General features: G+C 44.2%; 410 protein-coding genes, 1 tRNA gene, 3 riboswitches and 2 other annotated features (2 of these 416 cut by a window edge). Of the genes, 339 read left to right on the top strand and 72 right to left on the bottom strand.

Annotation, left to right across the window (positions count from 1 at the left end; translation table 11 throughout):
• The 19 genes from NST58_RS23260 to NST58_RS23170 all read left to right on the top strand — a co-directional run.
• A protein-coding gene (locus tag NST58_RS23260; protein WP_339244323.1) for a glycosyl hydrolase family 65 protein crosses the window boundary here: on the top strand, positions 1–362 show its 3' end. 1,921 nt of this gene lie to the left of the window's left edge; the window shows 362 of its 2,283 coding nt (coding positions 1,922–2,283); the start codon falls outside the window, past its left edge; the stop codon is at positions 360–362.
• A 32-nt stretch (positions 363–394) separates the two neighbouring features.
• Entirely contained in the window at positions 395–1,033 is a 639-nt protein-coding gene (pgmB, locus tag NST58_RS23255; protein ID WP_076130680.1) for a beta-phosphoglucomutase, read from the top strand.
• Positions 1,034–3,378: 2,345 nt separating this feature from the next.
• Positions 3,379–5,172 (top strand): histidine kinase, encoded by a 1,794-nt coding sequence (locus NST58_RS23250; RefSeq protein WP_076193077.1) that lies wholly within the window; start codon positions 3,379–3,381, stop codon positions 5,170–5,172.
• 19 nt (positions 5,173–5,191) lie between these two features.
• Complete coding sequence (locus NST58_RS23245; RefSeq protein ID WP_076278412.1) at positions 5,192–6,520, top strand: response regulator; 1,329 nt, start codon at positions 5,192–5,194, stop codon at positions 6,518–6,520.
• Positions 6,521–6,637: 117 nt separating this feature from the next.
• Entirely contained in the window at positions 6,638–7,558 is a 921-nt protein-coding gene (locus tag NST58_RS23240) for a sugar ABC transporter permease (protein WP_076129625.1), read from the top strand.
• Position 7,559: 1 nt separating this feature from the next.
• Positions 7,560–8,432 carry a carbohydrate ABC transporter permease gene (locus NST58_RS23235; protein WP_036682930.1) on the top strand — a complete coding sequence of 291 codons (873 nt, stop codon included), beginning with the start codon at positions 7,560–7,562 and terminating at the stop codon, positions 8,430–8,432.
• Between the two features lie 132 nt (positions 8,433–8,564).
• A complete protein-coding gene (locus tag NST58_RS23230) occupies positions 8,565–10,031 on the top strand; it encodes an extracellular solute-binding protein (protein WP_076129626.1) in 1,467 nt (488 codons plus the stop codon).
• Between the two features lie 408 nt (positions 10,032–10,439).
• Positions 10,440–13,061, top strand: coding sequence for a bifunctional acetaldehyde-CoA/alcohol dehydrogenase (gene adhE / locus NST58_RS23225; protein WP_036682925.1), 2,622 nt, complete (start codon positions 10,440–10,442; stop codon positions 13,059–13,061).
• Positions 13,062–13,315: 254 nt separating this feature from the next.
• Complete coding sequence (pflB, locus tag NST58_RS23220; protein WP_076218917.1) at positions 13,316–15,577, top strand: formate C-acetyltransferase; 2,262 nt, start codon at positions 13,316–13,318, stop codon at positions 15,575–15,577.
• A 217-nt stretch (positions 15,578–15,794) separates the two neighbouring features.
• Positions 15,795–16,532, top strand: a complete 738-nt coding sequence (gene pflA, locus NST58_RS23215; protein ID WP_036682920.1) for a pyruvate formate-lyase-activating protein — start codon at positions 15,795–15,797, stop codon at positions 16,530–16,532.
• A 439-nt stretch (positions 16,533–16,971) separates the two neighbouring features.
• Entirely contained in the window at positions 16,972–18,378 is a 1,407-nt protein-coding gene (locus tag NST58_RS23210; protein ID WP_076129628.1) for an extracellular solute-binding protein, read from the top strand.
• Between the two features lie 128 nt (positions 18,379–18,506).
• The gene (locus NST58_RS23205) at positions 18,507–19,391 is read left to right on the top strand and encodes a sugar ABC transporter permease (RefSeq protein WP_036682917.1); all 885 of its coding nucleotides are present in this window, start codon (positions 18,507–18,509) and stop codon (positions 19,389–19,391) included.
• Positions 19,391–20,221 carry a carbohydrate ABC transporter permease gene (locus NST58_RS23200; RefSeq protein WP_036682912.1) on the top strand — a complete coding sequence of 277 codons (831 nt, stop codon included), beginning with the start codon at positions 19,391–19,393 and terminating at the stop codon, positions 20,219–20,221. Before NST58_RS23205 ends, NST58_RS23200 begins: the two co-directional genes overlap by 1 nt.
• 28 nt (positions 20,222–20,249) lie before the next feature.
• On the top strand, positions 20,250–22,103 hold the full coding sequence (locus NST58_RS23195) for a sensor histidine kinase (protein ID WP_339244319.1): 1,854 nt from the start codon (positions 20,250–20,252) through the stop codon (positions 22,101–22,103).
• The gene (locus NST58_RS23190; protein WP_076278167.1) at positions 22,081–22,872 is read left to right on the top strand and encodes a response regulator; all 792 of its coding nucleotides are present in this window, start codon (positions 22,081–22,083) and stop codon (positions 22,870–22,872) included. The genes NST58_RS23195 and NST58_RS23190 overlap by 23 nt, the downstream gene beginning before the upstream one ends.
• Before the next feature lie 402 nt (positions 22,873–23,274).
• On the top strand, positions 23,275–23,427 hold the full coding sequence (locus NST58_RS23185) for a hypothetical protein (protein ID WP_339244317.1): 153 nt from the start codon (positions 23,275–23,277) through the stop codon (positions 23,425–23,427).
• Positions 23,428–23,711: 284 nt separating this feature from the next.
• On the top strand, positions 23,712–24,689 hold the full coding sequence (locus NST58_RS23180) for an ABC transporter permease subunit (protein ID WP_235219484.1): 978 nt from the start codon (positions 23,712–23,714) through the stop codon (positions 24,687–24,689).
• A gap of 15 nt (positions 24,690–24,704) precedes the next feature.
• Entirely contained in the window at positions 24,705–25,667 is a 963-nt protein-coding gene (locus NST58_RS23175) for a carbohydrate ABC transporter permease (protein WP_235219483.1), read from the top strand.
• A gap of 94 nt (positions 25,668–25,761) precedes the next feature.
• The gene (locus NST58_RS23170) at positions 25,762–27,360 is read left to right on the top strand and encodes an ABC transporter substrate-binding protein (protein WP_076193080.1); all 1,599 of its coding nucleotides are present in this window, start codon (positions 25,762–25,764) and stop codon (positions 27,358–27,360) included.
• Between the two features lie 74 nt (positions 27,361–27,434).
• On the opposite strand, the gene NST58_RS23165 is transcribed toward NST58_RS23170, so the two are convergent.
• The 3 genes from NST58_RS23165 to NST58_RS23155 are packed head-to-tail and all read right to left on the bottom strand — an operon-like array spanning position 27,435 to position 31,763.
• A complete protein-coding gene (locus NST58_RS23165; protein WP_339244314.1) occupies positions 27,435–28,718 on the bottom strand; it encodes an extracellular solute-binding protein in 1,284 nt (427 codons plus the stop codon).
• Positions 28,719–28,736: 18 nt separating this feature from the next.
• Positions 28,737–29,981 (bottom strand): response regulator, encoded by a 1,245-nt coding sequence (locus NST58_RS23160; protein ID WP_248548413.1) that lies wholly within the window; start codon positions 29,979–29,981, stop codon positions 28,737–28,739.
• 12 nt (positions 29,982–29,993) lie between these two features.
• On the bottom strand, positions 29,994–31,763 hold the full coding sequence (locus NST58_RS23155) for a sensor histidine kinase (RefSeq protein WP_076134511.1): 1,770 nt from the start codon (positions 31,761–31,763) through the stop codon (positions 29,994–29,996).
• 346 nt (positions 31,764–32,109) lie between these two features.
• Here NST58_RS23155 and NST58_RS23150 point away from each other — a divergent pair, with 346 nt between their 5' ends.
• The 8 genes from NST58_RS23150 (at position 32,110) to NST58_RS23115 (ending at position 41,652) form a co-directional block, all read left to right on the top strand.
• Positions 32,110–34,344 carry a copper amine oxidase N-terminal domain-containing protein gene (locus NST58_RS23150; protein WP_248548414.1) on the top strand — a complete coding sequence of 745 codons (2,235 nt, stop codon included), beginning with the start codon at positions 32,110–32,112 and terminating at the stop codon, positions 34,342–34,344.
• A 219-nt stretch (positions 34,345–34,563) separates the two neighbouring features.
• Positions 34,564–35,025: a transcriptional repressor gene (locus NST58_RS23145; protein WP_036682896.1), complete on the top strand. Its 462-nt coding sequence runs from the start codon at positions 34,564–34,566 to the stop codon at positions 35,023–35,025.
• 2 nt (positions 35,026–35,027) lie between these two features.
• Positions 35,028–35,291 (top strand): membrane protein insertion efficiency factor YidD, encoded by a 264-nt coding sequence (yidD, locus tag NST58_RS23140; RefSeq protein WP_036682893.1) that lies wholly within the window; start codon positions 35,028–35,030, stop codon positions 35,289–35,291.
• Positions 35,292–35,331: 40 nt separating this feature from the next.
• Positions 35,332–35,592 (top strand) — a binding site (T-box leader).
• A gap of 47 nt (positions 35,593–35,639) precedes the next feature.
• The gene (gene metG, locus NST58_RS23135) at positions 35,640–37,652 is read left to right on the top strand and encodes a methionine--tRNA ligase (RefSeq protein WP_339244311.1); all 2,013 of its coding nucleotides are present in this window, start codon (positions 35,640–35,642) and stop codon (positions 37,650–37,652) included.
• 203 nt (positions 37,653–37,855) lie between these two features.
• Positions 37,856–38,854, top strand: a complete 999-nt coding sequence (locus tag NST58_RS23130) for a zinc ABC transporter substrate-binding protein (RefSeq protein ID WP_076277679.1) — start codon at positions 37,856–37,858, stop codon at positions 38,852–38,854.
• Between the two features lie 34 nt (positions 38,855–38,888).
• The gene (locus NST58_RS23125; RefSeq protein ID WP_076281385.1) at positions 38,889–39,638 is read left to right on the top strand and encodes a metal ABC transporter ATP-binding protein; all 750 of its coding nucleotides are present in this window, start codon (positions 38,889–38,891) and stop codon (positions 39,636–39,638) included.
• A 360-nt stretch (positions 39,639–39,998) separates the two neighbouring features.
• Positions 39,999–40,802 carry a metal ABC transporter permease gene (locus tag NST58_RS23120; RefSeq protein ID WP_036682884.1) on the top strand — a complete coding sequence of 268 codons (804 nt, stop codon included), beginning with the start codon at positions 39,999–40,001 and terminating at the stop codon, positions 40,800–40,802.
• A gap of 136 nt (positions 40,803–40,938) precedes the next feature.
• Entirely contained in the window at positions 40,939–41,652 is a 714-nt protein-coding gene (locus tag NST58_RS23115) for a cytochrome c biogenesis protein CcdA (protein ID WP_339244308.1), read from the top strand.
• On the opposite strand, the gene splB is transcribed toward NST58_RS23115, so the two are convergent.
• Positions 41,649–42,725 carry a spore photoproduct lyase gene (gene splB, locus NST58_RS23110; RefSeq protein ID WP_339244306.1) on the bottom strand — a complete coding sequence of 359 codons (1,077 nt, stop codon included), beginning with the start codon at positions 42,723–42,725 and terminating at the stop codon, positions 41,649–41,651. The genes NST58_RS23115 and splB overlap by 4 nt on opposite strands.
• A 193-nt stretch (positions 42,726–42,918) precedes the next feature.
• Between splB and mntR the strand changes: the two genes are divergently transcribed.
• From mntR to NST58_RS23095, 3 genes are all read left to right on the top strand, one after another.
• Positions 42,919–43,344, top strand: a complete 426-nt coding sequence (gene mntR, locus NST58_RS23105; protein WP_036682880.1) for a transcriptional regulator MntR — start codon at positions 42,919–42,921, stop codon at positions 43,342–43,344.
• 262 nt (positions 43,345–43,606) lie between these two features.
• Entirely contained in the window at positions 43,607–45,295 is a 1,689-nt protein-coding gene (locus NST58_RS23100) for a family 10 glycosylhydrolase (RefSeq protein ID WP_339244303.1), read from the top strand.
• Positions 45,296–45,383: 88 nt separating this feature from the next.
• A complete protein-coding gene (locus NST58_RS23095; RefSeq protein WP_076193098.1) occupies positions 45,384–46,313 on the top strand; it encodes a patatin-like phospholipase family protein in 930 nt (309 codons plus the stop codon).
• Between the two features lie 87 nt (positions 46,314–46,400).
• Here NST58_RS23095 and NST58_RS23090 read toward each other — a convergent pair whose 3' ends face one another.
• Together NST58_RS23090 and NST58_RS23085 are read right to left on the bottom strand one after the other, a co-directional pair.
• Positions 46,401–46,739 carry a hypothetical protein gene (locus NST58_RS23090; RefSeq protein WP_076193100.1) on the bottom strand — a complete coding sequence of 113 codons (339 nt, stop codon included), beginning with the start codon at positions 46,737–46,739 and terminating at the stop codon, positions 46,401–46,403.
• A 7-nt stretch (positions 46,740–46,746) separates the two neighbouring features.
• Positions 46,747–47,745 carry a DUF1385 domain-containing protein gene (locus tag NST58_RS23085; protein ID WP_036682868.1) on the bottom strand — a complete coding sequence of 333 codons (999 nt, stop codon included), beginning with the start codon at positions 47,743–47,745 and terminating at the stop codon, positions 46,747–46,749.
• A gap of 156 nt (positions 47,746–47,901) precedes the next feature.
• On the opposite strand from NST58_RS23085, the gene NST58_RS23080 reads away from it, so the two are divergent.
• The 5 genes from NST58_RS23080 (at position 47,902) to NST58_RS23060 (ending at position 52,284) form a co-directional block, all read left to right on the top strand.
• The gene (locus NST58_RS23080) at positions 47,902–48,393 is read left to right on the top strand and encodes a YqhR family membrane protein (RefSeq protein ID WP_036682865.1); all 492 of its coding nucleotides are present in this window, start codon (positions 47,902–47,904) and stop codon (positions 48,391–48,393) included.
• Positions 48,394–48,467: 74 nt separating this feature from the next.
• Positions 48,468–49,538: a Xaa-Pro peptidase family protein gene (locus tag NST58_RS23075; RefSeq protein ID WP_036682862.1), complete on the top strand. Its 1,071-nt coding sequence runs from the start codon at positions 48,468–48,470 to the stop codon at positions 49,536–49,538.
• A 46-nt stretch (positions 49,539–49,584) separates the two neighbouring features.
• Positions 49,585–50,142 carry an elongation factor P gene (gene efp / locus NST58_RS23070; protein ID WP_038572538.1) on the top strand — a complete coding sequence of 186 codons (558 nt, stop codon included), beginning with the start codon at positions 49,585–49,587 and terminating at the stop codon, positions 50,140–50,142.
• A 146-nt stretch (positions 50,143–50,288) separates the two neighbouring features.
• A complete protein-coding gene (locus NST58_RS23065) occupies positions 50,289–50,837 on the top strand; it encodes a dihydrofolate reductase family protein (RefSeq protein WP_248548417.1) in 549 nt (182 codons plus the stop codon).
• Between the two features lie 193 nt (positions 50,838–51,030).
• Positions 51,031–52,284: an aspartate kinase gene (locus NST58_RS23060; protein ID WP_036682855.1), complete on the top strand. Its 1,254-nt coding sequence runs from the start codon at positions 51,031–51,033 to the stop codon at positions 52,282–52,284.
• A 135-nt stretch (positions 52,285–52,419) separates the two neighbouring features.
• Here NST58_RS23060 and NST58_RS23055 read toward each other — a convergent pair whose 3' ends face one another.
• A complete protein-coding gene (locus tag NST58_RS23055) occupies positions 52,420–53,286 on the bottom strand; it encodes a YitT family protein (RefSeq protein ID WP_081387084.1) in 867 nt (288 codons plus the stop codon).
• Positions 53,287–53,609: 323 nt separating this feature from the next.
• Here NST58_RS23055 and NST58_RS23050 point away from each other — a divergent pair, with 323 nt between their 5' ends.
• The 27 genes from NST58_RS23050 to NST58_RS22920 all read left to right on the top strand — a co-directional run bounded on the left by NST58_RS23050 (position 53,610) and on the right by NST58_RS22920 (position 76,714).
• Positions 53,610–53,852, top strand: a complete 243-nt coding sequence (locus NST58_RS23050) for a YqhV family protein (RefSeq protein ID WP_036683194.1) — start codon at positions 53,610–53,612, stop codon at positions 53,850–53,852.
• A gap of 82 nt (positions 53,853–53,934) precedes the next feature.
• Entirely contained in the window at positions 53,935–54,936 is a 1,002-nt protein-coding gene (spoIIIAA, locus tag NST58_RS23045) for a stage III sporulation protein AA (RefSeq protein ID WP_076129644.1), read from the top strand.
• Positions 54,929–55,447: a stage III sporulation protein SpoIIIAB gene (gene spoIIIAB / locus NST58_RS23040; RefSeq protein WP_076104383.1), complete on the top strand. Its 519-nt coding sequence runs from the start codon at positions 54,929–54,931 to the stop codon at positions 55,445–55,447. The genes spoIIIAA and spoIIIAB overlap by 8 nt, the downstream gene beginning before the upstream one ends.
• A 13-nt stretch (positions 55,448–55,460) precedes the next feature.
• Positions 55,461–55,664, top strand: a complete 204-nt coding sequence (gene spoIIIAC / locus NST58_RS23035; protein ID WP_036682849.1) for a stage III sporulation protein AC — start codon at positions 55,461–55,463, stop codon at positions 55,662–55,664.
• Between the two features lie 7 nt (positions 55,665–55,671).
• The gene (spoIIIAD, locus tag NST58_RS23030; RefSeq protein WP_036682847.1) at positions 55,672–56,061 is read left to right on the top strand and encodes a stage III sporulation protein AD; all 390 of its coding nucleotides are present in this window, start codon (positions 55,672–55,674) and stop codon (positions 56,059–56,061) included.
• 44 nt (positions 56,062–56,105) lie between these two features.
• Complete coding sequence (gene spoIIIAE, locus NST58_RS23025; RefSeq protein ID WP_076218779.1) at positions 56,106–57,338, top strand: stage III sporulation protein AE; 1,233 nt, start codon at positions 56,106–56,108, stop codon at positions 57,336–57,338.
• Positions 57,339–57,365: 27 nt separating this feature from the next.
• A complete protein-coding gene (spoIIIAF, locus tag NST58_RS23020; protein ID WP_248548418.1) occupies positions 57,366–58,142 on the top strand; it encodes a stage III sporulation protein AF in 777 nt (258 codons plus the stop codon).
• Positions 58,143–58,185: 43 nt separating this feature from the next.
• A complete protein-coding gene (gene spoIIIAG, locus NST58_RS23015; protein WP_076134498.1) occupies positions 58,186–58,830 on the top strand; it encodes a stage III sporulation protein AG in 645 nt (214 codons plus the stop codon).
• 67 nt (positions 58,831–58,897) lie between these two features.
• A complete protein-coding gene (locus NST58_RS23010) occupies positions 58,898–59,815 on the top strand; it encodes a SpoIIIAH-like family protein (protein WP_339244300.1) in 918 nt (305 codons plus the stop codon).
• Between the two features lie 147 nt (positions 59,816–59,962).
• Positions 59,963–60,472 (top strand): acetyl-CoA carboxylase biotin carboxyl carrier protein, encoded by a 510-nt coding sequence (gene accB, locus NST58_RS23005; RefSeq protein WP_076098642.1) that lies wholly within the window; start codon positions 59,963–59,965, stop codon positions 60,470–60,472.
• 54 nt (positions 60,473–60,526) lie between these two features.
• Positions 60,527–61,870 carry an acetyl-CoA carboxylase biotin carboxylase subunit gene (accC, locus tag NST58_RS23000; RefSeq protein WP_076129648.1) on the top strand — a complete coding sequence of 448 codons (1,344 nt, stop codon included), beginning with the start codon at positions 60,527–60,529 and terminating at the stop codon, positions 61,868–61,870.
• Positions 61,871–61,985: 115 nt separating this feature from the next.
• Positions 61,986–62,402, top strand: a complete 417-nt coding sequence (locus NST58_RS22995) for an Asp23/Gls24 family envelope stress response protein (RefSeq protein WP_076129649.1) — start codon at positions 61,986–61,988, stop codon at positions 62,400–62,402.
• A gap of 74 nt (positions 62,403–62,476) precedes the next feature.
• Entirely contained in the window at positions 62,477–63,016 is a 540-nt protein-coding gene (gene amaP / locus NST58_RS22990) for an alkaline shock response membrane anchor protein AmaP (RefSeq protein ID WP_036682827.1), read from the top strand.
• Positions 63,017–63,031: 15 nt separating this feature from the next.
• Positions 63,032–63,265 (top strand): DUF2273 domain-containing protein, encoded by a 234-nt coding sequence (locus NST58_RS22985; protein ID WP_036682825.1) that lies wholly within the window; start codon positions 63,032–63,034, stop codon positions 63,263–63,265.
• Between the two features lie 257 nt (positions 63,266–63,522).
• Positions 63,523–63,975 (top strand): transcription antitermination factor NusB, encoded by a 453-nt coding sequence (gene nusB / locus NST58_RS22980; protein ID WP_036682824.1) that lies wholly within the window; start codon positions 63,523–63,525, stop codon positions 63,973–63,975.
• Between the two features lie 42 nt (positions 63,976–64,017).
• Positions 64,018–64,875, top strand: a complete 858-nt coding sequence (gene folD, locus NST58_RS22975; RefSeq protein ID WP_036682821.1) for a bifunctional methylenetetrahydrofolate dehydrogenase/methenyltetrahydrofolate cyclohydrolase FolD — start codon at positions 64,018–64,020, stop codon at positions 64,873–64,875.
• An 11-nt stretch (positions 64,876–64,886) separates the two neighbouring features.
• The gene (gene xseA, locus NST58_RS22970) at positions 64,887–66,266 is read left to right on the top strand and encodes an exodeoxyribonuclease VII large subunit (protein WP_038572529.1); all 1,380 of its coding nucleotides are present in this window, start codon (positions 64,887–64,889) and stop codon (positions 66,264–66,266) included.
• Positions 66,244–66,501 carry an exodeoxyribonuclease VII small subunit gene (gene xseB / locus NST58_RS22965; RefSeq protein WP_036682818.1) on the top strand — a complete coding sequence of 86 codons (258 nt, stop codon included), beginning with the start codon at positions 66,244–66,246 and terminating at the stop codon, positions 66,499–66,501. Before xseA ends, xseB begins: the two co-directional genes overlap by 23 nt.
• Entirely contained in the window at positions 66,488–67,435 is a 948-nt protein-coding gene (locus tag NST58_RS22960; RefSeq protein WP_076129651.1) for a polyprenyl synthetase family protein, read from the top strand. The genes xseB and NST58_RS22960 overlap by 14 nt, the downstream gene beginning before the upstream one ends.
• A gap of 99 nt (positions 67,436–67,534) precedes the next feature.
• Complete coding sequence (gene dxs, locus NST58_RS22955) at positions 67,535–69,439, top strand: 1-deoxy-D-xylulose-5-phosphate synthase (protein WP_036682816.1); 1,905 nt, start codon at positions 67,535–67,537, stop codon at positions 69,437–69,439.
• A gap of 45 nt (positions 69,440–69,484) precedes the next feature.
• Positions 69,485–70,387, top strand: a complete 903-nt coding sequence (locus NST58_RS22950; RefSeq protein WP_339244297.1) for a TlyA family RNA methyltransferase — start codon at positions 69,485–69,487, stop codon at positions 70,385–70,387.
• Positions 70,388–70,718: 331 nt separating this feature from the next.
• The gene (locus NST58_RS22945; protein WP_254857028.1) at positions 70,719–71,192 is read left to right on the top strand and encodes a hypothetical protein; all 474 of its coding nucleotides are present in this window, start codon (positions 70,719–70,721) and stop codon (positions 71,190–71,192) included.
• A 31-nt stretch (positions 71,193–71,223) separates the two neighbouring features.
• Positions 71,224–71,673 carry a transcriptional regulator ArgR gene (gene argR, locus NST58_RS22940; RefSeq protein ID WP_036682813.1) on the top strand — a complete coding sequence of 150 codons (450 nt, stop codon included), beginning with the start codon at positions 71,224–71,226 and terminating at the stop codon, positions 71,671–71,673.
• Positions 71,674–71,719: 46 nt separating this feature from the next.
• Entirely contained in the window at positions 71,720–73,447 is a 1,728-nt protein-coding gene (gene recN / locus NST58_RS22935) for a DNA repair protein RecN (RefSeq protein ID WP_076129654.1), read from the top strand.
• A 114-nt stretch (positions 73,448–73,561) separates the two neighbouring features.
• Positions 73,562–74,698 (top strand): SpoIVB peptidase, encoded by a 1,137-nt coding sequence (gene spoIVB, locus NST58_RS22930; protein WP_076129655.1) that lies wholly within the window; start codon positions 73,562–73,564, stop codon positions 74,696–74,698.
• A gap of 198 nt (positions 74,699–74,896) precedes the next feature.
• Positions 74,897–75,712 carry a sporulation transcription factor Spo0A gene (gene spo0A, locus NST58_RS22925; RefSeq protein WP_036682806.1) on the top strand — a complete coding sequence of 272 codons (816 nt, stop codon included), beginning with the start codon at positions 74,897–74,899 and terminating at the stop codon, positions 75,710–75,712.
• A gap of 282 nt (positions 75,713–75,994) precedes the next feature.
• Positions 75,995–76,714, top strand: coding sequence for a hypothetical protein (locus NST58_RS22920; RefSeq protein ID WP_076281391.1), 720 nt, complete (start codon positions 75,995–75,997; stop codon positions 76,712–76,714).
• A 230-nt stretch (positions 76,715–76,944) separates the two neighbouring features.
• Here the strand turns inward: NST58_RS22920 and NST58_RS22915 are convergent, their stop codons facing one another.
• The gene (locus NST58_RS22915) at positions 76,945–78,687 is read right to left on the bottom strand and encodes an ATP-binding cassette domain-containing protein (protein ID WP_339244294.1); all 1,743 of its coding nucleotides are present in this window, start codon (positions 78,685–78,687) and stop codon (positions 76,945–76,947) included.
• Positions 78,688–79,061: 374 nt separating this feature from the next.
• Here NST58_RS22915 and NST58_RS22910 point away from each other — a divergent pair, with 374 nt between their 5' ends.
• From NST58_RS22910 to NST58_RS22875, 8 genes are all read left to right on the top strand, one after another.
• Positions 79,062–79,358, top strand: coding sequence for a hypothetical protein (locus NST58_RS22910; protein ID WP_339244292.1), 297 nt, complete (start codon positions 79,062–79,064; stop codon positions 79,356–79,358).
• A 499-nt stretch (positions 79,359–79,857) separates the two neighbouring features.
• On the top strand, positions 79,858–80,634 hold the full coding sequence (locus tag NST58_RS22905) for an RNA ligase family protein (protein WP_339168978.1): 777 nt from the start codon (positions 79,858–79,860) through the stop codon (positions 80,632–80,634).
• 407 nt (positions 80,635–81,041) lie between these two features.
• Complete coding sequence (locus NST58_RS22900) at positions 81,042–81,818, top strand: ABC transporter ATP-binding protein (protein WP_248548446.1); 777 nt, start codon at positions 81,042–81,044, stop codon at positions 81,816–81,818.
• Between the two features lie 43 nt (positions 81,819–81,861).
• Positions 81,862–82,872 (top strand): aliphatic sulfonate ABC transporter substrate-binding protein, encoded by a 1,011-nt coding sequence (locus NST58_RS22895; RefSeq protein WP_076129472.1) that lies wholly within the window; start codon positions 81,862–81,864, stop codon positions 82,870–82,872.
• A gap of 37 nt (positions 82,873–82,909) precedes the next feature.
• A complete protein-coding gene (locus NST58_RS22890) occupies positions 82,910–83,761 on the top strand; it encodes an ABC transporter permease (protein ID WP_076129473.1) in 852 nt (283 codons plus the stop codon).
• The gene (locus tag NST58_RS22885; RefSeq protein ID WP_076129474.1) at positions 83,758–84,570 is read left to right on the top strand and encodes an ABC transporter permease; all 813 of its coding nucleotides are present in this window, start codon (positions 83,758–83,760) and stop codon (positions 84,568–84,570) included. Before NST58_RS22890 ends, NST58_RS22885 begins: the two co-directional genes overlap by 4 nt.
• Positions 84,571–84,601: 31 nt before the next feature.
• Positions 84,602–85,960 (top strand): LLM class flavin-dependent oxidoreductase, encoded by a 1,359-nt coding sequence (locus NST58_RS22880; protein ID WP_076277666.1) that lies wholly within the window; start codon positions 84,602–84,604, stop codon positions 85,958–85,960.
• Positions 85,961–86,218: 258 nt separating this feature from the next.
• Complete coding sequence (locus tag NST58_RS22875; RefSeq protein ID WP_036676004.1) at positions 86,219–86,509, top strand: MazG nucleotide pyrophosphohydrolase domain-containing protein; 291 nt, start codon at positions 86,219–86,221, stop codon at positions 86,507–86,509.
• Positions 86,510–86,587: 78 nt separating this feature from the next.
• On the opposite strand, the gene NST58_RS22870 is transcribed toward NST58_RS22875, so the two are convergent.
• Complete coding sequence (locus tag NST58_RS22870) at positions 86,588–87,337, bottom strand: SDR family oxidoreductase (protein ID WP_076129478.1); 750 nt, start codon at positions 87,335–87,337, stop codon at positions 86,588–86,590.
• A 164-nt stretch (positions 87,338–87,501) separates the two neighbouring features.
• Here NST58_RS22870 and NST58_RS22865 point away from each other — a divergent pair, with 164 nt between their 5' ends.
• The 4 genes from NST58_RS22865 (at position 87,502) to NST58_RS22850 (ending at position 97,085) form a co-directional block, all read left to right on the top strand.
• Positions 87,502–88,419, top strand: a complete 918-nt coding sequence (locus NST58_RS22865; protein ID WP_076193174.1) for a LysR family transcriptional regulator — start codon at positions 87,502–87,504, stop codon at positions 88,417–88,419.
• A gap of 117 nt (positions 88,420–88,536) precedes the next feature.
• Entirely contained in the window at positions 88,537–94,998 is a 6,462-nt protein-coding gene (locus tag NST58_RS22860) for a phosphodiester glycosidase family protein (protein ID WP_339244290.1), read from the top strand.
• A 996-nt stretch (positions 94,999–95,994) separates the two neighbouring features.
• On the top strand, positions 95,995–96,654 hold the full coding sequence (locus tag NST58_RS22855; protein WP_036676012.1) for a helix-turn-helix transcriptional regulator: 660 nt from the start codon (positions 95,995–95,997) through the stop codon (positions 96,652–96,654).
• Positions 96,655–96,776: 122 nt separating this feature from the next.
• Positions 96,777–97,085 carry a hypothetical protein gene (locus tag NST58_RS22850; protein WP_036676014.1) on the top strand — a complete coding sequence of 103 codons (309 nt, stop codon included), beginning with the start codon at positions 96,777–96,779 and terminating at the stop codon, positions 97,083–97,085.
• A gap of 181 nt (positions 97,086–97,266) precedes the next feature.
• Here NST58_RS22850 and sda read toward each other — a convergent pair whose 3' ends face one another.
• The 4 genes from sda to NST58_RS22830 form a co-directional block, all read right to left on the bottom strand.
• Positions 97,267–97,440, bottom strand: coding sequence for a sporulation histidine kinase inhibitor Sda (gene sda / locus NST58_RS22845; protein ID WP_081393959.1), 174 nt, complete (start codon positions 97,438–97,440; stop codon positions 97,267–97,269).
• 220 nt (positions 97,441–97,660) lie between these two features.
• A complete protein-coding gene (locus tag NST58_RS22840; protein ID WP_036676016.1) occupies positions 97,661–97,996 on the bottom strand; it encodes a LytTR family DNA-binding domain-containing protein in 336 nt (111 codons plus the stop codon).
• Between the two features lie 21 nt (positions 97,997–98,017).
• The gene (locus NST58_RS22835) at positions 98,018–98,137 is read right to left on the bottom strand and encodes a cyclic lactone autoinducer peptide (RefSeq protein WP_139330034.1); all 120 of its coding nucleotides are present in this window, start codon (positions 98,135–98,137) and stop codon (positions 98,018–98,020) included.
• Positions 98,138–98,641: 504 nt separating this feature from the next.
• A complete protein-coding gene (locus NST58_RS22830; RefSeq protein ID WP_248548450.1) occupies positions 98,642–99,307 on the bottom strand; it encodes a hypothetical protein in 666 nt (221 codons plus the stop codon).
• Positions 99,308–99,444: 137 nt separating this feature from the next.
• Here NST58_RS22830 and NST58_RS22825 point away from each other — a divergent pair, with 137 nt between their 5' ends.
• Complete coding sequence (locus NST58_RS22825) at positions 99,445–99,963, top strand: DinB family protein (RefSeq protein ID WP_076184145.1); 519 nt, start codon at positions 99,445–99,447, stop codon at positions 99,961–99,963.
• Positions 99,964–100,027: 64 nt separating this feature from the next.
• On the opposite strand, the gene NST58_RS22820 is transcribed toward NST58_RS22825, so the two are convergent.
• Positions 100,028–100,597, bottom strand: coding sequence for a thymidine kinase (locus tag NST58_RS22820; RefSeq protein ID WP_036676019.1), 570 nt, complete (start codon positions 100,595–100,597; stop codon positions 100,028–100,030).
• 136 nt (positions 100,598–100,733) lie between these two features.
• Between NST58_RS22820 and NST58_RS22815 the strand changes: the two genes are divergently transcribed.
• From NST58_RS22815 to NST58_RS22805, 3 genes are read left to right on the top strand one after another with little or no spacing between them, the layout of a single operon-like run.
• The gene (locus tag NST58_RS22815) at positions 100,734–100,964 is read left to right on the top strand and encodes a hypothetical protein (protein WP_036676022.1); all 231 of its coding nucleotides are present in this window, start codon (positions 100,734–100,736) and stop codon (positions 100,962–100,964) included.
• Positions 100,965–100,981: 17 nt separating this feature from the next.
• A complete protein-coding gene (locus tag NST58_RS22810; protein WP_339244286.1) occupies positions 100,982–102,715 on the top strand; it encodes an ABC transporter ATP-binding protein in 1,734 nt (577 codons plus the stop codon).
• On the top strand, positions 102,696–104,555 hold the full coding sequence (locus NST58_RS22805; RefSeq protein WP_076129485.1) for an ABC transporter ATP-binding protein: 1,860 nt from the start codon (positions 102,696–102,698) through the stop codon (positions 104,553–104,555). The genes NST58_RS22810 and NST58_RS22805 overlap by 20 nt, the downstream gene beginning before the upstream one ends.
• A gap of 242 nt (positions 104,556–104,797) precedes the next feature.
• On the opposite strand, the gene NST58_RS22800 is transcribed toward NST58_RS22805, so the two are convergent.
• Positions 104,798–105,103 carry a DUF2627 domain-containing protein gene (locus tag NST58_RS22800; RefSeq protein WP_076184138.1) on the bottom strand — a complete coding sequence of 102 codons (306 nt, stop codon included), beginning with the start codon at positions 105,101–105,103 and terminating at the stop codon, positions 104,798–104,800.
• Positions 105,104–105,270: 167 nt separating this feature from the next.
• Between NST58_RS22800 and lpdA the strand changes: the two genes are divergently transcribed.
• The 5 genes from lpdA (at position 105,271) to lipB (ending at position 111,146) form a co-directional block, all read left to right on the top strand.
• The gene (gene lpdA, locus NST58_RS22795) at positions 105,271–106,692 is read left to right on the top strand and encodes a dihydrolipoyl dehydrogenase (RefSeq protein WP_076184136.1); all 1,422 of its coding nucleotides are present in this window, start codon (positions 105,271–105,273) and stop codon (positions 106,690–106,692) included.
• 141 nt (positions 106,693–106,833) lie between these two features.
• Positions 106,834–107,865, top strand: coding sequence for a thiamine pyrophosphate-dependent dehydrogenase E1 component subunit alpha (locus NST58_RS22790; protein WP_076184133.1), 1,032 nt, complete (start codon positions 106,834–106,836; stop codon positions 107,863–107,865).
• Positions 107,866–107,868: 3 nt separating this feature from the next.
• Complete coding sequence (locus NST58_RS22785) at positions 107,869–108,855, top strand: alpha-ketoacid dehydrogenase subunit beta (protein ID WP_036676034.1); 987 nt, start codon at positions 107,869–107,871, stop codon at positions 108,853–108,855.
• 145 nt (positions 108,856–109,000) lie between these two features.
• Positions 109,001–110,371 carry a dihydrolipoamide acetyltransferase family protein gene (locus tag NST58_RS22780; protein WP_076184130.1) on the top strand — a complete coding sequence of 457 codons (1,371 nt, stop codon included), beginning with the start codon at positions 109,001–109,003 and terminating at the stop codon, positions 110,369–110,371.
• Positions 110,372–110,426: 55 nt separating this feature from the next.
• Positions 110,427–111,146, top strand: a complete 720-nt coding sequence (lipB, locus tag NST58_RS22775; protein ID WP_339244282.1) for a lipoyl(octanoyl) transferase LipB — start codon at positions 110,427–110,429, stop codon at positions 111,144–111,146.
• A 70-nt stretch (positions 111,147–111,216) separates the two neighbouring features.
• On the opposite strand, the gene prli42 is transcribed toward lipB, so the two are convergent.
• Entirely contained in the window at positions 111,217–111,318 is a 102-nt protein-coding gene (gene prli42 / locus NST58_RS22770) for a stressosome-associated protein Prli42 (RefSeq protein WP_094872112.1), read from the bottom strand.
• A 94-nt stretch (positions 111,319–111,412) separates the two neighbouring features.
• Here prli42 and NST58_RS22765 point away from each other — a divergent pair, with 94 nt between their 5' ends.
• Positions 111,413–112,540, top strand: coding sequence for a tripeptidase T (locus tag NST58_RS22765; RefSeq protein WP_076129490.1), 1,128 nt, complete (start codon positions 111,413–111,415; stop codon positions 112,538–112,540).
• 932 nt (positions 112,541–113,472) lie between these two features.
• Here NST58_RS22765 and NST58_RS22760 read toward each other — a convergent pair.
• Positions 113,473–113,646, bottom strand: a complete 174-nt coding sequence (locus NST58_RS22760; protein WP_162636775.1) for a hypothetical protein — start codon at positions 113,644–113,646, stop codon at positions 113,473–113,475.
• Between the two features lie 77 nt (positions 113,647–113,723).
• On the opposite strand from NST58_RS22760, the gene NST58_RS22755 reads away from it, so the two are divergent.
• The 9 genes from NST58_RS22755 to NST58_RS22715 all read left to right on the top strand — a co-directional run bounded on the left by NST58_RS22755 (position 113,724) and on the right by NST58_RS22715 (position 122,006).
• A complete protein-coding gene (locus NST58_RS22755; RefSeq protein ID WP_076276680.1) occupies positions 113,724–114,296 on the top strand; it encodes an NUDIX hydrolase in 573 nt (190 codons plus the stop codon).
• Positions 114,287–115,486 carry an endonuclease Q family protein gene (locus NST58_RS22750; protein WP_339244279.1) on the top strand — a complete coding sequence of 400 codons (1,200 nt, stop codon included), beginning with the start codon at positions 114,287–114,289 and terminating at the stop codon, positions 115,484–115,486. Before NST58_RS22755 ends, NST58_RS22750 begins: the two co-directional genes overlap by 10 nt.
• An 82-nt stretch (positions 115,487–115,568) precedes the next feature.
• Complete coding sequence (spoIIM, locus tag NST58_RS22745; protein ID WP_036676050.1) at positions 115,569–116,219, top strand: stage II sporulation protein M; 651 nt, start codon at positions 115,569–115,571, stop codon at positions 116,217–116,219.
• Positions 116,220–116,309: 90 nt separating this feature from the next.
• The gene (locus tag NST58_RS22740; RefSeq protein WP_036676051.1) at positions 116,310–116,774 is read left to right on the top strand and encodes a Fur family transcriptional regulator; all 465 of its coding nucleotides are present in this window, start codon (positions 116,310–116,312) and stop codon (positions 116,772–116,774) included.
• A 163-nt stretch (positions 116,775–116,937) separates the two neighbouring features.
• Complete coding sequence (locus NST58_RS22735; protein ID WP_036676052.1) at positions 116,938–117,171, top strand: DUF4227 family protein; 234 nt, start codon at positions 116,938–116,940, stop codon at positions 117,169–117,171.
• Positions 117,172–117,330: 159 nt separating this feature from the next.
• Positions 117,331–118,224, top strand: coding sequence for a site-specific tyrosine recombinase XerD (gene xerD / locus NST58_RS22730; RefSeq protein ID WP_076192308.1), 894 nt, complete (start codon positions 117,331–117,333; stop codon positions 118,222–118,224).
• Positions 118,225–118,466: 242 nt separating this feature from the next.
• A complete protein-coding gene (gene deoB, locus NST58_RS22725) occupies positions 118,467–119,645 on the top strand; it encodes a phosphopentomutase (RefSeq protein WP_076129494.1) in 1,179 nt (392 codons plus the stop codon).
• A gap of 49 nt (positions 119,646–119,694) precedes the next feature.
• Positions 119,695–120,513, top strand: a complete 819-nt coding sequence (locus NST58_RS22720) for a purine-nucleoside phosphorylase (RefSeq protein WP_036676055.1) — start codon at positions 119,695–119,697, stop codon at positions 120,511–120,513.
• A gap of 161 nt (positions 120,514–120,674) precedes the next feature.
• A complete protein-coding gene (locus NST58_RS22715; protein ID WP_036676056.1) occupies positions 120,675–122,006 on the top strand; it encodes a pyrimidine-nucleoside phosphorylase in 1,332 nt (443 codons plus the stop codon).
• 110 nt (positions 122,007–122,116) lie between these two features.
• Here the strand turns inward: NST58_RS22715 and NST58_RS22710 are convergent, their stop codons facing one another.
• Positions 122,117–123,130 (bottom strand): serine hydrolase, encoded by a 1,014-nt coding sequence (locus NST58_RS22710; RefSeq protein ID WP_339244276.1) that lies wholly within the window; start codon positions 123,128–123,130, stop codon positions 122,117–122,119.
• 373 nt (positions 123,131–123,503) lie between these two features.
• On the opposite strand from NST58_RS22710, the gene NST58_RS22705 reads away from it, so the two are divergent.
• From NST58_RS22705 to NST58_RS22645, 13 genes are all read left to right on the top strand, one after another.
• Positions 123,504–124,640 (top strand): D-alanyl-D-alanine carboxypeptidase family protein, encoded by a 1,137-nt coding sequence (locus tag NST58_RS22705; protein ID WP_235219379.1) that lies wholly within the window; start codon positions 123,504–123,506, stop codon positions 124,638–124,640.
• Positions 124,641–124,815: 175 nt separating this feature from the next.
• A complete protein-coding gene (spoIIAA, locus tag NST58_RS22700) occupies positions 124,816–125,169 on the top strand; it encodes an anti-sigma F factor antagonist (protein ID WP_036676057.1) in 354 nt (117 codons plus the stop codon).
• Positions 125,166–125,621, top strand: a complete 456-nt coding sequence (spoIIAB, locus tag NST58_RS22695; protein ID WP_339244274.1) for an anti-sigma F factor — start codon at positions 125,166–125,168, stop codon at positions 125,619–125,621. The genes spoIIAA and spoIIAB overlap by 4 nt, the downstream gene beginning before the upstream one ends.
• 11 nt (positions 125,622–125,632) lie before the next feature.
• Positions 125,633–126,388, top strand: a complete 756-nt coding sequence (gene sigF, locus NST58_RS22690) for an RNA polymerase sporulation sigma factor SigF (RefSeq protein ID WP_036676059.1) — start codon at positions 125,633–125,635, stop codon at positions 126,386–126,388.
• Positions 126,389–126,484: 96 nt separating this feature from the next.
• Entirely contained in the window at positions 126,485–129,415 is a 2,931-nt protein-coding gene (locus tag NST58_RS22685; protein WP_280753009.1) for a PAS domain S-box protein, read from the top strand.
• 37 nt (positions 129,416–129,452) lie between these two features.
• Positions 129,453–130,115 carry a response regulator transcription factor gene (locus tag NST58_RS22680; RefSeq protein WP_076219667.1) on the top strand — a complete coding sequence of 221 codons (663 nt, stop codon included), beginning with the start codon at positions 129,453–129,455 and terminating at the stop codon, positions 130,113–130,115.
• Between the two features lie 208 nt (positions 130,116–130,323).
• On the top strand, positions 130,324–131,922 hold the full coding sequence (locus tag NST58_RS22675; RefSeq protein ID WP_280753010.1) for a methyl-accepting chemotaxis protein: 1,599 nt from the start codon (positions 130,324–130,326) through the stop codon (positions 131,920–131,922).
• A 41-nt stretch (positions 131,923–131,963) separates the two neighbouring features.
• The gene (gene cheB, locus NST58_RS22670; protein WP_339244271.1) at positions 131,964–133,067 is read left to right on the top strand and encodes a chemotaxis-specific protein-glutamate methyltransferase CheB; all 1,104 of its coding nucleotides are present in this window, start codon (positions 131,964–131,966) and stop codon (positions 133,065–133,067) included.
• A 166-nt stretch (positions 133,068–133,233) separates the two neighbouring features.
• Positions 133,234–134,238 carry an AraC family transcriptional regulator gene (locus NST58_RS22665; protein WP_339244269.1) on the top strand — a complete coding sequence of 335 codons (1,005 nt, stop codon included), beginning with the start codon at positions 133,234–133,236 and terminating at the stop codon, positions 134,236–134,238.
• Between the two features lie 199 nt (positions 134,239–134,437).
• Positions 134,438–135,853 carry an MFS transporter gene (locus NST58_RS22660; RefSeq protein ID WP_339244267.1) on the top strand — a complete coding sequence of 472 codons (1,416 nt, stop codon included), beginning with the start codon at positions 134,438–134,440 and terminating at the stop codon, positions 135,851–135,853.
• A gap of 134 nt (positions 135,854–135,987) precedes the next feature.
• A complete protein-coding gene (locus NST58_RS22655; RefSeq protein WP_339244265.1) occupies positions 135,988–136,755 on the top strand; it encodes an ABC transporter ATP-binding protein in 768 nt (255 codons plus the stop codon).
• Positions 136,745–138,721 carry an ABC transporter permease gene (locus NST58_RS22650; RefSeq protein ID WP_076276690.1) on the top strand — a complete coding sequence of 659 codons (1,977 nt, stop codon included), beginning with the start codon at positions 136,745–136,747 and terminating at the stop codon, positions 138,719–138,721. Before NST58_RS22655 ends, NST58_RS22650 begins: the two co-directional genes overlap by 11 nt.
• A gap of 46 nt (positions 138,722–138,767) precedes the next feature.
• On the top strand, positions 138,768–138,989 hold the full coding sequence (locus tag NST58_RS22645) for a hypothetical protein (RefSeq protein ID WP_076276691.1): 222 nt from the start codon (positions 138,768–138,770) through the stop codon (positions 138,987–138,989).
• A gap of 88 nt (positions 138,990–139,077) precedes the next feature.
• On the opposite strand, the gene NST58_RS22640 is transcribed toward NST58_RS22645, so the two are convergent.
• Positions 139,078–140,085, bottom strand: a complete 1,008-nt coding sequence (locus NST58_RS22640) for an ABC transporter substrate-binding protein (RefSeq protein WP_076129505.1) — start codon at positions 140,083–140,085, stop codon at positions 139,078–139,080.
• Positions 140,086–140,298: 213 nt separating this feature from the next.
• Here NST58_RS22640 and NST58_RS22635 point away from each other — a divergent pair, with 213 nt between their 5' ends.
• The 9 genes from NST58_RS22635 (at position 140,299) to NST58_RS22595 (ending at position 152,173) form a co-directional block, all read left to right on the top strand.
• Complete coding sequence (locus NST58_RS22635) at positions 140,299–141,357, top strand: iron ABC transporter permease (protein WP_076129506.1); 1,059 nt, start codon at positions 140,299–140,301, stop codon at positions 141,355–141,357.
• Complete coding sequence (locus NST58_RS22630) at positions 141,357–142,394, top strand: iron ABC transporter permease (protein ID WP_076129507.1); 1,038 nt, start codon at positions 141,357–141,359, stop codon at positions 142,392–142,394. Before NST58_RS22635 ends, NST58_RS22630 begins: the two co-directional genes overlap by 1 nt.
• Before the next feature lie 42 nt (positions 142,395–142,436).
• Positions 142,437–144,152 carry an ABC transporter ATP-binding protein gene (locus NST58_RS22625; RefSeq protein WP_076104415.1) on the top strand — a complete coding sequence of 572 codons (1,716 nt, stop codon included), beginning with the start codon at positions 142,437–142,439 and terminating at the stop codon, positions 144,150–144,152.
• A gap of 42 nt (positions 144,153–144,194) precedes the next feature.
• On the top strand, positions 144,195–145,235 hold the full coding sequence (locus NST58_RS22620; protein WP_076129508.1) for an NAD(P)/FAD-dependent oxidoreductase: 1,041 nt from the start codon (positions 144,195–144,197) through the stop codon (positions 145,233–145,235).
• 144 nt (positions 145,236–145,379) lie between these two features.
• On the top strand, positions 145,380–147,005 hold the full coding sequence (locus tag NST58_RS22615; protein ID WP_339244262.1) for a helix-turn-helix domain-containing protein: 1,626 nt from the start codon (positions 145,380–145,382) through the stop codon (positions 147,003–147,005).
• 132 nt (positions 147,006–147,137) lie between these two features.
• Positions 147,138–148,166, top strand: coding sequence for an iron-hydroxamate ABC transporter substrate-binding protein (locus NST58_RS22610; protein WP_339244260.1), 1,029 nt, complete (start codon positions 147,138–147,140; stop codon positions 148,164–148,166).
• A gap of 156 nt (positions 148,167–148,322) precedes the next feature.
• A complete protein-coding gene (locus NST58_RS22605; protein WP_339244259.1) occupies positions 148,323–149,837 on the top strand; it encodes a spore germination protein in 1,515 nt (504 codons plus the stop codon).
• Positions 149,834–151,039, top strand: coding sequence for a Ger(x)C family spore germination protein (locus NST58_RS22600; RefSeq protein ID WP_076127402.1), 1,206 nt, complete (start codon positions 149,834–149,836; stop codon positions 151,037–151,039). The genes NST58_RS22605 and NST58_RS22600 overlap by 4 nt, the downstream gene beginning before the upstream one ends.
• Before the next feature lie 36 nt (positions 151,040–151,075).
• Positions 151,076–152,173 (top strand): GerAB/ArcD/ProY family transporter, encoded by a 1,098-nt coding sequence (locus NST58_RS22595; RefSeq protein WP_339244258.1) that lies wholly within the window; start codon positions 151,076–151,078, stop codon positions 152,171–152,173.
• Positions 152,174–152,179: 6 nt separating this feature from the next.
• On the opposite strand, the gene NST58_RS22590 is transcribed toward NST58_RS22595, so the two are convergent.
• The 3 genes from NST58_RS22590 to NST58_RS22580 form a co-directional block, all read right to left on the bottom strand.
• The gene (locus NST58_RS22590) at positions 152,180–152,410 is read right to left on the bottom strand and encodes a hypothetical protein (RefSeq protein ID WP_076127617.1); all 231 of its coding nucleotides are present in this window, start codon (positions 152,408–152,410) and stop codon (positions 152,180–152,182) included.
• Between the two features lie 142 nt (positions 152,411–152,552).
• A complete protein-coding gene (locus NST58_RS22585) occupies positions 152,553–153,569 on the bottom strand; it encodes an ABC transporter substrate-binding protein (protein WP_339244257.1) in 1,017 nt (338 codons plus the stop codon).
• Between the two features lie 103 nt (positions 153,570–153,672).
• Entirely contained in the window at positions 153,673–155,259 is a 1,587-nt protein-coding gene (locus tag NST58_RS22580) for an AraC family transcriptional regulator (RefSeq protein WP_339244256.1), read from the bottom strand.
• 149 nt (positions 155,260–155,408) lie between these two features.
• Between NST58_RS22580 and NST58_RS22575 the strand changes: the two genes are divergently transcribed.
• From NST58_RS22575 to NST58_RS22560, 4 genes are all read left to right on the top strand, one after another.
• On the top strand, positions 155,409–155,768 hold the full coding sequence (locus tag NST58_RS22575; protein WP_339244255.1) for a (2Fe-2S) ferredoxin domain-containing protein: 360 nt from the start codon (positions 155,409–155,411) through the stop codon (positions 155,766–155,768).
• A 243-nt stretch (positions 155,769–156,011) separates the two neighbouring features.
• Positions 156,012–157,166, top strand: a complete 1,155-nt coding sequence (locus tag NST58_RS22570) for an AI-2E family transporter (RefSeq protein ID WP_076127413.1) — start codon at positions 156,012–156,014, stop codon at positions 157,164–157,166.
• 19 nt (positions 157,167–157,185) lie between these two features.
• Positions 157,186–158,658: a carboxylesterase/lipase family protein gene (locus NST58_RS22565; protein WP_339244253.1), complete on the top strand. Its 1,473-nt coding sequence runs from the start codon at positions 157,186–157,188 to the stop codon at positions 158,656–158,658.
• A gap of 23 nt (positions 158,659–158,681) precedes the next feature.
• Positions 158,682–159,086 carry a VOC family protein gene (locus NST58_RS22560; protein ID WP_076306175.1) on the top strand — a complete coding sequence of 135 codons (405 nt, stop codon included), beginning with the start codon at positions 158,682–158,684 and terminating at the stop codon, positions 159,084–159,086.
• 47 nt (positions 159,087–159,133) lie between these two features.
• Here the strand turns inward: NST58_RS22560 and NST58_RS22555 are convergent, their stop codons facing one another.
• Together NST58_RS22555 and NST58_RS22550 are read right to left on the bottom strand one after the other, a co-directional pair.
• On the bottom strand, positions 159,134–160,636 hold the full coding sequence (locus NST58_RS22555) for an N-acetylmuramoyl-L-alanine amidase family protein (RefSeq protein ID WP_339248793.1): 1,503 nt from the start codon (positions 160,634–160,636) through the stop codon (positions 159,134–159,136).
• A gap of 207 nt (positions 160,637–160,843) precedes the next feature.
• Complete coding sequence (locus NST58_RS22550; RefSeq protein ID WP_339244252.1) at positions 160,844–162,016, bottom strand: substrate-binding domain-containing protein; 1,173 nt, start codon at positions 162,014–162,016, stop codon at positions 160,844–160,846.
• Positions 162,017–162,225: 209 nt separating this feature from the next.
• A riboswitch (FMN riboswitch) is annotated at positions 162,226–162,374 on the top strand.
• A 126-nt stretch (positions 162,375–162,500) separates the two neighbouring features.
• Here NST58_RS22550 and NST58_RS22545 point away from each other — a divergent pair.
• The 13 genes from NST58_RS22545 to NST58_RS22485 all read left to right on the top strand — a co-directional run bounded on the left by NST58_RS22545 (position 162,501) and on the right by NST58_RS22485 (position 181,170).
• Positions 162,501–163,457 carry a DMT family transporter gene (locus tag NST58_RS22545; protein WP_076219781.1) on the top strand — a complete coding sequence of 319 codons (957 nt, stop codon included), beginning with the start codon at positions 162,501–162,503 and terminating at the stop codon, positions 163,455–163,457.
• Between the two features lie 244 nt (positions 163,458–163,701).
• On the top strand, positions 163,702–167,223 hold the full coding sequence (locus tag NST58_RS22540) for a glycosyl hydrolase 53 family protein (protein ID WP_339244250.1): 3,522 nt from the start codon (positions 163,702–163,704) through the stop codon (positions 167,221–167,223).
• 139 nt (positions 167,224–167,362) lie between these two features.
• Complete coding sequence (locus NST58_RS22535; RefSeq protein ID WP_339244248.1) at positions 167,363–169,096, top strand: histidine kinase; 1,734 nt, start codon at positions 167,363–167,365, stop codon at positions 169,094–169,096.
• Between the two features lie 28 nt (positions 169,097–169,124).
• Positions 169,125–170,765, top strand: coding sequence for a response regulator (locus NST58_RS22530; RefSeq protein ID WP_076127424.1), 1,641 nt, complete (start codon positions 169,125–169,127; stop codon positions 170,763–170,765).
• Between the two features lie 107 nt (positions 170,766–170,872).
• Entirely contained in the window at positions 170,873–172,591 is a 1,719-nt protein-coding gene (locus NST58_RS22525) for an extracellular solute-binding protein (RefSeq protein ID WP_076127426.1), read from the top strand.
• A gap of 234 nt (positions 172,592–172,825) precedes the next feature.
• Complete coding sequence (locus NST58_RS22520; protein WP_036676126.1) at positions 172,826–173,716, top strand: ABC transporter permease subunit; 891 nt, start codon at positions 172,826–172,828, stop codon at positions 173,714–173,716.
• Between the two features lie 27 nt (positions 173,717–173,743).
• Positions 173,744–174,622 (top strand): carbohydrate ABC transporter permease, encoded by an 879-nt coding sequence (locus NST58_RS22515; protein ID WP_036676128.1) that lies wholly within the window; start codon positions 173,744–173,746, stop codon positions 174,620–174,622.
• 2 nt (positions 174,623–174,624) lie between these two features.
• Positions 174,625–175,671: an arabinogalactan endo-1,4-beta-galactosidase gene (locus tag NST58_RS22510; protein ID WP_339244245.1), complete on the top strand. Its 1,047-nt coding sequence runs from the start codon at positions 174,625–174,627 to the stop codon at positions 175,669–175,671.
• A gap of 225 nt (positions 175,672–175,896) precedes the next feature.
• The gene (locus NST58_RS22505; RefSeq protein ID WP_076127430.1) at positions 175,897–176,553 is read left to right on the top strand and encodes a stage V sporulation protein AA; all 657 of its coding nucleotides are present in this window, start codon (positions 175,897–175,899) and stop codon (positions 176,551–176,553) included.
• A 2-nt stretch (positions 176,554–176,555) separates the two neighbouring features.
• Positions 176,556–176,981 carry a stage V sporulation protein AB gene (locus NST58_RS22500; protein ID WP_036676132.1) on the top strand — a complete coding sequence of 142 codons (426 nt, stop codon included), beginning with the start codon at positions 176,556–176,558 and terminating at the stop codon, positions 176,979–176,981.
• A gap of 450 nt (positions 176,982–177,431) precedes the next feature.
• Positions 177,432–179,132 (top strand): spore germination protein, encoded by a 1,701-nt coding sequence (locus NST58_RS22495; RefSeq protein ID WP_076192325.1) that lies wholly within the window; start codon positions 177,432–177,434, stop codon positions 179,130–179,132.
• Positions 179,133–179,258: 126 nt separating this feature from the next.
• Positions 179,259–180,593 (top strand): diaminopimelate decarboxylase, encoded by a 1,335-nt coding sequence (gene lysA / locus NST58_RS22490; protein WP_036676133.1) that lies wholly within the window; start codon positions 179,259–179,261, stop codon positions 180,591–180,593.
• A 145-nt stretch (positions 180,594–180,738) separates the two neighbouring features.
• Positions 180,739–181,170: a peptidylprolyl isomerase gene (locus NST58_RS22485; protein WP_036676135.1), complete on the top strand. Its 432-nt coding sequence runs from the start codon at positions 180,739–180,741 to the stop codon at positions 181,168–181,170.
• Between the two features lie 54 nt (positions 181,171–181,224).
• On the opposite strand, the gene NST58_RS22480 is transcribed toward NST58_RS22485, so the two are convergent.
• Positions 181,225–181,980 carry a TIGR02206 family membrane protein gene (locus NST58_RS22480; protein ID WP_076127434.1) on the bottom strand — a complete coding sequence of 252 codons (756 nt, stop codon included), beginning with the start codon at positions 181,978–181,980 and terminating at the stop codon, positions 181,225–181,227.
• Positions 181,981–182,223: 243 nt separating this feature from the next.
• Between NST58_RS22480 and NST58_RS22475 the strand changes: the two genes are divergently transcribed.
• Positions 182,224–185,655, top strand: coding sequence for a collagen binding domain-containing protein (locus tag NST58_RS22475; RefSeq protein WP_339244244.1), 3,432 nt, complete (start codon positions 182,224–182,226; stop codon positions 185,653–185,655).
• Between the two features lie 86 nt (positions 185,656–185,741).
• On the opposite strand, the gene NST58_RS22470 is transcribed toward NST58_RS22475, so the two are convergent.
• From NST58_RS22470 to NST58_RS22455, 4 genes are all read right to left on the bottom strand, one after another.
• Positions 185,742–187,250 carry a stalk domain-containing protein gene (locus tag NST58_RS22470; protein WP_339244242.1) on the bottom strand — a complete coding sequence of 503 codons (1,509 nt, stop codon included), beginning with the start codon at positions 187,248–187,250 and terminating at the stop codon, positions 185,742–185,744.
• Between the two features lie 14 nt (positions 187,251–187,264).
• A complete protein-coding gene (locus NST58_RS22465; protein WP_339244240.1) occupies positions 187,265–188,644 on the bottom strand; it encodes an MBOAT family O-acyltransferase in 1,380 nt (459 codons plus the stop codon).
• A gap of 127 nt (positions 188,645–188,771) precedes the next feature.
• On the bottom strand, positions 188,772–189,875 hold the full coding sequence (locus NST58_RS22460; protein ID WP_076219854.1) for a HAMP domain-containing sensor histidine kinase: 1,104 nt from the start codon (positions 189,873–189,875) through the stop codon (positions 188,772–188,774).
• A complete protein-coding gene (locus NST58_RS22455) occupies positions 189,872–190,582 on the bottom strand; it encodes a response regulator transcription factor (protein ID WP_076127445.1) in 711 nt (236 codons plus the stop codon). The genes NST58_RS22460 and NST58_RS22455 overlap by 4 nt, the downstream gene beginning before the upstream one ends.
• A gap of 405 nt (positions 190,583–190,987) precedes the next feature.
• Here NST58_RS22455 and mscL point away from each other — a divergent pair, with 405 nt between their 5' ends.
• The 21 genes from mscL to NST58_RS22350 all read left to right on the top strand — a co-directional run bounded on the left by mscL (position 190,988) and on the right by NST58_RS22350 (position 210,116).
• Entirely contained in the window at positions 190,988–191,392 is a 405-nt protein-coding gene (gene mscL / locus NST58_RS22450; RefSeq protein ID WP_076219852.1) for a large-conductance mechanosensitive channel protein MscL, read from the top strand.
• 188 nt (positions 191,393–191,580) lie between these two features.
• Positions 191,581–191,754: riboswitch (FMN riboswitch) on the top strand.
• 218 nt (positions 191,755–191,972) lie between these two features.
• Positions 191,973–193,073, top strand: coding sequence for a bifunctional diaminohydroxyphosphoribosylaminopyrimidine deaminase/5-amino-6-(5-phosphoribosylamino)uracil reductase RibD (gene ribD, locus NST58_RS22445; RefSeq protein WP_339244236.1), 1,101 nt, complete (start codon positions 191,973–191,975; stop codon positions 193,071–193,073).
• A 55-nt stretch (positions 193,074–193,128) separates the two neighbouring features.
• Entirely contained in the window at positions 193,129–193,797 is a 669-nt protein-coding gene (gene ribE / locus NST58_RS22440) for a riboflavin synthase (RefSeq protein ID WP_339244234.1), read from the top strand.
• Positions 193,798–193,859: 62 nt separating this feature from the next.
• Positions 193,860–195,113, top strand: coding sequence for a bifunctional 3,4-dihydroxy-2-butanone-4-phosphate synthase/GTP cyclohydrolase II (locus NST58_RS22435; protein ID WP_076127453.1), 1,254 nt, complete (start codon positions 193,860–193,862; stop codon positions 195,111–195,113).
• A gap of 36 nt (positions 195,114–195,149) precedes the next feature.
• Positions 195,150–195,617, top strand: coding sequence for a 6,7-dimethyl-8-ribityllumazine synthase (gene ribE / locus NST58_RS22430; protein WP_036676377.1), 468 nt, complete (start codon positions 195,150–195,152; stop codon positions 195,615–195,617).
• Positions 195,618–195,753: 136 nt separating this feature from the next.
• Positions 195,754–196,545: a segregation/condensation protein A gene (locus NST58_RS22425; protein ID WP_036676147.1), complete on the top strand. Its 792-nt coding sequence runs from the start codon at positions 195,754–195,756 to the stop codon at positions 196,543–196,545.
• Entirely contained in the window at positions 196,514–197,116 is a 603-nt protein-coding gene (gene scpB / locus NST58_RS22420) for an SMC-Scp complex subunit ScpB (protein ID WP_036676149.1), read from the top strand. The genes NST58_RS22425 and scpB overlap by 32 nt, the downstream gene beginning before the upstream one ends.
• Positions 197,117–197,297: 181 nt before the next feature.
• Positions 197,298–198,005, top strand: a complete 708-nt coding sequence (locus NST58_RS22415) for a DUF2953 domain-containing protein (protein WP_076127459.1) — start codon at positions 197,298–197,300, stop codon at positions 198,003–198,005.
• An 89-nt stretch (positions 198,006–198,094) separates the two neighbouring features.
• Positions 198,095–198,583, top strand: a complete 489-nt coding sequence (ytfJ, locus tag NST58_RS22410; protein ID WP_076127461.1) for a GerW family sporulation protein — start codon at positions 198,095–198,097, stop codon at positions 198,581–198,583.
• 248 nt (positions 198,584–198,831) lie between these two features.
• Positions 198,832–200,031: a D-alanyl-D-alanine carboxypeptidase family protein gene (locus NST58_RS22405; RefSeq protein WP_175618935.1), complete on the top strand. Its 1,200-nt coding sequence runs from the start codon at positions 198,832–198,834 to the stop codon at positions 200,029–200,031.
• Positions 200,032–200,067: 36 nt separating this feature from the next.
• Positions 200,068–200,733: a nucleoside recognition domain-containing protein gene (locus tag NST58_RS22400; protein WP_076127464.1), complete on the top strand. Its 666-nt coding sequence runs from the start codon at positions 200,068–200,070 to the stop codon at positions 200,731–200,733.
• A gap of 7 nt (positions 200,734–200,740) precedes the next feature.
• The gene (locus NST58_RS22395) at positions 200,741–201,274 is read left to right on the top strand and encodes a spore maturation protein (protein ID WP_036676158.1); all 534 of its coding nucleotides are present in this window, start codon (positions 200,741–200,743) and stop codon (positions 201,272–201,274) included.
• Positions 201,275–201,334: 60 nt separating this feature from the next.
• A complete protein-coding gene (locus NST58_RS22390; RefSeq protein WP_339244231.1) occupies positions 201,335–201,679 on the top strand; it encodes an N-acetylmuramoyl-L-alanine amidase in 345 nt (114 codons plus the stop codon).
• A gap of 20 nt (positions 201,680–201,699) precedes the next feature.
• On the top strand, positions 201,700–202,458 hold the full coding sequence (locus NST58_RS22385) for a pseudouridine synthase (RefSeq protein WP_036676166.1): 759 nt from the start codon (positions 201,700–201,702) through the stop codon (positions 202,456–202,458).
• A 120-nt stretch (positions 202,459–202,578) separates the two neighbouring features.
• Entirely contained in the window at positions 202,579–203,100 is a 522-nt protein-coding gene (locus tag NST58_RS22380) for a redoxin domain-containing protein (protein ID WP_038572444.1), read from the top strand.
• Entirely contained in the window at positions 203,100–204,785 is a 1,686-nt protein-coding gene (locus tag NST58_RS22375) for a cytochrome c biogenesis protein ResB (protein ID WP_076218817.1), read from the top strand. The genes NST58_RS22380 and NST58_RS22375 overlap by 1 nt, the downstream gene beginning before the upstream one ends.
• Entirely contained in the window at positions 204,782–206,044 is a 1,263-nt protein-coding gene (ccsA, locus tag NST58_RS22370; RefSeq protein WP_036676173.1) for a cytochrome c biogenesis protein CcsA, read from the top strand. The genes NST58_RS22375 and ccsA overlap by 4 nt, the downstream gene beginning before the upstream one ends.
• Positions 206,045–206,120: 76 nt before the next feature.
• The gene (locus NST58_RS22365) at positions 206,121–206,837 is read left to right on the top strand and encodes a response regulator transcription factor (RefSeq protein WP_036676174.1); all 717 of its coding nucleotides are present in this window, start codon (positions 206,121–206,123) and stop codon (positions 206,835–206,837) included.
• Positions 206,838–208,274, top strand: coding sequence for an ATP-binding protein (locus NST58_RS22360; protein WP_076127471.1), 1,437 nt, complete (start codon positions 206,838–206,840; stop codon positions 208,272–208,274). It begins immediately after the preceding gene.
• Between the two features lie 118 nt (positions 208,275–208,392).
• Complete coding sequence (glpK, locus tag NST58_RS22355; protein ID WP_339244230.1) at positions 208,393–209,886, top strand: glycerol kinase GlpK; 1,494 nt, start codon at positions 208,393–208,395, stop codon at positions 209,884–209,886.
• A gap of 14 nt (positions 209,887–209,900) precedes the next feature.
• Positions 209,901–210,116 (top strand): DNA-binding protein, encoded by a 216-nt coding sequence (locus NST58_RS22350; protein WP_076184031.1) that lies wholly within the window; start codon positions 209,901–209,903, stop codon positions 210,114–210,116.
• Positions 210,117–210,192: 76 nt separating this feature from the next.
• Here the strand turns inward: NST58_RS22350 and NST58_RS22345 are convergent, their stop codons facing one another.
• The 6 genes from NST58_RS22345 to NST58_RS22320 form a co-directional block, all read right to left on the bottom strand.
• Positions 210,193–211,185: a ketoacyl-ACP synthase III gene (locus NST58_RS22345; protein WP_076184028.1), complete on the bottom strand. Its 993-nt coding sequence runs from the start codon at positions 211,183–211,185 to the stop codon at positions 210,193–210,195.
• Between the two features lie 54 nt (positions 211,186–211,239).
• Complete coding sequence (locus tag NST58_RS22340) at positions 211,240–211,590, bottom strand: hypothetical protein (RefSeq protein ID WP_076127478.1); 351 nt, start codon at positions 211,588–211,590, stop codon at positions 211,240–211,242.
• Positions 211,591–211,795: 205 nt separating this feature from the next.
• On the bottom strand, positions 211,796–212,164 hold the full coding sequence (locus NST58_RS22335; RefSeq protein WP_036676184.1) for a carboxymuconolactone decarboxylase family protein: 369 nt from the start codon (positions 212,162–212,164) through the stop codon (positions 211,796–211,798).
• 10 nt (positions 212,165–212,174) lie between these two features.
• Entirely contained in the window at positions 212,175–213,815 is a 1,641-nt protein-coding gene (locus tag NST58_RS22330) for a thiamine pyrophosphate-binding protein (RefSeq protein ID WP_139329858.1), read from the bottom strand.
• Positions 213,816–213,970: 155 nt separating this feature from the next.
• Positions 213,971–214,067, bottom strand: a riboswitch (cyclic di-GMP riboswitch).
• A gap of 174 nt (positions 214,068–214,241) precedes the next feature.
• Positions 214,242–215,492: a HAMP domain-containing methyl-accepting chemotaxis protein gene (locus tag NST58_RS22325; RefSeq protein WP_036676188.1), complete on the bottom strand. Its 1,251-nt coding sequence runs from the start codon at positions 215,490–215,492 to the stop codon at positions 214,242–214,244.
• A 121-nt stretch (positions 215,493–215,613) separates the two neighbouring features.
• Complete coding sequence (locus tag NST58_RS22320) at positions 215,614–216,570, bottom strand: YafY family protein (protein ID WP_339244229.1); 957 nt, start codon at positions 216,568–216,570, stop codon at positions 215,614–215,616.
• Between the two features lie 157 nt (positions 216,571–216,727).
• Between NST58_RS22320 and NST58_RS22315 the strand changes: the two genes are divergently transcribed.
• Positions 216,728–217,561: an SDR family NAD(P)-dependent oxidoreductase gene (locus NST58_RS22315; protein ID WP_339244227.1), complete on the top strand. Its 834-nt coding sequence runs from the start codon at positions 216,728–216,730 to the stop codon at positions 217,559–217,561.
• A gap of 373 nt (positions 217,562–217,934) precedes the next feature.
• Here the strand turns inward: NST58_RS22315 and serA are convergent, their stop codons facing one another.
• Together serA and NST58_RS22305 are read right to left on the bottom strand one after the other, a co-directional pair.
• Positions 217,935–219,527 (bottom strand): phosphoglycerate dehydrogenase, encoded by a 1,593-nt coding sequence (gene serA / locus NST58_RS22310; RefSeq protein ID WP_036676193.1) that lies wholly within the window; start codon positions 219,525–219,527, stop codon positions 217,935–217,937.
• A gap of 243 nt (positions 219,528–219,770) precedes the next feature.
• Positions 219,771–220,001 (bottom strand) — a binding site (T-box leader).
• A 110-nt stretch (positions 220,002–220,111) separates the two neighbouring features.
• A complete protein-coding gene (locus NST58_RS22305; protein ID WP_339244226.1) occupies positions 220,112–221,017 on the bottom strand; it encodes a hypothetical protein in 906 nt (301 codons plus the stop codon).
• A 115-nt stretch (positions 221,018–221,132) separates the two neighbouring features.
• On the opposite strand from NST58_RS22305, the gene NST58_RS22300 reads away from it, so the two are divergent.
• The 3 genes from NST58_RS22300 to NST58_RS22290 are packed head-to-tail and all read left to right on the top strand — an operon-like array spanning position 221,133 to position 222,963.
• Positions 221,133–221,726, top strand: coding sequence for a CPBP family intramembrane glutamic endopeptidase (locus NST58_RS22300; protein ID WP_036676197.1), 594 nt, complete (start codon positions 221,133–221,135; stop codon positions 221,724–221,726).
• Positions 221,723–222,127, top strand: coding sequence for a hypothetical protein (locus NST58_RS22295; protein WP_076184021.1), 405 nt, complete (start codon positions 221,723–221,725; stop codon positions 222,125–222,127). The genes NST58_RS22300 and NST58_RS22295 overlap by 4 nt, the downstream gene beginning before the upstream one ends.
• 17 nt (positions 222,128–222,144) lie before the next feature.
• Complete coding sequence (locus tag NST58_RS22290) at positions 222,145–222,963, top strand: metallophosphoesterase (protein WP_076276732.1); 819 nt, start codon at positions 222,145–222,147, stop codon at positions 222,961–222,963.
• Positions 222,964–223,113: 150 nt separating this feature from the next.
• Here NST58_RS22290 and NST58_RS22285 read toward each other — a convergent pair whose 3' ends face one another.
• The gene (locus NST58_RS22285; RefSeq protein ID WP_339244225.1) at positions 223,114–224,010 is read right to left on the bottom strand and encodes a polysaccharide deacetylase family protein; all 897 of its coding nucleotides are present in this window, start codon (positions 224,008–224,010) and stop codon (positions 223,114–223,116) included.
• Between the two features lie 94 nt (positions 224,011–224,104).
• Between NST58_RS22285 and NST58_RS22280 the strand changes: the two genes are divergently transcribed.
• From NST58_RS22280 to NST58_RS22090, 39 genes are all read left to right on the top strand, one after another.
• Positions 224,105–224,476: a hypothetical protein gene (locus NST58_RS22280; RefSeq protein ID WP_076127486.1), complete on the top strand. Its 372-nt coding sequence runs from the start codon at positions 224,105–224,107 to the stop codon at positions 224,474–224,476.
• A 234-nt stretch (positions 224,477–224,710) separates the two neighbouring features.
• Positions 224,711–225,325 (top strand): genetic competence negative regulator, encoded by a 615-nt coding sequence (locus tag NST58_RS22275; RefSeq protein ID WP_339244223.1) that lies wholly within the window; start codon positions 224,711–224,713, stop codon positions 225,323–225,325.
• A gap of 152 nt (positions 225,326–225,477) precedes the next feature.
• Entirely contained in the window at positions 225,478–226,173 is a 696-nt protein-coding gene (prsW, locus tag NST58_RS22270; RefSeq protein WP_076134692.1) for a glutamic-type intramembrane protease PrsW, read from the top strand.
• A 322-nt stretch (positions 226,174–226,495) separates the two neighbouring features.
• Complete coding sequence (gene ypeB, locus NST58_RS22265) at positions 226,496–227,854, top strand: germination protein YpeB (RefSeq protein WP_339244221.1); 1,359 nt, start codon at positions 226,496–226,498, stop codon at positions 227,852–227,854.
• 133 nt (positions 227,855–227,987) lie between these two features.
• Positions 227,988–228,641, top strand: a complete 654-nt coding sequence (locus NST58_RS22260; protein ID WP_036676209.1) for a flagellar brake domain-containing protein — start codon at positions 227,988–227,990, stop codon at positions 228,639–228,641.
• 207 nt (positions 228,642–228,848) lie between these two features.
• Complete coding sequence (cmk, locus tag NST58_RS22255) at positions 228,849–229,559, top strand: (d)CMP kinase (protein ID WP_254848699.1); 711 nt, start codon at positions 228,849–228,851, stop codon at positions 229,557–229,559.
• Positions 229,556–230,143 (top strand): lysophospholipid acyltransferase family protein, encoded by a 588-nt coding sequence (locus NST58_RS22250; protein ID WP_036676211.1) that lies wholly within the window; start codon positions 229,556–229,558, stop codon positions 230,141–230,143. Before cmk ends, NST58_RS22250 begins: the two co-directional genes overlap by 4 nt.
• 174 nt (positions 230,144–230,317) lie before the next feature.
• Positions 230,318–231,640 carry a 30S ribosomal protein S1 gene (gene rpsA / locus NST58_RS22245; RefSeq protein ID WP_170914203.1) on the top strand — a complete coding sequence of 441 codons (1,323 nt, stop codon included), beginning with the start codon at positions 230,318–230,320 and terminating at the stop codon, positions 231,638–231,640.
• A 176-nt stretch (positions 231,641–231,816) separates the two neighbouring features.
• Entirely contained in the window at positions 231,817–233,142 is a 1,326-nt protein-coding gene (gene der / locus NST58_RS22240; protein ID WP_036676212.1) for a ribosome biogenesis GTPase Der, read from the top strand.
• 12 nt (positions 233,143–233,154) lie between these two features.
• Positions 233,155–233,772, top strand: a complete 618-nt coding sequence (gene plsY, locus NST58_RS22235; protein ID WP_036676213.1) for a glycerol-3-phosphate 1-O-acyltransferase PlsY — start codon at positions 233,155–233,157, stop codon at positions 233,770–233,772.
• Complete coding sequence (locus NST58_RS22230; RefSeq protein ID WP_076218702.1) at positions 233,765–234,805, top strand: NAD(P)H-dependent glycerol-3-phosphate dehydrogenase; 1,041 nt, start codon at positions 233,765–233,767, stop codon at positions 234,803–234,805. Before plsY ends, NST58_RS22230 begins: the two co-directional genes overlap by 8 nt.
• A gap of 66 nt (positions 234,806–234,871) precedes the next feature.
• Positions 234,872–235,147, top strand: coding sequence for a stage VI sporulation protein F (locus NST58_RS22225; RefSeq protein ID WP_038572437.1), 276 nt, complete (start codon positions 234,872–234,874; stop codon positions 235,145–235,147).
• A 197-nt stretch (positions 235,148–235,344) separates the two neighbouring features.
• Positions 235,345–235,524: a DUF2768 family protein gene (locus NST58_RS22220; RefSeq protein WP_036676218.1), complete on the top strand. Its 180-nt coding sequence runs from the start codon at positions 235,345–235,347 to the stop codon at positions 235,522–235,524.
• A 34-nt stretch (positions 235,525–235,558) separates the two neighbouring features.
• The gene (locus NST58_RS22215) at positions 235,559–235,927 is read left to right on the top strand and encodes a 2Fe-2S iron-sulfur cluster-binding protein (RefSeq protein ID WP_076218703.1); all 369 of its coding nucleotides are present in this window, start codon (positions 235,559–235,561) and stop codon (positions 235,925–235,927) included.
• A 30-nt stretch (positions 235,928–235,957) separates the two neighbouring features.
• Positions 235,958–236,704 carry a DUF3939 domain-containing protein gene (locus NST58_RS22210; protein WP_254847661.1) on the top strand — a complete coding sequence of 249 codons (747 nt, stop codon included), beginning with the start codon at positions 235,958–235,960 and terminating at the stop codon, positions 236,702–236,704.
• A 437-nt stretch (positions 236,705–237,141) separates the two neighbouring features.
• On the top strand, positions 237,142–238,620 hold the full coding sequence (gene spoIVA / locus NST58_RS22205; RefSeq protein WP_036676222.1) for a stage IV sporulation protein A: 1,479 nt from the start codon (positions 237,142–237,144) through the stop codon (positions 238,618–238,620).
• A gap of 377 nt (positions 238,621–238,997) precedes the next feature.
• Positions 238,998–239,270 carry an HU family DNA-binding protein gene (locus tag NST58_RS22200; RefSeq protein ID WP_036676223.1) on the top strand — a complete coding sequence of 91 codons (273 nt, stop codon included), beginning with the start codon at positions 238,998–239,000 and terminating at the stop codon, positions 239,268–239,270.
• A 116-nt stretch (positions 239,271–239,386) separates the two neighbouring features.
• Positions 239,387–239,635, top strand: a complete 249-nt coding sequence (mtrB, locus tag NST58_RS22195; protein WP_051490908.1) for a trp RNA-binding attenuation protein MtrB — start codon at positions 239,387–239,389, stop codon at positions 239,633–239,635.
• Positions 239,636–239,729: 94 nt separating this feature from the next.
• The gene (locus NST58_RS22190) at positions 239,730–240,272 is read left to right on the top strand and encodes a hypothetical protein (RefSeq protein ID WP_076276708.1); all 543 of its coding nucleotides are present in this window, start codon (positions 239,730–239,732) and stop codon (positions 240,270–240,272) included.
• Positions 240,273–240,363: 91 nt separating this feature from the next.
• Positions 240,364–241,257, top strand: a complete 894-nt coding sequence (locus NST58_RS22185; RefSeq protein WP_254857027.1) for a heptaprenyl diphosphate synthase component 1 — start codon at positions 240,364–240,366, stop codon at positions 241,255–241,257.
• Between the two features lie 3 nt (positions 241,258–241,260).
• Positions 241,261–242,013: a demethylmenaquinone methyltransferase gene (locus tag NST58_RS22180; RefSeq protein ID WP_143761902.1), complete on the top strand. Its 753-nt coding sequence runs from the start codon at positions 241,261–241,263 to the stop codon at positions 242,011–242,013.
• Positions 242,006–242,878 carry a UbiA-like polyprenyltransferase gene (locus NST58_RS22175; protein ID WP_076127498.1) on the top strand — a complete coding sequence of 291 codons (873 nt, stop codon included), beginning with the start codon at positions 242,006–242,008 and terminating at the stop codon, positions 242,876–242,878. The genes NST58_RS22180 and NST58_RS22175 overlap by 8 nt, the downstream gene beginning before the upstream one ends.
• Positions 242,878–243,480 carry a flavin prenyltransferase UbiX gene (locus NST58_RS22170; RefSeq protein WP_036676229.1) on the top strand — a complete coding sequence of 201 codons (603 nt, stop codon included), beginning with the start codon at positions 242,878–242,880 and terminating at the stop codon, positions 243,478–243,480. Before NST58_RS22175 ends, NST58_RS22170 begins: the two co-directional genes overlap by 1 nt.
• A gap of 4 nt (positions 243,481–243,484) precedes the next feature.
• Positions 243,485–244,345 carry a menaquinone biosynthesis protein gene (locus NST58_RS22165; RefSeq protein WP_076218704.1) on the top strand — a complete coding sequence of 287 codons (861 nt, stop codon included), beginning with the start codon at positions 243,485–243,487 and terminating at the stop codon, positions 244,343–244,345.
• On the top strand, positions 244,342–245,310 hold the full coding sequence (locus NST58_RS22160) for a polyprenyl synthetase family protein (protein ID WP_076127501.1): 969 nt from the start codon (positions 244,342–244,344) through the stop codon (positions 245,308–245,310). The genes NST58_RS22165 and NST58_RS22160 overlap by 4 nt, the downstream gene beginning before the upstream one ends.
• A 99-nt stretch (positions 245,311–245,409) precedes the next feature.
• Entirely contained in the window at positions 245,410–245,853 is a 444-nt protein-coding gene (ndk, locus tag NST58_RS22155; protein WP_076127503.1) for a nucleoside-diphosphate kinase, read from the top strand.
• A 27-nt stretch (positions 245,854–245,880) separates the two neighbouring features.
• Positions 245,881–246,684, top strand: coding sequence for a protein-glutamate O-methyltransferase CheR (locus tag NST58_RS22150; protein WP_036676236.1), 804 nt, complete (start codon positions 245,881–245,883; stop codon positions 246,682–246,684).
• 105 nt (positions 246,685–246,789) lie between these two features.
• Positions 246,790–246,951 carry a hypothetical protein gene (locus NST58_RS22145; RefSeq protein ID WP_169744788.1) on the top strand — a complete coding sequence of 54 codons (162 nt, stop codon included), beginning with the start codon at positions 246,790–246,792 and terminating at the stop codon, positions 246,949–246,951.
• A gap of 192 nt (positions 246,952–247,143) precedes the next feature.
• Positions 247,144–248,313, top strand: a complete 1,170-nt coding sequence (gene aroC, locus NST58_RS22140) for a chorismate synthase (RefSeq protein WP_076134686.1) — start codon at positions 247,144–247,146, stop codon at positions 248,311–248,313.
• Positions 248,314–248,315: 2 nt separating this feature from the next.
• A complete protein-coding gene (aroB, locus tag NST58_RS22135) occupies positions 248,316–249,419 on the top strand; it encodes a 3-dehydroquinate synthase (RefSeq protein ID WP_076218705.1) in 1,104 nt (367 codons plus the stop codon).
• On the top strand, positions 249,413–249,787 hold the full coding sequence (gene aroH / locus NST58_RS22130) for a chorismate mutase (RefSeq protein ID WP_076127508.1): 375 nt from the start codon (positions 249,413–249,415) through the stop codon (positions 249,785–249,787). The genes aroB and aroH overlap by 7 nt, the downstream gene beginning before the upstream one ends.
• A gap of 432 nt (positions 249,788–250,219) precedes the next feature.
• Entirely contained in the window at positions 250,220–251,785 is a 1,566-nt protein-coding gene (gene trpE / locus NST58_RS22125) for an anthranilate synthase component I (RefSeq protein ID WP_076127509.1), read from the top strand.
• Between the two features lie 41 nt (positions 251,786–251,826).
• The gene (gene trpD, locus NST58_RS22120) at positions 251,827–252,867 is read left to right on the top strand and encodes an anthranilate phosphoribosyltransferase (RefSeq protein WP_175618936.1); all 1,041 of its coding nucleotides are present in this window, start codon (positions 251,827–251,829) and stop codon (positions 252,865–252,867) included.
• Positions 252,857–253,687: an indole-3-glycerol phosphate synthase TrpC gene (trpC, locus tag NST58_RS22115; RefSeq protein ID WP_076276711.1), complete on the top strand. Its 831-nt coding sequence runs from the start codon at positions 252,857–252,859 to the stop codon at positions 253,685–253,687. The genes trpD and trpC overlap by 11 nt, the downstream gene beginning before the upstream one ends.
• Positions 253,680–254,357, top strand: a complete 678-nt coding sequence (locus NST58_RS22110) for a phosphoribosylanthranilate isomerase (RefSeq protein WP_076276712.1) — start codon at positions 253,680–253,682, stop codon at positions 254,355–254,357. The genes trpC and NST58_RS22110 overlap by 8 nt, the downstream gene beginning before the upstream one ends.
• The gene (gene trpB, locus NST58_RS22105) at positions 254,354–255,553 is read left to right on the top strand and encodes a tryptophan synthase subunit beta (protein WP_076127515.1); all 1,200 of its coding nucleotides are present in this window, start codon (positions 254,354–254,356) and stop codon (positions 255,551–255,553) included. Before NST58_RS22110 ends, trpB begins: the two co-directional genes overlap by 4 nt.
• On the top strand, positions 255,550–256,374 hold the full coding sequence (trpA, locus tag NST58_RS22100) for a tryptophan synthase subunit alpha (protein WP_076127517.1): 825 nt from the start codon (positions 255,550–255,552) through the stop codon (positions 256,372–256,374). The genes trpB and trpA overlap by 4 nt, the downstream gene beginning before the upstream one ends.
• A 60-nt stretch (positions 256,375–256,434) precedes the next feature.
• Entirely contained in the window at positions 256,435–257,532 is a 1,098-nt protein-coding gene (gene hisC, locus NST58_RS22095) for a histidinol-phosphate transaminase (protein WP_076276734.1), read from the top strand.
• Between the two features lie 46 nt (positions 257,533–257,578).
• Complete coding sequence (locus tag NST58_RS22090) at positions 257,579–258,673, top strand: prephenate dehydrogenase (RefSeq protein WP_339244215.1); 1,095 nt, start codon at positions 257,579–257,581, stop codon at positions 258,671–258,673.
• 465 nt (positions 258,674–259,138) lie between these two features.
• Here NST58_RS22090 and NST58_RS22085 read toward each other — a convergent pair whose 3' ends face one another.
• Positions 259,139–260,443, bottom strand: a complete 1,305-nt coding sequence (locus NST58_RS22085) for an MFS transporter (protein ID WP_081398171.1) — start codon at positions 260,441–260,443, stop codon at positions 259,139–259,141.
• A 217-nt stretch (positions 260,444–260,660) separates the two neighbouring features.
• Complete coding sequence (locus NST58_RS22080) at positions 260,661–261,227, bottom strand: XRE family transcriptional regulator (RefSeq protein WP_038572428.1); 567 nt, start codon at positions 261,225–261,227, stop codon at positions 260,661–260,663.
• Positions 261,228–261,420: 193 nt separating this feature from the next.
• Here NST58_RS22080 and NST58_RS22075 point away from each other — a divergent pair, with 193 nt between their 5' ends.
• The 12 genes from NST58_RS22075 to NST58_RS22020 all read left to right on the top strand — a co-directional run bounded on the left by NST58_RS22075 (position 261,421) and on the right by NST58_RS22020 (position 270,464).
• A complete protein-coding gene (locus NST58_RS22075; RefSeq protein ID WP_179087006.1) occupies positions 261,421–261,597 on the top strand; it encodes a hypothetical protein in 177 nt (58 codons plus the stop codon).
• 553 nt (positions 261,598–262,150) lie between these two features.
• Complete coding sequence (locus tag NST58_RS22070) at positions 262,151–262,738, top strand: sigma-70 family RNA polymerase sigma factor (protein ID WP_036676255.1); 588 nt, start codon at positions 262,151–262,153, stop codon at positions 262,736–262,738.
• 152 nt (positions 262,739–262,890) lie between these two features.
• Positions 262,891–263,337, top strand: a complete 447-nt coding sequence (locus tag NST58_RS22065; RefSeq protein WP_051490909.1) for a hypothetical protein — start codon at positions 262,891–262,893, stop codon at positions 263,335–263,337.
• A gap of 178 nt (positions 263,338–263,515) precedes the next feature.
• On the top strand, positions 263,516–264,103 hold the full coding sequence (locus NST58_RS22060) for a histidine phosphatase family protein (RefSeq protein ID WP_036676257.1): 588 nt from the start codon (positions 263,516–263,518) through the stop codon (positions 264,101–264,103).
• An 89-nt stretch (positions 264,104–264,192) separates the two neighbouring features.
• A complete protein-coding gene (locus tag NST58_RS22055; RefSeq protein ID WP_076101463.1) occupies positions 264,193–265,278 on the top strand; it encodes a hypothetical protein in 1,086 nt (361 codons plus the stop codon).
• A gap of 235 nt (positions 265,279–265,513) precedes the next feature.
• Complete coding sequence (locus NST58_RS22050) at positions 265,514–265,693, top strand: IDEAL domain-containing protein (RefSeq protein ID WP_036676261.1); 180 nt, start codon at positions 265,514–265,516, stop codon at positions 265,691–265,693.
• A 184-nt stretch (positions 265,694–265,877) separates the two neighbouring features.
• Positions 265,878–266,297, top strand: a complete 420-nt coding sequence (locus NST58_RS22045; protein ID WP_076218400.1) for a DUF2487 family protein — start codon at positions 265,878–265,880, stop codon at positions 266,295–266,297.
• A gap of 239 nt (positions 266,298–266,536) precedes the next feature.
• Entirely contained in the window at positions 266,537–267,091 is a 555-nt protein-coding gene (locus NST58_RS22040) for a ubiquinol-cytochrome c reductase iron-sulfur subunit (protein WP_076127525.1), read from the top strand.
• A 5-nt stretch (positions 267,092–267,096) separates the two neighbouring features.
• Positions 267,097–267,768, top strand: coding sequence for a cytochrome b6 (locus tag NST58_RS22035; RefSeq protein ID WP_036676266.1), 672 nt, complete (start codon positions 267,097–267,099; stop codon positions 267,766–267,768).
• A 26-nt stretch (positions 267,769–267,794) separates the two neighbouring features.
• Positions 267,795–268,667, top strand: a complete 873-nt coding sequence (locus NST58_RS22030; RefSeq protein ID WP_076134674.1) for a menaquinol-cytochrome c reductase cytochrome b/c subunit — start codon at positions 267,795–267,797, stop codon at positions 268,665–268,667.
• Positions 268,668–268,758: 91 nt separating this feature from the next.
• Positions 268,759–269,406 (top strand): DUF1405 domain-containing protein, encoded by a 648-nt coding sequence (locus NST58_RS22025; protein WP_051490910.1) that lies wholly within the window; start codon positions 268,759–268,761, stop codon positions 269,404–269,406.
• Between the two features lie 155 nt (positions 269,407–269,561).
• The gene (locus NST58_RS22020) at positions 269,562–270,464 is read left to right on the top strand and encodes a sporulation protein YpjB (RefSeq protein ID WP_076141307.1); all 903 of its coding nucleotides are present in this window, start codon (positions 269,562–269,564) and stop codon (positions 270,462–270,464) included.
• Positions 270,465–270,524: 60 nt separating this feature from the next.
• Here the strand turns inward: NST58_RS22020 and NST58_RS22015 are convergent, their stop codons facing one another.
• Positions 270,525–271,394 (bottom strand): YitT family protein, encoded by an 870-nt coding sequence (locus NST58_RS22015; protein ID WP_076127532.1) that lies wholly within the window; start codon positions 271,392–271,394, stop codon positions 270,525–270,527.
• Positions 271,395–271,561: 167 nt separating this feature from the next.
• Between NST58_RS22015 and NST58_RS22010 the strand changes: the two genes are divergently transcribed.
• The 26 genes from NST58_RS22010 to NST58_RS21885 all read left to right on the top strand — a co-directional run bounded on the left by NST58_RS22010 (position 271,562) and on the right by NST58_RS21885 (position 296,728).
• On the top strand, positions 271,562–271,891 hold the full coding sequence (locus NST58_RS22010) for a nucleotide pyrophosphohydrolase (protein ID WP_036676271.1): 330 nt from the start codon (positions 271,562–271,564) through the stop codon (positions 271,889–271,891).
• 59 nt (positions 271,892–271,950) lie between these two features.
• Positions 271,951–272,472, top strand: coding sequence for a tetratricopeptide repeat protein (locus NST58_RS22005; protein WP_036676272.1), 522 nt, complete (start codon positions 271,951–271,953; stop codon positions 272,470–272,472).
• A 34-nt stretch (positions 272,473–272,506) separates the two neighbouring features.
• Positions 272,507–273,310, top strand: a complete 804-nt coding sequence (gene dapB, locus NST58_RS22000) for a 4-hydroxy-tetrahydrodipicolinate reductase (RefSeq protein ID WP_036676273.1) — start codon at positions 272,507–272,509, stop codon at positions 273,308–273,310.
• A 15-nt stretch (positions 273,311–273,325) separates the two neighbouring features.
• Positions 273,326–273,748 (top strand): methylglyoxal synthase, encoded by a 423-nt coding sequence (gene mgsA, locus NST58_RS21995; protein WP_036676275.1) that lies wholly within the window; start codon positions 273,326–273,328, stop codon positions 273,746–273,748.
• Positions 273,745–274,437 carry a bacillithiol biosynthesis deacetylase BshB1 gene (gene bshB1 / locus NST58_RS21990; protein ID WP_076127533.1) on the top strand — a complete coding sequence of 231 codons (693 nt, stop codon included), beginning with the start codon at positions 273,745–273,747 and terminating at the stop codon, positions 274,435–274,437. The genes mgsA and bshB1 overlap by 4 nt, the downstream gene beginning before the upstream one ends.
• A 231-nt stretch (positions 274,438–274,668) precedes the next feature.
• Positions 274,669–275,829, top strand: a complete 1,161-nt coding sequence (bshA, locus tag NST58_RS21985; protein ID WP_339244213.1) for an N-acetyl-alpha-D-glucosaminyl L-malate synthase BshA — start codon at positions 274,669–274,671, stop codon at positions 275,827–275,829.
• A 10-nt stretch (positions 275,830–275,839) separates the two neighbouring features.
• Positions 275,840–277,189: a CCA tRNA nucleotidyltransferase gene (locus NST58_RS21980; protein ID WP_339244210.1), complete on the top strand. Its 1,350-nt coding sequence runs from the start codon at positions 275,840–275,842 to the stop codon at positions 277,187–277,189.
• Complete coding sequence (locus tag NST58_RS21975; protein ID WP_076127538.1) at positions 277,179–277,979, top strand: biotin--[acetyl-CoA-carboxylase] ligase; 801 nt, start codon at positions 277,179–277,181, stop codon at positions 277,977–277,979. The genes NST58_RS21980 and NST58_RS21975 overlap by 11 nt, the downstream gene beginning before the upstream one ends.
• A 336-nt stretch (positions 277,980–278,315) precedes the next feature.
• The gene (gene panB / locus NST58_RS21970; RefSeq protein ID WP_076127540.1) at positions 278,316–279,182 is read left to right on the top strand and encodes a 3-methyl-2-oxobutanoate hydroxymethyltransferase; all 867 of its coding nucleotides are present in this window, start codon (positions 278,316–278,318) and stop codon (positions 279,180–279,182) included.
• Entirely contained in the window at positions 279,183–280,073 is an 891-nt protein-coding gene (gene panC, locus NST58_RS21965) for a pantoate--beta-alanine ligase (RefSeq protein ID WP_076218403.1), read from the top strand.
• A complete protein-coding gene (gene panD, locus NST58_RS21960) occupies positions 280,066–280,449 on the top strand; it encodes an aspartate 1-decarboxylase (protein ID WP_036676288.1) in 384 nt (127 codons plus the stop codon). The genes panC and panD overlap by 8 nt, the downstream gene beginning before the upstream one ends.
• Positions 280,450–280,560: 111 nt before the next feature.
• Positions 280,561–281,202 (top strand): hypothetical protein, encoded by a 642-nt coding sequence (locus NST58_RS21955; RefSeq protein WP_076127543.1) that lies wholly within the window; start codon positions 280,561–280,563, stop codon positions 281,200–281,202.
• A gap of 126 nt (positions 281,203–281,328) precedes the next feature.
• A complete protein-coding gene (gene dinG / locus NST58_RS21950; RefSeq protein ID WP_339244208.1) occupies positions 281,329–284,190 on the top strand; it encodes an ATP-dependent DNA helicase DinG in 2,862 nt (953 codons plus the stop codon).
• A gap of 130 nt (positions 284,191–284,320) precedes the next feature.
• Complete coding sequence (locus NST58_RS21945) at positions 284,321–284,974, top strand: redox-sensing transcriptional repressor Rex (protein WP_036676294.1); 654 nt, start codon at positions 284,321–284,323, stop codon at positions 284,972–284,974.
• Positions 284,961–286,262: an amidohydrolase gene (locus tag NST58_RS21940; protein ID WP_076183988.1), complete on the top strand. Its 1,302-nt coding sequence runs from the start codon at positions 284,961–284,963 to the stop codon at positions 286,260–286,262. The genes NST58_RS21945 and NST58_RS21940 overlap by 14 nt, the downstream gene beginning before the upstream one ends.
• Before the next feature lie 172 nt (positions 286,263–286,434).
• Complete coding sequence (locus NST58_RS21935; protein WP_036676299.1) at positions 286,435–286,953, top strand: DUF5590 domain-containing protein; 519 nt, start codon at positions 286,435–286,437, stop codon at positions 286,951–286,953.
• A 410-nt stretch (positions 286,954–287,363) separates the two neighbouring features.
• Positions 287,364–287,906 carry a hypothetical protein gene (locus tag NST58_RS21930; RefSeq protein ID WP_076127549.1) on the top strand — a complete coding sequence of 181 codons (543 nt, stop codon included), beginning with the start codon at positions 287,364–287,366 and terminating at the stop codon, positions 287,904–287,906.
• Positions 287,899–289,401: an AAA family ATPase gene (locus tag NST58_RS21925; RefSeq protein ID WP_076276715.1), complete on the top strand. Its 1,503-nt coding sequence runs from the start codon at positions 287,899–287,901 to the stop codon at positions 289,399–289,401. Before NST58_RS21930 ends, NST58_RS21925 begins: the two co-directional genes overlap by 8 nt.
• Before the next feature lie 133 nt (positions 289,402–289,534).
• Positions 289,535–290,407, top strand: coding sequence for a 3-hydroxyacyl-CoA dehydrogenase NAD-binding domain-containing protein (locus tag NST58_RS21920; RefSeq protein ID WP_036676304.1), 873 nt, complete (start codon positions 289,535–289,537; stop codon positions 290,405–290,407).
• On the top strand, positions 290,404–291,612 hold the full coding sequence (locus tag NST58_RS21915) for an acetate kinase (RefSeq protein ID WP_036676305.1): 1,209 nt from the start codon (positions 290,404–290,406) through the stop codon (positions 291,610–291,612). Before NST58_RS21920 ends, NST58_RS21915 begins: the two co-directional genes overlap by 4 nt.
• Before the next feature lie 21 nt (positions 291,613–291,633).
• Positions 291,634–292,932 (top strand): asparagine--tRNA ligase, encoded by a 1,299-nt coding sequence (asnS, locus tag NST58_RS21910; protein WP_036676308.1) that lies wholly within the window; start codon positions 291,634–291,636, stop codon positions 292,930–292,932.
• A 31-nt stretch (positions 292,933–292,963) separates the two neighbouring features.
• Positions 292,964–293,716 carry a DnaD domain-containing protein gene (locus NST58_RS21905; RefSeq protein WP_076192183.1) on the top strand — a complete coding sequence of 251 codons (753 nt, stop codon included), beginning with the start codon at positions 292,964–292,966 and terminating at the stop codon, positions 293,714–293,716.
• A 71-nt stretch (positions 293,717–293,787) separates the two neighbouring features.
• Positions 293,788–294,396 carry a sigma-70 family RNA polymerase sigma factor gene (locus NST58_RS21900; RefSeq protein WP_176462568.1) on the top strand — a complete coding sequence of 203 codons (609 nt, stop codon included), beginning with the start codon at positions 293,788–293,790 and terminating at the stop codon, positions 294,394–294,396.
• Positions 294,387–294,884, top strand: coding sequence for a hypothetical protein (locus NST58_RS21895; protein WP_143761903.1), 498 nt, complete (start codon positions 294,387–294,389; stop codon positions 294,882–294,884). Before NST58_RS21900 ends, NST58_RS21895 begins: the two co-directional genes overlap by 10 nt.
• 15 nt (positions 294,885–294,899) lie before the next feature.
• A complete protein-coding gene (locus NST58_RS21890; protein ID WP_076127557.1) occupies positions 294,900–296,006 on the top strand; it encodes a hypothetical protein in 1,107 nt (368 codons plus the stop codon).
• Positions 296,003–296,728 carry a hypothetical protein gene (locus NST58_RS21885; RefSeq protein ID WP_339244206.1) on the top strand — a complete coding sequence of 242 codons (726 nt, stop codon included), beginning with the start codon at positions 296,003–296,005 and terminating at the stop codon, positions 296,726–296,728. The genes NST58_RS21890 and NST58_RS21885 overlap by 4 nt, the downstream gene beginning before the upstream one ends.
• A 51-nt stretch (positions 296,729–296,779) precedes the next feature.
• On the opposite strand, the gene proC is transcribed toward NST58_RS21885, so the two are convergent.
• From proC to proB, 3 genes are read right to left on the bottom strand one after another with little or no spacing between them, the layout of a single operon-like run.
• Positions 296,780–297,649 (bottom strand): pyrroline-5-carboxylate reductase, encoded by an 870-nt coding sequence (proC, locus tag NST58_RS21880; RefSeq protein ID WP_076134661.1) that lies wholly within the window; start codon positions 297,647–297,649, stop codon positions 296,780–296,782.
• Between the two features lie 49 nt (positions 297,650–297,698).
• The gene (locus tag NST58_RS21875) at positions 297,699–298,946 is read right to left on the bottom strand and encodes a glutamate-5-semialdehyde dehydrogenase (RefSeq protein WP_076276716.1); all 1,248 of its coding nucleotides are present in this window, start codon (positions 298,944–298,946) and stop codon (positions 297,699–297,701) included.
• Positions 298,947–298,982: 36 nt separating this feature from the next.
• Positions 298,983–300,086 (bottom strand): glutamate 5-kinase, encoded by a 1,104-nt coding sequence (gene proB, locus NST58_RS21870; protein WP_076101454.1) that lies wholly within the window; start codon positions 300,084–300,086, stop codon positions 298,983–298,985.
• A gap of 432 nt (positions 300,087–300,518) precedes the next feature.
• On the opposite strand from proB, the gene NST58_RS21865 reads away from it, so the two are divergent.
• The gene (locus tag NST58_RS21865) at positions 300,519–300,716 is read left to right on the top strand and encodes a hypothetical protein (protein WP_076101453.1); all 198 of its coding nucleotides are present in this window, start codon (positions 300,519–300,521) and stop codon (positions 300,714–300,716) included.
• A gap of 85 nt (positions 300,717–300,801) precedes the next feature.
• On the opposite strand, the gene NST58_RS21860 is transcribed toward NST58_RS21865, so the two are convergent.
• Complete coding sequence (locus NST58_RS21860; protein ID WP_076101451.1) at positions 300,802–301,713, bottom strand: LysR family transcriptional regulator; 912 nt, start codon at positions 301,711–301,713, stop codon at positions 300,802–300,804.
• Positions 301,714–302,368: 655 nt separating this feature from the next.
• Here NST58_RS21860 and leuC point away from each other — a divergent pair.
• From leuC to mglC, 17 genes are all read left to right on the top strand, one after another.
• Positions 302,369–303,793 (top strand): 3-isopropylmalate dehydratase large subunit, encoded by a 1,425-nt coding sequence (leuC, locus tag NST58_RS21855; RefSeq protein ID WP_339244204.1) that lies wholly within the window; start codon positions 302,369–302,371, stop codon positions 303,791–303,793.
• A 29-nt stretch (positions 303,794–303,822) separates the two neighbouring features.
• Positions 303,823–304,425, top strand: a complete 603-nt coding sequence (leuD, locus tag NST58_RS21850) for a 3-isopropylmalate dehydratase small subunit (RefSeq protein WP_076127570.1) — start codon at positions 303,823–303,825, stop codon at positions 304,423–304,425.
• Between the two features lie 186 nt (positions 304,426–304,611).
• Positions 304,612–306,204 carry an N-acetylmuramoyl-L-alanine amidase family protein gene (locus tag NST58_RS21845; protein ID WP_339244201.1) on the top strand — a complete coding sequence of 531 codons (1,593 nt, stop codon included), beginning with the start codon at positions 304,612–304,614 and terminating at the stop codon, positions 306,202–306,204.
• Positions 306,205–306,354: 150 nt separating this feature from the next.
• Positions 306,355–307,797 (top strand): N-acetylmuramoyl-L-alanine amidase family protein, encoded by a 1,443-nt coding sequence (locus NST58_RS21840; protein ID WP_076276719.1) that lies wholly within the window; start codon positions 306,355–306,357, stop codon positions 307,795–307,797.
• 116 nt (positions 307,798–307,913) lie between these two features.
• Positions 307,914–308,573: a GerMN domain-containing protein gene (locus NST58_RS21835; RefSeq protein WP_076276720.1), complete on the top strand. Its 660-nt coding sequence runs from the start codon at positions 307,914–307,916 to the stop codon at positions 308,571–308,573.
• 86 nt (positions 308,574–308,659) lie between these two features.
• Entirely contained in the window at positions 308,660–311,392 is a 2,733-nt protein-coding gene (locus NST58_RS21830; RefSeq protein ID WP_339244199.1) for an S-layer homology domain-containing protein, read from the top strand.
• A gap of 313 nt (positions 311,393–311,705) precedes the next feature.
• Positions 311,706–312,386, top strand: a complete 681-nt coding sequence (gene nth / locus NST58_RS21825; RefSeq protein WP_036676333.1) for an endonuclease III — start codon at positions 311,706–311,708, stop codon at positions 312,384–312,386.
• Positions 312,387–312,418: 32 nt separating this feature from the next.
• Positions 312,419–312,685: a hypothetical protein gene (locus tag NST58_RS21820; RefSeq protein ID WP_036676334.1), complete on the top strand. Its 267-nt coding sequence runs from the start codon at positions 312,419–312,421 to the stop codon at positions 312,683–312,685.
• A 344-nt stretch (positions 312,686–313,029) separates the two neighbouring features.
• Positions 313,030–316,716 carry a dynamin family protein gene (locus NST58_RS21815; protein WP_256721854.1) on the top strand — a complete coding sequence of 1,229 codons (3,687 nt, stop codon included), beginning with the start codon at positions 313,030–313,032 and terminating at the stop codon, positions 316,714–316,716.
• A 149-nt stretch (positions 316,717–316,865) separates the two neighbouring features.
• Positions 316,866–318,056: a formate-dependent phosphoribosylglycinamide formyltransferase gene (purT, locus tag NST58_RS21810; RefSeq protein ID WP_076218863.1), complete on the top strand. Its 1,191-nt coding sequence runs from the start codon at positions 316,866–316,868 to the stop codon at positions 318,054–318,056.
• A complete protein-coding gene (locus NST58_RS21805) occupies positions 318,046–318,510 on the top strand; it encodes a GNAT family N-acetyltransferase (protein ID WP_232061416.1) in 465 nt (154 codons plus the stop codon). The genes purT and NST58_RS21805 overlap by 11 nt, the downstream gene beginning before the upstream one ends.
• Positions 318,511–318,705: 195 nt before the next feature.
• Positions 318,706–320,358 (top strand): response regulator, encoded by a 1,653-nt coding sequence (locus NST58_RS21800; protein ID WP_076218862.1) that lies wholly within the window; start codon positions 318,706–318,708, stop codon positions 320,356–320,358.
• Between the two features lie 2 nt (positions 320,359–320,360).
• Complete coding sequence (locus NST58_RS21795) at positions 320,361–322,190, top strand: sensor histidine kinase (RefSeq protein WP_081387484.1); 1,830 nt, start codon at positions 320,361–320,363, stop codon at positions 322,188–322,190.
• Positions 322,187–323,209 (top strand): substrate-binding domain-containing protein, encoded by a 1,023-nt coding sequence (locus tag NST58_RS21790; protein WP_036685687.1) that lies wholly within the window; start codon positions 322,187–322,189, stop codon positions 323,207–323,209. The genes NST58_RS21795 and NST58_RS21790 overlap by 4 nt, the downstream gene beginning before the upstream one ends.
• 198 nt (positions 323,210–323,407) lie before the next feature.
• Positions 323,408–324,478 carry a galactose ABC transporter substrate-binding protein gene (locus NST58_RS21785; protein WP_143761904.1) on the top strand — a complete coding sequence of 357 codons (1,071 nt, stop codon included), beginning with the start codon at positions 323,408–323,410 and terminating at the stop codon, positions 324,476–324,478.
• A 146-nt stretch (positions 324,479–324,624) separates the two neighbouring features.
• Complete coding sequence (locus NST58_RS21780) at positions 324,625–326,136, top strand: sugar ABC transporter ATP-binding protein (RefSeq protein ID WP_339244195.1); 1,512 nt, start codon at positions 324,625–324,627, stop codon at positions 326,134–326,136.
• Positions 326,137–326,229: 93 nt separating this feature from the next.
• Positions 326,230–327,237 (top strand): galactose/methyl galactoside ABC transporter permease MglC, encoded by a 1,008-nt coding sequence (mglC, locus tag NST58_RS21775; protein ID WP_076127586.1) that lies wholly within the window; start codon positions 326,230–326,232, stop codon positions 327,235–327,237.
• Positions 327,238–327,572: 335 nt separating this feature from the next.
• On the opposite strand, the gene NST58_RS21770 is transcribed toward mglC, so the two are convergent.
• Together NST58_RS21770 and NST58_RS21765 are read right to left on the bottom strand one after the other, a co-directional pair.
• On the bottom strand, positions 327,573–327,818 hold the full coding sequence (locus tag NST58_RS21770) for a hypothetical protein (RefSeq protein WP_339244194.1): 246 nt from the start codon (positions 327,816–327,818) through the stop codon (positions 327,573–327,575).
• A gap of 232 nt (positions 327,819–328,050) precedes the next feature.
• Positions 328,051–328,227 (bottom strand): hypothetical protein, encoded by a 177-nt coding sequence (locus tag NST58_RS21765; protein ID WP_339244192.1) that lies wholly within the window; start codon positions 328,225–328,227, stop codon positions 328,051–328,053.
• Positions 328,228–328,354: 127 nt separating this feature from the next.
• Here NST58_RS21765 and NST58_RS21760 point away from each other — a divergent pair, with 127 nt between their 5' ends.
• The 3 genes from NST58_RS21760 (at position 328,355) to NST58_RS21750 (ending at position 331,996) form a co-directional block, all read left to right on the top strand.
• Entirely contained in the window at positions 328,355–328,618 is a 264-nt protein-coding gene (locus NST58_RS21760; RefSeq protein WP_339244190.1) for a hypothetical protein, read from the top strand.
• 383 nt (positions 328,619–329,001) lie between these two features.
• Positions 329,002–330,966 carry a WG repeat-containing protein gene (locus tag NST58_RS21755; RefSeq protein WP_339244189.1) on the top strand — a complete coding sequence of 655 codons (1,965 nt, stop codon included), beginning with the start codon at positions 329,002–329,004 and terminating at the stop codon, positions 330,964–330,966.
• Positions 330,967–331,279: 313 nt separating this feature from the next.
• Positions 331,280–331,996 (top strand): CAP domain-containing protein, encoded by a 717-nt coding sequence (locus tag NST58_RS21750; protein WP_036685704.1) that lies wholly within the window; start codon positions 331,280–331,282, stop codon positions 331,994–331,996.
• A 133-nt stretch (positions 331,997–332,129) separates the two neighbouring features.
• Here NST58_RS21750 and NST58_RS21745 read toward each other — a convergent pair.
• A tRNA-Lys gene (locus NST58_RS21745) sits at positions 332,130–332,202 on the bottom strand.
• A 239-nt stretch (positions 332,203–332,441) separates the two neighbouring features.
• Here NST58_RS21745 and NST58_RS21740 point away from each other — a divergent pair.
• From NST58_RS21740 to NST58_RS21715, 6 genes are all read left to right on the top strand, one after another.
• Positions 332,442–333,281 carry a GDSL-type esterase/lipase family protein gene (locus NST58_RS21740; RefSeq protein ID WP_076127595.1) on the top strand — a complete coding sequence of 280 codons (840 nt, stop codon included), beginning with the start codon at positions 332,442–332,444 and terminating at the stop codon, positions 333,279–333,281.
• 102 nt (positions 333,282–333,383) lie between these two features.
• Positions 333,384–334,364, top strand: a complete 981-nt coding sequence (locus NST58_RS21735; protein ID WP_076183951.1) for an ABC transporter ATP-binding protein — start codon at positions 333,384–333,386, stop codon at positions 334,362–334,364.
• Positions 334,357–335,346, top strand: coding sequence for an ABC transporter permease (locus tag NST58_RS21730; protein ID WP_036685819.1), 990 nt, complete (start codon positions 334,357–334,359; stop codon positions 335,344–335,346). The genes NST58_RS21735 and NST58_RS21730 overlap by 8 nt, the downstream gene beginning before the upstream one ends.
• Before the next feature lie 169 nt (positions 335,347–335,515).
• Complete coding sequence (parE, locus tag NST58_RS21725) at positions 335,516–337,498, top strand: DNA topoisomerase IV subunit B (protein WP_076127597.1); 1,983 nt, start codon at positions 335,516–335,518, stop codon at positions 337,496–337,498.
• Positions 337,499–337,676: 178 nt separating this feature from the next.
• Positions 337,677–340,118 (top strand): DNA gyrase subunit A, encoded by a 2,442-nt coding sequence (gene gyrA, locus NST58_RS21720; RefSeq protein WP_339244187.1) that lies wholly within the window; start codon positions 337,677–337,679, stop codon positions 340,116–340,118.
• 192 nt (positions 340,119–340,310) lie between these two features.
• Positions 340,311–340,742, top strand: coding sequence for a MarR family transcriptional regulator (locus NST58_RS21715; RefSeq protein WP_076127601.1), 432 nt, complete (start codon positions 340,311–340,313; stop codon positions 340,740–340,742).
• 669 nt (positions 340,743–341,411) lie between these two features.
• Here NST58_RS21715 and NST58_RS21710 read toward each other — a convergent pair.
• Together NST58_RS21710 and NST58_RS21705 are read right to left on the bottom strand one after the other, a co-directional pair.
• Positions 341,412–342,158 carry an RluA family pseudouridine synthase gene (locus tag NST58_RS21710; protein ID WP_339244186.1) on the bottom strand — a complete coding sequence of 249 codons (747 nt, stop codon included), beginning with the start codon at positions 342,156–342,158 and terminating at the stop codon, positions 341,412–341,414.
• A gap of 3 nt (positions 342,159–342,161) precedes the next feature.
• Positions 342,162–343,025 carry a class I SAM-dependent methyltransferase gene (locus NST58_RS21705; RefSeq protein WP_036685718.1) on the bottom strand — a complete coding sequence of 288 codons (864 nt, stop codon included), beginning with the start codon at positions 343,023–343,025 and terminating at the stop codon, positions 342,162–342,164.
• A gap of 231 nt (positions 343,026–343,256) precedes the next feature.
• On the opposite strand from NST58_RS21705, the gene NST58_RS21700 reads away from it, so the two are divergent.
• From NST58_RS21700 to NST58_RS21685, 4 genes are all read left to right on the top strand, one after another.
• Entirely contained in the window at positions 343,257–344,087 is an 831-nt protein-coding gene (locus tag NST58_RS21700; protein WP_339244185.1) for a helix-turn-helix domain-containing protein, read from the top strand.
• An 85-nt stretch (positions 344,088–344,172) separates the two neighbouring features.
• A complete protein-coding gene (locus NST58_RS21695) occupies positions 344,173–344,538 on the top strand; it encodes a VOC family protein (RefSeq protein ID WP_036685723.1) in 366 nt (121 codons plus the stop codon).
• A 171-nt stretch (positions 344,539–344,709) separates the two neighbouring features.
• Positions 344,710–345,162 carry a flavodoxin gene (locus NST58_RS21690; RefSeq protein ID WP_076127609.1) on the top strand — a complete coding sequence of 151 codons (453 nt, stop codon included), beginning with the start codon at positions 344,710–344,712 and terminating at the stop codon, positions 345,160–345,162.
• A gap of 1 nt (position 345,163) precedes the next feature.
• A complete protein-coding gene (locus tag NST58_RS21685) occupies positions 345,164–345,931 on the top strand; it encodes a hypothetical protein (RefSeq protein ID WP_076304050.1) in 768 nt (255 codons plus the stop codon).
• A 94-nt stretch (positions 345,932–346,025) separates the two neighbouring features.
• Here the strand turns inward: NST58_RS21685 and NST58_RS21680 are convergent, their stop codons facing one another.
• Entirely contained in the window at positions 346,026–346,871 is an 846-nt protein-coding gene (locus tag NST58_RS21680) for a GNAT family N-acetyltransferase (RefSeq protein ID WP_339244183.1), read from the bottom strand.
• 81 nt (positions 346,872–346,952) lie between these two features.
• Positions 346,953–347,246: a GNAT family N-acetyltransferase gene (locus NST58_RS21675; protein WP_076134638.1), complete on the bottom strand. Its 294-nt coding sequence runs from the start codon at positions 347,244–347,246 to the stop codon at positions 346,953–346,955.
• A gap of 2,213 nt (positions 347,247–349,459) precedes the next feature.
• Between NST58_RS21675 and NST58_RS21670 the strand changes: the two genes are divergently transcribed.
• From NST58_RS21670 to NST58_RS21585, 18 genes are all read left to right on the top strand, one after another.
• Positions 349,460–350,362: a winged helix-turn-helix domain-containing protein gene (locus NST58_RS21670; RefSeq protein WP_076278176.1), complete on the top strand. Its 903-nt coding sequence runs from the start codon at positions 349,460–349,462 to the stop codon at positions 350,360–350,362.
• A 234-nt stretch (positions 350,363–350,596) separates the two neighbouring features.
• The gene (locus NST58_RS21665; RefSeq protein ID WP_339168761.1) at positions 350,597–352,345 is read left to right on the top strand and encodes an ABC transporter substrate-binding protein; all 1,749 of its coding nucleotides are present in this window, start codon (positions 350,597–350,599) and stop codon (positions 352,343–352,345) included.
• Between the two features lie 64 nt (positions 352,346–352,409).
• Positions 352,410–353,363, top strand: a complete 954-nt coding sequence (locus tag NST58_RS21660; protein ID WP_076130810.1) for an ABC transporter permease — start codon at positions 352,410–352,412, stop codon at positions 353,361–353,363.
• 16 nt (positions 353,364–353,379) lie between these two features.
• Positions 353,380–354,303 (top strand): oligopeptide ABC transporter permease, encoded by a 924-nt coding sequence (gene opp4C / locus NST58_RS21655; protein ID WP_339168756.1) that lies wholly within the window; start codon positions 353,380–353,382, stop codon positions 354,301–354,303.
• 11 nt (positions 354,304–354,314) lie between these two features.
• A complete protein-coding gene (locus tag NST58_RS21650; protein ID WP_076130798.1) occupies positions 354,315–355,298 on the top strand; it encodes an ABC transporter ATP-binding protein in 984 nt (327 codons plus the stop codon).
• The gene (locus tag NST58_RS21645; RefSeq protein ID WP_036685744.1) at positions 355,291–356,256 is read left to right on the top strand and encodes an oligopeptide/dipeptide ABC transporter ATP-binding protein; all 966 of its coding nucleotides are present in this window, start codon (positions 355,291–355,293) and stop codon (positions 356,254–356,256) included. Before NST58_RS21650 ends, NST58_RS21645 begins: the two co-directional genes overlap by 8 nt.
• A gap of 209 nt (positions 356,257–356,465) precedes the next feature.
• Positions 356,466–357,074: a 50S ribosomal protein L25 gene (locus NST58_RS21640; RefSeq protein ID WP_076130800.1), complete on the top strand. Its 609-nt coding sequence runs from the start codon at positions 356,466–356,468 to the stop codon at positions 357,072–357,074.
• A gap of 324 nt (positions 357,075–357,398) precedes the next feature.
• On the top strand, positions 357,399–359,246 hold the full coding sequence (locus NST58_RS21635; RefSeq protein WP_339244179.1) for a fibronectin type III domain-containing protein: 1,848 nt from the start codon (positions 357,399–357,401) through the stop codon (positions 359,244–359,246).
• Positions 359,247–359,516: 270 nt separating this feature from the next.
• Entirely contained in the window at positions 359,517–360,161 is a 645-nt protein-coding gene (locus tag NST58_RS21630) for a YhbD family protein (RefSeq protein WP_076130802.1), read from the top strand.
• A 12-nt stretch (positions 360,162–360,173) separates the two neighbouring features.
• Positions 360,174–360,860, top strand: coding sequence for a hypothetical protein (locus NST58_RS21625; RefSeq protein WP_076130804.1), 687 nt, complete (start codon positions 360,174–360,176; stop codon positions 360,858–360,860).
• A complete protein-coding gene (locus NST58_RS21620; RefSeq protein WP_076187581.1) occupies positions 360,853–361,524 on the top strand; it encodes a hypothetical protein in 672 nt (223 codons plus the stop codon). The genes NST58_RS21625 and NST58_RS21620 overlap by 8 nt, the downstream gene beginning before the upstream one ends.
• A 40-nt stretch (positions 361,525–361,564) precedes the next feature.
• A complete protein-coding gene (locus NST58_RS21615) occupies positions 361,565–363,112 on the top strand; it encodes an MDR family MFS transporter (protein WP_339168738.1) in 1,548 nt (515 codons plus the stop codon).
• A 1,977-nt stretch (positions 363,113–365,089) separates the two neighbouring features.
• Entirely contained in the window at positions 365,090–366,049 is a 960-nt protein-coding gene (locus tag NST58_RS21610) for an ABC transporter permease subunit (protein WP_076130774.1), read from the top strand.
• Between the two features lie 17 nt (positions 366,050–366,066).
• Entirely contained in the window at positions 366,067–366,963 is an 897-nt protein-coding gene (locus tag NST58_RS21605) for a carbohydrate ABC transporter permease (RefSeq protein WP_036685756.1), read from the top strand.
• A 91-nt stretch (positions 366,964–367,054) separates the two neighbouring features.
• Positions 367,055–368,890 (top strand): ABC transporter substrate-binding protein, encoded by a 1,836-nt coding sequence (locus NST58_RS21600; protein WP_076190503.1) that lies wholly within the window; start codon positions 367,055–367,057, stop codon positions 368,888–368,890.
• A gap of 134 nt (positions 368,891–369,024) precedes the next feature.
• Entirely contained in the window at positions 369,025–370,770 is a 1,746-nt protein-coding gene (locus tag NST58_RS21595; protein WP_076215698.1) for a histidine kinase, read from the top strand.
• Complete coding sequence (locus NST58_RS21590) at positions 370,763–372,169, top strand: response regulator (RefSeq protein WP_076215694.1); 1,407 nt, start codon at positions 370,763–370,765, stop codon at positions 372,167–372,169. The genes NST58_RS21595 and NST58_RS21590 overlap by 8 nt, the downstream gene beginning before the upstream one ends.
• Positions 372,166–373,833 (top strand): extracellular solute-binding protein, encoded by a 1,668-nt coding sequence (locus NST58_RS21585; protein ID WP_339244175.1) that lies wholly within the window; start codon positions 372,166–372,168, stop codon positions 373,831–373,833. Before NST58_RS21590 ends, NST58_RS21585 begins: the two co-directional genes overlap by 4 nt.
• A 53-nt stretch (positions 373,834–373,886) precedes the next feature.
• Here NST58_RS21585 and NST58_RS21580 read toward each other — a convergent pair whose 3' ends face one another.
• Positions 373,887–374,306 (bottom strand): MarR family winged helix-turn-helix transcriptional regulator, encoded by a 420-nt coding sequence (locus NST58_RS21580; protein ID WP_076130769.1) that lies wholly within the window; start codon positions 374,304–374,306, stop codon positions 373,887–373,889.
• 164 nt (positions 374,307–374,470) lie between these two features.
• On the opposite strand from NST58_RS21580, the gene NST58_RS21575 reads away from it, so the two are divergent.
• Positions 374,471–375,931 carry an MFS transporter gene (locus NST58_RS21575; RefSeq protein ID WP_076190510.1) on the top strand — a complete coding sequence of 487 codons (1,461 nt, stop codon included), beginning with the start codon at positions 374,471–374,473 and terminating at the stop codon, positions 375,929–375,931.
• A 33-nt stretch (positions 375,932–375,964) separates the two neighbouring features.
• Here NST58_RS21575 and NST58_RS21570 read toward each other — a convergent pair whose 3' ends face one another.
• Positions 375,965–377,032: a glycoside hydrolase family 99-like domain-containing protein gene (locus NST58_RS21570; protein WP_076301772.1), complete on the bottom strand. Its 1,068-nt coding sequence runs from the start codon at positions 377,030–377,032 to the stop codon at positions 375,965–375,967.
• A gap of 13 nt (positions 377,033–377,045) precedes the next feature.
• Complete coding sequence (locus NST58_RS21565; RefSeq protein WP_339244174.1) at positions 377,046–378,083, bottom strand: glycosyltransferase; 1,038 nt, start codon at positions 378,081–378,083, stop codon at positions 377,046–377,048.
• A gap of 207 nt (positions 378,084–378,290) precedes the next feature.
• Between NST58_RS21565 and NST58_RS21560 the strand changes: the two genes are divergently transcribed.
• Complete coding sequence (locus tag NST58_RS21560; protein WP_248548519.1) at positions 378,291–378,701, top strand: hypothetical protein; 411 nt, start codon at positions 378,291–378,293, stop codon at positions 378,699–378,701.
• Positions 378,702–378,790: 89 nt separating this feature from the next.
• On the opposite strand, the gene NST58_RS21555 is transcribed toward NST58_RS21560, so the two are convergent.
• Both NST58_RS21555 and NST58_RS21550 read right to left on the bottom strand, forming a co-directional pair.
• Entirely contained in the window at positions 378,791–380,146 is a 1,356-nt protein-coding gene (locus tag NST58_RS21555) for a PFL family protein (protein ID WP_248548616.1), read from the bottom strand.
• A gap of 17 nt (positions 380,147–380,163) precedes the next feature.
• Positions 380,164–380,433, bottom strand: coding sequence for an ACT domain-containing protein (locus NST58_RS21550; protein ID WP_036685776.1), 270 nt, complete (start codon positions 380,431–380,433; stop codon positions 380,164–380,166).
• 217 nt (positions 380,434–380,650) lie between these two features.
• Between NST58_RS21550 and NST58_RS21545 the strand changes: the two genes are divergently transcribed.
• The 5 genes from NST58_RS21545 to cysI all read left to right on the top strand — a co-directional run bounded on the left by NST58_RS21545 (position 380,651) and on the right by cysI (position 389,824).
• Positions 380,651–382,282 carry a diguanylate cyclase gene (locus tag NST58_RS21545; RefSeq protein ID WP_076130764.1) on the top strand — a complete coding sequence of 544 codons (1,632 nt, stop codon included), beginning with the start codon at positions 380,651–380,653 and terminating at the stop codon, positions 382,280–382,282.
• 61 nt (positions 382,283–382,343) lie between these two features.
• On the top strand, positions 382,344–382,715 hold the full coding sequence (locus NST58_RS21540) for a response regulator (RefSeq protein WP_076130763.1): 372 nt from the start codon (positions 382,344–382,346) through the stop codon (positions 382,713–382,715).
• Positions 382,702–385,962 carry an ATP-binding protein gene (locus tag NST58_RS21535; RefSeq protein ID WP_339244173.1) on the top strand — a complete coding sequence of 1,087 codons (3,261 nt, stop codon included), beginning with the start codon at positions 382,702–382,704 and terminating at the stop codon, positions 385,960–385,962. The genes NST58_RS21540 and NST58_RS21535 overlap by 14 nt, the downstream gene beginning before the upstream one ends.
• A 234-nt stretch (positions 385,963–386,196) precedes the next feature.
• Positions 386,197–388,053, top strand: a complete 1,857-nt coding sequence (locus tag NST58_RS21530) for an assimilatory sulfite reductase (NADPH) flavoprotein subunit (RefSeq protein WP_339248792.1) — start codon at positions 386,197–386,199, stop codon at positions 388,051–388,053.
• A 46-nt stretch (positions 388,054–388,099) separates the two neighbouring features.
• The gene (gene cysI / locus NST58_RS21525) at positions 388,100–389,824 is read left to right on the top strand and encodes an assimilatory sulfite reductase (NADPH) hemoprotein subunit (RefSeq protein WP_076281461.1); all 1,725 of its coding nucleotides are present in this window, start codon (positions 388,100–388,102) and stop codon (positions 389,822–389,824) included.
• A 1,409-nt stretch (positions 389,825–391,233) separates the two neighbouring features.
• Here the strand turns inward: cysI and NST58_RS21520 are convergent.
• The gene (locus NST58_RS21520) at positions 391,234–392,847 is read right to left on the bottom strand and encodes a cellulase family glycosylhydrolase (RefSeq protein ID WP_339244170.1); all 1,614 of its coding nucleotides are present in this window, start codon (positions 392,845–392,847) and stop codon (positions 391,234–391,236) included.
• 397 nt (positions 392,848–393,244) lie between these two features.
• On the opposite strand from NST58_RS21520, the gene map reads away from it, so the two are divergent.
• Positions 393,245–393,991: a type I methionyl aminopeptidase gene (map, locus tag NST58_RS21515; protein WP_036685786.1), complete on the top strand. Its 747-nt coding sequence runs from the start codon at positions 393,245–393,247 to the stop codon at positions 393,989–393,991.
• A gap of 54 nt (positions 393,992–394,045) precedes the next feature.
• Here map and NST58_RS21510 read toward each other — a convergent pair whose 3' ends face one another.
• A complete protein-coding gene (locus tag NST58_RS21510) occupies positions 394,046–394,450 on the bottom strand; it encodes a CBS domain-containing protein (RefSeq protein WP_076281463.1) in 405 nt (134 codons plus the stop codon).
• 178 nt (positions 394,451–394,628) lie between these two features.
• Between NST58_RS21510 and NST58_RS21505 the strand changes: the two genes are divergently transcribed.
• The 6 genes from NST58_RS21505 to NST58_RS21480 all read left to right on the top strand — a co-directional run bounded on the left by NST58_RS21505 (position 394,629) and on the right by NST58_RS21480 (position 400,562).
• The gene (locus tag NST58_RS21505) at positions 394,629–396,737 is read left to right on the top strand and encodes a methyl-accepting chemotaxis protein (protein WP_339244168.1); all 2,109 of its coding nucleotides are present in this window, start codon (positions 394,629–394,631) and stop codon (positions 396,735–396,737) included.
• Positions 396,738–397,419: 682 nt separating this feature from the next.
• The gene (locus NST58_RS21500) at positions 397,420–397,620 is read left to right on the top strand and encodes a cold-shock protein (protein WP_036685790.1); all 201 of its coding nucleotides are present in this window, start codon (positions 397,420–397,422) and stop codon (positions 397,618–397,620) included.
• Positions 397,621–397,684: 64 nt separating this feature from the next.
• Positions 397,685–397,912, top strand: coding sequence for a hypothetical protein (locus tag NST58_RS21495; RefSeq protein WP_038572358.1), 228 nt, complete (start codon positions 397,685–397,687; stop codon positions 397,910–397,912).
• A 208-nt stretch (positions 397,913–398,120) separates the two neighbouring features.
• Positions 398,121–398,930 (top strand): GNAT family N-acetyltransferase, encoded by an 810-nt coding sequence (locus NST58_RS21490; protein ID WP_339244166.1) that lies wholly within the window; start codon positions 398,121–398,123, stop codon positions 398,928–398,930.
• 8 nt (positions 398,931–398,938) lie between these two features.
• Positions 398,939–400,042, top strand: coding sequence for an LCP family protein (locus NST58_RS21485; RefSeq protein ID WP_081387120.1), 1,104 nt, complete (start codon positions 398,939–398,941; stop codon positions 400,040–400,042).
• Between the two features lie 37 nt (positions 400,043–400,079).
• Positions 400,080–400,562 carry a DinB family protein gene (locus tag NST58_RS21480; protein WP_339168699.1) on the top strand — a complete coding sequence of 161 codons (483 nt, stop codon included), beginning with the start codon at positions 400,080–400,082 and terminating at the stop codon, positions 400,560–400,562.
• On the opposite strand, the gene NST58_RS21475 is transcribed toward NST58_RS21480, so the two are convergent.
• Complete coding sequence (locus NST58_RS21475) at positions 400,559–400,768, bottom strand: hypothetical protein (protein ID WP_076100132.1); 210 nt, start codon at positions 400,766–400,768, stop codon at positions 400,559–400,561. The genes NST58_RS21480 and NST58_RS21475 overlap by 4 nt on opposite strands.
• 279 nt (positions 400,769–401,047) lie before the next feature.
• Here NST58_RS21475 and NST58_RS21470 point away from each other — a divergent pair, with 279 nt between their 5' ends.
• Entirely contained in the window at positions 401,048–401,407 is a 360-nt protein-coding gene (locus tag NST58_RS21470) for a hypothetical protein (protein ID WP_036685802.1), read from the top strand.
• Here the strand turns inward: NST58_RS21470 and NST58_RS21465 are convergent.
• Positions 401,404–402,714, bottom strand: coding sequence for a serine hydrolase domain-containing protein (locus NST58_RS21465; RefSeq protein WP_339244165.1), 1,311 nt, complete (start codon positions 402,712–402,714; stop codon positions 401,404–401,406). The two genes, NST58_RS21470 and NST58_RS21465, sit on opposite strands and share 4 nt — an antisense overlap.
• Positions 402,715–402,780: 66 nt before the next feature.
• On the opposite strand from NST58_RS21465, the gene NST58_RS21460 reads away from it, so the two are divergent.
• From NST58_RS21460 to NST58_RS21445, 4 genes are all read left to right on the top strand, one after another.
• Positions 402,781–403,464 (top strand): response regulator transcription factor, encoded by a 684-nt coding sequence (locus NST58_RS21460; protein ID WP_076129903.1) that lies wholly within the window; start codon positions 402,781–402,783, stop codon positions 403,462–403,464.
• Between the two features lie 2 nt (positions 403,465–403,466).
• Complete coding sequence (locus NST58_RS21455) at positions 403,467–404,741, top strand: HAMP domain-containing sensor histidine kinase (protein WP_076190536.1); 1,275 nt, start codon at positions 403,467–403,469, stop codon at positions 404,739–404,741.
• Between the two features lie 159 nt (positions 404,742–404,900).
• Entirely contained in the window at positions 404,901–405,674 is a 774-nt protein-coding gene (locus NST58_RS21450) for an ABC transporter ATP-binding protein (RefSeq protein ID WP_076129901.1), read from the top strand.
• 2 nt (positions 405,675–405,676) lie between these two features.
• Positions 405,677–408,019: an ABC transporter permease gene (locus NST58_RS21445; RefSeq protein WP_339244163.1), complete on the top strand. Its 2,343-nt coding sequence runs from the start codon at positions 405,677–405,679 to the stop codon at positions 408,017–408,019.
• Between the two features lie 64 nt (positions 408,020–408,083).
• On the opposite strand, the gene NST58_RS21440 is transcribed toward NST58_RS21445, so the two are convergent.
• Entirely contained in the window at positions 408,084–408,512 is a 429-nt protein-coding gene (locus tag NST58_RS21440; RefSeq protein ID WP_076183122.1) for a VOC family protein, read from the bottom strand.
• Between the two features lie 453 nt (positions 408,513–408,965).
• Here NST58_RS21440 and NST58_RS21435 point away from each other — a divergent pair, with 453 nt between their 5' ends.
• Positions 408,966–411,614 (top strand): glycoside hydrolase family 6 protein, encoded by a 2,649-nt coding sequence (locus tag NST58_RS21435; protein WP_339248791.1) that lies wholly within the window; start codon positions 408,966–408,968, stop codon positions 411,612–411,614.
• A 58-nt stretch (positions 411,615–411,672) separates the two neighbouring features.
• Here NST58_RS21435 and NST58_RS21430 read toward each other — a convergent pair whose 3' ends face one another.
• The gene (locus NST58_RS21430; protein WP_076129897.1) at positions 411,673–412,068 is read right to left on the bottom strand and encodes a DUF2871 domain-containing protein; all 396 of its coding nucleotides are present in this window, start codon (positions 412,066–412,068) and stop codon (positions 411,673–411,675) included.
• A gap of 186 nt (positions 412,069–412,254) precedes the next feature.
• Between NST58_RS21430 and NST58_RS21425 the strand changes: the two genes are divergently transcribed.
• The 13 genes from NST58_RS21425 (at position 412,255) to NST58_RS21365 (ending at position 426,494) form a co-directional block, all read left to right on the top strand.
• The gene (locus NST58_RS21425; protein WP_339244162.1) at positions 412,255–412,809 is read left to right on the top strand and encodes a GNAT family protein; all 555 of its coding nucleotides are present in this window, start codon (positions 412,255–412,257) and stop codon (positions 412,807–412,809) included.
• 147 nt (positions 412,810–412,956) lie between these two features.
• Positions 412,957–413,619 carry an MgtC/SapB family protein gene (locus tag NST58_RS21420; RefSeq protein WP_094903188.1) on the top strand — a complete coding sequence of 221 codons (663 nt, stop codon included), beginning with the start codon at positions 412,957–412,959 and terminating at the stop codon, positions 413,617–413,619.
• A gap of 467 nt (positions 413,620–414,086) precedes the next feature.
• The gene (locus NST58_RS21415) at positions 414,087–415,244 is read left to right on the top strand and encodes an ROK family transcriptional regulator (RefSeq protein ID WP_076218480.1); all 1,158 of its coding nucleotides are present in this window, start codon (positions 414,087–414,089) and stop codon (positions 415,242–415,244) included.
• Between the two features lie 28 nt (positions 415,245–415,272).
• A complete protein-coding gene (locus NST58_RS21410; RefSeq protein WP_076190548.1) occupies positions 415,273–416,277 on the top strand; it encodes an asparaginase in 1,005 nt (334 codons plus the stop codon).
• Positions 416,278–416,366: 89 nt separating this feature from the next.
• Positions 416,367–417,971: a glutathione ABC transporter substrate-binding protein gene (locus NST58_RS21405; RefSeq protein ID WP_076129894.1), complete on the top strand. Its 1,605-nt coding sequence runs from the start codon at positions 416,367–416,369 to the stop codon at positions 417,969–417,971.
• Positions 417,972–418,083: 112 nt separating this feature from the next.
• On the top strand, positions 418,084–419,007 hold the full coding sequence (locus NST58_RS21400; protein WP_339244161.1) for an ABC transporter permease subunit: 924 nt from the start codon (positions 418,084–418,086) through the stop codon (positions 419,005–419,007).
• 66 nt (positions 419,008–419,073) lie between these two features.
• The gene (locus NST58_RS21395; protein WP_038572342.1) at positions 419,074–419,985 is read left to right on the top strand and encodes an ABC transporter permease subunit; all 912 of its coding nucleotides are present in this window, start codon (positions 419,074–419,076) and stop codon (positions 419,983–419,985) included.
• Positions 419,986–419,998: 13 nt separating this feature from the next.
• Positions 419,999–421,000 (top strand): ABC transporter ATP-binding protein, encoded by a 1,002-nt coding sequence (locus NST58_RS21390; RefSeq protein WP_076183115.1) that lies wholly within the window; start codon positions 419,999–420,001, stop codon positions 420,998–421,000.
• Positions 420,997–421,989: a dipeptide ABC transporter ATP-binding protein gene (locus NST58_RS21385; protein ID WP_339244159.1), complete on the top strand. Its 993-nt coding sequence runs from the start codon at positions 420,997–420,999 to the stop codon at positions 421,987–421,989. The genes NST58_RS21390 and NST58_RS21385 overlap by 4 nt, the downstream gene beginning before the upstream one ends.
• 41 nt (positions 421,990–422,030) lie before the next feature.
• Complete coding sequence (locus NST58_RS21380) at positions 422,031–423,470, top strand: leucyl aminopeptidase family protein (protein WP_339244158.1); 1,440 nt, start codon at positions 422,031–422,033, stop codon at positions 423,468–423,470.
• 24 nt (positions 423,471–423,494) lie between these two features.
• Positions 423,495–424,187: a copper homeostasis protein CutC gene (locus tag NST58_RS21375; RefSeq protein WP_076219992.1), complete on the top strand. Its 693-nt coding sequence runs from the start codon at positions 423,495–423,497 to the stop codon at positions 424,185–424,187.
• Positions 424,188–424,215: 28 nt separating this feature from the next.
• Entirely contained in the window at positions 424,216–425,166 is a 951-nt protein-coding gene (locus NST58_RS21370; protein ID WP_076129889.1) for an ROK family protein, read from the top strand.
• Positions 425,167–425,216: 50 nt separating this feature from the next.
• Positions 425,217–426,494, top strand: a complete 1,278-nt coding sequence (locus NST58_RS21365) for an alpha-L-fucosidase (RefSeq protein ID WP_339244157.1) — start codon at positions 425,217–425,219, stop codon at positions 426,492–426,494.
• A 394-nt stretch (positions 426,495–426,888) separates the two neighbouring features.
• On the opposite strand, the gene NST58_RS21360 is transcribed toward NST58_RS21365, so the two are convergent.
• Complete coding sequence (locus NST58_RS21360; RefSeq protein ID WP_339244155.1) at positions 426,889–427,884, bottom strand: hypothetical protein; 996 nt, start codon at positions 427,882–427,884, stop codon at positions 426,889–426,891.
• On the bottom strand, positions 427,871–428,218 hold the full coding sequence (locus NST58_RS21355) for a PadR family transcriptional regulator (RefSeq protein ID WP_076129886.1): 348 nt from the start codon (positions 428,216–428,218) through the stop codon (positions 427,871–427,873). The genes NST58_RS21360 and NST58_RS21355 overlap by 14 nt, the downstream gene beginning before the upstream one ends.
• A gap of 481 nt (positions 428,219–428,699) precedes the next feature.
• On the opposite strand from NST58_RS21355, the gene NST58_RS21350 reads away from it, so the two are divergent.
• From NST58_RS21350 to NST58_RS21320, 7 genes are all read left to right on the top strand, one after another.
• Positions 428,700–429,395 (top strand): response regulator transcription factor, encoded by a 696-nt coding sequence (locus NST58_RS21350; protein WP_076190560.1) that lies wholly within the window; start codon positions 428,700–428,702, stop codon positions 429,393–429,395.
• Between the two features lies 1 nt (position 429,396).
• Entirely contained in the window at positions 429,397–430,737 is a 1,341-nt protein-coding gene (locus NST58_RS21345; RefSeq protein WP_076190563.1) for a HAMP domain-containing sensor histidine kinase, read from the top strand.
• Positions 430,738–430,835: 98 nt separating this feature from the next.
• Positions 430,836–431,549, top strand: coding sequence for a type II CAAX endopeptidase family protein (locus tag NST58_RS21340; RefSeq protein ID WP_076190565.1), 714 nt, complete (start codon positions 430,836–430,838; stop codon positions 431,547–431,549).
• Between the two features lie 80 nt (positions 431,550–431,629).
• The gene (locus NST58_RS21335) at positions 431,630–432,097 is read left to right on the top strand and encodes a MarR family transcriptional regulator (RefSeq protein ID WP_076190567.1); all 468 of its coding nucleotides are present in this window, start codon (positions 431,630–431,632) and stop codon (positions 432,095–432,097) included.
• 87 nt (positions 432,098–432,184) lie between these two features.
• Positions 432,185–433,156: a ring-cleaving dioxygenase gene (locus NST58_RS21330; RefSeq protein WP_076190569.1), complete on the top strand. Its 972-nt coding sequence runs from the start codon at positions 432,185–432,187 to the stop codon at positions 433,154–433,156.
• A 26-nt stretch (positions 433,157–433,182) separates the two neighbouring features.
• Complete coding sequence (locus NST58_RS21325) at positions 433,183–434,244, top strand: LLM class flavin-dependent oxidoreductase (protein ID WP_339244152.1); 1,062 nt, start codon at positions 433,183–433,185, stop codon at positions 434,242–434,244.
• Between the two features lie 90 nt (positions 434,245–434,334).
• On the top strand, positions 434,335–435,429 hold the full coding sequence (locus NST58_RS21320) for a winged helix DNA-binding domain-containing protein (protein WP_339244151.1): 1,095 nt from the start codon (positions 434,335–434,337) through the stop codon (positions 435,427–435,429).
• A gap of 450 nt (positions 435,430–435,879) precedes the next feature.
• Here the strand turns inward: NST58_RS21320 and NST58_RS21315 are convergent, their stop codons facing one another.
• Complete coding sequence (locus tag NST58_RS21315) at positions 435,880–437,805, bottom strand: FAD-dependent oxidoreductase (RefSeq protein WP_339244149.1); 1,926 nt, start codon at positions 437,803–437,805, stop codon at positions 435,880–435,882.
• Positions 437,806–437,986: 181 nt separating this feature from the next.
• Between NST58_RS21315 and NST58_RS21310 the strand changes: the two genes are divergently transcribed.
• Positions 437,987–438,508: a PadR family transcriptional regulator gene (locus tag NST58_RS21310; protein WP_036688994.1), complete on the top strand. Its 522-nt coding sequence runs from the start codon at positions 437,987–437,989 to the stop codon at positions 438,506–438,508.
• A gap of 542 nt (positions 438,509–439,050) precedes the next feature.
• On the opposite strand, the gene NST58_RS21305 is transcribed toward NST58_RS21310, so the two are convergent.
• Together NST58_RS21305 and NST58_RS21300 are read right to left on the bottom strand one after the other, a co-directional pair.
• Complete coding sequence (locus NST58_RS21305; protein ID WP_076129878.1) at positions 439,051–440,319, bottom strand: alkaline phosphatase; 1,269 nt, start codon at positions 440,317–440,319, stop codon at positions 439,051–439,053.
• Positions 440,320–440,445: 126 nt separating this feature from the next.
• Complete coding sequence (locus NST58_RS21300) at positions 440,446–441,054, bottom strand: isoprenylcysteine carboxylmethyltransferase family protein (RefSeq protein ID WP_076304859.1); 609 nt, start codon at positions 441,052–441,054, stop codon at positions 440,446–440,448.
• A 107-nt stretch (positions 441,055–441,161) separates the two neighbouring features.
• Between NST58_RS21300 and NST58_RS21295 the strand changes: the two genes are divergently transcribed.
• A complete protein-coding gene (locus NST58_RS21295) occupies positions 441,162–441,692 on the top strand; it encodes a hypothetical protein (RefSeq protein WP_076129876.1) in 531 nt (176 codons plus the stop codon).
• On the opposite strand, the gene NST58_RS21290 is transcribed toward NST58_RS21295, so the two are convergent.
• Positions 441,662–442,210, bottom strand: coding sequence for a MepB family protein (locus NST58_RS21290; protein ID WP_076304860.1), 549 nt, complete (start codon positions 442,208–442,210; stop codon positions 441,662–441,664). The two genes, NST58_RS21295 and NST58_RS21290, sit on opposite strands and share 31 nt — an antisense overlap.
• A 164-nt stretch (positions 442,211–442,374) precedes the next feature.
• Here NST58_RS21290 and NST58_RS21285 point away from each other — a divergent pair, with 164 nt between their 5' ends.
• From NST58_RS21285 to NST58_RS21245, 9 genes are all read left to right on the top strand, one after another.
• Positions 442,375–442,566 (top strand): cysteine-rich CWC family protein, encoded by a 192-nt coding sequence (locus NST58_RS21285; RefSeq protein ID WP_076141099.1) that lies wholly within the window; start codon positions 442,375–442,377, stop codon positions 442,564–442,566.
• Positions 442,567–442,651: 85 nt separating this feature from the next.
• Positions 442,652–443,221, top strand: coding sequence for a hypothetical protein (locus tag NST58_RS21280; RefSeq protein WP_076129874.1), 570 nt, complete (start codon positions 442,652–442,654; stop codon positions 443,219–443,221).
• A gap of 219 nt (positions 443,222–443,440) precedes the next feature.
• Positions 443,441–445,141 carry a molecular chaperone HscC gene (locus NST58_RS21275; protein ID WP_339244146.1) on the top strand — a complete coding sequence of 567 codons (1,701 nt, stop codon included), beginning with the start codon at positions 443,441–443,443 and terminating at the stop codon, positions 445,139–445,141.
• Positions 445,138–446,622, top strand: a complete 1,485-nt coding sequence (locus NST58_RS21270; protein ID WP_339244145.1) for a J domain-containing protein — start codon at positions 445,138–445,140, stop codon at positions 446,620–446,622. The genes NST58_RS21275 and NST58_RS21270 overlap by 4 nt, the downstream gene beginning before the upstream one ends.
• A 16-nt stretch (positions 446,623–446,638) precedes the next feature.
• A complete protein-coding gene (locus tag NST58_RS21265) occupies positions 446,639–447,316 on the top strand; it encodes a DUF1266 domain-containing protein (RefSeq protein ID WP_339244142.1) in 678 nt (225 codons plus the stop codon).
• 687 nt (positions 447,317–448,003) lie between these two features.
• The gene (locus tag NST58_RS21260) at positions 448,004–448,627 is read left to right on the top strand and encodes a TetR/AcrR family transcriptional regulator (RefSeq protein WP_339168661.1); all 624 of its coding nucleotides are present in this window, start codon (positions 448,004–448,006) and stop codon (positions 448,625–448,627) included.
• A gap of 42 nt (positions 448,628–448,669) precedes the next feature.
• Positions 448,670–449,917, top strand: a complete 1,248-nt coding sequence (locus tag NST58_RS21255) for an MFS transporter (RefSeq protein ID WP_179086768.1) — start codon at positions 448,670–448,672, stop codon at positions 449,915–449,917.
• Between the two features lie 34 nt (positions 449,918–449,951).
• Positions 449,952–452,282: an ABC transporter permease gene (locus tag NST58_RS21250; RefSeq protein WP_339244139.1), complete on the top strand. Its 2,331-nt coding sequence runs from the start codon at positions 449,952–449,954 to the stop codon at positions 452,280–452,282.
• Between the two features lie 14 nt (positions 452,283–452,296).
• On the top strand, positions 452,297–453,061 hold the full coding sequence (locus tag NST58_RS21245) for an ABC transporter ATP-binding protein (protein ID WP_076129868.1): 765 nt from the start codon (positions 452,297–452,299) through the stop codon (positions 453,059–453,061).
• 243 nt (positions 453,062–453,304) lie between these two features.
• Here the strand turns inward: NST58_RS21245 and NST58_RS21240 are convergent, their stop codons facing one another.
• On the bottom strand, positions 453,305–455,167 hold the full coding sequence (locus tag NST58_RS21240; RefSeq protein ID WP_339187718.1) for a rhamnogalacturonan lyase: 1,863 nt from the start codon (positions 455,165–455,167) through the stop codon (positions 453,305–453,307).
• 156 nt (positions 455,168–455,323) lie between these two features.
• Here NST58_RS21240 and NST58_RS21235 point away from each other — a divergent pair, with 156 nt between their 5' ends.
• Together NST58_RS21235 and NST58_RS21230 are read left to right on the top strand one after the other, a co-directional pair.
• Positions 455,324–456,367 (top strand): phosphotransferase, encoded by a 1,044-nt coding sequence (locus NST58_RS21235; protein WP_339168650.1) that lies wholly within the window; start codon positions 455,324–455,326, stop codon positions 456,365–456,367.
• Between the two features lie 136 nt (positions 456,368–456,503).
• A complete protein-coding gene (locus NST58_RS21230) occupies positions 456,504–457,256 on the top strand; it encodes a hypothetical protein (protein WP_339168648.1) in 753 nt (250 codons plus the stop codon).
• A gap of 23 nt (positions 457,257–457,279) precedes the next feature.
• Here the strand turns inward: NST58_RS21230 and NST58_RS21225 are convergent, their stop codons facing one another.
• Together NST58_RS21225 and NST58_RS21220 are read right to left on the bottom strand one after the other, a co-directional pair.
• Complete coding sequence (locus tag NST58_RS21225; protein ID WP_339187716.1) at positions 457,280–458,545, bottom strand: MFS transporter; 1,266 nt, start codon at positions 458,543–458,545, stop codon at positions 457,280–457,282.
• 48 nt (positions 458,546–458,593) lie between these two features.
• Positions 458,594–459,505, bottom strand: a complete 912-nt coding sequence (locus NST58_RS21220) for a LacI family DNA-binding transcriptional regulator (RefSeq protein WP_339168645.1) — start codon at positions 459,503–459,505, stop codon at positions 458,594–458,596.
• 640 nt (positions 459,506–460,145) lie between these two features.
• Between NST58_RS21220 and NST58_RS21215 the strand changes: the two genes are divergently transcribed.
• The gene (locus NST58_RS21215) at positions 460,146–460,697 is read left to right on the top strand and encodes a polymer-forming cytoskeletal protein (RefSeq protein ID WP_076183054.1); all 552 of its coding nucleotides are present in this window, start codon (positions 460,146–460,148) and stop codon (positions 460,695–460,697) included.
• A 621-nt stretch (positions 460,698–461,318) separates the two neighbouring features.
• On the top strand, positions 461,319–461,373 hold the 5' portion of the coding sequence (locus NST58_RS21210; RefSeq protein WP_036688955.1) for a hypothetical protein. It continues 191 nt past the right edge of the window; the window shows 55 of its 246 coding nt (coding positions 1–55); it begins with the start codon at positions 461,319–461,321; the stop codon falls past the right edge of the window.

Genomic DNA, 461,373 nt, shown 5'->3' with positions numbered 1-461,373 from the left:
CGGCTACCGTCGATCTCACCGGCGAATCTAAGCAATATGTAGGGGATCTCTACATCGGAGGGACTCATCCGGCTGCGAATGGTGGTGCTTGGATGGCGGCGGTTCTTGGCTTCGCTGGGTTGGACTACGATGGAGGGGTTGTGCACATCAATCCATCTCTGCCGCAACATTGGCAGTCCGTTCAGCTTCCGGTTACCCTGCGCGGCGATACCATCCAACTGCGGATCAGAAAGGATGAAGTCACTGTGATCACAGCTGCTGATTACAGTGGAGACTTAGTATTCTCGGTGCGAGGCGGAGAAGGCAAGTCTTGCTCCGCAGGTGAGACCCTTCGACTGGCCTTTGACGAAACGGGATTATAAATATTAATACACAACGGAGAGGAAGCAAATCAATGTTGGAAAATATGAAAGGCGCCATCTTTGATCTGGATGGCGTGATCGTAGATACAGCCAAATATCATTATTTGGCGTGGGCGAGTCTTGCAGATGAGCTTGGCTTTAAATTCACGGAGGAGGATAACGAACGGCTTAAAGGTGTGAGCCGGATGAGATCGCTTGATATCCTGCTGGAAGTGGGTGGCCTGGAATTTAAGGAAGCAGAGAAGCTGGCAATGGCGGAGAAGAAAAACCGCCTGTACGTAGAATACATTTCTCGGCTCGAGGAATCGGAGCTGCTGCCTGGAGTGAAAGAATACCTGACAGGAATGAGATCACGTGGGATTGGGATTGCGTTAGGTTCAGCCAGTAAGAACGCTGAGTTTATTTTGAATAAGCTGAACATTACAGACTTATTTGATGCAGTTGTTGACGGCAACAAAGTGTCACTAGCCAAACCGGACCCAGAGGTGTTCCTGATCGCGGCTCAGGAGATAGGCTTGCAGCCGGATGAATGTGTTGTGTTTGAAGATGCTGAGGCAGGCGTTCAAGCAGGTAAAGCTGCTGGGATGAAGGTTGTAGGTATCGGCAAACCTGAGGTGCTGAAGGAAGCAGATCTGGTCGTTAAAGGATTGTATGAGCTGCTGACAGACTAAAGCTCTAAATGAACATGGGACCGACTCCAAAGTAGCGGATGACTTTGGGGGCGGTCTTTTTTTGTGCAAAGTCTCTGTATTTAGCTAGCTCAGACTGTCTATCGGACCTCATAGTCGCTATTAGCTGCAAATTAAGTAATTCAGAACGTTAGTCTTAAGCTCAGACGGTGATCGGACCCCATAGTCGCTATTAGCCAAAATTCGGCTCATTTGTGATCCTATCGGACTCCATAGTCGCTATTGGCTCGAAAAGTCCTCGTATCGCGCATGTTTGGAACGAATAACGCCTCTGGAGTCCGAACCTCCCTGTAAAAGCCAAAAATCATCCCAATAGCTGTATCTGAGTCCGATCGCTCATCGTGAAGAGTGTGTGTGGGAATGCAAAACGCCGAATAAGTAGCTGAGCTGCACATTAAGTAATTCAGATAGTTAGTCTTAAGCTCAGACGGTGATCGGACCCCATAGTCGCTATTAGCCGTATATTAAGTCATTCAGAACGTTAGTCAAAAGCTCGGACAGTGTATCGGACCCCATAGTCGCTATTAGCCAAAATTCGGCTCATTTGTGATCCTATCGGACTCCATAGTCGCTATTGGCTCGAAAAGTCCTCGTATCGCGCATGTTTGGAACGAATAACGCCTCTGGAGTCCGAACCTCCCTGTAAAAGCCAAAAATCATCCCAATAGCTGTATCTGAGTCCGATCGCTCATCGTGAAGAGTGTGTGTGGGAATGCAAAACGCCGAATAAGTAGCTGAGCTGCACATTAAGTAATTCAGATAGTTAGTCTTAAGCTCAGACGGTGATCGGACCCCATAGTCGCTATTAGCCGTATATTAAGTCATTCAGAACGTTAGTCAAAAGCTCGGACAGTGTATCGGACCCCATAGTCGCTATTAGCCAAAATTCGGCTCATTTGTGATCCTATCGGACTCCATAGTCGCTATTGGCTCGAAAAGTCCTCGTATCGCGCATGTTTGGAACGAATAACGCCTCTGGAGTCCGAACCTCCCTGTAAAAGCCAAAAATCATCCCAATAGCTGTATCTGAGTCCGATCGCTCATCGTGAAGAGTGTGTGTGGGAATGCAAAACGCCGAATAAGTAGCTGAGCTGCACATTAAGTAATTCAGATAGTTAGTCTTAAGCTCAGACGGTGATCGGACCCCATAGTCGCTATTAGCCGTATATTAAGTCATTCAGAACGTTAGTCAAAAGCTCGGACAGTGTATCGGACCCCATAGTCGCTATTAGCCAAAATTCGGCTCATTTGTGATCCTATCGGACTCCATAGTCGCTATTGGCTCGAAAAGTCCTCGTATCGCGCATGTTTGGAACGAATAACGCCTCTGGAGTCCGAACCTCCCTGTAAAAGCCAAAAATCATCCCAATAGCTGTATCTGAGTCCGATCGCTCATCGAGAAAAGAGTGTGTGTGGGAATGCAAAACGCCGAATAAGTAATAAACCGCACATTAAGTAATCCAAACGCACAACAAGCAGCAAGTCGCACAGTAAATAATTCAGAAGGTTAGTCTCAAGCTCAGACGGTGATCGGACCCCATAGTCGCTATTAGCCGTATATTAAGTCATTCAGAACGTTAGTCAAAAGCTCGGACAGTGTATCGGACCTCATAGTCGCTATTAGCCAAAATTACGCTCATTTGAGAAGATATCGGACTCCATAGTCGCTAATGGCTCGAAAAGCCCTCGTATCGCGCATGTTTGGAACGAATAACGCCTCTGGAGTCCGAACCTCCCTGTAAAAGCCAAAAATCATCCCAATAGATGTATCTGAGTCCGATCGCTCATCGTGAAGAGTGTGTGTGGGAATGCAAAACGCCGAATAAGTAGTAAGTCGCACATCAAGCAATCCAACGCACAATAAGCACCACCATCGCACATCAAGTAATCCAGACGCCCAACAACAAAGCACATTCAAGTATTGAAGTACTTGAGTATTCAAGTGTTCAAGAACATACATCGCACTTCTTCCATATAGAGATCATTCCTCCTAGCCCCACGCAGTGATCTTTACGCCGCCCTCCCTTTTTCTGTTTGCGGTTTTTAGAAAGGGAGGAAGATCATGGAGAGGAAATTTGGAACTGGAGGAGCGGAAGCGTCCGCCTTTGTCTCCGGATTTTATCCGCCAGTAGCGGTATAAATCAAAAAATCTGGAGACAACAGCGGCCGGAAGTCCAAAGTTTCCTCGTAATGACCCCATGACTCACTCTCTCACAAATTCGCCCAACAGAAAAAACTACATACAAATGAACATAAAAAACTTTAAAATAAACATATGTAAGCGTTTATCACTTTGATATAGTTATTGAACCCGGAGGTGTATCTCGATGTTGTCTAGGCTGATTAGGCCGATTTTGAAGCTAAACGTCAAACAACAGCTTATCCTGCTGTTTCTGATTATGATCTCGCCGATTCTGTTTTTGAACATTTACGGGAATATGAAGGCTGAGCAAATTCTGAAGCGCCATGTGACGAATGCTTATGTAGAGCTGAACAAGCAAAACTTCACCATCATTAACCGAGATATCGATACCGTAAATAAAATTACTACCACTGTAATTCAAAATCCTCTGATTCAACAGATTAATATGACGGGTTCGGATACCATTCTGGAGCGGGTTAAACGTTATGAGACGATAGAGAAGCTGTTGGTCAGTTACTCGCAGGGAGCGGAGCGTGGGGACGGCATCTATTATTCCCTTTATATATACGATCCCGAGGATTATTATTTTTTTGCACCCAATTTCCCACAGGTTAAGAAGGCGGGGGTATATTTCTTTTCCAAAGCGGAAGAGCCCTATTGGTTCGAGGAGGTTGTCCAGAAAAAGGGTCGCGGATCTCTAAAATTTACAGGGAAGCTAAGTGCACAAGCGGAAAACTTGAAGACTCTTACCTATATGAGAGCTGTCAATAACATCTCCAGAAAAGCTGAGACCATTGGGGTTTTAGTCATTACCAAAATGGACGCAAAAATCGGAGAATCCCTTAAATCCATATCGTTGCCTGATGGTGATATTTACTTAACAGATCTGGATAATCGTGTACTCGCTTCTACTACGAATAATACTGGTGAGATCATTACGCTGCCGGAGACGGTCGTTGCTGAGGATTTGGAGGGAACCGTGGATGTTATTACCTCGGATTTTATTTATGTGGTCAATAATAACCATGCCTTAGGACAGAAGCTAGTCTACAAAATCGCCGTAAAAGCGCTGCTGCAGCAACAAAACGAAATGAAAAGTGTGATTCAATACATAACTGTGGCCTATGCTGTTTTTGGATTAATCATGATTACTTATTTCTGGCGTTCATTAATGACGCCTTTGCAAAAGTTAGCTTTTTTCGTCCGGAAGTTTGAGCCAGGCAATCGTGTCCCTGAGACGCCAAAAAGAGGGAGTAACGATGAGGTCAGTGTGCTGATTGGCTCTACCTATGACATGGCCCGCAGGCTAAATGGACTAATTACTTATAAATACCAGATGGAGCTAAAACAGAAGGAATCACAGCTTCAACTGCTCTATCAGCAGATCAATCCGCATTTGCTCTACAACACTTTGGAGAGTATTTACTGGAAAAGCTCGCTGGAAGGTAACGTTGAATCCGCCGAGATGATCAAGGAATTATCCAAGCTTATGAAGATTAGCCTCAGTCGGGGAAGGGAGCTGATTAGCCTTGAAGAAGAGCTGGAGCATGCAACGGCCTACATCAAGCTGCAGCAGCACCGGTATGATTATATATTTCGTGTAGTAATGGAGATTCATCCAGATACGAAAAGAAATCTAATTCCTAAAATTACCCTGCAGCCGTTAATTGAGAATGCTATTATTCATGGTGTCAAAAATATGGGCGAGGATGGGGAAATCATCATTAGCGCAGTTTGTGTGGACGATACCGTCGAGATCACTATTGAAGATAATGGCTATAAGACTGTTGATTATCAGGCCATCGAAGCTGTGCTGAATGACGACAGTCCAAATCCGGCCAGCGGTTACGGGATTCGCAACATTAACCAGCGTATTCATTTACACTTCGGCTCTGATTATGGCATCAGCTATACCCCTCGTAAAGAGGGCGGTACATTGGTGACGGTTAAGCTTCCGAAATCAGAGAATCAGGACTAAGGAAGGGGAGCATACAGATATGTTCAATATATTAGTTGTGGATGACGAACCCTTGATTTGTAAAGGGCTGAGCAATTTATTAGCTTCTTCGGGGTTAAACATAGACCATATTTATACAGCAAACAGTGGTTTTGAAGCGCTGGACTGCATTCGGATGGAGGAAATAGACCTGCTCGTTACTGATATTCAGATGGGTGCAATGAGCGGGATTGATCTAATGCAGCATGCAAAATTGGCCAAACCCTGGGTACAGACCATCGTGATTTCTGCACACGAGACGTTTCAATATGCGCAAATGGCCGTTAGGCTTGGAGCGAAGGATTATTTGATCAAACCTTTGAATAGTGAGCAATTTCTGGATTCGGTGCGAAATGTGCTGCTTAAGATGGGGAAACCATCACCAGAATTGGATATTTTCATGTCAGGAATTAACGAAAGCTTTCGGCTGGAAGAGCCGCTTCCGGAATACAGCAAGTTATTGAATGAGCTGCTCATTGAGCCTGAAGGTGTACTGTGTGATGCAGAACGCTTGCAAAAGCTGGATAACCTGAAGCTGCAAGGGCCGTATTTTTCCGTCTTAAAAATTAAGGTACCTCTTGCTGGAACGAATCAGGAGAAGCACTACACCCTGCGGGACAGACGGCTTCTTTGTTATGCCGCGCTGAATATCGCCAAAGAGCTGATGGATCAGGAGTGGAACTCGACAGCCTTTTACGCAGAGGATGAAGAGATTACGATCATTATTCAGTGGGATGAAAAAAGCTATGAAGATTCGTCTGCCAGCCAAATTAATAGGCTAGATATCCTTGGCCGTAGTCTTCATTTTAATATTCAAAAATATCTGCACTTAAATGCAGTTATCGGCATCAGCCAGATTCTCAAGGGTCTTTCTTTTATGGCTGTATTGAACCGTCAAGCCTCCAAAGCCATTCTCTGGAATAATGAACACAATGACCATTATGTGTTTTACTACGGGGATTTTAATTGGAACAGCTACACAACCGATCCTTCAGTAGAAGAGCTTCATACACGCAGCAATCTGATTGTAGAGAAAGCGAGAGAGTATATTGACGAGAACTATGCGCAAAAAGGATTAACCATCCATGAAGTGGCTAAGAAAAACCATGTCAGCCCCAATTATTTGAGCTATCTGTTTAAGAAAAATACAGGTTACAACCTGTGGGAATATGTAATTAAGCTGCGGATGGAAGAAAGCCGGGAGATGATTTTGAACACAGATCTTCGCAGATACGAAATCGCCGAGCGTGTAGGTTATGAATCACCGGAGCATTTTAGTAAAATTTTCAAAAAATATTATGGGATTAGCCCCAGTGAATTGAAGAAGTAAAAACACATACTACTTCGGTAGATTTAGACATGTTCAGTACAACCCTCATTTTCTACAATTTAAGGTAGGAAGCATTTTGCGAAAAATGCTGAAAGAAAAATGGAATGAGGGAGCCTGATGAATCAAACCGCAGTTGTATCCGAAAATCCGCCGGCGCTGAAGGGTACACCTTACAAGCAAAACCGCTGGAAGAAAAACTTTTGGGGATATATGTTCCTCGTACCTGCTGTGATTATTTTTGTAATGTTCTTGTGGGTGCCAATTTTTAAAGGCTTGTTGTACAGCTTCTACCATGTTGATTTTGTAAAAGGGAATAGCTTTGTTGGCTTTGAGAACTATGCTAGAGCCCTTAGTGATCCGGATGTTTTGACCGCGTTAAAAAATACAGGGTATTACATGCTTCTATGTCTTATTATCGGGTTCTGGGTTCCGATTGCTTTTGCTATTATGATCTCGGAGCTGAGAAGGTTTGGGGGCTTTGTGCGGGTAGCGGCTTACCTACCTTTTGTAATGCCTGGTGTGGTGCTATATGGACTCTGGAGATGGCTTTATGATCCTGTGGGCCCAATCAATGCAGTATTAAGCTCGCTTGGTGTGGACCAGGTTGCCTTCCTGACAGATACAAGGTGGTCCATGATTTCCCTTGTTTTTATGGAGACGTGGCAGCAGTTTGGATCAGGGATGTTAATATACTTGGCTGCTGTACTCAGCATTCCGCGGGATTGGTATGAAGCAGCTGAGATTGATGGGGCGGGTGTGTGGGCACGTATAAAGTACATCACATTGCCTTCGCTACGTAATTTGATCATTTTGATGTTTATATTACAGATTATCGGGACTTCACAAGGGTATCAGTCACAAATGGCGCTGCTTGATGGTGGACCGAATAATACTACGCTTACCTATGCGCTGCTGATCGTAAAATATGCTTTTACAAGACTCGATTATGGAACAGCGACTGCGCTTGGCATGCTAATGTTCATAGTCCTAGGTGGTTTGGGCATTTTACAGTTCAAGCTTAACAAGGAGGACAACTAAGATGAAGAGCGCAGATAGAGGCATACTCTCAGAACATGATTTGAAAAAAACAAGCAATAAGATCGTTTATGGCTTGATGTGCGTGGTTATTTTGATTATGGTGTTTAGCATGCTGTATCCGATTTGTATGACGTTATTTAACGGACTGAAATCGAATCAAGAGGTGAACTCATTCCCACCGCATTTTTTCCCGCAGGAATGGCACTTCAGCAACCTTAAAGAAGCGATGAACTACATTGATCTGCTGATGTTCCTTAAGAACACTATTTATATTTTTGTGGGGAATATGGTCGTGACACTAGTCGTATTGGGAATGTCTGCTTTCAGCATTTCTCGTATGAATGTTCCTTACAGAAAGGCAATTTATTTCTTTTTCCTGATGACATTGTTTATTCCGGCGACCAGCTACATGATTCCCAACTTTGTCAATCTAAAAGAGCTTGGATTACTGAATCAGTACGCTGCCTTTTGGCTGCCGGCGGGTGCGAATACATTCTATTTTCTACTTCTAAAGAACTTTTTTGATGGGATACATCCTGAAATTTTTGAAGCCGCGCGGATCGACGGTTCCTCTGAGCCGAGAAGCTTTTTCTCCATTGCAGTGCCATTGTCGGTTCCGATATTTGCTACGCTGGCGATCTTTATCTTTTCTACTGCATGGAATGACTGGTTCTGGCCATCTCTGGTTATGCACAGTGAAGAGAAATATACGCTCGCGACAGCAATCTATAAATACGTTATTAATGTAAAGGCACTTAATACGAATATTAAATTCGCTATCCTATTTATCGTATCGTTGCCGCCGATCCTTGTCTTCCTGATCTTCCAAAAGTTCATTATGCGTGGCGTTGCATTATCAGCAGTTAAGGGATAAGCGCGGATCGACGAATTTAGTCACGGATCGTAAACATGCACATGAAAGGAATATAAATGCACCTCGTTTGTAAACGATTTCTCTTTTATGATCGATATGTAAGATAACTATGAATTGAAAAGGGGAGTTTCAATGCGTAAGTACTCTAGCGTGCTACTAAGCCTCCTTGTGGCCGGATCATTGTTAACCGCATGCGGCGGTAACAACAATAACGGAAACACAACAGGAAACAAGGAAGGGGAAGCGACTACTGCGCCAACGAATGCTGCAACAGATAATGCTGGCAGTGCTACAGCAGCGCCAACTGATGATATCACACAAAGAAAAGTGACCATCAAAATTCACTATCCAACCCCTGATCTAACCGAAGTTAGAGCACAGGAAGATGACAAGATCAAACGTTTCCAAGAGGAGTATCCGAATGTTGAAATCGTCAAAGACGATTGGCAGTACAATGTAAGTGAAATCGGCATCAAAATGGCAGCGAATGAAGCTCCAACCTTCTTTAACACTTACGCTACAGAAGCAAAATTCCTAGTTGAAAAAGGCTGGGTAGCTGACATTACGGATCTGTGGAATAAATACGAATTTAAGGATCAAATTAACCCGGTTCTCCAAAATCAATTTATCATTGACGGAAAAGTATTCGGCGTAACTCAAAAGGGTTATGTAACAACCACAATGATCAACAAAAAAATGCTGGATGAAAAAGGCGTTGCTGTTCCATCTATGGATTGGACTTGGGATGATATGCTGAATACCGCGAAAGGTGTAGCTGATACCAAAAAAGGGATTTCCGGTATTGCTCCAATGGGTAAAGGGAATGAAGCAGGCTGGAACTGGACCAACTTCCTGTTCGAGGCTGGCGGTGAAATTCAGAAGATTGAAGGCGGTAAGGTTGTAGCTACTTTTAATTCTGAGGCTGGGATTAAAGCGCTGGATTTCTACAAGAAACTTAGATGGGAAGCAAATGCGATTCCTCAGGACTGGGCACTGGGCTGGGGTGATGCTGTAGGCGCATTCCAACAAAGTCGTACAGCAATGGTAATGGCTGGATCTGACGGTGTTATTGAGCAAGCGTTGAATCAAGGCGGTCTGAAACCAGAAGATGTACTTACGTATCCAATGCCTGCGATGGAAAAAGGCGGAAAACACACTGGGGTACTTGGTGGTGACTACCTTGTAATCAATCCAAATGCAACACCAGACGAGCAAGAAATGGCATTCCGTTATATTACATTTGATTACTTCTCCGATAAAGGTCTAGAAGCACTGGATGCGGTTCTGCAACAACGTACAACGGATGGCAAATACTTTATTCCGCCGCTCTTAGATTACTATTCTGCAGATTCTGACTTCGGCAAGAAAACAAAAGCTGTGTATGATAAATATACAAATGTATATCAATACAGCCCTGATATTTTAGGCTTGCTGGACGGTAAACCGGAAGCGCAATACAATACACAGGACTACTACGCAACCATGTCCAATGTAATTCAAGAGCTGTTCTCCAAAAAGGGAACAGATTCCAAGACACAGCTTGAAGCTGCTGCAAAAACAGTGCAGGAGAAATTCTTCGATACAATTAAAGTAGAATAGGCAAGGAAGGACAGAACCGGCTCCTTTAGGAGTCGGTTTTTTTATGTTTATATTATTGATATTTTTATAAATCAACCCAACGGATGGCTTCCGACTATTTTTTAGAGGGTCATGAGAAAAATAGAGTGTCAACAAAATTAGATTTGTATTTTTAAAATATTTTTGCGAGCGGAAAGGTAGAAAATGGGTATCGGTTCTTGTCTTTTTAAACATAAACTTTAGATTTAAGGAATGATACAGCATAAATAATGGTAAAAAACCTATAATATGATCGAATGAAAGCGCTTTGAAAACAAATCAAAAAAACTTTATACTTTGTGAAAGATTTCACTATACAAGGTGGAAATGATGTGATAAGATAAATGTGTAGAGAAAAACAACCTAAAAATTGACAGGAGGACGAGGGAGATGGCAGTTAAGAACGAAGTCGCCGCCCAAGTTAAACAAACTACCGCTGAAGAGTATATTCAGACTTTGGTGGATAAAGCGAAAAAAGCACATGAGGCATTCATGGCGCTGGATCAAGAGCAAGTTGACACAATCGTTCATGCAATGGCGTTGGCTGGACTCGACAAACATATGTACCTCGCTAAATTGGCTGTAGAAGAAACTGGCCGCGGGGTTTACGAAGACAAAATTACTAAAAACATCTTCTCGACAGAATATATCTGGCACGGAATTAAATACGATAAAACAGTAGGCGTTATTGAAGACAATGCTTATGAAAGCTTCCAAAAAATTGCTGAGCCCGTCGGAATTGTAATGGGTATCACACCGGTAACCAACCCTACATCCACCACGATGTTTAAAGCGTTGATTTCGATTAAGACACGGAACCCTATTATATTCGGTTTCCACCCATCTGCGCAAGAGTGTAGTGCAGCAGCTGCTAGAATTCTTCATGATGCGGCTGTAAAAGCTGGCGCACCTGAGAATTGTATCCAATGGATTGAAATGCCAACGATGGACAAAACAAACGCTTTGATGAACAACCCTGACGTTGCACTTATTCTTGCAACAGGCGGTTCTGCAATGGTAAAAGCAGCTTATAGCTGTGGTAAACCAGCTCTTGGCGTAGGTCCTGGTAACGTACCTGCATTCATCGAAAAGAGCGCGGATATCGATCAAGCCGTAACGGACATCATTCTTTCCAAAACATTTGATAATGGTATGATCTGTGCTTCCGAGCAAGCTGTTATTATCGAAGAACCAATCTTCGATCAAGTGAAAAAGAAAATGATCGCTAATGGCTGCTACTTTGTTAACAAAGAAGAAGCTGCCAAACTTACTAGCGGCGCTATGAACGTTGATAAATGTGCGGTTAATCCAGCAATCGTTGGACAATCCGCAGTGAAAATTGCTGAAATGTGCGGCATTCAAGTTCCTGCCGGCACTAAGATTCTGGTAGCAGAACTTGAAGGTGTAGGCACTAAATATCCATTGTCCGCTGAAAAATTGAGTCCTGTGCTTGCTTGCTACAAAGTTAAAAACGCAGATCAAGGTATTGAACGCGCAGCACAAGTTGTTGAATTTGGTGGTATGGGCCATAGTTCGGCTATCCACTCCAACAACGAAGAAGTAATCATGAAGTTCTCTAACCGTCTGCAAACAGGACGTATTCTCGTTAACTCGCCTTCCACTCATGGTGCGATCGGCGATATCTATAACACTAACATCCCTTCGTTGACGCTGGGCTGCGGATCTTATGGTCGTAACTCCGTGTCGCAAAACGTTACAGCAATCAATTTGATCAACGTGAAAAGGGTGAATCGTCGTACCGTGAATATGCAATGGTTTAAAGTACCTGACAAGATCTATTTCGAAAAAGGCGCTACTCAGTACCTGACCAAAATGCCTGATATCACACGTGTCGCAATTATCACTGACCCAATGATGGTTAAGCTTGGATATGTTGAGAGAGTTGAACATTACCTGCGTCAACGCCAAACTCCTGTAGCGATCGAAGTGTTCTCGGAAGTTGAACCAGATCCATCGACAACTACAGTTGAAAAAGGTACAGCAATGATGAACAGATTCCAACCGGACTGCATCATCGCACTTGGTGGTGGTTCCCCAATGGATGCTGCAAAAGGAATGTGGTTATTCTATGAACATCCAGACGCAGACTTTAATGGTCTGAAACAAAAATTCATGGATATCCGTAAACGGGTTTACAAATTCCCTAAACTTGGAAACAAAGCTAAGTTTGTAGCGATTCCAACTACTTCGGGTACAGGTTCGGAAGTAACATCTTTCGCAGTTATTACCGATAAAACAACTGAACAACACACTAAATATCCTTTGGCTGACTACGAGCTAACTCCAGACGTAGCTATCATTGATCCAGAGTTCGTATATAGCTTGCCAAAAACTGCTGTAGCTGATACAGGTATGGACGTATTGACACATGCCATCGAAGCTTATGTATCTGTAATGGCGAGTGACTACACGGATGGTCTGGCAATTAAAGCAATCCAATTGGTATTCCAATACCTTGAAAAATCGGCTCTTGAAGGCGACAGAGTTGCCCGTGAAAAAATGCATAACGCATCAACACTTGCTGGTATGGCCTTTGCTAATGCTTTCCTGGGTATTAACCACAGCTTGGCGCATAAATGGGGCGGTCAATATCACACTGCTCACGGTCGTACTAATGCGATCCTTATGCCACACGTTATTCGTTACAATGCTAAGAAACCTACGAAGTTCGCTTCGTTCCCTAAATATTCACACTTCGTAGCTGACGAGCGTTATGCAGAAATCGCCCGTATTCTGGGATTGCCAGCTCGCACAACTGAAGAAGGTGTAACTAGCCTGATCAATGCTATTCGCGACATGAACAAAAAACTGGGTATCGAAGAATCCTTCCAACAATTGGGCTTTGATCCTAAGGATTTTGAATCCCATGTAGATTACTTGGCTGACCGTGCATTTGAAGATCAATGTACAACTGCCAATCCTAAGCTGCCACTGGTATCTGAACTTGCAGATGTATATCGTAATGCTTTCTACGGAAGATTTGATAATTAATATTTGGTTAAGTAGATAATAGGATGGTTGTGGATTAGATATAAGTGACAAATATCACCGGAAAGGTGATATTTGTCACAGTCTATTTATAGAAAATAAACTAAAATGTTTATATAAACAACGGTCCCATATATGGAACAATGATTGTGAATTTTCGAACAACCATATTTTTCTTGGGATCACGAGACACGGGATCAACCTTCAAGCCCGCGATCTCTACAAATATAATATAAATATAGATGGAGGGATTTAGCATGTCGGTGATTGAAAAAGATGTACAAGAAGTGAAATCCGGTTGGAGAAGTTTTACAAAAGGTAAATGGTCCAGAAAAGTTGACGTTAACAACTTTATCGCAAGCAACATTAAGCCTTATGAAGGAAACGAAGAATTCCTCGTAGGACCTACTAGTAACACAACTGAACTGTGGAAGATTATTTCCCAATTGAGCAAGGAAGAAAGAGAAAGAGGCGGCGTATGGGATGTTTCTCTAGATACTGTCTCCACAATCACTTCACATGCTCCAGGCTACATTGACAAGGACAAGGAACAAATTGTAGGCGTACAGACTGATGCTCCTTTCAAACGTTCCATCCAGCCATTCGGCGGGATCAAGATGATGGTTGATGCTACGAAGGCTTATGGCTTCGAGCTTCCACAAAACATCGTTGACATGTTTACGAACATTCGCAAAACGCATAACCAAGGCGTATTTGATGCATATACACCAGACATGAGAGCTGTGCGTAAATCCGGCGTAATTACAGGTCTTCCTGATGCTTACGGACGCGGACGCATCATCGGCGACTACCGCCGCATTGCTCTGTACGGTATTGATTTCCTCATTAAAGACAAAAAACAACAACAAACTGAGCTTGAAGTAGATTCCATGACTGAAGATATCATTCGTTTGCGTGAAGAGCTGTCCGAACAAATTCGTGCACTTGGCGAATTGAAAGAAATGGCAGCTGCTCATGGTATGGATATTTCCAGACCAGCGACCAACTTCAAAGAAGCTACTCAATGGGTATACTTCGGATATCTGGCAGCAGTTAAAGAGCAAAATGGTGCGGCGATGTCCCTGGGCCGTGTGTCCTCTTTCCTGGACATCTATGCAGAACGCGATATTGCTGAAGGTACTTTGACTGAAGAACAAGTACAAGAAATCGTCGATCATTTCGTAATGAAACTGCGTATCGTGAAATTCTTGCGTACACCTGACTATAATGATCTGTTCTCCGGCGACCCAACATGGGTAACTGAATCCATCGGTGGTATGGCTGAAGACGGAACAACTCGTGTTACTAAGAACAGCTTCCGTTTCTTGAACACCCTGTACAACTTGGGTCCAGCTCCGGAACCAAACTTAACTGTACTGTGGTCCGAAAAATTGCCTGAAGCCTTCAAAAAATATTGTGCTAAGGTTTCCATCGAAACTAGTGCAATTCAGTATGAAAATGACGATGTAATGCGTCCATACTGGGGTGAAGATTATGCGATTGCTTGCTGCGTATCTCCAATGCGTATCGGTAAACAAATGCAGTTCTTCGGTGCTCGTGCCAACCTGGCAAAAGCATTACTGTATGCTATCAATGGTGGTGTGGATGAAAAATCCGGAGCACAAGTTGGACCGGAATTCCCAGCGATCACTTCTGAATATCTGGATTATGACGAAGTAATGAAACGTTTCAAACCGATGATGGAGTGGTTGGCTAAGACTTATGTTAACACTTTGAACATCATTCACTATATGCATGACAAATATTCTTACGAACGTATCGAAATGGCGCTGCATGACCGTGACATTCTGCGTACGATGGCTTGTGGTATTGCTGGGCTGTCCGTTGCAGCTGACTCACTAAGCGCAATTAAATACGCCAAAGTAAAACCTATTCGTAACGAACAAGGTATTGCGATCGATTTCGAAACCGAAGGCGAATTCCCTTGCTACGGTAACAATGACGATGCTGTTGACAGCATCGCAGTAGAATTGGTTGAAACCTTCATGACTATGATCCGTAAAAACAAAACATATCGTGATTCTGTGCCGACTCAATCGGTACTGACCATTACTTCGAATGTAGTGTACGGTAAGAAGACAGGTACTACACCTGATGGACGTAAGAAAGGTGAACCTTTCGCACCAGGTGCTAACCCAATGCACGGACGTGACAAGAAAGGCGCCTTGGCTTCCCTGAACTCTGTAGCTAAACTGCCTTACTCCGATGCACAAGATGGTATCTCTAATACGTTCTCCATCGTACCTAAGGCACTTGGTAAAGACGAGGATTCCCGTAAGTCTAACCTGGTACACATGATGGATGGATACTTCCATAACAACGCTCAGCATTTGAATGTTAACGTATTTAACCGTGAACAGCTGATGGACGCTATGGAGCACCCAGAGAACTATCCACAATTGACTATCCGTGTATCCGGTTATGCAGTTAACTTCATCAAGCTGACTCGTGAACAACAAATGGATGTAATCAACCGTACATTCCACGGTTCGATGTAATTTGTTCCTGTCATGAAGATCTTTGAATTAGTACTACTATTGAAATAATTGCAAGGAAGATACCGCCCTTGTCTCAAGGGCGGTAATATCTTGTTTGAGAATTGTTAAAATTTTAAATTTTATTGCCGCGATATAGGGATATGACAGTCTCAAGGACAGGGATCTTCATCGTTGAAAAAGGGACTGTTAGTCTGGCGTGGCGAAAGGATGACATCCTATGATTAAAGGTCGCATACATTCTTTGGAAACCTTTGGAACCGTTGATGGACCTGGTATTCGATTTGTCTTATTTATGCAAGGCTGCTTGCTGAAATGTCAGTATTGCCATAACCCTGATACCTGGGCTTTAGATGAAGGTAAAGAAATGACTCTAGAAGAAGTGCTTTCGGAAATCGAGCCATATATAAACTACTATCGTTCATCCGGTGGCGGGTTAACTGTATCCGGTGGAGAACCAACCTTGCAGGCGCAATTTGTAAAGCAGTTATTTACGGAAGTGAAGAAGCGTTGGAATTTGCACACCACATTAGACAGTAATGGTTACAACGAAGGTGACAAGATTAATGACTTATTGGATGTAACAGATTTGGTTATGCTTGATCTGAAGCATATTGATGAAGAAGCGCATATCAAATTAACCGGTAAATCCAATGATCGAACTTTGAAGCTTGCACGCTGGCTCTCAGACCATAATCGTAAGATGTGGATCCGACATGTATATGTTCCTGGTATTCATGATCGTGAAGAGGATCTCATTAACTTAGGTCGTTATATTGGAACCTTAAATGGCGTCGAGAAATTCGAAATCTTACCTTATCATCAGATGGGTATCTATAAATGGGAAATGCTCGGCAAAGCTTATGAACTGGATGGAGTACCTTCTCCAACAGAAGAAGAAGTGCAACGGGCATATCGCTTGGTCGAAGAAGGTCGTAAGCAAACGGCATTGGTATAATAGAAATCTATTTTTAAGAGAGACCGTACCCTCAGTGGTTGATCATCACTGAAGGTGCGGTTTTTTGTTATGAGGAAGTAAAAAGGGAGGGGTTAAAGCTCCTCTGAGGGGGAATTTTATATTATTCCTAATAAAGACATGCTATAGTTACACGTGGTTTATGGGGTAGATAATAAATGAATATGTCAGGTAATATGACTAATTTTATATTTTAATTAAATGTTTTTAAAGAGAAACAAACTTTTGTGATGAGAAAAACAAATGAATAAAGCGATTTAACATTTTAATGTTATAAAATATAACTTATCATGTAGTTGATTCCGCTTACATTAGAGATTTTTATCCCTATAGTGGATGAATCTTAACCTTACGATAATGAAGTCTGTTTTCTATAATAAGAAGTGTAAAGCACATCAATATATAGGGAGGGTCACAAGAAATGAAAAAAAGTATGACTTTGCTATTGTCCCTGATTTTCGTATCATCAGCTTTACTGACTGGTTGCGGAGGCAACAACAATGCGTCTTCTAACAAAGGAGATGGAAACGCTACCGCGACTAACTCAGCCGCTACAAATGCTCCAGCAACAGAAGAACCGGTAAATAACGAGCCATTTGAAATGACGATTCGTCACACTCAAATCGGTGCAGACAAGCAGAAACGTCTGGCTATTCTCGAAGAAGTAGTTAACAAAGTACAAGAGGATGTACCGGGTCTGACCTTTAAACTCGATGGGGTAGATTCAGATGTAAACCGTAAAGAAAAATTGCGTGGTGAAATGGCTGCGGGTAATCCACCGGAAATCTTCGATCTGTTCGGTAGCCCTGACTCCAAGATCTATGCTAAAGAAGGTAAATTACTTGACCTGACTCCAATCCTTGAGGAACTTGGAATTAAGGATAAATTCTCAAATCTTGATCCTTTCACTTATGAAGGAAAAATCTATGGATTGCCAATCGGTGGTTCTGGTGAAGGTTTCTTCTATAACAAAGAATACTATACAAGCAAGGGCTGGAAGGCTCCAACAACATTTGCTGAATTGGAACAACAATTGGCTGATATCAAGGCTGATGGAAAAGTACCTTTGGCTGGTGCATCCAAAGCTGGTTGGGTACCACTTATGTTAGCTAACCACCTGTGGTCACGTTATGCGGGTCCGGATGTAACTGCTAAATTTGCAACAGGCGAAGCTAAATGGTCTGATCCAAATGTAGTAAAAGGATTTGCGAAATACAAAGAATGGGTTGATAAAGGCTACTTCAAAAAAGGCGAACTTGGCTTTGAATATGCTGAATACACAACACAATTCACTAGTGGTGAAGCGATCCTGCTGTATGATGGTACTTGGAAATCTTCCGTATTTAAAACGGGCCAATCTGGCGAAGGTTTGATCGGTAAAGTTGGATTCTTCAACATCCCAGCAGTTGAAGGCGGAGCGGGTGACCAAACTGCATTGATGCGCGATGTGAACAATGGTTATGGTTTCTCTGCATCTGCTGAGAAAGATCCACGTCAATTGGCTGCTGTGAAATCTTTTATTAAAAACTTATTTAATGAAGAAATGCAATTGCGCGGACTTGTTGAAGATGGTGTATTGCCAGCAATGAAGATTGACCAAAACGTATTGAATGAGAATATTACTGATGATCTGATGAGCGAAATCGTAGGTGTACTTAACAACTCACAATCTTCGTTCCCAGCATTTGACTCTCTTGTTCAAGCTGATGTAACTACAGAAATCAGTAACATTCAAATTCAAAAACTGATTGGCGATCAGACGACTCCTGAGAAAATGGGCGAAGCTTTGCAAAAGGTACAAGAAGAAGCAAACGCAGCAGTTGAATAAATAGCTGCAAACTGAATGTACCCTGGTGCTAAATCCAGGGTACATTTTTAAAATCAAAGAAAATATGTGTTTGCACTTGATCTGAAGCATTCACTATTCGCCAGATGTCAAAGCAACCGGAGGTAGTCATGAATAAAGCATTAAGAAATCCAGTGGTATTTTTCCTATTCGTTCTTCCAGCATTGATATTGTTCACGATGTTTTTCATTTACCCCATTTTTAGTTCTATTTATTACAGCTTTACTAGTTGGAACGGTGTATCGGAGACGGTTAAATCAGCCGGGTTAAGTAATTATGAGAAAGCACTAGGAGATGAACGATTCTGGATATCCGTTAAAAACAACGGTTGGTTTATTCTTTTCTCCGTATGTATACAGGTACCGTTGATCGTATTCTTCTCGTTATTGATTTCTAATGTGAAGAAGTTAAAGGGCTTATATAAGACAGCAGTCTTTATGCCTTCCATTATGTCTACAGCGGTTATCGGTATTCTCTGGGGGTTTATCTATGAGCCCAACATTGGACTTTTTAATAAGCTCCTTAGTCTAGTAGGAATTAATCCTATTTACTGGCTGTCAGATGAAAGATTTGCAATGCTTTCTATTTTGTTGACGAATGCTTGGCAGTGGACTGGATTTTATATCGTTATGGTCCTAGCGGCGATTCTAGCTATTCCTGGTGAATTGGATGAAGCTGCAGCCATTGACGGCGCAACTGGATTTCAACGCGCTACTCGTATCACGCTCCCACTAATCGTACCGATCATCTCGGTTGTAATTATGCTATCCATTGCTGGAGCAATGAAAGCTGCGGATATCGTCATCGTTATGACTAAGGGGGGACCTGCAGGTTCAACCGATGTAATGGCAACATACATGATTAAATATGCGATCACGAACTTTAAGTATGGATACGGAAATGCCATCGCTGTCCTGATCTTTGCATTTACACTGGTGGTTACAGTCCTTTATCAGCTGCTGATTGCACGTCGTACAGAAAGGATTGAATACTGATGCCACGCGCCCTGAAAAAGAGTCTGCCACATATTGCCCTTTTATTCTATTTGTTAGTGATCCTGTTTCCTTTCCTATTCGTATTATTCTCATCTGTGAAAAAGGATAATAATGAGATTGCGCTTAATCCTTTTGGCATCCCAAAGGAATTCGTCTTCAATAACTACGTGGAGGCTTGGGTAAATGCCAAGATTAGTACTTACTTTTTCAACAGTTTGTACATTTCGATCCTTGCCTCTGTAGTGTCCATTCTGCTTGCGTCTATGTTTGCTTTTGCGGTTACGCGGATGCGTCAGGGGAAATGGAATACTATTTTGTTCTCACTGGTTTTAGTAGGAATGCTCATCCCGAATAATGCTTTAATGCTGCCGATTTATACGATTGTACGTAAGTTAGGAATACTGAACACCCACTGGGCGTTGATCATTCCTTATATCGCCAATGCGATTCCATTTACCATCATTATTTTAGCAGCATTTATGCGAAATTTACCTAGAGAAATAGAAGAAGCTGCGGTCATGGATGGCTTGAAGGCACCGGGTATCTTTGCTAGAATTATTGTACCTCTAACGGTTCCGGCTATGGTTACGGTATTCATTGTTAATTTCCTGGGAAATTGGAACGAGTTCTTGCTAGCTAACTACTTCCTGTCGAATGACGAGCTGCGAACGCTTCCAGTAGGTATGGTCCAATTCCGTGATCAATACCAGATGAACTATGCACAAATGTCAGCCGGTATCGTCTTCAGCGTACTGCCGGTAATTATCATTTATGCAATTCTTCAGGAGAAGATTATTGAAGGTGTAACAGCGGGCGGCGTAAAAGGATAACTTTATTCTCAGTCAGGAGCACTAGCCGATGAATTTGCGCTATAAATTATTTACGGCATTTTTGGGCCTGATTATCATTCCTTTATTTATTCTAGGCATGCTTATGTTTTTTGTGACTTATAATTCTATTGAGAAAAAGTACAGCCAGCAGTCGGAATACTCACTTAAAGCGATTAGTTACAGTATTTCTAATGTATTAAAAGATATGGATAACGTTACAGACAACGGAATTGCTACCTCGGTGTTTCATATGGCCCTTAGTGCAGATGATCCTAACAACCAGGATTTGACTGATGCTGAGCAACTGAATCTGAATGCGAGCCAGCGCAATTTCCGTAGTCTGTTGTTTAATCATCCATCGATCAGTTATGCATTTTTGTACAATTTTAACGGTAGAGGTAACTCTGAAATCGTGTCGCTTTTTAACAAGGAAAATTTCCGAACGCTACCCTATGATACATTCAAAAAAAGTGATCTGTACCAGGAAGTTATGGACTTAAATGGTGTGCCGAAATGGCTGGCTCCTCACGAGTATCCCGAGCTTACGGGTACTGAACCTGTGTTTACACAAATTCGGCTAGTGAAGGAATTGAGCTTCTTTCAGAACATAGGTATCCTAGTTGTGCAGATCAAGAATTGGGAGTTCGAATCCATATTTCGCAATTTAAAAATTGGGGATAGCAATCAGGATGTTTCCTTTATGCTTGTAAATGATGATGGAATGATTCTTTTTGACCCAGATCAAAAGCTGGATGGACAGGACTTCCAGTCTTTCGCGGATAAAGAGATTACCTTTAAAAAAGGGTTTCAGAGTTTCAAAACAGAGTACAACGGGGAGAAAAGCATTCTTTCCATGTATCATTTGAAGGACTATCCATGGAGTCTGGTATCTGTGACTTCTTGGGATACGTTGTCTCATGAAGTTACAGTATTTGCTCGCTGGTTCGTCGCTGTGATTTTCCTTTGCTTATTGGCAGCTGTGATCTTCAATTTATTTTTTATGAACCGGATTACCGGCGGCATCGCTGTCATTGTTCGTTTTATGCGCCGGGTTGAAGACGGAGATCTGACCACTAGGGTAGAAGTTAAAGGGAATGATGAGCTAACGCTGCTTGCTAAGGGTTTTAATGACCTTATGGATAAAATCAATGGGTTGTTTAACAGAATTCATGTGGAGCAGCGTCGCAAGAATCAAGCTGAGATGCGTGTTCTGCAGGCACAGATTAAACCACATTTTTTATTCAATACATTAGAATCAATCAATGTTCTCGCTATACAGAATGAAGGCAAAAAAGTTAGTGAGATGGTCTACAGGCTGGCTAGTATTTTGCGAATCAGCATTCAGGATCGGGAAGAGATTACACTGGATGAAGAAGTTAAACATTTACGCAATTATTTGGATATACAAAAATTCCGCTTTGAAGATTTGTTCGAATACGAGATCGATATTCCGAATGAATTGATGAGTTGCGGTATCCTTAAACTCACTTTACAACCGCTTGTAGAGAACAGCATTCAACATGGATTTGAGGGCATTGATTACAAAGGTTATGTTTCTGTGAAAGTTTGGGAGAAGCAGGGGGATTTGATTTTACGTATTGAAGATAATGGTATTGGTATTACACCTTCTCAGTTGGCTATTTTTCAATATATTGTGAATGATCCTGTGGAGCAAGAAGTTAAGGCTGAACGGGATAACCGGATGAATCTTGAACGCAGAGGTCTTGGTATTCGCAGTGTAGCAGATCGCATCCGCATTGAATACGGTGACAGGTACGGAATATTTATCTGTTCTAGTCCAGGTCATGGTACTATTATCCAATGTGTCATACCTAAATACGAGCAGGGGGAAGATCATTATGCTAAAAGTATTATTGGTTGATGACGAAGCCCCAATTCTGAATAATCTGAACAGGGTGTTGCCTTGGCAGGAGATGGGGATGGAGGTTGTCGGTATGGCGCGAAGCGGAATGGATGCTTTGCGTATTGCCGAGGAGAAACAGCCTGATCTTGTGTTATGTGACATCCGTATGCCAGTGATGGATGGGTTAACTTTTATCGGTAAGTTGCGGGAGATGGGATTGGATAGCGAGGTGCTGCTTCTTACCGGGTATCAGGAGTTTGATTATGCGCGGGAAGCGATTCGGCTAGGTGTTAAAGAGTATATTTGTAAGCCGATACATTATGAAGAGCTTGGCAATAAGGTACGGGAGATTGGGGCTAAAATCCGTAGTAAGCAGTTTAAGAATAAACTGTATAATAGCATTCCGATTTTTCAGGAAATCCCTGAAGGTGATGATGATTCTGGCAAAAAAACACCGGATCAGCTGATGAACCAAGCAGCTAAGTACATCACAGAACATCTCCATTCAGATATTGGGATTGAGGAAGTGGCGAATAAGATCGGGATTAGTGGCAGTTATTTCTGTCTCTTGTTTAAGAATCGTTTTGCTATGACTTTCGTGGAATACGTGACCCTACAACGAATTGAAGCTGCGAAGTTTATGCTAACTAACAGCGATAAGAGTATTACGATGATTGGCTCGGGAGTTGGCTATCAGGAGCGGCGTTATTTTACCAAGGTATTTCAGAAGCAGACAGGAATGTCGCCTAAGGAGTATCGCGACCGATGCCGGACCGAAGTGCAGTGAGGTTAGCTGCTGAGTGGTGAGGTTAGCGTCGCTACAAGGAATGTTTGTTGCTGAGTGGTGAGGTTAGCGTCGCTCCAAGGAATGTTTGGACTTCCGGTCGCTGTTATCCTCAGATTTCTTGATTAGATACCGCTATTAGCGGTTGAAATCCGAGGATAAAGGCGAACGCTACGCTCCTACAGTTCCAAACATCCTTTCCGTTCCTTCTCCCTCACCCCTCTTCGTAGTATAGGGGCCGTCCCACACCTACGGATGTGGGCCTCTCTGGGATCACTAGGACTGATTGCCTAGTTAATCTAAGGCAGAAATTATCAACCAGCCCTTGGCTGTGATGAAGAGAAAAGATTATCAACCAGCCTTTGGCTGTGATAAAGTACGAAGATTATCAACCAGCCCTTGGCTGTGATGAAGAGAAAAGATTATCAACCAGCCCTTGGCTGTGATGAAGAGAAAAAGATTATCAACCAGCCCTTAGCTGTGATGAAGAGAAAAGATTATCAACCAGCCCTTGGCTGTGATGAAGAGAAAAGATTATCAATCAGCCCTTGGCTGTGATGAAGAGAAAAGATTATCAACCAGCCTTTGGCTGTGATAAATGCGATTAAGGTACATAAGCTATGATTAATTAAATTTTTTACCTCTATTAGAGGCTGAAGAGATGGTTTTCCTCGATTTTCGAGGATAATCGTCTCTTTTTTTATAGAAATATAATATGTTCCCTATACTCCCATAAATTATCATATGTTTTAATTAGAGTGTAAGGAGGATACACAAAACGTTAGGCAAGCAAGAGTAATTGGGGCTTAAGAATGGGATGATGGAGAATGGGGGAACCAAAAATGAGTGTGACGAATCCTTCCGTCAGCTTGTCAGAAGTAAAGAAACCAGGCAGGGGAAGAACGCCGAATTTTCTTAGAGTAATGAAGAAATATTGGGTGTTCTATTTGATGATGTTACCTGCGATAGTGATTCTAATCATCAATAACTACATACCGATGTTAGGAACGGTAATTGCATTTAAGGATATCAATTACCAAAAAGGGATTCTAGGTAGTGATTGGGTCGGGTTAGCGAACTTCAAATATTTAATCTCGACGGAGACGGCCTGGATCATTACGAGGAATACGTTATTGTATAATACAGCGTTTATTATACTGACGCTATTTTTTTCGCTGGCTTTCGCAATTATGTTTAACGAAATGCGCAGCAGATGGCTATCGAAATTCCATCAAAGCGCTATGTTTCTCCCTTATTTTCTCTCTTGGGTCGTCGTAAGTTACTTAGTATACGGCTTTCTGAGTGCAGAGCATGGGTTCATGAACAAGACATTACTCCCGTTCTTTGGGGTGGATCCTATCGAATGGTATTCACAGTCCAAATATTGGCCTGGGATTCTAGTAATCGTGAAGATATGGAAAGAGATTGGGTATACAACGGTTATTTATATGGCCGCTATTATTGGAATAGATAATGAATATTATGAGGCTGCACTAATTGATGGAGCTTCTAAATGGAAGCAGATTCGAAAAATTACACTGCCGCTAATCAGCCCAGTTATTATAGTAATGACGCTGCTGCAGATAGGCAGGATTTTTAACGCAGACTTCGGATTATTCTTTCAGGTTACGAGAAATGCAGGAGCGTTATACTCGACGACGCAGGTTATCGACACATATGTATATCAAACCTTCCTCGCAATCGGTGATATAGGAATGTCTTCAGCCGCGGGTCTCGTTCAATCTGTTGTAGGATTTCTATTGATTTTCTTAGCGAATCTAGCAGTGCGGCGAATCAGTAAAGATGATGCTTTATTCTAAAGGGAGGTGGGAGTGTTGAGCCAGACAGAAACAGCAATAGGGTCGTCACGGCGTACAGGAAAGCGCACAAAACGGCAAAGACAACCCAATGAAATATCTAATATATCTAATTTGCTAATTAATATATTCTTTTGGATATACACAGCGATTTGTGTGGTGCCGCTGATCCTCGTAGTTATTGTATCGTTTTCGGACGAGAATTCCGTTATCCAGAACGGCTACAGCTTTTTTCCTAACAAGTGGGATATTTCTTCTTATGAATTTCTGTTAAAAGATTATTGGCAAATTATCGATGCAGCTTCCGTTTCGTTATTTGTGACTGTGGTGGGCACGATTCTGAGTCTTATCATTATGGCTATGTACGCTTACCCTATCTCACGTGGAGATTTTCCACATCGTAATTTCTTCTCATTTTTTATGTTTTTTACAATGTTGTTTAATGGGGGCCTTGTGCCTTGGTATCTGGTCTACACGCGAATGATGCATATGAAGGATACGTTATGGATTCTAATTATGCCGCTGCTGGTTTCTGCTTTCTTTGTTATCATCTTACGGACCTTTTTTGCCAATACCATACCGCCAGCTTTAATCGAATCTGCTAAGATCGATGGGGCACCAGAATTCCGGATCTTCGTTCAAATTATTTTGCCTTTGTCTATGCCAGTGTTAGCTACAGTAGGTTTGTTTCAGACCCTGGCCTATTGGAATGATTGGTACCTTAGTTTGATCTTTATCTCACCCGAAGGTCATGTCAATTTACAATACCTAATGTATAAGACGATGCTGAATGTTCAATTCCTGACAGCAAGTCCTCAGGCGATGGCTGCCTTGGCTGCACAGGGTGTAGAAATCAATATTCCAACAGAAACGGTAAGAATGGCGATGGCTGTTATTGGTATCGGACCTATCGTGTTTGTATATTCCTTCTTCCAGAAGTATTTTATTAAAGGGCTTACCGTGGGTGCTGTCAAAGGTTAAGGACGATTGTAATGGCTTAATTCGGCCGCTTTATGCTAAGGTGTGAACGGCCGATTCAGCATATATAAATATTTTGAGGGAGGTTATGGTGTATATGAAAGCTGTTAGAAAAAGCGCACTAATGACACTATTGCTAACGATGGTACTGAGTCTTAGTTTAGCAGGCTGCGGTGGGAATAACGGGAATAATGAAGCAGCTTCACCTGCTCCAAGCGAAAATGCAACCGCTACCAATGCTGCTGCTACGGATGAGCCAGCCGCGGATCCTACTGCCGAACCGGCAAAAGAATTGGAGCCTTATACCGTCAAGTTAATTTATGTCGGTGCCGTGCAAAAGGATGAAAAAGCTGTAGAAGATGAAATCAATAAGTTATTGGAACCTAAAATCAACGCCAAATTGGATATCGCACCGATCGATTGGGGTCCATGGGACAATGATGTCAATCTGAAAATTGCGAGTCAGGAAAAATTCGATATCATCTTTACAGCTCAATGGAAGAACTACGTAACGAATGCAGCTAAAGGCGCTTATCTCCCGATTAATGACGATAGCGGCAAATATGGTAATCTCCTAAATGAATACGGCCAAGGAATTCTAAAAAATCTGGATCCACAATTCTTAAAAGGTTCAGCGATCAATGGTGTGAATTATGCTGTTCCTACAAACAAGGAGCTGGCTGCACAAGGTGGGGTTGTCTATCGCTCCGATATTGCGGATGAACTGGGCATCGATATGTCAAATGTGAAATCCATCCAAGATCTGGATGCAGTTCTCAAAGTAGTGAAGGAGAAAAGACCTGACCTGACTCCATTGTATTTCAAACAAGGTGAGACCTTTAACTCACAGTACATGGCACAATACGATACCCTTGGTGATGCTGCCATTCCTGGTGTTCTGCTTAAAGATTCCTCAGATACTAAGATTCAATCGATGATTGAGATGGATCGTTATAAAGAAATCATTAAACTTACTCGTGAGTATATGAAAAAAGGTTACATTAACAAAGACGCAGCTGTTGCTACGAATTCGACTCAGGATGCAATGAAGGCGGGCAATGTCTTTATGACAGTGCAATCGCTTAAACCAGGTAAAGATAGTGAGCTGGCTAACGCTACCGGCTTGGTTGGCAAGCTGAAACAAATTGCATTCAATGATCCAACGATTTCTACAAGTGATGCGGCTGGATCGATGCTTGCGATCTCTGCTTCCTCTGGTGATCCGGCCCGGGCTATGATGGTGCTAGATATTCTGCACACAGATAAAGATATCAACAATCTGCTTGTTTTCGGTATAAAAGGTGTGCACTATGAAGTCGTAAGTGGTGATACGATCAAAGCTACAGATAAAACAGCTGATTATAATACGGCTGCAGCTTGGATGCTTGGAAGTCAATTCCTGAACCCCGTGTGGGAAAGTGAAGCTCCAGACAAATGGGAACAATTCAAAGCCTTTAACTCTAAAGGTAAAGCCTCTGTAGCGCTTGGTTTCAACTTCGATGCCTCCTCAATGAAGACTGAAATGGCTGCTTGTAAAGCTGTAATGGATGAATACGACATCAGCTTGGATACGGGTTCTGTTGATCCTGATACCGTACTGACTAAGTATGCTGATAAGCTGAAAAAGGCAGGGCTCGATAAGATTATTGCAGAGAAACAAAAACAGCTGGATGCTTTCCTGGCTGCGCAAAAATAAAGCGAAAATGAATTTAAAAAAGGCTCTCCCCGGCAGGCTAATTTAGCCGGGGAGAGCCTTTTTTATGATAGTATTTAGCGGAAGGAGCTGTCTATTCGCTTTGCGGCTTGAACAGCAAGGGTCCAAGCCAGTTCAGGAGTTAGCTCGCCTTTTTCAGCTTTGGTCAAGTATTCGAGCATGCTTGTCTCCACGTCAGCGTGATGAGGGCCGTAGTAGGTCGGAATTACTGCTTTTGCTGCTGACGAAAGGGTCAGACCAAGCTCTGAATTAGGAAAATAGGGATCGTGCAGATCGTGGATCTCTGGGTCATCATAGATTTCGGGGGTGGAAGGGAAAGCCCCTTGTACCTTGAAAGAAACCAATTGCTGCGCTGGTTCGGTCAGCCATTTAATAAGAGCAAAGGATTCATCAGGATGATTACCTGTCTTTGGTAAGGTCAGAACGGAGCCTCCGCGATTAGCACTGTTTTCTGGGATTTGTGTTACATTCCATAAACCGCTGGCAGTTGGAGCACTGCTCTTGATATGACCAATCATCCAAGCCGGACAGAGCATGACTGCAAAATCTCCGTTGAGCAGGCCTGCACCCCAGCGTTGGGTATCCACTGCAATACTGGCGGACAGATTTAGCTTAAGGGCTTGAATTGAGAAGTCCCAGGCTCGTTTGACCGCTGGATTATTGTCGAGGATCAATTCTTGTGTTGTGGGACTGTAATATTGAAGCTTGGACTGACGTAGAAGGGTGAGATAGAGGTTCTCCAAGTCATTTACAAAAGCTTTTCCTGTTCTCTCCTGTACTTTGGTGCCCGCTTCAAGGAATTGATCCCAAGTTTGGATTTCTTTAGCCACTTCCTCTGGTTTAGTAGGGAGGCCTGATAATGCGAATATATCCGTTCGATATAACATGGCATAGGGTCCAATTTCCGTTGGTAATCCGAAAATAAAATCATTACCCAGCACCTCCTGCCACTTCCAATTCAGAAATTGGTCCTTCAGATTGTCAGCTTCAAAGGTTCTTAGATTATAAAAATAATCAGGAAATTGTTTGAAGCGATCCAAATAGCTAATATCAATGGCAGCCACATCCGGCGAACTATATCCAGCTGCGAATGAGGTCTGTAGCTTGGCTGGAAGCTGCGTGGAGGTGGAGGTCTGAATATGAATCTCTAGCTCGGGATGCTGGGATTGATACTGGTCAATGAGCGACTCAAGACCTGATCCAGCAGTGAGCCAGATGTTCAGCTGTATCGGGTCTTGTAAAGCGGTATCTTCCTTGGAAGGGGAGAGCTGACAACCACTTGTATTAAGTAACAAGCCAAATGTTAATAGGATAGTAACCAACTTACCATTTACATTCAAGAGAAACACACCTCTGCTTTATTTGTTGTGCTTCTGAAATTCCTGAGGAGTCATCCCCATGTATTTCTTGAAAATGAGGCTGAAATACGCAGGATCCTTAAAGCCTACTAATTCGCTAACCTCATATACCTTGAGAGTAACATTCTCTAATAATTCAGTAGCTTTTTGAATACGAAGTTTGGTAAGAAAGCTAGAGAAAGGTTCCCCTACATCATCTTTAAACAATCGGCCGAGATACGTAGGATTCATATACAGTTCGTCTGCGATCATTTTGAGGGAGAGATTTTCTTGGAGCCGGGAATTCATAACCTCAATCATCATAGAGATTACCCTGCGCGTTGCCTTTACTTGTAGTTGTTCAGCGAGCTGTGGAGAAGCCGAATGTATGGAGAGGTCTCTGAAAAAGATAACGGATGGCGTACTCTCTTTTTTGACCTGCTGACAAGCCTCCAGACTCTCATGATAGGCGGTTGCGAGCGCCCCCAATTGATAGTGAGGGTTGGAGACCCCTGCACAAAATGGCGATTTCAGAATGCCCGACAGCTTATGCAGCAGCTCTTGTGTCAATACCTCATCAACGCCGTTAGGCTGCTCAAGAGGATAGAATAATAGCATGATGGCTTCCTGCTCCTCTTGAATGCCAACAACATTGGCGTACAGCGCAAAACATTCTTCTAATATATTAACGACCGCTGCATACATGGCTTGTTCCGACCAGTTCTGTGGCATGCCCACTCCAAGATGGTTTACGGTTACGACTACAAAGGAATGAAAAGGAGGAATGAGTTGTTCTTCAAAATAGGGTAAAGGAATGCCGTAAAGAAGATCAGATAAGCGTTTCTCCCGAAGGTTTTTTTCTCTCAGCTGCGTTAATTGCCTCTGCTGTTTCTTCAATTGAAGACGTTCATATACGCCTGTTGCGACTTCAAGAATATGTTCTACTGAATTTGGTTTAACCAAATATTCCTTTACACCATAACGGATGGCTTGACTGGCATAGGTGAAGTCCTGATAACCTGTGAGCAGCACGGTTTCAGTGTCTGGATAACATTCATGGATATGCTTTGCGAGTTCCAGCCCATCCATGCCGGGCATTCGGATATCGGATATCACCAGATCAACCATATGCTCTTTTAACAATTGCACAGCCTCCAAACCGTTCTCTGCCGAGCCAATAATGCTAAAATTGTGATTCGCACTTCCCAGCATTTCTGACAGAGAACGGCGAACAAAACTTTCGTCGTCCACGATTAACACATTCATCGTTGTGCCCCCTTAACTTTGATCATACTGTAATGGAACAGTGACCTTCACAAATAAGCCACCAAGCTCGCTTGTTGATAGCTGTAGACCAAATTCCTGTCCGTAGATCAGCTCTATGCGATGATTTAGATTGGATAGTCCAATTCCGGTATGAAGCAGCTTCTCCGGATTAACCTCACCGCCGACTAATGCGTCTGCCATACTTTCCTCACTCATGCCGTCCCCGTTGTCTTCTACAGTTAACACCAGAGATGTTCCTTCACTATAGGCGCGTATGCGAATTAGCCATACTTCCCGAAGTGTGGGTTCAAGTCCATGAGTAATGGCATTTTCGACAAGTGGCTGAAGGGTTAATTTCATAAGCTGGCCATTCATAACCTCAGGATTTACAAAAAGATCAATCTGCAATTTGTCCTCGTAGCGCAGCTTCTGGAGAAAAATGAACCGTTCTAATTGCTTTAAATCCTCCTCAACTGTAACGAATTCGGATCCGCGGTCAATACTATAGCGGAGCAGATCACTTAGAGCGAGTACCATTTGGGACTCTTCCTGCATGCGTTTGTTGGCGAGCGACCAATAGATTGTATTCAAAGTGTTATAAAGAAAATGCGGGCGGAATTGCGCTTTGAGTGCTACGATCTGAGCTTGCTTTTCACTAATTTGTTTGCTGGATAGGTCAGCTATAGTATGATCCAGGTTTTGGAGCATCGAATTATAGCTTGAATAAAGGATAGCCATTTCTTTGTTCATGGTTGTTTTTACAAAAGGTAAAGTAGTTCCCCGTTCGACATTGCTCAGCTTGGTTGCCAGATTACGAAGGGGCTTGGATAGGGTCCAAGAGAAAAAGAAAGTGAATAGTAGGGCAGCACCCATCCCCAGCAGGCCAATTAAAATAATATTCCGGCGAATCGTATTTAAATCTTTAACAGCGTCTTTAGAATCAATGTAAGCAAAAACGCTCCACTCGCTATAGTCGGAATAGGCATAGGATACGAACAGATTGCGTGAGTTTATTTTTTGTGGAACGATTCTGGCTTTATGATTGCTGAATTGTTTTAGAAGCCCGTCGTTCATATAGAGTCCAATTTCTTTTGGATCTGTGGAATAGACAATGGTATTAAATGAATCAACAACTTGGATTTTCTCGTTTTTGCCGAGGTGAAATTGGCTGACAGCGTTATGGATAACCTCGACAGGGAGGACAAGAAACAGGGTTCCTAACCGGTTTAGATCATTCCAATCATTAATTTGTCTGGCTCCCATCACCACAGGGATATTACCGTTCTGCCATACATCTACACCGAACCAGACCATTCGGCCTTTATTCTGTGCTATAGCCGGGAACCAATAAGCATCGCGGATTTCCTTTTCACTGTCCCAGATGACCTTTAAGGAACTGCTGTTGGTATACACCTGATCATCGGACAGACCGAGCAGCTTGAACTGGATGTCAGAGTTTATGGAACGTGTCTGTTGATCTATGTAACGAGTAATTTCCATGGCGTCTGTACGAGGTGAACGTGACAACGCTAAGTCTCCCAAGGTTTCTTGAATCAAGGGACTGAACATGATCGTAGAAGAAAGCTTATCGTTATCCTGAAGAATTGCGTCCATTTTACCTTGAAGTTGCTTGACGGATTCCAGGATATATTGGTTGGAGCGGTTTAGAACAGCTTGAGAGGAAGAGCGGTAGGACAAAAAAATGGTGAATCCTACGATGGTGAAGATGATTAGAGAGAAGCCCATGATTAATTGAACGAGGATGGAGATTTTTTTGGACATGTTATCCCTCGCATGTAAAAGATATTCTTCCATACATTGTAACAAAAGCAAATGAAAGCGAATATAGTCAGACGAAAAATAAACATATTTATAGAAAAAATCTCATTTTTTTCAGGGGAAACAGCGTGGTTGTCCAACATTATTTAATACAGCGTTAATCTTTCTTTACTTAATAATGAAACTTTTTATGGTGGTATGCGTCTAATACTATGTTTGTTATGACGATCGTGGCAAAAGCTTTTTGCCGCCCTACCGTGGGTGGCAGCATTTTGCGGGGAATATAAGAGGAGTATGAAAAAGACAGAGACCTACTTATATTTACAAATAGGAGCAGAGGAGTTATATCATGGATTTGAAAAAGTTAACGTTAGTTGCTGTTTTGGCCGTATCTCAGGCCGCCGCGGCAGTGCCGGCTTTTGCTGAAGCTGTCAATAATACCCCAAGTAATACTACTGTAGTTGGGACAGTCGTTTCAGCTGCGCCGGAGGTAATGCCAGAATCTACCGATCCATTGCCGCCATTGCCGACGGAGACGCCAGGAGGAGTAGTGTCACCGACACCAACACCAACTCCAATTCCTGCAGAGACAGTTGATCCTACGGCTACTGTTGAACCTACAGCAACAATTGCACCTACTGCAACACCGCTTCCGACTGCAACTCCTGGAGTTACTACAGAACCTACAACAACAGATGGTGCTCGTGCTGTGGCTAACAGTCAGCTTATTCTTATGATGAACAGCAACAAAATGTATCAGAACGGCCAGGAATATTTAGCTAATCAGCCTATGGCAGTGAAAAACGGCGTATCCTACGTTTCGATCCGGGCTATGGTAGAACGTGTAGGCGTGAAATACGTTTATGATTATAAAACGAAAGAAACCATTGTTACCAAGGGAAGCGACGTTATGCGCTTTAAGACCGACAGCAAGGTCTATACAGTTAATGGTGAGAAGAAGACGATGAAAGGTCCAGCTTACCAATACAAGGGGACTTTCATGGTTCCATTGACATCCATAACTGGAGCACTGGGCATTCCATATACCGTTGATAATGTGCAAAAACGAGTAATCCTTACATTAAACAACAAACCTAAAGCTTCCTTCACAGTGCCAACTGAAATTTACGCCGGTGAACCAGTGACCTTCGTAACCTCCAGCTCGTCACCAAATGGTGTAGCTATTGTGGATGAAAGCTGGGGAGGTAACAAGCAGGATATCTATGATCAACCAGGATATTATGTAGTAACTTATTCCGTAATGGATGCGAATCAACAGTGGAGTGATCCTTACACCATGACCATCACAGTGCTTAAACCTAATACACCTCCAGTTGCTAATTTCACTACAGACAAGGATTCATACAAGATGGGTGAAATGATTACTTATACCGATCTAAGTAGCGATCCTGATGGTGATGAAATTACCGTAACTTGGACGAACAAGGCCGAGGCTTTCTTTACTCCGGGTCCAGCGACAATTGCTGTCCAAGTAAAAGATTCACATGGCGCGATCAGCACGTTTGAGAAAACCGTTAATATTTCGGATGAAATCTTGTACAGTAAAGAAGATTTCAACAGATTATTTGCATCTCCGGGCAGTGTGTTTAGCATCGATGGATCGATGGTCCCTACTTGGCAGCAAGTAGCTTATAATCTTTCTTCCGAGCCTTATAAACTAATTCGCAGCAACAGCCCAGAAACGGTGTATACAGAAGGTGTTACTTACCGTGAGACTTCTTTGGGTAAAACCCGCTTCTTGATTCACCACAAGAATAACCTGAATATTAAAGCTAAAGTGTATGTGATTGCTACGAATAACAATTTGTACCCAACGACGCTTACAACCGAATATGTGGGCTTTGCAGGCCCAAGCACATATCCTGAAGGTACTGGTAAAATGTCTGTAGAACGTTATTGGAAATCTATGCTTACAAATGAGCATTATAAAACGATTGTTCTGCAACCAGGGGAAAGTGTCTCAATTCTGACCGATCTAAACCAAATTGCTATGAAACCAAGTGAAATTGTTTCACTTCAAGCGGACTTATTTAGTGATTATCCAATCGATTATAATGTCATGTTGATTGATGCGAATAAAGATCCACTGACTACACTTCCAACACTTCCAGTTCTGGATCGAGACGGAGTGCATAATCGGGGAACTTACGAAGATTCTACTCGTATTATCACGGTTACCGATGAGGTAGGAAAAACTCCTGCAAAACTTCTGCTAGGCGATAATTCCAGTGATAAGAACCTGGCTGGCGTAGACCCCATGGCAGGTACGGAAGCATCCAATGCCGGTAATTTCGGGGTATTATACAAGATCAGATTCGAAAATGTTGCACCAAACTCATTGATTACGTTTAATCCACGTGGCGGTAACTATATGGGGCCGGTTATGGTTAATAACCAAATCGTGCATATGCCAAGCGTGGGAAGTCTCTCGAACGCTGACATGAACAGTGTGGTTTATCGTAGTGGTGAGTATGGAGGTTCTGTGGAGATTTTGTTCACAGCAGCTTCAGGCAGTAACTTGCCGGTCAATTTCCTCATCACTCCACTTCCAGCAAAGAAATAACAAATAGGAATATCCCTATAAGCTCTATTGGGGAATTATCTACAATAAAGGCCCGGCTGAATATTCCGTAAAGGAATACGCAGCCGGGCTTTTGTTTAAATATAATAATTCAGAGGTTGCGTAGGGGCGCTTCATGGTGCTTCATTGACGGGGCATTTATTTTGGGGCATTATTAAGAGAGTGAAATATAAATGAACTGATCTTATGGGAGATGAGCGTATGCTGTCGACAGAACAAATATTAGAAGTCATGTCGGGGCAAGGACTGCGAATCACCGACCAACGCAAAACGCTTGCCCAGTTATTCGGCGAGAATAAGGGATATTTGTCAGCGAAGGATGTATATGAGCATATGGGCCGTAAGTATAGCGGACTTAGCTTTGATACGGTGTACCGCAATCTTCGTGTAATGGAAGAGCTTGGTGTGCTTGAACAGATTGTCTTTGAAGACGGAGTGAAGTTCAAGGGAAGCTGCAATCATCAGGATCATCACCATCATATGATCTGCCTTCAATGCCAAAAGACCTACCCGATTAATTTCTGCCCGATGAATTTAACGGATACACCCGATCAATTCCGGGTAGTCAAGCATAAATTTGAGGTGTTCGGTTATTGCAAAGAATGTGAAGAGAACCGGGAAGAAGAATTAGTTGCAGCATCAGATAAACAAAAGGGACTTTAGAAATGGTGACCCTACGCAGAACGATTCAGGCGCCTATTCGGGTGTATCGCAGGTACATTTCCCCTATTAAACCTGCAACCTGCCGCTTCTATCCAACCTGCTCTGCCTATGCCCTGGAAGCCATTGAAGTCCATGGTCCATTGAAAGGCTCATGGCTTGCAGCTAAGCGGATTGCCAGATGTCATCCCTTTCATCCTGGAGGACTTGATCCTGTGCCGCCTCTTCAAGATGAATCTGCTGAGAAGGATTCTGCCCCTGCGACTTGACATGGGGCCTTACCATTGGGTATATTCACAAGTAATAGTATGAATTCCGAAGAACGGATAAGTAAATCGTTACGTCCATTACAGAGAGCCGGAATATGCTGAAATCCGGTATGGAGCGTTAGATTGAATATGGTCCGGGAGGAACTGTGTTCGAGCGGGAACTGCAATTGTGGTTCACGTAAGATAACAGCGTGATCCAGCGTTAATGGACAGTTCCCGCGAGGGAACTGGCGAAGCCTGCGCTCTGTGAAGAGACAGGAAATTTGGGTGGTATCGCGTGAGTTATACTCTCGCCCCATTATGGGGGCGGGAGTTTTTTGTTTTTTAATAAGAAAGGATGATTACTGAATGAGTGAGAAAAAAACGTTTTACCTAACGACACCAATTTATTATCCAAGTGACAAGCTACATATCGGACATGCTTATTCAACCGTGGCAGGAGACGCAATGGCCCGTTACAAACGTCTGCGCGGCTACGAAGTGCGTTATCTAACCGGTACAGACGAACATGGACAAAAGATCGAGCGGAAGGCAGAGGAAGCAGGAAAGACCCCTCAGCAGTTCGTAGACGACATTGTTGTTGGTATTAAGGAGCTATGGCGTAAGCTGGACATTTCGAACGATGACTTCATCCGTACTACGGAAGAGCGTCATAAAAAAGTGGTACAGGATATTTTTGATCGGTTGCTGCAGCAAGGAGACATCTATAAAGGTGAATATGAAGGCTGGTATAGTATCCCAGATGAAACCTTTTACACAGAAACGCAATTAGTTGATATAGTGCGTGATGACAACGGTGTGATTACTGGTGCAAAAAGCCCAGATAGCGGCCACCCGGTTGAGCTGGTGAAGGAAGCAAGTTATTTCTTCCGGATGAGTAAATATGCGGATCGTTTGCTGCAATTTTACGAGGAGAATCCAGAGTTTATTTTGCCGGAATCCCGTAAGAACGAAATGATTAACAATTTCATCAAACCCGGACTGGAAGACCTTGCAGTTTCCCGTACAACCTTTGATTGGGGCGTAAAAGTTAAGGGCGACGAGAAGCATGTCGTGTACGTGTGGATTGATGCTTTGACTAACTATATTACTGCTCTGGGTTATGGTTCCGAGGATCGCACCTTGTATGACAAGTTCTGGCCTGCGGATGTACACATCGTTGGTAAAGAAATCGTTCGTTTCCATACCATTTACTGGCCGATCATTCTGATGGCGCTTGGGGAACCCCTTCCGAAAAAGGTATTTGCCCATGGCTGGTTGCTCATGAAAGATGGAAAAATGTCGAAATCTAAAGGTAACGTAGTTGATCCTGTGACACTGATTGATCGTTATGGCTTGGATGCATTACGTTATTACCTGCTGCGCGAAGTACCGTTTGGTTCGGATGGCACGTTCACACCGGAAAGCTTTGTAGACCGGGTTAACTATGACCTTGCCAACGACCTTGGTAACCTGTTGAACCGTACAGGGGCTATGGTTGAAAAGTATTTTGCAGGCGAGATTCCGGCATATGAAGGAAATGTAACAGCATTTGATGGTGAGCTTCAAGCTGCGGCTGAGAATACTTATGCCAAAGTAGAAGAAGCTATGGAAAAAATGGAGTTCTCCGTGGCGTTGACAGCTATCGGAATATTCATTAGCCGCACCAACAAATATATCGATGAGACACAACCTTGGGTGCTTGCCAAAGATGAAAATAGAACCGCCGAGCTGGCTTCTGTGATGAGACATCTGGTGGAAGGTCTGCGTACCGCTTCAATCCTGCTGCAGCCGTTCTTGACACAAACACCAGCAAAGATCTGGGAACAGCTGGGTATTGAGCCTGGTGAGTTAACGACTTGGGATAGCGGTAAGACCTTTGGCCTGATTCCGGCAGGAACAAAGCTGGTGAAAGGCAATCCAATCTTCCCACGTCTAGATGTGGAGCAAGAGGTAGCTTATATTGCCGAGGCTATGGGCGCTGGTAAAGCTGCGGCTGAAGTGGCGGAAGCGGCTGCTCCTTCTGCTGCGGACTCCGAGCCAGTGGAAGAGCATAAAGAGGAAATCGGCATTGACGATTTCGCTAAAGCAGAGCTGCGGGTAGCTCAGGTTATTGCTGCAGAGCCAGTGAAAAAAGCTGACAAGCTGCTGAAGCTGCAACTGGATCTGGGTTATGAACAACGCCAAGTGGTTTCTGGTATCGCGAAATTCTATACACCGGAAGAGCTGGTGGGACGTAAAGTGATTTGTATCGTAAACCTTAAACCGGTGAAGCTGCGTGGGGAGTTGTCCCAAGGGATGATTTTGGCGGCTTCTAAAGATGACCAGCTAACGATCGCTACCGTGCCGGACAGTATGCCAAACGGAGCAGTAGTGAAATAAGACAATACTGTTGTAGAAATTTTTTAATGAGGTTGCTTGAACAAGGGAATGCTCCTTCAGCCGGGTTGGTTGTGGGAGCATTTCTTTTTTATAAAGGACGATACCGTCTTTCTTCTGAGTGAGGTTTCTTTGTTGACTTATCGTAACGATTACTATTATACTACTAATAGTAAAATTTACGATTTGAGGGGTAGATCAATATAATGGCGGCAATGAAATCACGTATAAGTTTGCTCGTCCTTGCACTGGTACTTGTATTTACACTAAGTGCATGCGGACCTAAGAGCAGTGGAAGTATAGTTGAAGGGAAAGTAAATGTAGTTACAACCTTTTATCCTATTTACGAGTTTGCTAAGGAGATTGGCGGGGAAGATATCAATGCTATTAACCTGCTTCCAGTGGGTGTGGAGCCACATGATTGGACACCGCGCAGTCAAGATATTATCAACACTTCTAAGGCACAGCTATTTCTATATAACGGTGCAGGCTTAGAAGGCTGGGTTCCTAACTTTTTAAAAGGCCTTGATAGCAGCAGTAAAGTTAAGGCGGTTGAAGTAAGCCAAGGTATTGATTATATCATGACCGATGAAGATGACGGGCATGATCATGGGGCAAGTGAGGAAGAGTCTCATCAAAATGAGGACACGGATCATAACAGTAATGCCTCAGGAGACAGCCTGCATACAGACCCGCATACTTGGGTAAGTCCAAAATCAGCCATTGTCATGGCTCAGAATATTAAAGAAAGCCTTCAGTCCGTGGATCCTGAGCATAAAGAAGGTTATGAAGAGCGTTACAATAAGCTTGCGGAACGTTTGCAGGCGTTAGACAGTAAATTCAAAGAGGAGCTTGCTAAGCTGCCCAACCATAAGATCGTAGTATCACATCAGGCTTTTTCTTACCTTGCCCGTGATTATGGATTGGATCAACATGCGATTATGGGACTTTCGCCAGACGCTGAGCCGCGCGGACAGGATTTAGTGAAGCTTGCGAAAATGGTAAAAGATGAAGGGATTAAGTATATCTTTTTTGAAGAGCTTGTCTCCGATAAACTGGCTAAGACTCTGGCCGCCGAAGCGGGCGTTTCCACTATGGTGCTTAATCCGGTAGAGGGACTTACTGCGGAGCAAGAGAAGAACGGCGATAATTACTTCACTCTGATGGAGAAAAATTTGCAAAATCTGATTATGGCCTTACAATAATAAGGAAAGTATAAGGGAAAGGCGGTACTTAAGCATGCAATCGGTATCCTTGGACTGCCATCAGCATATCATCGATATACAGGATCTTTCTTTTTCATATGGGGAACAGAAGGTGATATCGAATCTTAACTATAGTGTAAGAGAACGAGATTTCCTTGGTATCATTGGTTCTAATGGTGCTGGTAAAACAACATTGATGAAAATGATCGTCGGCTTGCTTCCAGCGAGCAGTGGTGAAATTAAATTATTCGGAACGTCTGTCCGCAAGTTTAAAGACTGGGAACGTATCGGGTATGTTCCGCAAAAGAATGCCTTCAACCCATTGTTTCCAGCAACGGTGCGTGAAGTAGTTCTGTCAGGTCTATATAATAACAAGAATCTGATCCGCAGAGTATCTAAGGCTCAGCATCGTCAATGTGAGGATGCACTTGAAGTCATGCGGATACAAGATATCGCGGAGAAAAGAGTAGGCCAGTTGTCAGGCGGTCAGCAGCAGCGTGTTTTTCTGGCTCGGGCGCTGATTAACCATCCTGACCTGCTGATTTTGGACGAACCTACGGTGGGTATTGATGCCGAATCACAAGCGGGATTCTTTGAATTAATTACCCATATGCATGCTCATCATCATATGACCTTCCTGATGGTGTCACATGATATCGACATGATCAAAAATTATTTAGGTCATGAGCCCGTGCAGACGAATGGTAAAATCAACTTTTACTCCCGCCACTCACATGATCTCCAGAATTGCACAGAAGAGAATCTGCAGCACACGCTCTCTTAAGTCATAATTAAACTCTGAGCAGAGGTTTGCCTCTGTTCTCAGTGCATACATAACTTGCGTGTGGAAGTTAGTCAGTAGACAGGGTTTTTACTAGGAGTATTTCGACCTTGTTCCTATTTCTTGTTTTCTCTTATCTAAGCACCGCCCAGTCTGCAAGCGTGTCCCTTTAGGGACGAAAGCGATCTTTCCCCGACCTATCTATGTTCAGTAACACTAACTCCTACGCTAGTTGCACTTAACGGGTGTCCAGAGGGCAGAGCCCTTGGGGCCCTCCCTTGGAAGGGAGGGTTTGGGAGGGATCGAAAAAGGTTTGAAAAAGGCTTTAAAATGGTTTGAGTTTTGTATGAAGGAGAGTTTAAGTTGGAAATACTATTTAGCGATTTTTTTCAGCGGGCGCTTGCGGGCGGACTGCTGATTGGTATAACAGCGCCGCTTATAGGCGTTTTTCTTGTGCTTAGACGATTATCCATGATTGGTGATACGCTGGCTCATGTTACTATAGCGGGGGTGGCACTCGGTTTTCTAACAGGATTTTATCCGCTGGGCGCAGGCCTTATCTTTGCAGTGGTAGCGTCCTTCGCGATTGAAAAGCTTCGTAAGGCTTATAAGAGTTATGCGGAGCTGTCGATTGCCATTATAATGTCAGGCGGAGTGGCGTTGGCTTCACTCTTTTTCACCTTAGGAAAAGGGTATAATGCGGACGTAATGAGTTATTTGTTCGGCAGCATTTATACGCTCGATAATACCGATTTGATCGTTGTAGGCATAGTGACTATAGCTGTTGTAGTGGTAGTTTCGATGTTCTTTAAAGAGTTCTTTTTGCTTAGCTTTGAAGAGGATGCAGCAAGTGTAAGCGGGCTTCCGGTGAAACTGCTTAACATGCTGATCACCATTCTGACAGCACTTGTGATTAGCACAGCCATCAAGATCGTAGGCTCGCTGTTGGTATCTGCTTTGTTGACTATTCCGGTCGCAATCAGCTTATTGCTATCCCGTAGCTTTAAATCCTCGGTCATCCTGGCGGTTATTATTTCGGAGATTGCCGTTGTAGGCGGACTAGTGGTAGCTGGAGTCTGGAATTTGGCTCCCGGTGCAACTATTGTGCTTTTGCTCATATCATTATTGGTATTAACCTTGATCGGTAAAAAGGGATTGCCAGCATAAACAGCGAATTAAGTAATCGGTATCACATTAGGCAAGCATAAACGCCTTCGGTGTCCTTGTAAGGACGATAAGCGAAAAAAAGGAGCCATAAGCAGCTCCATGAAGTGACTCGAATGCCGGAAGGAGAGCCGCTATTTTGTCTAATATCAATGCAGGAATTGCTTTAGCCGCAGGGGTGGCATCGTTTATATCGCCATGCTGTTTACCGCTGTACCCCTCTTATTTATCGTACATTACCGGGTTATCCGTTCAACAATTAAAATCAGGCAGCAACTCTAAAGAGGTTCGTGTACGCACCCTGACTCATACATTGGCATTTATATTAGGTTTTTCTGCAGTTTTTTACACACTTGGTTTTGGGGCTGGGTTATTCGGGCAATTCTTTAATGGCCAGCGTGATCTGATCCGGCAATTGTCGGCGATTCTAATTATTGTAATGGGTTTGTTTTTGCTTGGGATTTTTCAGCCGCAGTTTTTACTTCGTGAACGTAAGCTTGATTTAAAATGGAAACCGGCGGGTTATGTGGGCTCCTTTATTTTCGGAATTGGTTTTTCTGCGGGTTGGTCACCCTGTATCGGGCCGATTTTGACGGCAATTATTGCTCTTTCGGCAAGCGACCCGGGCACTTGGTTTACATTGATTACCGCGTATAGCATCGGATTTGCTTTGCCATTTTTTCTTTTAGCCTTTTTCCTAGGCGGAGTGAAGCGTATCCTCAAGTACTCGAATCTGCTGATGAAGATTGGCGGCATACTTATGGTATTTATGGGTATTTTGCTGTTCACGGATCAAATGTTCCGGATCACAGTGTGGCTACAAGGAATAACGCCGGATTGGCTGATTTTTTAGGTGAAGTAATCAATACCTGCTTCCGGAAAATGCTCGAAAATCCGCTCTGTGATAAATTCTCGCAGGGCGGTTTGCTGTTCATCCGGATAGACATATTTGTTCTGTCCCCAGCGGCCCCATTTCTTTTTGCGTTTCTCCATGTCCATTTCTAGTTTGGATTTCGGGTAACGTTTCTCAATTACAGTCTTGGCTGTTTTGGTGAATCGGTGCTGAATCATTTCAAAGGTTAGACCTTTTCCGATTTCTGGCGGAAGGGTCTTGGCTAATTTGGCCAGCAGCTCCGCATAGCCTTCCTGCCAGCCGTCATACCAAATAATTGGGGCAATGATGAAGCCTAGTGGATAGCCGGCGCGGGCAACCTTTCCAGCCGCTTCAATTCGCTCTTCAAACCGCGAGGTAGCAGGCTCGAAATTTTTGATCACATAGTCAGCATTCACGCTAAAACGAATTCTGGTATGTCCGTTATGCTGCAAATCGAGTAGAGGTTCAACATGTTGGTATTTGGTCACAAAGCGCAGGCGGCCAAGGGGCTCCGCTGCCATGAATGTGATGAGTTCTGAAAGAGACCCGGTAATATGCTCCAGTCCTAACGGATCTGAGGTACAGGCTGCTTCAAAAGTCGTGATCTCAGGGCTGCGCTCCTCGATATATTTTTTGGCGGCGTCAATGATGTCTTCGGTGTTTACATATACACGAATGTAAGGCTTTGCCCCTAAAGTAGTCTGCAAATAACAATAATGGCAGTGGCCCATGCAGCCAGTTGCGATCGGAATTGCATAATCTGCGGAGGGTTTGGATTGGTCAAACTTTAAGGTTTTGCGCAGGCCGACTACAAGTGTTCTTTTGGCAATTTTATATTTCTCGACCTCTGTGTCACCCGGGAAATTCATTATACGGTTATGCGATGTAGTCATGCGATAGGGAATATTGTTAGCCTTCACCCATTCCATAATTCGTTCACCTTTCGGGTAATTTAAAGCATCCGGCTCGAAGAAAACAAGCTCGGGGACAAAAAGGGCTGTAGCTTTTCTGGTTCTCTTTACGGGAGGGGTCTCAGGTGTCACTATAGTCATGAATTCACGCTCCTTCTGAAAGATGAGTAAGTTTATTATGCCTAACTGAGTCTCATTAGAAGCATGGCAATCATGGGTAACTCCGCAGTATGTTCTCTTGAAGGACTTGCCAAGGGGCGTTAGAAACATGTATCATTGTTAGAGCAAGGTTTGGCTCGGCGCCAGGTTCATTATAGAAAAGAGGTAAATTTTAATGCCAACACCCAGCATGGAGGATTATTTGGAGCGCATATATAAGCTCATTGATGAGAAAGGTTATGCGCGGGTCTCGGATATTGCCGAGGGACTGGAAGTACACCCCTCCTCTGTGACCAAGATGATCCAAAAACTGGATAAGGACGAATATCTCATCTATGAGAAATATCGTGGGCTTGTCCTAACCAACAAAGGGAAAAAAGTAGGGAAACGTCTTGTTGATCGTCATCAACTATTGGAAGAATTCCTCGGTTTGATCGGAGTACAGCAGGAATTTATCTATAATGATGTTGAAGGGATCGAGCACCACCTGAGTTGGGATTCGATTACACGTATCGAAACGTTGGTGGAATATTTCCGCCGCGATGAAGAACGTCTGCAGACTTTATATGCTATTCACAATGAACTGGCAAGCGATTCTTGAAATGTTTTTTCCCGAAACGGATACCGTCCTTAAAGTTATGCCCAGCAAGGCTTTGGTGAGCATAAACTACTTGATGGTATAGCCGTTTCTATTTTGTTTAGTGCAACCTTTCCCAGTTTTTAGCGTCAAAACGGATAAGTCCTTTTTCTGGCTGAGACTGATACCGCTCTTTTGAAGGGTGGAATCGGTACATCAACTTGGAGGATTGATCCGTTTTTTCTTTTTTTATAGGATACATATTATTTAGATTTGGGGAGGAATTATGAATTATCGTAAATGGATGTTGGGATTGCTAGTATTAGTATTGTTTCTGCCTTTATGGTCTCCTGGGGCACGTGCGGCAGCTGTGCAGATTACCATTGAACTGGATGGCGAGGCGCTGGCAAGCGATGTGCCGCCGTATATCACAGCTTCGAATGTAACGATGGTGCCAATTAGCGTCATTAGTAAAGGGTTGAATGCTGGAGTAGTTTGGAATCAAAGCAGTAAGACAGTAACAATCACGCAAGGAGATACAGAGATCAAGCTGACCAGTGGCCAGAAAAGTGCATTAGTTAATAATGCTTCTGTAGCCCTCGACACCTCAGTACAGATTAAGCAGGGACGGGTTATGGTGCCGCTTCGTTTTGTAAGTGAGCAATTGGGGTTACAGGTTATCTGGGATCAGGCAACCAAACATATTTCTTTGTACTCTAATACAGAGCCGCCGCAGGCTGCTGATCCGGAAACACCAGCAGTACCTACAGCGACTCCAGTCGTTACGCCAACGCCGGCCCCAGCCCCTACAGCGACTCCAAAACCGACCTCGCCAACAGTTCCAAGTATTCCTGGTGCGTCGGCTAACAAGGAGATGAAGGGAGCCTGGATCTCTACAGTATTTAATCTGGACTGGCCTTCAGTAGCTTCTGCAGGTAACGAAGCGAAACAAAAACAAGAATTTGATAATCTGCTGGACAAGCTAAAAGCTGTTGGTTTTAATGCTGTTTTTGTACAGGTTAGAACCTCAGCAGACAGCCTGTACCCTTCTGTTCTAGTTCCTTGGTCTAAGGTGCTGACCGGCACACAAGGAAAAAATCCGGGTTATGACCCGTTGAGCTATATGGTCAGCGCTGCACATTCACGCGGTATGCAGTTCCATGCATGGTTCAACCCATTCCGCGCGACAACGGATGCTTCTACATCCGCATTAGCAAGTAATCATGTGGCTAAGTCAAATCCGGAATGGATTGTAGACGCAGGAGGTAAAAAATACATCAATCCAGGGATCCCAGCAGCCCGCCAGCACATTATCGATACAGTGTTGGAGGTCGTCAAAGGCTATGATGTAGATGGTGTCCATTTGGATGATTATTTCTATCCTTCAGGTGTATCTTTTGCCGATGATACTGCTTATAAGACTTATAACACGAAGAACCTGTCCTCTAAGGCGGATTGGCGCCGCGATAATATTAATGAATTCGTCCGTCAATTGGGAGAACAGATTCATAAGGTGAAACCGAAGGTTTCTTATGGAATTAGTCCGTTTGGTGTATGGCGTAATATCAAAAAAGACAGCACAGGTTCGGATACCACAGCTGGAGTTACCGCTTATGACGATATGTACGCCGATGTTCGGACATGGATCAAGCAAGGCTGGATTGACTATGTCGCACCGCAAATTTATTGGAGTCTGTCCTTTAGCACTGCCCGTTACGATAAGCTAGTAGATTGGTGGGTTAAAGAGGTAGAGAATACGAATGTTAAGCTCTATATTGGGCAAGCTGCTTATAAGGTTGGAGCAAGTGACCAGAAAGCAGAATGGCAAAGTGGCGACCAAATCATCAACCAGCTTAAGTATAATGAGAAATATAAAGAGGTTGCAGGCAGTATTATGTTCAGAGCAAATGACATTGTTGTCCGCAATCCGTTTGGATTATCAAATTTGCTGACCTTTTATTTTCAGTCCAAATAAGATAACTGTTCTAGATAAGGAGTCATGAATGCTCCCCCGTGCTCATAGATAAGCAATAGAATCTATGGGAAACGGGGGGTTTTTGTGTATGGAGATTAACGCTGTGTTTGAAGGAGGGGGAGTAAAAGGGATTTCTCTCGCTGGAGCAGTTGAAGCCACGGAAAGGGCGGGGCGAACCTTTAAAAAGGTCGCTGGCACCTCCTCAGGCGCAATTGTAGCGACTTTACTGGCTGCGGGTTATGAAGGTGAGGAAATGAGTCGGATGATCCAAGGAACTTCTTTTTCATCGTTTATGAAGCGAGCTCCCATCTATAATACGGCTTGGGTAGGTCCTGCACTGCGAGTGTTATTGAAGAAGGGATTGTATTCGGGTGAAGCCTTGGAATCGTGGATGAGATCGCTTTTGCTAAAAAAGGGAATTATCACTTTTCGTGATCTGCCTCCAGGCAAACTATCTATAATTGCTTCCGACATTACCAATGGCCGGATATTGGTCTTACCAGATGGGTTAGAACAGTATGGAATCTCTCCTGAACATTTTGAGGTGGCTAAGGCTGTGCGCATGAGCTGCAGTATTCCTTATTTTTTTGATCCAGTGATGCTCAGGTTAAATGGACAATCTGCTAGAGGGAAGTCTTTTATTGAGCAATTTGTATACGTTGTGGATGGAGGGTTATTAAGCAATTTTCCTTTATGGCTATTTGACGGGATGAATGAGAATAGTAAAGTGCCGGGGAGAAGAATCCCTACGGTAGGGTATCAAACAGTAGGTAAAACCGACCCGCAGCCCCACAGGATTAGGGGGCCGTTCAGTATGCTGCAAGCTATGGTAAGCACCATGCTGTCTGCTCATGATGAGAAATATATTGAAGATGATAAATATGTCCGCACGGTAACCATCCCAACGCTTGGTATAGGCACGACCCAATTTAATATTACGAAGATGCAAAGCGACGAATTGTATGCCGCCGGACTGAAGGCAGGGGAAGACTTCTTTAAGGAGTGGCGCCCCAGATAAAAAGCAAGCTTTATAATATCAGAAAAAAAGCATCCCACACGTTATTTTGAAACGTGGAGATGCTTTTTGGTGTTTGTTTTTATTTAGTTAATGGTACTTCGGAAGCTGATCATCGTTTTTCCCTTTATTTCCTTCGATGACTTGGAAGGGATAACTTTTACGTTTGCCCGGTGCTGCTTGTGTCTTGCGAATCCCAGCAACCTTGGTCATGGTTTTCTGCGAAGGTTTGACTTTGATTCTAGATCCATTACTGCTGCGAGCGTATTTCCCTGGTCCCATTTTGTAAGCATAATAGATAATCACTAACAGTACTAAGGGGAGAATCAGCTTCGACAGCGTATAGAAAGGCTCAGTCAAGACTCCAATCACAAAACCGAATATTGCAAGAATTACTGAAATCCAAAAAATTAAAGCATGCCTGATCATAGGACACTCATCCTTTCGCAGGATCCAATATGCCGCCTGACACACTTGCCTCCGTATATCCTCTGGCTTCAATCTCTGCATCAAGCTCACGCATACGATTGAAAGAGGCGATGGATACTTCTACCTGATCATCCTTTGGTTCTTTGGTAGTGAGCAGCTGCAGCCATAGTCCAGGGTATCCCAAGTATTTGAGACCTGGAATTTCTCTTACTGCGTTGGTACCCTTCAGAACCTCAAACGAAACACCGATTACGACAGGCAGCAGAATAATCCGTTGGATCACACGTTCCCAAAGATTATCCCAGGGTACTACGGAGTAAATAATAACGCCGAGGATAATCGTCAGCATCATAAAACTGCTTCCGCAGCGGTAATGCAGACGGCTGTATTTCTGAACGTTCTGGACAGTCAGCTCTTCACCTGCTTCAAAGGCGCTGATGACTTTGTGTTCCGCACCGTGATACTGGAATAGCCGCTTGATCACAGGTGTTTGCGAAATCGCCCATAAATAGACCAGCAAGAGAACCATTTTAATGCCGCCTTCTATGAGGTTGTGCAGTACATAGTTATCAAATGCATTCTTGAATAAAAAATCTTCGACAAATACTGGTACAAGCGTAAAAATGAGCTTTCCGAATAAGAAGGAGAGAATACCCATAACAGCAACGCCAAAAATCATTCCGAGGCTCCAGCCTTCGTCCTTTTTCTTCGGCTTAGCTTTCTCTTTCGCCAGTTCTTCGGGTTCCAATTCATCTTCGGCATAGGATTCAGCCGAATAGTTCAAGTGCTTAGAGCCTTTGGCGCTGGCATCTATAATACTGACAAGGCCGCGAAGCAGCGGAATCTTGCGCAGTTTAGTGACCCAGCTCTTATCGCTTCTTGGCACCTCCAAAAATGTAATCTCCTGATTCTTTCGTCGCACGGCTGTTACATTAATATGCTTGCCGCCGAACATGACGCCTTCAATGACGGCTTGGCCGCCATAGCTGGGAGTTTCCTGGGACAACCAATTCACCTTCCCGTAATTAATATGATTTATATAATACATTGTAACTAATTTTTGAAGACATTACTAGTTGGATCGCCTTTTGCTGCACATACTACCTTATATGGACAAGGAGAGACAAATCGTTATTAAAAATACGGAAAGAGAGGCAATTCTATGAGCAAATCACATCAACAACAATCAGATCATACTAATATTTGGTTTTTTGCGCTCGAATTAGGTTTTTTCGCAGGTTTGATTTGGGGAGGGCTGCACTGGTTAATCTACTGGTTCAGCTTTACCAAGGTTAGTCCCGGTTATTTAGCAGAGCCGTTTTTTAAACATACTTTTCTGACAACAATGTATGGACATCTCGTGGGTTATTTGTTTTTCATCTTATTTTCAGTGATAGCCTCACTGCTATACGTGCTTATTCTGCGCAAGCTGAAGGGACCTTGGCCAGGATTGGTTTATGGTGTTTTGTGGTGGGTAGTTATATTTATTCCCGGCTCGCAAATGTTTCTTATGCAGCCGCCTTTTAAGCTGCCGTGGAACACTGTGATTAGTGAGTTCTGCCTTTTTTTACTTTGGGGGATGTTCATTGGATACACAGCGGCGATTGAGTATACCGACGAACGAAAGCGTGAGCAAGCGACTGCACTTGCCTAACGGCTCGAAAAAACTTCTCAAGGGGATATCCCTATGTTAAAATACAATGTGGCTATTTCGAGAGGAGAATGAAAATGGGTAACGAGCGCGTCTCCAAGCTGCGTAAGGTTTTGCAGGATAAAGGATTGGAAGCAATGTTGATAACCAGCGGTTATAACCGCCGCTATTTAAGTGGATTTACCGGATCGTCCGGTTATGTATTGGTGACAAGTGATGATTGTTATCTGCTAACTGACTTCAGGTACATGACACAGGCTGCGGATCAAGCGGTAGGAGTTAAGGTTGTAGAGCATGGTCCTAAATTTATTGATACAGTACGCGAGTTGCTGCCAACAGGCAGTGAGGTACGTGTTGGTTTCGAACAGGATGATGTCTCATTCAGCGCTTATACCTCATATGCGGAAGCCCTTAAGCCGGCAGTGTTAGTTCCAGTTTCCAAAGCCGTGGAAGACCTCCGTATGTTCAAGGATGCTGAAGAGCTTGCTGTTATGCAACGTGCAGCTGATCTGGCTGATGCTACATTCAATCATATTCTGAATGTGATCAAACCAGGCATGACTGAAAGAGACGTCGATTTGGAAATGGAATTCTATATGCGTACCCACGGGGCAACTGCGTCATCGTTTGATACGATTGTTGCTTCAGGTGAACGTTCGTCCATGCCGCATGGCGTAGCAAGCAGCCGTGTAATTCAAGGTAATGAATTTATTACGCTTGATTTCGGCGCATTACTCGATGGATACTGCTCAGATGTGACTCGTACCATTGCACTCGGAGCTCCAGATCCGAAGCTGAAAGAAATCTATGATATTGTGCTGGAAGCTCAGCTACATACGTTGGCACATATCAAACCGGGTATGACTGGACGGGAATGTGATGCACTGGCACGTGATATCATCGCTAGCTACGGATATGGTGATCAATTTGGACATAGCACGGGTCATGGACTTGGAATGGAAGTTCATGAATGGCCGCGTTTGTCCAAGCTGAGTGACGATATCATGCAGCCGGGAATGGTCGTTACTGTAGAACCAGGTATCTATTTGCCGGGGATTGGCGGAGTACGTATTGAAGACGATATTGTGATCACCGAGAGCGGAATATCGCTGCTGACCCATTCGTCCAAAGAATATACAGTACTGTAAGTAAGAAAAGTAGTAGTTTAATTATCGAATTCAGGAGGGATTTTTAGTGATTTCAGTAAACGATTTTAAGACAGGCTTGACCGTAGAGGTGGACGGTGATATTTTTACCGTTCTTGATTTCCAGCACGTTAAACCAGGTAAAGGTGCTGCGTTCGTTCGCTCTAAGCTGAAAAACCTGCGCAATGGTAACACTGTTGAGCGTACTTTCCGTGCTGGTGAAACTATTGGCCGTGCTATTATTGAGAACCGTGGCGTGCAATATTTGTATGCAAGCGGATCGGAGCATGCTTTCATGGACAACGAAACTTATGACCAATTCGAATTGTCCAGCAAGCAGCTTGAATGGGAATTGAACTTCCTTAAAGAGAACATGACTGTAAACATCATCAGTTACCAAGGTGAAATCCTTGGGATTAACCTGCCTACCAGCGTAGAGCTGAAGGTTGTTGAAACTGAGCCAGGTGTGAAGGGAAATACTGCTCAAGGCGCTACTAAATCGGCCAAGCTTGAAACAGGTCATTCTGTACAAGTTCCTCTGTTCATCAATGAAGGAGATGTGCTGCTTATTGATACTCGCGAAGGTAAATATATCTCCCGCGCGTAGGAAGCATCATACTTGCCGAACTTATAACCAATCAGCCTCCCCCGTTATTACGGTGGGGGGTTTTTGGTATATAAACGAGGATGCATGAGGAACAGTATGGGTGAGAATGTTATACTTACGAATTAAAGGATCAGAAGGAGGCGCATATGAGAAAATTAATTATATCTGAGTTCATATCCCTTGATGGTGTTATGGAAAATCCACAATGGACCTTCTCATTCGGAAGTGAAGAACAGGAGCATTTCAAGTTTGCTGAACTGAAAGATGCTGACGCTCTAATGTTAGGACGGACAACCTACGAAGGTTTTGCAGAGGCTTGGCCAAATATGGTTGAGCAGACAGGTGAGTACGGTGAAATGATGAATGGATACGCTAAGTACGTAGTCTCCACAACTCTCGAAGAAACAACATGGAGCAATTCAAGCTTGATCAAGGGCGATCTTGCTCAGGAAGTGTCCAAGCTGAAGGAGCAGCCGGGGAGAGATATTCTCGTTTTTGGCAGTCGTACGCTTGCGCAGAGCCTGATGCAGCTTGGCCTTGTCGATGAATATCAGCTTCTGGTCTTCCCGATTCTGCTGGGTAGCGGTCAGCGCCTGTTCGATAACGTTGGTGAAGAGAAGACGTTGGAGCTAGTGGACTCCAAAAGATTCAGTTCTGGAGTGATGGCCCTGACTTATCGACCAGCTTCTCAATAAAAAACTGGAAGACGAGTGAAATGAGGTCAGCTAGTGTCTTGAAGCTGACCTTATCTTTTTGTTAGCTTCTGGAAAATCAATAATTTTTTAATGAAATCATTAACGCATTACGCTATTTTCGTATTATACTGGTTTAAAGCGGGAAACCGATTAGAAGCAACTACATAGACCGATATGGGGAGTGAGTGGGACTTTGTCACTTTATGTTATGAAATTCGGAGGCAGCTCCGTCGGCGACACAGAACGCATGCAACGTGTTGCCAAGCGCATCGCAGACAAGCAGGATGAGGGACATCGCTGCGTTGTAGTTGTATCTGCTATGGGGGATACAACAGATGATTTGATCGATACGGCGAAGCAATTAAACGGGCAGCCGCCTGCACGTGAAATGGATATGCTGATGACAACAGGAGAGCAGATTTCCGTTGCTCTTTTGTCCATAGCTCTTCATGGGATCGGGCGGAATGCAGTATCTTATACAGGATGGCAGGCCGGGTTCCGTACAGACGAAACCCACGGTAGAGCTCGTATCAATGATATTGATCCACACCGTGTAGTAGCTTCTTTGGAACGCGAACAGATCGTTATCGTTGCCGGTTTCCAAGGGATGACTTTGGATGGTGAGATCACTACCCTGGGCCGCGGAGGATCGGACACGACAGCTGTAGCCCTTGCGGCTGCTATTCAAGCAGATGTATGTGAGATTTATACTGACGTTGATGGTATCTATTCTACAGATCCACGCATTGTGAAAACAGCCCGCAAGCTGAACGAAATCTCATACGATGAGATGCTAGAGCTTGCCAATCTGGGAGCGGCGGTACTACATCCGCGTGCAGTGGAGTATGCTAAGCGTCATCAAGTTAAGCTGGTCGTTAGATCGAGCTTTAATCATAATGAAGGTACTGTTGTGAAGGAGGAAGCAAGCATGGAGCAAGGAGTCGTAGTTAGTGGGATTGCTTATGATAAGAATGTAGCACGTGTCAGTATTCTAGGAGTACCTGATGTACCGGGTGTACTTGCTCAAGTCTTCGGCAAGCTGGCTGAAGAAGGCGTAAACGTTGATATCATTGTGCAAAGTGGTGTGCAGAATGAACAGGCTGACTTCTCATTTACAGTTTCACTTGATGAACTGGATCGTGCGAAGGAAGTCATTAAAGAAATCCATAAAACTTTACCTTACCGTGAAGTAACGTCCGAGGATAACCTTGTGAAGGTTTCTATTGTTGGTGCGGGTATGGTTAGCCATCCTGGTGTTGCAGCTCAAATGTTTGATGTACTCTCCCAAGAGGGCGTAAGCATTAAGATGGTCAGCACGTCAGAAATTAAGGTTTCTTGTGTAATCGAATCCGGTAATTTGCCATCGATCATTCAGGCGCTTCACACCGCTTATAATCTGGATACAACTGAGCAGGCCTTTGTTGGTGGTCCTAAGGATCGTCGTTAAGAGCCGTTCAATCAATAAAAAGGGAGATCCTACAGCTATTTAGCTACGGGGTCTCCTTTTTGGACATCCCGCTATAAATGAAAAGGAACGCTGCAGGTTTGAATGCAGCGTTCCTTTTTACATCTATATGGGTATTTATCCTAAACGTCTAAATCGGCCTAGAATTTCAACAGTCTCGAGTACATTGACGAAAGAGCTTGGATCCGTCTCAAGGATTGTCTTACGCAGCTCTGAAAGCTCATAGCGGGTCGTTACGGTCATCAGCATTGTATTGCCCTCGTGACTGTAGCCGCCCTCTGCGTTGACTACTGTGATGCCATGAGGCAGCTCTCTAAGACGATTCAGCATTTTATCCCGTTCCTTGGTAACAATGAAGCAGGTTAGCTTAACATGACGAATATGAATCATATCAACCACTCTGCTTTTCACAAAAATACAGAGCATAGCGTATAAGGCTGAGTCCCAGCTTTTAAAGAAGCCTAAACTCAGAATAACGAGCCCATCCATTACGAAGAGTACATTCCCAATAGGAATATCCCGCTTACGTGTAATAATCGAGCCTAATATATCAAATCCTCCAGATGAACCCCCGGCACGGAGAGAAAATCCAACCCCGCCAGCAATAATTACGCCGCCAAAAATACTAGCCAAAATCGGGTCTTTGGTCACTTTCACCGCAGGAATAATTGTCATGAACCAGGTGGTAGCTAAAACGGAAAGCATGCTTAGTAAGATGTACTTTTTCCCCACTGCAATAAATCCCCAGATCAGAACAGGAAGGTTTATCGCAAAATAAATGATTGAGATGTACTTCGGATTAGTTACATACCCGATGACTGAAGCCACCCCTGCTACCCCGCCGCTTAGCAGTTGATGAGGAATTAGAAATAATCTCATCCCTGCGGCGACTAAAAAAGCTGAAAAAATAATGATTGCCGCTTCTCTTACTGGTCTGACTACGGACCGCATGCTGAGCGGTAGCCCGTAATTTCGTACGTGCATGACACAAATCCCCTCTTTTTCTTATGTCTTTTTAGTTTGCCTTTTTTTGAAAATATAAACTCACTATATTTCCAATTAAAAAGGATACCACAGATGAAGGCGTTCGTAAAAATTATTTTATCGTACTGATTATATTTATTTATGAACCCACTCACTATGAATTCTTTCACAGTCTGATCTGCAAATCTGTCATTTCTCATTGTCTAAAGTGAAAAAGCCACGCATATCCATGAATAATAGAAAGCTAAACAAGCCTCAGATCTCTTTTGGTATGAATGAATTAGTAAAAGGAGTGGAGTAGATTGGACAAGTATGTAAGCTGGATGGCGACTCTGCGGTTGTTCTCGGGCAGTGCAGAGATTATAGCTGCGCTGATAATGCTCAGATTAAATCAGGTCGATAAGGCGCTGGCTGTCAATTCTGGACTGGCTTTGGTAGGCCCGACCATATTGATATTGACGACAGCTATTGGTCTGACTGGGATGGCACAGCAGCTGTCATGGAGCAAATTAGGCTGGGTGGGCTGCGGTGTAGCCTTTCTCTTAATCGGGATTTTGAAAAAATGATAGATGATAGGCATATTGGGCGCGTACAAGCATAAATATGGAATAAAGCAATTAAGTAGAGGACAGCTTGGGGGTACTTTGTATGGCAGATGATTGGCTGCAATTGTTTCCTGAAAAAGTAAGAGCGCTGTTAAAGTGCCTTCCCCTTCCGCTGCTAGGAATGGTGGAGGAGATTCGTGTCCGTGAAGGTCGTCCGCTGGAAATTAACTACTCTGGTAAATATCACTTTCTAAGAGTGAATGGCAGTTTGACGCAGAGGCCTGAAGAAGCTTACAAGCCGGATCGGGAAGACACTCATCGACTGCTAGACCTGATCAGCAACCATTCGCTATATACGATGGAAGAAGAGCTGAGAAAAGGATTTATTACGATTCCCGGCGGTCATCGGATAGGACTTGCTGGCCGGACAGTACTGAGTGGCGGAGGTGTAGAGCATCTTCGTGATATCACTGGCTTTAATGTCCGTATTGCTCGAGAAGTACCTGGAATCGCAGATGGAGTGCTGCCTTATTTACTGGACAAGGGGCGGCAGCGAATGATGCACACCTTGATTCTCTCCCCTCCACAACATGGCAAGACTACCCTGCTCCGCGATCTTGCAAGACAAATCTCCTTAGGGGAATTGGGCAAGCGCGAAGGGATTAGACCGGGGCTGAAGGTGGGAATTGTTGACGAACGGTCTGAAATTGCTGGCAGCCGGCGTGGTGTTCCCGCTTTTGACGTGGGTCCGCGGACTGATGTTCTTGATGGCTGTCCCAAGGCAGAAGGCATGATGATGATGATCCGGTCGCTATCGCCAGATGTATTAATCGCGGATGAGATTGGGCGTCCTGAAGATGCCGAAGCAGTTACCGAGGCCCTGCATGCCGGAATATCTGTCATTGCTTCCGCTCACGGAAAAGATGTAACAGAGTTGGCTCGTAGGCCGGGTCTTGGAGGACTGCTGGAACAAAAGATGTTCGAGAGATATGTCATACTCCATCGTTCAGAAGCAGGCCTCACGTTTCGTATTCTGGATGGCCAGAAAAGAGGAATGCTGCTTATCTCTCCCGGGGATCGACTAGGTGGTGATTTGCATGCTTAAGCTGTTCGGTGCTGTGCTCATTGTGGTGGCTGGTACGCTTGCAGGTCTCCAGTTTGCTCGTCAATATGCAGACAGGCCCAGACATATCAGAGGTTTAATAGCAGCACTACAGCGGTTGGAAACAGAGATCATGTACGGCTTCACCCCACTGCCGGAAGCCATGCGGCGGATTGGGAATCAGTCGAAGGACCCGCTGAAATCGTTGTTTGTCAAAACAGCGGAGGAGATGAGCCCTCCCTATGACAGAAGCGCCCAGGATGCCATCCAGCGGGCGATGGAAGCATATTGGAAGTCTACCGCTATGAAGGGGACAGAAAGAGAGATTCTTCGCCAGCTCAGCTGTACTCTCGGCACAAGCGATAGGTCGAATCAGAGCACTCATATCGCGTTAGCATTGCAGCAATTGAAGCAGGAGGAGTCGGTGGCCAGAGAGGATCAAGGCAAATATGAAAAGTTAAGTAAAAGCCTGGGTCTGCTGCTTGGAGTACTGATCGTCATTTTGATCTTTTAGCGAGGTGCCAGGAATGAATATTGAAGTCAATGCGATTTTTCAAATTGCCGGCATTGGCATAATTATCGCCATGATACACACGGTGCTCAAACAGATGGGAAAAGAGGATTTCGCACATTGGGTCACCGTGATCGGGTTCGTAGTCGTGCTGTTCATGGTGATTCGTATGCTGGACGGGTTGCTGCAGGAAATAAAAACGATCTTTCTTTTTCAATAGGCGTGCCATGGAGATTATTCAAGTTGTTGGGATTGGGCTGATATCGACCATATTGATTCTCGTACTGAAGGAACAAAAACCGATGTTCGCCTTCCTTCTTGCTACTACAACAGGAATTCTAATTTTTATGTTTCTCATCGGCAAGATCGGAATGATCCTCTCTACACTGGAGCGGGTGGCTGAGTCATCGGGGATGGAAATGATTTATTTGAAGACTGTTTTCAAAATCATCGGCATTTCCTATATCGCGGAGTTCGGTGCACAGATTGTACGAGATGCCGGTCAGGAATCGATTGCTTCCAAAATAGAACTCGCCGGCAAAGTGCTAATTATGGTACTAGCCGTACCCATCATCAGCATCATTATCGAAACCGTCATGAAACTACTGCCTGCTTAAAGCAATCGTGAAGAGAGCTGAGCAACGGATCGGGAGGAGAAATTATGCAAGAGCACAGTGTTTTCCGTCCTCCAAAACTAAAAATAATACTGCTGCTGCTTCCATTCTTTTTCATTCTATGGTTTGCAGGTACAGCTCAGAGTGTGCAAGCTTCCTCAACACCAGAATCCGGCAGTTCCTCCCCGGTAGACCAGTGGGTCAAGAGCCAGGTGAATAATTTACCCAAAGATAAAGTCGAGTCGTACTGGGATCAGCTGATGAAGGATTATGGTGGTTTTTTCCCGGACGGGGCCACACCCACGCTAATGGACATGCTGCTTCCGGGAGATAAGGGGCTCAGCTTAAAGGGTGTGTTATCTGGGCTTCTAGGCTTTATGTGGCATGAGGTACTGTACAACGGAAAGCTGCTCGTGACGATTGTGATGATCAGTGTGCTCAGCATGATTCTGGAGACGCTGCAAACCGCTTTTGAGCGAAAAACGGTCAGTAAGGTCGCTTATACGCTCTGTTATATGGTGGTGCTGGTAATTGCCGTGAACAGCTTCAATATCGCTATTGGTTATGCAAAGGATGCTATCGATCGGATGATCGATTTCATGATGGCGATGATTCCACTGCTGTTCGCGCTGCTGGCTTCGATGGGGAATATCGTTACGGTCTCCGTCACCCATCCGTTAATTGTTTTTATGATTCATACGGTTGGCACCATGATCCACACCCTTGTTTTTCCGCTTCTGTTCTTCTCGGCTGTGCTGCATCTGGTCAGCGCATTGTCGGAGAAATATAAACTAACCCAGCTGGCTAATCTGCTGCGAAACATCGGTGCTGGATTGTTAGGTGTACTGCTAACTGTGTTCCTAGGTGTAATTTCCGTTCGAGGGATAACAAGCTCAGTAACGGATGGGGTCACCATTCGGGCCGCTAAATATATTACAGGGAATTTTGTTCCGGTCATCGGCAAAATGTTCGCGGATGCCACAGACACAGTAATCTCAGCTTCACTGCTGGTGAAGAATGCGATCGGGTTATCGGGTGTCATTATCATATTGTTCCTGTGTGCTTTTCCGGCAATCAAAATCCTGGTGCTTGCCCTTATCTACAATATAGCCGCCGCTGTGATGCAGCCGCTGGGAGAGACGCCGATTGTGGTCTGTCTCCAGACGATTGGAAAAAGCATGGTATACGTGTTCGCTGCTTTGGCTGCTGTTTCCTTAATGTTTTTTATGGCGGTTACGATCATGCTGACTGCGGGCAATTTGACCGTAATGATGAGGTGAAGCAACCAAACTTTTAGGAGGGAAACCATGAGCTGGTTAGGCGGTTGGCTGCGGGAGATCATCCTGGTTGTGCTGTTGGCGTCATTTGTTGAATTGCTGCTCCCAAGCAAATCCATGGAGCGTTATGCAAGATTGGTGCTAAGTCTCCTAATCCTGCTCACGATGCTCAGCCCTATCGTCTCTCTCCTGAAAGGTGATGCAATCTCCGAACTGAGTGTCGCTATGGGACAGCAAGAGAAAGAGGGCGGTTTGTTCACTGGCGGAGGGAAGGGAGACCCATCCTTGGAACAGATTCTGGCAGATGGGCAAAAGCTTGCACAAGGCCGTCAGGAACAGAGTCTGCAGCTCGCTGCCGAAGAGGTGGCGGGTCAGATGAAAGAGCAGATTATCAGTGAGACCGGCAAACGCGGGGTTAATGTCACCGTAACGCTGGGCATGGGGAAGTCTGGCGGCACTGGTAACGAAGACGTTCCTGTCATTTCCAATGTAAGGGTCTCTATGCCTCAGACAACGGCTAACTCCCCGGGTACTTCCGGAGCTTCCAGCACTGCGACTACAGCACCCATTACAATCTCTCCTGTAGCACCTGTAGAAGTTAAAATTGGCGCTAATCCGGCAGATAACGTAGAGAGTGAAGCAACATCATCAGCTGAACCTAATAAAGCAGTGAACGGAACTGCAGCTGAAGACAGCGCGTCCGCGAGTGAAATGGAGTCCATTGTAAAGCTGCTGGAACTGAAGTGGGATTTGGATCCCAAAGTCATTCAGGTGGATGGCAGCTTGGCTAGTGACGTCAAATCATGAGCTTGATATTTCTAAGAAACTATAATTTTTAGGAGGGATGGGAGTGGGCAATTGGCTGAAAAAGCTTGAGCAGTGGGCTGGGGGTGGGGCCGGCAGTCCGAAGAGAAGCCATACCTTTCGCTGGCTGATCATTCTGGGTCTGCTGGGCGCAGCGATCATGCTATTCAATTCCTTCGTCAATGTGAAGAGGATTGATAACGAGAATACAGGGCGCGAGCCGCCGGTGAATCAGTCCTCTCAAACGGCGCTGGTGCAGAGTGATCCAACCACAACGACCAATTCGTTCGACAGCATCGAACTAGCGATGGAGAACCGGATGAAGGAAATTTTGGAGAAAATCGTTGGCGTCGGTACAGTTGACATCATGGTTACAGTGGAGTCTACAGAAGAAATTGTCGTGGTGCGTAATATGAATGACTCCCAACAGCTTAGTGAAGAGACGGATGCCAGTGGGGGGAAACGTCATACGACACAATATACGAGGGATGGCGAAATCGTAACCTACTCGCAATCAGGGGACGAGACACCCATCGTGACGAAGCGGATCAAACCTCAGGTACGCGGCGTACTGGTAGTTGCCAAAGGGGCAGAGAACAAGGTTGTTCGTGGACTTGTCGAGCAGGCTATAGAAAAAGGCTTGAACGTCCCAATCCAGCGCATTTCAGTAGTACCACGCAAACAAGAGTAGCAGGAGAAAGTCAATAAGTGAGTGCTTCCGAAGCAGCCACTAGATTAAATTTTAGGAGGAATTAGGAATGAACGGCAAAAGACAAACGATATGGTTGGTTTCTATGCTCAGCTTGATGGTGGTCCTCTCTGCATATTATTTATTCACTGAAGACTCAGGTGCTTCGATTCCAAAAGACACGGCTGGCACAATGCAGGTTGATTCCCTGAAAGACACAGCAGGTGCAGCGTTGCCAACGGTTGGCGACAAAGGTGTTGTTGTGAACGAAGTTGTTAGTCAAGGCGATGTTGTTGCCGATGAAGGCGTTGTAGATAGCACTACTGGCGCCGCTACTACGGACGACAGCGCTACTGCCGCCAAAACGGATGACAGTGCTGCTACCGCTAAAACGGATGATAACACTACTACTGCTAAAACGGACGAAAGTACAACTACAGCTGCTAAGGACGATAGCAGTAAAGCTGCCGCAAATAGCAGTGACTCAGAGAAGGCAACAACCGACACTGCTGCTAAAGATGCCGCGAAAACAGATACATCTGCTAAAGATACAGCCGCAAATACAACAACCAAGACTCCAGCTAAAAATGACAAAGAAATTCTCGATGAAGTAGCTTCTCAAAGTGTATCGGCGAGCAGTATGTTCACTAACTACCTTTATGAACGTGAGCAAAAGAATCTTAAGAACCAACAAGACTTGCTTGCTTTGATTAATGACATGGATAAAACACCTGCTGATAACGCAGTCGCTCAAGAACAACTTCTTAATCTTGAAGAAAAAGAATCCAAAATTACCGGTATTGAAGAACAGCTTCAACAAAAATATGGAGAAGCGATTGTAAAGGAAGAAGCTGGAGACAGCTACAAAGTAGTCGTTCTCAGCGACAAACTGGATGTAAAGCAAGCGGTTAGCATCGTGGATCTCGTAATGAAGGAACTGAGTGTATCTCAAGATAAAATTAGTGTACAATACGTTTCTGAGCAATAATAAGCTGTAAAATTAAAAGAAAAATGACGAAAGAGCTCGGGTTGCCCCGGGCTCTTTCCATTTTTACCGATTGTGATATAATACATAAAGTTATCTTGTCCGCTTAAGAAGTGGCTTCGAGAGAAAGCTGAAGGAGTGAACTGATATATGTTCAAGTTGAGCGAAATTAAGGAATTGATTAAATTGCTGGACCAGACCTCCTCTGTACATGAGTTGGAGATCGAAAGCGAAGGAATGAAGCTTGCAATTCGCAAACCGGATCGCCCTGAAGCTGATGGAACAGCAGTACAGGCGACTCCTTATGCTGCCTATCCCTTTACGCCTGCCCCGCAGCCGCAGAGCGTACCGCAAGTATCCTATCCGGTAGTAGGTGAAGTTCCTCCAGCGCAGCAGCCACAAGCAGCTGCAGAAGGCAAACTACATAAAATTGTGTCTCCAATGGTGGGGACCTTTTATAGTGCTGCTTCTCCGGAAACGCCTTCGTTTGTTAATGTTGGAGACCGTGTAAGTGAAAAATCAACGGTTTGCATTATTGAGGCGATGAAACTGATGAATGAGCTGGAAGCGGAGATCAAAGGTGAAATCGTGTCTGTGCTTGCTGAGAACGGTCAGCTTGTAGAATACGGTCAACCACTATTCTTGGTTAAACCGGAATAAATACCGCAGACTACTTAAGGAGCGGAAGCTTCGCAAAACTTTGGGAGGAAACGCATGAACATTCAAAAAGTGTTGATTGCCAACCGCGGCGAAATCGCGGTCCGCATTATTAGGGCCTGCCGTGAACTGGGCATTTCCACCGTCGCGGTCTATTCGGAACCCGACCGGGATTCACTGCATGTCCGGTTGGCTGATGAAGCTTACTGCATCGGTCCGATGCCGGCCAAGGACAGCTATCTGAACTTTACAAATATTATGAGTGTAGCCACCTTAACGGAATGTGATGCCATCCATCCTGGCTATGGATTTTTAGCTGAAAATGCGGATTTTGCAGAGATTTGTGAATCTTGCAATATTATCTTCATAGGACCTTCTCCAGATGCCATAAACCGTATGGGTGACAAGGCTGTGGCGAAGGAAACCATGAAACTGGCTGGAGTTCCGATTATCCCGGGCTCAGATGGTCTTGTAGGCGATGTAGAGGAAGCTGTCATGCTGGGCCGCGATATTGGGTACCCAATCATCGTTAAGGCTACTGCAGGTGGCGGAGGTAAGGGAATACGGATTGCTGAGGACGAGGAATCTTTAGTGAAGCAGATTACTGCTGCACAACAGGAAGCACAAAAGGCGTTTGGTAACGCTGGTGTATATCTGGAGAAATTCCTAACAGGCATGAAGCATGTGGAGATTCAGATTATTGCAGATAAACATGGCAATGTAGTGCATTTAGGTGAACGGGACTGCTCCGTGCAGCGTCGTCGCCAAAAGCTGATTGAAGAGGCACCTTGTTCAGTGCTCACACCGGAAATTCGGGAAGCAATGGGTAATGCAGCAGTTCGAGCAGCACTTGCCGTGAATTATTCGGGAGCCGGAACACTTGAATTCCTGCTTGGACCGGACGGACAGTTTTACTTCATGGAGATGAATACTCGGATTCAGGTTGAACATCCAGTAACAGAAATGGTTACAGGTGTGGATTTGATTAAGGAAATGATCTCTGTAGCAGAAGGCAATCCGCTGTCATTCACTCAGGAAGATATCGTGATTAATGGCTGGTCCATTGAATGCCGTATAAATGCTGAAGATCCTGAGCGTAATTTCATGCCTTCACCAGGAAAAATCGGCTTTTATTTGCCACCAGGAGGCCTTGGCGTTCGTGTAGATAGTGCGGCGTACCCAGGATATACGATTTCCCCTTTCTATGATTCTATGATTGCAAAACTGATTGTCTGGGCTCCTACACGTCAGGAAGCGGTTGCGAAGATGAAGCGCGCCTTGGCTGAATTCGCCGTGGAAGGCATTCATACCACCATCCCTTTCCATCAGAAACTGTTGGAGCATCCTGTATTTTTGGATGGTAACTTTGACATTAAGTTTCTTGAAGAGTATGAAATTTAGGACGACTTCGGTTTGTTTGTCATAAAGTTCGTCAAATGATATAGTATGTTTAATAAGAGACGTGCTTTACGCTTGAAATCATGAACAATCTTTCTTGAAAGGTGTGAAGTCTAAAATGAGTACATTGCCGACAGAATACGAACGGACGGAAATCGGTGAAATCCAGATTGCTCCTGAAGTAATCGAGGTTATTGCAGGTCTGGCGACCGTTGAGGTTAAAGGTGTAGCAGGTATGAGCGGCGGATTCGCCGGTGGTATTGTTGAACTTCTTGGACGTAAGAATCTGTCCAAAGGAGTTAAAGTAGAGGTTGGACAACGTGAAGCTGCGGTGGATGTTTCTGTAATTATTGAATATGGCAATCGCCTTCCTGAAGTGGCTGCTGAAATTCAACGTAATGTTAAGCGCTCCATCGAGACTATGACTGGTCTGACTGTTGTGGAAGTGAATGTGCATATTCATGATGTGCAATTCAAGAACAACAACACTGTAGACAAGAACGAAGAAACTGAAACGATTCTTCGTGTGAAATAGCAGTCATCGTTCTTCCATAAACCCCCGACAGCAAAGTCGAGGGTTTACTCTAATTTAAGGAGGTTATGAGACTCGTGGCAAAAATTTTGGACAGACTTTTGCTGTTTGTCTACAGCTTAAGTATCGGAATACTATCTGTTATTGCCATCCTCCTCTTAAGCGGTGCGATTCCTAGAACTTTGGAGATTGAGAATGGACCAGCAGCTTATATTACAGCAATAATAGTAGCAGTTGTCTTGTTCCTTCTGAGCATCCGATTTTTCTACATCTCTCTGCGCCGTGATCGCGCTTCATTGCCTTCGGTCGATCAGCGTACAGAGTATGGGGATATCCAGATTTCAATGGAAACTATTGAGAATCTGAGTCTTAAGGCTGCCGGTAAAGTGAAGGGAATCAGAGATCTCAAGTCACGTATTCGTGTCTCGCAGGCTGGCCTTGAAATTACAATTCGTGCAGTAGTGGACGGTGAGCATTCATTACCGTTGCTTACGACAGAAGTACAACGTCAGGTGCATGATTTTGTGCAGGAGACAACCGGCATTCCGGTTGCTGATGTGTCTGTATATATTGCTAACCTCACGCAGTCTCCAAGCTTCAAAAGTCGAGTGGAATAGAGGTGAGTTTCCCTTATGTCTTGGAAAGAAGTATGGGAAAGTCACGGGGGTAGAATCGCCGGAGTGACTTTCGGCATTGGTCTGGGTTTGATTTATTTAATTTGCGGTTTTTGGGATATGCTGTTCTTTGCACTGGTAGTGTTCATCGGATATACGCTCGGCAAAAGAAAGGATACCGCGCAAGCGCCCCTGTTTCAATGGCAGGAGTTGGTTTCGCGATTATCCGGACGCTGGCGTCCCTTTAAGTGAACCGCGATAGTCTTTTTCCCGGAGCAGGAAACCGTAAGTTTGTGTTGTCCGTTGCCCCCGGAAGAAAGGCTTTGCGGTTTTTTTGCGACAAGGGATAGGTATATTTGCGAGCTTCCTCTGAAGGTATCTTCGCTTTGTGCAATAATCCTCACAGGAATAGGGAAAGAATGAATAAGTGTGAAGCGATATTTGGGTCGTAGACGTTGATGCAGTACAAGTGAATATTTTAATGCGATATAAGATTTTAGGAGGAACACATGAAAAGACGTATAGCTAGAGAGATTATTGTCCAAAGCCTGTATCAGATGGAAATGAACGATGTGGAAAGCGCGGAAGCCGTAGAAATGCTGCTCGAGGAAGCTTCAGAAGAGAATGAAACCGAACGTGTAATCACGGACGAGATTCAGCTTAAACACTATGTGGTAGAACATGTGAATGGGGTATGGGAACACAAGGTAGCGATCGACGATATACTTGAACATTACCTGAAGGGCTGGCAAATGAGCCGTCTGTCACGTGTGGATCGTCAGATTCTACGTTTAGCAGCGTATGAAATGGTGTTCGCCAATGATGTGCCTGCGAAGGTTGCGGTGAATGAAGCGATCGATTTGGCCAAGCATTTTGGAACGGATGATTCCGGGAAGTTTGTTAACGGAGTACTCGGCAAGATGATCCAAGAGATAGATACTATTAAAGCTGACCATTCTTAATTTATAAACCATAGTAAAGTATATAAAAGGGGAGAGACTAACATGACAGCAGCAATCATCAGTGGTAAACAAGTATCCGAGGAAATTCGTATTAGCATTGCCCAAGAGGTTGCTGAACTGGCGAAACGCGGCGTAAAGCCCGGTTTGGCTGTTATTCTAGTAGGTGAAGACCCGGGATCTCAGGTTTATGTTCGCAATAAGGAGAAATCTTGTATCAGCTTAGGATTCCATTCGGAAGTGCATAAATTGGATGAATCCACTTCTCAAGAAGAACTTCTGGCACTGGTAGCAGAGCTAAACGGACGCGATGATATCGACGGAATTCTGGTTCAACTCCCATTGCCTAAGCATATCGAGGAGAAGGCTGTTATTGATGCAATCTCCGTGGAAAAGGATGTAGACGGCTTTCACCCTGTCAATGTAGGCAACCTGGTCATCGGTGCCGACAGTCTTCTTCCATGTACTCCTGCAGGAGTAATCGAACTGATCAAACGTACAGGAACAGGTATGGCAGGTAAACATGCCGTTGTAATTGGTCGTAGCAATATTGTAGGAAAGCCAGTTTCCCTCTTGTTGCAACGCGAAAATGCTACCGTAACTATGTGCCATTCCCGTACAGCTAATATGCAAGAGATTAGCCGTCAAGCGGATATTTTGGTTGTAGCGATCGGACGAGCTAATTTCATTGATGCTTCCTATGTGAAGCCGGGTGCTGTTGTCATCGATGTGGGCATGAACCGTCTGGATAACGGTAAACTCGCAGGTGACGTTGATTATGAAAGTGCAAAAGAAGTTGCCGGATACATCACGCCTGTTCCAGGCGGGGTTGGTCCGATGACTATTACAATGCTGATGAGCAACACGCTGATTGCGGCTAAACGCCGTCACGGCCTGGAATAGGGGTAAGATTCATGGCGGCAGAGCGGCAGGTTTATTCGATCAAAGAACTCAACCGTTATATCCGCATGAAGCTAGACTCGGATAATTTACTTTCGGATGTGTGGATTCGCGGAGAGATATCCAACTTTACACATCATGGCAGCGGGCATATGTATTTTACACTTAAGGACGAGAGCAGCCGCATTAAAGCGATTATGTTCGCTTCTCATAACCAGCGGCTACCCTTTATTCCGAAAGAAGGCGCTCGGGTAATTGCCAGAGGTAATGTGACCGTTTATGAACGGGATGGGCAATATCAGTTCTACGCCACACATATGCAGCCTGATGGGATTGGCAGTTTATATCTGGCCTATGAGCAGCTGAAGAGCAAGCTTGAAAAAGAAGGCCTTTTTGCAGAAGCTCGCAAGCGTTCGTTGCCGCGGTTTCCGAAGTGTATTGGTGTGATTACTTCCCCAACAGGAGCAGCTGTACGAGATATTGTGATTACGCTTCAGCGGCGGTTTCCGCAGGTAGCTATTGTAATCTATCCCGTACTGGTGCAAGGCAAAGGCGCTGCGCCTTCGATAGTGAAGGCGATTGGTGCGCTGAACGCCATGGGTGAAGCCGACGTGCTTATCGTCGGCCGCGGCGGCGGTTCGCTGGAGGAGCTGTGGGCGTTCAACGAGGAGGAAGTCGCGAGAGCGATATCGGCATCAAGGATTCCGGTCATCTCGGCCGTCGGCCACGAGACCGATTTCACGATTGCCGATTTCGCCGCCGACCTCCGCGCGGCTACGCCCACAGCGGCCGCTGAGCTGGCCGTGCCTCATGCCGGCGAGCTAGCTGCGCAGCTTCGCCAGCTGCAGCAGCGGCTGCGCCAGGCGCTGCAACAACGCGCCCAGCGTGGACGCGAGCGCCACTCGGTGCTGCAGCGCTCGCTGGCGCTGGCAGGCCCGCGCCGCACGCTGATTCAGCACACGCAGCGGCTGGACATGCTGCGTGAGCGGCTCCAGCGCTCGGCGGATGCACGGCTCAGCCGTTCCCGCGAGCGCAAGGCGGTGCTGCATCACAGTCTGCAGCGGTTCCATCCGCGCGACAGTGTTGCCGCAGCACGTCAGCGCACGGACAGTATGCGCCGTGAGTTAATGGGCGCTATGCAGGCTCGTTTGCAGGAGAAGCGATCTCGCTATGTGGCAGAGATTCGTCACCTGGATGCGCTGAGCCCGCTAAAAGTTATGTCGCGAGGCTACAGCTTAGTGTATGACGAGGCGGAAGAACATTTAATCAAATCGCTGACCGAAGTGCAGCTTGGCGATCTTGTGGTGATAAAGATGAATGACGGACAGCTGAACTGCCAAGTATGGGGGATGAAGGAGGATGGCAAAGACGATGACGAAGGAAGCGGAACTTGATTTTGAAGGCGCTATGGACCGACTGGAGGAAATCGTTCGTGAGCTTGAACACGGCGACGTTCCTCTGGAGAAGGCCATCGATTTATTTCAGCAGGGCATGAAGCTGTCGCAGCTTTGCGGCAGCAAGCTGGAACAAGTAGAGCGTAAGATCGAAATGATTACCCAAGAGGACGGAGAACTGCGCAAAAAGCCGTTTGGTGCACGTCTGGAAGGGGACGCCGATGAATCGCTTTGAGAATGATCTGGAGGGAAGCTCCGCAAGTGAAAGCATGCGGCAGCCGCTGGAGGATTACATCGCATCGATAAGTGATTTGCTCTCACATGAGCTTGAGACTATTCTTCCCGCAGCGTGGACGGTTCCAGAAAATTTACAGCAAGCGATGAAGTATTCGCTAATGGCAGGGGGCAAACGCCTCCGGCCGTTGCTTGTGATCGCTGCTTGTGAATCACTGGGAGGCAGCCGTGAAGCAGCCTTGCCTGTTGCAGCTGCGATTGAGATGGTACATACCTACTCGTTGATTCATGATGATCTGCCTGCCATGGATAATGATGATTATCGGCGCGGCAAGCTGACGAATCATAAAGTCTTTGGTGAAGCATCAGCTATTCTTGCGGGTGATGCGCTTTTGACCCATGCTTTTTATAGTGTGGTACAAGCCTCCCGTAAATTTGGCATTCCTGCTGATAATGTTTTATCCATAGTGGAGGATCTGGCGGAAATGGCAGGTCCACGCGGCATGGTCGGCGGTCAGATTGCAGATATGGAAGGCGAGCAAGGACTAACAGATCTTGCGCAGTTGAAGTATATTCATCTGCATAAAACCGGAGATTTAATTATCTTTTCGTTGTTAGCCGGCGGACGTATCGCAGGGGCAACAGAGAAGCAGCTTGAAGCTCTGCGTGATTTTGGTACAAGCATCGGACTAGCTTTTCAAATCCAGGATGATATTCTTGATTTGGTTGGTGATGAAGGAAAGCTTGGTAAAAAAACAGGCAGCGATATCAAGCAGCAGAAGGTAACCTACCCTTATTTTATTGGGTTGGAGGAATCTCGTGCTGAGGTGAAGCAGCTTACAGAAGCAGCCCGAAATGCTGTGCTGAATGGCGGTTTTTACGACAACCAGCGCCTGCTGGAAATTGCAGATTATTTAATGGCACGTGATCACTAAGTATGAACTTTCGAAGCGGCTGTATTTCGACAGCCGTTTCGTTTGTGTTATAATGGTTTTTATATATTTTACAACATCTAGGAAAGCGGGGAACTATTCGTGCTGCTTCCACAAATAAATGATCCACAACAACTGAAATCACTGTCAGTCGAAGAATTAACTACTCTTGCAGAGGAGATTCGACGATTTCTGATTGAGAAGCTTACAGCAACCGGCGGGCACCTCGGTTCTAATCTGGGGGTGGTGGAGCTCACGCTGGCCTTACATTATTGCTACAACAGTCCTCGTGACAAAATGATCTACGACGTTGGCCACCAAGCCTATGTCCACAAAATACTGACCGGCCGTCAAGATCGCTTTGATACCCTGCGCAAATATCAGGGATTGTGCGGCTTTGTTAAGCGCTCTGAAAGCGAACATGATGTGTGGGAGGCTGGACATAGCAGCACCTCTTTGTCGGCAGCGATGGGGATGGCTATGGCTCGTGATCTAAAAGGCGAAGACAACAAGGTGATTGCCGTGATTGGTGACGGTGCGCTTACCGGCGGGATGGCTTTTGAAGCGCTTAACCACATTGGTCATGAGAAGCGCAAGCTGATGGTCATTTTGAACGATAATGAAATGTCGATTGCTCCGAATGTAGGGGCGATGCACAATTATTTAAGCAAAATTCGTTCGGACCGTCATTATTTGCGTGCCAAAGACGAGGTTGAAGGGCTGCTTAAGAAGATTCCGGCCATCGGTGGACGATTAGCGAAAACCGCTGAACAATTAAAAAACAGTCTTAAATATATGATGGTTCCTGGAGTATTGTTTGAAGAGCTTGGCTTTACGTATCTTGGGCCAGTGGATGGACATGATCTGGAGAAAATGATCGACACCTTCCATCAAGCAGATAACGTGGCGGGTCCTGTGCTTGTGCATGTGCTGACGACCAAAGGCAAGGGCTACAAACCGGCTGAGACTGATTTTTATAAATCGCATGCTATTTCCCCTTACAAAATTGAGTCAGGTCAGGCACTTAAAGCTGTAGGTCCTCCAATGTACACCGAAGTATTTGGTAGTACACTGATTGAGCTAGGACGTGAAGATTCGCGTCTGATTGCAGTTACCCCTGCGATGCCAGGCGGTTCAGGTTTGTTTCCTTTTGCGAAGGAATTCCCGGATCGTATGATTGACGTGGGGATTGCAGAGCAGCATGCAGCAACCTTGTGTGCAGCTTTGGCTATGGAAGGGATGAAGCCGGTATACGCCGTGTATTCTACCTTCATGCAGCGTGCCTATGATCAGATCGTCCATGATATTTGCCGCCATAACGCCAATGTTATGTTCGCTATTGACCGTGCTGGATTTGTGGGTGCGGATGGTGAGACTCATCAGGGTGTGTACGATGTTGCTTTTATGCGCCATATCCCTAATATGGTTATGATGATGCCAAAAGACGAAAATGAGCTGCGTCATATGATGAAGACGGCCCTTGAATATAATGACGGTCCAATTGCTTACCGCTATCCGCGTATTAACGGAACAGGTGTGGCAATGGACGCTGAACTGCATACCCTTCCTATAGGATCATGGGAACGACTGCGTACAGGAGAAGGATATGCTGTAGTGGCATGTGGTCCTATGGTTCAAGTGGCTGAAGAAGCCGCTGATTTGCTGAAGCGGGAAGGGATTCAGGTGGGCGTTGTGAATGCGCGTTTCCTGAAGCCGCTTGATAATTCCATGCTTCTGGATTTGGCTCATGCTGGAACCAATATGGTTGTTATTGAAGAGGCTTGCCAAGCGGGAAGTCTCGGCAGTGCGGTATTGGAGTTCTACGCGGAGCATGAAATTTATGACGCTCGTGTACATCTGATGGGTGTGCCCGACATCTTCGTGGAGCATGGCTCCATTAAAGAACAACGTCAGCAAACAGGTCTTACCGTAGAAGCGTTATGTGCACGTATCAAGTCCATGATGGCTCTAAGTGCTTATAATTACAAAACGACTTCGTCTTCCTAAGTGGAAGCCGGAAATTAGTAACCCTTGAACGATCGGGAGATGACCATGGAACACCGTAAAGAACGGATTGATGTACTGCTTGTGGAGCAAGGTTTTTATGAAAGCCGGGAGAAAGCTAAAGCTGCTATTATGGCAGGTTTGGTGCTCGCGGATGAGGAACGTATTGAAAAAGCTGGCATGAAGGTCTCGCGGGAGTCTACCCTTAAGGTTAAAGGCTCTGTGCATCCGTATGTCAGTCGTGGAGGCCTAAAGCTGGAGAAGGCTCTTCGCCAATTTAATATTGATCTTACCGGTCGGAACATGCTGGACATTGGTGCTTCCACTGGCGGCTTCACAGATTGTGCGCTTCAGAATGGTGTAAGCCATGTATACGCCATTGATGTTGGCTATAACCAGTTGGATTGGTCACTGCGGAATGATGAGCGAGTGAGCGTTATGGAGCGTACGAACTTCCGGTATACGACACCTACAGATTTGCAGGGTCCTGTTCCGGACTTTGCCAGTATTGATGTATCTTTTATATCCTTAAAAATAATTCTCCCACCCCTCAAAGCCTTGCTGCAACGTCCAGCAGATATCGCTGCACTCATCAAGCCGCAATTTGAGGCTGGACGTGAGAAGGTTGGAAAATCAGGTGTGATTCGTGATTCTGCTGTCCATAAAGAGGTTTTGATTAATGTACTGACTATGGCTGCAGAGTTAGGATTCGGTCTCCATGGATTGACTTTTTCGCCAATTACAGGCGGGGAAGGCAATATTGAGTTTCTTGCTCATTGGAGACTGACGCCAGAAGTGGCGGAAGGCGAAGAATCATCCGTACAGCCGGCAGCTGCTGTTGCAGCAGTCATTCCAGTAGAGGACTTTCCATCCCTTGCTGATAAAGTGATTAAGCAGGCTACGGGTACTTTTAATGTGAGTTCTACTCATGGAAACTCCGCGCGCCTTTAGAGCTTTATGAACACCCCGTCAACCTCAAATGGTCAGCGGGGTGTTTTTTTTGAGTGGGAAGTCTGAAGAGTTCAACCTTGAAAATTCCTCTTCATCTGTTAAGATTGAGGGAGCAGATTTGCTCAAAGGGATTGAATTTATTAAAATAAAGACCCGGTATAAAATCCGGGTCTTTATATTTTGAATCTTTTTTTGGATTTACTGTGCTCGTTGTAATTGTAAATTGCTGAATTAGCGAATAATATCAATTATGCGGAAAGCTTATAAAAAGACAGCTTAGAAGCAGGATTTACCAGGGCTTCACGCGAATAAATCACCGAGGTGATTGATAGTGGCGGGTAGCTCTGACAAGGTCGTTATGGCGTTTATTGGGGTAGCATTATCGATTTTTATAATATATCGGATATATGTATGGCTGCAGAGTTCTCCGCGTTCTTTTATGAAGGATCAAATTCCGTTCAATAAAGTGATTATTCCACATCCCTCTATTGATATACTTGAGGATGAAGGATATGAGGTCGTTGGAGGGAAATTAAAAATCCCCTTGTCTTTCAACGTAAATGGGGCGCAGATGTATAGCCGGTTATTTATAGATTATGTGGCGACAAAAGAGGAAGGAACTTTATATTTAGTTATCCTTTCCAGACCACGCAAGCCTTTGGATTTCACTGGCAGTGGCTTACGTGATACCTTGCTTCCCTACCTGCTGATCTATCCGGAATGCAGCGGCGTTCTATATGTTAATGTAGCAACAGCATCGATCCATGTCATTAAGCTTGGCAAAGACGACGGAGAATCAAACTGAGTCCATATTTTTTATATACCAGGAGGCAACAATGAAGGGACAACGACATATTAAGATTCGTGAAATTATTACACAAAAGGATATCGAGACACAGGACGAGCTTGTGGAAGCCTTGCGGGAATCAGGTTTTCAAGTTACTCAAGCCACAGTATCTCGAGATATAAAAGAGCTGTTGCTCATCAAGGTACCCATGGATGATGGAAGATATAAATATTCACTTCCAACGGATCAACGGTACAATCCCATTCAGAAGCTTAAGCGCGTTCTTGTGGATAATTTTGTGCAGATCGATTCCTCGGCTAATCTTGTGGTGATGAAATGTTTACCAGGTACGGCTAACTCTGTCGCTGCTTTAATTGATAATATTGACTGGCCGCAAATTATGGGAACCCTTTCTGGTGATGATACAATCCTTATCATTTGCCGTTTACCTGAGGACAGCAAGACCGTAATTTCACAAATCATGGGTTATATTTCTTAATTATAATTAATCAGATGCCTGTCATCTTCTCGGAGGTGCTCTATTAGTGTTAGAAACCTTGTCTATACGCAATCTTGCCGTCGTTGAGGCGGTAGATGTGCATTTTTATCCTGGCTTCCACGTGCTTACGGGGGAGACCGGGGCAGGTAAATCCATTATTATTGATGCGCTTGGATTGATTGTTGGAGGCCGCGGTTCTGCGGATTCCATTCGTTATGGTTGTGAAAAAGCGGAGATGGAGGCGCTCTTCAGTCTTCCCAGCGGTCATCCCGTTTGGGAGACTTTGGAGCGTCTTGGCATTGAGGCCCAGCGCGAGGAGCATCTTATTATACGACGCGAGCTTACCTCTCAAGGTAAAAGTACATCACGTGTAAATGGGCAGATGGTCAATCTTACCATGCTTCGCGAGATCGGCGAGCAGCTGGTTAATATACACGGCCAGCATGAGCACCAGAACTTGCTGAAGGCGGAACGGCATCTGGGACTGCTGGATACATACGGAGAACCGATTATTGGTCCGCTAAAGGCAGTTTTTCAGGAAAGGTATTCTGCCTTCGCGAAGGTGGAGAAAGAGCTGCGAGAGCTGCAGGAATCCAGCCAGAAGGCATACCAAATGCTTGACTTATATCGTTTTCAGCTTGAAGAAATTTCATCCGCCGGATTAAAACCGGGAGAAGATGAATTACTTACCGAAGAACGGGTCAAACTATCCCACAGTGAGAAAATGATGGATTCCGTATCGGGTGCATATGAGCTACTTTACGACAGACAAGGCTTGGAATCGATTGGTAATGTTATTTCCAGACTTGAGGATGCAGTTCGTTACGATGAGAAGGGTCTGCGAACAGTGCTCGAACAGCTGCAGTCCTCATATTACCAGCTAGAGGATGCTGCTTTTCAGCTTCGTGATTACCGGGAAAATATCGAGTTCAATCCGATGCGACTTGAAGAAATAGAGAATCGTTTGGATTTGATCACTGGACTCCGACGTAAATATGGAGAAAGTGTAGAACAGATTTTGGCTTATTATGAACAAATTCACCGGGAAACTGATTTGCTTGAGAATAAAGATGAATATCTGGAGAAACTGACGGCGAAGCGCGATTCGTTGCTGTCTGTATTAATGGAAGCAGCTACGGAATTAAGTGAAGCACGAAAGCTTTGTGCTGCTGATCTGGCCACCCAAGTGGAGGGTGAGCTCAAAGACCTTCAAATGGAAAGAACCTCGTTGCAGGTCAAATTGGACAGGCTGGAGGACCCGCGTGGAGTCGAATACAATGGTCGGCGTATTCGCCTCACAAGACAAGGGATAGACAGCGCAGAATTTATGATATCCCCTAACCCGGGCGAACCCCTGAGACCTCTTGGCAAAATTGCCTCTGGGGGTGAGCTGTCGCGTATTATGCTGGCAATGAAAAGTATTTTTGCGCGCCATGATGCAATTCCAGTTCTAATTTTTGACGAAGTGGATACCGGTGTCAGCGGCAGAGCTGCTCAGTCCATCGCAGATAAGCTGTTTAAGCTGTCGTCTACCTGTCAGGTGTTCTCCATTACTCACTTGCCACAGGTGGCTTGTATGGCTGACCATCAGTACTTAATCCGCAAAAAGGTTGAGGATGGAAGAACCATGACTGAAGTGGAATCCCTAACGAACGATGGACGTGTAATGGAGCTGGCCCGGATGCTGGGTGGCGTAGAAATTACCGAAAAAACATTGCACCACTCGCAGGAAATGCTTAATCTGGCCGAGGCAAGTAAGGCTGCAACAAGCTAAGCGGAGCAATGATTGACAGTAATAAAAGCCTGGGGGCAAGGTTATCTTATAGGTACGCAATTGGCGACCACCTTTTTCGTCAAGCGAAAGAAGCAAAAGGGAGCGTGACAGCCATTGAAGCCTAACCTCAGGAAGTTAATGCCAGGCCTTTTATTTGCCTTCTTTCTTAGTTTATCGGGCATAACGGGAACAAACCTAAGTTCTGCTGCACCACTGCAAGGTGAACCAGCCAAGGTGACTGCACAAGGAATTCATTCCGAGCTTAAGGTGATCCCGGGAGGTCAAACGATCGGTGTGAAAGTGAAATCAGCAGGTGTTTTGGTTGTTGGTCATCATCTGATTGAAGTATCCGAGAAAACTAAGCTTTCCCCAGGAGAGGTCAGCGGTTTAGTGCCGGGTGATCTGATGATCTCCATGAATGGTGAGAAATTGGACGAGTTGTCCAAGGTGGCCAAGCTGGTGGATCGTGCTGGTAAAGCGAATAACCCCTTGACCATTGTCTTCAAACGCGGAGGTAAAGAGCATACAGCTAAGTTAAAGCCCGCGTATGACATTCATGACAAAGTGTGGCGGTTAGGCCTGTACATTCGTGATTCAGCAGCGGGTGTTGGCACATTAACTTTTTATGCTCCAGAGCAAGGTGTATATGGAGCTTTGGGACATGTGATTACAGACATGAATACCGGTACTCCAATTGTTGTAGGCAGTGGTCATATCGTTCAGTCCAGTGTCACCTCCATATCCAAAAGCCAGGATGGCGATCCGGGCGAGAAACGAGCGCATTTTTTGAAAGAAAGCCAAGTGCTTGGAAATGTGGAGAGCAATACTGACTTCGGCATCTTCGGTAAAATGAGCTCCAATCCCGAGCACAGTCTTTACAAAGAACCTATCCCCGTGGCGATGAGCGATCAAGTCAAGGAAGGTCCTGCTGAGATCCTAACTGTAGTTGACGGACAGCAGGTGGAGCGGTTTAAGGTTGAGATCATTCATGTAGCACATCAGCAAACGCCAGCCACTAAAGGAATGGTGCTGCGGATCACCGATCCACGTCTTATCGATAAGACAGGCGGTATCGTTCAAGGCATGAGCGGAAGTCCTATCGTACAGGATGGCCGTCTCATCGGAGCCGTAACTCATGTATTTGTAAATGATCCTAAGTCCGGTTATGGGTGCTTCATCGAATGGATGCTTCAAGATTCAGGTGTGACCAAACAGGAGAATAGGTATTCATTAAATCTTAAGGCGGTTTAGCCTTAAGATTTTTTTGTCGAACGATTACGAAGAACCTCGAACATTGAGATAAAATATTTAATTATAATCCAACGCAGAAAAAAAATAAAGAAAAATAATTTTCGACAGAAGGGAATTCGATCTCCATGTCGAAAACGTAAGAGACAAGAAAAAAATGTTATTTTCGAATAGCAGATATAATTAAGGAGGAAGCAGCCAGTGCAGAATATTGAAGTGTTGTTGGCCGATGATAACAGGGAATTTACGAATTTGCTTTCCGAGTACATTTCTGAGCAAGAAGATATGACCGTAACGGGTATCGCCTATAATGGTGAAGAAGTGCTTCAAATGCTTAGCGAAGCGCGTAAAATTCCCGATGTTCTTATTCTTGATATCATCATGCCGCATTTAGACGGCCTAGGTGTATTGGAACGTCTACGTGATATGGATCTGAATCCTCAACCGAAGATCATCATGCTGACTGCTTTTGGTCAGGAGAACATCACTCAAAGAGCTGTACAGCTTGGTGCATCCTATTATATTTTGAAACCGTTCGATATGGAGGTCCTGGCAAATCGTGTACGTCAGCTTGTCGGCTCTCAAGGCAGCATGAGCTCCTCCTCCAACATGTACAATTATTCGTCGACGTCCAGATCGAATGTAGTGCCGCTCTCTAAGGGCAAGAACCTCGACGCTAACATTACCTCGATCATCCATGAAATCGGTGTCCCAGCGCATATCAAGGGCTATCAGTACCTGCGTGAAGCGATCACCATGGTATATAACAATATCGAGATCCTTGGTGCGATTACGAAGACACTCTACCCAGCAATCGCTGAGAAGTTCAAAACCACGCCTTCACGCGTAGAACGCGCGATCCGTCATGCGATTGAAGTCGCTTGGACACGTGGCAACATCGACTCCATTAGCCATTTATTCGGCTACACCATTAATATCTCCAAATCTAAGCCTACTAACTCGGAATTTATTGCCATGGTAGCCGACAAGCTGCGGATTGAGCATAAGGTTAGTTGAAAGGGTTAGGGGCAGTGCGTGGTAAGGGATTGTGGGTTGCTGGAAGCGACTTACAGTCAGTATATAAAAACCGATAAACTTGGTTTAAAGCCGATAAACTTTTTTAAATCTCGCCCGATAAACCTAAATGGTTTATTGGGTTTTGTTTTTATTTAAAGATTAGCCATCTTATAAATGGTGAAACTCAAGCAGACATGGAACAATCGGGCGAGCTGGTTAAATAAACCAATCTTCTATCAGATATAGGGAACTACATTTGTGAGTTAAGTCGGAGGAATCTTCATGAATTATTACGAATCAGGTGTTGAAAGAATTAAGAATATTGATGCGAATTTATACATTGGAATTTCAAAAAAAAGATACGAAGAAGTAAGATCTAGAGGTGAATATGAAGCAGATGCTAATTTGATTGCAGAGTATTACCGTAGAGTCGGCGTGTTTTTGCAGTTTATCTCTAAGGAAGCAGCAAGTATATACATAGGTATGGATATGTTATTAGGTTTTAAGATGGAGGAAAATGAGTGGGACATTTTCTTAGAAACGTGTCCGAATTTTAATAAAATTGATATTATGCTTATGAAATTAATAAGTATACATTATTTACGCTGGTGCTCTTTGCTTGATGCGCGCGACAATATCGCATTACAGTTTCCAGATATATATGAACCGATGATCAAATTATTTGAGAGAGGTGGGGGACGGATTAATACCCATCACCACGAACTGGTTGGTGGATTTGGAGCTTTTTCACGCTCTATTTATGCAAATAGAGGAGATATGACCCCTTTTGATATAAGCGATGTTGCTCTAGAAAATATAATTAAGGAAGTAGAACTAGCAGAAGGTTACTTAGCGGACTATAAGAACGGAAATTTATCAGAAAATAATTGTATCCGCTGTGGTAACAAATTATTGATCCTACCAAACTTATCGGATTATGGTTATCAATGGTATAAAATTAAATGCGAGACCAAAGACTGTTTTGATAAAAATTTCTCATGATACTTCATTATAGTTATATCAATCAGAGAGATGAAGAGAAGTTTGGAAAAAAATGTGTTGGGAAAGATTTTTAATGATAAGTGAACCACTGTCCGCGGCATGAGCTATCAATAAAATCAATGCAGTAAAAAGACACTGAGATCTATTCATCAGTGTCTTTAATGTGGATACTTTTCCACCAACAGTTTATTTCATCGTTCTTGTAATCATTTCATTCAGAAGGTTGGAATTTAAAGTAACTTAATCAGCTCTTCTAGCTCGTCAACCATACCTTTCGCAAGTTCAAAATTATTGTCTTTTAAAGCTAATTCTATTTTCATTTCAACTGCTTTTTTATTTTGTTCATTTTCTAAATAATCTTTATCAAAATGACTGGCATAAATCATCTTTCTGAATTTTCGCATACTCATTTTTCTAATCGTCTTCTCGTCAATGATTAGTACATAATCCATCCCATTTACTACAGAATAGAAATCATGAGAAATCATGAGAATCGCACCTTTATAGTCTTCAATGGCTTTCTCCAGTGCGATTTGTGTATAGGTGTCTAAATGGCTTGTCGGTTCATCAAGAAGCAATAAGTTTGCTTTGCTAGCAGAAACTTTTGCCAATTGCAGTATATTTTTTTCGCCACCAGATAAAGATTCTATCTTTTGAGTAAGAATTTCTCCTTCAAAGCCATAGTTTGAAAGATGTGCTCTAATCTCGTCATAAGTTGCAAACCCGGCATCGATGAAGTCTTCTAGTATGGTATTAGAATCCTTTAGCACTTCGTCTTGAAGCTGAGAAAGATAAGCCAATTTAATATCAGCATTTATTTCAATTGAATCATGATTATTTTTAAAGATATCTCGGAGTAAAGTCGTTTTCCCGGTACCGTTTGGACCGATAAGGGCTACTTTATCTGTAGGTTTCATCTCAAAGTTAACATTTTCTAAAATCAACTCATCAAAGGAAACACTATAATTATTCACATTTAAAACAGTGATGTCTTCTTCAAATTCATTGTCCACACCAAAACTGATTTTTGGTTGCTTAATATCAACGAATGGCGCTTTAATTTTTCGCGCTTCCAATCTTTCTTGAAACTTAACCCTAGCTTTTAACGCTCTCCCTCTAGATGCTTCTGAATTATAGGTTGCGATCGCTCTAAGATTATCAATAATGTTATCGTATCTCTCTATTTCTTCTTGTTCAGCGACTGCGATTTCTTGTAACTCAATTTTCGTCTGAAGTAATGAGAAGTTATACTCAATATATCGCCCATCGAACTCTTGGATCTCCATGTTTTCAAGGTGTATAATTTTGTTAAAACAATGATTCAATAGATAACGGTTATGCGTAACAACTAGCAATATTCCTTTGTGAGCATTAATAAGATTTTTAAGTGCATTTAGGTTTTCAAAATCTAAAAATACATCGGGCTCATCCATAATCATTAAGTCTGGGCTAGTCAGCATTTCCTTCATCACTTGAATAAGCTTGAATTCCCCACCACTTAGGTCGGATACCCTAACATCTTTTAGCTTCAAGAGGTTGGCTAAATTTAGTTTCTTATTAATATTGCTTTCAAAATCATTTCCATCCATTAAATCAAAGGCATCTAGAGCTAATTGATACTTTTCGAGTAATGAATCAATATCTGATGATGTTTCCATTTCAGTGAGAATCGCTGTTATTTCATTTTGTATCTTAATAAATTCTTCTCCTATATATTCAAAAACGGTTGTTTCTTTAGATTTGTCTAGTTGCGAAAACTGACTTACATATCCAATTTTGCAGGTGGGGTCCATCTCTAGCTTGCCTTCGAACAAATATTTTTCTGGATCCATCAGTATATCGATCAGTGTACTTTTACCACTGCCGCTTGTTCCTATAAAAGCGCAATGTTGTGCTTCTTCAAGCGTAAATGAAATGTTTTTATATAGTTCTTTTTGCGGGAATGCGAAGGATAAGTTATCAACTTTTATCATAGTGTTACCTTTCTTAACTAAAAATAGTGACTATTATAAGATGTATTGAAGAGTACAGATTTTGAGTTTACCGTTGATAGAGTAACACTGTTTACAAGCAACTTCAATCATTTCGCATTAAAGGTATCAAAATCATCTGATAATACAATCTTACAGACTAATAAATTATGGTCATAAAACCTATAAATACCTAATGGCTACAACTCGGAATTTATTGCCTTGGTAGAAGATAAGCATATTCCATTTAATGTTATAGTGGAGTTAGTAGGGTAAATCCTTTGTTATTTTAGATACGTACATGCTTGAATTTATTAAGGAGAATCATAGCTACAGATGTAAATAATCTAAGTGTAATATTTAATTATGGAGGGAATATGAAATTTTATTTGAGATATGTAATACTATCTTTTTGTGTATTCTTCTTTTTGTCAGGATGTAGCTGGAATGCAATCAATGAAAAAGAATTAGATCAATTTATCGAAAGTGAAAATTTGGATTATGTATCTATACAAAAGCTAAACGACGAGGAATATTACATTTTTAGCTTGCCCTATATTTATATTTATCGTAGTGCTTCTGACTATACTAAATCTACGGCTATGATACGAGATGAGATAGCTATTGGTGGTTTAGAGAAAGGTTCAATTGGCCTTGTAATTAATAATACGTAAGTTTTAAAAGATGCTAAAACATTTTCAGTGGTGATTGACAGTAAGACTCGTGAGTATGAATATACAGGTGGAAAATATCTAATTATAAAAGATAGTAGGATTTGGAATCCGACTGCCCAATTAAAAATTATTTTCTCAAATGATAAAAACGAAACAATATTTGAATCAGATTATTAAAGAAGATTTATTGGTGTTTACTACTATTTACATATTCTTATTTTGCTGATTTTCTATTACATGAGTATCACTTGAAAATACATATAAGAACCTTCTTTGCGTATAACCTTCATGCGTAATCAACAAAGTAATTACGTAGATTATGATGATACTTATCTTCAAAGTTAAATTGGTAAACAAATAAGGAGAACTCTTTATGACAATCCCATCAGGAATAACACGTGAACACGTAATCAGTGGTAAAATATTCCTTGGCTATCTTTGTTTATGTTTATAAGAACAAGAGTCATATAAAGTGAATTTGAAAGTGGGAGAATAGTTTATGGATTTAAAGAAAATTAATTCTTTAACAAAGTACCCAAGCATTCTTACATATCATCAATTAGGTGAACGAGGTCGGTTAAATGATTTTTTAACGGAGTCAAGAGGCTTCGCAGAATTAGACGATGTTTTTGTTTACGAAAAAGTAGATGGTGAAAATTCAAGGATCATTTTATTAAAAAATGATAATAACGAAGTTGATTATCTAATTGGTTCCAGAGAAGAATTGTTATATGCAAAAGGAGATAGAATCGGTAATCCTTATGGGAACATTGCGGAATTTCTTAAGCCGTTAGCAGAAAAAGTAATTGCAGATATCCTTCTTGAGGGTGACTGGGCATTAACCGTAATTTATCAGGAATCTTATGGAGGGAAAACTAAAGCATCCAAGAACTATTCTGACAGAAAAACTCAAGGGTATCGTGTATTTGATGTGTTCTCCTTGAATAAGGATGAATTATATAGACTTCTTGAGTTATCGCAGGAGAAAATTGCGATGTGGCGTGATCACGGAAATCAACCATTTTATGATGAAATTGAGAAGAAGAGATTTATTGAAAGTATTGATTTGCAGTCTGCACCACTTCTTGAAACCATAAAGGGTTCCGAGTTTCCAACTTCTCTTGAGAGTACATATTCTTATTTAAAAAGATTCGAAAACACGCAAGTAGGCATCGACGCATCAGGCAAATCAGAAGGAATCATTGTTAGAACAACGGATCGTAAACAAATTAGAAAAATACGGTTTGAAGATTATGAAAGAACGTTTAGAAAGTAATAGCTGGAATTATTATCAATGCTGATATTTTCAGAATTTAGCATAAGGTTCCTTAAGAGATGGCGGTTGTGAACAGCCCTCAAAATACTGCTTATTCATTGGTCCAAAACCAATAAATATGCGGTATTTTTTTGTGCAGTTTTGAACTCCAATTAGATAAATCCCTATCGACTATAACTAATACCATGTCCTTGCCATTCGCAAAACCTCCCCACTTCACAAAACATACACCCATTTGGCAAATAATGTTTGACATGTGAGGAATGTCACTGATAAGATGATGTAAATTTAACCTAGTTGAATAATCGGATAAGGTTCTTCAGAGGATTTCATTATTTTTTTACTCTGAATACCTATTAAATACATAAGTATAGTTTAGTTTAAATTTATCGGAAAGGGTGAATGGAGTGTCGGAGGAAACACTGGTTATCGAACATTTGAATAAAGTATTCGCCGCGCCTGCAGGTGATGTTATCGCATTAAGCAATATTCAGCTGAAGGTGAAAAAAGGCGAGTTGATTACGATTATAGGTCCCAGCGGCTGCGGAAAAAGTACCTTGCTAAAAATTGTGGCAGGATTGGATACGGGCTATAGCGGCACGGTTCTACTGAATGGCAAACAGATCGACGGTCCGAGTATTGAGAAGGGATTTATTTTTCAAGAACCAAGACTTTTTCCGTGGTTGACGGTGGAGCATAATATTGCAGCAAATTTATCGCTTAAAAATCCACAGGTTCGCAAAAAAGTAGATGAATTGATTGAACTTGTACGATTAAAGGGTTTTGAGAAATCCTATCCACGTGAGCTGTCAGGCGGGATGGCCCAACGAGTATCTATTGCTAGGGCGTTGCTCCGTAATCCGGATGTATTATTGCTCGATGAACCTTTTGGCGCACTAGACGCTTTTACTAGATCACATCTGCAAGAGGTACTTCTTGATATTTGGCAGAGCAATAAGACGACTATGTTATTTGTGACTCATGATCTGGATGAAGCTGTATTCCTGGGTGAGCGGGTAGTCATTATGAATCCCCGACCTGGGCATATTCGCAATATTCTTCCCATCGATTTACCGTTTCCGCGAAAAAGATCCAGTACTTCATTCCAAGAATTACGTCGACTGGTTCTGAGTGAGTTTGAGAAAGTAGAAGAACCGGCAATCGATGTTGGAGCTGGTATCTAGATAAAGAGAGTCCATTTTTTTATAAAAAGGGGAGAAATGATCCATGAAATTATTTCGTAATTCACTACTTCTTATGTTTGTTTTGACTGTATTTGCAACAGGCTGCGCTTCGAATGAAAAGAGTGCGGGAAAGAACGACGCCAACAAATATGAAGGTGTGACCATTAAGATTGGCGTGCAGGGCAGCGGGGGGATGTTTGGTAAAGCCCGTGAGGAAAAATGGTATGAGCAAGAATTTGATAAGCTGGGCGTAAAAGTAGAATGGACGGAATTTCAAAGTGGACCCCCAATGACAGAGGCGATCGCTTCTAATAAGTTGGACATAGCGACTCTTGGTAACATGCCGGTGATCGCAGCCCAAGCTGCGGGTATTCCTATTAAGATTATCTCACAAGTATTAGAAGGTACGAATAACGTTGCTCTTCTTGTACCTGGTAGTAGTACTGCTCAGAAACTGGAGGATCTGAAAGGCAAGAAGATAGCTGTTACAAAAGGCAGCAATGCTTACAACTTCCTTTATCGCGGTATTGAGGAATCAGGTCTTAAAGAAGCAGATTTTGAGATTATCCAGCTGCAGCCTGATGAAGCACAACCTGCATTTGAAACCGGTGGCGTTGATGCATGGGCTACATGGGATCCGTATATTACTCTTAACGCATTGACCGGTAAAGGGAAGGTTTTGACGGATGGTGAGCAATTGGGTGTCTTATCTCCTTCTTTTGTGATCTCCCGTTCAGCGTTCGCAGAGAAATATCCAGAACTAGTTACGCTTTATTTAAAAGTAACCAACAAAGCTATAGCTTGGGAGACAGATAATCGCGCTGAAGCGACTGAAAGATATGCAGCTGAGCGGAACATTCCGGCAGCGGTAATCGAAGGTACGTTTGAACGTTCCCAGATGATCAACATTCCAATTAGCGATGCTGTTGTTGAAGAATTGCAGAAGACAGCCGATTTTCAATTTAATATTAAGAACATCCGTAAAGAGATTGAAGTTTCTAAAATAACAGACAATCAATATATTGAAGCAGCACTGAAGGAACCTTTGAAGTAACGGATGAAACCACAGATGTAGAAAAGAGGTTGTTTACATGCAATTCAGTGCTGAAAAAGCTGTGATCTCGCCACTAATTCATAAGAAGAATCCAGTAAAGAAGCGCGGACTTTCCATCCAAACGACGAATGTATTGCTTGGACTTATCTTACCAATTGCTTTACTCCTGATTTGGGAGATAGCCGGAGCGATGGGAAAGTTAAATCCTATATTGCTGCCAAGGCCAAGTGAAATATGGCGGGAACTGGTTAGCTTGACCGCGTCCGGTGAGCTGGCGAAACATTTAGGCATATCTGCTTGGCGGGCACTGCTTGGTTTCTTAATAGGGGGAGGGCTTGGCTTAGCGGCGGGTTTGTGGGTAGGCTTCTCATACAAAACAGAACGTTTGCTGGATCCGTCGCTGCAAATGCTGCGCACGCTGCCCCATTTAGCAATCGCTCCACTTTTTATTTTGTGGTTCGGATTCGGTGAAACCTCAAAAATATTGTTGATTGCCAAAGGTTCATTTTTCCCATTATACGTGAACACATTTCTAGGAATCCGTTCGGTGGACAACAAGTTGTTTGATGTTGGGAGAGTACTGCAATTCAGTAAATGGCAGATGGTGAGTAAGTTAATTATTCCAGCCTCACTGCCCAACATCTTTTTAGGTATCCGTTTGTCTGTGGGCATAGCTTGGCTTGGACTTGTCGTAGCGGAGATGATGGGCTCTAGCTCAGGTGTTGGCTATCTAATCAATGACGCGCGATCGTTTTCTTTGACCACAGTGGTATTTGTTGGGATCATCGTGTTTGCTGTAGTAGGTAAACTGTCAGATTCATTAGTGAAGCTGTTGGAATCGAGATTGCTAAGATGGCAGGACAGTTATAGGGGAGATAAAGGATCATGAGCAATCACCTATCCAGTAATAAAATAGAGCGTCACGACGATGGTTTAAGCTGGATTCCAAAAAAACTGCATGGTTGGATTGTACCTCTAGCTCTAGTGGTGATTTGGGAAGTGGCAGCTGCGCTCCATCTAGTCTCTGCGACGACATTGCCTGCTCCATCTACCATTATTGCGCAGTTCTTTTCTTTAATAGCTAGCGGCGAGCTGTTTCGACATCTGGGGATTAGCGCCTATCGGGCAGGGCTTGGCTTTTTATTGGGATCTGCTACTGGACTGCTGCTTGGCTTATCTACAGGACTTGGGAAGTTGGTAGAGCGTACACTGGATCCATCTTTACAGATGCTTCGAACGATTCCATTACTTGCCCTTATTCCGTTATTCATTTTGTGGTTTGGTGTAGGTGAATTTTCTAAAATACTAATGATTTCATTAGGTGCTTTTTTTCCAGTTTATCTGAACACTTTCCTAGGAATTCGTAATGTTGATATCAAGCTTGTTGAAGTATCCCGTATTTTCCAATATACAAGATGGCAGCTGCTTAGCAAAATGATTATTCCGGCTGCAATGCCTAATATTCTACTTGGTATTCGCTTATCACTTGGTGCATCGTGGCTTGTACTCGTCGTAGCGGAGATGATGGGAACAAGTGCGGGGATAGGCTATATGATTCAGGATGCCAGAGCTTATTCGCAAACAGATATAGTATTCGTTGGAATTTCAATCTTTGCAGTGATAGGAAAACTTTCGGATTCCGCAATTCGATTGCTGGAGAGAAGATGGCTGCATTGGCGTGATACATTCAAAGGTTAACGAACTCTAGAATTCGAAAGGCAGGGTCATTATGGGAACCAGAAAAGATCAGCTACATTTAGGTGCATTTATTTATTATTCAGGACATCATCATTATGGCTGGCGTCATCCGGAATCGGGAGCGGATAAGATCTTCAATTATAAATTTTATCGCGAATTGGCAAAAACCGCCGAGCGTGGGAAGTTCGATATGATGTTTTTGGCGGATTTGTTGTATGTGATGGGTGCGGATCAAGCAGCTTCGGGTATGCTGGACCCATTGACGCTGTTGTCAGCCCTTTCGACAGAAACAGAAAAACTCGGATTAACGGCTACCGTATCGACCACGTATAACGAACCTTATAATGTGGCTCGCAAATTTGCTTCTTTAGATCATATTAGTGAAGGCCGAGCGGGTTGGAATATTGTCACCTCCCAGCTTGATGTGGAAGCTTATAACTATGGGAAGCCGGAGCATCCAGAGCACGGACTTCGGTATAAAATGGCACGTGAATTTGTTGAGGTGGCAACGCTTCTCTGGGACAGCTGGGAGGATGACTCTTTAATCGTCAACCGCGAAGAGGGACAATTTGCTGACGCGAAGAAGATCAAAGAAGTGGAATACAAAGGGGAGTGGTATTCTACAAAAGGAACCCTCAATGTTCCTCGCTCACCTCAAGGGTATCCTGTACTTATTCAAGCCGGATCTTCTGGTCCAGGACAAGATTTTGCAGCTAGTTTTGGAGAGGTGATCTTTACGGCACAGCAGTCGCTTGAAGCGGCTAAGGCCTTCTATGAAAGCGTCAATTCCAAATTAGCAGATTATGGCCGTGAACGTGGTAGCTTAAAAATTATGCCGGGCTTGTCTCCGATCATTGGAGCGACCGAAGAGGAAGCCCAAAGTAAATATAAAGAACTGCAGGAGTTGATTCCTCCTGCCGCTGTTGTTGGTATGTTGTCTGGCATGTTGAGGTTTGACCTGTCCGAATACCCAGTAGATGGACAGCTGCCTGAGATTCCTGATCCAGTAGAAGCATCAAATGGAATGAAAAGCCGGGTTCAGCTGATTATGGATATGGCTCGTAAGGACAAATTATCGATATTAGAGTTAGGCCGCCGTTTGCTTGGTGCACGCGGACATATGCAGTTTGTTGGAACCTATGAACAATTGGCAGATTTAATGCAATTGTGGTTCGAAGAGTACGGCTGCGATGGATTTAATATTATGCCACCAGTACTGCCGGGCAACTTGGATGAATTCGTGGATCATGTTGTGCCTATCTTGCAAGCACGCGGCTTGTTCCGCACTGAGTATACGGGGAGTACCCTTCGTGAACATCTAGGATTGGAGCGTCCGGATATTCGTCATTTCCAGAATCGTAGAGTGGCTGAAGTAGGGGCTGGTAAATAAGGTGATCATCGGAGTGGCTTTATTCAGATTGTAACGAGTTGGCTATTGGGGTATCACTATAGTGAGCAAAATGCAAAGAAGCGATTCTTCGATAAATGAGGAATCGCTTCTTTTTTATCGCATTGTGAGAGCGTTCTTGTCTAATAAACAGCAAAGTCTTGGAGAGTTTGTATTCTTAGATCAAAAGGATGATAATTGGTAAATACGCAGGAATAATTACTTTACATAACTTTATACCAAAAAGCGAGGCGTAAGGAAATGAATGCAGCAGAGTTTCAACAGTATGTTAAGGAGTTCAGTGAAATCAAAGGGTTTGATACCAGCACCATTGAGCAGAGAATGCTGTACTTAATGACTGAGGTTGGGGAGTTGTCCAAAGAGGTTTTGTCGGTATCTTTTCATCCAGATGCGGAGCGGAAAGAAAACTTGGGATACGAGATGTACGATGTGGTGTGGAATATTTTTGATCTGGCCAATAAACTTGGTATTGATCTGGAGCAGGCGTTTAAACGTAAGCTGGAGATTAATGAACAGAGGACTTGGGAGTAGGGTGTATCTATTGAATACTTTTAAAAAAATCCAAGGACCTCCCTCGAGGGAAGCCTTGGATTTTTTTCACCCTATACTTTATTTAAATGAAGCATAACCTTCATCAGCCATTACAACACTACCGTTAATTGCACTAGCTTCTGGTAAGGAGAGCAAGTATACAGTGTCTGCAACTTGTTCAGGTAATGTTAGTTTGTTACCCATTACTTTGCTCTTCATTTGGTCAACCATTCCTTGATCTTTATATCCTTGGATAATTGGCGTATCTACAGCGCCTGGAGCAACGGCAAGCACGCGGATGCCATGAACCGAAAGTTCAAGTGCTGCGGATTTAGTCATCATAATGACCGCACCTTTGGAAGCGTGATATGCGAATGTACCTGGGGAAGCTAGGAATCCAAATACAGAAGCTGTATTGATGATCACACCTTTGATGCCGAGCTCACGCATTTTTTTACCAGCAGCGATAATCCCATGGGCTACACCATGCTGATTGACATTAATGACACTGTGATAATCCTTAAGGTCTTGGTCTAGTACAGGAGTGACGCGGCCGATTCCGGCATTGTTGAACATAACGTCAATTCTTCCATAAGTATCTACAGTTTTTTGAACCAGCGCTTCGACATCTTCATATTTGGAAACATCTGTTTTGACGAAAATTGCTTCGCCACCCTCTTTAATAATTTGTGCTACCGTTTCTTCACCTAATTGTTGATTGAAATCGGCAACGACAACTTGATCACCTTTACTTGCAAATTTAATGGCGGTTTGTTTCCCGATTCCACTGGCTCCACCTGTTATTACGGCTACTCTTTTGTCTGTCATTTGAGTTTCCTCCTCAAGAAATATAGTTATACTAGAAATGAAAGTTGATATAGTAAAAATGGTTACTTACTAACTTATTTACATTGTAACACTTGTCTAAATTAATTAAAATTTAAGTAAATTTAATAGTTATTAAGTAAAGATTAACTTAAGGGGTGATTCAAATGAATTTGGAGCAATGCGAGAATATTGTAGAAGTCGCAAAGATTGGTTCTTTAACCAAAGCAGCTCAGAATCGTCATATCACTCTATCCGCAATGAGTCAGTCCATTACCATGCTGGAGGCTGAGCTGGGAGTTACTTTGTTCATCCGTTCGCGCGGGCAAAAGGCGGTTCCCACAGCAGAAGGAAATGCCATTATTAGCAAAGCAAATGAAGTCCTGATGAAAGTAAATGAATTAAAAGAAGAAGCACAGATTTACAGCGATACGTTAAGTGGTCATTTGAAAATTGCTACGATACCTGGACCCATGCATCTGATGGTGAAGGTAATCTCTAGTTTTAAGGCAGATTTTCCAAATGTGAAAATAGAGATTTTTGAAAAAGGACCCAAAGAAATTCTGGATAATGTACTTCAGGATGAAATGGATATTGGACTTATGGTCTCACCGGAGGGAATGCCTGGCACATATAAGGGGGTTAAGTTTGAACGGTTAATGGAAGGGAAAATTGTAGTTGGTGTACATCCACACTCACCGCTAGCCCTGAATTCAATCCTTACACCGGATCAGTTAGTGGGGCAGACGTTGGTTTTATACGATGATCCTTACATTAAGGACTATGTAGAGCGATATTTATCTGGCTATGGGCCGATCAATTTGCTTTTTGTAAGTAACAACACACGGGCGATTGAGAATGCAGTTGCAGAAGGACTGGCCATCACAATTGGTCTGGATTATTCGTTTCTTAAAATATCAGAGATGACTTCTGCCTTCATGAAAACCATCGAGTTACGATCACCAGATACCCGTGCGAAATATTCAGGAGCTATTGTCTCTGCTTCCAAACAGACCTCCCAGACCGCCCGAAGATTTATCAACAGGCTAAAGCATGAATTTGATGAAATGATTAGACGAAGTTAACAGTATGCCTTGGTAAATTTTATCTAACCTTTACGCTTCCTAGTTAATATTAACCCTATGATGTTGTCCAAGCTCAGATCGATATTAGGACAGCCAAGTGGGGAGGATGTCAACACAGTGAGAAGGTATCTAAGGCAAATTAATGTTGTTGTTATCTTTGTTTTGTTGATTTCGTTGTTACAACCGGGGGCAATTGTTCACGCTTCCATCTCTGATTTACCAGCAACAGACTACGGAACCGTTATTGATGTTCGCCAAACGGAGCTTGCACCTGGGGCGATGTATACCTGGATGGATCTCCAGAATGATCGTGGTTTACAAAAGATACATGCAGTGGAGTTCAACCCGCAACAAGGAAATTTGGAGCTGCGGGCAGGTACGAAGGATGGAAAGGTATACGGTATGAAGGGCGTTACAGAAATGGCCACGTATGCGGATTCACCTGAAAACCGAGTGATCGCAGGAATCAATGGTGATTTCTATGAAATCTCCGGTTTTGCTACGGGTGTTCCTAATGGGTTATTTATGGATGAGGGTGTAATCCTGAACAGTTCGATTTCAGCTTTTACTTTCGGTTTAAAAGAAGATGGCAGCTCGATTTATGGGGTGCCGAAGCTGACCAAAAACGTGACGATAAATGGAAAAACAACCAATCTGACTAGCATCAACCGATACCGAAATACAAATGAGCTGGTTCTTTATACGGAAGATTATAATACAACTACAAAGTCAACCAATGAGGGTGACGAGGTTGTTCTAGATATTGTCGAGGGAGAAGTGAAAAGCGGCCAGACCTTGAAGCTGAAGGTATCTGAAATCCGCAACAATCAAGGCAATACGCCGCTTTCCCAAGGAAAAGTGGTTTTATCTGCCCAGGGTACGTCCCGTGCTGTTCTGCAAGGGTTATCTGTTGGCGATAACGTTACTGCCAGCTTTGCGCTCAGCGGAGAATGGAATGATGTGAAGGTAGCTATTGGCGGCGAGGGGCCGCTGGTAAAAGACGGAGTAGTTCAACAAGGTGTAGGGCCTTTAGGAATTCATCCGCGGACAGCCATTGGGACAAAAGCGGACGGAAGTCTCGTTCTATTCGAAGTGGATGGAAGATCTCCAGGTTTTAGTGAGGGCGTAGATACCGATGAGCTTGGCAACATTCTGAAGGATATGGGCGTAGTGAACGCCATGAATCTGGATGGTGGCGGTTCTTCTACTTTTGTGGCCAGAATGCCGGGTACATCTGGTGTCCGAATGATGAATCAGGGCTCAGATGGTTACGAGCGTAAAACCGGTAACGGTTTATTGCTTGTCAATACAGCCCCTGAGCAACCTTCGGCTTCTAAGCTGGTTGTGCAGCCGAATACGGAACGTATTTTGCAAGGCTCCAGCTTTATATTCAAAGCGGCAGGAGTGGACGAGAACGGCCATCCGGCGCATTATTCGGGTACGCTGAATTGGCAGGTGGACGCTAACCTTGGTACTGTCGATGCGAACGGAGTCTTCACCGGAGGAATCACTGCCGGCACAGGAAATGTAATTGTAGAGGCTGGGGCAGTCAAAGGCAGTGTTGAAATTGAGGTTGTAGATAAGCTTACAGAGCTTAGGTTTCCTGATGAGATCAAAACTTATTCTTCAGGTGCTGCTGCACAATTAACTGTGAAGGCGCTACGTAATGGACAAGTGATTCAAGCTGACAACCCTAGCTTCGAATGGCGGGTTGAGGGCGAGATCGGAACCGTGGACGAGAAGGGTCTGTTTCAGGCGACGAGTGAGAACGGGAAAAACGGAAAGATTTATGCTAAATACAGGGACGTTGAGACCTCTTTTGAAGTAAATGTGGGGTTACCGCCTGTAATGCTGGAGGATTTTGAGAATGGCATTGATAAATATATAGCCTCTAGTGCAGCAGCTAACAGCGTGGCGATTCAGGAAGTGTCGGATCTGGATTTTGTCCGCAACGGGGACAAAGCCTTGAAGCTGGAATATGATTTTGTTAATAAAACAGGCACATCCGGTGCTTATTTAGCCGCAAGCTCAACCGCCAATCGGATTCAGATTCCGGGGTATCCTGAAAAGATCAGTATGTGGATCTACGGAGATGGCAAAAAGCACTGGCTGCGGGGACAGATTCGGGATGGCAATAATGCGGCAGTGCCAGTGGATTTTACTGATCAGGTAAATGGTGTGAACTGGACGGGGTGGAAATACGTCGAAGTATCCGTTCCTAAGGGGAAAACCACCCCGTTAACGATGGATATGCCTGTCCGCTATATGGAGACAAGCAATCTTAATAAGAGTGCGGGAGCTATTTACGTTGATGATATTCGTGCCATTTATGGCCCGCTAGAGGAGGACAGAATACCTCCTATTCTTAAAGATGCATATCCCGGCGTGAACGAAATTGTCAAAACAGCTACACCGACCCTTTCCGTCAATGGTGAGGATGATGGTTATGATCCAGTGATGCATCCGGGAACGACCTTAATCGATCCTGACAAAATACGAGTATATGTGGACGATCAATTAGTGGAGCATGGCTTTTATCCTCCAAAAGGTCAGATTACTTATAAACCAAAGGTTCCACTGACAGAAGGCCGTCATAAAGTAAAAGTTGCCATTCGCGATTTAAGCGGTAACCAGACGATAAAAGAATGGTATTTTACAGTAAATTTGGGCTCTCCGTTCTATGTGTACAAAACACCAGAAGTAGTATATGCCGGCAACACTTACATTTTGGACGTAACGGCAGAGAAAGCGAGCAAGCTGAAGGAAGGACATCTTACGTTTGCTTTTAATCCGGCTGCAGTTAAAGATTTGCAGGTAATTCGGGGGAATATGTTATCAGAAACACAAGTGGAGTCCATCATTGATCCGGTATTGGGCACTGTGCGTCTTAACTTAACGAATATCAATTCTTCCAATCTGGGAGATACGGATCTCATCGGGCAAATTCAATATACAGTTCGAAATGATTTTGTGGGTCCCTACACTCAGGAGCAGTTGGCTGGAGATATTAGCAAAGCTTTTGTAATTGAAAATACATCCGGATCGGTAACTTCTACAGAGGGTACTGGGGTTCCTATTTCTTTTATTGGAGCAGCTGTTGAATCTGTTGTGAAGACACAGTTGATGCTCACTTGGAACCATTATGATCTTGCGAAGGGCTTTGATGCATCTTTTGCGGTAAAAGATCTGAATGGAAGTGTCGTTGAAGGAGCAAAGCTGCTGTTCGATGGAGTGGAGGTACAAGGTGTTGCTTCAGGGGCAAGTGGAACACTAACTACTGACTTTGTCACTTCAGCAGAAGGAACTTTTAAATTGCAGGCGGTAAAAGGAAATACCTATAGTCCTGTAATGACGTTCAAGGTTGCTCCATATGACGCTACTGCAGCTCCGCGTAATGTTAATGTTACGATGGGCCAAGATGCAGCAACTTCTCGCCAGTTCACTTGGCAGACAGAACCGTTGACCATGGATACTGTAGTAGAACTTGTGAAAAAAGCGGAGTTTACAAGCTTTCAAGCTGCGAATGTAATAAAAATTACCGGTAGCAGTTCGATTTACAACACCAACAATGACGGAACGATGCGAGTTCATAAAGCGGAGGCCACTGCGCTTACCCCCGGAACGGAATATGTATATCGTGTGGGTGATGGCGAGTCAAATGTAAGTGAGCAAGGAGCTTTTGTTACAAGTGGTGGTGAGGACACTTCTACAAAATTCCTGTTTATCGGAGATTCCCAAGCAGATTCTAAGGCTGGTTTTGGTCTTTGGGGAGATACGATTGAAGCGGCTTACGCGTATATGCCGGATGCGGAAATGCTGGTTCATGCTGGAGATATGGTGGATAAGGGCTTTGAACAAGAGCAGTGGAACTGGTGGTTTGATGCAGCTCAAAAGCAGCTGATGAATACGACACTTGTTCCGATTATCGGGAACCATGAAGTGATGGGAACCAATGGAGATGGGGATTATCTGGCGCAATTCAATAACCCGCAAAACGGTGCGGCGAGCGTAAAAGGTACGAATTATTCTTATGATATTAAGGATACGCACTTTGTGGTTATGAATACAGAGCATTCAGGTAGTCCGTTCACTGAACAGGCCGAGTGGTTGGATCAGGATCTTTCCGCTACAGATAAAAAGTGGAAGGTGATTTTTTTCCATCAAGGACCGTACGGCAGCATCTATTCGAATGAGCAGGTACAAGCGAAGTGGGTTCCGGTCTTTGATAAGCACAACGTAGATTTGGTCATGAACGGTCATGATCATATCTATTTGCGAACTTTTCCGATGAAGGAGGGTAAACAGGTTGCAGAAGGCGAAGGCACTCGGTATGTTATCGGCGGTTCCTCGGGTCCTAAGTTCTATGCGCTGACACCACGTTTTTGGCAGGAAAAAATATATGACGAAGATGAGCAAATCTATACGGCTGTTGAGATTGAGAAGAACGAGATTACGGTTACCGCAAGAACAGTAGACGGGGTTGAGATTGACCGTTTAGTAATCGGCAAATTGGTTCCGGAATCCATTACGCTGGATCAAACTGCTGTAGAGCTTGAGCCTGGGGCTAGCCTGCAATTGCAAGCTAAGGTGGGGCCGGATGAGGCTAATCATCTGACAAAGCTTTGGACCATCGTTCCTGATCCGGCAGAATCAGTTGTTACTGTAAATGAAAATGGCTTGGTTACTGCATTGAAGCCAGGGACAGCTAAGATAAGAGTCACAGTGGCAGGTTACCCGAATATTTTTGCTGAAAGTACGATAACTGTAGATGCGCTGCAAGCAATTAAGCTTCAGGGAAAGAGACAGCTTAAACCGGAAGAAGTCGACCAATCTGTAACAGAAGCTGTCTACGCATCTGGGAAACGTACCGCAATATTAGATGGACTTCATTATTCCAGCTCGAATGAGCATATTGCTACGATCAATGAACAGGGTTTAGTTCAGGCTCATCAGAAAGGCTCCACTGTGATTTCAGTAACCTATAGGGAGTTCGCCTCGGAGTATAACCTTATAGTAATAAATGATGAAGCACCTATTCTTACAGAAATAACGATGGATGGGCCGGATTCGCTGGAACAAGGAAGTAAAGGCTCCGTTGTTGTTCAGGCGGTATACAGTGACGGCAGCAAGCAAGAATTGTTCGAGGGAGTAATCTTTGATACATCCGATCATTCCATTGCAATGATTAGTGAAGCTGGAGAACTTCATGCATTGAGTGCTGGTACAACAAAAGTCAGCGCTGTTTATAACGGTTTGAGCACTGAATATATTCTGATAGTGACTGAGGGCTCGCCGGGTACGACACCAAGCCCAGAGCCAACACCAAGCGCAGAGCCGACACCAACACCGACACCAACACCAAGTCCAGAGCCAACATCAACGCCGGGTGCTTGGGTGCCGGGACCTGCGGTGACACCAACGCCAACCGCTACACCAACTCCGTCGGCATCAGCACAAACGGGCGTAGTCACCATAACGGCTTCTCAACTTTCAGAGAGCAAGAATGCTCAAGGTGAAGCTGTGGTTTCTGTTAATGGGGCGATTACGGAATTACTTTTGCCAGGCAATGCAGCAGAGCTGCTTGGACGCGCACCGCTTAGAGTGGTTATGCAGGATTTATCCGTTACGATTCCTGCTACAGTACTGGCAGAACTAAGTAAGCTAATCTCAGCTGAGGCTCTTGCCAAGAGTACGATTTCGCTACGGCTGAAACCTGTAGCTGATAATACAGCAGTGGATCTGTTGGCTCGTGCAAGTGCACTTGCGGGTGCACAATTGCGGGCGAAAAGTGATCTGCGGGAATGGTCGCTTAGCATATTCACACAAAATGATCAGTCCTTCTCGTTAAGACAGTTTGCAGAGCCGATTATGATTTCATATAAGGTCGGTGCAGATGTAGATCGAAGCTTATTAGGTATTTATTTTATCGAAGACGTGGGTAAATTAGAGTATATGAGCAGTACATGGACGAATGGTTATCTATCTGCTGCCGTCAGTCATTTTAGTAAATACGTTGTTTTAGAAGTTGATAAAACATTCAAAGATTTGAAGTCCGATCACTGGGCTTACCTTGCTGTGAAGCAGCTTGCGGTAAAACAGCTTGTACAGGGTGTAGCTGCGGACCGATTTGATCCGAACCGTGCGGTTACACGGGCGGAGTTCACAGCGATGTTAGTTCGTGCGCTTGGCTTGAAAGGTCAAGCGGAACCTGGTTTCGCTGATGTAACTGCAGATAAATGGTATGCAGAAGCAGTAGGGTTAGCCAAACAAGCAGGAGTGATTAACGGCCAGACTGCTTCACAGTTTGAACCGGAGGCGAAGATTTCCCGCCAGGAGATGGCTGCAATGCTGGCTCGTGCATATGCTTACGCGAAGAGTAATGTATCTGTAGCTAGCCGTAACATTTCGGCATTCAACGATATTGGTTATGCTCCACAGTGGGCTCAAGAGGCAATCAGCGAAGTGTACAGACTTGGTCTGATGCAAGGACGGGCTGAAGGACAATTTGCACCGAACCAAAACGGAACACGTGCTGAAAGTGCACAGATGATCCTCAACCTGCTGAGTGTTATGGAGTAATGATTGTGGCCAGTCTCAGGTTGATGGGGACTGGCTGTTTTTTTGATAATTGGATTAGTTGGATATGTGCAGGGTACGCACGCATGTACACAGAGGGGGAAAGCGAATTAAAAGTAAAAACAGGTGGTGAGACACAAAGGATTGGAGAAGGGAAAATGGAGAACGGAAAGTTAAGGCACGCTTGCTGAGGCAGGCTAAGACACGCTCGCTGAGGAACGCTAAAGCTAAAGTACGCCAACAGCGATGCCCACTTGGTAAGTTCGGCTCGGACGAGCTACTTTTATCAAGAAAGTTTGTTTTAACAGATAGCCTCGATGGTTTGGAATCGTAACGGACTGTATTGCCGCTATTTTAACTTTTTGGTCCATTTTTCCAAATTTTCGGACTCCATAGCTCTTATTGTCATACTTTTGCCCGGAATCGTAATATATTTTAATGAATAGCTGCATCTGAGTCCGATAGATGAGCAGAATGGCTGAAATCAGCTTAATAAGGTCTCCTCGGTCCGATGAGGTAGAATTGAGTGAGCTAGGTGAGTTAGTTGAGTCAGGTGAGCCAAGTGGAGCTAGGTGAGTCAGGTGAGCTAGGTGAGCTAGGTGAGCTAGTTGAGCTAGGTAAGCAAGGTGAGCTAGTTGAGTTAGGTGAGTAAGGTGAGCTAGTTGAGTAAGGTGAGTAAGGTGAGTAAGGTGAGTAAGGTGAGTAAGGTGAGTAAGGTGAGCTAGTTGAGCCAGGTGAGTAAAGTGAGCAGAAAGTGGAAGGTAAGACCAAGAAGATGAATAGGGCTTAAGCAGAAAGTAAAACTGAGGTGAGTAACGAACATATTCCAAATCCTTACAGACGGGCGCCGAGTCTTTTTCCGGTATTTTGTAAAGATAGGGTTATATTGGGTGTGGAATACTGGGAATTACTCTTCAGAGGCAAGTAAAAACAAGGAATAATTGTTATTAGCCAACACAAATTGTTATGTTGTGTTATGATAGTAGGGAGGTGACTCCCATGAATGATTTTGAGAACTATCCCGATGAGCTGGGTAATTTCATTCGGCACATCAGAAAGACGAGAGGGTTAACCTTAAGAGGACTGGAAGAAAAGAGCGGTATAAGTTACTCACAGCTTAGCAAAATCGAACGTGGAGAGAGCATTCCGCTTAAAGACAATCTGGACAAGATCATTGAAGCGCTTGGAACGGATCTGAAGAATCGGATGTACCATTTGGCAGATTATATGCCAGATATTGAATATATCAAGACCTTGAAGCAAGGATATGAGCTGCCACAGCTCAAACAGTCTCAAGATTACATCTACGAGACAGCCTTTAACAAGCTTAAGGAATTCAGAGCGAAGGAAGGGAAAGAAACATCGTACGTTTCCTTTGATTCGAATGAAGTTATAGTTTACGAAACGGAATATGGGGCAGGAATGGTAATAGAGAAGATTGAGAAATACAATCTGACCGATGTCCTGAACGATAAGTTTGAGGGTAACCTCGACTCCTTAAGAAAGAGCCCCCGTAAAGGGCGTCAAGCCTTTCTATTTGGCGAGTGGCTACGGGAGTGCGTTTATGAACTGAAGGAAGAGGAACAGGATCAGGTCATACAAGCACTTAAAGAATTTACTCAGTTTAAAGTACAACAAATAAAGGGTGCTTATAAATAATGTATGCCTTTTGCTAATGATCTCAAAAATGAATGAATGTTGCCCTTTCTTGCAGCCATCTATTCATCTTGATCCATAAACTAACAACTAAAAATGGTTTGACAGAAAAGGGGATATTAATAATGAAAATTAACATGAAGTTTACCAGCAAGGGCAAAGTCGCTATAGAGAATTTTAATAACGAGGAATTGCTGGAGATCTTCGCACGTTACATCAAGACATTATCCAAAAAGTATGACATCGAAGTTGATGTTCCTCTTGAAGCGAATCAAAACATTGTTGGTGATGGTGCGGTAATCGCAACTGCAAAAAATGTGAAATGTGATGTTGAAACTTTCTTTAAAGAATTGGGCAGAGATATTAAAGTTCCCTTGAAGAAAAGACTCGGCGGCAAATTGGAAAATGTTTTCAAAACAGAAATTACAGAATAGAGCATTATTTTTATCTCAGATTAACCATCATATGTGCATATAAAAAAGGTAGGGCCGCGGAGGCTCTACCTTTTTTATGTTAATGTAGTTGACTTAAGGCGACCTAAGGAGTTTATTGTTGGTTGAAGCTGAAGAAAAATGTGTACCATGCGTCAGTGTGAATTTAATGGGGAAGGGGATGTTATATACTTTCAGAATCTATGAGATTTCTACTTCTCATGATCTCTTTAATAATTTCAATGAAATCCGGTAACGCATGGGCATCAACCGCTAGCTCATAGATTCTTAGTAAATCCTCGTCAGATATAGATTCCAGAGATGAGGGCCGTGGAGAGGGATGAAAATAGTAATTCATTATGATCCTCCATCATTAATTGTTTTTATTATAGGTTTATCTATATGGTATCATTTGGAATAGGATCCGTCTCCTGTCATTCATCCTACGAATTTATCTTTACATTTGAGGATTATTATGGCATAATGTGCGATTTTGAGGAAATTGCTAAAAAGTTTCAATTTTTAATAAAATAATCCCGGCATGCGTGAACATGCCGGGATTATTAAAAAACTGAATTTTATTCTGACGGTTTTTTCTTTTGTGAAGCAAGATACTTCTTAAGGCGAGGTTCATTGGATTCCGAAACAGTAGTGAACTGCGTACCTTGATTAAAGCATACAATCTTCCGCCCGGGATCATAGCCTTCTATGTTGTTGATATTGACGACATTGCTGCGGTCAAGGCGTTCGAATCCCTTACCCTCATACGCTACGGAAAGATCGGAAAGCGTGGTGGGGAGAATAAATTCGCCTTCTTTCGTATGGACGAATATTGTATTCTTATAATTCGAGAAATACAATATATCTTCCTCTAGAATATCACTAGAGGAACCGTCTTTCTGTAAGACACGCATCGTTTCCCCATCCTTGTTTAATTACTTGCGCAGTTCTTTTGGAATCTCAGGGCTGTGAGCAAATGGTTTCAGAATTGTTGCAAAAACAGTAGCAGAAGTACCTAAAATGTTAGAAGCATAACGAGCTAAGTTTTTTTTCATCTGATTGTCCTCCTTTGTAATGGGATTATGACTGTAAAGGATTGAACTAAAAATGCCAATCCAATGACAGGCGAATGGAGCCGAAAATTTAAAAAAACCAGAATTATGGAAAGTAGCTTTAAACCCAAATACCATTCTTTGGGGATTTGGGCATTAGCATCAGGATTCGGAGCACATAAGATCATTACAAGTAAAGAAAAAAGATTAATCCAAATCAAATGGTTATGTATTAGATAAGTTATATGAGGGATCAGTGAACAGATAAAGATAGATACAATATTGCAGGCTCTTGCGGATTTTAAATGCACACCACCAGATGACATTCTTAGGAGCATGAAGCTGAATAAGGCTAAGAATGTTTCCTTTAGCTGTCCAGTGAGCCCGCCAATGCATAAAGAAGTCATAATAATGAATAAAGTATTCAGAATAATGCTAAGGGCATAATGCATCATTTCAATTGAATGCGATTGCTCTGGATTACTTTTCTTAATGACCTCAACAATTTTAAGTGCTAAATGACTCATAGTTATTTCTGTCCTTTTTGTATGAGAAATATAGATATCCCCATAATATTACCCCATAGAAAATTGGGATCAAGAAAAAGAAATTAGATTCAATAAAGTAGGTGAATAAAGTAACGACAATTACTGTAGGAAGATTAAGAGCGAATAATATTTTTTCACTAGTTGTTGGTTTGACTTTTACATCGGGTTTATCAGGTACAAAGTCAAATCCAATACGTTTATAGCCCACATACATACCAATGAGAATCGCGGCTAATGCTGATAAAATCTGCATTGTCATTATGTTTTTTGTAATCGGGTCCGAAGTATTTAGAGGCATGGAGATTACAGAGTTTAATAGATACACAATACTGGCTTGAATCACCGAGTAAGCTTGATAGGCCATCCCGGTTAATATTGAAGCGTAGAAGGGATGAATCCGGAATAACATCCACATAAAACAAAACATTAGTGCAAATTGTGAGAAAATATCTAATGGAAAAATCCCATAGTTGATCCTAATTGTATAAGAACAAAAGCCCATAATAAAACTAGCAAACACCATCTCTTTATGATATAGATCAATTTTGAAGATTTTGAAAGCCAGAAAAAACATTGCATAAGTCTCTAGTATTGAAAATATCATAAAAAGAATAAAATCTAGCATGCCGACACTCCCGATGACTTCTAGTTTAACCAACCCTATTATTGCAAGTATCGTATAAAATGAGCTAAAATACAACAACTACAGTATAATTTTCCTCCTATTTTTTCAAAAAAATTCAAAATGAGAGGGGTTTAGACATGGATCGACGTCCAGAAAGCAGTGAGTATCTCAAAGAATTATCAAAATATGTCGATTTAGTGCCAGCTGAAGGAGACATGATTACTATTTTTAGAGAGCAGACGGATGAGATTTGCACTTTTATTTCGAATCTTACGGAAGAACAAGGGGACTATCGTTACGCTCCGGAGAAATGGAGTATCAAGGAAATGGTCGGACATCTGGCTGATACCGGAAGAATCATGTCCTACCGTTTATTGTGCATCGCCAGAGGGGATACGACTCCACTACCGGGTTTTGAAGAGAAAGACTATGTACTTACCGCCAATTTCGAAGCGCACACTTTAAAAGCATTGCTGGCCCACTACAAGCTTGTTCGAGAATCGACATTACTCCTAATGGAAACTCTGCCGGAGGAAGCATGGATCCGGAAGGGAATAGTTAACGAGGCTACTCTTTCTGCGAGAGCTCAGGCCTGCATTATGATTGGACATGACCATCATCATTTGAATATTCTTAAAGAAAGATATTTAGGGTAATATCTTCTTAATCAAAAAAGCATTCCAATAGCCTTTATGGCTTTGGGATGCTTTTTATACACGGCTATAGCGGTGGATTCTTGTGACATTTGCGGCATACCGGATAGTAAGCTTCATTGCCACCAATCTGGATTTGCTTGCCGCTATATACGGGCTTGCCGTTTTCTACTCGTAGAGCCATAGTAGCTTTGCGCTCGCAGAACCAGCAGATCGTCTTCATTTCCTCAATTTTATCAGCGTAGATCAGCATATATTTGCTGCCTTCAAATAACTGATTCTGAAAATCATTTTTAAGTCCGAAGGCCATTACCGGAATGCCCAGCTCATCAACGATACGCACTAGCTGGAGAATACATTCCTTGCTTAGAAATTGACATTCATCAATAAGTACACAGTGTGGTTTAGGTTGGTTACTGCTGACGATATTATAAATATCTGTGTTCTCATCGATGGGGATTGCTTGTTTCCGAAGCCCAATACGAGAAGAAATAAAACCAACCTCGTCCCGGTCGTCTATGGATGGAGTGAAAATGAGCACCGATTTCCCCTGCTCTTCATAATTATGTGCAACCTTGAGTATCTCAATAGATTTACCACTGTTCATTGCTCCGTATTTGAAAAACAATTGTGCCACTTCCATCTATCCTTTCGTAAAAAACATTGATTATATCTTAAAAATGCGACCATATTAGAGTATCATATTCGGATCAGATGTATCCAGTGAAAACATTGCGATTGATTGGATGTGGTATGATAAGAGGTAATAAGAGATGGGAAAGGAAGTAATAAGTGTGACTGAAAGATTAGACGAATATAAGGAACGGTTAGCTCTTTTGCAGCAGAATGGAGATTTATCCAGTGACACTGAAAGCTTGCTGGAAGAAATGATGGCGGATTTGGTGGAATTGAATCGGAGTAATAAAGCACTGCGTCGAGCAATACTGAAAACTGGACAGGCTTCCACGATGTCAACTCGGTTAAGGGATGCACTGTACGAATAGAAAAAGAGGGTATGCGAATGGCTTTGATTTTCTCTTTTCTCAAAAAATATAAGGTAGCTGCAATAGCTGCCCTTGTAATGATGCTCATTGAATTGACGGTAGAATTATCACAGCCTTTGATCATTTCCAAAATCATTGACTTGGGGATCCGAGAAAAAGATACCTCTGTAGTATGGCTGTGGGGCAGTGTATTGATCGGCAGCGCGGTAGTTGCGTTTACAGCCGGGGTACTCAGTTCTTTTTTTGCTGCCCATGCAAGTCAGAGCTTTGCGTTCGATCTTAGGGACAAATTGTACGAAAAGGTACAGTCTTTTACGTATGAAGTATTTAATCGTTTTGCTACTTCGTCACTGATTACCCGTCTGACTGGCGATGTATCACAGCTGCAGGATACTATTTTTATGAGCTTGCGCTTTATGACACGGGTGCCACTTGTTGTGGTAGGCAGTGTGATTATGGCGTTAGTTGTTCATGTGAAGCTGGGATTACTGCTGACGGTGGCGTTACCTTTGTTGATTTTTTTCCTCTACTGGATTATGAGAAAAGCTTCCTTGTTATTTCGTACGGTCCAGCAGCGTTTAGACGGAGTTAATGGCGTGATTCAGGAGAATCTTACGGGTATTCGCTTGATCCGTGTATTTGTGCGTATGGGGTATGAGATTGAACGTTTCACGGTATTTAGCGGGAATTTGATGAGATCAACGGTGTCTGCCTTGCGTTTGACTGAGACGACGATGCCTTTTGTTATGCTTATTGTGAATGCGGCGATTTTGGCGATTTTATGGTTTGGACGGATAGCCATTTCCAATGGGGAGGCTACTTTGGGTCAGACTGTTGCTGTTATTAATTACTCCTTGCGAACAATTGGGGCGTTATCAGCTATCTCTGGTCTTGTTGTAACATTTTCCCGCGCTCGTGCCTCCTCTCAACGTGTTTCAGAAGTTATGGAAGCGGGAGCTGGAGTTCGTGAAGGCGGGACTTTGCAAGGTGAGCCAATTCAGGGCCACGTTAAATTTGAAGGCGTTTGCTTTAAGTATCCTAATAGTGATATCTCTGTCCTGGAGGACATTCATTTTGAAGTAGCTGCTGGTGAGCGAGTAGCGATTATGGGGGCGACCGGATCAGGAAAATCCTCACTCGTGAGTCTGATTCCGCGCTTGTATGAAGAGACAGAGGGCATCATTTGGATTGACGGTGAAAAAAGTGCCGATATCGATATTTCCAGACTGCGGAGATCGATAGGTTATGTGCCTCAGGAATTGCAGCTTTTCAGCGGATCAATTCGCGATAATATTGCATGGGGCAATGAACACGCCACACTGGAACAAATCCAACAAGCAGCGGGAGGTGCACAAATTGACGAGACGGTAAAAGGGTTGCCAGATGGTTATGACACGATGCTTGGTCAACGAGGGGTTAATCTCTCCGGCGGACAAAAGCAGCGGTTAACGATTGCCCGTGCACTTGTTAGAAAACCGGCTATGTTGATCCTTGATGACAGCACCAGTGCCCTTGATGCGGTTACGGAAGGGCTTTTGCTGGAGGCGCTAAAGGATATCTCCTGTACAACCTTTTTGATTACTCAGAAAATCAGTTCAACGGCATCAGCCGATTTGATCCTGTTGCTGGATGAGGGACGATTAATTGGCAAAGGCTCGCATAAGGAGCTTATGGCAAGCTCCGAGCTGTACCGCAAGATTTATGAATCACAGGTAGAGGAGGCGAAGCAGCATGTTCAAAGCATTAATTGAACCTTTTCGTCATCCTAAACCGAATTTTGAACTTGGCGTGGGACGAAGTCTAGGGACAGCATCTGGCGGCAAACCCAAAGCAAAGGCGAAGGATTGGTCAGGGACGCTGATCCGGATCTGGAGTTATCTAGCTGAGCGTAAAGCCAAGCTTATTCTTGTACTGATCATGGTTGTCTTCAGCTCAGCGCTAGCGCTGCTGGGGCCATACATGATTGGCAGAGCGGTGGATAATTATCTGGAAGGTACCGGCGGGCGATCATGGGTTGTTTTTCTGACAAGCCTTGCTTGTGTGTACATTTTTTATTCTCTGACTTCTTGGCTGCAAAACATATGGATGATCGAAATTGCTCAAGAAACTGTATTACGGATGCGTACGGAGCTATTCTCCCATTTACACCGTCTGCCTATTTCCTTTTTTAATCGGAGACAGCAGGGGGAAATTATGAGCCGTCTTACCAATGATATCGAGAACGTCAGCTCTACGTTGAATAGCTCGGCTATTCAGATATTTTCAAGTGTCTTAACCTTGCTAGGAACCGTAGGGGTTATGCTGTGGCTTAGTCCCTTGTTGACGCTGCTCACATTCCTCGTAGTGCCTTTGATGTTGTTAGGCATGCGCTGGATTACACGCCGTACAGGCCCATTATTTAAAGAACGCCAGCGTAATGTAGGGGAACTTAACGGTTATATTGAGGAGACCTTATCCGGACAACGGATTATCAAGGCTTTTTCACAAGAGGAACGCGTCATCTCTGGTTTTCATGAACGCAACAAGCGAATTATGCTGTCAGGTTACTGGGCGCAGTCCATTTCTGGTTTCATCCCGAAGCTTATGAATGGTCTTAATAATCTTAGCTTCGCCATTGTTGCAGGAATTGGTGGTCTGCTTGCGATCCGTGGGTCGATTACAGTGGGTGTGATCATCGTATTCGTTGAATATACCCGCCAGTTTACTCGTCCGCTTAATGATTTAGCGAATCAGTGGAATACCTTGCTCTCAGCGGTGGCAGGGGCCGAGCGGGTGTTTGAAGTGCTGGACGAAGAGACCGAGGCTAAAGATGAAGGTGCAGCCAAATCACTTGAAACTGTACAGGGTGCGGTGAAGTTTGAAAATGTAGCTTTTTCTTATGATGGAGGTTCTAACACGCTGCAGGATATCAGCTTTGAAGCGAAGCCTGGCGAGATGATCGCTTTAGTTGGACCTACCGGTGCAGGCAAAACAACGCTAATTGGGCTGTTATCCCGTTTCTATGATCCCAATCAGGGGAAAATCACGCTGGATGGCTTAGATATCACTTCGATTCGGCGGGAAAGCTTGAGAAGTCATATGGCCTTTGTATTGCAGGATTCCTTTTTGTTCAAAGGGAGTATCCGCGATAACATCCGATACGGGAGGCTGGATGCGTCCGATGAAGAGGTTGAAGAGGCGGCTAAGCTGGCCAATGCCCATTCTTTTATTATGCGAATGCCCGAAGGTTATGAACGGATGCTCTCGGCGGATGGCAGCGGTATAAGCCAAGGGCAGAAGCAGCTGCTCTCCATTGCGAGAGCGATTCTTGCTAACCCCTCTATGCTTGTGCTTGATGAAGCAACCAGCAGTATTGATACAGTGACCGAGATCAAGATTCAGGAAGGGCTGCAGGCGCTGATGAAAGGGCGAACGAGCTTCGTCATTGCTCATAGACTTGGCACGATACGTGCAGCTGATCGAATTCTTGTGCTTCAGGGCGGCAGATTATTGCAGCAAGGCTCTCATGAAGAGCTGCTGAAGCAAGGCGGACTGTACAGTGAGTTGGTACAGGGGCGGCGGAAAGAGGCGCTTGATAAGGCGGGTATTTAAGAAAAAGGCGAGAATTTTCAGGGAGCGCAGATTGCGTCCATGAAGTTCTCGCCTTTATGTTATTTATGATAGATAACGAGCACCAGATCGGATGAGCTGGGAGGGTTTGAATGTGGGGAAATCTATTGTACAAATTACAATCAGCAGGGTAATAAGGCTTGATTGTGTGCGGTTCGTGATTCATATGATCAGGTGAATAAATGATGAGATGAAAAAGCTGATCCTAAGTTTAGCATAGCCTCTTAAGAGATCGTTTCCTGCGTTCCGGCTTGTTTCACCTTTTGCTTCTCCTTGAACCTTGGACCTACGTAATTCTTCTTACGGTCCCTAGCCAGAATCCAGCCACCAAGGAAAGTCATGCCAGCTGCGAAGAGCAGCAATCCACCACCGAAATGCAGCCAAGCAAAGTGGGGCACAACAGAATCATCACCATGCATGGATATGTAATCAAAAATATCATCCTTCATCATGAGGAAGCCCTTCATTGCTATTAAGCCCGGAAACACAAGAATAAGGATGGCAATGAAGCGTGAAATTAACAGTTTCATAAGTGTCTCCTACCCCTCTTAGCCCTTTAGATTCACCCATATGATAACGCTTTAGCAAGAAAAAGTCCATTTGCATATGACGTTTATAAGTTTTGTAATAGAGCAAAAAGAGAGTACAATATACTAAGTAAAATGAACTTACGTGTAATGACTGGAGGATACATATCATGACAATTTCATGTGACGTGGCCATACTTGGCGGAGGTACTGGAGGGTATGTGGCGGCTATTCGCGCTGCACAGCTTGGAAAGTCCGTTGTCGTCATCGAAATGGACAAACTGGGAGGAACCTGTCTGCATCGGGGCTGCATTCCTAGTAAATCGCTGCTCCGTAGTGCAGAGGTATATGCTGAAATCAATGAGAGCGAGAGCTATGGCATTGAGACAAGCGGTGTGCAGCTGGTATTCCCAAAGGTACAGAAACGCAAAGAAGCTGTAGTTGAGCAACTTCATCAAGGCGTACAATATTTGATGCGCAAAAATAAAATACAAGTTGTCAAAGGTAAAGGGCGCGTAACGGGTCCTTCTATTTTTTCTCCGCGCAGCGGTGCTGTAGCTGTGGAACTGGAAGATGGGGAGATGGAAACAGTAGTTTCCAGCCATCTTATTATCGCTACGGGCTCACGCCCCCGAGTATTGCCTGGTCTCGAACCAGACGGGAAAGTGATTCTTAGCAGTGATGAAGCTCTCACACTCGAAGAGCTCCCATCCTCTATCATTATTGTGGGCGGCGGTGTAATTGGGGTCGAATGGGCTTCAATGCTGGCTGATTTTGGAGTGCAGGTAACTGTGGTTGAAGCTGCAGGTCAGTTATTGCCTCAAGAGGATGAAGAGATAGCTAAGGAACTGCAACGGTTGTTGAAAAAGCGTGGGGTTAAGGTACTGACTGAAACTACAGTGGATGCTGCAACCTGCCAGGTAACGGAGGATGGAATTTCGATCGAAGCCCGTAAGGGAGAGCAAAGTCAAAGCCTAATGGCAGAAAAATTGCTTGTATCCGTAGGCAGAGTGGCCAACATCGAGAATATTGGTCTGGAAAACACAGACATTCGCTTTGACAAAGGGATTATTGCTGTAAACGCTAGTATGCAGACGGCAGAGCCGCATATTTATGCCATTGGCGACTGCATCGGTGGGCTTCAATTGGCTCATGCAGCCAGTCATGAAGGGATAATGGCGGTTAACCATCTATCTGGTGAGAAGCTACATCCTTATCATACACATTTAGTACCACGTTGTGTCTATACTCGGCCTGAGGTAGCAAGTGTGGGCTACACCGAGAAGGAAGCTAAAGAGCTTGGACATGATGTAGTGATTGGCAAGTTCCCATTCTCGGCCATTGGTAAGGCAATTGTATATGGCCAGAAGGATGGATTTGTCAAAGTTGTAGCGGATCGTAGCAGTGGAGATATTCTTGGTGTGCAGATGATTGGTCCTCATGTGACGGATCTAATTGGAGAAGCGGCCTTGGCACAGCTACTGGATGCAACACCTTGGGAGATTGGTGAAGCTATACATGCTCACCCTACCCTTTCGGAGATTATCGGAGAAGCAATGTTAGCTGTGGATGGAAGATCTATTGGATTTTAGTTTTTCTTAGCTTTTCTTTTTGGGTAGAAAGGGATTATAATATACTCAAGTCAAGTCTTAGTACCAGGTTTTAAGATCAGGGCACAATTGGTCTTAATTCCTGTAAGACTTCAGGCTTTATGAATAAGGAGGTATCTCTTTATGGAACCCCAAGGTACTGTAGAAACGATTAACAGACATAAGCAGCTTGGACTTAGTGACGGCCAGGTCATCGATATGTACAGATATATGTCGCTCGCTCGTAAATACGATGAGCGCAGTCTGCTGCTTCAGCGCGCTGGCAAGATCAACTTTCATGTCTCCGGTATAGGCCAGGAGGCGGGTCAGGTGGCGGCGGCGTTCGCGCTGGACCGGCAAAATGATTATTTTTTACCTTATTACCGCGATTATGCTTTCGTGCTCTCAGTGGGTATGACTACCCGCGAACTTATGTTGTCCGTATTCGCTAAGGCAGAAGATCCAAACAGTGGTGGGCGGCAAATGCCGGGTCACTTTGGCAGTAAACGTCTGCGTATTGTGACAGGATCAAGCCCTGTAACCACGCAGGTCCCTCATGCGGTTGGCTTTGCTCTGGCGGCCAAAATGCAGAAGAAGAAATTCGTCTCCTTTGTAACCTTCGGTGAAGGTTCCAGCAATCAGGGGGATTTTCATGAAGCTTGTAACTTTGCCGGAGTGAATAAGCTGCCGGTTATTATCATGTGCCAGAACAATCAGTATGCAATCTCTGTTCCTGTTCATAAACAGTTAGGCGGCAAGGTTAGCGACCGTGCACTGGGTTATGGATTTCCTGGTGTGCGTGTAGACGGAAACGATCCGCTTGAGGTTTATCGTGTCGTTAAGGAAGCGCGGGAAAGAGCCCTCGCGGGTGAAGGTCCTACGCTGATTGAAGCGATGATGTACCGTTTGTCTCCACACTCCACCTCAGATAATGATCTGGCTTACCGGACCAAAGAAGAGGTTGATGAGAACTGGAAGAAGGACGGCGTAGCAGGATTCCGTAATTACTTGATCGGTCTGGGATTGTGGAGTGACGAGCAAGAACAAGATCTTGCTGCTGAATGCAATCTTGAGCTTAAAGCGGCTATCGAGTATGCCGATAATGCTCCGTTCCCGAAACCGGAAGACACACTGCTGCATGTATACAGTGATTCCGACCTCAAAGGAGGGGCATAAACCATGGCTATAATGGAATATATCGATGCCATCAGGCTCGCGATGAAGGAAGAAATGGAGCGCGATGATTCCGTGTTCGTGCTTGGTGAGGACGTTGGTCTCAAAGGCGGCGTATTTACCACAACTAAAGGTCTACAGGAACAGTTTGGCGAAGAGCGGGTTATGGATACACCCCTCGCTGAATCAGCGATTGCTGGTGTAGCCATCGGAGCAGCTATGTACGGAATGAAACCAATAGCTGAAATGCAATACTCCGACTTTATGCTTCCGGCGACGAATCAAATTATCAGTGAAGCGGCTAAAATCCGCTATCGTTCAAATAACGATTGGAGTTGCCCGGTTGTCATTCGTGCTCCTATTGGCGGCGGGGTGTTCGGCGGTTTGTATCATTCACAGTGTCCAGAATCGATTTTCTTTGGTACACCTGGATTGAAGATTGTAGCGCCTTACTCCGCTTATGATGCTAAAGGATTGCTGAAGGCAGCTGTACGTGATCCTGATCCGGTGCTTTTCTTTGAGAACAAAAAGTGTTACAAGCTGATCAAGGAAGAAGTACCGGAAGGGGATTACACCGTTCCAATTGGCGAAGCTAATCTGCTGCGTGAGGGAACGGATATTACGGTGATTGGCTACAGTCTCCCGCTGCATTTTGCTATGCAGGCTGCGGAAGAATTGGAACGCGAGGAAGGAATTACAGCACATATTCTTGATCTGCGTACCTTGCAACCGCTGGATCGTGATGCGATTATTGCTGCTGCCCGTCAGACCGGTAAGGTATTGATTGTGCATGAAGATAATAAAACAGGCGGAATTGGCGGCGAAGTGGCGGCCATTATCGCTGAGCATTGTCTGTTCGAGCTGGATGCACCAATCTTCCGTCTTTGTGGTCCCGATGTTCCGGCGATGCCAATCAGCCCGCCAATGGAGAAGTTTTTCATGCTAAGTAAAGAAAAAGTGAAGGCGGAAATGCTCCGGCTGGCACAATATTAATTTGTTGAGTAGATGCGAAGCTTCCTAAAACTCAGGTGATGCTGACGAAGCTTCGTAAAACTTTAAGAATATGCTTACGAAGCAAGTTTTACTATGTAGTCTTTCTAAGAGTCAATGCTTCGTAAAACTTTTAAGGAGTGAAAAGATGTCTGACAACCAAAAGTTGACTGACGTGATCATGCCGCAGCTGGCGGAATCGCTAGTATCGGCGACGATCGGCAAATGGCTGAAGAAACCGGGCGATCCGGTAGAGCAATACGAACCAATATGTGAGCTTATTACAGATAAAGTAAATGCTGAATTACCTTCAACGATAGATGGAGTTATGGGTGAACTATTGGCGGAAGAAGGCCAGGTTGTCAATGTCGGCGAAGTCATTTGTCGTATAGCCGTGCCTGTGACTGCATCTGCTGCTGCAAACGTGACTAACACTAACACAGTTGCAGCTAATTCCTCTAATAATGCTGCAGGACAAAGTGCGACTTCAACTGCTGGCGATATGATGCGTGCACGCTATTCTCCTGCGGTACAGACTTTGGCTGCTGAACATAACATCGATCTGACTTTAGTTGCTGGTACTGGTATGGGTGGTCGGATTACCCGTAAGGATGTGCTGACCTTCCTCGAAAGCGGCGGAGCTAGATCTGCTGCTTCGATTTCTGCTAGCCAGCCTGCCCCAATGGCGTCACAACCGCCTGCTCCACAGTTCGTTCAAGCCCAAGAGAAGAAGGCAGAAGAGCCACTTCGCCATTCGGGTCTACACTTGAGCGAATCTCCTCGTATTCCAACAATTGAAGTTGAGGGTGGCAGAGGCAGCAGTTCTGAATACCTGATTGATGTAACGCCAATCCGGAATACAATTGCTACAAGAATGCGTCAAAGTGTCTCTGAGATTCCGCATGCTTGGACAATGATTGAGGTAGACGTGACTAATCTGGTCGCACTGCGCAATAAACATAAGGATGAGTTCAAGCGTAAAGAAGGTATCAATCTAACCTATCTGGCTTTCATGATGAAGGCTGTTGTGAGTGCGATTAAGGATTACCCGATTATGAACTCTGTCTGGGCTGTAGACAAAATTATTGTCAAACGTGATATCAATATCTCGTTAGCGGTAGGTACAGAAGATTCGGTTATCACTCCTGTGATTAAGAAGGCTGATCAGAAAAATGTCGCTGGGTTGGCTCGTGAGATTGATGAATTGGCACAAAAAACACGCGAAGGCAAACTGAGCCTGGAAGATTTGCAGGGAGGGACTTTCACTGTAAATAATACAGGCTCGTTTGGCTCCATTCTTTCTTATCCAATCATTAACTATCCACAGGCAGCGATTTTAACATTTGAATCGATTGTAAAAAGACCTGTGGTCATTAACGATATGATAGGTGTGCGATCAATGGCTAATATTTGTCTGTCGCTCGATCATCGGATTCTGGACGGAGTCATTTGTGGTCGTTTCTTGCAACGCGTCAAGGATAATATTGAAGGATATACCCCGGATACGAAACTTTACTAAAATAATAACGAGCCAAACTGTGCAGGCATGAGACTGAAAAAGGGGACCTGACGGTATGAATAATTCGGATATTCGTAAGCTGCAGATTTCATATGACCCTATTATGGAGTATGGGACGGCCTGGGAGCTGCAAAAAGAAAGTGTGCATGCCATTGATTCTGGCGAGCAGCCGGAGAGACTTATTCTTTTGCAGCATCCGCCTACCTATACTATTGGTTCACAAAATCATCCTGAACATCTTCTCTTGGATCATGAGCAGCTCGAAGAAAAAGGAATCGCGCTGTTTGAAATCGATCGCGGAGGAGATATTACATATCACGGACCCGGTCAGCTTGTAGGTTATCCGATCCTTAAGCTCGGAGAAGATGGCAAAGTGGATTTGCATGGGTACTTGCGCAGTCTGGAGGCTGTTATTATTGATTATTTGGCATCCTACGGTATTGTCGGAGATCGTAAACCGGAGTACACCGGAGTATGGGTTGGCGATGAGAAGATCTGTGCTATTGGTGTGAAGTTTAATAAGAGTAAATTTAGAAGAGGTTTTATTACCAGTCATGGTTTTGCTTTTAACATTTCTGAGGGGATTGCGGCGCGCGGGTTTCAAGGGATTATTCCATGCGGGATCACCGATTTTGGGATAACTTCTCTAGAGGAATGTGCAGGTCGTCGATTTGAGCTTCAAGAGGTGGCTAGAGAGCTGGTTCCATATTTCTTGAAACATTTTCCATATGAAGAGCTGATGGATACTTTCTGTGATATGGCAAAGGTTGATTAGGAACAAACGTGCAGGCCAAATAGCGGCAAGGAGTTCCTAGCCGCTATTATTAATGCTTCCTGAGCAATGTTTAACCTGCAAGGAACGGCTCGATAACCATAAAGAGCGTAGAGGCAATCATGGCAAACAACATGACGTAGATGAAGATCTTGAACCATTTATTACGTTGCATGGGTAACTCCTTTAGATTTAGTTTAAGTTATTAACATGAAGATGGTAATGCCGTACAACCATTGTACCGTATTCACGAAAGAGAGGGAAGTCCAGTGATTTCACAAGACCGATTGATTCAGGAGTTTATGGAACTTGTCCAAGTTGATAGTGAAACAAGAAATGAACGGCAGATTGCTGATGTTCTTAAGAGTAAGTTTAACGAACTGGGTTTAGAAGTGCTCGAAGACGATTCCCAGGAAAGAACCGGACATGGAGCAGGTAATCTATTCATTACCTGGCCAGCTGAGAATGGAGGAGCTGCTCCAAAGCTTCTGTTCACATGCCATATGGATACGGTTGTTCCCGGACAAAATATCAAGCCTACACTTGGTTCAGATGGATGGATTACAAGTGATGGCACTACGATTCTTGGAGCTGATGACAAAGCAGGGCTTGCGGCATTGTTCGAAGCCATTCGCGTGATCCAAGAGCAAAAGCTTCCGCATGGTCAGATTCAATTCGTGATTACAGCGGGTGAAGAATCTGGATTGCTGGGCGCACGTTCGATGGATCCAAGCAACTTGGATGCAGACTTCGGCTTTGCGCTTGATTCCAATGGTGAAGTTGGAGCGATTGCGGTGGCAGCACCGACACAGGCTAAAATCACGATGCAAATCTTTGGGAAATCGGCTCATGCTGGCGTGAACCCAGAGGACGGCATCAGCGCAATTCAAGTCGCTAGCAAAGCGATTGCAGCCATGAAGCTGGGTCGTATTGATAACGAAACCACAGCGAATATTGGAAAGTTCGCTGGCGGCGGCCCAACGAATGTAGTGTGCGATCACGTCCAGCTGGATGCAGAAGCACGCAGTATTGTGCAGGAGAAGGTTGGCGATCAAATCGCTTCGATGCGCGAAGCACTCGAGACAACTGTGCGGGAATACGGCGCAGAATGCGAATTCCGCAGTGAAATCATCTACCCTGCTTTTAGCTTTAATGAACATGATCCGGTAGTGCAGCTTGCACAGCGGGCCATTACTTCTATGGGGCTTACTCCACGTCTGTTCCACTCTGGCGGAGGTAGTGACGCTAACGTGTTCAACGGTCTAGATGTTCCGACTGTTAACCTTGCAGTGGGTTATGAACATATCCATACTACCAAGGAACGGATTAAAGCCGAAGATATCGTTAAAGTGGCTGAACTCGTTGTGAATATTGTAAAAGAGAGCGTAAAGGGCTAACCACCTTATAAAACAGCAGAGCAGCGATTCTACCGTAACGGAGGATTGCTGCTCTGTATTTTTTATGTCGAGTTAGTGTAGCTATATTTAGAGCAATCCAAAAAAGTCATGCGACCTCTAACGCTGCTTTTGGCGAGTCTCGAAGTAGAAATTTTCGGAATGCTCGGATGCACTCCTTCTTGAAGCTAAAGGACCCAGATGACGTTATAAGCCAAATTATCGCCATTTGAGCAGAGTATCGGACACCCGTGCAGCTATTCCTTAAGAAGAGGAGCATATAGTGTGTTTTTCGTGCCGATAGCGATACTGGGGTCCGATAGAATCGTAAAAGTGGGGAAAAGGTGTGTTTAAGGGCAGCTGAGTCCGATAGCGCGAGTCACACACAGCAAAGAGTCACATTCGATAGTACTGAGACACATCACACAGCACAGAGACACAACCGACAGCGCCAAGTCCGTCCCCTCTCTTGAGGCGAAAGGACCCATATGACGCTAAAAGCAAATTAATCGCCATTTGAGCAGAGTAACGGACACCAGCGCAGCTATTCCATAAGAAGAGTAGCATATAGTGTGTTTTTCGTGCTGATAGCGTCACTGGGGTCCGATAGCATAGCAAAAGTGGGGAAAAGGTGTGTTTAAGGTCAACTGAGTCCGAAAGCGTACAAAGGTAGGCGCAATAGTAACCTAATCAAACAACTTGTGCTAGATGCCAGCATCGTGAGCGATCAACAAGTTGTGTCTGACGCCAGCATCGTAAGCCCATTAGTTGCTTAATCAATCAACCTTTGCCCAATACCAGCGGTCTAAGCGCAATTCCCCCTAATCGGGGCGACGCAAAAAGACTGGGGTGCCCCAGTAGCCATTTCATGGCTTTTGAGACACCCCTATAGTTGTGTGAACATGTATGGCTAAGTCCCAAAGGAGAGGATGAATTCATCCTGCCTTGGACGGAAGAATTGCGGATTGATCGTGCAGGGAAAGAATGTATGCCAAGGGCATATCGCGCCCATACTGCTGGATCCATCCAGCCAAGATGGCCTTTATTTCCTCCGGCTTACCTACCATCATCACTGCGGATGAGCTTGTACGGCTGAAGATTTCATTCATCTGAAATTCCTTCTTTCCCTTTAAGTTTGCTATAATACACCGTATGCACAATAGAGAAAAAGGAGACCAGAAACTTTATGGGAGAACAACATTTGAACAGCAAACCCGAGCTTGATGAAGTGACATTGTCTACACAGCCTGTTTTTGATGGGAAGATTATATCTTTGCAGGTGGACACAGTGAGACTGCCTGATGGAAATACTGCGACACGTGAAGTTGTGAAGCATCCCGGCGCCGTAGCGGTGCTTGCTTTAAACAACAACAAAATGCTTGTTGTAGAGCAATACCGTCAGCCCATGCAACGCACTGAGGTAGAAATTCCGGCTGGGAAGCTGGATAAAGGTGAAGATCCATTAGTTGCGGCTGGTCGTGAACTTCAGGAAGAGACTGGATTTCACAGTGGAGATCTGAAATTGCTTAAATCTTTCTATACTTCTCCCGGCTTCGCCGATGAGATTATTCATTTGTATGTGACTACTAACGCTCAACCAGGGGACATGTCACTGGACGAGGATGAATTTCTAGAGGTTTCGGAGCTTACCCTGGAGGAAGCGTATCAATATATGGCTGACGGGCGCATCGCGGATGCAAAAACGATGATGGCAGTGTACGCTTGGCATCTATACACGCTGACAGGCCAATGGAATTAACAACTGAACTGAAGAGTTTCTATTGCGATTTGCATGTTCATATTGGGCGAACGTCGGAAGGTCAGGCTGTCAAAATTAGCGGCAGCCGCGAGCTTACCTTTGCGGGAATTGCCAAAGAAGCTGCAGAGCGCAAAGGACTAGAAATGATCGGTATTATAGATAGTCATTCACCTGGCGTCCTGCGGGATATTCAGCGGTCTTTGGAATCTGGAGAGATGACATTAGCTGAAGGTGGAGGCATTGCTTACCGAGGGACTACGATCATTCTGGGAACAGAGATTGAAATCCGCGAGCCTGGGCGAAAAGAGTGCCATGTGCTCGCTTACATGCCGGACGTGGAACGCATGACTGACTTTAGTGCGTGGATGAGCCGCTATATGCGGAACGTGAATCTAAGTTCCCAACGCCTGTATGCTCCGGCTAGGGAGCTTCAGGATGAGATTTACGGCCGGGGAGGCATTCTTATCCCTGCACATATTTTCACGCCTCACAAGGGCTTGTACGGCTGTGCTGCCGAGCGTATGGCGGACATCTTTGATCTGGACCGCATAGCTGCGGTTGAACTTGGGCTGAGTGCAGATTCCGAAATGGCTGGATATCTCTCTGAGCTGGATAATTTCACGTTTCTAACCAACTCAGATGCGCATTCACTGGGTAAGTTAGGGCGTGAGTATAATGTGATGGAGCTGGCACGGCCTTCGTTCGCTGAATTGCGGCTTGCACTGGAACGTAAAGATGGGCGGAAGGTAAGTGCTAATTTCGGACTTAATCCGCGGCTTGGCAAATACCACCGGAGCTATTGCGGGGGCTGTGGCAGTATTATTGATGAGGCTTATGTCAACTCGGACCGTTGCCAATATTGCGGCAGTCTTAAGCTGGTTAGAGGTGTCTTCGACCGGATCCTAGATATTACAGACCGCAAGACCCCGTTAGTGCCTGCTGACCGTCCACCCTATCATTATCAGGTTCCGCTTGAATTTATCCCGGGGTTAGGGAAGGCGAAGATGAACGCGTTACTGCAAGCGTTTGGAACTGAGATGAACATTTTACATGGTTGTGGTGAAGCGGAAATTGCCAGCGTTGTAGGTGCGGATCTGGCGTCGATGATCGTCCAGGCCCGCTCTGGAATTTTGGAGCTATCAGCAGGCGGTGGCGGGACGTACGGTAAAGTGGTTCAGCCCAGAAAGTAGAGGCATTACCTGAAGGACATGTCATATCGCGGGACGTTTTCTCATATGGTGTAACATGTAACCGGAAAGGGGAACGTCCCATATGCGTAATTTACGGCTGATGATGAAGGAACAGACGCCTCTGTATATTTTTGTCGGCGTATTATTTCTGGTAGGTGTTGTATTTGGAGCTCTTATCGTTAGTGCGCTTACGATGGATCAGCAGCAGGAGCTGGGGGATTATCTGGGGAATTTCTTTGTTACGGTTGATCAGCAAGGTCTGCCAGCCGCACCTGATTCGTACTGGAGTATAGCGGCCTTGAATCTGAAATGGATCGGACTGATCTGGATTCTTGGGTTGTCGGTCATTGGGCTGCCGGGAATTTTGATTCTTGATTTTTTAAAAGGGGTACTGATTGGTTTTACGGTTGGCTGTCTGGTCAGTCAATATTCTTGGCATGGGATGTTGTTCGCGTTAGTCTCTGTGGCTCCACATAATCTGGTGCTGATCCCTGTGCTGCTGGTTAGCAGTGCAGCTGCGATAGCTTTTTCCTTGCAGATGATCCGCAGCCGGGTGATGGGACAGCGCCGGACGCCAGTGACTCGTCCTTTTACCATGTACACTATATTGTCATTTGTGATGGCGCTTTTGATCCTGGGTATTTCATGTTTTGAGACCTGGGTTACACCAACCATGATGCGTTGGGTCACGCCTTCACTTGTACAAGCGGTGACGACCTTGACTGTGCAGTAAAAGCGTTTGACTTCTGAAAGCGACACCCCCTATAATGGAAGAAGTGGTTTGAAGACCGGTGCGGTAATTATCCAAGGGGGAGGGAGACAGGTGGAAGCACGGATAGACAAGATTAAGCAACAGTTACAATCCCAAGGATACAAGCTTACACCCCAACGGGAAGCGACCTTAAGAGTGCTGCTGGAGAATGAGGAAGATCATCTTAGCGCGGAAGACGTATTTATGCTCGTGAAGGAGAAAGCTCCCGAGATCGGTCTTGCGACTGTGTATCGTACCCTCGAACTTCTCAGTGAGCTTCATGTCGTAGAAAAGATCAATTTCGGCGACGGTGTAGCCCGGTATGATTTGCGAACAGATACTGCGAAGCATCATCATCATCACTTAATTTGTGTGCAATGCGGCAGTATGGATGAGATTCGCGAGGATTGGCTCGGTCCGCTGGAAGAGCGACTGGAGAAAGAGTTTAATTTCACAGTGCTTGATCATAGACTTGATTTCCATGGGATTTGCTACCGCTGTACTGATAAGAACAATACAGACGGAAATCCATCCTAAAGTTATCTTATATTAAGAATTAACTTCACAAGTCCTCCCCGGTTCCTATACCGGAGGGGGCTTTTTAAATGATTAGTCTATTAGAGCCATACATATCAGCCTTTTTTGGAGCATAAAATGAAGGACGAGCAGAATTCATTTATATGTAATAGGAGGCGTCCTTATGATTGTTTCTGTGCCCAAAACAGTGCGTAAGCTGTATTTTATGATCATGTTTGTGGCTCTAAGCTATTTACTCTACTATGCTATGAGCTGGCTAGGGGAATGGCTCAGTCCGATAGAGAACTATGGAATTCCTGAAGGCACCGCTGTTCGGGCATTTGATCACGCCGAGGTTGGTGATGATGGTCTGGATGCGCGGCAGCGCTTGCGTTTCTATTACTGGTTCGGAGAATGAAAGCTCCGCAGGAAGCAGGAACAAGCGAGAAGAATGTCGAAGAAAGCTAGGGTGGATTTATGCAGAGTAAGCGTTGTGTACACATCTGCTAAAGCCTCATGCTGAATGTGCTGCAGGAAGACACTAAGAGTAGCTGCGCCAGGACAGGAGCGTGAAATAATGAAGTCACACTTGCAGCCTTTTTTACATTATTTGTCCGGAGATAAAGGCTTGTCCCCGAATACACTGGAATCTTACGGTAGGGATGTATCGCAGTTTCTAGAGTTTGCTGAAGAGCGGGGGGTTGAGCAGCCTGAAGAAATCCGAAGATCTCATGTGATGTTATATCTTGGCTCCTTACGCGGAGCGGGAAGAGCCACTGCAACGCTCAACAGAAACGCGGTGTCCCTGCGGGCCTTTTTTCATTATTTGCTGAAGGAACGTTTAATTGAGCAGGATCCAACACTGGACATGGAAACCATGAAGCCCGATAAGAAGCCACCTATGGTGCTTGCGGTTTCGGAGGTTGAGCGGCTGCTAGCTGCTCCAGATGTGAGTACAGCACAAGGGATGCGCGATAAGGCTATGCTGGAATTGCTCTACGCAACGGGGATAAAGGTTTCTGAATTAATTTCTCTTAACGTAGACGATGTGCATACAGACATGAAGTTTGCGCGTTGTACAGGGACTTCGGGCAAGGAACGAGTGGTTCCCATTGGAACCATTGCTGCAGAGAGTGTAGCAGCTTACACTTCTCTTATGCGGGACAAGCTGCTTCGTGATCATCAGGAGGAGCCGGCTATATTCCTGAATAGCCTAGGTGGGCGTTTAACCCGCCAGGGGTTCTGGAAAATCATAAAAAAATACGCTCGGGAAGCAAACATTGAGCAGGATATTACACCGCATACGCTTAGGCATTCCTTTGCCGCCCATTTACTGGAAGGTGGAGCGGATTTGCGTTCCGTACAACAAATGCTGGGTCATGCTGATATTTCGACGACTCAGATTTATAACGGTATCGCGCGTAAGAATATGAAGGAAGTATATGAGAGCCATCATCCCAGAGCTCGCTGATCATGCTTCAAAGATGCTTTTTGTGAGTAAGATAGTTATGATGGAATCATACTTATAGGATAGACTGGGGAATGGGTAATTTTCCACAGGTTATCCTTTGGCAGAAACGGATACCTGACAGGCGATACATTGTATCGCTAGCTACGGAAGCGTCTGACTTCCGGGAGAAGGTACAGCCGTTTCTTCTTGTTGGTGCAAACGAATGAACGAACGATCTATATTAAAAAAGGAGTGAAGACAATATGTCCTCATTTAAACGAATTGGTTTTATTGTTTTGGATAGTGTAGGTATCGGAGAAGCTCCAGATGCTGCGAATTTTGGTGATGCAGGGTCACATACGCTTGGCCATATTTTGAACCGTGTTCCCGGATTAAAACTGCCTAACCTTCAGCAGTTAGGATTAGCTAATATTGCTCCGCTGCCGCCGCTTGAACCTGTAGCTTCACCAACTGGATATTATGGCAAGATGCAGGAAGTATCTGTAGGTAAGGATACGATGACCGGGCACTGGGAGCTGATGGGGCTGAAAATTGAGGTTCCATTTAATACGTATCCGGATGGATTTCCGGCAGAATTGATTGAGAAATTCGAAGCAGCAACTGGCCGGAAAGTGATCGGTAATAAACCGGCTTCCGGTACGGAAATTTTAGTTGAATATGGCGAAGAGCAGATGAAGACCGGAGCTTGGATTGTGTACACCTCTGCGGACAGTGTATTCCAGCTTGCGGCACATGAAGATATCATTCCACTGGAAGAGCTATACAGCGCGTGTAAAATCGCCCGTGAGCTAACTATGGCTCCTGAATTCTCCGTAGGGCGCGTTATTGCTCGTCCATATGTTGGCGAACCAGGAAAGTTCGTACGGACCTCGAATCGCCATGATTATGCCGTGAAACCACCGGAACCAACGGTAATGAATTCGCTGGCTGATATCGGAAAAGATGTTATCGCGGTAGGAAAGATCAACGATATTTTCACAGGTGAAGGGGTTACAGCTTCTTACCCTACGAAGAGCAATGAACATGGTATCGAAGTTACCATTGAGCAGCTTCGCCAACCGTTCAACGGGTTGCTGTTCACGAATCTGGTGGATTTTGACTCTTTATATGGACACCGTCGCGATCCGGAAGGATACGGTCATGCACTGGAAGTATTCGATCAGGCGTTGCCTGAAATTCTATCCACGCTTGGTGAAGATGACCTGTTGATTATTTCAGCAGATCATGGGAATGATCCAATCCATAGTGGAACAGATCATACTCGTGAATATGTGCCGCTGCTTATTTACAGCCCACGCCTTAAGCATCCAGATAGCTTGGGTATTCGTGAGACCTTCTCGGATGTTGCTGCAACCATTGCTGATAATTTCGGTGCGAAGGCGCCGCAGTATGGGACAAGCTTTTTAGCGAAACTGCAATAAAAGAATGTGGGTTGCGCCACAACATTCATTAAGGAGGATCATCCATAGCATGTTAACTCAAAAAGAAATTCAAGAAGCAGCCATTTATATAAAAGACAAATGTCCGGTGGCTCCGGAAATTGGATTGATCCTTGGTTCAGGACTCGGTGTGCTGGCAGACCTGATCACCGATGGAATCAGCATTCCATATGATGAGATTCCTCACTTCCCTGTGTCCACTGTAGAAGGGCATGAGGGAGAACTGCTGATCGGTATGATTGAAGGACGCCGTGTCGTGATGATGAAGGGCCGCTTTCATATGTATGAGGGTTATGGACCGGAGGTTACGGCATTCCCTGTTCGGGTTATGAAAGAACTTGGTATAGCCAGCCTATTAGTAACTAATGCTGCTGGTGGAGTGAACACAGATTTCACGCCGGGCGATCTTATGCTCCTTACGGATCATCTGAATATGACGGGACGGAACCCGTTAATAGGACCTAATGATCCTGCACTGGGCGTGCGCTTCCCGGATATGTCAACCGCTTATAGCCGCCGCCTGATCAAGGTAGCGAAGGAAACGGCAGCGCAGCAGAATTTCGAATTCAAAGAAGGTGTATATGCAGGTCTGCTGGGACCTTGCTACGAAACACCTGCTGAAATCGTAATGCTTCGTCATCTGGGGGCTGACGCTGTGGGCATGTCTACTGTGTCGGAAACCATTGTTGCCCGGCATGCAGGTATCGAGGTATTGGGTATCTCCTGTATTACTAACATGGCTGCGGGAATCCTGGATCAACCGCTCAACCATGAAGAGGTTATGGAAACTGCAGATCGTGTGCGTGAGCGTTTCCTGAAGCTGGTGTTGGGCTTTATTCCGAAAATGTAATTTCGGATACTGCATTTTGAATTTTTGGGAGGTCCAATCTATGACACAAGTGAATGAGCTTGAGCCATTGACGTTTGAACAGATAATGAAGGTAACTAATTTGACTAGACCAAAATTTATCGGACTTGCTCGCGCAATTGTCCGTGAAGTGCAGGTGTAATATGAGAGCTGTAGATATTATTCAGAAAAAAAGAGATGGTGGAGAGCTGAGTCGTGAGGAAATTTCCTTTTTAATTCAGGGCTACAGTAAAGGTGAAGTGCCTGATTATCAGCTCTCTGCATGGGCAATGGCTGTTTATTTCCAAGGCATGAACGCGCGGGAAACCGGCGATCTAACGATGGAAATGGCGATGTCCGGCGATCAAGTAGATCTTAGCCCAATTGCAGGCATTAAGGTTGATAAACACTCCACAGGCGGAGTGGGCGATAAAACAACTGTAGTACTGGCACCCTTGGTAGCTTCTGCTGGAGTACCGGTAGCGAAGATGTCCGGCCGCGGACTTGGGCACACTGGAGGCACGCTCGATAAGCTGGAGTCCATCAGTGGTTTCTCTATCGAGATGGCTCGTGAGCGTTTCTTTGACCAAGTAGGGGAGATCGGGGCTGCCGTGATCGGCCAGTCGGGTAACATTACACCCGCAGACAAAAAGCTGTACGCCCTTCGGGATGTAACTGCAACAGTTGAATCCATCCCCCTTATTGCAAGCTCTGTGATGAGCAAAAAGATTGCAGCAGGTGCGGATGCGATCGTGTTGGATGTCAAAACAGGCAGCGGTGCTTTTATGAAGACGCTGGATGATTCTATAGCACTCGCTCAGGCGATGGTTGACATTGGAACGCATCTGGGTCGCAATACCGTTGCGATTATCAGTGATATGGACCAGCCGCTTGGTTACGGGATCGGAAATGCGTTGGAAATTAAGGAAGGAATCGAGACCTTGAAGGGTCACGGTCCGAAGGATCTGCAGGAGGTCTGTCTTATTCTGGGCAGCCAGATGCTTGTTCTTGGCGGCAAAGCCAAGGATGAAGCGGAGGCACGTTCGATTCTTATGACGCATATTGAAGATGGCAGTGCGCTAGAGAAGTTCAAACAAATCGTGAAGGCACAAGGTGGAGATGTATCGCAAATTGATTCTCCGGAGAAGCTCCCTACGGCTAAGCGATTCATTGAAGTGAAAGCAAAAACCAAAGGGTTCATAGAAGGGATTCAGGCCGAGGAAATTGGCGTTGCGGCTATGCTGCTTGGAGCTGGACGTGAAACTAAGGAATCCGTAATCGATCTGGCTGTGGGGATTCAACTTTCTAAAAAGGTTGGAGATGCTGTAGAGATCGGCGAGACGCTTGCAGTCTTGCATATCAATGATGCCAGTGAGAAGAAAGTAGAGGAAGCTGAAGGTAAGGTGTTAGAAGCCTACCGTATCACTTCTGAACCTGTTCCTGCCCAACCTTTGGTATTTGCACTTGTTACTAAAGATGGGGTAACACGGTACTAGCCTAGGCAATATAAATATTGTCATGGCTATGGCCTTAAACAAACAACAAAGCAGCGATCCTCCCATAACGGGAAGGTCGCTTCTTTGCGTTTTGCTCAATGGTGCAATATTTATAACTGATTATTAATCTTATTGAATATCAGCGAAGCCCCGCTGCTTGTATTACATAATACGACCACAGTCTCGCCACTAGCTGGATAGATAGCCGACCGGAAGGAAACACCGGGATCATAGCCCATAATGTGAAATTTGAACACTTTTTCTTCGCGGAGGGTAATCCATACACCATAACCATAATAGCCTTCGCCATCCACATGTACATGGGGAGTAAGCAATAATGAAGTGAGTACTGGACTCAATAATGTATGGTTGATTAACCCGCTCCAGAATAGCTGCATGTCGGGGGCAGTGACGAAAGCTCCACCGTCAGCGCCTCCTTTTACCGGGATTGAGTAGATGTTGGTTCTCCAGTTTCCGTTCTCTTCCTCTATGTATCCTAGTGCACAGTTGGCAGGTAAGGCATCTAACGTAAAGTAACCGGATTGCTCCATTCCGCAAGGCTTAAAGATGTGCTGCTCTACATACTCGGAAAAAGTCATTCCACTCAATTCCTCCACCAGAAGGCCTAGCACGATATAGCCGGCATTGTTGTAGTGAAAACGTTCGCCAGGAGTCCACATCATGGGAAGGGTTCGGAACATCGGCACAAAATTCTCAAGCTGTCGCAAGGTGTACATAGGCCGTGCCTTCCACAGATCCTCGAAATCATCCATAATTGTTTCATCAAAATAATCCGGAATACCAGAGCTATGCGTTAGCAGCTGATGTATGGTGATGTCGGGACTAAAGAGAGGAAAATCTACTTTTTTAAGATAATCTATTAGTCTACTTTCAAAAGAAATCAATCCCTGATCAACCAGCTGGCAGACAGCGATCGCGGTAAATATTTTACACCCGGAAGCAATGCCGAACCGAGTATGAATATTGTTTTCGCGCTTATCCGACTTATTGGCATAACCGTAACAACTGCTGATGACTTTTTTATCAGGTTGTTGTACCCGCACTACACCAGAGAAATTGTTCTGTTTAGCTTCTGCTTCAATACAATCTGCAAGGTGGTTCATCTGTATATTCACTCCTCTATAAGCAGTTAAGTTCTTAAATACCATTCGTTAAAATATTACATTTTCCTTTAAAGGGGGGTTAAATGAGTACGGAAAAATTGGAAATACTTAAAATTTGAATTAACTTTTGATCTCCCCTATAATAAAAATGCTCTGCAACTGCTGCTGGGCTTTTTTTATTGACAACATCATTACTTCTTGCGATAAATTATTATAGTTATTTACTTGGAAATGGAATAATTTCCACCCTTTCTGACGAAACTGGAACACAGTACCTGTGATATGAAGGTTAACGTTCAGGAGGGGAACCATTGTGAGAAAAATGCGTTTTGCTGTGCTTGTGCTCTGTATCGTTGTGTCGGTTCTAGGACCGATGTCAGGTGCTTATGCTGAGGAAAAAAGCAAGGATTCTGGCAGTAATGCTGCCGCTGTAGATCTTGCGCCTGGTGCGCGTTCAGCGATTTTGATGGATGCAGGCACCGGCACTATTATTTATGAAAAGAACAGCCATGATAAGCTGCCTCCCGCAAGTATTACGAAGATTATGACGATGCTGCTTACGGTGGAAGCACTGGATGAAGGAAGACTGCAACTGACGGATAAGGTGCGCACGAGTGAATATGCCGCATCGATGGGCGGATCGCAAATTTTCCTGGAGCCTGGTGAAGAAATGTCGGTGGATGAGATGCTCAAAGGCATCGCTATGGCCTCCGGTAATGATGCATCTGTGGCAATGGCAGAGAAAATAGCGGGTTCGGAGAGCGCTTTTGTCGATCTGATGAATAAAAGAGCGGAAGAGCTGGGTCTGAAAGATACCCACTTTGCCAATTGCAACGGTCTTCCAGCTGCTAATCACTATTCCTCAGCCTACGATATTGCGGTAATTAGCCGGGAGCTTTTAAAGCATGATAGAATTATCAAATATACCGGTTCCTATCAGGATTATCTGCGTAAGGATTCCACCAAACCATTCTGGTTGGTAAACACGAACAAGCTTGTACGTTTCTATACAGGCGCTGATGGACTGAAAACAGGATATACCGCTGAAGCAAAATTCTGCTTATCCGCTACGGCTGCAAGAGACGGTCTGCGTGCTGTTGCTGTTGTGCTGGGTGAGCCGAACACGAAGACACGGAACAGTGAAGTGTCGGGCATGTTTGACTATCTCTTTTCGCAATATAAGATCCACACTATTCACAAAGAAGGGGACGCTATCGGTACCCTTAAGATTGAGAAGGGTGTGAAGTCCGAGCTTCCGATTACGGCGAAAGAGACGTATAGTGTTCTTTTGAAAAAAGGTGTGACGCAAGAAGGCATTCGTCACGAACTAGTACTTCCAGAAAGCGTGAAGGCACCAGTGGCTGAAGGCCAGTCCATAGGCAAGCTGGTTGTCTACCAAGGAACCCAAGTGATTAAAGAGTATGAACTTAAAGCAGGGGAAGCTGTGGCAAAAGCAGGCTGGTGGAAGCTCTTTAAACGTACAACAGGCTCGATGTTCGGCATGGATTAAAAAGAGCTTTTTTGTAGATTGCGCCCATGTGCTTTGTAGATTCATAGGGGTTTTCTTCTAGTTTTGTCGTGAGGCAGGATTCCTGATTTGCCACGTAGAAACCTTGTCCTTGAAGAGAATGGGTACTGTCTCTTAAGGCCAAGTTTTCAAAGCAACGAAGAGGAGAGTGGCAAGCATGAATTCTAATGTGGAAATGGAGCATCACAGGGGTGTGCTGATTGTCCGTTTATCTGGGGAACTCGATCATCATGCCGCCGATTTTGTAAGAATGGATATGGATGAAGCGATTATGCGGGGTCAGGTATCGCATTTGATCCTTAGTCTTAAGCATCTGCAGTTTATGGACAGTTCGGGTCTCGGCGTAATTCTGGGAAGGTATAAACTGATCCATAGTAAAGGCGGCAAAATGGTGGTGTGTGATGCAACGGCACCTGTGAAGCGACTTCTGGAAATGTCAGGCCTGTTCAAGATCATGCCCCTATATGACGACGAGAGCACTGCACTCTCGGATTTGGAGGTTGCGTTATGACAAATGGTAAGGCTGGTAACTTCATGAACGTGCAGTTCGCTGCACTCTCGGAGAACGAATCATTCGCGCGTGTAGTTGTAGCGGCGTTCGTTTCTAGGCTTGATCCTACAATGGAAGAGCTGAATGATCTGAAGACAGTCGTGTCGGAGGCGGTCACCAATTGTATTATTCATGGGTATGATAGTGATCCGGAAGGTATTGTGACTATTTCAGCTTCGCTGGACAACGAAACGGTACATTTAACCATTGAGGATCAGGGACGGGGCATTGAGGATTTGGAGCTGGCACAACAGCCGCTATATACCTCAAAGCCAGAGCTGGAGCGGTCGGGCATGGGCTTTACCATTATGGAGAATTTCATGGATGAATTTGAAGTCACTAGTGAACCGGGACACGGCACTTCGATCTCAATGAAGAAAACCATCGTTTCGAAAAAAGCTTTATACAATTAGGGGTTGGAGCCATGGATGCAGAGTCAAAAAAAGCTCCGCCGACCTATTTGGACGATGCGGAGGTCAAACGTCTTATCGCGCTCAGTCAGGCCGGAGATAATCTTGCCCGAGACACACTAGTTAGCTGCAATATCCGGTTGGTCTGGTCGGTAGTGCAGCGGTTTATGAACCGCGGGTATGAACCTGACGATTTGTTCCAGATCGGTTGCATCGGGCTCTTGAAGTCCGTTGATAAGTTCGACCTCAGCTATGAGGTCAAATTCTCCACTTATGCCGTGCCGATGATCATTGGCGAGATTCAGCGTTTCCTTCGCGACGATGGAACCTTGAAAGTTAGCCGTTCTCTTAAGGAGATGGCTAATAAGGTCCGCAAGATGAAGGATGAAATGTCTAAGACGCTGGACCGTCTGCCTACCATCGGTGAAGTTGCTGAGGCACTGGGGGTTACCCCTGAAGAAGTGGTATTTGCTCAGGAAGCTAACAAGCCACCGACCTCGATTCATGAGACGGTGTTCGAGAATGATGGCGATCCGATCACACTGATTGATCAAATCGCTGACGAATCACAGGAACGCTGGTTTGATAAGCTGGCACTGAATGAGGCTATCGGAGGTCTCAGCGAGCGTGAACGGCTGATTGTTTATCTTCGGTATTACCGTGACCAAACGCAGTCAGAGGTTGCCAGTCGCCTTGGGATTTCTCAAGTGCAGGTATCCCGGCTGGAGAAGAAAATATTGCAGAATATCCGCGAGCAGATTGCTCAGTAGATAATGGCTAAAATGTAAAGACGCTTGCGAAATAGCGAATAGGAAGAAAAAGCCGCCCCGAAAAGGGGGGGCTTTTTATGTGGAGGGAATCTCAATATGCATTCACTTGGCGACAAGGATATGACCTCATGGTCTATTGACATGGAAGCGAATTTGCTGACAATGTCGAATGTTTTGGAGAAATGGGTGGACTGTTCAGATCATGCTTTAACGCATAACCCCAATTTTTTACGTGAATATGTGTACGGTGAGGATCTTGAACGCTTTGATGCGTATATAGATAAATTATACTCTGGTCACCTATGTAATCTTGAGTATCGTATGCAGTTACCTGCAAAAGCGCTGAAGTGGGTTCAAAGTATAGGCACGCCCGTTTTTAATCAAGAGCATAAGGTTTGTCGAATAGATGGCGTCATCATAGATATCACGGAACAAAAAAATGCTCAAGCGCAGTTAGAGAGTAGCTTTTCTCTGTATCAGCAGATGTTTGCTGCGATCGATGTGGCGATTTGGTCTTACGATTACGTATCACGGAAAATGTTATTCATATCGGATGCCATTTTCAATATCACGGGATATTCACCAGAACAGGCGAAGGAAGATGACTTTTGGCTAAGAATTGCTCCTAAAGAAGAGCGGCCTTTAATTCAAGAGATTATAACTACAGTGGGGCAAGGAATAAGCAATCTCAGTGAATATCGGATCATCCATGCCAGCGGTGAATTCCGATGGGTCCAAGTCAGGATCATTCCCAGTATGGATGAGACAGGGGCAGTGGTACGGCTCAATGGGATCTTAATCGATCATACGGAAAAAAAGCAGATGCAAGAGGTTCTATTAAAAAGTGAGCAGCGCTACAAATCCCTGTTTGACCATAATCCAGATATCGTGTGTGAATTGGATCTGCAGGGCAGCATTGTGGCTATCAATCCAGCGGCAGAGCAAATTACTGGAGAAGCTTTTAATAGATTCGGAGAGAACTTATCCATTGTGAATTTATTTGGCGCAGAGAATTCGCATATGATGTCTGATTATTTTGATAAAACGGTTGGCGGAGTTCTGCAGCATTATACGGTTACTTCTGTCCGCGAGAATGGATTAGTTAACCATTGGTCGATGAAAAACATCCCTGTACATGAAAACAATCAAATTGTGGGTACCTTTGTTATCGCAAGAGATACCACTGCATCTGTGGAGGTAGAAAAGCGGCTGGCTCAGCGGGAGGCGGAGTACAGGCTTATTACAGAGAATATGGAGGATATGATTGGGGTTCTGGATCAGCAAGGGAACTTCATTATTGCTTCGTCCTCTTGTGAGAAAATTATTGGTCTTCCTGTAGGTTCAATAAAGAACACAACTATTTTGGAGTATATTCATCCTGATGAACAAGAAGTGTTGCGGGAACAGATCTTGGATATTTTTCGGACAAAAGTATGTAAGATGTTTTACAATCGGTTTATTCACATCAAAGGTCACATTATAGACCTGGAATGCTTGGGTACACCTGTTCTTGGTGAGGATGGAGAAGTAGTTAGTATTGTGATCGTAGCGAGAGACATTACAAAAAGGGTCCAGATGGAGAGTGAACTTAGAGAAAGCGAGGAACTCAATCGGCTGCTTATTGATATGTCACCTGAAGCGGTAGTACTCCATAGTGAATATAAATTCCTTTATGTGAATTTTTCCTGTTTAGGATTGTTTGGAGTTTGTAGTGAGGATCAATTGATTGGCACCTCTATTTTTAATTGGGCCCACCCGGACTATATAACGCTGGCTAGAGATCGGATGCGTGAAATCTATTATGGACCCAATCGGATATTAGCTCCTGTTGAACAAAAGGTCGTGCGGTCAGATGGATCTATTATCGATGTAGAAGTAACAGCTAGCTCAATTCTATACAAGGGTAAGGTTGCATGTATCTCTATCTTTAGGGATATCAGTGATCGGAAAAAAATTGAGGTGGAAAGACAGCTTACAGAGCAGATCATTCGGAACAGCGAGGAAAGGTATTTCAACTTACAGATGAGTCTTGATCAATTCTCGCAAGATTTGTTTGGTGCGATGAAGATCAGTCACATGGAACAACGATTACTGAAAGAAGTTAGAGAGGTCTTGCGGGTTACCAATATTTGTATGGTTGAAGTTGAAGATAACCATGATAAAATATGCGAGATTATTGAGACCGAGCGGGGCTATTCACTGAAGATCGGAGAGTTCCGAAGAAAAAGCTATATTCTATCCATTAATGAGAAGTCTATTTTATTAGAAATAAGTTCTGTTCGAGTGTGGCTGAAGACGATTACCCGTTATGTTAGTGTGTTATTTGATAATTTTTTGCTCATAGAAGATCTAACTAAGGACCTTGAGTTAGCGGCTTCCGAGCAAGCTCCGACATGGTTGCTGCGCTTTATGTTTAATTTATCCGAGAATGAACGCAAACGGCTGGCTCAAGATTTACATGATTCAGCACTTCAAGAACAGATCATCTGGTATCGTAAGCTTGATAATTTTTTAAGTGATAAATCCGTTACGGGGGAACTAAAGGAACAGCTAGAACAGATCACAGAAGGTTTACTCGATGTTATCTATGAACTGCGGATGATCTGCAATGAGCTTAGGCCACCAGCATTAATCAATGAGGGGCTTGCTTCCTCACTTGAGACGTTGTTTGAATTTGCTCAGCTGCGGAACGACTATCAGATTTATTTTGAGTCAACAGCTTTCAAGCATAAGTTAAAAGACGAGATTCTAATAGGTCTGTACCGTATTGTGCAGGAACTTTTGGCTAACGCAGCTAAACATTCTTGTGCCACAGAAGTACGTATCTCCTTAGCTAGCGAAGGGCAACAGGTGCTTTTGGATTATGAAGATAACGGAATTGGAATGAGCCTTTTAGGAGAGGATTCTCTTAAGAGCATGGGGATTTATGGGATGAAAGAAAGGGTTCGCAGTATGGATGGGACCATACGATTTCTTTCGCCAGAGAATAAGGGATTAGCTGTCTTTATATCCATACCTGCAGATTAATCATGGGGCATAATAAGGGGATAGGGGTGTATTAGGCATGATTCGAATTTTGTTAGTGGACGACCATCCCTCTGTCATGGAAGGGACTAAGATGATACTGGAACAAGAGGGAGATATGGAGGTTACCCTAGCCAATTCAGCCCATGAGGCGCTTAACATGGTGGGTAGCCATACGTTTGACGTGATGCTGTTTGATCTTCATATCGCTGATGGGAATGGGATTGATTTGGCGAAGGAAGTCTTAAAAATAAACGCAGACGCGATTATCTTAATCTATACCGGATACGAAATTACAAACAAATTCAACTTGATGATCGAATCGGGTTTGTTTGGATTTATTTCAAAAACGACCAATAGAGAGCAGTTGGTTGCAGCAGTGCGTTGTGCTTTAAGGGGAGATGTCATTTTGCCTCATACCCTAGTTAAACAGTTAAGAAAAGTATCACCTAAAGGAATGGAGATTAATATTGACCAAGCAAACCCGAAGATAAGCAAAAAAGAGCATGAAATGCTGACAGAGATTGCAAAAGGAAAAAGCAACAAGGAAATAGCAGAGATTGTACTTATGAGTCAACGATCGCTGGAATACAGTTTAACGAGTCTGTTCCAAAAACTAAATGTGAAATCAAGAATTGAAGCGGCAATAAAAGCTAAACGACTGGGCATATTGAAGGAGTCCGATTTCAACAATTCACTATGAAAATTCGTAACAAACAAATAGATCAAAATCCCGTTCACGGTGCTGTGAGGCGGGATTTTTTGGTCTGCGCTTTTTTTGCGGGACGACGCAATATTTTTGCGTGGTCGCGCTATTTTTTTTCGGTTACCTTAATCTGCTTACCGTATATGATGAAATAGTTCCTAAGAATTACTAAAAAATGACTAACGCCAATGAGGGGCTGAGGAAAATGAAGTGGTTTTATAATTTAAGGACAGCAGTGAAGTTAATCTCCGCATTTCTGTTAGTATCCGCAATATTGTGCTTTGTAGGATTCTATGGAATTACGAATTTGAGTAAGATGGACCGCTCTATCGTGGACATGTACGAAAATCGCTTAACACCTATAGCTTATCTGGGAGAAGCGAATGAACTATTTTTAACAAATAGAATCAATATCCGTGATATAAACACGATGGCTAAAACAGCGGCAGAAAAGAAAGAATACGAAGATAAAATACATAAAAACGTTCAAAGTATTGAAGAGATCATGGGTAAATATAGCAAGACTGCGTTGAGGGAAGAAGAATTGGCGATAATGAAAGATTATCCTGAGATCTGGCAACGTTATATCACAAGTCTTGATGATACTATTGAAATTGATAAAACAAATATTAGTAATGAGAAATATACAAATTATTTGCGCGAAAGTGATTTGCAAACAGCCACAACAGAGCTGACTAACTTTCTGCAAAAATTAATAGACATCAATATGAAGCAGGCTCAAGGTTCGATTGTTAATGCCAATGACCTTTATCAGTCCTCTCGTTTGATTACGTTTAGCGTTACTATTGTTGCGCTGCTCATCAGTATTGGTCTGGGTCTTCTAATATCGCAGATCATAGCACGGCCTCTAAATCAAGTAATGCGCCTGCTAGGTAAAGTGGCTAATGGTGATTTAAGCGAAACGTCGAATCTGGAATCTAAGGACGAGATTGGAATGCTAGCTTATTCTGTTAATGAAATGGTTCTGAACCTAAGACGCACTGTTAGCAGCATTTCGTCTTCTGCGGAAAGTGTCTCAGCTGCTGCACAGCAAATCTCAGCTAGTACAGAGGAAGTAGCCAGTGGAAGTATGAGTCAAGCTAGTGCAGCACAAACGATGAATGAGTTGTTCCGAGAATTATCTGCGGCGATTAATTCAGTAGCCCAGAGTGCTGAACAGGCCTCTGAGCTTTCAGATCAAACGATGCGTATTGCTCAAGATGGAGGGATCGTGGTTAAGAACTCCGTAGAAGGAATGGCAGTACTGGATACACAAATGTCTAGACTTGCGGAAGACTCCGATAAGATTGGTGAGATTATCGCGGTGATTGAAGATATTGCCCAACAGACAAATCTGCTTGCCCTAAACGCAGCGATTGAAGCGGCCCGCGCAGGTGAACAAGGTCGAGGTTTTGCCGTTGTTGCGAATGAAGTAAGAAAGTTAGCTGAGCGGAGCAGTGGGGCTACGAAACAAATCACGGGCATTATCAAAGAAATGCAGAAGAATACGCAGCACAGTGTAAATGCTGTAGTAGAAGGAGTAGCTTTTTCACAAAAAAATGGAGAAGCCTTTGAACATATCCTTACGATGGTGAACGATACCGCTCATAAAGTAACAGAAATTGCAGCTGCCAGTGAAGAACAGGCCGCACAATCGTCTGAGGTGATGTTCTCAATTGAGAGCATATCCGCCGCAACTGAAGAAATGGCGGCAAGCAGCAGTGAAACGGCAACGACCGCCAATGCTTTGGCTCAGCTAGCAGAAGAGTTAAATAGTCTGGTATCTATTTTTAAAGTTAAATAAACAGTGTCAGGGGTATTATCATTGATAGGAGAGGAGAAGTAGTGCAAAAAATAAAGGTGCTCGTTGTAGCTGCTTCAGTAACCATGCGTAAACAGATCTCGAACCTAATTTCGGAGGATTCAAGCCTCGAGGTCATTGGAGTAGCTCGAAATGCATCCGAAGCGATCAGCATGGTTCAAAAACTCAGGCCCGATGTCGTGGCTATAGATATAGAAATGCCGGAATTGAACGGTTTGGTAGCACTCACAAGCATAATGTCTCAGCGGCCAACACCTATACTTATCTTGAGCTCCGCTACAAAGGATGGAATAACAGCAACCATTACTGCTCTACAAAATGGTGCAGTGGATTTCATATCCAAGCCGGCTCAATCTTATGGACCTGGTCTATACAGCATAAAAGATGAGTTATTATTCAAAATTAAGAAAGCCGCTGAAATTCCTTTAAGAACTCTTATTCTTAACAATATAAACATCTCCAAGGTGAAAGCTCGACAAGAGAAACAAAACAACGTTAAGAGTGGATGTACAGAAGTTATTGAGCAGATCGTGGGAATTGGATGCGGAGTAGGGGGGCCGAAGGCATTAGAAATCTTAATTTCCTCGCTCCCGGCGAGCTTCCCGTATCCCCTTCTGGTTGTTCAACATATGCCACCTAAGTACACAAAAGCATTGGCGGAACGACTGAATCGGTTCTCAAGTGTACGGGTGGTGGAAGCCAAGGACAAGCAATCTGTGCTCGGGGGAACCGTCTATATCGCTCCAGGTAATTCTCATATGACCATTATTCAGGAGGGGCAGGATCTCAGAATAAAACTTATGAAAAAGCCTGCAGTGAATGGGCACTGTCCTTCGGTCGATATCTTGTTTGAGTCTATATCTGCACTAACTGGTCTACGGCAGCATTTAATCCTAATGACCGGAATGGGAAATGATGGCGCTAAAGGGATGCTGGCTGCCAAACACGCTGGCGCCCAATCAACGCTAGTAGAATCGCAAGAAACTTCTATTGAAAGTGAAATGCCTGAAGCAGCCGCGAAGCTGGGTTGTGTGGATTACGAGCTGCCCTCGCATTTGTTAGCCTCGAAAATTATGGAGGTTACGGGGGAGCTGAGATACCGGAGGGATGCATTTCCATCGGTTTGAACGGTCTTATTTTACTACTAAAAAAGCGTTGGCAGGATAAAATCCGCCAATGCTTTTTTTGTGTTTCATGTTGACACTTTCAAGTGATAACAATTATCATTTACGGAGCAAGAGTAGAGATTATGTAACTCATCGTATACAAGGAGCGAAGAAGGAGAGGTTTGCGATGACTTTAAATATATTGAATATGGAAATTCATGATCTTTTTGATCAATTTACAGAACGGATAGAGGGGCATGTTGAACATAACCAATGGGAACAGCGGCTTACTATTCCTTCACATATTGGTAAGGGAAGCGTCACCCGTACACGGATTCGTCCAGGTATGGAGATTATGTATACGGACATAACTTACGAACAGGATATGAAGCTCCACATTCAAGAAGCTTGTCCGTTGTTTGAACTAAGCTATAATCTAAGCGGAGAAATCTATTGCGAATGGAACGGCAAGGAAAGTTACACGGATAAACAAATGGGCAATGTCCTTTTTCTAGAGGATGTTCAGGTGTATGAAGAGAAAAAAGCAGGTGTCCCCAATCAATTGCTGGAAATACGGTTTGCTCCTAGTGAACTGCTGAATTACGCCGGAGATTTATCGGAGACACAGCAAATGGAAACCTGGCTTAGACATCATCGTGGAAATATTGATCGTTATCCAGATACTGCGGCAATCCGAAAATGTGTCTCCGAAATGATCCACTGTACCTATCATGGAACATTGAGACGTTTATATATGGAGAGCAAAGCCCTTGAATTTATTGCTTTGTTTGGTGAGTCTGATGGTTACGGTTCTGTTAGCGATAGTATGACGCTGCGGCATGATGATATTAATAATCTGAAGCGGGTACATGAATTGGTGCAAATCCATTTCGAACAACCGTTATCTATACGTGAGTTGGCTAAGCGGGTAGGGATCAACGAATTCAAGCTGAAAAAAGGCTTCCGCGAATTATTTGGCATGACGATCTTCGAGCTTGTACGTATAAAAAGGATGGAGAAAGCGCTCTGGTATATGGAGGTTGAAGGTTTGAATATAGGGAAAACAGCTGTTTCGGTCGGATATAGCAATGTCAGCAATTTCACGACGACCTTCCGTAAGCATTATGGCTGCAATCCAAGCGAATACTTAAAACGTATCGAACAACAGAGTTTGGAACGAAATAGGCTGTAGGAAGATTTGTAAATGCAGAAAGCTTAAAGCTTCAAGTGTTAGAACATAGGGTTCGGAATCGAACGTTATCTTCTGCATGCTTGAGGTTTTTTTGTGTTTGCTCCCTTATCAAGGAGTGAACCTCCCTTAACAGGTAGAGAAAAAGACCACTCTGAATGATAATAATTTCATAGATTGCAGATAAAAAGGTGGTCATACAATGGAACAACAACAAGTAGATTCGCGACGGTGGTATGCGCTGGGGGTTATTTTACTGCCAACATTACTTATTTCATTAAATACTTATATGATTCAAGTTGCGCTTCCATCTATGCAATATAGCTTGAACGCAAGCTTTTCGGAAGCACAGCTTATCGTTACCGGATTTTCGCTAGGATTAGCTGTGGCGTTGATTATTAGTGGAAAGCTTGGCGATATATACGGCAGAAAACGGATGTTGATGATCGGGGTGAGCGGGTTTACGGTCATGGCAGTGTTAGGCGGATTGACCTCAGATCCGGCACTTCTGATTGTTATTCGGATTGTGCAGGGATTGGCTGCGGCGCTTATTCAACCTCAGGTTCTATCTACGCTGCAGGTCAGCTTTCTGCCAAAGGAAAAAGGGTTTGTTTTCGGCATTTACGGCGCAATGATTGGCATTGGATTTGCATTCGGATTCATCCTCGGAGGTACTATTGTGAATTGGAATCCGTTCGATCTCGGTTGGCGGACAGTATTTTTTTTCAATGTGCCATTTGGACTTCTCGTCCTGCTGTTAATGCCGATTGTACCTGAAACACGGGCTGAGCAGGCGGGCAGTATTGATTGGACTGGAAGCTTCCTACTGCTGATCGGTTTGTTCCTGCTGATCTATCCGTTGTCAGAGGGACAAAAACAAGGGTGGCCGTTGTGGATTTTTGGCTGTCTAATGTTAGCTCTTTTCGTGTTGTTTACTTTTATCTGGGTTGAAAATCGAAAGGGAAAGCAGGGGACGTTACCGTTAGTCGATCTGTCTATTTTCAGAGATCGAACATTTAGCGCTGGTCTGGCAACCGTTCTTGTCCTTTATCTAAGTATGTTCTCTTTCTTTTTTATTTTGAGCTATTATATGCAATTTGGTTTGCACTATAGTGTTCAAGATACGAGTATGGTTTTCTTGCCTATAGGGATAGGCTTTTTTCTGACTTCCCTAATCTCGTCTCGAATGGTCAAAAGATGGGGGATGAGTGTACTTAAGATAGGAGCGCTGATGATGGGGAGCTGTATTCTGCTGCTTATGTTAGAGCTAAATGTGGACGTTACGCAGCTGCTAGACCCTCGTAATATCCTACTATTATTGATATATGGTTTCGGTCTCGGAATGGCTACTACTCCTCTAGTCAGCGTTACGCTTAGTTCAGTACCCACAAAGATCACGGGCACGGGTTCAGGCTTGATCACTACCTTTATGTATTTTGCAAATTCGTTAGGAGTGGCGTTAATCGGTATTTTATTCTCCGCTTCGCTAAAGCATTCTCTTTTGGAAGCAGATCTAGCGGATTATGTAAGGGCGTTTTCCTTCTCATTAGCAGCAATCGGTGGACTTGCTTTTACTGGTTTTCTTTGCCTTTGTTTTTTGCGGGAGCGGAAATTGTAGAGGAGGTATCCTGCTTTTTTTGCGCTGTGAGCAATCTAACAAACGAACGCCCTTCTTAGCTTTATAGTAATACCGAGTGATTGAATTCCATTTAATGTAACTCACTCCAAACCTATCAATGAGAAGGTGCCAGGATGTCCATACTGCAAGTAGAGAATCTCTCGAAAGAATATAAAGGCAAAGGCAAAACGAATCGGTTTCGAGCGCTGAACGGGATTAGTCTTAGTGTGGATAGCGGCGAGTTTGTGGCGATTATGGGACCCTCGGGGAGCGGGAAAACAACACTTTTAAATATACTAAGCGGAATCGACACGGAGTATAGTGGGGTTGTAAGAATTGCAGAGACTAGTATAAGTGAGATGTCCAAGAACGAGCTTGCGATTTTTCGCCGGCAGCGTATGGGATTCGTTTTTCAGGATTACAATCTGCTGGATAGTCTGACCCTACGGGAAAATATCATGGTGCCCATGGTGCTGGATGATCAAGAGGTAGAAGATATCAATGCCAACACAGATGAGACGTTATCGCTATTTGATCTCGATGAGGTGAAGGACAAATATCCTTATATGGTTTCAGGGGGGCAACAGCAGCGGGCGGCGATCAGCAGGGCAATTATTAATCATCCAGATGTGATTTTTGCGGACGAGCCGACAGGGAATTTGGATTCCAAATCCTCGAGTACGGTGATGAAGACCTTCGCCAAGCTCAACACTCTAAAAGGAGCAACGATAGTGATGGTCACGCATGATCCTTTTGCGGCCAGCTATTGTAATCGGGTGCTTTTTATCAAAGATGGGAAGGCTCTACTAGAGATTGCTAGAGAGAATAAAGAGCGCAGAGCATTTTTTGATCTGATTCTGGAGAACCTGGCCTTTATTGGAGGGGGAGAAGATGACCTTTAGGAGAATGGCATTTCAGATATTTAAGGCGAATCTTAGAAGATATTTGTTATTTTTCCTATGCAGCAGCTTTACGGTCATGATCTTTTTTACATTTTATTCGCTGTACAGTAATCCTGATTTTAATGACCCTTATCAAGTGAATGGGATGGTGTCAGGTAATTTATATGCTCCTTTTTTGGTGATAAGGGTGTTTGCTGTTCTGTTTATTGTATATACTCAAATGGCCTTTTTAAAATTCAGAAAAAGCGACTTTGGGCTATTAATGGTACTTGGAATGACAAGCCACAATATCCGCAAAATCATTTTGTTCGAGAATAGCATGATTGCTTTAGCTTCGATTCTTACCGGTCTAGGCGCAGGGACAGTTTTCTCCGGTATTTTTTTCTTTATTGTTTCGCTGTTTGTAAATATTGGGGACAGTGCTTTTATACTGACGCCGGATAGTTATCTGTATACCATTAAATTCTTCGCGGTGATTTACATAGTGGTGATTGCAGTCAATTTGCTACTAACTTTGCGATACAGTATTTTACGTCTTTTAAAAGAGTCCAGAACCGCAGAACGCAACCTGATTCATGGGAAAATCACCGGGGTCATCGGAGTTTTACTCTTGGGAATCTCCGTTTATAATATGCTCACTCATTACAACCCTTCCGATGCTCGCATGATGTTAATAAATCTGGGAATTAGTATGTTAGGCGTTTATTTGCTGCTGTCAGGACTTGGGGACTGGTTGAAACTTTTTATATCGCGATCAAGCAGAGCATATCACAAGCACCTGCTGTTTAGTTCCAATTTGATCTATACCCTTGGTCGCTCCAAAATAGTGCTTTCTCTTATCACCTTCCTCGTCTTCATCACGATTTCTCTAAGCGGAATTATTTTTTATTTGACCTGGAATGCTGAGGATATTCCGGTTGCAAACAATCCATATGATATTGCCTATTCAGAAGTATTCGGAAAAAATAGCATCTCACCAAAAATACTAAGCGAGATCACGGATCATGGCGCCACGCCGCTGCTTTCACACCAAAAGCTGGAGTATATCGACTTGTTTAATTTCAAAATATTTCTGGACCAGAATATAAACGCATTAATCGGTACTGATTATCATGTGGAGAAAGATCACTTTCTAAATCTGGCCATAGTTGCACAAGGAGAAGAGTGGAAGAATCAAAGACCGGAAATGCCCACCTTTGATCTGATGCTTGCTTCCGGGAAGCATACGCTGTATTCACAAGGTATCCTATTTGACATGGTATTTAACCCTGTGCCGAATCTAATGAATGGTCTTCATATCATTGTAAACGAAGAGGATTATATGGCGCTGAAAGCGGAAAATAAAAAAGCGATCGGTAATCTTCAGCTCCTGAATTTTAAGGATTGGAAAAAAACTGCGGATATAGATGCTAAATTAAATGCCGCTTTAGCCAAATATAACAAAGACAATACAGAGTCCTGGTATGGCAATGAACGGCAAGAGGCCCTCGTATTCTCTACGAAGTCTAGAATAAGTGACTATCTACAGTTACAGGAGTCTGGCCGATTTGGAATCTTCGTAATTTCATTTGTTGGTTTAATATTTTTCGGCGCCTCCGGGATAGTGCTGCATTTCAGTATTCAGACCGATTTAGAGCGTGAGCGGATCAAATTCAGGAAGCTGAACAAGATTGGAATTACTTCTAAGGACGTGGCCCGCATTATAGGCGGCCCTTTAAAAGTGCTGTTTTTTCTCCCGTATGCATTAGGTATTGCATTGTCTTCTTTTTATGTTGTTAGTTCTTCCAGGGTTGAAATGTCTACAGCTCTGGAGCCGATGTGGTTTTGTTTGTTGGTAGGCGGAGCATATCTTTTATTTCAAGTCCTTTTTTATCGTATATACACCAAAATATACACTCGCAATATGCTGGCACATATTCAGCTACTCGATATTCCTTTAATAGAACAAAAGGGGATTTCAATTTAATCCCAAATATGATAATATTGGTGCACAAAACGTAGGGGGATTCCATTTGAAAAAGATTTTTTCCAGAATTGCAGTCGCATTAATGATCTTGACCCTTGTTGCGATAGTCACTTGCTTTTATATTGGTGAATTCACCTATGCGTATGGATTAATTTTAGTGCTGTTTTTCGTATTTGCGGGGATGGGGCAGCTCTATAAGCTTAAAAATGATGAGTATATGTACAAAAAACTAAATAACACCAATGAGTATAATGAATATACTAGATGATATAAATTCAACAGAAACTTCTTATGTATAGCCAAACACCCCACTTTAGACAGTGCCTAAAGTGGGGTGTTTTTGTATGTGCCTATGTTTATTTCTTACCGTTGCGTTCAAGAATCATATCTACGAACAGATCAATCTGTGCGGTAATCGCAATCGGATCATAGCGGTAGTAGGTATCAAAATCATTGTAAAATAGATGATCGTTCTTCGCAGCATCAAGTCCGTTCCAAACTGGAGATTCCTTCAGTTCTTTCAGCTTATCCCCTTTTTTGTCAGGATCATAAGTGGTGAGGAACATGTAGTCAGCTGCATATTCTGGCAATAGCTCCATGGACAGCTGCAACGTTTGGTTGTCGTTGCTGTTCTTAGTAGGCATTTTTAGCTTAAGTGCGTTATAAAGGGCTTGTCCGCCACGGCCAGCATTATTTCCGAAGGTCCATAGCTCCCCTTTATCAGTCAGCTCATAGATTCCAAAAGTATCATTTTCATTTACGACACCTTTAAGCTTCTCGCGGCCTTCAGCAGCCTTTTTCTCAAAGTCAGCAATAAATTGTTCAGCTTTGTCAGGCACACCTACAATGTCACCGAACAGTTTAACAGTTTCATAGATATTTGTAGCGGTTCCGTATGGAATATGAATGGTTGGAGCAATTTTGGATAAAGCATCGTAGTTATCATCGTACATAACGACGATCAGGTCAGGTGTAAGTTCCAGAGCTTTCTCGGCGTTAACTGGAGCACCGACATCTTGTGTATTTGTGAGCAGGTCTTTCAAGAAGGGATTATCAAATGTACTAGGTTCGACACCTACTACATTTGCTCCTACGGAGAGCAACTCCCCACCATAATAATCTGTAATAATCCGTTGTGGTTTTACAGGTATCTGTACAGTACCTTTAGTGGTTTCATAGCTACGCATTTCAGCAGCTGAAGCCTCAGGAGCAGCCGTTGGCTCAGTGCTTGGTGCTGTAGTTGCTTCTGTTGTTGCTGTTGGTTTATTAGATGAAGCATTGTTCGTTCCCCCGCAAGCTGTCACAAATACAGACAATAACATTATGAGTGCCAGGATGGGGAAGAGGGTCTTTCTTTTTAGCATGATAAACCTCCCTATATATATGTACCAACAAATAATAATGAGAATCATTATCATTATTATTTTCAATTTGAACTTTATCAAATCCTAGATTTCCTGTCAATGCAATAAAATAAATGCCTCCTATTAAATCTATCTATTGCCAAACCTAGGAAGGCTCATTTACAATAGCATAGTGATAATGAGAATCAATTTCATAGAAATAAGGTGGCATTCATGAATCAACAGATATCTTCCAAGATTAGACCTAATAAAGGGTCAGCCATACAAGAGTTCCGTTCACGTCCTTGGGCTGCCACGTTAATCTTGGTTGGCGGTCTGGTACTATTAGCACTAGGTATCGCTGTTTCAGTCTCCTTCGGAGCGGCTGATATTAAACTTTCTGTGGTGTGGGCAGCCGTGTTTCACTTTAATCCGGAGATCATGGATCATCAGATTATTAGAGAATTACGATTACCCCGTGTACTTGGCGGGGCCATGATAGGGGCCAGCTTTGCAGTTGCGGGTGCCATTATGCAGGGGATGACCCGAAATCCACTCGCAGATTCAGGTTTGATGGGCATTAACTCAGGCGCAGGATTTGCGCTGGCGCTTTGTTTTGCATTTTTCCCGAACCTATCGTTTATGTATTTGATCCTATATTCCTTCGTTGGTGCCGGAGTAGGGGCTGGGGTTGTGTATGGGGTCGGTTCATTGGCCAAGGGAGGGCTGACTCCTGCACGTCTGGTGTTGGCGGGTGCTGCTTTTAGTGCACTGCTGTCAGCACTGAGTGAAGGGGTAGCTTTATATTTTCACATTGGGCAAGATTTGGCTTTCTGGTATGCGGGAGGCGTGGCTGGGACGAAATGGATTCAGCTTAAAGTCATGTTCCCTTGGATAGGAGCGGCGTTAATAGGAGCTATGGTATTATCCCGGTCGATTACAATGCTCAGCCTAGGTGACGATGTTGCTAAAGGGCTAGGCCAGCGCACAGGGCTTGTTAAGCTGGCAGGGACTTTAATTGTATTGATTCTGGCTGGATCATCAGTTGCCGTAGTAGGAGCCGTTGGGTTCATTGGACTAATTATTCCCCATTTGACCCGTTTTTTTGTAGGTGTGGATTACAGATGGATCATTCCATGTTCAGCTATTCTAGGCAGTCTGCTTGCAGTATTTGCAGATTTAACAGCGCGGATGATTAATCCCCCTAATGAAACGCCGCTGGGAGCCATTATTGCACTGATCGGTGTACCTTTCTTCCTTTATCTTGCACGTAAAGAAAGGAGGGAACTGTAATGATAGAGAAAACTTCATTCGATTCCTTCCAAGCCGCCAAAAATAAACGTGGCTTAGTTATAATGATTATTTTAGCTGTACTGATTGTTATTGCTTTTATTATTAGTATGAATACAGGATACATACGTTTGACACCTATGGAGCTGCTTAATACGTTATTCGGTAAAGGGACGGATAAGCAAGAGTTAATCTTGTTTCAATTTCGGTTACCGCGTATTGTGATCTCCGTTCTGATAGGCGCAGGTTTGGCTGTATCCGGAGCTGTGATGCAGGGCGTCTTTCGTAATGCTTTGGCCGACCCCGGCATCTTAGGGATTAACGCTGGCGCAGGAATTATGGTTATGCTGTTAATTTCTTTTTACCCAACGGCAACCGCGGCTCCGGTGTATCTGCTGCCTATGGTAGCGTTTGTTGGTGCGGCAATTACTGCTGCCTTGATTTATGTCTTAGCTTATAAACGGCATGAAGGAATAAAACCCATGCGCCTGTTGCTGACTGGTGTAGCGGTTGCAGCTGGAATGAGTGCAGCGATGATCGTGCTGACTCTTCGGCTGGATCCGGAGAAGTATCAGTTTGTGGCTACTTGGCTTGCCGGGAGTATTTGGGGCACAAGCTGGAAGTTTGTACTTTCTTTACTACCATGGATCGTAATTCTCGTGCCGTATGTCATCTATAAAGCAAGGGTAATGAACGTCCTTAATTTGGGTGAACAGACAGCCGTAGGACTTGGGGCTGCTGTAACCAAAGAACAATTCCGGCTTCTTGCCGCTGCGGTTGGTCTAGCTGCGGCAAGTGTTGCTGTGAGTGGCGGGATTGGCTTTGTCGGACTTGTCGGCCCCCATTTGGCGCGACGGCTAGTTGGACCCAAACATCAGCTCATGCTGCCAACCTCAGCGCTGCTCGGCTCACTGCTAGTCATTATAGCGGATACCATTGGACGCTGGATCTTACAGCCATCTGAGATCCCCACTGGAATCGTTGTTGCTGTAATTGGAGCGCCATACTTTTTGTATTTGCTAGCCCGTACTAAATCTTGATGAAAGAAGATGGTCACTCACCGGAAGGAGCGAATTTTTACAATGTTGCGTCGTTTTTTTGCTTACTATAGACCCTATAAGGGATTGTTTATTCTTGACTTCTCCTGTGCTATTGCTGCTGCACTGCTGGAACTAGTCTTCCCGTTGGCCGTTAACCGGGTAGTGGATGATATGCTGCCAAGTGGGAATTGGAAATGGATTCTCTATTCTTGCCTCGGTTTGCTGGGGATCTATATCGTCAGCGCCTTTATGCATTTTGTCGTCACTTATTGGGGGCATAAGCTGGGGATTAATATCGAGTCGGATATGAGAAAAAAGCTGTTTGATCGTGTACAGAAGCTCTCTTTCAACTTCTTCGATAATAATAAAACAGGCCATTTGGTCTCACGGATGACAAATGATCTGATGGACATCGGTGAGATTGCCCACCATGGTCCTGAAGATTTATTCATAGCAGTGATGACGCTGCTGGGTGTATTCGGTATCATGCTTAGCATTAATTGGCAATTAGCGATTCTGACCTTTGTAATTGTCCCGCTGATGATTTATTTATCCATGTACTTCAGTCGCAAAATGTCAAAAGCGTTCCACATCATGTTCGCGGACATTGCTGACTATAACGCACGCGTAGAGAACAATGTAAGCGGGATTCGTGTTGTGCAAGCTTTTGCTAATGAGAATCATGAAATTTCCCGCTTTGCAGTTAATAACGAACGCTTCCGTATTACGAAGCTAATGACCTACCGAATTATGGCTTGGAATTCATCCTTTAGCTTTGTGCTCATGAAGCTGGTCTCGTTATTCGTTCTTGTGTGCGGAACCTATTTTGTAATCCAGAAGCAGATGACCTACGGTGAATTTATTGCCTTTGTGATGTTGTCTAATGTCTTCTTAGGACCTTTGCAACAGATTAACTCGGTCATTGAGACCTATCCTAAAGGGATCGCTGGTTTCAAACGTTATCTTGAACTGCTGGAGACGGAGCCGGATGTTGATGACGCAAAAGACGCTAAGCCAGTGTCTCATCTGTCAGGGAATATAACCTTCCAGGATGTAGCTTTTGCTTATAGTGATAAAGAAAAGGTGCTAACCAATGTGAACTTATCGATTTCAGCAGGAGAGACCGTTGCGCTTGTGGGTCCATCCGGTGCTGGTAAGACAACACTTTGCAGCTTGCTGCCACGCTTTTACGATGTAAGCGAAGGCAACATCTCTATTGATGGAATAGATATTCGCTCCATGACGTTAGAATCACTTCGTTCCCATATCGGGATTGTACAACAAGATGTATTCCTGTTTGACGGAACTATCCGTGAGAACATTGCTTACGGCAGATTGGGAGCTTCCGATGAAGAAATCTGGGAGGCTGCAGGGCGCGCTCAGCTGGAAGAACTGATTAAATCTCAGCCCGCCGGGCTGGATACAATGATCGGAGAGAGAGGCGTCAAGCTTTCTGGCGGCCAGAAGCAGAGGTTGTCCATCGCCCGGATGTTCTTGAAGAATCCGACAATTCTCATTCTGGACGAAGCTACATCAGCACTGGATACTGAAACGGAGTCCGCTATACAAGAGGCGCTCGCAGAGTTGTCTGAGGGACGCACAACACTTGTTATTGCTCATCGCCTTGCAACGATCAGAAATGCGGACCGGATTGTTGTCGTTGCGGAAGGTGGCATCGCAGAACAAGGTAAGCATGAGGAACTGCTGCAGACTGCCGGAATTTACAGCCGATTGCATGAAGCGCAGTTTGGAGCTTAAGTAGCTGAAGGGATCACTAGAATATAATTTTGGAGGGACACAATGAATAAACAACTGGAATTATACGATGTAACCATTATTGGTGGCGGACCTGCTGGGATGTATACAGCTTTTTATAGCGGAATGAGAGACTTGAAGACAAAGTTAATTGAAGCGAAGGATGAGCTCGGAGGAAGAATGCTTATTTATCCCGAAAAAATGATCTGGGATGTAGGAGGCGTAACCCCAACTCTTTGTCATCAACTAATCGGTCAGCTCAAGGAGCAGGCTCAAACCTTCGATCCGACTATTGTGCTGGGTCAGCAAATTATGAATCAAGAGAGACAAGAGGATGGAACGTACATCCTGACCTCTTCTACTGGGGAACAACATTGGACCCGCACAGTCATTTTGGCCATTGGTTACGGAATTCTGCAGATGGCAAAGCTTGAAATTGAAGGTGCAGATCGTTATGAGGTGACAAATCTTCATTATACCGTTCAAGAGCTGGAGCCGTTCCGCGGTAAAAGAGTGCTAATCTCCGGTGGAGGCAACTCCGCAGTAGATTGGGCGAATGAATTGGAGCCTATCGCTGCAAGTGTGACGATTGCACATCGCCGCGAACAGTTTGGCGGGCATGAGAAAAACATTGTGCGGATGAAGGAATCCTCAGTCAATGTCCGTGCGCCATATGCAGTAAGCCAATTACACAGCAGTAATGGTGAAACGATAGATCAGGTTACGATCAGTCATATAGAGACAGGTGAAACAGAGCAGTTTGAAGTGGATGCTGTCATTGTGAATCATGGTCTGAAAAGCGATTTTGGTCCGTTAAAAGAATGGGGTCTTGATATGGGCGAGTGGTGTGCGAATGTAACCGATAAGCTGGAGACCAATCTTCCGGGTATATTTGCAGCAGGTGACTTTGTGGATTATGCAAGCAAGGTTCGTTTGATCGCAGGTACTTTCACTGATGCGGCTCTGGCGCTTAATAGCGCTAAGCTGTACATAGACCCAACCGCGGCCAAAGTCGCTTACGTATCTTCTCACAATGAACGGTTCAAAGAGAAGAATAAAGCGCTTGGAGTCGTTGACGACCACTAAGGATAGAGGCTTCTCAAACCATAAAATCTGAAGTTTTATATAAGGCGTATAGGGGATCTTATCCATTTCGAGCGGAGAGAAACCTTATACGCTTGCTTTATATTTTATGGGTTATTAAGTCTAGCAGTCTGGAAGGGAGCAGGAATGAAGCTATCAAATAATAACCCGGTTCATAGAATTTATCTGTTAAAAGAGGTAGGGAAACGCCAATGCGGTGGCGGTCACATCAGTAAACCCCAAATTGCCCAGTCCCCACTCTTCCTGACACCAATAGAAGCTATCATTCAAATAACCATAGAAGGAGAGACAGTATCTCTTAAAAATGGTGAAATTCTTTTTCTAAGCGCAGGTGCGACATATCAAATTAATGCTCCATTAGAGACTGTTATCTCTGTTCTAGCAATTTCCTATGAGGTATATGGGCTAAGCAATATCACGGAGCAAGAATTGGTCTATGGACTTTGCCGTGAAATTTTTCCGGTCAATGGGATTTTACCTATACGTACGACGAATAAAATAACTCGCTTATTCAGCGAATTGGAAGACGTTGCTGCCAATAATTTAGAAGCACAGGCAGATAGAATTCAATCCTTGCTGTATCAGCTACATCAACTGGTCGTAGAGGCTGACGCTGAAGCAGACATTACGGATAGTTCATATTTCAGAATGCTCTCTTATATCCACCAGAATTTCCAAAGGGAGATTACGCGGGAGATGATGTCTCGAATAATGGGCTTCAATCCTCGTTATTTCTCAGTATGGTTCCGCAAGCAGACGGGTTGGAGCTTCACCGAATATGTAGCTCATTTAAGAGTAAATAAAGCGAAAAAACACTTGATGTCCAGCAAAGCAACCATACAGGAAATTTCGCAAAAAGTAGGCTATACAGATGGACTATATCTGAGCCGCAAATTCAAGCAAGTCACCGGGATGACCCCAACAGAGTTCCGTTTGCGTCCCAAACCGAAGCGGATAGTAGCGTTGCAATTTTTAGGGGATTTACTTGCGCTGGGTGTGAAGCCTGTCGCAGTTGAAGAAGATGTGATGAATTACTCCTTGCTTTTGCTGCCGGAACTGGCGGGTGTACGATCATTTGAGCTGCAGGGATGTCCGGAGGAAGCGGAATGGCCTGGGCTGGAAGCCGATTTAGTTATTGCACCAACCTATCTGAGCCCCCGTCAGCTTAAATGCATGGAGAAGTTGGGGCCACTAGTTACGGTAGAGTGTGATAAAATGGACCGCCTGGAACAGATTCGTTTGTTCGGCAGACTGCTGGGTGAAGAGGAGCGGGCAGAGGCATGGATAAGGCACTATCATTTGAAAATAGATTTGTCCAAGCAGCGCTTGTCCTCACTAATTGAATCTGGTGAAACGGTAGCGGTGTATGAGATTAGGCAAGATAACAGTATTTATATCTGGAATCATACAGCCCGCGGGGTGTACAATCTGTATCCAATGCTGGGGTTAACTCCACCGGACAAGGTAAGGTCAGATGTTCTGGAGCGGAATGATCATTTATGCATCTCACTGTCGGAATTGCCAATATATGCGGCTGACCATATGTTTGTGGTCGTATCAGGACAAGAGGACTGGATGTCGAGGACGCGTAAACGGATTAGTAAAAGTGCGGTTTGGCGCAATCTTCCAGCATTCAGGAATGGACGCATATATTACCTGAAGCTTGAGGAATTTTGGGGCAGCGAAGGGCTTGCGCTCGAACGCCAATTGGAGATACAGACAGATTTGTTAACCGGCCATAATTTAAGCTGACAATCGTCCATAACAAAATTGATGTATTAGCGTGTATATATGTTTTCCCGCGGAGACGGTATATTAAATAAAGATCTAAATGATATTGATTATCAATATCATGATTATATAAAGTCTCAAGGGGGATTTACATTGTACAAAATAATATCGTTAGGAAAAACAAGCATGATAGCCGTTATGCTTACGCTGGTGCTGCTGTTGAGCGCATGTGGACAAGCAGCTAATCAAGGGAATGCTCCAGCTAGCACGTCGGCTGAATTGGCTAAAAGCACTAATAATGATTCTGTAGTTGCCAGCTCTGAGCCGGCTGCTGATGCAGAATACTGGACATACGAAAGCGATAAAGGCCCGGTGCAGATCCCGCGCAATCCACAAAGAGTTGTGATCCCGGTACAAGACTTTATTGGTGATCTTCTGACGCTTGGCGTGACGCCCATTGCCGTTGCCGGGAATGACATCCTGAACCATCCATATTTCAAAGAGGCGCTGACAGGTGTAGAAGTTGTAGGCGATGACATGACGGTGTCCCTGGAGAAAATAACGAGTCTCGAACCGGACTTGATTATCACTTATCAGGAAGATACCTATGAGCAAATCTCCAAGATTGCTCCAACGGTCTTTATTCCTTGGGGCAAATACGACTATAAGGAACGATTGATCGAAATCGGGAAAATCTTGAACAAGGAGCAGCAGGCTGTAAAGTGGGTGGAGGATTTCAATCAGAAGCTGGAAGCGAAGAAAGCGGAATTGTCTGATCTGATCGCAGCTGACAAAAAGGTGGCGATCTTTGAAATTGCCGGTAAAGAGCTGTATTTATATGGTTCGTCATATGGGCGTGGTGGAGAGATTATATATAACGGATTGGGGCTGCATGCACCTGATCTTGTCCAAGAGGCAGCCTTTAAAGAAGGCTGGGCTTCCCTCTCACTCGAAGCGTTGCCCGAGTACTTAGGAGAAGCTGATTATATCTTCCAAGGCTTCAGCCGTGGTGTGGAGCAGGATAAGCTGGACATTCTGGACAGTGTCTTCTGGCAAAGCCTACCTGCTGTTAAGGCGGGTCATGTATTCACCTACGATCTTAAAACGTATTATCTCTCCGATGCTTATGCGCTGGACAAGCAACTGGATGAGATAGTTACGTTGCTGAAGTCTCTTCAATAAGTTAATTTCAAAAGAGTATAAGGGGATGTTCGCGGAGCTATAGTAGCTCAAGGACATCCCTTTTGCGTGTTCATATTCCAAGTTAAGCGAGGTTATAGATTCCATTTGTTGCATAAAAAAGCGGTGTAGAACAAATAGTATGAGCAGGAGGTGTTAATGATGGATCCCTTTAACTCTACTATTTTGGACGATAATCTTAAAGAGCTTCAAGAAAGGCTTGGCCATAGCCCTGATATTGTTATTCGTAGAATTAAATCCATAACCACACAGGTTGAGGTAGCTGCCGTATATATTGAGGGATTAATAGAAAAATTGAGGGTCAACGAGTTTGTGGAGCATGCGATGTCGTTTGATAAACTAAGTGAAGAACACCCGGTGGTAACATCCGCTGAAGATATCTTTTTGTATATGAAAGAAGTGGCGAGAGGAATCGGAGAAGAACAGACGCTTGAAGATTGGGATGTGCTTTTTGAGGCTTTATTCTCTGGAGATACCATTCTTTGGGTCAACGGGATAAGGGAAGCTATCAGAGGGAATACAAGCGGCGGTGAGGTTAGAACGGTATCGGACGCTACAACTCAAGTAGCCATTCGTGGCTCCAAGGAAGGTTTCACAGAATCTATTGGGACGAATATCTCTCTGGTGCGCAGGAAAATAAAAAGCCCTAATCTCTGGGTAGAGTCGATGAAGATAGGTGACGTCACGCAAACGAATGTATCTATTATGTATATTCATGGAATCGTCAATGATAATACCTTACAGGAGCTCAGAACTAAGCTGCAAAGCATTGATATAGACGGGATTCTGGAATCTGGATACATTGAGCAATTTTTAGAAGACACTCCCTTTTCCCCATTCCCAACATTATATAATACGGAACGTCCTGACAGTGTTGCAGGAAATCTTTTAGAAGGACGAGTTGCTATTTTTGTGGACGGGACCCCGTTTGTGCTGATTGCACCTACAACCTTTTTTATGTTTTTACATGCCGTAGAAGATTATTACCAGCGTTATGATATTACGACTTTGATCCGATTATTGAGATTTATTTGCCTTGTTATTTCGTTATTTGGCCCAGCACTCTTTATTGCGATTCTAAATTTTCATCAAGAAATGATCCCAACAGCCCTACTTATTAATTTTGCTTCGCAAAGGGAGGGGGTTCCATTTCCGGCTTTTATTGAGGCTATGCTGATGGAATTTACTTTTGAGATTATACGTGAAGCAGGAATTCGTATGCCATCCCCTATAGGTCAAACTGTATCGATCATTGGGGGCTTAGTGTTAGGACAGGCAGCCGTACAAGCCGGTATTGTCTCTCCTGCAATGGTTATTGTAGTTTCACTTACAGGAATATCCAGCTTTGCTACTCCTGCTTTTAATATGGCTCTTTCCATACGCATCTTGCGTTTCATCATTATGTTTATCGCAGCCTTTATGGGGCTTTATGGAATAACGATCTTTACTTTTATTATGGTTGCTCATATGTGTAGCTTGAAATCGTTGGGATTTCCCTATATGTCTCCGTTTGGCCCTTTTATCGCTGAGAATCAGAAGGATTCCATCCTGCGCGTGCCTTTGAAATATATGAGAACTCGGCCGCGTCTTGTTAGCCAAAAGAATAATACTCGACTTAAGGTGAATGATGGAAAGCCGGGTAGTGGCAAATGAAGATCGGATGGATGATGCGTTCATTTATTTGTATATGCTGCTTAATGTTGCTGACAAGCTGCTGGAACAGTAGGGAATTAAACAATTTAGGCATTGTGACTGGTATAGGCGTGGATAAAGTACCGAATAAAGAGGAATATCATGTTACTTTTCAGATTGTGAATCCATCCTCAACAGCTACAAGTGCAGGAGCTAGCACCGGACAACCCACGGTCACTATTTATTCTTCTACGGACCGTACGATCTTTGGCGCTTTTCGCAAGACTTCAAAAAAGGCGGCAAGACAGATGTTTTTTGCACACACGCAGCTATTAGTTTTAGGCGAATCTACAGTGAAGAGCGGTATTGATGGGATTTTTGACATCTTTGAAAGGTCCCATGAGCTGCGGCTCAACACGAATGTTATTGTAGCCAGAGATACGGAAGCATCCTCTATTCTGAAACTATTACTTCCAGTAGAAAGCCTGCCTGCAATAGGGATTATTAAAAAGAGTAAAAATACCGCTAGAATATATGGAGAAAGCCGGGATATCAATGTTTTTGAGCTAATTAATGGTCTCAGTGGAGAAGGGTCAGTAGTGATATCCGGAGCCAGAATTCTTGGAGACGCTGAAGAAGGAGCTAAAAAATCCGGGATGGAGCAAACTAAAGTAAAAGCACTTGTCACAATGAGCGGGCTTAGCGTATTGAAAAAAGGGGTTCTTCAGGGATGGCTGGATGGACCTCTTGCCCGGGGGGCACTGTGGGTACAGAACGAGATTAATGAAACCAGTATTAATGTAGATTCAGATGAGGTTAAGGATTCGATAGCCGTGAATATTAATCATTCAAAAACAAAAATTAAGATTGAACTCCGCAATAAAGTACCCGTCATTCATGTAAATGTTGTGGAAGAGGGGACACTTAGTGAGGCTCAGAGTTATATTGAGCTAAGTAATAGAGAGGTAATCGTTCAATTGGAACAACAAGTGGCTCTTAAAACTAAACAGGAAATAACCCAAGCCTTACAGGCTGCTCAAACTATGAAATGCGATATTTTCAATTTCGGGAATGAACTGAAGCGTATAAACCCAAAAGCGTGGGAGACCGTTAAGGACAATTGGGAGTCAGTGTTCGCCGAAGCGGAAGTAGACGTTTCTGTGGAAGCATATATTCGCAGTGTAGGAATGAGGTTAGAGCCAAAATTGTTAAAGGAAAAATGACAGGGTTCAGTGAGAAAGGTGGGAAAAGGCCACTTTATGAAAAAAGAAACCATCAGCGCGAGTCAATTATTTGCTTTGATTTTTTTGTTTGAATTGGGAACGGCCCTTGTGGTACCGATTGGACTTGAAAGTGGCCATGCTGTCTGGATTGCTATTCTGTTAGCTTTGCCCGGTGGACTTCTTTTGTATTTAATTTATGTTTATTTATACCGGCAATATCCGGGCATGATTATTAGCGGGTATACAAGAAAGATACTGGGCAATGTTATAGGCTGGCCGTTAAGCTTAACATACATTCCAATCCTTCTCTTCAATGGCTCCCGAAATCTGCATGAATCAGGTGAGTTGTTAATAGCTGCTTCTTACGACAGAACACCCGTGTTCATCATTTATGCAATGATGGTTGTTGCGGTAATTTACATCTTAAATAAGGGGATTGAGGTGTTTGCGCGGGCGGCTGAGATTTATATGCTGATTATAATATTGTTGGGCTTGACCAGTTGCTTTTTGGTTATTGCCGCCGGACTTGTAAAACTAGATAACTTGTTTCCGTTACAGGCCTCGGATTGGAAGAATGCATTAAAATCAGCCTATCTGAATATATGGCTATTTCCGTTCGGGGAGATGGTATGTTTCACTACGATTTTACCTCATATCAAAAAAACCAAGGTAGCAAAAAGAACCGGAATCATCGCAATGACTTTATGCGGATTATTACTCAGTTTTACCCATGCAATCGAAATATCCGTTCTAGGAACAGAAATCTACAGTAGAGCCAATTTTCCGATGTTCACTACGATAACGTTAGTAAACCTGGCCAATTTCATTCAACGTTTGGACGCGCTTGTGCTCTTAACCTTAATCATTGGAGTATTTTTTAAAATGTCAGTATATTGCTACGCTGCAATGGTAGTCACCGCGGATCTATTCAAGGTACAAGACAGCAGGAAGCTCGCCGTTCCCGTCGGTATTGTTGTTTTGTTCGGGGCTTTTATTAGTTCAGCGAATTATCCGATACATATGGACGAAGGAAGGATATTTCTGAAATATATTTTGCCGTATTTCTGTGCCGCTGTACCTATTCTCTTGTGTATCGTTCATTACATCCGCAGAAAATTAGGGAGTATAGGTTAGTTTATTTTATTTAATGGATTTATTGCTTCTATTTCGGATAGAGGATGTAATTGTATTAACAAAAGGTAAGGAGATAAAAACGAGCATAGTTATTGATTCCTGTATGCTTGTAGCTGCAAAGGAGTCATAGATCGTCCGCATTGAAGCGGTGAGGGTTTCTCCTGATAAAAGGTCGATGATTACTGCCATCAGCAACCCCATAAAAGCAAGCATGAAATATAGTGATAGTAATTTCATAATGATCAACTCCATTTGCTAGATTAACCTTAGGCTAAATGTATTATTACCTCTTGAGTGTTTTTGTAGTCAAAAGACATAACAAATCCCCTACTGCTCCAATGTTGTTGGAAGCAGTAGGGGATTCTAATTTAAGCGCATTTTATCTTGTAAGCCAAGCAGCCAGCTCTTCGGTCTGGGATAACACGGCAATTGGATCATAGTACCAGGACCGTTCTTCTTTCCATACATAGAGATGGCCATTTTTGACAGCAGGTAGGCTACTCCAGATTGGATCAGCTTTGTAATCAGCTTCTGTACGGTTATTGGAAGTTAAGATAATATAATCTCCTGCGTATTTAGCGAGTGCCTCTGTAGAGATTTCCGCCCATTGCTTCTCCATAATTTCTGCGGCCACAGCTGTAGGGGGCTTGCGACCCAGCGCCTGATAGACAGGCTGTCCGCCTCGGCCAAAGTTATCGCCATAGGCCCAAATGGATTTTCCGCCGTCTTCCATGATGGAAAACGTTGCATCTGCAGGGAGTGCTTTGTCTACTTTGGCTTTAGCTTCAGCTATCCGTTTGTCGTAATCTGCAAGCCAGCTTTTGGCTTCCTCTTCCTTACCAAGGAGTTCTCCGAAATAGGTTAATTCGGCATGAGCATCTTTCAGATCACCATATGGCACAACGATGGTTGGAGCAATTTTGCTTAGTGCTTCATAGCTTTCAGCTTGTCCAGAAATAATCAAATCAGGATTAAGTGCGATGATTTTTTCAGGTGACATTTTGCCGTAAGTTCCAGTGTCTGCAACTCCAGTAAGTGCCTCCTTAAAATACATATTCTCCAGTGTTAATCCGGGAGCACCAACAGGGATGGTATCTAGCGCAATCAGACTGCCCAGATATTCCTCAGCGACAATCCTTTTAGGTTGAACAGGGATTTCAATATCACCATTTATAGTAGTGACCTTTTTAAGAGCAGCTGTTTCCGTAGTTTCTGTTGGTTGATTAGTTTCGGTAGGTGCTGTAGTAGCCGATGATGTGTTGCTGGTGTTACTGCCTGTATTCCCCACAGAGTTATTGGAATTCCCGCAAGCGGATATGACTAGAATTAATGTCAGCATGAGGGGAAAAAGAAGCCAATGGGATTGTTTGGTGCTATTTTTTCCTGGATTATGCAATTTGTTGTTCCTCCTATGTATATTGATTATCATTCTCAATAAGAACTTTACAAGCTTCACCGGGTATTTACTATGGACGGATATGATCTCAGCTTATGCAAATTTATGATGTCATTACCCGTAGCAATTCTTGAAGCTGTGCCTGTGAGGACAGTGGGTCAAATCCGTAGAACATATCACCTTGGTTCAGAATATATACCCGTCCGTTACGTACTGCATCTAATTGCTTCCAGGCCTTAGAATGTAGTAGGCGAGTAAAACGTTGTCTTCCCTCAGATGATGAAGGGATGCTGGTGATAATAATATGGTCAGCAGGGAACGATACGATATCCTCAATGGATGCCTCTAAGTACCCGGAATCTGTGATCCCTTTTTCAATAATTACGGAGGGGGGCTTGAAGCCAAGATCACCGTATAGAATTTGGCAACCTCTGCCGAAGCTGCTACTGAAACAGTAGGCGGATCGGGAGCTAACCTCCCACACGATAGCCGTACCTCTCTCCATTCCTATTGCATGGTTTAATAACCCGTTGGCGGTAAGACAAAGTCTGTCATAATGACTTAACCATTGTTCAGCACGCTGTCGTCGATTCACAACCTCGGCAATCAGAGCAAATTGCTCTCGCCAACTCATTTGCATAAAGGGCAGCTCAATAACCGGAGCAACAGGAGTCAGAATCTTATTGTCGGGTAGACTGTAGCCGATAATGACGTCTGGTTTTACCGCAGCTACTGAGTCATAGAGTAATGAAAATTTACCTTCGCTCATTTGAAGCTGCTTGGAAGCGGGAACTTGTTCCAAGCTATGCTGCCATTCGGAATAAACCCCGAGTTGAGGCATGATTTCCAGTACTCGCAGGCTAGCGGTGTGATTATAGTTCAGGGCAACGACCCGTTTATTCTTATTCTGGTAGGCTGTAGGTGAAACGCCAACAAGCTGTTTGAATTTTCGGCTCAAATAAGTTCCCTCTTCGTAACCAACCTCATGTGCCAAAGTAGTCAGATTGGGGGAACTGGTGAGAATTCGTTGCTGGGCTTTTCGGATTCTTAATAGTGTAATATAAGCACTGAAGGATAGACCTATTGATTTGCGAAAGGCTCGCGAAAAGTGCTCAGGGCTCACTTCAGCTAAAGCAGCCATTTGATCCCGTGTGATATCTTCATTGTAATGAGCTTCTATATACTCCGTCACTTGCTCCATCCAACTGCTTGATCTTTCTTTACGGGATGTCAGTTCACTATGAAGCTCCACTAGGAACTGGGTGAATAGCTGCTGGACCCTAAACGGCTTTTGCTTATCAGCGTCTATCCAGGCACTGTAAAGCTCACCTGCCAAGGCTGTCAAACGTGTAGAGGCATGGTGGACAGGGGAGTTGTCATTTATAAAAATGTCCTCATCTTTACTCTGGGGTATACAGGAATACTCCATCCATATCCCCTTTAACTGTAATTCAGGTTCCATCTTCAATAAAGAAGAACTACTAAGGGCTATTAAGCTTCCGGCCATGACCTTGTGTAGCTTACCGTCTATTTCAAGAAAACCTTTCCCATCCCAGATTATCATAAGGCTGGAATTAGTAGAAGAAATGTTTGAGGCTGTGTAGTTGGTTATTCCCGATAAGCTGATGACCCGAAGGGGCATATAAAAAGGATGGGATGAATAAGGCATCCCGTCGGATTGGATCTGCATGTAGTAATCCCCTTCTTTTCATTGATAATCATTCTCATTTATAGTATAACAGTCTTTCTTACTATTGACTATAATGATGCTTATGATAGTGTTTAAAATAATCCACGAACGGAATAGGGTTAGCTGATAGGAAGGGGTTGAAGTCATCCATGACGACCTGGAATTTACAAGGAACTGTAAGTCACTTATTAATATGTAACGGTAGCAGCTGCAAGAAACATAAAGGTGAAGAGGTAGCTGAAGCGATAGAAGATGAGATTGAGAAGCTGGGCGCACAAAGTCTTATACATACGACTGTGACCCGTTGTAATGGAAGATGTTCAGATGCTTGTGTGGTGATCGCTTATCCCGAAGGTGTGTGGTACAAAGAGATTACACCTAAGCTGGCGAAATCATTAGTGCGGAAACATTTGCAGGGGGAGAAGCTTGAAGGTCACGTGTTATACACCTATGATGGACAATTGATTGCTTCAAATGAAAAGGACGCTAAAGGGAAAAAGAAAAAATAGCAAGGCTTGGGAGTACCGTTTAGTTGCGGTTCTAACCCTGTACAGAGGAATATCTCGTGCAGGGTTATTTATTTATAAACAGGGGAGGATTATGATTGAATCGGATCATGACCAGACTCGTAATAGGACTGTGTGCTTAATTAAGGACATCAAATTTGACTTGCAGGGCTAACGTTGACTATGCTATTAAAAAGTGAATGAAATAACACAGTATATATGATGGTTTATAGGGGAGAGGGTACGATGGAGAGGCTGCAGGTGTGGCCAGAGAAGTTCAAAAAATTTTTTCTGAATAATAAATTTGTAGTAGTGCTGCTCATTATGCTGCTGGTTGGAATTAATATTCTGGTATTCTCCAAAATACCGTTTATTTTTAAGCCGATATCAGTATTGCTGCACACCGTGGCCGCACCATTATTACTGGCAGGTATAGCTTATTATTTGCTGAATCCGTTGGTAGATCGGATGGAGAAAAGATCCCGAATAAAACGTGTATATGCAATAATCATCCTATATTTGTTGATTGCTGGTATCATCACGCTGGTTTTGTTTATGGTCATTCCAATTATACGGACTCAGCTATCAGGATTGATCGACAATTTTCCAAGGTATAGTGAATTAATTCAAGAACGGTTTATGGATCTGACCGGAACGGAGTTCTTTGGGCAAGTTCAAGATAGTATCGGAACGAACCTTAGTGAGATAACATCTAAGATAACAGCGTGGGGCAGTTCTTTTCTGAATAATGCCTTGACGGGTGTTGGCAGCTTTGTAGGAGCCCTTACAGAGATTGTCTTGGCGGTTGTAACGACGCCATTTATTTTGTTCTACTTGCTTCGCGATGGAAAAAAATTGCCGGATTATATTCTGAAGTTTGTACCTACTTCTCTGCAGCCGCAGACTCGTATGGTCATGTCGGAGATGAACAGTCAGGTATCCTCTTACATACGCGGGCAAATTATAGTCAGCTGCTGTATTGGTCTGCTGCTCTATATTGGTTATTTAATCATTGGTTTGGAGTACTCTCTCGTTCTGGCTATTGCTGCTGCTTGTACAGCAGTTGTTCCTTATCTGGGCCCGGCAATCGCGATTACACCTGCCCTAATTGTGGCGATGGTCACTTCTCCATTTATGCTGCTGAAGATGATTATCGTGTGGACAGCTGTTCAGCTGATTGAAGGAAAATTCATCTCACCACAGATCATGGGCAAGACGTTGAAGATTCATCCGATAACCATTATTTTTGTAATTATATTCGCAGGTAAAATGTTTGGGATTCTGGGGATTATCCTTGCAGTTCCGGGTTATGCGGTACTTAAGGTGGTATTTACACATCTTTTTGAATGGTTCCGGTTTCGATCCGGCTTATATAAACAGATTGAAGAGAATAAGGAATAATGTGGAAGGGTGAAATGTAATGGGAGGACCAATAGCAGTAACCTCTTACGGTAAGCTTCAAGGAATACAGGAGGGGGACGTGAACATTTGGCGCGGGATCCCTTTTGCAGCTCCACCTGTTGGAGAACTTCGGTTTCGTGCACCACAGCCACCAGAAGCCTGGGATGGGATTAGAGATGCTTCTGAATTTGGTCCAGTTAGTCATCAGCCAGCGGATACGAGAGGTACTCGGTTCGGTGGCAAGACGCCGCTTCATTCCGAGGATTGTCTGTATTTAAATATTTGGGCGCCAGCAGTTCATGATGAGCCCCTGCCTGTTATGTTCTGGATTCACGGGGGGACGTTTGTGACCGGGGCTGGAAGTCAGCCGCAGTTTGACGGCACAAGCTTCGCTGAGCGAGGCAAAGTAATTTTAGTGACCATTAACTATCGGCTGGGTCCATTTGGATTCATGAATTTGTCTCCATTTGGCCATGGGCTTGCTTCTAATCAAGGATTATTGGATCAAATTGCTGCGCTGGAATGGGTAAAGCTGAATATTGCTGCTTTTGGCGGGGACCCGCAGCGGGTAACTGTATTCGGAGAGTCAGCAGGGAGTATGAGTATCGCAGCCCTTTTGGCCATGCCAGCAGCGAAGGGGTTGTTCGCTGGTGCGATTATGCAAAGTGGAGCTGCTCAGACACTGCCTTCCGAGCAAGGAAAGTACATTACAGCGGCACTGCTAGCTGAATTAGGGATTGCTCCAGATGGAGATGCCAGTCTTCTGCAAACATTTTCTTCTGAACAAATTATCGATGCAGCCGCAAGAATGACTAAAAAGTTAACGGGTGGCTCAATTGGCATGTTATTTCAGCCTGTCATTGATGGGGATACACTTCCTGTAGAACCTGCACAGGCTGTGGCAGAAGGATCGGCACATGGTATTCCGCTATTGATCGGAACCAATCGTGATGAGGGCAACTTGTTCTTCAGAGAAGAATCACCTGAGGCAGACTTTGACGAATCACTCAAGGCGCTGGAGCAGATGATGGGTACTGGGAGTCTGAAAGAGATTGCTAACCATTATTCTTCCACCTGGGAAGGACAAGCCGAAATTCTAACGGATCTTTACTTCTGGGCAACCTCGGTGTCTCTGGCGGAAAACCAATTGAATTATGCACCTGTCTGGATGTACCGTTTTGACGGCACGATCCCAGGTCATCCTTTGTTAAATAAAGCTGTGCATAGTGCAGAAATCGTTTATGCCTTTAATAATCTATCTCATCTAACCCATCTTAGGGCAGAAATTAATCCAACGATGCAGAAGTTGGCTGAAGTTATGCATGACGCTTGGATTGCTTTCGCTCATCAAGGAAATCCGGCTACAGCTGCGAGGTTATGGCCGAAATATAATCTGGAGGAACGGGCTACCTTGATCTTTGATGAAGATACGCATGTAGCTTATGATCCTGAATCAGAGAAACGCAAAAGAATTGTCACTATGCTGGCTTAAGAAGATTGAGAGGCTGAATAAAGATGCAGGTAGAAGGTTTTAACCATGTGACCGTAAATGTCAGTAATTTAGCAAATTCCCTGAATTTCTACACAGGAATTCTGGGCCTTCAGCTAGTTCATAGAGGTAAAACTGATGCTTATCTGGAATGGGGAAGTGCCTGGATATGTCTTCTTGAAAAGCCTGATTATATGGCGATTGCAAATAATGTGGTTGGGATAGACCATATCGCTTTTAGTATTGCAGAGGAACATTTTGAAGAAGCCGTCCAAGGATTGCAAACCCAGAATGTGCCCATAATTAGAGGGCCGATCAAACGGGGAATAGGCTGGACGGTCAATTTTCTAGATCCAGATGGTATACAGCTGGAGCTGCATACCTCGAATCTGCGGGAACGAATGAGTGTTTGGAACACTGCTACCGAATAAAGATGGGTGTCCTATCAGCCTAAACGGCTAATGGGACACCCATTTTTTTAACGACCTAAATATTCTTTGATTCCTAAAACTACTGCTTCGGCTATTTTATTTTGGATGTCCGGGGTAAACAGCAATGCTTCATCCTTGGTATTGCTTAAGTAACCACATTCTAATAATATTGCTGGCATTTTGGTTTCTCTTGTTACATGATAGTTTGCTTGACGAACCCCTCGGTCCTGCAGTCCTGTAGCACCTGCGAGGTATTTGTGAACGGTTTGAGCGAATAATAAGCTATCATTGCGTGTGTAATAGGTCTCTGTGCCACTAGGGTTACTTTTACTGCCCGCCGGAATACTATTGGCATGAACAGAGATAAATAGATCGGCTTTTACATTGTTGGCGAGGTTAGATCTGTCCTGTAGAGTTGGGTATGTATCGCCACTGCGCGTGAGTATAACCTCGATATTTGGTTCTTTCTTTAGTAATTCTGCAATTTTCAGTGCTGTCGGCAAGGTGAAATCTTTCTCTTTAAGCTTGTTAACACTTGAACTCCCTGGATCTTTCCCACCATGTCCTGCATCGATGACGATTATCTTCTTGTCTGTGTTGCCGGTAGAAGGTGGAGGAGTTGTAACCGGTACTTCTGGTAAGGTGGTTTCAGGAAGCGTAACGCTAGTCCCATTAAGATCCACAATAATAAGTCCATCATTAGCATTTATCAGACTGTAGCTATTAGCGCTGTTTAGATCAATGACGATCCGAATGGTAGATGGGGAACTGCTGAACAATGAATAGCGAACGGCAGAGACATTAGGATAGTCAGTAACCGTTAACTGTCCGCTTTGGTTCTTTCCTACGGACAGATTCTGATGGAAGTCGGTTCCAAAGCCAGTATTCGGTAAATCCACGACAATTCGGTCTTTGTCTGTCATAGTGAACACGGTAGGTTTTATACTGCCGTTCACTGCAATAACCAGCTGGTTATCGATGAAGCTAAGATTGGTGACTGTAGCTACTGAGCTATTCCCTTCAGTTGCTGTATTCCCGTTTGATCCGTTGTCTGAAGGTGCTGTTGGAGTGGGTTGTGGAACCGTAATTTCCGGATCGCTTCCCCCAATCTCAGGTACTGGAGAGGTTAAATATACGGTTTTGGTTACATTGTCCCAACCGACAGTAGTTCCTGTCTGTTCCCCAACAAATCTTAAAGGAACAAGGGTTGTGCTGCCACTGAGAAACGGAGGATTGTCCAGTTTGACTTGTTTCCCTGAAGCTTCTGCCATCGTATTATCCACGATCAGCTTTAAAGTAGTTCCCTTTTGCTCAATGATCGCCGTCTTGGTCACATTATCCCATTTCACGGTATAACCAAGCTGTTCCGCAACAACACGAAGAGGAACCATTACACTGCCATTTACAATTTGTACCTGTGCTTCTTTTGAAATCTTAAGATCGTTGCCGTCTAGGTTGATGTGTGTTTCCGCAGAGCCGGCATAACCAGTTCCTGGATGAACCAGCACCAACAAAAGCAGCAGTAACGCCAAAAAACCAAACTTTTTCATCTGCAATCCCTACCATCCCCGTTTATTGGTCTCTAGCAATTCTTACTTTTTCTTCCTTTGATGCCGTTTAAGGCTCGTATAAAGTATAAACGACAATAGTTTCCAAAAGTTGCGCTCTACAACAGATAAAAAGGAAAATTTTCGGTATAAAAATAGAAAAAGAGCCTTCCCAAACATTTGGGATAGCTCTCATTTGCTAGAGAGATTTTATTTTAACGATGTATAACCTGTTTTCTCTACCAATTTCTGACCTTGAGCAGATTGAATCCAATCCAGAAAGGGCTGAATATTAGGGTTGTCGCTTCCCGCGGTCACTGCATAAAATTCTGTTGCCAAAGGGTACTGTCCACTACGAATACTTTCCTTGTCTGGTTGAATACCATCGATGGCCAGCAGGGCTATTTCCCCGTTTCGATTCATTTCTGAGGCGTAAAATAAGAAGCTGTAGCCCAGTGCATTTTTATAGTTGCGATAGCTGGAGGTTTGTTGAATGATACCGCTCATAATATCCGCTACGTCTTCTTGAGGCGGCTTCATGAGTGGAGTGTCCTTCATAAACTTTTGCAACATCGTCTGGCTTCCGCTATCTTCAGGTCGTTGAAAAGCACGGATTCGGTTATTAGCTCCGCCTACATCTTTCCAATTTGTGATCTTGCCTGCGTAAATATCTTTAAGTTGAGCGGTGGAAAGTCCGGTTACGTCGTTTCGTTTGTTTACAAAAAATACGAAGGCCTCGCGGCCGATCGGCGTAAGCTTCAGTTCGACACCTTTTCTTTTAGCTTCTTTTTGTTGTGCAATTGACGGAGCCGCTACAAATATAATATCGGTTTCTCCTTCAATTAATCTCTTGTAAGCTTCAGGCGTGCTGCTGCAAATTACTTGACTTGTTTGAAAATCATACGGATTATAATAACCCTCAGGATAAGTAGATTGAACGAAAGCTGAATACAGTGGATAAAGTGCGGTTGCGCCGTCCAATCTTGGAAGATCGCTATCGATATGATAGGAAGAAGGCTCGTCCAGATTCACTGCTTTGGTCTTTTCAGCAAAGGGTTCATACTGTAGCAGATTAACCTCCCGATCATCGACCATGGCAATTCTGTTGACGTACGCTTGCTTGATCTCATATCCTGCGGTCGCGAGCAAACTAAGTCCGAGGATAGATAACAATACAATATTGCTTGTTCTTCGGGACAACACATTAAATATGATGAGTACAACATAGATGGCTAATACGATCGCTAAGATCGCCACAAGTGGGGTATAAAACAGCAGTCCTCCGTAAAGCGCAGTAATTATAGCACCTATGAATCCTAAAAAAGCTATTCCTCCAACGGCAAAAATGGAGAACAATAATTTCGTCCAGAATGCTTCTTTCATAACAACCTCCTCGACATGATTACTAAACTATGGAAAAATCAACATAATTTCATTATACAGAAGTTTTTTGGATGAAGCAGTAGAACAATTACGAATAAACATGTAATAAAATGCTGCGAAACATGAAAGTAATGTGTACATTTTCATAAAGTACTGGACGAATGGCAAGAAGAGGTTTATTCTGAGATTGTGAAAAAAACAACGGAATACAAGATTCTCGGGGTAGGGTGAAATTCCCGACCGGCGGTAATGTTCAAAGCGAACTGAGCCCGCGACTCACTTGTTCTGCTTGCAGAGAAGTGACTGATCTGGTGTAAATCCAGAGCCGACGGTAAAGTCCGGATGGGAGAGGATCATAAGATAAAGACGCTAGGAGTCTATCCTTGTACGTCTTTATTGATAATGCCCCCGAGTTTACCTTTTTGGTAATTCGGGGGTTTTTGGTCTCTTATCGAGGGTTTGTATCGACAAGGAGAAGGAAATTATGAGTAATGTTACAGCTTCATCATCATCTAAGGTTGGCAGTACATCAACGCTACGCAGTGGATTTTGGCTCGTTGTGATTGGTGCAGCATTATGGGGCGTTGATCCGCTCTTTCGTATCATCCTGTTAAAATCCTTAACCTCATCGCAAATTGTTCTTCTGGAGCATGTGGTGCTTTTCTTGGCTGCTTCACCTGTTCTTTGGCGTCACCGGGCGGAGCTTAAAGGAATTGGATTTCGCCAGATTGGTGCTTTATTGATTGTTTCATGGGGAGGCTCTGCCGGGGCGACGATCCTATTTACGATGGCACTTTCCAGTGGGGATTTGAATGCGGTGCTGTTACTGCAGAAGCTTCAGCCAATATTCGCTATCGGTCTCGCTGCTTTAATTCTTAAAGAACGTTTGCCAAAAAATTTCGGACCACTCATTGTGTTGGCGCTGGTAGGAACCTATCTGCTGACCTTTGGCTGGAGTATCCCTTTCGGACATGTGAATAACTTTATTGGGGTTAGCAGTCTGATGGCCTTGGGAGCAGCTGCACTGTGGGGGGGATCGACAGTCATGGGACGTTATCTGCTCGGTTCTATGAAATATGAGACAGTGACTTCGCTGCGGTTTATCCTTGCGCTTCCTTTACTTTTTGTTATCACTACGCTAGAAGGTGCCCCGTGGCAGATTCATGGCGGGTTTGGTGCATCGGCAGCTATTGCGGTTAATCTATTGCTGCAAGCTTTGCTGCCAGGACTTCTTAGTATGTTGTTGTATTACAAAGGACTTAGCACGACGAAAGCTTCCTTCGCCACATTGGCTGAACTCAGCTTTCCTATGACGGGAGTAATCATTAACTGGATCGTGTTCCAACAGCTGGTCACTATCCCGCAGATTCTCGGATTTGCCTTGATCTGGGTCGCTTTATTCTTTTTATCTAATCAACAGTCCAAACCACAAACGCTCTGAGCAGATTGAAGTGGAATGGTTCTACCTATATAAAGATGATTCGAAGCCGTATGGCTTTCGGATCATCTTTTTTTGTATGTGATTTTACTCCTTGCTTAGATCAAATCGACTGCAAAAACTGCTGAAATGTTTCTAACGTAACATATAGCAGAGTTAATAAAGCGTTTACAATTAGGGAGTGCACAAAATGACTGTGCTGCTGAGTACATAATCCATGATTAAATTATTTAGGAGGAAGCAGACATTGAAGAAATCATTTGTATTATTTATGATTCTGACCTTTCTTATTGCCCCTTTTACGTTTGGGCAGTCTGCTCAAGCGGCAGGAGATGAGAATATTGCCCTAGGAAAGCCTGCTATATCCGATAGTGAGCTTGCAGGATATGAAGCGGGTAACGCAGTAGATTCCGATGAATGGAACACACATTGGACGGCGAATGACGGGAGCTTTCCTCATTGGCTGGAAGTAGATCTGCAAGGTGCATATGATTTGTCAGGTGCAACCGTCATCTGGAATGCATGGAGTTACATTAATCAATATACGATTGAAGTATCACGTGATCATAAGGTATGGACAACAGTTGTAAACAAAAGTCAGAGCAGCAGTGTAGAGCAAACTCAGTACAATGCTTTTAAGCTGCGGAATGTTTCTTATGTAAGGGTCAACCTGACCGGCATCAACGGCGGAAAATGGGCAGCCATTAATGATCTGAAGGTCTGGGGTGTTCCCGCAGCCAGCGCGCCGCATGAGCCGGCACAGGGTGAAATACAAACTGTTCTGCCAGTACGGTTGAACACGGAAATTGGGCAAGCCCCTGAGCTTCCAAGTGTTGTAACTGTGGTATATAGCAATTCTGACACGGAGGATGCTCAGGTTGCTTGGGATGTGATCCCGCCAGCAGAGTATTCCCGTCCCGGAACCTTTACAGTAAGCGGTTCTATCTCAGGTACTGTGCAGAAGGCAGTGGCGAAGGTAACGGTAGTAGGTGACAGCAGCACGCCTATTGTTGGATTTGAGAGTATAAATGTCAGCACAATTACGGATGTGCCTGCTTTATTGCCATCAGCGGTAACGGCTATATACGAAGATGGGTCAAGCAAACAGCTGCCTGTAACCTGGGATGACCTTACTGAAGCGGAGTACGCGGTTGAAGGAACTTACAGCGTAATGGGGAAAGTTGCAGGGACAGACCTACAACCCACAGCTGATATTCAGGTTACTCCGCTTGTGCTGCAATCCGGGTTCATAAAAGGTGCGGACATTTCCACACTGGAAGCGATTGAGGATGCCGGTGGAAAGTATTACGACAATGGAGTAGAAAAGGATTTGCTGGATATTCTTAAAAGCCGGGGTGTAAATTACATTCGGCTGCGTTTATGGAATGATCCTCAGGAAGCTGGCGGCTATAATGACCGTGAGCATGTTGTGGAAATGGCGCAGCGTGTCAAAGCCAAAGGCTTTAAGCTGTTGCTTGATTTCCACTACTCTGATTTCTGGGCTGATCCCGGAAAGCAAAACAAGCCGGGAGCATGGGCGGATTACTCCTATGATGAATTGAAGCAAGCGGTATATGACTATACCAAAGATGTTATGGATGAGCTAAAGGAAAAGGGAGCTTCACCCGATATGGTCCAAATCGGAAATGAGATTAATGGGGGCTTGTTATGGCCTGACGGCAAATCCTATGATCAAGAGAATGCTTTTGAGAAGGTTGTTCCGCTTCTGGAGAGCGGAGTGAAGGGAGTTAGAGACAGCGAGGGTGCAGGTCAGGATATCAAAATTATGATCCATCTTGCTGAAGGTGGCAAAAATGATATGTTTCGTTGGTTCTTTGACGAATTAACGCAGCGGAATCTTGATTATGATGTGATCGGCGCGTCCTTTTATCCGTATTGGAGCGGAACGATGGATAGCCTGCAGTTTAACTTGGACGATATCTCTAAACGATATGGTAAAGAAGTGATTGTGACGGAAACCGCGTATCCTTACACGCTGGAGGACGGCGACAATTTTGAGAATAACATCGCCCGCCAAGATCAGCTGGACGGCAGTGGCTTCCCAGCTACGGTTGCAGGTCAAATGGCGGAGGTCAAAACAGTAATGAATGTATTGTCCAAAGTACCCGATGGTAAAGGAACAGGCTTGTTCTATTGGGAACCAGCTTGGATTCCAGTGCAAGGTGTAGGCTGGAAGGTAGGCGAAGGAAATGCTTGGGAGAATCAGGCAATGTTCGATTTTGCAGGGAATGCACTCTCTTCATTAAATGTCTTCAAAACCCCGGTGGCCGGTGAGGGGAGCGAAGAGGAACCCGGAACGGGAGGGAATCCTGGCACTGGTGGGGAACCCGGAACGGGAGGGAATCCTGGCACTGGTGGGGAACCCGGAACGGGAGGAAATCCCGGCACTGGCGAGGAACCCGGAACGGGAGGGAATTCCGGCACTGGCGAGGAACCCGGAACGGGAGGAAATCCCGGCACTGGTGAAGAACCTGGAACGGGAGGAAATCCCGGCACTGGTGAGGAACCCGGAACAGGGGTTAATCCTGATCCTATCATCACCGTTAGAGATTCAAGCGTTGTAAATTCAGCAAATAAAGCAGTGGTCGAACATACAACGGCAGGACAACTTCAGGTGAAGGCACAAGCAGGAATTTCCGGCATAGCTGAGATCACGCTAAGTATAGAGGATATCAATAAGGCGTTGTCGAGGCTTCCGGCGGATGGAAAACTGGTTATTTCTGTTCTGCCATCGACGGGAGAGCTTAAGGGAGCAGTCGTTCATCTTCCGTTGAGTTCTATACTAGAGCAGGGCAAACATCCTCAAATAGTAATTGTATATGGGACGGCCTCTGTTACGGTTTCTACGGAAGCTAGTGCAGGAATTATAAAGACGGGAGCTAAGGAACTAACGCTCTCACTGGTTCAGGTAGCTACGCCAACCTTGCCTTCACCATTGGCAACTGGAGCAAAAGACTATCCGGCCTATAACATCCATGTGTCAGTAGACGGGACTTCTATCGATGTTTTCAAAAAAGGAGCAATATCGGTAGCCTTCCACTACAAGCTGAAGCTCGGGGAGCAGAGCCAGCGGATTGCTGTTTATTCGATACTTGCTGATGGAAAACTCGAAGTTATCAAAGCTGTGCGGTACAACCCAACCGCGGAACAGATTGTGTTTAATCCAAGTCATTTCAGCATTTATGCTGCGGGGTACGCAGAGGTGGGGTACACAGATTTAAAAGCAGCAGATTGGGCCACGTTAGCGATTGAATCCTTGACGGCTAAAGGGATCGTGCAAGGAATAGGAAACGGGATCTTTAATCGGCAAGGGGAGGTTACACGTGCTGAATTTGTCAGCATGCTGCTGCCCGCGCTGGAGCTAAATGCAGAAAGAGGGACAGGCAGTTTTAAAGATGTGAACCTTGATGCGTGGTATAGCTCTGCTGTGAATACTGCTGGGAAATTGGGTGTTGTACAAGGACATGCGGATGGCACTTTTTGCCCGAATGATAAATTGTCCCGTGAAGAAATGGCAGTTATTTCATACCGTGCGCTTAAGCTGGCGGAGAAAGTGAACGGTCAGAAAGATGTGAACGTTATTTCTTTTAAAGATAAAGACCTGATCTCGTTGTATGCCAGTGAAGGGATAACAGCGCTTGCGCAGGCTGGGATTATCAATGGATTCGAAGATGGAAATTTCCGCCCGCAAGCCCATACAACACGCGCTGAAGCGGCTTACATCATACTCAATCTTTTGCAGCAATAATAGGCAGACAGGCAATAACTGTGCTCGAAAAGGCAGTTAGGGCCTGTCTTTACCACATTTTTTAGATATTTATCTTTTCGCAAGTAGGGATTGTTTGTACAATAGGGGCTATGACATTTGAGCCGGAGAGTGAAGGAACGTGTATAGATATAATTTATTTACCAAAATCGTGAGTATCATGGTCATTATGCTGATCCCGATAACCATCCTTTACTTCTATTCCAATAAAACGACCACGGATGTGCTGCGTACGGAGTTAAATACTTCGAATAATAATCAGCTTAGTTTTTTTCAGAATCAGGTAGAAAGTAATATGGAGTTATTGTCCTCGTGGCCGATTCTGCTGATCCATGATCCTGATATCCTCAGCCTTAAGGATACTTATCTGGAAAAAGGGCGTTTGAATCTGGATACGATAAACCTGATCAAACGGATTCAGACCAAAATCAGCATTCAAGAAAGCTCCTCCAATTGGAAGAGTAAGCTATATTTATACTCCCCGTCCATTCATCGTATGGTGTCTGAAAATGATGCGAAGTTATACGAAGATGAGGATCTGAAGCGGGAAGTGAAGTCGGGCTGGCATGTGGAGAAAATCGAAGGGCAGGAGGGTGACCGCTTCGTATTCTCATGGTTTTCTTTTACACCCTTTATGTCAGAATTCGCTCCGGAAAAAGTCAAAACGGTTATGAAGGTAGAGTTCGACAGCCGGAACATAGAAGATATGCTGGATAAATTCAAAAGTGATGGCAGAAGAGATCCTTTTTATTATAAGCAGGGAACAGGACTTATTTTTAACCGCAGTGCCGACAAGGTGTTAGCTAAAGAATTGGTAGACAGGCTGGAAGAGACCCAGCTGAAGCCTAGTGAGAATCGCACGGTCAAAATAGAAGGTGAATCCTACAGTGTAAATATCGTCTATTCGGACAAAATGGGCTGGTATTTGATCGACTATATGCCGCTGACTGAAATCCTACATCCGATCCTGACCTCTAATCGTTTATTTTATTTTGCGATCAGTGCTTTGTTGTTAATGAGCTGTCTCGTAGCCTATCTATTATATGTTCAAGTGCAGGTGCCTATAAGGTTATTGGTGGGAGGCTTTCAACGGTTGAAGCAAGGGGATTATTCTGCGCGAGTGGAGATTAAAGGGAAGAATGAATTCAGCTTCCTGTCCGGCCGGTTTAACAGTATGGTAGAACAGATTCAGATGCTGATCGAGAATGTGCTGATGGAGAAAATCCATGTTCGCGAAGCCCGCTTAAAGCAGCTTCAATCACAGATAAATCCACATTTTTTCTATAATTGCTTCTCCTTTATTACAAGTATGGCGAAGCTCGATAATATGGGGGCAGTCGTTGGGATGTCGCATAGTTTGTCCCGATATTACAGATACACCACTCGTCAGGAACGTGATTTGGTTGCGCTGTCTGAAGAGGTGGAATTTGTGAATCATTATCTGGAGATCCAGAAGATGAGGATGAGCAGACTTCGTTATGAGATCAATATCCCACCGCAAATGCGCAAAAGAGAGCTTCCGCCGCTCGTGCTGCAGCCTTTGGTGGAGAATGCGGTTATACATGGAATTGAGCCCGTCGCCAAAGAGGGACTGGTGCGGATTACGGGTTCATGTGCAGGCAGAGAAATGACGCTTACGGTTGAAGATGATGGTCAGGGCATGACGCCAGAGGAAATTATAGAACTGGAAAATAAACTAAGCAGGGCGATGGATGAAGAAATGGGCTGCGGTTTATGGAATGTGCATCAGAGAATGCGGCTGCGTTTTGGGGAGACGTCTGGCTTGCGCATCTCGCCTTCTCCGTGGAGGATTACAGGTGACACTGCAGTGGTTGCTGCCCTACACAGACAATGAAATGGAATGACATCTAGGAGGGGAAAGAATGATAGAGCTGTTGTTAGTTGATGATGAGCCCTATGTTACGGAAAGTTTAGCCCGTACTATTCCATGGGCTGAAATCGGGGTAAAGCAGGTGCATCAAGCGGCATCGGGTGCTGAAGCTCTGCAAATTATGGAACAGCAGGCTATAGATATTATGGTTACGGATATTTCAATGCCAGGAATGACTGGCCTGCAATTAATTGAAGCCGTGAGCGAGAAATGGCCAAATATTCGGTCCATTTTATTGACAGGTTATTCCGATTTTCAATATGCGAAAAAAGCTATTCAACTGCAGGCATTTGATTATATTTTGAAGCCGGTAAGTGATGATGAGTTTATCAAAAGCGTATCCAGTGCGATTGAATCTTTGAAAGACGAATGGGAAGCTCATGATAGATATCATTTGCTGCTGTATAATCGCAAAGCCGATTACAGTGTTTTGCGGGCTAATCTGATGCATGAATTGCTTCTCGGCAGGGTGCTGTCTGAGCGGACACTAGCCATTAAGCTGAAGGAATATGAAATCTCCTTCCAGCCGGATGCTGAAGCGGCGATGCTGCTGATTCAGCTGGGTAAACATTATGCCGCAATGGATCATCATTCGGTCTCTCTCATGGAATATGCGATCGGCAACATTGCCGAGGAGCTTTTTAAGGAACAGTTCCATGTCTGGTTCTGCAAAGCGCCGCATGATTGCTTGATTCTGCTTGTTGAATTAAAGCCGGCAGTACAGCAGGAATTGGAGCAAATGGCTAACTATGAAGCTGCAAGGCAGCAAATCCTAAAAGCGGTGATCGCGAATTTCCGAATTAGTGTAAGCAATTACCTCAAGGGTGAGATTTCACTGATTGTAACAGAGTGGTTCACCTTTCCGGAGGGGATGACGGCTGCCTATAGAAGCGGTCTTAGCTCGATGTATTTGGCAGCACATGATGAATCCAGCTCCGTGCTGTTTTTGGATGACCGCCAGCATCAGGAGACGATCAGCATCAAATCGCTCGAATGTCTTTATCGTCCACCTACACTCATTCATCTGCTGGAATCTAAACAATGGGATACAGCAAGGCAAAAAATTGCTGACGTGTTCCGGGATATGGAGAATGCACGGTTTTCCAGTGAACATCTGTATGAGGTCTTTCTATCGATAACGAATGCATTTATGTATATAGCGCATAAGAGTGGTCAGTTCATCTCCAAGATCGACCAATACGCTTTAGATCCGTTGTTGACGCAGAGTATTATTGTTTCTTTTGATAAGCTTAAAGATTGGGCGTTTGATATGCTCGATAAGCTTCAGAAGGAGCTATCCGAAAGCGATCAGAATACGAAAAGTTATATTATCAAGCAGGTGCATGAGCTGGTAGGAAACCATTCGGGGCATGAGCTGTCCGTCAAAACCATTGCCGATCATGTATATTTGCATCCAGTCTACTTGTCCAAGATTTATAAAGCTGAGACTGGGGAAGGACTAGGGGACTATATTATTCGGATGCGGATGGAACGGGCACTTTATCTGCTTAAAAATACGAATAAAAAAATCTATGAAATTACCTCTGAGCTTGGATATCAGAATCCGCAATATTTCAGTAAGATGTTCAAAAAACACTACAATATGACACCAAATGAATTCCGGGACGGATAGAGGTTGAGAAAGGTGCAGAAACCTTGTTTAAATGACGTATTCGGGCTCAGCGTCGTTCCCTATAATTAAAATGTAACCAACACTTATGGAATCCAAGGGGGAACAAAATGAGCGCGATGAAGAGAAAAAGATGGCTGCCGCTCCTGTGCATGAGCATGCTTTTGGCGGGTAGCCTTGCGGGCTGTTCAGGCAATAACGCTGCTAATAGTAAAGACACTGCTGGAGATAAAGCAGCTGGTGAAGCGACTGCAAATACAGCTTCCAATTCTGAAAACGCCTACAAGGATAAATACGATCCTGAGGTGACATTTACAACCGCATGGGGCGTGGACCCTGAGCTTAAATTCAAAAACGGTGAAAGCATTGAGAATAACGTGGCTACAAAATGGGCTAAAGAAAAATTCGGCATCAATATTAAGTCCCTTTGGTCCATCACAGATACGAACGGCGCATTTGGTACGAAGCTGCGTTTATCCATGTCTTCAGGTCAGGACATGCCTGATGTCGTAACCATCGGTACAGCCGACAACACGATTGCACAGGATTTGATCGATTCCGGCATGTATGCAGATGTAGGAACTTTGTTTGATAAATATGCTTCAGATACTTGGAAAGAAGCGATGGCACAGGATCCTAACGTTTGGAACCAATACAGCCGTGATGGCAAAAGAATGGGCCTGCCTGTTCTCGATTATGCATATAACCATGATTACATTCTGTGGATCCGCCAAGATTGGCTGGATAAGCTGAATATGCAAGCCCCTAAGACGATCGATGAGCTGGAAAAAGTGATGGATGCGTTCAAGAATCAGAACCCTGATGGTTTGGCACCAGACAAGGTAACTCCACTTAGTATCGGCTTCAAAACAACGATGAACACTTGGATGGGCGATCCATCTTGGATCTTTGGTGCTTACGGAACCTTGCCACAGCAATGGAATCTAGATGCTGATGGTAAACTAGAATACGGCTCAGTAAATGCTGGCATGAAGCAAGGGCTTGAAAAACTGAAGGAATGGTTGGCGAAAGGTTATATTCCTCAGGAAGCAGCTCTTTGGGATGAGAACAAAACTGCCGAACCAGCAGTTGCAGGTACAGCAGGGATTCTCCCGGGTCCTTACTGGATGAGCGGCTGGCCGCTTCAGGATACCGTGAAGAACTCTCCAGATGCAGTATGGGCTCCAATTGAAATTCCAGCGGGACCGGATGGAAAGGTTATGCGTCATGGCACACAATTCACTAACGGTGTAACTTTGATCAGCACGAAAATGAAAAATCCAGAAGCCTTCTTTACTTATCAAAACTATCTGTTCGATAACTTTGCTAATCCAACGCCAGGCAGTGAACTGGATAACGGTCTTTTTGCAGGATATGACTATGAGCTGGACGCGAACGGCAAGATGATCGAAAATGATAAAATTGCTGGCGGTTATGTGAATAGTGTTCGTTATATGCTGGTTCGTGACGGTGCCCGGATCCCGGATGCCCAAATGAAAGCACTCCTTAACCTGGCAGATGGCGCAGAGCCAACAACCCGTCTGGAGAAGGACGTAGCTGTGAATTATGGTAAAGATACCCCTGCGGCTGCCAAAGTTCTGCTGGCGCAAGAGGATAAATCCTTTAAGAATATGTTCACAGGTCCTACGACCGAAACTATGAAATCGAAGATGGACTATCTGAACAAAATTGAGAACCAAACGTTTAATGAAATTATCTATGGCAACAAACCGCTGGATGCATTTGATTCCTTTGTAGCAACCTGGAAATCAGGTGGTGGCGATCAAATCACTAAAGAAGTTAACGAATGGTATGACAGCGTAAAATAAGGTTTGGATTTAGTTTGACTAGGTAAAAAGGAGTAAACGGGACCGTCTCTTCAGCCGTAGCATTAGGCTTTAGGGAGGGTCCCTGTTTGCGTTTGAAGTCCTCTTTTTTCAATGTGATAAAGAGATTGCTTTTGTACCATATATATTGGTTTTGCCCGCTATTTGAGGAATTCGGGCGTTGCTATAATTTGAGTATGGTTACAGAAGAACTTGACACGATATGGGGGACCAAGGATGAGAACACTAAAAAAAACATGGCCTTTTCACTTGATGTTATTGCCAGCGATGATATTCCTGATCATCTTCAGCTTTATTCCAATGGGCGGAATTGTGATGGCATTTCAGGATTATAAGCCATGGCTGAAAATTTCAGGCTCGGCATGGGTTGGATTGGACAATTTCCGTTATCTATTTGAACGTAATGACAGTATGCAGGTCATTTGGAATACATTGATTATTGCTGTTCTAAAAATGATTTTCAATCTGGCTGTACCGTTTGTATTCGCCATTTTGTTAAATGAGATTCGCAAGGTATACATACAGCGTACTATTCAGACACTGGTATACTTGCCTCACTTTTTATCTTGGGTTATTCTCGGCGGGATCTTGCTGGATTTGCTTGCTACAGATGGTTTTGTCAATCAGATCTTAGGCAGCATGGGCTTCAAACCAATCTTTTTCTTAGGGGATAACAACTGGTTCCGGTTCACAGTTATTCTCACAGATGTGTGGAAGGAATTTGGTTATAATACGATCGTTTTCTTAGCTGCTCTAGCAGGAATCAATCCATCATTATATGAAGCTGCTGAAATAGACGGCGCTAACCGCTGGAAGCAGACACGTTTTATCACAATGCCATCTCTATTGCCAATGGTTGTGGTGGTAGGTACCTTGGCTCTCGGAAATGTATTGAACGCAGGGTTTGACCAGATTTTTAACCTCTACAATCCACTGGTCTATCAGAAAGGCGATATTATTGATACCTTCGTGTACCGCACGGCTATTCTGAATGGTGAGATGGGCTTTGGTACGGCAATCGGACTGTTTAAGTCGGCCATTAGTATGATCCTAATTCTCGTCTCGTACAGTTTGGCTAAGAAGTGGGCAGGATATCGCATTTTCTAATCTACCAAAGGAAGAGGGAGACATCTTATGTATTACAAAACAAGAGGTTATCGTATATTCAACGTGTTTAATACTTGCTTTCTAATCCTGCTCGCACTGATGTGTATTGTACCTTTGATTCACGTGCTGGCTGTATCCTTTAGCGCGAAGTCGGCAGCGGATGCCAATTTGGTAGGGTTATGGCCAAAGCAGTTCTCTCTGGAAGCTTATAAAAAGACAATAAACAATCCGATCTTTCTACACTCCATCTGGGTATCTGTTCAAAGAACCATACTCGGGACTGGACTTACACTTTTAATTACTTTTTTGGCAGCCTATCCGTTATCCAAAGAAAACTCAGCCTTCAAGGGCCGTAATGTTTACTCTTGGTTGTTCGTTTTCAGTATGGTGTTCAACGGCGGCTTGATTCCATTTTACATTGTGATTCAAAAGATTGGTTTGATGGATTCCTTCTGGGTACTTGTTCTGCCAGGTGCGGTAAATACGTTCTTGGTGATTCTGATGCTGAACTTCTTCCGTGGTATTCCAAAAGATCTGGAGGAGGCCTCGCTAATAGACGGAGCCGGACATTTCCGTACTTTGTTCAGTATTTACTTGCCGATTTCTCTGCCGTCGATCGCTACGATTGCCTTGTTCAGCATGGTATTCCATTGGAACTCCTGGTTCGATGGACTATTGTATTTGAATAATTCCAAGCAATTTCCACTGGCGACATTCCTGCAGACGGTTATCATTCAACGGGATATGAGCTCCATGAGCATCAATCCAAAGGAAATGGAGCTGATCTCGCAGACGACGGTGAGAGCCGCGCAAATATTTATCGGAGCCGCTCCAATTTTGATCGTATATCCTTTCCTGCAAAAATATTTTGTTAAAGGGATGACACTTGGTTCTGTAAAGGAGTAGCAATGATGACAACCACATTTATCAATGGAATGGATATCTCGTTTCTGGATGAAATTGAGCAGGGTGGAGGAGCGTATTACAGCGGTGCTGAAGAGTCCGTTGAGAACGCTGAGGATTTGCTCTACATTCTGAAAGACAATGGCGTGAATGCCATCCGGCTGCGGATTTGGAATGATCCTCCGGGCGGCTTCTGCAATCTAGAACGTACGCTGATTATGGCTAAGCGAATTAAAGAAGCAGGACTTAACTTTCTGCTGGATTTTCATTATTCGGATAAATGGGCAGATCCTGCTAATCAATCGAAGCCAAAAGCTTGGGAGAACCTTGATTTTACGGGTTTAACATCAGCCGTGTATGAGTATACTCGTGAGGTTCTTGAGCTTTTGCAATCTCAAGGCACAATGCCCGACATGGTGCAGATCGGTAATGAGATTACTCCAGGCATGTTATGGAATGAAGGCAAGGTGGATGGTGAGTGGGATACTACGGAGCAGTGGGAACAGTTCATTACACTGGTTCAAGCAGGAATAGCGGGCGCAAAAGCTGTTGCTTCTGATTTGTCCATCATGATCCATATTGACCGTGGTGCTGATCATCCAGCCAGCCGTAACTTTTATGATCGGTTTTTCGAGCATGGCGTAAATTTTGATGTGATCGGATTATCTTTTTATTCTTGGTGGCACGGCACGCTGGATGACTTGCGATCTAACCTGAATGAATTGGCGGTGCGGTACAATAAGGATATTATTGTTGTTGAAACAGCTTATCCTTGGACGCTGAATGCACCTGAAGGTTTCCCCTTAATAGTAAGTGAGGAAAAGCAGCTGCATGAAGGTTATCCGGCTACAGTAGAGGGACAGACTAAGTATATGAAAGATTTTATTAGTGTAATTGAGAGTATACCTAACGGTAAAGGTATCGGGTTTTATTATTGGGAGCCAGCCTGGGTTCCTTCGCAAAAGGAATGGTCCGTTGGACATGAGAATGGTTGGTCCAATCTGACCCTGTTTGATTTTGCGGGAGGGAAATTGGATTCGCTCGAATTCTGACGTATTTAGGATTGAAACAAGAAGACAGCTTAAGGTTAATTACCTTGAGCTGTCTTCTTTTTAATTTCCAGAAGAAGGGTTAGCCTTTCCTGATACCTATAAACAAGCAACATTTCAGTATTTCAAGAAATTGATTCAGAGCAGCAAGAGTAAAAATAAGGCTTTACTCCCATACTACCGTTATCTTGGACCTGAGCTTCACCATAACCTTTAGGAGGAATGCGGATGAAACAACATTCTGCTCCCACCATCTATATACAGCTTAAAAATCGGGTGATGGTTCCCAAGGGTAAAGGTGTCACGTTGGGTGATATTGCTTTTTTGATAGCGGAGCCTGAGCTGAAAGAGTCGTTGGAGACAATTCTCTTAATGAAGCCGGAGCAAAGTGACGGCAATCTGATTTTGATTGATCTGTTGATGGTTATCCCCCGGATATATGAACTTATACCGAATGCGGACATTGAACCGATCGGTGAAGGGAGGACGATTGTGCAGATTGAGAGTCAGGTGGAGAGACGGAAACCTTCGGTGGCGATGTTTGTTTTAGTGTGGCTGCTGCTTTTCTTTGGGTCTGCTCTGACGATTATGAACTTTCATGCTGATGTAAATATGCTGGAGGTACAAATTCGAATTGTGGAGATGCTAACGGGTCATCGGGATGAGCATCCCTATATATTTCAGATTGCTTATTCTCTGGGCATCGGGTTTGGGATGGTCATTTTTTTCAACCATTTATTTAAAAAGAAGTGGAATGAGGAGCCTACTCCGCTGGAAGTGGAAATGTATCTGTATCAGAAGAACATCGACCAATATGTCATCAATGAGGAATACAGCAAGATGAGGCGCCGCAGTGAAAACCAATCTGAGAATAGGGAGGACTGAAGATGACGGCACCCATAGCACTGGGACTAAATTTGCTGCTGGGCATTGCGGGTGGTATTGCTGTAGGCGGTGGAGTGATCGCTCTATTTGTTGTGCTGGATATGGTGCCGCGTCTGGCGCAATTAACCTCTTCTTACGATAAAGTTCATTGGTATGAAGGCGCGATGGTAGGTGGATCTTTAGTAGGTACTGTTAGTGATTTTTGGAATTGGAAAATTACCTCAGGTCCTCTAGTTGAACTTGGTGTAGGACTATTTGATGGGATTTTTGTCGGGATGCTCGCTGCAGCATTGACCGAGGTATTAAATGTGCTGCCGATACTCGCTAAACGCTTAAATATGACACATTATCTATTCGGTCTGTTAATGGCGATGGTGAGTGGGAAGGTTGCGGGTTCTTTGTTCGACTGGTTTGTATACCGACAGTAAACAGGGGGTTAGGAAATGAGCAAGTTTATTCACAGCGGTGATTCTGCACCGGAAGATGACCATCTGGAAGATAATGCTGCAGCTGCTGCAGCAATGAAGACAACTGCAGCGGATCTAGTTGCAGATCACACAGATCCTAAGGGCGCTTCAGCTATCGGTGAAAGTGAAGATTCAGCGGAAAATTCTACAACATCTGAAACTAGCCAGGACCAGCAGGATGCAGAGGCATCAGCCGAATTAGGCACTGAGCAGCAGGATGCAGAGGCATCAGCCGAATTAGGCACTGAGCAGCAGGATGCAGAAGTGACTGCGGAGCAGGGAACAGAGCAGCAGGATGCAGAAGCGACTGCGGAGCAGGGAACAGGGCAGCAGGATGCAGAAGCATCGGATGAGCTCGGCAATCAGGAGCCAAATGAGCCGAGTAAAGGTTTTTTTGCCAGGTTATTTGGTATGGATTCAGAGGATTCAGAATCAGATGATGAGGCACAGGATCAGAATGCTCAGACAGCAGGAGGAACAGGTAACGATGCTGGTACTGGGGAGGAGTCTCAAGCTCAACCGAAGCCTTCAAAGAAGCAGGCGCAGCAGCAGTCTCAGAACAAAAGTAAAGATAAGCTACAAAACAAACGCGATAGTGAGCATTCTAACTCATTAAAGGAATCCGTTATTTATTGGCAAGGCAATGATCATATCCCAGGTTCTCTACAAGAAACAAAAAACACGCTGACCGAAGTGATGGGGCTGGGAACAAGTTTTGATGTGACGTTTAGAGAAATGTCCTTTGGGGGACATAAGACAGCTTTACTCTGCTTAAGCGGATTCACCAACGAAGATGTGACGGATGAAATTCTGAAACGACTAACCTACCTTTCTTCAGAAAATTTGTCCGCAGGTGTATTAGGTAGCTTTATGAACGAATACATCCCTCATATTCAAGTTGAAGAGGGTAGTGTATTAAGCGAATGTTTCGATAAAGTATTAAAAGGAATGAGCGCACTATTTATTGAGGGTGAGAACAAAGTTATCCTAATGGATACTCGATCTTACCCCATGCGAAGTCCTGATGAACCCTCGATTGATCGGGTGGTGCGTGGTGCGCGCGATGGTTTTACAGAAACCCTGCTTAGTAATATTTCACTTGTAAGAAGACGGATACGTGATCCGGGGCTGAAGCTTGAAATGTTTCAAGTGGGACGGCGGACACGGACAGATGTCTGCGTGGCTTACATCGATGATATCGTTGATAAAACGCAAGTAACGTCAGTCATCGATAAAATCAACAGCATCGATATCGATGGTATTCCACTGGCGGATAAGCAATTGGAAGAAGCGATTATCGGCGGAGGGTGGAACCCTTATCCTATGGTGCGTTATTCTGAACGCCCTGACGTTGTAGCCTCCAATTTATTAGAGGGACGGGTCATATTATTCGTGGATACCTCGCCCATTGTAATTGTTCTTCCGACTACCTTTTTTGATCTTTGCCAGCATGCGGAGGAGAATCGCCAGACTCCTTTTATGGGGACATATCTGCGGTGGGTCCGTTTCATCGGCATCTTCGCTTCCATGTTCCTGCTCCCGTTATGGATGCTGCTTGTTATCCATCCTGAGTTAAAGCCTGCTATGCTGGATTTTATCGGGCCGCAAAAGACAGCGAGAATTCCTATTCTCGCTCAGTTTCTGATTGTAGAGCTTGGGGTTGATTTACTGCGGATGGCCGCCGTGCATACTCCAACACCTTTAGGCTCAGCGATGGGTCTGATTGCAGCCATATTGATTGGTGATATAGCGGTGCAGAGTGGTCTGTTTGTAAACGAAGTAGTACTGTATATGGCGGTAGCCTCAATCGGTATGTTCGCGACTCCGAGTTATGAGCTGGGTCTGGCGAACCGTATAGTCAGGCTTGTGTTATTAATTTCCGTAGCGGCGTTCCAGGTACCAGGCTTTATGATTGGCACGACGTTACTGACTATCTTCTTAACCACTCATCGGTCCTATAACTCCTCATATATGTGGCCGTTTATACCCTTTAATGCAAAGGCAATGAGTGAAATTCTATTGCGTAAACCGGTCTTAAGTTCGAAGGAAAGGCCGTCTTTTAACAAAACCAGAGACAATACCAGAATGCCGCCATCTCAAGAGAATGAGTAACAATCGTAGGAAAATACAAAACTACTGCAAATTAGTCCATTCAATGGAGTTCCCACTGTCTGTTATACTGAATACACTAAGACAGGGTGGAACCTTGATATTCCACAGAAATTGGAGGACTAAAGAATGTTTCTACACGGTACTAGCCGCATTAACGATGCTGGGCATTTGGAGATCGGCGGATGTGATGTAACTGAATTGAAAGCGGAATATGGAACCCCGCTATATATATTGGACGAGCAATTGGTTAGACAACGTTGCCGGGAATATATGGATGCTTTTAAAGCCTCCGGCCTTGGTTTCCAAGTAGCTTACGCAAGCAAGGCATTTTCAGTAATGGCAATGGTTCGTTTGGCTGATGAAGAAGGTTTGTCACTGGATGTTGTATCCGACGGCGAACTATATACAGCTTTGCAAGCTGGCTTCCCGGCAGAACGTATTCATTTTCATGGCAACAATAAGACATCTGAAGAGATCGAAATGGCGATTGATGCCAAAATCGGCTGCTTTGTAGTCGATAATTTGGTAGAGCTTAACCTTTTGCAGTCCATTGCTGCACGTAAAGAAGTTAATGTAAACATCTTATTGCGGGTGACACCAGGTGTAGAAGCGCATACTCATGAATATACCGCAACGGGCCAGACAGATTCCAAATTCGGCTTTGATATCGGTAATGGATCGGCCTATGAAGCAGTGAAAGCAGCAGTCAGCAAAAAGAATATCACGCTGCTTGGTGTGCATTCCCATATTGGTTCGCAGATCTTTGAAACCGATGGTTTCCAGCTAGCTGTTGAGCGTGTGGCAACTTTTGCCCGCAGTGTTAAAGAAGGCTTGGAAGTGGACTTCCGTGTAGTCAATCTTGGCGGAGGTTTCGGGATTCGTTATGTCGAGGGAGATACCCCATTACATGTTTCTGAATATGTTGCAGCGATTACGGATGCAGTGAAGACTCATTTTGCTGGAATTTATAGTGCTTTGCCGGAAATTTGGGTGGAGCCGGGCCGTAGTATTGTTGGAGATGCAGGTACTACATTGTACACTGTAGGATCTAACAAGGACATTCCTGGCGTGCGTAAGTACGTTGCTGTTGATGGTGGAATGACCGACAATCCACGCCCTGCTTTGTATCAGTCTAAATACGAGGCATTGCTTGCTAACCGTGCTAACGAAGACGCAACTGAGACTGTCTCCATCGCTGGTAAATGCTGCGAGAGCGGAGATATGTTGATCTGGGATGTAGAGCTGCCGAAGGCTGAAAGCGGCGATTTGTTGGCTGTAGCCTGCACAGGTGCGTATAATTACTCCATGGCCAGCAACTATAACCGTCTTCGCCGTCCGGCTTTAGTATTCGTACAGAACGGACAAAGCGATCTTGTAGTGCGTCGTGAAAGCTATACGGATCTTATTGCCAACGATATTGTACCAGAGCGTATCGCCAAACAGACAGTTGTTGCTAAGTAATAGCCTGCTGCTGTAAGGTGGGTAAAGTTGAGCAGCATATAGAGCAAGCAGGAAAGTCTCCTGCTTGCTTTGCTTTGTGCGTGGTTTCATAGTAATATAATTGAGGTATTCTAAATTTGTTAATTTTGAAAGGGGTCATTTACATATGGCAAAGCAAGCGAAAATCACTCTAGAAAATGGCGGCGTAGTGCTGCTGGACTTGTTCGATCAAGATGCACCTAACACTGTAGCCAACTTTGAAAAGCTGGCAAAAGAAGGTTTCTACAACGGATTGACATTCCACCGTGTTATCCCTGGTTTCGTTGCTCAAGGCGGATGTCCTAACGGAACTGGCTCTGGCGGCCCAGGTTACACAATCAACTGCGAAATTAACCCAAACAAACATGAACGCGGAACACTTGCAATGGCACATGCAGGTAAGAACACAGGCGGAAGCCAGTTCTACATCTGCTACGCTCCACAACCACACTTGGATGGAGTACACACTGTGTTTGGTAAAGTAGTAGAAGGCATGGATCTTGTTGATGCTTTCAAAGGACGCGACAAAATGACTTCGGTAGAAATCATCGAAGCTTAAGATTTAATAGTTAAAAGCCAGTCTCCGAATATCGGGGCTGGCTTTTTTGTGTTGTTAAAGAATCCGCCTAACCTGTCTACGCCGTGAATTGCGCCGCTCTGGTAGCCAGAAGAATATCAAATACATAGCTAGAAACACAGTGAAGGCAAACAGCTCTTCAACAAGCAGGTAATAAGGATAAGGTCCAAAATAATCCAATACGGAATAGGTACTAGGTTTCTGGGATAGGAACATGTAGTTTGAGCCTAGGAAGTAATTAGCAGTCCAGATGCAGGCAGCCACAATATTGAGGCCGAGCATGGTGATGAGTAAAGATCTCCAAGTCGGCTTGTAGCCCTCAATCCAGGTCATGTAAAGAGACGCCAGAATAATAGAACCGTGAGCTATAAAAAACAGGAGAAAGCGGAAATGAGGGAACGGATAAACTAGGTTAGGGGTGAGCAACGCAATAAATGCTCCGCCGATCCCGGCAAAGTAGAGAAAGGAATAAAGGGTTCGACTGCGTGAAATTAACATGATAATAGACAGCAGTAGAGTGATTCCACAGAGCTCGAACGGTAATGAGGAGCTGGAGCGCCAGATGTTCTGAGAGATGTACCACATTTGCAGCCCGGCTTCTGAGACTACAAGTAGAATGATTAGCAGCAAACGCACGCTTTGCCGAAGTCTTGAATCTGTACGAATTTCAAACCGTAAGCCATAGAGCAGTAGACAACTTAACGTAATGATAGACAGCGCAACCCAATGCGAAGATGAGAACATGATGAAATCCTCCGCGTGCTGGCGATCAAAAAAAGATGAAAGCTGCATAGACGAACCTCCTTTGAACGTGAAAACATCCATCAAAAATAAAGTTTGAGAATTTTAATAATCTTGATTCTAGATATCCATAAAATGGGTATATATGTATATGTTCTGTCAACTCCACCACATAAGGAAGACTTTTCATTATATTAACATAAGATGGGGCGTAGGGCGCGGAATTACATATGAAGCTTTTGAACATGCAGGGGTGGAAAACAATTAGAACAAGAAAATGGAGGCAACAGGAACATGTTTAAGAAAAAAATAAGTGTAATGGTCATTATTTTGATGCTTGTGGCTCAATATGCCTATGGCATCGGATTTGCTCCGCAAGTAAAAGCGGCTGCGATTGATGACGAAAGAAATATCATCACCAGTGTTTCAATGGCTGTTTACGGGCCAGATGGAATCACGGTCACGAACAGCGTATACGAACGAGATGCTAATGTTACCTTGGATTATAATTGGTCTCTTCCTAAAAATCATAATTACAAGCAAGGTGACACTTTTACTTTTCAGCTTCCAGAACAGTTCCAGTTATTTAATGATTTTAACGGACCGTTGGTCTCTGAGGATGGAGATGTAGGGAGCTTTGAAGTCAGGCAAATTTCACATGAAGTGATAATGACTTTTAATGACTACATAGAAACGCATGATGACGTGCAGGGAACGCTGCGGTTAAATACTAAATTCGATAAACAGCAAATCTCGGGCAGTACTATACAGAATATTTTATTTCCCGTGAGCGGCGGTATTCAGACAGTGACAGTAAATTTTAAACCAAGTGTTGGATCGACTATAGAGAAGAGAGGTATTGCCGAAGGTTTCAATGCGAACCAAATATTATGGACTGTTGATGTCAATAAGTCTTTGGAAGCCGTGGGGAATGCCATTGTGAGTGACCCCATCCCTTCAGGCTTATCATTAAATACTCCAGTCACAGTGAGCGTGTATCAACTGAGCATTCAATTGGATGGTTCAGTAACGGAAGGAGCATTGCTCGACACAAGCAAATACTCTGCAGAGCTCTCCGGAGGGACACTGATTGTCCGTTTTACGGAGCCTGTGATTAAAGAGGCTTACCGTATTGTATATTCCACAGGGATTACTAATGACCATCAGCTAAGCTTCACCAATACTGCAACTTTTTCAGGAAATGGGCAAGAGCCTGCCAGCTCGACTGCCACAGTAAATGTAGAACGTGGAGGAAGCTTGAAAAAGTATTCCACAAGCTATGATGGGGGCAAGCAGATCATTTCCTGGGCAATTGAATATAACTACAATGAAAAGAACATCCCGCAAGGAAACGCTGTGTTAACAGATTTGTTCGATGATTCTCAAGAACTGGTAGCCGATTCGCTAAAAGTATATGCTGTGCAGCTGGATTCTTCCGGTGGTGCAACGTTAGGCAAGGTTTTGACAAAGGATGTTGACTACACGGTTGTTTCCACGTCAGACGTTCATAAGTCTGGATTTGTATTGCAATTTGCACACGATGTTACTTCACCATATCGAATCGAATATAAGACAAAAGCGATAAAACGCGTGTTTGAGGATGCCACCATAACTAATACAGTATCTGATAGTACGTATAGTGATCAGGCTACCCGATTAATCCGGTCTTCCATTCTTTATAAGACTTTATCAACCGTAGATTATCAGAATAAAACATTGGGTTGGAAGGTCACATTGAATAGTGATAATTACCCGATGAGCCATGTTACAGTTACCGAATCCTTCCCATTTGGCGGCCTAAAGTTTATTCCAGAATCACTGGTGATTAGAAATCTGAATGGGAATGTTTTAAATCCAAATAACTATGATCTAGTGTACAACTCACCTGTCGAGCCTAATAAAGGCTTCAAGGTAGTGTTTAATTCACCGGTATCTGGTCTTTATACGATTAGCTATTCTACAGAATTTAACAAGGACTGGATTTGGGCTAAAACTGAAAATTTCAATAACAAAGTTCGGTTAGACTGGATGGACAGTACTGAAGCCTTACGCACGATAGAAGCAGAAGGGTTATTCATTCCTAGACCTGAGGCGAAAAGCAATGGATTTAAAGGGGGAGCCTACGATGCTTCAACTAAAAAAATTATTTGGACGATAGGCGCCAATTATAACGGCAAAACCCTCGAAGCTCCGGCGCTTGTTGATATTTTAAAATCAGGCCAGACCTTGGTTCCTGGTTCACTAAAAGTTTACACTATGAATATTGCAAAGAATGGTGACCCTACCAAGGGTACAGAAGTGAATCCTAATAAATATAGCTATAGCGTAAATAGCGATAATGAATTAAAAGTTATTTTTACAGATAAGATTAACTCCGCTTTCTACATTGAATTTAATACAAGTCTTGAAGGGCAAATAATAGGCACTACTGTTGATAATAAAGCTAATCTCTATGATGGAGCAAAAGTGGTTTCCAAAGATTTGACCGCCTCCGTAAAAATTCCTTTTGGAGAGGATTATGTGCTGAAGGACGGTACACAAAACGGGGATAAAATTGACTGGAGCCTGCAAATTAACCGGGGGCAGTCCACAATAAAGGATGCATTAATCAAAGATACTCCTAGTGCTAATCAAATTTTGCTGCAGAATTCATTCCATCTGTATCCTACGGCTGTAGCTGTGAACGGAGATATCACGAAAAGCGGTCCTGAACTGATTCAGGGTATTGATTATAGCGTTGTTATCACAACGGATGCCGATGGAAAACAATCCTTTGAGTTAAGCTTTGCCTATGAAATCAGCAGGGCTTACATTCTCGAATATCAATCCCTGATTGTGGCTAACACTGGAGACAAAGTAATAAATACTGTACATTTCAGTGGTTTTAACGGCAGTGAAATAAGTAAAGAAACCTCTAAAGAAATTATTGTCGGGGTCTCCAGCGGTTCTGGCACAGGCAGCGGGGGAAGAGGCACTCTCAATATTAAGAAGCTAGATGCTGAAGATAACTTAAAGGCGCTTGGTGATGCGACTTTTGCATTGTATCGACTAAATGGCACGGAACGTGTACTGATTAACAGTCTAACTACAGATGCAGAGGGTACAGCTACATTTAATAAAATATGGCTGGGTAGCTATGTATTGGTGGAGACAGCAGCTCCAAATGGTTACGTGCTCGATACATCCGAGCATCCAGTGGAGATTCGTTCCTCGTCAGCGGTTCAACTGGTGATTACGAATCAAAAAGCAGTGGAGCCCACGCCTACGGTAAAGCCAGAACCAACCGGTGCTCCAACAACAACACCAGAACCAACCGTAACACCTGCACCATCAACAACGCCAGCACCTACACCAATCCCTACAAGCAGCACATCTGGAGGTTCGGTGGTACCCACGTCTACAAGCTCGCCCGTACCCGAAGTAATTATTAATGATCCAGCTGTTCCTGCTGGTCCTGGAAATGCGGCCGATCTAGGATCCGTGACATCAACCGATGAGGGAACTCCTGAGCAAGAGATTACCGAAGAAGAAATTCCATTAGGAGAAGTTGATATCGACGTTGAAGAAGTACCAAAAGGTACGGTGAACAATAGCACTTCGGGTGCTCCTCAGCTGCCGAAGACAGGTGAGAACAGTCCTTTGCCTCTGTATCTGTCGGGAATAGGGTTGATAACCATAGGATTTGTTATGAACCGAGTATTTAGACGTAGAGGTAAGACAGAGTGATCGGAGATTAGTGTGATTTAAGATTTTTATGCAAAAGCACCCAGCATGATAAATGCCGGGTGCTTTTATGCTTTTTTTTGAAAATTTTATGGCTGATTCTTAAGTGTACCGGCGTTATCTGAGGTGCTTAGGTTATACCGCAGCCATTCACCTTCCTTTTCACTTGAGACATTCCAGCCGAGCTGTTCCGCAACAAAGGCTAGCGGGACTAAAACTTTTCCTCCTGCCAGTAGCGGCGCAGCATCAATGGTGAGAGCTTTCCCGTTCACGAGTGCTTTGACACTGCCCACAGTCATAGTAACGGTGTTCTCGGCGGAAGTAAGCGATACAGTTTTAGTGGCCGCATCCCACGTTATGGATGCACCCAGGGCTGTCCCGATATCTTTGGCGGCCAGCCATAATTCTTTATTTCCTTGCACTAAACGGATGTTAAGTGCTAGTGATAATCCATTTACTTGTACACTGCTGCGATAAACTTTTCCGTTATTATCCATAACGGCGCTTTCCGCCTGTGATTCCAGCGAGCTATTAAGCGCCTTTATGTTGCTGGAAGTTACCCGATATTTAGAACTGTCCTGTCCGATAGCTTCTGCTATCCACGTGTTAACCTCACCATTATGATGGCTTAAATCCTTATAGAGGTCTAGATTGAATGTCCAATCCGCTTCGGCTTGGAAATCGTATAGCTTCACATTTGGAAACTGTTCAAATTGCTCGAATATCCATTGCCGCATGACAAGCTGATTGTTAAAGCGAACGGGATTACTGGCAGACCAAGCGACCTGACGCATAACGCTGTAGGGCGGGTAGTAGAAATAAAACTGGACATCGGGATATTCCTCCAGCAGAGGACGGATATACGTATTAAAATAGCCCTTTACTTGCTCAATGCTTTCCTCGTTAGTACCGTAATCCAGCTCCTTGTCACAAGCCATTAGGTAAGATTCTGCAACGTATTGCTTGCCAAACACTACTTTGTTATTCCAGTTGTATAAATATTCCAAATCCTGTTTAGCTTCACCACTCTGGTTATTTTTGATGCTGCTTAAAAATTGTTTATATACAGATGAATTGAACCAGTATTTGTAGTCGCTCCACAGTTTACCGTCATACAGATAGTCAGGGAAATCTTCCTCATCTTCGGCTGTGGCGAGTTTCAAAGAGAAATAATCCAAACCCCAGAGGACTTGTTTTACTTTGCCTGTCTCCAATGCGAGTTTGGCAATTTTATAATGCTCATCGACCGTGGATCCTTCCATAGATAACTTTAAGGTTGTCCCACCTAAGCTGGCATCTACTTGAGAGGGAAGAAAGTTCTCTGTCATAGACGTGCCGATGATAATATTGTCGTAGTCGTAATTTTTAGCTAAACCTGGATTCTGATAACGTTCTTCTTCTGACAAGAGTGGGGTATACCACGATGGACGGTGATAGAATTGTAATGGGTCGATAAAAGCAGTAATCAGCGCCGTTAGAAGCGCTAACAAGCTGAAACAAAGCAGGAAATAACCTATGAAACGTTTCGATTTAGTATGAATCCCGGGGGATTTACGTGGGTTGTTATTATTTTGAAGCCGTGATGCAAGCATCATCATTCCTCCTTACAGTTCTAGAAGTTAAAGTATAAAAAGGTTGTAATTCGGTTGAAGAATAACAGCGAGAACATAATGATAAATGCCATCACAAATGCTGTTTTCCAGCTATACTGAAAATTACGTTTGTTCAACAGATGAAGGGGATTCCAGAGAATGATCGTCATTAAGATGAGAATCAGGATGATTGCCCATTTAAGCGATTCAATAGATTGCAAAGATACCCCGTTAAGCCCACTCATCCCTTTCAACAAACGAAATGCCTGCGATATATGTTCTGCACGGAAAAATACCCATGTGATGTTCACAAATATGAAAGTCAGCAACCATGATAACCATTTGGGAAGGGAGAAGCCCCAGCGTCCCCAACATTTCTCTACAGCTTGTCCTACTCCATGCAAGAGCCCCCACAGGATGAATAGCCAACCTGCACCGTGCCAGAAACCACCGATCAGAAAAGTAATAATGACATTTCGGATCGAAATCCAGAAGCCTTTCCGGTTGCCGCCAAGTGGAATGTAGATATAATCTCTAAGAAAATGGCTGAGCGTAATATGCCAGCGTCTCCAGAAATCGCGGATGCTTATGGCTCGGTAGGGTTCATTGAAATTTTGCGGCAGATGGATGTTAAACAGCAGTGCTATTCCAATCGCCATATCGGTATAGCCGCTGAAATCATAGTAGATTTGTAAGGTATAGGAAAGGATAGCCACCCATGAATCTACAAAATATGTTGCAGCTGCAAAACCGTTATCAGCATAACCAGCTAGGGTATCCGCTAGGATGACTTTTTTTCCTAATCCGATGCTGAAGAAGAGGGTCCCCTTCCGTATGTTGTTCCAATTCCAAACCTTATTTCGCAGTTTATCGAATTGGGGCATCATATCCTTGTGATGAAGGATGGGACCGGAGATCAGATGCGGGAAAAAAGTCACAAATAGCGTGTAATTCAAAAGATTGTACTCACGCGCTTGGTTCCGGTAAACATCAACAAGGTAGGCGATTTGTGTAAAGGTAAAGAAACTTATGCCTAAAGGCAATATAAGATGGTGCAGAGAAAGGTTGCTTGCGGTTACCTCATTCCAATTTTCTATAAAAAAATCCGTGTATTTGTAATAGCCGAGTAATAGAATATTTGTGCTTAAGCTAAAGATTAGCAGCGGCCGGCGACGCTTAGCTGTTGTGGTATGAATGAAATGGCCCATAACATAGTTAAAAAAGATGGATAACAAGATTAGAGGAACATATTTTATGTTCCAATACCCGTAAAAAACTAAAGAGGCGAGGGTAAGCCATACCTTAGCACAGAGTGTGAGACGAAGACGATTCAGAATAAAATATCCGGCCAGCACGATAGGCAGAAAACCAAACATAAAGGGATACGAATTAAATAGCATAACAACAATCCTCACTTATAGCAGATTTAGTATGAAATCACTATAAGCCAGAGATCTTAAGGCTTTATGTTATGAATTCTTATCATTTTCTTAATGGTTGAGATTGTACAAAAAATCCCCGCAAGCATCATTCGCTCACAGGGAAAGAGGTTTCAAATTCAGTTTGTTTGCGTGTACTTTTGGCTGTAATGGTTCCGCCGTGAAGCTCTGCAATACTCTTGGCTATGGCGAGCCCTAAGCCACTTCCGCCTGTCTCTCGGGAACGGGATTTATCGACACGATAAAAGCGTTTAAATAAGTGGGGGAGGTCGGATGCAGGGATAGGAGTACCGTAATTCGTACACAGAGCAACTATTCTATCGTCTTTTCTAACAACAGAAATGTCTAGAATTTTTCCTTCCTTACCGTATCTTACGGCATTGGTAAATAGGTTCTCATACAATCGCACCAGCTCGTCCGCATCTCCGTTGATAATCAGAGGAGCAGTATCCGTATGAATGCGGTAGCTCATATCTGCTTGTTCCAGTACGGGTGCAAATTCCTCAATCAGCTGTTCGAGCAGCTTGCCGAGATCTACTGGCTCAATATTTAGCGGTAATCCGCTGCTGCTGACGCGAGTGTATTCAAATAAATCGTCGATTAGCTTTTTAAGAGTCAGAGATTTCTCATAGGCAATATTCACATAATAACGCAGTTCAACCTCATTTTTATAACGATCCTTCTCCACATATTCAAGGAATCCGAGAACAGAGGTTAGTGGGGTTCGGAGGTCATGAGACACACCTGTGATTAGGTCGTTTTTGGCTTTTGCAGCGGCTCGTTCTTCCTCTATAGCAGATTTTAGCTTGCCAGCCATAGTGTTCATATTTTCTGCGAGCTTTCCGAGTTCATCCGTACCTGTTACCGGCACCGTGAAAGATAAATTGCCATCCGCAATGGCCTGAACTCCGCTCGTAATGTTATGAAGATTCTTAGTTGTATTTCTGGACAGTTTTAGGATGAAAAAAATAAATAAAGGAATCCCTATAAGAATCACAACTGGCGTCGATCCAATGGTATTGATCACCCAGAGAATGAGTCTGACTCCCCAAAAGGAGCGTGAAGGATTTAACCACAGCAATAGTGAAGTGCCATAATAGCCGCCCATTAAGATTAAAGCGGTGAGTGCTAGGCTCGTTAAGCTGAAGCCAACTATTTTCCAGGATAGGGTATCGAATCGTTTAAAGTTCAACTAGAAGGACCTCCCTTTTCCAGTTTGTAGCCAACGCCCCATACCGTTTTTAAGTATTGTGGTTTACGCGGATTTTCTTCTATTTTTTCTCTGATTTTACGAATATGCACCATGAGTGTATTGTTGCTTTCCAGGAATTGTTCTTTCCATACTTTGGCGTAGATCTGCTCCATGCTTAGAACTTGTCCCTTATTACGGGCGAGCAGCTCTAGAATCGCAAATTCTCGCGGGGTAAGCTTAACTGGGTGATCATCCACACTTACTTCATGCGTAACCGAATTAATAACCAGGCCATCAATGATGATTTCATCCTGTTTGGCGTTTAGATCTGCCATGTAATTTCGAGTTCTGCGCAGCTGGGATTTAACACGGGCAACTAACTCCAGCGGACTAAAAGGTTTCGTAACATAATCATCTGCACCTACGCTAAGTCCGGTGATTTTATCAAGTTCCTGCCCTTTAGCAGATAACATGATGATCGGAAATTTTTGCGTTTCTCGAATTTTAATACAAGCCTCAATGCCGTCCATATTAGGCATCATGATATCAAGAACCATGAGGTCTATAGTCTCTCTATTGATAATTTCGAGTGCTTCCAGCCCGTCTTTGGCAGTTAACAGCCGGTAACCCTCGTTCTCCAGATAGATCTGCATTAGTTTAATAATCTCGGCTTCGTCGTCCACCAATAGCAGCGTTGCGTTGTGCATTTCTCAGCGTCCTTTCTTGCTTGTAAAGCGCAATTCTTGCTATAAGAAGTATACAACATTTTCTTGTTTGGAAGCCTCATTTGAAGACCAGTGAAGGCAAAGGAACTGTATAGCAGCTAATAAATTAGTGGAATAAAAGACCAAATCCCCCACAGCATTATGCCAAGTTGTTTTTTCTTTTAGCTTGCTCTGATCCCTGTGCCTCAATCCATGTAATACATTCTCAGCCCTGCCTCTATCATGTAAGAAGAAAAATTCTTAAACCTTATTTTACAGAAAACTTCTTAACAGCGGTGGCAGGTAAAAGTAAAGGGAAACTTAATAGTTTCTTAACAAGTCTTAAGAATTAGGAAGCTACTATGCTATAATAATTTCAAATTATATATGTTGGGGGTTATTTGGAATATGTGGAAAGAATTTAAAGATTTTGCCTTGAAAGGGAATGTTCTTGATTTAGCGGTTGCTGTAGTAATCGGAGCTGCATTCGGGAAGATTGTGACATCATTGGTATCTGATATTATTACTCCAATTGCAGGCTTGCTAACGGGTGGTATAGATTTGAAGGATCGGGCTCTAAGTGTCATGGTTATGCAGAATAAACTAATTATCCCTTATGGGCAATTTTTACAATCTGTAGTTGATTTCTTTATTATTTCATTCTCTATCTTTATGGTGATTAAGCTGGCTAATAAATTCCAACGCAAAGAAGCCGTTAAAGTTGAAGTGGTGGAGACTCCAGCACCTGCAGAGGATATCGTGCTGCTTACAGAAATTCGTGATCTTTTGAAACAACAAGAACGTGGTTTGTAATCATGAAAAATAACCAAGAAGCGCCAGGAGCCATTGTCCTGGCGCTTCTTGGTTTCCTTTTATAAACTCAGTACAATCTATAATCTAGTTACAAATTTTAAGTAAATATAATAAACGCACTTGCATTTCGCTGGTGTAAGTGATAATTTTGTTAGTAAGGAAAACTTGAACCTCAATTAAATAAAGGATCAATCCTTCAGGGCAGGGTGTAATTCCCTACCGGCGGTGATGCTGTTGTAGAAATAACGTATTCAGTTTATCTACAGTGCTCAGTCCGCTACCCGGCTCGCGTTGTTGACGCGAACGGTGGACCTGGTGAAATTCCGGGACCGACAGTATAGTCTGGATGGAAGAAGGAGAGGTTGACCGCTTGTCTGCAATGGACTGGCGGATCGCAGTGTTTTCATATAATCATGTGCGATATTTCACAATACCCGTCGATTGACGGCTATTTAAGCACACTTTTATTTGGACTGCCGATGAACTCTCGCATAACCCATCTTGAACTCCTCCTGGAGAATGAGATGGGTTTTTCTGTTTTTTAAGCTAAAGAATTGACAGCAGTGGATAGGAGGAAGAGATGGACAACATGAATGATGAGTTTTATATGTCGCTAGCACTGGACATGGCCGAACGTGCCCAAGGACAGACGGGAATTAACCCTGTTGTTGGCTGCGTTGTGGTGAAGAATGGAGCAATGATTGGACTCGGAACTCATTTACAGCGAGGTACGGGGCATGCCGAGGTGCACGCTTTGAATATGGCAGCTGGGCAGGCACAGGGCAGTACGGCATATGTCACACTAGAACCGTGCAGCCATTATGGAAAAACTCCACCTTGCAGCCAAAGGCTGATCGATGAAGGGGTAGCTAGGGTTGTAGTTGCTTGTGAAGACCCGAACCCTCAGGTGGCAGGGCACGGAATTCAAATGCTGCGTGATCAAGGGATAGCGGTCGAAGTCGGTTTGTTGCGTGATCGTGCGCTTCGATTAAATGAGCGATTTATCAAATATATTTTGACAAAACAACCTTTTGTTACGCTGAAGAGTGCAAGTACGCTTGATGGCAATCTAGCTACCAAATCTGGTGACAGTAAATGGATTTCGAATGGGGAAGCGCGGGAGATCGTACATACGCTGCGGCATCGGCATCAGGGCATCATGGTCGGTGTGAATACAGTGATTGCTGATAATCCCTCTCTGACAACAAGAACAGAAGTGCCTGGCATTAACCCGACGCGGATCATCATTGATTCCGGGCTACGTATTCCTCTGGATTCGGCAGTTGTATGTGATGGTCTAGCGCCTACACTTATTGTAACAACCGATGCTGCAGATCCTGCTAAAAAGGCTGCACTGCTGGAAGCAGGCGTTCAAATCGTTGTGTGCGGAGCAGGTCCAAGAGTGGATCTGAAGGCGGCCATGATATCTCTTGGCGAAATGGAGATAGGCTCTATTTTACTGGAAGGCGGGGGGACGCTGAATGGCGCGATGCTGGAGAGCGGGCTAGTGGATCGTATTATTCTATTCTTCGCTCCAAAAATTGTCGGCGGTGGCACAGAAGCGAAAGGAACTTTCGTATTTCCGGGTGTAGAGCTGATGAAGGATGCGATCTCACTTGAAGGATTGGAAGTAAAAGTGCTGGGAGATAATGTATGTATCAGCGGCACTCCAGTACGCTAACAAAAGCTATGCAAGAAGTGAATTTGAGGAAGTAATGCTTTTTAGGAGGGATATCATGTTCACCGGATTAATTGAAGAGGTTGGTGTTTTGCGCAGTGTCTCCGCCGGTGGGGAAATGATGGTGCTGAATATTGCCGCTTCGGTCATCATGGATGATCTAAAAATCGGTGACAGTGTGTCCGTCAATGGGGTTTGCCTCACGGCGACAACTTTGGGAGATCATTTCTTTACAGTGGATGTAATGCCGCAGACCTACCGGAATAGCAACCTGAAGGAACTGAAGCCCGGCAGCCGGATGAATCTGGAACGAGCAATGGCAGCCGGCGGGCGTTTTGGAGGGCATATTGTTCAAGGACATGTTGATGGCACTGCCATTATTAAAAGTGTAAAACGTGATCAGAATGCTGTTGTATTCGAGATTGCACCGGATCGTAAATCACTATTTAAATATATTATCCCCAAGGGATCGATCACGATCGACGGCATTAGTTTAACTGTAGTGAAGACTACAGCCACATCGCTTGCAGTGTCCATTATTCCGCATACGTTAGGGGAAACAGTTCTGACGCACAAACGGGCTGGGGATAGTGTAAATATCGAGTGTGATGTACTTGGCAAATATGTAGATCATTTATTGCATTATGGCTCAGCCGCCCAAGATGAAGAAGGCGAGAGCCGCTCCGGGATTAGTCATGATTTTTTGGCGGCGAACGGGTTTGTTTAAATAAAGAGTTTGCTTACGAAGAAGGGAATAATCTTTCGTAAAGCTTTTAGGAGGATAGGATCATGAGCGAGCAATCGAAAAAGGAAAGTGTCTTGGATCCGATTGAAGAAGCAATATATGACTTAATGCGCGGTAAAGTCATCATTGTAGTGGATGATGAAGATCGTGAGAATGAAGGGGATTTTATAGCCCTTGCTGAACGTGCGACACCAGAGGTCATCAATTTTATGATTACTGAGGGACGTGGATTGGTTTGTATGCCTATTACCCAGGAGCGTGCGGCAGAACTTGAACTGCAAGCCATGGTAACCCACAATACCGATAATCACGGTACGGCTTTTACCGTATCTGTTGACCATAAAGATACAACCACTGGGATCTCTGCGGGGGAAAGATCTTTGACCGTTAAAGCCATGATCGATCCAAAAGCGAAACCTGCTGATTTCCGCAGACCGGGGCATATGTTCCCGCTGATTGCGAAAAAAGGTGGCGTTCTGCGCCGCTCCGGACATACGGAGGCTGCTGTTGATCTAGCGCGGATGTGTGGCGCTTATCCAGCCAGTGTCATTTGCGAGATTATCAAGGAAGATGGCTCAATGGCCCGCTTACCTGATCTAATCGAAATTGCCCGCAAGCATGATCTTAAGCTGATCAGTATCAAGGATCTTATTCATTATCGCAACGAAAAAGAACAACTCGTCACACGCGAAGTGTCTGTACGACTTCCTACCGATTTTGGAGATTTCCAGACCATTGCTTATACAAATGAAGTGGATGATAAAGAGCATGTAGCTTTGGTAAAAGGCGATATTTCCGGCGATGAGCCAGTGCTTGTACGTGTACATTCCGAATGCCTGACTGGTGATGTATTCCACTCCCATCGCTGTGATTGCGGCCCGCAATTTGAAGCTGCACTGCGGCAGATCGAAACTGCCGGTAGGGGCGTGTTACTCTATATGCGCCAAGAAGGCAGAGGCATTGGCCTTATCAATAAGCTTCGGGCTTACAAGCTGCAAGAGGAAGGTCTTGACACTGTAGATGCGAATCTAAAGCTTGGTTTTCCAGCAGATTTGCGTGACTATGGAATTGGAGCACAGATTCTGAAGGATCTGGGTGTGCGCCAAATCCGTCTGCTCACGAACAACCCGCGTAAGATCAAAGGGCTGGAGGGTTATGGGTTGGAAGTCGTTGAGCGCGTGCCGATACAAATGCCGGAGAACAAGGACAACACCAATTATCTCCACACGAAGCAAGCGAAGCTTGGACATATGCTGTCTTTTGACGATATTGAACAAAATGAGGATTCGAAAGCTTAACCATACATTATAAAAAACGAAGGGTAGATGATGGATATGCCGAAATATTTAGAAGGTCACTTAGTTTCTGAGGGGTTAAAATACGGAGTTGTTGTAGGACGTTTTAATGAATTTATTACCAGCAAGCTTTTGTCAGGTGCACTTGATGCCTTTAAACGCCATGGTGTTGGTGATGATGAAGTGGATGTTGCTTGGGTTCCAGGGGTATTTGAAATTCCGTTGATCGCGCAAAAAATGGCTGAAAGCGGCAAATACGACGCTGTAATCACCTTAGGAACGGTTATCCGTGGTTCCACTACACACTATGATTATGTATGTAATGAAGTTGCCAAAGGAGTAGCCGCTATCAATCTTAAGACCGGCGTGCCGACCATTTTTGGCGTAGTCACTACTGAAAATATTGAACAGGCCATCGAGCGTTCAGGAACCAAAGCAGGCAATAAAGGCTGGGATGCTGCGACTGCTGCGATTGAAATGGCGAATCTTAACAAACTGTTTAAGTAAGTCAGCTATTGACGAATCAGTCGAATTCGTGCTTATTTATAGTATAAGAAGAAAGCATGGATTATAAGAGCCCTTTCTACTTGTGTAGCGTCCAGACGGGCGCTGCACTTTACTTTTTTTGGCGGGAGGATGCTTCGTGACTGTATTGTACAAGCTGGAGACGTTTGAAGGTCCGCTGGATCTGCTCTTGCATTTAATTGATAAGGCGGAAATCGACATCCAGGACATTCCGGTCGCCGAGATCACCGAACAGTATATGGAATACCTGCGTAGCATGCAGGAGCTTGAATTGGATATTACGAGTGAATTTCTCGTGATGGCCGCTACCCTTTTATCTATAAAGAGCAAGCTATTGCTGCCCAAACCACCGGTCATTGAGATCGATGATTTTGAATATTACGAAGAGGATGAATTTGATCCACGAGCTGAGCTTGTTCAGCGACTGATTGAGTATCGTAAGTTCAAGAGTATTGCTGTACATTTAATGGATATGGAGAGCGAGCGGAGCTTGATTTTTACGAAGGAGCCTGAGGATTTGGGTCCATTCGTGCCAGAAGAGATTGATCAAACGCTAAAAGGACTACATACCTCAGACTTAATAGCCGCTTTTCGTAAAGCGCTAAGTAAGGCTGCCAGAAGGTCTTCTTACCAGCGGATCACCCGGGATGAAATATCGGTAAAAGATCGTATACGTGATGTATCAGATGCGCTGCAGCGCAGAGGTACAGGCGGTAAGCTGCATTTCTCGGCACTGCTTCACGATGAAATGGCACGGCACGAAATCGTAGTTACTTTTCTTGCGATTCTGGAACTGATGAAAATGAAGGCGATTTTTTGCTACCAAGAGAAATTGTTTGATGACATCGTAATGGAGTGGAGAGGAGGAGAACACTTCAATGGATTACAAAACGCTGAAATCGATTATTGAAGGCCTGCTGTTTCTATCAGGGGATGAAGGAATCTCCGTACGCCAAGTGGCTGAAATTACGGAACAGCGCCCAGAGCTTGCGGCCGGAGCATTAGAGGAACTAAAAGAAGATTATGTAGCACAGGAGCGGGGCTTACAGGTAGTGCAAATTGCCGGGAATTATCGGCTGGCTACATTGCCTGATCATGCCCACTATTTTGAGCGTCTGGCCTATTCACCATCCAGATCAACCTTGTCTCAGGCTGCCTTAGAGACTCTCGCAATCGTGGCTTATCGCCAACCGATTACGCGGGTGGAGATTGAAGAGATCCGGGGTGTGAAGTCGGAACGCGCAATTCATACGCTGAATAACAAGGATTTGATTCATGAGGTTGGTCGTGCGGAAGCGGTAGGCCGGCCAATTTTGTACGGGACGACTAAATCCTTCTTGGAGAGCTTTGGTCTTGCCAGTCTAAAGGATCTGCCGGAACCAACAAACTTTGAGTCCACGGATAATTTGGAAGAAGAGACACAGCTTTTGTTCAATAAGCTGGATACTCAAATGACTTTTGAGGATGTCGAGCTGCCTTAGTTGGTACGAGAACGCTAATAATTGTATTGAAGGGACTGGTCTTAAACCATTTATGTGGTTTGGGACAGTCCCTATTTTTATTTAAGCTCATATTTTTTATGCAAACCCCGAATTTTTTCCAGCTTATATTGCCATACTAAACCAAAGGTTCCCATTATTAAGGTTTCTTGGAGGTAAATACGTGACGTTATGGCTTGCAATTCCCCTTGTTTTGCTTGTACTGGCACTGATCCTGGTCCTGTCTTCATCTATCGATTTCCGCATACGGTGTTATAAACATGGAAAAAATGACCTGCTCGAATTAGATGTTACCTCTCTTTTTGGTCTGATAAAGCTTCACTATGAACTTCCCCAATTGGTCTTTAAGGGATTGGAGCAGGGTGTGTGGGGAAAGTTTAAAGAGACAGGGACGGCGACGACAGGTGTAGATACCGTAAAAGAAGAGATATTTGATAAAGAAAGAGTAATGCACTGGCGCGCCAATGTTAACCAAGCTGTGAAATCTACACGCGGCTTGAAGGAATGGTTAAAAGAGACTGTAGCTCATGTCAAAATATCAAAGCTCGATTGGTCCACCGATTTCTCTCTTGGTGATGCAGCAGACACTGCGACCGCATCGGGAGCGGTTTGGGGCCTGAAATGGAGTATTGTTGGTTTTATTTCGCAATGGGTGAAATTGCAGCAGCATCCTCGAATTTTTGTTAAGCCTGTTTTTGAAGATGAGCTTTGTTTTGCAATGGAGTTTGTCTGTAAGGGGAAAATGTCAGTCGGCTATACTTTGTATGCCTTAATGCGGCTATCTCGGCGTGTCTTGCGTGAAAAAGGCGGGATCGGCCATTGGAGAAATCTGCTGAAACAGATGCGTCAGGAGCCACACGGGAAAGTTTAAAATGAAAGTTACATACAAATGGGCGGATGTGGGGATGATATACGCTGTAGAAGAAAGAGAAATCGTACTCAATTAAAGGAGGAAACAATATGAGCGACCATCCTATTCAAGGCCTAATGCAAACAGCGATGGAAAATATCAAGGGTATGGTAGATGTGAATACCATTGTCGGTGATCCAGTACAAACCCCTGACGGCAGCATTATCCTGCCTATCAGTAAAGTTGCCTTTGGATTTGCTGCTGGTGGTAGTGATTATCGAGTAGAAGATTCTATAAGTGGTTCAAGCTCCCAAGGTGGAGTCAAAATGCTTCCATTTGGTGGAGGTAGCGGGGGAGGCGTCTCCATTCGACCGATCGCTTTTTTAGTGGTAGGTAAGGATGGAGTGAATATTGTCCCTCTGGACAATCAAACGCACCTATTCGAAAAAATCATCGATGCAACACCAGGGCTCATCGACAAAATTCAAACGATGTTCCAAACCGGCAATGCTGCAGCTCAAACGCCGCCAACACCTGCCACACCGGCAGCAGCACCTGTTAAAACCGATCCAAGTACATCTCAATCTTCAACTCATTAGGTACACATAATTCTACAAATAGCCTCGGGGATATCGCCATACACAGGCGGTGTCCCTTTTTTGATGTGTCAGAAAGTATATTTTGATCCCCGCAAATTACCTGAGAATGTATCGAAGCAAAGCCTCACGTTGTGGGGATATTTTGTGTGGAACATCCCAGGAGTGGACATACCCTAAGGCTGGTCCGCATACACTTGTACAACATAAACACTTTTACTTAAGATCCGATAAGAAGCCGGAGGATGAACATGAAGACAATAACCCGTAAATGGCCATTCGCCTTAATATTGTGCCTTTCGCTGCTGCTTCTGGCGCCGCTATCTTCAATTCAGGCCGAGAACAGCTCTATCTCTACACATGCAAGAGCAGCGGCACTGATTGATGTGGAATCTGGGCGTATTTTGTACAGCAGCCGTGGGGATGAGCCTATGCTTATTGCCAGCTTGACCAAAATTATGACCGCCCTCGTCGCCATTGAGAATGGTGATTTAGCCTCTAAAGTCAAAGTGGGAAAAAATGCCTATGCGAAAGAAGGCTCTTCTATTTACTTGCAGCAGGGAGAAGAGATGACGCTGGAAAATATGCTGTATGGCCTGATGCTGCGCTCAGGGAATGATGCAGCAACGGCGATCGCTGAGCATATCGGTGGTTCTGAGGAAGGTTTTGTATACCTTATGAACGCTAAGGCTGAGGAGCTAGGGCTAACCCATACTCATTTTGCTAATCCACATGGTCTTGACGCTGAAGGGCATTATTCAAGTGCTAACGACTTGGCTGTTCTGACCGCTTATGCTCTTCATAATCCTGTATTTAAAGAAATTGTGAAGACGCAGGAGAAAACTGCAGACAATCCAAATGAGAAATGGGATTACAAATGGAGAAACAAAAATAAGATGCTGTATTTATACGAGGGAGCGGACGGTGTAAAGACAGGTTATACCAAAAAAGCACTGCGCTGCCTTGTCAGCTCTGCCACCAGAAACGGCCAGCAGCTTGTCGCAGTTACTATAAATGACGGCGATGACTGGAATGATCATGCTTCCCTGTTAAACTTCGGGTTTAATCACTATCCGCTCAAAACACTGATCGAACGTGGTGATGCCGTGACGGGCTATAACTTTGTAACCTCCAAAACCTTTGCTTATCCACTTGGACAAGGTGAACAAAATAGAGTGATCACGAAACTTGTTTTAAATCAGAAGGAAAGTGCTTCAGCCGAAGCTACACGAGCGAATTTTGGATTGCAAGGGGCGCTTGTGCTGGAGCTGGGCGGAAAAGAAATAGGTCGCGTGCCGGTGTATACTCCTGAGAACCTGCCTCCTGAGCAATCTGCTTATATGAAAAAGTACAGTCCAACACTAGCACAGGCTTACCCGGCAAATAATTGGTTCCAGGCGCTGGGCAGTGCACTGAAGGCTCTATTTGAAATGGGAGCGAGTTCGAAATAAGAAAATGGGCTGATGAATGAAGAAGGAGGCGTATCCATGATTAACGGGATTTGGCTAGGAATGATCATCATCGGTTTTCTGTTCGCCGCCGTTAACGGCAGAATGGATGAGTTTACAGCCGCCGTATTCGACGGAGCCAAGAGTGGGGTAACGGTAAGTTTTGGCTTAATCAGTGTGCTTGTGTTCTGGCTTGGGATTATGAAGATAGCAGAAGATGCAGGTTTGCTTAAAAAGATTGCCAAGGTGCTTGGCCCTGTCGTAGCTTTTTTATTCCCTGATGTGCCGAAAGGGCATCCTGCCATAGGATATATTCTCTCCAATATGAGTGCTAATCTGCTCGGACTAGGCAATGCCGCAACGCCAATGGGCATCAAGGCGATGCAGGAGCTGCAAAAGCTCAACCCTGATAAAGAGACCGCGACACCAGCCATGTGTACTCTTCTAGCGCTTAACACAGCAAGCATTACGCTTATCCCGGCCACACTGATTGCCATCCGGTTAAACTATGGTTCAGCCGATCCCGCAGGCATAGTAGGTACAACACTTGCAGCAACGGCCGTGGCTACACTTGCAGCGATTGCGGCAGACCGGTTTTTCCGAAGGTTGACTTTATTGCGCAAACCGCCGAAGCCCCCTTCAGCAAAGTCCGGGGTTCCTCCTTTGGCGAAGACAACACTCCCTAATTCCTCATTGAAAGGGTGAACGTGATTTGTACCAGTTTATCAGTCTCATATCGGCATGGGCGATTCCGGTCATGATCACGTTCATCCCGCTCTATGCTTTTACGCGCAAAGTGCCAGTCTACGAATCCTTTGTTGAAGGTGCGAAAGATGGGTTTGGCACGGCCATTGCGATTATTCCCCATCTTGTGGGGATGCTGGTTGCGATCAGCGTTTTTCGCGCTTCCGGTGCGCTGGATTTTTTTATGGGCTTCATATCCCCAGCCCTGCGGGGGCTTGGTGTTCCGGCAGAAGTATTGCCGCTTGGTCTTCTGCGGCCGCTTACGGGGACTGGGTCGCTTGCTTACACTACGGATCTAATCCGTGTGCATGGCCCGGATTCTTTAATTGGTATGATTGCTTCCACCATACAGGGGAGCACAGATACTACGCTTTATGTTTTGACCGTTTACTTTGGAGCTGTAGGCGTACGGAATGGCCGTTATGCGCTTAAGGTTGGCCTGTTCTCCGATGTTGTCGGCTTTGTCGCCGCGATCGCTGTGTGTTTGCTATTATTTGGATAGTCACCCCATTGCCCCCCTGAACATATGCTATTGCAGCAATGTGGAGGGGGGCATTCCGCAATGAACTATAAAGGTTTTATTCTGCATCATTCTAGCTGCACATCCATTAACGGTAAAGGTTTTGACTTCTGGGTAGGAGTGGATGGCGCAATTTATGCAGCACCGCTACTGACAGATCCGGAGTATATTCATATTTGTTTGGAAGGTGATTTTGGTAAGAAAGTGGGCGATCCTCCAATATCCGGAAGGCAGGAGCAGCTTTTTGCAACGGCTAAACTCGTTTTAGAATTAGTAGAACGCTACCAAATCTCCCCTTTAATCATCGAACCCCACAATAAATCCTGCCCAGGAGCATTTTTTCCTTGGAATGAACTTGTGATTTATCCCTCTGATGGTTATCATTGATCTGAGGTGACTAGTCGAATATGGAAAGATTACAGAAAATTTTGGCGCAGGCCGGTGTGGCGTCCAGACGCAAGTGTGAAGAAATGATTTTGGCCGGTAAAGTGGAAGTCAACGGGGAACTCGTAACTACGCTTGGCACGAAGGTGGACCCCGCAACAGATATTATTAAAGTTTCCGGTAGACTGATCCGGGGCGAGAACAAAATCTATATTATGTTCAACAAACCTAAGGGAGTAATCACAAGCGCTTCCGATCCAAAGGGTCGTAAGGTTGTAACTGACTACCTAAAAGGAATTACTGAACGGGTTTACCCTGTAGGCCGGCTCGATTACGATACGGAAGGTTTGCTGCTGCTGACGAATGATGGGGACTTTGCTAACTTGCTGACTCATCCGAAGCATCATGTACCTAAGACGTATCATGCTACGGTCAAGGGTATACCGCATGGCACTGCATTGGACAAGCTGAAAGCTGGCATCAAGCTGGAAGATGGCATGACAGCGCCTGCGGAAGTAGAGTACAAGGATATTGATGAGGCAAATAAGGAAGCGGTTATCAGCATCACGATTCACGAGGGACGTAACCGTCAGGTACGACGCATGTTTGATGCGATTTCACACCCCGTACTCCGTCTGAAACGGATTTCATTCGGGGATATTATGCTGCAAAATCTCAAACGTGGCTCTTACCGTCATTTGACCAAGGATGAAATTAACCATCTGCAGCAAATTGCCAAAGCAGGATTGCTTAAAGAAAGAACTCCACGTAAAGAGTCATAAAGACACAGAATATTCACAATTAAACCCCCTAAAGCTGTGACGAAATTCGCTATAATGTTCATAGGATGTTCACACCTTACAACATAAGTATGAGTTGCGTCACAGAAGGGGGCTTTACGTGTGGGTAAAGCAAGAAAACCAATTCAAATCGTGATTCTGTTTCTAATTGTTATAGTGGGCGGTTATGCCATCGGTTCCTCTGTATTTGGGGGAAGCGGCAAACCAGAGGAAGGGAGCAAAGCACCTTCCTTTGATTTGCTTGGGCTTGACGGTCTGGCTCATACCCTAGACGAATATAAGGGCAAGACTATTGTGCTTAATTTCTGGGGCTCTTGGTGTGCACCTTGTGTCAAAGAAATGCCGGCTCTCCAAGCGCAATGGGAGAAATGGAAGGACAAAGACGTAGTGGTCTTAGGCATTAATGTGGGCGAAGACCGGATGACTGTCGAGAATTTTGTGAAGCAGGTAAACATCGATTTTCCGATTTTGATGGACACTGGACGTGATGCTGTACGAAGTTATGGTATTTCTCCGCTGCCAACTACCTTATTCATTAATTCCAAGGGTAAAATTGACAACATTCATATCGGCCAGCTTGATTTGAATTCACTTGATGATCAAATTGGGAAGCTGGTGGATTGATGAGTGAACGCGAGGCATTTATAACCAATACCAAATGTGAATGTGGTCACCAGAACCCTGTAGGTACTGTTTTATGCGAAGCATGCGGGAAGCCGTTGGGGAAGGAATCAGACTGGGGCGAGAATTTGGAAATGCGTTACGATGGCGTAGCTCGCCGATCTCAGCGCGTTAACCCGGGGATTATTGATCGGGTGTGGAACTTTTTCTCTTCCGTCAAAATAGCGATCTACCTGATCGTGCTGACACTTATAGGCTCTATGCTGGGGACGATTTTCCCGCAGGAGAGTACTTTTCTTAATATTGATGCCTCAGTTTATTACAAGCAAGAGTACGGAACAGCCGGATATATTTATCACAAACTTGGACTTTCACATACATACGAATCCTGGTGGTTTGTAACTCTACTCGTAATGATCGGCGCTTCACTTGTGATCTGTAGCTTGGATCGAGTACTTCCGCTCTATAAGGCCTTAACCAGACAGAAGATTCGGAAACATCGTCAGTTCTTAACTCGGCAAAAAGCTGTGTTAGTGACTGAAGTACAAGAGGAACCAGAAGCTTGGGTAACCCGGGTAATTCAGCCTATGCGTAAAAAGGGCTATCGCGTGAAGACGGATGGAGGGGCTCTGCTGGCAGAGAAACATCGCTTCAGCCGCTGGGGACCTTATGTAATACATATTGGCTTAATTATTTTTTTACTTGCTGTATTAGCAAGAGGATTGCCGGGACTGAACATGGATCAGCATCTTGCTTTCCCGCAAGGGGAGATCACACAGATTCCGGACACCACCTATTATTTGAAAAATGAGAAATTTACCGTGGAGTTTTATACGGAGGAAGAGATGCCTGAGGAATTTCGCGGCAAAAAAATACTTCCAAAGCTATTCCAGACCCAAGCTGTGCTTTATGAATGCACCGCGGATTGTGGAGACCCTTCGAAGGAACCGCAGCTATCCGAGGTGACGAAACATGATATCCAAGTAAATTCACCTTTGGATTATAAAGGATTGAAAGCGTATCAGTTTGATTATGATCTGACCCCTGTGCTGCGTTCGGTACAGCCTGAGCTTAAGAATTCCACCACTGGCGAGGCGTACGGCAAATTTAAGCTGGACATGAAGAACCCTCAGCGGGCAATTCAGGCGGGTCCTTATACTTTAACTTTGAAAGAAAAGTATATGGATTTTGGTCTAAATGAGGAGGGTCAGCCGATTTCCAAATCACCTTATCCGAATGCACCTGCTTTTTTGTTCCTGATACAAGGTCCGGATCTCCCGGCGGAAGGGCAGCAGTATTTCTATTTTCCTAAACAGGTGGATAAGGCGCAGTTTCAACAGGCTGCCATTAACGATAAGCTTGGCGGGAGCAATAGATTTCTTGAGCTTGAAGTGGACAACATGAGCGACGTTGATTTTTCGGAATCGACTACTTACTTGAATATACGTATTGATCGTGCAATGCCGTTTGTATGGCTAGGTGCAGCAATCGTGATGCTGGGTTTAGTGCTTGGCTTCTACTGGCAGCATAGACGTATCTGGCTTACCGTTGCTAACGGGGAGCTTATCCTCGGAGGACATACGAACAAGAACTGGTTCGGGTTCCGCCGTGAGATCGTTTCTATTTTAGAAAAAGTAGATCTGGTAGTCGATGAAAAATCATTAGATAATGGAGGAGGCCTTTCATGAGCTTGCTCGACATCAGCAGCGCTGTCTTTATTGCCGCATTTTTATTATACAGCGGTTCGTTTATGTTATTCACTATCGCCATCATGGGTCGCAAGTGGTCAGGCCGCAAGCCGGAGGAACATACCGCACGTTGGGGCAAAATTGCTTTTATTTTCTCTTCAATAGGTCTTATCTTTCATCTTATTTATTTCTTTACACGCTGGGCGGGCTCAGGGCATATTCCGGTCAGCAACATGTATGAGTTCATGACTTTTTTATCGATGATGGTGATGGTTGCCTTTACTGTGATGTACGCTATTTATCGTAAGGTAATCTTGGGTCTTTTTGCAGTTCCAATCAGTATTATTGTGATGGCTTATGCCGCAGTATTTCCACAGGAAGTACAGCCGCTGATTCCATCTCTTCAATCGAACTACTTAAAGATTCACGTAACACTGGCTGCACTAGGTGAATCCTTCTTCGCAGTAGGGTTTGCGGCGGGACTGATGTATCTGCTGCGAACAGTCAATTTTTCCAGTAAAGAGAAGGCGGATCGCAAGCAACAGAGGCTGGTCGAATTTACTCTCTTTTCAATCATTGTTATAATTGGGTTTCTGGGTTCTGTTTTTGCATTCCGAGGAGCAGGCTATGAAACTGTTTTTGTCCGTCCGAACGTTACGATTGACAGCCCCGGGCAGGAAAATAGTACAATAGAGAAAGTGAGTTATCGAATGCCGCCGATTGTGGCACCTCACAATAGCGAAATTGAGAGCTTCCAGTCGTTTCTTGGCATAAAAGAACCACTCTTTGAGGCACCATCTTGGATGAATGGTGTAAATGCTGGACGGAAGTTTAATACTGTAATTTGGTCACTCCTTTCGGGATTAATCCTCTACGGAGTTCTTCGCTTGATCGTACGTAAACCGCTGGGCACTGCTTTACACCCAGTGATGGACGGAATTGATGAGGGCGATCTAGATGAGATTACGTATAGGGCGATAGCCATTGGCTTTCCTATTTTCACATTAGGCGCTTTGATCTTTGCAATGATATGGGCGCAAATCGCTTGGGGAAGATTCTGGGGATGGGACCCTAAGGAAGTCTGGGCGCTTGTCACTTGGCTCTTCTATAGCGCTTATCTTCATTTACGTTTGGCTCGTGGATGGCAAGGAAGAAAATCTGCCTGGCTGGCTGTGCTTGGCTTCCTGGTCGTAATGTTTACTCTGGTTGGCGTTAATTTAGTCATCGCCGGACTTCATTCTTACGCGGGGACGGACTGAGCATAGTTTACCTGTTAACGTTGCACAATGGTTTAAAGGTTACGTTCTACTGTATTGATGAAGGGGTTGTAGTGAAATGGCAGATCATTTAAACAGAATTCTGGTAGTGGATGATGAGGAACGCATTCGCCGCCTGCTAAAGATGTATCTTGAAAAAGAAGGTTATGAAATCGATGAAGCGGAAGACGGAGAAATCGCTCTTCGTAAAGCAACAGCAAATGACTACGGTCTAATTTTGCTGGATGTTATGCTGCCTGGCATCGATGGGATGGAAGTGCTGACAAGACTCAGAGGAGTGAAGTCAACACCGGTCTTAATGCTTACAGCTAAAGGCGAAGAGATCAACCGTGTTCAAGGCTTTGAGATGGGCGCAGACGATTACGTTGTGAAGCCCTTCAGTCCACGTGAAGTCATTTACCGGGTGAAGGCTATTATGCGCCGTTCTTCGGCAACTGCTTTCTTGTCCAAGGAGAGCAATTCCAGCAATAACATTGTATTTACTCATCTTATTATTGAACATGATGCTCACCGTGTGACTGCTGGTGGTGAAGAAGTAAGTTTGACACCTAAAGAATATGAACTTCTGCATTATTTGGCTATTTCGCCTGATAAAGTATTTTCTCGTGAAGAACTGCTTAAGGATGTCTGGAATTATGAATTTTTCGGAGATTTGCGTACTGTAGATACTCACGTAAAACGTCTTCGTGAAAAACTGAATAAAGTATCACCGGAATCTGCAGCGATGATTACGACCGTATGGGGCGTAGGCTACAAACTAGAGGTACCTAAATAAGTGAACTTCTGGAGAAGTCTTGTCGGCAAACTGTGGGTTACGATCATCTGCCTGGTCGCTGTCGTGCTTATTACCTTGGGGTTATTTTTGCTTCCCTACATAGACAGTAACTTTGCCAATTCCGGAGATATCAAACGTTTATTTATGTATACTTGTATGATCGGATTTTCTTTGACGACATTTTTTGCATTGTTTTTGTTTACCAAAATTACTCAGCCGATGCAGCGTGTCATTGAAGCTGCGAATAACATTCGCCGGGGTGAATACGGAACAAGGCTTACGCTTGTCACAAGTGATGAAATTGGCCAGTTGGCTACTTCCTTTAACCACATGGCTGAGGAGCTTGAAGAGAACATTCGCAGTCTGCATCATGAGAAGGGGCATCTGTCTAGCGTACTGCGCAGTATGAGCGATGCTGTGATCACCTTTGACATTGAAGGGCAGATTATTTTGACCAATCCGCATGGCCAAGCTCTGCTAGAGAGCTGGAGCGATTTGCAGTGGGAACATGCGAGTGATGCTGAGCTCCATCCCGAAACGGCTGAGAGCAGTGTTCCTCCTCCCCTGCGTCCTTTATTTTTAAGCACCTTGAAGCAAGGTGGCGATGACCGCTCCAATGTACATGTACGGCAGGGCGTCTGGTCTGTTCATATGGCACCGTTATATTCTGAAGGCAGCATCCGGGGAGTAGTTGCTGTACTGCGGGATGTGACGGAAGAGGTGCGTCTGGAAAAGATGCGCAGAGACTTCGTAGCTAATGTCTCCCATGAAATCCGCACGCCATTGTCGATGATGCAAGGGTACAGTGAGGCTTTATTGGACGGGATGGCTTCATCCCCCGAAGAAAGCAGTGAGCTGATCCAGGTCATTCATGACGAATCACTGCGTATGGGGCGTCTGGTTAAGGATTTGCTTGATCTTGCCCGAATGGAAGCCGGACATACGGATATGATGAAAGCTCAGGTGGACATGAACGAACTGCTGGAACGAGTCTACCGTAAATTTTCTGTACGTGCGAAAGAGCGCGATATCCATCTTCACTTACAACAAGAGAGTGATATTGCTGTTCTGAAGGCGGCGGATGAGGATAAACTGGAACAAGTCTTAACCAATTTACTCGATAATGCTTTTCGCCACACACAGGGTGGCAAAAAAATCACGGTTCATACAGGAACTTGTGTATTAGAAGGCCGTCGTTATCTTGAGATTAAAATTCAGGATGAAGGGGTTGGAATTCCACCAGAGGATCTGCCGTATATATTTGACCGCTTCTACAAAGCTGATAAGGCGCGTGTACGGGGAGAATCAGGTGGAACGGGACTTGGGCTTGCGATTGTTAAAAATATTGTAGAGTCGCATCACGGGACCATCTCAGCTTCAAGCAAACTAGGCGAAAGTACAACCTTTACGCTAAGACTTCCTGTCGAAAAACAGTAATTCCAAACACAATGTGTGATAGCGCCTCTGACAGCAGAGGTGCTTTTTGTTGAAACAAACACATTAATCTTGTTCATCGTGGAACATATCTTGTAGGTTTTGCTTGGGAGGGCATAGAATGATTTTATCTTTAGACCAAGGTACTACCAGCTCACGAGCCATATTGTTCGATACGGAGGCTAAATGGGTCTCACAAGGTCAATATGAAGTTAAACAATCCTTCCCCCATCCAGGCTGGGTAGAGCATGACCCTGAGCAAATCTGGGCGTCACAGCTCGCAGCGGCAAGAGATGCGATTGCGCGGGGTGGCATAGCAGTTGAGGAGATCTCTGCCATCGGAATAACCAATCAGAGAGAAACAGCTTTAATCTGGGATAAAATAACGGGCAAACCGATATACCCTGCGATTGTGTGGCAGGACAGGCGTACTGCAGAGCAATGTGAAGAACTTAAAAGTAAAGGGCTGGAGCAAGTTATTGCGAGCAAGACGGGCCTTGTTGTAGATGCTTATTTCTCAGCTACCAAAATCTCCTGGATACTGGATCATGTGGATGGCGCCCGAGAGCGGGCGAATCGAGGGGAACTTCTAGCGGGGACGATCGACAGCTGGTTAATTTGGAGACTTACTTGCGGAGCCGTACATGTCACGGATGTTACCAATGCCTCACGTACGATGCTGTTTAATCTTCATGAACGGTGCTGGGATGAAGAGCTAATGGAAGAGCTTCGTATTCCGCGTGCCATCCTGCCAGAAGTAAGAATGTCTGGCGGCGAATTTGGAGTAGCAGACAAACAGTGGTTCGGGGCGGACATTCCAATTCGCTCTGTACTTGGAGATCAACAGGCCGCATTGTTTGGACATACTTGTCTAGAACCCGGCAGTGCCAAAAACACCTATGGTACAGGCTGCTTTATTCTAATGAACACAGGCACAGAAGCTGTAGCCTCCAGCCATGGCTTGTTGACCACTGTAGCTTGGGGTATGGGAGATGAACTCTATTATGCTCTCGAGGGCAGTGTGTTCGTGGCCGGAGCGGCCGTTCAGTGGCTGCAGGAGGGGCTTGGTCTTATAGAGGATCCAGCAGGCTCAGAAGATAAAGCACGGGAAGTAGAGGACAGTGAAGGGGTTATCGTTGTGCCTGCGTTTACCGGACTGGGGGCACCCTATTGGGATATGTATGCCCGTGGAGCCATATTTGGCCTTACTAGAGGCACTACCTCAGGACATCTGGTACGAGCTACATTGGAGTCCTTAGCCTTTCAATCTAGAGATGTAATAGGAGCTATGGAAAAAGACGCAGGCATGCCATTGACCGGCCTTCGTGTGGATGGCGGAGCTGTGCGTAACGATTTGCTGATGCAATTCCAGTCTGATATCCTGGGCAGTGAGGTTACTAGAACAACCTATGCGGAGACAACAGCTTTGGGTGCGGCGCTTCTGGCCGGGTTAACATCCAGAGTGTGGACACGTGCCCAGCTAGAGAGCTTCAACAAGGCTGAGAGGGTCTTCTCGCCTGAGATGGGTATAACTGAGCGGGAAGGTCGTTACAACGCCTGGAAGGACGCTGTAGCGCGTACCATGGGTTGGGAGAAGCATGAAGGATATCAGTGATAAAGGGGCTGTATATGTCTATGGTTAACGGAACCGAATCTGATCTGCCGGGCGGACTATCTAAGCCGGCGCTTCGAGCCCTGCATGGGGCTGGATATGTTCAGCTTCAACAATTCAGCAAGCTTACGGAGGCAGAGCTTCTGCAGCTACATGGATTGGGGCCAAAGGCGATCGTTCTACTGCGGAGTGCTCTCGCGGAAAAGGGGCTCACCTTTGCAAGTAAGTCCTGATGTTGCGTTCATATTTATATTAAAAAGCGGCAAGCTTAGGTGAATCCCTAGCTTGCCGCTTTTTGTTATACAGCTCCTAATATTCAATAACAAATGCTACATTTTGCCAACCGGCGCCCACTGTCCAGAACAGGACTTTATCACCACGTTCGATCTTTCCAGTAGTTACAGCTTTATGTAGAGCAATAAATGGGCTGCTGGTAGAGGTATATCCGAATTCATCCCCTATGTATACCGCTACATTGCGATCAATGCCGACTTTCTCACACATCTCTAAGATATTAGGCAATGAAAACTGTGAGAAGCAGGCTGCTTTAATGGCTTCAGGCGCGATATTGTTGTTAGACAGTAGAGTACGAATAGACTCAGAAGCAGCATCTATGCAAATGGAATCATCAAAAGGAATAAACTTCACATTAAACTCTCCAGCCGCTACACCTTGCTTACCCAGTTTAGCCAGGCCTGCGCACGGGAATTTGGAATTATCGCAAACACAAGGATCCGTTTGGTAGATAGAGTCAATGAAACCGACTACATCCTCAGCCTGTTCAAGAATGACAGCCGCCGCTGCATCACCGAAGTTAGCGTAGTAGACTGGATCATTCTTATCGGCATGAGGGGTTACATAATCGGAGCCGATGACCAACGCTCGTTTAATCCTAGGATTCGCTTGCATCTGACGGCTAACCTGTTCCACAGAAGCCGTCATACCCGCACAATTAGCATTGCTGTCAATGCAGATTGTATGGGATGCGCCTTTGATCAAACGGTGAATCATTAATGAGTTGGTAGGAAAGATATACTCAGGAGTTTGACTTGCATAGGCAATAAGGTCGATATCGGCACCTGTGAGACTACTTTTCTCCAGAACATTCCTGGCAGCCTCAAAAGCCATCGTAAGGGAATTCTCATCCGCATCCTTAATACTATACCGTGTAATACGACCTAATGCGGATAATAGACCTCGAATATCAATGCCTTTTTCGTCAAAATGCTTAATGAAAAAGTCGTTACCAACTATATTGCTGGGATGATAGATATCAATGCCTTTAATACGAATTCCGGTCATAATACGCCTCCAGGAAAGCAGTAAAATGTGGCCTACATATTAAGATTAAAAGATCTAGACTGTAACCGCAGAAATGATCTCGATGTTATCGAGTCCAGCTTTACGGCCAAGACGGGAAAGCTGCATTTTGAGGATCGGGTTATTTTCAAGCGTTAGATTTACTTTTACAAATCCATCATTCTTAAACATTACAAAGCAGCTTTCTAAAAGAGGTACAACATCTGGTGCAGTTACATTTAGCTTTCTGCAGTCGATTTTTAGTTCATAGTCAGCTGGAGTAATTGGATTGATAGTTTGTTGATAAGCTTGAATAGATTTTAGACCATCTTCTTCAGAAAATGTTCCATCTAACTCAATGTTAATAACCTTGTTTGTAGTGTCTGTCTTCAAAACGAAACTTCCCATGCCTAAATCTCTCCCATAGATTGAATTTGTCCAAAACAGTTCGACTGCAATATCCAGCCATGTATATCCATTTAGCTGTTTTATAAAAGTCAAAATTCGACACTATACAGCAAGTAATGGGATATTCCGACTCTATTATAGGCATATTTTTCAAGTGTATGCAATAATAAAGTCGAATTTTGTATATTGTTGTCGAACTGTTGGGTTATTGGATTTCTTCTATGGTTGCAAGCAGGATATTAAAAGCTGTGATGATTCTAGGTGCCCCTATAACGGGTACTAAGTGTAATAGAATACCTTTAAGCTGTTCTACGGTAACTCCAACACGAAGGGCCATGACATAATGAACGCCCAACTGTTCGAATTGACCCATTGAAATTAAAGATGAAATGACTGCGATTTCCTTCCAGTCAGGGGCTATAGTATTACGTTGAAAAATATCGCCATAGGCATTCCCCATAATAAATTCAGCCAAGTCAGGGAAGTGGTCTTTAATTGGAGCTAGTGCTTTTGCGCCATAGTCTCCTGATAGATTCGTGAAGTGGTTGAGACCACTGTTGATATTTTCCTTCATGGTTAGCCTCCTAGTTTAGGTTCAAAGTACGGTGTGCAGTCGGAGGGACTTCATCACGGTCTGTTAGTAGTTCAATAACGGCAACATGGTTTAGAGCTACCGCATCTTTAATTGCAGCTGTGAATTCATCCGCAGTCTCACATTTGTAGCCTTTAGCACCTAGAGATTCAGCGAATTTTACGGCGTCCATTGGTACTTCATATAGAGTTCCATCGATACGACCTGTGGTTTTCTCCATACCCTTAAGAGCCATATCTAGTTGCTTATTATTGACCACGATAAAGATGACAGGGATATCTTTGCAGACAGCGGTGTTAATCTCAGCGCCGAGCATCATGAAACAACCATCACCTGTAATGCAGAGGACAGTTTCTTCAGGAGCAGCAACTTTTGCACCAATAGCCATGCCGATCGAATTACCCATGCAAGCAAAATACGCATCAAAAACAAAGCTGCCCGGTTTCTTAACCTTGTACCATTTTGCAGCGTGGAATCCATGACTTCCATCATCAACGAAAATTGAATTATTATAAGGGATCAAATCACTTAAAGTGCTCATTACCGAAGCAAGGGAAAGATTCTTGAGGGTTGGAAGCTCTTCTGAATAATCCGCATCGGCCAAAGCCTCACGTTTGGTGATTGTGCTTGGGTCAATATGATTTAGGCAGTGCACCAAATTATCGCGCAGGTCCCCAGTGACCGGTATCGTTTTGGACAATAGTATTTTTCCGACAAAGGTTGGATCAATATCAAATTGAATTAAAGTTGCTGGATGATTCTCCCGTTTAAGATTACAGATGGTCATATCACTTAAACGTGATCCAAGCACTATAAATAAATCGCTTTTATTCAATAAATCGTCCCCGTGGGTCGAACCGCCAACGCCAATAGGACCATGATAGAGTGGGTGATCCCAGACTATAGCCCCTTTTCCACCAGGAGATGTTACTACAGGAATATTAAATGTTTCTGCGAGTTGAACAAGCTCTTTATGTGCTCCGGAGCGGTTAATTCCTTTACCCGCAATAATCAAAGGATTCTTAGCAGCTTGAATAGCATCGATGACTCTATCGATATTAGCTTGACTAATTAGAGACTCTCTTTCTGGGATTACTATATTGCATTCTTCCAATACTTCAGTTTGTACATCAAAAGGAATACAAAGATGAACAGGACCCCGTTTGGTCAGGGCCACAGAAATCGCATGATTAAAAATAGTACCAAAGTGATCCCCACGTTCAACCAATTTACTGAACAAGGTGGCAGGTCTGAACATATCAGCTAAATCAGCCAGAAAAGAGGTGGAGTCCTGACATTGAGGAATTCCAAGCTCTGTAATGGATTGGTGGCCGGTAATAAATAGGACAGGTAGGTTGTTAGCTTTCGCATGTGCTGCTGCTGTAAGCAGGTTAGTTCCCCCAGGACCCGAAGTACCAAATGCTACGCCTAGGTTACCCGTTTTCAGCGCATACCCTGCTGCTTCGAATCCGGAGCTTGCTTCATGTCTGCCGGGAATAAATTCAATACCGTAATCCACCATCTTTAGAACAATTGGACAAATGGATTTGCCAATGATCCCAAAAGAATGGGTGACTCCAAGGTTACGTAGTGCTTCCGCCATGTAATCTGCGACTGTCTTCAAAAGAAACACCTCACAAGTTTTTTGATATATATTAGTTATTAATCTACCGAATAGATACGATAGATCAATATACTCAAAAAGTAAAAACCTGTGCTCTATAGTAAGCACAGGTTGGTGGCATAAGGCGCCGCTAAGACTGAACAATAGTTCAGCCGTCCTGGTTCCTCTGCAACCTGGCAATCATGGCCTCAAACGAAAAAATGAGGCTGTAGATCCATGGTTTTGCGTCATCCTCTTTCGAGGATTTTGCCAATATTAATTTATAGTTGATAAGAATAATTTTACTTTACAATATATTCCTCATTAATTTTTGTCAACATAATCCGCTAAAAAAACTCGAAATTTGACGAAAGTCTTGTCCAAGAGATGAAGTTTTGCCTCGCGAAAAAAACTGCCACCTAAGACTCAGCTTAGGTGGCAGTTGATAGTTTTGAACTAGAATTTAAAGATATGAATGGTTTTTTGCAGATTAAATACGGCCTGGGTCATTTTTTCCGTTTCTTCTGCAACAGACTGCAGGGCATTAATCTGTTCATTCATAGCCGCCGATACCTCTTCCGTGCCAGCAGCAGTTTCTTCGGTGATAGCTGAGATATTCTCAATTGCACTGGAAATTTTCAAGGCACTTTCTAGCATAAGATCACTCTCCGCAGAGAATGAAGAGATTTGCTCGGTAATGTACTGCACGCTTTGTACAATTTGTGCGAAAATATGGGCAGATTGAGTGATCATTTCATTCTGAACCTGCACAACCTCTTCATTGATGGCAATATTATCGATGGCTTGTTTAATATCTGACTCAATGCTGCGGACCAAGCCGAATACTTCTTTTGTGGATGCCGTAGATTCTTCAGCAAGCTTGCGGACCTCTTGAGCTACAACGGCAAAACCCCGACCATGCTCTCCGGCACGAGCAGCTTCGATGGAGGCATTCAGTGACAGCAGGTTGGTCTGCTCAGCGATCTCTGTGATGGTCTTGGTGATCATCGTAATCCCGCGGGCATTTTGTGAGAGAGCTTCAATAGTATCAGCCACTTTTTGTGTAGCCTCTATGTTTTTACGCATGCCTTCAGCCTGTGTATCTACGGATTGGCGCCCTTGCTCAACAAGTTCTAAGGTATGTATTGAACGTCTGTTCATTTCTTTGGTGGAGTTCGTATAATTGGATACTTTGGTCTCAATGTCTTTAATGGATTCTGTCATATCAGCGATATCCGTAGATATTTCATTTGCACCAAGAGCGAGCTCAGTAGAAGAAGAGGCTACTTGTGCCATGACAATTTTCAGGTTCTGGTTCTTATCTTCGATTCCGCGGCTTGCATCCATAACTTGACGGGTGATCTGCGATGCATCGGTCAGAATCTTCTTGAGCTTATCAATCATTGTGTTAAAGGAGCGGCTTACGTCACCCATTGAGCCATTTTCGTCCGCTCTGCTAGTGAAATCGCCCTTCGAAATACTGTGAGATACATTAGCAATATCATCAAAAGATGATGTAAGCGTTCTCTCCACGAAGCGAGCAACAGGTAAAGTCAGACCTGCAAGAACAACTACTAGTATAATTCCTACGAGAAATTGACCTAGAATCATTAACGTAACTAAGACAGGAATAGCAAACAGTGCGGCAACGAGGTAACATCCGGCAACAATTCTTTGTTTTAACGGAAGTTTGTGCATCCAGCTCATTGGTAAAATGTCCCCCTTATTAAATTTTATGTAATGGTGTTATTATAGGGGATTTATAGGTCATTGGTCTATAGAGAAGTGTCATAAATCTTCTTTAAGTAGTAGATATTTAGAATTCATGTCAAAATTCCTCATATATTGTGGAAATTGTTTTAATAGCAGACTTTACCATCCCTACTAGTTCGATAGGAGCTAAAACAATAACTGAAGGAGAGAAAGAGAGTACGATACGACAGGCAGATTCTATAGCATTAAATTCGGCCTCCACGTTCATCCACCCAGTATTAGCAGAGGGTTCTACTAAAGTTATAGTTACATATCTTTCACGTTGTAATTCTTTAAGAATAGACTCATTCACCTTTAAGTTCACTACATATTTTGGCAGTGCTGCTTTAAAAGCTAAAGTCGATTGTTCCCAGTAGCTTTTTAAATCAAAAGCCTCAGGTCTGACAAATGATTCATAAGTTGCGTCAGCTTGTATTAATCTCGACACGCGAAAAGTCCGCATTTCACCCACGGTTCGTGCCACTACATACCAAACTCCACGTTTTGCGACTAACCCGAGAGGTTCAATGAAACGCTCCTTCATCTCGTCATTCCGTGGGTAAGTGATCTTCACTTTACGGTCTTCCCAAACAGCTTCCTGCAGGACAGATAGGAACGGATATGTCTCGTCGGAAGGGTGCCAGCTGGCACCATCTATATGAATGCGCTGGCTCAGGTAACTGGCTGGATTATTCGGCCTGGATGGGGAAGCAGCCTCCAGCTTAAGCACGGCAGAAGAGAAGTCGTTTTGTATACCCAGATCTTTTAAGATTGAGGAGTCTGCGGACAGCAGCAGAGTTGCAATCTCTGAGGGCTTCATACCCGTTAAGGAGGTCCGGTATCCTTCTGTGAGCATCCAACCCCCTTCACGTCCCCGTTCGGCAAGAATCGGTATTCCTGCTGTACATAAGGCTTCCATATCTCTAAACACAGTTCGTTCAGACACTTCTAAGGTCTGGGCTAGCTCACGGGACGTCATCTTTCCACGATTTTGCAGCAAAAGTAAGATGGATAACAAACGATCGGCTCTCATTAAGGGACACTCCTCCTCCTAATAAATGTTGGCTAGTTCTTAATTAATTATTATATTATATATGTCAGTTGATGTCATATTAAAGAATTATACTATATAAGGTAAGGATTAAATACAGAACATTTAGAGAAAAACAAGTGTAGAAAGGATTGAGAATATGACTTTAAAAGGAAGAGTAGCATTGGTCACCGGAGGCAGCAGAGGTGCTGGTAGAGGAATTGCATTGGAGCTGGCAAGGAAAGGTGCATTCGTTTATATTACGGGCAGAACGACAGAGGCTTCTGGCATAGAGCATAGCAAGCGGAGCATTGATAACGTACTTAGGGAAATAAAAGCGGAGGGAGGGTCCGGCAGCGCCATACGATGTGATCATACAAAAGATCAGGAGACAGAAGCGGTCATTCGCCAGATTGCTTCAGAGCAAGGAAAGCTTGATATTTTAGTCAATAATGTATGGGGCGGCAACGATTTACCTATTGAGCAGAAGTCTTTCTGGGAGCTTCCTACAGCGCATTGGGACAATATGTTTAATGCGGGTGTGAGGGCACAGTTGATAACAAACTATTATGCAATACCATTAATGCGTGAGGCAAAAGCTGGCGGTCTAATCATCCACACAACCTTTTGGGATCATTACAAATATCTAGGAAATTTCTATTATGATCTTTCTAAAAATACACTTGTGCGTATGGCCTACGGGTTATCGAATGAGCTTAAAGAGGACAACATTGCAGTTATTCCGCTTACTCCGGGCTGGATGAGGACAGAGGCGGTGTTGGAGAGCATGAACACGGATGAGGAGCATTGGCATGAGGTTAAAGAATTGCAGATGACTGAATCCACAACCTATATCGGTAGAGCAGCCGCTGCTCTAGCAGCCGATCCTAAGGTTATGTCTATAACCGGACAACCGCAGCAGGTTGCTAAGCTGGCTGAAAAGTATGGATTTACAGACATCGATGGTCGGACTGTTCCCGCATTCTTAGTCTAAACAGCAAACTTGATCTGTTTGATCCCATATGTGCGTATGAAGCAGTATAGGACACAGCTGATCTATAATGCAGCATTTTCGTATATTTAGAACGCTATCGGTCCCCAGAGACGCTATTGATAGGCAAAACACCTGATTTAGCTCCTTTTTGAGGAATAGTGGCACTAGAGTCCGAAACCCTGCTTCAAAGGCGAAATTATTGCATATAGGGTCATCTGGGTCCGTAACCTCAAGGGTGTCCGTAAGCCTCCACGAGGGAACTCGATTCGGTGTTGTAAATGAAGCCGAAACAGGTCGACGATCAACAACAAAAGCAGCGAAACCCCTAAAAGGGGAGGATCGCTGCTCTGTTGTTTGATTTCTATCGTATTGCTTACAGAAGAATGATTTCTTCGGCAGTGTTGATTTCTGGCAGGCCAGCAAGCTTCACAAGCACATGAGTAGGTACAGCTTTATCAACGGTCAGCAGCATGATTGCTTCGCCACCAACGATTTTACGTCCCACTTGCATGGAAGCGATATTGACATCATTTTCGCCCAGCAATGTGCCCACAAGTCCGATAATCCCTGGTTTGTCGTTATGGGATACTACAATTTGATGTCCTTCAGGAGCGATATCAACCGGGAACTTGTTCACTTGAACAATTCTTTCTCCATAACCTTGCAGCAATGTTCCGGCTACGAGACGTTCTTGGTCGTGATCTGTTTTAAGGGTCACGGTAATCAGATTAGTGAAGCCTTTAGTTTTGGAAGCTTTAGTTATTACTACATTAACGTCGCGTGTTTTTGCCAAGTGCATGGAGTTAACGATGTTAACATCCTCAGCGAAGTGGCGGGAGAGCACGCCTTTCACAATATAGCGGGTAAGTGGTTGGGTATCGACATCTGACAGATCACCCGCATACTCAACATGGATTTCACGAATAGCACTATCTGTAATCTGGGTAACAAAGCTGCCCAGCTTCTCACCAAGTGTGAAGTAAGGCTGGAGTTTGTTCATTACGCTTGGAGCAACTGGAGGAATATTTACAGCATTGATGAACGGTTCATTACGCAGAATATGCAGTACTTGTTCCGATACATCGATCGCTACATTCTCCTGAGCTTCAATTGTAGAAGCGCCCAAGTGAGGAGTCACGATAATTTTTGGATGCGACAAGAATGGGTGATCTGCTTGTGGCGGTTCTTTTTCGAATACGTCAAATGCAGCGCCAGCAACAATACCGCTATCAATAGCTTCTACTAACGCCATTTCATCAATTACACCACCACGGGCACAGTTGATGATGCGCATTCCCTTTTTCATCACTTCAAATTGCGGGCGGGAAATCATATGGCGTGTTTCCGGAGTAAGTGGAGTGTGCACAGTAATGAAGTCTGCTCCGCGGACCACATCGTCAACGGAAGCTAATTTTACTTCCAGTTTCTCAGCACGCTCAGCAGTTAAGAAAGGATCAAAAGCAAGGATTTCCATGCCGAAAGCTTTGGCACGTTTTGCCACTTCGCTACCGATTCTGCCCATTCCCAGTACACCTAAAGTTTTGCCGCGAAGTTCTACACCCACGAAGGTTTTTCTATCCCAGGTTCCACCAATTGTTTTTGCATAAGCTTGTGGAATGTGACGGGCCAAAGCCATCATCATTGCAAAAGCATGCTCACAAGTTGTAATGGTATTTCCATCAGGAGCGTTGATAACAACAACCCCACGTTGAGTAGCAGCTTCCAGCTTGATATTATCTACACCCACACCTGCACGACCAATGACCTTTAAGTTTTTTCCAGCTTCGATAATTTTTTCAGTTACTGTAGTTTGACTGCGGACGAGTAGACCATCATATTCACCGATGATTGCAACGAGCTCATCTTCACTGAGACCTGTTTTTTTGTCTACAACTACATCTGTTGCGTCCATCAATTGCTGAATGCCCAAATCACTGATTGGATCCGATACTAATACTTTAAACATGGTTTCTTATCCCCCTTAAAGTTGAAAAGCTTTATATGTCGAGGACGCCCTGATGGGCAGTCCACAATACCAGAAGGTTCACGAACTAGTAGAGAAAAACATGTAATAATAGTAGATCAACGCGGTGTCGCACAAAAGAAACAGCGTGCAAGAATACCGCGAAATCGGTAACTTTGGGCATAAGGTAGTATTTATGGGGGATTAGGGAATTAAAAAAACTCCCAACCCCATACTACTGCCGTAGTAAGGGACGAGAGTTATCTTCGTGGTACCACCCTAATTCACTGCAACTTGGAAGAAGCAGCCTCATTGGCCTGCATAGGCCACACTGTTAACGGAGTTGATCCGATTGTACCTACTTTAAGGTTCGATACAATATCTCAGGAGCGCTAAAGATAGCTGTTCGTCACCGGTTTGCACCAACCACCGGCTCTCTGAAGACTTCCAGGATCTTTGTTCCATCATCGGTTTTGAATGATTAATTTTTTCATAATGTAACACGGTATGCAAGTTGTGTCAATAGGCTTTGCAAGCAGCGTTTCTTGAAGTGAACTTCATTTTTCGTTATGATTCAATAACTGGTTCTATTCAAAAAAGAACGGAAGCTGTGGAAGTGTCTCCCTGTTATAATACTGTTCCCGCCATTTTACAAAATCCTGTTCCTGCACAGCACCTGTAGAAATCAACAAGGTTACTGAGGACTGGATATCCGAAAGATTTAATGAGCTTGCAGTGCCTGAGTAAATCATATCGTCTATTTTAGCAGTGATGTCCTGAGGATCATAACCTGCAAAAATTCCGCGATTCAGCATCATGTCAGCGATAGAAGCATTCTTCAAAAGAAGCGGCATTTTTTTCCACTGGATGAAAGACATCGTTTTTAGTTCGCCAGGTGCAGAAGGTATTTTCTGGTTTGTCTTAGAGCCCCATTTTAGCATAGAATCATAGAAGTTCTTTTGTGCTAACAGACCGTACTTCACGGCGCCGGTTGTAAATTCATCATTTTTCAATAACTTGGCTGTCTCTGCACCAGAGGCACTAGTAGAGACTTTGCCGGAGGCCTTAGAAAATAAAGTTAAGCTTTTGAGTACATTGACCTGTGACTGATGTAATAGAGGAGAGTTAGTGAAAATTGAATCTTGATTAACTCTTTCATATTGCTGGTCTGCTAGAATACTTAGATCCTTCATTACTGCCGCATTCATACGAGCATCTGTGCTGCGCGCTAACTTATCTACTTGAATGTTCCAATTCCGCTTGAATTCCCGATAGGGCAAAAATACGTTATGATAGAAAGTAACAAGATCCTGCTGTTGGTACGAGCCCGTGAATTCTACTAATCCATTCATGCTTGATTGATTGTCATATTTGGCTTCAGTTTTGTCTGCGCCAACCTTGACGCCAGTAAAAAATGCGGCGAAGGCGCAAACTAAGAAAAACAAAAAAACTAGCGTGTATAACATTTGATTGCGGGACTTACGTTTGCTCATAATAAATGCTCCTTTTTCTGGGGGGATTATCCTATGTATTATGTATTGATAGCAACACTATGGACGGTTTCTCTCTCGGAGCGGCCCGAAAAAAATAAAGAACAGGCAGGTCACGATGAAAAAATTCAAATTTGGCGAGATTAAGGTTAAAAAGGTAGAACCAGGCCAGTTGACAGACCGTCTTCTGCTGCTCAATCTCTATATCACTCAGGGGCTCACATTAATTATCGGTTTGATATGGATATTATTTCAGAAAAGAAATCCTTTTCAGCTATTAATTATTCCAGAAAAAGTACATTTTGTGGCATGGGGCCTCGGTCTTGCTGCTGCAATGCTAATTGTTGACTATTTATTGACACATATTGTCCCTGAGGAAAGCATGGATGATGGTGGAATAAACGACCTTTTATTTCGAAATCGCCCTGTGTGGCATATTATCGTCATAGCAGCAATTGTATCGGTATGTGAGGAGCTCTTATTCCGCGGAGCCATCCAATATTCCATTGGCCCTTATTGGACGAGTATAGTATTTGCTCTTATTCATGTCCGTTATTTACGTCACTTTGTACCTACCGGCTGGGTATTCTTAAGCAGTTATGGTCTTGGATATATTTACATTCAATCGGGCAGCCTCTGGGCCCCTATACTATGTCACTTCTTCATCGACCTGATCTCAGGTCTGGTGATCCGCTATAGGAGGGAATCATGAGTGAGGAATTAAGCCGGGTAAAGTCTCGACAAAAACAACATAAAAGTGAAAGCAAACATCCTGGCAAAAGTAAAAAAGAGAAGCGGACTTCGGAGGCTGTAAAAAAGGCTACTCCTGAAAAGAAGTCTACTCCTATAAAGAAAAATGCTACCGCTCGGGTTTCTACGGCAACTTTATCAAGAAAAGCTCGCCGCCCAGCAGGTTCTGCAAAGCGCTCTTCCACAGGAAGTAAAGAGAAGGACGAAGAATCTGTTCCTTCTCGTTCAGATACTTATTCTTCAGAAAAAGTTCGTTTAAGCAAGATGTTTGTAAATTCTTTGATTTTTACCTTTGTTATTTTGCTAATCGGGCTGCTTTGGTGGGGAATTGAAGGAGCGCCTCCGCTGAGTACATTATGGTGAGCACATGGGCATGGGGAATGGCTTTGGTCATTTTATTGATAGCTGCGGCCGTTGTCATAATCATGGTGATTAATGCTTTTAGAAACAGAATTATTACCGAGGAAATAATGCTAGATTCGCTACCTGAAGAGTTCGATGGATTTCGTATCTTGTTTATAACAGATATCCATCGCCGCCGCCTTCCTTCCGCGCTTCTGACACCATTAAAGGGTGGGGTAGATGTTGTTTTTCTGGGAGGAGATCTAACGGAAAAAGATAGTCCTTTAAATCGTCTTGTCGATAATATGACTCTAGTTACTTCTATTGCATCTACCTATGTAGTGCATGGAAATCATGATTATCGGGCTAATATATCAAGGGTAGATGAGATTATTCAGGACAGTGGTGCAAAACTGTTAATGGATGAAAATGTGGCTTTTGAACGTGAGGGAGCTAAACTTTGGTTAACCGGAATTGATTTTCCGAAAAATGGGGGCAAAACTCCATACGGTCCTTTTCCGCAATTAACCACAACCCCTTCTGCTGAAGACACGTGTCGTATTATTCTTGTACATGATCCGCTTTGGTTATCGAAGCGCCAGAGTGTGCCAGCGGACCTGATTCTGGCAGGTCATACGCATGGGGGGCAGGTGATCCTTCCATTTGTGGGTCAAAGACATGTAGAGCATTTCTATCATAAATATGACGCTGGAAAGTTTAGTTGGCCAAGAGGGGACGGTTCCGCAAAAAATGCCCTGCTGCTGATCAGCAGAGGGTTTGGAACAGCACATCTGCCACTTCGCTGGGGCAGTCCTGCTGAAATGCATGTGCTGACACTGCGTAAATCAACCCAATAGTGCTTACTCTTTCCAGTAAGAAAAACTGGTAGCGTAAAAAGGGGGTTCCAAAGCCATGCAAATGGCTTTTGGAACCCCCTTCTATTTTTCGTTTGATTCGAAAACAATTGCACTGACGAAGCAACTATCGGACATGTAAAGATGAGAAGATCAACGCATTTTTAGCTCAATGCTGCGCGGATCAACAAAGCTGTAGCCTTTACCCTCAAGTGTAGTGAGCAAGGTATCCAGTCCCTCAACGGTCCATGGTAGCTCATGCATCAGGATATTACTGCCGGAATGCAGCTGATCGGTAACATTACTGATCAATTTTTCTGTCTTACCCGTTTCCTTTTCTTTCATTTCCCAGTCAAGTGAGCCTACAGACCAGGTCATGTACAACATTCCATTCTCAGCCGCGACCTTCTTGCCAACATCCCCGCCGGCACCATGTGGCGGACGGAAAAAGTGAGGAGCTTCTCCTAATGTTTCTTTGACAATATTTTGAACATCTTCGATTTGCTTTTTAACCTCAGTATAGGACTTGTCTTTCAATACAATATGATCCCAGCTGTGGTTGCCGATAATTCCACCGCGGTTATGTATTAACTCCAGAAGCTCAGGATGCTCCTTAACACGATAACCATTTACGAAAAAGATGGCTTTAGCTTGATGTTTGTCCAGAACATCCATCAAAGGTTTAATCATTGCAGCATCTTTAGGACCGTCGTCAAAAGTGAGCAGAACCACTTTTTTATTTGTAGCTTCCTCATTAGGAACGATGTCGTAATTTTTGTTCATATGGTACAGCAGTGGAATTTCAGCGGATGCTTCACCCTTACTGGCTGTACTATTTCCTGTAGTACCTCCATCTGCTGTTGCTTCAGGGGTAGGACTGGCTGTTGCTTCAGGTGCTGGCGCCGTAGTTTCTGCGCTTTGTGTAGCTGCCGCCGTGGGCGGATTGTTTGTGGTGTTTGTTTCCTTGGCTGTATTTCCATTTGCACCGCTGTTGCCACAGGCTGTAAGCAGCAAGGTAGCCAATAGGAGCACTGATGTCATTTTACCCACTTTTTTCAACTCGCTTTCTTGTTATTAGGTTGTATGAGCCGGAATCTTTCCGCGAACACTAAACATGATTTTACCATACAAGGAGGCTGGAAATATGAATACTTCGTCATTTTTATGCGGGGTGCTGATGGGCGCCGCAGCCAGTATGATTATGTCCAAAAAGCGGAATTCTTTAATGTCTTCGCTAGGGCAATCGGGTGGTTCCATGAGTGGGGCTGCAGATAAAGCAAAAGAAAAAATAATCGGTATGGCCACGACTGGTTTTGGTAACACTGCTGTTTCAAGCAGTAATGCTCAAAGTAACGGTTCAAGCAGCGCAACCTCTGATCATAAGACTGAATCACCAGTGAAGTCGAAGGAATCCAATCTTAAATTGTTAAAGGAATTCATTCGCAGCAATCCTGAAGTAAAGAGCGAAGTAGAGCAGATTCTTAAAGAAACGCATACAACCATACCGGGATTGTAACCGTAAAGGACTCCATCAGAATCATTTTGGGGATGAAATATTCCGCAGAATGATTCTTTTTTATTATTCAGGGCCTTGAAAATGGTTTATTCAATAGAGAGGATTTTATATATTTATTTACGTGCATTTATCTCGGCAAAATGATAACATACTTACATAGTAACCATTTTTGGCTCATTACTCGGGACTCATCATACATTATAATAAATGAGCTTGCAAAAGGAGGATCCTGTCATGAGAATAGAGCGATTAAGTCAAGATAAGATACGGATTTTCCTCACTTTTGACGACCTGAGCGAGCGGGGCATCCAGAAGGAAGACATGTGGCAGGAAGTTCCTAAGGTTCATGACCTGTTTACGGAGATGATGGATCAAGCATATAGTGAACTAGGTTTTGATGCCACGGGTCCGCTTGCCGTAGAAGTTTTCGCATTGCCCGCGCAAGGCATGGTCGTTATAGTGACCCGAGGAAAATATGATCACCATCAGTACGGTGCGTCCGGGGAAGAAGAATTGCCAGAAGAGATTTATGAAATGGAAGTTACTCTTGAACAAAGCGACTCCATTGTATATGCATTCCTCGATTTCGAGGTTCTGGTTGAAGCGGCTCATGTGCTCATCGGTAATATTACTTCCCAGGGGAAACTGTATTCTTATAACAATAAATGGTATCTGTATTTCGATCCAAAGGAATTTGAAGAAACGGCGTTGTCAGGTCTTGTTGGCGTACTTGCTGAGTTTGGAGATTCCTCACCGGTCACAGAAGCTGTTCTCGATGAATACGGGAAAACAGTGATGCCGGAGAATGCGGTCCAGTTATTGTGCACTCATTTTAAGCGTCAGGAGTAATTAGGCAAGACTAGGGGCTGATGACCATTGTTTAGGCCGATCAGCCCTAGTCTTGTTGTTGGTGATATGTCGGTCATTCTTGTATCAAAGTTATCATCTACCTTGCTGTGTAACGGCAGTAATAGGGTTTAGGGGTGTAGGGAGGTTATTCGGTGCTCGTGTTATCGGTCATTACGTCGGCAGTAGCGCCGGGACTTGCTCTGTTGACCTTTTTTTATCTGAAAGACAAGTATGATCAAGAACCGCTTCATGTAGTCATTAAAGTATTCTTGCTCGGTCTTCTGATTGTGTTTCCAGTAATGATCATTCAGAGAGGGCTGATGCTGGGACTAAATGGTGGTCCCTACGTGGAGTCGTTTCTCATATCCGCTGGCGTGGAAGAATGTCTAAAGTGGTTTGTGCTGTACCATATGATTTACAATCATACCGAATTTGACGAGCCATATGATGGGATACTATACGCTGTAGCGATTTCGCTCGGCTTCGCAACAATAGAAAATGTAATGTACGCTTGGTATAGCAACGCTTCTATCGGATCAATGTTTCTAAGAGCACTTCTTCCGGTTTCTGGACACGCTATGTTTGGTGTGATCATGGGCTACCATATGGGAAGGGCGAAGTTCTCAAAAGGAGTTCATACCCGCAGAATTCTGGTGTTTTCTCTCCTGTTGCCATGGATGTGGCATGGGATATATGACTTTATTTTGAGTACGACAGCCAACTATTGGATATGGTTTATTGTGCCTCTGATGGCTATCCTATGGTATGGAGGTATGGGAAAGGTTGCTAGGGCCAACAGCCGTTCTCCTTTCCGCTTTCTGAAACGTGAAGAAGAGGTTAACCTATAATCGAGATGGACACACTTATATTCGAAGGGCAGTTCCTAGTAAGGAATTCCAGAGAGGAGAGAGGTGTCTTTTTTTGCGTATAAAAGTACGTATCGTTTGCAAACAGTGCGGTGAGACCTACATATTAAGAGGGATTAAAGAGCATGGTGTCATTCAAACCGGCTTTAAACAATGCCTTTGCAGTAATAGCAGTGGCTTTGAGATTGAAGAGAGAGCTTGAGCGGACGTTATAGTCACATTGTGTAGCAACTTCAGTGCATAAGACTCCTAGTTTATTGTCAAACTAACGCCAATAAGCTATCGAAAGGAGTCTTGTAGCCCTATGTACAAAAGATTAAGTGCTGTAATGTTCCCGCTGACCGCGCTGCTGCTGATTGGTGCGCTTGTGTGGGGTTATCAGGAGAATCAGGAGAAGAATTCAATACTAATTAAGGCGGAGAACCAATATCAACGCGCCTTTCATGATTTGTCCTATCATGTGGACCGTCTTCATGGTGAGCTTGGAAATACGCTTGCGGTTAACTCTGCTTCTAATGGGATGCACCGTAAAGGACTTGTGAATGTGTGGCGGATGACTAGTGAGGCCCAAAATGAGATTAACCAGCTGCCGCTGACCTTGCTGCCATTTAGCAAAACAGAGGAGTTTCTGTCCAAAATCTCCAACTTTTCTTATAAAGCCGGGATTCGTGACTTCACTAAAAAACCTCTGACAGATGGAGAACTGAGCAATCTAAAAGCATTGTACAAGAACTCAGGAGAAATCTCTAAGGATTTGCAAGAGGTACAAAATAAAGTCATTGGCAATCGGCTGCGCTGGATGGATGTTGAAACGGCGTTGGCGACAGAAAATAAAGCGGAGGACAACACGATTATTGACGGCTTCAAAACGGTGGATAAACGTGTAGGGGCATACCCTGAGCTAGACTGGGGACCTTCAGTAGCAAGCATCTACGATAAACGTTCCGTCAAAATGCTCGGAGGTACCCCCGTGACTGCCGAAGACATCAAACGTAAGGCGTTGAAGTTCGCGGATGCGGGCTCCAATGCTAAAGTGGATGTTAAAGAAAATGGGAAGAACACTGAATGGCCATCCTATACAGCAACTGTTAGCGCTTCGAATAAGAAGCACACCATTAGTATGGATTTCACCAAAAATGGCGGGTTGCTGATCTCTTATTATGACAACCGTGAGGTTGGCCCTGCCAAAGTTTCTATTAAAGGAGCCGTTACCAAAGCAGAGCAGTTTCTTGAGAAAAAAGGATATCCCCATATGACTGCAGTCAGCGCTGATCGTTACGATAATATCGGGAATTTGACCTTTGTAACCAAACAGAATGATGTATTGATTTATCCTGAAAAGATGACCATTCGTATGGGGCTGGATACAGGTGATACCATCGGTTTTGAGGCCAGCGAATACGTCAATGAGCACAAGGACAACCGGAAGCTTCCAAAACCAAAGCTTACCCTTGCAGAGGCGAGAAAATTTCTGAATTCTGATTTCAAGGAACAATACAATCGCTTGTCCTGGATTAAAAATGATGATTCCGTCGAGGTCTTGACTTACGAGTTCGGTGGAGGGGTCAATGGCTCAAAGTATCGTATTTACATTAACGCCGAGGATGGCATTGAAGAGTCTGTGGAAGAAATCAGACCTTCTTCGGGGTCTGAGGCAAAATAAAGGGAGGGCGCATCCAGCAGTTGGGTGCGTCCCTTTTTTTTGCAATATCTATAAAATATATCTGACTGGCTGATATTCCCATGCTATAATCAGGGGTAGTGATAATTACTAAACTGATGTGGCGGTGACATCTTTGTATCCTAAAATTAACGAATATCTATACATACAGGTTGCTTCCAGTGACGCTGCTGAAGCAGAAGTTGAATATAGATCAAGAATTGCAGAGACGGAAGAAGACGCATTCCTGATTGAAATTCCTATGCAGGAGAGCAATGGTCGTCTAAAAAGGCTCTTTATGGGGGACGAGCTTTCGGTTTATTTTTTAACTGAGGGTGGCATCAAAAATTACTTTAATACTTATGTACTGGGCTTTAAAGAAGATGTAATTCGTATGGTCCGGATTCAAAAGCCGGAGACAGATTCGATTTTTAAGATCCAGAGAAGAAGCTTTTTCCGAGTGAATGCAGATCTAGAGCTTGCTGTGAAGGATAGCCTTGGCAAACGGTTCCTGGTTCGTACAGATGATATTGGTGGTGGAGGAATCTCCTTTTTGGTGGATAACCAGGTTAAGCTGGAGGTTGGTAATAAATTGTCCTGCTGGGTATTGGTGCCTTATCGAAACGGAAGCACGGAGCATGTCAATTTTGAAGGTGAAGTAGTGCGCATTAAAAAGCTAGAGAATGGACGGCTTTTAGCGATGTTGAAATTTGTCGCTATTTCAGATTTGGAACGCCAGAAAATTATCCGTTATTGCTTCGAACGTCAGTTTGATTTCCGCAACAGATAAGCATTTTTTACAGCTCTATTAAGCTGTCTGATTTTGCACTGAAGTATAAACTGTGGTATAATTTTATAAGTCGCAGGCAATGCCTGCTTTTTTCTTGATAATATCATCAAGCATAACAATTTATGTGTGCTCCTTGATATTGCAGGAATAGTTTTCGTAACGCTAGATGCTTTTTTTATGAAAGAGTGTTTGAGGAGGAATGCCCCGTTGGATAGGCAGGGTACACATACTTATGACAGAATAAACGTCGCCATCGACGGACCTGCCGGGGCAGGCAAGAGCACTGTAGCCCGATTGGTAGCCCAGAAGTTGTCTTATATCTATGTCGATACTGGTGCAATGTACCGGGCAATCACCTGGTATATGATCCAAGAAGGCATTGAACCGGAAGATCAGCATCGAGTGAACGAGAAGGTTCGCGACATGGTGATTGAACTTATTCCGGAACGAGACATTCAGAAGGTGCTGATTAATGGGGAAGACGTGACCCCACATATTCGGAGCCTTCAGGTTAGCGGCCTTGTGTCGCAGTATGCGAAGATCGAGGATGTAAGATCCAGACTGAGTCAATTGCAGCGTCAGATGGCGCTTCGCAAAGGCGTGGTAATGGATGGCCGCGATATCGGTACAACCGTGCTGCCGGATGCCGAGGTAAAGATTTTTATGACGGCAAGTGTGGAAGAACGAGCTCTCCGTCGTTATAAGGAACTGAGAGACGCGGAATCGGTGACGCTTCAGCAGCTTGAACACGATATTGCAAAGCGGGACCGTCTGGATGAAGGACGGGAGATTTCACCGCTGCGCCGTGCAGAGGATGCTATTCTTCTGGATACGACCTTAATGAATATCGATCAAGTTGTGGAGGCCATTGTATCCCACTGTAGATCTCATGTTGACGGGGAGAGAAATCATTTATGATTTATGCAATTTGTGTTGGATTGCTTCGCTTGATTTACGCAATCCTTTTCCCACTTAAGATTGTGGGGAAAGAAAATGTGCCAAAGGAGGGCGGGGTACTGCTCTGCGCTAACCACATTAGTCTGCTTGATCCAATGACTATTGGAATTAAGCTGGACCGTCAGGTAAAGTATATGGCTAAGGCTGAACTGTTTGAGGTTCCGGTGCTTGGCTGGCTCATTAATAAATTGGGTGCTTTTCCGGTGAAACGTGGCGGCGTAAGCAAAGAATCCATAAAAACGGCCCTTAACACACTTCGTAATGGTAATGTCATGGGTATCTTCCCGGAGGGTACGCGTAACTCTGATGCCGGAGTGGCCAAGAAGGGTGCTGCTAGCTTTGCACTTCGAAGTGGCGCAGCAGTTATTCCAGCGGCTATTATCGGCCAGTATAAACCCTTTCGACGCATGGTCGTTGTCTATGGTGCTCCTGTAGACCTTAGTCAATTTGCCGGTGCGGGGAGCGAATCTCTCGAGGCTGTTACCGATGTCATTATGGATCGCATCCGTGAGATGAAAGAGACAGGTAAACCAAGTGCTAGTTAAGGGATGAGCAGAACAACAAATTTTGCTCAATGTTTTGATTAAATAACGGCATAGCCGCTATTTTTTGGAACATACTATCATCAAGTGTAAGTGAAATATTATGCATTGCTTGTTTTGAACTCTGCTATACGCAGGTTTAAATAAATGGGGTTTTGAATCGAGGAGGCTAATCACATGTCTGAAGAAATTAAAAATCAGGAAGCTGCGGAAAAGAATGAATCCGTAGAAGCGGTGGATTCCGCTGTGACAGAAAATAACGGAGCTGTAGAAGAAGTTGCTGCCGTTAACGAAGAAGAAGTGACTAACCAAGCTGACTTGGAAATCATTTCTCTGAAAAAAGGCGATACCGTGAAAGGAACAATCGTCAAAATCGAAGATAACCAAGCTTATGTAAGCATTGGATATAAATACGACGGTGTGATTCCAATTCGCGAATTGTCCGCAGTACAACTGGACAACGCTGCTGCAGCAGTAGAAGTTGGACAGGAAGTAGAATGTAAAGTTGTCAGCATCAACGACAACAAGGAAAGCCTTGTTCTTTCCAAACGTGCTGTTGATAGTGAAAAATCATGGGAAGATCTTGAGAAATACTTCGCTTCCCAAGAAGCTTTCGAAGTTACTGTGGCTGACGTTGTTAAAGGCGGCCTCGTAGCTGATGTTGGAGCTCGCGGATTTATCCCAGCTTCCATGGTAGAGCGTCACTTCGTTGAAGATTTCAGCGATTACAAAGGCCGTACCTTGCGCGTTAAAGTGAAAGAACTTGACCGTGAGAACAGCAAAGTAATCTTGTCTGCTAAAGAAGTTCTTGAAGAAGAATTCGAAGCTAACAAGCTGAAAATTATGGCTGAACTATCTGAAGGCCAAATCATCGAAGGTACAGTACAACGCCTGACTCAATTCGGCGCATTTGTTGATGTGGGCGGAGTTGACGGTCTTGTACACGTATCTGAAATCGCTTGGAGTCACGTAGAGAAACCTTCTGATGTAGTATCTGAAGGTGATAAAGTACGTGTTAAAGTATTGAAGGTTGATCCTGAAAAAGGAAAAATCAGCCTGAGCATCAAAGCTGCTGCTCCAGGTCCTTGGGACTCTGCTGCTGGCGAAATCAACATCGGTGATGTTGTAACAGGCGTTGTAAAACGTCTTGTGAACTTCGGAGCATTCGTAGAATTGCTTCCGGGTGTGGAAGGTCTTGTGCATATCTCACAAATCTCCCACAAACACATCGCTACTCCACACGAAGTATTGAAAGAAGGACAAGAAGTTCAAGTGAAAGTTCTGGACTTCAATCCATCCGAGAAACGTGTTAGCCTGAGCATCAAAGAAACTGAAGAAGCTCCAGCTCCATCTGCTAGACCTGAACGCAGCAATAGCAGAGACAGAGCTCCTAAAGAAGTTCTGAACAACCCTAACGTTTCCCTTAGCAACGAAGGCCTTAGCTTTACGCTTGCTGAACGTTTTGGTGACAAGCTGGACAAATTTAAGGGTAATAACTAATCCCTAAACGAGCTTTTGAATATACGGGTAAAGTAATCGGCGAGCCCTCGATACGGGGGTTCGCCGATTGTCTTTTTTTCGGAACTGGTCGGATTGATGAGAGTTAACATGATTGTTAGCCAATTTAAATGTTTTTTGCTATGATGAGTAACGTAAGGATGACAGGAGGAATGAATATGGCAAGACCCGTTGTGGCAATCGTTGGGAGGCCTAACGTCGGAAAATCGACGATATTTAATCGGCTGATTGGCGATAGATTAGCCATTGTAGAAGATAAGCCGGGGATTACACGTGACCGGATTTATGGTATTTCAGATTGGAACGGTAAGTCGTTCAGTGTGATTGATACCGGAGGTATTGAAATTGATGGAGAAGATACAATTCTGAAATCAATCCGTGTTCAAGCGGAGCTGGCGATTGAAGAAGCGGATGTTATTGTATTTATGTGTGAGGCGAAGAGTGGTGTGACGAATTCAGATGAAGAGGTAGCTCAGATTCTGTTCCGTTCAGGTAAACCAGTCGTTCTTGCCATCAACAAAGTGGATAATATGAAGCGTGCGGATGATATTTATGAGTTCTATAGCCTTGGTTTTGGCGATCCAATCGGAATTTCTGGTAGTCACGGAACCGGACTCGGCGACTTGCTAGATGCTGTAGTTGAGCGCCTACCTGAGAAAATAGATGATGAATACGATGAGGATGTCATTCGTGTAGCTTTGATTGGCCGTCCGAATGTAGGTAAATCCTCTCTGGTTAACGCGATTTTGGGCGAAGAACGTGTTATCGTCAGCGATATTGCAGGGACAACAAGAGATGCTATCGATACTCCTTTTGAACGTGATGGGCAACGTTATGTGCTTATCGATACGGCAGGTATGCGTAAAAAAGGCAAGGTATACGAGAACATTGAAAAATACAGTGTTATGCGTGCTATGCGTGCGATTGAACGGGCTGATGTGGTCCTCGTTGTAATTAACGGCGAAGAGGGCATCATCGATCAGGACAAGCATATTGCTGGTTATGCACATGAAGCTGGTAAAGCATCTATTTTTGTTGTCAACAAATGGGATGCCATTGTGAAAGACGATAAGACTATGCAGAACTTCGAGACGAAGATTCGTGACCATTTCTTGTTTATGAGTTACGCACCGGTTGTCTTTTTGTCGGCTTTAACCAAACAGCGTTTGCAAAAACTGCTGCCTGTTGTACAGCATGTATCTCAACAGCACGCACTGCGCATTACTACACATTTGGTGAACGACGTTGTATCTGATGCAATCGCGATTAACCCTCCACCAACTGACAAAGGCCGTCGCTTGCGTATTAACTATGTAACGCAGGTTGCGGTTAAGCCGCCTACGATTGTGGTGTTCGTGAATGATCCGTCGCTGATGCATTTCTCCTATGAACGTTATCTGGAGAATAAAATTCGCGCAGCATTTAATTTCGAAGGAACACCAATCCGTCTCTTTACACGGCGCAAATCCGAAAACGAAGGTTAGGGGAGAAGAAGTGTGGCGCTTGAACTTCTGGTTATCGTTGTAAGCTATTTGCTTGGTTCTGTCAGCTTTAGTGTACTGCTTGCAAAGTTGCTAAAGGGAATTGATATCCGTCAATACGGAAGCGGAAATGCGGGAGCTACCAATACACTGCGTGTATTGGGTAAAGGTCCTGCAATACTAGTGCTGTTGCTGGATGTGCTGAAAGGGGTGGCCGCTGTATGGTTAGGAACCTGGGTCGGCGGTTGGGGAACCTGGGTTCCGGCTCTTTGCGGAATCGCTGCCATCATCGGACATAATTGGCCGCTCTATTTTCGTTTTCGTGGGGGGAAAGGCATTGCTACTACGATCGGTGTTATGGCTACGCTTTGTTTATGGCCAGCGCTGCTCGCCGGTATCATCGCCATCCTGTCTATCTTTATCACCCGTTACGTGTCCCTTGGCTCATTAATTTTTGTAGCACTGACACCAGTGGCTTTATTGTTGACAGGATTTACACAACCTGTGCTCTGGACCAGTATTATTATTGCGGTCTTCGCCTTCTGGCGGCACCGGACGAATATTGTAAAGATCGTAGAAGGCCGTGAGAACAAGATAGGCTCAAAAGTTAAAGGAGGGAATCGTGTTGTCTGATAAAGTTACCGTACTTGTAGCGGGGAGCTGGGGAACTGCGCTGGCTAGCGTGCTGGCTGCAAACCACTCGGAAGTTTATCTGTGGACACGCAACTCTGATCAAGCTGCCGAGATCAATGGCTCTCATACGAATAATAAGTATCTGCCTGACATCGCACTGCCAGCTAACATTATTGCAACTACGGATATGGAAACGGCAGTGTCCGGTTCTAAGGCGGTTGTAATTGTAGCTCCGTCTTCAGGAATGCGGCAGGTTGCTCGCAGTCTGAAGCCATTCTGGAAGGATGACATGTTATGTGTTCATGCTACGAAGGGCTTTGAGTCGGAAAGCAATAAGCGGATGTCCATCGTAATTGCAGAGGAACTAGGCTGTGACGAAGGGCAGATCGTCGTCCTCTCCGGTCCAAGTCATGCAGAGGAAGTTGTACGCCGGTGTCCTACAACCGTTGTAGTTGCTTCACCTGATGACAAACGTAGCGCCGAAGCGCAGGAATTGTTCATCAACAACGATTTCCGTGTATATACGAATCGTGATCAGGTAGGGGTAGAGCTTGCCGGAGCTCTTAAGAATATTATTGCCCTTGGTGCAGGTCTATCCGATGGCCTTGGATATGGGGACAATGCTAAAGCAGCGCTTTTGACCCGTGGACTCGCCGAGATATCTCGGGTGGGAGTTGAGCTTGGAGCCAATCCTTTGACCTTTGCCGGCCTTGCCGGAATTGGCGACCTTGTTGTGACGGCTACTAGTCAGCACAGCCGTAACTGGCGCGCTGGGTCCATGCTTGGTCAAGGCAAGCCGCTGGCCGAGGTGCTGGAATCCATGGGGATGGTAGTCGAAGGTATTCGTACTACCGAAGCAGCTTATGCAATTTCGCTCAAGCTGGGTGTGCAGATGCCGATTACGGATCAGATTTATCATGTGCTCTTTCAAGGAAGAAGCCCACGCAGTGCGGTTGAAGCCTTGATGGGTCGTGATCGTAAGCCTGAGCTTGAGTCGATCTCCCAGGAAACTTGGGAGCAGTGGCATTCCTGATCCTGTTCACCTTTTTCCGCAAATTCTCATATGTTGTAATGGGGATTGACGGAGGAGGGATGAAAAGTGAGCAGAGATTTTTCCAAGGATGCATTGAACGCCATTAACAAAAAGGCGGGCAAGAACATTACGGAAAGTGCCGTCAAAAAGCTAGCCAGTACGGTAAAGCCAGGAACTACGCAGAATGAAGCCCAGCTCCGCCAGTTAATTAAGCAGGTGTCATCAATGGCGAAAGTGCCGGTCAGTGAAGCTACTGTGCAGGAGATTATCAATGCCGTTAAAAAAGGCGGCGCAGGTTCCAGCACAATGGAGTCTTTAATGAAAATGATGCTTAAAAAATAGCTTTAAGTTGGGTGAGCAAAAGAAAACGGATCAATGAACGATTCCGTCGTCTTTTGCTTTTTTTTATATTCCTGATAATTTTCACGAAGTGTAATTTATTTAAAATAATACATAAAAAATGATGTTTTTTTACAGAAAAGGATAAGGTCATGATATAATAGTCCCTAATAAATTACAGGCGAATGGGGGCTTTGACCATGGATCCGATGACGAAAATGTGGTTATCCCTGATTGCGATGCTGATTATGGGATTATCAGTATTTCTTATAACTTTTGCTCGGAGCAAAACCAAGGGATTGCTTAAGGCTGTACTGTCTATACTTGCTTTTGTCATCATGTTAGTGGGCCTATTGGGCGGAGTTGTTTCAATTATGTAAGCAGTTACATAGTGTTGAGGAAGGAAGTAACATCATGAAATCACAAAAAGGAGTTACCGTTGTATTTCAACCAGAAGGTCGTAAAGCTGTTGTGAACCGTGGCATTTCGTTATTAGAGGCCGCTCGTAAAGCAGGAGTGCCAATTACAACTAGATGCGGAGGCAAAGCAGGCTGCCTGATGTGCAAGGTTACAGTCGCGAAGGAAGAGGCTTCTGCAGTAAGGCCTCCCGGAGATATTGAGCGGCGTAAGCTTGGATCGGCCTTAGAAGAAGGAACGCGTCTGGCCTGTCAGGCTGCCGTATGGAGCGACGTAACCGTTCAGGTGCCGGAAGATCCACTGAAGGCTGCGGTGCGCCGTAAGCTTGAAGCAGCGCGGCGTGGGGAAGAAGATGAACTGTGGTAGCGTAAGAATGTCACCGTGGGAGGGACTCGGTTGGAGTTTATAGGATATAAAATGAAACTGAAGGCAGGGGCCAAGCTTTTGCTAGGGATGGTATCGCTCGCGCTTACGCTTTCGGGCTGTCTATACCCAGGTGAAGAGAAGCGGGCTAGTGTTAATTATCGGGAGAGTGTTAAACGGATACAAGCAGCCGTTGATGATTATCAACAGGAGGAAGGGGTACTGCCCATTCTTAATGCGGATGAAACTACTCCAAGGTATGAGAAGTTTCGTATTGACCTGGGGAAGTTGAATAATAAGGGATATTTGGATGATATACCGGCTACCGCTTTTGAGCAGGGTGGAAGTGCTTATTTTCTTATTTTGAATGAGGAAATTGATCCTGTGGTGAAGGTGATGGACCTTGTTACGGTTCAAAAGGTGAATGACGTGCAACGACAGGTTAACCGCTATAAATCAGCTCATGGCGGCAACCTCCCTGTGCTTGATGAGCTATACCCCGGATTGTATACCATTGATCATAAGCAGGCGGGTACAAGCTCTATAACCTTAACTAGCGTCTATTCCGGTCAAGTTCTTGACTTTATCATGGATAAGGATGGAACTGTCTACGTAGATTATGTTTTTGATATCATGGCTGCCGTCGATAAGAAGGGTGGAGAGCACGACAAGAATCAGGACTTGCGACTGGATCTGGAGGAAGCTTCATATTACGTTCCCGTAAAGTCTTTGCCGTATCTATGGATTAATAATCAGCCGATCCCACAGCCTCCAAGTTAGAGTTATAGTTTAAAAGCGTCTAAGCTTCGGTTTTATCCGGGGCATTAGGCGTTTTTTGTTTATAACCTTTTAATCTCAGCATCCACTAAAAATAGTTCTATCAACGAATCCTACCTCATAAGATGGATGAGTAAGCTTCCGGGCGTCAGACGCCTTGCGGCGCGCAGACTTAACTTTTTTTGAAATTACATTGTGAAATGCGCGAATATGGGTCATAAATTCGTTCCGGATACATATGATGATACTAGTCCAAATGCATGTCCGAGCATTCGGAGTTTAGCGCGGGGCAAGTACGTCCCGGTCGAAAGCAGCTAGGCTTCGGGCGGGCATACGATAAGTCCGGTTGATGTCCTGCAAGGGTCAGATTACCGGCGGAACGCGAAGTCGATGCTCTTCAGGCATTTTTTCTTCGGAGTAATATGAGGAGGGGATCTCTTTTGGAAAAAGTGGATATTTTCAAGGACATTGCCGAGCGTACCGGCGGAGACATTTATCTTGGCGTCGTCGGCGCGGTTCGCACGGGGAAATCGACATTTATCAAGCGCTTCATGGAAACCATTGTCCTGCCAAACATCACGAATGAGGCTGATCGAGTAAGAGCTGTGGATGAGCTTCCGCAAAGCGCAGCAGGCAAAACGATTATGACGACAGAACCGAAGTTTGTGCCAAACAACGCAGTCCAAATCAAGGTTGCGGAAGGGCTTGAGGTTAATGTTCGTCTGGTAGACTGTGTGGGTTACGCTGTAGAGGGTGCAAAAGGTTACGAGGATGAAAATGGACCACGAATGATCTCTACACCTTGGTTTGAAGAGCCTATTCCTTTTCAGGAAGCGGCAGAAATCGGGACACGTAAGGTTATTCAGGAGCATTCAACGCTAGGTGTAGTGGTAACAACAGATGGTACGATTGCAGAAATTCCGCGGAACTCGTACGTGGACTCTGAAGAGCGCGTCATTGCAGAGCTGAAGGAAGTGGGTAAGCCGTTTGTGCTTGTCATTAACTCCACCCGGCCACGCAGTGAGGAAGCGCAGCAGCTCCGTAACGAGCTAGCCATCAAATACGATATCCCAGTTATGACGCTAAGCGCCGCAAACATGAGCGAAGATGACGTAACGGGTGTGCTGCGGGAAGTGCTTTATGAATTCCCAGTGCATGAAGTAAATGTAAATCTGCCAAGCTGGGTTATGGTGCTTGGAGAAAACCACTGGCTGCGTAGTAGTTATGAGAACTCCGTTCGCGATACTGTAAAAGACATCCGCCGCCTGCGGGATGTTGACCGCCTCGTATCTCAGTTCACCGAATATGACTTTATTGATAAAGCTGGCCTAAGTGGTATGAACATGGGTCAGGGTGTAGCAGAGATCGACCTGTATGCTCCAGAAGAGCTGTACGATCAAGTTCTGATGGAAGTGGTGGGGGTTGAGATCCGCGGTAAGGATCATCTGCTCCAGCTTATGCAGGAGTTCTCACATGCGAAACGAGAATACGACCGATTCTCAGAAGCTTTGGAAATGGTCAAGACTACTGGCTATGGTATCGCGGCTCCATCTTTAGCCGAAATGGCACTCGACGAGCCAGAACTGATTCGTCAGGGCTCTCGCTTCGGGGTTCGCTTAAAGGCTACGGCACCATCCATTCATATGATTCGGGTGGATGTGGAGTCTGAATTCTCGCCAATCATCGGAACGGAAAAGCAAAGCGAAGAGCTGGTTCGTTATCTGATGCAGGACTTTGAGAATGATCCTATTAAGATTTGGGAATCCGATATTTTTGGCCGCTCCCTACACTCCATTGTAAGAGAAGGAATTCAAGGCAAGATAGCTATGATGCCGGATAATGCGCGCTACAAACTGCAAGAAACGCTTGGCCGCATTATAAATGAGGGTTCCGGCGGACTTATTGCAATTATTCTCTAAGCTGAATATAAATAAATTCAAAGAGTGGGAGAAATCCTGCTCTTTTTATTTGTATATATCCTAAAACTTGATACCTAGTTCCTATAATAACGGTGAATCTGACTCAATTATTCTGATGAAATAAAGACCTTAACTGCTCCTATAGGTCTAACAAATTAGATCGAATTTAGATAAATATGCAAGTATAGATGATAATTTCTGCTCCTTTTTTGAGTAACAGCTTGAATTTATGGATGGGCTGTATTACTATAAGTTTGTTGCGCTTCAAGGTCTAAGGGCGCCAAAGTTAAGTTTTAAACGGGATTATCACGTATATTTTACGTTGAAACGGAAACAGTGTATGATACCGGAGAATTTACTCAGGGAGGTGAGAAAACATGAATAAATCAGATTTGATCAATGTAGTTACAGAAGCAACTGAACTTCCCAAGAAGGATGCTACTAAAGCTGTAGATGCGGTTTTCGAAGCAATTACAGAAGCACTGCAAAGCGGTGATAAAGTACAACTGGTTGGATTCGGAAACTTTGAAGTGCGTGAGCGTTCTGCACGTAAAGGCCGTAACCCGCAAACTGGTGAAGAAATCGAAATTCCTGCAAGCAAGGTACCGGCATTCAAACCCGGTAAGGCGCTGAAAGACGGAATCAAATAAAGATTTCTACATACCTATCCCATAGTCTTTTTAAGAACAACTATGCCGCCCTCCAAGGCGGCATTTGTTTTTTGAAATACTATGAACTGTATAATAGGTTTAGAGGAGGATGAGTGATGATGGATAAAAATACGGGTACTACTCCGCTTCCAACGGGCAGCGACTATATTGTGGTTAAGGCTAAAGATAATGGCGTTCAGGTCATTGGGTTAACCAGAGGTACAGATACACGTTTTCATCATACAGAGAAGCTGGATAAGGGCGAGGTATTGATTGCCCAGTTTACTGATCATACCTCAGCGATGAAGATCCGCGGTAAGGCTGAAATATGGACAAAGCACGGACAATTGGAAAGTGAAAGCTGAAAAGCAGGCATAGCCTGCTTTTTTTCAAAATATAGTAAAGATAAATGATCGTATTCCGCTAAGAGTGGGAATTATGGATAAGGGGGGCGTGTTCATGAACAAGGCCTGGTGGGTTGGAGCCGTATTACTCTTGACTGCAACCTCTGCTGTAATATTGCCCAAAGTGGCAGATATGGATTCAACCTTACAGCAGCGAAATGGTGCAGTGGAGACTTTTACTGGCGGCTATAACACGGTGCTAGACAACGATAATCTTGTTGATGTTCTTGGCGCACTTCCATTGACCTTATCCATTGATAGCGTAGACTGGGAGGATCACGTTCTGTCTCTGGATTTAAAAGTGAGCGGAAATGATCATGAACCCCAGGAGCTTTATCGAAATATGGCACAGACTATTTCTTTTGCTTTTCAAGAAACCTCGAATGTGGATCAGCTCCTGCTGCGCATCGTGGTCATGGATAAATGGCTGGATAGCCGCCGGCTGCTGCTAGCAGGGGATATCAGACGCGCGGAGTGGTCCGTTGAACTCCAGAATGAACTTCAGTCTGCGGGTAATTTCCCCATTTCCGAGCGTCTCAAGACGGGCTTCCGTATTAGTGAGACTGAGCTCTGGAAGAAGCAGTTCATTTATCCTTGAGAAGAATAAAAGAAACTCAGTTGTATCACAGTGCGTGACAAAAAAACATGTGATATAATAGACAAGATTGTGAACAAAGGAATTAATATAAATGTCAATGGCTTCGGAGGCTGAAATGAAACCGTACTGCATACCGCAACTGGCAAAACCCTACACCGACTACGACATGATTCAGAAGCATACGGATTTGCCGCCGTTTTCTGATGGCCGGGGTCATTTGTTATATATTTTTCTAAACCATGGATCTTCTGTAAAAGGAAGTACTGGTGAGTTGTATACGCTCGTAACCGCACTTATTCAACTTGGACTAGATACACATGAGGTAATTGACCGCTCGAATGATAGACGCGGTGGAGATCCTATGCGTTCCCGTCAATTAAAGGTATTGGCTGGCGATTATTTTAGTAGCTGGTTTTACCATCTGCTTGCAAAGAGTGATCAGATTGAGATGGTTGGAATCTTGAGTAAGGCGATTGCTGATTTCAATGTCTTGAAAGCGAACCTCTATGTGAAGATGAGAGGAATCCGTCTTTCGGCTGAACAATACTTGCGGCACATGGTACAGCTCAATATGCGGCTGTTCCTTTCTTTTACGCCCATGATCGAGAATTCCTTAGTGGAATTGTGGGAGAAGTTATTGACAGAGTTCAGTCAGTGCGAAACGGTTGCCATTGAGCTTCAGCGTTGTGATAACCTTGAGAATGCAAGCAATGGTTATTGCTACTGGAAGATGCTGGAGTCAGCGACAGAGGAAGAACGCAAACAGCTTCAAGACCAGAACCTTGATCAGAAGGACTGGAAGATGCTGAAGATGAAATATAAATGTGATTCTCTGCTGACGGACATGCTCCATCAGTCGATTCAGTCGATTCAGGGACTATTACAAAGCGTTAAAGACGAAAGCCTGCTTAGAGAGCTTGAGATAGCGCTGGATCGTATTCTCCTGCAGATGAAAGTCTCAGGACAAGCAGCCGTGGAGGGTTAGTGGATGACTATGGACAAAACTACAACTGCTGTGGGTGATAACAGCAAACCGAAGGAACAGTTTGTGCACTCGGTGTTTGAGAGTATTGCAGGTAAATATGATTTGATGAATGACATCTTAAGTTTTCGCCGGCATAAGGCTTGGCGTAAGTTCACGATGAAGAAGATGGGCATGAAGCGCGGGGATTCAGCTGTAGACTTATGCTGCGGCACTTGCGATTGGAGCATTGCCTTGGCCGAAGCCTCACAGACAGGGAATGTGATAGGGCTCGACTTCAGTGCAGGCATGCTTGAAGTGGGGCACCGTAAGGTGGAGGAGCGCAAGCTTCAGAACCGGATCTCTCTCGTACAGGGCAACGCTATGGAGTTGCCTTTTGAAGACAACGCATTTGATTATGCAACGATTGGTTTTGGACTCCGCAACGTACCGGATCTTGTTCAAGTGCTGAACGAGATGAAACGAGTGGTGAAGCCCGGAGGAATGGTGGTCTGCCTGGAGCTTTCCAAGCCGATGAAACAACCGTTTAAAGGTATCTATTTCTTTTATTTTCAGCGTGTTCTTCCATTGCTGGGCAAGTTATTCGCTAAAAGGTATGAGCAATACAAATGGCTGCCAGAATCGCTGGCGCTGTTCCCTGACCGGGAGCAATTAGCTGCTATTTTCCGTGAAACCGGACTGCAAAAAGTGGAATCCTTCCCCTTGACCGGAGGCATCGCGGCATTACATATTGGGCTCAAGGAGAACGGGAATGTTTAAGAAAATCGGTATCTTTTTACAAATGATCAAGTTTGAACATACGGTATTTGCTTTACCTTTTGCTTTTATGGGCGCTTTACTTGGTTCCGTTGTCATGTTTGGCACGCTACCTACCTGGAGCCAGATTGGTTGGATCGTAGTGGCTATGTTTGGGGCACGGAGCGCTGCTATGGGGCTGAATCGACTGATTGACCGGATAAGTGATGCTAAGAATCCACGCACAGCGGGAAGAGCTATTCCTGCAGGATTATTGAAGATCGGTGAAGTCGTCATTTTTATCGGCATTTCGTTTTTCTTACTCTTTTGGGCAGCCTTTAAGCTGAATCCTTTGTCGGCCAAGCTCTTGCCAATCGCAGTTTTCCTTCTTGTCATTTATTCATTTACTAAGCGGTTTACATGGGCCTGCCATCTTATCCTCGGTCTGACCATTGCGCTTGCACCTTTAGGCGGTTGGGTAGCTGTAACTGGTAGTGTGAATTGGACTTCAATGGTATTTTATTTCACTATTGTGTTTTGGACTGCAGGTTTTGATGTAATTTATTCTTGTCAGGATGTTGAGTTTGATCTAAAAGAGGGCTTGAAGTCCATTCCGGTTCGGTTCGGGGTTCAAGGTGCACTCTTTATTGCCCGCGTATTTCACATTCTCACGGCGATTGGATTCGTATCGTTGCTGTTTATGACGGATTTAAGCTGGTGGTATGTAGCAGGCATGATCATCGCATATATCATTCTCTTTTATGAGCACTACATTGTATCTCCGAGTGACCTGAGCCGTCTGCAGACTGCTTTTTTCACTATGAACGGCGTATTGAGCATCGTGGTGTTCTCTTTCACTTTGATTGACTTGGTGGTGCAGTTCTACTAATGACGCTTACTAAACCGAAAAACATCGTGGTTGGAATTACAGGAGCAAGCGGTGCGATATATGGTGTTCGTCTAACTGAAACCTTGCTGTCACTAGGCTACTCCGTGCATTTGGTAGTTAGTAATGCGGGCTGGCGCGTATTTAAAGAAGAACTTGGCTATATCGCATCAGACCGGGAGGGCTTTTTGAACGAAAGGTTCAAAGGCTATCCCGGTTCTCTGCTTTATCATCCTGTTGCGGATATCGGCGCATCCATTGCAAGTGGTTCGTTTCGTGTGGAAGGGATGATTATTATGCCTTGCTCTATGGGAACATTATCCGCGGTAGCGAATGGGACCTCTGATAATCTAATGACACGTGCTGCTGACGTTATGCTCAAGGAAGGCCGCCCACTGGTGCTTGTACCTCGTGAGACTCCATTGCATGCTATTCATCTAGAAAATATGTTGAAGCTGTCCCGTCTGGGAGTTCGGATGATTCCCGCAATGCCGGCTTTTTATTTTGGGCCGCAAAGTATGGATGATCTGATTAATTTCATGGTGGGCAAAGTGCTTGACAGCTTTAATATTGAACACAATTTATTTCGAAGATGGGGGGATTGAAAGGATGGACAATAACAGCCACACCATCATCGGCAAAATCAGCTATACCAACTCATGGCCGGTATTTCACAATTTTCATCCCTCTGCATTGAAATATTCTGCAGAGATGGTGAGTGAGGTACCTGCCATTCTTAATCAGGGGATGAGCCGTGGAACTATTCATGTAGGTGCTTTATCCTCTTTTGCTTATGCTGAGGCCAGTGACAAATTATTACTTCTACCTGATTTATCGGTTAGCGCGGACGGTCCTGTGAGATCAATATTCCTTTTTTCCAGGGTGCCATTTGCTCAGATTGGCAGCGGTAAGATCGCTGTTACGAATACTTCTGCAACCTCGGTAAATTTGCTGAAAATTTTAATGGAAAAAGCTTTTGGCAATAAACCGGAGTATATTAGCGCTAATCCTGATTTGGATGACATGATGCATGAAGCGGATGCCTGTTTATTAATTGGTGATAATGCTATTAAGGCCTCATGGCAGGATCAAGGTTATATCGTTACTGATCTGGCTGAGGTTTGGAAGGAATGGACGGGCTTAGGGATGACCTTTGCGGTCTGGGCAGTGAATCGAAAGGCTGCGGAGGACAAACCGGAAGCTATTTCTGAGATTGCAGAGGCTTTTGCCGAGAGTAAAATGCGGGGATTGAGAGATTTAGATCCTATTGTACAAGCAGCTTGTTCTAACATTGGAGGAACAAAGTCTTATTGGGAAGGGTACTTCCGCAATTTATGTTATGATTTTGGAGAAAGGCAGCAGCAAGGTTTGAACCTCTATTTCCGCTATGCCTATGAGATGGGCCTGCTGCCGCAGGAAGTGAAGATGGAGATTTGGAGCCATAAACTGTTGACACGGGTGAAAGAATGAAACGACTGCAAATATTCGGATTACTGAACAGAGATATGGATCAGATTGAAAAAGAGCTGTACCGCAGTGTACAGGGGGATGACGATCTGCTTACAGAAACCTCCCTGCATTTATTAAAGGCAGGCGGCAAAAGATTACGTCCCGTATTTGTCCTAATGGGCGGGAAATTCGGTAAGTATGATCTGGAAAAACTGAAACGGGTGGCGATACCGTTAGAGTTGATCCATAGCGCTTCACTGGTCCATGATGATGTGATCGACGATGCAGAATTGCGCCGTGGTGAACTCACCGTGAAAGCAAAATGGGGCGATAAAATTGCCATGTACACTGGTGACTACATATATGCAAAAGCGCTGGTTATGACTACGGAGCTGAAGAATCCACGAATTCATCAAATTCTGTCTAAGGCGATGATCGAAATGTCGATCGGAGAGATGGAGCAGATTCGTGACTTTTTCAACAGTGAGCAAAGTGTACGTCATTATCTACGGCGTATCCGCCGCAAAACAGCCCTGCTGATTGCAGTTAGCTGCCAACTCGGCGCTCTTGCTGCTGAAGCAGATCCAGAAGTAGCTCGTTTGCTTTATAATTATGGATATAACGTGGGTATGGCGTTCCAGATTCGTGATGATTTACTGGATCTCTCAGGCACAGAGAAACAGATCGGTAAACCTCCGGGCAGTGATATGCGGCAAGGAAACATTACACTTCCAGTGATTTATAGTCTTGAGGATGAGCGACTGCGCGAGTCATTGCTTGAGGAACTGAAGTCTATACGTGAGGGACATAGCACGGTAGGACATGCGATTGATCTCATTCTTTCCGGAGACGGAATCGCCCGTTCTGAGGAGCTCGCTTCACGTTATATCGACAAGGCGCTGGCGGCGCTGGAACAATTGCCTAACAATAAGACTAAGCGCAATCTGCGCGATATTGCGTATTTTATAACAGGAAGAAGTTATTGATCTTCTGGTGAGATTGAAATTAAACGTTTCCAGAAAGCAATGTTTCTGTTAAGATAGCGTCAAAACAACCCTTCAAATGGGAAAATGGAGAGTGCTTCTATGGAAAAGACGTATCTGATGGTCAAGCCTGATGGAGTTCAACGTGGATTAATAGGGCGTATTGTTGCCCGCTTTGAGGATAAGGGGTTTAAATTGGTCGCTGCTAAACTGATTACAGTTAGTGAGGATCAAGCGAAAAGACATTATGCTGAGCATGCAGGCAAAGACTTTTTTTCAGAGCTGGTCTCTTTCATCACTTCAGGTCCAGTGTTTGCAATGGTATGGGAAGGCGATGATGTCGTAACTTTATCCCGGACACTCATAGGCAAAACAAAAGTTGGAGAAGCTCTGCCAGGCACGATTCGTGGCGACTTTGCCAGCCATACACCACTTAATTTAATTCATGGATCAGACTCGCCTGAAAGTGCAGAACGGGAAATTGCTAATTTCTTTGCTCCAGATGAACTGAATCAGTATAACAAAGACATCGCAGTCTGGATGTAAGGTCCAGGTGGGAGGCAGGGGATTAACATGTCTGATCGTAATGTTGCAGCATTAACAACAGATCCAGATTATAGCGGATTTATTCACAACGTTAAACAAAGCACCGGAATTGATCTGGCTCAATATAAAGAAGCGCAGATGAAGCGGCGTTTGACGACTCTTCGGATGAAGAATGGGTATCATACCTTCAGTGATTTTTTTGCAGCGATGATGAAAAATAAGGACTTATTTTATGAATTTTTAGATCGAATGACGATCAATGTCTCTGAGTTCTGGCGGAATCCGAATCGCTGGGAAGTTTTGCGGGATATTATCCTCCCTGACCTCCAGCAGTCGGGCCGCAAATTAAAGCTGTGGAGCGCGGCATGTTCTACAGGCGAAGAGCCTTACACGCTGGCTATGATTTTGTCGGACAAGAATATATTGGCGCAGACAGGTATTCTTGCCACTGATATTGATGATGGCGCTTTATCCAAAGCAAAGCAGGGTCTTTATTTGGAACGTTCTTTAAAGGATGTGCCGAAAGACGTGGCAGCACGTTATTTTACGCCGGAAGGCCCTGTCTTCAAGGTCAGCGATTCACTTAAGAAAAACATAGATTTCCGCAAACAAAATTTGCTCTTGGATAAGTTCGACGAAGGCTTCGATCTTATTATTTGTCGCAATGTAATGATCTATTTTACTGAAGAAGCGAAGAACAAGCTCTATCATAAGTTTTCGGCTAGCTTACGTCCGGGTGGTTATTTGTTTGTGGGCAGCACAGAGCAAATCTTTACACCGGCTCAATATGGCTTTGAATCGACGGAAACTTTTTTCTATCGTAAAAAATAAATACTTTTTGCTCCTTCGCCATTAACTTCAAAGGTATACTTTCGCAAAAGTTCAGTGATACTGGATAGTAGAATCTGTACGCTAAGTGAAAGGAAAGTTAAACCGATGGACAAAAGCAAGGTCATTGCCGCGTACAAACGAGGCTTTATCACCGTTCGTGAGTGCGGGCAAATTCTCGGTGTGGAAGAAATGCAATTGGAGCGCCTTCTGCAGCTGGAAGAGCGTAAGTCTACATTCCCTCCACCAAGCCAGCGGCTCGGCAGCTAACAAACTGAGGACCCAGCCGAGGAGCGCCATTCATACTCTTAAGGGTATGGATGGCGCTTTTTATTTCGGTATACATACAGTGTTTCTAGGGAGATCCCTTTCTTGTCAAAGCGGATTCCCTATACTATAATGAGCAAAGATCATAGGATTTTAGCGGTTTACAGTTTAAAAGTATAAAAGGGGGAAGACATCATGAGTTTACGCTATTTAACAGCGGGGGAAACGCACGGCCCCCAGCTAACGGCTATTATTGAGGGATTGCCAAGTAATTTAACTTTGGATTTTGAAGAGCTTAACTTTCAATTGCATCGTCGACAAAAGGGATACGGACGTGGACGCCGCATGCAGATTGAAAAAGATACGGCACAAATTGTAGGTGGAGTACGTCACGGCTATACTACGGGTGCTCCGGTAGCCTTGGTAGTAGAGAACAAGGATTGGACTCACTGGAAGAACATTATGAATATTGAACCTATTCCAGGCAGTGATGAAGAAAAACGCCGGGTAAATCGGCCGCGCCCTGGACATGCAGATTTGAATGGTGGATTGAAGTACAATCATACGGATCTTCGCAACGTTCTGGAGCGCTCCAGTGCCCGCGAAACCGCAGCCAGAGTTGCATGTGGCGCTGTAGCCAGACAGCTGCTGGCAGCTTTTGGTGTGAAAGTAGCAGGTCAAGTCATTCGCATTGGTGAAATTGAGGCACCTGCAAATGATCTGCCTATCGATGAGCTGATTGAACGGACAGAACAGTCTTCTGTCAGAGTTGTCGACAAAGAAACGGAACAGAAAATGGAGGCTTACATAGATCAGATCAAGGAAGAGGGCGACTCCATCGGTGGAATCGTTGAATGTATCGTCGAAGGACTGCCCATTGGACTTGGCAGCTATGTACAGTCAGACCGGAAGCTGGACGGTGCGATCGCTGGGGCAGTGATGTCGATTAATGCCTTTAAAGGCGTTGAAATCGGCATTGGATTTGAAGCGGGAAAATTGCGTGGATCGCAAGTCCATGATGAAATTATGTATGAAGCTTCTAAAGGATACTATCGCGCAAGCAATCGTTTAGGTGGTTTTGAAGGCGGGATGACGAATGGCATGCCGGTAGTGGTTCGTGGTGTTATGAAGCCTATTCCTACCTTGTATAAGCCACTTCAAAGTGTAGATATCGATACGAAAGAACCTTTTACAGCTCAAGTAGAACGTTCGGATGCATGTGCGGTTCCAGCGGCATGTGTGGTTCTGGAAAGCGTAGTGGCATGGGAAGTTGCCAAAGCATTTCTTGATAAATTCGGCGGGGATTCTCTCGAAGAAATTAAAGCGAACTATGAAAACTATCTTGCACAATTGGAGAGTTATTAATCATGCGTACAATCAATGTAGATTTGGGAGATCGTTCTTATCCAATCCACATCGGTAGTGGTCTGCTGCAGAACATTGGCCAGTACTGTGCTGAGGCTGGACTGTCCACTCGTAGCCCGCTACTGGTTGTGAGTGATAGTGAAGTAGCTCCACGGTATTTACCGGCGCTTGAAGAAGCTCTACGTCAGCAAGGTTATACCGTAGTAAGCCATATTATGCCGGCAGGGGAAGCATCCAAATCATTAACCGTGTATGAAGAGGTTATGACGACCGCGATTCAAGCGGGACTAGATCGTAACTCAGCGGTGTTGGCTTTAGGTGGCGGGGTTGTTGGTGATTTAGCTGGTTTTGTAGCAGCTACCTACATGCGCGGAATAGGATTTCTACAAATTCCAACGACGATTCTAGCCCATGACAGCAGCGTAGGCGGCAAAGTGGCTGTCAATCATCCACTAGCCAAAAATATGGTTGGTGCGTTCTATCAACCTTCGCTGGTGCTTTACGATTTGGATACCCTTCGCACGCTTCCGCCGCGCCAAGTCTCTTCTGGCTTAGCTGAAGTAGTGAAGCATGGTCTGATTATGGACAAAGAATTTGCATATTGGTGCCGTGAACATGCTGATGAGCTGCTTGCTTTGAATGCTGAAGCTCTCGGCTATGCCCTTGAGCGCGGTTGTGCGATCAAAGCTCATGTCGTGGCGAACGATGAACGTGAGCATGGACTTCGGGCGATCCTGAATTTAGGCCATACGATCGGCCATGCTATTGAAGCGGTTGGCGGATACGGTGTGTTTTTGCACGGTGAAGCGATTGCGATTGGTATGGCGGGTTCGGCGCTGCTGGCTGTAAAGCTTGGACGTGACCGATCCATCTATGAGGATACAGTATCTATGTTATCTGCACTTTCACTGCCTATACAGCTTCCTTCTGAATATGATGAAGAGGAGCTAATGGAAGCAATGATGCATGATAAGAAATTCAAAGAAGGCAGAATGACTTTTATTGTGCCTGATGCCATAGGAGTAGTTAGTATTGTAAACGATGTACAGGAATCGCTTGTGCGAGAGGTTCTGGCAGAGCTTAAAAAGGAGGGGAAACCGTGGTAAATCGAGGGATTCGCGGAGCAACTACCGTGATTAATAACGAAGAAACAGAGATTTTGCGTGAAACCGTTGTGCTGCTGCGGGAGATCGTTGAACGCAATAATGTTATAGCTGAGGATATTAGCAATGTATGGATTACGATGACCAATGATCTGGATGCTACTTTTCCGGCAAGAGCCATTCGTGAGATTGAGGGCTGGGAAATGGTGCCGCTTATGTGTTCAACCGAGATCCCGGTCAAAGGCAGCCTGCCGATGTGTATCCGGTTAATGGTGCAGTTTAATACGGATAAATCACAGCGTGAGATCCGCCATGTGTATCTGAATGAAGCTCAGAAGCTTCGTCCGGATTTGTCGCAGAGTAAGTCTTAAATTTGAGTTGTGGGTTGTCAATGACCCTTGTCATCATGTATAGTGTAATTAGCCGAGTATAGAAGAGTTTAGTTGAGTTGAGATGAGTATAGTTGAGCAGAGTGCAAGAAATTTTTGCGAATATAAGAAAGTATAAGCTTTGTTCTATACATTCTTATATTTCACGCATATACGCTTACCGTCCTTATAAGGATGCTGAAGACGTTTATGCCTGATTAGCAGTTTTTGTGTACGCAGAGTCTTTATTTTGATATATACTGGAGTGTTATTTCACATCCGTGATGTATCTTATTTAGAGATAAGTCTGTAGGCACAACATAACGATGCTGATCATTGCTCAAAAACATATACTTACTTACACAAACCCTCTACTTTGGTAGAGGGTTTTTCTGTGTTTCGGAAAGATTTATATAACCAAGGGGGCATCTAAAAATGACGAATCCGAGTGTTCAAGAGGTGGTAAAGCTGTCGCAGGATTATAATCTGATTCCTGTTGTGAAGCGGCTGCTGGCTGATATGGAAACACCTATCCGGTTATTCCAACGTTTTGCTGAACGTGACCGCGCGTTCTTACTAGAAAGTGTAGAGGGTGGCAAACAATGGGCCCGGTATTCGTTCATCGGCAGCGATCCCTTTTTAATGATATCGGGAAAAAAGGGTGCGATTAACGTAGAGATCGACGGTAAGAAAAAACAGCTGCATGGAAAGCCGATTGAGGAGCTTAAGGCGCTGCTTCGTTCATACCGTAGCCCTAAGCTGGATGAGATGCCGCCATTTACTGGAGGAGCGATCGGATTTTTTGGATATGATCTGCTGCAATATTATGAGAAGCTTCCTGAGCATCCAGTAGATGATCTCCAAATGGATGATATCCGGTTTATGTTCTGTGATCGCATCATTGTTTTTGATCATGTGAAACAACAAATTCTCCTAGTTGGCAACCTGCATGTTAAAGACGGTGATACGGACTCAGATATCAAATCCAATTACGAAAGCTTAAGTCGTAAGCTTGAGGATATGGCCGAAGAGCTGCAGAAGGAAGGGCCTAAGGAAAATGTGAACCGCCGCAGCATTCCGCAGGATATTGAGCTGGGTGAGATTCATTCCAACCTGACTAAAGAACAATATATCAACAACGTAGAACAAGCGAAGGAATACATTCGGGCTGGCGATATTTTTCAAGTGGTGTTGTCGCAGCGCCTGCATATTGAAACGGAAGTTTCTCCACTGCATGTATACCGGATGCTCAGGACGCTTAACCCATCTCCATATATGTATTATTTGAAAATGGATGAAGAGATTATTGTTGGAACCTCACCGGAAGCGCTCGTAAAGGTAGATGGAAACCGTGTGGAGACACGGCCGATTGCCGGAACAAGACCAAGAGGTGAAAGTGAAGCTTCGGATCGTGCTTACGCCGCGGAGCTGCTGGAGGATGAAAAAGAACGTGCAGAGCATTTGATGCTAGTTGATCTAGGTCGTAATGATTTAGGAAGAGTGTCCAAATTCGGTTCTGTAAAATGTGATTCCTTTATGGAAATTGAAAGATACTCTCATGTCATGCATATGGTTTCGAATGTGTCAGGCACGCTTAGCGAGGATAAAGATTTCTTTGATGCCTTTCTCTCCTGTCTGCCAGCCGGTACTGTCTCAGGAGCACCTAAGCTACGGGCAATGGAGATTATTGCTGAATTGGAGCGAGAAGCCCGTGGTGCTTATGCGGGGGCGATTGGATATTTGGGATTCTCGGGAAATATGGATTCATGTATCACCATCCGTACAATCATCTTCCGTAAGGGCAGAGCATATGTGCAGGCTGGAGCGGGTATCGTTTGGGACTCAGTTCCGGAGAAAGAGTATGAAGAGACGGTGAATAAAGCGAAGGGCATGCTAAAAGCTATTCGTATGGCAGAGGCTATGTTCCCACCCGAGATAAAAGAGAAACAAGTCATCAATCAAGATTACATGTACGCATATACCCCTGAACAGGTGGTTTGATTAATAAAAAAGATTACATTAAGGCTGGGAGGATGAACATTATGGATGCAACAAAATTGATACAATCAGGAATCGCTGGACTAATCGAAGGCAAAAGTCTGACACGTGTAGAAGCACGGGATATAATGGGCGCAATCATGCTGGGAGAGGCTTCACAGGCACAAATCGGATCACTGCTAACCGCTTTACGGATTAAGGGAGAGACCGTGGAGGAGATTACGGGGTTTGCGGAAGCCATGAGAGGTTTCGGCACACCTGTCCTTACTGAAAAAGCGCGTCTGCTAGATACATGTGGTACGGGCGGTTCCGGCATCCATAAGTTTAATATTTCTACCGCCTCAGCGATTATTTCATCAGCGGCTTCGGTACGAGTTGCCAAACATGGCAACCGCTCAGCTTCCGGTAGAGCAGGAAGTGCAGATGTACTTGAAGCTTTGGGCGTCAACATTCATCTGAATGCGGATCAGGCTCGGGAATGCTTGGATCGAATCGGCATTTGTTTTTTATTCGCACAAATCTATCATCCTTCGATGCGGCATGCGGCAGCACCGCGTAAAGAGCTTGGAGTGCGGACGATTTTTAATATGCTTGGTCCGCTTACGAATCCCGCTGGTGCTGACCGTCAGCTGCTGGGGATTTATGATCGGAATAAGACAGAGACGGTGGCTAATGTACTGAAGGAGCTGGGGTCCAAGCGTGCGATGGTTGTTAGCAGCTTGGATGGTCTGGATGAAATCAGCATCTCGGCCCCTACATTAGTGTCTGAGCTAAAAGAGGGCATCGTAACCACGTATGAGGTAACGCCAGAGGCATTAGGTCTTAACAGACATCCATTGGAAGCTGTGCTGGGTGGAGATGCAGCTGAAAATGCGGCGATTATTACCTCGGTCCTTCAAGGGCAGATGAATCCTTATCGCGATATCGTTCTTGCTAACGCCGGAGCCTGTATATATGTTGCTGGTCTGGCAGATACCATGGCCGGAGGCGTAGAGAGAGCAAAAGAAGTAGTGGATTCAGGCAAGGCACTATCCAAGCTTAATCAGCTTGTAGCTATGACGGAGGAACTTAATTATGTATCTTGATAAAATTGTCGCGACTAAGATTAAAGAGGTTGAACTGCTCAGTAAAAACTTTTCGCTGGCACAAGCAGAGCGTGATATTGCGCTTCTTCCGGCAACAAGAGGCTTTCGTAAGGCTCTGACCCAAGGGAAGAACAGAGATATGGGCTTGATCGCTGAGGTGAAGAAGGCTTCTCCTTCCAAAGGGTTGATCCGTGAGGATTTTGATCCTGTTTCCATTGCAAAAGGGTATGAAGCTGGAGGTGCAGATTGCTTATCTGTTCTGACGGACACAGAATATTTCCAGGGCAGCGCAGCTTATCTGCAGCAAGTGAAGGAAGCTGTAAATCTGCCGCTGCTTCGCAAAGATTTTATTATCGATGAGAAGCAGATCTACGAAGCACGTCTTCTCGGAGCGGATGCCGTGTTGTTAATCGTCGCTATTTTGACACCGGCACAACTATCTCATTTTATAGATATAGCTTCAGGGCTTGGATTGGATATCTTGATTGAGGTGCATGACCGAAATGAACTGGCGGTTGTACTGAGCACAGAAAAGATAACCCAACCTAACGTCCTGCTAGGAATTAATAACCGTAATCTACGTACCTTTGAGACCTCTTTGGAGACAACAGCCGAGCTGGCAGCTCTTGTGCCGCAAGGTGTTCCAGTGATCAGCGAAAGTGGAATTTCCGGGTCAACAGACATCGACTACTTAAGAACTACTGGTGCTCACGGAGTGCTCGTTGGGGAGTATCTAATGCGTCAAGCTAACGTAGAGGATGCGGTTAACGGTTTGCTCGGTGAGCTTCCTAATGGAAAGGACCGTGTACGGCATGGCTGAGACATTAGTAAAAATCTGTGGACTTCAGGACGTTGAAGTGCTAAAATCTATGTTACACTTACCACTAGATTATATCGGATTTGTTTTTGCACCTAGCCGCCGGAAGGTATCCATAGAGCGTGCTGCCGAACTGATTGCAGAGCTTCCAAATTGGAAGACTGGTGAAATTCCTAAGGCTGCCGGGGTTTTTGTTAATCCGGAGCTGGATGAGTTGAACGAATTGCTGTCTGTGGTGCATTTAGATGTAATTCAGCTTCATGGACAGGAGAGTCCAGCTTTTTGCCAGCAGGTTCGCCGAGCTTATCCACAGGTTCAGGTATGGAAGGCACTGTCCGTTGCGGATCAAGAGCGGGATAAAGCTGAAAATGAATATAGCTTGGAAGATTACGCAGCTGCAGTAGATGCGGTTTTATTAGATACTTATGATCCATTGCAGAGTGGCGGCTCCGGCCGAACGTTCGCTTGGAATAAATTACCTGCTTACCAAGAAATTGCAGTACAACATGACTTGCCCTTGTTTGTGGCTGGAGGGCTTCATTCAGATAATGTTGGTGAATTGCTTGATACCTATGCCCCGTATGGGGTAGACGTGTCGAGTGGAGTAGAGACTGACGGCATTAAGGATATTCAAAAAATGACAGCTTTTGTGGAAAGGGTGAAGCAATCATGATACAAGTACCGGACCAGCATGGACGTTTCGGTTCATTCGGAGGCCGCTTCGTGCCCGAGACTTTGATGAATGCATTGATTGAGTTGGAGGAGGCTTACCGTAAGTTTTCGGCAGATCCAGCTTTTCAGGAAGAAATAGATTATCTATTAAAGCAGTATTCCGGACGGGAGACCCCGCTGTATTATGCGGAGCGTCTGAGCAAACATCTGGGAGAAGCTAAAATATATCTGAAGCGTGAAGATTTGAATCATACAGGTGCCCATAAGATTAACAATGCGATTGGTCAAGGGATTTTGGCCAAAATGATGGGAAAAACGAAGGTAATCGCTGAGACGGGTGCGGGTCAACATGGTGTAGCCACAGCTACAGTTGCAGCTTTGCTAGGTATGGAATGTAAGGTGTTTATGGGGGAAGAGGATACACGTCGCCAGGCCCTTAACGTATTCCGGATGAAGCTGCTTGGTGCAGAAGTGATTCCCGTTACTTCCGGATCGCGTACTTTAAAAGATGCCGGCAACGAAGCGCTTCGCTACTGGGTTAGCAATGTAGACGATACCTTCTATATATTGGGTTCAGCTGTAGGACCACATCCTTATCCGATGATGGTCCGTAACTTTCAGCGGGTTATTGGGGATGAAACACGGCGCCAGATTCTGGAGGCTGAAGGAAGGCTGCCGGATGTGCTCGTAGCTGCTGTAGGCGGTGGCAGTAATGCCATCGGTATGTTCTATCCATTTGTTGAGGATGAAAATGTCGGTATGATTGGTGTAGAGGCGGCTGGTAAAGGCATTGATACCCCTTTTCATGCGGCAACAATGAGTAAAGGAACTCATGGCGTATTCCAGGGATCGATGAGTTATCTCCTGCAGGATGAGCATGGACAAGTAACAGAAGCACATTCCATCTCCGCAGGCCTGGATTATCCTGGTGTGGGTCCTGAACACTCCTATCTAAAAGATATCGAACGCGCAAAATATGTCCCGATTACAGATGCAGAGGCGCTAGATGCACTGAAGCTGCTATGTGTAACGGAAGGCATTATTCCAGCGTTAGAATCGGCGCATGCGATAGCACATGTTGTAAAAATGGGTCCAACCCTTACTAAGGATGACATTGTTGTCATCTGCCTGTCAGGCCGGGGAGACAAAGACGTAGAATCCATTATGGCGTATACAGAAGGGAAGGGAACTGAATGACAACCCAAACTACAAACCGGATGGATTTGGTATTCCGGAAGCTAAAAGCTGAGAACCGGACCGCATTGATTCCTTTTCTGACTGTTGGAGATCCGGATTTGGAGACTACTCTTGCCATCATCACTGAACTGGAGACAGCAGGGGCAGATATTCTGGAGCTTGGAGTACCATACTCTGATCCGCTTGCAGACGGCCCTGTAATTCAGCGAGCATCTGCCCGGGCACTGCGGGGTGAAGTTCACCTGCGCACTTGCATGGAGACCGCGTTAAAGGCTCGTGAAGCCGGCAGCAGTTTGCCATTTATCTTGTTTTCTTATTACAATCCTATCCTGCAAATGGGTCTAGATACGTTTTTTGCTGATCTGAACAAGCATGAAATTAGCGGACTTATTATCCCGGATCTTCCCGTTGAGGAATCAGCGGAGATGCGGCGCCGTAGTGATGAAGTTGGAGTCAACCTCATTCCTTTAGTTGCACCAACCTCAAGCGAACGTATTGCAAAGATTGTATCCGGTGCGAGCGGTTTTATCTATTGTGTATCTTCATTAGGGGTGACTGGAGAAAGATCCTCTTTCCATGCGGATGTAGAAGCCTTTATTGATTCCGTTCGTCAAGCTACGGATCTGCCAGTGGCTGTAGGATTTGGGATCTCTACTGGCGAACAGGTTGCCCGTTTTGCTCAGATTTGCGATGGTGTTGTAGTAGGGAGTGCCATTGTCCGCAAAATAGAAGAGGTAATCCCGTTGCTCGATCATCCTGCTACGCGGAATGAGGGACTGTTGCAAATTCGAGAATTTGTGGCACAATTAAAAAGACCATAACAGTGTCATTCTGACCTGTGTATAGTGGAGTAATCAACTATGGAGAGCGAGGACTATTGTATGAATCCAAAACCGAATATAGTTAATCTCCCTGTCTACAAACCAGGGAAACCTATAGACGAAGTCAAGAAGGAGCTTGGCTTAAGTGAGGTTATTAAGCTTGCATCCAATGAGAACCCGTATGGAGCTTCACCGAGTGCAAAAGAAGCAATTCTAGCAGAACTTGAGAATCTTTATCTTTATCCGGACGGCTCAGCCGTTGAATTGACTTCAGCACTTTCCAGCCGTCTTGGCGTGAATAACGACAATATTATTTTTGGCTGTGGCTCAGATGAGATTATTGCACTTATTGCTCGTGCCTTTTTCTTACCGGGTGATGAGACAATCATGGCGGACCAAACCTTCTCCGTGTATAAGAGTAACGCAGACATCGAAAGTGCGGTATCTATTGAGGTGCCGCTTGTAAAAGGTACACATGATCTGGATGGGATGCTGGCCCGTGTAACGGACCGCACTAAGGTTATCTGGATCTGTAATCCGAATAACCCAACAGGTACGATTGTTCCAGAGGAAGCTTTGGTTTCTTTCCTGGATGCTGTGCCTTCCAATGTAATGGTTGTCCTTGATGAGGCATACTGTGAGTATGTAACAGATCTTTCATACTCCAATGGCATCCAGTTACTGACTCGTTACAAGAATCTGGTTGTGCTCCGCACATTCTCTAAAATTTATGGCTTAGCTGCATTGCGTATTGGATACGGTGTTGCGAGTCCTGAGATCATTTCGTTGATCAACAAGGTACGTGAGCCTTTTAATACCTCACGGCTTGCTCAAGCTGCAGCTCTTGCTGCTTTGAATGATCAAGATTACGTACAGGAATGTCGTCGTCTTAATAGCGCGGGTATTGTCCAATTGCAAGGTGAATTCAAACGTCTGGGCCTAGAATCCTTCCCGGCACACGGGAACTTCATCATGGTAGATGTTCGAAAGCCTGCTACAGAGGTCTTTGATGCTTTGATGCGTAAAGGAATCATCGTAAGAGCGGGTCATCAGGTTTATCCGACTTATATTCGGGTTACTGTGGGCTCGGCTGAGCAGAACACGGCTTTTATCACCGCGCTGGAACAAACTCTTATAGAGAGTGGAGTACGCGCCTAGTAATAACAGCAAGTCAAGACTAAAGAAGGCAGGTAGTTCAAAGAACATGACGACAAAAATAGCAATATTCGGTGTCGGTCTGATCGGAGGCTCACTGGCCCTTTGCTTTAAAGGCAAGGAGGGCCTGACCGTCGTTGGCCATGCCCACCGTCCTGAATCCGCGAGTAAGTATATTAGCAGAGGTGTGGTCGATAGTGCCACATTGTCTGTGGAGGAAGCGGCAATCGATGCCGATTTCATTTTTTTATGTGTGCCGGTGGGTATGCTAGAGGATTATTTGCAGCAGTTAAGCAAATTGCCGCTCAAGCCCGGCTGCATCATTACAGATGTTGGAAGTACGAAAGCTAGTATTGCCGCATGCGCGGTCTATTTGGATATTCCTGGAGTACATTTTATCGGCGGTCACCCTATGGCAGGATCAGAGCGTTCAGGTGTTGAGGCAGCTTCATCGCTGTTGTTTGAGAATGCCTATTACGTATTAACGCCTCCACCGGGAGTGCCAGACGAGGCTTATCATGCGTTGGAATCCTTACTCCACCTTACTAGAGCGCAGATTGTACGCCTTAATCCAGAACGTCATGATGAGATTGTAGGCGCCATTAGTCATTTGCCACATATTATTGCCGTTGCGCTGGTAAATCAGATTAAAGCTTATGATGATACTGACTCCTTGTATAGTACGTTAGCTGCAGGAGGCTTTCGGGATATTACACGGATTGCGTCCAGTGATCCAATTATTTGGCGTGATATCTTGTTAAACAATCGTTCAGTGATGCTTCGTTTGTTGAAGGATTGGAACGAGGAAGTTTCTTCTTTTGTTCGTTTGCTGGAAAGTGAAGATGGTGTAGGGATTGAAGAGGCATTTCATGAAGCCAATGGCTTCCGTAGTCAGTTGCCTGAACGGCGTAAAGGTATGATAGCACCTTTATTTGACCTACATATTGATGTACCGGATCATCCGGGGATTATCGGTCGTATTGCTACAGAGCTGGGGGATCAAGGAATTAACCTTAGCAACGTACAAATTATCGAAAGCCGTGAAGATGTGCCGGGGATTATGCGTCTCTCTTTCCGTCAGGAGAACGATATGGAGCGGGCGAAGATCCTGTTGCAGCATCATGATTATACGGTATACGTGTAGTATTAAGGTTCGTTCGGGTTCATTTTCAAATCATAAAAAACAGTAAAATAGCGATTCTCATGTGAATAGAGAATCGCTATTTTTTTTGTTTTTTGGGTTATTGGATGCTTATTTCAACATGCCGTCAGTATCGTCATCGGCATCTGTACCACCATAAGTACCACCATAAGTACCACCATAAGTACCACCTAGTACTTACGGACCCTAATGACGTTATTTGCTCGTTTTTTGCCTTTGAAGCAGTCTTTCGGACTCCACAGACGCTATTTCACATAAAGAGGCTTATATTGGGTGTTTTTCGTGCCAATAGCTGCTATGCGGTCCGTTAGCATCCCAAATGCGGATTAATGCTGCATTTAGGTCAACTGTGTCCGATAGCGACTTCGTACAAGCTAAATGTTTATTGGATCAACGAAGAAAAGAAAGGAGTGCCGCAAAATGCTTCCGGATTTATACCCGCGGACTCTAATTTAGGTTTGGTTTGTTGCAACTGTTCCCAAACTCGCTTTCTTCATTCTGATCAGTATTTCTTCCATGAAATTCTCTGGTACTTGAGTTTATTTCGTCGTAACTATTTCGACTACCTACAAAACGATTTCTTGCTGCTCCTAGACCGACAATAAAGAGTAAGACCGAAGCTCCAAGCAGTATGAAAAGTGGCACGTTCCAACTATTTGTCGTGTCATGCAAATATCCGATAAGGGCAGGACCAATTGCGGCAAGCAGATATCCGATCGATTGCGCCATACCAGACAGTTCCGCTGCTTGATGCGCATTTTTAGTACGTAAACCGAAAAACATCATGGACAAGCTAAAGGCGCAGCCTCCACCAATTCCGAGTATGATGATCCACAACAGAATGATATTGGAGCTTCCGTAAAGCAGTCCGAGCGTTCCCGTCAAAAGTAAAATGGTTGTAATGAACACTAACGAACGTTGATTTGACATTCGCCCTGCAATAACGGGGACAATAAAGGTAAATGGAAGCAGCGCTAACTGCATTATTGAGAGGTACCATCCTGATTGGCCTGAGTCAATGCCTGGCTGTTTTAAAATTTCAGGCAACCATGCGATTAGCACATAGAAAATCATGGACTGCATCCCCATAAACAAGGTTACTTGCCAGGCAAGAGGGGAACGCCAAACCTTCACATCATTGCCGGCCATCTGTTGACTCGTCGAGGCTGTTTGCTTCGTATGCTTCCTTAATTGAGGCAACCAGCAGAGGATCGATACAAAGCTTAGGATCCCCCAAATTCCCAATGCACCCTGCCATTTTAAACCAGCGTTTGCAGCTAGCGGTACACTGATTCCCGAGGCGATCGCTCCAGATAAACTCATTGAAATTGCAAATACACCAGTCATGGCACCGATTTTATTAGGGAAATCACGTTTGATTAAACTCGGCATTAATACATTACAAACGGCAATTGCAAATCCAAGAATTGCAGTTCCAATATACAGATTTGCAGCCCCAGATAAAGAACGTATTACAATTCCAACAGTCAAAAAGATCAGGGCAAACAAAATTAAAAGTTCAACTCCATACCTACGTCCTAGTTTTGGTACTAGAGGCGATAATAAAGCAAAGGTAAGTAAAGGTACCGTTGTGATCAAGCCTGCTAAAGTATTGGAAATATGAACGTCACCCCTAATGAGACCCACTAAAGGACCGACCGAGGTTAAGGGAGCACGTAAATTTGCGGCAATAATAATAATGCCGAGTAGTAGCAGCCCTAAAGATGATGGTACGAATTTTTTATTCGGCATTCTTCATTTTCCCTCCCAGAATTAATGCGTACTAATATCCGCGCGGACAATGAAAGTATAGTATAATATATTAAATTTAACAATAAGTATTTTAAAGTTTACTTTATTGAGATGGTTCTATAACTTGAAATGCTTATATTAGATAAAAAAATACAACTCAGAGTTTCCATTTAGAATGGAATACTGAGTTGCATGTAATAGGTGAAATTTTCGACTTTTAGAAACCATATTTTAAGGAGATATGGAGCACTGTTTCGCTATTCGTATGATTGGTATAAGAGTGAGGGCGATCTGCACGAAAACTGATCGTATCATATTGATTCAATGTGTACATTTCTCCATCGACTCGTATTTCAATGGAACCAGTCATTACTGTCGCAATTTCAGTTGTATTCACATGATGACCTTCAGGGTGATACGAACTATTTGGCTGTAAGTAAGCCCGACACATTTCAATATCGTTGCTTACATTTTTAAAGACGGGTTCTATGATCCAATTCTTTTGATCATTAGAAAACCGAAGACCTTCGCCTGCTCGATACAAACTAACAGGGTCTTCAGATTTGAACAAAGCTAATAGGGGCAAAGATATGCCTTTTGAAATTTTCCATATTATTGCCAAAGTTGGATTTGTCTCGCCACGTTCGATATTCCCCAGAGTAAGTTTACTTACGCCCGTTAATTCCGCTAAGTCATCTAAGCTCATGTTTTTTTCTTTTCTGTACTTTTTCAAGGCACCGCCGATTTGTAGTACCAGTTGTTTTGATTCATCGATTTCATCCATTTCAAATTCACCTCAACAAATAACTTTATAGCTAGTATATTGTTTATCCTGACTCTTTTCCATACGATTAGGATTAGAGGGTGGATTACACACGCAGCTATGCAAATGACGTCTATGTAACGAACCTGCCCGTAGGCTTATCACCTTCCCCGGTTTAATCCTTTATTTTTGCAAAAGGAGGGATAACAATGGGGTGAGCGCAGAGGAGTCTATATTTGTAGGTGATCATCCAATGAATGGCGTACAAGCGAGCCGTAACGCAGGGCTGCAAGCCATTGGGAAACGTAATGAGCAGATATCTCTTCAAGTGGACGTAGACGGGGTAATAGATGATTGTGGGGATTTGTGGAAGCTAATTCGCTCGCTATAGTAAAAATAATCTAATATAGATCATCTAAAAAAAGGTAGAGCGCTTTCAGGACAAAAAAAGACCGCTTACAAAGTAAGCGGCTACAGTTCACAATAAATTGGAACCGTTAAGTATTGGATAGGAGTGGAGAGAAACCATACTGTACTTTTATTATATGTATACGTTTACATTTTGTCAACAGTTTTTAAAAATTGATAAATGTGTTATTTTTAAAGCCGGATTCTAAGTCAGAAATCCAATGTCGGGTCTTGCTGGCGAGTCGACCTATCTAAAGTCTATTAATGTCATCCTATGAGAATATGTGGTACAATAGAGCAGGTATGTTTCTAGATTCGTTTCTATATTTATGTAAAATTAGAAGTATGCCTTATTTCTTTTTGTCTTCTTCATATACATCATGCCTTAATTATCGGGTAGTTGAATATACATAGGTGTATTTCATAAAAAAACTAAAAATTTGCAGTAACACCGCAACTTTTAAAGCCCAAACCGGTATAATAAGTACGGACCGGATGGGAAAAGACGTGCAAGGGCGAGGAGGGCCAATCTCACCATGACGGATTCCCAGTTGATCCAGCAAATCAAACAAGGAAACACGGAATTATATTCAGAATTAATGCGTCGTTATCAACGTAAAATACTAGCATTTGTATATCATATGCTTAGAAATTCACATATGGAGCTTATCGCAGAGGACCTTTGTTCGGAGACCTTCTACAAGGCATTTCGTAGCTTGCATTCCTTTCGAGAGGTAGATGCTTCATTCTCAACATGGCTGTACACTATCGCCCGCAACACTGTTCTAAGTGAGCTTCGCAAGAACCGTGCCGGTAATGTATCTCTGGAAGAGAGTGGATATACACCAGTAGCACCGTTTGAAGTTGCACCCGAGCAGGCTGCATTGCGCAATGAACGGATGAATTTGGTCCGTGAGGCGATAAATAATCTTCCCGAAAAACAACGCTCTGCACTTATCCTACGTGAATATGATCAAATGGACTATCAAGAAATCGCAGAAATTTTAGATCAGAGTGTAAGCTCAGTGAAATCATTATTGTTTCGTGCCAGGAGTAGTGTGAAGCTTCAACTCGAATCCTATTTCAATGAGCCTGAAGTTGAAGAGCAGGTTGAGAGGGTGTAAGGCGAATGAATTGCAGGGAAGCGCAAGAATGTATTCCGCTCTTGTGGGACGCTCCCCCCACACATCCTAGGCGGATTTTACTTGAAAGACATATTGAAACTTGTCCTTACTGCGCTGCAGAATGGGCTCTATGGCAAGAGAGCAGCCTGCTTATGCAAGATTTGAGGGAAGAGATCAGTGAAGAGCGTGCTGAAGCCATAAATGTTAAAGTCATGGAGCGGATTTATTTAGAGAGTCCATGGTTGATGCCCGGTGACGGGAAATCTGCTGGAACCTCTGCTATTGTTCGCCATCGGCTTAGCTTATGGATCGCATGCTTCTTGGCAATATTTCTGTCCAGCGTTCTTTATTTTACGATGTTCAGAACTCCAGGTGATGCAGTTGTTGCTCAGAGTGGAATTGTGGAGACAGGTGTCGCTGGATCCTCGATGGAATGGCAATCAACGTATCCAATTTTGGGCTCTGAAGGTGGGATCATTGAACCCCTTGTAGTAAGTATGGGACCCACTCATCCTCAATACTGGATGATGTTATCAATGTTAGGTGTAGGCTTTGCAGTATTTTCATTAACTAGGCTGAATCGTTATCGCCGATCATAGAGGGTTATTAGACGTATGTCTTTGCTTCCGTTGTTTATAATATTCAGAATATTGAATGAGTCCCTTTACTTAATGTAATGAGGGGCTTTTTGCATTGTAAAACTCATAAAAAGAAGACTTTTTATTTCATCCATGTTACATTAAGAGACAAATACTTTGCTGAAAAGGGGGAGGCAACATGCTAATCGGCTTGATACGCCATGGATTGACGGACTGGAACGCGATAGGGAAAATACAGGGACAAAGTGATATTCCACTTAATGATGAAGGACGGATGCAAGCTGCAATGCTTGCTGACCGCTTATTACAGGAACCGTACAGCTGGGACTACTGCGTTACTAGTAATCTTTCCCGCGCTGCTGAGACCGGTAAGATTATTGCTGACAAGTTAGGGATTCCGCTATTAGAACCTGATCAGCGTATCCGGGAACGTGCTTATGGGCAGGTAGAAGGGCTTACTGCCGCAGAACGTGAAGAGAAGTGGGGGAAGGAATGGAGCCAGCTCTCCCTCGGTCAAGAAACCGACGAACAGCTTCAGGCTCGGGCTCTTGCTTTTATGGAAGATATTTCTGCACTGCATCCCAATCGGAATATACTCGTCATATCGCATGGAGGATTTCTTGCTCAGCTGTATACTGCTCTTTACAAGGATAAGTATTCTGAACGAATTGGCAATCTATCCTTGACGATTCTGGAGAAGAAAGAGCGGGAATGGAACCCTATTTTATATAATTGTACTCGCCATATCCTGCAAAATCAGCATTAACCCGGGCTTCGGGTTATTTTTTTTGCAATAAAGGGAATAAAATAGGCAGTATTCCCCATAATGGTAGTAAAACGGTGAGGCGATAAAACATGAATCTGGCGGATATGCTTACTTATGCAGATATTGGACAGCTGACCGCCATAGCGGGCCGCTACCGGTGTGAATGCAAACAGAATTCCAAACACGACTTGATCCAAAGTATTTTGATTATGCTTGGAAGCAGAAGTTTTATGGAGTCTCATATCCGGGAATGCGCTCCGGAGGATTTAAGGTTTTTGAATACATTGCTTTTTGATGAACGCACCTACTTTAGTCTTGAGGATTTGTTGGCTGTGGCAAGGCAAGCGTCTTTTGATGCACCTGAAGGAAAAACTGGAGGTTTCCGGGAGATGGTCTCTCGCTTCAAGAGTGGAGGCTGGCTCTTTAGTGGTTCCTCACAGCAGACCAGATATTTGTACCAGGTACCCAAAGATTTAAAAGAGCGTTTTCGGGAGACGATGAGTGCGCATATCAAAGAGAGCATCGCAACTAGCCCTGAACCTGTGATGTATCGCAGTGAAGGAGAATTAATGATCAGTGATCTGGTAATGCTGCTGAGATATATTAAGGACAATGAGCCAGAACTGAATCAGGAAGGGGCAATGTATAGGCGTTATCAGCAAGGTGTGATGAACGCGCTTCATATTCCGGAGGAGCTTCTTAGCAAAGGCGGTTGGAGGTTTGGTTATGGGAGAGCTTGTGAGCATTATCCTCCAAGATTTGCGCTTTTGTATGACTATATTCGTCACCGCCGCTGGATCTCTGAGGAAGGCTTCCGGCTAAGGCTTACTGCGACCGGTGAGGCTGTGTTAAACGATGGAAAATGTGATTCGTTGATGCAGATATTCTCTTTTTGGTTAAGACTATATAAAGGGGCTGTGCCAAATCTACCTTCACTTGTGTATTGGATAAGCATCAGCGCCGGTAATTGGGTGACAGTACCTTCTTTAGTAGATGGTGTGGGGTGGCTAATTAAACCGTTTTATTATGACAGTGCTGCTTCTATTCTAGAGCAACGTATAATACGGATGATGGTGCACCTAGGCATGCTTAAACTGGGCGAGACTTCTGGTGGACTCGCTGTTATGATGACACCATGGGGGATAGAGACAGCCGTGCCTAAGTATCTTCGGTAGGTGCGCGTGCAAATGCTTATGGGGATTACATATGCAGAAGTAGGAATCCGTTATTGTTGCAGATGGGTACAATAGAGGAAGTGTTTAGCGGAATGGGCGAATATGTAGAACGAAGACAGGATTGATGAATATGCTTTAGTAGGTGCCGATTCTCTTGAAACCGAAAACATAATCATCTTGATGAATATCAAATAACAAGAAAAAAAGGATCTCTTAAACAGCGGAGGTGTATCGAATGGACAAAATGAAGGCTACGTATGAAGTGATGCTAGGACTTGCGGCAGAAATGGTGTGGGATGAAGCGCTGCGAAAGCGTCGCTCCGACATCTTGCACCGTGAGATTGACACGGCGCTGGCTACCGGAGATGAGATGGCTTTCCGAAATCTTACTGAGGAACTTAAAAGTTTGGCATAAAGAAATGCGCTTAGCGCATTTCTTTTTTTGCTTATAATCTACTCAATTTGCTTAATCGGACGAAAATATAAAATCTAAATCTGGACGTTCCTCCTCCTCCTTCAATATAATGGGTTCTATAACTTCAGGAAGCTTTGCGAAAGAACGGAAAAATTAACAATTATACATAGGGAGATGAATGGGAATGAAATTCAGCGATTTTGAAGTGGGCACTTGGGAAGAAAATCAAAAATTCTATGATACATGTCTCATACCTTTTACAGGATTAAGTGGACTGGAGAGTCCTCCTGAGACCGTTCAGGCACTCGAAAGATTACGTAATTTCATGGATATGGTGGAAATACCGTTCAAGGGGCGGATCGTGACTTACCCAGCCATTCAGTACGCTGGAGAGGGCTATGTGAATTTAATTAATGAGATTTGCCAAAAAGTCAAATCCAGTGGTTTCCAGCATGTAGTGGTGTTGACAGCGGATGTACCTCTCCAAGAAGGCCAAATCTATGAAAGCGATTTAGTTCTCTCTCTGCCTATCATTGAGGCTTCTCATGAAGGGAAGAATGACAGTGAAATTAGGATGAAAATTCAAGACATGTGGCGGAGATGAACTCCTTATAAATGTGACAGAAAATCAACAATTATAGGTTGAAATCGCTTTTTAGCCTGTCACAAATTAGACAATATTCTTGACGGGTTTTGGAGCCTAAGCTATTATTAGGTTGAATCCAAATGGTATGTGATGTATTTCATTGAAAAGATTTGAAAACGGATTATTTATATTGAGACATCTCTGATCGGACACCACAGATACTTTCTTATATCTTGAGAAGGGGGTTATATAACAGTATGAGCAGCCATAATGAACAACAGGAGACATGGCCTGAACAACCACCCAGCCGTAAAGAGATGTCGCGCAGGCAATTTTTGACCTACACGCTTGGTGGCGCCACTGCTTTTATGGGGGCGGGTACAATTCTCCCCATGGTCCGTTTTGTCGTGGATCCGATATTACATAAGAAGGGTGCTGGAGATTTTATCAAGGTTGCTGAGATAAGCAAAATCACCGAAGAGCCCCAGGAATTTACTTTTGAATTGAAACAGAAGGACGGATGGTACGACAGTACAGCGACACTCACTGCGTGGATCCGGAAAGACGCGAAGGGTGATATTTATGCGCTTTCACCGATCTGTAAACATTTGGGATGTACGGTCGGGTGGAACAACGATAAAGCTCATCCGGACGAATATCACTGCCCATGCCATGGTGCACGTTATACAAAGCTTGGCAAAAATCTCGAAGTTGCTCCTAAGCCGCTTGACCAGTATAAAACGAAATTCGATAACGGGTGGGTGCTTTTGGGAGACATTGTGCCAAATACAGTAGCTCGTGAGGAGGCGTAGTTCTGATGTTTAAAAATGTCTATAACTGGATTGACGAACGTCTGGATGTTACGCCGATTTGGAGAGACGTGGCCGATCACGAGGTTCCTGAGCATGTTAATCCGGCCCATCATTTCTCTGCGTTCGTGTATTGCTTTGGCGGACTGACCTTTTTTATTACAGTCATTCAGATTTTATCAGGTATGTTCTTAACGATGTATTATGTTCCGGACATTATTAATGCTTATGCTAGTGTTGAGTATTTGCAGACAAGTGTTGCATTTGGACAGATTGTCCGCGGGATGCATCACTGGGGCGCAAGTCTAGTAATTGTTATGATGTTCCTTCATACAATGCGTGTCTTCTTTACAGGCTCTTACAAAGCGCCGCGCGAGATGAACTGGGTAGTTGGAATGCTGATTTTCTTCGTAATGTTGGGACTTGGTTTAACAGGTTACTTGTTGCCTTGGGATAATAAAGCTTATTTCGCAACAAAGGTAACTCTTGAAATAGCCAATTCTGTTCCAGTGATGGGGCCGGTGCTGAAGGAACTGATGCAAGGTGGAACGATTGTTGGTGCCGAAACCTTAACTCGTTTTTTCGCACTACATGTATTCTTCCTCCCAGCGGTGCTTCTTAGTCTGCTCGTAGGACACTTTATTATGATCCGCAGACAAGGGATTTCCGGACCGTTGTAAGTTAATCTGAGAGAGGAGGAATACGGATGGCGCATGGAAACAATTCTAAGGAAAAGGTTGTATATGTCGGTGATTCCAGAGTTCGCAGAGGGAACGGATTTATCACACCTCCGGACTACACGGCTTACCCCGGCAAATCGGAAGCCTTTATCCCTAACTTTCTACTGAAGGAATGGATGGTCGGAGTCGTTGTACTTGTAGGAATATTAGTCCTTACTATTTCAGAGCCAGCTCCGCTAGGGTTTCCAGCAAATGCTAGTGCTACGGTTATCCCGATTCCTGACTGGTATTTCTTGTTCCTCTATCAGTATTTGAAGCTCCCATATGCTTCAGGTGATTATATCGTTCTGGGTACACTAGGAGTTACTGGTGTGGCTTTTGGTTCACTTCTGTTGGCTCCCTTTCTGGATACGGGTAGAGAGCGTCGCTTTTACCGTAGACCGATTGCTTCATCTTTAATGTTCTTGTCGCTTGCAGCAATTGTTTATTTGACCAATACTGCCTGGACTGAATACAAACATGAAATGGCTGAAACGGGTCAGATTCCTGAAGATGTTCAACGGGAAGAAAAGGCGGCGGAGAACAGGGCTAAGGGTCTGCCGACCTCCAGTGCCGTTAAGCCAAAAGAAGTAGCGATTGTGGACAAGGATGATCCTGCTATGGGGCTCTTCAAGCAAGCCACTTGTATCTCCTGTCACGCAGCAGATTTGAAAGGGGCGGGCGGTCCTTCACTTCGTGGAGTTGGAGACACCCATGACAAAGAAGCAATCCTTACTATTATAAAAGAGGGTCAAGGGCAGATGCCAAAAATGTACGATACCGCTTTGGGAGCAGGTCTATCAGAAGCGGATATTGATACCTTGGCCGGCTGGCTTGCCAAACAAAAAAGCGAACAGTAAAATAATGATAACGCAACCTGATCGTGCATGCGGTCAGGTTTTTGTATGTCTAAATGCGAAGTGCCATTACTTGGGGAGGTTAATAATCTGTATGCCAGTTCATTGGTTTAACAAACTGTTTAAGAACCGGGGAATTATCTGGTTGTTATTTATCGTAAATTTCCTGGGTACAATTTATGGTTACATATGGTATGGCAATCAACTGGAGTTCACTGCGGCTAATTATCCACACTGGCTGCTTCCATTTGTTCCGGATAGCCCAACCGCAAGTTTGTTTTTTACCTTGGCTCTGTTGCTGATGCTCTTCCCTCCAAAAAGCTACACAGGAAACAATGTAAGGGAACTTATTGAGGCTTTGGCGGTCGTTACGTCAGTGAAGTACGGGATATGGGCAGTGAGTATTATTTTTGCCGGGGGTTATCACGGTGATGTTTTGGTTTGGAAAGATTGGATGCTGGTAATCTCCCATACGGGGATGGCAGTTGAAGCATTGATTTATGCGAGGTTTTTTTCTTTCCGCAAAATGATTCCATTAGCCCTGCTTTGGACACTCGCCAACGATATGCTGGATTATTCTTACGGAATCTATCCGTGGTTACCTTCTGTTTTGAACGATTATGTTATACAGGTACAGTACTTTACAATGGCGCTTACGCTGCTTAGTGTTGCAGCTGCTTGGTTGTTTAGTAGAAGACAAAGACCGGTAGAGTCAATCTATCAGTTCAAGAATAGACGTTAGTAAGCAGTTCTATCCCTTGTCCCCCTGCCATACATTTAGAATTATAAGAAGTATAAGTTTTATACTATGCTTTATCCTTATAATTTTACGAGAAACGAATATCGTCTTTAAAAGACGACAACGTCGTTTCTTCTTAAGTAGGAGGGGGATGTCTCATGCTCCGCGGGAGATATTATGTAGTGGTTGTTCTAGTATTCTGCTGGCTGCTGTCCAGTATGGATGTTGTAAAGGCTTCAGCAGCGCTAGGGGATGCTGGTGAAGGGTCTGGCAAAGCTTCGAAGCAAAGCGCCGACGTTAGTTCGGGCAACGGTTTGGCAGTAATGAGCGGAAAGACCGGAGCGCAGCAGCTGGAACAAGCTGCTGAGGCATTGTATGGGTATGTTTTGGAAGGGGATGTAATGAAGGTCCGACAGGAGACCGAAGCGATCTCCAAGATCTTTGTGTCCTCATCCTTTGAAGGAATGACCTCTGTGGAGGGGATTAATGCATTGTCAGGGGTCATTATGGACCTGAAGGCTACCGTGGCAGGCGCGAAAATAAATCCACAGCAATGGGAGGCGGCAGCCGCCAAGCTACGTCTAGCTGCCAACAGTCTTAATCATCCGCGCCAGCCTATTTGGCTTCAGTACTACAAGCTGATTCGCGAGGATTTAAATGCGATGGAGCAAAGTGCGGTTGCAAATGATTTGGCGGGCTGGAAAACAGCTCTGGAAAGACTGCAGGGCAGGTATGATAACATCCGGCCGGCAGTGATTGTCTCCCGCCAGCCTGAAGTTGTGAATGCTTTTGATTCCTGGCTCTCATATGCGGCCGGCATTCCTTCGTCCTCACAAAAGGTTGAACGTGCCCGCCTGCTTGAAATTGTATCTTATGGTCAGGATGCGGTAAGAGTAATGTTCGGAAAAGAGAAGGATGAACCTGCTTTGTCCTTGCCGCTGGCATCGCAAGAATTTGGGATTTGGGGAGGGTTAGCCGCAAGTTTCATTATAGCTGCGTTAGCCTATGTAGCCTATCGCAAGTACCGTGGTCAGAATCAGAATTGGAAGCCGATTCCGTAGGGTGAAATTATAAACAGTAAAAAGGAGTGTGGGCTTGAAATGGCCTACACTCCTTTTTATTTAGGTTTCTCGAAAGCCTTCTCCATGTACGTCGTGTACATCGCTAATAATTACGAAGGCGCGTGGATCAACGGATTTGACCAGCAGACTTAGCCGGCGGATTTCTTGCCTTGAGACCACACAGTACACCATATATTTGGCTTGCTTGGAATAAGCACCAATGGCAGGGATGAGGGTTACACCACGGTCCATTTCGGCTGTAATCAGATCGGCAATTTGTGGTGCTTCATCACTGATAATTGTAAATGCCTTGGCAGCATAGGCGCCTTCTTGGATAAAATCTATCACTCGTGATGAGATAAAAACTGCGACGAGTGTGTAAAGTATTTTTTCTTTAGGAATGTAGAGGATGGAAGAGCCAATAATAATAATGTCGATGGCCAAAATAATCTGCCCCATGCTCCAGCCAAAATTCCGTCCCAGAATTCTTGCGACAATATCAACACCACCTGTTGTACCCCCAAACCGGAATACAAGCCCAAGCCCCGTTCCAAGCGTTACTCCTGCGTACAGTGCCGCAAGAATAAAGTCGTGTTCGGTACTGAAGGGGATAATCCATCCCGCAGTAATCATTCGTTCGAAAACCCACAGGAAAAAGGTCAACGCCCCGATCCCTACACCTGTATACACAATTTGCCGCCCGCCTAGGACTTTCCAGCCCAGCAGAAACAAAGGAAGGTTGATCAGCAGTGTGGATAAAAAGATGGGAATACTAAAGGCATAATTAAGGAGAAGTGTGATCCCGGTTACGCCGCCTTCCATCAACTGATTAGGAATGATGAAATACAGTAGCCCGAAGGCATATACTGCGGCTCCGAGCAAGATGGGAGCGACTGTCTTGCTGATTGTAATTACCTTTTTTGAATTCATGAAATCCCTCGTTAGGCCTTTTGTAGGCAGTTTTTCTTTTTCTATAATAAGTATACCTTTTCTTGCGTGTGTTAAAATATTCAAAAAAGATTGTCTTCAAAACGTCTTTACGATAACATAGGGGCAAACAGAAGGCAAGATATACAGAGGGGGAGAAGTTACATTTTATGGACAAAAGTCTTGGTGACATACAGCGTGAAGTAGACGCTTATATATCGCAGTTTAAGGAAGGGTACTTCAGTCCACTCTCTATGCTGGCCCGCATGTCCGAGGAAGTCGGAGAACTGGCTAGAGAAGTCAATCACGAGTTCGGCGAGAAGCCTAAAAAGTCTGATGAAGCTGAGAATTCCATTGAACTTGAACTGGGAGATATTCTGTTTATTACCGTTTGTTTTGCGAATTCTCTCGGGATAGACCTGACGGAAGCGCATAATAAGGTAATGCATAAATTTAATACCCGTGATGCGGGACGTTGGACACCGAAAGACACCGATTAGGCCTCTATAACATATGCTGTACCAAACCAACGGGATTTAGCCGTGAGGATGGTGTGTATATGGATCATAAGGATTATGTAAGAGAGGCCTACCGCTCGATATTGCGCAGTGACTTTGCCGAAGCTATTGTTTGCTTCGAGTCTGCAATTGCAGCAAGCCCTGCTGATGCCGAGGTTAGATATCGTTGTTCCATAACGTATGCCCGCAGTGGTATGCTAGATAAAGCTTTAGTTCATGCTCAGGCTGCTGTAAAGCTGGACACCAGCAAACCTGAGTATAGTCTGCATCTGCAGCATTTGCAGGCTATGATGCATGTACAAGAAGCCAAACGGTTGATAGAAGATGAAGATAACAAAACTCGCAACCCTTATCATCCGATTACACTGCTCAAAGAGGCTATTACCCTTGATCCATTATATGGGGATGCTTATGTATGGCTTGCTATCGCGCATAGCCGAGTGAATGAACATTTACAGGCTATGACTGCCTTAAAAGAAGTGATTTCGTTACATCCGGATGATTCTGGCTTGCGGGAATTGATGAGAGACCTTCAGAAATCCATACAATCGTATATGCAATAACTATATAACTAGTGAGAGCGAGGATGGAAAAAATATGAATAACAAGATCAGGGTCGTTGTATCCGGCGCAGGCGGAAGAATGGGTAAAGAGGTTGTTAAACTTGTGTTGCAGGACGAAGAGCTGGAGTTAGCAGCAGCAGTAGATCGTTCTTCAGGCGATATTGATGCAGGGCGTCTGGTAGGTCTGGAAGACTCAGGCGTTATTGTAACTTCTGATCTTGAGGCCGCCCTCGCGGGAAGCAACGGAGATGTCCTTGTCGATTTCACTACACCGCAGTCAGCGTATACGAATACAGCGCTAGCTATTAAGTATGGAGTGCGTCCGGTTATCGGTACAACCGGATTCACACCGGAGCAGATGGTGGAACTGGACAAGCAGTGTCAAGAACAGGGGATCGGCGGACTTATTGCTCCGAATTTCTCCATTGGAGCTATTCTATTGATGAAATTTGCGGCACAAGCTTCAAAGTACTTCCCGCATCTGGAAATTATAGAGTATCATGGTGACCAGAAACTGGATGCTCCATCCGGAACTGCGGTCAAAACTGCAGAAATGATTTCGGAAGTTCGTGAGGAACTTCGTCAAGGTAATCCTAAAGAGGAAGAAACCATTGAAGGTGCCCGTGGTGGTTACTATAACGGATTCCGGATACATAGTGTCCGTCTTCCTGGTGTGTTTGCTCAAGAAGAAGTGATTTTTGGTGGATTCGGACAATCCTTAAAGATTCGCCATGATTCTTATGAGCGTGCAGGATATATGCCAGGCGTTAAGATGGGTATTGAAAAGGTAATGGGATATACAGGCTTGATCTATGGATTCGAGCACTTTATAGAATAGACAGGAGAGAACACCATGTTAAAGATCGCATTTATTGCCCACGATCGTAAAAAAGATGAAATTGTAAATTTTGTATTAGCTTATGAACATGTATTTGAAGGTCATGAACTTTTTTCTACAGGGACTACTGGCCAACGGATTATGGATGTAACTAACTTAAAAATTCATCGTTACATGTCTGGTCCATTAGGTGGAGATCAGCAAATCGGTGCAATGGTAGCACAGGATGAACTGGATCTTATTATTTTCATGCGTGATCCTTTAATGGCGCAGCCACACGAACCTGATATTTCAGCTCTACTTCGTCTGTGTGACGTATACGGGATACCGGTAGCTACGAATATTGCCACAGCGGAAGTTCTTGTGAAGGCGATTGATCGTGGTGATTTTGCTTGGCGTGCACTGGTTCACAAATACAAACCGGGTGTTGATGAATGAAGCTGGACATTCTTGTATTTGGTGCGCATGCAGATGATGCGGAGATTGGTATGGCGGGAACCATTGCAAAACATACCGCTGCGGGACTTAAGGTGGGACTTTGCGATTTAACAGCCGCGGAAATGTCATCGAACGGTACAGTAGAACTTCGCAAGCAAGAAGCGCAGCAAGCTGCAGACCTTCTCGGAGCATCCGTGCGGACAAACCTGGGTCTGCCAGATAGAGGGCTTTTTATTACAGCAGAGCATGTGGCGGCTGTGACTGCTGAAATTCGCCGCTTTTCTCCTACGATAGTTTTTGCTCCTTATTGGGAGGATCGTCATCCCGATCATATCGCCTGTAGCAAGCTGGTGGAAGAGGCTGTTTTTAATGCCAAGCTACGTAAATATATGCCGGACAAGCCGGCAATTCCTGCTCCTCAGCTGTACTTCTATTTTATCAATGATTTAGGACGTACCGATCTTATTGTTGATGTTACTGAACAATATGGCTTGAAGGAGCAGGCATTGTCCTGCTATCGCTCCCAGTTCACCAAACCTCCGGGTGCGGATACTGTATCCACACCGTTAACGGAAGGCTACATTGAACGAGTCCGTTCGAGAGATATGCTGCTTGGCCAGCGCAGACTGATTCCTTATGCAGAAGGGTTTGCAACCAAGGTACCTCATACGGTGGAATTGTTTACTTAAGGAACGGATATAACGAAGTTTGTATGATAATATAATAAGCTGATTAAGATTGATCCAGGAGCGCTTGGAATTAATACGCCATTGCGCTCCTGAGAGCTTTTATTGAACAGCTTAGAGAAATGAAGTCCTGTGTGATTTTGAAAGAAACGGTGTTCGCTTTTTTGAAAGCGGCCGACAAACAATAGATGATTCATTACACGAATCAATACTGGAGAAGAAGGAGACAGGAAGATGGATCGTATGCTAAAAATAGGAATTACCTGTTATCCGTCTCTTGGCGGTTCAGGCGTAGTTGCGACTGAATTAGGTAAACTCTTGGCCGAGAAGGGTCATGAAGTTCATTTTATTACACATAGTATCCCGTTCCGGTTGGGAACGTTTCAGAAAAATATTTTTTACCATGAGGTAGAAGTAAACGATTATTATGTATTCCGCTATCCCCCGTACGATCTAGCGCTTGCTACGAAGATGGCTCAGGTTGCCAAAATGCAAAATCTGGATCTTCTCCATGTTCACTATGCAGTGCCTCACGCAGTGTGTGCTTTCCTTGCAAAGCAAATGCTAGGGAACGATATGAAGGTTGTAACCACTTTACATGGTACGGATATAACGGTGCTTGGTCAGGATGAATCGCTTAAAGATTTGATTCGTCTGGGGATTAATGAAAGTGATGCCGTTACAGCGGTCTCTCAGGATCTTATTAGAGAAACACGGGACGTACTCGATATTACCCGCGACATTGATCTTACTTATAACTTTGTGGATCACCGGGTCTATTATCCGCGTGATGTAACGGATCTGCGGGGAGATTTCGCAGCGCCTGATGAGAAGATTCTGATGCATATCAGTAACTTCCGTCCTGTAAAAAGAGTCAGTGATGTTGTTGACGTTTTTGCCAAAGTGAATCGTGAACTGCCTTCACGCCTGCTGCTTGTAGGTGAAGGTCCGGATCTTCCCAAAATTCAAGCCAAAATTAGCGAAATGGGTCTGGAAGATAAAGTTCGTTTTCTGGGAAGGCAGGATGAAATCGCTCAGGTGATCTCTTTAGCTGATCTGCTTCTGCTACCTTCCGAGAAGGAAAGCTTTGGTCTGGTTGCTCTGGAAGCAATGGCTTGTGGCGTACCGACGATTGGCTCGCAAACCGGAGGCATCCCTGAGCTTATAGAGCATGGAAAGACTGGATTCCTTGCCCCGATTGGCGATACAACGGCTATGGCTAAATATGCAGTTAAGCTCCTGTCGGATGAACGTATGGTGCTACAGTTCAGAGAAGCTTGTCTACAAACAGCCTGCAAAGATTTCTGTAAGGATTCGATAACGAAACAATATGAAGATATTTATTACCGGGTGCTGGGGCGCAAGGTACTTGGACTGGACCCAGTTCGGGGGTAAGGAGTCATATATGGAATGGACAATGGCACCTTCTGCGATGGCAATTGCAGCGGAGATTGTAATTGCCGAGTTAACCCAAAATGGTCACGAGGCTTATTGGGTTGGAGGATGTATTCGCGATGAGCTATTGGGTAGGCCAGTGCATGATATGGATATTACAACCTCAGCACTGCCGGAGGAAGTGATAGCTATCTTTGCGCGCAGTGTGCCAACAGGATTAGCTCATGGTACGGTCACCGTGATACAGGATGGTTGTGGGTTTGAAGTGACGACATACCGGACAGAGAGTGGTTATGTAGACCACCGTCGTCCTGAGCATGTTTTTTTCGTCAACGATGTGAAGGAGGATCTTCGTCGTCGTGATTTCACGATCAACGCGATTTGCTGTGGATTAAATGGGGAACTTATTGATCCTTTTGAGGGTGAGAAGGATCTACAGCTGCAGGTGATTCGCTGTGTAGGCGATGCGGAGGAGCGGTTTGACGAAGATGCGCTTCGTATGCTTCGCTGCATTCGTTTTGCATCGGTGCTGGATTTCTCCATCGCGAAGAACACTTGGAGGGGCCTGATGCGCCAGCGGGATAAGCTGGCGCATATTGCTGTGGAGCGTGTCCGCGCGGAGCTGGACCGCATCGTCGAGGGGCCGCATCTTCTGCGCGGCCTCGGCATGCTAGCGCGCTGCGAGCTGCTGGCGCGCGGCAAAGCCCCGTTCCCCTGGACCGGAACCGATATGGCGGCTGCTGCCGCCTTAACGGCCGGGATCGGGGAACTGGAGAGCGCCCGCCTGCGGTGGGCGCTTCTCCTCCATGCCCTGAAGCAGTCGGCCCAAGAGGCCGATGTGCTGCTGCGGGCATGGACGTTCTCGGGGACGACGCGGAGCGGCGTCGTCCAGGTGCTGCGGGTCCGCGAAGTTTGGACCGCTGCGATAGAGGCCATGCCGCCGGGTACGGGCAGCATGGAAGGTCTGCGGCGGCAATGGATCGCCGCCGTGCTGGTCTTCGGCGTGGAAGCCGCCGAAGGGTGGCTCTCGCTGCTGGCGATCCTGCCAGCAGCCGCACCTGTACTTCCTACTGCGGCCTCTTCTGCCTTTTCCGTCGTGGAATCGACAGAGGCCTCAACAACACCTGCCGCTGTAAATGTACAAGCGGCAAGAGAATGGATCGCGCAAATGCCGCTAACCAGCCTTTCAGAGCTTGAGATTACAGGCAATGAGCTGGTGGAGGCTTTGGACAAACGTCCGGGACCATGGCTAGGCAAAATGTTAAATGGACTCCTGCAAGCGGTCGCTTCAGGTGATTTACCTAACGATAAACAATTATTACTGCTTGAAGCAAAAAGGATGGATAGACATGAGCGATGATAAAGCGCTGTCGCTAACTGAGCTGAAGCGAGAGACCTCCGCTTCGAATTGGGTAGGCGTCATTCAGTTGCTGGAATCTGTGGTGTCCACTCAAGAAGAAGCTAAGTTTTTAGCGGAAAACGGCGCGCCGGAAGGGACAACTGTCATCGCGGAAGAACAGACGGGCGCCCGAGGCCGAATGGGAAGAAAGTGGTTTTCTCCCCGTGGCAAGGGCATTTGGATGAGTATTGTGTTACGGCCCCAATTACCCTTGTCGGAGACTCCGCAGCTGACATTGCTGGCTGGGGTTGCCGTCTGTAAGGCAATTCGACGGGTAACAGGTGTAGATGCCGGCATCAAATGGCCGAATGATCTGCTCGCAGGCGGTCGTAAGATTTGTGGGATTTTACTGGAATCTTCTCTAAGAGAAGGGGAGCTTCATTATTGCATTGCTGGAATTGGCATTTCCGCGAACATGACAGAGGAAGATTATCCTGATCATCTGCAGGAGGTCGCGACTTCACTTCGGATTGAGCGGGGTGGTGCTCCAGTTGACCGTTCTGAGCTGGTAAAAGCGGTTTTGGACGAGCTGGAGATGCATTACAATTTGTACATGAAGCAAGGTTTTAAACCTATCAAAGAGCTCTGGGAGTCTATGTCAGTGACTTTGGGTCGCCAGATCGCACTGAATAGCCCTCAGGGGCGTTCTGAAGGTGTGGTAGTAGGTTTGGATGAAATAGGTGGTCTGCTGCTTAAAAACAGCTTGGGAGAGATCTCTAACGTATGCTCAGGTGAGATTGAACTTTTATAATATTTTTTATATGACAAGGGTATCATCCCTTGTCATATTTTTTTCGTGTAATTCCGAGCTTTTTTTGTTATACTATGGGTCGGAGGCGGTATCGTTTAACGAACTGTACTCTTGAACTGAAGAACTTTTTTATATTTTTATTATTGGAAATACCTTCATAACTGCGTTTGACGGTTACGTTGGATTCTGCTCTGAGCCGTAAGGACCGAGACAGAAGGGACGATCGCAAGTGACTCTTTTTTGCCCTTCGGACCTTTTTAGCAAATGATTGCTAAAAGGTTTTTTTGTTGCGATTTTTACGGGCAGGTTACTTAAAAAAGGAGGACGAAAAGAGAAATGGCAAACAAACAAGCGCTAAATATTGTAAAAATGAAAAAAATGAAAGCAGAAGGTGTGCCACTGAGCATGCTGACCGCTTATGATTATCCGTCTGCAGTTCTTGCAGAAGAAGCAGGTATCGACCTTATTTTGGTTGGTGACTCTCTTGGGAATGTAGTCCTTGGATACGATACAACTTTACCGGTAACGATTGAAGATATGGTGTACCATACCCGCTCGGTAACCCGAGGAGCACAAAGCACCTTTATCGTGGCGGATATGCCATTTATGACTTATCACGGAAGTGTAGATGAAACTCTGCGGGGAGTGCGCAGATTAATGCAGGAAGGGCGGGCTCATGCCGTCAAAATGGAAGGTGGACTCGAGATTTGTGAGACTGTAGCTACGGTGGTAGCTGCGGGAGTCCCTGTACTGGGACATATCGGGCTTACTCCGCAATCCGTGAATATGATTGGTGGCTACCGGATTCAAGGCAAAGATGCCAAAGATGCGCAACGCCTGATGGATGAAGCTAAGGCGCTTGAGGCCGCAGGTGCTTTTGCAATCGTTCTGGAGCTGGTAACGGAAGAAGTAGCCCAAGCGATCTCTGAAGCGCTTAGCATCCCAACCATTGGGATCGGTGCAGGCCGTTACTGTGATGGACAGGTATTGGTTTTCCATGATTTGCTGCGGTATGCCTCACCTTACCGTGAGAAACGTTTTGTCAAAACCTATGCGGATGTGGGTAATGTAATCCGTGAGGGCATCAGCCAATATGTGAAGGAAGTGAAGGAACGTTCCTTCCCAGATGAAAGTCACGTTTTTAATGCAGATGAAACGGTTTTGGAATCTTTATATGGCGCTGCAAGAAAGGAAGGGAAATAAATGAGAGTCGTCAGAAGCATGGAGCAGCTGCGCGAAGCTTTGGAGTATATGAGACAAGGCGGGCACGCCCCGATTGGGTTCGTTCCTACGATGGGATACTTGCATGACGGACATGCCAGTCTGCTTCGCCGGGCTGGAGAAATGAGCAACACAGTGGTAATGAGCATTTTTGTGAATCCTTTGCAATTCGGGCCAAACGAGGATTATGATTCCTATCCGCGTGATGAGCGTCGTGATTTGGAACTCGCTGAACGTGAGGGAGTAGATATTGTATTTATCCCCAGTGTGGAAGAAATGTATCCGCAGCCTACTCGGACTACGGTCTCGGTATCGGAGCTTACTACCCGGCTTTGTGGGGCTTCCCGCCCTGGGCATTTTGATGGTGTAACCACAGTAGTTAATAAATTCTTCAATGTCGTACAGCCGGATTATGCTTTCTTTGGGCTGAAGGATGCTCAACAAGTTGCTGTGCTTCGTCGAATGGTGTCCGATCTTAATATGAATGTCGAAATTATTCCTTGTCCGATCGTTCGTGAAGGGGATGGACTTGCACTCAGCTCACGTAACGTATTCTTGTCTCCAGAGGAGCGTAGTCAGGCATTGGTGTTATCTCGTTCCTTACGTGAAGCGCGTCAGTCCATTGAAGAAGGAAAAGTAACAACCGTTGCTGAAGTGCGGGAATTGTTGACATCGGTTATTTCCAGCTCCCCTTTAGCGTTGATTGATTACGCGGAGATCTTAACATTCCCGGATCTTGAAGGATTAGAGGATGAAGCTCTTTTATCAGAAGTGGATGGGGAAATTATTATAGCGCTCGCCGTGAAGTTTGGCAGAACACGCTTGATTGATAATAATGTATTTATTCCAAAGGAGGTTGCTGCACTTGTTTAGACATATGATGAAATCCAAAATTCACCGCGCAACAGTAACGGAAGCGAATTTGAACTATGTGGGCAGTATTACCATTGATGAGAGCTTGATGGAAGCCGCGGACATTCTTGAGAATGAAAAAGTTCAAATTGTGGATAACAACAATGGTTCGCGACTGGAAACCTATGTAATCCCTGGACCGCGTGGAAGCGGAGTGATCTGTCTTAATGGTGCCGCAGCTCGTCTTGTTCAGCCGGGCGATACAGTAATTATCATTTCCTATGCGATGTTGTCCTCAGAAGAACTGGAGTCACATAAGCCAACGGTGGTATTCGTGGATGAGAATAACAAACCAGTGAAGCTGGCTGATCATGAATTGCATGCTACAATCGCATAATGTATGGACTTACGCCATGTAATGAATGGCAGGGATGAAAGACCCCGATCTCGCAGAAAATGAAGTCAGGCAAGCTGAACTGATTTCATCTTCAGTAAGGGGGGATCGCCCATGTTTCAACATTTGTTTGCTGAAATGAACAAGGTGCTTCAGGAGATCGTAACAGATTACCCTACAGCGGAGGGTGCCCGCCGGAACGAGCTTTTATGCAATTATAATATGCTGCATAGACTGAGCGACAAAGTGATGGATGAATGGCTCGCTTTTGCTGAGAAGCTTAGTTCCTTTCGCGAAAGTGCGGATTTTACAGCAGTGGTCGAAGAGGAAGTGCCGGAACAGGAAGCACCAGAGCTGTGTATGGATTCCTTTGTAAGAGGTCAGGGGTATTATAAGCTGCTGATGTATGGAAAGTGTATTGATCAGTTTAAAGAAGTTATTGCGCAATACCCGGATAGCTTGGCTGCTCGATTATATTTAGCCATCTCTTATCTGCAGGAAGGTGACGGTGAGGCCGCTTGGAGTCATCTGAACCATATGCTGGGCTTGATACGGGAAACCAAGCTGAAAGCCATGGTTTATAATGCTTTAGGGTGCATACGAGCCTCACAGGAACGTTTCAATGAAGCGCAGGAATTGTTTGATCTTGCTTTGCAGCATGACCCTGCGCTTCCGGAACCAAACGTTAACTTAGAGGTATGCCGCCGTCGTGGAGGGAAGCTGCATTTTGGAAATCAGCTGGTTTCCCTTTTGTAAAAGAATAACGGTTTTGGAAATTTCCATTCAAGCGATGCATCCCCTGAACCAGTGGTGTGCATCGCCTTTTTTCGCAACTTCTGTTATGCTGATTAAGAGTCTCAATTGAAAGGGAATAGAATTATAATGAAATTTGCCGTGCTTGATTTTGAAACAACAGGAACCCAATCCGTGGGTGAAATTATCCAGGTTGGCCTTGCAATTATAGAAGAAGACCGGTCCATCTCCCGGGTATATGGTTCCTATGTCAAGCCCGGAACGCCGATTCCTCCTTTTATAACAGGTCTGACGGGGATTACCGATGATGATGTTAAGGATGCGCCTGAGCTGGATGAGATGATGATGGAGCTTGTTCCGCTCTTGGATGATGTTGTGCTTGTAGGGCATAATGTCGCTTTCGACTTCCATTTTTTACAAAATGCTTTAGATCGTTGTGGTTATTTGCCATTTCAAGGGCGGATTTTGGATACGATTGATTTTCTGAAAATTTGCTTTCCTTCGCTCACATCTTATCAACTAAGCTCTGTCAGTGCTCATTTTGGAGTGACACATGATCATCCGCATCAGGCAGATAGTGATGCACTTGCGACTGCTTTAGTGCTGTTGAAATGTCTTGAGGAGCTCTACGAGCTGCCGCTGCTTACGATCCAGAGACTCTGTGAGCTGTTTACCGAAGAGGATAGTGATCTGGGCTGGTACTTTGATGGTCTGCTGCGAGAGCGGGAAGCGGAGACGCTACAGCCCGAAGGTGATCTGACTTTCTATCGTCAATTAGCGCTTGCAGTAGGAGATTGGACGGAGTTAGCGCCACCTAGAGATGAGCATGCTGAGAATCCGCTAGCGAATTTATCTTTTACTGATTATATGGACGAAGTAACCAAACGACTTAAAGACACATTACCGCAGTATGAAAGCCGGGAAGCTCAGGATATTATGATCAATGAGGTGATGACGGCACTTGCCGAAGACAAACACCTACTGATCGAAGCGGGCACAGGAACCGGTAAATCGCTCGGTTATTTGTTGCCTGCCATTTATCAAAGCGTTCGCACCAATGAAAAAGTCATGGTCAGCACTCATACCATTAATCTGCAGGACCAATTGCGCGAGCGGGATATCCCTTTGTTAACGCAGGTAGTTCCTTTTCCGTTTAAAGCTGCTATTTTTAAGGGAAGAGGGCATTATTTGTGTCTGCGTAAGTTTGAGCATAAAATTAATAAAAAGGACTTTATAAGCCCAAGGGAAGATGCGCTTACTGCCGCTCAGATGATTGTATGGCTCACTCAAAGTGAATCAGGGGATGATGAAGAGCTGAATTTAAGCGGCCGGGGCGGTGATTTCTGGGAGACGGTGGCAAGCGATACCGATTCCTGTCTGGGCCGTTCTTGTCCTTGGTTCCGCAAATGTTATTATCATAGGGCCAAGCATGAAGCTGGGATTGCTGACGTGGTTATTACGAACCACTCCAAGCTATTCGCAGATGTTAAGGCTGGGCACCAGCTGCTTCCGGCTTACGAGCATCTTGTCATTGATGAAGCACATCATTTAGAAGATGTGGCTGGTAAACATCTTGGCATGCATATGAAGCATTTCACTGTGGCACACACATTATCGCGGCTGTATAAAGATAGCCGAAACGGACAGCTTCCTGCTCTGCGCCAGATATTACAGTCGTCAGGCAGTGAAGAGGCTTCAGAATGGAGCGGAGTCATCGATCGGATCTACCCGGATCTGCTTACCGTCAAAGAAACCTGGGATGCACTCAGCGACAAGCTGTTCAGCCTTTTGCCGGAACGCAGTGATGCAGGGGCAGGGGAAGCGGGACAACTGGTTATGCGTTTGATTCCCGCCCGTAAGCCGAAGGATTGGGATGAATTGGTTGCACTAGAGAACACTATGAATCTGACGTTAAGCGACATCATCCGTAAGGGTGATAAAATGCTTAACGAGATGCGCGACCAGGAAAGCCAATCCTCAGCAGACAGTCTTGTTACTGATATTAGCGGTTTATTTAAGGATTTGGCTTCCATCCGTGAGCAAGTAAGATTCTTTATGGGGCTGAATGACGATAATGTAGTATATTGGCTGGAGGCAAATGGGAATTACCGCAGCAAATCACTGCAGATGTATGCTGTCCCTGTGGATGTTAGCAGCCAGCTTAAAGAGTTGTTCTTCGATAAGAAAAAAAGCATCGTGCTTACCTCGGCGACGCTGTCTGTAGATAAATCTTTTCAATTTATGATTGATAATCTCGGACTTAACGAAGCTGCGGAAGAAGGACGTCTAATGACCTCACTTCTTCCTTCTCCCTTTAAGTATCGCGAGCAGGCACTGTTAGTTATACCGCGTGATTTTCCTAGTGTGAAGGGCAGTGTGGGCGATGCTCGATTTGTCGATACACTCGTACAGTCATTATCGGAAGCTGCTAAAACAACACGTGGGCGGATGCTGGTTCTGTTTACTTCTTATAAAATGCTGCGTCAGGTATATGATCCGCTTAAAGAGGCTTTAGCCTCACAAGAGATTACGGTGCTTGGTCAAGGCGTGGAAGGTGGCAGCCGGAGCAAGCTGATCCGCCGCTTTCAGGACAGTGCAGCATCCGTATTGCTGGGGACGAGCAGCTTCTGGGAAGGTGTAGATATTCCAGGTGAAGCACTGACTTGCCTGGCCATCGTGAGACTTCCGTTTCAACCGCCGAATCACCCGTTGGCGGAAGCGAAGTCGGAGTTATTACAGGCCCAGAAGAAGAATCCGTTCATGAAATTATCTGTTCCTCAAGCGGTTATTCGTTTTAAGCAGGGATTCGGAAGACTGGTTCGCACGGCGCAGGATCGCGGAATAGTTATTGTTTATGATACAAGGGTTATTGAATCTCATTACGGGAAGTATTTCCTTTATTCATTGCCTGGTCCCAAAATGGAGCATATGCTTACTGATCAAATGGTCCCTCGCATAGCGGAATGGCTAGAGGATGGCGGCGCTTCTTAAAACGCTCGTCTTCAGTTTAGCTCCTCCTTATCCTTAAGGGCGGTGTGTTACAGTACCGTCCTTAATAAGGAGAGGTAGACGTTTGAATATGGATTTTCACAAGAACATTACTATTTTTAGGAGGAAAAATATGAAATCGGATAAAATATCAGAAGCCGTTGTTCGCAGACTGCCTGTGTACTTGCGTTTTTTGAATGATCTCCAGAATCGCGAAATATTAACAGTTTCCTCTCAGGAACTTGGACAAAAGCTTGATCTTAATCCCGCACAGATTCGTAAGGATTTAGCATATTTTGGTGACTTCGGCAGAAAAGGTATCGGCTATGATGTAACGTATCTTATTGAGAAAATCCGTCATATCCTGAAGCTGGATCAACAGCTTAATGTAGCTTTAGTTGGAGCAGGTAATCTCGGACATGCCTTGTCTAATTACAATGCATATCTTAAAGATACTATGAAAATCACGGCTATATTTGATTCGTACGCTCCTAAGGTTGGACGTAAGATCAACTCCCTTACTGTGCAACCGATGGATGAACTAGGCAGCACGATTCGTGAGCAAGGTATTCGCATTGCCATTATTACCGTACCTGATTCAGAAGCTCAAAATGTAGCAGATATTCTCATTTCTTCTGGGATTGAAGCGATTTTGAACTTTGCCCCTGTGATTCTGAAGACACCACCGAATATCCGGGTGCATGCAGCTGATTTTACAACTGATCTGCAAAGTCTTGCTTATTACTTGCGGGATGGAAAGGAAGAAAGCGAACATGAACAACAATAAAACGATAATTAAGGGCGGGTATTTTCTGACTCCGGGAACGGATGAGCCGGTTCTGAGTGGATATATGACTATTGAAGATGATTTAATCACTTACATAGGAAAAGAAGAGCCTCAGATGGAAGCTGGAGTGCAAGTGGTTGATGGCAGCCGTCTGCTGTTCATGCCTGGACTTGTAAACACACATGGTCATGCGGCGATGTCTTTGCTGCGTGGATATGGAGATGATTTAGCGCTACAAGTGTGGCTTCAGGAGAAGATGTGGCCAATGGAGGAAAAGTTCACCGGTGATGATGTATACTGGGGAACCTCCTTATCTGTATTGGAAATGCTGAAGGGTGGAACTACGACCTTCCTCGATATGTATGATCATATGGACCGAGTAGCCGAGGTAGCTGAGTTATCAGGTATCCGTTCCGTATTGATGCGTGGTGTGATCGGGTTATGTCCAGAGGATGTACAGAATCACAAGCTTGCGGAAGCGATTTCTTTTGCCCGTAACTGGCATGGAAAGGCTGAAGGCAGAATTACTACTATGATCTCGCCGCACGCCCCTTATACTTGCCCTCCGGACTTCCTGGTTAAGTTCGTGCAGGCAGCGCATGATCTGGATTTACCGATGCATACGCATATGTCCGAAACGAAACGTGAAGTGGAACAAAATGTGGCGGATTACGGGTTGCGTCCTGTAGCTCACTTAGAGAAGCTTGGCATGTTCACACGTCCCTCGATAGTTGCACATGGTGTTCATTTAAATGATGAAGAGATTGAGATCTTGGCTCGCCATAATGTGGGTGTATCTCATAATCCGGGCAGTAATTTGAAGTTGGCTAGCGGAGTGGCTCGGGTTACTGATCTTCTAAAAGCTGGTGTGAAGGTGTCTCTTGGCACGGATGGCGCGGCAAGCAACAATAACTTGGATATGTTTGAAGAGATGCGGCTTGCAGCTCTCATTCATAAGGGTGTCAGCGGTGATCCAACGGCTGTTCCAGCTCCAGAGGCTCTGCGTATGGCTACAGAATATGGCGCGCAGTCCATCTTTTTAAATAATGTAGGCAGACTTGCTGTAGGGATGAAAGCAGATTTCATTGCTATTGATATCGATCAGCCGCATTTGCTGCCACACACAGATCTGTTGTCTCATGCGGTTTACTCTGCTAGCGCTAAGGATGTTGAGCATGTGTGGGTGAATGGTAAACAGGTCATCAAGCATGGACAATGCTTAACCCTGGATGAGGAAGCTATCCGGCGTAAAGCGCAAGAAGCCTTCGAAGGTTTATTGAAGCGTTAAGTCTGGAGAATAACGAATAAATAATAGGCTGCGACTTTTTGCTTTTAGCAAAAGTTGCGGCCTTTTGTGTATTTTTAAGGCTGGGAAACCTAGAAAATTATGAAATTTTGGATAAACACGCGGGTGTGTTATATAATCAAAAAAGATATATTACTAGAAAGGGAGCTGTACCTTGAAGAAAAGGAAAAAATGGATCCTCCTGGGGTCAGTTCTGATTCTGCTCCTGGGGTTTGGACTTATCCAGTTCTATGCCTATATTATGAAAGATCAATGGAACGAGCGTGATATCGCTAAGGATGTTGCCAAAACCAGAGCGGGTCTAACAGAGGTAACCAAAGCACAAAAATCGGTTTGGGATGAAAATGCAGTGTACTGGGTATTAACAGGGAAAAATGAAGCCGGGACTGCTCTTATGGTCTGGGTCCGCTTTACGGTAGATGGAAAATTTGCTGAAGGCGACGACGCAGTGTTTGCTGAGGAACTAAGTAAAGGAACCTCGGAAGCCCAAATACGCGGCATTATCAAAGCTGATCTTCCGGACATAACGATTGAACGCTTGCTGCCGGGAGTATATAACGGAGAGTATGCTTGGCAGCTTTTTTATAAACAGAGCGGTCGGTATTATTATCAATTTTATCGCTTTTCGGATGGGTCCCGAATGGGCGAAGGTTACAGTTTACCTAAAAGTTAAGCTGAACATAAGGAAATTAAGGGTGTCATAGTAAACAAGCGAACTTATAATAAGTTCGCTTGTTTACATTTATTTGATGTACAAAAGTGATATACTAAGTGATATACTGAATGGGTGGTTATCATCGAATATTCTCTTAAATTCACATACGAAAATAGGCCGATTGATTAAAAATCAAGGCCGGTTTTGTCGAAAGTGAGGAATTTATTTGGTATTGATGGAAATATTTAAAAAATTAAATTTTAAATATATTCACATTTATTTTGAAATTAGTATATACACCTGTGATATACTACTACTTGTAATTAGAACAGCAATAAGAGACTTCAGTCTCTCTGATGAGCTCTCAAGTAGCTATAAATTATTATAATGAGCTTTATATTTTGTCATCTTTGAGAGGAGGACGTTTCTTGAAATTACGTCTTGTACCTGTGCTGATAACGTCTCTACTGTCGGCTACTCTATTGTTTGGTGGCTTCTTTTTGTATCGTCAGTTTGCAATGCAGGAACCACTTCAGAAGATTGTATCTCAATATGAGGGCGTCAATAATTCTCATATCAGTATTAACCGCAATGAGGTCACTTTGAAACTTGATCTCCAGCCAGGCACGAAATTACGTGAGCTGGTTCAGTACGTCTCCCAAGAAGGAAAATCGATGATTGATGGACGTACACTAAAACTTGATGTAGAACAGAACTCCAGTGAATTGCTGGATGAATACTGGGATAAAGCGATGTTCTCTGTAGCTGAAGCCATGGAGAGCCGTAAATATACACTTATACCCACAGAACTTGATGGACTCAAAGCGCAATATCCGCAATATAAAAATGTGATAGCCTCAACAGAAATTGACGACAATAATGTCTATGTAAGCTTGAGTAATGGAAAAGAAAGCAAATTTATTATTTTGCCGCGAAAACCTGCGACATTGGGGGTATGGAATAATGCCTAAATACCTTAAAGAAATTCTAATCGGATTTGTTCCTGTCTTGTTTATTTTCATGGCTTTTCTAGGCATTAATATATTCCCGATTGTAATTGCTGCTGGGATGCTCACGGCTTTACTTATCATTGCTCATTTAAGAGGCGGACTTGCGGTAAATGCAGGTGCCGGGAAGAAACGCAAGAAGGATGGACCTTCAAAGCTTACTTTTGAAGAAATTGGCGGGCAAGACAATGCAAAACAGGAGCTTCGTGAAGCGTTGGATTTTTTGATCCGGCATGAGGAAATCAGCAAATTCGGGATTCGGCCTTTGAAAGGGATTCTGCTTACAGGCCCTCCAGGAACAGGTAAGACCCTTATGGCTAGAGCAGCAGCACATTATACGAACTCTGTATTTGTTGCAGCATCAGGCAGTGAGTTTGTAGAAATGTACGTAGGTGTCGGTGCCGGCCGTATCCGCGATTTGTTTAAGGATGCCCGTACCCGCGCCCTTAAGGAAAACAAGCAAAGCGCTATTATTTTCATAGATGAAATTGACGTAATTGGCGGTAAGCGTGAAGGCGGACAGCAACGAGAATATGATCAGACCTTGAATCAGCTGTTGACTGAGATGGACGGGATCTATAACAACGAAACACCACGCATTCTACTGGTAGCAGCCACTAACCGTAAAGAAATGCTTGATTCAGCATTGCTGCGTCCTGGCCGGTTTGACCGTCATATTCAAGTGGACATGCCTGATAAAAAAGGCCGCAGATCGATTCTCGAATTACATGCCAAAAATAAGCCGCTTCATGCCAATGTGAACCTCGACAAAATTTCCGAAGAAGCCTATGGTTTTTCCGGTGCTCAGCTCGAAAGTGTTATGAATGAGGCAGCAATTTATATGATGCGTGAGGAATTGACAGAGGTTGAGCAGCGGCATCTGTCGATGGCGATTGACAAGGTTATGATGGGGGAAAAAACGGACAGAGAAACTAACCACGAAGAGAAAAAACGGGTGGCAATCCACGAATTGGGACATGCCATTATGGCAGAACTGCTTCGTCCGGGAAGTGTTAGTCAGGTTACGCTGACTCCGCGGGGGCAAGCCCTTGGTTATGTACGTCACAATCCTCAGCAAGAGCAGTATTTGTACACCAAAGATTATCTAGAAGATCAGATTATGATCGCACTTGGTGGAGCGGCTGCAGAAGAAATGTATTATGGCGGACGAAGCACAGGTTCGCGTGGCGATTTTGATCAGGCCCTGAATATTGTCGAAACCATGATGAAATCCGGATTGACTTCGTTGGGTATCGCCAAGTTGGAAATGGTTACCACTGAAGAGCTTATGAAGGAAAACAGTAAAATATTGGATGAATTGATGGTACGTACTCACGACCACCTTGAAAAGCAACGAAATGTATTTGATTACTCCCTTGACATTTTAATGAAGGAAGAAGTGCTCTCTGGAGAGCAATTTCGATGTCAATTTCGTGACAGCGTGCGTTTACCAGCATAAATATTTATGCTGGTTATTTTTTTTTACTTTTCAGGCATGCTAAGATATCATTATATGTCGGGCTTTATAAATTTTTGCGACAGACAAGGTACAATACAAAAGTATAGATACCTGAAAGGATGGAGACTTTTTTATGAATTTCAAGAAAATTGGTGTCATCGGCGGTGGCACAATGGGACAAGGGATTGCCGAAATGCTGGCAGCCAAGGGCCTGGATGTATTGCTGGTGGAGAAAACCCCTGAGAAACTGGACTACTCCTACGAAATGATCGAGACAAGTCTAGATAAGCAACTGGAGAAATGGGCGATCACTCAAGCTGAGAAAAAGCTGATTCTTAGCCGCATTCAAAAAGTGACACATTTCGCAGAGCTGAGCTCTTGTGACATGGTTATCGAAACAATCGTTGAGGATTTAGAAGAAAAGAAAAAAATATTGAATCAACTGGATCAAGTATGTCCAAACCACATTATTCTTGCCAGCAATACGTCAACACTTAGCTTGACTGAACTTGCAAGTTCTACAATGTATCCGGAACGCGTGATCGGAATGCATTTCATATACCCTGTAGCTAAAGTGGATCTTGTTGAAATTGTACGCGGTCTGAAAACTTCAGATGCTACTTTTGAAGATACAAAATCCTTTGTTGATGAAATTGTTGAGAAAAAAGGTGTAATGATTTATGAATCCCCAGGATTTGTAACATCACGCCTCATTTGCTTGTTTATCAACGAAGCTATGCATGTACTGCAAGAGGGCGTTGCCTCCGCACAGGATATTGACGATGCTATGCGTATTGGTTATCAATTCCAATATGGACCGCTTGAAATGGCTGACAGATTTGGTCTGGATTCGGTTCTTGCTGCACTCGAAAATATGTTCCGTGAATATGGTGAGCTGAAATATCGTCCTTCCACGATCCTTAAGAAGATGGTGCGTGCAGGACAATTGGGTATGAAATCAGGCGAAGGCTTCTTCCAGTACGACAAGGATGGTGACCGTATATGAATATTCTAGTAATTAACTCCGGTAGTTCTTCTTTAAAATATCAATTGTACAATATGGCTGATGAATCCGTTTTGGCTAAAGGTTTGGTGGAACGTATCGGGATGGATTCCTCCATTCTGAACCATAAACCTACTGGTAAAGCTGAAGTAACAGAAGTAAGTGAAATTTTGGAGCATAACACAGCGATTCGTAAAGTTCTAGCTTGCCTAACGGATAAAGAGCATGGCGTTATTGAATCCATTAAAGAAATCAATGCTGTGGGTCACCGTGTAGTACATGGTGGTGAATTCTTCAAAGCTTCCGCACTTGTGGACGCTGATGCCAAGACTAAAATTCGTCAATTGTTTGACCTTGCACCCCTGCATAACCCAGCAGCAATGATGGGGATTACGGCTTCTGAAGTAAATATGCCGGGTGTACCGCAGGTTGTTGTATTCGATACTGCATTCCATCAAACAATGCCTGAAAAAGCTTATATGTACGCGATTCCTAGAGTACTGTACAATAAATATAAAGTTCGTCGTTATGGCGCACACGGTACATCACACGACTTCGTAAGCAAAGCTGCTGCGGAGTACTTGGAGCGTCCGTTGGAAGATCTGAAGATCATTACTTGTCATATCGGTAACGGAGGTAGTGTAACTGCAGTTCAAGATGGAGTGTCTGTGGATACTTCCATGGGTATGACTCCTCTGGAAGGTTTGATGATGGGGACTCGCAGTGGTGATCTTGATCCAGCAATTGTACCTTACGTGATGAACAAGGAAGAATTGTCCGTAGGAGAAGTTAACTCCATGTTGAACAAACATAGTGGACTTCTAGCAATTTCGGGCGTAAGCAGTGATATGCGTGATATTATTGAGGGTATGGAAAAAGGTGAGCCTAATTCCACGCTAGCTTTTGAAATGTATGAGTACCGCTTGCGCAAGTATATCGGTTCTTATGCGGCTGCTATGAACGGTGTAGATGCTATCGTATTCACTGCTGGTGTTGGTGAAAATGCTTCATTGCTACGTGAGAAACTGCTAAATAACCTTACGTTCCTGGGTATTGAGTTGGATGTTGAAGCTAATAAAGTTCGCTCCGGCGACCCGCGTCGTATCTCTACGGTAGATTCCAAAGTGCAGGTGCTTGTAGTTCCGACTAACGAAGAACTTGTCATCGCACGTGATACAAACCGTATTGTGCAAGGAATTAACGGCTAAATTAGAGGAGAGATTGAAGGCATGGCTAACAAGAGTGTAATCAAGAACGTGAATGAACATGTTGGAGAAAGTGTTGTTATCGGTTGTTGGGTAAACAACAAGCGCTCCAGTGGTAAAATTCAGTTCCTGCAGCTTCGCGATGGTACAGGTTATATTCAGGGAGTTGTAGTGAAATCAGAAGTGCCTGAAGAGGTATGGGATGCAGCTAAGAGCCTCACACAGGAAAGCTCATTGTATGTGACCGGTATTATTCGTGAGGAGCCTCGCAGTCAATCCGGTTTTGAAATGACTGTTACCGGAATTGAAGTTCTGCACCTTACAGAGAATTATCCAATTACTCCGAAAGAGCATGGCGTTGATTTCTTGATGGATCACCGTCACCTCTGGCTCCGTGCCTCGAAGCAGCGGGCTGTTCTGGTTATTCGTGCGGAGATTATCCGGGCAATCCAACAGTTCTTCAACGAGAGCGGATTTACAAAGGTGGATCCTCCGATTCTGACGCCAACGTCAGCAGAGGGAACTACTAACTTGTTCCACACGAAATACTTCGATGAGGATGCTTACCTGACCCAAAGCGGACAATTGTACATGGAAGCTGCAGCTATGGCACTGGGCCGTGTATATTCCTTTGGACCCACCTTCCGTGCGGAGAAATCTAAGACTCGTCGCCACTTGATCGAGTTCTGGATGATCGAGCCGGAAATGGCCTTCACAGATCATGAAGAAAGCTTGAAGGTTCAGGAAGAGTTTATTAGCTTCGTAGTGCAATCCGTATTGAAGAATTGCCGTGCGGAGTTGGAAGCGGTAGGCCGCGATATTTCCAAGCTTGAGAATATCAAAGCACCATTCCCACGCATTACTTATGACGATGCGATCAAGTTCTTGAATGATAAAGGCTTTGAAGATATTGCTTGGGGTGATGATTTTGGTGCACCTCATGAAACAGCAATCGCTGAAGCATACGATAAACCTGTATTTATTACTCATTATCCTGCTTCATTCAAAGCGTTCTACATGAAGCCGGATCCAAATCGTCCTGAAGTCGTACTGTGTGCTGATATGATCGCTCCTGAAGGTTATGGAGAGATTATTGGGGGTTCACAGCGGATCGATGATCCTGCGCTGCTTGAAGAGCGTTATAAAGAGCACAATCTTTCGATGGATTCTTATAAATGGTACATGGATCTGCGTACTTACGGATCTGTACCTCACTCCGGTTTTGGACTTGGGCTTGAGCGTACTGTAGCTTGGATCTGTGGTCTTGACCATGTACGTGAGACTATTCCATTCCCACGTACACTGTACCGCCTCTACCCATAAGTTCTTAGGATTTGAACAAAGGGGGAAGCACATGGACGGCAAGACATGGAGTACCTGGAGCGAAGGCGTCTCCTTCGGTCTGGAGAACGGAATGGCCGTCATACCTTACGCTTTACTGAAGTATTACCGGAAGCTGAATTTAAGCGGAAGTGAAGCCATGCTGCTGATTCATCTGCTCTCCTTCAGGCAAGTGGAAGGGATTGAGTTCCCTTCTCTGGAGGAGCTTCAGGTCGTAACTGGTCGCAGCATTTCCGTTCTGGCCGGAGAATTGCAGAAGCTCATGAAGGAGGGTTTCATTAGCATCGATGGAGACAACGATGAGCTAAGAGATATCCATTATGAACGCTACAATTTCTCAGGGCTATATGGAAAGCTAGGTGCTTATCTTGCGACAGCTGTACAAGAAAATGAGCAAGATAAGGACAAGGGGGCATATGCAACATCAGCTCCCCGGGCTGCTGCGTCAGGTGGAGGATTCGGAACTCCCCCCATATCTCCTTCTTCTCTTGGAGATAAAGAGGAAAGCCGGAATCTATTCAGTATTTTCGAGAAGGAATTCGGGCGCCCGCTGTCTCCAATGGAATGTGAGACGATTTCCAGCTGGGTGGATCAAGACCGATATCCTGAGGAGCTGATTCTGTTAGCACTCAAGGAATCCGTATTTGCGGGGAAGGTTCATTTTCGTTATATCGACCGGATATTGCTGGAATGGGCCCGTAACCGGGTCAAGAACGCTCAGGATGTTAAGACATATACACAAAAATTCCGCAATGGTGGAAGATAGATCGTTTAGGAGAGAACCGTATTGCTTTAGCTATTGCTAGAGTCTGTACGGTTCTTTTTTTATTTTTTTAGATAAGTGCAGGGGTAGGCGAAGAACTCAGCGTCTATTGCTGTGGGAAGGAGGGGAGAGTCATTGAGGAAGAGCTATTAATCAAGCGGATTTGCCAAGGAGACGAAGATGCGTTTCGTCAGTTTGTAAATACATACAGTCAGCATATATACAAAATCACCTATTCTGTATTACGTGAAGTCAAAGGGGCTGAAGACGCTGCTCAGGAAGCTTTTCTTCAGATGTATAAATCTCTCCCTGACTACCGTTATCAAGGCTTAAAATCATGGATTACGCGGATCGCCTTAAATAAGGCTATTGATGCCAAACGTAAACGTGATCGGCTACGAGAGTTACCTGTTGACTATGAGCTTGTGCTGAGCCAGACACCTTCTAATGAGGAGGATGTACTAGCCACTGTTGTCCGTCGTGACCGGATGAATCGTCTGTCGGGTGAGATCAACAATTTACCGGAGGGTCATCGGGAAATTATGGTGGCTTATTATCTGGAAAATAAAAAATATGAGCAAATTGCTGCTGAAAATGAAATTACTCTGAAGACGGTGGAGTCCAGACTATATAGGGCGAGACAATGGATGCGAAAACATTGGAAGGAGGACGAATGGCTATGATGAAGAGTGGAGAAAACTTAATTCGCCGCGAGCAGGCAAAAGCTTATCTTGAAGGGCAAGAAGATAGTATAGAACGAGAAGAATGGGAACAAATGCTGCTCGAGGATGAAGACATATTTGTTTCATATATGGAGATGCTGGATGAGCTAAAGGAGGATCTGCCTTCATTGGAGAATTCGTCTGTTTTTACAGAGAGAGTTATGGGAGATTGGGTGGCTACGGTGAGATCTTCAGTAGTCATAGAAGAAGTAGCGGGGCAAGAAGAAGGATCACGGCGTTATCGCTGGTATGAAAAAACAATCTTTCATTATGCCGTTGCTGCTTCGTTAACGCTGTTGATTATGTCTTCCGGGATGTTTGATAAGTTACTCACGGGTGAAATGGAGCTTGTTGTCCCTAAGAAAGAGAATTCGCCATCTTATAGCGAACAATTCATGCAAGCCACCAGCGGATGGTTGAGCCGGATTATGGACGGAAGACAGAAATGAGAGGAGAAATGAACAATGCAACAGCAGCGTAATAAAATTAAGGGTCTTTTTCTTAATATGATTCCTGGAGCAGGTCATTATTATATGGGAAGACGCCCACAAGGGATTGTTTATTTTTTGCTAAGCTTTGGTGTGTTATTTATGTCATTCTTAATCGCTATGGCGGAAGGGGATGAGGGAATTCTGGCATTGGGCGTGATCGGATTCTTACTTCTATGGATCCTTTCGATGATTCATCTGGTGATTAAATTACTGCAAATGCCCACTCCAATTGTAGCACCTGATGGATCAATGCTGGATTTTAGTTCTACTATGCCCGTAAAGACGGAGGATAATGAACGTGTGCATGTCATCTTATTGTCTTTCATTCCTGGATTGGGTCATTTTCATATGGGGCTGATGCAGCGTGGACTATCCTTTCTGATTTCATTTTTCGGATTCATGACCGTTATGTTATTCTTGGCTGGAATTACTTCGAGTGATGCATTTTTGCTGCTGTTTGGAGTATTGCCAGTAATTTGGCTGTATTGCATGTTTGATGCAGTTCAGTTGATCCATCGTAAACAAGCAGGAGAAATGCTTGTTGACCGCACATTATTCGAAGAGATGGAGGCTGGACGTGAGGAAGGACGACGCAGCAAAGTATTAGCGACATTACTATCCGCATTTCCTGGTGCTGGACAGATGTATCTGGGACTGCAAAAAAGAGGGCTCCAGCTCATGCTTCTTTTCTTAGGAAGTATTTATGTCATGGATCTATTGCGGTTAACATTGCTCTTTTTCCTTATCCCGGTCATTTGGTTCTATAGCTTATTCGATGGCTTACAGTTAGTTAGCCGATATGGACGTGAACCTTTGCAGGATAAGCCGGTTATCGAAGGTTTCTTAAATCATCAAGGCTGGCTCGGAGCAGTCCTGATGTGCCTCGGATTATACTTTATTGTTGTGAATGTCGCAGTTCCTGCCATCGATATCAGATTTCCAGAATGGCGGCTGGAATATCGCGTAAATGAATATTTTAAGACCATTGTCGTATCCGTGTTATTGATTGGTGGAGGGGTGAAGCTGATGACTGGAAGTAAGAATAATAAAGGTAGAAAAGGGGCGGGGGGTCAATCTTGAATAATCCAATAGAAGTAGAGCCGGGAGTCATGGTAACTAGCGAGTTTCCAGTGAACGAAGGGAAATCTAGAAGTTGGCGTGTAGGTACGTTGTCGATGGGACTGAGCCTTTTATTTCTCGGGGCATTAATAATGGTTTCGCAGTGGAAAGGAGCGGATGTGTTCGAGACAACGCTTGCTTGGTGGCCGCTCATTTTTATCTTACTTGGTTTAGAAATTGTAATTTACACCTTATGGTTCCGTGGTAAAGGGAAAATGTACTATGATGTGCTAAGTGTTCTGTTCGTCGGATTTCTGGCAGTGTGCTGTTTAGTATTCGCAGGAGTCAGCTCTTTAGGATTAACACAGGAACTTAGACATGTGATCTCATCTACGGAGGAGAATTATTCCTTGCCGGAATGGAAGGGGAATGTTCCACAGGGTGTAGGTACACTTATAATCCAGGCTGCCGAACCTTATGGAATTATGGTTGATCGAACGGCTGGGAACGAGTTGAATGTATTTGGGAGTTATTCCACGGCAGAAGGGCAACTCAAGCAAGAGCAAGAGAAGCGGCTGTTGCAAACTAAGCAAGTCGGAGACACATTTTACGTTATCTTAGGAGACATACCTAGACATCTAGTATTCGATAACTCCAGGAATGCGTTGAACGTGACCGTTGCGGCTCCTGTAAATCTAAAGGTAATCGTAAGAGATAATTATGGAAATGTTGTAACAAGGTAAAAAAAGATCGCTTCCCACCCGATGAGGGGATGGGCTGCGATCTTTTTTTGGTTAAGAACGAAGCTCTTTCTCTAGGGCAGCACCCATTTCACGTGAGCGCTCGGCACATCGGTTAACGGCAGCAATCACAGTTTCAAAGAATTCCCCTCGTTCAAGCACTTCTATAGCTGCTTGTGTTGAACCGTTAGGGGAAGTAACCTTCTTACGAAGTGCTGCGGGTTCTTCTCCCGTCTGTTGTACCATTCGGGCAGCTCCCAGCACAGTTTGAACAGTTAATTCGGTGCTTTGATCAAGTGGCAGCCCACCACGGATACCAGCGGCGATCATGGCTTCCATCATGTAATAGATATACGCAGGCCCGCTGCCTGAAATTCCGGTCAAGGTTTCCATACGTTCCTCATCAATGACTGTTGTAAGCCCGACAGCCTCAAAGATATTAAGAGCAAGGCGACGGCCTCTTTCGTCTACTTCTTTGGAGAAGGCTAGACCAGTGGCACCCAGACCGATGGAACTGGAGGTGTTAGGCATTGTGCGAACAATAGGCTGTGCTTTGCCAAGTAGACCTTGCATGGTTCGAATAGATAGACCTGCAATGACAGAAACTACAATCTGATCCGGAGAAAGAAGCGGGCCTAGTCCGCGTAAGGATTCTGCAGCATCTTTAGGTTTCATTGCCAGTACTATTACTGGTGCGTTACGTAGGTATTCTATTTTTTGTTCGGGATCATTTGTGCCTATTACACCATAACGGCTTTTTAATTCTGCCAGACGTTCACTGCTGCTGCGATTGAGCATGATGACATTATCGGACTTCACGATATTGCGGCTAATCATCCCGCGAACGATGGCTTCTGCCATGGAGCCTGCGCCATAAAAAACAATATTATGATTCATGAGTGGAACTGAAGGTTGCTGACACATGGCTAAAATCCTCCTAAAAGTTGTGTGATAGAATACTTAAACGTGTATACTAACCCCGAATTTGTCCCGTTCCGTAGATCTTATATTTGGTTGAAGTTAGTGCAGGCAGACCCATCGGGCCACGAGCGTGGAGTTTCTGGGTACTAATACCAATCTCTGCACCGAATCCAAATTCAAAGCCATCCGTGAAGCGGGTTGAGGCATTGTGATAAACAGCGGAAGCATCCACTTCTTGTAAAAAGCGTGTGGAGTTCTCCTGATCTTCTGTTACGATACATTCCGAATGTTTCGTGCCATACTGGGCGATATGCTGCATAGCTTCTTCCAAATCACTGACGATTCTAATATTAAGGATATAATCATTGTATTCTGTAGCGTAGTCTTCTACGGTTGCAGGTAATACCCATGGGACAAGAGAGATGGTTTGTTGACAGCCACGAAGTTCTACATGAACCTCACGGAATGCTTCGGCTAAGGATAACAGATATTTGCTCGCGTAATCCTGATGAACGAGTAGTGTTTCCATAGAGTTACATACCGAAGGGCGCTGAGCTTTGGCATTTAAACTAATGTTCTGTGCCATTTCTGGCAAGGCAGTTGCATCGAGATAAGTATGGCAGATGCCTGCTCCAGTTTCAATTACGGGAACGGTTGCGTTAAGGACTACATTTTGAATAAGAGAGCTGCCTCCGCGCGGGATAATCACATCTAAAAGTCCGTTCAGCTTTAGCATTTCATCTACTGAAGAACGATTTGGGTCTTCAATCAGCTGAAGCGCGTTAGGCGGCATTGAGGTTTCAGCAAGAGCATTGTGCAGAACCTCGACAATTTTACGGTTGGAGGACAGGGCAGAGGACCCCCCGCGCAGCACAACAGCGTTGCCGGTTTTGAGACATAGACCCGCAGCATCAACAGTAACATTGGGACGTGCTTCGTAGATGATGCCGATCACACCAATCGGAACACGCAGCTTCTGGATGTTGAGGCCGTTAGGACGTTCAATGCTTTCTAGCGTGTCACCGATAGGGTCCGGTAATACAGCGATTTGTTGCAAGCCTTCGGCAATGCTGTTAATCCGGTCAACATCTAATGCCAGCCGGTCGAGCATGGATTCCGGAGTTCCATTAAGTCTTCCTCGTTCCAAATCCTCCGCATTGGCGGTGATAATGGCGGGAGCTTCGCGGCGAAGTGCATCGGCCATGACCAGCAGTGCTTCATTCTTCTGGCCAGTTGTTAAGCTTGCTAGAACTCCTGTTGTCTCCTTGGCTAATTTACTCTTATTAATAACTTCACTCATGACGTTTCCTCCCTATATTTGAATTGAAAAAAATGCTTATCTCAGTGTAATCCATTCGTCACGGTGAATGACCTCAAGCCGGTGTACTTCTCCCAGCTTCGGTACAATTTCACGGCTTGGCAGACCTTGAATGCTGCGCAGCTGAGCATCATCGTAATTTACAATCCCACGTCCAAGCAATTTGGAGTCGGGTCCAAGGACTTCTACAACATCTCCTGCGTGAAAACTACCTTCTGTCTGTTTGACGCCTACAGGCAACAGGCTGTGTCCGCCATGTAGCAAAGCTTCTACAGCCCCTTCGTCCACGTATAGGGAGCCGAGAGGGGTAGACATAAAGCCTAACCATTGTTTTTTGACGGGAAGAGAGGATAGCTTCGTTGCAAAATAAGTGCCCCTGCCTTCTCCCGTTGCAGCAAGCTGTAAATCACCAGGTTCGGTGGCTCTCCCGACAAAGACAGGAACACCACCCCGAGTAGCAATCTTGGCCGCATCGATTTTGGATCGCATACCGCCTGTTCCAACACTAGAGCCAGCTCCACCAGCAATAGCATATATCTCTGGTGTAATGTCATCTACGAACTGATAACGGACAGCATCCGGATGCTTGCGGGGATCTCCACTGTATAAACCATCCATGTCGGTTAAGACAAGCAGTCTAGAGGCTTTTAACAGGTTGGCTACGAGCGCAGAGAGGGTATCATTATCGCCAAATTTCAGTTCATCTACGGAGACAGTGTCATTCTCGTTAAATACGGGCACCGCTCCTTGGCGAAGTAGCTCTTCTACAGTCATCATAGCGTTATTCATGGCTCTGCGGCTGCAGAAATCGGTGCGAGTCAGCAATATTTGCGCGGTAGTAATTCCATGCTGGGCAAAAGCTTCCTGATAAGCCTGCATCAGCAGTACCTGACCCACAGCCGCAGCGGCCTGCTTCTCATGTAGCAGCTTCGGACGTGCTGGATAACCGATACTGCGGAAGCCTGCGGCTACCGCACCAGAGGTTACTAACAACACCTCACAGCCGTTTTTCTTCAACTCGGCAATCTCTGAGGCAAAAAAGGAGACTGCTTCACGATTCAAACCGCCCTCGGGTCCGGTCAGCGAGCTGCTGCCTATTTTGACCACGATTCGCGTCGTCATTTCTGTCCACATCCTCTTCGTTTATTAAGTCCTGAAAACAACAAAAAGCCCCCATCCTTAGACTTAGCAAAGGACGAAAGCTTATAAACTTCCGCGGTACCACCTTCATTGATGAGGGATCATCCGACTTCATTCTCATAACGGGAGGATCCGTCCTGTTAGACACAGGCCGCTCGGGGGTAGGATTCGGAACGAAAACCGCGGTAAATTCTTTCAGCCTGTCGGAATCTACTCTCTAGGCGCGGTTAGACTCATTCTTACTGGTCCCGTCTGCACGTTTCACTTATTTTCAATAGAATACCATGGAGCTGGTTGCATTGCAAAGGGAAAACGTAGGATATATTTCTTCATGCAGAAAGCTCTATATATTATGTTTAACCTCAAAGAGAAGGGGTAAAGAACTTATAATCTGTTACCAGGAGGTGGATTAAATTGACTAAAGACAACAATGCCGAGCAGGGACAGAATCAAGATTCAAACGAAGTAGCAGAGCTTCAGAATAGTGTGACTCGTGAATTTGTGGAAGAGCACACCGGGGCTCCAGTTGATAAGGGATTGGCTGATTCAAGTAAAGCACGTGTGTCGGATGATCAGAACCGCCTGATTACACAGCGTAATTTGCGTAAATAATCTAGTACTGTTAAAAGAGGTTTACCTGAAAAAGTGCCCCGGCAACCACGCGAATGGTTACTGGGGCACTTTATTTGTATATATTCTATTCTTCCGTTAATTCAGACACGGTTGATTTGAATGTTTCTACAAAAGCCTTTGCGGCCTTGGATAAATATCGTCCGCGTCGATATGCTACAACTAGCGTACGACTAGGCACTGGATCAGCGAGCGGTAAGTAGACTGGAACAAATTCACTTCGCGGTGCACGAGCGATAAAACGAGGAACAAGAGTCACGCCCATACCTGTTGCCACTAGGGATTGAACGGTTTCCATATTATTGCTCTCGAAAACGATTCGTGGCTCGAATCCGGCTTTCCGGCACAGCTCCACAGTCATTTTGCGGAAGCCCTGACCTTCCTTAAGTACGATGAAAGGTTCGTCCTTAAGCTCTTCAAGTGAGGTCCGTGTTCCATCTAAGATTCGTTTAGCGAGCGGATGTTCAGGAGGGACGGCAAGATCAATTCTTTCCTCTCCAAGCTCTTCATAAGCTAGAGCAGGAATTTCGAGGGGTAAGGAGAGCAGGCTTAAATCGGTCTGACCACTTGCCGTGAGCTTCTCTAGGTTCATCGACGAGTCTTCTAGCAGCGTAATTTCTACCTCAGGATAATTTTGTTTGAAAACTGGAAGCACATGCGGCAGAAGATGTGCACCTGTAATCGGCATACTGCCCACAACTACACGTCCAGTGCGCAGTTCTGATATGTCGGACATCTCTTGTCGCAGCAGCTCCACTGCGTCAATGATAATCTGGGCTTGTTCAACGAATTTAGAACCTGCGTAGGTCAGCTCAACTGAGCTGGTATTACGCTGAAAAAGCATTACGCCGAGCTCTTTTTCCAGTTTGGAAAGCTGCTGGCTGAGCGAGGGCTGGGCAATATGCAGCTTGTCCGCTGCACGTGAAAAGTTTTTTTCGGCTGCGATTTGCAGCACATACTGCAGTTGTCTCAGTTCCATATATGGACTCCTTAGGGAAATGATTTACTTATAAGTATATCCTATTGGATTATAGTTTTGTATAGGTAACCCGAAAGAGCATTCACTTCATCACTCCCCAGGATTTGCTGAGCCTGATTTCAAGAGAGTAACCCTTCCACACTGACCGAAGTATCCGATATCCTCTCACGGTATATTTTTAACGCCGGATCTTGAGGGTAGCTATGAAAGATAACTGCATTCTGTACAGCTATTTCGTATGCAAAAGGGATCATTTTGGTTTTAAGTGTATTCTATACAACTAAAAACTAGTGTTGTCAGCTAAAGGGCGATAATTCAAGAAAATAGCTGCACAAAATACAGTTATATTCATTAACGAATGATTCACAGGAATATAGATGTACAAAATACAACTAAATGCTCCTACACATCGCGCTTGCACATCGCTCCTACACATCGCGCTTGCGCAACGCTCCAACACATCCTGCTTGCACAACGCTCCTACACATCGCTCTAATATACCTCCAACACACCCTAACTCAGCTTATAGGTTCAGACTATCACTTTTATAGATATCATATCTTGGAATTATAAAGACAGGGGTGTTATATTTAGATCATTCAAGAGAGACTCCACGCTCTCTTCCAATGAACGATTCTATTAATGAGGTGAAATTATGAGCAACAAGACAATGTTTGAAAAGATTTGGGAGAATCACGTTATTCATCAAGAGGAAGGTAAACCTAGCATTATTTATATTGATCTGCATTTGGTTCATGAAGTTACTTCTCCGCAGGCATTTGAAGGTCTTCGTCTCAGCAACCGGAAGGTTCGCCGTCCTGAGCTGACTTTCGCAACGATGGATCATAACGTACCAACTAAAGATCGTTTTAACATTAAAGATCCAATCTCCAAACAACAAATTGATACCCTTTCTAAGAACTGTGCTGATTTTGGTGTAAGACTGTTCGATCTGAACGATATTGATCAAGGCGTTGTACACGTAATGGGTCCTGAAATCGGCTTGACACATCCTGGAAAAACTATCGTTTGCGGCGACAGCCATACCTCCACGCATGGTGCATTCGGCGCGCTGGCATTCGGTATCGGAACTAGTGAAGTTGAACATGTAATGGCTACCCAATGTTTGCAGCAATCCAAAGCTAAGACTATGGAAGTACGCTTTACAGGCAAACGCAACCCTGGCGTAACAGCAAAGGATATGATCCTTGGTGTTATTGCTAAGTACGGTACTGATTTTGCCACAGGATATGTAATTGAGTATACAGGCGAAGCTATTCGTGAATTGTCGATGGAAGAACGTATGACTGTCTGCAATATGTCGATCGAAGGCGGAGCAAGAGCTGGCTTGATTGCCCCTGATGAAACTACTTTTAATTATCTGCGTGGACGTCAATACGTACCACAAGGCGAAGCTTATGATGCTGCTGTAGAAGGATGGAAGAGTCTTGTAAGCGACGAGGGCGCCCAGTACGATACGGTTGTTGAATTTGATGTGGAAACATTGATTCCACAAGTGACCTGGGGTACTAGCCCGGGTATGGGTACTGACATCAACTCCAGCGTACCGAATCCGGCGGACTTCACCACTGAAAATGAACGTAAAGCTGCTGAAAAAGCGCTTGAATATATGGATTTGACTCCTGGAACACCTATTTCTGAAATTCCGATCGATTATGTATTTATCGGTTCCTGCACTAACGGGCGGATCGAAGATTTGAGAGCTGCAGCAGTGGTAGCTAAAGGTCATAAGGTGTCTGAAAAGGTTACTGCCATTGTTGTTCCAGGCTCGGGTCGTGTTAAGATGCAGGCTGAGAAAGAAGGACTTGATAAAGTCTTTACTGACGCTGGCTTTGAATGGCGTGAAGCGGGATGCAGCATGTGCTTGGCCATGAACCCGGATGTTCTGCAGCCTGGACAACGCTGTGCATCTACCTCGAACCGTAACTTTGAAGGACGCCAAGGACGCGGAGGACGTACACATCTTGTATCTCCAGCTATGGCAGCCGCAGCTGCGATCAAAGGTCGTTTCACTGATGTACGTGATTGGAATTATAAGACGGAAGCCGTCAGCTCATAGAACTAGAGAGAACACGGGAGGATAAAACTATGGATGCTTTTAAAAAATTAACAGGAATTGTTGCACCAGTTGACCGGGTAAATGTAGATACGGATGCGATTATTCCAAAACAGTTTTTGAAACGGATTGAACGGACGGGATTTGGACAGTTTTTGTTCTATGAATGGCGTTTTGATGAAGAAGGTAACGATAATCCAGCCTTCGAAATGAATAAACCACGTTATCAAGGGGCTTCTGTTCTGATCTCACGCGCTAACTTTGGCTGTGGATCCTCTCGGGAGCATGCACCATGGGCGATTATGGATTACGGGTTCAGAGTTGTAATTGCACCTTCTTATGCGGATATCTTCTACAATAACTGCTTTAAGAACGGCATTCTGCCGATTAAGCTTTCGGAAGAGCAAGTGGATGAATTGTTCAAACGGACAGCTGAGCATGAGGACTACAAGCTGACAGTTGATCTTGAGAACAATGCTTTACAAGATGAATTCGGACTGAGCATCAGCTTTGATCTGGATGAGCACCGTCGTCAATTCCTGCTGCAAGGCTTGGATGATATCGGTTTGACCCTTCAACATGCGGATGAAATTGCTGCTTATGAAGAGCGTCATGCTGCAAAGCTATTCTCTTAAAAAGAGGATATAACTGGTCTGATTCTTAAACTTTACAAAAAATACGCAAAACTTCTATTTCCGGGTGTCGGAAATAGAAGTTTTTTTGCTATAATCGATATATTCATTGGTCATTAAGGAAACATTTGGTGATTTCTGTCGTCTAAATACTTATCTAGGATCTATTACTTGCAGAAGGAGCGGAAAATGAGAATGAGAAGAGCTGGGCTTCGTGTATTGCTGCTTTTGTTACTGCCTTTATTATTTTTAACATCCACCGGACAAGAAGCTGCCGCAGCTGGTAGCAGCACAGGCAGAATTATTATGGACAATCAGGAACTTGCTTTGCCAAAAGGAATTAAACTCGAAAATGTAAATGGTAGCGTTATGATTCCGGTCAGAGTGGTAGTAGAGAATCTTGGATTCGAGGTGTTATGGGAGCAGCAGACCCGGAAAGTAACCGTTCACCAGGATGGTAAAAGCATTGAGCTGGCGGTAGGACGGAAAACAGCTGATGCAGATGGGGTGACATTTGATTTAAATGCAGCTCCTAAGCAGAGTGGCGGCACAGTACTCGTTCCAATTCGTTTCGTAAGCGAGCAGTTCGGCTTAAAGGTGGGCTGGGATAATGTTGATAAAACCGTCTATTTGACAGGTGGACAAGTTAGCAATCCTGCAATGACACCTGAGGGGAATACTACCAATCCAACAGCAACTAATACACCTGCTCCAACTCCAAGTGCTCCGCCGGGAAGTGACAACGGGACAACTGCTGGCAGTGTAGTAACTTCACCCAGCCCGACACCAGTTCCACAAACAACTACGGTACCGGGAAGCACAGCAGGAATTCCAACAGGCCCTCTAGTAAACGGGGCAGTATTCACTGAGAACCGACTTATTATCGCTGTGTCGGGGGCTACTAAGCCAAACGTTACAAAAATGAGCAATCCTGATCGAATCGTCGTAGATTTTCCGGGTGCTGCGTTCGATCCGAATTTCATTGGAAGTCTTACGGGTGTTACCACCACTGGCGGTCCACAAGGTAAGCTGGACGTTGCCGGCTACCCGCTCGTTTCTGAGATCCGTTATGCACTGTTCAGTGTGAGTCCGTCCACTGTCAGATTCGTAATTCAAACGGTTGGAAATCAACCGTACCAGCTTAGTACGGATGAAAGCACCGGGCTGGTTACGATTGATTTGAATGTAACTAACAGCGGAGGCAACACCACAGGGGCTAATGGAACGTTAGGTAAGCCAATTGTAGTTCTAGATGCGGGTCATGGTGGAACTCAATCAGGAGCTGTCAGTCTCACAGGAAAGCTGGAAAAAGTCTTCAATCTGGCCGTCATCCGCAAAGTACAAACGCTGTTAACGCAGGAAACATTAGTTGACGTGGTGTTTACTCGAACTGACGATGCTACATTGGGGCTTCAGGATCGCGTGAAAATTGCGGAGGCTGCTAAAGCGAATCTCTTTATTTCAGTGCACGCGAATTCGCTAGAGGTTGGATATCCAAATAGAGATAAAATAAATGGCAGTGAAACCTATTATTCTCGCAGTGATAGTCTGCCGCTTGCTCAGATTATGCATAAGCATTTATTAGCCGCTACTGGTTTTAAAGACAACGGGATTCGTACGAAAAGCCTTCATGTTACACGGGAAACCACAATGCCAGCAGTCTTGCTAGAGGTAGGATATCTTACAAATTCAGGGAATGAATCGGCGATGTATAGTGAGCAGCTTCAAGAGAAATTAGCGAGAGAAATTGTTGCCGGAATTAAGGAATATCTGGGGCTTTAACACTTGAGGTTGGTGAGATTTCTCAATTTTTATGGAATATATTCGCAACCTTTATAGATTACCAGCGTCTAATAGAGGTCTGAGGTTGACGGAGACAGGGGCACCACGATCGCCATTCACAGGCGAATACTAGATTCTTAGAGGTGAAGAATGAAGAAATTCAGTTTGATGTTGTTTTTGTTGCTCTTTGTGTTGGTTTTGCCTGAGCATGGACATGCTGCTGCCGCGAATAGCAAGATTTATCTAGACGGCAAAGAGATTACTGCAGGGCAAAAAGTACCGGTTGAAAATGTGAATGATACTATCATGGTACCGTTGAGATTGATCTCCGAGAGTCTTGGTTATACCGTGGGCTGGGATCAAAAAAGCAAAACGGTGACGATTGAACAGCAAGGTAAGGTCATCAAACTTATTGTTAATCAAAAGACGGCTTCGGTTGATGACAAAACAGTACAGCTTAGCACTGCGCCTGTCCTGCGGAGTGATACGACACTTGTGCCTATACGGTTCATAAGTGAACAGTTCGGTCTCACCGTCACTTGGGATAATGCGAAGAAGATCGTATACCTCATTACCCCAGGATCCTCAAATGAAAACGGAAGTTCAAATGGAAACTCTGGAAATGGTGGATCTGAGGTTGTTGTTCCACCGGTAGATCCTACTAAGAATTTAACCATGATAAATGGTTTGAGCTTTAGTGAGAATCGTTTGAGCATTGCGATGGAAGGTAATTCCGCGCCAAAAGTAAGTGTAATGACAGGGCCGGATCGGTTAGTGATTGATTTTCCTAATGCCACTTTCTCAGATCTTTTTGGGACGGGACAAGTTCTTGATCCTGATCTGAATGGTAAACTGGAAGTGAAGGATTATCCTGATGTATCAGGCGTCCGGTATTCGCTTTATAGCTCCAATCCTTATACTGTACGTTTTGTAATTGATTTGAATTATCCTAAGAATTATAACATCAGCGTATCTGGGACGGATTCTAAGTTGGTTATCATTGACCTGAATGCAGAAAGTACGGATGATACTTCAACACAGCCAGGTAATGATGGCAAGAAGCTAGTAGTACTGGATGCAGGGCACGGAGCTAAAGATTCTGGTGCAGTAGGAGTAACAGGAAAATACGAAAAGAATTTTAATTTAGCTATAGTACTTAAGACAGCAGCATTGCTGAAAAAAGAAAGTAATATCGACGTCGTACTGACACGCAGTGACGATACATTCTTGGAGCTCAAGGATAGAGCGGCTATGGCTAATAATCTAAAAGCAGATCTATTCATTTCTGTACATGCCAACAGTTCCGCATCTTCTGCGGCAAGCGGGACAGAAACGTATTATCAGCGGGAAGCCAGTAAGGCCTTAGCAAAAGTAATGCATAAGTATCTTGTTGAGGCTACAGGGCTAAGTGATCGCGGTGTACGATACGGGAATTTCCATGTCATTCGTGAAACGAAAATGCCTGCTGTTCTACTTGAAGTAGGATACCTTAGCAATAAGAAGGATGAGACATTGCTCTTTACGGAAGCATTACAAAACAAAGTTGCTGCTTCAATAGTGAGTGGAATAAAGGAATATTTGGGTATAAAATAACAGACCAGTGGCAGACGAGCGCCGCAAAGTCAGCTTTCTGCTTTTATCTATAAAAAGGCAAGAAGTGGTTTTGCGGTACCTGTCTGCCCGTATTCATCTAGAGGAGGCGTTTATTAATGTTTAAACAAAAATGGACTATGGTTGGGGTTGCTGCGCTGCTTCTACTAGTGATTGCTGGCTGTGGAGATAAGCCTACTGCAGCTCCTGCTAATGGAGTGGAGCAAGATACTACAAACGTTGTAAGTGGTGCGGGAGAAAGTACCCCAGCTCCGTCTGATGATCAGGAAACCGAAGTGGCTAGCACTCCGCAACCGACAGCAGATAATACTAATGCAGAAACTCAACCGTCTTCGAAGCCGGTAGAAAATGAGACACAAAAGCAAAGCCAGAGTATTGAAGTTTATTACACAGATTCGCAAATTATGGACTTAGTGCCTGCTAAGACAACGATTAACTACTCTGATGATGTGGAGAAATATACAGAGACGTTCAAAGCACTGCAAAGTAGTGAGAATACAGATCTTGTACCTTTATGGGGCAAAATTGAACTGAAATCATTGAAGTTTGTAGAGGGTCAAATCGTAATGGATATCCATAAACCAGATGAAGCTCAACTTGGTGCGGGCGGAGAATCCTTTGCCATTACTTCACTTGCCAAAACTTATTTTCAATTTGCGGAAGTAAAAAGTATCGAAGTTTTAGTTGATGGTGAAAAGGTAGAAAGTCTAATGGGCCATGTAGACCTGCTGCATCCTATGACTAGAGATAATTTCTAATTGGTTATTTAACAAAGGAATTAGGCATCTAGCTGACGAATTTTAAACATACTATTTATTTGAGTCATAGAGAGGGGAATAATCTATTGTCCGCGCAAAAAAGGTCAAAACGTCCATTGAAGGCTTATTCTAATAAAGCAGTGTCGGCTGTTATGGCTGGTGTTATGGTTTTTGGTGGTGCAAGTGCAGTGTTTGCTGACACAGCTGCCAATACACCGACATCAACCACTACACAATCTGTAGGGATTTTTAGCGATGTGAAGACAGGCTTCTGGGCTGAAAAACATATTTACAAACTCGCTTCACAAGGGATCGTGGTTGGAAATAATGGATTGTTCCGTCCGGGAGATTCTGTAACTCAGCAGGAAGCGGTGCTTATGGCCCTGCGGTTTATGAAGCAGCAGGATAAAGTGGATGCTTCTTCAACGGTTGCATTGCCTACCGATTTTAAGGTTACGAATTATTATAAGGATTATGTTGTGTTGGCTTTTCAACAAGGATTACTTGATAAAGCGACCGAAATGGCTCCAGATAATCTAAAGACTTCTTGGGGAGAACGTAAAGCATCCCGAGAATGGATTGCGGAGCTGTTAATCCGCTCCCTTGGAAAAAACGCAGATGCAGCAGGGGCCGCTAGTGAGCCGACTGGCTTTGCAGATGATGCCAAAGTGTCTGCAAACAAACGTGGTTACATCAACATTGCCGTTGATTTAGGCCTAGCCAACGGACTTGATGGCAATCGTTTTGATCCGCAAGGAGCTGTAACTCGTGCGCAATTGGCGACTTTTTTCAGTCGTGCCGCAGCTCACAATACGGTTGAATACGACAACACGTTATCGGGAACGATCAGTCAATTAGCAGATGGGAAACTATCCGTCTATAACAACGGAAAGACTTCTACATATACCTTGGGAGCAAGCACCGCTTATTTCACAAGTGCTTCTGAAAGCAGAATCAATCTAAGTGATGTCCAACCCTACACTAAAGTTACCGTAATTGGAGCGACTTATAACGTGGCTTATGTTGAAGTGACTGACCCTACACAACAAGTAGAGAATCTTTCAGGAAACTTTGCCATGGTAGCTCCAGGTAATAAGCTTTGGTTAAAGTCACCAACAGGGTTTACTGAATATTACTACGACGAGACTACTTCCTTTGTGGATGTAAATGGAGCTAGAATTGAACCTGCTTCGCTGGTAGCAGATAGCGTAGTTTCATTGCAACGTGAAACGTACAGTGGTTCGCACAAAGTAGTGAGGGTTCAAGTGACTTCAGGGGTTGTTAACAAAACAACAACAGGCACCATTCAAAGTGTAGATCTTACGGGCAAAAGAATTACTTTCAAAAATACCGCGGGTATAGTAGAGACTTTTAAATGGGAAGATGGGACTTCTTTATTCAGCTCTCAAACATCAGTGTTACAACCTGCTGATCTGAAGACAGGGAATGCTGTCAAATATACGATTCAAGATAATGTGATCCGCACTGTAGAAGTAACAGAAGGTGTTGAACGGACAGTTGAGGGGGTACTTACCGAGCTGACTAGCTCCACAGTTGTTTACAAAAAAGCGGACGGAAATCGTGAGGTTAAACTGCTTGGTACTAAACCGACAATTGTTATTCCGAACATGAGTGGGCCTGTACCTGATGATCTAATTGCTGATACAGTAGGCGGTGACAAGATTCAGCTAACCTTAAACAGCAGCGATCAAGTGACCAAAATTGAAGTGTTAAGCCGTCAAATTGATCAGTATAGCGGAGCAGCTGTTATAGATTATAATTCTAAAACACAATTGTTGACGGTTATGGATACTAGCAATAAGGCTCATATAGTACAGTTGGATGAAAAAACTAAGTTATCCTACGATGGTGTACTTCCTAACTTAACTAGTATTGGTGCAAGACTCACCGAGAACCGTAAAGTGAACATTAAAGCAATCGGACAACGAGCATTGTCTCTAGAAGTTGTTACAAAGTATGAAGGAATGGTTACGGCTGTCAATGTAGCTGCTAGAACTATAGTTCTGAAGCTTAATGACGGACAGAGTGTGACGCTTCCAACTCCACAGCTCATTGATATTTTTGGTAAAACGAACGCAACCGTAACAGATATTCCAGTTGGAAGTTATGTGACAGCTTCTTTAACAGCTAATCAGGATTTAATCGTAGTTTTGAAAGTAAAGACCGTTCTTCAGGTTGAAGCGGCAACTGTAAATTCTGGAACTAACCGATTGAGCATCAAATGGAATGGTGGAACCAGCGAGATCAATACTTATGCTATCCCGATGACCAATGAAGCTGGTGAAAGCATTAAACTAACAGCTTTAAAAGCGGGTGATTATCTTAACGTGACCTTCGATGGAAGCACACCACTGGCTATTCAAGCAGTGAAGCTTACAACAGGCCAGATAAGTTCTGTAGATGCCGCTGGGAATACCTTGGTTGTGAAAGATTATTCTGGAGCAGCACAGACCTTAGCGGTGAGCGGAGGGGTAAAAATCATTCGTGATGGCTCGACAACGACGGCTCTTAGCAGCTTGACTACAGGTGACCGAGTAGAGATTCGTAAGGATACGGATGGAGTAATTATCGTTCGTGTAATGTCTCAGCTTAGTAGAACCTTCTCACGCTATGAAAGTGCAACTAACTTATTGTCGACTAAGAGAGCTAATCTAAATGATAAATATCAATTCTTTGTTCCTACTAATGTATATATTCATCAGGGAGATTCGACTTTATCCGTGCAATCTTTGAAAGAAAATGATAATATTATAATGTATTTCAATAATGATATTTTGGTTGAAATTGTGAAACAATAGTTGCAATGGTGGATTTCTGAGTGAATCACCGTCTTGACACAGGGGGCTTTACCTGCGTCAAGACGTTTTTTTTGAAATATAAGAAAGTATAAGTATTGCTCCTATACTGTATGTCTTATATTTCTCGCTTAAACGCTTACTGTTCTTATTAGGACACTCAAGGCGTTAATACTTGAAATATAATGCCAGTATCGTATGTGTTGAAATGTATGAATCCATACGTTATAATACATACTTTGCTTATATTTCTAACATTTGAGGTGAGACGCTCGATAGAATTTTCTGAGCGTTTTTGCTCCGTGGAGGGGACACTATGAAAGCTGCAGACGTCCGCCACATTTTGGATACGATTGGAGATTTGTTTCCGGATGCGCATTGCGAGCTGAATCACAGTAATGCTTTTGAATTAACAATAGCGGTGCTGCTGTCAGCCCAATGCACGGATGCAACGGTGAACAAAGTGACCGAGGACCTGTTCCAAAAGTACAAAGCCCCCATCGATTATATTTCTGTGCCGCTGGAGGAATTGGAGGGGGATATCCGGCGCATCGGCTTATATCGTAACAAAGCTAAGCATATCCAAAGCCTGTGCTCTATACTCATAGAACAGTATGGCGGAGAAGTGCCTGAGGCACATGACTTGCTTGTAACGTTGCCAGGAGTAGGTCGTAAAACTGCTAACGTAGTAGTATCCAACGCATTTGGAGTTCCTGCCATTGCTGTGGACACTCATGTGGAGCGGGTTGCTAAACGACTTGCATTGGCAGGCTGGAAAGATTCTGTGCTGGAAGTGGAGAAAAAGCTGATGAAGGCTGTGCCACGTGATGAATGGACCCTCACGCATCACCGGCTAATCTTTTTCGGACGATATCACTGTAAGGCTCAGAATCCAAAATGTCAGGTTTGTCCGCTCCTTGATGTATGTCGAGAGGGCAAAAAACGTATGAAAACGGCTGTCGTCAGGAAAGCTAAAGATCATACGCCAAAAAGTTAAAAGTTAGAGTTGAAGAAGAGGATGGGATAGAGATGAAATGCATTTCTGTATACACAGATAATTTTGAGGTATTCTCGGATATTTTTGACCGCGTAGTGGAAAGCCCGCTGGAAGAAAATGAAGAGCAAGAAGTAGAGGGCATTACGATCAGTCATTCCGGTGATGTGCCTGAGCACTATCTGGAGCGTATGTCTGTAAAACCAGAGGTTGTCGTAATGAGAGACAAATCTCGTGGATTGACTATTCTGCAGCACGGAAAAGTTTTTGAAATTCTGTTGCCTGTTTTGGAAACTGCATAATTGAGAAGTGACCTGAAATGGAGTCGGCCCTTGGGGCTGGCTCCTTTTTTTATTGAATATCCTTATATTTCTACGAGAAACGACGGTTGGCTTTACAGGACGACAACCTCGCTTCTTTTTTGGTATCATTTCGTAGGAGATGATAGGTTATTTTGTAAGTAGTGTGTATTTAATTTGTGTCAAACTGGTGATAAACTGTAATTATTATTTATAAAAAATGTTCCGCGCTAAAGTTCAGAAATTGCACCTATATAAGTTTTGCATAAAAAAGAGCTTAAATCAGTATTCATGAATGGATTAAGATCAGTGCATGATTAGAAGGTAACTGTGGAGGTGGAATGTCTGTGGGAGCGGAACAGGTTAGAATTCAGAGAGAAACATTAAGTGAAACAGCATCGCAGCTTTCCCGGCTGAAAGATTTAATGCGCCACTGGGGCGATGAGAGTGCTGAACGAATATATGAAGATTTACAAAATAAAGAGGGTGGGAATGAACTGACCCTTGCTTTTTGTGGGCATTTCTCGGCAGGGAAATCCAGCATGATTAATCTTTTATGTGGCAGCTCAGTGTTGCCTTCCGGACCTGTGCCGACTAGTGCCAATATTGTTTCTATTCGTAGCGGGGCTCCACGAGTGCTTATCTATCCAAGGGTGGAGGGAAGTGAAAATGAATCTACCCCTGTAGAGACAACACCAGAAAGATTACAGGAATATTGTCGAAATGGCGGAGAATATTCCGCGATTGAAGTCTGGAATGAGATTCCTCTTCTAGGGAAGCATGGTGTTCTATTGGATACGCCTGGCGTAGATTCGACGGATGATGGCCACCAGGCTGCCACTCGTTCCGCGCTGCATTTAGCTGATGTCGTCTTTTATGTTATGGATTATAACCATGTACAGTCAGAGAATAATTTGGCTTTTGCCAAAAATCTTAGTGACTGGGGCAAACCGCTCTATCTTATTGTTAATCAGATAGACAAGCATAGAGAACAAGAAATTTCCATTGAAGAATATAAACGCCAGCTTGAAAATGCTTTCGAGCAGTGGGGGATTCATTGTGCGGGGATTCTGTTTACCTCACTCAAAATGAAAGAGCACCCGCTGAATCATTGGGATAATCTGCTGAACCTTATAACAGAGCTGTTGGAGCACAGGGAACAATTGCTTCAATATAGCTTGTCACGTTCCATTCATCATACAGCAGATTCTTCGCTAACCGCGTTCCGTGAAGACCAGCAGGAGGAACGGGAAACTTTTTTAGCTGAGCTAGAGGGTGCAGAGGTTACAGTTGTGATGGAAGAGCTGAAATCGCTGGAAGAAGAGAAGGCACTGCTTGAGGAGCTGCCTCAGCAATCACGAGCTAGCCTGCGAAGTGATCTTGATGCCTTACTCAATAATGCTAACTTAATGCCTGCGGATGTTAGAGAGGCGGCAGGGAGCTATGTGGAGAGTGTCAGCCCAGGCTTCCGCTTAGGTTTGTTCTCTACAGCCGGACGGCGGGAGAAGGAACAAGGCAAACGACTGGATGCCTGGCAAGGATTACTGGTCCGAGAGGTTTCCGCTCAGCTGGAATGGCATCTGATTCAGCTGGTACGTCAATGGGCGGAGAATCTCGGACTGTGGGCAGAGGAGGCAGAGACGACTCTGAAGCAAGGGTTCCCGGCGGTGAGCCAAGAATGGCTGGCGGCTGCAGTTAAGCCGGGAACGGGGAATAGCGGCGAGGCGCTGCTCAATTTCTGCCGCACACTTGCGGCAGATCTGAAGAGCCAATTCCGCCGCGCTGCGCTGTTAGTTGGCGATGAGCTGCTGGCGAAGCTGCCATCGCTTATCGAGGAGCAGCGCGCGGAACTCCAGCGCCGCGAACAGGCCCTTACCCGGCAGGCGAGCGCTGCCCGCGCGCTAGCCGCCCTGGACCGCGCGGCTGACGCCCGCGCGCACGAGCTAGCGGCGCTGCTGCCGCCGCGCCGGACCCTCACCCCCGGCATCCTGCCGGAGGTGAGGGTCACCCCGCTTGCGGCTGCGCAGAGCGCCGCACCGCGGGCGACCCAGCCGCGAGAACGCGCCGCGGCTGGAAGTGCCGCCGCCGCAAGCTGGGCGGCGGGAACGGCTTCGCCGGCGGGCGGACGCCGCCGGCTCTCGGCAGCCGCTGACGCGCTGGCGGCTGCGGCAGAGCTGCTGCGCCGCGAGCCAGCGATGGCATCGGCTGCGCGCAGTCTGGCCGCACGGGCGGAGGATCTCGCCGGCGGCCGCTTTACCCTTGCGCTGTTCGGTGCGTTCAGCGCAGGCAAATCTTCCTTCGCCAACGCTTTGCTCGGCGAAGAAGTGCTGCCCGTGTCGCCACACCCTGCCACGGCCGCAGTTAACCGCATATTGGCGCCGGAAGGAGACTTCCGCCATGCCAGCGCGGTTGTAACGATGAAGAGCATGGCGGATTTCTGGGATGACATCTGCCATTCCTTCAGCGTGCTGCAGCTTGGAGAGCCGCAACAGGATACGTGGACAGCAGTACTTGCGAGCCTGCCAACACGGGGAATTCACCCCTCTGCGCTGCCGCATGCAGGATTTCTAAGAGCCGCAGCATCCGGTTGGGCTGAAGCTGAGCCGCTATTAGGAACGGTGCGGACGGTTGATTTGGATGAATATCGAAACCTAGTTGCGGAAGAGACCCGGGCTTGCTTCGTGCAAGGGATTGACCTGTATTATGCCTGTCCTTTGACGGAGAGCGGGATTGTGCTCGTAGATACACCAGGAGCAGATTCACTGCATGCACGCCACACTGGCGTAACCTTTAGTTACATGAAAAATGCGGATGCGATCTGTTTTGTGACCTATTATAACCACGCCTTTTCGAAGGCGGATCGCGGCCTCTTGGCCCAGCTGGGCCGCATTAAAGACAGCTTTGCTCTCGATAAAATGTTCTTTATTATCAATGCTTCTGATCTCGCTTCAAGCGAAGAAGAACTAGATGAGGTTAAAGCACATGTCGTTCAAAATCTGCGTGCCGGAGGTTTGCGGTCTCCGAGAATCTATGCTTTGTCCAGCTTGCTTGCTCTAGAAGCTAAAACTCAACATAATCACGATCTTTATGAAACCTCCCGCTTCAATGAATTTGAGCAAGCATTATCCAGCTTTGCTGGTGATGAGCTTCCTCAGCTTTCACTTAACGCAGCTGCTGAGAGCATCGCATCGGTTCGGCGCCGGGCTGAGGAATGGCAGAATCTGGCTTCCAAGGCGGCGAGCGAGCGTGAAGCCGGGTTAAAAGAACTGCAGGAACGGCGGCAGTTCGCCATGAAGCGGTTATCTCTTTTGGAGACTGAGGAACGTCCTAGCAGAGATCTTATTCATGAAAGTGAAGAACTGATCTATCATGTGTGCCAGCGGATTAGCTTCTCCTTCAACAGAAATTTTCAGGAATCTTTTCATCCCTCCTTACTGCGTGAGGATGCAGGGAATTTAAAAGCCATTTTCTCTGCCTGTGGTGCCGAACTAATGCGTACTACTCAGCGCGAGCTTGAGCAAGAGCTATGGGCAACAACGCTGCGGCTAGAGAGCACGGGACGCAGGCTTGTACATGAAGCTGCTGAAGCGGCAGCTACAGAGCTACTCTTTTCCACGGAGGAATTTCATCTTATGGAGAATGAGGAGCAGGCTTGGCCATCTCCTAAGGATCTGGAATGCCAGCTTCAGCCTGTGCAGTGGTCCGCTTTATGGGGCCATTTCAAATCCCCGCGTTATTTCTTTGAGGGAACTGGGCGGGAATTAGTCAAAGGTGCGGCAGAGCCGCTTTTGAAAGAAGCGGTTAATCTTGCAGCGGCAGTGCAGAAGGAAAAATTAATTGCTCATTACGTCGAGAATATCAGCAGAGAATTAAAATCTGCTGCCGAAAGCCTGCAAGAAGGGCTTGCGGAGCAAGAGAAAGCGATGTTAGATCTCCTTAAAGGGGGTGAGACTGCAGATCATTGGGGCCAAATAAGCCACCAATTATCACGTCTAGAACAAACTTTCGTTGATAAAGTCGACAAAGTTCTGTGAAGTTTGTAGGAAAATGTCGAAGAACACTTGCAATCTGGCGTATGATGGATGAAAATAAAGAAGCCTGAAAATATACAATGAAACTGTTACGTTTTCTGAAATTCATAAAAACGAGACAGTCAATTTGCCGAAAGAGGTTGGAATCGACAATGTGGGGAGCTCCTTTTTCAGCTCAAAGCCGCAAGCTGTTGCTGCTGGGCAGCGGGGAACTGGGTAAGGAAGTCATAATTGAAGCTCAACGCCTTGGCGTAGAGACCGTAGCTGTAGACCGTTATACCGATGCACCGGCGATGGGTGTAGCTCATCGTTCACATGTAATTGATATGCTGGATGCAGAGGCGCTGAAAGCGCTGATTCGCTCTGAGAAACCGGATGTCATTGTTCCGGAGATTGAGGCAATTGCCACTCATGCTCTTCAAGAGCTTGAAGAAGAAGGCTTTTTCGTTGTTCCGACGGCGCGGGCGGCTCGGCTGACCATGGACAGAGAAGGGATTCGTCGTCTTGCGGCTGAAGACCTTGGACTGCCAACCGCTGATTACCGTTTTGCGGATAGTCTGGAAGAGCTGCAACAAGCTATAGCCGAGTTAGGCACTCCTTGTGTCATTAAGCCGATTATGAGTTCTTCTGGCAAGGGTCAGAGCGTATGCAAAAGCCCTGAAGATGCAGAAAACTGCTGGAACACTGCTTTGGATGGAGCGAGAGCTAAAGGAACACGGGTTATTGTGGAGGCTTTTGTTACTTTTGAGAGCGAGATTACTCTTTTGACGGTGCGATCTGTGTCTGGTACGGTATTTTGTCCACCTATTGGACATATTCAGAAGGATGGAGATTACGTGGAATCCTGGCAGCCTCACTTTATGAAGCCAGAGCTGCTTGAAGAAGCGCAATCTATTGCAAAAGCAGTAACGGATCAGCTCGGAGGTTTCGGTATTTTTGGAGTGGAACTTTTTTTGACAGATCGAGGCGTATTGTTCAGTGAAGTGTCACCTAGACCCCATGATACGGGGATGGTAACGATGGCGACGCAGGATTTATCTCAATTTGCAGTGCATGTCAGAGCTATTCTTGGTTTTCCTGTCCAGTCAGTACAATTGCTGACACCTGGTGCCTCAGCTACGCTGAAGGCTGATGGAGAAGGACGAGCCTTTGCTGTGACCGGAATTGGTGAAGCTTTGGAACTGCCTAGGACTCAGGTTCGCGTATTTGGTAAACCGGAAGTTCGTCCTGGTCGGCGGATGGCAGTAGCGTTAAGTGCGGCGGAAGATGTGGAAATCGCGCGGACGATAGCCAAGCAGGCGGCGTCTATGCTAAAAGTGGAGGTATATGAGGATGAACAGTAGTACCATGGCACCTGTACTGGAAATTCGCAAATGCGGCTTGAATGATCTGGAGAGAGTTACAGCGCTTCTGCGGGAATTCGGCTATCCAACAACGCTAAGCGTGATGAAAGAGAGACTGGAAAGCATGGAGAACAGCAATCTCCAATGCACACTTGTAGCAGAGCTGAACAATGAAGTTGTGGGTATGATCGGCCTTAGACAGGTAAGCTCGTATTACAAACAGACAGATTGTATCACTGAGATTACTGCACTTATCGTATCAGAAGAACTCAGAGGAAACGGACTCGGTAAAAGACTTGTGGCCGCAGCAGAAGAATGGGCACGTGAGCAAGGTTGCTGCCAGCTTTTCCTTAGAAGTGGCAACCGCGTAGAACGCGCACCGGCACATGCTTTTTATCGTCATATCGGTTTCGAAAAGACAGCAGGCTATCGCTTTAACAAAGCGTTGCTATAATACTTATAGGTTACCGATCATCCCCATCCCAGCTACGGCGGGATGGTTTTTTTTTGCTCTGGAACTCTTTTTTTTATATGTATTTAATATATTAATACCTAAAACTATTTAAATAACTTAACCATAGATGGATTGGTTTGAATCATATACAATAAAATTTATGACATCTAAAACGTTTCCAAAGAGGGATGAGACATGTATAAGCTAGTTCTTGCTGAAGATGAAGAAGACGTTAGGGAAGGCGTTATCGGGCAGATTGACTGGGAGCGTTACGGATTTGAGATTGTCGAGCAGGCGGAGAATGGACGGGAAGCTGCGGATGCCATAGACCGTTTGCTGCCGGATGTGGTAGTTACCGATATCCAAATGCCTTTTATGAATGGACTTCAGCTGGCTGAATGGATTCGTAGTCATCATCCTAACACTAAGATTATCATTTTGACTGGGTATGATGAATTTGAATATGCTCAGAAGGCGATAAAATTGCAAATTGATGAGTATATTTTGAAACCGTTCTCTTCACAGGAATTAATTGAAGTATTGCTTAAGGTTAGAGCCACTATCGAGGCTGAAATTGCAGAAAAAGAAAATGTATTTGTACTCAGTGAGCATTACCGGAAAAGTCTGCCTGTGTTAAGGGAGCAATTTTTATCGTCCCTTATTTCGCGTAGATTGCGTACGGATGAAATTGCTGAGAAAAGCACTGAATATGGCATAAAATTAACGGGACGGTGGTTTCAGGCTTCGGTAATTAGTGTGGATTATATTCGTCCTGAGCGGGAATCTGCTGGGGGTGCAACAGGCGGGCAAATTTCTTTACGAGACACTGGTGAAAAGAATTTACAGCTATTCGCTGTGCTGAATATTGCTGAAGAAATATGCTCGAAGCATGGTTTTGGAAGGGTGTTTATTCATCGTGATGAGGTCGTATTGCTCACAATCCATGAAGAAGGGGAAGAAACTGATATCACTGGAAAGACTTTTGAGCTTCTTGAAGAAATCCGCCAGAACGTACAGCGTTTTCTGAAGCTGACGGTAACGGCAGGCTCCGGAACGGTCTGTTCATCGCCTGCTTTGTTATTTAATTCTTTTGGGGATGCCTTGCAGGCATTAGATTATCGGCTTATTCTCGGCAATAACCGGGTGATCTGGATTGAGGACGTTGAGTCACGTTCCAGCACACTGCTAACCTATGATGAACTAACCCAGCAATCCTTAATCCGGACGATTAAACTAGGTACGGTGCAAGAACTCAAAGAGGTTGTTGAGGAGTTATTTGCCGGTCTTGACGCAGAGCAGGTGTCTACACAGGATTATCAGATTTTTTTGCTGGAGATTTTTACATCTATCCTGCGAGTGGCTAAAGAATCCGGCAGTGAAGCTGCAAAGTATATTGGTTCTGGCATTTCGTCGCTAACTGCCATCAATAAATTTAATAGTATGGCCGAAGCCAAGCAATGGATTATTGCAGTCTGTAGCGGTTTAATGGATACGATTGCATTAGAACGTCAATCCTCCTATAAGCTGCTTATTGATGAAGCTAAAGAATATATACGCAGCCACTATGTTAAATCTGATATTTCCATCGGCAAGGTTTGTCAGCATTTACATATAAGTACCGGCTATTTTAGCAGTATTTTTAAGAAGGAAATGAAAATGACGTTCGTTAGTTATCTTTTGCAAATTAGGTTAGAGGCAGCCAAGGAACTTTTGCGGTCCACGGAGCTGAGGGCTTTTGAAATCGCAGAAAAAATAGGTTTTGCCGATCCTAACTATTTCAGCTTTTGTTTCCGCAAAAAATATGGCCAATCTCCTAAAGAGTATAAAAACAGCTCCAGAGGAGGGTAAAGATGCTGAAGGATAAACCTTATTCCTTTCCTCTAAGACCGCAGCATCCCAAAGGCGGAAAACGTCGGTTGTCCTCCAAGCTCCGAAGCATTCAAGTTACGATTACACTCACTTTTACATCTGTTGCCGTGCTGGTAGCTGTCGTTGTCAGCCTTATGCTGTACAACAAGTTTGCCAAGACCGCAGAAGAGAATGCCAATATGAATATGCAGCAGATCATTGAGCAAGTGAATTACAATCTGGGTCTTTATGTTAAGGGAATGCGCAATATTTTTGAGACAGCGGAGGAGCAGATTACGAATAGCCCTTCCGTGGATTCCGCTTTATTGACGGAAAGAATGGCTATGCTAATGGGGAGCAGAGAGGATCTGGTCTCGGCGGCTGTTTTTACACCACAGGGGAAATATGTCGTGGGTACACCCGGTCAGAAGCTGCGCAGCAACACACAGCTGGAGACTCAGAGCTGGTTTACGACGGCGCAAAGAACATCAGAGCTCTCCTATTCCGCACCTCATATTCAGAATTTGTTCAAAGGTCAATATATCTGGGTCGTGTCTATCAGCAAATTAATTCAATATAAGGAGAACGGAGTCTTAAAAACCGGCATCCTGCTGATGGATTTTAACTTTCGAACCATTGATGAGCTGAGCAAGCAGGTTAAGCTTGGCAAAAGAGGATACGCTTACATCCTCGATCAGCTAGGAAATATTGTGTACCATCCCCAGCAGCAGCTGATTTACGCTGGCTTAAAATATGAGAATGTGGAGCCAGTACTGGAATATGCTTTTCGTAGCTATTTGGATGAGTCTACGGGTGAAAAACGGTTTATCACCGTAAGAACACTGGAACAGACAGGCTGGAAGATCGTGGGCGTGGCTTATTACGATGAGATTGTAACCACCAAACGTGATCTAAACACTTTTTTATCCTGGTTTTTAGCGGTAGTCATTTTATGCGTAATTATTGTATCCGTCTTTTTGTCTGCACGTATTGCCCGCCCTATCCGCAAGCTGGAACGGACGCTTCAGCAGGTGGGCGAAGGGGATCTCAACACCCGAATAGATGTCAGTGGGGCGTATGAGGTGGAACAGCTGTCCAAACGGTTTAACCTTATGCTGCAACGTATCCGTCAACTGATGGATCAGATTATTTATGAACAGGAAACCAAACGTAAAGGTGAGCTTGAAGTACTGCAATCCCAGATCAATCCGCACTTTCTGTACAATACCTTGAATTCTGTGATCCGGCTCGCTGAACGCGGCAAGACTGAGGAGGTAGTCACGATGATTCAGTCCTTATCGAAGTTTTTCCGGATCAGCCTTAGTAAAGGGAATAATATGATTACCGTGCAGGAAGAGCTTGATCATGTTCGTCATTACCTTGTGATTCAGAGCTTTCGGTTCAAAAATAAGTTCCGCTACGAGATTGAGGCTCAGGATGAAGTGCTGCAGTGTCAGACGATTAAGCTAATTTTACAACCTATTGTGGAGAATGCCCTGTATCACGGGATTGAAATGATGCCTGATGAAGGTTTTATTTCGATCCAAGCGGAGCTGAAGGATGATCTTGTCGTCATTCGCATTCGTGATAATGGACTGGGTATGTCCGAGGAGACTATGAAGGTTCTTTTGACTGGCGGCAGTAAGAGTATGCATGGCTCCGGGGTAGGCGTTAGAAATGTAAACGAGCGTATTGAGCTGTATTATGGGCGTGATTATGGTCTTTCTTTTGAAAGTGAAATTGAAGAAGGCACTACGGTTACTCTTATCTTCCCGGCACTCGCAGCAGGCGAGGGCAATCCTGGACATGAGGAGGATGAGACATCGGTATGAGAATCGTTCGTTTTTGGCTAACCCTGCTGGTATGTGTGGTGTTATGGACAACCATCACGTCTTGTTTCAATTCGGCACCTAATTATATCAACACGAACAAAACCCGCAATATTCATCTTATTGTAAAAATGAACAAAGGCGACTATTGGAATACAGTTAGATTGGGTGCAGAAGCCGCGGCACAGGAATTTAATGTGAAACTAACGTTCAAAGCTCCGAATGCTGAGAGTGATATTGCGGAACAGGTCAGAATGGTTGAGGACTCCATTAAAGAAAAAGCGGATGTTATTATTTTAGCTGCCAGTAGCTATATGGGACTTGCACAAGTGGTTGATCGGGCGGCATATTCCAAGATTCCCGTATTGTCTGTGGATGCAGAAGTCGGTTCGGCCAGAGTAAGAGCCTATGTGGGTTCAAACGGCTATGAAGCGGGACAAAAGTCTGCAGAAAGACTCATTCAGCTGCTAAATGGATACGGGGAGGTCGGCATCATTAACTTCACAAATTCATCTTTGGGGGCGGAGCAGGAGTCTTCAAACGGCATTGAATATGGTGCTAGGGACGCGGAGGAGCGGGAAAAGGGATTTTTAAATTACGCTGCCCGATATCCGAACATACAGGTAGTAGAGATTTCTTATACCACTTCGAGTATTAGTGATGCTGAAGAACTGACACGGTTAATGCTGCTGAAACATCCAAATCTTCGCGGGATCGCCAGCTTGAATGAGACAGCTTCACAAGGGGCGGCAAAAGCTATCCAGAGCCGAGGGCTGCATAATATTAAAATGGTTGCTTTCGACAGCTCCCCGTCAATGATGGAGTTGCTGCAGGAGGGTACGGTTCAAGCGACCGTAATCCAAAATCCTTTTAGTAACGGGTATTTAGCCGTAAAACATGCCGTTGAGGTAATCGAAGGAATGGATGTTCCTGAACGTGTCGATACGGGTACTAAACTCATTGATTTGGACAATATGCTGTGGCCTGAGAATCAGAAATTGTTATTTCCCTTCGTCAGATAGTGGACGGTTTATTTTTGAAAAGACGAATGCCATCCTTAAAATGGGAGGTATTCGTTTTTTGGGTTCAGTAGAATTTTTATAAAAGTGAGTAGGATTTTATATTCGAAACCGTTTTCACCTAAGGCATAATATGGATGTGCCCGAGAGAATTCAGGGTTAAACCAAAAAAAAGAAGTATAAACAGGAGGTCAATGAATAATGAAAAAAATCACTTCCGTTCTTTTAGCAAGCGCAATACTGGGTGCCGCCCTGGCAGGCTGTGGCAATAGCAACAATAATGCAGACAATGGTAAAGCTACCAACGCACCAAAAACTGAAAATGCGGGCTCTTCCACTGAAACGCCAAAAGTAGGGGTTGCCATTTACAAATTTGACGATACCTTCATGACAGGTGTTCGTAACGCAATCGACACTGCTGCCAAAGGCATTGCTACTGTAGATATCGTAGATAGCCAAAATTCCCAACCCACACAAAATGACAAAGTTGACTTGTTCATCACCAAAAAATATAAAGGCATGCTGATCAATCCGGTTGACCGTACTGCGGCTGGCGTTATTATCGAAAAAGCAAAAGCGGCAAATATTCCGGTGGTCTTCCTGAACCGCGAGCCGCTGCCAGAAGATATGAAGAAATGGGATAAGGTTTATTATGTAGGCGCTAAGGCAGAAGAATCCGGAACTATGTCCGGTCAACTGATCGTGGATTACTGGAAGGCACATCCTGAAGCGGATAAAAACGGCGATGGTGTCCTCCAATACGTAATGCTAAAAGGCGAACCGGGGCACCAAGACGCTGAGCTTCGTACTACTTACTCCATCCAAGCAATTGAAGATGCCGGCATCAAGGTAGAAAAGCTGGCTGAAGATACTGCGATGTGGGACCGCGTAAAAGGGCAAGAAAAAATGGCAGCGTTCCTTGGCTCCCATGGCGACAAAATTGAAGCTGTGCTTGCGAACAATGACGATATGGCTCTCGGTGCCATCGAAGCTCTGAAAGCTTCAGGTTACTTCACGGGTGATAAATTCATGCCGGTAGTAGGTGTAGATGCTACTGCTCCTGCGATTCAAGCGCTACAAGATGGAACGATGCTTGGTACCGTGCTGAATGATGCGAACAACCAAGGTAAAGCTGCGATCACAGTTGCTGCTCTGCTTGCTAAAGGAGAAACACCTACAAAAGATAACGTAGGCTTTGATATCACAGACAACCAATACGTGTGGATTTCCTATAAAAAGATCACCAAAGACAATATCGATGACGCCAAATAATAACGCTCTAATCTAGATGGAATTCATGATCATATGGCAGCAACGGGGAGCGGATATTCGCTCCTCGGATTTCTTTCAGGCAGGGAACAGGATGAAACCGCTGTGCCTCTCATGAAAAAAGAAAAAAGCGTAGGGGGCGTAACAACATGAAAAAAGCTGAGTTTTTGCTAGAAATGAATGACATTACTAAAGAATTCCCCGGCGTCAAAGCGCTGGATGCAGTTAGTTTAAAGGTCAGACCAGGTTCGGTGCATGCCCTTATGGGCGAGAATGGTGCGGGTAAGTCCACTTTAATGAAATGTCTCTTTGGTATTTATTCACCGGATGCCGGTGAGATTTTTTTGGAGGGTGAGAAGACCTCTATCGGAAGCTCAAATGACGCTTTAAAAAATGGGATCTCCATGATTCACCAGGAGCTGCATCCCGTGCCGTTCCGAAGTGTGATGGAGAATATCTGGTTAGGACGTTTCCCAACCAAAGGGATTGGACCTTTTCAGTTTATTGACCATAAGAAAATGTACACTGACACGGAGAATTTGTTTAAAGATCTGGATATCGATCTGAATCCCGAGACATTAGTGGGAAAGCTCTCTGTATCCAAAATCCAATCCATTGAAATTGCGAAGGCTGTCTCTTTTCACTCCCGCGTTATTGTAATGGATGAACCTACTTCCTCCCTGACCAGTGTGGAGGTGGAGCATTTATTTCGAATCATACGGGACCTTAGGAGTAGAGGCGTGGCTATTATTTATATATCTCACAAAATGGAAGAGATTCTCGAAATTTCTGACGAGGTTACCATTATGCGGGACGGTAAAAAAATCGGAACCTGGCCAGCGGCGGAATTGACTACAGATCTTATCATTTCCAAAATGGTCGGCCGTGACTTGACCAATCGATTCCCAGAACGTTTTAACGTGCCTGGCGAAGTATATATGAAGGTGGAAGGATTAACCTCCCCTGAAGAAAGATCGTTTAAAGATGTTTCTTTTGAATTAAGACGAGGTGAGGTTTTAGGGATTGGTGGTCTGGTAGGCGCTCAGAGAACAGAGGTTATTGAAGCATTATTTGGCCTGAGGGCTATCAAATCGGGGACGGTTTCTATCGATGGTAAGCGCATTCATATCCAATCTCCCAAGGATGCTAAGAAACACGGAATGGCTTTGCTTACGGAGGAACGGCGTGTCACCGGTATTTTTCCAGTCTTGTCTGTTCATGAAAATGGCGCAATCGCTAATCTGCATCGATACCAGAAACTACTACTTCTACTAGATGGAAAAAAGAAAAAAGAAGAAGTCGATAAAATGATTGAAAAATTACGGACCAAAACTCCAACAACCAAAACGCTGATCATGAATCTTTCTGGTGGGAATCAGCAAAAAGTGCTGCTCGCCAGATGGCTTTTAACCGAGCCCGAAATCCTGCTTCTGGACGAGCCGACTCGCGGTATCGACGTAGGGGCTAAATTCGAGATTTATTCGATTATTGCCGACTTGGCGCAGCAAGGGAAAAGCATCATTATGATCTCCTCAGAAATGCCGGAGCTGCTCGGAATGTCTGACCGTGTAATGGTCATGTCGGAGGGTAGGCTTACCGGAATACTAGAAGGCGAGCAAGCTACGGAAACCGAAGTTATGCGGCTCGCTGCACAGCATTAGGATAGGATTTCAATGATAGTTTTGCTGGGCGAAACTAGATTTGGTTTACGAAGAGAAGTACTCTTCGCGTAACTTTAAGGAGGAACACTACTAATGAACGCTAAAAGAGCCCAATCTTTTATTACTCAAAATGCTATTTATATTGTCTTGGTAATTCTAATTATGGGTATTGCCTTATATGAGCCGGCCTTTATCTCTGTAAATACTTTACGGGACATTCTAATTCAGTCGTCAACACGGATTATCATCGCGCTTGGTGTTGCCTTCATCCTTATCACAGCTGGGACGGACTTGTCTGCTGGACGTGTGGTTGGTTTTACAGCGGTAATCTCTGCATCGATGTTGCAAATTCCGGATTATTCCCGGCGCTTTTTTCCTGATCTGCCGCAGGTGCAAGTGTGGCTTCCGATCCTTATAGCTATTATCGCTGGCCTTCTCTGCGGACTCGTCAATGGTATTGTCGTCTCCAAGCTGAACGTCCCGCCGTTTATCGCAACACTGGGTACGATGGTTATCGTCTACGGCTTGAATTCCTTGTACTTTGACATGGACCCCAACCAATCACAGCCAATTGGCGGTCTGCGTCCAGATTTCACTACAATCGGTTCCGGGTTTATCGGCAAGGGGCAATATTCAATCCCGTATATCGTGCTGATAGCCTTGGGTGTCGCCGCCATCGTATGGGTGGTGTTCAATAAAACCAAGCTGGGCAAGAACATGTACGCTATCGGCGGTAACATGCAGGCAGCTAAAGTATCTGGCATCGATGTTTCCAAGAACTTGATCTACATCTATGCGATTGCTGGAGCCCTTTATGGTTTGGCGGGTGTGCTGGAGGCTGCCAGAACAGGTGGCGCAACCAATAACTATGGTAACATGTATGAGCTTGATGCGATTGCTGCTTGCGTCGTGGGCGGGGTGTCCACAACCGGTGGTATCGGAACAGTGCCAGGTGTTCTGGTCGGTGTTATTATCTTTACCTTAATCAACTACGGCCTGACCTTTATCGGCATCAGCCCTTACTATCAGTTGATTATCAAAGGTCTGATCATCATCGCCGCGGTCGCGTTTGATATGCGGAAGTATTCTTCGAAGAAGTAGCTGTGTGGGGGATGTGTGGTGATTATAGCGTTTGCTATTTATGGCAAACGCTTTTTGGTTTGTTCATTTCGCTTGCGGATATAAGCAACTCGTAAGAATCAGTTCATAAGATACAATTCATATGAACCTATTTAAAGTACAAATTCATAAGTGCCAATTCATATGATGCAAATTAAAAGTACCGATTTATAAGAAGCAATTCATAAGTACCAATTCACAAGTACTGAACGTCGCCCCCTTGCTCCTCGCATAGGAAAACTACGCACGAGCACGAAAACTACCCACAAAAACTAACCACAAAAACTATGTATGAAAAACTACCCACAAAAACTAGTTTAATTAGTTAGGGATAAACCAATTTCGCTCCCACTAGTACCATTGGGACCAGCATCAAGTACAGCAATAATATCAACTACGCCAATAATATCAACTACACCAATAATGCCACTGTCAGCACTGCTAACTACAGCGCTGCTAACTAATGCACCACTAACTACGGTACTGCCAACCACAACACTGTCAACCACAACACTGTCAACCAAAACACGACTAACTACAGTACTAACAACTAAACACAACACCAAAACTACCCACTAAAATGCCACCACGACCAAATAGTGTCACCACCACTAACACACAGATCTTCAATGGCTACTACCAACATGAAACAAACATACCACTAAAACTACCCGCCAAAATGCCACCACGACTAAACAGCGCCAGCAACACTAACATCAACATTACTTACCACCACCAACTTCAATCAACATTGCCACCCCTGCTCCATCAAATCTAATATTCCACCAATAGGATTTACTCCACCCAATAGTTGCACCATAACCGCCACGGTACTACTACAGCATCATTACCATCACCAATTAATATCTTCAACACAAACACGGTTATCACAATCCTCTCAACATTATCAGCATGAACACGGCAATCACCGCCACAAATCAATATCAGCAGTAATAACACGACCATCGTCATCAGGAGCACCACGAAAACACATCATATTCATCATAGCTCACCAACAATATCAACAAACTAATATTAGTAACAGAACAGAAGCACCATGAGGTGAAAGAACGGTATAGATCCCGCAGAATTAGTTGAAATGAGCCACGTGGGCCGAAAGAACGGTATAAATCCCGTAGAATTGGCTGAAATGAGCCACGTGGGCCGAATGAACGGTATAAATCCCGCAGAATTGGCTGAAACGAGCTACGTGAGGCGAAAGAACGGTATAAATCCCGCACAATTAGCTGTAACAAGCTACGTGGGCCGAATGAACGGTATAAATCCCGTAGAATTGGCTGTAACAAGCTACGTGGGGCGAAAGAACGGTATAAATCCCGCACAATTAGCTAAAACGAGCTAACGTGAAAGAAAGAGAGTCATTAATGCCCTAGAAAATGCCAAAACGAGCTACAGTGGAGGAAAGAGAGTCATTAATGCCCTAGAATACGCCGAAACGAGCAACGGAAGTGGAAAGAAAGGCATTAATGCCCTAGAATACGCCGAAACGAGCGACGGAGGAGGAAAGAGAGGCAAAAATGCCCTAGAATACACCAAAACGAGCGACGGAGGAGGAAAGAGAGTCATTAATGCCCTAGAATACGCCAAATCGTGCAACGGAAGTGGAAAGAGAGGCAAAAGTATCCTGGAATACGCCTCCCCCTAACCCCAAAGATCAAAAAGCACATAAACCAACGTTCTCCCATATTCTATAGGCAAATGCCTTTGTTAAAGGGGAGCGACTGGATGTTAAGGATTAGGTTGAATGAGCTGGGGAAAGGGAATGACAATGGTCTGATACAGGCGGATGTATGGAAATGGGATGGCATTGGCTGGAACGAATATATTACTCAGCAGGATGAGGATTTCATACGCACGGAAGAGGAGTTATTCGTCACGATTCCGGCAGAAGCGGGATTATATCGTGTAGATTACTCTAATAAGCCTTTTGAGGTGCCATACTTATTGCCGGAGTGGGTGGGGGACGATCTGCGGACCACGGGTCTGCATCCGGCGCCGTTTAATCTCAAAGAGGGCACACTTTGGGGATATATTAATGACGAGGGCCGTGTTCAGATTGAACCCCGGTACGAATATGCTGAGGATTTTCAGAAGAACGGTCTTGCCGTAGTTCAGCGAAAAAATAGCAGCGGGCTCATTGACAGCACTGGAAGAGAACGAGTGAAGCCGATCTATTCTTTTATTGCGCCTTTTTCGGAAGAGCGCGCGGTCGTGTCGGATGCCAAGGGCTACACTTTTATTGATGAAAAAGGCAAAGAAGTGACGTCCGCCCGGTATGATTATTTGAACTCATTACATGAGGGGCGTGCACTATTTTCAAAACAAAATACGACCGGCGGCCAATCGCTATATGGATATGTGGACGCGCAAGGCAAAGAGGTGCTGCCCGCGATTTATGTAGATGCCAATGATTTTATGAACGGCATGGCTTTGGTTAAAATCAAAGAAGGAGAGTATGCGCTCATCGATCCGGATGGGAACATTCTGCATACGTATAACCATCCTTTCGTTGGAAGTCCGGGAGAAGGTTTGCTAGCCTATCAAGCGACTGAAAACGGTAAATATGGCTATTTAAATACGGATGGTTCTGTAGCTATTCAGCCGCAATTCACCTCTGCTTTACCTTTTTCAGAGGGACGTGCGGTGGTGAATACCGCTGAAAATTATGGCAACGCCTACGGGCTGATTGATAAACAAGGAAAAATGATCATCCCGGCAAAATATTATGAAGTATTGCAGCTAGGTGAAGGCAGAGTAGCCATAGGAACGCCTGTATTCCCCAGCCAGCCTTATCGCGGATCACGTTACGTAATTGCAGATGCGGAAACGGGAGCGGTCCTGAGCAATCACACCCTGCTTGGCGTGAACAATTACCAGGAGGGATTGGCGTCTGTATTTGATGCTAAAGATACTTATTTTATCGATAGAAGTGGAAAAAAGGCAGCCCAGCCCCCAGTTATTCCAGGGGCAGGAACACTCACCCTTAGCGGACGTTTGATAAGAGCAGATGTAGATCAACGCACATCTTATTATGATCGGCAGGGAAAGCAGGTTTGGCGCCAAAATGGAGTCATTCCGCTGAGACCTCCCTATTCCGTAGTGGAGAAGAAATACAAACCGAACAGGGATTATCTGGTGTATTATCCGGTCGTTGAGGGGATTGCAAGTGCGGAAGTTTCGCGAGAGGTTAACGATAAGCTGCGCAAGCTATCCCTTGCTGAAGACGTTGGGAGTGGAGGGGTTTCCCAGGACTTTAGTTATAATGGTGATTTTTCAGTCTCTTTCTTCCGTAAAAACCTGCTGGTGCTGGAGCTGACCGGGTATCGTTTTCCTTTTGGAGCAGCACATGGAATGCCTACCAAAATCTATCCGCATATTAATTTGCGCAGCGGCAGGTTCTATAAGCTGGGGGACTTGTTCAAGCCGGGCAGCAGATATGTGGAGAAGCTCAGTAAAATTGTGGGCAAACAGATCGAGAACGATCCACAATATTCATATGTTTTTCCGGATACGTATAAAGGAATTACCTCGGATCAGCCCTTCTTTGTAGATAATGAAGCGTTGTATCTATATTTCGCACCTTATGAGATCGCTCCGTATTCTGCAGGTTTTCCAACCTTCCGGATTCCTTATGCGGAAATCATGGGATTGATCTCTACGGAGGGCGAGTTCTGGCAATCGTTTCATTAATCGTCAGGTATCCATAGGTTTGCTGAAGTTGCCGTCCTTTCGGGGAGGGCGACTTTTTTCGCTTTTTTTCGCTTTTTTTTCGCGCATAACAGGTAAAATGGTATTTTTAGGCAGGAAAACAGCGAAAGAAAGCGAATGTATCTAGGAATCGGAAATCTTACAGTCAAGACTATTATATGTAAAAAATTAGAAGCGCACATTTGAGAGATTTATGCTACAATGACTGAGGAACAAATTACAACTTTGTAACATTTGTAGATGGTCACTCTAGGCAGAAGCATATATTACACGCAAGAAAAAAGGAGATGGCAGATTGAAGAACAAGACATTAAAAGCAATCATCGGTGGTAGCGTGGCAGCTGTTATGGCACTTAGTATTTCTCTTCCATTGGAAGCAAATGCGGCATCGAATGAATCGACAGTAACAATAAAAGGCACAAGTTATGAGCAAATATTACAATATTTTAAACAAGCTAATCTTGAGGGATTCCCTTTTTCGAATAGCACAATCGTGGTAACTAAGCCGCAAACTGGAACAGTACCAAACAAAGACAACACGACCACAACTACAACTACAAAACCGGTTACAAAGCCAGCAGACACAACTACTGTAACTAAGCCAACTGATAATACAACTACAACAGGTGCTGTGAGCAATAAAGGAACCTATGTTCAGCAAATCGTAACGCTGGTAAACAAAGAACGTGCAGCAGCTGGTTTGTCACCTGTAGCTGGATTGGACAGCCTGCACAAAGTTGCCGCTACAAAAGCTACAGATATGCGTTCGAATAACTATTTCTCACATACTTCACCTACGTATGGTTCACCTTTTGATATGATGAAATCCTTTGGCATCACTTATAAAGCCGCAGGTGAGAACATCGCAATGGGACAAAAAACACCAGAAGAAGTAATGAAGGCATGGATGAATAGTCCAGGTCACCGCGCTAATATTTTGAATGCTAACTTCAATTATATCGGTGTCGGTTATGATAATAATTACTGGGTTCAAGAGTTTATTGGTAAATAATACGAGTAGATGCTTCAGGAAGAAATCGTTCTCCGATGTAAGTCGGGGAGCGGTTTTTTTTGTGTGGTGAAGAATAAAAATGCAACAAAAAAAGAAGTAAGGAACTTGTCCTTACTTCTTCTGTCTAGCTCTATGGGTTATGCAGGGGTCGAACCTGCGACCTGCCGATTAAGAGTCGGCTGCTCTACCAGCTAAGCTAATAACCCGTAATGTCTAAAGAGTCAACGGTGAATATTATATAATGGCATTAATTAAAAAGCCAGTATTTTTTTATTTTCAAAAAAGTCCACACTCGTTCCTCGGCAAAAACACTGTAGCAGCGGGATTTTTTTCTTTGCTAGACATTTGCAAAACTTGTATGGAAGAATTATGTTTATGTAACATAGTTAAGATCTTTGTAAATTGTGGAACAATACATAATAGAACGGCATACGGAGGGATAGCTTTGAAGGATTCGAAATGGACATGGCGCAGCGTCAGCTTGATTTCCATAGTAACAACTATAGTTTTGATGGTTGGTTTAGTTTATGCGGTTAAAGATATTATCTATCCGGTCGGAGAGGTTACCGAGAGCAGCTTGCCTCAGCAAACAGCCGCACCGGTGACGGAGACTGTCAAGCTCCTCAAAATTGTTGCGCTCGGGGATTCGCTTACCAAGGGGACCGGTGATAACACCGGAGAAGGGTTTGTTAAGCGTACGGTTACTGGTTTATCTGCAAAAGGTGTCACAGTAGACTTTTTAGGCAATATGGGGATTAACGGGTTGACTACTGCGGGGCTGTTAAGCAAACTGAACGAAGATGGTGTGGAGTATGCCTTGCGCATGTCGAATGTTGTTTTGCTATCCGTCGGAGGAAATGATCTGTTTAAGGATTCGGATATTCTTGAGAATAATGGGGCGCAACAGGGCAACACAACTTCATCAACCTCGGGGCAGGAGCTGACTCCAGAGTCTTTATTAGCCGCTCTGCCAGAAGCAGCAGCTAGACTGGAGAAGATTCTCGATAAAATCTCACAGATCAATCCGAATGCGCAAGTTTACTATATGGGGCTGTATAATCCCTTTGGCGATATTCCAGAATTACTGGCACCAGGCAATCAAGCGGTAACGAAGTGGAATAATACGGCAATGGATATTATTAATGAGCATAGCAACATGACCTTGGTTCCTACGTTTGACTTGTTTAACAGACATTTGGACAAGTATCTATCCACCGATCATTTTCATCCTAATGGTGATGGCTATCAGCGAATCGGAGAACGGTTCATACAGGCTGTGCAGTAGTATATAGGTGAGTGTTAAATTTTGCAGTAAGATCATGTAGGTAAATGCCCTTTGAGCAAGTACAAACCGAGAAAATGACAGTCACAAGGAGCTAAATTAAATATGACAAAAGCGAATAGTGAAGACTCCGGCACAGTCGTCTTGTCTGTGGACGGGGTACGTAAAAAAATAGGACGAAAATGGATTATAGATGATGTCACTTTCGATGTGAGAGAAGGGGAAATCTTCGGCTTTCTCGGGCCTAATGGCGCTGGGAAGACGACCACGATCCGCATGCTTGTGGATTTGATTCGACCTACTGAGGGCAAGATTACAGTATGTGGGTACAATGTGAACCGAAATCCGGAAAAAGCATTGCAATATGTAGGCTCTATCGTTGAGAATCCTGAGGTATATACCTATTTGACCGGGTGGGAGAATTTGCAGCATTTTGCCCGGATGCAGCCTGGCGTAGACAATGAACGTATTAGCGAAGTGGTAGATATTGTTCGATTAGATCAGCGGATACATGATAAGGTAAGTACATACTCGCTTGGGATGAGACAACGATTAGGCATTGCGCAGGCGCTGTTGGGACGTCCACGGCTGCTTATTTTGGACGAGCCGACGAATGGACTTGACCCTAAAGGCATTAAAGAGCTGCGAGAATTCATTCGCAAGCTGGCGGATGAAGGGCTGGCGGTGTTCGTATCGAGCCATCTGCTTAGTGAAATTCAGCTTCTTTGCGACCGTGTAGCGATTATTAGTAAAGGGCGTGTATTGGCAGTAGGTGCGGTAGATGAGCTGATCGCTCGTAATTCGCCGTATGTACTTTGGGAGCTGGAGCCTTTTGCTGAGGCCCGGGAAATGCTGGCTGATCGTTCAGATATTCAAATTCAAAAACTGGAAGACGTCACATTGGATGACTCAATTATTGCCGGGATGGGCCCCAATTCTTTAATAACGATCATGGATCAGGATCTGATCCCCGAGATTGTGGCCGTAATGGTTACTGCTGAAATCGAGGTGAGGGCTGTGCATAAAATTAATCCGACACTGGAACAGCTATTCTTGAAACTAACGGAGGGTGAGAATGTTGAGTAACTTGCTTCCGCTAATCCGTAATGAGTGCTTGAAGATTATAAAAAAGAAACGGTTTTATGTTATACTGCTGATTCTGATTGTACTGGTGCCTATGTTCACCTATGCACAGATGCGTTCAGCCGAACGGAGTCGGGAGAAATTTAATTCCGATTGGCGGCTTGAGATCCAGCAGCAGATTATCGATAATCAAAATTCACTGGGCAGTGACCGGATTCCAGAGGAATGGAAGACTTATCGGCGAATATTTGTACAACAGCTTCAGTATTATCTTCACCATGACGTTAATCCGAATGAACCTAGCGGGGTTACCTTTACCCGTGAATTTATGGATAATTCGGTTACATTATTTATTCCGTTGCTCATTATGGCGGTGGCCTCAGATTTGGTCTCGGCCGAAAGGACAACTGGAACTATCAAAATGCTGTTGACTAGGCCGGTCAAGCGTTGGAAGGTGCTTTTTAGCAAAATGACAGCACTGCTAATGTTTGTTTCGCTTATTGTACTTTCCACATTTGCAATCAGTTACTTTATCTCTGGTCTCGCCTTTGGTTTTAAGGGTTTTAACATTCCTGTTTTTACAGGCTTTAAAATCAGTGGTGATTCGCTAGATATGTCTACTGTACATGCAGTACCCCAGTGGAAATATATGCTTATGCAAGGTGGTTTGATTTGGTTCGTCAGCGTAGTGGTTGCACTGCTCGCGTTCATGATCTCGGTGCTTGTTCGCAGTACTGCGGCGAGTATAGTAGTTATGATGGCAGCGCTGATTGCAGGTAGTATACTGACCAATATGGCCTCTGCCTGGACAACAGCGAAATATTTATTTATGGTAAATCTTGGACTGACCAGCTATTTGTCTGGTACTCCCGCCCCCATTGAAGGGATGTCCTTGTCATTTTCCATGGCTGTGCTGGCTGTATGGGGGGCCGCTTCGGTGATCATTTCATTCGCCGTCTTTACGAAAAGGGATATTTTGAATTAGAATGAACAAAGTGACCAAAACGTTTGTTTGCATTTCCTAGAAATATAGGAGAGTATAATTTCACGTTATATTCTATCCTTAGGTTTTTGGCAGTAACGGATACCGTTCTTAACAAAAAGGACGGCCAAGCCGTTTCTTCTTAGTATAGAGAAAAGAAGGAGGAGCATGAATGCTCGAACAGATCGATATGTTTGCTGAAGTTTCTAATAACGGCGAGAATGGCCGTACTGGATACGATGCTGACGACATTCAAGTGCTCGAAGGTCTGGTTGCAGTACGCAAACGACCTGGCATGTATATCGGCAGTACGAGTTCTTCAGGACTACATCATTTAGTATGGGAAATCGTAGATAATGCCGTAGATGAGCATTTAGCCAAGTATTGTACAAAGATTGACATACTGCTTCGCAAGGATGGCTCGGTAACCGTTAGCGATAATGGACGGGGGATCCCAACTGGAATGCATAAGACAGGGGTACCTACCCCGCAAGTTGTATTTACAATTTTGCATGCGGGCGGTAAGTTCGGTGGATCGGGTTATAAAAAATCAGGCGGTTTGCATGGCGTAGGGGCTTCTGTCACAAACGCTTTGTCTGAATGGCTCGAAGTAGAGATTTATCGTGAGGGCAAAATCCATCGGCAGCGGTTTGAGTACTGGGTGGACAAGAAGGGCAAGGAGCATGTTGGCGAACCTGTAACTGGTCTTGAAGTTCTGGGTAACACCAATAAAACGGGTTCGAAAATTACTTTCAAGCCAGATATTCGTGTCTTCCCAAATGGAATTGCTCTGAATTATGACACGCTGGCAGAGCGGGTTCAGGAGATTGCTTTTCTGAATTCCGGTCTGCGTATTACACTGCAAGATGAGCGGAGCAACCGTCAGGATGAGTTCTTTTATGAAGGTGGAGCCAGTCAATTTGTGCAGTTCCTCAACGAAGGTAAGGATGTTCTCCATGATGTTATTCATTTCAGTGCAGAAAAGGATGATATCGAGGTAGAAGTAGCTCTGCAATACAACGGAGGCTACACAGAAACCTTGGCTTCCTTCGTAAACTCCATTCCAACTCGCAGCGGAGGCACACATGAGACCGGCTTTAAAACTGCGTACACTCGTGTATTAAATGAATATGCCCGCCGCACGCAATTGCTTAAAGAAAAAGATAAAAACCTGGAAGGTAATGATCTGCGGGAAGGCATGATGGCTGTTATCAGTGTAAAAATGTCCGAGGTTGAATTTGTTGGACAGACGAAGGATCAGCTTGGCAGTGCTTCCGCCCGTAGTGCAGTAGATTATATCGTTTCTGAAAATATGGCGCGTTTCTTGGAAGAAAATCCACAAGTTGCGCAGAGCCTGCTGAAGAAATCGATTCAAGCGTCGAAAGCGCGGGAAGCGGCACGTAAAGCCCGCGATGAGATCCGCACAGGCAAGAAACGCAGCGAAAGCTCGAATCTTGGCGGTAAGCTGTCTCCTGCACAATCAAAGGACGTTACACGTACGGAGCTGTTTATCGTGGAAGGTGATTCCGCCGGTGGTTCAGCTAAGCAAGGCCGTGACTCTAAGATTCAAGCGATATTGCCGCTAAAAGGTAAACCGATGAATCCGGAGAAAGCTAAGCTGCTGGACATCCTGAAGAACGACGAGTATAAAGCAATTATTTCTACAATAGGTGCTGGAATTGGTCCGGATTTCACCGTCGAAGACAGCAATTATTCTAAAATTATCATTATGACCGATGCCGATACCGATGGAGCGCATATTCAGGTGCTGCTGCTGACATTTTTCTATCGTTATATGAAGCCTTTATTAGATGCAGGCAAGGTCTTTATCGCTCAGCCTCCACTTTATAAGTTGACCCGCAAAACGGGTAAGCTGGAGACCGTAAGGTATGCATGGAGTGATGAAGAGCTGCAAAATTACTTAAAGGAATTCGGCAAAAACTTCGAGCTTCAGCGTTATAAAGGATTGGGCGAGATGAACCCCGATCAGCTGTGGGAGACCACGATGAATCCAGAGTCGCGTACGCTGCTTCAGGTACAGATTGAGGATGCTGCTAAGGCGGAGCGCCGTGTTTCAACACTTATGGGTGACAAAGTCGATCCACGTAAACGCTGGATTGTTGAAAATGTCGATTTCACCGAAATTGTAGAGTAATGTCAGTGCTGCAAGTGACGATAATCCCGATTTTCTAAGAGCTTGGTGATTTATGGGACCTAGGGGGATTTTGGAACTGTAGGAGCGATAATGCCCGGAATTCCAAAAAGCTCTGAAGTACCTGAGAATCACCACACTATTTTAAAACGGGCAGTTTGAGGAACAGAAGGTGAGCAAAGTGAGTAGTTTATCAGAACAATTTTTGCCGGCATTTCTGGAAGAGGTCGTCGGTGACCGCTTTGGTCGGTATTCCAAATATATTATTCAGGACCGGGCAATCCCCGATGTCCGTGATGGACTTAAACCCGTGCAGCGCCGGATTCTTTATGCGATGTACGACTCCGGCAACACCCCTGACAAGCCATACCGCAAGTCAGCCAAAACTGTCGGAGATGTAATGGGTAATTACCATCCACATGGTGACTCCTCTATTTACGATGGTATGGTACGTATGGCACAGCCTTGGAAGATGGGGCATGTGCTAGTTGACGGTCACGGCAACTGGGGCTCTATGGACGATGACCCAGCAGCGGCAATGCGTTATACAGAGGCACGGCTGTCTCCCATTGCAATGGAGATGATGCGTGATATCGAGAAGCGGACGGTCTTGTTTAAAGATAACTTTGACAATACCGCCAAAGAGCCTGTTGTGGTTCCCTCCCGGTATCCGAATCTGCTCGTAAATGGCACGAGTGGGATTTCTGCTGGTTTTGCCACTGAAATTCCGCCACATAATCTGCGTGAAGTAATTGACGCTTGTATCGCAGTGATGCAGAAACCAAATATTGAGCTGGAAGAAATTATGACCTTCATGAAAGGTCCGGATTTCCCTACAGGCGGCACAATCATGGGCGGAGACGGCATCATGGATGCTTACCGCACAGGTAAAGGCCGTATTTACCTGCGCTCCAAAACAGAGATTGAGAATATGCGGGGCGGCAAGCAGCAAATCGTGATCACGGAAGTTCCATTCCAGATTGTAAAATCACGGTTGGTTACTTCCATGGAGAATATTCGGCTGGAGAAAAAGATCGATGGCATTGCCGAGGTTCGTGATGAGAGCGGCCGTGAGGGACTGCGGATTGTAGTCGAACTCAAAAAAGAGGCTGATGCTCAAGGCGTGTTGGCGTATCTGCTCAAAAAAACCGATCTTCAAATCACCTATAACTTCAATATGGTTGCTATTGTTAACAAAGCACCTCAGCAGCTTGGTCTAAAAGCCATCCTGGAAGCTTATATCGCGCATCAGCGTGAAGTTGTGACTCATCGCACCCAGTTCGATCTGGAACGCGCTGAAGACCGTGCTCATGTCTTAGAGGGCTTAGTTAAAGCACTAAACATTCTGGATGAGGTTATCGCTGCGATCAAAGCGTCGAAAAATCGTCAGGATGCTCAGAACAATCTCGTATGGATGTTCGGCTTCAGTGAACGCCAAGCCGATTCGATTCTTACTTTGCAATTGTATCGTCTGACCAATCTGGAGATCACTTCACTCCAGAAAGAGTTAGATGAAATGATGGCAAAGATTACACATCTGCGCGGCATTTTGGAAAGCGACAAAAAGCTAGTTGCTGTAATTCGTAAGGAACTGCTGGAGATTCGCGACAAATACGGCATTGATCGCCGTTCTCTGATCCAAGGCGAAGTCGAGGAGCTCAAGGTTAGCCTTGAAGCGCTGGTCAATGCGGAGGATGTGCTCGTTGCTCTTTCAGCAGATGGTTATATTAAGCGGACTAGTATGCTTTCCTTCACCCGTTCTGGTGGGGAGCGTCATACCTCAGGCGTCAAAGAAGGCGATCATATCGTCAGTCTGCTGGATGTAAATACCCGTGACAGTCTGCTGGTATTTACCCGCAAGGGGCAATACTTCTTGCTTCCTGTGCACCAGATTCCGGAGTTTAAATGGAAAGAGCCTGGTACAGCGATTGTGAATGTTATTGGATTGTCTAAAGGAGATGGAATCGTTAGTGTGATTCCGGTTAATAATCTAGATGATCCGCAGCAGAGCCTTGTGTTTGTCACCCGCCGGGGTCAGGTGAAGCGTACAGAGCTCAAGGAATACTCTACAAGCCGTTCTGGAGCTGTAGCGGCCTGTAAGGTAGCCGAGGGTGATGAGATCATTACAGTGGCTTCTAGTACGAATGACAAGGACATTGTGCTGGTCACCCGTGAGGGAATGAGTATCCGATTCCATGAGAATGAGGTTAACCCTATGGGTCGCGTTGCATCCGGTGTAAGAGGAATTCAGCTGCGGGAGGGCGACGAGGTGATTTCCTGCTTCTGGGTCAGCGAAGATGAAGGCGAAATCCTTGCTATTTCTGATATTGGTTATGCGAAACGTTCATTACTTGTGGATTATCCATCACAAAGCCGTGGTGGCAAAGGAATGCCAACCTTCGAATTCAAGGAAGGCAAACGAATACGTCCAAATGGCAGCAGGTTAGCAGGGGCTTTCTATTGCAAGGAGCCGTTGGAACTGAACGCTGTTACCCGTGAGAATGCCCACCATACGTTCTCCTCTGAATCAGCGCCGCTGGGCGAGCGTCGTTCTACAGGCAAACAGATTGTAGCTGTGGAGAAAAAGGATGAGATCATAAATCTTTTCCCATCAGTTCATTAAAACTAGCGATTAACAAGTGATTTTATAACGGCGTTTAGTCCGCTCTTTTGGAGGGTTGACTAAGCGTCGTTTTTTATTTTTTTATACTGAAGGTCCGGCAGATTTATTTTTTCTTCGTTTGCAGGAAATGGAAGTTGTTTCGCGAAAATGTAGATATACCGGATAGAACCGCGAGGAAAGGAAGGAATAAGTGTGCATGCTTCTGAATTCAGTAAAATTTGGCATAAGATTTTAAAAGATTATAAATTACATATGGACAGTAATCTTGCTCCAACGCTGACGGATGCCCAACTTACTGTACTTGAACTGCTTCAGGAACGCGACGCCATGAAGCCTTCTGATCTGGCTCCACATTTGGCGACCAGTCCTGCAGCGGTTACGATGTTACTTGATCGGATGGAGAAGCATGAGCTTATTGTGCGGGAAAGAGATGCTTCGGACCGGCGGATTGTATGGGTGAGTATAACGGAGACTGGAATGGAAGAAACTGCACGGGGTCTAAAGATCCGCAGTGATTTTTTTGCGGAAGCGCTTGATCCGATCTCCTCTCATAACCAACAGTTACTGCTCTACTTAATGGGCAAAATGGTTGTTACAACTACACCGGAGGGTTCTACACCTTGAAGCAAATAGCTTGGCTGTATCACTAGTGCATTTAGAGTATGTAGAAGCTTTTAGAGTGTTTTAGAGCAATTAGAGGCATCTAGATGTATTTAGTTGTATTTTGTACAGCTATTGTTTGCTATTTACTCGATTGATGTAATATAACTGTATTTTATACAACTATTTTTTTGATTTACTTCTCTTTTTACAGTTTCCCTGATTTTTAGTTGTAAAGAGTACACTTAAAATCCGACCTACTGTTTTTTTATTCGGAATAAGTGTATAGAGTGCAGTTATCTTACTTTCATTTCAGATTCCAACTAGGATCCACTACTGTACCACTACTGTACCACTACTGTACCACTACTGTACCACTACTGTACCACTGCTGATCCATCGCTAAACAGAGCGGTGGACCGTTAGCTAAGTTCAGGCTGGAAGGTGGAAAGGATGTTTAATCTCTCAAAATGATGTTTAATCTCGAAGGGATATTCCATGCCCGGCTGGAATAATCGGACTAAGCATTCGTGCGGAGCTAGGAAGAACACTCCAGCGTGGACCCTCTTCCCATAGTCTCTGATCAAGTAGCAGACGCAGAACCAAAAACAAGGCAGTGATTCTCCACTAACCGGAGAATCACTGCCTTGTTTTAAATAACAGGGTTTGTTTCATTGCCTAAAAAGGGCTGCTTCAGGACAGCCCTTCTTGTAGTGTTTCACGCGGCCACAGATCCCAAGGATGGGTTTGTGGGGGCAGAGAGATGAGTTCCACTTCTTCTTTAGTAACAGGATGAGGGAATCCTACAAGTGCTGACCATAACGCAATTTGTTGCCCCGGTCTGTTCACTGAAGCGCCGTACTTCTGATCACCGTATAATGGACAGCCGATCGAACTCAGCTGCACCCGAATTTGGTGGGAACGCCCTGTAAGTAAATCAATCTTAAGCAGGCTGTATCCTTCTGCACTGTCAAGCACTGTGTAATCCAGAATTGCTTCCTTGCCGCCGGGAGTTCCTTTTCGAACCACGGTGACGGTGTTACTCTTTGCGTCTTTAAGCAGCGTATCTGTAAGACGGCCACGAGTGGCTGGCGGTTTACCATGCACGACTGTTAAATACACCTTATGAAAGCCGTGAGTACGGACACTCTCGGATAGTCTTGAAGCCGCTTTGGAAGTCTTGGCAAAAATCATTGCTCCCCCAACCGGTCGATCCAAACGGTGGACCAGACCGATATAGACGTTGCCGGGTTTGTTGAAACGTTCCTTCACATCTTCTTTCAGCAGGTTCAGCAGGTCAGGATCTCCTGTTGCATCCTCCTGAACAGGAATATTCACGGGTTTTACAATCCCCAGAAGATGGTTGTCTTCGTACAACACTTCAAAGCGTTGCGATCCGCCGCTTACAGCCTCATTGTTGCCGGAACTATGGTGTGTCATGGCTTACGCCTCCCAGCGACCCAGGATACCACATGGCAGGTTCATGCCGGAGGAGGTGATCGGAAGACCAATTTCGCCGGAGGTAAGTTTTCCGCCATAACGTTTGCCCATGGTCATGGACAACATGTTGCGCAGTACAGTTGGAGAAATTCCAGTGGTGTAGGAATTAATGAGCATGAACAATGGGTTGTCGCTCATAATCTCCATACAGCTCTCAAGGAAAGGGTACAAGCTTGATTCAAGCTTCCACATTTCTCCACCAGGTCCTCTTCCGTAAGAAGGAGGGTCCATAATAATCGCGTCATATTTACTGCCGCGGCGTTGTTCACGTTGTACGAACTTGAATACATCATCCGTGATAAAGCGGACTGGACGTTCTCCAAGACCAGACAGCTGAACGTTTTCTTTCGCCCACTGCACCATACCTTTGGCTGCATCCACGTGAACGACAGACGCACCGGCACTCGCCGCTGCCACAGTAGCTCCACCTGTGTAAGCAAAAAGATTCAGCACTGAGATTGGACGGTTAGCCGCTGCAATCTTGTCCATCATCCAGCTCCAGTTGGCTGCTTGTTCCGGGAATAGTCCTGTATGCTTGAAGTTTGTAGGACGTAAGTGGAATTTTAATTTACCATAGCTAATCTTCCAATCGTCCGGAATGGTTTTTTTCATTTCCCATTGTCCGCCACCAGCGGAGGAACGGTGATAATGTCCGTGCACATCACGCCATTTAGCGGTCTCATTATTTAGAGGCCAAATAATCTGTGGATCAGGACGACGCAAGATAATATCGCCCCAGCGTTCGAGCTTCTCTCCACCGCCTGTATCAATTACTTCATAGTCTTTCCAATCGCTCGCTATATACATGATTTAATCCATCCTTCAAAAAAATTCATTTAGCCTTTATTGTACAACATTTCACCTGATTGCTACAAACAAATTACGCCTCAGCCAGCTTCACCAATTATTTTGTCCAATGCTAATGAGGTGTATAATATTCCCATACTTATGCGGCTTTTCAACTGGTGCTTCATGACTTGATTGTGTATGATCAGATAGTAGAGTTCTTACCCTATTTACGATCGGAGAACTAAAGCTATGTTTAATCTCTCACCGCTGTATTTCCCTATAACTGCAAAACCCAACCACACTAGTGAGTTTCTGCCCAGCCATGCCTTGCAGCCGTTTATTCGCTGTTTTTGGGGTTCTGTAGATGTGGAGTCTATACAACAACCTGAGACGGAGACAATAATTCCGGACACCTGTATGGATATTATTTGGGATTTGGATAGAGAATCAGGCAATACAAACACTTTTTTCTCCGGCATTAATGACACTCCATTTGAAGTCTCTTCAGACAGAAAGCCAGGGGGGAGTTCAACCTTTGGTATCCGGTTTCATTTCTGGGCGGTTCATTTTTTTGCAGATGATCATCTGCGGAATGTCTTGAACGTACATGTCGATGTAGAACAATATTTTGGCACTTTTAAAAAAGAGCTTGGTCATCTATTGGAGAAAGTAAACTCGATGGACGAAAGGATTGCAGCCGCTGAAGCCTATCTGCTTCGTCGTCTTGAGCGTAGAGGGCGGACTAACGATCGGATGATGAACGCAGTCTATACTATGGTTAAACAAAAAGGGATTGTGACCGCAGAGGATTTGGAGACCAGTTCTAATTTAAGCAGACGACAACTTGAACGGCTTTTTCAAGAATATATAGGTGTATCGCCCAAAAAAACAGCAGATCTCGTGCGGTTTCAGAATGTATGGCGGGAGATGTGTCATTTACCTGGGCAGACGAAGAATATGCAGGATCTTATTTTCGCGTATGGTTACAGTCACCAGTCCCATTTTATCAATAATTTCAAAAAATATGCAGGAAGAACCCCACTTGAAGCCTTGGTCTATGCAGACCGAAGAATGTCGTAATTTTGCAATACAAAGCGTGTCAACCTTGTTAGACTAAACCCAAGTAAGAAATGAGACATATTATGAGAATGAGAGGGGACAAGTTATGATTTCGTCTTTTGAAGGGACTAACATTTACACTAAAGATACTGCGGTGTCAGCTAAATTTTATACGGAGGTACTAGGAATTCCTATGCCTTTCGAAGGTTACGGTAATTTCGACGGGGCAAAGCTTGGTTTTGACAAGAAACAGCCGGGAATTATTATTTGGGATGCTGCAAAGTGGGAAAATCTTACGACAGGTTTTGTTAATTTAGTATTCGGCTGTGATAATCTGGATGAGACATACGAGCAGTTGAAAGCTAAGGGACTGGATTGTCAGCCACCTGTTACGATGGAATATGGCGGTAAAGAAATGAATTTTCGTGATCCTGATGGGAATCACATAACCTTGCTGGAAGGTGCTTATTAAGCTTCTTTTTAAGAAAAATGAGACGGAGCGCAAACCTCAACCGTGTGTAATAACGGGGAGTTTGCGTTTTTTTAACTTTATTTATTGACAATGATAATCATTATCAAATAGAATGAGGTGAAGCGTATATGATTTAAATTTAAGGTGTTAGTAGGGGAGGAACAGGAGTTTATGGCTAAAGTGCTTGTGGCATATGCTAGTTTAACTGGCAACACTGAGGAAATGGCTGAATTGATTGTAGAAGGAATACGCCAAGCAGGCGGTGAGGCTGTTTTGAAGTCGGTCACTGAATGTAATGCGATTGAGATAAAATCATATGAAGGCGTTCTGCTAGGGGCATACACTTGGGGAGACGGAGAGTTGCCGGATGAATCTCTTGATTTCTATGAGGAGATGGATGAACTTGATTTGACTGCTATGAAGTCAGCAGTTTTTGGTAGTGGAGATACAGGCTACGCCATTTATTGTGGGGCAGTGGATGTTATCGAGGAGAAGCTAAAGGAGCGTGGAGCAGTCATTTTGCAAGATAGCCTAAAGATTGAGTATGGCCCTAATGCTGCCGAAAAAGAAGCCTGCCGTCAATTCGGACGTCAATTCATCGAAGCCTGTATGGCGGTAACCTAAGATGGGTGGGCCAGTGGGAAGTTGGTTTAACAAACCAAGGGATGTACATAGCCCTCCGTATAAACGGCTGCACGATTATCGCATGGAGCATATTATGCTGGGCGGGACTGAGAATTTAGCTAGCGGAGCTCCAGCGACGGGGCTCCCACGCTGGCGTCAGCAGGTTCAATATGCTGTGGGGCATACACTTAATGACTTCTATAGTCTGTTGCCGGAAGTGCGAAGAGAGACACCTATACAATTTCTGTTAGAACGCCGATGGCCTCCTAGGGGAGATGCTTTTCCCTCCCTTTTGCAATATTGGGATATCAAAACGAGTGTAGCTGATGAGCTTATGCGTATCGTTTCAAGCAATCATCTACAGGAGATTCCAGTGATGTTATATGAACAGTGGCATGTCCCAGTTCCAGCGCTGAAATTGGAGTTATCGATGATTACGCAGCTGGCTTGGAACTCTTCAAAAAGTGGCCGAAGCGTGAACATTCAGAAATTTATGGTTAATGGCAATGAGGATATCATCACTGGATTTATGCATATGGCCAATGTTTTTTGCCATCATGCTTATGGTGAGCCAGCGGAGACCGTGGAAGTTTTCTCGCTGCTGGATGGACGTAAATACTGCTTTGATGGAGAGGCAATCTCGATTATGGAGTCACTGGATTATGTGCGTCTGTTATCCGTATTTCTTGAGCGGGAAGTGTTAGCTGACGGTTCCTTAAGCTGCAGCGATCGTAGAAATGAGAGAGGCGAAGCGAATTATTTACTATAATAAATAGACCTCCTTATCTGCAGGTTAGAACACCAGCAAGTAAGGAGGTCTTATTGTGACTGCTTTATTAAAATCTCAAGAGTAGGTCTGGGGATTAGTCGATATATCGGTAATAATCCTGTTTATTCTGAATGACAAAGCCGCAGCTCTCATACAGCTTAAGTGCATTGGGATTATCCAGTGCGACCTCCAGATTTACACCATTATAATTTTTGCGCTCTCGTTCGATGGTCTGAAGAAGGGCGCTGCGGCCAATGCCAAGCCCACGTAGCTTTTTGTCGACTGTAAATCCATAGATCCAGGATTCATTATCTTCAGTCCACACTCGCATTTTCCCAACAGGCCTGCCGTCCATCTCGATCATAATATTCTCTTGCATACCTTCCTGTTTGTGCAACTCATACTGCTCTGCAGCATCTTCTGTCTTCATATCAAAACCTCCACAATCCAGTTCGACCAGAATGTGTGCCTCTTCTTCACGAGCTGGCCGTAAGACGACAGTCCCTGTTGCTGAGCTGACATCAGATGACACCATGGAATTGCCATCCCATTTCATTTGATATTCAGCGTGATTGAACTGCAGAGGCAAGGTTTGCAGGAAAGCAGTTCCAGATGAAGAAGCGGCGGGTGCATTTAGAAGAAGAGTAGAGACTTTATTGCGCTTGATTATGGTTTGTGCTCGGTTCCACAGAGAGGTGAAGATTCCGCGTCGACGGTAGCCTGGCCGAACCATGCCACAGACCTCCATATCGCTTCCAAAACCATAGAGTCCCAAGAAACCGACCAGTAATTCGTCCTCATAAGTCACGAGCCATTCCGTATCACCTGCGCTTGATGGCTGGCGGAGCATATCCCAATTCAGTTTTAATGAGATTCCTTCATATTGCTCACAGCGTTGTTGTAATTCCTCAATATTCTTAAAAGTGTCGACAGTCGTCAAACCCGTTTCCCCCTAAAGTGTATTTGAACTATTATAAGTTCGCATAGTTACTAAAAAAGCTTCGCGGAAACGGGAGCAGGTTTAAGCTCTCCCGCCAGTATTCCCGCTCAGCACGTCTTTGTACTCCGGGTGCTTCTCGAATTGATGCGCAGCATAGGAGCATACGGGTACAATTTTTAAATTCTCATTCCGAGCCTTGTCCACAACAGCACGTACAAGCTCTTGTCCAGTACCTTGACCGCGCAGTTCTTCGGAGACACGAGTGTGGTCAATGACCAATTCCCCGGCTTCTTTATCTAAACTGTATGTGATTTCGGCAAGGTCCTTACCGTCATTAGCAACAAAAAAACGTCCGTTTTCATTTTGAATTTGCATCTTATGGCTTCACTCCTAATTAGTTATTGCCTATATTTTACTACCATGAATTGCAAAAAGCGAGGAGCGAACCAGATTGATTGTTCTTCGGGCTGATTGTTGTTTTCCTTGTTACCCGAGGATCGCTGCACTGCATTTTTGTTCATGTGGGCAACATGGCTATAGCAGAATATGAGCAAGTGAGAGTTAACTAACCTCGAGTATTTGTTTTGGTAAGCTGGGAACGCTGGAAGTCTGGAAGTCTGGAATGATGGGAACGCTGGGAACGCTGGAACCCCCGGTACCCCAGGAACCCCGGAACCATGGAACCCCGGAACCCCGGAACCCCGGAACCCCGGAACCCCGGAACCCCGGAACCCCGGAACCCCGGAACCCCGGAACCCCGGAACCCCGGAACCCCGGAACCCCGGAACCCCGGAACCCCGGAACCCCGGAACCCCGGAACCCCGGAACCCCGGAACCCCGGAACCCCGGAACCCCGGAACCCCGGAACCCCGGAACCCCGGAACCCCGGAACCCCGGAACCCCGGAACCCCGGAACCCCGGAACCCCGGAACCCCGGAACCCCGGAACCCCGGAACCCCGGAACCCCGGAACCCCGGAACCCCGGAACCCCGGAACCCCGGAACCCCGGAACCCCGGAACCCCGGAACCCCGGAACCCCGGAACCCCGGAACCCCGGAACCCTTGGAACTCGGAACCTCAGAACGCTGGATCCATGGAACCCCGAACCCCTAACTCTCGCTTGTCCTAATCTCTGCGGAATCTAACGGACCCAATTGACGCTATTTGCACATTTTTAGTCATTTGAGCAAAGTTTCGGACCCCAGTGCAGCTATTCCTTTGGAATAGGCGCGAAATAGGCATTTTTAATGCCCATAGCGCCTATGGAGTCCGATAACATGCTGAAAATGGGATAATACTGCGAATAAGGTCAACTGTGTCCGATAGGTGTCCAATATCGTAGGATCCCAATCGGTCGCAGAAGCTTACGGTCCAGAGTCTTAATTCCCCACTGATGCTTAGGGACCCAGCAGACGCTATTCGCACATATTTAGCCTTTTGAGCAAAGTTTCGGACCCCAGTGCAGCTATTCCTTTGGAATAGGCACGAAATAGGCATTTATAGTGTCAATAGCGCCCATGGAGTCCGATCGCACGTAAAAAAGAGGATAATACTGCGAATAAGGTCAACTGTGTCCGATAGGTGTCCAATATCGTAGGATCCCAATCGGTCGCAGAAGCTTACGGTCCCAATAGACGTTATTTGCACAAGGTCAACTGACCGATGGAACAACATCCTAAACCTTCGTAGAACCTCTCGGACCCAGCAGACGCTATTTGCACATATTTAGCCTTTTGAGTAAAGTTTCGGATCCCAGTGCAGCTATTCCTTTGGAATAGGCGCGAAATAGGCATTTTTAATGCCCATAGCGCCTATGGAGTCCGATCGCACGCAAAAAACAGGATAATACTGCGAATAAGGTCAACTGAGTCCGATAGCGTAGGATCCGCAGCAGAAGCTTACGGACCAGAATCCTAATTCCTCACTGATGCTTATGGACCAGATTCCTGATTTCCCCACTGATGTTTACGGACCCAGCAGACGCTATTCGCACATATTTAGCCTTTTGAGTAAAGTTTCGGACCCCAGTGCAGCTATTCCTTTGGAATAGGCACGAAATAGGCATTTATAGTGTCAATAGCGCCTATGGAGTCCGATAGCATGCTGAAAATGGGATAATACTGCGAATAAGGTCAACTGTGTCCGATAGCGTAGGATCCTAATCCCCCGCTGATGCTTATGGACCAGAGTCCTAATTTCCCACTGATGTTTACGGACCCAGCAGACGCTATTAGCACAAGGTCAACTGAGTCCGATAGTGCAGAGTCTTGATCTCGCGCTGGAGCTTAAGGATCGAGCAGACGCTATTAGCACAAGGTCAACTGTGTCCGATAGCGCAGAGTCTTGATCTCGCGCTGAAGCCTACGGCAGACGCTATTCGCACAAGCTCTACAGAGTCCGATAGCGTCCACGCTCGCGGAAATGACAGCTAAACCAGCGTGCAATGCAGAGAATTCGGTGCTGAAATAGCAGCTAATGAATTTTTATGCACTCCCGTTTATAGAGTAGCTTGCGTATTCTCAGGATAATACAATAAGATTAAGAGAATATCTCACTACTGAAAAGAACCGCTAGCAGGAGGAATCATTGTGGAATACAAGGTTGAGGTTGAATTTGGATCGATTTATGAATTGTTGAACAGCTTACATACTTATCTCTGCAAAAAATCCTATAAGAAGATTGATTTAGGGGTAGCGTGGGCTAATGAAATTGAAAGCACGCTCAGTGAAGAGCTGTTATCCCGTTTGAAAGAAACCGAACTAAACAATGAGTGGAAAATGTTGAATCTGCTCATTTACTGTTGTCCATTTAAAGATGATGTAGACAGTGTGTTGAACTGGATTGAAGGGTTATCGGTTGGCGAGTTATATGAGACCTTATCAAAATATGTAAAGGTATTTCCAAGCCATATGGAGGATTACCGTAACCGCGTAGTATTTTTACTCTCCGAGTGGAACCGCCAGTACTTTAGCCAATGCAATCCTGCGATTTTGAGCAAACTACAGCAGCATGCGGATTCCAAGAACATGGAGCTTAATGGACTGGACACTGCGGATTTCGTGAACAAGACGACCAACGGATTTTACTTCATGCCTACGGATGGGCTTAAGAAGCTCGTACTGATTCCACAGTATCATTTTCAGCCTGCTAATATTATCTATTGCTACGGTGAATTAACGATCTGCCATTATGCGGCGTGGATATCGATGGAGAATGAGGAAATCTCCCCTTTTATGTACAGAGCGATCCGTAGTCTGAGTGAAAAAAGCCGGCTAAAAATCCTCCAAGCCCTTAGTGGTGGCCGTAAGACGTTTACCGAAATTGTTAAGCATGCGGGGATCTCGAAGGGGATTGTGCATGATCATATTTTTAATCTTCGTTGTGCAGGTTTACTTCATGCCTATATTGAAGGGGAGAATGTCACCGGATACAGTCTGCGTCTTGAAGGCATTCATCGGATGAATGAGCAGCTATTCGAGTATTTGAAATAATGATTTTTAAAAAATATAACCGCCTGAAAGCCAGGACTTCTCTTATGCAGAGAGAGTTTTGGCTTTTTTTATTTATTTTAATTATCGCCTAATTCTGTTTATGGAGAATTTTTTTGAAGTTCTCTCTTTACAGAACTAGAAAACCTTTCTATAATGAACATCAGATGTTATTCATACTTAACGGGTAGGAATTATAGTTATTATTCTATTCAGAGAGAAAAGGGAGATAGGTACATGAGAAAAAATGCGATTGTAATCACTTCATTACTGCTTACGGGGTCACTGTTACTTTCTGCTTGCGCTAACAACAGTAATAACGAATCCTCATCCGCAAACAATGCGGCTGCAGGCTCCAATTCAACCAATGTGGAAGCAACCACTGCACCAGAGATTGTTCCTGCGGGTGCTCTAAGCGAACCTTTTACTGCCACGGATTTATCCAAACTTCCAGCGGTGGCCCAAAAACGTACAGATACCATTATCGTCGGACTTACGGACCCAAGCGGAGCGTTCACTCCTTATTTTCAACAAAGTGGTTATGATGGCAATGTCTCTTCACTGCTATACGCATCTCTCGTAACTGTTGATGACAAAGGCGTTCCAACGCCGGAACTTGCGGAGAGCTGGGATGTTTCGGATGATCAGCTTACATACACGTTCCACTTGAGAAAAGATTTGAAATTCAGCGACGGTTCACCGTTAACAGCGGATGATGTGGCATTTACATGGACGATCCAATACGACAAATCGTATGATGGTAGCTCCCAGCTTCCATCGCTAAATGTTAAAGGCGGCAAAGCCTATAAGGAAGGTACATCCCCTACAGTTGAGGGCATTAAAGTAATTGATCCACAGACGATCTCAGCAACCCTTGAGCAACCAAACGCAACGGCGCTGGTACAGCTCGGCTCGAATGTACTGTCGAAAGCTTACTATGGCAAGGACTATAAAATTGGAAATCTTGAATACATTAAAAAGCTGCATGAGAAGCCACTTGGCGATGGACCTTACAAGCTGGAAAAATTTATTCCAGGTCAAGAAGTGCGTTTTGTAGCGAATGAGAATTATTTCAAAGGTAAACCAAAGACGGAGCATTTCATCTACAAAACTACGGAAGGCGACGTATGGCAGTTCGTAGAAACTGGTGAAGTGGACTACGCTTCCTTTAGTGCGACAGACGAGAATATCGAGAAGCTGAAAGCACTCGGTTTTGTGAATATTATTCCTTACACTCCAAGTACCTATGGTTACTTGCAAGTTAACCTGAAGCATGAGCAGCTCAAGGATAAGCTTGTACGTCAAGCTATTGTGTACGGTTTGGATCGTCAGAGTATTTATGTGGATGCAGCACAAGGTGCAGGTTCTATTGCCAACATCCCGGCATCCCCTATCTCTTGGTCTTACACGGAGGAAGGTATTAATCCTTACAAATATGATCCGGAAAAAGCAAAACAATTACTCGATGAAGCTGGCTGGACGGTAGGCGCGGGGGGTATCCGTGAAAAAGATGGCAAACCGCTGTCCATCCATTACCTCGGTTCGAAGAGTAAAAACACAGATATTTTCATCGCTGTAGCTAAAGAGAATTTTGAAGCGCTGGGTATCGAATTCCAGCCTGAGGTTTTCGCAGACTTTAACTCACTGGTATCGAAAGTAGAAGGTGGGGACTACGATCTCGTATCCTTCTCCACAAGCATGTTGACTGATCCGTCTGACGGGTTCATGCAATTCTTCGATGGAGAAATCACGGATTATGACAATCCGAAATTCCTGGAGCTGTACAACAAAGCCTTGGCCACTACTGATATTGAGGCGCGCAAAGTGGTATATAAAGAGCTGTATCAGCTTTTCAATGATGAACTGCCTATTATTTTTACAAGTTATAAAAAGACAGTATACGCCTATAACGGACGTATTGAGAATCTCTCGGTCAGCCCGTTCATCGGTCTTGCTGGCAGTCTGCCAACTTGGAGCCTGAAATAAATAAACCAGTGTCCCCTGCCCTGACTGGATTCAAGGGCAGGGGACGAATCATAAGGAGTCTGTCATGAGCGCTTATTTATCGAAAAGACTGTTGTACATGGTCATCATCTTATTTGCGGCATCATTATTGATCTTCTGTCTGTATGCTTCAACTCCCGGTGACTTCATAACCGGAAATATTAAATTGACCGCTGAACGCAAAGCTGAGCTGCGTGAAATCTACGGCTTAAACAAGCCTGTGCTTGAACGGTATGGGATCTGGATGAAGAATGCGCTGCATGGTGATTTCGGGTATTCCTTAGCCCAACAAAAGCCTGTGCTGCAGCTTTTTAATGATTATATTTGGAATTCCTTTCTGCTGGCTGCCGTATCTACGTTTCTGACGTGGGTGATTGCGGTCATTATTGGCGTCATCTCTGCCTATAAGCAGTATTCATGGTTCGATACACTCGTGATGATCGCTATATTCGCAGCCATGTCGCTGCCGTCATTTTTTATAGGCTTATTCCTGATCAAAATCCTGGCCGTCGATCTCAAGTGGCTGCCTCCAGGTGGAATAATCACCACGGGTAGTAATGCTACGGGTTTGGCTTACTTTAAGGAGATAGTAACGCACATGACCCTTCCGGTTGTGGTTATGACCCTTCTGGGATTAGGTTCGCTCACCCGTTATTTTCGCAGCAATATGATCGATGTCTTAAAACAGGATTATATCCGTACGGCACGCGCCAAAGGCCTGAAAGAACGCAAGGTGCTCTTTACACACGCCTTACGTAATGCCTTGCTGCCCGCAATTACACTGGTTGGTTTTGAGCTTCCGGCACTATTTGGCGGATCACTTATTATTGAGAAAATATTCAATTGGCCTGGGATTGGCCAACTGTATATGCAGTCCTTCGGACTAAGGGATTATCCTTTACTGATGGGCTTTACGATGTTTATTGCCATACTTACCGTCATAGGAACGTTGCTTTCGGATGTTTTGTACCGGATTGCCGATCCTAGAGTTCGGCTATAGAGAGGAGGAAGCTGACGTGGCAGTTCAAAGTAATGTAGCTGGGATTGCGAAGCCGCAGACCACCAAAGGAAAATCCTCTTTATTCCGGCAATCCATGCGGAGGTTGCTGAAGAACAAGCTGGCGGTATCCGGATTTGTGGTGGTGATCTTTATGTTTGCGCTTTGTTTTATTGGTCCGCTGTTCTCACCCTATACGGATAACAAAATTAATATGGTTATGATGAACAAGGCACCCAATATGAAGCATTGGCTGGGCACTGATGCATTGGGCAGAGATATTCTGACCCGGGTAATGCAGGCGGGGCGCATTTCACTGACCGTGGGACTAGCGTCAATGGTTCTTTCGGTGTTTATCGGTGCTCTTTTGGGGGCTATTGCTGGGTATTACCGCGGTATTGCCGATCAAATCATTATGCGGATTGCGGATCTTTTATTGACGGTCCCGAGTCTGCCACTGCTCTTTATTTTTGGTGCGTTATTATCGGAGTGGAAGATTCCAACGGATTATCGGATGTATATCGTTATGCTGATGCTTAGTATTGTTAGCTGGCCGGGTATGGCACGTATGGTACGGGGGCAAATGCTTAGTCTGCGTGAACGTGAGTTTATGCAGGCGGCGGTAGTATTAGGCCTCCGTGACCGGCGTAAATTGTTTAATCATTTGCTGCCGAATATCGTTCCGTTGCTGATCGTTATGGCTACCCTTAACATCGGTGGCGCTATATTGAGTGAATCGGTTCTCAGCTTTTTTGGGCTAGGTGTTATGCCGCCAACTCCAACCTGGGGCAATATGATTGATGCTGCGAATAATATGATCGACTTTCAGGATCGGCCGTGGCTGTGGATTCCACCAGGGTTATCGATTTTTGCGACAGTGATCGCGATCAATATCTTTGGAGACGGACTCCGGGACGTGCTTGATCCTAAACAGAAGAGGTAGGTGACCCTCAGATGAGTGATTTAATGAATATAGACGGTCTAAGTACATACTTCTTCACGGAAGAAGGAAAAGTGAAAGCCGTTGATGATGTAAGCTTCCGTGTTCGCGAGGGAGAGACGGTATGTATCGTTGGAGAATCAGGCTGCGGCAAAAGCGTGACCGCGATGTCCATCATGGGGCTTGTTGAGGAACCCGGGGGCAAGGTAGCCCAAGGGAAAATTGATTTTCAGGGTGAAGATTTGTTGAAAATGGACAAAAACACACTGCGGACCATCCGCGGGAATGAGATCGCGATGATCTTTCAGGAGCCCATGTCCTCCCTTAATCCTGTAATCAAGATCGGTGAGCAAATCATGGAGCCGCTGATTGTACATTTGAAGATGAACAAGAAACAGGCGCGCATCCGGGCGATTGAACTGATTAAGCAGGTAGGCATATCACGACCAGAGCAAATTGCTGATAGTTACCCGCATGAATTAAGTGGAGGTATGCTGCAGCGGATTATGATTGCTATTGCCATTGCCTGCAGTCCAAAGCTATTGATTGCTGATGAACCGACTACGGCGCTGGATGTAACGATTCAAGCGCAAATTCTGGATATGCTGCGTGAAATTAAAGATAGCTCGGGCATGTCCATTCTACTAATCACCCATGATCTTGGCGTAGTGGCAGAGATGGCCGATTATGTGATTGTTATGTATTCCGGAAAGATTGTGGAGGAGGGTGAAGTTGTTGAATTGTTCAACAACCCCAAACATCCCTATACAAAAGGGCTGCTCAAATCGAAGCCGGTAATCAATCAGCGACAGGATGAGCTGTATTCCATACCAGGTCAAGTGCCAAATCCGCTTGAGCTGGTGCCCTCTTGTTATTTTCATGACCGCTGTGAGCATTGCATGCCTGTATGTGTCAGCCAGCAGCCCCAGCTTAAAGAGGTGGCCAGCAGACAAAAGGTAGCTTGCTGGTTGTATGAGGAGGCGGTTGTTCATGCCTGAAGCACTGCTTGAGGTCAATCATTTAAAGAAATATTTTCCTGTTACTAAGGGGCTGCTTAACCGAACCGTTGGGCATGTAAAGGCTGTTGACGATATTAGCATCACACTTCAACCTGGGGAAACGTTTGGGCTTGTAGGGGAATCTGGGAGCGGCAAAAGTACAGTCGGACGGACGATTTTACGGCTAACGGATAAAACGGCAGGTGAGATCAAGTTCAAAGGGATAGACATTCACTCCCTGTCGCCCGCTGAATTACGCAATATTAGACCCCAAATGCAGTTGATCTTTCAAGATCCTTATAGCTCACTTAACCCACGGGTTCGTATAGGTGATGCCATTGGTGAAGCTTTACTGGATCATGGTTTATGCTCAAGGTCCGAGGTGCGAGATCTGGTGCTTGAAGCGCTAGCGGCTTGCGGGTTATCTTCTTATCATATTGATCGCTTTCCGCATGAATTCTCCGGGGGGCAGCGGCAGCGGATTGGGATCGCCCGTGCGCTTGTTTTGAATCCTGAGCTGATCATTGCAGACGAACCAGTTTCAGCACTGGATGTTTCCATCCAAGCACAGATTATTAATTTATTCAGTAAGCTCCAGCAGAGTCGAGGGTTAACGTATTTGTTTATCTCCCATGACTTGAGTGTTGTGGAGCATTTGTGTTCAAGAATCGGTGTCATGTACCTGGGCTCTATGATGGAGACGGCTTCAAGAGATGAACTGTTTAAGAATCCGCTCCACCCGTATACCAAAGCGCTGCTGTCGGCTGTTCCGATTCCTATTCCAAAGCTGAAAAGGGAAAGAATTGTACTTAAGGGAGATATTCCTAGTCCGGTAAACCCGCCTTCTGGTTGTAAATTCCATACCCGTTGTCCCTTTGCGCAAGAGGTTTGCAGATCTGAAATCCCGGTATTTCGTGATGTTGGCAGTAACCATTTTGTAGCTTGTCATTTAGTTTAATAGTTGTCACAAATATAGCAATGATTTACTCCTAAGACATGAATAATTAATGTTGAATTGTATAATAATACAATTTGACCTTATTTTTGCCTGGGCTCAAAAGTCGTGAGAGGTTTCAAAGCCAGGTCAATGGGGTAATTAGAGAGTGGTTAGGTTGGCGTACATATCTAATCGGTCTAGTATAAAATCCCTACTTAGGAGGAATCATCGTGAATACAACAGTACGTTTGACAGAAAGATCCGGCTCGACTTCTTCACAGCGCAGAAAAGGCTTTGTACCGGTAGTCGTGTACGGTGCAGGTTCAGATAGCCAGTCCTTTACAGCGGATGCTAAGACAATTTCAGGTATTTTAGCCAGCAACCCACGGGCTGTTCTTACTTTGGAATTGCCAGACTCGGGCAAAAAGAACGTGGTTATTCAAGAAATCCAACGTCAGCCAATTTCCAAACAACTGCTGCACATTGATTTTCAGCAGATTGATATGAAGGCCAAATTGGATACAAAAGTAGCGTTCCACTTTACAGGTGAACCAGTAGGTGTGAAGAGCGGCGGCGTGCAACAAATTGAATTGCATGAGCTGGATATTCGCACACTTCCAGATAAAATAGCTGCATCCTTTGAAGTGGATATCAGTGGACTAGATATTGGTGATCAATTGCTGGTATCTGATTTGCCGAAGCATGAAGGCTGGGAAGTATTGACGCCTGAGGACACATTGATTGTCCGTATTTCACCTCCAGCAGCGCAAGAGCCAACAGAAGAAGATACTGCTGAACCCGCTGTAGCTGAAACTGCTGGCGAAGATAAAGCAGAATAGTATAGAGATAAATAGTAAAGAGCAGATAGAATCCTTATAAAGGAGCTGTCTGCTCTTTTTATTTTGTCTTCATAAATATGAATTCATAAAAATGATGCTGGTCTTTCGTATGATTTCTCAAATGGCAATTTTGGTTGTTTCGCCTCATTTAGTTAAAAATTTACATAAAATCGTTGACGAACGGTTTTCTAAGCCTGAAAATGAGGACAATTACCATGGTAAAATATTCAAAAGTCCCTGTTGTTGCTGTTTGAAAACGCTTTAGTTTTTATGCTTCAAAGAACTCTTATTGCCTAGTTCATCATGATTAAGAGGAGGAAAGTTATGAAGATGAGGAAGCTGTTTTCGATCTTAATGACAAGTTTGCTGGTGCTTGGGGTAGCTCTACCCTTTGGTGGAAAAGCGAATGCAGATGGTGCAAGTGACGCTTCAAATCGTGCTTTAATCTGGCTGAAGGCCCAGCAGGATGCAACAGCGGGGTATGCTTTTGAGGGACTGGTAGATAGCTTTGAAGATTTCTGGGGACCAAACAACCCCAAACAGATTGTATACACATATGATCAAGCGGTTGCAGCTATCGCCTTTATTGTAAAGGGTGAACGGACGCGGGCAGAGCAGGTTTTGAACAAAATGCGGGACATTCAAGATCCATCAGGCTTCTGGCTGAATTCTTATTGGTATAACAACGGCTTCGGAGAAGAAATCCGTAAACATGTGGGACCCGTTGTATGGATGGCAATGGCTGCTATGGCTTATGAGAAGCAATATAATGATTCACGGTATCGTCCGATGGCACTCAAAGCATTAGATTGGAGTTTACAGTATAAAAAGGCTAATGGCAGTATTGCAGGGGGATGGAGTGGTTGGAGTAATTCCGATGAGCCTTGGAGCTCAACCGAGCACAATATCGATATTTACCGGGTATTGCAGTATTATGCTTCGGTGGATTCCTCAAAGGCAGCCACTTATAACAGTGCGGCTTCTGGAGTCAAAACCTTCCTGGATAATTATGTGTGGGATGACACAGTCAAACGTTTCAAGGGGGGCTGGAAAAACGATACAAATCTGATCGACCCCAAAATACCTTTAGACGTGAATCCTTGGGGAGTATTAGCTTTAGGCGTATCCGGAACACATAACTACGGCGCAAGCTTAACCTATGTGGAAAATGCCTCCGGCACCCCGGGAACACTTGCGAATCCGCGTTACAAGCAGACGCTTACTTACAATGATGCTGGGAATACGCTCACCGGATATGATTTTGACTGGACAGATGAAGTATTGCCAGCGTATGACGATAACGGAAATCAAATTGGCAATACGGGTGCTGACGTATGGTTTGAAGGAAGCGCATTCATGTCGCTCGCTTATTATCTGCAAGGCAATGCCTCAAAGGCAGACGCTATTAATACAGAGATTATTAAAAAACAAGGCACAAGCGGTGCTTCGCTTGGGGGTATTCCCTACTCGCTGAAAGGGTCCAGCAACAGTTATTGGGTGATGGCGCAGCAAAACTGTGTTTCCAGCACAGGTTGGTTAATAATGTCCCTGCACCGGTTTAATCCATTCACAGGTCAATATTTGACGGGTGGTGGTAATACTGGGGATACAACCGCGCCAACCGCTCCCGCTAATCTAACGGTAACCAGTAAGACGGATACAGGAGTTAGCTTAAGCTGGTCCGCTTCTACCGATAATGTTGGCGTTACAGGTTATATTGTTTATCGCGGAACACAGCAGGTGTCCACTGTGGGGGGAACTACAGCTACTGTTAGTGGACTTACTCCAAGCACAGCCTATACGTTTACAGTAAAAGCTACAGATGCAGCAGGTAATTTATCCTCCGCTAGTAATACCGCAACAGTTACTACTAATCCCACTGGAGGCAGCGGAGGCGGTGATCATGTGACGGCTGACTTTACAGCAGGGGTAACGAGACTTTCTGCTACAGAGGCGAGTATCTATATTACACCTGTAACCAGTGCCCTTTATGTAGATGTGCATTACAAGATTAACGGGGGTTCCCAGCTTAATTACAGGATGACTAATAACTCAGGAACATGGAAGCAGACGGTGAGTGGATTAAGCGCTGGCAGCAGTATTGAGTACTGGTTCACTTACGAAAAATCCGGCCCGCAATATGATTCAGCACATTATACTTTTGTTCAGTAAGATTAGCAGATCGTAAAAATCATTCTAAGAGAAGGCTGTTCCATGCTGCTATTTATAGCGGCGGGGGCAGTCTTTTTTTGTGGAAAAAATAGTGAATGACCGTTAAATCCTTCTCAAGACGGAGGTCTGCTCTTAAGGTATGCTTTAAAATCTTTGGGGGAGACGTTAGGACACGATGGTTACTAGCGTAGATAGGTATGAGGGGAGTTTAATTTATTGGTTTTACAACGTAACAGTGTTATGTTACGATGGCTTCAAGGAGTGATAAGCATGGAAGAGGATTTGATCTCAAAGAAGCAGCTATTGGATTTAACCGGTATATCTTATGGGCAATTGTACCGCTGGAAGCGGAAGCAGTTGATTCCAGAGGAATGGTTTATCCGTAAATCTACGTTTACTGGACAGGAGACTTTTTTTCCAAAAGACATGATTTTGTCCCGTATCGATAATATTGTGAATATGAAAGATGGACTTTCTTTGGATGAAATGGCTGATAAGCTATCAGATAAGGCTTCTTTTGACAGAGTAAGTATATCTGCTGCGGAAATTATAGAACGTAACATTGTTTCGTCGATGACGCTGGGGAAATTTGGAGAGAGGCTCGGTGTCAAGAATGGATATAGCTTCGATCAACTCACTTATTTATTGGCTGTAGATCGCCTGCTTAGTGCAGGGGAGATGAGTATGGAGGAAGCAGAGCTGCTGTTTCGAACCTTAATGGATAAAGCCTCCAATCTTGAGAGTGGCAGCTGGGAGTTATTTTTTATCCGCAAAATGGGGGTGTCATCCTTTATTCTGGCTCAGGCACCAGCGGAGTTATGGTTCGATGAAGGGGTAAAGCTGGTCAGTAAAATACTAAGTGCAGATGTAATAGAACAATTGAAAGGTAAGCTTGCTTTTAAGCTTGTTGAATAGGGGGTTAGTGTAATGGACAAACGAGAGCTGCCGGATCTGATTATAAACGGAGTCAGCGGGGGGGCAGGAGGTACTTATAACAGCGTGCGAATCGATGGTGTAGGCAAAGTAACGGGACCTATCGTGACGCGAATTTTTAAAGGAAACGGGCATATGAATTTGAAGAATGATCTCTCGGCGGAAGAAGCGGAATGCAATGGAACGATGAAAGTGCTGGGCCATTTGCGTTTTAACTCCCTAAAAGTGGACGGAATGATTACTGTCGGGGAGAGCATTCGGGGAGAAAGCTGCACACTTCATGGAATGCTGAATATCAAGGGTGATTGTGAGCTTGAGGATTTTGCGGGGGAAGGAAGCTTTAGTGTCGGAGGTTTACTTAGTGCAGGACATGTAGACTTCAAACTGCAAGGGCAGGGAAAGGCGCATGAAATTGGTGTGGAGAGTCTAGTAATCCGGCAAACGAATAGTGGAGTCTGGAGCAAAATGTTAAGTGGAATCATCCCTAAATTAAGATCGGAGCTGCGGGCTCGGACTATTGAAGGAGATTTTATTGATTTGGAATATACAACGGCTGATGTTATCAGGGGCAATATTGTGATTGTAGGTCCAGGCTGTACTGTTGAGCGGATAGAGTATCGTGATCAGATCACAGTACATCCTGAAGCAAAGGTTGGAAAGGTGGAGAAGATCGGTGACTGAAGAAACAATTCGGAGTAATTTGAAAATAATGGGCACAACGACCTCAGCGGGAGGCTTTTTTCGGGATATTAAGGTTACTGGGGAAGGTCATTTTGCAGGGGATGTAGATTGTGAGAAGCTGAGCCTGACTGGAAATGCCAGGGTAGATGGAAACCTGCTAATGACCAAAATGAAAATAACCGGTGAGATGACACTTATGGGTAATCTTGAAGGCGATGCCTTGCGGGGTCAGGGGGAAATTAAAGCAGCCTCCGTAAAAATCGACGATATTCATCTTAACGGTAATTTGGAGGTTAATGGTGATTGTGAAGGTGAACATCTGCGTATTTCGGGCGCTCTCAATGTGGCAGGACTGCTAAGTGCGGAGCAACTGGAGATCAATTTATATGGTCTAAGTAGAGCGAAAGAGGTTGGAGGCAGTGCTTTAACGATCAAAAAAAGCAAGACCGGAAAATTCCTGCATTTGATGAAGCAGAATCCTAAAGTGCTTTTTGAGGCTGGGCTCATTGAAGGCGATACGATAGAGCTGAATAATACAAAAGCAAATATTGTCAGAGGAGATCGGGTAATCATCGGTGTGGACTGTGAGATTGATACTGTGGAATACCGTAGTGCTTTGGAGATTCACAAGAATGCAATAGTGAGGCATCAAGTAAAGCTGTAACACATAGTTATAGATCTTTTGACAATGGGGAGTGGAATAAATGAGTGCTGCCAAAGCGCCCAATCTGGGCATTGTAATCGCAGGTCTGCTGTTGGGAATACTGATGGCCTCCATGGACAGCACCATCGTTGCTACAGCAATGGGCAATATTGTTGGGGAACTAGGCGGTATGGACAAATTTGTCTGGGTAACATCAGCTTATCTCGTAGCTGAGATGGCGGGGATGCCTATCTTTGGCAAGCTGTCTGATATGTATGGGCGTAAAAAGTTTTTTGTTTTTGGGATTATTGTATTTATGGCGGGTTCAGCGCTTTGCGGGACGGCAGATACGATTACTCAGCTGGCTGCTTATCGGGCGATTCAGGGAATTGGAGGCGGCGCGCTAGTGCCGATTGCTTTTGCCATAATGTTCGACGCCGTACCGCTGGAGACACGGGGCAAGCTGGGCGGTGCATTTGGTGCGGTATTTGGATTATCGAGTATTTTTGGTCCATTGCTAGGCGCGTATATCACCGATCATATTGCTTGGCAGTGGATATTTTATATTAACTTACCACTTGGACTGTTGGCTTTTGTGATGGTCGTATTCTTTTATAAAGAATCACATGAGCATTCCAAACAACCTATTGATTGGCTGGGTGCGGGCACACTGCTGGGCTCTGTCATCTGCTTAATGTTTGCGTTGGAGCTGGGTGGAAAAGAGTACGCTTGGGGCTCCTCGATGATCCTCGGCTTATTTGCAGCTTTTGCTATATTGGCGGCAGTGTTCCTTTTTGTAGAGACGAGAGCGAAAGAGCCGATCATTTCCTTTGCGTTATTCAAAAAAAGACTGTACGCCGTCAGCATTCTGTGCGCGCTATTTAGTGGTGCTGCATTTATCGTGGCTTCCGTATATATCCCGATCTTTATCCAAGGTGTATTAGGGGGTTCGGCTACCAATTCAGGACTTGTCCTGCTGCCGATGATGGTCGGCTCAGTAATTACCGCCACAACGGGAGGATTCCTGATGGCAAAAACCAGTTACCGCAATCTGCTGATTCCTACGTTTGTACTTTTGGTGATCGGCACAGGACTGGTAGCAACGCTTACTCCGGAAGCTTCACGTCTCTTGGTTACCTTGTACATGATTTTAATCGGATTGGGCATCGGCGCTTCCTTCTCTGTGTTAAGCACAGCAGCTATTCATGGTCTGACTGCGCAGCAACGCGGCTCGGCCAGCGCAACACTGAATTTCATTCGTTCGCTTGGCATGACCATCGGAATAACCACATTTGGCATTATTCAAAGCCATTATTTCTCGGGCAGTCTAACTAAGTTGCTCACAGCAAATGGAGGAGGAGCTGCTTCTGCGGGGACTGCTGGGGTTATGGATTTTAAAGATCCGCATTCCCTGCTGTCGCCTGAGACTAGAGCACTCATTCCACCGGAAATTTTGAGCAAAAGTACAGAGGGACTTTCCTCTTCCATTGCGAACACCTTCGCTTGGGCGGTTATTCCTGCTGCGTTAGCTTTGCTCGCCTCCTTTTTTATGGGGCGCCAGAAAATGGATGCCTCCGCGGAGGGGAAAGATCAGACGCCCGGGCATTAGGCTGTGGCGAAAGGCGCGGGCATTCGAATGACGAGCGGAATGTAGTGCTTATTATGCGGAATGCAGTGAATTAGGTGTAAACAAACTAGGGTTGTAAAGTGATGGAGCAGCTTCTCATTTGAGAGGCTGCTTTTTTATGTGTGGTTGGGAGTACAAATGAGCATGAACCCTCGAAGTAAGGGAGCTGAGTTCGAAGGTTGAGTAAATGCGATGAATTCTGGAAATAAGAGCATCTGAGTCCTATAGCATGAGGGAATGCGATGAATTCAAGAATGAGTCAGATAGCAGGTGGGAATGCGATGAATTCAAGAATGAGTCAGACTGCATGAGGGAGTGCGCTGAATTCCGGAAATAAGTGCAACTGAGTCCTCTAGCATGAGCAAATGCGATGAACCCAAGAATGAGTCCGATAACATGAGCAAATGTGATGGATTCTAGATAGAAGTGCGCCTAAGAATGATGCATGGAGTGTTGCGGACTGTATAGTCGCTATTGCTGATTTTTGAGCTACTTTGCCGTAGTTTCGGACTGTATAGCTCTTATCGGCATGAATTTGCTCATATTTGGACTATATTTGTGTGGATAGCTGCACCTGAGTCCGATAGCACGAGAAAATGTGTTGAAACCCGGAAATAAGCGCACCTGGGTCCGACAGTATGAGGAAATGCGATGTATTCTCGATAGAAGTGTGCCTAAGAATGATGGGTGGAGTGTTGCGGACCGTATAGTCGCTATTGCTGATTTTTGAGCTACTTTGCCGTAGTTTCGGACTGTATAGCTCTTATTGGCATTCATATGCTCGTATTTGGGCTATATTTGTGTGAATAGCTGCGCCTGAGTCCGATAGCACGAGGAAAAGCGCTGAATTCCGGAAATAAGTGCATCTGGGTCCGATAGCATGAGCAAATGCGATGAATCGAAGAATGAGTCAGACAGTATTAGCAAATGCGATGAATTCTCGAGAGAAGAGTGCCTGATTTTGCTGCATGAAGTGTGTTGCGGACCGTATAGTCGCTATTGCTGATTTCTGAGCTACTTTGCCGTAGTTTCGGACTGTATAGCTCTTATTGCCACGGATTTGCTCGCAGTTGGACTATATTTGTGTGAATAGCTGCACCTGAGTCCGACAGCACGAGAAAAAGTGTTGAATTCCGGAAATAAGTGCACCTGAGTCCGATAGCGTGAGCAAATGTGATGGATCCAAGAATGGGTCCGACAGCATGAGCAAATGCGATGAATCCAAGAATGAGTCAGACAGTATGAGGGAATGCGATGAATTCTCGAGAGAAGAGTGCCTGATTTCGCTGCATGAAGTGTGTTGCGGACCGTAGAGTCGCTATTGGTGATTTTTGAGTTACTTTGCCGTAGTTTCGGACTGTATAGCTCTTATCGGCATGCATATGCTCGTATTTGGGCTATATTTGTGTGGATAGCTGCACCTGAGTCCGATAGCATGAGGGAATGTGTTGAAACCCGGAAATAAGTGCACCTGGGTCCTATGCCAAAACTATGAAGTGTGAAAAACCATAACGGACGAAGAGGACATAGTGCACCATAGTTGATGTAACGGACGAAGAGGACATAGCGCACCATAGTTGATGTAACGGACGAAGAGGACATAGCGCACCATAGTTGATGTAGCGGACGAAGAGGACAAAGCGCACCATAGTTGATGTAGTGAACGAGGAGAGTCTAGTTGCCCATAGCTCCCAAGCGCTCCTTAGGAAACCATCTCTTTCAGCGGTAGGATGACGGAAATTTCCGTCATCCTGCCGCTTTTTATAAGCCCAAAGGCATGTAGGCTCTCCATCACTAGACCCATAGCGATTAGGTAGAAAATGGTCGAAATAGATGCGAATTTGGTTCACAAGCATCAGACGGTTCTCCAGTGAGGCCGTTCTGTGATCTATCTCGTCATACGTAAAGGTTCTGATACTATGAAAACGTAATCAAAATCTGGGTATAGGAGATTCCGACATGGGGGTACCTTCTGGTGAATTACTTCCCAGCGTCGATCCGGTTCATCGATCCCGCTGGAAGATGAAGAACAAACATAAGTTGTTCTTCATGGCTTTTCCGTTTCTTGTTGTCACCTTTATTTTCTATTATCTGCCGATCAGCGGATGGATTTATGCATTTTATGATTTCATTCCCGGAATACCGTTGTCTGACACGCCATATGTCGGGTTGAAATGGTTCAAGACGATTGTATCCAATCCAACACAGACCGCAGAGGTTGTGCGCGTGCTGAAGAACACACTTGCCATGAGCTCACTTGGACTAATTACCTCGATATTTCCAGTGATCTTTGCGATTTTTCTGACCGAGATTAAGTCAGGCTGGTATCGCAAGATGGTGCAGACGCTAACCACGATTCCGAACTTTATCAGCTGGATTCTGGTATATGCATTGGCCTTCTCGTTGTTTTCCGTTGATAACGGGGTCATCACACACATTTTAGTGCAGCTTGGAATCGTTGATGAGGGTTATAACTTTTTAGCCTCCAGCTCAAATATTTGGGTCACGATGATCATTTGGTATTGGTGGAAATCGTTAGGCTGGGGTGCCATTCTCTATCTTGCTGCAATCGCAGGCATTGATCAGGAGTTGTATGAAGCCGTAGAGGTGGATGGTGCAAGCCGGTTCCGTAAAATCTGGCATATTACCATTCCGGGTCTTATCCCAACCTTCTTTGTCCTACTGCTGCTCTCCATAGGTAACCTGGTCAATAACGGGATGGAGCAGTACTTTGCCTTTCAAAATGCGATGAATAAAGATTCCATAGAAGTGCTGGATCTTTATGTATACAATATTGCGTTCGCTAACAACTTTCCGTTTGCCACAGCTGTCAGTATGCTGAAGTCGGTCGTTAGTGTAATTCTACTGTTCGCGGCAAACACATTATCCAAGATGGTGCGTGACGAATCTATTATTTAAGGCAGGGGTGATCCCATTTGAGAAAGAAAAAACTAACTTCTGGAGAATTAATCTTTCAAATTATTATCTACACACTCTTTGGATTGTTCACCCTGTCATGCATTTATCCATTCTACTATTTGTTCATTAATACGATCAGTTCGAATGATCTTAGCGCAGCAGGGTATATCAAATTTTATCCAAGGCAGATCCATTTTGATAACTATAGTAAGGTTCTAAGAATCAGTGGTTTAGGTCATGCGGCTACAGTCTCTATTTATAGAACAGTTGTTGGTACTTTGCTCACCGTTGGATCTTCGGCATTTCTTGGGTACTTGTTCACCAAAAAGGAAATGTGGGGCCGGAGTATTTGGTACCGCAGTGTTGTAGTTACGATGTATTTCAGCGCAGGGCTGATCCCATGGTATATCACCATGCATAACTTGCATCTGACTAATAATTACCTGGCTTATATTTTGCCAACCATTATTACTCCTTTTAATATCATTTTGGTCAAAACCTTCGTCGAGGCAATTCCGCCCTCACTTGAGGAGTCGGCGTCAATGGATGGAGCAGGTTACTTCCGGGTGTTCTGGAGTATCATTGTTCCTCTTACAACACCTATCTTGGCTACGATTACGATTTTCTCAGCGGTGAATCAGTGGAATGCCTTTATTGATACGGCGTTTCTGATGACAGATACGAAATACTTTACGCTCCAGTTCTTATTATGGCGTTATTTGAACGAATCCAGTTCGCTCGCAGCCTTAATTCGTAATTCGCCAGATATGGCCGCTAGTGCAGCGAATATGCAGACTCCAACCTCTGTGCGGATGACTGTAACGATGATCGTTGTATTGCCGATTTTGATCGTGTATCCGTTCTTCCAACGCTTTTTCGTCAAAGGAATTATGATCGGTGCGGTTAAAGGCTGATGGGTGGCCGCTCTGGACTAGAACTGGGTTTTCCTCTGTTATAAGCAGAGTTGAACTATAAGTGAAGAGATGAAAGGGAGGGTATAAAGCAATGAGATTAAGAAGAGCATCGCTTGTCATGCTATCCGTAATTCTGGTCTTCGTTCTTGCAGCATGTGGCGGGGGGAATAATGCGGCTAACTCGGGCAAAAACACGAGCACAGAGAAACCTACGTCGGCTGCCACGAATGCCCCGGCGGAAGAGACAGCAGCACCGGATGACGGAGCGCTTGATCATTCCAAGCCGCTGAAGCTGACTGTATTCTCAACAACCGCTAACTATGCCGGTCCACAGACCGGATGGTTTGCAAAAATCATCAAGGATAAGTTCAACATCGAAATGGACATTGTAGCTTCAAACCTGACTGGTGGAGATACCAAAATCTCTGCAATGATGGCTTCCGGAGATCTTGGAGATATCATCATTTTCGGTGACGACAAGAACCACTATCCAAACGCCATCAAAGGAAAGCTGCTCTTGGACTGGACACAGGACGGTCTTTTGGACAAATACGGAAAAGACATTTCCAGCACTTTTCCAAAAGCTATTGAGAAAGCAAAGGTAGCTTTTGGCGGTGGATCATCAGTCTTTGGTATGGGGAACAGCGTAGCTTCTAACCCTTCCGGACCCTCCGAAGGAAAAGATATGACTTGGGGTCCAGACCTGCGCTTTGATCTTTACCAACAAATTGGAGCGCCAGAAATTACAAAGATTGAAGATTATCTGCCTGTGCTGAAAAAAATGCAAGAGCTCGAGCCTAAGAATGAACAAGGCAAAAAAACCTATGCTTTCTCGATGTGGTCTGATTGGGATGGCAACTATAAAATGACATTGGCTAAACAGTTCGCTAACATGATGGGCTATGACGAAATTCCTGATACTGCTGTGTATGTTAAGGCAGATGAAGAAAAGTATTATGACTTCTTATCCGAAGATAGCTGGTACATGAAATCACTCAAACTGTATTTTGAAGCTAACCAAATGGGTCTGGTTGATCCGGACTCTATGACGCAAAAATTTGACGATGTTGTAGCGAAATACAAAGATGGTCGTCTATTGTTCTCTTGGTTCCCATGGCTTGGAGCTGCTAACTACAATACACCAGAAAGAACAGCCGAAGGTAAAGGTTTTGCGCTGGTTCCGTTCAAAGATGAATTGATGTATTCCACAGGCTTCAATGTTTACGGTGGTAACGGTATTATTGCAATCGGCGCAAAAGCTAAGGAACCTGCTAGAATTATGGAATTCATTAACTGGATGTACACACCGGAAGGTGCAATGATTTCTGCAGGAAGTGGTACAGCAGTACCTAACGGACCTCAAGGTCTGACTTGGGATATTGATGCAAACGGCAAACCTGCAGTGACTGATTTTGGTTGGAAAGCTTATACTGATCAACAGAATACTCAAGTTCCTGCTGAATACGGCGGGGGTGACTACTACTATGGCTCCAATCAAATGAACTTCTCGTTTGTGGTTCCGGCGATGGTGAATCCAGAGAATAGTGAGCCATTCGATCATAATTTGTGGACAACAACCCTAGAACGTAACCCTTCCAAGCTTGATAGTGACTGGAGAGCGAAAATGGGCGTTCTGACTCCTAAGGAGTATTTTGAGAAAAACAATCTATTGGCTGTAGCACCACAAGGCTTCACTGGCAAAGAACCATTAACCATGGATAAAACAGTGGAACAAAAGAATAAACAAATCGGCACGGTTATTCAACAGATTTCCTGGAAAATGGTCTTTGCTAAAGATCAAGCGGAATACGACAAGTTGAATAAAGAAATGCATGATAAGGTAAATGGTCTTGGGTATTCCGAAGTTATGGATTTCTCGATTAAAAAGGCTGAGGAATTGTTCGAGGCCCGTAAAAGCGTTAAATAAACACGGCTAGTAACTATAAAATAAGGCGGGGCGGCGTGGAGGCTGTTCTGCCTTATTCTATTCAATTAAGGATAAATGTGGTATTCTCACATTAATATAAAACGCTTTCAAATAGAAAGAAGAGGATAATCCAGATGGTAAGAGTACCCCTGCGGAGTCATACTCCAGCTGTCAAATCCTTACGCAATACCTTATTTATCTATCTAGTAATCGGAACATTACTTCCGCTTCTCTTAGTAGGATTCGTAACCTACACCTCTATTTACTCCATCCTTTCAGGTAAAATTGGCAACGGGATCAGCGCTAGTCTGAGACAGGAAGCCTCAAGCCTGGAGAATGCCATCGACAATATGGATTTTGCCTCCAAACAGTTTGCTCTGGACGGTCAGATTGTGCAGGAGATGTCCTCATTTATTCAGGAAAAACAAATTTTTCGCAAATCGCAAATGATGAATTCCATCAACCAGAAGATCAATCTAGTCAATTTTACGAACCCTTATATTGGACTTACAGCCTACATTATGCCGGACAGCGATGATCCCGTTCTGTTCACCAACATGAGCGCACGCAGAAATTTTGATATCAGTACATTGCCGTCTTTTATGCGATATAACGGGGCTGACTATTATGGACCACATCCCACTATGTACGCTGTTGGTGATAATCTCGTATTCTCGGAGCAGCGGATTGTCCGTGTGCCGGGCCAGCATAAGCTTTATATTTATTTGGAGACGAATTATAGTTTGTTTCGCAAAATCTTCAATCAGGAGTCCTACGGGATGAAAGTAAATCATCTGCTGGTCAATCAGCAAGGTAATAGTACAAAAGTGATCGATGGCAAACTTCCGCTAAGTATTATTAAAGCTGCGGGAAGCAACTCCAATCTCACCCATGAAACGCTAAGTGGATATCATCTGTTTCGTTACGCGAGTCCTCAGGGCTGGAAGCTTATTGCCGTTGTGAAAAAATCAGAATTCAACAGTGAAATTTATTCTTGGTTTTATAAAATGATCTTACTTGCCTTCTCCACCCTTCTTTTTGCCGGATTTCTGGCTTGGATCATCTGGAGGAAAATTTATGGTCCGTTGCGTAAGGTCAACCTTGAAATCAACCGAATGGCGGAAAATGTTACCGCTCCGGTAGCCTATACGAATGTGGAAGAATTTGATTTCGTGCTTACCAACTTTCAGCAGATGAAAAAACAGGTGAATGAGCTGATTGTTGCGGTTGCCCATAATGAGAAACAGAAAAGCCAATTTGAGATTGAGAAGTTGCTCAGCCAGATCAATCCTCATTTTTTGCATAATACCTTAAATACGGTACAGTGGATGGCCCGGTTAAACGGCCAGAAGGAGATCGACAAGCTGGTCACTCTTCTTGTAAAGGTGCTGCATTATAATCTGGGCAAGCAAAGCATCATTGTTACCATTGGCGAGGAAATTGAAGCGATTCGAAATTATATGGAGCTGCAGCGTATTCGTTATGATTATGAATTTGAATTTAACGTTGAAGCTGATGAGGATGTATTGTCTGTGGCTGTCCCGAGATTTTTGCTTCAGCCTCTGGTGGAGAACTCGATTTATCATGGATTAAGCGATAATGGCAAGGTAGATGTTGAGATAACGAAACATGGTGAAGGAGAGGTTCAGCTATGTGTGAGAGACAATGGCGCTGGGATGGATGCAGATACATTAGATCAGCTGTTGTCTGATGATGGAGCGAAAAAAAGGGGACTTGGAATTGGTTTTTCATATGTAAACCGGATGCTTAGAACCTATTATGGAGAACAAATGAAGCTAGAGATGTTCAGTAATCCAGGAGAAGGTACGGTTGTATCCATTGTGATTCCGAGGAAAGGTAAGGAGGACTTCGATGATTAAGGCTGTAGTTGTCGATGACGAGAGACTCGTGCGAAAAGGCTTCATTTCCCTGATCGACTGGTCATCCTTAGGGATTGTTATAGTTGGGGAGGCAGGTGATGGTAAATCTGCTTTGGAGCTGCTTCAACAGCAGGAAGTAGATTTATTATTTGTGGATTTGACCATGCCAGGCATTTCAGGCTTCGAGCTCATTAAAATGGTTAGACAACGGTTCGCAGGCATTCGCTGTGTTGTCCTTACTTGTCATCATGAATTTGACTATGTTCAGGAGGCTATGCGTTTAGGAGCCGTTGACTATATTGTAAAAACACTGCTTGAGATGGAAAATGCGGATGAAACCATCAGACGTCTTGTCGATCGTATTAAATGGGAGGACAATACACGGGATGCGCTGGTTCGTGGGGAAAGTAAACGTATGGCTGCTGATAAGGCTCTGCTGTATTTGCCCCTATATCATCAGTGCAATGAAGAAGAATTATTTCAGCTGTCCAGCGTGAAAAATAATCCGCTCATTACTTTTCATGAGATGTGGATGTCGCCCTTATTACATCGTTTCTCAATAGATGAGAGCAAACGTGAGCTTAAGATCCAGCTATCCGGACGATGGCAGACCGCGCTGATCAGTGGATTGAGAGATCAACCCTTGCAGGAACTGGAGGAACAGCTCACTGCGAAATTACACCGTATTCTATTTTATCATCCTGAACCTGAGGATTTGACCTCATTGAAATATGAAGACATAAAGAAGGAACCAGCGGCTCCCTACTCAAAACAAGAGTCGGATAATCTGCTGGAGCAAGCACAGAATTTGAAGTGGACAATTGATGGAAATGAGTGGGAGAAATTTGTAGCAAACATACTTCAGCAGAAACCCCGTTCTGATCAGTTTCTGGCGTTTGCACACTCTCTAATACAAAGCTGGAGTTCTTTACTTTTAAAGCCTGAAGATGCTGCTCAACTGGAAAGGGACATCTCCCATAATCTGAACTGGTGCCATTGGAAGAACTGGCTGCGGCGATTTTCTGATCATGTGGGACGAAGAATGCTGGAACTTGGATTAACTAAAGAGGTTATGTCCTGTCTTATTCGTGCAGTTCGTTATATGCAGAGCCATGCAGGTGACAAAATCAATCAGAGCGACGTAGCAGCCGTCATTAATATGAGCCGTGGTTATTTCAGCCAATGTTTCGCTCGTTTTGCCGGAGAGACATTTGGTGAATGTTTACGGGGAATGCGGCTGGAGCTTGCCAAATCACTGCTGCTGGAGACTACACTTCCCGTCTGTGAGATTGCTTCGCGGTCCGGTTTTGAGGATGATCGTTATTTTAGCAGATTGTTCAGAGAACGTATTGGTAAATTACCAAGTGAATTCCGTGCGGAGGGGAAAAACCAAATATGAAATTTTGGAAATCTATCCTCCTAGTGTGTCTGGTCATTGGAATGACATCATGTCGTGACAATATCGGTACTGTAGATTCGGTTGCAAGCCCTCAGGCAGGGGATGAAGCTACTTCTATCGCTTATAGCAAATATGAGGATCCGATTGTGATCCGAGTAGGGTTTAAGGTTCCCGACTCGCGGCTTAATACAGGTGACAGCAACGATAACAATCCAATCACCCGTTATTTAGAGAGCATTACGAATATCAAAGTGGTTCACTCCTGGGAAGCGAAGGGTGAGGATGCTTTTACGCAAAAGGTACAGCTTGCCATTGATAGCAACGATTTGCCTGATGCCATGGTTGTGGATCGTGATCAACTGAAGAAATTAATTGATAATGATATGATTGAAGATTTGACAGAGACTTATAAAATATATGGATCTGAACTTATCAAGGATATGTACAATTCTACAAAGGGTGAGGCATTAGAGGACGCTTCCCGCGATGGTAAACTATATGGATTACCGAATGTAGCTATTGATGCTGACTCTCCCGTGCTGCTCTGGGTACGTCAGGATTGGCTGGAGAAGCTGGAGCTGCGGCCTCCTCAAACTTTTGAAGACATCGAGAAAATTGCCAAAGCTTTTATTGAAAAAGACCCTGATGGAAATGGAAAAAGAGATACCGTCGGTCTAAGCGGCTACAAAAATATCGTATATGGAACTAAACCATTAGTTAATGGTCTGGATGCTGTGTTTAGTGCATTTCACGCTTTCCCCACGAATTGGATTAAGGATAACAACGGCAATATCGTGTATGGCTCTATTACACCAGAGACCAAACAAGCGCTTGCTAAACTTGCTGATTGGTATAAACGCGGGTTGCTGGATCCGGACTTTGCACTATATAAGGAAACTCAGGAGCCTATTATTACAGGTAAATCCGGGATGTTTTTTGGTCCTTGGTGGATGCCTTATTATCCTTTATCAGAGGCAGTGGCTTTGGATACGAAGGCAGAATGGAGAGCATATGCAGCTCCAGTTGACGATTCCGGTAAGTTTGTCGCTCATTTAGCGCCGGTAACAGATCGATATCTTGTTGTGCGTAAAGGGTTTGAACATCCTGAGGCTGTAATCAAGCAATTAAACGTGTTTACAAGACTCGAAAGAAGACAGGATCCTAATCAAGAGGAGGTAAAAAAGCTGGGTGATTTCTCTGCGCAGACAGGCATTCAGCTGCGTGCTTATTATCCGTTCGATCTTCTGATAGATTATAGGGATGCGATTGAGAAACATTATGCTGATATCCAGCAGGCTTTGCACGGAAAGATAGACCCGGATACATTAAATTCTGATACCCGGCTCATTTATGATCAATGGGTAGCGGAAACAGAGCAGCCCAAAAAAGATCTTGAAGGCTGGAAAGCAGCGAATGCGTATAAATATGGAGTAGCTGTGTTAACCTCAACTGCTATAGAGGGAGTGCGTGGGGTCTTTTATGGGAACACCCGGCTTATGAAGACTAAATGGCCGGAACTGCAGAATCTGGAGAATGAGACGTTCTTAAATATCATTGTGGGTGATTCACCGCTTAGTGATTTTGATGCGTTTGTAGCTAAATGGAAGAGTATGGGCGGAGAAGAGATTACGGAAGAAGTTACTGAGCTCGTAAAGCAAAAGTAAACGTGGGATGTCTCAACAGCCTAATGGCTGTGGGACATCCTTTTTCTTATGTTCTATTCTTCGTTTTTGCTGATTTTTTGCAGCAGGAAATGTAGTTGCTCTACTTCTTCATCGGTTAAATGGCCAACAAGGCTTTTATTAAATTCATCTAAGATGGACTGTAAAACTGGGAAGAAATCAATGGCTTTTGGGGTAGGATATAGAAGGTGAGAGCGTCGATCATTAGGATCGTCTTTGCGCTCGATATATCCCGAATTCTCTAATTGCTTCACAGAACGTGCTGTAGTTGCTTTATCGAACTTCAATTCGGCAGTTAACTGATCCTGAGTAATGCCTGGCCGAGAAAGAATCAATTTAAGAAAGCTATGCTGTCCACCACTACCGATTCCATAGGGGACAAATTGCTTAACCAGTTTCTTTTGATTTTGACGGTGAAGATGGGAAATTAGCTTCCCGATAGGCTCTCTTGCCAATATAGACACCTCTTTGGGTTATATGTTCGCTCATTTGTTGCCTTGAAATAAAGTGTACAATAAAGTCGTTGCGCACGCAACTAAATTGTTGTACACTGGGTATGGTGAGTTTGGTTGCGTGCGCAACTAAACAGTGATTATTAATATTTAATGAGGTGTTAGTTATGAGTTCTGTAAGTGCAACCTATCAGGAGGATAAAGAAATTCAGAAGAAACGCTGGATGATCTTAATTGTTCTGAATATTTTTACGTTCATGTCCACCCTTGATGGTAGTATTGTCAATATTGCTCTGCCTGAGCTATCCAAACAACTGAAGCTGCCCATGGCGCAAATCGAATGGGTAACAACAGGATATTTAATGGCGATCTGTGCGGCGATCCTTTTCTTCGGCAAGCTTGGAGATATCGTAGGAAAGATTCGAATTTTTAAGATTGGCACGATTGTATTTGTTATTGGATCTATGCTGTGTGGGCTTAGTGTAAGCTTACCAGCCTTAATTGCTTCACGCGTTGTTCAAGCCTTAGGTGCTTCGATGACCATGGCGAACAGTCAGGGAATTGTTACGGATATCTTTCCTGCCACGGAGCGTGGCAAAGCCCTTGGTTTCATTGGTACATTCGTGTCTCTGGGAAGTATAGCTGGCCCAAGTTTAGGCGGGATTATGGTTTCCACCTTAGGCTGGGAGTATATCTTTTGGGTAAACGTCCCTATTGGCCTGATCGCTATATTTTTTGGCTGGAAGGTATTGCCTAAGGATTTAACGAGAGTGAAATCTTCGATTGATGTGCCGGGCAGTTTACTGTTCGCTGTCTTTATTATTACTTTGTTCGCAGGATTATTACTAGGTCAACAGCTTGGATATGGTAACAGCTTAATTGTTACATCAATAATTGTTGCTGTAGTCAGCTTCGTTGCTTTCATATGGATGGAGCTTCGCAGAAAAGAACCGCTGTTGCAGCTGTCATTATTTAAGAATCCGTTGTTTTCTTTAAGTATCTTATGTGGTTTTCTCGTATTTACAGCGAATTTCTGCTTCAATATTATCGCGCCGTTTTATGCACAGAACATGCTTAATTTATCGCCATTCTATGCAGGCTTTTTGTTAATGCTGCTGCCGATATGTATGGTAGTCGTGGCTCCAATGAGTGGAGCGCTATCGGATAAAATAGGCTCGGAATTTTTGACTTTTGCAGGGCTGGTGGTCATGGTTATTGCGCAGTTCGGATTAGCACAGCTTCATGTAGGAAGCTCTGTTGTGCTGGTAGGTGTGTGGATCGCTATGCTGGGGATAGGAAGTGGTCTATTTCAATCGCCGAACAATTCGCTTGTCATGTCTAAGGTACCAAGAACACAGCTTGGTTCTGCGGGTAGTGTCAATTCGTTAGTTCGTAATGTTGGTATGGTTGTCGGCATAACAATTGCTACTACAATACTTTTTCAAGTGATGAGCAGTAAAGCCGGCTATAGGGTGACAGGGCTAGTTCCTGGTCGGCCAGAGTTATTTATCGAGGGCATGCATGTAGTGTTTGTAACCTCGGCATCGATATGTCTAGTGGCTGCTTTATTAACTGGCTGGAGATTGGTGAGTGCAAGAAGTGCCAAAGTGCAGTCATCTGAAAGATAACATAAAATGAAAAAGATCCTTCTGGCGCTACGGCTAAGAAGGATCTTCTTTGTGATGAAACTGTAAGGCTTCCTTAACGGCTTGCAAGTATTGATATTGATAACGTACATCCGGTTCTAGGTAGGCCCCTTCAGCCCATTCATTCCAGGCGTTGATAAAAATATATTCACTTTTGAACATTTTTTTGGCGCGCTCAATTTGTCGTGAAAGGTATTGGCCGAATTTTTGAGGATTAGCGCCTAAGGTGCTTTGTCCGGCAGGGCCTTTACGTGGTGTGTTATCCCAGTTGACAAAGGCTCCCGGATATATGATTTCTCCGTCTCTATGGGGTGTCCGCTCCAACATGGATTCCCATAACTCATCATAATCAATTACGATATGCCTCTGATCCTCCACCTGCTTTGAGCTCCATAAATGCTTAACCCCGCCATGTGCGAATGTGTAATGCGGCTCAAATTCCAGACTGGCATCGAATCCTTGCTCTTTCTTTAGGGGGAAACCGCCCAGTGTCCGGACCAGATGAAGTCCTTTAAGTCCGTTCTGCAGAGCCAATTCGCGCCAATATTGAAGCATTTCTTCACAGTGCGGGATACTAGCAGATCGATAAATGATAAAGACAGGCTTATCCTCCACCCGGATATAACGATCATCTTTGAAGGCTTCCAGCAAAGCAAAAAAGTGCATTCGCCAATCCCGTTCTTCTCCGTATTCCTGTGGCATCAGGACATCCTCTTCGGTACCATCCCAGCTACGTGTCCAGGGTTCGTTAGCCCAAGAAAGGCAAAAGGGGAAGTCAGGCTCTTTGCTCGCAAGAATCTGCTGAACCGGTTGTTCCAGTAGCCGCCTGCCATTAAACCAATAGTGATAATAACAAAAACCGTAAATGCCATGAGCCCTTGCCGTCTCTGCCTGCCATTGTTTCACTTTAGGATCCGTTAAATCATAGTAGTTATTATTTAATGGCTTCTTGGGCTGATCATGTTCAGGATAAAGGGCTGCAGCCTTCCTGACATTTGTCCATTCTGTAAAACCCTCACCCCACCAGGAATCGTTCTCTGAGATCTGATGAAACTGAGGCAATACAAAAGCAATGCATTTCAAGTCAGGTCACCCCCTATGGTTCCTTGAATATTTTTCTCAGCAGTAACTTTCCTTGCTGGATATAAGAATGGTTATATTTAAGTTCCTTTAGGGCACGAGAGGCAGAAATTCTTCTTTCTTCACTATGTGAAAAATAGTGCTTAAAGCTATCGGAGAGCTCTTTGAAGTTCTGGAAACGAACGAGATCTTCTTCTGCAATTCGGTAATTATGAAGATGGGGATGATCCTCCACTAACTGAAATACACCGCAAGCGGTGACCTCCATAATCTGCTGCACAGAACCAGTGCAATTGATGACGATTTTTGCTCCATTATAATAGCTGGACATATCTTCACTATGGGTGATATCAATGAAATTTCTGGGGGGTTCCCAACCACGCCCGGCGATCATTACCTTAAGGCCTTGAAGTAGGTCTGAATACGCCAATGTGTAAAGCACACTATCGATTTGAAAATCGCCAAGAATGAGTACATCACTCTGATAACAGTCCTCCACACGTCTTGGATAATAGAGATCCGTATCCGCAGCATATGGGAGATAGCTGGAGTGTTTGCCCCATAAACCCTGGTAATAGATCAGATTAGCTATGTTCTGTGTGAAAATATAATCGAATAACAATGCCAGATTACGTTCTGTTGGAGTAAGACAAGCGGCATCTGCCATCCATACCGCTTTGGGAACGTTGGAAGCTTTCAGAGCAGGGAGGTTCTCCTCCGGAAATAGGGTCTCCGATCCTAGAGCTAATATTAGATCAGGTTGAAAATGGGCTAAATATTCCTCCAGATTATGCTGGAATTTAATAGCAAGTACTTCTTTGACCAGATGCCTTAGTTGATCTTTAAAAAGTCGTACATTAGGCATTTTACCGCTTGCCTCTGTAGGAACTAGCAGCAATATTCTTAATTGTTTGAGTTCCCGTTGCAGAGGTTCCGCTCTATAAGAGTTCATCTCTAGGATGAGGTTATGGTGTTGCGATGGATTAACTTGGCTGATGGTGACTTCGTGACTTGAAGGCCTTTCAGGAGTGAGCCTATTAGCTGTCTTCTTCATAATTCCTCCTGTATTCTGTGGAGCCAGTCGTCCGCTCTAGCACCGAGTCTTGCTAATCATTATATGTGTAGGGGGTTATTTTGACTTTAGGTATAAGACCATTAATCAGAGTCTCGAAGATAAAAAGCGGATTTAGTGAAAGCTGTATATCTATCTATGACAGGGCTGGCTTGTTTAACATAAGATATACTATAAAACCTGAAAGGGATGATCGCCTTGCCAACCTTCGATAGCGTTCTAGTTACAGGAAGTCAGACCATTCAAAATGATCTGCACGTTAATGGAAATGAGACTATCGATTCGAATCTGCATTTGAATGGTAGTCAGACTATAATGGGAAGCCTAAATGTGAACGGCAGTGAATCCATACTCGGTCATCTGGGGGTAACCGGTGAAATTAGCGGGGCAGGCACCATCAGAGCTGCAACCCGGTTGATCGCTACGAACCAAGCAACATTGCCACCAGGCGCTCCTACCAGCCTGCAACAGGTTCGATACTTTTCTGTAGGTGCTGTAGGTCAGACTGGTCTCGTTCTGAAGGGCACAGATGGAAATGATTATGTATTATTTATCGATTTGACTGGCGGAACGCCTAATATCGGCATTCAACGGGCTTAATCAAGATAAACTAATATTCTCAGCTTTAGAATATAAAAAAACAGCAAGTCTCCTATGTACAAATAGGGACTTGCTGTTTGAGGTTTCTGTTAATTCTTAAAGCTATGAATTGGAGCAGGGATTCGTCCGCCACGATTAACGAAGTTCGCGCAGTTGAAGCCATTCACTGCCATAACTGGTGCATATCCGAGCAGGCCGCCAAATTCGACCATTTCACCAACGTCCTTGCCGATTACTGGAATCACGCGAACCGCAGTGGTTTTGTTATTCACCATGCCGATTGCAGCTTCATCCGCGATGATGCCGGAAATGGTCTCCTTGGTAGTGCTTCCTGGGATAGCGATCATATCCAGTCCTACGGAACACACACAGGTCATAGCTTCCAGCTTCTCTAGTGTAAGGGCACCCCGCTGAACCGCTTGAATCATGCCATGATCTTCACTGACCGGAATAAAGGCTCCACTAAGTCCACCTACATAGGAGGAGGCCATTACGCCACCTTTTTTAACATTGTCATTTAGGATCGCCAGAGCAGCGGTTGTTCCCGGAGCGCCAGCTTCCTCCAGACCCATGACTTGAAAGATTTCGGCAATGGAATCTCCGATTTCTGGAGTAGGAGCTAAGGATAGATCGATAATCCCAAAAGGAACATTCATCCGTTTGGAAGCCTCTTGAGCAACTAGCTGACCGACACGTGTGACTTTGAAGGCTGTCCGTTTAATGGTTTCACATAAGGTTTCAAAATCCTGCCCTCTAACCTCTTCAAGCGCACGTTTGATTACACCAGGACCGCTGACGCCAACGTTGATGACACATTCCCGTTCACCAACCCCGTGAAATGCTCCGGCCATAAAAGGGTTGTCCTCAACTGCATTACAGAAAACTACCAGCTTGGCGCAGCCGATGGAATCCCGATCCTTGGTGCGTTCCGCAGTTTGGATAATGATGTCGCCCATTAATTTCACAGCATCCATGTTGATTCCACTTCTGGAGGAACCGACATTGACCGAGGAGCAGACTCTTTCAGTGACTGCCAATGCTTCAGGAATACTGTCGATCAGAATACGATCGCCTTTGGTGCAGCCTTTTTGTACAAGTGCAGAGAAGCCGCCGATAAAGTTAACGCCTACCTCTTTTGCAGCCTTGTCCAGGATTTCAGCAACAGGTACATAGGTATCTGTCTTCACCGCACCAGCGGCAATAGCGATGGGTGTGACAGAGATCCGTTTGTTAACGATAGGAACCCCAAATTGTCTTTCCAGATCTTCACCCGTCTTTACGAGCTTTTCAGCGGATCTGGTGATTTTGTCATATACATTTTGATTAAAGGTGCGCATATCCGTGTGGGCACAATCCATGAGGCTGATCCCCATCGTTATGGTACGCACATCCAGATTCATTTCACGAATCATCTTATTCGTTTCTTGTACTTCCACTAGTGATATCATGGTCAGCCATCCTCCTAGATTCGGTGCATAATATTAAAAATATCCTCATGCTGAAGCTTGATTTCCACGCCAATCGATTCGCCAAGCAAATGTAATTCCTCTACAATATTCTCAAAAGCTTTAGTTGAGCTAGAAATGTCTACAATCATCATCATGTTAAAATAATCTTGAACAATCGTCTGCGAAATATCCAGAATGTTCAAATTGTGTTCGGCTAGATATGTACATACTTTAGCGATAATCCCTACTTTATCTTTTCCTAATACAGTAATAATCCCCTTCATGAATACAGCCTCCCTTTGTATTTGTTGATTTCACCGTGTATACGGAATGAACCATTCCAACTATTATTGCAAATGATGAAACAAGCTTCAACCAAAGGTTTTTTGTCAGTTTGATTAAATATTTATTTTGGCAGCTGAAATTATAGAAAATTCATTTGACAGCCTATAAAAAATGTGATGAACTGAGAGTTTGATATGATAGTCTGAAGGAGTAAATATGACTACACAAAAATATAAAGACATGGTTGAGCAAAGAACGAAGATGACCCTCCAGGAATGGACGGAACAGGCGGAAGTGAAGGAAAAGGACATTTATCGTTTTTTGCATAATTTAAAAGGCACTGCTGGAACTGTCGGATTACCAGATGTCGAACAATTTGCCGAGGATACGCTGCCCTATTTCATGGAAAGCAGTCTTAAGAGTTGGTCAGTCGAGGAATGGGGGGATTATTTATATCCACTGATTCCATTGTTTAATGTCCATTCATTGGCAGCTTCAAGCTCTGTTAAAGCATTGGATAAAAAGGGACCTGCTGAGACGCTCACGCAGAATGATATTCTTCTTATCGACGATGATGTAGAGTTAGTTGCTTATCTGAAAGAGTCGTTGGAGAGGCAGAATTACTATGTAAGCATTGCCTTATCTGCTGAACGGGGACTCAAAATCTTTTATGAAACGAAACCAGATCTCATTCTGCTGGATATTCTTTTACCGGATAAAAGCGGGATTGAGGTGTTGAACCAAATTATCGGCAAGGCTAAAAAAGAACGAATTCCCATTATCATTATAAGTGGGGAGTACTCCAAAGCGACGCAAATGCAGGCGTATTCGCTGGGGGTGATGGATTTTTTACCGAAGCCTGTAGATATTGATTTATTTCTGGTATTGATCAAAAATCGCTTTCAGCTCAAAAGAGAATGGCAGGAGTCCATCATCGTGGATGATTTGACCGGCGCATTCAATCGCAAACACTTCAATCAAGTCATGAAGCAGCTGATTGGTGATTTTAAGCGGACCAACCGCGTATTTTCGTTAGCGCTGATTGATTTGGATTATTTTAAAAACGTTAATGATACATATGGTCACCTAATCGGAGACGAAGTGCTGCAGGGCTTTTCCGAGCTTGTGAAGAATTCCATCCGTCTGGAGGATACCTTTTGCCGTTATGGGGGAGAAGAGTTTGCAGTATTTTTACCTCACACGGATGCGGAATCTGCAATGTTGGTTATACAACGTATTCAAGAGCGGTTTGCGGCGACTGACTTTTTTGCGAAAAATGAAATCTTTCATGTGACTATCTCTAGCGGGATTTCTGAGGTAACAGATGCCGAGAATATAGCCGATAAATTGATTGAGGAAGCAGATCAGGCTCTTTATGCCAGTAAGCATGCTGGAAGGAATCAGACAACGCTTTATTCGGACCATTTATCCACTACTAAAAAGCATTCGGTTCTGAATGTGATTGTTGTGGATGACGATACGCTAATTCGGAGAATTGTGACCAGTCAGTTCGCCATTTGGGAGCCGGAGAATATTGCTGAGGTGAAGGTTAGCAGCTATGCGAATGGGCTTGATTTCCTGCAATCGGATTGGTATGCCGTGGATGAGAAGTATATTATTTTGCTGGATGGTGTGATGCCTGATCTGGATGGAGTAGAAGTTCTGGAAAGAATCCGCAAAACGTATCCGGAAGTAAATATATTAGTGATCATGTTGACGGGAAGGAATAATCAGGCGGATATTGTACATGCCCTGCAGATGGGTGCCGATGATTATGTAGTCAAACCGGTCCATATGCCTGAGTTATTGTCGAGGATAGAGCGGTTGGCTCATAGATTTTTGTTCTAATTGGGTTCTGAATATGTTGTGAGCACCAGGAGAGATCTAAAGCGGAGGGAACTAGGCAGCTATGCAAAAGGTAATGGTAGTGGATGATGAAGAAGTATTACGAATGTTAATCGTAGACACCTTAGAAGATTTGGAAGACGTGGAGATCCACACTGCCGAGAACGGATTAGAGGCGCTTTCAAAATTGTCACAGGATCATTATGATTTGGTGATATTGGATTATATGATGCCTGAAATGACAGGGATTGAAGTCCTAGGTCAACTGGATGATGAGAAAAAGAAGGCTACAGCTATTTTAATGTTAACAGCCAAAGCCCAAGATGTAGATCGTCTTCGAGCGGTAGATGCAGGCGCACGTTATTTTATGCCAAAACCTTTTAGTCCGATGGAACTCTTGCAGATTGTGGAGGGGATCCTAAGTGACAAAGGGTAGCAGCTCTAATCACAGTATTAAAAATAGATATTTTCGTATCATTGCCTTGGTTTTTTCGTTAATCATTCTTATGGGATCTGTATTTTTGTTTTTCATAAACAATGAGCAGAACAAATTAAGTAGAGACCGTGAAGTTCTGCAAAATAAGGCGGACACGATTAACGAATTGGCGACTGCGTTAAATGAGGTTTTTTTCCGAGCGAGGGGATTCAGCGCACTTAAGAGTAACAATGAATTAGAGCTCTTAAACTTAGGACTTGTTAACTTTGATAAGATTCTGGATACCTATTCTAATCTCAGTTTATCTCCGGAAGAAGCTTTGTTTAGAGATGGTTTGAAGGCCTTTTATGTTCAGTACAAAACTAAAGTTTTGCCGGAAGCGATTCGGTTTGTCGAGGCAGACGATTATGTGTCTTTGAGAGCTCTATCCGCAGATGGCAACACGAAATCAGTAAATGATTTTTTAATGTATACAAAAGAGTACAAGCAACGATCCGATGCCGCATTAAATACTATGGCTATGGATTACATCAAACGTGCCAATGAGTTTACCTTTATCGCATTCTTTTTCAGCACGATTATTCTGCTAATCTTCACCTTTATGATCTGGCGGATTCTGAAGAACCTAATAGATCCTATTCTGAAGCTGGAAGGGGCAACCCATTCCCTGGCTGCAGGAGAAGAAATTCTTCTGGGCAAGCTTAAGAATCAAGATGAAATTGGCCGACTTTATGATGCTTTTCTAAATATGGCTAGAAGTATTCAAGATAAAGAAGAAGAATTGATGATGCAGAATGAAGAGCTGCATGCGCAGCAGGATGAACTTCAGGATCAGCAATATAGGCTGCAGCGCTCGCTTAGTGAAATTGAGAGTATGATGAAAGCCTTGGATCAATCGTCTGCGGTGGGGATCCTTACTGCTAAAGGTGTCTTTACCTACGCGAATGATAATTTAAGTGGATATACCCGCTATAAAAAGTCTGAGATTATCGGTTACACCTATAAGTTATTTGAACTTTATAATCTCTCTGATGAGGGTTATCAGAAAATCTTTAACAAATTAAATACAGGCGGAGTGTGGAACAATGAGCTGCAGATTCTAGCCAAAGACGGATTGCCCATCTGGCTGCATCTGACGATTGTGCCTTACCTGAATGAAGAGGGTGTGATTTATCAATACATCCTTATTGCGAACGATATCACCTCAATGAAAAGCGTGCAGCAGGAGCTAGCCGAAACGTTAAAAAACACAGAACAGACCAAGATGATGCTAGAGCTAAATAATCAGCTGAATCATGATATTACTTATACTTTGGATAAACATGAATTTGCCGATAAGTTTATTGAGTTTATGCATCGCCTGTATGCCTTTGATTCGAGTTTCTTCCTGCTTGTGAAAGATAATATCGCGGCTGTGAAAGGCATTCCACAGGAGAATGTGGAGCGTTATCTTGATCATGAGAATAATGAGATGTTATATCGCTTGCAAGCGGAAAAAACGTACCTAATCAAGCGCCTGGCCACACAATCAGAGCAAGGGATTTCTGCGAGTGAGGTCTATGTTTACGACTTCTACACTACTGTTGTGAACGCAGAGGATGAGATTCTTGCAGTGTTCTGTGGCAGCCGGATTGGTCATTCCTTCAGCAAAGAAGAGATTAATGAGGTTCAAGGGATGATGAACCGCGTAGCGCTGGCGATTGAACGTTTATTCATGTATGAAGAGATTGAACATGGACGAAAGCTGAATCGGGACATCGTAAATAATGTGAACGAGGGCATACAATTTGTGAATACAGAAGGTATGCTCCTGCAGATGAATAAAGCGTTGAGCAACATTTTTAATTATGAGTGGACAGAAGGAGCTTTGATTCCCCGTCAGAAATGGATGGATTATTTCATTGAGCACTCGAATGAGAATCATGAACTTCGGATGTTTTTTGAAAAAGCGATTGCTGAGGATGCTCTGGAATCGAGCAGCATGCAATACTCCATTGGAACTGAATCGATGAAGCATATTGATGTGTATGCGATCCCTGTATTCCGTCGCGAACTGCGTATTGGTACATTGTTTGTCTACAGAGATATCACTAGAGAATATGAGCTGGACCTTATGAAATCTGATCTTGTCAGTACGGTAAGTCATGAGCTAAGAACACCGCTATCGAGTGTACTTGGTTTCACAGAACTGTTATTATCTAAGACCATGAAGCCTGAGAAGCAGCTTAAATATCTGGAGACGATTCATAAAGAAGCTAAACGACTGACGGAGCTCATTAATGATTTTCTTGATTTGCAGAGAATGGAGTCAGGTAAGCAGCAATATATCACGGAGCATTTGAATCTCAGTGAAATTGTATTAGGCGTAATTGATCAATATAAACTGAGCAGTACCCATCATGTACTCCTAGTGGATGAGGCTTTGAATGCGGATGTTGACGTGGACAAGGATAAGATTGTCCAAGTTCTGACGAATCTGTTAAGTAATGCGATTAAATTCTCGCCTGATAACAATGAAGTTAAAGTACTGCTGCATAACGAGTCGGATAGAATTATTGTACGTATCCAGGATAATGGTCTTGGCATTCCTAAGGATCAAATAGGACAGCTATTCCAAAAATTCAGAAGAGTGGATAATAGCGCCTCTAAAAGAATTGGAGGAACAGGACTCGGGCTTGCCATCTGTAAGGAGATTATTGAGAAGCAAAAGGGAAATATCGGTATAGATTCCGTTGAAGGAGAGGGCACTACCGTCTGGTTTAGCCTCCCTATCCTCCATGCGGAAGCGAGCCGGCAACAGGATGAGCTTAATAAATGGAGCACCGATAAAGAGCTCAAGCCTAATGTGATGATCGTTGAAGATGATTACAGTCTATCGTTGCTTTTATCAGAAGAGCTTAAAGGGAAGGGCTTCCGTGTTACCCATCATTACCATCCACAGCAAGCTTTTGATCAGGCCTTGAAAACACCATTTGTGGCGATTGTGGTAGATTTGATGTTGGGTGAAGAGCTGGATGGCTGGGATTTGATCCGAATGCTTAAAGAAGATCCAAGAACTGAAAATATACCTATCGTTATTTCTTCTGCTCTGGATCAATCGGATAAGAATCAATTAAACGATGTAATTCAAAAATATTTAACTAAACCTTATCCACCCGGCGAGCTGTCGAATACGCTTGAGGAGATAGTGAAGATTAAGACGGGGAGCGGCGAGGTGTTATTTCCCGAAAGTAAGCAAAAATTATAGCTTTTATTTATCACAATATTTTATAAATAGTATCACTTTTTATAATGAAACCGATCAAAACAGGTTAAATCATACTGTTTTGATCGGTTTTTAAGTACTTTATAGATTATTTTTCAATAAAATACAATTATTAGGGTAAATCGACATCATTGATCGTTTACAATTATTGTGATAGCCTGATTTCATGAGGTACGGATCATCAGAAGATTTCATGTTTAGGAGAGGTGGATATTGTTGCAACTACAGGTAACGAACAGTCCTTTTAACGAGAGCCAAGTCGAGCTACTCAATCGTCTTCTACCATCCTTAACGGAGACACAGCAAATATGGCTTAGCGGTTATTTGTCAGCCATGGGCTTTACTACTGCACCATCGGCAGGTGCCGGGGTTCAAGCAGTACAATCAAATACGATAGGAAATGTGGAAGGTAGTGCCGTTAGTCAACCTGCAGCTTCACGTGAAGTGACCGTGTTGTTTGGGTCCCAGACAGGGAACTGCCAACGGCTGGCTGGGAGCTTGTCCCGCAAGCTGGAGGAGCAAGGATTTCAGGTCACACTCACTGCGATGAACAGCTTTAAGCCCAATGCGCTTAAGAAGGTTGAGAACCTCCTATTGCTGGTCAGTACACATGGTGAAGGCGAGCCGCCAGATAATGCACGGATGTTCCATGAATTTCTCTATAGCAAAAGAGCTCCTCAATTAGAGAATCTGAAGTTCTCAGTGCTGGCACTGGGGGATACCTCCTATGAATTCTTTTGTCAGACCGGCAAGGACTTCGATCAGCGGCTTGAGGAACTTGGCGGCAAGCGGTTAAGTCCACGTGTGGATTGTGATCTTGATTATGATGATTCGGTTACCGAGTGGTTTGAAGGCGTCATTAGTGCGTTAAATGCACATTTAAATGCTCCGGCCATTGCGGCAAAAGCGGTTCAAGCTGCGGAAGACGCAAATTCTCAGGAGCCTTTGTATACCCGTAACAATCCTTTTAAAGCGGAAGTATTAGAGAACCTTAATCTGAACGGACGTGGTTCTGACCGGGAGACCCGCCATTTGGAACTATCCCTAGAAGGCTCGAACATACAATTTGAACCAGGGGATGCGCTGGGTGTCTATCCGGAGAATCATCCTGAATTGGTAGACGCTATTATTCATACTATGGGCTGGAATTCTAATGATATTGTTCCATTTAATAAAAAAGGGGAAGACGGCACCTTACGTGAGGCCCTTCTTCACCACTATGAAATCACTGTATTGACCAAACCGTTACTTGAACAAGCGGCGAAGTTATCTTCTTCTAACCAACTAAGTGATCTATTGTCGCCAGAACGTGCGCAACAGCTTAAGGAATATATTCAAGGCCGCGATCTGCTCGATTTAGTTCAGGACTTCTCTCCATGGGAGGGTTCGGCCAGTAGCTTTGTGACTATTTTGCGCAAGCTTCCGGCACGACTCTATTCAATTGCCAGCAGCTATAAAGCTAATCCAGATGAGGTTCATTTAACGGTTAGAGCTGTACGTTATGAGGCACATGGCCGTGAGCGTTATGGGGTCTGCTCGGTACATTGTGCTGAAAGAGTCCAGCCGGGAGATACGTTGCCCATCTACATTCAACATAATCCGAACTTTAAGCTTCCGACGAATCCTGATGCACCGATCATTATGATTGGACCGGGCACAGGTGTTGCACCCTTCCGCTCTTTCCTGGAGGAACGTGGCGAGCTTGGGGCGGAAGGTAAATCATGGCTGTTCTACGGAGATCGGCATTTTGTGACGGACTTCCTCTATCAGACGGACTGGCAGAGAATGCTTAAAGACGGCTTGTTAACTAAGCTGGATGTTGCTTTCTCCCGTGATACCGAAGAGAAAGTATATGTTCAGCATCGCATTCTGGAAAAGAGCCGCGAGGTCTACGAATGGCTGCAAGCGGGAGCTCATATTTACATTTGCGGAGACGAGAAGCATATGGCACATGATGTTCATTCTGCTCTGATTACTGTCATCCAGCATGAGGGTGGTTTGAGTCCTGAAGAAGCGGCAGCTTATTTGGATAATATGCAGCAGGCGCAGCGCTACCAACGTGATGTTTACTAATGGATAGAGGAAAGTTATCGAATGACTTCGGGGGGAGATAACAACAATGGCAAACAATGAAAAGGTTAAGCCGATCGGCGGGCCTCCAAGCGATGTTGAGCACATTAAGCAAGAGAGTAACTATCTGCGGGGCGCGCTTGTTGAGACATTAAGCAATCCGATTACCGGAGGCTTGCCGGAAGATGATAATCGGCTGCTGAAATTTCACGGAAGCTATATGCAGGACGATCGGGATTTACGCAACGAGCGTGAACGGCAAAAGCTGGAGCCTGCATTCCAGTTCATGCTTCGTGTAGTTGCCCCAGGCGGGGTAGCGACACCAGAGCAGTGGCTAGTGATGGATGATCTGGCACAAAAATACGGCAATGGAACCTTACGTCTGACTACCAGACAGGCGTTTCAAATGCATGGGGTACTCAAATGGAATCTTAAGAAAACCATCCGCAGCATTAATGATACGCTGATGACGACGCTGGCAGCTTGCGGCGATGTTAACCGTAACGTAATGAGTAATCCGAATCCTTACCAGTCAGAGGTGCATGCAGAGGTCTACGAATGGGCGCGCAAAGTAAGTGATCACTTATCACCACGTACGCCTGCTTACCATGAAATCTGGTTGGACGGTGAGAAGGTAGTAGATAGCTTAGGCGAACGTGCGGAAGTAGAACCGATCTATGGACCGGTATATTTACCGCGTAAATTCAAGATTGGTCTAGCGGTGCCTCCTTCTAATGATGTGGATGTATTCTCGCAAGATCTGGGTTTTATCGCTATTCTGGAAAATGAGAAACTAGTCGGCTTCAACGTTTCTGTAGGCGGCGGTATGGGGATGACTCATGGCGATACCAGTACTTATCCTCAGTTGGGACGTATAATTGGTTTTTGCCGTCCGGAACAGTTGATTGATGTGGCAGAAAAGACCGTAACGATCCAGCGGGATTATGGTAATCGTTCTGTCCGCAAAAATGCACGGTTCAAATATACAATTGACCGCCATGGTCTGGATTGGTTCGTAGACGAACTGCATGAAAGACTCGGATGGCAGCTTGAAGCAGCACGTGATTATCATTTTGATCACAACGGAGACCGTTACGGCTGGGTGAAGGGGACCAACGGAAAATGGAATCTGACACTTTATATCCAAAGCGGACGGATTCATGACCAAGAAGGATACACCTTGATGAGTGGCTTGCGGGAGATTGCTAAGATTCATACTGGAGATTTCCGGCTAACGCCGAATCAGAATCTAACGATTGCCAACGTCACTACTGCCAAAAAACGCAAAGTAGCTGAGCTGGCTAAACAGCATGGACTAACAGATGGAGCACATCTTTCTGCATTGCGACGCAGCTCCATGTCCTGTGTAGCACTGCCAACCTGCGGACTTGCGATGGCTGAAGCGGAACGCTATCTGCCTTCGTTGATAGATAAGCTGGAGCTTGTTATAGATAAGGCTGGTTTGCGTGACGAGGAAATTGTGATCCGAATGACCGGCTGCCCTAATGGCTGTGCTAGACCGGCGCTGGGTGAAATCTCGTTTATCGGCAAGGCTCCTGGCAGATACAATATGTATTTAGGAGCAGGCTTTACGGGTGATCGCCTCAATAAAATGTATAAAGAAAACATAGATGAGAAGGAGATCCTAGAGACGCTTGAACCTATTCTTCACCGATATGCCAAAGAACGTCAACAAGGCGAGCATTTTGGAGATTTCGTGATCCGTGCAGATTATGTTAAAGCCGTTACCTCTGGACTTAATTTCCATGACTAAATGAAAGTAGATTTAAAAATGTCCCGGGGCCAGTTGATGGCTGCCGGGATTTTTGTGGTTTGGTCGTAGTTAGATGCGCGGGGTGTCGTGTCGTACACATAATGCTCCAGAGGTAAAGAACGGTAGACAAGAGTAAAAGAGCAGCAGATAAGCAGTAGATAAGCAGCAGATGAGCGCAGACGAGTAGCAGATGAGTATTAGATGAGTAGAGCAGTAGATGAGCAGTAGATGAGCAGTAGATGAGCGCAACGAGCGGCAGTAGACTAACAAGGTGACGGACTCAGGAGCCCTTATTTCCTGAAATCTTACCAATTTGCCGAGTATTCGGACACCAGCGCCGTTATGGGGATGAAAAGAGGCCGAAATAGGCCTTTTTCAGAGGAATAGCGGCTCTCCAGTCCGAAAGTTGCTCAGAACGGCTTAAATCGCAAAAATAGCGTCATCTGAGTCCGAAAATCACAACAAAGCGCTCCAAAGGTAAAGAACGGCAGATGAGCAGCAGATGAGTGCAGAAGAGAAGTAGAAGAGTAGTAGAAGAGTAGTTGATGAGCGATAGTAGAGCAGTTTATGAGCATAGACGAGCGGCAGTAGATTAACAAGGTGACGGACTCAGGAGCCCTTATTTCCTGAAATCTTGCCAATTTGCCGAGTATTCGGACACCAGCGCCGTTATGGGGATGAAAAGAGGCCGAAATAGGCCTTTTTCAGAGGAATAGCGGCTCTCCAGTCCGAAAGTTGCTCAGAACGGCTTAAATCGCAAAAATAGCGTCATCTGAGTCCGAAAATCACAACAAAGCGCTCAAAAGGTAAAGAACGGCAGATGAGCGCAGACGAGCGGTAGTAGACTAACATTAGAGTAGTGAAAGGGTCATATTAGATAGTGGGACAGAGTGAAATTAGCTCAGTAGGAGCAATTGTAGAGTAATACGCAGAACAGCAGGAGCAATAGTGAAGTAAAGCAGAACAGCCAAATAAAAGAGAAGCAACCGACTATCGGAACAATAGACGAGCGACAGTAGACTAACATCAGAGTGGTGAAAGGGTCGAATTACATCGATAGTAAAATAACATTAGATGGTGAAAGAGTAAAATTAGATTAGATCAGTAGGAGCAATAGTGGAGTAGTACGCAGAACAGCCAAATAAAAGAGAAGCAACCGACTAGCGGAACAATAGACGAGCGGCAGTAGACTAACATCAAAGTAGTAACAGTCCAGCGGTAGACTAACATCAGAGTAGTAACATTCCGGGAGCAGGCTAACAGCAGTAGATCACCGTTGACTGACAAATCTAGCAACAGCCTTCATTTGATCTACAATAATCTAGTAAGATCCCAACATCTGCGCTACAACAGATTCAATTTAAAAACCAGCAAGTCTCCAATTCCGGGAGGCTCGCTGGTTTATGTGTTTAAGGAGCGATACCGGAGATCAGTACATCGTTTTGATACAGGGTTACTTTGTTCCAAGTGCTGAAGGAAACTTTGGTTGGATCGAACGAATAGTCATTTGCTTCATTGAAGTTAGACCAGTCGCTTTTGTGCACGCGTAATTGGATTTCTCCTGACTGCCCACCGGCAGGTATGGAGCCCGCGCTAGCATTGAAAGTAAGCTCAACGTAAGAGTCGGCGTTCGTCCCACTTGTGGACCCGAGGGCAACCGATATATTAGAAGCACCGACCTGCGCCCAATCGATTACTCCATTGAGAGAGGCGCTTCCATCTTTAGTAAAGTAATAACGAATTTTCAGTCCATTTAAATTGACTGCCGTTGTTCCGTTGTTATAGATGTTGAAGTAGGGCTTGATTGAGTTATCAGTAGCATTGGTATCTGCTGCACGGTAGTAAAGTGCCAGATTACTGGATGGCGAGCCGGTAGGAGTGGCTGTAGGTGTTACTGTAGCTGTTGGCGTAGGTGTAGGTGTAGGTGTAGGTGTAGGTGTAGGCGTAGGCGTAGGTGTTGGTGTAGGTGTTGGTGTTGGTGTAGTGCCACCATCCGGTACAGGTTGGTAACCAGGTGTTGTGTAAATTTTATTAAGCACGGAGGTTGCTAAGGTTCCGTTTGCTCCATTAACGACTGTATTTCCCCAGTTGCTGAGTGTTCCTGCTGGACCGCTGGCTAGATCCAGATATTCAACGCCTCCGCCATTACCATACCAGGACCAGGCGAGCCAGCCCACCTTTTTTTCCTTCGTGTAGCTCATAATGGTGGCTTCATCGACATCTCCACCCGTGTGCTTGTCACCGAATTCGCCGATAATCACAGGGGCTCCAATAGCCAAGGCACTATCGATATTACTCTTGACTGTAGCAGCATTACCTCCAGCATATTCGTACATATGAATTGAGAAAATAGTGTTTTTTAAGGTATCTGAATTAAATACAGCCTGACCACTAGTGAAAATAGATTGTGGGTATTGACCCCATCCCGCTGCATCTACAACTAAAGTGTTCTTAATGCCCGCATTTCTTAACGCAGGAATTGCCGCTTGGTATCCACTGGCCCATGTTGCAGTGTTCCAAGAACCGTACCATTCATTAGCAATATTCACAATGACACGATCTTCTTTACCGATCAAAGCATCCTTGATGCTGATCCAATAGTTTACTGCAGCGTTAAGGTCAGAGGTGTTGTCTGAGCCCGTAGCATCATGCACTTCCAGCATGGCAATCATTTTATACTGATCACAAAGCTTTAGAATATTTTGGACATCAGCTAAAGTATCGAGAGACCACTTGCTGCCATTAGAAAGTACAATTCTGACGGTATTGGAGCCAGTCGCTGCGATGGCCGGTATTGCAGTAGCCAGATCGTTTTTGTACCAAGTGTGTGCATGATTAACCCCGCGCATTACAAAAGGACTGCCGGTGGCATCGTATAAAGTGGCACCGCTTACATAAAAACCTTTAACAGAAGTGTTTGCTGCCGCTGCCTGCTGTTGAGGTAAAGAAATAGAAAGAGTAAGGATACTAATTAATACTAACAAACTGATTTTCCGGAACGAAAAATGCTTTCTGAATTTCATCAACATTTCCTCCTTAATCAAATAGGGTTGCTTCTTTGATTATGCGTATCCTCCAGGTGGTTGCAGTAAATGCACTCAATTACAGGCATGTATCACCTCCTCAGTTATTTTGAATATAACATATAAAGGAATTTTTAGGAATAATAAATAATTTAACGATAACAATAACTTTATGTTTTATTAGAAAGATAAGAGAAAGCTGATAAGGCACTCGTCTTTCATCTAACATTCTCATAAGAAATGATGTTATTTTTAGATTCAGGAAGGAAAATATAATTTTTTTTGCCTAATGATTTGGATTTCTCGCGATTTTCTTTCATAATATAAAGGGTAAACTAAATACAAAAGAAGAACCGTTGCCCGAGAGCGATGTGTTCTGTACAGAAGAGGCGATATTATGATTATCATGAAAACGATGGAAGAGATCGAAAAAATGCGTGCGGCGGGAAAAATTCTCGCTGAATGTCATCGTCAAATTGCGCAAATTTTGCAGCCTGGTATTACGACCTGGGAAATTGATGAATTTGCAGAAAAATTTATATTGTCTCAAGGAGCTACTCCTGAGCAAAAAGGATATAATGGGTACCCGTACGCAACCTGTGCATCTGTAAATGATGTAATATGCCACGGATTCCCGAAAAAAGAGCCGCTAAAAGACGGGGATATCGTAACCATTGACATGGTTGTTAACTTAAACGGCTGGTTGGCAGATTCGGCCTGGTCTTACGGGATTGGCAATATTAGTGAACAGGCGACCAAACTTCTAGACACTACTAAGGAATCTTTATTCCGTGGAATCGAGCAGGCGGTTGCAGGCAACCGTATTGGCGATGTTGCGCATGCCATCCAAGTTTATGCAGAGTCTAACGGGTTTTCTGTAGTGCGTGATTTTATTGGCCACGGGATCGGTTCAGAAATGCATGAAGCTCCGGAAGTACCTCACTATGGTCCAGCAGGGAGAGGGCCTCGTCTTAAAGAGGGGATGGTATTTACCATTGAGCCCATGCTGAACACAGGCAGTTACAGAACAAAAATTGATGCGGATGGTTGGACTGCGCGTACCATTGACGGCGGATTGTCAGCACAATATGAGCATACTTTAGCGATTACCCCACAAGGAACGATTATCCTGACTGAACTGTAATTTTGATGAAAAATAAAATGACCAGTCTCCGTAATGGAGATTGGTCATTTTTTATTAATCTGTAATGTTGCGAGTGTAATATTCAATGATATCTTTTCTCCTAATAATTCCAACAAATACACCCTCATTATCAATCACAGGAACGAAATTCTGATCCGCAGCAAGCGTCAGCATATCCTCCATTTCTGCATTAATGAGAACACTTTCGTTATGAACATGCTTTTGGATGTCGCTTACTGGAATTTCCCCTATATTGTCAAAGGTTAAATCTGCTGTGTTTTTCAGCTTCCACAATAGATCACCCTCCGAAAGTGTTCCTACATATTTTCCTTCATTATCAATAATAGGGATAGCCGTGTAATGGTGCTGTTCTAATTGTTCTAAGGCTTCCAGCATGGATAGTGAGTTAGTGATATAGGCGACTTGATCTTTTGGCAACAAAAAAGAGGATATTTCCATCGGCATGAACTCCTTTGTATTATGTTATTTTTTGATTAGGCTACTTTTATTTAAACATACTTTTGGAATGGATAGAATTTTAAATTTTCATCCCTTGAATTATAGGTAATAAGTCCTATTGAATAGAGGTCGTATTTTGTCGATTAAAGATATATTATCCTAGAGTGGAGTTGTTCAGATGGCATTGTATCGAAGGCTTTCATTAACGTTTAAATTTGTTATGGTGGTAAGTTTAGTAATTATTGTGATCTTTTTCTTTAGTTTAGTCGCAAACCTGGCTAATCTGCGTAGTGTGAGCATATCCAACGGTGAACTTCAGGCAGAGGTCGCAGGAAAAAGTTATGCGGAGACCATTCAGAATAGAATGATAGACATTCAGTCGACGGGTGAAGCGCTCGCTGAAGTACTCCTTGAATCAAGAGAACGTCAAACCTTGGACCGTGAAGATGTTGTTTCTACAATGAAAACTATGCTTGAGCACAGACCAGAAATTTTTGGGATGAGCATATTATGGGAACCCAATGCTTTTGATCAGAACGATCAGGCTAATATAAATAAGATGCCATATGATGATGGTACGGGGCGTTTTATTCCTTATGTCTTTAGAAATCAAGGTGCAATAAAGGTTGAACCCTTAAAGAATTATGATGTAGAAGGTGCGGGTGATTATTACCTTTTACCAAAAAAAGAGAAAAAACCGGTATATATTGAACCCTACTCCTATGAGACGACTGGTGGAGCTATAGAGATGATTTCGGTCATGCTGCCAATTTTGGATAAAACGGGTGCATTTCTGGGGACTGTAGGGTTCGATGTTTCGTTAACCCAATTGCAGGAAGAAGCCGTTAACTATAAACCTCTGGGAGGTTATGTTTCTTTAATCACTGGTAATGGCAAATATGCAGCCAACCCAAATGATCCTCAAAGTGTACTCAAAGAATTCGGTGATACAGAAGATAAAACAGTACTGTGGAAGCGTGTGAAGAATGGGGAGGCCAAACTGGGATACACGATAAATTCCAAGGGAGAAGACGTGCTGCGGACTTTTGTTCCGATACCAATGCCTGGAAGTGACCAGGTCTGGTACACACAGACAGCGATCTCTAAGGATGTTATCATGGCTGATTATGAACAAGCTAAAACAGAATTTTTTATCATTATGATTATTGGGATTTTGATTTTAGCTGTTATTGTTGGTCTTCAACTATGGTTGATGGTAGTTAAACCGCTTCGTTTGTTATCTGAGAAATTGCAGCTGATGTCTCTGGGGGATTTGACTCAAACCCTGCAGGTTCGAAATGATGATGAATTCGGCAAAATGGCTACACATTTTAATCATATGACCCATAAGCTTCGAGAAATGTTTGGACTTGTCGCTGATCTATCAATGTCCGTCGGAGCTACCTCTGAAGAGCTGACAGCTAACGCTGAGCAGACTGGAAAAGCTGCTGAACAAATTGCTGTGGCAATTGGACGAGTAGCCGAAGGAGCGCAGCTGCAGAATGATTATGCGGGTGATTCTTCAATGGCGATGAGCGAGCTGAATGTTGGAGTGCAACGGATCGCTGACTCTTCGTCATCGGTGTCTGCGTCTGCAGATGAAGTTACCGATCAGACGAAAAAGGGCAGTGCCCAGCTGCAAATGGCAGTGAATCAAATGTCGGAGTTAAAGCTGTCTGTAGATGAGACAAGTCTGGCGATTGAACGTTTAGGCGAACGATCTGCTCAGATCAGCGGGATTATCGGCTTGATTTCGAACATAAGTAAACAGACCAATCTGTTGGCACTAAATGCGGCTATTGAGGCGTCCAGAGTGGGTGAACATGGCCGAGGTTTTGCGGTGGTGGCCTCAGAAATTCGCATGCTGGCAGATCAGACTAAAAAAGCTGCCGAACAAGTTACTGCTTTGGTTGAAGATGTGGTGCAAGATACTAATCAAGCTTCACAAGCGATGGCTGTCGGCAATGAAAAAGTAATTCTTGGTGTGCAGAGTGTATCTGATAGTGATCTTTTATTTACGTCGATTCTGACAGAGATGACACAGGTAACCGATCAGATCCAAGAGGTCTCAGCAGCTGCACAGCAGATGACCGCGGGAACGGAGCAAATTTCAGTTACCGTTAAACAATTAGCCGATCTTGCTTCGGAAGCTTCCTCGGACTCCCAAAGTGTGGCAGCAGCCTCTGAGGAGCAGCTTGCTTCTATGGAAGAGATCTCAGCCTCGTCGGAGTCACTCAGCTCAATGGTGCAAGACCTGTTGGATAAATTATCTTACTTTAAAATTTAGATTGCCTTTTCAAATATAGAGAAGGGCTGGCACCTAAAACTATGAAATGACTGCTGTGTCGAAAGCACATGCTTAGTCACTGGAAAATACGCTTAGTAACCTGCTAACGGACACAGTGGTCCTTAAACGTACGATTATCCGATATTTGGAATGTTATCGGACTCCAGTGCAGCTATTGGCCTAAAAAATGCTTATTATGAGCCTCTTTCCAAGGAATAGCGTCACTGGAGTCCGAAATCTAGCGGTAAAGAATTAAAACATGTAAATAACGTCTACCGAGTCCGAAAGCCCCGTAGGATAATGAATGTGTAGTCGTAGCAGGCCGCGAATGACCAAAAAACGCCGAACAGCGATTCTTCGATAACAGAAGAATCGCTGTTTTGTTGATTTTAGGATTTTGAAAGTGAGGAGGTCAGTCACCGCTCGTAGAATCAATTATGGCACAGCTCCTTCTTACCTCCCATTTTCTTCATAATGCAGAAGAGTATCTATTTGGTGTTAGCTGTGTTATAATCAATCTATCGAAAGTATTTACCTGGCGAATTCACATAGCGTAGAGGGTTATTCTTTAGACGTTAATAACCTTGTACCATATGTGAATTTTTATTTTTTTAGAGATTTTGCAAGAGATTTTTTGAGGATAAGAATAACATGTAAATAAAAATAAGGTGGTAATTATATTATGCAAACAGGAACAGTGAAATGGTTTAACGCAGACAAAGGTTTTGGTTTTATCGAGGTTGAAGGTGGAGAAGATGTATTCGTACATTTCAGCGCAATTACTGGTGACGGATTCAAGTCCCTGGATGAAGGACAACGTGTAGAATTTAACGTAGTTCAAGGTAATCGTGGTCAACAAGCTGAGAATGTTGTAAAACTGTAAGTAGTAAAATGAATCCCCAAACGTATCGTTTGGGGATTTTTTTATAGAAAGGTGGCGGATGTAAATGCAGGTGTTTGAAGACTGGAATTTAAAAGTTAAGAAAACCTTTAACGCTACAAGTAACAAAGAAGTATTGACGGTGTCTGAAGCGGGAAGCTTGCTCGGGCTGTCTAAAGACCAAATGAAAAGTTATGTAGATCAGCATAAGTTGACTAAAGTTCCGATCATGAGAAGTGTCGTCAGATATCTTTTACTCAAGAGTGAGATCGATATGATTGTGAAAAAAACCTAAGATCATCATTAATAAATAGGGTAGACCAATCCTTGATAGGATATGGTCTTTTTTTGTCTCACAAATTTCTTATAAATAGAAACTTATCGACCCTAAGATCGTCTATAATAATGGGATATTTTAGGTAACAGTGTCATCCGGCAAAAAAATATCCTCACATACTGGTGGTTATCTATCAAAACATTACGTGATATCTAAGGAGAAAATTATGAAACGACTAGAGAGTAACGATTATTACAAAGCTATTGAGCCTTTAGGAAAAGTGAAAATAAATACGATGTTTGCTGAGTCAGTGGTTAAACAAGTCATACCTGGCAGCGTATATGTTGACGATATCGTTAACCCGCGTGCTTTTTACATTGCACACCCTTGTGGAATGTCTTTATTAATTGGAGAGTCGGATAATGAAGAGTTTAAGCGCGATCTTTTTGATTACATAACCAATAAAAATATGATTCGGCATCATCAAGAGTTGCTGCAGGCTGATCCAGCGGGAGGCTGGCCGGAAGTTATCGCTCATTGGAGTGAACAGGAAATGCTCCATAGAAATACAAGGGTCAACTTCAGCTTTAACCGCGAGAAATATCTGAAACAGAAAGCTTCTTATCTTAACCAAGACCTTGAAGTGGTGCGAATGAACAAAGAACGGTTTTTGGCGGCAACAGGAGGTGTCAATCCTAAGGCGTTTTGGAGGAATGAAGAGCAATTTCTTGCTGAGGGGCTGGGCTTCAATATTCTTGACGCTGGGGAAATTGCCTCTACGGCATTTTCGGGTTTTGTTAATGAGCATCAACTGGAAATAGGCATAGAAACTTCAGAAGCACATCGGGGGAAGGGCTATGCCTACGCGGTCTGTTCAGCCTTAATAGAATACTGTCTAGAACATCAGCTTGAGCCGGTGTGGGCGTGTCGTCTGGATAACGAGGGTTCTTTCAACTTAGCGCATAGATTAGGCTTTGAGACAACCTACATGATTCCCTATTATCGGCTGGTAGAATCCGTCATCAGGAAGGGTTAAGGATCCGAATGAAAAATAAACAGACTACCCATTCAGCTTCTTCATTTTCTTTAAGTAGAATTGAGAAAAAAAAGGTGAAGAAGAAAACTAAGACCAGCAAGAAAAAAAAGATCTGGTTATTTACGCTTGCTATCGTACTTATTGCTGGGCTAGGATCTTATGTTTTTCGTAAAGAACTGCTGATTTTCGGATTTAATAATGTTGTGGCTCCGACTATTGAACACACGCTTGATGGATCATACGTTCCTTTGGAGAATAATGAAAACGCTGAAGCTCCCGGATTACAGCCAACGGCGGATAACAAGGATCGTCCATTTTCTATCCTCCTATTGGGTACTGATCAGCGGGGAAAAGAGAACGGGCTTTCTGATTCGATTATATATACTGTGATCCGGCCAGTTGATCATAAAGTATTGTTCGTGTCGATCCCTCGTGATTCCTATGCAGAAATTATCGGAGCGGAAAAGGTTAAAGGAGCTAGGAAAGAAACCAAGATTAATGCAGCTCATTCCTATGGCGGTCCTCAGATGAGCGTAGACACCGTTAAAAATTTATTAAACGCGCCTATCGAATATTACGCTACTATTAATTTTAACGGTCTTGTGGGCGTTACAGATGCTCTAGGGGGTGTTGAACTTCCGATTACCAAGGTGATTGAGAACAAGAGCCCGGATCATGAGAAATTAAGAATTGAACCGAACAAACCGATTTATTCTGGCGCTGAAGCATTAATGTATGTAAGATACCGCGAGGATTCTGATTTTAAACGAACGGAGCGGCAGCGGATCTTTTTGAAATCTGCGCTTGAACGGATGAAGAGAGTAGATAATATCCTTAATATACAGAAAATCATCGAAATAGCAGGCAGTAATTTCCAAACCAATATGAAGTCAGACTTTATTCTTGATTTGGCGAAAAGAGTAATTCTTGAAGGGGGTACTCCTGAGATCACAAGCCATATGTTGCAGGGTGAGGGCAGACGGAAGGATCAATGGTATTACATGCTTGACGAAAATGATGTGAAGCGTACCCATGAGTTGATTGAGATTTGGCTGAATCCTGACTCTACCGATACGGATCTGGCCGCAGCTTCTGCGGATGACGCAGCATAGATGTTGTGACTGAATTATTTTATTTTTCATGTGGAGGTTGATCTCTCTGGCTGCAAAAACAAATGAGCAAATGTTACTCGAATTTAAGTCCCTCATCCCGTTCGTTGAATCTTTAGGTGAAGTATCAGACAAACATTGGAATCAGCCTATTGCAGCTGGTAAATGGACTTTAAAGGATATCATCTGTCATCTCATGTTATGGGATAAATATTTTTATGAAGGTGCGATTAAGAAAATAATTCTCCGGGAACCGATCACAACCAAGCAGTTGGATTTTAACGAGTTTAATGCTAACGCTGTAGAATATGCTAAATTATTATCTGAACAAACATTAATTGAACAATTTGTACGTTATAGAACTAAAATCATAGATGTAGCTGCAGGGTTAACGGAAGAGGAATTCAATCAGGAATATAAGGATGGAGATCGCAAAAAATTCAGCGTTCGCAAGTACTTGAGAAGTTTTATCCCACATGATAAGCATCATAAAAAACAGATTGAGCAGTTCTTAAAACCTTAAAACTTGGCGCGATTTTGAACTAACTTCATGGATTGGCGTATGAGGATAGGACCAAACATGCTTCCGGCAGAGGCGGCAATTAAGGAATGGAAGGGGAATTTTATAGCAAAATAAAAGACCCATCCAGCAACAATATCAATAAGGATGAACTTCTTGATCTCGGATAATGGTATGGTCACGAAGACAATGGATTGTTTGTTTCTCACAGCAATGACCTCCTAATTTTAAGAAAACATCTTATAAATCCACTGTTCATTCTATTTTGGAACTAAGATGTCCCATTCCGTCTAAATCTACAATCGAATCGTAAAAAAAGGAAGTATGCCTTGCGTATCTTTTTCGCAAAGTGTACTTCCTTTTTTGTATGTGAGGATATTATCTGACTAATATTTGGCAGGGTATGGAAAGTCACAGAAGATATATTCAATCACTAGTACAATGTAAGCGTTGTCTTTCGTGAAAATATATCCTAAAGGAGCTAAGCTATGAGAGTGAAGAGACTATCTTTTAACCAGCTTGTGTTTATCTGTTTAGGTTTTCAATACTTGTTAATGCGTTTGTTCTCTGCCGGCGAGGCGATCGTTATCACATCGATAGAGCTAGTAATATATATTGTTTATACTGTCGCCACCCTTGCCGGATTGTTTCTCCGGAGCAGACGAATTGATAGTGAAGCTGTATCCGGGTTGTCGTCGTTATTTTTCAGCGTGTTATGGACGGTGTCTTTATTCTCACAATTTCGGAAAGAAAGTTATCCAAATGCTTTAACAATCATTAATTCGCTGGGGGTGTCTTCAGCGGTAATCGTGATGCTCACGCAATTTATAATTTTGGCCAAGGCTTAGGCCTTAGCTGAAAAAAGGCGGGTGCCAGTAGCTATTTTATGGCTATTGCGGCACTCGTTTGTTTTTTTTATCCCCAGAAATGAAAGCTCACCCTGTTCATTCCGTTTAAATTCAAATTCACTGTCATGCTTGGTATGATGGAATCTTGTTTCTGAGATAGGATAGAACGGTGTAACCTCTTCATCATTCCAGACAAAATAATAGTCCTGGCCCCTACGCTCCACGCTCGCTTTGCAGCCAAATCCCTCATAGGTCCCCATATATTCAGCATACATGCTATCATCAAGTGGAAAGGCTCGCGGGAATATCGGCATTTCAGCAGGCTCACCGAATACTAATCCAGATAGAGATTCCGTTAACTTGGTAATGGGGACACAATCATAATTGGTCAACATGATGACGGTTGTCTGCTCTTCTGGATATCTGTGCATTTCACTTCGGAAGCCGCGATAAGCACCACCATGATACATTCTTTTGCGATCATAACGTTCGTCCAAAAACCAACCAAATCGATATTTAAGATTACTTGAATGAAAAGCCATCTCCAGAGTATCGTGAGACACTAATTGATCGGAGTATAACGCTTGATCCCACAGGAAAAGATCAGCAGCCGTCGAATACATGGCACCCGCTGACAGGATAGAGCTCATATGTATGTATTCACCCTGAGTATACTCTCCCCATGAGGAATGATAAGGTGAGGCTAATTTTGAAATGATTTGCTGATTGTTATAAACTCCTGTATTTACCATGCCAAGAGGCTGTAATATAAAAGTAGTGATATAATCTTCAAATGTCATGCCAGTAATCTTTTCAATGATCATTCCTAATAAATAATAACCCGAATTATTATAGGAAAACGATGTGCCGGGCATAAATGCAGGCGGTTGACTCACAAATAGCTGTAACATCTCCAAGGGAGTCAGCTTCAGTTTATTTAATTTTTGATTATATTCGGGTAGAGAAGTGTAGTTGGCTATACCCGAGGTATGTCCCAGCAGATGAAGGATGGTCATCCCCTCGAATGCATGCTGTTCAGGAAGATATTTTAAGATCGGATCTTCCAGTCGCAGACGTTTTTGTTCTTTTAGCATCAGAATCGCCATGCCAGTGAATGACTTGGTTAGCGACCAGATCCGGAATTTGGTATCTATAGCGTTCGGGACCTGATGTTCTAGATTCGCATACCCATATGCTTTTTGTAGCTTGATTTCTCCATGCTGAGCTATCAAGACTGTGCCGCTCAATGGCCAGCTTTGTTCGTATTTATCTAAAAATTGCTCCAGACGCTGGGATTGTTTATCCACAGGTAACCCCTCCTTAAAGGCATATTCTAACATAATACTAAATTCTGTTGAAGCGGAGAGAAATCCATGAGATATGATTGTTTAATTATTGATGATGAAACTGAACTTGCGGAGACCACCTGCGAATATTTTAATTTGTTCGATGTTCAAACCGCGTTTGTTACAAGCGCTGATGCCTGTCGAAGCTTTTTACGTGAGCATCAGGTCTCAATGTTACTGCTAGATATTAATTTAGGCGGTGAATCCGGCTTCCAGTTATGCAAAGAGCTGCGTCAGACGATGGGGATTCCCATCTTGTTTATTAGTGCCCGCTCCAGTGAAGATGATGTATTGATTGCTCTTGATATCGGAGGAGATGACTATATTCATAAGCCGTATACCCTGCGAGTGCTGCTCGCAAAGGTGAAGGCGGTGCTTAAACGCCACAATAACGAAGTTATAGCTGAGGCAGCTATCCTCCAAGCCGGCCCTATCCAGATAGACCCCGAACTTAGGAGGGCAAGCCTTAATGGCGTAGCTCTCAAGCTGAAAACGATGGAATATAAATTGCTCAGCTATTTGATTCAGCAGAAAAATAGGGTAATCCCCAAAGAGGAGTTATTTACTGAGGTATGGGGAGATGTTTTTGCGGGGGATGGCACCTTAAATGTACATATCCGTCATCTACGTGAGAAGATTGAGCAGAATCCTAATGATCCTCAGTACATCCGTACAGTATGGGGCATCGGTTATGCTTTTGAGGACAAATAGTTATGACAAAAAAACTGCTGTTGGCCCTTCTGCTTACTATATTTGCCGCAAGTTTAGCGCTCACCTTCCTAATTCTTAATTTGCAGGTGGAGACAGGAACAGATAGAGTGGCGATCAATACCATTGTGAAGCTCACGGAACAGAACTGGGACAAGCTTGATCCGAAGCTGTACAAGGAAAGTCCTTATGAATTTGCCATTATAGATACCACGGGAGTACTTAAATATCAGACGGGAAATGCGATTTCCGTTACTGTTAACGAAGCCATCAATAATCGGGATACTCTAGTGGACGTTTTTGTTCAGGATAAGATGGTGGGGAAGGTGATTATTAATAATGATTACCGTGCGATCTTTATACATATGAAAAAACAATTTATACAAGTTTCTATTGTGATGCTGCTTCTGCTTACGGTTCTAGGCGTTCTCTATATTTGGTTCCTGAATCGATCGGTTCTCCGTCCGTTCCGCAAAATGCAGCAATTCGCGAAGCATATCGCGAGAGGTGATCTGGAAGTGCCGCTGGAGATGGATCGTAATCATCTGTTTGGTGCTTTTACCGAAAGCTTTGATATGATGCGGGAAGAGCTTGCAGCGGCTAGACACAGCGAATATTTGGCGAATAAAAGTAAAAAGGAACTGGTTGCTAGTCTCAGTCATGACATTAAAACACCCGTTGCTTCGTTAAAGGCGATCACGGAACTGATGTTATTAAGCGCAAGGGATGAGAAGACCGGCAGACAGCTTAACACTTTGTACTCCAAAGCAGATCAGATTGATCGTCTGGTGACTGATATGTTCCATTCGACCTTGGAGGAACTAAATGAACTTAAAGTCAGCTTAACGGAAGAGCAAAGCCACCTGCTGATCCAAATTATAAATAATGTAAATTTCTATGAACGGATTTCAGCAGCATCTGTGCCTGACTGTCTCATTACGGTGGACCCCTTGCGGTTGCAGCAGGTGATCGATAATGTTGTGAATAATTCCTACAAATATGCCTACACAGACACACCCATAGATATTAAGTTCGAGATCACGGATCATTATCTGGAGGTAGATATTCTGGACTATGGTCCCGGGGTTCCTGAAGAGGAGCTGCCTTTAGTATTCAATAAATTTTTTCGGGGCAGTCTGGCCGTGAGCCAGAATGGTGCAGGTCTAGGCCTGTACATTTCCCGTTATATGATGCAAAAAATGCAAGGCGATATTCTGTGCTCCAATCGGGAGGACGGATTTACAGTCAAACTGCTAATTCCTTTAGCAGGACAGAATTAAGAATTAGCTAAGGATTGCACAAAGACATGTTAAGAACATTTAACGTACGATAAGGTTGCAATTACGAATGAGCTTGTGATTGCAGCCATTATATTTCGCGTAGAGCTATGATTTTTTTTAGCGCAATTAATGAGCATGAATGTAAATGGAGTGTTCAACATGAGCGAAGTGAATAATAAAGTGCTGATGCAGACTAATAAGCTTGGAAAAACCTTCTCCCATGGAGGAACTCAGCAGCATGTTTTGAAAAATCTGGATCTGACCTTATATCATGGTGATTTTACGATTATCATGGGCAGCTCTGGTTCTGGTAAATCAACACTGCTGTATGCCATTTCGGGTATGGATAAGCCAACACTTGGAGAGGTTCTATTTGAAGGTCAGGATATTACAGCCATGAGTAATGATCAGCTTGCGATATTCCGGCGGAAGAATTGTGGGTTCGTGTTTCAGCAGATTCATCTGCTGGATACGATGAGTGTCCTCGACAATGTATTATCAAGTGCTTTTCTTGTACAAAAGGATAGAGCAGGCGCTGTAAAAAAAGCCAAAAAGCTACTCTCTGATGTAGGTCTGGATGACTCTGTCTGGGGCAAGTTTCCGGCGCAAATCTCAGGTGGCGAAGCTCAGCGGGCGGGGATTATCCGGGCATTGATTAACAGTCCAAAAGCGGTTTTCGCCGATGAGCCGACGGGTGCGTTAAATAGTTCAGCAGGAATAGGTGTACTGCGCGTCCTTACTGAGGTGAATAGACAAGGGCAAAGTATAATTATGGTTACTCATGATCTTAAAACCGCGTTGCGTGGAAATCGGATATTGTATTTGCGGGATGGAGTCATCGTGGGAGATTTGCGTCTTACCCTTTATAGCGAAGATAACGGACCTGAACGGCAGCAGCAATTACAGTCCTTTCTAACCGAATTGGGGTGGTAGGGATGAGCAGCCTAATAGGAAAATTAGCTTGGTCCAATATTCGTAAAAGAAAAAGTGCTACGGTTACGCTCTTCATTCTTATCATGATAGCTGTGCTGCTGCTGAACATTGGTCTTACGGTCATTTTGAAGCTCAATTCCTTCCAGCAAGAAAAAATGACTGAATTAAGGACTCCAGAAATAAGTGCATATTTTCCAAAAGATGATTATCTAGAAGAGTATGAGGAGCTTGTGGATAGTTATTCATATACAGAATCCTGGGAGAATGAAGCAGCAATTCTGTTAGCAGATGCTAAAATGAAGTACGGACAAACGGACACTACGGTAGCTTTTATAATTCTTAACATGGATACACCGCGGACCAAGGGACTGTTCAAGACAACGACTCCGCCAGGATCTAAGGATGCAAATATGATCTATTTGCCTTATTTGTTCCATGTTGGATCGGGGTATAACCTTGGGGATACCTTTACTTTTGTATACGATAATAACTCATTTTCTTATACCATAGGTGGCTTTATTGAGGAGCCGTTGCTAGGGACGTTAACTAATGGAGCTTTAAAAGTTTTTTTGACTGATGAAGGTTATAAACAGTTGGGGGAACGTCTTGGAACTGAAGCTCAGTACAGCTTTCTATCAGCAGATTTAACCGATCCTTCAAAGGATGTAAAGCTGGAGCAAATGCTTAGTGAGCGGATTTTTGCCTCAGGAAGTACGGATCAATTTCAAGTCATGCGGGCAGAGGTTGGGCTCCAAGGGAACCGTGTTTTTGTTAATCTTTTAGCAGCCATTTTAATCGTGTTTGCACTGATTATGGTTCTAATCTCGCTTATTGTCATCAGGTTTCAAATATTGGGGCATATTGAAGACAATTTAACGAACATCGGTATTTTAAAAGCTAACGGTTATACTTCATGGCAGATTAAAAATGCGCTTCTGCTACAGTTCACCTCAGTTTCCATCATTGCAGCTATACCGGGAGGCGGGTTATCTGGGCTGGTTATGCCGTTGGTAGGGAATATGATTTCGTCTTCAATCGGACTTTTGTGGCCAATATCCTTTGAAGGGGTCAGTGCAGTGCTTAGTTTGGTTATTGTCTCTGGACTAGTGCTACTTGTTACCTATCTGTCGAGCCGGCGAATTCGGAACATTACTCCGATTACAGCTCTGCAGAGCGGAATCCTCACTCACAATTTCAAGCGGAACCCAATTCCACTCGAAACATCCCGGATGAATCTGCAATTCAGCTTAAGCCTTAAAGCTTTAGTAAGGCAGGCAAAACAGAATATGATGATCGTATTGATCGTTGCCGGATTAACCTTTTCTAGTATTTTTTGCTCTATATTGAATTTCAACTTTAAGGGAGACACCTCAGCAGTTATAGAACTGGTAGGTATAGAACGCAGCGACTTTTTGTTATTGCCGAAAAACGGTGACCTACAGCAGGGGAAGTTTACAGAATTAGAAGCCATGCCAGGGGTTGAAAAGTTGACTGTATTGGATAGCATGGTCGCTTCGATTAAGAACACCAGCTTTATGCTCCGGGTATCTGACGATTATAGCAAGCTGGAGACACAAACCATATACAAAGGGCGAGAGCCAATTTATGATAATGAAATTGTGATTTCCGGTGTTATTGCAAAGTTGGAAAATTCAGAAATAGGGGACGAGGTCCCGATCACTTTTAATGGTGTGACGGAGAATTATTTGGTTACTGGCTTAAGCCAGCAGATTAGCCAACTTGGAATGGTGGCGAGTATGACCGGTGATGGAATGAGAAGACTTCAACCGGAGTACACCCCTCTGTCCATCAATGTGTATCTGAAAGAGGGGGGAGATGCGCAAGCTTTTGTGAAGGATCTGGAAGCACGCTTCCCTAAGCAATGGAACATTACTAACATTCGAGAAACGGTTGATAGTACGCTCAGTACATTCACTGCCGCAGTATCTTCTATGACAGCAGTCATCACTGTGGTGACGATTATAGTAGTCAGTCTGATTTTGTATTTAGTGATTAAGACTTTGATTCTGAAGCGGAAACGTGAGTTCGGCATTCTTAAAGGAATGGGTTATACCACTTTTAATCTGATGACGCAGATTACCTTTAGTCTGTTTCCGGTGATTGTGGTGGGAGTAGCTTTGGGGAGCATAGGGGGGTATTTTTTCTCAGACTCAGCGTTTGTACTATTGCTCTCGAGTTTAGGGATTTATAATGTCCAACTGGCGGTTAGTTTGCCTCAAGTAATGCTATTGTGTGCAGCCATTCTAGTAGTAGCTTATGCGGTGTCTATGCTTGTTGCCCGGCGAATTCGGAAGGTTAGTGTGTACGATTTGATTATGGACTAATTTAAGCGAAAAACAAAAAAACAACGAGCAGGAGGTTAGTTACTCCATGCCCGTTGTTTTTTTATTACATATTTATTCGTCCGTCATCATAATTGAATTGCCAGTCGATGCCGAATTTATCTTTTAGACTACCATAACAAGAGCTCCAGAAGGTTTCTTGCAGTTCCATAACTACTTTACCGCCCTCTTGAAGCTTATCGAAATATTTCTTTATGTTATCTAAATCCTTACTAACTACGGAAAGACTAATATTGTTTCCTTCGATAAAAGGCATACCTGGAAAAACATCAGAAAACATTACATTACTGCCTTCGATATTCAAGCGGGTGTGCATAACCAAATCTTTAGCTTCCTCAGGAAGAGTGAAATTGGGATCGGGTGGTGTTTCACCAAAGGTCATGATTTGTGGTCGTTCAGTGCCAAACACCTCTGCGTAAAACTCTGCTGCGTCACGACAATTCCCATTGAAATTAAGATAAACATCGATAGACATTTTTTCCACTCCTTAAAGGTTTGTTAGCGTTACTTCGAAAATACTTAAAATTCAAAATACCTTGTCACTTCCACATTGTATCATTTACCAGTTTATAAACAAATATTCTTATAGTCTCATTATTAAACTTTTATTTCATCTACTATCTTCTAATTAAAAATAGGATATGGTAGTATTCAAGAAAAGGGATAATTTTCTATAAATTAAATAAAATTATATTTATGTTAAATAGTTAGGGGATTTAGGCTCTTGTTAGATCTTTAAAACGGAGGGGAGGTGATGATGAGTGCGGGTAAGGCATAGAGGAGGTGACCATTCTTTAAAGGAGTGAATACTGCAATTGTAGCATCGCGTGGCTATTAATAAATTATTTACGAATTTATTTAATTGTCGAAAGGAGAATAATAAATGACAAAAGCACTAAGGAAGCAAATGTTGTTATTGCTTACGATCATGGCTTTAGTTATCACCGGATATGCTCCTTCTACCACGTATGCCAGTGAGGCGCATGTTGACAATCCGTTTGTAGGAGCTACAGCATATGTTAATCCTGATTATGCCGCACTGATTGATACCTCTATTGCTCAGGTTACCGATAGTACTTTAGTTTCCAAGATGGAGACCATTAAAAAATATCCGACAGCCGTATGGCTGGATCGAATTGCTGCAATTTATGGCGGGACAGAAAACGGAGGCAGAAAAAGTCTTGAGGAAACATTAGATTCCGTACTCGCGCAAAAGCAACCAAACACGCCGATTACAGCCACATTCGTAATTTATGATATGCCTGGGCGGGATTGCCACGCTTTGGCCTCCAATGGCGAGCTGCCACTGACAGCAGCGGGTTTGACAACCTACAAATCAGATTATGTTGACGTAATCGCCAGTATTTTTGCAAAGCCCAAATATAGTGACATTCGGATAGTGACTATCGTAGAGCCGGATTCGCTTCCGAATCTTGTTACCAATCTCAGCACACCACAGTGTGCTCAAGCTAACTCCACGAATATTTACCGTGATGCTACACGTTACACTTTAAATGCTCTCCATGCCATTCCAAATGTGTATACTTACATGGATATTGGTCACTCCGGCTGGCTCGGATGGGATACTAACCGTGGCCCCGCTATCGACCTCTTTACTTCGGTTGTGTCAGGCACTACAGCTGGACTTGCTAGTGTCGATGGATTCATTACGAATACAGCCAATACCACTCCACTAGTAGAACCTAATCTTCCAGATCCGAATCTTACGATAGGCAGCCAGCAGCTTCGTTCTGCAAGTTATTATGAATGGAATCCGTATTTTGATGAAGCTGATTTCACAGCAGCTTTGTATTCAGGTTTTGTAGCAAAAGGTTGGCCTTCCACGATCGGCTTCCTTATTGATACTTCCCGTAACGGGTGGGGAGGACCTAATCGTCCGACTAGTGCAAGCGGAACAACCGTTAACGCTTATGCGGATTCCGGTCGGATTGATAAACGTCTCCATCGGGGCAATTGGTGTAATGCCAGCGGTGCCGGAATTGGAGAAGTTCCACAAGCAGCACCCGCAGGTTATGCAGCCTCACATTTGGATGCATTCGTCTGGGTGAAACCTCCGGGAGAATCTGACGGCTCCAGCAGTGCCATTCCAAATAATGAGGGCAAGGGCTTTGACAGAATGTGTGATCCGACTTATACCAGCTCAAGCGGCACACTGACCGGTGCATTACCTAATGCGCCTGTATCAGGCCACTGGTTCCATGATCAATTTGTTCAGCTGGTACAGAATGCTTACCCTGTAATTCCTCTGAGTAACGGAGGGGGCACTGTAGTTCCAGCGGCACCCACTAACTTGGTAGCGACAGCGGGAGATGCAAAAGTAAGCCTGAGCTGGACGGCATCCAGCAGTGCGACTAGTTACACCGTAAAACGAGCGACCACAAGCGGAGGGCCGTACACCACTGTAGCAACCGGGCTAACGTCAACGAGCTACACCAACACCGCCCTAACGAACGGAACAACCTATCACTATGTTGTAAGCGCAACCAATAGTGTGGGAGAGAGTGTGAATTCGGGACAAGCGAGTGCGACCCCAGCAGCAGTGGCGACTGTTCCGACGGCACCCACTAACTTGGTAGCGACAGCGGGAGATGCAAAAGTAAGCCTGAGCTGGAGCGCATCCAATGGTGCGACTAGCTACACTGTGAAAAGTGCAACCACAAGCGGAGGCCCGTACACTACTGTAGCAGCAGGGCTAACGACCACGAGCTACACTAACACCGCCCTAACGAACGGAACAACTTATTACTATGTTGTAAGCGCAACCAATAGTGTGGGAGAGAGTGCGGATTCTACACAAGCGAGTGCGGCTCCAGCAGCAGTTGCGACTGTTCCCGCGGCGCCAACCAATTTGGTAGCGACAGCAGGAGATGCAAAAGTAAACCTGAGCTGGAGTGCATCCAGTGGTGCGACTAGTTACACTGTGAAAAGTGCAACCACAAGCGGAGGGCCGTATACCACTGTAGCAACAGGGCTAACGGCAACGAGCTACATTAACACGGGTTTAACGAACGGAACAACCTATTACTATGTTGTAAGCGCAACCAATAGTACAGGAGAGAGTGTGAATTCGGCACAAGCGAGTGCTGTTCCACAAGTTCCGGCAGCAACTAGTCTGACGTTGCAGTATCGGGCGGGAGATACTAATGCGACAGACAATCAGATCAAACCTTATTTTAATATTAAAAATAACGGCACAACCGCAGTGAACTTAAGCGATCTTAAAATCCGTTATTATTTCACTAAAGATAGTAATCAGACGTTAAATGGCACAATTGATTGGGCACAGATCGGCAATAATAATGTTCAAGTCGCCTTTGCAGACAACACAGGCACGAATGCAGACACTTACGTTGAACTTTCGTTTACTTCTTCGGCTGGTTCCATTCCAGCTGGAGGCCAGTCCGGAGATATTCAACTCAGAATATATAAATCAGATTGGACTAATTTTAACGAAGCCAATGACTACTCCTTTGATGCTACTAAAACTGCTTATACTAACTGGGATAAAGTGACGCTTTATCAAAGTGATGCTCTCGTATGGGGGATTGCTCCGTAACGGAAAGCAGGGGATAATTAAAAGAGCCGCTGGAGTGATCCAGGCGGCTCTTTCTGTATTATTTAATTCGTTTACCGAGTAGCACAAGCAGCCAGATGATTCCAGCCCCAACAATGGCGTGACCAAGCCCCGCAATATGGGGCAGGAAGCTAATATCACTGCCGTTAATTTGCAGCATTCCACGTGTAGCCATTGCACCAATCGTGATTAGAAGACCAATGTTATAGACAATGTACCATGCACCAAAAGATTTAGCCTCATGGATATTAAATAACTTGTCTAAGATCATAGCAATAATAAAGAAAAAGAATCCTAAGACTAGAATGTGAGTGTGAAGCGCAACTAATATAGTATCTCCTGTGAAATCATTCATTTTAGTAATTTCGCGATAGGCCACTCCGGCTATCAAACCAAGAATTGCATAGAAAAAAGACGTGTAATACAATTTTTTCATAAGAATATCTCCTTTGTAGTTATCGTTATGATTGAAGTGTATCAAGCAATTAAGAACGCAATATGAACAAATGATTACAAGGTGAAAAAAATCACTAGTTTATAAAATACATTATATCCTAAAGGAAGTTTCACTTTCCACGACGAACTGTACTACTAGAGAAATGAGAGGAGACTTAAGGAAAATATGATCGATAACGTTGAAGGATTTCCTGTGCTCGAAACAGACCGCTTTATTTTGAGAAGAATTACACTGGATGATGCTAAAGAAATATATAATTATTTTTCAAAAGATGAAGTGACCCAGTATTATGATCTGGATAGCTTTACCGATATACAGCAAGCGATCAACCTTATCGAAAGATGGGATGAACGTTTCAAAGGCAAACAAAGTATTCGCTGGGGAATAGCCAGGCGTGAGGATAATATAATGATGGGTTCATGCGGATATCATAACTGGGCGCACAGAAATTTCAAAGCAGAGATTGGGTATGAATTATCTCCACTTTATTGGCGGCAGGGTGTGATGACGGAAGTCCTGACAGCTATTATTGCGTATGGCTTTGAGCATATGAAGCTCCATCGAATTGAGGCGTTTTATGATCCGGCTAATATTGCCTCCAAGAAGTCTCTTTTGAAAGCGGGCTTTAAGTATGAGGGATTGTTGCGCAAATCTTTTTTTGAAAAAGGTAGATTTGTAGATGCGGAGATTTGCTCTTTGTTAGCTTCCGATACGAACTAAGAAGTATAAAATTAAAAAAATGCGAGTTAACCATAATGCGAGAGGACGTATTATGGTTTTTTGTTTGTGATACAATAAATAGATTATCGAATTTATCCTACGTGGTACTAATCCAACATACATATCATGATGAAAGAAGGTGAAGGTATGGAGTTTGAGTATTTGCTTCGTGTAATTGGCGCGGGAATTTGTGGCGTATTAGTTGGATATGAACGCAAAAGCCGGATGAAAGAAGCTGGAGTTAGAACACATTTTGTTGTGGCCTTAGGTGCTGCACTCATGATGGTCATCTCCAAATATGGGTTTCAGGATCAAGCGGATTGGCCTAATCTTTCTCTTGATCCCGCTCGGATAGCTGCTCAGGTAGTAAGCGGAGTAGGTTTTTTGGGCGCAGGAATGATTTTTATGCAAAGACACACAGTCAAAGGGCTCACTACTGCTGCAGGGATTTGGGCAACAGCCGGAGTGGGCATGGCTATAGGGTCTGGTCTTTATATTCTTGGCGTAGGAGCAACGATAATCATTTTACTTGGGCAAAAGATCTTACACAGTCGTAACAGCTGGCTGGCCGCACCAAAAACCCAACAGCTCGTTATAAGTCTAGCTAACACAGAAGGCGCTATGGGCCGAATTCAAGAGTTGCTTAAAGAACACAAAATCGCTGTTCTAAGTTTTCATGCTGAAAATAACAGTGTAGAATCCGAATTAAACGTAGAAATCGTTGTAAGATTGCCTGAATCATTTAATCCAGTACAATTGTTATCGATGATCCAAGAGGACGCAGCGGTTAAGACCGTTGAGTTTCAATGATTTTTTAGCACCTTCGATGTAACTAACTCACTTCGCATCAAAAGCTACCTCCTTTTTGAGAGTTTCCTTTTGATGCGAGTGTTACCTTCAATTTACCATCGATTCACACACCCTCACATTAATCCAAGCAAAATACCACTTTCAGTCTTTCTATTCCAATTATTAGGTTCAAGATTCAAATTAAATGCTAATTCATGGGCTTATATGTTATGTCTGTGTTATATATTGAGTGGTTTTTGTGTTGGTTATCTTTCGTTAACCGCTTACATTTATTTTTAAATAAAAAATATGTCATTTATATTGACACATAAACCATGACCCTTTATTATTAATCCCATCACTGGAGAAACTAAATTAAAATTTAAATCAAAGAATACATTATCAGCGCTTTATTTGCAAATAATTTCTTGTTTTTGTGGTTTATTAATCCAATTAATGCACTGGAGAAAATAATTAGGAGAATGCCCGTGAAAAAGCACGATCAGGATTTTATGAAGCGACAAAATCGTTTAACGGTTTTCGAAATTATAAAAAATCAACAACCGATTTCTCGCGCTTCTATTGCTAAACAGACTGGTATGAGTCCTACGACTGTAAGTCGAATTGTCGGAGAGTTGACGGAGGAAGGATATTTACTCGATTCAGAGCAGGTATCATCAGGATTAGGTCGGAAATCAACGTTAATAGGTATGATGGACGCTTCTGTATTATCGGTTGGCGTTGAACTGGATCGCAGTCTTATGTCTATTGGAATTGTGGACTTACAAGGACAGCTTATCTGCAGTAGTCAATTTCCCCGTACACCAGACGAAAGCCCGGATCGAACGCTGGAACGGATTCATGAAGCCATTGAGCAATTGTTCCAGCAGCATGTGATTGACAGAACACGTATCGTGGGTATTGGCGTTGGACTTCCCGGCATTGTGAATAACGAAGAAGGAATTGTTGTCTTCTCTGTTCAGCTAGGATGGAAAAATGTGCCGTTAGCCAAACGCTTGAAAGAGCTGACAGGTTTTGAAATCGCTGTGGACAATGAGCTGAAAGTAAGGGCTCTTGCTGAACATCTTAAAGGAGCTGCAGTCGGCTCCAGCCGTACGGCATTATTGGGTTTCGGTCAAGGCGTGGGCTCTGCGATGATTCTCGAGGGAGAGATCTATCGAGGGGTGATGAACAGTGCGGGTGAAATTGGGCATACGACAGTGGATCCTAACGGAATGATGTGTGAGTGCGGCAAAGCGGGCTGTTTACAGACCTATATAAATATCAGTTCTTTATTATCTGAAGCTAATCGGATTCGCCCGATCCGTACGATTGAGGAGTTATTCGCAGCAAAACATGCAGGAGAACAATGGGCGATTCACTTGATCGACCGTGCACTCATGTATATGGCCATCACCATTAATAATGTCGTATGCATGTATAACCCCGACAGCGTGATTTTAAGTGGAGAACTCGTGGACAAATTCCCGGATATATACGAAGAAGTTGAGCAGCTGTACCTCTCGCGCTTTACCTGGGAGCCGCTTCGTGGTTCCTTTACGATTCATCGCTCGTTGCTGAATGAGAAGGGTGTAATTATAGGATCGGGACTTTTATCGCAGAATCGATTTTTTGCCTTAGATTAAATTAACTACTGCTGGGGAGGTTGTACAGATGGGATTTACAACATTGGTAGAAGAATATCGTGGTGGCCTGCTGGAGAATGTGCATTATGGTGCAGTTAGTGTAGTTGATGAGAAGGGCAACATTTTGTACAAAGCAGGCGATCCGGAGCATATGACTTATCTTCGCTCTGCTGCTAAGCCATTCCAAGCTTTGCCGGTAATGAAACGCCGGATCGATGAAGTATATGGTTTGACAAGTAAAGAAGCTTCGCTGTTTACCGCTTCACACCGGGGAGAAGCCTTCCATATTGAAGCGCTTGAAGCTCTTTTTCAGAAAATGGGATTAAAAGAAGAGTCACTTCATTGCTGCTCTACATACCCGCTGAATGAAGAAGCCAAAGCAGAACGTCACCGGGCAAATGAGCCCACTCGTAAAATCTTTCATAACTGCTCAGGCAAACATGCAGGCTTAATGGGCCTTAGCAAATATATGGGTTGGGATATAAACACTTATTACGATCCTAACCATCCTGTACAACAGGAGATTCTTGAGATGATGGCTTATATCGCTGAAGTTCCCAAAGCGTCCATCCCGCAAGGTATTGATGGCTGTGGACTTCCTATCTTCGCACTTCCGCTTCATAAAATCGCTTATTCCTATCTAAAGCTAGCGTGTCCCGATTTAATTGAGGATACGGATATACGTAACGCAGCCGCTGTCATTGCAAAACTTATGAACGATAACCCGGTTATGATTGCTGACACGAAATTTGTATGCTCAGAGCTCCTGAAGGATGACAATCTGACGGCTAAAGGTGGAGCAAAAGGGGTATACGGTATCGGACTCCGTAAGGAACGAATGGGTATATCACTGAAAGTATCCGACGGATCAGAACAAGTCTGGCCATGTATTATCGCATCGATTCTAGAACGTATTGGTTACAGCAATCAAGACACAATTGATCGCCTATATGCACTCGTGCCTAACACGATTGTTAATGATGGCGGTACTGTAGTCGGCGAACGCCGTGCTGTATTTCAATGGGAGATCTAGAGCATAAGGTCAAGAATAATCTTCAAGTTTGGTGATTAATCGGACTAGAAGCTTTTCTAATACATCGTTTGAATAGGGGAGTGTAAAAAATGAAAGCAAAAGGAAAAGTATGGTCAATGTTCATGCTGCTGCTTATTACAGTAGTAGTGACTGCAGGGTGCGGCAACAAAGCGAGCAACGAGGGACAAAAAGGCAATACTGCTGGTGGAACTGAAACTAGCACCCCAACTACAAAGAATGATAAAGACATTGTAATTGCCATCAATTCTAACTTTATTACGCTGGACCCTCATAACGCAAGCGATACGCATTCAATCAGCGCTGCCAGAACGATGTACGAAGGTCTGATGGGTTTTGACGAGAATATGAACGTGGTTCCTGTTCTTGCCGCAAGCCATTCCATAAGTGAAGACGGGTTGGTCTACACGTTTACGCTGCAAGAGAATGTTAAATTCCAAGACGGTACTGACTTTAATGCTGAAGCGGTTAAAGTAAACATCGCCCGTATTCAAGATGAGAAGAACAATCTGAGACTGCGCAAAAGCTTCGCAAAGGTAGCGAAAGTGGAGACTCCTGATGCTAAAACCGTGGTTATTACACTCAGCGAGCCGTACAACGCATTTTTAAATAAAGTAGCTATGGCACCAATTATTAGTCCGAAAGCTTTAGAAGAAAATGGCACCGATATTTCAAAAAATCCTGTAGGGACGGGTCCATTTAAGTTCAAAGAATGGGTGCAAGGCGACCGCTTGGTTGTCGTTAAGAACCCTGATTACTGGCAAGCGGGGTTGCCAAAAGTGGATAGTGTGACCTTTAGACCTGTACCAGAGAATGGATCACGGATAGCCATGCTAAAAACCGGCGAGGCGGATTTCATTTATCCAATGCCAACGGAGCAAGTATCTGAGGTTGAAGGTCTTGAAGGAATTACTGTAGATACCATCGATTCGACAATTGTCCGTTATGTAACGTTAAATACGATGAAAAAACCTTTTGATGATGTGAAGGTACGTCAAGCCATTAACTATGCTATCAATAAAGAAGCTTATATCAAAGTTGTGAAATCGGGTCTTGGTGCTAAGCTTGATTCCACGATGTCTTCCAAAACACAATACTATTCCCCGCAAACAGGTTATGACTATGACATTGAAAAAGCTAAACAATTGCTTGCTGAAGCAGGTTATCCTGATGGATTCGAAACCGAAATTTGGGGTGAAAATGAATCCGAAACTATGAAGGGTATGCAATTTATTCAGCAACAGCTAGCACTTGTAGGGATTAAGGTAGACGTGAAATCCATGGAAGGCGGCACGTTGTCCGACCAAATTAACTCTGCTAAGACACCAGAAGAAGCGAAAATTCAAATGTGGTATGTCAGCTGGTCTCCGTCTTCTGGTGATGCAGATGGTGCAACCAGAGGGTTGTTCAGTAGTGAAATGTTCCCGCCTGCTGGCTCAAATACAGCCTATTACAAAAATGAAAATGTAGACAAATGGATCGCTGAGGCGAATAAATCTGTTGATCCAGAAGCGGCTAAATCCATCTATGGCAATATTCAAAAAACAATTTGGGAAGATGCTCCATGGGCATTCATGGGCGTCGACCAAATCATCTCAGGCAAAAGATCGTATCTGGAAGGAGTTAAGGTCTTCCCGGATGGTTCCATTAATGTCCTGAATGCAGAAGTGAAATAATGCTAAACAAACGTTAGGTTTAATATCCCAAGAAATGAACGAGGCCGCTTCTGTAGTATGGTGGGAAGCGGCCTCACTAAATCATTTGTCGATACTGAAGGGGGCTTATGAGTTGGGTAGATATGCTTTACAAAGACTCCTCGGGGTTATTCCGCTGTTGTTCATTGTATCGGTGCTTGTCTTTTTGTTTATTCACTTAATCCCAGGCGATCCAGCCCGACTTATTGCCGGTAAAGATGCCACGCTTGAAGAGATTCGTGGAATTCAGGAGCAGCTGGGTCTCAATCTGCCTTTGTGGAAGCAATACATAAACTACATGGGTGATCTGCTAAGTGGGAATCTGGGCAATTCGATCCGTTCAGGGATCCCGGTTACTGACATGCTGGAAAGCAGAGTAATGCCTACGTTGTGGCTGACTTTTCTTAGTATGGCCTGGGCTCTAATTATTGGTCTTCTAATTGGCGTGGTTTCAGCCGTTTATCGCAATCGGTGGCCGGATCATTTAGGGACGTTGACAGCCATTTCAGGGATGTCTATTCCTGGATTTTGGTTAGGCTTGGTACTCATTCAAATTTTCTCGGTAGAGCTTGGTTGGTCTCCAACGGGTGGTGTTGATTCCTGGAAGTCCTATATTCTTCCTTCCATTACACTCGGGATGGGGATTATGTCTATGTTGGCCCGTTATTCTAGGTCATCTATGCTGGAGACTCTTCGGGAGGATTATATCCGTACAGGACGTGCAAAAGGCTTACGCGAGTATGTTGTTATCGGCAGGCATGCGCTGCGCAACTCTTTGATTCAGGTGGTTACCGTAGCTGGACTTCAGTTTGGGTTCCTGCTCGGCGGCTCTGTAATGGTTGAGACGGTATTCAGTATTCCGGGTCTTGGCAGGCTGCTAGTAGACTCCATTTTGTTCCGGGATTATACAGTCATTCAAGCCTTACTGCTTCTGTTTGCTACACAATTTATTCTTATCAATCTATTAGTAGATTTATTGTATGGCGTACTTAATCCGAAAATAAGGTTTTCTCAGTAGCTAATGCGACTAAGAAGCAGAATTTCAATAGATTTATAGGGTGAATTTAGGATCAGGAGGGATATCATGAGTGACAATTCGGCGGTGATGGGAGCAAAATCTCCATTACCCGGAGAGGTACTGGCCCCGGAGAAAACAAAAGGCCGTATGGGTGTTTTTTTACGTAAGTTCAGTAAACAAAAGATGCCCCTTGTGGCCGCATTTTTTATTATATTGCTATTCCTAATTGCAATTTTCGGGCCATTTCTGACCCCGTATAATCCTGATGAACCAAACTACGATGCTCTTATGGCAGGTCCTTCTGCTGCACATTGGGCCGGGACAGACGAATATGGCCGTGATATTCTAAGCCGTCTGATTGATGGTACTCGCTTAACCTTAGCGGTCAGTCTCAGTTCCGTCTTAATCGCAGGTGTACTTGGAACTATCCTAGGTCTGTTAAGCGGATATTATGGCGGTTGGCTAGATCGGATAATTATGCGTGGCAGTGATGTACTATTTTCTTTTCCTGACTTGCTGCTTGCCATTGGGATCGTCGCCATTCTCGGTCCGGGTCTATCCAACGTTGTTATCGCAGTTGCAGTTTTTGGTACTCCATCGTTCGCCCGAATTATTCGGAGCGTAACGCTGTCTGCGAAAGAAACATTGTTTGTGGAAGCGGCTCGTTCCATGGGAGCGAAGCATCGCCGGATTATTTGGCGTCATATTTTTCCTGAGACCGTGCCCAGCATTATCGTTAATCTATCCATGAAGATTGGCGGAGCGATCTTGGCCGCTGCTTCATTGAGCTTTCTCGGAATGGGTGCAAAAACAACAGAGCCCGATTGGGGCGCAATGTTAAGTATGGGACGTGATTATTTAAGTATTGCTCCACATATCGTTTATTTTCCGGGGATAGCCATCTTTTTAACAGTACTTGCATTTAACCTGGTCGGGGACGGACTGCGTGATGCTCTTGATCCCAAAATGAAAAACTAAGGAGGGACAAGACATGACTCAACATTTGTTGGATGTACAAGGGCTGAAAACGGAGTTCAAACGCGGCGGTGGAAGTATAACTGCGGTTGCGGGGGTAGACTTTGCTATTAAAAAAGGCGAAGTGTTAGGCCTGGTTGGTGAATCTGGTTGTGGCAAAAGTGTAACCTCATTATCGATCATGCGGTTGCTTAAAGATACGCCGGGCAGAATTTCTGAAGGTTCTGTGCGTTTTGAAGGAAAGGATTTGACGAAGATTTCTGAGAAGGAGATGCGCCAAATCCGGGGAAATGATCTGGCAATGATTTTTCAGGAGCCGATGACCTCTCTTAATCCAGTGCTGCGGATTGGGCTGCAATTAACAGAGCCGATTAGACTGCATTTGGGTTATGGACGCAAGAAGGCTCGTGAGCATGCGATTCATATGTTGCGGCTTGTAGGTATCCCTCGCGCAGAGGAATTAATCGATGAATATCCGCATCAACTATCCGGCGGGATGAGACAGCGGGTTATGATTGCAATGGCCATGTCTTGTCATCCAAAGCTGTTGATTGCCGATGAACCCACGACCGCACTCGATGTAACGATTCAAGCGCAAATTCTTGATCTGATGAAGCAGTTGAAAGATGAACAGGATATGGGAATGCTGCTCATTACCCATGATCTTGGAGTAGTTGCCGAATTATGTGACCGGGTAGTTGTTATGTATGCAGGTCGTGTGGTGGAAGAAGCCTCTGTTCAGGAGCTGTTCGCCAGACCGCAACATCCGTATACCAGGGGATTGATTCAATCGGTACCTAAGCTGCGCCAGAATGTACATCGCTTGGAGTCTATAAAAGGGAATGTGCCAGACCTTTCACAAATGCCTGCCGGCTGTAAGTTTGCGCCACGCTGCGAATTTGCCATGGAGCGTTGTCTGTCGCAAGAACCTGAGCTACTTCCGATTGAGGGGCTAGAGCGCAAAAGCCGTTGTTGGCTTACACAGCAGGAGGACACGGAAGGAGCGGGATGTTTATGAAAGAGACTCCATTAATTGAGGTTAAGGGTTTGAAGAAGTTGTTTTCTGTGAAGAAGGGCTTCTTCGGAACGACTAAATATTTACACGCCGTTGATGGGATTTCATTCGCCATTCGTAAGGGAGAAACGTTCAGCCTTGTAGGTGAAAGTGGCTGTGGGAAATCGACTACGGGCAGACTGGTGACCCGCTTACTGGAACCCAATCATGGAGAAGTATGGTTTAAGGGACAAAATATTAGCCATATCACAGACAACCAGATGCGGCCTCTGCGCAAAGATATGCAGATGGTGTTTCAAGACCCTTATGCTTCACTTAATCCCCGCATGAAGGTGAAGGATCTTGTCGCCGAACCCCTGCTTATTCATACAAAGCTGTCCTCTAAAGAACGGGATAAACTAGCTTGCGAACTGCTAGAGACCGTTGGATTGAACAGTTTCCACGCCGAGCGATTCGCGTTTGAGTTCAGCGGTGGACAGCGGCAACGGATTGGGATTGCCCGGGCTCTGTCCGTTCGCCCAAGTCTAATTGTGGCGGATGAACCCGTGTCAGCGCTGGATGTATCGATTCAGTCCCAAGTGTTGAATCTGTTACAGGACTTGCAGGAGGAATATGGCCTGACGTATTTATTCATCTCTCATGATCTCAGTGTGGTCGAGCATATTAGTGATCGAATTGGGGTTATGTATCTGGGTTCTCTTGTGGAGACGGCTGATAAGGATACATTGTATGACCGTCCCTTGCATCCTTACACCCAAGCGCTGCTATCTTCAGTTCCCGTGCCCGATCCAAGCTTGAAGAAGGAACGCATTATTCTAAAAGGGGATCTTCCAAGTCCCGTTGATCCGCCGACGGGCTGTCGTTTTCATACAAGATGCCCTTCCTGTATGGAAATCTGTAAGCAACATGTGCCTGTATTCCGGGAAGTTGAACCAGGTCATGAGCTCGCTTGTCATCTGTTTGATGAAGAAATGTTGAAACTAGAACGATAATTTAAAATGTGAGTACACTTTACGGAAAAGAAGGGACAGCTATGAATATCTTGTTCGATTCCGCTAATGGGGCGGATACGCTTATCTACTTAGCCTATGAAGAGGAGGCTTTTCCTCTTCGGCTGGGAGAAGCTCACAAACAGAGTGGCAGTGTGACATGGTTATATGCTCGCTCTGAGGAAGAGTCCGATGTGATAGCTATTGGAATGGGAAAACGCCGGGCTCTTACGCTTGAGAAAGTTCGCCGAGCAGCGGGATCTGCCGCCCGTACAGCCCTAAGAGAAGGAAGAAATTCAGCTTCATTTGTTCGTAGGACAGCAGAAAGTAATATTTCCGCTGCGGATGAGCTTCAAGCATGGATTGAAGGCTGGCTTCTCGGATTATATCGTTTTCAAACCTATCGTGGTGTTACTAAAATAGACATTTCAGTTGATTTGCTGCTCCAGACAGCTGATTGGCCTGAACTGACTAAGCTTGAACTGGAAGTTGTACTAAGTACTGGCCGCATGCGCGCTGAAGGAGCAGTGGTTGCTCGCGATCTGGTGAATGAGGTGCCCGGGACTCTAAATCCGGATCGGTTCGCAGAATGGATGGTCGAATATTTCGAGCGTGATAACGCAGCAGTGAAAGTTCATGTCTACCGGGGGCAGGAGCTGGTTGACCTACAGATGAATGGGTTGCTGGCGGTTGGAGCAGGCAGTAAACACTCCCCAGCCCTCGTTGAAATTCGCTATGAGAGTAACCCTGAATTGCCAATGCTGGCATTGGTGGGTAAAGGTGTTACCTTCGATTTGGGTGGGATGAATGTTAAGACCGCAAGTGATATTAGCGATGCACGTATGGATATGGGTGGGGCAGCAGCTGTTATTGGGGCGCTGGATATTTTAGTAAGGAATCAAGCTCATGTAAATGTGACCGCGTTGATCCCAGTTGTTGATAACGTACCAGATGCTGAAGCAATGCTGCCATCGTCTGTTATACGCTATCCTAATGGGCTGACGGTTCAGGTTGCAAATACGGATGGCGAGGGGCGGCTTATTATCGCGGATGCTCTTATTCATGCAGCAAATATCGGGGCAACTAAGGTCATTGATATTGCAACGCTTACTGGAAATGTTGGCGCAGCGTTAGGATTAGGTATCGCCGGCATATGGGGTGATGGAGAGATGACGCATAGCCTCGTCGAAATCGGTGAGCGCAATGGAGAACGACTGTGGCCCATGCCGCTTATGGATGAATACGAAGTCGATCTTCGAAGCAATTACGCTGATCTACGCAACGTTAGTACTTCACCTTTTGCAGGTGCGATTACAGCAGCGCTTTTTATACGGCGTTTTGTAGCGGAATCGCTGAGCTGGGTTCATATTGATATGGCTGGGACGGTTCAGTACAAACAGGATGTGGGGTATTCAGAAGCTGGAGCAACGGGCTATGGTGCTCGACTGCTCGCTGATTATGTCATGAAACAGGCACAACAATAACAACCGGAAGAGTGGAGGAAAGTTATGAGATTGGAAGTCATCGCTACCTGTATGGACGATGCCCTTACAGCAGAAGCGAACGGGGCTGACCGCCTGGAGCTCATTACTGCGATTACGGAAGGCGGATTAACACCAGGGATAGGATTGGTGCAACAAGTTGCTAAATCGGTTAACATTCCTGCGTTTGTTATGGTTCGCCCGCACAGCCGTTCTTTTTGCTATTCAAAGTATGACATTTTGACCATGGCAGCAGAGATAAAGCAAATTGCAGCCAGCGGTGCGGCGGGGATTGTGCTTGGTGCGTTAACTCCAGAAGGGACTATCGACGAGCGAGCGCTTGAAACATTATTGCCGTTGACCGAGGGATTGCAAGTAACCTTCCACCGTGCTTTTGATGAGTTGAAGGATCAAATAGAAGGTTATCGAACGCTTTGTAAGTATCCGCAAATTACGCGTGTGCTCACTTCTGCCGGGCCAGGTCCGGCACCTGAAGCTATTCCTGCTATGCGGAAGCTAGTCGAGGAATCAAGGGGTAAATCGGTAAGTATACTGGCTGGAAGCGGTCTGAAGCCGGAAGGTATTACTTCATTTATACATCAGACTGGAGTAACAGAAGTACATTTTGGGTCGGCTGTACGTTATGACAAAGACGCTTTGTCGCCAATCGATCCAGCAGCCTTACGGGCGTTAGCGGAGAGTATTCATTCTAACGGCTAATAATAGATAGTGAAAAGGTGAATGGGTTATGCAGAAGGTTGAGAGCTACGTAGTTGGAATCGATTTAGGAGGCACAAAAATTGCCGCAGCATTGTTTGATTCAAAGGGGACCGTATTGAAACGGGAATTGATGGAAACGGCTGGGGCACGTACCGCTAAAGAAGTGGTGCAGCGAATGATCGATATGATCCGCTCCGTATCCGAAGGGCGACCACTCACAGGAGTGGGTCTGGCTTCTCCCGGAGCTGTAAATAGCCAGGACGGGATCGTTATTCACGGCACCAATCTTCCGGAGTGGGACAATGTTCCACTGAAGCACTGGATGGAGTTGGAGCTAGGCGTTGAAGTAAAGGTAGTGAATGATGCGAACGCTGCGGCTTGGGGCGAGTATGTCCGAGGTGCTGGCAAAGGTGCGGACAACATGGTTTATGTTACCTTTAGCACTGGAATTGGAGCAGGTATCGTCATTGACGGCAAGCTGCTTCTTGGCAAAAATTCATTTGCTGGTGAACTAGGTCATAATATTATTGACCCGAACGGAACGGAATGTAGCTGTGGAAGATTCGGCTGCTGGGAAGTTTTCGCTTCGGGCACAGCGATTCGGGATATGGCGCTGCGAAGTATGGAGAGCAGACCGTCGATGATTACGGAACTGGCTAATATAAATGGAGAAAAAATTACTTCGCGGCACGTATTTGAAGCCATGGCACTTAACGATCCCGTGGCCGTTGAGGTTATTGACCGGAGTATTCATTATATGGCACTAGGTCTAGCCAATGCAGTACATACGTTCAATCCTGATCGGATCGTGATCGGTGGAGGCGTGAGTAAGGCTGGAGATTTGTTATTCCCTGCACTGGTGGAGAAGACGGATCTATTTGTCATGGATCCTTATAAGGGTACTTTTACAATTGAACCTGCCGCTCTCAAAGATGATGTAGGCCTAATTGGAGCAGCAGCATTATTCCATACCGCTTAGGTGGAGTGAAAGATTGATTCACAGCTTTCATTAACGGAGGAGTTGGAGAGATGGGTACAAGAGAAGAAAGAACGAAATGGTTCTTACAGGATAGGTTCGGGATGTTTATCCATTGGGGTTTATATTCAATTCCTGCTAGAGGGGAATGGATACGCGGCAACGAGCGGATGAGTAGAGAGCATTACATGACGTATTTCGATGAATTTGACGCCTCACGATATGATCCGAAGAAATGGGCAAGTGCAGCCAAAGCTGCGGGTCAGAAATACGCTGTGCTTACGACCAAACATCATGACGGGTTCTGTCTGTTCGATAGTAAGCTGACTGATTTCAAAGCGACTAATACGCCCGCTGGGCGTGATCTAGTGCGGGAATATGTAGACGCTTTCCGTGCTGAAGGTATTGCAGTTGGTCTATATTACTCTATCATAGACTGGCACCATGAGGATTATCCCGGTTATGGAGATAAGGCACATCCTGATCGGGATAACGAAGCGGTCAAAGATAAGCCGATTGATTTCGATAGATACTTGGAGTATATGCATGGGCAAGTAAAGGAACTGCTCACCAATTACGGTAAAATCGACATTATGTGGTTTGACTTCTCCTACGATAATATGACAGGGGAGAAGTGGAAGGCGACGGAGCTTATCCGGATGATTCGTTCCATACAACCTGATATTATTATCGACAATCGATTAGGTGGCAATATTCGTGCGGCAGAACCTGAGGAGTATGCTGGAGATTTCTTCTCCCCCGAGCAGATCATTCCGCCTGGCGGCATTGTTGACGTAAACGGCCAATCCATCCCTTGGGAAGCCTGCATTACCCTGAATGACAACTGGGGTTATCATTCCGAGGATAAGAATTATAAATCGACCAAGCAAGTCATTCGTACGATGGTCGAATGTATCAGTAAGAATGGTAACCTGCTCCTCAATGTTGGACCAGATGCTAAAGGTGAAATGACGCGGGAATCACTGGTTATCCTTGACGAAGTTGGGGATTGGATGCGCCTTAATGGAGATAGTATTTATGGATGCGGGAAGTCTTTGCTACCTAAGCCAGAGTGGGGACGTTATACGCAAAAGGGCAATAAATTGTATGCGCATGTCTACGACCGTGGAATTGGCCCGATCTATTTCCAAGGTCTGAAAGGGAAGATTAAAAAGGCAAGATTACTACGTGATGGTACCGAGCTAAAGGTGGAGGTGCCGTGGATGGCTGAGGAATATTCGGATGTTGACGGTGGAGCTTTTATTACATTAAAAGGCGCGATGTTACCTGATGAGATGGATACGGTTATCGAGCTTGAACTATTTAATTAAATCAGAAGGAGTTGTCCCATATGCCCTGAATGGCTGCTGAGACAACTCCTTTTTTTTACATATACCTTGCTAACATTTGCACATACGAAACACCTATCGGACACAGATGACTCTAAACCCAGAAATATCGCACTTTTGGGATGCCAACGGACTGCATAGCCGCTATTGCCTTGAAACACCCCCGATATGGAGCTGATTCTAGGGAATAGCGTCATTGGAGTCCGAAGCCCTGTTCCAAAGGCAGAAAATGTGCAAATAACGTCATCTGGGTCCGCAACTCTCAGAGGGGGGTGACAATGTTGAAGTTGTTGAAGCATTTGAAGCAGGCATTCAACGAATCAGAATACAAAGCGGCGATTCTCCAAATAACAGGAGAATCGCCGTTCTGTGAATACTAAAGGCGAGCCTTGCGGAAGCCCTCATATATATTGAGGACCGCGACTAAAATCAAGATTGCTATTCCTCCACCTACTAGTCCCGTTTCAAATTGGTTAGCTGTAGTGTTTAATAAATTAGACATGTAATTAATAAATTCTTGGTTGAATACATTCGGATTTATAAGGATAACAGCGAATACAATAAGCACAATGAGCTCAAGGGCCGTATTACATAATGCTAATTTTCTAGTCCATTGTCTCTTGATTAATTTATATATAGTTAACGCGACTTCTAATCCGATCACAATAAGAATAATAGGCCAATAATCAAGTAATACATGCTGATTAAAAGCTGGGGCCACGAAGTTAAGTGCGCCTTCACCGCCTCTATAGACTCTGATCAGGTGTTCAGCATTAAAATAAACAGTAGCCCAAATGGCAGTCCACAGTAAACTTCCGAACACTTCGAAGCTTGTAATTGCTTTTTTCTTATGGACAAGCGCGATATCCTTCAAATCATCAGGAGTCCATTTCCTTAATTTTGTAGTAAGAGGATGACCTTCCTTTCCTTTATCCGCCCGTTCGATAATAGCGAACACAACAGTTATCCAGAAAAAGACTTGGATGCCTACTTCAAGAAAGGTTCCAATTCCTGTACTTATAACTGCAGTAACAATATCCGCAACTGTTTTATCGCCGCTGTAGCCAATCAAGTAATCAGCAACCAGAGCGATTAAAGAAACAACTACAGCGATGGGTATAATCATTTTTAATAACGTAACATATAAATCGAAATAGCGTGGGCCGATGAGATACATGGGCTGATCGCGGTACTCACTAGCTAAAATAGCTGGATTGCCCAATTTTGCAAGGACGGCTTTTACCTCTTTTTCGTCATAATCATCCGGTAACATATCCTCGATGGTTGATCGTAATTCTAATGCGATGTCTTCCCGATTTTGTTCTGGTAACCTCCGAGTAACTTCATGAATGTAAATCTCAATCAGCTTCATGGTCATCCTCCCCTTGTAATAGGCCGTAGAGTTCTTTCGAATTCTTAAGCCATTCTTCCTTTAGCTGTAAAAAAATCTCTACACCATAGTCACTTAGAACATAATACTTACGGGGTCTGCTCTCGGATGTGTCCCAGCTGCTCGTCACTAATTCCTGTTTCTCTAATCGGCGAAGTAATGGATATAGGGTGCTTTGATCGATGATGATGCTGGATTCCTCCAACAATTGAACGAGCGAATATCCATACTGGGGCGTTCGTAATTGACTTAAAACGGCTAGCGTTAACGTACCTCTTCTAAGCTCTGTGATTAAAGAATTTAATAAAGTACTCATTCACCCACCTCATTATTTAAAATATAAGGATTTATAATCTCTTATAAATTGTTCTTATATTTTTGGTTTAAAAGCTTGCTGTCCTTAAGAGGACGTCGAAGTCGTTTATACTTACTATGTGTCATACAGTATTCGATCTATACTATGCATCATACACTATTGTTGTTCCAACATCAATTGAATAAAATAATCTTCTGAGAAATAAATAAGAAAATTTATCTATTTTGTGAAGCGGTTTGATTAAAAGGAGGTCGTGAAATGATTCCATTTTTTAGTGACATCCCGAATGCTTCTACATGGGAGGTAGTTGAACCGGTTCATAAGGGCTGGTCAAAGGATAGATTTGATTATGGTGATCCATGGGTATTTTAATCATGATGTTCCAGTTGTATTCTTTAGGCTTTATATACCGAAGTGGTATTGGCAAGTTATACTGAGTGAAAAGACTCAGCTATTTGAGAATAGTTAGGGGAATTAAGCGATGAATATACTGATTGCTGAAGATGAAACTGATATAAGAAAACTAGTGAAAATTCATTTAGAAGATCGATCCTATCGAGTATTCGAAGCCAAGGATGGCATTGAGGCTTTAGAGGTTGTTAATCAACATGAAATAAATCTTGCCATTCTGGATATTGTAATGCCCAGGCTTGATGGGCTTAATCTGCTGCGACGGATAAGAGAGAAAAGCCATATTCCGGTTATCTTGTTAACTGCCCGCGGTGAAGAAATTGATAAGATAGTGGGCTTAGGCCTTGGAGCAGACGATTATATGGTGAAGCCATTTAGTGCTTCAGAGCTTGTGGCTAGGGTTGAGGCGCAGCTGAGACGAAGAAATGTATACGATCTTAGCCAATCGATAACTGAAGAAACAATCCAACATAGAGAATTGAAGCTGAATTTAAAGGAATGTATGTTGTACATAAATGAAAGTCCAGTTCTTCTAAATGCCAAGGAATATAAGGTGTTACAATGTCTGATGCAGAGTCCTAATCAAATTTTTACGCCCAAAAAGTTATATGTAGCGGCGTGGGAAGAAGATTTCTATAGTGATAATAATACGATTATGGTTACCATCAGCCGTCTAAGGAATAAGATCGAACGGGACCCGCACCATCCCGAATATATCGTTACAGTGCGTGGACTAGGTTACAAATTCTACAACCCAGGTAAATAAGATGAGAAAACAAAATATATCCTATCAATTGTTAAAAAACTATATCGCGATCTTTCTTATAACAACGGTTATAACGATATTGGTGATTGTTGCTTTGTTTTGCATGAACAGGCTGGGATCTAAGGACATTATTTATAATCAGTTAACGGCTGCTAAGCTTATGCAAAATGACTATCAAAGAATTGACACTAGTGTTGTTAATGATGTCGGGGGCAGTTTACAGGTTGTGAATTCCAATTACGAAGTCATACACTCCATTGGCAACAATCCATTTACGTCCAAGCAGATTAGTGTCAAAGAATTTACGGATTTTCTAATGAATACTGGCGCTAACAAAGATATGATCACTGTTGAATATAATGAGCAGGAACAATTTTGGCTGATCGTCTCTTTACCTATACAACTGAAAATGACAGGCAGTTTCCATTGGAATTCAGATTCACCTATGCAGGATCATACCCTTCAAATGCTTGGGTTTATTGGGTTAGGTTATTTGTTGATTCTGATTCTAAGCACGATGATTTATGCGAGAATTACGGCGGTTAGTTTCATTAAACCCTTAGACCAGTTGTCCGCTGCTGTTAAAAAGGTTAAGAATGGGGATTATTCAGCAAGAGTGCAGGTAGGCGGGAATAGGGAGTTTAGTCAACTGGAGCAGGCTTTTAATCATATGGCAGAAGTGATTCAGATCCAGACCTCGTTAAAAGAACAGAGTGAAAACAATCGAAAAAATCTAATATTGGATATATCCCATGATTTAAAAAATCCATTAACAAGTATTATGGGTTACGCAGAGCTTGAACTAAAAGAACAGGGGAGCGGTCGGATAGAACATTTGGAATTTGCCAAAATAATATACGAAAATAGTATCCGTGCCAATGTATTGATTCAGGATTTGTTTGAATTATCGAGAATGGAAAGTCCCGAATTCCGCTTGGATGTTACAACAGATGATTTCTCAGAATATTTGAGAGAAGAAATGATACATATGTTGCCCGAGCTTGAGGCTGCGGGTCTGATCCCTGATTTTGTAATCGAGCCAGAAGAAATAATTCTACAGTTTGATAAAAAAAGAATGAATCGAGTATTCTCAAACCTGCTTTATAATGCCATCGCTTATCAGGAGCAAGGTTCTACGTTTCAAGTTGTGCTGGAAAAGGTGAATGATGGAGCCAAGCTTACTTTTATTAATTACGGCCAACCATCAGCCTTGAACCCGGCAGGTTCTGGATTAGGGCTACTCATTGTTCAAAAAATAATAGCTGCTCATGGAGGGACTGTTCAGCTGAATACGCAAGATAACCAGTTTGAAATTATAATTGAGCTGAACCGGCAAATTTAAGGTCTATGTAAGATTACATTAAGTCGTATGAAATTTCCCAATGCTAAAATGGTTGATATTCAGTCTATTAACAATTTTACTTGGGGGAATAGATTATAATGATTGATGAAAAATCAAGTAAAAGGCAATTGATCTTGGGCATTATATTAGCAGTAATGTACTTTTTAGGATTGTTCTCCAATCTCTTGATCAGGCCGGTTATGGGGATTCTTAACCATGTTTTTATTTGGCAGCCAGAACAACAAAATCGAATGGCCTTACTGTTGAATAGTCTGATCTACATAGGAGTGATTATAGGTTTTAGGGGATTCTATAAACAAGCTATTCATGATTTCAGACAATACTGGGTCCGTAATATGTTATGGATGGTTTGGGGACTTTGTTTGATTATTATCATCGGAAGTATGTTGATTCCCACACTAATTTCCATTTTTCATCCTATTACAAAGTCTGTTAATGAGGTGGATTTACGGGCAATGTTGTCCTCGTATCCATTTATTTTTACAGTGAACGTGGTATGGATTGGCCCCGTGATTGAAGAATTAGTATATCGGGTTACCATTTTTAGAACGATCCGCAGGAAGAGTCGTCTTCTGGCTTATCTGATATCCTCCTTTTTATTTGGCTTCCAGCATGTCTATAGAGCCGTGGTGTTCCAGAGCAACTATAATGAAATGTGGAATATCTTCTCCTATATGGCTGCTGGATTAATCTTTGCCTACCTATATGAGAAGAGAAAAAATATATTAGTGCCTATAGGCGCGCACATGTTTAGTAATGGTTTATCTGTGCTTCTCTATTTCTTAAGTTAATACGAAATTTGACTTCACATCAGATTACTAGTAAACTGATAATCAAATAGATCCAATTCCAAAGCAATGGATGTGGTATAATGCGAGACAATGGATTCACTGAAGACAACAAACTAAGCTTATTGATCTGGCTGCGGCTGGTAAGAGTTTATGACAATAGTAACGATCTTTCCAATGAGTTCTTGAAGCAGTTTGATTTAACGGTTAGCCAGTTTGATGCGTTAGTACAAATACTATTACATCAGCCTGTGACACAGATGGAAATGGCCGAGCATTTAACCATTACTAAAGGTGGAGTATCACATATGCTTGGCAGATTAGAAAAAGAAGGATGGATTGAACGCAAGCAGGATTGGAAGGTGAAGTATATTTCTTTAACTGAAAAGGGCCAGGCGCTTATCGAGAAGGTGCTTCCTTTGCAATCGGATTTCCAAGCTTCGTTATTCGATCCACTGACGGACGACGAGAAGAAAGTATTTTACAGCATGCTTAAGAAGATTCACCGCCATAGCCTGAATGAGAATCGAATTCCACGAGGAGTTCAGTAGTATTGTAAAAGCTTTATTCTGAATAAAGCTTCCTTTTTTCAGCATCAGTTTACTAGTAAACCATAATTATATTAGGAGGAAATTAAAATGAGCCAACCACAAATAACCGGACAACATCATGTATCAATGATTACTAAAGACGCTAAACAAAACCTATGGTTTTATACAGAAGTACTGGGACTAAGACTTGTCAAAAAAACCGTAAATCAGGACGATCCAACCATGTACCATTTATTCTATGGCAACTCTAATGGCGCTCCAGGCACCGAGGTATCCTTTTTTGAAATGCCAAATGCAGGCCAGACCCGGAAAGGAACGAACAGTATTTCTGCAATCTCTCTTCTCGTTCCTAGCGATGAGGCTTTAGTATATTGGGCTAGCAGATTAGATACATTTGAAGTCGCTCATGAAGCTATCGTAAGTATAGAGGAGCGCAATTCGCTTACTTTTCAGGATAGTGATGAATTAACGGTTCATCTGGTGTCCGCAGAAAAAGATAATGTGACTCAGCTGGTAGAACCTTGGATTACTGATGATATTCCACCACAATATGCCATTGTTGGATTGGGTCCCGTTGAATTGACTGTTCGTGAGGCTAGCCGTACAAAGGCTGTTTTGGAGGATATTTTAGGCTATACACAAGTTCGTAGAGTGCCATCCATGGGTGACCCGAAGGTAATGGTGGATATTTATGAAACAGCTAAAGGCGGCTTGTACACTGAACTTCAGCTCAAAGAAGTTAATGATCAAGACCGGGAAAGACCGGGAAGAGGGAGTATCCATCATGTGGCTATAAGAGTGAAGGATCTGGAAGAATTAACCGCATGGGCTGCTAAAATCACAGCTGCAGGGTTCAAGAACACAGGGGTCATTGATCGTTATTACTTCCATTCCTTGTATTTCCGTGATCCGAACCATATTCTTTTCGAGCTTGCTACAGATGGTCCAGGGTTTGAGATTGATGAATCTTTTGACACATTGGGCGAGAATTTGACCTTGCCTTCTTTTCTGGAAGAACGCCGGGAAGAGATTGCATCAAAGCTTCATCCTATCCAATAATACAGCGAAGAAAGTAGGACATCATCATGATGGAACAATATAGAATCGACGAGAATAAGGGTTTAGAAATAGGTTTATACACTTTAGGTGATCATGTTGCAGATGCCTTAACAGGTAAACCAATCAGTGAACGACAACGGATTCAAGAGATCATTGCTGCCGCCAAATTAGCAGAGGATGCTGGATTAGATGTATTTGGAGTGGGGGAGAGTCATCAGCCGAAATTTATTACTTCAGCAGCATCGGTCGTACTTGGAGCTATAGCAAACGCAACGGAACGAATCAAACTTATCAGTTCAGCGACTGTATTGAGCACAGCGGATCCTGTACGTGTACATGAAGAATTTTCGACATTGGATTTGTTATCCGGAGGCAGAGCAGAGATTGTTGCTGGACGTGGATCACGATTAGGAGCTTATGAACTGTTCGGATATGACGTGAGGGATTATGAAGAATTGTTCGAAGAGAAGATTGAATTGCTTATGAAAATAAATAACGAAAAAAGAATTACCTGGGAAGGGCAATTCCGTCCTGCTCTGAATGATATGGAGATTTTTCCGAAGCCTCTGAATGGTAAACTGCCTATCTGGCGAGCGGTTGGTGGACCTCCGGCAAGTGCAGTTAAGGCAGGAAGAATGGGCATCCCGATGATGCTGGCTGTTCTAGGTGGACCTGCTTCAGCGTTCAAGACCTCTGTGAATATGTATCGTCAAGTTGCCGCACAATCAGGTTTTAATCCGGCTGAGCTGCCGGTGGGTACAACCACCCTTTTATATATCGATAAAGATTCACAGCAAGCGTTCCGTAACTATTACCCATATTTAAATCACATGATGAAAGAGCTTCGTGGATCAGCGTACCCTAAAGACCAATTTGCTGAAGCCATGAGTGTGAGAAATGCGCTGCTCGTAGGCAGCCCACAACAGGTTATTGAAAAAATCCTTTATCAACATGAGCTGTACGGACACAATCGTTTTCTGGCTCAGATTGATATTGGTGGTTTACCTTATGCTCAGGTTGAGCAAATCATTGATTTGTTGGGATCGGTAGTCGCACCAGCCGTAAGACGGGCCACAGCTAAGAAATAAGAAAAACTATGAGATTGGAAAAAATTATATTAAAATTATTCCAATAAGGTTAGACGATGGTTTGAGAAGGATCACTTAAGGAGGCGAAGTGTGACGAATAAAATGATAGCTGCGCAACGTCTATATAACCAGAAGATCGTTGATTACAAGCTAATCAAGCCTGAACAGGTCGTTAAAGAATTAGGGGCAGTACAGGCGCAGGATTACATGCAGGCGATGTGGGCGATCGGGTTACGTACTCCATCTTCGAATTTAGCTGATATAGAGCGTGCTATCGCTGATCGTAAGATGATTCTGAATTGGACGCTGCGAGGTACGCTTCATTTTGTCCCACCGGAAGATGTAAAGTGGATGCATCAGCTATCTGTGCCGCGTTTAGCGGGACAAACAAAGCGGCGGAATGCAGAGCTTGGGCTAGATGATCAGACACTAGAACGTTGTAGACATATTATAGTTAATGCTTTACAAGGTGGAAAGCAGCTAGATCGTGCACTTCTACTTCAGCTTATAGAAGAAGAAGGTATTCACACAGGGAACCAGCGTGGTTATCATATGTTGTGGAATGTTGCGTACCAAGGGTTGATTTGTTTCGGACCGATGAATGGTAAGCAGCAAACGATTGTTTTGTTAGAGGAATGGGTGCCACAGTTTCGAGAACTTTCTTACGATGAGTCATTGTATGAACTCGCTCGGAGATATTTCACTGGACATGGTTTAGCAACTGTTCAAGATTTTGCTTGGTGGGCAGGCATAACCCTTACCGATGCTAGAAGAGGTCTGGAAGCGGCCAAAAGTCAACTGCAATCAGAGGTTATTGATGGCAGTGAGTATTGGATGTCTGCTCATCGGCTAGAGCCAACTGCTGAGGACTCGGGCGTTCATCTGCTTCCGGGTTTTGATGAGTACATTCTGGGTTATAAAGACCGAAGTGCCGTTCTAGAGCCCGACGTTGCTCCTTTAATAGTTCCGGGGAATAATGGTGTTTTTCTTCCGATGATTGTTGTGGAGGGTCAGGTTGTGGGTACATGGAAAAGAACCCTAAAGACCAAGGGGATTGAGATTATGATCCATCCTTTTGCCGATCTGGGCGATACGGAAAAGTTGGTACTTAAAGAAGCTGAGCGATATGCCGCATTTATTGGGCTGCCGATACTCAAAATGAATGTGAGTGGTTCATTGAGATGAGTATTTCACTATTCTCACCAATCTCATCATTCTCGACATTCTCACCATTTTCATCTTTCTTACCATACTTTTGTGCGCATCTCTCTCGCTAACGGACACCGTTGCACTTATTAGCACCTAAATCCTGATTTGCTGAGCTTTTCGGACTCCACTGCAGTTATTCCCGTCGCAGCACCTCTTTTGACCCCTATTTTTGCGGAATAGCGGCATCTGGGTCCGATAGATTCGTAAAAAGGCTATTTTTAGCTCAATAGCGTCTCCTGAGTCCGAACGGCATAATGGGTGAAGGGTGAAGGGTGAAGGGTGAAGGGTGAAGGGTGAAGGGTGAAGGGTGAAGGGTTAAATGGATACCGATTACCGAATAGCCGCTCACGAATGCACTCTGAGTAAAAAATAACCCGGCAGGGCGGATCTGCCGGGTTATTTTCATGAAGCATATAGTTAGCTTAATTAGATTCGTCTAGCTAATTCAGCGCCTTCCCAAATCGCATTCAGCGCTCTACGCGCTTGCACCGCATCGCCAATTACATGATAAGGGATGGAGCTTTCCTCCAAGAAATCCTGAAGGATTTGTTTGTTGAGGGCGCGTGAACCTACAGCAATTACTACATAATCAGCAGGTAGGCTGTGACGTTCGCCGTCTTTTTCAACAATTACGCTATCCCCTTGAATCGCCATACATTTGCTGTTGGTCATTAATTCAACGCCATGTCCATATAGACTTTCCATGACACAGATTTTACGCAGAAGCCCTAGATCATTAGCAACATCAGCTTGCATTTCAACTACAGTGATTTGATGTCCTCGCTCTACAAGCAGTTCTGCGACCTCAAGCCCCACTAAACCACCGCCGATAATAACGACTCTTCCTTCTGGATGAACCGTTCCCCATAACACATCATGTGAATTGACCACATGTGAACTGTCGATGCCTTCCACAGGCGGAATAACAGGAGAAGATCCGATTGCAAGAATGACCTCATCTGGAGCAATTTCCTGGATTAATTCAGGTGTAACCTCTGTATTCATTCGAATGTCTACACCTTCTCGTTTAGCGGTTTCTCCCATATTCAGAGCGGCTGCAGCCATTTCCTCTTTACGTGGTGCGGCACCGGCAATATAAAGCTGTCCGCCCAGAATGTCATTTTTTTCGCATAATATTGGATGATGCCCACGTCGTTTCAGGGTGACAGCTGCTTCTAATCCGCCAGGGCCACCACCAGCAATAAGTACTTTTTTTGGGATACCCGTTTGCTGCAATTCATATTCACTTTCACGGCCGGTTGCAGGATTAAACACACAGCTGATAAATGGAACATTAGGATTCACGAATCCATCGAAGCAGCCTTGGTCGCAACCCACACATTTAACGATCGTGTCTGCACGTCCGGCTAAAGCTTTATTGCAGAATTCCGGATCTGCCAGCTGCGCACGCCCAATGGCTACAAAATCAGCCAAACCCTCCGCAATAATCCGGTCTGCAATTGCTGGATCATTAATACGGCCTACGGCAATAACAGGGATGTTAACCACAGATTTAATTTGTGCTGCGTTATCTACATTGAAGCCTACAGGTAAATCGATCGGCGGAACTTCATATTTAATCGCAGCGCCAGCAGGGACCCCACGAGATACATTAACAGCATCAATTCCAGCTTCTTCAGCGAGCTTTGAGAAGAGCTTCATATCTTCCAGCGTAAGTCCGCCCGGTAGATCCTCAATCGCAGAGATTCTCATCAAGATAGGGAACCCAGGTCCAACCACTTTCCGGATAGCCCGGATACAAGACAGTGGGAAGCGGCAGCGATTCTCCCAAGAACCGCCGTACTCATCCTGACGAAAATTCATTGCAGGACTTAGAAATTGTTGGGGCAAATAACCATGGCCCGCATGGAATTCCACACTGTCAAATCCGGCTTTCTTCGCACGTAATGCTGTATCTGCGTAAGCTTGAACCATCTCACCGACTTCATGATGCGCTAGTTCACGTGGTATATGAGTCACGCCTTCAAACGGAACAGGTGAAGAGGAGACCTGAATTAGGTTGGGAGTTACTTTACCTCCATGCCATAACTGCAGACAGCTTTTGCCTCCTGCCTCTCGAATAGCTAATGCTAATTGAGCCATACCTGGAATGAATTTATCATCATAAAGGGCAGGAGCATCATCGGAGGCCGCCGTTGGGTGAATAGTTGTTACTTCTACAGTATTTAAGCCGTTGCCGCCTTTAGCTCGTGCTACATGGTAATCAATCAGACGATCACTGACGTATCCACCCGGCGCGTTCATTTTCGTGCCCATCGCTGGTAAAATGACCCGGTTCCTAAGCTCCATATTTCCGATTGCGCCCTTGCTAAATAGATGTGTGAATTCCATACGATAACTTCCTCTCTACATATAGGTTAAAAATAAATAGGTTATTTTAACCTATATTAGCGAAAGGGTAGGGTGAAAGTATGTGCAAAAAATCACGAGTGATTTGGCAGGAATGTAGTAATTGAGGTAATATAAGAAAATGATGAACCGGATACGTATTCCGGAAGCCCGGAGGATGATTATGGATATTGAAGTTTTGATTCTGGCCCAATTAATGAAAGGGGCCAAACATGGTTATGAAATTAAAAAAAACATTATTTTTGTAATGGGCAATGATAAAATCGTAAACAATAACTCGCTTTATCCAAAGCTGAAATTATTTGAAAAGCGAAAATGGGTAATCAAAAAAACGGAAATTCAGGAACGCCGGCCTAAACGTTATGTATATTCTATAACTACTGAGGGTGAGGAGCGGTTTAACACCTGCTTAACAGAATTTACGCTGGAGACTATTCGAATTGATAATGAATGGTCTATTCGTCTTGCTTATTATGAGCTATTGGATCAGGAGACACGTAGAAGATTGCTTGATTACAGAGAGACTTATATGAACGAAAAGCTGGACCATTTACAGCAGTTATCCAAAGTAGTTGGCAATAGTGAGGATATGGATTACTCTGAGGAGCTCTATTTTTACACCCGAAGTATGGTTTTACGAGAGATCGAGTTAATTAAGGAGCTGTCACGTAAATTAGAAGCATAAGGAAACCGTTGGATTAGCTATAAAAATAGAATTTTATAAACACACCTCGCTGTAATCGTTAATTAACGGTATATTTGTAAAATCGATTCATAGTTTAGCTTTAGGTTTTCCGCTTGTGATTGGTATCATCATCTTTATTTTGGGTTTGATCATATTGGGAATCGAATATTTCACATCAGATTAGTTGAACCCCTCTCCAGAGAGGTGGGCATAGAACTGGATGATGAGAGTGCGCTTTTTCAAGCACTAATGAAGGATTCTGCGGCTTCTATTCCTTATGTAAAGCTTGGTGAAACCATCCACTAATTCGCAGATCGAAAAGCAACGTTTAAACTTGAGTCAATCTGGCAGCCTTTTTGAGTTCAAATAGTAAAGATTATGAGCCTGGAGCAACGATCAGAGGATTTCATCTGACAGGTAAATGGGCGGATCAGACTAAGGATATCCTTTTTGTTGTGCGAACAGATGCTAAGTAAATACTGTATTTTAAAATAAAAAAGACTACCCAGAAAAAAATCTGGCTAGTCTTTTATTATTTGCTTTTATTTTTTGGCTTTAAAACCTGATGCTTGCATAAGCTTGGTGAATACTTCGGTGTTTTCGTAGATTCCAGTAAATAATTGTGCATTTTTGCCCATAGCTGTGATTGGAATATCAACCGCAGTATGACCTGAGGTCGTCCAGTCCACTACAAAATTGTGTTTGGAATTGGCGATGGCGAATGGACCGTCTTCTTTGGATATGCCGTCACCGGACTCATCATCTGCGTCAACTGCTTCAATAGAAAATCCGCCGGTCTCATGGTCGGCAAGCACTAGAACCAGTGTATCTGGATTCTTTTTGGCGAAGTCTTTGGCTACTTGCACGGATTTGTCCAGTTCTTGACCTGATTTAATCGTCATTTTAGCGTTGTTTTGATGTGCAAATTCGTCAGTGCCTTCTTCTTCCACCATAAGGAAAAATCCTTTTTTATTTGTTGCTAGCGTATCTATAGCTTTCTTAGTCATCTCGGGCAGCGATACCACCGGATTATAAATATCTCCTTCACCCTCAGGCTTTTGCTGGAACATTTCCTCGTTTGCGAATATTCCCAGCAGCTTGCCGTCTTTTGCTTTTTGCATATCCGCTTTGTTCGTTACATAGGTGTAGCCCAATTGTTTAGCTTTATCCACAAGGTTACCTTGCGTTCCTTTGCTTTTTTCTGAAGGATCTTCAGCGGGTTCATCTGGGAATTTGCCGGGATTGCCTGCCGGGTACCAGAAATCCTCACCCCCACCGAGCAGAACATCAACCTTGCTCTTTGTCAGAAGCTGAAGAGCGATATCACTTTGCTTTGAGCGGTCTTCAACGTGAGCACCAAATGCGGCGCCAGTCGCGTCTGTAATCTGACTAGTGGTAACGACACCAGTTGATTTCCCGGCATCTTTAGCATATTCCATAATGGTCTTAACACTTTTTTTATCGGCATCCATTCCGATAGCACCATTATAAGTCTTCACACCGCTGGCATAAGCAGAAGCAGAAGCAGCCGAATCTGTAACAGGGACAGTGGAGCTTGTATGAATTAATCCAACGTATGGCATGGAATCCATTGCTAGATTTCCTTTTTCACCTACGGTGGCAAGCCGGATGGCATCACGCTGAGCAGCACCCATTCCGTCTCCAATAAACAGAATTACATTTCTTGTGTTCGAAGATGCTGCGTCTGCTTGATTAGGTGCATTTGTAGTGACTATGCTGGATACAAAAAGAGCAGTTGCCGCTGTCGCTACAATTGCTGTTCTGACGCCATACTTTTTCGGTGATTTCATAATTTCCCTCCTAATGTATGTTTACAGTCTCATATTATAGTAGTTACATTAAGAGAATGTTTTCTGGACTTGTAAAAAATGTAAAATGATATAGTGAGTATAAATTATCGGAGCTTGATAAAAGATTTAAAATAAAAAATATCTGGGTGTATTATTGGCATATTGGATATATTCATCTCCGAATACGGACATTAAATGTTGCTCTTCTTGAAGAATTAGTAAATGAATCGCGGCAATGTTAAGAATGAATATTAGGAGTGTTAATAGATTGGGGTACATCAGATACAATCCCAAAAACATGAGATCAAACCCGACAAATGCAGCGTTTCTACTATATTTATAAATACCGTGTGTGATGAGTTTGGTTACAGTAGTCTTATCAATCCCAACTCTCCATGAAGTGCGCATAGCAATCATAGCTTGAATGAAAATGGAACACCCGAGGGCAGCTACACCCACACCGCTAAAGTGAATTACAGGAATATCAAACGTTTTGTTTACAAGTGTAACCATAAAGGACTCTGCTACGGAAAAAACAAACCATGCTGCGCCCCATAAAAAAGTAGAGGTTTTTACCAATAGCTCGGTATAATGGATCTTAGATAGTTTAGCGCCTTTAGCCAGAACGTTTCCTTTAATGTGGTTTTTCTTGTAAAGTATAAGGAGCTTTAATAGATAAGAAATTAGGAAGATGCAGAAAAGAAGTAGAGATAGGATATTTTTAAGATCGCTCATTTTAATTTCCTCCTCACTAATACATATGAATGATTGCTCATATGTTTGTTTATATCTTATTTCCTAATATTGTACATGTCAACTAATTATTGATTTAGGGGGATATCGTGAAAATAAGAGTATACAAAAAACGGTGGCTATGGGTGTTGGTTATCGCGGTTATTGTACTTGCAGGTACTGTAATCGGTATGCTGGTTACGCAAACTGGGCTTGCAACCTTTACTTCCAATGCTTATGGAGTCTCTTTGAAGTATCCAACGGAATGGGTCGTAGATTCAGCAGATGATAAGAAGGGTCAGGGGGAGGATGGTTTTTTTCAATTATCCGCTATGTCTGGAGAGGGACAATCAATAGATGAAGTTGCTGAAATCGTTGCCTCCCATCAGCTGAAGCCTTATGGCTCCAATCCGCAAATTACTGAACTGACATTAGAGAGGTTGAAAGAGGAAGAGAAGGCAAAGTTGATTATGCCTTCTGCTGACCAAGGGGAGGAATGGAATCATCAAGCGGCGCTTATAATTAAATATCCCGAAGCGGTGAAAATAGGAGATGATGTATACTATTATTTTATTTTGCAGGGCGATAAGGAACATGTGGAGGAGATAGGTCAGACCGTAAGATTTACGGGTAAACCGTAAAGTGCTTGCGCACGAAGGTAGTCTACGGGTTTATTTGCAGGGATATCCAAGAAATATTCCGACTGCCATGTTTGCGTTTTTTGAGCTTGGCGACTCGTGGGAATGTCCCAAGGCGGGTAGACTCGAAAAGCTCTTTTTCCACCTTCACCTTTATCAGATAGAATATCTTGTTCTCTTAGGACAGCTTTTGGAAAAATAAATTGGCCAAAGTGATTCCCATTTCGTGTACTTATAACGAAGAGATCAGCAGGATCTGAGATGTCATAGGGTTGGATGGGATGATCTCCAATTCGCTCCCATAGTGTCACAAATTGCCCGACTTTAGTGGGTGTGATTTTAGCCACCCGGAATCTAATGGCCAGCACATTTAAGGTAAAGATATATGCTCCGTATTCCGCATTTTGCGGTTCAAGAATTGGTTCGGAGCAATCAAACCTGCAAGGATTATATACTTCTTCCATGGTAGCAAGTAAGTCACTATGTAGGGTATCTAAAAAGCTCAGCTTCTTATCATTCATCTGTTATTCTCCCATTTGAGTTCGTAATGTTCACTATCTTAATGCAAGTGAACCGAGTTCACAAGTGTAGGAATAATAGAGAAATTGAAGTTGGATTTATTTTATTGATATGGTTTTCCAAAGAAAAATAGTTTGTGATTTTTGGGGGAGTAGAAATTTTGGATATGATGAACATACTGGTTGAAGAACGCCATTGTCCTTTATGTAAAGAATTGAATCGTTGTGGCGCTGAAAGCGGTGACTGTTGGTGTTTCCATACAGAAATTCCACTCGAATTGCAAGAACAGATCCCGGAAGAACTGAGAGGGAAAGCTTGTATCTGCCAAAAATGCGTAGAAGCATTTAATAAACATTAACCGGGATTTTAATTAACTCTCGACGAAAACCGTAATTTCATTGTATATAATTAAAGTGTAATCTAAAAAAATAATGGAGGCGCAGATGAGGAAGCCAATAATTGCAGTAGATATGGATGATACAATTTGCCATCTAGTGAAGCGAGCCATATACCATAATAATAATGATTTTCCCACGCATCTGCTGCGGTATGAGGAAATGCTTGATTGGAATACGGATCATTTACGTCATCCGGATTGTACACAAGAGATTTTCTATGGGCGGCCCGGTCTGTATGAAGAGCTTGAACTGTTTGACGAACATGTCGTAGGAGAAATGGAGAAACTGCATAACGCTTATGATGTAATTATTGTTACGGCAGCCCAACCCCAGTCGGTGGTGGAAAAATGGAACTGGCTGCAGAAGCATATGCCGTTTATTCCGATTGAAAATTTCTTTACCTGTAAGCGAAAAAATCTTATTAACTACGATCTATTGATCGATGACGGGGTGCATAACCTGGTTCCGGCATTGCAGGAGGGAAGAAAAGTGCTTTGTATTCCGCATCCATGGAATTTGCGGGCCCGTGAACAATATGCTTTTCCATTATTGACCTCATGGGAAGGTGCAAAAGAGAAGATAGATCAGATGTTAGGACGTCCAGAGAACGAATGAGACTGTTTTTTTATAGATGATGTACAGAAAAATATTTTCCGCCAAAAAATGAAGGTATTCCATCAGCCATTGTGGCTTTTGAGATACCTTTTTTATGTCTATTGCAGAAGTGCAATTTCATTATTATGCTCTGGATGTAAATATGTTGAATTAGTGACATTTCGATTCTTGGACTCTTTTCTTTGTATATTATTGTATATAAAAGGAGTGGAGATAGTAGTGAGAACAATCGGAATTGATTTAGGAACGACCTATAGTCTTGCTGCTTATTGGGACGGCAGTCAGGCTGTAATTATTCCCAATGTACTCGGGGAGCATGTAACACCCTCGATTGTTAGTGTAGATGCAGGGGGAGAAGTATTGGTTGGAAGAATCGCACAGGAACGACTGATTACACATCCACAGCTAACCGCCTCGACTTTTAAGCGCTTTATGGGATCAGCAAAGAAATACACGCTAGGTACGATGACTTTTACTCCTGAAGAGTTATCTTCTTTTGTTCTGCGGTCACTGAAAGAGGATGCGGAAAATCATCTAGGTGAGTCCGTAACGAAAGCTATAATCAGTGTTCCGGCTTATTTCAATGATGTTCAGCGGAAAGCAACTAAGAAAGCAGCTGAGCTGGCTGGTTTACAAGTAGAGCGGCTTATTAGTGAACCTACGGCGGCAGCACTCGCTTATGGCCTGCATCAGAATCAGGAGACTTCATTTCTTGTTTTTGATTTGGGTGGAGGAACCTTTGATGTGTCAATTCTGGAGCTTTTCGAAGGGGTAATGGATGTTAAGTCGATTGCCGGAGATAACTATCTTGGCGGGGAAGATTTCACAGAGATACTAGTGGCCTATTTTATCCAAAAGAATAAGCTGGACGCTGAATCGTTAACACCAATAACGAGGTCGATGTTGTATAAGCAGGCTGAGCAGAGTAAACGAATTCTTGGTACAGAGTCTGCTGCGACTATGCGGATAGTTATTAAGAAGGAAGAATACATGCTGACTATAGAACGCTCAGAGCTTGAGCAATTGGTACAACCGTTACTAATACGTCTAAGACAGCCGATAGAAAGAGCATTGCGGGATGCTTCTCTGCAGCCTTCCGATCTGGATGGGATTGTGATGATTGGGGGTGCGACTAAAATGCCTCTGATTAAGCAAATTATCAGCCGTATGTTCGGGAAAATGCCTTATGCGAATATCAGCCCAGATGAGACCGTCGCACTGGGAGCTGCGGTTCAGGTGGCGCTGAAGCAGCGTGATCAAGCGCTGGATGAAATGATTTTGACGGACGTTTGCCCCTATACATTAGGAACCAGTGTTCTGCGAAGAGGTTCAAGCGGACAAACGTCATCTGGACATTACTTTCCGATCATTGAACGTAACACTCCGATTCCTGTTAGCCGGGTAGAACGTCTATATACAGCCGCAGATAATCAAAAGATCATAAGTGTGGATGTGTATCAGGGGGAGAGTCCTCGCGTTGAAAATAATCTTTTCCTGGGAGAAATGGAGTTTCAGATTCCGCAAGCACCTCGGGGAGAAGAAAGTATAGATGTGAGATATACATATGATGTGAATGGGATTCTTGAGGTGGAGGTTACAACCGTTTCAACAGGTCAGAAGCATCAGATGATCATTGAGCAAAATGCTGGTGGAATGACGAAAAAGCAAATTGAAGCTCGTTTACTGGAACTGCGGAGTATCAAAATTCATCCGCGTGAGCGTACCGAGAACAGGCTTCTGCTTGCTAGAGGTGAGCGTTTATATGAAGAGGTGCTTGGGGACCAACGGAAATTTATCGCACAGTGTCTGAAAGTATTCGAAGATGCTTTATATACTCAGAACGAGAAAGTGATTGAAAAAGCGGCACAAGCTTTCAATGAGCAATTGGCGGAAATTGAAGGGTGGTCATACTTCACATGACAATCTGGAGTATGTTGGAGATTGAACCCACAGATGAACTAGCTATCATCAAAAAGGCCTATGCCAAAAAACTGAAATCGCATCACCCCGAAGATGACCCTGAAGGATACCAGCAGCTTAGAGAAGCTTATGATACAGCTGTGAAATGGGCCCGCTCCGGGCAGCGTATAGCAAGCACTGTCCCTTCATTGGTAGGTGAGGATAAGAAAGAAATAGCAGAAGCAATATCAAAAGAAATAGAAAAAATGGTGATACAAGCAGAAAAAGTAATACGAGTAGATGAAGTTGAGGAGGAAGAAAGCGAGGAGGAAGAACAAGAAGTTGCGGAGGAAGACACCGAGGAGGAAGTAGAAGGGGCTACTACTATACCGCATGAAAACGAGTGGGCGCTGTTTCGCCCACTTCCCATTCAACTTGATGCTGATCTTCAAGAACAGCCAGCAGATATTTTTGACAGACAAATTAGGGAACTGTATGCGGATTTCTCGCGGCGGATTAAACAAGCTTCGTGGCATTCACTTTTGAATGAAGATTTCATGTGGAGTATAGAGCATCGTGATCGGCTAAGGGATAAGCTTATGTTGTTCCTTGATCAGTATCGAAATTTGCCTCATGCCGTATGGGAGGCTTTGGATTCATTTTTTCATTTTCGTGAGGACAAGGAAATATTTCTTCAACGTTATGATAATAAGTTAGTTGAGTACATACTAGGGCAGGTCGACGGAAGCATGGAAATGCGTTATGAGTGTTTCCTTTTGCAGGAGTCTCTTGAGTTTGACATAGAACACTATCTAAATCTGAGGCGATCCGCTCAATTCATGCTGATGGAGGATAAACATACTGAAGCGGGTCAACTGCTCGACGAAGCAAATAAGCTGTTTCAGAATGATCCGGATCTGCAATTATTGCGAGCTAAGAATTGTCTGGATACTGCTGATTATATGGAAGCGCTGGTGTGCTTGGACCGAGTAACCACTATGTGGCCTAACGAAAGAGACGGTTACTTATTAAGAGGGCGGCTTCTCTACTATTTGCAGCGTTATGAGGAAGCGATGAAGGATTGTGAATATTTGCTGCAAGAGGATGCTGGAAATAGAGATGTGCAATGTTTAATTCTGGAATGTAAGATTGCATGTTCTCAAATTGAGGAAGCTCTTACACAAACGGAGACTAATGAGCCTAAAAAGGACGAGTTCATTCATTTTCGTTACCTTGCGAATAAGTTCATGTTGAAGAACAAAAAACTGTATCCACAACGTCTTCGTATCTCTTCGCTCGTAAGCATTGGAAAGAGCATTATAGGGTCTATATTATTCTATCTATTGGTTTTCCTGAAATTAAGCTGGTTCTATATTTTGGTATATACCATATATTATTTTTCAGTATCTGAGCTTCCCCCGCTTGTCAATGCGGTGTTCATTCTTATTTTTCTATGGAAAATCAGGAAGATTTGCAAAACAGCATACCTATTCTCGAACTAATATCAGGAGGCTCTATATGCTGAAGGAATACAATGTTAAGCAAAGAAAACGATTGGAAATGTATTTCCGCTGTCTTTCCTCTACCTGCATACGTGGTCTCTTAGGGAGATACTATGTGGTTTATGAGTTTGATTTCAGTAATGTCTTCTTCAAAAGAGGTTTAATCAAAAATGCTTGTGAAAGATGGAATATCGAGGATGCTAACTCCTTTCATCGCCAGCTTCGCTGGCTTCTAGAAGATGGCAACCGTGCAGAATATAGATCTTTACATGCTCGTTTAGCCACACTTTCCGAAACCTCACGCAGTAAATATCTTGAGGCACATAAGGATCATGAGGATTTTGTTAATCTGAAGGTTGTTGCACAAGGTATACATCAGTTGCCTTCTGGTGACATTTCTGGTTTTGGATTAGCTTGGGTAATTTATCTGAGCCGGATTGGTTATGTTGAAGATTATTTGAAGAAGGAAGAAGCCTGGGAATACAAAATAGAAGCCGCAAGGCAGCTACAAGAACGTTATAGCAGTTGGGCGGATTATTATATAGCCTATTCCTTGGGCAGCAAATTTTCATTAGTACAATCCGGCGGATTAGATAATCTATTTGAGACGGGATTGCAGAAGCTCATGCGAAATAGCAGCATTCTATACAGGGAAGCCGTTTGGGGGCAAAATCTGCAGCCGGAAGCCACTTAGTCCGAACTTAGGTAATTAATACCTATTGAATACCTATTGATTACCTATTGAATCCCTATCCCGTGTTGCTTAAGGACCCAGAGGACGCTATTTGCAAATTTATAGCCCTTTGAGCCGATTTTCGGACTCCAGTGCAGCTATTCCTTGAGGAAGCGGTCTTTTGTGGTGTTTTTGATGCCAATAGGTGCTATGCGGTCCGTTAGGAATCCAAATGGGGGATAATGCAGCGTATAAGGTCAGCTGTGTCCGATAAGCTGCGTCGTAAGTGCAAATGTGATCCAAGCAAACGAAGTTTAGTAGTTTAGTGTTACAACGCGAGCAAAGGTATCTCCATGGATCAGATCAAAGAGCAAGCTAAAAATAAGATGCAGCAGTAACACCAAACAGTAAAACCAAACAGTAAAACCAAACAGTAAAACCCAACAGTAAAACCAAAAGTAAAACCCAACAGTAAAGAATAAGACTAAACAGTAAATAGTAAGACTAAAACTCAACAGCAAGACCAAACAGTAAAACCAAACAGTAAAACTCAACAGTATATCCCAAAACGAGGGAGTTCCAGCTGCTATAACGTAGCTTTTGGAATTCTCTCTTTTTTGTGATGCCGGATTAATCTTGACAGGATCTAATATTTGTATATAATTGGAATAGACCGACGGTCGGTCAATAGAATGGAGGACGTTTCAGATGAGAATTTCCAAAGAAGCGGAAGAACGTAGAAATGAAATATTGGATACAGCAGAAATGCTGTTTTTTACGAAAGGGTATACCAAAACGACAGTGAATGATGTCTTGCAGGCTATAGGTATTGCGAAGGGAACCTTTTACTATTATTTTAAATCGAAGGAAGAGGTCATGGATGCTGTTGTGCTGCGATTTATTGATGCTGGTGTAGCAGCTGCTAAGCAAATTGCTGCAGATCCTAAGCTGACCGTTCATGAAAAGCTGCTGCAAATCATTATGGCGCAAAAGCCGGATACGGACAGAAAAAGCCAAATGATTGAGCAGTTCCATCAGGCTGATAATGCACAGCTGCACCAGAAAAGCTTGGTGGAAACCATTTTGCGGCTAACTCCTGTATTGACGGAGGTCATTGAGCAGGGCATAGAGGAGGGACTGTTTCGTAATCCGTATCCCCGGGAGACGATGGAATTTCTATTGATCACCTCTCAATTTCTTTTTGATGAAGGGATATTCAAGTGGCAGCCTGAGGAAATCATCCAGAAGATAAGAGCTTTTATCTATACGATGGAAATTACGCTAGGGGCGGAGAAAGGTAGCTTCGACTATGTGTTTCAAATGTTTGAGTAGGGGAGAGGGAATATTCTGAACAACAAATCCTTCGGAAATTTTATGATCATTTGGATGGGGGAGTGGATATCCAGTGTTGGCAGCGGGTTGACAGCTTTCACCTTAGGGGTTTATGTGTTCCAGATGACACAGACTGCCTCTAGCGTGGCACTTTTAACCTTATGTGCTTTTCTCCCTTCCATTGTGCTCAGTCCTTTTGGCGGCGTGTTAGCGGATCGGTTTGATCGGCGATTGATGATGATAGCAGGGGATTTGTTGTCTGCTTTTGGACTTGTATATGTTCTCATCATCATGCTGCTGGGTGAACCTCATTTATGGCAGATTTGTCTGGGCGTGACGTTTAGTTCGATTTTTGTATCCTTGCTTGAACCTGCCTACAAGGCTACCATTACAGATTTATTAACAGAGGAGCAATTTGCCAAGGCTAGTGGTTTAGTTCAGCTTGCTGCGTCCTCAAAATATCTTCTTTCCCCTATCCTTGCCGGGATTTTGCTTAGCTTTATGGATATAAAAACTATCCTGCTTATAGATATCTCAACCTTTCTAGTTACAGTTCTTGCAGTGATGGCTGTTCGCAGGAATCTACAGACTGAACACAGAGTTCCAACGAATCAGTCGTTTGTAAAAGATTTGAAGGAGGGCTGGGATGCTCTTATTTACACGAAAGGTGTACTGCAGCTTACGATCATTTTGTCTGTCGTTACTTTTTATGTGGGTTTTCTCCAAACCTTATATACGCCTATGCTTTTACCCTTTACGGATACGAAAACTCTAGGCACGGTATTATCTGTAAGTGCTATAGGGATGTTGCTCGGCAGTCTGATTATTGGAGTTTTTAGCATCGATCGTAAATATATCAAAGTATTAGCGCTCGGCCTAGGATTCGCCGGACTGTTTTTTTCTTTGGTGGGTCTGACCACGAATGTTGCTTTTATTACAGCTGCTGGCTTTTTATTTTTTGCAACGTTGCCTTTTGTTAATACCAGTGCTGACGTTATGATTCGCAACCATATCCCAAATGACACACAGGGGCGGGCATGGGGGATCATTGGCATTTTATCACAACTTGGTTATGTGGCTGCGTATGCTTTTGCTGGCATATTGGCTGATCAAGTGTTTAATCCTCTTTTACGAGAGGGAGGTCTGCTTGCTTCATCAGTAGGTAAGGTGATAGGCACAGGGGAAGGACGGGGAATCGGCTTATTATTTATCATCTCTGGTTTGCTCATCATTATTATGGCATTTGTGATCCCCCGAATGAAATCAATTCGCTGCCTTGAACGTGAATAATTGAATTCCGTATTAGAGAGGAGAAGGCCCGTCAATGCTGCTACGAATTGTAAAAAGAGACCTTCAACGCAATAAAATCATTACCTTCGGATTATTTGTGTTTATCATGTTATCGGCTTTGCTTGTTGCTTCAGCGTCGCAAGTGATTATAGAATTGTCGGGGTCCTTGAATCAGCTATTGATTAAATCTAAAGCCCCTCATTTCGTGCAGATGCACGCAGGACAAATCGACAGCTCAGCAATCGAGAGCTTTACAGCCGCTAATCCACTGGTGAAAGATCAACAAACCGTAGAGATGCTTAACTTGGATGGATCTAACGTTTATCTAGGCAGTAACCAAGGCTCGGAAGCGAACAGCGTGATGGATATCGGCTTTGTAGAGCAGAACCCTTCGTTTGATTTGCTGCTGAATTTAGAGAACAAGGTGATTGAGGTATCGGCAGGAGAAATCGCTGTCCCCATTTATTATATGAAGCAAAAGAATCTGAAAATCGGCGACATAGTTAGCGTTCTAGGTGAACAGTTCGATAAAAAGTTTGTGATTACTGATTTTGTAAGGGATGTCCAAATGAATCCAGCCATGGTCAGCTCCAAACGTTTTGTCGTAAATGCTGCTGACTTTACAGCGCTTAAACAACAGCTCGGCGAACCTGAATACCTGATTGAATTTCAGCTTACAGATCTATCTAAGCTCAATGATTTCCGCAATGAGTATCAATCCTCAAATCTGCCCAATAAAGGCCCCTCCATTGACTATCCTTTATTTAAAACGCTGAATGCACTGACGGACGGGATTATCGCAGTTGTTATTATTTTGGTAAGTGTTCTGCTGATGCTGATTGCTATTTTATGTCTCAGATTTACGATGATCGCTACCTTGGAAGAGGATTACAGAGAGATAGGTGTCATGAAAGCGATTGGGATCACGCAGCAAGATATTCGCAGCATTTATTTAGCAAAATATATCGTGATGGCAGCCGTCGCCTCTGTATGTGGATATTTACTGTCTTTAGGTGTGGTGCGTTTGTTTACAGCCAATATTACTTTGTATTTGGGCGTTGCTCCTGCCAGTATCCTTCAATATTTTGTTCCTGTCCTGGCGGTAGGTTTGATCTTTGGAGTTGTTGTATTCTTTTGCCGGATGATTCTTAGACGCTTTAATCGCATCACGGTTGTAGAAGCTTTACGGTCAGGTACGAGGGGTGAAGCAAGGATGAACACAAGCAGATTTTCACTTAGCAAGCGTAAATTTGTTAACGTGAATGCTTTTCTCGGGGTAAAAGATGTTTACGGGCGCTTCACCATGTACGGATTATTGTTCTTCGTATTTGTGATCAGTTTGTTTATCGTTCTAGTGCCAGTGAATATATTGAATACCCTTCAGTCTCCCCGGTTTGTTTCTTATATGGGCGTCGGTCAGAGCGATATTCGCATTGATTTGCAGCAATCGAACCAAATAGAGAAGCGTTTTAATGAGATGATAACCAAGCTTGAAAATGACCCGGACATCTCTAAATTTTCTCCACTGATTACTTCTAGATTTAAGGTATTAGGTAGTGGGGAATCGCTAAATGTTGAAACCGGTGACTTTACTATTTTTCCGCTCTCGTATGTTCATGGAGGAACTCCTAGAAGTGCAAATGAGATCGCTCTTTCTGACCTGAACGCCAAGGAACTGAATAAAAAGGTGGGGGATATCGTTCATTTAGAGGTTGCTGGGGTGGCAAGAAAATTGACCGTTAGCGGGATCTATCAGGATATAACTAATGGTGGCCGAACCGCAAAAGCGCAATTGCCATATGATTCGAAGACGGTTCTCTGGTATGTAGTAGCTTTGGATGTGAATCCGGGAATTTCCGTCCAGGCAAAAATGGATCAGTACACCAAATTATTTTATCCAGCAAAAATCACTCATCTGCAAAGCTATTTAGCTCAGACATTAGGAAATACAATTCGCCAATTGAAGCTGGTTACAGGCTTATCCATCGTTATCGCATTTTCGATTTCGATATTGATTACCTCTTTATTTCTGAAAATGCTGCTTGCCAAGGATTCTTCGCAAACCGCTATTTTGAGAAGTGTTGGCTTTACGTTAGGAGATATTCGTAGGCAGTATCTGGTAAGGATGCTGATAATATCAGGGCTGGGCGTCATTCTTGGTACTTTTGCGGCTAACACTCTCGGGCAAAAAATTGCTCAAATGCTAGGCTCTTTCATGGGGGCTTCTAAGATACAGTTTGTAGTCAATCCGGCGGTAGCCTATCTTATTCTTCCTCTACTTTTCATGCTGATTGTAGCGCTCACCACCGTAACAAGCACGATCTCAATCAGAAAATCCAGTATAGCCAAACTAATTGCCGAATGATAGGAGGTGGCAGAATGTTCATATTAGAGACGAAAGGGTTAAAAAAAAGTTATTCAACAGGGCAAGGAACTCCGCAGTCGATATTAAAGGATGTTCAGCTTCAGGTGTCTCAGGGGGAATTCATAGCTGTCATGGGACCTTCTGGTTCAGGAAAATCAACATTGCTGTATACGATCAGCGGGATGGATAAGTTGACAGAGGGAAGTGTTATTTTTAAAGGGCAGGAGATCAGCGGAGTTTCAGAGAACGAATTAGCCGGTCTGCGCTTAAAGCATATGGGCTTTATTTTTCAGCAAATGCATCTGTTAAAAAACTTGAATATCCGCGACAATATCATCCTGTCTGCTTATCGGGCGAGAACCAGCAGCCGTAGAACTATCAATAAAAGAGCAGCTGAGTTAATGAACAAAACAGGAATATCTGCGCTGGCTGAACGTGATATTACACAGGTGTCAGGAGGACAATTACAAAGAGCAGCAATCTGCAGAGCACTCATTAATCAGCCAGATATATTATTTGGCGATGAGCCAACCGGGGCGCTTAACTCAAAAGCAGCTAGTGAAATCATGGACATATTAGCAGATATTAATCAATCAGGAACAACGCTTATAATCGCCACACATGATGCTAAAGTCGCTGCTCAAGCTGAGCGTGTCTTGTATATGCTAGATGGCAGCATTGCAGCTGAGCAACGGCTTGGAAAATATAATCGCGTAGATGGTGAATTGAAAAGGCGGGAGGAGAAGCTTGCGGCCTGGCTATTAAAGCTGGGATTCTGATTGGGGATCTAGCGCTGTACGAATGTCAAACAACGTTTTGCAGTTTAATATCTGCCCAGCACTAAAACCTATCCTATATGCAATAATAACCACTCAATGCGAAGGCATTAAACAATTAAAAAAACTATTAACGCACCTCGATCATTGCTGATGCTGGTATAAACCGAACAAAAAAGCAGTTGCCCCGGCACATCCGGATAACAGCAATTGCTTTTTTGTTCACTTACTGATTCTTTAGAAAGCTTACGGCACTACGTAGATATTGGGTTTAGACACAGTGGCCATACCGTTGCCTAGGAAAAATCCTGTGTGCGGAGGTTGATTGTAAGCTGTATTCTGCCAGGCAATGCTTAACCGATATACTGGATCATGCATTAAGGTATATATTTTATTAGTGGTGATGTTCGTAGTTGTATAGATTCGTAGAGCCGAGTTATCGGACTTTCTCCAGATAGCCTCTTCGCGCCAGTCTCCAAGCAGGTCGGCCTGTAGGCTTGGCGTTGCTTTGGTACTATTGTTGGATGCTACGCTCGCTCCGGTTAATAAATTGGTAACGGAGTTGCTTGCAGGGTTCCATTTATCGATCTTGACACCATCCAGCAGTTCGCGGGACAAGTCGCCATCCCACCAGATCCCAAAATTCACAGAAGGCATTGAGCTGCTTATTTTGGTGCCTGTAATGGAGTATAGGCCAACGCCGTGAGCCCATACCTCTTCCCCGGGATAATTGGGATCAATATCGGCAGCCATCCCCCGGCCGGTATCTTTTCCCGTGTATACACCCCATAAGACCGTCCCGTTTGCGGCATCCCATACCGCAGCGCCATAGGGAGAACTAGTGTTTTCCATGACTTTAAAAACTTCGAGACCGGGGCGGTTCGGATTTAAATCGCCTACATGCAGCGCGTCTCCATGACCCAGCCCTGTATTGTATAAGGTCGCACCGTTATTATCAATGGTTAAGGCACCATAAATGATCTCATCCTTACCATCGTTATCCACATCGGCTACACTTAAGCTATGATTACCTTGACCGGCGGTTCCAGCATTGGTGGAGCTATTGCTATCAAAGGTCCATTTACGGGTCAAAGCACTGCCATTCCAGTCAAAAGCTACAACGACTGTGCGCGTATAATAACCACGTGCCATAATGATGCTTGGATGTACTCCATCCAGATAGGCTACTCCTGCTAAAAAGCGGTCTACTCGATTGCCGTAATTGTCACCCCAACTGGATACCGTTCCTCTGGCAGGAACATAATCAATCGTGGTTAAGGCTTTGCCCGTTTGTCCGGAAAATACACTCAGATATTCAGGTCCGGTCAGGATATATCCACTGGAATTGCGATAATCTGCACTTGCGTTTCCAAGGGTTACGCCAACTCCGTCAACCGTACCGTCTGCTGTTTTGCAGACTACTTCGGCTTTACCATCACCATTGAAATCATAGACTAGAAATTGAGTATAATGTGCGCCAGCCCGAATATTTTTACCCAGATCAATTCGCCATAGCCGAGTTCCATTCAGCTTATAGGCATCCAGATAGACGTTGCCTGTATAGCCACTTTGCGAGTTGTCTTTGGAATTGGAAGGATCCCACTTCAACACGATTTCATATTCCCCGTCACCGTCTAAGTCGCCCACGCTGGCATCATTGGCACTATAGGCATAACTTACGCCATCTGGCGTAGTGCCGCCAGCCGGAATTTGAATTGGAACGTCCAAATAATTGTTGGCCCATACATTTGCTGCTGGGGAATCAGATTGCTCAATACCGCCAACGATTGCTCGAACTGTATAGCTAGACGAAGTTGTGCCGGCGTTATCCTGATAATTCGTGCTGTCCGTGATTGGGGTAACGTTTACTTTTGTGCCATTGCGGTATAAATTAAAAGAAACCGACAGTTCTTCTGTTCCGAGTAGCCGCCAGCTCACAAATACACCGCTGGATACCTTCACTGCTACTAGTCCCCGATTTAGCTTTTCCGCTTGCCGGGCAGATGCTGCCGACACAGAGGAAAGTGAGCCAAAAGCTGCCGTCCCTAAGGTAAAGACTAAAAACCAAATGATTACAAGATACCCTGATTGATGTAACCGCTTACTCATTAACGAAGCCTCCTTTTCATTTTTGGTTCACGAGGGTTACACAGGATGTCATAGTGAACAGTACATAATATTTCATAAAGATAAAAATATGTTTTAAATTTACTTGAACCATTTTAAATGAGTACGACTTTACTCACACGGAAAGGAATACATAACATGGAAAATATAAGCTATAATTTAAAATTCGCTACACTTTGCGCCAAATATAATCTGGGTCTGTTGATGAATGAACCTGAACCGATAACAGGTGGACTTTTGCACAGAATGTATCGCCTGCAAACGGATAAAGCGCAATACGCAGTAAAGGCCTTAAATCCTCAAATTATGCAACGAGATACAGCAATGTCCAATTATATTTTTTCTGAAATGGTTGCGAATCTGGCTTATCAAAAGGGAATCCATGCTGTTCCGGCAATCGTATCTAATGGCAGTAGTATGCATGAGGTTGAAGGGCAATTTTATTTATTGTTTCCATGGGTTCAGGGGAAGGCATTACCTTTAGATGAAATAGATTTAGATTGTTGTAAAAAGATTGGGGCAATTCTTGCGCAGCTCCACATCATCGATTTCTCACAGGGAACGGATGATCATCACTTTGAAACGCTTAAAGCGTCTAATGCTGCAGTTGAAAATTGGAAGGAGCTTGCTCTCAAAGGAGAGCAGCAGGGTGCAGAATGGTCAAGCTTGCTAGCAGATCACCTGCATAAGATAGAGAATTGGGAGTCATTGATTCATTCTTCAGCGAGTCTATTGACGAATCATTATGTTATCAGCCATCGGGATTTAGACCCCAAAAATGTCTTGTGGGATGAGCAGAAAGTTCCAATAATAATCGATTGGGAAGCAGCAGGACCTATTCATCCTACGTTAGAGCTGATAGATGTAGCTTTATATTGGTCAGGTTCTGAATCGGGAGATTTAAGCAAAAAGGCATTCTCAAATTTGATTAACAGCTATCTGGAGCATGGCGGAGAGATTTATGCGGATTGGCAGGTTGTGCTCAACTATGGCTTTTTGGGAAAATTAGAATGGTTAGCTTACAATATCAGACGTTCGCTAGGACTGGAGAGCTCAGATGATGCAGAACGGGAGCTGGGTACTCGTGAGGTAATCCGTACGATTAATGCATTACACGACTACGCTGATTTTATTCCACAATGTTTATTATGGTTGGGAGATTTAGAGGAAGGTAGTGCCTAATCTATTAAAGGAGAACTTATTTATGAATGTTATTAACGCTACGATGGAAGATATAAATGGATGAGTGTGTTCCGATGGACCGGAAGGGGGTTCACGCCAAAAGTTTAAACTGACTGTACGTTAAAAAGGAGGACTTATGAAGAAGTTTATAGTTATATCTGGCGTCTCGCTATTTTTGCTGGCGATTTCTTTTAACCCATTGTTCAACTATATACGTGAGTACATAATCTCTGATCAAATTAATCAGCGTTATGAGATAAAGCATGCTGAAAAAGAATATAACCCAATAAACGTACAAGAGATAACGGTTGATGATAAGAATATTAAAATCAGGGAAGAAAAAACAGGCAGGAAAGCAGATTTGACCCCATGGGATGAAGAGGAGAAGGTCCCGCCTGGTGATATTGTCAAAGTTCAGTTCTTATTAAATGATCAAAAAATCTCCACCCCTGATGAAATATGGCTATCCAATCGGGACAGAGGCAGCCGGTATTTTTCGTGGATAGATATTCTCACAGTAAAGGACCGAAAGACTGGTGAGAAACAAATAAGTATAGTCCAAAGACTGACCGATGATAGTCAACCCATGGAAACAAGAAAATGGAAAATCATTACGATTGCCCAAGACGGAGAAGTAGACGAAGAGGTTCTCAGCTATGCGCAAAGAAGCAACAATCATTTAGGCGTCAGGCTAATCGAGTTCTCCGGTACCTCCCTTATGGGTATGGGCTATTATTCAGATGTTACTAAGGCCTACCCTAGTATTTTCTTCCCACTCCTATTTCCGTTTCTAACTGGTATAGCGGGTCTCCTGTTATTGATTTTTCTGATTGTTCTTTTACTGTTTGAGCTTCATTTTAGAAGTGTTATTAGAAAAAGAGGGCGATAAAGAACACAGGATACGTTCTGAAATTACTTGTAGTTTCGAATTACCTTTAATTTAGTGATAGTTGATAAGGCAAACAGCAGCAGTAAGACTCCGATTGAACCCATGACAGGACCAGGGCTGAAGAGATCAGACAAGAACGAGACAGCAGTAAGACCAATGGTTGGGGCTACACTCATGATAGAACCTAATACACCAAACACCCTACCCTGGATGTCTTCTGAAACTTCCAGCCTAAGGATTGTATTAATCAGCAACGTGGAGAATGAGAACATGAAGCCAATCACAAGAATGATAGGAATGGCAATCGCAGCGGAAGTGACGAATGATAACAGGAGGTACAGGGGACCGAGACATAGCAGTCCAGTCATAATAAGGAAACCTCTGTTTTTCAATTTGGAGCCGAGCAGCAAGATCAGACCGGATCCGATCATATAACCAAGTGGAATACAGGCTTCAATAAGTCCAAACTGAAAGGGAGTGGAATCCCACACGTTGACAGCCATAACCTGGGTCAACATCAGGGAGGGGACAAAAAATAAGGTTAAGGTAGGAAGCATAATCATAACGGCGCGTGCAAAAGGGTACCTCCAAATATAGTGAATTCCATCGATCAAATCCTGTGTGAATTTCCGTTCTTTCTTGGGCACGTTATTTAATTGAGTTGGCAAAGGAAGGGAACGGACCGCTAACACGAGCAGAAAGGAGAGGAAGAATGTAGCTCCATCAAATAAAATAGCGTCGGCTGCTCCAAAACTCGCTACGAAAATCCCACCGGCGGAATAACCAATAGTCCGGCAGATGTTTTCAGACAAGTTCAACAGTCCTACCGCTTTTTGTAGATGTTCTTTACCAACAACAGTAGTGATAGAAGCTTGGTATGCCGGGGACTGGAATAAAGCTGAAATGGTCGTAAGACCCGTCAGTATGGCGACGATAATGAACGAAGTAGAGGGCAGGGAAATGGCTAAAGCTAGCGTCACTACGAGTCCGCAACTTATCAGATCTGTGATCAGCATGAGGGTTCGACGATTGACCCTATCCGCAAAAGTTCCCCCTATCGATCCGAGCAAAGAACTAAGCAATAAATTGATTATCGTGATGATGGCAATCATTTTGGCGCTGCCGGTCGTTTGCAGTACCCATAAACTTAAAGCAATACTATGAAAAGTGTTACCGAACAAGGAAATGGAGTACGAACTGAGGAGCAGCAGGAATCTCCGATTTCCCCAAAGAGAGGGATGAGCTTGAACAGCAGAGGGAACTTGTTTCACTAATACAGGACCAGGCATAAGTTATGCTCCTTTCAACTTAAACGATTAAGTGAATAGCCAAAAAAATTATTCTACAAAATAACAATTATTTTCTTGTGCGGAGTAGTCAGAATGATGCAATAATTTGTCCATGAGTTCAAATGCAGTAGCCGCTTTATCCCCTGTGAAAATGAATTTATGAACGTCATCTCCTAATATTTCCGGACAATTGCAGGTGCAAAGAACAGAGAGTTGTTCGAACCTCCCGTTTTTTTCAACGTAACTTCCAATAAACTCATTAATGACAATGGCCTCTTTATAGCCCCCCTCCTGTAAGAATGTATTTAATTCCTCCAAATTGACAACGGTGAATATCGCTTCTTGAGGTAATGGAAGACTGTCCTGAATAAAGCGGGTGAGGAAAGAGTTATTGAAGCTCTCCATAATTAAACATACCTGTGAAAGGTCCTGTGGTTTTACCTTTTGCAGAGCTGCTCGATAGTTGAAAAGGACCTGCTTAAAGAGTTTATCTTCAATCATGCTGTCGATCAGAATCAAAGGAATTCCTTCTACAAAATGCTTGGAGATCGAATAAAAGGCTTCCTCGCGCACATCGATCAGAAATACAGCCTCCAGCTTTCTTTCTACGATAATATCCAAAGAAGGCTGGTCAACATCAAGTGAATATAGCAGCGTATGGTAACCAGCATTTGTTAACCGTTGTTCCAAGGCATGTATAAATGAGAACTGGGCATGGAGCTTCCAGTGTGGGGTATGGGCTGCTGTGTTAACAAGCACACCGACCAATCTTGTTTTCTGATTCGCAAGTGAACGTGCTGCCAGATTCGGTATGTAATGCAGTTCCTCGGCAAGCTGAAGAATCTGCTGGCGCGTTTTCTCAGGAATGGTTTGGTTGCCGACACGATTCAGAACATAGCTCACTGTTGCGACGGAGACATTGGCACGAAGTGCGATGTCCTTCATGGTTGTCTTTTTCACCAGTAAATAGCTCCCTTATCCTTGTGATATTTTCTAAAGATTAACATTCTGATTCTAAAGCGTCAATGGGGGGGAGTGAGCAGTCAGATGACCCTGTTAAGTTGCTAGAAATGGAAGATTGTAGCCCTTGAGATTCAACTCTGGGAAGATCTGCTTGATAATCGTCTTAAGCTAAATTATACGAAACAAGCTTTATGCAAAAGCTGAAAAAATGCTTATTAACCCAATGGTCATCCTTCCGCTGTATTATTTTTATGCTGGAGTTTTGCATAAACCTAACATTAAAAAAGTAAGTGTAGAGTATGATGGTTCCATATCTTTTTCAAGAGAATATCTAATCTAAAGATTTATAGTAATAAAGATTATGAGGATACTTCCGCAGTTATTGGGAGTGTCCTTTTTGTATGGAATTAAGCACCTTTGTGACCTTTCTTAAAATTTGGGTAAATAAGTATTAAGATCCATGAACCTAAAACGGGCAGCGAGATGAGGTGTTACTTATGGATACGATTCCGGATGGAGAGGAGTGATCTTTGTGAAACCGCTTCAGATAACGACACAATATTGTGAAAATTTTCACCTGTTTATTAAAATTTTTAATATATAATTAATTTATAATCAAAAACAAGGGGGATTTCAAATGAAGTTATTTAAAATGATGTTAGTAGCAGGCGTCTCGGTTGCAGTCTTGTCTGGTTGTGGTGCGAATAATAATAATGCGACTAATTCGGCGGCTACTACGGCTCCAACTACAGAGCAAACGGATGCAGTTACTACAGCTTCAATCGTAAATCAAGCAGATGCGTTTACCAAGGCTGTAAGTAAAGATGGAAATTGGATTATTGCCATTCTAAATGATGTGACGATTGCCCAAGATGTTGTTGTTGAAGGCGAATTCCATGATAAAGGGGCCGCAGACGGCGACATCTACCGTAAGATTGCTCTTTATGCCCAAGACGCTGATCACAAAGTTACTGCCAATTACACACTCACTGTACCTAAGTTAACTGTACAAAGTGAAAATTTACGAGTTCAAGGCGGAACCATTAAAGGTGATGTTTATGTAGAAGCGAACGGATTTAATCTGCATGAAACCTCGACTATTGATGGAAATCTTTACTTCGCAAACGAAGATGTGAAAGCAACTGCAGGGATTGAAGGTAAAGTGACTGGGGCAACTGAAGTTAAATAAGTTAGTGATGTTTTCGATTAGTTAGATGTAGAAGTTGAAGGACTAAATAGATAGAATTATTCGGATAGGTTCAGGAAAAAGGAATCAGTATGAATGGGCAAACTCATAATGGACTACACCCCATCTAGTTACCATATGAGAGCCGACGGAAGCTTTGAAGTAACAAGTAATGGAGTATTGAAGTGTACAGTAGATGGTTTTAACTGTATTTTGTACAACTAAAATGCTCAAAATGCTCGGCCAATAAAAATAGCTGTATTTAGTACATCAATTTTTCTTGATTTAATACTCTACAGGCTACTTCTCTAGTTTTTAATTGTATAGAATACACTTAAAGTTAGAATTAGCCCTTGTGGATATGGAATAAGTGTATAGAATGCAGTTATCTTACAAATTTCACCAAGATAGTGCGTTACAACGGAGTGGGTATCCGAAAGCTACAAATGATTAAGCTTAGCTCGTAACCTACTCAAGCAAACCACCGCAGACCCAAAACACCAGGCAGTGAACCTCCAACGGAGAATCGCTGCCTGGTTGTTTTTTGTGGATGAATATATGAACTATTGTTGATTTTCTTCATATTGACTTATAATATTACTACCACTACTAGGAGGAACACATATGTCTAAGGAGTATTCGCGCACATATATTGAGAGCGTAAAGCTTGAAATGTTAA

Origin of the sequence: Paenibacillus sp. FSL R10-2796, from assembly GCF_037965315.1 — a bacterium.
In the GTDB taxonomy this organism is placed as follows: domain Bacteria; phylum Bacillota; class Bacilli; order Paenibacillales; family Paenibacillaceae; genus Paenibacillus_AQ; species Paenibacillus_AQ odorifer.
Note: the sequence above shows the minus strand (reverse complement) of the source record. Positions and strands in the feature narration are given on the sequence as shown.

Excerpts from the sequence above, each read along its gene's own strand:
- pgmB (WP_076130680.1), top strand. The coding sequence starts at position 395 with ATGTTGGAAAATATGAAAGGCGCCATCTTTGATCTGGATGGCGTGATC.
- NST58_RS23250 (WP_076193077.1), top strand. The coding sequence starts at position 3,379 with ATGTTGTCTAGGCTGATTAGGCCGATTTTGAAGCTAAACGTCAAACAA.
- NST58_RS23245 (WP_076278412.1), top strand. The coding sequence starts at position 5,192 with ATGTTCAATATATTAGTTGTGGATGACGAACCCTTGATTTGTAAAGGG.
- NST58_RS23240 (WP_076129625.1), top strand. The coding sequence starts at position 6,638 with ATGAATCAAACCGCAGTTGTATCCGAAAATCCGCCGGCGCTGAAGGGT.
- NST58_RS23235 (WP_036682930.1), top strand. The coding sequence starts at position 7,560 with ATGAAGAGCGCAGATAGAGGCATACTCTCAGAACATGATTTGAAAAAA.
- NST58_RS23230 (WP_076129626.1), top strand. The coding sequence starts at position 8,565 with ATGCGTAAGTACTCTAGCGTGCTACTAAGCCTCCTTGTGGCCGGATCA.
- adhE (WP_036682925.1), top strand. The coding sequence starts at position 10,440 with ATGGCAGTTAAGAACGAAGTCGCCGCCCAAGTTAAACAAACTACCGCT.
- pflB (WP_076218917.1), top strand. The coding sequence starts at position 13,316 with ATGTCGGTGATTGAAAAAGATGTACAAGAAGTGAAATCCGGTTGGAGA.
- pflA (WP_036682920.1), top strand. The coding sequence starts at position 15,795 with ATGATTAAAGGTCGCATACATTCTTTGGAAACCTTTGGAACCGTTGAT.
- NST58_RS23210 (WP_076129628.1), top strand. The coding sequence starts at position 16,972 with ATGAAAAAAAGTATGACTTTGCTATTGTCCCTGATTTTCGTATCATCA.
- NST58_RS23205 (WP_036682917.1), top strand. The coding sequence starts at position 18,507 with ATGAATAAAGCATTAAGAAATCCAGTGGTATTTTTCCTATTCGTTCTT.
- NST58_RS23200 (WP_036682912.1), top strand. The coding sequence starts at position 19,391 with ATGCCACGCGCCCTGAAAAAGAGTCTGCCACATATTGCCCTTTTATTC.
- NST58_RS23195 (WP_339244319.1), top strand. The coding sequence starts at position 20,250 with ATGAATTTGCGCTATAAATTATTTACGGCATTTTTGGGCCTGATTATC.
- NST58_RS23190 (WP_076278167.1), top strand. The coding sequence starts at position 22,081 with ATGCTAAAAGTATTATTGGTTGATGACGAAGCCCCAATTCTGAATAAT.
- NST58_RS23180 (WP_235219484.1), top strand. The coding sequence starts at position 23,712 with ATGAGTGTGACGAATCCTTCCGTCAGCTTGTCAGAAGTAAAGAAACCA.
- NST58_RS23170 (WP_076193080.1), top strand. The coding sequence starts at position 25,762 with ATGAAAGCTGTTAGAAAAAGCGCACTAATGACACTATTGCTAACGATG.
- NST58_RS23160 (WP_248548413.1), bottom strand. The coding sequence starts at position 29,981 with ATGAATGTGTTAATCGTGGACGACGAAAGTTTTGTTCGCCGTTCTCTG.
- NST58_RS23155 (WP_076134511.1), bottom strand. The coding sequence starts at position 31,763 with ATGTCCAAAAAAATCTCCATCCTCGTTCAATTAATCATGGGCTTCTCT.
- NST58_RS23150 (WP_248548414.1), top strand. The coding sequence starts at position 32,110 with ATGGATTTGAAAAAGTTAACGTTAGTTGCTGTTTTGGCCGTATCTCAG.
- NST58_RS23145 (WP_036682896.1), top strand. The coding sequence starts at position 34,564 with ATGCTGTCGACAGAACAAATATTAGAAGTCATGTCGGGGCAAGGACTG.
- yidD (WP_036682893.1), top strand. The coding sequence starts at position 35,028 with ATGGTGACCCTACGCAGAACGATTCAGGCGCCTATTCGGGTGTATCGC.
- metG (WP_339244311.1), top strand. The coding sequence starts at position 35,640 with ATGAGTGAGAAAAAAACGTTTTACCTAACGACACCAATTTATTATCCA.
- NST58_RS23130 (WP_076277679.1), top strand. The coding sequence starts at position 37,856 with ATGGCGGCAATGAAATCACGTATAAGTTTGCTCGTCCTTGCACTGGTA.
- NST58_RS23125 (WP_076281385.1), top strand. The coding sequence starts at position 38,889 with ATGCAATCGGTATCCTTGGACTGCCATCAGCATATCATCGATATACAG.
- splB (WP_339244306.1), bottom strand. The coding sequence starts at position 42,725 with ATGACTATAGTGACACCTGAGACCCCTCCCGTAAAGAGAACCAGAAAA.
- mntR (WP_036682880.1), top strand. The coding sequence starts at position 42,919 with ATGCCAACACCCAGCATGGAGGATTATTTGGAGCGCATATATAAGCTC.
- NST58_RS23100 (WP_339244303.1), top strand. The coding sequence starts at position 43,607 with ATGAATTATCGTAAATGGATGTTGGGATTGCTAGTATTAGTATTGTTT.
- NST58_RS23095 (WP_076193098.1), top strand. The coding sequence starts at position 45,384 with ATGGAGATTAACGCTGTGTTTGAAGGAGGGGGAGTAAAAGGGATTTCT.
- NST58_RS23090 (WP_076193100.1), bottom strand. The coding sequence starts at position 46,739 with ATGATCAGGCATGCTTTAATTTTTTGGATTTCAGTAATTCTTGCAATA.
- NST58_RS23080 (WP_036682865.1), top strand. The coding sequence starts at position 47,902 with ATGAGCAAATCACATCAACAACAATCAGATCATACTAATATTTGGTTT.
- NST58_RS23075 (WP_036682862.1), top strand. The coding sequence starts at position 48,468 with ATGGGTAACGAGCGCGTCTCCAAGCTGCGTAAGGTTTTGCAGGATAAA.
- NST58_RS23065 (WP_248548417.1), top strand. The coding sequence starts at position 50,289 with ATGAGAAAATTAATTATATCTGAGTTCATATCCCTTGATGGTGTTATG.
- NST58_RS23055 (WP_081387084.1), bottom strand. The coding sequence starts at position 53,286 with ATGCACGTACGAAATTACGGGCTACCGCTCAGCATGCGGTCCGTAGTC.
- NST58_RS23050 (WP_036683194.1), top strand. The coding sequence starts at position 53,610 with ATGGCGACTCTGCGGTTGTTCTCGGGCAGTGCAGAGATTATAGCTGCG.
- spoIIIAA (WP_076129644.1), top strand. The coding sequence starts at position 53,935 with ATGGCAGATGATTGGCTGCAATTGTTTCCTGAAAAAGTAAGAGCGCTG.
- spoIIIAB (WP_076104383.1), top strand. The coding sequence starts at position 54,929 with ATGCTTAAGCTGTTCGGTGCTGTGCTCATTGTGGTGGCTGGTACGCTT.
- spoIIIAC (WP_036682849.1), top strand. The coding sequence starts at position 55,461 with ATGAATATTGAAGTCAATGCGATTTTTCAAATTGCCGGCATTGGCATA.
- spoIIIAD (WP_036682847.1), top strand. The coding sequence starts at position 55,672 with ATGGAGATTATTCAAGTTGTTGGGATTGGGCTGATATCGACCATATTG.
- spoIIIAE (WP_076218779.1), top strand. The coding sequence starts at position 56,106 with ATGCAAGAGCACAGTGTTTTCCGTCCTCCAAAACTAAAAATAATACTG.
- spoIIIAF (WP_248548418.1), top strand. The coding sequence starts at position 57,366 with ATGAGCTGGTTAGGCGGTTGGCTGCGGGAGATCATCCTGGTTGTGCTG.
- NST58_RS23010 (WP_339244300.1), top strand. The coding sequence starts at position 58,898 with ATGAACGGCAAAAGACAAACGATATGGTTGGTTTCTATGCTCAGCTTG.
- accB (WP_076098642.1), top strand. The coding sequence starts at position 59,963 with ATGTTCAAGTTGAGCGAAATTAAGGAATTGATTAAATTGCTGGACCAG.
- accC (WP_076129648.1), top strand. The coding sequence starts at position 60,527 with ATGAACATTCAAAAAGTGTTGATTGCCAACCGCGGCGAAATCGCGGTC.
- NST58_RS22995 (WP_076129649.1), top strand. The coding sequence starts at position 61,986 with ATGAGTACATTGCCGACAGAATACGAACGGACGGAAATCGGTGAAATC.
- NST58_RS22985 (WP_036682825.1), top strand. The coding sequence starts at position 63,032 with ATGTCTTGGAAAGAAGTATGGGAAAGTCACGGGGGTAGAATCGCCGGA.
- nusB (WP_036682824.1), top strand. The coding sequence starts at position 63,523 with ATGAAAAGACGTATAGCTAGAGAGATTATTGTCCAAAGCCTGTATCAG.
- folD (WP_036682821.1), top strand. The coding sequence starts at position 64,018 with ATGACAGCAGCAATCATCAGTGGTAAACAAGTATCCGAGGAAATTCGT.
- xseA (WP_038572529.1), top strand. The coding sequence starts at position 64,887 with ATGGCGGCAGAGCGGCAGGTTTATTCGATCAAAGAACTCAACCGTTAT.
- xseB (WP_036682818.1), top strand. The coding sequence starts at position 66,244 with ATGACGAAGGAAGCGGAACTTGATTTTGAAGGCGCTATGGACCGACTG.
- NST58_RS22960 (WP_076129651.1), top strand. The coding sequence starts at position 66,488 with ATGAATCGCTTTGAGAATGATCTGGAGGGAAGCTCCGCAAGTGAAAGC.
- NST58_RS22950 (WP_339244297.1), top strand. The coding sequence starts at position 69,485 with ATGGAACACCGTAAAGAACGGATTGATGTACTGCTTGTGGAGCAAGGT.
- argR (WP_036682813.1), top strand. The coding sequence starts at position 71,224 with ATGAAGGGACAACGACATATTAAGATTCGTGAAATTATTACACAAAAG.
- NST58_RS22920 (WP_076281391.1), top strand. The coding sequence starts at position 75,995 with ATGAATTATTACGAATCAGGTGTTGAAAGAATTAAGAATATTGATGCG.
- NST58_RS22915 (WP_339244294.1), bottom strand. The coding sequence starts at position 78,687 with ATGATAAAAGTTGATAACTTATCCTTCGCATTCCCGCAAAAAGAACTA.
- NST58_RS22910 (WP_339244292.1), top strand. The coding sequence starts at position 79,062 with ATGAAATTTTATTTGAGATATGTAATACTATCTTTTTGTGTATTCTTC.
- NST58_RS22905 (WP_339168978.1), top strand. The coding sequence starts at position 79,858 with ATGGATTTAAAGAAAATTAATTCTTTAACAAAGTACCCAAGCATTCTT.
- NST58_RS22895 (WP_076129472.1), top strand. The coding sequence starts at position 81,862 with ATGAAATTATTTCGTAATTCACTACTTCTTATGTTTGTTTTGACTGTA.
- NST58_RS22890 (WP_076129473.1), top strand. The coding sequence starts at position 82,910 with ATGCAATTCAGTGCTGAAAAAGCTGTGATCTCGCCACTAATTCATAAG.
- NST58_RS22885 (WP_076129474.1), top strand. The coding sequence starts at position 83,758 with ATGAGCAATCACCTATCCAGTAATAAAATAGAGCGTCACGACGATGGT.
- NST58_RS22880 (WP_076277666.1), top strand. The coding sequence starts at position 84,602 with ATGGGAACCAGAAAAGATCAGCTACATTTAGGTGCATTTATTTATTAT.
- NST58_RS22875 (WP_036676004.1), top strand. The coding sequence starts at position 86,219 with ATGAATGCAGCAGAGTTTCAACAGTATGTTAAGGAGTTCAGTGAAATC.
- NST58_RS22870 (WP_076129478.1), bottom strand. The coding sequence starts at position 87,337 with ATGACAGACAAAAGAGTAGCCGTAATAACAGGTGGAGCCAGTGGAATC.
- NST58_RS22865 (WP_076193174.1), top strand. The coding sequence starts at position 87,502 with ATGAATTTGGAGCAATGCGAGAATATTGTAGAAGTCGCAAAGATTGGT.
- NST58_RS22855 (WP_036676012.1), top strand. The coding sequence starts at position 95,995 with ATGAATGATTTTGAGAACTATCCCGATGAGCTGGGTAATTTCATTCGG.
- NST58_RS22850 (WP_036676014.1), top strand. The coding sequence starts at position 96,777 with ATGAAAATTAACATGAAGTTTACCAGCAAGGGCAAAGTCGCTATAGAG.
- sda (WP_081393959.1), bottom strand. The coding sequence starts at position 97,440 with ATGAATTACTATTTTCATCCCTCTCCACGGCCCTCATCTCTGGAATCT.
- NST58_RS22840 (WP_036676016.1), bottom strand. The coding sequence starts at position 97,996 with ATGCGTGTCTTACAGAAAGACGGTTCCTCTAGTGATATTCTAGAGGAA.
- NST58_RS22835 (WP_139330034.1), bottom strand. The coding sequence starts at position 98,137 with ATGAAAAAAAACTTAGCTCGTTATGCTTCTAACATTTTAGGTACTTCT.
- NST58_RS22830 (WP_248548450.1), bottom strand. The coding sequence starts at position 99,307 with ATGCTAGATTTTATTCTTTTTATGATATTTTCAATACTAGAGACTTAT.
- NST58_RS22825 (WP_076184145.1), top strand. The coding sequence starts at position 99,445 with ATGGATCGACGTCCAGAAAGCAGTGAGTATCTCAAAGAATTATCAAAA.
- NST58_RS22815 (WP_036676022.1), top strand. The coding sequence starts at position 100,734 with ATGGGAAAGGAAGTAATAAGTGTGACTGAAAGATTAGACGAATATAAG.
- NST58_RS22810 (WP_339244286.1), top strand. The coding sequence starts at position 100,982 with ATGGCTTTGATTTTCTCTTTTCTCAAAAAATATAAGGTAGCTGCAATA.
- NST58_RS22805 (WP_076129485.1), top strand. The coding sequence starts at position 102,696 with ATGTTCAAAGCATTAATTGAACCTTTTCGTCATCCTAAACCGAATTTT.
- NST58_RS22800 (WP_076184138.1), bottom strand. The coding sequence starts at position 105,103 with ATGAAACTGTTAATTTCACGCTTCATTGCCATCCTTATTCTTGTGTTT.
- lpdA (WP_076184136.1), top strand. The coding sequence starts at position 105,271 with ATGACAATTTCATGTGACGTGGCCATACTTGGCGGAGGTACTGGAGGG.
- NST58_RS22790 (WP_076184133.1), top strand. The coding sequence starts at position 106,834 with ATGGAACCCCAAGGTACTGTAGAAACGATTAACAGACATAAGCAGCTT.
- NST58_RS22785 (WP_036676034.1), top strand. The coding sequence starts at position 107,869 with ATGGCTATAATGGAATATATCGATGCCATCAGGCTCGCGATGAAGGAA.
- NST58_RS22780 (WP_076184130.1), top strand. The coding sequence starts at position 109,001 with ATGTCTGACAACCAAAAGTTGACTGACGTGATCATGCCGCAGCTGGCG.
- lipB (WP_339244282.1), top strand. The coding sequence starts at position 110,427 with ATGAATAATTCGGATATTCGTAAGCTGCAGATTTCATATGACCCTATT.
- prli42 (WP_094872112.1), bottom strand. The coding sequence starts at position 111,318 with ATGCAACGTAATAAATGGTTCAAGATCTTCATCTACGTCATGTTGTTT.
- NST58_RS22760 (WP_162636775.1), bottom strand. The coding sequence starts at position 113,646 with ATGAATGAAATCTTCAGCCGTACAAGCTCATCCGCAGTGATGATGGTA.
- NST58_RS22755 (WP_076276680.1), top strand. The coding sequence starts at position 113,724 with ATGGGAGAACAACATTTGAACAGCAAACCCGAGCTTGATGAAGTGACA.
- NST58_RS22750 (WP_339244279.1), top strand. The coding sequence starts at position 114,287 with ATGGAATTAACAACTGAACTGAAGAGTTTCTATTGCGATTTGCATGTT.
- spoIIM (WP_036676050.1), top strand. The coding sequence starts at position 115,569 with ATGCGTAATTTACGGCTGATGATGAAGGAACAGACGCCTCTGTATATT.
- NST58_RS22735 (WP_036676052.1), top strand. The coding sequence starts at position 116,938 with ATGATTGTTTCTGTGCCCAAAACAGTGCGTAAGCTGTATTTTATGATC.
- xerD (WP_076192308.1), top strand. The coding sequence starts at position 117,331 with ATGAAGTCACACTTGCAGCCTTTTTTACATTATTTGTCCGGAGATAAA.
- deoB (WP_076129494.1), top strand. The coding sequence starts at position 118,467 with ATGTCCTCATTTAAACGAATTGGTTTTATTGTTTTGGATAGTGTAGGT.
- NST58_RS22720 (WP_036676055.1), top strand. The coding sequence starts at position 119,695 with ATGTTAACTCAAAAAGAAATTCAAGAAGCAGCCATTTATATAAAAGAC.
- NST58_RS22715 (WP_036676056.1), top strand. The coding sequence starts at position 120,675 with ATGAGAGCTGTAGATATTATTCAGAAAAAAAGAGATGGTGGAGAGCTG.
- NST58_RS22710 (WP_339244276.1), bottom strand. The coding sequence starts at position 123,130 with ATGAACCACCTTGCAGATTGTATTGAAGCAGAAGCTAAACAGAACAAT.
- NST58_RS22705 (WP_235219379.1), top strand. The coding sequence starts at position 123,504 with ATGTCAGGTGCTTATGCTGAGGAAAAAAGCAAGGATTCTGGCAGTAAT.
- spoIIAA (WP_036676057.1), top strand. The coding sequence starts at position 124,816 with ATGAATTCTAATGTGGAAATGGAGCATCACAGGGGTGTGCTGATTGTC.
- spoIIAB (WP_339244274.1), top strand. The coding sequence starts at position 125,166 with ATGACAAATGGTAAGGCTGGTAACTTCATGAACGTGCAGTTCGCTGCA.
- sigF (WP_036676059.1), top strand. The coding sequence starts at position 125,633 with ATGGATGCAGAGTCAAAAAAAGCTCCGCCGACCTATTTGGACGATGCG.
- NST58_RS22685 (WP_280753009.1), top strand. The coding sequence starts at position 126,485 with ATGCATTCACTTGGCGACAAGGATATGACCTCATGGTCTATTGACATG.
- NST58_RS22680 (WP_076219667.1), top strand. The coding sequence starts at position 129,453 with ATGATTCGAATTTTGTTAGTGGACGACCATCCCTCTGTCATGGAAGGG.
- NST58_RS22675 (WP_280753010.1), top strand. The coding sequence starts at position 130,324 with ATGAAGTGGTTTTATAATTTAAGGACAGCAGTGAAGTTAATCTCCGCA.
- NST58_RS22665 (WP_339244269.1), top strand. The coding sequence starts at position 133,234 with ATGACTTTAAATATATTGAATATGGAAATTCATGATCTTTTTGATCAA.
- NST58_RS22660 (WP_339244267.1), top strand. The coding sequence starts at position 134,438 with ATGGAACAACAACAAGTAGATTCGCGACGGTGGTATGCGCTGGGGGTT.
- NST58_RS22655 (WP_339244265.1), top strand. The coding sequence starts at position 135,988 with ATGTCCATACTGCAAGTAGAGAATCTCTCGAAAGAATATAAAGGCAAA.
- NST58_RS22650 (WP_076276690.1), top strand. The coding sequence starts at position 136,745 with ATGACCTTTAGGAGAATGGCATTTCAGATATTTAAGGCGAATCTTAGA.
- NST58_RS22640 (WP_076129505.1), bottom strand. The coding sequence starts at position 140,085 with ATGCTAAAAAGAAAGACCCTCTTCCCCATCCTGGCACTCATAATGTTA.
- NST58_RS22635 (WP_076129506.1), top strand. The coding sequence starts at position 140,299 with ATGAATCAACAGATATCTTCCAAGATTAGACCTAATAAAGGGTCAGCC.
- NST58_RS22630 (WP_076129507.1), top strand. The coding sequence starts at position 141,357 with ATGATAGAGAAAACTTCATTCGATTCCTTCCAAGCCGCCAAAAATAAA.
- NST58_RS22625 (WP_076104415.1), top strand. The coding sequence starts at position 142,437 with ATGTTGCGTCGTTTTTTTGCTTACTATAGACCCTATAAGGGATTGTTT.
- NST58_RS22620 (WP_076129508.1), top strand. The coding sequence starts at position 144,195 with ATGAATAAACAACTGGAATTATACGATGTAACCATTATTGGTGGCGGA.
- NST58_RS22615 (WP_339244262.1), top strand. The coding sequence starts at position 145,380 with ATGAAGCTATCAAATAATAACCCGGTTCATAGAATTTATCTGTTAAAA.
- NST58_RS22605 (WP_339244259.1), top strand. The coding sequence starts at position 148,323 with ATGATGGATCCCTTTAACTCTACTATTTTGGACGATAATCTTAAAGAG.
- NST58_RS22600 (WP_076127402.1), top strand. The coding sequence starts at position 149,834 with ATGAAGATCGGATGGATGATGCGTTCATTTATTTGTATATGCTGCTTA.
- NST58_RS22595 (WP_339244258.1), top strand. The coding sequence starts at position 151,076 with ATGAAAAAAGAAACCATCAGCGCGAGTCAATTATTTGCTTTGATTTTT.
- NST58_RS22590 (WP_076127617.1), bottom strand. The coding sequence starts at position 152,410 with ATGAAATTACTATCACTATATTTCATGCTTGCTTTTATGGGGTTGCTG.
- NST58_RS22580 (WP_339244256.1), bottom strand. The coding sequence starts at position 155,259 with ATGCAGATCCAATCCGACGGGATGCCTTATTCATCCCATCCTTTTTAT.
- NST58_RS22575 (WP_339244255.1), top strand. The coding sequence starts at position 155,409 with ATGACGACCTGGAATTTACAAGGAACTGTAAGTCACTTATTAATATGT.
- NST58_RS22570 (WP_076127413.1), top strand. The coding sequence starts at position 156,012 with ATGGAGAGGCTGCAGGTGTGGCCAGAGAAGTTCAAAAAATTTTTTCTG.
- NST58_RS22565 (WP_339244253.1), top strand. The coding sequence starts at position 157,186 with ATGGGAGGACCAATAGCAGTAACCTCTTACGGTAAGCTTCAAGGAATA.
- NST58_RS22560 (WP_076306175.1), top strand. The coding sequence starts at position 158,682 with ATGCAGGTAGAAGGTTTTAACCATGTGACCGTAAATGTCAGTAATTTA.
- NST58_RS22555 (WP_339248793.1), bottom strand. The coding sequence starts at position 160,636 with ATGAAAAAGTTTGGTTTTTTGGCGTTACTGCTGCTTTTGTTGGTGCTG.
- NST58_RS22550 (WP_339244252.1), bottom strand. The coding sequence starts at position 162,016 with ATGAAAGAAGCATTCTGGACGAAATTATTGTTCTCCATTTTTGCCGTT.
- NST58_RS22545 (WP_076219781.1), top strand. The coding sequence starts at position 162,501 with ATGAGTAATGTTACAGCTTCATCATCATCTAAGGTTGGCAGTACATCA.
- NST58_RS22530 (WP_076127424.1), top strand. The coding sequence starts at position 169,125 with ATGATAGAGCTGTTGTTAGTTGATGATGAGCCCTATGTTACGGAAAGT.
- NST58_RS22525 (WP_076127426.1), top strand. The coding sequence starts at position 170,873 with ATGAGCGCGATGAAGAGAAAAAGATGGCTGCCGCTCCTGTGCATGAGC.
- NST58_RS22520 (WP_036676126.1), top strand. The coding sequence starts at position 172,826 with ATGAGAACACTAAAAAAAACATGGCCTTTTCACTTGATGTTATTGCCA.
- NST58_RS22515 (WP_036676128.1), top strand. The coding sequence starts at position 173,744 with ATGTATTACAAAACAAGAGGTTATCGTATATTCAACGTGTTTAATACT.
- NST58_RS22510 (WP_339244245.1), top strand. The coding sequence starts at position 174,625 with ATGATGACAACCACATTTATCAATGGAATGGATATCTCGTTTCTGGAT.
- NST58_RS22505 (WP_076127430.1), top strand. The coding sequence starts at position 175,897 with ATGAAACAACATTCTGCTCCCACCATCTATATACAGCTTAAAAATCGG.
- NST58_RS22500 (WP_036676132.1), top strand. The coding sequence starts at position 176,556 with ATGACGGCACCCATAGCACTGGGACTAAATTTGCTGCTGGGCATTGCG.
- NST58_RS22495 (WP_076192325.1), top strand. The coding sequence starts at position 177,432 with ATGGATTCAGAGGATTCAGAATCAGATGATGAGGCACAGGATCAGAAT.
- lysA (WP_036676133.1), top strand. The coding sequence starts at position 179,259 with ATGTTTCTACACGGTACTAGCCGCATTAACGATGCTGGGCATTTGGAG.
- NST58_RS22485 (WP_036676135.1), top strand. The coding sequence starts at position 180,739 with ATGGCAAAGCAAGCGAAAATCACTCTAGAAAATGGCGGCGTAGTGCTG.
- NST58_RS22480 (WP_076127434.1), bottom strand. The coding sequence starts at position 181,980 with ATGCAGCTTTCATCTTTTTTTGATCGCCAGCACGCGGAGGATTTCATC.
- NST58_RS22475 (WP_339244244.1), top strand. The coding sequence starts at position 182,224 with ATGTTTAAGAAAAAAATAAGTGTAATGGTCATTATTTTGATGCTTGTG.
- NST58_RS22470 (WP_339244242.1), bottom strand. The coding sequence starts at position 187,250 with ATGATGATGCTTGCATCACGGCTTCAAAATAATAACAACCCACGTAAA.
- NST58_RS22465 (WP_339244240.1), bottom strand. The coding sequence starts at position 188,644 with ATGCTATTTAATTCGTATCCCTTTATGTTTGGTTTTCTGCCTATCGTG.
- NST58_RS22455 (WP_076127445.1), bottom strand. The coding sequence starts at position 190,582 with ATGCACAACGCAACGCTGCTATTGGTGGACGACGAAGCCGAGATTATT.
- mscL (WP_076219852.1), top strand. The coding sequence starts at position 190,988 with ATGTGGAAAGAATTTAAAGATTTTGCCTTGAAAGGGAATGTTCTTGAT.
- ribD (WP_339244236.1), top strand. The coding sequence starts at position 191,973 with ATGGACAACATGAATGATGAGTTTTATATGTCGCTAGCACTGGACATG.
- ribE (WP_339244234.1), top strand. The coding sequence starts at position 193,129 with ATGTTCACCGGATTAATTGAAGAGGTTGGTGTTTTGCGCAGTGTCTCC.
- NST58_RS22435 (WP_076127453.1), top strand. The coding sequence starts at position 193,860 with ATGAGCGAGCAATCGAAAAAGGAAAGTGTCTTGGATCCGATTGAAGAA.
- ribE (WP_036676377.1), top strand. The coding sequence starts at position 195,150 with ATGCCGAAATATTTAGAAGGTCACTTAGTTTCTGAGGGGTTAAAATAC.
- scpB (WP_036676149.1), top strand. The coding sequence starts at position 196,514 with ATGGATTACAAAACGCTGAAATCGATTATTGAAGGCCTGCTGTTTCTA.
- ytfJ (WP_076127461.1), top strand. The coding sequence starts at position 198,095 with ATGAGCGACCATCCTATTCAAGGCCTAATGCAAACAGCGATGGAAAAT.
- NST58_RS22405 (WP_175618935.1), top strand. The coding sequence starts at position 198,832 with ATGAAGACAATAACCCGTAAATGGCCATTCGCCTTAATATTGTGCCTT.
- NST58_RS22400 (WP_076127464.1), top strand. The coding sequence starts at position 200,068 with ATGATTAACGGGATTTGGCTAGGAATGATCATCATCGGTTTTCTGTTC.
- NST58_RS22390 (WP_339244231.1), top strand. The coding sequence starts at position 201,335 with ATGAACTATAAAGGTTTTATTCTGCATCATTCTAGCTGCACATCCATT.
- NST58_RS22385 (WP_036676166.1), top strand. The coding sequence starts at position 201,700 with ATGGAAAGATTACAGAAAATTTTGGCGCAGGCCGGTGTGGCGTCCAGA.
- NST58_RS22375 (WP_076218817.1), top strand. The coding sequence starts at position 203,100 with ATGAGTGAACGCGAGGCATTTATAACCAATACCAAATGTGAATGTGGT.
- ccsA (WP_036676173.1), top strand. The coding sequence starts at position 204,782 with ATGAGCTTGCTCGACATCAGCAGCGCTGTCTTTATTGCCGCATTTTTA.
- NST58_RS22365 (WP_036676174.1), top strand. The coding sequence starts at position 206,121 with ATGGCAGATCATTTAAACAGAATTCTGGTAGTGGATGATGAGGAACGC.
- glpK (WP_339244230.1), top strand. The coding sequence starts at position 208,393 with ATGATTTTATCTTTAGACCAAGGTACTACCAGCTCACGAGCCATATTG.
- NST58_RS22350 (WP_076184031.1), top strand. The coding sequence starts at position 209,901 with ATGTCTATGGTTAACGGAACCGAATCTGATCTGCCGGGCGGACTATCT.
- NST58_RS22345 (WP_076184028.1), bottom strand. The coding sequence starts at position 211,185 with ATGACCGGAATTCGTATTAAAGGCATTGATATCTATCATCCCAGCAAT.
- NST58_RS22340 (WP_076127478.1), bottom strand. The coding sequence starts at position 211,590 with ATGGGAAGTTTCGTTTTGAAGACAGACACTACAAACAAGGTTATTAAC.
- NST58_RS22335 (WP_036676184.1), bottom strand. The coding sequence starts at position 212,164 with ATGAAGGAAAATATCAACAGTGGTCTCAACCACTTCACGAATCTATCA.
- NST58_RS22325 (WP_036676188.1), bottom strand. The coding sequence starts at position 215,492 with ATGAGCTGGATGCACAAACTTCCGTTAAAACAAAGAATTGTTGCCGGA.
- NST58_RS22320 (WP_339244229.1), bottom strand. The coding sequence starts at position 216,570 with ATGAGAGCCGATCGTTTGTTATCCATCTTACTTTTGCTGCAAAATCGT.
- NST58_RS22315 (WP_339244227.1), top strand. The coding sequence starts at position 216,728 with ATGACTTTAAAAGGAAGAGTAGCATTGGTCACCGGAGGCAGCAGAGGT.
- serA (WP_036676193.1), bottom strand. The coding sequence starts at position 219,527 with ATGTTTAAAGTATTAGTATCGGATCCAATCAGTGATTTGGGCATTCAG.
- NST58_RS22305 (WP_339244226.1), bottom strand. The coding sequence starts at position 221,017 with ATGAGCAAACGTAAGTCCCGCAATCAAATGTTATACACGCTAGTTTTT.
- NST58_RS22300 (WP_036676197.1), top strand. The coding sequence starts at position 221,133 with ATGAAAAAATTCAAATTTGGCGAGATTAAGGTTAAAAAGGTAGAACCA.
- NST58_RS22295 (WP_076184021.1), top strand. The coding sequence starts at position 221,723 with ATGAGTGAGGAATTAAGCCGGGTAAAGTCTCGACAAAAACAACATAAA.
- NST58_RS22290 (WP_076276732.1), top strand. The coding sequence starts at position 222,145 with ATGGCTTTGGTCATTTTATTGATAGCTGCGGCCGTTGTCATAATCATG.
- NST58_RS22280 (WP_076127486.1), top strand. The coding sequence starts at position 224,105 with ATGAATACTTCGTCATTTTTATGCGGGGTGCTGATGGGCGCCGCAGCC.
- NST58_RS22275 (WP_339244223.1), top strand. The coding sequence starts at position 224,711 with ATGAGAATAGAGCGATTAAGTCAAGATAAGATACGGATTTTCCTCACT.
- ypeB (WP_339244221.1), top strand. The coding sequence starts at position 226,496 with ATGTACAAAAGATTAAGTGCTGTAATGTTCCCGCTGACCGCGCTGCTG.
- NST58_RS22250 (WP_036676211.1), top strand. The coding sequence starts at position 229,556 with ATGATTTATGCAATTTGTGTTGGATTGCTTCGCTTGATTTACGCAATC.
- rpsA (WP_170914203.1), top strand. The coding sequence starts at position 230,318 with ATGTCTGAAGAAATTAAAAATCAGGAAGCTGCGGAAAAGAATGAATCC.
- der (WP_036676212.1), top strand. The coding sequence starts at position 231,817 with ATGGCAAGACCCGTTGTGGCAATCGTTGGGAGGCCTAACGTCGGAAAA.
- NST58_RS22220 (WP_036676218.1), top strand. The coding sequence starts at position 235,345 with ATGGATCCGATGACGAAAATGTGGTTATCCCTGATTGCGATGCTGATT.
- NST58_RS22215 (WP_076218703.1), top strand. The coding sequence starts at position 235,559 with ATGAAATCACAAAAAGGAGTTACCGTTGTATTTCAACCAGAAGGTCGT.
- NST58_RS22200 (WP_036676223.1), top strand. The coding sequence starts at position 238,998 with ATGAATAAATCAGATTTGATCAATGTAGTTACAGAAGCAACTGAACTT.
- mtrB (WP_051490908.1), top strand. The coding sequence starts at position 239,387 with ATGATGGATAAAAATACGGGTACTACTCCGCTTCCAACGGGCAGCGAC.
- NST58_RS22190 (WP_076276708.1), top strand. The coding sequence starts at position 239,730 with ATGAACAAGGCCTGGTGGGTTGGAGCCGTATTACTCTTGACTGCAACC.
- NST58_RS22185 (WP_254857027.1), top strand. The coding sequence starts at position 240,364 with ATGTCAATGGCTTCGGAGGCTGAAATGAAACCGTACTGCATACCGCAA.
- NST58_RS22180 (WP_143761902.1), top strand. The coding sequence starts at position 241,261 with ATGACTATGGACAAAACTACAACTGCTGTGGGTGATAACAGCAAACCG.
- NST58_RS22175 (WP_076127498.1), top strand. The coding sequence starts at position 242,006 with ATGTTTAAGAAAATCGGTATCTTTTTACAAATGATCAAGTTTGAACAT.
- NST58_RS22170 (WP_036676229.1), top strand. The coding sequence starts at position 242,878 with ATGACGCTTACTAAACCGAAAAACATCGTGGTTGGAATTACAGGAGCA.
- NST58_RS22165 (WP_076218704.1), top strand. The coding sequence starts at position 243,485 with ATGGACAATAACAGCCACACCATCATCGGCAAAATCAGCTATACCAAC.
- NST58_RS22160 (WP_076127501.1), top strand. The coding sequence starts at position 244,342 with ATGAAACGACTGCAAATATTCGGATTACTGAACAGAGATATGGATCAG.
- ndk (WP_076127503.1), top strand. The coding sequence starts at position 245,410 with ATGGAAAAGACGTATCTGATGGTCAAGCCTGATGGAGTTCAACGTGGA.
- NST58_RS22150 (WP_036676236.1), top strand. The coding sequence starts at position 245,881 with ATGTCTGATCGTAATGTTGCAGCATTAACAACAGATCCAGATTATAGC.
- NST58_RS22145 (WP_169744788.1), top strand. The coding sequence starts at position 246,790 with ATGGACAAAAGCAAGGTCATTGCCGCGTACAAACGAGGCTTTATCACC.
- aroC (WP_076134686.1), top strand. The coding sequence starts at position 247,144 with ATGAGTTTACGCTATTTAACAGCGGGGGAAACGCACGGCCCCCAGCTA.
- aroB (WP_076218705.1), top strand. The coding sequence starts at position 248,316 with ATGCGTACAATCAATGTAGATTTGGGAGATCGTTCTTATCCAATCCAC.
- trpE (WP_076127509.1), top strand. The coding sequence starts at position 250,220 with ATGACGAATCCGAGTGTTCAAGAGGTGGTAAAGCTGTCGCAGGATTAT.
- trpD (WP_175618936.1), top strand. The coding sequence starts at position 251,827 with ATGGATGCAACAAAATTGATACAATCAGGAATCGCTGGACTAATCGAA.
- trpC (WP_076276711.1), top strand. The coding sequence starts at position 252,857 with ATGTATCTTGATAAAATTGTCGCGACTAAGATTAAAGAGGTTGAACTG.
- NST58_RS22110 (WP_076276712.1), top strand. The coding sequence starts at position 253,680 with ATGGCTGAGACATTAGTAAAAATCTGTGGACTTCAGGACGTTGAAGTG.
- trpB (WP_076127515.1), top strand. The coding sequence starts at position 254,354 with ATGATACAAGTACCGGACCAGCATGGACGTTTCGGTTCATTCGGAGGC.
- trpA (WP_076127517.1), top strand. The coding sequence starts at position 255,550 with ATGACAACCCAAACTACAAACCGGATGGATTTGGTATTCCGGAAGCTA.
- hisC (WP_076276734.1), top strand. The coding sequence starts at position 256,435 with ATGAATCCAAAACCGAATATAGTTAATCTCCCTGTCTACAAACCAGGG.
- NST58_RS22090 (WP_339244215.1), top strand. The coding sequence starts at position 257,579 with ATGACGACAAAAATAGCAATATTCGGTGTCGGTCTGATCGGAGGCTCA.
- NST58_RS22085 (WP_081398171.1), bottom strand. The coding sequence starts at position 260,443 with ATGCCGAATAAAAAATTCGTACCATCATCTTTAGGGCTGCTACTACTC.
- NST58_RS22080 (WP_038572428.1), bottom strand. The coding sequence starts at position 261,227 with ATGGATGAAATCGATGAATCAAAACAACTGGTACTACAAATCGGCGGT.
- NST58_RS22070 (WP_036676255.1), top strand. The coding sequence starts at position 262,151 with ATGACGGATTCCCAGTTGATCCAGCAAATCAAACAAGGAAACACGGAA.
- NST58_RS22065 (WP_051490909.1), top strand. The coding sequence starts at position 262,891 with ATGCAAGATTTGAGGGAAGAGATCAGTGAAGAGCGTGCTGAAGCCATA.
- NST58_RS22060 (WP_036676257.1), top strand. The coding sequence starts at position 263,516 with ATGCTAATCGGCTTGATACGCCATGGATTGACGGACTGGAACGCGATA.
- NST58_RS22055 (WP_076101463.1), top strand. The coding sequence starts at position 264,193 with ATGAATCTGGCGGATATGCTTACTTATGCAGATATTGGACAGCTGACC.
- NST58_RS22050 (WP_036676261.1), top strand. The coding sequence starts at position 265,514 with ATGGACAAAATGAAGGCTACGTATGAAGTGATGCTAGGACTTGCGGCA.
- NST58_RS22045 (WP_076218400.1), top strand. The coding sequence starts at position 265,878 with ATGAAATTCAGCGATTTTGAAGTGGGCACTTGGGAAGAAAATCAAAAA.
- NST58_RS22040 (WP_076127525.1), top strand. The coding sequence starts at position 266,537 with ATGAGCAGCCATAATGAACAACAGGAGACATGGCCTGAACAACCACCC.
- NST58_RS22035 (WP_036676266.1), top strand. The coding sequence starts at position 267,097 with ATGTTTAAAAATGTCTATAACTGGATTGACGAACGTCTGGATGTTACG.
- NST58_RS22030 (WP_076134674.1), top strand. The coding sequence starts at position 267,795 with ATGGCGCATGGAAACAATTCTAAGGAAAAGGTTGTATATGTCGGTGAT.
- NST58_RS22025 (WP_051490910.1), top strand. The coding sequence starts at position 268,759 with ATGCCAGTTCATTGGTTTAACAAACTGTTTAAGAACCGGGGAATTATC.
- NST58_RS22020 (WP_076141307.1), top strand. The coding sequence starts at position 269,562 with ATGCTCCGCGGGAGATATTATGTAGTGGTTGTTCTAGTATTCTGCTGG.
- NST58_RS22015 (WP_076127532.1), bottom strand. The coding sequence starts at position 271,394 with ATGAATTCAAAAAAGGTAATTACAATCAGCAAGACAGTCGCTCCCATC.
- NST58_RS22010 (WP_036676271.1), top strand. The coding sequence starts at position 271,562 with ATGGACAAAAGTCTTGGTGACATACAGCGTGAAGTAGACGCTTATATA.
- NST58_RS22005 (WP_036676272.1), top strand. The coding sequence starts at position 271,951 with ATGGATCATAAGGATTATGTAAGAGAGGCCTACCGCTCGATATTGCGC.
- dapB (WP_036676273.1), top strand. The coding sequence starts at position 272,507 with ATGAATAACAAGATCAGGGTCGTTGTATCCGGCGCAGGCGGAAGAATG.
- mgsA (WP_036676275.1), top strand. The coding sequence starts at position 273,326 with ATGTTAAAGATCGCATTTATTGCCCACGATCGTAAAAAAGATGAAATT.
- bshB1 (WP_076127533.1), top strand. The coding sequence starts at position 273,745 with ATGAAGCTGGACATTCTTGTATTTGGTGCGCATGCAGATGATGCGGAG.
- bshA (WP_339244213.1), top strand. The coding sequence starts at position 274,669 with ATGGATCGTATGCTAAAAATAGGAATTACCTGTTATCCGTCTCTTGGC.
- NST58_RS21980 (WP_339244210.1), top strand. The coding sequence starts at position 275,840 with ATGGAATGGACAATGGCACCTTCTGCGATGGCAATTGCAGCGGAGATT.
- NST58_RS21975 (WP_076127538.1), top strand. The coding sequence starts at position 277,179 with ATGAGCGATGATAAAGCGCTGTCGCTAACTGAGCTGAAGCGAGAGACC.
- panB (WP_076127540.1), top strand. The coding sequence starts at position 278,316 with ATGGCAAACAAACAAGCGCTAAATATTGTAAAAATGAAAAAAATGAAA.
- panC (WP_076218403.1), top strand. The coding sequence starts at position 279,183 with ATGAGAGTCGTCAGAAGCATGGAGCAGCTGCGCGAAGCTTTGGAGTAT.
- NST58_RS21955 (WP_076127543.1), top strand. The coding sequence starts at position 280,561 with ATGTTTCAACATTTGTTTGCTGAAATGAACAAGGTGCTTCAGGAGATC.
- dinG (WP_339244208.1), top strand. The coding sequence starts at position 281,329 with ATGAAATTTGCCGTGCTTGATTTTGAAACAACAGGAACCCAATCCGTG.
- NST58_RS21945 (WP_036676294.1), top strand. The coding sequence starts at position 284,321 with ATGAAATCGGATAAAATATCAGAAGCCGTTGTTCGCAGACTGCCTGTG.
- NST58_RS21940 (WP_076183988.1), top strand. The coding sequence starts at position 284,961 with ATGAACAACAATAAAACGATAATTAAGGGCGGGTATTTTCTGACTCCG.
- NST58_RS21925 (WP_076276715.1), top strand. The coding sequence starts at position 287,899 with ATGCCTAAATACCTTAAAGAAATTCTAATCGGATTTGTTCCTGTCTTG.
- NST58_RS21920 (WP_036676304.1), top strand. The coding sequence starts at position 289,535 with ATGAATTTCAAGAAAATTGGTGTCATCGGCGGTGGCACAATGGGACAA.
- NST58_RS21915 (WP_036676305.1), top strand. The coding sequence starts at position 290,404 with ATGAATATTCTAGTAATTAACTCCGGTAGTTCTTCTTTAAAATATCAA.
- asnS (WP_036676308.1), top strand. The coding sequence starts at position 291,634 with ATGGCTAACAAGAGTGTAATCAAGAACGTGAATGAACATGTTGGAGAA.
- NST58_RS21905 (WP_076192183.1), top strand. The coding sequence starts at position 292,964 with ATGGACGGCAAGACATGGAGTACCTGGAGCGAAGGCGTCTCCTTCGGT.
- NST58_RS21895 (WP_143761903.1), top strand. The coding sequence starts at position 294,387 with ATGGCTATGATGAAGAGTGGAGAAAACTTAATTCGCCGCGAGCAGGCA.
- NST58_RS21890 (WP_076127557.1), top strand. The coding sequence starts at position 294,900 with ATGCAACAGCAGCGTAATAAAATTAAGGGTCTTTTTCTTAATATGATT.
- proC (WP_076134661.1), bottom strand. The coding sequence starts at position 297,649 with ATGTGTCAGCAACCTTCAGTTCCACTCATGAATCATAATATTGTTTTT.
- NST58_RS21875 (WP_076276716.1), bottom strand. The coding sequence starts at position 298,946 with ATGAGTGAAGTTATTAATAAGAGTAAATTAGCCAAGGAGACAACAGGA.
- proB (WP_076101454.1), bottom strand. The coding sequence starts at position 300,086 with ATGACGACGCGAATCGTGGTCAAAATAGGCAGCAGCTCGCTGACCGGA.
- NST58_RS21860 (WP_076101451.1), bottom strand. The coding sequence starts at position 301,713 with ATGGAACTGAGACAACTGCAGTATGTGCTGCAAATCGCAGCCGAAAAA.
- leuC (WP_339244204.1), top strand. The coding sequence starts at position 302,369 with ATGAGCAACAAGACAATGTTTGAAAAGATTTGGGAGAATCACGTTATT.
- leuD (WP_076127570.1), top strand. The coding sequence starts at position 303,823 with ATGGATGCTTTTAAAAAATTAACAGGAATTGTTGCACCAGTTGACCGG.
- NST58_RS21845 (WP_339244201.1), top strand. The coding sequence starts at position 304,612 with ATGAGAATGAGAAGAGCTGGGCTTCGTGTATTGCTGCTTTTGTTACTG.
- NST58_RS21840 (WP_076276719.1), top strand. The coding sequence starts at position 306,355 with ATGAAGAAATTCAGTTTGATGTTGTTTTTGTTGCTCTTTGTGTTGGTT.
- NST58_RS21835 (WP_076276720.1), top strand. The coding sequence starts at position 307,914 with ATGTTTAAACAAAAATGGACTATGGTTGGGGTTGCTGCGCTGCTTCTA.
- nth (WP_036676333.1), top strand. The coding sequence starts at position 311,706 with ATGAAAGCTGCAGACGTCCGCCACATTTTGGATACGATTGGAGATTTG.
- NST58_RS21820 (WP_036676334.1), top strand. The coding sequence starts at position 312,419 with ATGAAATGCATTTCTGTATACACAGATAATTTTGAGGTATTCTCGGAT.
- purT (WP_076218863.1), top strand. The coding sequence starts at position 316,866 with ATGTGGGGAGCTCCTTTTTCAGCTCAAAGCCGCAAGCTGTTGCTGCTG.
- NST58_RS21805 (WP_232061416.1), top strand. The coding sequence starts at position 318,046 with ATGAACAGTAGTACCATGGCACCTGTACTGGAAATTCGCAAATGCGGC.
- NST58_RS21800 (WP_076218862.1), top strand. The coding sequence starts at position 318,706 with ATGTATAAGCTAGTTCTTGCTGAAGATGAAGAAGACGTTAGGGAAGGC.
- NST58_RS21795 (WP_081387484.1), top strand. The coding sequence starts at position 320,361 with ATGCTGAAGGATAAACCTTATTCCTTTCCTCTAAGACCGCAGCATCCC.
- NST58_RS21790 (WP_036685687.1), top strand. The coding sequence starts at position 322,187 with ATGAGAATCGTTCGTTTTTGGCTAACCCTGCTGGTATGTGTGGTGTTA.
- NST58_RS21785 (WP_143761904.1), top strand. The coding sequence starts at position 323,408 with ATGAAAAAAATCACTTCCGTTCTTTTAGCAAGCGCAATACTGGGTGCC.
- NST58_RS21780 (WP_339244195.1), top strand. The coding sequence starts at position 324,625 with ATGAAAAAAGCTGAGTTTTTGCTAGAAATGAATGACATTACTAAAGAA.
- mglC (WP_076127586.1), top strand. The coding sequence starts at position 326,230 with ATGAACGCTAAAAGAGCCCAATCTTTTATTACTCAAAATGCTATTTAT.
- NST58_RS21765 (WP_339244192.1), bottom strand. The coding sequence starts at position 328,227 with ATGACGATGGTCGTGTTATTACTGCTGATATTGATTTGTGGCGGTGAT.
- NST58_RS21760 (WP_339244190.1), top strand. The coding sequence starts at position 328,355 with ATGAGCCACGTGGGCCGAAAGAACGGTATAAATCCCGTAGAATTGGCT.
- NST58_RS21755 (WP_339244189.1), top strand. The coding sequence starts at position 329,002 with ATGTTAAGGATTAGGTTGAATGAGCTGGGGAAAGGGAATGACAATGGT.
- NST58_RS21735 (WP_076183951.1), top strand. The coding sequence starts at position 333,384 with ATGACAAAAGCGAATAGTGAAGACTCCGGCACAGTCGTCTTGTCTGTG.
- parE (WP_076127597.1), top strand. The coding sequence starts at position 335,516 with ATGCTCGAACAGATCGATATGTTTGCTGAAGTTTCTAATAACGGCGAG.
- NST58_RS21710 (WP_339244186.1), bottom strand. The coding sequence starts at position 342,158 with ATGACACACCATAGTTCCGGCAACAATGAGGCTGTAAGCGGCGGATCG.
- NST58_RS21705 (WP_036685718.1), bottom strand. The coding sequence starts at position 343,025 with ATGTATATAGCGAGCGATTGGAAAGACTATGAAGTAATTGATACAGGC.
- NST58_RS21700 (WP_339244185.1), top strand. The coding sequence starts at position 343,257 with ATGTTTAATCTCTCACCGCTGTATTTCCCTATAACTGCAAAACCCAAC.
- NST58_RS21695 (WP_036685723.1), top strand. The coding sequence starts at position 344,173 with ATGATTTCGTCTTTTGAAGGGACTAACATTTACACTAAAGATACTGCG.
- NST58_RS21690 (WP_076127609.1), top strand. The coding sequence starts at position 344,710 with ATGGCTAAAGTGCTTGTGGCATATGCTAGTTTAACTGGCAACACTGAG.
- NST58_RS21685 (WP_076304050.1), top strand. The coding sequence starts at position 345,164 with ATGGGTGGGCCAGTGGGAAGTTGGTTTAACAAACCAAGGGATGTACAT.
- NST58_RS21675 (WP_076134638.1), bottom strand. The coding sequence starts at position 347,246 with ATGCAAATTCAAAATGAAAACGGACGTTTTTTTGTTGCTAATGACGGT.
- NST58_RS21665 (WP_339168761.1), top strand. The coding sequence starts at position 350,597 with ATGAGAAAAAATGCGATTGTAATCACTTCATTACTGCTTACGGGGTCA.
- NST58_RS21660 (WP_076130810.1), top strand. The coding sequence starts at position 352,410 with ATGAGCGCTTATTTATCGAAAAGACTGTTGTACATGGTCATCATCTTA.
- NST58_RS21650 (WP_076130798.1), top strand. The coding sequence starts at position 354,315 with ATGAGTGATTTAATGAATATAGACGGTCTAAGTACATACTTCTTCACG.
- NST58_RS21645 (WP_036685744.1), top strand. The coding sequence starts at position 355,291 with ATGCCTGAAGCACTGCTTGAGGTCAATCATTTAAAGAAATATTTTCCT.
- NST58_RS21635 (WP_339244179.1), top strand. The coding sequence starts at position 357,399 with ATGAAGATGAGGAAGCTGTTTTCGATCTTAATGACAAGTTTGCTGGTG.
- NST58_RS21630 (WP_076130802.1), top strand. The coding sequence starts at position 359,517 with ATGGAAGAGGATTTGATCTCAAAGAAGCAGCTATTGGATTTAACCGGT.
- NST58_RS21625 (WP_076130804.1), top strand. The coding sequence starts at position 360,174 with ATGGACAAACGAGAGCTGCCGGATCTGATTATAAACGGAGTCAGCGGG.
- NST58_RS21615 (WP_339168738.1), top strand. The coding sequence starts at position 361,565 with ATGAGTGCTGCCAAAGCGCCCAATCTGGGCATTGTAATCGCAGGTCTG.
- NST58_RS21610 (WP_076130774.1), top strand. The coding sequence starts at position 365,090 with ATGGGGGTACCTTCTGGTGAATTACTTCCCAGCGTCGATCCGGTTCAT.
- NST58_RS21600 (WP_076190503.1), top strand. The coding sequence starts at position 367,055 with ATGAGATTAAGAAGAGCATCGCTTGTCATGCTATCCGTAATTCTGGTC.
- NST58_RS21595 (WP_076215698.1), top strand. The coding sequence starts at position 369,025 with ATGGTAAGAGTACCCCTGCGGAGTCATACTCCAGCTGTCAAATCCTTA.
- NST58_RS21590 (WP_076215694.1), top strand. The coding sequence starts at position 370,763 with ATGATTAAGGCTGTAGTTGTCGATGACGAGAGACTCGTGCGAAAAGGC.
- NST58_RS21585 (WP_339244175.1), top strand. The coding sequence starts at position 372,166 with ATGAAATTTTGGAAATCTATCCTCCTAGTGTGTCTGGTCATTGGAATG.
- NST58_RS21575 (WP_076190510.1), top strand. The coding sequence starts at position 374,471 with ATGAGTTCTGTAAGTGCAACCTATCAGGAGGATAAAGAAATTCAGAAG.
- NST58_RS21565 (WP_339244174.1), bottom strand. The coding sequence starts at position 378,083 with ATGAAGAAGACAGCTAATAGGCTCACTCCTGAAAGGCCTTCAAGTCAC.
- NST58_RS21560 (WP_248548519.1), top strand. The coding sequence starts at position 378,291 with ATGATCGCCTTGCCAACCTTCGATAGCGTTCTAGTTACAGGAAGTCAG.
- NST58_RS21550 (WP_036685776.1), bottom strand. The coding sequence starts at position 380,433 with ATGAAGGGGATTATTACTGTATTAGGAAAAGATAAAGTAGGGATTATC.
- NST58_RS21545 (WP_076130764.1), top strand. The coding sequence starts at position 380,651 with ATGACTACACAAAAATATAAAGACATGGTTGAGCAAAGAACGAAGATG.
- NST58_RS21540 (WP_076130763.1), top strand. The coding sequence starts at position 382,344 with ATGCAAAAGGTAATGGTAGTGGATGATGAAGAAGTATTACGAATGTTA.
- cysI (WP_076281461.1), top strand. The coding sequence starts at position 388,100 with ATGGCAAACAATGAAAAGGTTAAGCCGATCGGCGGGCCTCCAAGCGAT.
- NST58_RS21520 (WP_339244170.1), bottom strand. The coding sequence starts at position 392,847 with ATGAAATTCAGAAAGCATTTTTCGTTCCGGAAAATCAGTTTGTTAGTA.
- map (WP_036685786.1), top strand. The coding sequence starts at position 393,245 with ATGATTATCATGAAAACGATGGAAGAGATCGAAAAAATGCGTGCGGCG.
- NST58_RS21510 (WP_076281463.1), bottom strand. The coding sequence starts at position 394,450 with ATGGAAATATCCTCTTTTTTGTTGCCAAAAGATCAAGTCGCCTATATC.
- NST58_RS21505 (WP_339244168.1), top strand. The coding sequence starts at position 394,629 with ATGGCATTGTATCGAAGGCTTTCATTAACGTTTAAATTTGTTATGGTG.
- NST58_RS21500 (WP_036685790.1), top strand. The coding sequence starts at position 397,420 with ATGCAAACAGGAACAGTGAAATGGTTTAACGCAGACAAAGGTTTTGGT.
- NST58_RS21495 (WP_038572358.1), top strand. The coding sequence starts at position 397,685 with ATGCAGGTGTTTGAAGACTGGAATTTAAAAGTTAAGAAAACCTTTAAC.
- NST58_RS21490 (WP_339244166.1), top strand. The coding sequence starts at position 398,121 with ATGAAACGACTAGAGAGTAACGATTATTACAAAGCTATTGAGCCTTTA.
- NST58_RS21485 (WP_081387120.1), top strand. The coding sequence starts at position 398,939 with ATGAAAAATAAACAGACTACCCATTCAGCTTCTTCATTTTCTTTAAGT.
- NST58_RS21470 (WP_036685802.1), top strand. The coding sequence starts at position 401,048 with ATGAGAGTGAAGAGACTATCTTTTAACCAGCTTGTGTTTATCTGTTTA.
- NST58_RS21460 (WP_076129903.1), top strand. The coding sequence starts at position 402,781 with ATGAGATATGATTGTTTAATTATTGATGATGAAACTGAACTTGCGGAG.
- NST58_RS21455 (WP_076190536.1), top strand. The coding sequence starts at position 403,467 with ATGACAAAAAAACTGCTGTTGGCCCTTCTGCTTACTATATTTGCCGCA.
- NST58_RS21450 (WP_076129901.1), top strand. The coding sequence starts at position 404,901 with ATGAGCGAAGTGAATAATAAAGTGCTGATGCAGACTAATAAGCTTGGA.
- NST58_RS21445 (WP_339244163.1), top strand. The coding sequence starts at position 405,677 with ATGAGCAGCCTAATAGGAAAATTAGCTTGGTCCAATATTCGTAAAAGA.
- NST58_RS21440 (WP_076183122.1), bottom strand. The coding sequence starts at position 408,512 with ATGTCTATCGATGTTTATCTTAATTTCAATGGGAATTGTCGTGACGCA.
- NST58_RS21435 (WP_339248791.1), top strand. The coding sequence starts at position 408,966 with ATGGCTTTAGTTATCACCGGATATGCTCCTTCTACCACGTATGCCAGT.
- NST58_RS21430 (WP_076129897.1), bottom strand. The coding sequence starts at position 412,068 with ATGAAAAAATTGTATTACACGTCTTTTTTCTATGCAATTCTTGGTTTG.
- NST58_RS21425 (WP_339244162.1), top strand. The coding sequence starts at position 412,255 with ATGATCGATAACGTTGAAGGATTTCCTGTGCTCGAAACAGACCGCTTT.
- NST58_RS21420 (WP_094903188.1), top strand. The coding sequence starts at position 412,957 with ATGGAGTTTGAGTATTTGCTTCGTGTAATTGGCGCGGGAATTTGTGGC.
- NST58_RS21410 (WP_076190548.1), top strand. The coding sequence starts at position 415,273 with ATGGGATTTACAACATTGGTAGAAGAATATCGTGGTGGCCTGCTGGAG.
- NST58_RS21405 (WP_076129894.1), top strand. The coding sequence starts at position 416,367 with ATGAAAGCAAAAGGAAAAGTATGGTCAATGTTCATGCTGCTGCTTATT.
- NST58_RS21395 (WP_038572342.1), top strand. The coding sequence starts at position 419,074 with ATGAGTGACAATTCGGCGGTGATGGGAGCAAAATCTCCATTACCCGGA.
- NST58_RS21390 (WP_076183115.1), top strand. The coding sequence starts at position 419,999 with ATGACTCAACATTTGTTGGATGTACAAGGGCTGAAAACGGAGTTCAAA.
- NST58_RS21385 (WP_339244159.1), top strand. The coding sequence starts at position 420,997 with ATGAAAGAGACTCCATTAATTGAGGTTAAGGGTTTGAAGAAGTTGTTT.
- NST58_RS21380 (WP_339244158.1), top strand. The coding sequence starts at position 422,031 with ATGAATATCTTGTTCGATTCCGCTAATGGGGCGGATACGCTTATCTAC.
- NST58_RS21375 (WP_076219992.1), top strand. The coding sequence starts at position 423,495 with ATGAGATTGGAAGTCATCGCTACCTGTATGGACGATGCCCTTACAGCA.
- NST58_RS21370 (WP_076129889.1), top strand. The coding sequence starts at position 424,216 with ATGCAGAAGGTTGAGAGCTACGTAGTTGGAATCGATTTAGGAGGCACA.
- NST58_RS21365 (WP_339244157.1), top strand. The coding sequence starts at position 425,217 with ATGGGTACAAGAGAAGAAAGAACGAAATGGTTCTTACAGGATAGGTTC.
- NST58_RS21360 (WP_339244155.1), bottom strand. The coding sequence starts at position 427,884 with ATGAAGCTGATTGAGATTTACATTCATGAAGTTACTCGGAGGTTACCA.
- NST58_RS21355 (WP_076129886.1), bottom strand. The coding sequence starts at position 428,218 with ATGAGTACTTTATTAAATTCTTTAATCACAGAGCTTAGAAGAGGTACG.
- NST58_RS21350 (WP_076190560.1), top strand. The coding sequence starts at position 428,700 with ATGAATATACTGATTGCTGAAGATGAAACTGATATAAGAAAACTAGTG.
- NST58_RS21345 (WP_076190563.1), top strand. The coding sequence starts at position 429,397 with ATGAGAAAACAAAATATATCCTATCAATTGTTAAAAAACTATATCGCG.
- NST58_RS21340 (WP_076190565.1), top strand. The coding sequence starts at position 430,836 with ATGATTGATGAAAAATCAAGTAAAAGGCAATTGATCTTGGGCATTATA.
- NST58_RS21335 (WP_076190567.1), top strand. The coding sequence starts at position 431,630 with ATGCGAGACAATGGATTCACTGAAGACAACAAACTAAGCTTATTGATC.
- NST58_RS21330 (WP_076190569.1), top strand. The coding sequence starts at position 432,185 with ATGAGCCAACCACAAATAACCGGACAACATCATGTATCAATGATTACT.
- NST58_RS21325 (WP_339244152.1), top strand. The coding sequence starts at position 433,183 with ATGATGGAACAATATAGAATCGACGAGAATAAGGGTTTAGAAATAGGT.
- NST58_RS21315 (WP_339244149.1), bottom strand. The coding sequence starts at position 437,805 with ATGGAATTCACACATCTATTTAGCAAGGGCGCAATCGGAAATATGGAG.
- NST58_RS21310 (WP_036688994.1), top strand. The coding sequence starts at position 437,987 with ATGGATATTGAAGTTTTGATTCTGGCCCAATTAATGAAAGGGGCCAAA.
- NST58_RS21305 (WP_076129878.1), bottom strand. The coding sequence starts at position 440,319 with ATGAAATCACCGAAAAAGTATGGCGTCAGAACAGCAATTGTAGCGACA.
- NST58_RS21300 (WP_076304859.1), bottom strand. The coding sequence starts at position 441,054 with ATGAGCGATCTTAAAAATATCCTATCTCTACTTCTTTTCTGCATCTTC.
- NST58_RS21290 (WP_076304860.1), bottom strand. The coding sequence starts at position 442,210 with ATGAATGATAAGAAGCTGAGCTTTTTAGATACCCTACATAGTGACTTA.
- NST58_RS21285 (WP_076141099.1), top strand. The coding sequence starts at position 442,375 with ATGATGAACATACTGGTTGAAGAACGCCATTGTCCTTTATGTAAAGAA.
- NST58_RS21280 (WP_076129874.1), top strand. The coding sequence starts at position 442,652 with ATGAGGAAGCCAATAATTGCAGTAGATATGGATGATACAATTTGCCAT.
- NST58_RS21270 (WP_339244145.1), top strand. The coding sequence starts at position 445,138 with ATGACAATCTGGAGTATGTTGGAGATTGAACCCACAGATGAACTAGCT.
- NST58_RS21265 (WP_339244142.1), top strand. The coding sequence starts at position 446,639 with ATGCTGAAGGAATACAATGTTAAGCAAAGAAAACGATTGGAAATGTAT.
- NST58_RS21260 (WP_339168661.1), top strand. The coding sequence starts at position 448,004 with ATGAGAATTTCCAAAGAAGCGGAAGAACGTAGAAATGAAATATTGGAT.
- NST58_RS21255 (WP_179086768.1), top strand. The coding sequence starts at position 448,670 with ATGATCATTTGGATGGGGGAGTGGATATCCAGTGTTGGCAGCGGGTTG.
- NST58_RS21250 (WP_339244139.1), top strand. The coding sequence starts at position 449,952 with ATGCTGCTACGAATTGTAAAAAGAGACCTTCAACGCAATAAAATCATT.
- NST58_RS21245 (WP_076129868.1), top strand. The coding sequence starts at position 452,297 with ATGTTCATATTAGAGACGAAAGGGTTAAAAAAAAGTTATTCAACAGGG.
- NST58_RS21240 (WP_339187718.1), bottom strand. The coding sequence starts at position 455,167 with ATGAGTAAGCGGTTACATCAATCAGGGTATCTTGTAATCATTTGGTTT.
- NST58_RS21235 (WP_339168650.1), top strand. The coding sequence starts at position 455,324 with ATGGAAAATATAAGCTATAATTTAAAATTCGCTACACTTTGCGCCAAA.
- NST58_RS21230 (WP_339168648.1), top strand. The coding sequence starts at position 456,504 with ATGAAGAAGTTTATAGTTATATCTGGCGTCTCGCTATTTTTGCTGGCG.
- NST58_RS21225 (WP_339187716.1), bottom strand. The coding sequence starts at position 458,545 with ATGCCTGGTCCTGTATTAGTGAAACAAGTTCCCTCTGCTGTTCAAGCT.
- NST58_RS21215 (WP_076183054.1), top strand. The coding sequence starts at position 460,146 with ATGAAGTTATTTAAAATGATGTTAGTAGCAGGCGTCTCGGTTGCAGTC.